Genomic DNA, 328537 nt, shown 5'->3' on the forward strand with positions numbered 1-328537 from the left:
ACCGAAGTTTCACCCTCTGCAATGGTTTGTGCCGTTGCTGCTGCAGTTGTGCTTGAACCTGTTGTTGTTAAGATTGGGCCAGACGTGTCGCCGCAGTTTGCAGTTAATATATTTAATGAAGGTATAAAACTATCTAACTCAATACCACCATTTGAAGGATCGCCATTATAAAAATGAATAACAATTGAACTTGCACCTACAATTGCTAACATATCATCTGCATCAAAAGAGACATTAAAACTTCTGGCAAAAGGCGGATAATATTGTGGTACTACACCAGTACTACTAAATATAGACGTATTGTCTACCTTAAAATCAATATAAAGTGCATCCCAATCAGATATTAAAGAAAGGTCTGTTAACTTATCACCTCGCATTAAAAAAGTATAATTACCTGCAATACTTTCGTCATAATCACAGGGATCTAGTGCGCCTGTTGGCTGTAAAACATCATTACCATCTTGATAATCAGCACCATTATTTGCCCATAAAATATTTTCTTCCACCAAAAAGCAGTAATCTGGTTTTACTTGTTCACTAAATAGTAATACATCAGCAATAGCACTTCCATTAATAGAACCTGAACCACTTTTAGCTGTTATAAAAATAGCGGGGTAATTAGTGGGATTTATAGTCTCAAGTAAACCTTCTGGTAAAGGAAAGGTAACAGACTCATTGGTAACAGCGGTAACTGTATAACTATATTTATAGGCACCATTGGGATCAATAGAAGCAAAACTAGTTTGACCTGTTTGCTGCGCTGCATCAATTGTAACTATATCACCTACTTGTAAGTTACTGTTTGTATAAGTAACAGATATAACACCCTTAGCATCAGTTCTGTCTAAAAAACAATTAGTACTTAAAGACACAGATCCTTGATTTGGCGGAGCTGCATACGTATTTATGGTTTTAATGTCTAAACTTTCTTCTTCGTAAATTTGCTTTATATCAGAATATCCAGCTCCACCCGCTGAATGAATTAAAGCATTTAGATATACTTCTAACAGCTCATCACTACCGTTATTGGTATTTTGTGCATAAGAAAACTCTAGTTCTACATCTTCATTGGTATAAGAAATACCTTTTTCAACCAAAATAAAATATTTACCAGCATCAAAAAACTGAGTCACAATGGAACCATCAGCATCATCAAGAAATAAAGAATGGTTAGAGGTTACACTAATAGGCTCGTTATTATTTGGATTTTGTCTTTTATTTAAATTTAAGTGGTAAACATAATAGTCTTTGCCATTTATAATTAAGATATGTTCTTGATTAACTCCATCCTCATCTTCCATATAGTTAGTAGGATGTGTTCCATTTAGCCTAAGTGTGGTAGTTACCACAGCACCGCCTTCTGTTAAATCAAAAGAGTTATCTTCTAACCATTTAAAAGTAAAAGGCAAGGGCAATGGCTCTATAACATTAAATGATGTTAAATTATCACCACTAGGCGTATATGTCTGGGTTAAGCCAAGACCGTCTGTAATAGACTGGATAGAAAAAGTTCGGATACCTTCCGTAGGTGTTTCTGATGTTGAAACATAAGATAAATCTGCAAAATGTCTAATATAATCTGAAGACCAGTCATTGGTAACTTTAAAAATAACAGTGTCATCATCTCCAATAATTACCTCGTAATTGGCAACATCTCTGTTACTATCTTTTAGCGTACCTGAACTGTTTTGATTTAAAGGGATCTGAAGTGTTACAACTTCTTCAATACTACTGTCGTAATATTCACGATATAAAAACTCTGTAGCGCCGTCTTTAACTCCCTCTATTAACAAGCTAACCTCAGAAATACCATCAGACTCACCAAAACCATCACTTACTGTAATATAAGAATCTAATATTGTTCTTATTTCTCCTCTAGATGACTCATAATCTGCAGTATAATCTTCAAAGGTGTTTGAATAAAAGCTTACAGTAGGTGGTAAATTAGGCGAGGGCGCGTCTTCATCTAAAGTAACTTTTGTTGTATAATGATCATTATCAGCAATTAAACTGGTATTATTATTATTTCTAATGATACCCGAAGTGTCTTGTAAACCTGAATCTGTAATTTCTTTAACTTTAAATGTTCTTGTTGCCAAATTTGTAAAAGAACTAGATGCATTGATGTATTCTATTTGAGATAAGAATGAAAGAAACGTTGCATCTGAATTTCCGTTAGGATTGCGTATGGTAATAATCAACTCACTTGGATTGTTGGTTGTTATTGAACCATTTGTACTATAAGAATTAGAGGCGATAGTTAATGTATAATCGCTATTAAAAATAGGGAAGTTATTATAAGAATTACCATTATTAAGATCTAAAGGATACACCGCTTGGGCATCAATAAATTTTAATTTTTCACCAGAAGTGGGGCTATTTAATGTACCTGATGCTATAACACCTGAAGCTTCTATACTAAAAGTAAATTCTGCTATATTTTGATCACTCTCAATAGAGGTTAATTCAGAAATGTTTTCAAATATTTTTGTGCCATTCACATTTATTACTGGCGCTTCAGCGCCACCCTGCAGCGTTACCTTTGTGGTATAATCTACTGGAGCTGTGCCTACACCTGGAAGGTATGCAATACTTAAATTAGATGGCATTGTAATTTCTGGTGCATCATCTACAGCTATTACTCTAAATGTAAGGTTGTTATCATAGCTTACATTGGTATCTGTTAAGACCCAACTTACTTTAAGTTTTTCATTTTCGCCATCTTTTTCAGTAGAAGAATAGACCAAAGAATTGATAATATTATCTACATCTGTTTCGGTAGTCTGCGCATTTAAATTAATAGTTATTACATTATTACTTGTATTCCATTGGCCAATAGTAATATTGTCTGAAAGACGTTTAATAACTCCATTTTCATCTAAAGAGACCAGCGTACCTCCCAAATCATACACATCAGTACTTCTAATTATTGGTGTACTTGCACTATTTAATTCTGGACTAAAAGAAAGGCTAAAACCTGCATAGTTACTGATTGGCGCAAAGCCAGAAATATTTTGAATACCCGGATGAGCGTCTGTTTCTGAGTATACAAAATAAGGAGGATCACCAACATAATAAGGAGTTATTCCTAAAATATTAATTTTTGCGCTTAATGTTGTTGTTTTTGTGTTATTAGAACTCGCAATTTTAGAGAGACTGGTAATTTCTAACTCTCTTTCGCCTGGGAGTATTTCAGAAAAATCGTTGGTAATCGTATATTTTAAACTTTCTAAGAAGCTTTTTAATTCATCATTAGAAATTCCTGCTGTTGGAAAATCTATAGTAAGTACGGTTGTTTTTCCGTCTACAGAGTTTGTTGCAGAATAAGTGTAGGGTTTGTTTATTAGAGTTCCAGAACCGTCTTCAGAAAGTAAAATGGTTTCTCCTTGTAAAACAATTAATTTTTCTGTTAAAGAAGGTAACAAACCTGTTGCTGTTAATGTTAAAGATGTAAAACCACCATCTGTAATATCGTCTTTTACGGTATCTGAATCTACATAATCTACATCATCAATAGTAAATAGGGTATTGGTTGGAAAGCTAGATACATTTGGTGCAGAGGCATAATTAGAAGTAGCTTCAATAACAATGTCATCAATATCATAACTATAATCCCAAGAACTTCTGCTTCCAGTACCGCCAAAACTCCAAAAACTTCCAAATCTAATATTACTTACTGCGTCATAATTACCGCTTGTTGTTTCTTTAAATGCAATTAAAACATTTGAAGGTTTTGAATCTAGTGGTGTAAATTTATTGATATCCTTATACCTTACCGTAATAGTATTTATAGGATTGTTTATGCTAGCCCACTGTGCTGTGACAATATTTTTTGGAATTACTAAAACATAATGTGGCGTTTCGTATTCGGTGGTGGTATCTGTTTCGGTAATAACAACACCTGTATTGTCATCATTAATAACGTGCTCTTCAAAATAACACTCAATAACATATTGAGATCCATAATCAAATTCGTGAAAATAAAAATTAACCTGTTTTGGGTTTATTTGATCTACTCTTTCCGGGTAATCGTGCTGCCAACTAGTTTGCAAGTAAGGATACTCATCTGCACTAATAATCTCTGAAGACAAAGGGGTATTATTTTCTACGGTATCTAAGAAATCATATAAATCTGAAGGTATGTCAAATATAGCATCTAATTCCGTGAAAAAAGGAGAAACAGCTGTTCCTTGGTTGCTCTCAAACTTCGCATAATCATTTACAGGAACTAATTCTACAGTAACTGTTATTACATCGTATATTTCATTTCCATTTGTGTCGTATCTATAAAGACGCGCTTCAAAGTTTCTTTCTATTATTTGGTTAGGTGGTAAATTTATAAGATCACCTAAAGCTCTATAAGCATATGAGTCAAAAATAGACCGCACCGTAGATTCTTTAAATAAATTTTCACTGCCTGTAAGACTAGGTTCTAAAAAATCCATTGGCGAATTAACATCATAATAAGTACCACAATTACCACCACAAGCGCCAGATGTCTGTATTGCTCTTGAAAACCTTCCAAGTTGTGGTACATAAGTTGTCTTGTCATTACCAAGTATTCTTTGATAAAAATAGTTACCGTATTGTAAGGTGGTTAAATCACTATAATCTTTTGTAATGTTTGCTGCTGCCAATAAATCGTTTGGAAAAAAACCTACTCCAAAAAGGTTCTCAGAGACTGTTCTTTGAGAAGAAATAGGTGTAAGCTTTTTAAAACTTAAGTTATTCGCATCTAGGTAATCTTGAAAATCAGTTGCAACTTTACGGCTTTCACTGACAGAGCCATCTACCATAAATTGCTGGGTTAATCTGCTAGAGTCAAAGCTATCATTACTGCTATTGTATATTTCTAATGGGTTTAACTCCAACTCTACATCTGGCCCCACAGTTAAGGGTGTACCATTACTAACATTTAAATAATCTCTTAGCGGATACCCATTTGAATTAAATTCTGTACTGTAAGAGGTATTATAGGGGTCTCCTAAAACGCTCTGCTCATTCCAATCATCAGGCCTTATAATTTCTACTTTATGATAGGCAGAATATCCAACTTTGTAGTCAAGATTATTAAATGATGAAAAAATAAAATTGTCTTCCCAAGTATCTTCTTGTAAAACTATATTTGGAAGTGAAATTGTAGTAGATGTGTTAGAGGTTCCTATGGCCGCTCTTACCTGAAAAACAATCTCTTGATTATTATTTAAAACTACCTTATATTCTCCAGGATTAAGTTTTGTGGCTAAATCAATGGTCCAATCTTTCTCTGTTGTATTTAATACATTAAATGTACCCGTAGCAACAGTACAGCCTGTAGAACAGATAGAACGGTGTACTGCATTATAATCTATATATTTTTGAACCTCGTATGAATAACTACCTGCTGCTAAAGTAGATGAACCTGATAGCGCTATATTATCTTGTGAAGTAAAAACCACTGTATCTGGTTTAAAATCAATAACCCGAAATGTTAATGAAAAAGTGATGTTGCTATTGCTAGCTTTTGTAGTGTTTAATGTATAAGAACCAGAAGGCAAATTATAGCTAGAAATATCTATGGACCACGCATCATTAAGGCTTTAAAAAATATAATTATCAGCTGACGGATCTAAAGTAGCAACATCGTAAATAGTAGCTATAGTGGTTGAGACTGGTACATCAACTTCAAAAGAACCTGTGGCTACAGCAGTGGAATTAGAATTTACTATCTCAAAATTATGGGTTCCATTATAGTAATTAAATCTTTGACCATAACTCAAATAATCAAGCTCATTTCCTGAAAATCTGACAAATCCGTCTATACGGCTAGTTGCTTGATCTACACCTTTGTTATAAATAAACAGCCCATCGGGGTCTCTGTTTGATGCGTTTTGTGAAAAAGAATTAAAAGATGTTATACAACAAACTAATGCTAAAAATAATTTCAAAGAAATTCTCATGCCTGGGGGAATATAAAATATTCGACAAAAGTAATTCTAATTAAAAAACTATTAAAAAGGAATAGAACACCAATTAAGTAATTAGAGGTTTTTTTTAAAACAAATGTTACTTTTTATTTAAAAATGTTACTTTTGAGAATAAATGGCTCTTTTTGGTTTTTAAGATTTAATTTAAACTAGCGTTAAACCTATTAAAAAAACAACGAAAAAAATAGTTGAATTAATTTACTCTAAGAAATTGGTTTTAATATACTTTACTGAGTAACCTGTAGAAACACTTATTCTTTCTATAGTTTCTCCTTCTTTAATCATTTGCAAGACTCTTAGTTTTTTACCAGATTTTAAAACCTCTAAAGGTCTTGTGCCTTTTAATTTTAGAACTCTTGTTAACTGTACTTTAGAGTAACTTAAAAAAACCGCTAAATCTTCTACAGATTTAATTTGCTCATTTTCAAAAACAATTTTTTCCATTTCTTTAACAGTAAAATTGATTGCTTTTTTACGTATTTTTTTATCTAAAGTAACTTTAGTTTTCTTTCTTAAGTAAAGAATATACAGAAAAAAGATGATGAGAATAAAAATTAAAATAAATAAAACAAAATACCCAAAATTATTCTCTTCAATAAACTGCTCAGCATCTAAATAAGGGTATATATTGTCATGTGCAGAATTTAAATTTAACACATAAAGTCCATCAACAGAACCTGCAAAAAGCCAACCGTGGTTAATTGCCAAAGCATATCTATTAAATTCAATATTACTAACTAAAGTATGCTTTAAAGTAAAATCTTGAGTAAAACTAAATAAACCACTAAAGGTACTTACGTAATAATGACCTTTAAAAAAATTAACTTCTGCCACATTGTTAAGCTGCATATTTTTTATACAGTTAGTACCATCATAACTATAAACCCCGTCATCAGCCGCTATAAAAAGAAGTTTATTAACAACACTTAAAGTTTTTATACGAAAAGGAGGTGTTTCAATTTTTTTAAATTCAAAACCATTGTATGAGTACAGATTGCCTTTTGTAGTACTAATAATTAAACTGTTATTATAAACTTCTGCATCAGAAAAATCTTCACCTGGATTTAGTTTTAGATTTTCTATGTCAGAAACAGGTAAAAAAGAGTACGTTTTAATATTAACTTTTTTAAAACCCAACCTAGACAAAGCATAAGTACCTTCCTTATAGTTAATCAGCTTTATATAGGTGTCATCATTATAAAGGTTGAAGTCTACAACTACATCTGATGTATTTCCATTAATTTTAAAAATCTTATAACTTGATAAGTATAGCTTATCATTTATTGAAGAAAACTCGCCACTACCAAAATAAGGGCTTTTTAGTTTTTCGTAATAATCATCTTTTGATTCAAATGGTATTTTTCCTTTAGAAAAAATTGCTTTTCTAAAAATACCCTTGTACGTGTTAATAAAAATTGAATCTCTATAAAAGTGTACATTTCTTACAGATTTGTTTAAAAATATTTTTGAAGCCCAAGGGTTAATTTTATACAACAATACCACACCATTATAACAAACAAATAATTGATTATTTTTAACTGCATAGGTTGTACTATTATTTTTGTTTCCGGGCAATAAACTTCCTAAAGAACGTTTTAAAACCTTATCTTGAGGGATTTGATTAGAATGCCAATATGTATCTCTATTTTTTAACCAAGTAAATGAGCCGCTTACACTTGCATCTAAAGCCACAATTTTAGAGTCTTCAAACTTATACAACTTAGAGGAGGTTCTAAAAATAAGAGTTCCGTCTTTATAATCTATATTTTTTACCTGCTCTAAATTTAATGTTTTAACAAAAGTAGTATCTTGACTGAAAGAAAAACTATAAAAAAAACTAAATAAAAATAATAAATAAACCCTCATTAGAAGTAAATGATTAATAAGCAACAAAGTTACAATTTTTGAAATAACTTTTTTTAAGACAAGACAGATTTGATTTTCTTAGCAGTAATAAAAGAAATGTCATACATAACGCATTTTTTTTCACAAATATTTCACATTTTTTGAGTTAAAAACGGTTTATTTAAGCTTATTTATGTAAATATACCCAAATAAAATAAAATGTAAAACAACAAAAAACCTTACTATTTCTAGTAAGGTTTAAGTGAGCCCTGGTGGACCAAAAAATATTTGATTTAAATCATTGGTGTTTTCCTCATTTTCCATTACTACAATGTTTAAGAATTTATTCCTAAAGGTTTTGTCATAGACAGCCTTTTCGAAGTATTTATTATTGTGCTTTTTGTATCCTGATTTGGTAGTTCTTGACAGCTCCATTGTTGAAGCATTAAATGATGATTTTTTAATTCGAGTTAACTCATCTCTTTCATTAAAAACATGGTAATAGTGATCTGGGCCACCGTCAAAAGGTTCAGAGTTTTCATTAATTTCTTGGTCAGTCATTATATGGTAGCGCCTACCTTTTCTAGGGTCAAGTCTCCATGCTACTCGCTGTCCAATATTGAAATTCAGATAGTTTCCTTTACAAGAAAACACCACTCTATTATCACCCTCATTTAGATTAAGATTCCTACTTAATTCTTCTAAGTAATCAAAATAAAATTCGAGGTCTTGATTACTGTTTTTTTCAATTGATTTTTGAAAGTCTCTAAATTCTGAATCTAAGTTGTCATTCCATTGCCATGCTTCATATGATAATTGATAGAATTGCTTGTCTGATTTTGATTTTATTTGATCCAAAATACTTTTATAATCTGTAAAAGTTTTAAAAATTGGATCAATCCCCAAGACCTCTTCTAAGTACGGCTTAGTAGGGCCATTAATTGGGAAATAAGTTTCTGGAGCAATATAAAACAATGCTTCAGTAATTTTGGTTAGTGCTACACCTCTTATCTGTAAAACATCCTCGAATTGCTCGTCAGAAATAGTGTTTTCTAAAGCGTTGTGAAAGAATTTCCAAAGACGATCAATTTCGTTGTTGTTTCGCATATACTTGTATGGAAACATCCAAACCTTTTGAGGATTTGCAGATGGTATTCCGAAATCATCTTTAGGTAGAGGTGCATTGATAGATTTTGCTAATTTTTGCAAGATCTCCAGTCTTTGTTTAAAATATTTATTTAGATAGCAGAAAAAGGAAAATGGATCAATTTCATTTAATTCAATGACATTACCCTCTGGATTTTGATCATTAAACACATCACATCCAGAATCTTTCAAGAGACCTATTAATCCTCCTTGATCATCTTGTTTGTCTTTTAGAAATTGAACAATGGCTTTATATGTTGGAACCCATGTAAAGTTGATATTATTCTTTTCTGTAGATTGCCTTGTGTTTAAAAATTCAAAGTAATTTTTGTTACCCAAAACAGCCCTTGGTAGGTGTCTGCTGGTTTTTTCACTGAATTCTAAAAAATCGCTTGTTGCAGTTTCATACAACTCCTTTTGAAGAAATTTTTGAACTGCTTTGATGTTTAAAGCGTTATAAATATCAATGCTGAAAAAATCATTATACCTATCTAACTCTTGTTCTAATTTATCATAATCATTGTTGTAATAATTTACTTTTGGGTTGGCTATTAACCAATTAATAAACTCGTTTTTTAATGATTTCGGTTCATCTTTTGAACTCATACTGTTAGTTTTTTTAATGATGGGTATACCCAACCGCTCAAAGGCTTTAAAGCAGTACGTATCTACACCACCACTAAAGTTGTTAGTGGGCATTTCACCAGTAGCATGATAATTGGCATAGGCCATAATTGGCTTAGGTGGATATAATTCACCCTCTATGTCAATATCAAAATATGCAGATGCCTTAAACCCTTTTGGAAGACCTTTTTCATCAAAATCCTTAATTGCCAATTCTATATGGGTATTATTTACTTTATCAAATTTCATAACTTAATTCCTTGTTATTTATAAGAGCATGATTTTTTTATTTTTTAGTGTGGTATTTATTTTAACCTCACTTTACGCCGCATAATTCGCAAACCTTTCTTTAAAATCATTAAACAACATCTCAGCTCGGTATGAAACATCTTCATCGTATGTTGGATAAGGTAAATTTAAAAATAAGTAGTCTTCAATTATTTTTCTAACAGCAGCAGTTGTTTGAACTTTCTCTGTCCAATGGTCAACCTTAAATTCCTTCTCTTTTAAACGCTCCAAAAGTTCCCGTGCAGCTTCTTTAATCTTAGTCTTTTCCTTATCAGATATTTTCTTGTTAGCTACCAGCATATCAAAAACAGTTAACTCATCCTCTGATAAATCTTCTCTTTTAGCTCTCATTGATTCCTCTGATAGGTCACCCAATAGAACAACAAGTTCATCAAATATCTCTTTAATGGATCTGTACTCTTTCCCTTGGTTGTAATCATCAATAATTTGTTGATAACGCTCATAAAAATCAATTCGTAATGGGTTCTGATCAACAAGTCTGTTCAGCTTTTTAGCAACCTTATCTTTTAAAGATTGTACCGCAACATTCTGGTTTTCTTTTACTTTTAAGAACTCTTCCTCAATTTTTTTGAAGTCAAGGCTACTGATATCTATTTTCTGTCCATAGCCTTCAATTTTTTCCAGTGCTAGGTTTAAGGTCTCTATGGATTGATTAACCACATCCTGAACCTGCTTTACAATGTGCGTAATATCTGCCTCTTCAATTTTAGCATTAACCATTGTATACAAAGCATTAATAGCATCTCTTTTATCTTTATAGCTATAAATAGATTGGTCAGGCATCAAAGCTTTATACTTTTTAAATAATTCTCTTGAGAGCACTCCAAATTTGGCTTTAGTTTCATCTGTATTACAAATGGCATTGTAACCTTCTTGAATGTGTTTTATCTTATGAAGAGTATCTTTTGAATCTATAATTTTAGAGAGACTGAATTTACATTCATCAACGAGGAAGATTTCTGTTGTTTTAACAGCTTCATCTAACTCTTCAATCAATTCCTCTAGCGGTTTTACTGGAGCTTCATCATCACCAGAATCACCTCCTTTATTGTCAGAATCACCATAGATAGCCAAAGCTTCTAAAAGTGCCTTATACGTCTCTATATAGTCTACAATGAGCCCGTTGTTCTTGTCTTTATGCACACGGTTTGCTCTAGCAATAGTTTGCATGAGTGTATGAGACTTTAACGGTTTATCGATGTACATGGTAGACAGGCTCTTTACATCAAAACCAGTGATCCACATGGCACAAACAATAGCAAACCTAAATGGATGATCTTCATCTTTAAAGTCTTTCTCAACATCTGAAGTATTCATTTTCAGCCTATGCGGTTCTATATCTAAGCCCCAAGCTTCAAACTTTTCTATTTCATTTTGTTCATGACTAACCACAACACCCAGTTCCGTTTCTTTAGACCACTCCCATGCGCGTTGTCTTTTTAATTTTTCTTGCTCGTCTGTAATTTTAGAAATTTCTTTTTGTTGCTCTTCTAGATAAACTTCCCAAGCATCAGTAATATAATCATACATTCTTACCGCAGTTACTTTATCCATAGCCACAAACATGGCTTTTCCTTTATATCCTCTGGCATTAAAATGTTCTACCACATCTTTGGCAATCGCTCTTAATCTTTTTTCAGAGGTAAGAATAGGGTACTCTCTTCTAAATAACTTTTTTAGTTTGTCTTCCTGGTCACTATCTAGGTCATGCTTTTCTATTTCTTCACGAATCTGTTCGGTTATCTGCGGATTATCTAACTTTAATTTTTCTCCTCTATTCTCGTAATACAAGGGAACAGTAGCTCCATCTTCAATTGACCGTTTGAAGTCATATTTAGACACATAGTCTCCAAAAATACGTTTGGTTAACTCATCGTCCTTAAAGAGTGGTGTTCCTGTAAAACCAATAAAGGAGGCATTAGGTAGTGCTTTTCTAAGGTTCAATGCCAATGAGCCGCCTTGTGTTCTGTGTGCCTCATCGGAAATAACAATGATATTATCTCTGTCAGTTATCTTTTCTTCAAAGTTGAACTTATGTATAATAGAAAATAAGAAGCGTTTATCACTCTTTAGAAGCTCTTTTAGATTCTCTCCACTAGTTGCTCTAGCTGTTTTATCTTTTACTGCACCAACTCCTGCAAATGTACCGTAAATCTGTTTGTCTAATTCGTTTCTATCGGTTACTAATAAAAAAGTATAACCTCCACCAAGCACTCTTAATATCTTCTGACATAAGAATACCATAGAATAACTTTTACCTGAACCTTGTGTATGCCAAAAGACACCTAGTTTCTGTGCATCTTCAATAGAAATGATACCATCTTTTGCTTTTTGTCTGGTAGTCTGAAAATGTTCAATGGCTTTGTTAACCCCTATAAATTGATGGTTTCTGGCTACTAACTTTGCCACAGAACCTACAGAAGTATCAAACAAGATAAAGTTTTCAAAGAGGTCTAATAATCTGCTTTTTTCACATGTTCCTTTTATGATGGTGTCTAAACTTACGATGCCTTCATCTTCTTCTGAAATACGTTTCCAGTCATGGAAATGCTCGTATTTGGAACTAATAGAGCCAATCTTACTTTCCACACCATTACTTAAAATTACAAAAGCGTTGCAATGAAACATTTTTGGAATTGTATTCTTATAATCACTTAGGTTCTTTTCATAAGCAGCACGCAACTTAACATTGATGCCTTTTAGTTCTATAAATACCAGTGGTAATCCATTGACAAAACCTACTACATCAGGGCGTTTCTTACGCTTAGATTTCCCTTCCATCCATAGCTGCTGAACGGCTATATAATTGTTGTTTTCAGGGTTGTCAAAATCAAAAACTTTTATTTTTTTATTGCGGACAATTTCTCCTTTTGCATCTTTATAATTGATAGGAATGCCATCTTTTAGAAAGTTGTATTTCTCAAAGTTAATGTCTGCTAGATTCTTAGTGGTATCATTGCTATTAATAGATTCATAAGCCAAATCATAGGCTTGTTTGGGTAGGTTTGGGTTAAGGTTTTTAATCGCTTCTAAAAATCGAGTTCTCAGAATAACATCTGCTTCACTATCTCTTCCTAAAGTACCAAGTTCTCCAAAAGTTTCTCCTTCATATACGTTGGCAGTTTCCCAGCTTAGTTCCTGGAAAATATCCATACATGGTTGTTCTATCAATTGGTCTTCTGAATAGTCTTTGCTCATACTTCTATAGTTCTATTCATTAAGCGGGGTAATAATATATCTCGGGCTGCTTTTAACTTTTGGTTTTGTTTGTTCAACACCCTTTTCATATCATATTGGGCAGACACTTGTTCTTCAAATTTTTGTATCAAACCTTTATCTGGTATTACAAACTCAGCTCTTTTCAAGTCCTTAGGATAAACATGAGGTTGTGCGGCACCTCTTTGCATTCCAAATATTAATTCTTGTTGATTCGATAATAAATTATGAATAAAAAAAACTGAATCACTCAATTTAGAATCAATGTATGAGCAATCTGAAGCCCAAATATCTTCCAGATACATATTTACATATCCAGCATTTGCTCCAGAAGCACTTACTGTGATTACTGGATTAGAGGTGTTTGATGTATTATGATAATAAGCTGGTTTCAACCCTCCTGCAACAACTGGAACATTACCCTCTTTGATTGTACTTTTTGTAATGTTTTTACCTTTCTTGATTTGCGTAAACTCTCCTAAAGCTTTTTCTTCCCACCCTTCAGGAAGCCCTGTTTCATTATTGATAGGGGTATTTTCATGCCCAGGAAAACGAAGGTTTACAAACCACTCTTTATAAATATTTTGTGCAGCCTGCTCTAATAGTTTAATTCGCTTTAGGTTGTTTTCTATTAAATCATCATAGGCACTTAGGATGTCGGCTATGCGTTTTTGGGTTTGTAGAGGGGGCGTGCTTATTTCAAAATCTTTGATCTTATATAACCCAAGTTTTGGCTGAGCAGCAGCCATTGCAATTTGCTGAAATTTGCTTTTTTGAACATCCCCAAATAAGGAGTATTTGAGAAATTTAGGGGATAAAGCATCACTGTCCTTTGGAGTCAACTTGGCAGCGTTCTCTGTTAAATTTGCACCATCATGCTCTGAGTCAACAAATGCAATATCTCCGACATTAGCGCCAACTATTGTAATAACTAAATCATTTTCAGAAACTGTGTATCTTGAAATTACATTAAACGTATTTTCACTGATATAAACAGGCTCTTCAATTTTAATCTTCCCGTTTTTTATATCTCGTGCTCTAATATACGGATGATTAGTCGCTTTAGAAACAAAATTGTGCCCTTTAGGTAATCTTTTACCACTTTTCACTAATACAATTTCGTTAAGCTTTTTTAGCTCCCAACTCATAATCCTAACTTGTTTAAATTAGTTTGTATTTGTGTTGCTAGTAAATTGGCTTTAGCATTTAATTCTTTAAGTTCTTCTTTGATCGTACCCATTTCACTTTCATAATCAAAATCGGGGTCTATTTGGTCTACTACACCAACATAGCGCCCAGGTGTTAAGCTATAGTCATTCTCTGCTATTTCGGCTCTATTAACCACTTTACACATGCCTTTTACATCTGCATATTCGCCATTAGGAAAACGGCTTGTGAGCCATTCTAGTTCGGTAGTGTTTCCTGCTGCTTTATAGTCTTCAACTAACTTATTATAAAGCGTATTATCCCCTCTATACAAACCTATAATTGCATGTATATTATCTAAATGTGCCTGGGTAAAATCGTGAATCTTAGAAGATACTTTTCTGTATACGTTTCGTAAGTCTAGCATTAAGACTTGGTCTTTACGAACTTCGTCTTTCTCTTTGGCTCTGTCAAAAAACCATAATGCACATGGTAAGGTTACGGTATAGAAAAACTTATTTCCTATAGATACCATCACATCTACTGCTCCTGTCTCTATAATCTCTTTACGAATAAGTTTCTCACTGTGTCCAGCATCTGATCCAGAGGATGCCATAACAAACCCTGCACGCCCTGTTTCATTTAGGTAACTGTAGAAATACTGTATCCATAAATAATTGGCGTTGTCATTATTTGGCAAACCAAAAGGTAGCCTTGGATCGTTTTTTACACTGTCTTTACTTTTATCAACACCATCTACATTAAATGGTGGATTTGCCATTACAAAATCACACTTACCAACTAGCTCGTGTTTGTCATCATAGAACGTGTTTCCCTGAACAATATCTCCATCCAAGCCATGAACCACCATGTTCATCTTAGCTAGTTTGGTGTTGGTATCTGTTTTTTCTTGTCCGTAAAAAGTAACTTTATTAGACGCTTCAAAACCTTCTTCTTCGACAAAGTGAGCCGTTTGCACAAACATACCCGCACTTCCCGCAGCAGGGTCAAATACAATTCCGTGGTTTGGTTCAATGATATTTACAATTGTCTTAACCAGTGAAGGAGGAGTGAAAAACTCTCCACCATCCTGAGCACCACTCATTGCAAACTTGTTTAAGAAATATTCGTAAATCTGCCCAAAGGCATCACCTGGCATATGGTCTAATGCTTCATCGTTAAAGATTCTGATAAGGCGTTGTAGTAAGTCTTTTTCAAATAGATTATAGGTCTTAGGCAATACTCCAAGCAAATCTTCATACTCACTTTCAATATTACGCATCGCTTCATTTAGGTATTCTCCTAAATCACTACTGTCTGGCAACTCTACAATGGTATCCCATCTACTATTTTCTGGTAAAAAGATTGCCTTTGCATCCAAGAAATCATTCTTAGTCATTGGTCTTACCCCACGGGTAGGATGCACCGGTAATGATTTTTCTATTTCAGCTTTTGCTGCTATAAACCTGTTATTGGCATGCCTTAAAAAAATGATTCCCAAAACAGGGAAACTATATTCCGTAGCAGTTAGTTTACTATTTGCTCTAAGCTCGTCTGCTGCTTTCCATAATCTGCCTTCTAAGGCTTTGATTTGTTCTCCTGTCATATTTTTTAATAAAATTCTAAAATAAGTTTTTTTTCAATTATTGCTTGTATTTTTTTAAGATATATTTTAATGTAACTATATTTGTATCGTATTTCGAATTCAACAATTGTTGGATACCAACCGAGTAAGTAAACCACGGTGGTAAAATAATACGGGCTTAGGGTCAAAAAAACAAAATTCCTACACTCCTTTATCGAAGTACAAATAAAACTTATTTGTATGAAAAATTCACAAGAACTATTCCTTTTAGAAACATTAGAAACAATGTTTGATGTTCCAACCTATTTGTATTTAATAGATGGAAAAAAATTATTTTACAAGAACAGTTTAGACGAAGAGTATACCAAAACTGGATACAATTCAGAGCTGAACTCAGAAATCACTAAAGAGTCTGTTTACAACTTTGTAAAAGGCTACTTTGCCTATAGTATCAGGTGGAATGGGCCACCAACGTTTAATTCTGCAGGTTATCTGAATAAAAAAGATTTAGAGTCTATTGTCTCAGAGATTAGGGAGGAGATTAATGTATCAAAAAAAGAAGGGCTATCAACGGCCAATCATTTTACAGAGTATTTAGAGTCACAATCATTAGACCCAAAACCAACAGGAGATAATAAGTACTTATGGCAGGCGAATTGTCCGTTCTCTAAAGGAAAGCACTTTATGATAATATCCACAGAGACCAACACGTTTGGGTGCGGATGGTGCAAGAAAAAAGGAGATGAAAAAGATTTGAAGAAATATTTAAAAAAATAGAACTATGCAATATTATATGTCACGATACGGAGGTAATAGACTTTTCTTTGTTTGTTGTTCATTATTAATTTTTAAGTTTTATTAATGTGGTTATTAAGTCAAAACCCATTGAACTCTTCCCACATGTTTTTTAGTTTATTCACATCAATATCAATGTTTAGTTCGACTTTTTCAAAGTTATCGTAATAGCCGAGCATACCATCTGAGGAATAAACAAAGTCCTCATCTCTTAATGCTACAGACAATAATCCAATAATATCAATCAAATCATTATTTTGACCATTACCAAAATTATAAACATACCATTCAATTTTTTTAAAGTCTTTGGTTTCAGAAACCCCAATAAAAACATCTTCACCAAATGGTCCGTCCTGTACATTATATTGTTTAATATATAAGGTTGGTTCGTTAACTTCAACTGAAAATGTAGAGTGTGACGGTGTACCAATATATGTGTCTGATGGTAATTTCTCATTGTTAAATATGTTAAAGTCAAGATCATCCGCTCCGTGCCACTCATAGCTTATAAGCTTAAACTTAATATTAGGGGCTTCCATACTAAAATTATTTAAAATATATATTGATGATTGTATAGTCAGGTATTTTTTTGAGTCCATAAAAGCTATTATTATTTTTTTTTAATTAATTAAATCTTGATGTGAAAGATATCTTAAAACAAATTAAGATATTACTTAATCGTGAAACTAGTTTTAAATATATAAAATATTTATTTATAACACACCATCATAATACATGAATTCTATCCCAGACAGATTCAATAAATTCCTTTGTTGGGTTTTCAATTCTTTGAACTTTAAAATCCTTAACCTCAACGATATCCTCTCTATTCATTCATTCTTCACGAATTAAACCTTTCTTATAAATGGAATAAACGTGGTTGTTCTTAAACACACTCCCACGAGGTGTTTTTAAACCCTTTTCGTTCAGTATTTGAGATATCTTACGATAACCAATAGGGGTAAGAAAATGTTCCTTATAACCTCTAATTTTATCAAACAAATATTTTTTGATATTCACTGTAATTTGACCCCTATAGTTTAGTGATAGTAACTGATATTGGGAATGTTATGTGTGTAATTGAGGGGTAAGAATAACGAACACTTAACCCTACTCCACCGTCATGGAATGACATTTGGAGTAGGAAAATCCAGTGATGCCCTCTTACCAGAAGATCAATCTGTAGATTACCTGTTAGATAACTATGCGAATGAGATTATTCATAATTATTTTTTCATTTCATCTTATGATGCCAAGCCAAACTGGATGGGAGGATACGAATGGAAGCTTTTTCAATCAAAACCAGTTAAGCTAGGAACACTTCATCACAATTTTAATGAGATTCATTTGCAGCATGAACATGAGGTTGTAAGAGATATTTTTATTACCCCTTACCTATACTCAAATGTCTATGGTGTATTCATTAAAACACATAAAAGAGAACTTAAAGATATTATACCAGATTATGAAGTTAATTTTGATTACGTATTTTCATACATGAACAGGAGCTTGTGCTTAAGAAAAACCCAAGAGATTTAGAGCGTATTCTTACCATTCTTTTTTATAAAATGGATCTAGTGTATGAAGGATATATTAAGTCCTTTACACCCTCTAAAACCTTCTTAGGGAAACAAATATCAAGTGAATTCTGTAATCAAATAACTAGCTCTCCTATAGACGTAGATTCTGATGACAAGCTTAAAGAGTTATTGTAATTTCAAAAAATGTGGGTAAAAAGTACTATTCTTATTCTCTTATATAAAGAAAAACCTTTTTACCCATACTGTTCATAAACTCATCAAAACCCAATTCCTCAACAGCATCAATATATCCATCTAGTACCTCAACTTCATCATATCCTACTTTGGCTTTTTTATCAGCAACAATAGTTACTCCATTTTTATGTAAATTAATCATTTCGATTTAATTATTTATTTGTATTGCTCTGCCAAATTTTAAATGTGCCCCAATTGACCCCTCTGGAGTTATAACCCAAAAAACTTTACATCTTGGTTTAATTTTTGGTGCATCTGCATAACCATCGGTTAAGTAGATACATCCATCATACAAAACATTTCTGTTTTACCCAACCCATGTGTTCCCCAAATACAGATTGGTGTTGGTTTATGACCTGGATTTGTTATTTGATCGTTATTATTGAAAATATGAGTTAATACATCTTCAATTTCTTTGGTGTTACCCTTTGGGCCATACTGAATTACTGAATCATTCATTTTTTAAAATTTGTTTTTCAAATAAATCTGCATCTTTAATTTTGTCACAACGTGTAAGCTTTATTCTTTTAAGCTTCTTACAATTTAGTAAGAATTTTAAACTCTCTAAATTTTGATAATTAAATATTGAAATTTTTTCTAAATTTTTAAATGCTAAGTCAGGGAGTTTAAAAGCAGAATATTTACCACAGTTCTTTGTGTAGCTCATTCCAGCATGGTAGGGTATTTCAGCTTCTAAATGAATACGCTTAATTGAAGTGCGTTTTAAGCTTTGATCCATCATAGTTTTGGCAGGTGCATCATTAATTAATGATAATAATATATAATCAAAATATGGCTGTGCTGGTCCAGTTCCAGAAAAAAAATTTGATCTTATAAAATTTCCGAATACGGAAATGCTATTTCCTCTTAAAAAATATTCATACAGAACCGCATCATTTAATGAATTCATGAAATGTAAACCAGAATCGATTTCAATATAGTCTCTACTTTTAAATAATTTTTTAAGATAGGAAATCCCTTTTCTTTGAACTGAATTTGTTTGAGTTTTTTGTAGGATAGGCGGTTCATTAAACATTTTGCTCATATTTGTAGAATAACTCACATCCCAATCTCCTATGGGTTGATTAAATGATTCAGCTCCTGAAAACATACTCTCCATGTTAGTCACATTACTCACGTCCCAAAGTCCTATGGGTTGATTAAATGATTCAGCTCCTGAAAACATAAACTTCATATAAGTTACATTACTTACTTCCCAGTCTCCTATAGGTTGATTAAATGATTTAGCTCCTGAAAACATTTCCCTCATGTTAGAGACCTTATTAACGTCCCAATTTCCAATGGGTTGATTAAATGATTTAGCTTGAGAAAACATTTGGTCTATATCTGTCACATTACTCACGTCCCAAAGTCCTATGGGTTGATTAAATGATTCAGCTCCTGAAAACATTCTCTCCATGTTAGTCAAATTACTCACATCCCAATCTCCTATGGGTTGATTGAATGATTTAGCACGATAAAATATTTCCCTCATGTTAAACACATTACTCACGTCCCAAAGTCCTATGGGTTGATTAAATGATTCAGCACAATAAAACATTTTCCTCATTTTAGTGACCTTACTCACGGCCCAATTTCCTATAGGCTGATTAAATGATTTAGCTTGAGAAAACATTTGGTCCATATCTGTCACATTACTCACGTCCCAAAGTCCTATGGGTTGATTAAATGATTCAGCTCCTGAAAACATACTCTCCATGTTAGTCACATTACTCACGTCCCAAAGTCCTATGGGTTGATTAAATGATTCAGCTCCTGAAAACATAAACTTCATATAAGTTACATTACTTACTTCCCAGTCTCCTATAGGTTGATTAAATGATTTAGCACAATAAAACATTTTCCTCATTTTAGTGACCTTACTCACGTCCCAATTTCCAATGGGTTGATTAAATGATTTAGCTTGAGAAAACATTTGGTCCATATCTGTCACATTACTCACGTCCCAAAGTCCTATGGGTTGATTAAATGATTCAGCTCCTGAAAACATAGACTCCATATCTCTTACCTTACTCACGTCCCAATTTCCAATAGGTTGGTTAAATGATTCAGCTTCCCTAAACAACTCTGACATATATGTCACATTTGATGTATCCCAATCTGAAATATGACCATATTTGGACTCTGTTTTTATTTCATCATCCAACCATTCTTTTACTGCTACTCTTATTGTTTCGTCATTAAATTTCATTATCTTATAATCAAATAGTACTCCATCTTCACTCCATTCTTTAATAACTGTAGACTTACCATCCCTATAAGTTCCTTCTAATTTTTTTTGTCCGTTTTTGTACCACTCTTTATATTCTCCGTTAAACACTCCGTTTAAAAGAATAACTTGTCTGGCTTTAGTTCCATTATTGTGATACGAAATTATTTCTCCATCATCTTGTCCACCATTCGTAAAATTCACCTCTAATTGAAGTTGCCCATTTTCATGATATAATTTTGTTACCCCATGACGCTGTCCATCTTCATTCTCTTCCCGTTCTTGTTTAATATTTCCATTTTCGTAGTACTCTATCTTTTTCATAGTTGTTTACTTTTTCCAAATAACCTATCAAATATTCCCATAATTTTCTTGTTTATTATATATTAAAAAACGTCTTCATTGTATTCACATGTTCCAGTAAGAAACTTGGAAAAGCTTTCATGACTGAATCTTTCTCTAAAACTCATGTCATCTAAATCGAATAATAACCTATATCGACACTTATCTGATCTGTTATACAACCTGTCATAGACTTTATGGTTTTTAGTGATTTCAAAAACAAACAATTTCTTTTGTCTGTTATTTATAAGAACTAAATGCCAGTCTTTTTCTTTTCTTTTAAAATTTGGTTCAACAGAATAAATACCATTTTTATTTATGGTAGATGAATTTAATTGAGACTTATTAAGTTTGATATTTATTGTGTTGAAAACAATGTTTATTATTCTATCATTTTTTGTCATAGTTTTGTATTTTTTTAATGTCTACCTCTTTAATTAATCTTCAAACCAATCAGGTTCTTCAGAGATGATATCTTCAATAAAATTCTCATCCCAACTTTGAAAATAATACTCTGAATCAGATTCCACCCAATTAATACTTAAATTTAACCTTAAATCTTCATTTGTGTCTTGATATTTTTTTATTAAATCTATAGCACTATTATCATTAATTAAAAATGTTACAGTACAATCAATATCCATCACTATACATCCGGGACCAGCGAATGCCTCAGAAACATCGGTTTCATAGTTAAGTATTTTTAAAGTATTTTTTAATTCTTCAGGCATCTCAAAATCTCCTTGAATACATTTATTACTTCTGTTGATAAAAGCTTTGTCATCATTATTAAGTAAATCAATTAGATTTGATATTTCTGGGTGTGAAAAGAAAGAAGTGTTAGCAAAGGTTACTAACATTGTTATTTTTTCTAAGTTATCATTTATGGATGAACTATCTTCATCCCAATCTCCTGTAAGTTGTTTAGATGATTCATTTTCATCTAACATAGAACCTTTATTAGTTTCAGTATTTAGACCCCAATTCCCAATAGGTTGATTAAACGATTCAGCACCATCAAACATAAGCTCCATATTAGTTACATTGCTTACATCCCAATCTCCTATAGGTTGATTAAATGATTCAGCTTCCTTAAACATCTCTGACATATTAATTACATTACTTACATCCCAACGTCCTATAGGTTGGTTAAATGATTTTGTATCATAAAACATTGCTTCCATATTAGTAACTTTACTCACATCCCAATATCCTATAGGTTGATTGAATGCTAAAGTTTCACAAAACATACCTTCCATATTAGTCACATTGCTAACATCCCAGTCTCTTATGGGTTGGTTAAATGAACTAGCTCCCTCAAACATACTTTCCATATTAATTACGTTGCTAACGTCCCAGTCTCCTATGGGTTGGTTAAATGATAATGCATTCTCAAACATACTTTCCATATTAATTACGTTGCTAACGTCCCAGTCTCCTATGGGTTGGTTAAATGATTCAGCAGTTAAAAACATAGACTCCATTTGAGTTACATTACTCACATCCCAGTCTCCTATGGGTTGATTAAATGATTTTGCCTTAGAAAACATAAACTCCATATTAGTTACATTGCTAACGTCCCAATTATCTAATGGTGTATTAAATAATTTAGAAGCAAAAAACATCCTACCCATATCATCAACTTTTGAAACATTCCAATTATTTAATGGTTGTTTAAAATTATACGCATTGTCAAACATTGCGTTCATCGTTGTTACATTAGACACGTCCCATTTGTCAATAGGTGAATTAAATTCAGGAGCATCTAAAAAAAGGGATGACATATCAGTGACCTCAGAAGTATCCCAATCTGAAATATGGCCATATTTAGACTCTGCTTTTATTTCATCATCCAACCATTCTTTTACTGCTACTCTTATTGTTTCGTTATCGAATTTCATTGTTTTAAAATCAAGTAAGACTCCATTTTCATCCCATTGCTTTAAAACTGTTAGTTCTCTATCTTTGTAGACGCCTTCTGCCTTTAATTGGCCATTTCTGTGCCACTCGAAATAAGGGCCATTCATTAAGTGATTTACTAAAGTTACTTTGCTTGCTTTACTACCATCGTCATGATAGCAAACGACATCTCCATCGTTCTGTATGCCATTAGTAAAATTCAGCTCTGTTAGAAGCTTCCCATTTTCATGATTTAATCTTGTTATACCATTACGCTGTCCATCTTCATTTTCTTCCCATTCTTGTTTAATATTTCCATTTTCGAAGTATTCTGTCTTTTTCATATTTTTTATTATATTTAAAATATTAGTTTATTTTTATTATCATGAATATCTCGTAGTATGTTTGTAAACTAAAAAATCAAATAAGATAACCAGACAATAGTAGTTAATAGCCATATCATAAAATAATCTTTTCTTTTTTTCCAGTACTCTTCAATAATAAAGAGATGAAACCCAAATGATATTGGCAATCCGATTAAAGCCCAAATTGTTAAGTTCATATTATCAAATTATGTTTTTGGGTTCAACATAATTAGCTAATTTAATTCCTTTAGTCAATTCTGTTAAATAAGACATAGGAATTTGGGATTCAGCTACTATATCTTTTTTTGAGCAATTACTTTCCATTATTTCTTTTGCAAATTTAATTCAATATAAATGAATCATTGCAACAGATTCTCCCTTTTTAGCATTGTAATACATGTCCTTTAACTTTAACCCTAATTCTTTTAATGTGATATTTTCTATTTGGTTTTTAACTATTATCATGAGCCTCTTGAAAAGATTTAAAAGGTTTTTTTACTTAAATTAGGAAGAATGAACCAATTATAGACTATCTAATCGTTTATCGTCATCTTCACAATATATTTCATACATTTCATTATATGAATTTTCATTAAATTCAATAGCTAACATTTTTCTTATCAAATTAAACTCTTTAGTTTCAAAGACTTCATCCCACCCAACACCACTCTGAGTAATTAGAATTGTCACCATAAATAATAACTCATTCTTTTTTCTTTTATTAAGATCTACTAATGAATTAATCCCATCTTTTGAAGGTAATATTTTATCAAGTTGAATTTCTTTAACAAAATTCTGATAGGCTTTATTATCCACGAATGAATAAGTATCTTGATTACTACAGAAAGCCATCTGAAAAAAACCTATCATTGCTCCTAACCTGCTCTTGTGTTTATTATCAGTCATAGGGTAGGCTTCAAAAATCACTCCTCTGAAAAGATTATGTATTCCCCTTAATTCTTGTTTTGACCACGAAGATAAAAATCTGTTATTTTCTCCAGAATCAATTATCTTCGTCTTATTCTCTTTATCTAAATCCTTTTTAAATTTTTCTTTTAATGTTTCGAGACCTTTAGTTAGGTTATTATTTGAATCATAGCCCATACTAACTGATATTTGCTTAAAAACCTCAATTTCTTTTTCATCAATTTCATAATCTAAGGCAGCTAATAGAGCCATATCCTGAAGGTGTTCCCATGATTCATCTTCTGAAATTGGAACCAGTATTTCAGGGTTTTTTTTCGCATAAGACCCATCCATAATACTTGAAACCAAATCCTTAAATTCAGATTCACTTACACTCATTTTTTCTCTTAATTCATTAATCATTTTTAATTCAGATTCACAAATTTCTCCATCAGAAATTGCCAAAACAAATAAATTATGTAAATATTGAAATTTTTGTTTCTTATCACTATCAATCTTTATGAATCCATTTATTCCGTATTTATTTTTCATTCCCCAATGCGCATTAAAAAACATTCCATACGTATTAATAACTCTACTCACGTCCCAATTATCTAAAAATTGGTTGAAAGATTTGGCAGAATTAAACATCCCCTCCATATTAGTAACTTTACTCACATCCCAATTATCTAAAGATTGGTTGAAAGATTTGGCAGAATTAAACATCCCTCCATATTTGTAACTTTACTCACATCCCAATCACCTATAGGTTGATTAAATGATTCAGCTCTTGAAAACATATGCTCCATATTAGTAACTTTACTCACATCCCAATCACCTATAGGTTGATTAAACTTCAAAGTCTCCAACGAAGAAAACATCTCACCCATATCCTCAACTTTTGAAACATTCCAATTATTTAAAGGTTGGTTAAAATTATACGCATTGTCAAACATTGCATTCATTGTTGTTACATTAGATACATCCCATTTGTCAATAGGTGAATTAAATTCATGAGCATCTAAAAAAAGAGATGACATGTCTGTCACATTGGATGTATCCCAAGATGATATATGACCATATTTGGCCTCTGCTTTAATTTCGTCGTCTAACCATTCTGATACAGCTTCCCGTATTGTTTCATTGTCGAACTTCGTGTCTCTTTTTAGCATTTTATGCTCTTCAAAAGAAGAATCAATGCTTGTAGACATGTCATCTTTAATCTTATACTGTTCAACTACTTCTTTTTTTGGTTGTTTTCTTTTTCCAGATAACCAGTCAAATATTCCCATAATTATTCCTCTTTTTATTGTGTTTCTCTTATTAGTGTATCTAAATTTGTCTTAAACAATCCTCTGTCCAACGTTGGATATTCCTTGAATTACTATTTAAGACAATGTTAACTTTTAATCAATTTTAACCAATAACCATGTCGATTTATTGCCTATAGAATAGATATATAAAAAAAAACACATAATCAATAGTGTTGCAACAGGTTGTCCAAATGGATTTAAAGAAGTTAATATTGGATATTTTGCCTCAAGGTTAGAAACCTTTGATTGGTCTCCTCTTGTTTTTTGTACAAAGCCTAACAAAGTTCCTATAAGATAAAATAATATAGCCAATGATAAATATATAATTTTCATAATACTAATTTTATATTTTTTTAATGTGCTCTTTTGCCCAACCAGGATAACCATTAGTTTTAGAATAGCACCCATATTCAGACCATGACCTATTAGCGCTTCCACCTTCTGAGAAACTCTCTTTATTTGCATCAACTATTTCATCATGATTATAACAAAATCCTTGGTTATTAATCTTAATGATTAATCTTTGGCCATAAAGACCTTGAGAGAGAAAAAAATAATTTTTGTTCATTGTTGACATAATTTTTAAGTTAAGTTGATATTCATTTGATATGAAGAGGTTCCTTGAGATAAATTTATTTTAATCAATATACCTTATGCTTTCTCCATCCTTCGGATTAATTTCCTTAAATGAAATTGTATTTAGATTTTTTATGAAACTCTTAGCTTCCTCTATAGAATTGAGTGGTTCATTATGAAGATTCCCAACACTATTAGTGAATTCATAATCTACTATATCTTCTGGCAAGTCAGTAATTAAATAAGTTTCGTTGCTACTACTTTTATTTGTAAAAACTAACTCTCCTAAAGCATTTTTCACTTCCCACTCATAATCCTCAGCATTAGGACACTCAACTATTAAACCAAAGGCTTCAAAAGTCATTTCATCTTCATTATCATTAATATATGTGAAAAGTGCTCCTTCATACATTAAATGAATTTCTAAATCAGATTCTTCATTTGTCTGTAAATTAATATTCCATTTACTTACATCTTGATTAAAAGATTGAGCACCATCAAACATCTCTGACATATCTTCAACATTGCTTATATCCCAATCCTCTATGGGTTGATTAAAAGATTCAGCTTTCTCAAACATACGATCCATGTTAGTTACATTACTTACATCCCAATTCTCTATGGGTTGGTTAAATGATATAGCTCCTGAAAACATATTATTCATTTTAGTTACATTACTAACATCCCAATCCTCTATGGGTTGATTAAAAGATTCAGCTTTCTCAAACATAAATGACATGTAAGTTACATTACTCACATCCCAATCACCTATTGGTTGATTAAATGATTTAGCTTTATCAAACATAACGCGCATGTTATTTACATTACTTACATCCCAATTCTCAATGGGTTGGTTAAATGATATAGCTCCTGAAAACATATTATTCATGTTAGTTACATTACTAACATCCCAGTCCCCTAAAGGTTGATTAAAAGATTTAGCTTTAGAAAACATAGAATTCATATTAGTAACTTTACTAACATCCCAATTAACTATAGGTTGATTGAAAGAACGTGCGGCAATAAACATAGACTTCATATTAGTTACATTACTCACGTCCCAATTTCCTATGGGTTGATTAAATGAATCAGCAGAATAAAACATTTCGCTCATATCTGTTACATTGGATGTATCCCAAGCTGAAATATGACCATATTTGGCCTCTGCTTTAATTTCGTCGTCTAACCATTCTTTTACTGCTACTCTTATTGTTTCGTTATTAAATTTCATAGTTATTTTTTTATTGTATTTATGTGTTATCAGATGGTTTTAGTATTTTTCTTGTAAGGTTTAAATATAACTATTAAATTCTAATCATAATTTTTATCCATAGGCATTCTAGTAATAGCGACTCTTCTATTTATATCACCTTCAAAAACACAAAGAATTTGATCATCATTTAATAATTCATAAATAACATTTACAGAATAACTGTTACTTTCATTATGTAGGGAAGTAAAAATCTTATCATCTTCTACCTTTGTAATCTTTTCATATATTACTTCATCCTCTTTAAAGCTAAAATTGATTATTTTGAATTGATCCTTTTCTTCATTGTACATTATTGTTGTAAAGTAAGAACTAGTAGGTGATGTCCAGACTCCTTCAAATTTTTCCATTTGTGCTTTAGCACTTAAACTCGTTAATAATAAAGCGGTAAGTAATAATTTCATAATTATTTTTTTTTTAAAATTAAACATATAACGCATTATCAGATAGTCTTAGTATTTTCTTTGTAATAGGACAAAATCAACACTCATTTTTTATCTAAAACACACCTTTTAACGCCGAGAAAATTAGGTTTTTCTATGCTTTTTTTGTATCTTTAAAAAGAGTTAATAAGGAGTATACTACTTCAAAGTAGACGCTTCTCAATATAGTTTACATAGCAAACACGTAGGTTTTATGATAATAGATAAAACGATAAAAATATGGAGATACACGAAAAATTTTGCAACAAAGTAAATAAAAAGTCAATTTGGTTTGGAGATGCAAATAGTAATTTAACCAATAATTCTAAATTTTTAAAAAACATCAAAGAAAATGTTGTTGTTAACGATTTAAAATTAGATAAAATAAAAGAATTTAATGATAATAGTAAACTGAAAGTATGTTGGGTAACTAAGTTTTATTCGAATGCATATTTGCTAGACAAAATAATTGAAAAAGAAGAAGAAGATGCATTAACGACAAGAGAGCTTAAAAACTATTTATCAAAAAAAGGTAATTCACTTCCAGGCTTAGGGGGTGGATATGATGATGCGGATGATATTATTCTAATTGGAGAAAAATTAAAAAAACAAGATATTCCAAATTTATATTTATCTGACTTAAGTGTTACCTTATATGAAGATGTTACTGATTGGTTTATAGATTTTATAAAATCAGATCGCAATAACTATTTTAAATATAAAAACATGATGGGTTCCGAGGATGGAGATAAAATAGATCTAGAAATACTCTATAACGAATTTGGGCTTGAAGAGGAATTTTTCTGGGAATTTGTTAGCGGAGGAATAGGAATTGGAAAATTTATCGGGTATACTATTAAGGAAGGTGAAAATTCTTTACAATCTGCAATTGCATCTATGGGAGAATTAAACTACAGTAGTAACTATAGGGATAGACAATCTTGTTGCATTAAATTCTACATTGAAGAAGAATAAGCAAAGGGAAATAATGATTATTGATTTCAACAGAGCAAATACGTAGCTAAGTTGATACTAATTTGAAACAAATAATAAAGAAAACATGAAAGTAAAATATACCAGAGACCAAGTAAGATTTATATTAGATAATTGGATAAAAAACGAAGAGATCTGTTCAGAAAAAACTGGACATAGTAAAGGCAGCATAAAATTAATGTTACAGAATATTGCTGCAACTTATGGTTTAGTGAATTTTAGTGAGGGTAACCCTATGTATTCAGAAATAGCAGATGAATACAGAAATAACAATAAAGTATTCGATGAAACAATGACGAAGAATTCTTTTTGTAAGAGATTTGGTATTACAAAATAAACCTAAACTTCAAATTAAACACGCTATACGTGAACTCTTTAGGCTATATATACATTTGACAACAAAGTACTAAAAAGGAAAGTGATCTTTAAAAAGTAACCCGGGGTCAGTATAAGTGAAGTTGTATTGGATTTTTTGGCTTTTTTTGTTTGCTTAATAATATTAATTATATTTGGTATAAGCCAAATCATTAATATTGGTTGTTATTGCATAATCGTGCCATTTATCGTTCCAAATCTACATTTCAAAAACTCACTAAAAACAAAAAACTCTTGAAAACCAAGCATTTAACAAGGTTTAAACAAGAGTTTAAGTGAGCCCTGAAGGATTCGAACCTTCGACCGCCTCCTTAGAAGGGAGGTGCTCTATCCAGCTGAGCTAAGAGCCCGTAATTTTTAAGTTGTTACGACCAACTGTGTCGGGGTGGCAGGATTCGAACCTGCGACCTCCTCGTCCCAAACGAGGCGCGATGACCGGGCTACGCTACACCCCGAAAGTGTATATAAAAATTGCGGAGAGACAGGGACTCGAACCCTGGCGACAGTTACCCGTCGACAGATTAGCAATCTGCTCCATTACCACTCTGGCACCTCTCCTATTTTTTAATGAACTTAAGCACTTATTTAAAAATGCGAGTGCAAATGTAGTATTACATTTACAATTTAGCAAACAGTTTGTAAACTTTTTTACATATTTTTTTTAGTCCGGATATTCTATTCTTACGTGATATATATTCATTAGTTTTTTCTTAATCACTTTCTTAATAATTTCAATTTCTTTAAAGGTAATATTTGAATTTAAAAACTGATTATCAGCCATTTGTTTTGATACAATTTTATCTATCAAATTACTTATTGTTAATGAATTCGGTTTTACCAAACTTTTTGAAGCAGCCTCTGCAGCATCACACATCATTAAAATAGCAGTCTCTTTTGAAAAAGGAATCGGCCCTTGATACTGAAATTTCTTAATATCTACTTCACTATCTGGATTTAACTCTTTTTCTTTCATGTAAAAATAATACACCAAACTTGTACCATGATGGGTTCTAATAAAATCGATTAATCGATCTGGTAAATCATACTTTTTTGCTAACTCTACCCCTTTTATTACATGATCTGTAATAATTCTTGCACTATCTCTAGGAGATAAATCATTATGAGGGTTTACACCTGTAGATTGATTTTCAATAAAATACATTGGGTTTAACATTTTACCAATGTCATGATATAAAGCACCGGTTCTTACCAACATCGAATTTGCACCAATTTCATTTGCTGCAGCTTCTGCCAAATTTGCTACTTGCATTGAATGCTGAAACGTTCCTGGTGCTTTTTCATTTAACTCTCTTAAAAGCTTACTATTGGTATTTGAAAGCTCTAACAAAGTAACATCTGATACTAAACCAAATAGTTTTTCATACATATAAATTAAAATCAATGACAAAAAAGACAACAAACCATTGGCTGCAAAAAGTAAAAAGTAAGTACCATTAATTTGGCTAGCGTTGCCCTCTTTTATAATAGAAAAAGCAAAATAGGTAAGCATATAAATACCTGTAATCTGCGCCACAGAAATAAATAAATTGGCTCTTTTATACAACTCAGAAACTGTTAATATGGTTACAATACCTGCTATAATGTGCAAATAAATAAACTCGAAACTATCTGGCACAATATACCCCAATAACAACACAGTTAACACATGAGTAAACAAACCTAAACGTGCATCAAAAAAAGCTTTTAAAACTATTGGCAATACACTTAATGGCACCACATATAAAAAATCTGAATTGTATTTTATAACCAATGTTTGAATAAAAATCATTGAAAAAACATTGAAAAATATAAATGTTACTTTATTGTTATTCTCATAAATTTCAATTCTATATTTTTTTAGGAACAACAACAACATTAATAGCGCAATAGAAACTAAGATGGTATAACCAAAAATAATCCAATTGTAGTTAGATTCTGTCCAAACCTGAGACTCAGACTCACTTTTTAAAGAATTTAAAATGGCTAATTTTTTCCCTTCTACAACATCTCCTTTTAAAATAATTAATTTACCAGACGCTACTTTTCCTTTGGTGTAAGAAATCTTTTTAATTTCTGTATTCACCACTTTTTGAGTGTATTCTTCATCAAAAGTGATACTTGGTTTTACAATTTCAGAAAGTAAATTTAAAAACACTTTTGCACCGTAAACACTTTCTTGTTCTTGTAAATTATTACTAATTATGTCTAAAACTTGTTTTGATGATAAAAAACTATGAAACAACACATCTGCTACTTCATTCCCTTTTCTAACTGCTACAATGTCATTTTTATTAAAAATTTTATCTTGGCTAAGAACTTCAAAAAAACCTTTATCGTAGATAAAATTAATGGTCTTATTACCTATTTCAATCAATTCTAATACTTGCTGTTGCGTTAAAGAATCAGTTGTTTTTATCAATGAAACACTTTTCTGATATTTATCTTTTACTTGTGTAACAACATCAATATCATTTAAAAAATAAAGTTTCGAGTTTACTTCAATTTCCTTTTTTTCATTTGCTATTTCTTCGGATGATTTTTGAATTGCAAAATCAAATGGTGCGTACAAATTATCATGCATCCAGAGCTGACCGTTGTTAAAATCATATTTAAACTGGCCTCCTTTTGGAAACAAATACACAATAGCAACACTGGTTACTAAAAACAAAATAACTTTATAGATAATTGTATTGTTTTGATACAATTTATTAATGATTGTACTCATATGAAATAGGTAATTTTAACAAACTTACCATAAAAATATGTAGGTTAAAAATTCAACCTTAAGAATAAAACTAAAATCGATTAAAATAGTTAATTTAGCAGCACAAAACTAAAGGTAATTTTATTATGAAAGAAGTTGTAATTGTCTCTGTTGCCAGAACTCCTATTGGTAGTTTCATGGGAAGTTTATCTAAAATATCTGCTCCAAAATTAGGATCTATTGCTATAAAAGGAGCGCTAGATAAAATAAATTTAAACCCAAAATTAGTCGAAGAAGTTTTTATGGGCAATGTTGTTTCTGCTGGGTTAGGCCAAGCTCCTGCAAGACAAGCGGCAATTTATGCTGGGCTTTCTAACACTGTACCTTGTACAACCGTAAATAAAGTTTGTGCATCGGGTATGAAAGCAATCATGCTAGCAGCACAAACAATTGCTCTAGGTGATGCTAATATTGTAATTGCTGGCGGTATGGAAAACATGAGTATGATTCCACATTATCAACATGCAAGATTTGGTGCTAAATTTGGACCAATTACCATGGAAGATGGCCTTCAGAAAGACGGACTTGTAGATGCTTATGACAATGTAGCAATGGGCGTATGTGCAGATGCCTGTGCCACAGAATATAATTTTTCTAGAGAAGAACAAGATGCTTATGCAATTCAATCATACAAGCGTTCTGCAAAAGCTTGGAGCGAAGGGAAATTTAAAGATGAAATTGTTCCTGTAGAAATACCTCAAAGACGTGGAGAACCAATTATTTTTACAGAAGATGAAGAATATCAAAACGTAAAAATAGAAAAAATACCTGCCTTAAGAGCTGCATTTACAAAAGACGGAACTGTAACTGCTGCAAATGCATCTACTATAAATGATGGTGGTGCTGCACTTATATTAATGTCTGCTGAAAAAGCAAAAGAATTAAACATTAAACCAATTGCAAAAATTATAACCTATGCAGATGCTGCTCATGAACCAGAGTGGTTTACAACGGCACCTGCAAAAGCATTACCAAAAGCATTAAAAAAAGCAAACTTATCTATAAAAGATGTGGATTATTTTGAACTTAATGAAGCTTTTTCTATTGTTGGTTTAGCAAACATGAAAATATTAGGCCTTTCTGATGATACTGTAAACGTGAATGGCGGTGCTGTTTCTTTAGGTCATCCTTTAGGGGTTTCGGGCGCTAGAATAGTTATTTCGTTAACTTCAATTTTAAAACAAAAAAATGCAAAAATAGGAGCCGCAGCTATTTGTAATGGTGGTGGCGGTGCTAGTGCTCTTATTTTAGAAAATATTTCTTAAAAAAGTAAAAATAAAAATTGGTGTTTGGTATTTGTAATTTAAGTAGTGCTGCCTTAAGAGCAGAAGAATCAAACTTATCAGAAATGGTGAGTCAAGTTCTTTTTGGCGAAACTTTTAAAATCATCGAAATTCATCAAGAATTTACTAAAATTGAATTGTCTTTTGATAATTATCAGGGATTTATAGACAACAAGCAATACCAACAAATACCTTTAGAAACTTACGAAAAACTAACCGCGGATAAACAATATCTATCTGCAGGAATCATCGATTTTATTACAGACAAAAATAACGAGTTAACAACGATACCTTTAGGTGCAAATTTACCTTTTTTTAAAAATAAAGCCCTACAAATAAATTCAACCAACTATTTATATGAAGGTGCACACACCTCTGAAAAAAAATCGAAAAAAGAAATTATAAAAGCTGCATTTTATTATTTAAACTCACCATTTCTTTTGGGTGGTAAAACCCCTTTTGGTATAGATTCTGATGGATTTACACAAATGGTTTACAAACTTTGTGGGCACTCACTTTTAAGAGAAGCACAACAGCAAGCAACTCAGGGAGAAGTGTTAAGTTTTATTGAAGAAAGTGAGCCTGGTGATCTTGCATTTTTTGACAATGATAAAGGAGAAATTATACATGTTGGTATTATTTTAAATGAATACCATATAATTCACTGTTATGGCAAGGTTAGAGTAGACACTTTAGACCATAGTGGTATTTACAATGCAGATCTTCAAAAACACACTCATAAATTAAGAATCATAAAAAGAATGATTGGTTAATTTTGAACTTAATACAATCTTAAAACTATAAAAATTTTCAATAAAAAAAACCGAAACTTTAATAGTTTCGGTTTTTTTTGTGATCAAAAAGAGAACACTATTGACCTCTCATTTCTTTATAAATAGGTCTTAAAGCATCTGCTTCTGCTTCCATTTCTAGAGTGTCATAAATATTTAAAAGAGAACCTAAAGTTCCTTCAGTTCTTTTAATTCTATCTGCCTCTATAATAAATGGTAAAGCTTCTTTACAAATTACTTTTAATTGTCCTTCTAACTCGAAGTATTTTTTATCATTTGATAAATTTTCATTCATCTCATTAACAACATCAACTCTTTTATTTAAAATAGTAACCCCTAAATTTAAATATGCATCACCATACTCTGGGTCTAATTCAATTGCTTTTTTATAAAAACCAATTGCCTCTTCTATTTTATTTTCGCCAGCATTTACAACCCCTAAGTTAAAAAATAAATTAGGATTTGTTGGATCTATTTCAACAGCTTCTTCCATTAACTCACCAAACTTATCCATTTTTTCTAGCTTAATGTACATTTGAGCTTGGTTTAAAAGTAAGTTAATATCTTTCGGATTCGATTTTCTAGCCTCTTCTAATGCAGCAATTGCTAATTCTGGCTTTCCTTGGTTTACATAGATATAACCAATGTTTTTAATAATTTCTGCTTGCTTAGATTCTGATGCTGATGTAGTTGGATTGGTATACTTACCAAACTTAACCATGGCATCTCTGTTGGTTTTAGTTCCTAAATCTTCTTCTTCTCCTGTTTCTTTATTTACAGCTAAATATTTTGTAACAATACCTGTATAGTTTATGTCTTGAAGTTCTTTATAATATTTTAAAGAAGTTTCATAATCCTCAGCTATTGAAGAACTTAAGGCAGCATTAAACAAAAAAGAAGTATCTATAGGACTTAATTTATAGGTTAAATAAAAATTCTTAGCGGCACTATTATAATCTTTATTATTATATTCTTCAATAGCGCTATTAGAAACAAATTGTACCAATTCACCTAATTTTGGTTTTGCTAATTTAGAATACTTTTGCTTACCCGTTTCGTTTTCAAAAGCAATCAACTTGTTATAAGCATCTGCAGATTTAGACACATTAGATTTACCGTAAGCTTCTCCTTTTAAGAATAAATATTTTGCTTTATACTTAGCATCCATAGTATCTTCTGATGCTTCTAAACTTAAAATAGCAGCTTTTGCTTCTTTAAACTCACCTTTTTTAATCGCTTTTTCTACCACTTTTAGTTCATCTTTTTGAGCAAAAGTTGCAATAGATGCAAAACCTATAGTAAGTGCTAATAATTGTTTTTTCATTTTTAAAATGTATTTAATTTATTATTCTTCGTTATTATCTTTAGTTTCATTGTCAATTTCCGTGCCGTTTTCAGTAGCTACTTCAGATTCATTTTCAATATCATCATCAGCATCTTCTTCATGGGCTACTTTAGCAACCGCAGCAATACTATCAGAATCTTTAATATTAATCAAACGAACTCCTTGTGTTGCACGTCCCATAACTCTTAAATCTTCTACAGCCATTCTTATGGTTAAACCAGATTTGTTAATAATCATTAAATCGTTAGAATCGTCTACGTTTTTAATAGCTACCAGCTCACCAGTTTTTTCAGAAATATTTAAAGTTTTAACACCTTTACCACCTCTGTTTGTAATTCTGTAATCTTCTAATTTAGAGCGTTTACCATACCCTTTTTCTGAAACTACCAAAATATTACTTTCCATATCATTAACAGCAACCATACCTACAACCTCATCATTTTCATGTTGTAAAGTAATACCTCTTACACCAGAAGCGGTTCTACCCATTGGGCGTGTTTTAGCTTCTTCGAAACGGATAGATTTACCAGACTTTAATGCTAACATTACTTGGCTATCTCCGGTTGTTAATTTTGCTTCTAACAACTCATCACCTTCTTTAATGGTAATTGCGTTAATACCGTTTGTTCTTGGTCTAGAATACTGCTCTAAAGAAGTTTTTTTAACTTGACCTTTTTTAGTAGCCATAATCACATAATGATTATTTACATATTCTTCATCTTTTAAATCTTGAGTAACCAAAAATGCTTTTACGCTATCATCTTGTTCAATATTGATAAGGTTTTGCATGGCTCTACCTTTGGTGTTTTTACCTCCTTCTGGAATTTCATAAACACGCATCCAAAACACTTTTCCTTTTTGAGTAAAAAACATCATGTATTGATGATTTGTTCCTACAAATAGGTGTTCTAAGAAATCTTCATTTCTAGTAGTCGCTCCTTTTTGGCCTCTACCTCCTCTATTCTGAACTTTATACTCCTCTAAATTTGTTCTTTTTAGATACCCTGCATTCGAAATTGTTACCACTACTTTAGTATCTGGTATCATGTCTTCTATACGCATATCACCACCGGCATATTCTATAACAGATCTTCGTTCGTCTCCATATTTATCTTTAATAAGAAGCAACTCGTCTTTTATAATTTGGTAACGTCTTGGCTCATTTGCCAAAATATCTTTTAAATCTGTAATAGTTAGCATTATTGCATCAAACTCATCTCTTAACTTATCTTGCTCTAGACCTGTTAATTGACGCAAACGCATTTCTACAATTGCTTTTGCTTGAATTTCTGTCAATTCAAAACGTTCAATTAAACTTTCTCTGGCTTGATCTGCATTAGAAGAGGCTCTAATAATCTTAATTACTTCATCAATATTATCCGAAGCAATTATTAAACCTTCTAAAATATGCGCTCTTGCTTCTGCTTTTTTAAGTTCGAATTCTGTTCTACGAACAACAACCTCATGTCTATGTTCTACAAAATAATGTATTAATTGCTTTAAATTTAACTGCTCTGGTCTACCTTTTACTAGCGCAATATTATTTACACTAAAAGAAGTTTGTAGTTGTGTATATTTAAATAACTTATTTAAAACAATGTTTGGTATTGCATCTCTTTTTAAGATATAAACAATACGCATACCGTTTCTATCAGATTCATCTCTAATATTAGCGATTCCTTCTAACTTTTTCTCGTTAACTAAATCTGCAGTTTTTTTAATCATTTCTGCTTTGTTAACTTGGTAAGGTATTTCTGTAACAATAATACACTCTCTACCCTTTACCTCTTCGATAATGGCTTTAGCACGCATAACAATACGACCTCTACCGGTATGAAATGCATCGCGTACGCCATCATAACCATAAATAATACCTCCAGTAGGAAAATCTGGTGCGGTAATATGCTGCATCAACTCATCTATTTCAATATCTCTATTATCGATATATGCAACCGTACCATTAATTACCTCTGTTAAATTGTGTGGTGCCATGTTGGTAGCCATACCAACTGCAATACCAGAAGCACCATTTATTAATAAACCAGGTATTTTTGTTGGCAATACAATAGGTTCTTGAAGTGTATCATCAAAATTTAAAGTATGATCTACAGTATCTTTTTCAATATCAGCTAACATTTCTTCTGATATTTTCTGCATTCTAACCTCTGTATAACGCATTGCTGCCGGAGAATCTCCATCTACAGAACCAAAGTTACCTTGGCCATCAACCATCATATAACGAACGCTCCAGTTTTGAGCCATACGAACCATTGAATCGTATACAGAAGTATCTCCATGAGGATGATACTTACCCAAAACCTCACCAACAATTCTTGCCGATTTCTTGTAAGACCCTGTTGCTTTAATCCCTAACTCATGCATTCCATACAAAACCCTTCTATGAACTGGCTTTAAACCGTCTCTTACATCTGGTAATGCACGAGAAACAATTACAGACATCGAGTAATCGATGTACGCCGCTTTCATTTGCTCTTCAATATTAATAGGAATTAACTTTTCTCCGTCTGCCATATTTATATTTGTTTAATTTATTGTAATTTTTAAAACAAGGCAAGATACTATTTTAAACTTGTATGCACAAAGGTTTTTACGGTTCTAAAGAGGGTGAGTTATCAACATTTTTTGATAATTTTTAACACTATTTTATTTGCTTGATTTACAAGAGTTTTCTACCTTGGTATGCCAGTCAAACTGACAGTTATTTACTACTGGCATCTTTTTTGTAATCAATTTTTAAAAAAAGAGACCAAATAAAAAAAATCAATACTAGATAGATAGAAATATGGACGATAATTTTTCACCAAAGGTTAGAGATGTTATTACATTCAGTAAAGAAGAAGCACTGCGATTAGGGCACGAATTTATTGGAACAGAACATCTATTATTAGGTTTAATTAGAAATGCAGATAATAAAGCAATAGAAATTTTAACAGCTTTTGATGTTAATTTAGATTTGCTACGCAAAAGGTTAGAATTACTAAACCCTGCAAATCCTAGTTTCTTAACAACAGACGAAAAGCCAAGTTTAAAACTTACAAGACAGGCAGAAAAAGCTTTAAAAACAACATTTTTAGAAGCAAAACTATATAAAAGTGATGCCATAGATACTGCTCATTTATTATTATGTATTTTAAGAAACGAAAACGACCCTACAACAAAACTGATTCACAAACATCATGTAAATTATGATGAAGCAAAGGCTTTGTACAAACAATTACATGCAGATAATTTAGATGCTGACTTGCCTGTAAATCCAATTGCAGAAACACCTTCTGAAGGCGAATTTGAATCTGAAAAATCAAACCCTTTCGAACAATCACCTAAAGGAAAATCAGTAAAAAAATCGAAAACACCTGTTTTAGATAATTTTGGCCGAGATTTAACAGACTTAGCCGAAAAAGGAAAGCTAGATCCTGTTGTTGGTAGAAAGCAAGAAATTGAACGTGTTTCACAAATTTTAAGTAGAAGAAAGAAAAATAACCCAATGCTAATAGGAGAACCTGGTGTGGGTAAATCTGCCATTGCAGAAGGTTTGGCATTGCGAATTGTAGAACGAAAAGTATCTAGAATTTTATTTGACAAAAGACTTATTTCTTTAGACTTAGCTAGCTTAGTTGCTGGCACAAAATACCGTGGTCAGTTTGAAGAACGTATGAAAGCGTTAATGAACGAGCTTGAAAAAAATGACGACATCATTCTTTTTATTGATGAAATTCATACTATTGTTGGTGCTGGTGGCGCAACAGGTTCTTTAGACGCTTCTAACATGTTAAAACCTGCTTTGGCAAGAGGAGAAATTCAATGTATTGGTGCTACAACCTTAGATGAATTTAGAACAAATATCGAAAAAGACGGCGCGCTAGAAAGACGTTTTCAAAAAGTAATTGTCAATCCTACATCCGTAGAAGAAACCATACAAATACTTCAAAATATAAAAGGGAAGTACGAAGAACATCATCATGTAAATTATACCGATGATGCTTTAGAGGCTTGTGTTAAATTAACGAATAGGTATATGACTGACAGATACCTGCCAGACAAAGCAATAGATGCTTTGGATGAAGCAGGCTCTAGAATTCATATTACCAACATTATTGTACCTCAACAAGTTTTAGATTTAGAAGAAAAGTTAGAGGGTATTAGAGAACAGAAAACAAAAGCAGTACACGGGCAAAGGTATGAAGAAGCTGCCAAACTGCGTGATGACGAAAAAAATATTGAAGCTGCTTTAAATTCTGCTCAAAATCAGTGGGAAGAAGATGCAAAATTAAATAGAGAAGTTGTTACAGAAGACAATGTTGCAGAAGTTGTATCTATGATGACCGGCATTCCTGTAAACAGAGTTGCAGAAGCAGAAACCAGCAGACTACACGAGCTTCCTGCTCTTATTAAAGGAAAAGTTATTGGGCAAGATGTGGCAGTTACTAAAGTAGTTAAAGCCATACAGAGAAACCGAGTAGGCTTAAAAGACCCTAACAAACCTATTGGTTCTTTTATTTTCTTAGGACAAACAGGAGTAGGAAAAACACAATTAGCGAAAGTATTAGCACGTGAACTATTTGACTCTGACGATTCTTTAATTAGAATTGATATGAGTGAATACATGGAAAAATTTGCCATTTCTCGTTTAATTGGTGCACCTCCAGGATATGTAGGATATGAAGAAGGCGGTCAATTAACCGAAAAAGTAAGAAGAAAACCATATGCTGTCATTCTACTAGATGAAATTGAAAAAGCTCATCCTGATGTCTTTAACATGCTTTTACAAATTTTAGATGATGGTCATATTACTGATAGTTTAGGTAGAAAAATTGATTTTAGAAATACTATTATCATCATGACATCTAACATTGGCGCACGTCAATTAAAAGATTTTGGTGGCGGTGTTGGTTTTGGTACATCTGCCAAAACTGCACAAGCAGATGAACACGCTAAATCTGTCATAGAAGGCGCATTGAAGAAATCTTTTGCACCAGAATTTTTAAATAGAATAGATGATGTAATTGTTTTTAATGCCTTAGAAAGAAACGACATTCATTCTATCATTGATATTGAATTAGATAAACTTTTACATCGAATATCTGATTTAGGCTACACTCTTATATTAAGTGAAAAAGCTAAAGATTATATAGCAGACAAAGGTTTTGATAAAAAGTATGGAGCGAGACCTTTAAAAAGAGCTATTCAGAAGTATATTGAAGATGCCTTGGCAGAAGAAATTGTAAACTCTAAACTTTCTGAAGGAGATACTATTTCTATGGATTTAGATGAAAAAGAAAATAAACTGACCATCAAAATCAAAAAAGGAAAGAAAAAACCTGAAATTAGAACAGAAACAGAATCTTAATTTAATAATCCCAAACACTTGTTTGGGATTATTTTTTTATAAAATTATCTTATTTATTAAAATCAATACACTTATCAGAATAATGCTTTATAAAATTGTTTAATAAGATGTAAATACTAATAACTATTTAGTATACTATAAAATATTATCTTTGCTAACTTAAATTATAATGATGAACTCCGTTCTAGTATCAAACAAAAATAAATAACCTTTTTAATACTATAAACCTTAACTAAAATGAAAAAAATAAGTCTTGCAATATGCATGCTATTGATAGTTGCATCTTGTACAAAAGAACATTCTAAAGAATACATAACCTTATCTGGTAAACTAATAAACAATACAGACTCTATTGCTACTATTTCTAGTAGATCTGGCGTACTTAAAACAATTACTATTAACGCAGATGGTTCTTTTGTAGACACTTTAAAAGTACCAAAACAAGATATTTATATCTTTAAAACTACAGAACAAAAAATTGCCCCTGTTTATTTAAAAAACGGATTTGATATATCTATTGAAGGAGATGCAGAAAAATTTATGACCAGTTTTAAATATAGCGGTTATGGTGCCTCTAACACAAATTATATTATTGCTCAATCTGAAGAAAGTAAAAACCTAGGTAATTTATCTAGTATTTTTAGTTTAGAAGAACCTGCTTTTAAAGACAAAGTAAGTGCCCTAAAAAATACCTATGATAGTATTTTAAACTCTTACAAAGACTTAGATACTGTTCTTGTAAAATTAGCAGAAGATCAAAATAAGCAAATTTTTAATTACATAGAAAGTAATTATGCTGTAAATAAAAAAACAAGCAAAGGTAATGCGTCTCCTAAGTTTGAAAACTACAAAGATATTAAAGGAGGTACAAAATCTTTAGATTCATTTAAAGGCAAATTTGTTTACATTGATGTTTGGGCTACTTGGTGCGGACCATGTATTAGAGAAATTCCTTCTTTAAAGAAATTAGAAAAAGAATACCACTCTAAAAACATTGTATTTATTAGTATTTCTACTGATGAAGCAAGAAGAAATGGTGGATCTTGGGAAGCAGCAGAAAAAAAGTGGAGAGGTTTTGTTAAAGAAAAACAAATGACAGGTGTTCAGCTTTGGGCTGGTGAAGACTTTTCTTTTCAGCAAGCGTATCAAATAAATGCAATTCCTAGATTTATCTTGATAGACCCTCAAGGAAACATTGTAGAAGCAAATGCTCCTAGACCTTCAGATCCTCAATTAAAAACATTATTTACCTCTTTAGGGCTTTAAGACTTAAACTTTAGTGTAAATAAAAAAGCGAAATCTAAATTTAGATTTCGCTTTTTTATTATTCATTTTTTAGAGATAATTACTCTTTATAAACACCCATCTGAGCATATTTATCCATTCGTTTGGTAACTAAATCAACATCATTTAAGTCTTTCAATTCATCAAAAGCGCTTAAAATCTGACTTTCAACAGCTTTAAAAGCCCCTTTTCTGTCTGTGTGCGCTCCGCCAACTGGTTCTTGTATAATACCATCTATTAGCTTTAGCTTTTTCATGTCTTTACCTGTAAGCTTAAGTGCAGCAGCAGCTTGCTCTTTATACTCCCAACTACGCCATAAAATAGAAGAACAAGATTCAGGAGAAATTACAGTGTACCAAGTATTTTCCATCATATATACTCTATCTCCAACACCAATACCAACAGCTCCACCAGAAGCTCCTTCACCAATAACAATTGTAATGATCGGAGTTTTTAATCGAGTCATTTCTAAAATATTTCTAGCAATTGCCTCTCCTTGTCCGCGTTCTTCTGCCTCTAAACCAGGATATGCACCAGGTGTATCCAACAAAGTAACAACAGGTATTTTAAATTTCTCTGCCATTTTCATTAGACGCAATGCTTTTCTATATCCTTCAGGATTAGCCATTCCGAAATTTCTATATTGGCGTGTTTTAGTGTTGTATCCTTTTTGCTGACCAATAAACATAAAAGATTGATCACCAATTTTACCCAAACCACCAATCATCGCTTTATCATCTTTTACAGATCGATCTCCATGAAGTTCCATAAAAGTATCGCCACACAAAGCTTTAATATAATCTAATGTATAAGGTCTATTTGGGTGTCTTGATAATTGAACTCTTTGCCAAGGCGTTAAGTTCTTATAAATATCTTTTCTTGCAGTATCTAATTTTTTTTCTATCTTTTTGCAAGTAGCACTCACATCAACATCACTTTCTTCTCCTATAATTTGACATTTATCTAATTGATCTAAAAGCTCTTTAATTGGCATTTCAAAATCTAAATATTCCATATTGTAATTATTTGATTTTAATTTTTTGATTAAACAAACATACTATAAAATTTACTTTTTTAAGTAAAACTATATTACTTTTTTCGTGATATTTCTTGAGAAAGCTTTCTACTTCGCCTGTTTTTATTTTTTATAATTCCGTTTACCAAAACAACTCCCAAAACAATAACTGCACCTAAATAAAATGTTGCTTCCATTTTTTCATTTTCCCCGAAAATAAGCAAGGCTAATAATATAGCATAAATAGGTTCTAAATTAGTAGTAAGCATAACAGTATAAGGAGATAAGAATTTCATGACCTTTACAGAGGCCATAAATGCATAGGCTGTACAAATACTACTTAAAATTATTAAATATAGCCAGTCTGTGGTAGACACTTTAAAAAACAACCCTGTAATACCACTTGTAAACAATATATAGATTGCAATAAAAAGAACCCCAAAAAACAATTGATATAAAGTAATAGTAGTTGCTTTATAATCTTTAACAAAAAGGCCATTTAAAACTGAAAATAAAGCCCCTAAAAAAGAAGCTAATAAGGCATAAAGAATACCAAGTTTAAAATGGTTTTCAAAATTAAAAATAACATACAACCCAATAATTACAAGTAATCCAAAGAAAATTTCTTGCAAACTAATTTTTCTTTTAAAAAAAATAGGTTCTAACAAGGCTGTAAAAAAAGCACCGGTACTCATGGTTACAAGTGCTACGGATATGTTAGAAACTTTTATGGCTTTAAAAAAGAAAACCCAATGCAATGCGATTATTATACCTGTAAATAGAAATTTTAAAATTGCCTTTCTACTAATTAGAAAAGATTGTTTTTTTATGATAAAATAAAGTAACATAAATAAAACTGCTAAAAACATTCTAAGAAATACTAACGGAATTGCTTCTATAGAAATTAGCTTTCCTAAAATTGCGGTAAATCCCCAAATGAAAACTATAAAATGAAGTAATAAAAGGTTTTTAATCTTATTTTCTTGCATTTAGGTAGAGATAAATGGCTAAACAACCAAAAAAGATATTCGGCAACCAAACATATAGTAAAGAGTTTACGCTTGCAACACCACCTAAAACTTCTGCTATTTTCATCAAAAAGATATATACAAACATAATACCAATACCCATTGCTAAATTAACACCGGTACCTCCTCTTCTCTTTCTAAAAGCTAATGCAACTGCTATAATTGTTAAAATATACGAAGCAATTGGCAAGCTGGTTCTTTTGTAGAGTTCTACCAAATAAGCATTTAAATTTTTAACACCTCTGTTTTTTGAAATTGAAATAAATTCTTGCAGTTCGCCAGAAGGCATTTCTTGAGACAAGGCAGACTTGTAAATTAAGTCTTTAGGGGTAAAAGTAAATACAGTATCTATTTTATTACCAGAAAAAATACTATCTCGATCTCTAAATATTTTTCGCTTTTTCCAATTAAATAAAGTAAATGTACTATCGGTATCATTATAATTAATTCTTCCTGCAACTAACTTAGATTTTAATTGAATACCATTATATACTTCTGACGTAAAATCATACCCAGAATTAGAACTTGTATTAAAACTTTTTATAAAAATATAAGTACTATCTGTAAGTTGTAAACTAAACTCTTTTACATATTTTAACTCGTTTAACTGACTTCTATTTTTAATAAATTCTCTCTCAAATTTTTTTCTTTCTTTACTACTATTAGGCACCACAAAATGGTTCATCCCTAAAGAAATAATAGTTATTAATGTAGCACCAATAAAATAAGGATACAGAAAACGTGTAAATGAAACTTTAGCATTTGTAATGGCTATAATTTCTGTATTATTAGATAGTTTTGAAGTAAATAAAATAACGGCAATAAATAATGCCAAAGGCATAAAAGTATTGGCATAATAGATGATAAAATTTTTATAATACTCATCTATAATTTGATACAATCCTAAATCTGGATGTTCTAAAAAATTATCTATTTTTTCAGAAATATCTATCGCAATTGCGATAGGTATTAAGATTAATAGGGTAAACAAAAACGTTACCAAGAATCTTTTTAATATGTACCAATCTATTATTTTCAAATTATTATTGTTGGTGGTTTGTTTTTGATTGTTAGTTAGTAAAAAATCTTAAAAACCATCAACCAAAAATATACATTATAATCTGTTATCCATTTGTTTTACCATCTTGTCTTTCCATTCTCTAAAATCTCCGGCAATAATATGTTTTCTAGCTTCTCTTGTTAACCAAACATAAAATCCTAAATTATGAATAGAGGCAATTTGTTTGCCTAACATTTCTTTTGCTGCAAAAAGGTGACGTAAATATGCTTTAGAATACATGGTATCTACCCAAGTAATTCCCATTTCATCAATTGGCGAAAAATCATCTTCCCACTTTTTGTTTTTTATATTTATAGACCCATGAGCAGTAAATAACATTCCGTTTCTGGCATTTCTTGTTGGCATTACACAATCGAACATATCTATCCCCAAAGCAATGTTTTCTAAAATATTAATTGGGGTACCAACACCCATTAAATAACGTGGTTTATCTTCTGGCAAAATCTCTGTAACCACTTCTGTCATTGCATACATTTCTTCTGCTGGCTCGCCTACAGAAAGGCCTCCAATGGCATTTGCTTGCTGATTTGAATTAGCAATATACTCTGCAGATTGTCTTCTTAAATCTTTATAGGTACTACCTTGTACAATTGGCATAAACGTTTGTTCGAAACCGTATTTAAATGGCAGTTTTTCTAGGTGATTAATACATCTATCCAACCATCTATGTGTCATGTGCATAGAACGTTTTGCATAGTTATAATCACACGGATACGGTGTACACTCATCAAACGCCATAATAATATCTGCACCTATTGTACGCTGAGTTTCCATAACATTTTCTGGTGTAAAATGATGCATAGAACCATCTATGTGACTTTTAAATTTTACGCCTTCTTCGTTAATTTTTCTTCTACCAGACAAAGAATATACTTGGTAACCGCCAGAATCTGTTAAAATATTTCGATCCCAATTCATGAATTTATGCAAACCACCGGCTTTTTCTAAAATATCTAAACCAGGTCTTAAATACAAATGATATGTATTTCCTAAAATTATATCTGGGTTTATTTCGTTTTTAAGTTCTGTTTGATGTACGCCTTTTACAGTACCAACAGTTCCTACCGGCATAAAAATAGGTGTTTCTATTTTGCCATGGTCTGTTGTAATTACTCCTGCTCTTGCTTGAGATTTTGGGTCGGTTATTTTTAAATCGAATTTCATTGTTGGCAAAGATAGTATTATTTAAGAAGTGAGAAATTAAAAGGTTCTTAAAAATAACATCTATTAGTAGTACTAAAAGAGACCAAACTGAACCTACATAAATCTGTATCTAAAGGTTGCTAAAAAAGCGCGTTAAGGATTGACATGGAAATCCTTTTTTATTTTTTTTAATAAAAAAGATTGCAATAGAAAGCCTGACCTGCAAGGGAACGCCCAAAAGAAACTACCAACGTTTCTTTTTTGATGACGCGTTATTATTGCGTTTGTTTTTAGGTGATGATTTTCTAAAAGAAGCACTTTTTTTATTGAAATCGTTTTTTGTAGGTGCTAATTTTTTCTTAGAAATTTTCTTCTGTGGTTTTTCTTTAATAACAGAGGCTTCTTCTGTTTTTGAGGATGTAGAAATCATGGCATTGATTTCTTTCATTTCTTCGTCGGTCAATTCTCGCCAATCACCAGTTTGCAGATACCCCAATTCTACATTCATAATTCGGGTTCTTTTTAACTTGGTTACCTCGTAATCTAAATATTCGCACATTCTACGAATTTGACGATTTAAACCTTGTGTTAAAATGATTTTAAAAATTTTATCGCTTACCTTTTCTACCCTACATTTTTTGGTAACGGTACCTAAAATAGGAATTCCGTTAGACATCTTTTCAATAAAATCTTCGGTAATAGATTTGTTTACCGTTACAAAATACTCTTTCTCGTGGTTGTTACCTGCTCTAAGAATTTTGTTAACAATATCGCCATCATTGGTTAAAAAAATCAACCCTTCAGAGGGCTTGTCTAATCGACCAATCGGAAACAATCTTTCTGGGTAATTGATGTGTTTTACAATGTTATTGCGCTCTCTATCATCTGTTGTAGAAACAATACCGATGGGTTTATTTAGGGCGATGTAAAGTGTTTTATTTTTTGGCTCTACCAATCTACCATCTAGTTTTACAATGTCTTTTTTTGCAACTCTATTGCCTAATTGAGTTGGTTTTCCGTTAATAGTAACCCTGCCTTCTTTGATAAATTTCTCTGCTTCTCTACGAGAACAAACGCCAGATGAACTTATGTATTTATTAAGATTTATAGATTGTTGATTGTTGGTATCCAAAGAATAGTATTTTGTGCAAAAATAATCAATATTTGTTAGTATTGGTTATGCGTTGCAAACTAAAAATAGATTTTAGAAGCGTTTTATTTGTAAAGATTTAATGAAAATTTTTAAGAACCTACAAATAGCATACATAAATAGAACTATTCAATAAAAACTACCGTTCTATTGTTCTAAATGTTAAGTTTATTCTTGGCGAATTTACTTTCTTTGTTGGTGGTAATCTATGTAGCCAATTTGTTTGCGTTCCGGTTTTCATAACCAATAAACTTCCGTTTTCTAAAACAATGTCTACGCGTTGCTTATTTTCTTTATGCTTAAAAGAAAACTTTCTTTCTGCTCCTAATGATAACGAAGCAATTGCCCCGTCTTTCTTTAACATTTTTTCTGAATCTGAGTGATACGCCATTCCTTCACTACCAGAATGATAGAGATTTAATAAGCAAGAATTGTAAGTTTCGCCGCTTTCTTTTTCTACTATCTTTTTTAAGGCAAGCAATTCTTCTGTAAAAAGTAGGGCTGTTTTTGTAATTCCAGAATAGGTATATGAAAATTCTTTGTAACCATACCAAGCAACTTTTCTCTTGGTAATTATTCTTTTTCCAAAAATAAGTGCTTCATCATTTTTCCATTGTATTGTTGTTAGAAGTTTTTTGTAGAAGAAATCTAATTGATTTTTATCTAAAACAATTCCGTGGTAATTGGTAACACCATCAAAAGGAAGTATATTTTTTGTTGTTTCTGAAGAAAATAAATCCATTACCGTAAATGTAGTAAAATTAGCTTTTACTTAAAACTACAATAAATCAATTAAAAGCACTAATTTTATAATAAAATTTCAATGGTATTTGTCATCATATCTATTTTATTGTTTTCTTTTAATAATGTTTTATGGAAAAAAAACTTACAAAATATAAATCTCTTTTTTCTAATTTCTTACAGAGCATTTTTTACAAGCTTTATTGCTGTTTGTATGTTAATTATTTATTTTGACTTCTCCCTTTTAGATTTTAATAGTTTTCTAAAAATCACTTTTGGATCACTACTAGGTGTAATTGGCTTATTTTCTATGTTGTTTGTTATCAAAAAAACATCACTGCAATGGTTAGGCATTTATAACCTTTTGGGTGTTGTAGTAACCACAATATATCTAGTTATTTTCGAAAAAGTAAATATATCAACCTCTTTAAACGGAATTATTATAATAATTTCTGGGTATTTACTTTTTATTTTTTTTAATAAAGAAACTAATTTTAAATTAAGTTTAAAATACCATTTACTATTATTTTGTATGGTTTTAAGTTTCAGTTTTTCTACTATTATACATTGGCGAAATTTAAATAACGCCATAAGTCCATTCTTTATTTTAGCCAACCAAGAATTATTAGTGTTTTTAGTAAGTAGTCTTTTTTTATTTTTTTATCACAGAAATAAGATCTTAAAAAGCAACTATAAATCAAACTTTAAAAATGTACTTGTAATGAGTATTGTTATTTTCTTTGCTATTCTATTTAGTTTTCTTGGCGTTAAAAAAACAGATCCCTTACTTACTACGGTGCTTTTTTTAGCAAGTCCGTTGACTACAATTTTATTTTCATTTCTATTTTTTAAAGAAAAAATAATCCTAAAAAATAGTATCGCAATTATCATAATTACTATTGGTGCATTTGTTTTACACTACAAACTATAACACTGTTACATACTAGCAAAAATTTACTTTTTAAAAACAAAAAAACCTCACAATAAATTGTGAGGTTTTGCGGAGAAAGAGGGATTCGAACCCCCGGACCTGTTACAGTCAACAGTTTTCAAGACTGCCGCATTCGACCGCTCTGCCATTTCTCCAGTGCGTCTCATTAGATATTCTCTAATTGCGAGTGCAAATATAGAAAGCTTTTTCATTTTCTGAAACAAAAAAGTAATTAATTTTTATTTTTTTTGAATATCGTTAATTCAAAATCATAATGTACTGACTATCAATAAATTTATATTGTTCTAGACTTTTAGGTGTCATTATCTTAGAATCAAATAAATGTATAATAGCACCTTCTTTAGTATATTTGTAAGAACTATTATAATATAAAAACTTATGTCGTTTAATACTTTTGGAAATTTGTTAAAAGTTACTACCTATGGTGAATCTCATGGAACAGCTATCGGAGGTGTTATTGATGGTTTTCCTGCTGGTCTTGAGGTAAATTTAGAGGCTATTCAAGAAGAATTAAACAGAAGAAAACCTGGTCAATCTAAAATAGTAACTCAACGTAAAGAACCCGATACTGTAGAGTTTTTATCGGGTATTTTTGAGGGTAAAACAACCGGAACCTCTATTGGTTTTATTATTAAAAACACCAATCAAAAATCTAAAGACTATAACCACAATACTAATATTTACAGACCTTCACATGCAGATTTTACGTATGATAAAAAGTTTGGTAGCAGAGATTATAGAGGCGGTGGTAGAAGCTCTGCTAGAGAAACTGCCAATTGGGTAGTTGCAGGTGCTTTGGCAAAACAGCTAATTGCAAGTATTAAAATTAATGCGTTTACTTCTTCTGTAGGTGATATTTTTATAGACAAACCCTATCAAGAATTAGATTTTTCTAAAACAGAAAGTAATATTATTCGTTGTCCAGACGAAATTTCTGCCGAGAAAATGATAGAAAAAGTAAAAGAAATTAGAAAAGCAGGCGATACTATTGGTGGTACAATAACTTGTGTAGCTCAAAATATACCTGTCGGTCTAGGAGAACCTATTTTTAATAAATTACATGCAGAATTAGGCAAAGCTATGCTTTCTATCAATGCTGTAAAGGGTTTTGAATTTGGTAGTGGATTTTGTGGTGCTAAAATGAAAGGAACAGAACATAATGATGTTTTTAATGCTGATGGCTCTACCCAATCAAACTTATCTGGCGGAATACAAGGTGGTATTTCTAACGGAATGGATATTTACTTTAGAGTTGCTTTTAAGCCTGTTGCTACTATAATGAGCAGCCAACAAACTATAAATTCTGAAAATGAAATTACAGAAATTACAGGTAAAGGAAGACATGACCCTTGTGTTGTACCAAGAGCAGTACCAATTGTAGAAGCAATGACTGCATTGGTATTGGCAGACTTTTGGCTGATTAATAGAACAAGAACTTTATAAAAAAAAGCGAAACTTTAAAAGTTTCGCTTTTTTTTATGCTTGACCAGTCGGCCCAAAATTCATTGGTATCGGTGGCTGTTCTGCATCTTTAATTTCACCATGAGCTTGCTCAAACTTTCTAACATTATCTGCCAAAGCCTTCGTTAACCTTTTTGCATGTTGAGGCGTAAGTATAATTCTCGATTTTACTTTTGCCTTTGGCACACCTGGCATTATATTGATAAAATCTAGAATAAATTCTGACATTGAATGATTGATGATTGCCAAATTAGAATAAGTTCCTTCGGCTATTTCCTGATCTAATTCTATGTTTAATTGTCCGTCTTTATTTTGATTTTCTTCCATTAAAAAAATATTATTAGCTCGAACGCAGTCGAAACCTTAATTATAAATCTCTCGACTGCGCCCGAGAAAACATAAAAAAAAGTTGAATTGAATAGTGTAACAAGTTACAGCAAACAATTCAACTTTTAAAATTTAAACGAATACTCGTTATATATTAGAAACTTTGTTCTATTTCTTCTTTAGGACCAACAATTACGTTATCATAAGATCTCATACCTGTTCCTGCTGGTATTTTCTTACCAACAATAACATTCTCTTTCAATCCTTCTAAAGTATCAATCTTACCACTTACAGCAGCCTCATTTAATACTTTTGTAGTTTCTTGGAAAGAAGCTGCAGATATAAATGATTTTGTTTGTAATGATGCTCTTGTAATACCTTGTAAAACTTGTTCTGCTGTTGCTGGTTTAGCATCTCTTGCTTCAACTAAGTTTTGATCATTTCTTCTTAATAAAGAATTTTCATCTCTTAATTGACGTGCAGAAATAATTTGACCTGCTTTTAAGTTTTCAGAATCACCGGCATTTTCAACAACTTTCATTCCGTAAATAGCATCGTTATCTTTGATAAAGTCAATTTTATGGATTAATTGATTTTCTAATAATAAAGTATCACCAGAATCAATAATCTTAACTTTACGCATCATTTGACGAACAACAACTTCGAAATGCTTGTCGTTAATTTTCACACCCTGTAAACGATATACTTCTTGTATTTCATTTACTAAGTATTCTTGCACTGCCGATGGGCCTTTTATTCTTAAAATATCTGAAGGGGTAGTTGCTCCGTCTGATAATGGCATCCCTGCTTTAATAAAGTCATTTTCTTGAACTAAAATTTGATTAGATAGTTTTACTAAATACTTTCTAATATCTCCTGTTTTAGACTCAACAATAATTTCTCTATTACCACGCTTAATTTTACCAAATGATACTACACCATCTATCTCAGAAACTACTGAAGGATTAGAAGGGTTACGTGCTTCAAATAACTCTGTTACACGAGGTAAACCACCAGTAATATCGCCTGCTTTACCAGATTTTCTTGGTATTTTAACAAGTGTATGACCAGATGCTACCATATCGCCATCATCTATCATTAAGTGTGCACCTACAGGTAAACTGTAAGAACGTAATGCATTACCATCTTTATCTTCAATAATTAAAGAAGCAATGATTTTTTTGTTTTTAGAGTCGATCATTACCTTCTCTTGGAAACCTGTTTGCTCATCAATTTCAACAGAATAATTAATACCTTGTTGTAAATTATCAAACTTCACTCTTCCTTCAAACTCAGAAACAATAACACCGTTAAATGGATCCCATTGAACAATTACATCACCTTTTTTGATGGTTTTACGATCTTTATCAAAAATAATAGAACCGTAAGGTAATATGTTTGTACTTTGAGTAATACCAGTTTTCTTATCGATAATTTTAATTTCGGCTGTTCTAGAGATTACAATGTCAATTTCTTTACCATCATTATCTTTACCAGTAACTGTTCTTAAATCTTCTATAACAACTTTACCATCAAACTTAGCAATTAACTTATTCTCTTCAGAAATGTTACCTGCAACCCCACCAACGTGGAAAGTACGTAATGTTAACTGTGTACCTGGTTCTCCAATAGATTGTGCTGCAATTACACCAACTGCCTCACCAATTTGTACTTTGTTAAGGGTAGATAAACTTTGCCCGTAACACTTAGCACAAATACCTTTTTCTGACTCACAAGTTAATGCAGATCTTACTTCTAAACGATCTATACCAGATTTTTCTACTGCTAATGCTAATTGAGAAGTAATTGGTTGATTTGCTTCTAAGATTAACTCTTCTGTAATTGGATCAAATACATCTTGTAAAGAAATACGACCTTCTATTCTATCTGATAAAGATTCTACAATCTCATCATTTTTCTTTAAAGGTGTAACTTCTAAACCTCTTAATGTACCACAATCTTCTTCGTTAATAATAACGTCTTGAGAAACATCTACCAATCTACGTGTTAAGTAACCAGCATCTGCCGTTTTTAAAGCGGTATCTGCCAAACCTTTACGCGCACCGTGTGTAGAGATAAAGTATTCTAAAATTGATAAACCTTCTTTAAAGTTAGAAAGAATTGGGTTTTCAATAATTTCTCCACCACCAGCTGTAGATTTTTTAGGTTTTGCCATCAATCCACGCATACCTGTTAACTGACGAATTTGTTCTTTAGAACCCCTTGCACCAGAATCTAGCATCATGTAAACCGAGTTAAAACCTTGTTGGTCTTCACGTAAGTTTTTCATTGATAATTCTGTCAATCTATTATTCGTAGATCCCCAAACATCAATTACTTGGTTGTAACGCTCTTTTTGCGTTAACATACCCATGTTATAATTTCCTACAATTACATCAACCTCTTTATTGGCTTCGTCAATCATAGATTGTTTTTCTTTAGGAATAATAATATCTCCTAATGAGAATGATAAACCACCTTGGAAGGCAAATTTATATCCCATGTTTTTTATTTCATCTAAGAAAGCGCCTGTTGTAGGAATATCGGTTGCTTTTAAAACACCACCAATAATACCACGTAAGTTTTTCTTAGTTAATACCTCATTAATGTATCCGGCAGCTGCAGGTACTTTTTCATTAAATAAAACTCTACCAACGGTAGTTTTAATAATTCTAGTTACCTGATTACCATTTTCATCAATATCTTGAGTTCTTACTTTAATACCAGCATTTAAGTCTACTTTTTCTTCGTTAAAAGCAATTGTTACTTCTTCCGGAGAATAGAAAGTTAACCCTTCTCCTTTAATTTTAACTTCTGGAGTAGATATTCTTTCTTTGGTCATGTAGTATAAACCAAGTACCATATCCTGAGAAGGTACAGTAACTGGCGCACCATTTGCAGGGTTTAAGATATTATGAGAAGCCAACATTAACAATTGCGCTTCTAAAATAGCTTCTGGTCCTAATGGTAAGTGAACCGCCATTTGATCTCCATCAAAATCGGCATTAAAGGCAGAACAAGCTAACGGGTGTAACTGTATTGCTTTTCCTTCAATTAATTTTGGTTGAAATGCTTGTATACCTAATCTGTGTAACGTAGGAGCTCTGTTTAATAAAACAGGATGTCCTTTAATTACATTTTCTAAAATATCCCAAACAACTGGTTCTTTTCTATCTATTATTTTCTTTGCAGATTTAACAGTCTTTACAATTCCTCTTTCTATTAATTTTCTAATTACAAAAGGCTTGTACAGTTCTGCTGCCATATCTTTTGGCAATCCACATTCAGACAATTTCATTTCTGGTCCAACAACAATTACAGAACGCGCAGAATAATCAACACGTTTTCCTAATAAGTTCTGACGGAAACGACCTTGCTTACCTTTTAATGAATCTGATAAAGATTTTAAAGGTCTGTTAGATTCTGTTTTTACTGCTGATGATTTACGTGTGTTGTCAAATAAAGAATCTACAGATTCTTGTAACATACGCTTCTCATTACGTAAAATAACTTCTGGAGCTTTTATTTCTACCAATCGCTTTAAACGATTGTTTCTAATAATAACTCTTCTATATAAATCATTTAAATCTGAAGTTGCAAAACGTCCTCCATCTAATGGCACTAAAGGTCTTAATTCTGGTGGAATAACCGGAATTGCCTTCATAATCATCCACTCAGGATTGTTTTCTCTATTTTTTTGAGAATCTCTAAAAGCTTCAACAACATTTAAACGCTTTAAAGCCTCAGTTTTACGTTGTTTAGATGTTTCTGTATTTGCTTTGTGTCTTAACTCAAAAGATAAACTTTCTAAGTCGATACGTGCTAATAAATCAATTAAACATTCTGCACCCATTTTAGCAATAAACTTGTTTGGGTCTTCATCATCTAAATATTGATTGTCTTGTGGCAATTCATCAACAATATCTAAGTATTCTTCTTCTGTTAAGAAATCCATTTTTTGTAATGGTTCTCCTTCAACATTTTTAGCAATACCTGGCTGAATTACTACGTAACGCTCGTAATAAATAATCATGTCTAACTTTTTAGAAGGCAATCCTAAAAGGTACCCCATTTTGTTAGGCAATGATCTAAAGTACCAAATATGAGCAACAGGAACCACTAAATTAATGTGTCCTACTCTATCTCTACGTACTTTCTTTTCTGTTACTTCTACCCCACATCTATCACAAACAATCCCTTTATAACGGATTCTTTTGTATTTACCACAAGCACATTCGTAATCCTTAACAGGACCAAAAATACGCTCACAGAACAAACCATCTCTTTCTGGTTTGTGTGTACGATAGTTTATTGTTTCTGGTTTTAAAACTTCACCTTTAGAAATTTCTAAAATTGCTTCTGGTGATGATAAACCAATTGATATTTTATTAAACTTTTTTACAGTGTACTTTTCTTGTTTTCTTGCCATGTTCTTTTTATAGTTATTGGTTTTTAGTTGTTAGTTTTTAGTGTTGATTTACGAATTCTAATTAAAGGATTGAAACCAATAACTATCAACTAACAACTACCAACTATTAAAAATTATTCTTCTAATCTAACGTCTAAACCTAAACCTTTAAGTTCATGCATTAATACGTTAAATGATTCTGGTAAACCTGGTTCTGGCATTGTTTCACCTTTCACAATACTTTCGTATGTTTTAGCTCTACCCATTACATCATCAGATTTTACAGTTAAGATTTCTCTTAAAATACTAGACGCACCATATGCTTCTAATGCCCAAACTTCCATCTCACCAAAACGCTGACCACCAAATTGTGCTTTACCACCTAATGGTTGTTGTGTAATTAATGAATATGGTCCTATAGAACGAGCATGCATTTTATCTTCAATCATATGACCTAACTTAATCATATAAATGATACCAACCGTTGCTGGTTGATCAAAACGCTTACCTGTACCACCATCATATAAGTAAGTATGACCAAATCTTGGTACACTTGCTTTGTCTGTAATTTCATTAATCTGATCTAAAGATGCTCCATCAAAAATTGGTGTTGCATATTTAGTTCCTAATTTTTGACCTGCCCAACCAAGAACAGTTTCATAAATTTGACCAATGTTCATACGAGAAGGTACTCCTAACGGATTTAAAACAATATCTACTGGTGTACCATCTTCTAAGAAAGGCATATCTTCTGCTCTTACTATACGAGCAACAATACCTTTGTTACCATGACGTCCTGCCATCTTATCACCAACTTTTAGTTTACGCTTTTTAGCAATGTAAACCTTCGCTAGTTTTAAAATTCCTGCTGGTAACTCATCACCTACAGAAATTGTAAATTTTTGACGACGTAAAGATCCTTGTAAATCATTTACTTTAATCTTATAGTTATGAACTAATTCGCTTACAGAATCATTTAATTCTTTATCGGTAGTCCAAGAACCTGTTAAGTGTAAATAATCATCTACAGAGTTTAACATTTTAAGTGTATATTTTTTACCTTTTGGTAAAACTTCTTCACCTAAATCATTAAAAACACCTTGTGAAGTTTTTCCGCTAATAAATGTGAATAATTTTTCAATTAAAACATCTTTTAAAGCTTCAAACTTAGATACAAAAGAAGATTCTAATTTAGCAACTGCCTCTTTATCTCTTAATCTTTTGTTTTTATCTTTTACAGCTCTTCTAAATAACTTTTTATCAATTACTACACCTCTTAATGATGGCGAAGCTTTTAATGATGCATCTTTTACATCACCTGCTTTGTCTCCAAAAATAGCACGTAATAATTTTTCTTCTGGCGTTGGATCAGATTCTCCCTTTGGTGTAATTTTACCAATTAAGATATCACCTGGGTTAACTTCTGCTCCTATACGAATCATACCATTTTCATCTAAATCTTTAGTAGCCTCTTCAGATACGTTAGGAATATCATTAGTTAACTCTTCAGTTCCTAATTTTGTATCTCTAACATCTAAAGAATACTCATCAATATGAATAGATGTAAATATATCTTCACGAACAACTCTCTCAGAAATTACAATCGCATCCTCAAAGTTATACCCTTTCCAAGGCATAAAGGCTACTTTCATATTTCTACCTAAAGCTAATTCTCCTTTTTGTGTTGCATAACCTTCACAAAGTACTTGTCCTTCATTTACTCTATCACCTTTTTCTACAATAGGTTTTAGGTTAATGTTGGTACCTTGATTGGTTTTTCTAAATTTAATTAAGTTGTAAGAAATTTCATCAGACTCAAAACTTACTAGTTTTTCTTCTTCTGATCTATCATACTTAATAGTAATTTTATTTGCATCTACATAAGTAACAACACCTGCACCTTCTGCATTTATTAAGATACGAGAATCTTTAGCAACTCTTCGCTCTAAACCTGTTCCTACAATAGGAGACTCTGGTCTTAATAAAGGAACTGCTTGACGCATCATGTTCGATCCCATTAATGCACGGTTGGCATCATCATGCTCTAAAAACGGAATTAAAGATGCCGAAATTGAAGCAATTTGATTTGGAGCAACATCCATATAGTTAATCGCATCTGGATTTACTACTGGGAAATCTCCTTCTTCTCTTGCAATAACTCTATCTAAAACGATTTTTCCATCTTTTTTAAGCTCTAAATTAGATTGGGCAATTTTCATACCTTCTTCTTCTTCTGCACTTAAATAAATTGGCTCGTCAGAAGCAACTGAACCGTTGTCTACTTTTCTATATGGTGTTTCTATAAACCCTAAGTTATTCACTTTAGCAAATACTGCTAAAGAAGAAATTAAACCAATATTTGGTCCTTCAGGAGTTTCAATAGGACATAAACGTCCATAATGAGTATAGTGAACATCACGCACCTCGAAACCTGCTCTTTCTCTTGATAAACCACCTGGTCCTAAAGCAGATAATCTACGTTTATGAGTAATCTCTGCTAATGGATTGGTTTGATCCATAAATTGAGATAATTGGTTGGTACCAAAGAAAGAATTAATTACAGATGACAATGTTTTTGCATTGATCAAATCGATTGGTGTAAACACTTCGTTGTCACGTACATTCATACGTTCACGAATTGTTCTTGCCATACGAGCTAAACCAACACCAAATTGACCCGCTAATTGCTCGCCAACTGTTCTTACACGTCTGTTAGATAAATGATCAATATCATCTACTTCTGCTTTAGAATTTATTAATTCGATTAAATATTTAATAATCGTAATAATATCTAACTTCGTTAATACTTTTTGATCTATTGGTTCATTTAATTGAAGTTTAGTGTTCATTCTAAAACGACCAACTTCTCCTAAATTATAACGTTGTTCAGAAAAGAATAACTTATCAATAATACCTCTTGCAGTCTCCTCATCTGGCGGTTCTGCATTACGTAATTGTCTATAAATATGTTCTACAGCTTCTTTTTCAGAGTTTGTAGGATCTTTCTGTAACGTATTATGAATAATCGCATAGTCTGCCATATCGTTATCTTCTTTATGAAGTAAAACGGTTTTAGCACCTGCTTCTATAATTTCGTCAATATGTTCTTTTTCTAAGATTGTATCTCTATCAAAAATGATTTCGTTACGTTCTATCGAAACAACTTCTCCAGTATCTTCATCAACAAAATCTTCATGCCAAGTCTTTAAAACTCTAGCAGCCAATTTTCTACCTAATACTTTCTTTAAACCTGCTTTAGAAACCTTTACTTCTTCTGCAAGGTCAAAAATTTCTAAAATATCTTTATCTCTTTCAAAACCAATGGCTCTAAATAAAGTAGTAACAGGTAATTTTTTCTTTCTATCAATATAAGCATACATTACTTGATTGATATCGGTAGCAAATTCTATCCAAGAACCTTTAAAAGGAATTACTCTTGCAGAATATAATTTTGTACCGTTTGCATGGAAAGATTGCCCAAAAAATACACCAGGAGATCGATGTAATTGAGAAACCACCACACGCTCTGCACCATTGATTACAAAGGTACCAGAGTTTGTCATATAAGGGATTGTACCAAGATAAACATCTTGTACAATTGTTTCGAAATCTTCGTGTTCTGGATCTGTACAGTACAATTTAAGACGTGCTTTTAAGGGCACACTGTGTGTTAGACCTCTTTCAATACATTCTTGTATAGAATATCTTGGTGGATCTACAAAGTAATCTAAAAATTCTAAAACGAATTGATTTCTTGTATCTGTAATTGGAAAGTTATCCATGAAGGTTTTATACAAACCTTCTTCACCTCTTTCTTCTGCCTTAGTTTGAAGTTGGAAAAAGTCTTGGAAAGACTTTACCTGAATATCCAAAAAGTCTGGATATTCCTTTATCATTTGAGAAGTAGCGAAATTGATTCTTTCAGTAGTGTTTTTCGTTGCCAAAAGAGAATATTTTTTTGATTAAAATCTGAATTAAAATAAAGAACGAATATATACACAAAATGGTTTAGGACTAAAAACGGGTGTTTTTAGTACCTAAACCTAAATTTGTTTTTCCCGCTAAACCTATATCTAGTCGGGAGTATAAGCTTACTTAAGCTCTACTTCAGCTCCTGCTTCTTCTAAAGCTGCTTTAAGACCTTCAGCCTCATCTTTCGATACACCTTCTTTAACTGGTGCTGGTGCGCTATCTACAACACCTTTAGCTTCTTTTAAACCTAAACCAGTTAATTCTTTAACTAATTTTACTACTGCAAGCTTAGAACCACCTGCTGCTGTTAAAATTACGTCAAATTCAGTTTGTTCGTCTGAACCTCCTTCTGCACCACCTGCTGCTGGTCCTGCTACTGCTACTGCAGCTGCTGCTGGCTCAATACCATACTCATCTTTTAAGATAGTAGCTAATTCATTAACTTCTTTTACTGATAAGTTAACTAATTGTTCTGCGAAATCTTTTAATTCTGCCATTGTAATTGTTTTTAAAAATTTTGTTTATTATAGTTTATTTGTGCGCGTAATTATTTTTCAGATAAAGTCTTGATAATACCTGAAAGTGTTTGACCACCTGATTGTAATGCCGAAATAACATTCTTCGCTGGTGATTGTAATAAGCCAATGATTTCACCAATTAACTCTTCTCTAGATTTAATATCTACTAAAGCATCTAATTGATTATCTCCGATATATACAGATTCTTCTGCAAAGGCACCTTTTAAAATAGGTCTATCTTTGGTTTTCTTTCTGAATTCTTTGATTAATTTTGCTGGTGCATTTGCAGCCTCAGCAATCATCATTGATGTATTTCCTTTTAATACTGATGGTAAGTCTCCAAAATCTTTATCTGAAGCTTCCATTGCTTTTGCAAGCAAAGTATTTTTAACAACTGATAACTGAACATTTGCTTTAAAACATGCTCTACGTAAGTTAGAGGTAGTTTGTGCATCTAATCCAGAGATATCTGCTAAATATAACGTATTTGTTTCTGCTAATACCGTTGTTAAATCTTCTATTACTTGTGATTTTTCTTCTCTAGTCATGATTATAAGTTTTAACGTATTAAACAGCTTTTACATCAACTGCAATACTAGGACTCATTGTACTAGAAATAAAAACGCTCTTTACATACGTTCCTTTTGCTGTTGTTGGTTTCAATTTAATTATAGTTTGTATTAGCTCGTTTGCATTTTCTTCAATTTTCTTAGCATCAAAAGATACTTTTCCAATTGCTGCATGTACAATACCAGTTTTATCAACTTTAAAGTCAATTTTACCAGCTTTTACATCTGTTACAGCTTTTGCAACATCCATAGTTACTGTACCTGTTTTTGGGTTAGGCATTAAACCTCTTGGACCTAAAACTCTTCCTAAAGGACCTAATTTACCCATAACACTAGGCATTGTAATAATTACGTCTACGTCTGTCCAACCACCTTTAATTTTCTGAAGGTACTCATCTAAACCAACATAATCTGCACCAGCTGCAGTAGCTTCTGCTTCTTTATCTGGTGTTACTAATGCTAATACTTTTACATCTTTACCAGTACCATGAGGTAAAGTTACTACACCTCTTACCATTTGATTTGCTTTACGAGGATCTACTCCTAAACGTATTGCTAAATCTACTGATGCATCAAACTTTACATTGGTAATGTCTTTGACTAGCGCTGAAGCTGCTGCTAAATCATAAGATTTAGAGCTATCTACCTTTGCGTAAGCTTCTTTTTGCTTTTTTGTTAATTTTGCCATATTACTAATTTTTATAAAGTTTATGCTGGTGCATTACCTTTTACTGTTAATCCCATAGAACGTGCTGTACCTGCAATCATTCGCATTGCTGAAGAAATTTCAAAGGCATTTAAATCTACCATTTTATCTTCTGCAATTACTTTAATTTGATCCCAAGTAACTGATGCTACTTTCTTTCTGTTTGGTTCTCCTGAACCTTTTTTAATTTTGGCCGCTTCTAGTAACTGAACTGCTGCAGGAGGGGTTTTTACAAGAAAATCGAAAGATTTATCTTTAAAAACAGTTATAACAACAGGTAAAACTTTACCTTGTTTGTCTTGCGTTCTCGCATTAAACTGTTTACAAAACTCCATAATGTTAACACCAGCAGCTCCTAAAGCGGGTCCAACCGGCGGCGATGGATTCGCTGCGCCTCCCCTTACTTGTAACTTAACTACTTTACTAACTTCTTTTGCCATTTTAAAAATGTTTAATGATTTGTTTTAATTTTGGAAGCTTAAAAACAAATCGGTATTTGAATTGTAACAACTATATTTTTTCTACTTGCATGTAACTTAGCTCTAATGGTGTTTTTCTTCCAAAGATTTTTACCATTACTTCTAACTTACGTTTTTCTTCATTTACTTTTTCAATCGTTCCATCAAATCCATTAAAAGGACCATCTACAACTTTTACAGTTTCACCAATGCTAAACGGAATTGCAATACTTTCTTCTTGTACAGAAAGCTCATCAACCTTACCTAACATTCTATTTACTTCTGATTTACGCATTGGTACAGGCTCTCCACCTTTAGTTTCACCTAAAAAACCAATTACACCAGTTATTCCTTTTATAACGTGCGGTACTTCACCAGATAAATTTGCTTCAACCATAATGTAACCAGGAAAATAAACTCTTTCTCTGTTTACTTTTTTGCCGTCTCTAATTTGTACTACTTTTTCGGTAGGTACAATTACTTGACTAACAAAATCTGATAAGCCTAATCTAGAAATTTCATTTTCTATATAAGCTTTAACTTTATTTTCTTGTCCACCAATGGCTCTTACAACATACCATTTCATTACTGAATCAGTTGCCATAATTAATTAGATTTAAACATTCCAAAAAAGTTATCTAATCCTGTTTGAAAAACATAATCTATACCTGCAACTGCTAGTGCAAATACAATTGTAAAAACAGCTACAGTTACCGTTGTTTTTTGAGCATCTTCTTTAGATATCCAAGTCATGTGGTTACTTAACTCGTCAAAAGACTCTTTAATATATTGTATAAAGTTCATCTTACTATTATGTTTTTATTTGCACGGACGGAGAGATTCGAACTCCCGACACCTGGTTTTGGAAACCAGTGCTCTACCGCTGAACTACGCCCGTATTTATATTTCATTTATAAAGGCATCCCGAAAAAATCGGGATACCTTTTAAATTATAATTAGTAAACTAAAAGTTATTTTAGTCTAATAATTCAGTTACCTGACCTGCACCAACTGTTCTACCACCTTCACGGATAGCAAAACGTAAACCTACGTTTAATGCAATTGGTTGTAATAAATCAACTGTAATTGTTAAGTTATCTCCTGGCATTACCATTTCAACTCCTGAAGGCAAATTAATTGTACCTGTAACATCTGTAGTTCTTACATAGAACTGTGGACGATAGTTGTTATGGAATGGCGTGTGACGACCACCTTCTTCTTTCTTAAGAACATAAACCTCTGCTTTAAACTTAGCATGAGGAGTTACAGAACCTGGCTTACAGATTACCATACCTCTTTTAATATCTTCTTTTGCAATACCTCTTAATAAGATACCTGCATTATCTCCTGCTTCACCTCTATCTAAGATTTGACGGAACATTTCGATACCAGTAATAGTAGAAGTCATTTTTTCAGCTCCCATACCAATAATATCAACAACATCTCCTGTATTAGCAATACCAGTTTCGATACGACCTGTAGCTACAGTTCCACGACCAGTAATAGAAAATACATCCTCTACAGGCATTAAGAAATCTTTATCAACCTCTCTTAAAGGCTCTTCGATCCAAGCATCAACTTGGTTCATTAATTCTAATACAGTGTCAACCCATTTTTGCTCACCATTCAATGCTCCTAAAGCAGATCCTGAAACAACTGGTCCATTATCACCATCATACTCATAGAAAGAAAGTAATTCTCTTACTTCCATGTCTACTAATTCAAGTAACTCCTCATCATCAACCATGTCAACTTTGTTTAAGAAAACAACCATACGAGGAATACCAACCTGGCGTCCTAATAAGATGTGCTCTCTTGTCTGTGGCATTGGCCCGTCTGTAGCAGCAACAACTAATATAGCACCGTCCATTTGAGCAGCACCTGTTACCATGTTCTTTACATAATCGGCGTGACCTGGACAATCTACGTGTGCATAGTGACGATTTTGTGTTTGATATTCTACGTGTGAAGTATTAATTGTAATACCTCTCTCTTTTTCTTCTGGAGCATTATCAATCTGATCAAAAGATCTAGCTTCAGAGAATCCTGCATCAGCTAATACTTTAGTAATAGCCGCAGTTAAAGTTGTTTTACCGTGATCTACGTGTCCGATAGTACCAATGTTTAAGTGTGGTTTCGAACGGTCAAAAGTTCCTTTTGCCATAATTATTGATTTTTAATTCTTGTTTAAATATGTTTAGTGTCTAATAATACGTATCAATTGAGCCAGCGATGGGACTTGAACCCACGACCTCATCCCTACCAAGGATGCGCTCTACCAACTGAGCTACACCGGCCTGTTGATATTTATTTTGAGCGAAAGACCGGGTTCGAACCGGCGACATTCAGCTTGGAAGGCTGACGCTCTACCAACTGAGCTACTTTCGCAAATTGTAAATTGTGGGGAGAGCAGGATTCGAACCTGCGAAGACGTAGTCAACGGAGTTACAGTCCGTCCTCGTTGGCCGCTTGAGTATCTCCCCTTTAATTTACTATTTTAATGAACTTTTGTTTTTCTATTGAGCCGATGGAGGGACTCGAACCCACGACCTGCTGATTACAAATCAGCTGCTCTAGCCAGCTGAGCTACATCGGCTTTTGATGTAAAAAAACAACCCGCTATTTCTAACGGATTGCAAATGTATAAAGTTTTTTTATATTCTAAAACTTTTTATAAAAATATTTTCATTTTTTTTATCATTTTATGAAATTAAAGAGTCTCTATGTTTTTCTTTTGATCTCTTTAACTGTCTTTTTAAATTATCAACAGCAGCGTTTACGCCTTCTTCAAAGGTTTTTGTTTCTCTTTTAACTATTAATTCGTTACCAGGTATATTTATTTTAACCTCAGTAATTTTATTTTCTTTATCGCTTGTATTTTGAACTTTTAAAAAAACCTCTGCGTCTACTATTTTATCATGAAACTTTGTTAAAGCCGATACTTTGGTTTCTACAAACTCTATCAACTGACTATCTGCATTAAAATTTACCGATTGCGTGAACACTTTCATATCTTATTCTTTTTTATGGCTTCTAGGGTGCGCCTTGTTATACACTTTTTTTATAGCATCAAGACTATTATTGGTATAGACTTGAGTAGAGGCTAAAGAAGAATGCCCTAGCAACTCTTTAACCGAATTTAAATCTGCCCCTTCATTCAATAAATGTGTTGCAAAAGAATGCCTTAATATATGTGGGCTCTTCTTTTCTTTTGAGGAGACTCTACTAAAGTAAGAATTTATAACTCTGTACACAAGAGTTTCATATAATTTATTTCCTTTTTCAGTAATAAAAAGTGCAGTATCTGCTTTTGCATTCTCTTTTCTTAACAATAAGTAATTGTGTAAGCTACCAATTACAGAATCTAACAAAGGAATAAAACGCTCTTTATTTCTTTTTCCTAACACTTTTATTGTTTTACCTGATAAATTAACATCTGCCAACTCTATATTAATTAATTCAATTCTTCTAATACCTGTCGAATATAAAAGCTCTATAATCAATCGGTCTCTTAGAGCAACAAAATCATTTTTATCATTAAAATTAGTCATTACAGCGGCTATCTCTTTAACCGAAAAAGGTACTTGAACTTTCTTAGGAATCTTTAAAGCTTTGTGCTTTGCCAACGGACTACTTTCTATTTGCTCTGCTTTCATCAAAAAACGATAATACGATTTTAAAGAGCTTATTTTTCTATTAATGGTTCTGTTTGATATCTTAATACCCACTAAATGAACAATCCAACTTCTAACTTGACTGTAATGAACATCTAATAAGTTTTCTTGACTATAATTTGTGATTAAAAACTCTTTAAAAGACAACAAATCTTTTTTATATGCGGTTAAAGTATGCGATGAATACTTTTTTTCTGATGAAAGATACTCTAAGAATGCGTTGATCAAATTATAGTTATTTGTTGATAGCTGCTGTAAATTTACAAAATAATTAGAAAAAATAATCCAACTCTATTTCCATTGATTGTAAAACTATTTAATAAAGCAAAAGGTATTTATAAAAATTAACTAACTTCTAAAATCAGCACAAAAAAAAACTCGTATCAAATACATGATACGAGTTTAATATTTTGGATAGCTTTTGCTATATCCCGAAATAAATTCGGGATTAATTCAACTTACAATTTTTAGTGCGTCTGCGACTTCTAAAATCAGCACAAAAAAAACTCGCATCAAATACATGATACGAGTTTAATGTTTTGGATAGCTTTTGCTATATCCCGAAATAAATTCGGAATTAATTCAACTTACAATTTTTAGTGCGTCTGTGACTTCTAAAAATTGAGTTTCATTAACCTACTTCTTCTTGTGTTCTTAATCTTTGAACATATGAAGCTTTTATTCTTTGAGCTCTATTTGCTACAGATGGCTTTGTAAAGTTTTTTCTGTTACGTAGATTTTTCATTGTTTTCGTACGATCGAATTTTCTCTTGTAACGCTTTAAAGCTCTATCTATATTTTCTCCTTCTTTAATTGGTATAATTAACATAAGTTGGCACCTCCCTTCATAAGTATCTTTATATTTTGAATAGTTTTTAAACTATTTGTTTTATTTTTTGGTCTGCAAATGTAGTTATTAATTACGAATTACAAATTTTTAATTAAATTATTTTTAAGCCTAGTATTTGCGTTAGGGATTGAAACGGCATCCTTTTTTGTGTTTTTCAAAAAAGATACAGTGTAAAGCCCGACCTTTTTAGGTAACGCCCTTATACTTAAATAATAAAATTTACTGAAAGCTTTTTAACTCGTAGTTCTACTATTAGGTTGCTGGTTTATACTCTTTATTATCGATTACCATTTTTGCAATAATCTCTTTTAAAATCTCTGAAGTACCACCACCAATAGGCCCTAACCTACTATCTCTTAACAAGCGTGCCATTGGATACTCTTCCATATAACCGTAACCACCTAACAATTGCAATGCATCGTAGATAACCTCGTCTGCCATTTTTGTAGACAATAATTTAGACATACTTGCTTCTTTTACCACATAAGTACCCTGATCTAGTCTTTTGGCTATAGAATAGTTGTATTCTCTACACATATCTACTCTACTTGCCATCTCTGCGATTTTATGTCTTAATGCCTGAAATTTATCTAAAGATTTGCCAAAAGCAACTCTTTCTTGCATGTATTTTATTGCATAATCTACTGCATATTCTGCTCTGGCATGTGCGTTTACCCCCATTAACAAACGCTCTAAAGCAAAGTGCTGCATAATGTACGGAAACCCTTTTCCTTCTTCGCCCATTAAATTTTCTGCAGGAATTACTACGTTGTCAAAAGCAATTTCTCCGGTATCAGATGCTCTCCAACCTAGTTTGTCTAATTTGGTTGCAGAAATACCCGGAGTATCTCTATCAACAACAAAAATGCTTATTCCTTTGTATTTGTCTGAAGGATCTGTTTTTGCAGCAATGATTAAATAATCTGAATAAACTCCGTTTGTTATAAACGTTTTAGAACCATTTAAAACGTAAGTATCTCCTTTTTTAATTGCTGTAGATCGCATTCCTGCAACATCAGAACCACCAAATGGCTCTGTGATACATAAACACCCTATTTTTTCTCCGGTGACACTAGGTACCAAATATTTTTGTTTGATAGCCTCTGTACCCTCTTTATTTAAGTGCGTCATTGCTAAATACTCGTGCGCCCACATTGCAGCTGCAAATCCACAAGAGTTTATTTTCTGCATTTCTTCTAAAAAGATAATGGTATAAAAAAGATCTAAATCTAAACCTCCATAGGCTTCTGGAGTAGACAACCCAAAATAGCCCATTTCGCCAAATTTTTGCCAAATAAAACGATCTATTGTACCCGTTTTTTCCCACTTTTCTATATGAGGAACTACTTCTTTTTGTAAAAAATCTTTAAAACTTGCACGAAAAGCTTCGTGCTCTTCAGTAAAATACATACTGCTCATATTATAATACAGATTTATCTTGTTTATTTAGCCTCCAAATATAAGACTATTCTATGATACTTTTCTAAAGGAAAGCCTTCGATATTTTTTAATTCGTTGATATTTTGGAGTTCTGCAACCTCATCTCTGTAACTGAATATTTTTTTACACAACTCATAATCTATATATGGATTCTTAAGTAGTTCTTTAAATAAAACCGTATTTACGTTCTGTTTTACCAACGTTGGCTGAATGCTAATTTTAAAGACTTTTAAAACATTATCTGCAACATTTTTTTCTAAACCCCAAACTTCATAAAGTTGTTCTTCAAGAGAAAAACCCTGTAATTTAGAACGATACTTAATAATGCGTTCCGAGAAAGCAGGTCCTATTCCGTTTATACTTTGTAAATCTGTAGCCGTAGCATTATTTAAATCTGAAGTAGATATGGATGTTTTAGGCTTTTTAGTTTTAGTGTTTAAGGAGTTTGAAGACTTATTGCTGCCTTTTTGCTGCTGATGGTTACGAACTACCCAATCTGGAAATTTAAAGTAAATTGAAATAGCTGCTAATAGTGAATCTGACACTTGCGTTACTCGCTGAAATTCTGCTGCCGAATTGATGAATTTATTAGTTTTACGGAATGCAAAAAGACGGTCTATTTCATCTAAAGACATCCCTAATTGATGTCCTTTAAAATCTGTAATATAGTTAGGATTAAAAGGATAGATTTTAGGTTGCCTCTCTTTTAAAGCAACTGCTTTTAAACTGTCTATTTCTTTTTGAAATGCGACTAAAGTTTTAGAGGGAACAATTATTTCATCTGAAGAAAATCGAAAAGAAACAATAACAATCTGAACTGCAACAATAAGTATCATTAAAAAGAAAACCCCATTTCTTTGGCTTTTGTTATACCAGAAATGGGGTTTAAAAATGTTCATATTTTTTTATGCGCTAGCTTCTTTTTCTTCTTTGCCAGCTTTTATAGCAGACATGTATTTATTTAATTCTTCTTTAACTTTAGGTGCTAAAAGTATTAAACCAATCATGTTTGGCACCATCATAGCAAATACCATTGCATCAGAAAAACCAATTACAGAGCCTAGACTAGCCGCTGCACCGATTACAACAAAAATACAAAAGATTACTTTGTAAGCATATTCCATTTTTTTAGATCGACCAAAAAGATAAGACCAACCTTGAAAACCATAATAAGACCAAGAAATCATAGAACTAAATGCAAATAATACTACTGCAATAGTTAATACATAAGGAAACCAAGAAATAGCAGATTCAAAAGCTCCTGATGTTAATAAGATTGCTTGTGCATCATTTAAAGAAGCATTTTCTGCTGTTACATTTCCGGTAATAATTAAAACCAAAGCTGTCATAGTACAAACAACAACAGTATCTATAAAAGGCTCTAATAAAGCTACCATACCTTCACTTGCTGCATATTTAGTTTTTACTGCCGAATGCGCTATTGAAGCAGAACCAATACCTGCTTCGTTTGAAAAAGCTGCTCTTCTAAAACCCTGTATCATAACTCCGATAGCACCACCTGCAATTCCTTCTGGACTAAAAGCTCCATTAAAAATCTGAGAAAAAGCATCTCCAATCATATCGTAATTTGCAAAAATCACAAATAATGCAGCTGCTACATAAATTGCAACCATAAAAGGCACAATTTTATCAGTTACTTTGGCAATTTTTTTAATTCCTCCGATAATTACAATACCAACAAGAATAGACATCACCAAACCAAACAACCAACCTTTACCGTGTAAAACAGAAACTCCACCAACTGGCGTTGTAATGTTTTCTACTAATTGAAATGCTTGATTTACCTGAAACATATTCCCACCTCCAAAAGAACCACCAATTACAAAAATTGCAAATAAAGCGGCTAAAATTTTTCCTAAGGTTTTATTTTTTAATCCTTTTGTTAAGTAGTACATCGGACCACCGTAAACAGTACCATCTGCTTCAATATCTCTATATTTTACACCTAAGGTACATTCTACAAACTTAGAAGCCATTCCTAAAAAACCTGCTACAATCATCCAAAAGGTTGCACCAGCACCACCAATAGAAACTGCAATTGCAACTCCTGCAATATTACCCAAACCTACTGTTGCAGATAATGCTGCCGTTAAAGCCTGAAAGTGAGAAACCTCTCCTTGATGACCTTCTACTCTTATTGTATCAGGATTATCTCCTTCTTTTGTTTTAGACACATTGTTAGATACCTCTAAGCCTTTTTTACCATTGCCTTCTAACGCATCATATTTACCTCTAACAATATTAATTGAGGTAATAAAACCTTTAAAATTGATGAAATTAAAGTAAAATGTAAAGTATAAAGCTCCCAAAATTAACGGAAACAAAACCCAGTAAATGCTTACTGTATCTGTAAAAGGTATTTGATAAAAAATAATATCAACAAACCAACCTGTAGCATTTCCAAAAGCTTCATCGATTTTTTGATCTAAACCTTTTTCTTGAGCAAATGTTAAAAATGGTGTAACTAAAAATAGTAGTGATAGAAGTTTTTTATTCATAATAAAATTTAATTAGTTTATTTAGTAAGTCGCAATATCATAAAAAATTGCTCTTTTAACAAGTTTTAAGCGTAAAATCTATATTTTACAAACTGTTTCTCTTAAATCTTTGTAAATCTTCTTTAAAAGGTTTTGGATAAAACCCTAAAACAGTATTTGTTTTTGTTAAATTAAAACCTGTTTTTGCTGGTCTTGCCGCTTTTTGATTTAGATATTTAGTTGAAATTGGCTTTATAAAACTTGCATCTAATTCATAGACTTCTGCTATTTGATGGGCTATTTCATAAATACTTAACAACTGGTTTGATGAAATATTAAAAACACCTGTAGCTTTTTTATCCATGGCAAGTTTGCAAGCCATTGACAGATCTTCTACATAAGTTGGTGTTCTATACTGATCATCTACAATGGTTATTTCTTTTTTCTTTTCTAACATTTCTTTTACCCAAAGCACAATGTTATTTCTACTCATATCAAACACCTTGCCATACACTAAAATAGTTCTTAGAATAGTGTAATCTATATTTGATTTTTCTAAAACTTGTTCTGATTTTAATTTAGAAAGTCCGTAATAACTTAACGGATTTGGTGCATCTGTCTCTTTGTAATTACCTTGTTTACCATCAAAAATAAAATCTGTAGAAATATGCACCACATGTGCGTTTATTTTTTGTGAAGTTTCTGCCAACCATTTCACAACGGAAACATTTAAAACATCGCAAGCTTCTTTCTCTGACTCACAAGCATCTACTTGTGTCATTGCAGCTGTGTTAATAATATAGTTTGGTCTAATTTCGGTTAACGCATTTTTTAACTGATGTTCTTCTGTAATATCAATCGCTTTGTATTCAAAATCTTCTCTACCACTTCTATTAACCCCTCTAGAAAACCCGTATACCTGGTATTTTTCTTTCTCCTTTAACAACAATGCTAAAAGAGATTGCCCCAACAATCCGTTGCTTCCAGTTATAACTACTTTATTCATATGTAAATTTAATAATAGATGTTTGGATTGATTTTATTAAAAACTTAAAACAACTCTCTTAGTTTTATAATTTGTGCAGGCCTGCCTAAAACAATCAAATGAGAACCTTCAATCAGTTTGATATCTGCCTCTGGATTGATTACATAATCTTTATCAGGATTTCTAAAGCCAATTACAGTACAACCAGTCTGTCTTCTTAAATCTAAATCTAAAATAGTTTGGTTGATGTATTTTTTAGGTAAATCATCTACTGCAATTTCTTCTAAATTTGCGGTCGTTTCTCCCTCGATAGTCAACCGATCTACAAATTCTATAACATCTGGTGTGGTTACTAAAGACGCCATATGGTTTCCTCCTAATTTATCTGGCATAATAACATTGTCTGCTCCTGCAATTTTTAGTTTGCTGTAAGAGCTTTCATTAGAGGCCCTACTGATTACTTTACAGTTTTTATTTAATTGACTTGCCGTTAACACCACAAACAAATTATCTGCATCTGATGGCAAAGCGGTAATTAAAAATGAGGCATTTTCTATTCCTGCTTTTAGCAAAGTTTCATCTAAAGTGGCATCACCATCAATATTTAAAATCCCCTCAAAATCTAAACCTTCTATTCTTTCTTTATTTTTTTCTATTACCACAAATTTCTTGTTGTAATTGCTTAGCTTTAAGATAGCTTGCTTTCCATTTCTACCATAACCACAAACAATCGTATGGCCTTTTAAACGTTGTATTTGCTTCTCCACTTTTCTGTGTTTAAAATGTTCAAATAATTTACCGCTTACCAAATATTCTGAAAATGCAGAAACCGCATAACCAAAGACAGTAATACTGGTTAAAATTAAAAATATTGTAAAAACTTTTTCTTCTGAAGAAAAAGGTTGCAGCTCTCCAAAACCTACTGTTGTAACTGTAATAACAGTCATATATAACGCATCAACAAAGCTGTAATGCGAAAGTAACATGTAACCAATAGTACCAATAGCAATTATGGCTATTACCAAGGCTACAATTTTATTTATTTTCGACTTTAAAATTACCATATATTAGAGATCAAAAACCGAACTTCTTTTGGTGTAAATCATATCTTTTAACTTTAATACAAAGGCCATCGTTAAATACAATCCAAAAGACAAACCTGCAGTAAAAAAAGTGACATAAATAAAATACAAACGCACATTAGAGGCCTGCATCCCTAACCTATCTGCTAATCTAGAGAAAACACCAAACCCATTTCTTTCAAAAAAATGCCTTATTGAATCTATCAATTTATTGTATTTTAAATATAGGGCAAGATACTATTTATAGTTTTGATTGCAATAGTTTTTAGAACACAAATTTTAATTGAAGTACTTCTTAAAAGCTTCCTAAGAATCACATTTAAAATTGTTCTTTTTTTAAATTAGTATTGATTAACTTTGCTTTTTTCCAAAAAACAAGCACCTTTTGAAAGACCAAGAATACATTGAAGTTTACGGAGCAAGAGCTCATAACCTAAAGAATATTGATGTTAAAATTCCAAGAGAAAAACTAGTTGTAATTACTGGTTTAAGCGGTAGCGGTAAATCTTCTTTGGCTTTTGACACTATTTACGCAGAAGGTCAAAGACGTTATATTGAAACATTTTCTGCGTATGCACGTCAATTTTTAGGTGGCTTAGAAAGACCCGATGTAGATAAAATTGACGGTCTTTCGCCTGTAATTTCTATCGAACAAAAAACAACTAATAAAAGTCCGCGCTCTACAGTTGGTACCATCACAGAAATTTATGATTTTTTAAGGCTTCTTTTTGCAAGAGCTGCAGATGCTTATTCTTACAATACCAATCAAAAAATGGTAAGCTATTCTGATGAACAGATAAAAGAGCTAATCTTAAAAGATTTTGATGGAAAAAAAATAGCTGTTTTAGCTCCTTTAATCAAATCTAGAAAAGGGCATTACAGAGAACTTTTTGAGCAAATTTCTAAACAAGGTTTTGTAAGAGTTCGCGTAGACGGAGAAATCAAAGAGATTGAAAAAGGCATGAAGCTAGACCGTTACAAAACTCATGATATTGAAGTTGTAATTGATAGATTAGCCGTTAACAATTCCATAGAAAAAAGACTAGAAGAAACCATAAAAACTGCTTTGTATTCTGGCAATAACATTATGATGGTTATTGACATTGAAAACAATACACCGCGTTACTTTAGTAGAGAACTTATGTGTCCTACATCAGGAATTGCCTATCCAAACCCAGAACCAAATACATTTTCTTTCAATTCTCCTAAAGGTGCTTGCGATACTTGTAATGGATTGGGAATTACCAATGAAATCAATTTAAAAAAAGTACTTCCAGACGATACCATTTCTATAAAAAACGGCGGAATTGTTCCGCTTGGGGAACAAAAAAATAGTTGGATTTTTAAACAAATTCAAAACATTGCAGAACGCTATCAATTTAAGCTAACAGACCCAATAAAAGACATTCCAAAAGAAGCTTTAGACATTATTTTAAATGGTGGTAATGAGTCTTTTGAGATTGAATCTAAGGTTGTAGGTGTTAGAAGAAATTACAAAATAGATTTCGAGGGTATTGTAGCTTTTATAAACAATCAATACGACCATGCGGAAAGCACTTCTATAAAACGTTGGGCAAAAAACTTTATGGATGAAGTAACCTGTGGCACTTGTAACGGAAAACGCTTAAAAACAGCAGCACTTCACTTTAAAATTACTGATAAAAACATAAGTGATCTTGCACAAATGGATGTTGCAGAATTGGCAAATTGGTTTCAAAATATAGAACAAAAACTCTCTACAAAGCAACAAACAATTGCCACAGAAATTTTAAAAGAAATTAGAACTAGAATTCAGTTTTTACTTGATGTAGGATTGGATTACTTAACTTTAGACAGAACCTCTAAATCACTTTCTGGTGGCGAGGCACAAAGAATTCGTTTGGCAACCCAAATTGGCTCTCAGCTTGTGGGTGTATTGTATATTCTAGATGAACCTAGTATTGGTTTACATCAAAGAGACAATGAAAAATTAATAGATTCTTTGGTAAAACTTAGAGATATTGGCAACTCTGTTTTGGTGGTAGAACATGATGAAGACATGATGAAAATGGCCGATTTTGTTTTAGACATTGGCCCTGGCGCAGGAAAACACGGGGGAGAAATTGTAAGTATTGGCACCTACAATGAAATTATTAAAACAAAAACGCTAACCACAGATTACTTAACAGGTATTAAAAAGATTGAAGTTCCTAAAAAAAGACGCGAAGGAAATGGCAAAACCATCACCTTAAAAGGAGCCTCTGGCAACAATCTTAAAAATGTTTCTGTTACTTTTCCACTCGGGAAAATGATTTGTGTTACAGGTGTTTCTGGTAGTGGGAAATCTACCTTAATTAACGAAACCCTATACCCTATTTTAAACGCACATATTTATAGAGGTGTAAAAAAACCAATGCCTTACAAAAAAATTGAAGGCTTAGAAAATGTAGACAAAGTAATAGACATAGACCAGTCTCCTATTGGCAGAACACCTAGATCTAACCCAGCAACCTACACAAAAACTTTTGACGAAATTAGAAGTTTGTTTGCAAAAACACCAGAAGCAGCTATTAGAGGATACAAACCCGGACGCTTTTCTTTTAATGTAAAAGGTGGACGTTGCGAAACTTGCCAAGGTGGTGGTGTGCGAGTTATAGAAATGAACTTTTTGCCAGACGTACAAGTAGAATGCGAAACCTGTCAAGGAAAACGTTTTAATAGAGAAACACTAGAAATTAGATACAAAGGAAAATCTATTTCTGATGTATTAAATATGACCATTGAAGATGCTACTGATTTCTTTGAAATGATACCTAAAATTCATAGAAAATTAAAAACTATTAAAGATGTCGGCTTGGGTTATATAACACTGGGTCAGCAATCTACCACTCTTTCTGGTGGTGAAGCACAACGTATAAAATTGGCATCAGAATTATCTAAAAGAGATACAGGCAACACTTTCTATATTTTAGATGAACCTACAACAGGACTCCATTTTGAAGACATTAGAGTTTTAATGGAAGTCTTAAACAAATTAGCCAACAAAGGAAATACCGTTTTAATAATTGAACACAATTTAGATGTTGTAAAACTAGCAGATTATGTAATTGATGTTGGTATGGAAGGTGGTAAAAAAGGTGGCGAAATTTTAACAACAGGCACACCAGAAGAAATTGCCAAACATACAACGAGTTATACTGCAAAGTTTTTAAAGAAGTTGCTTTAATTAGAAAATTCAATTAAAAGAAGTAATTTAGCTAACTGCAATAAAAAAAAGAAAAAAATGACAAACGACGATAGAAAAATAAAAGAAAAACTACAACCAAAAACTTGGAACGAAATAAAAACAAACGACTCTTGGGCTATTTTTAAAATAATGGCCGAATTTGTTGAAGGATATGAAAAACTGAGTAAAATTGGTCCTTGTGTTTCTATTTTTGGCTCTGCAAGAACAAAACCAGATCATCCATACTACAAACTAGCAGAAGAAGTTGCATTTAAATTGACTCAAAATGGTTATGGTGTAATTACAGGTGGTGGACCCGGAATTATGGAAGCTGGTAACAAAGGTGCCAACCGAGGAAAAGGAACTTCTGTAGGTTTAAACATCGATTTGCCTTTTGAGCAACATGACAATCCTTGGATAGATCCAGGTAAAAGTTTAGATTTTGACTACTTTTTTGTTAGAAAAGTAATGTTTGTTAAATACTCTCAAGGTTTTGTAGTAATGCCAGGTGGTTTTGGCACTATGGATGAACTTTTTGAAGCGATTACCTTAATTCAAACGAATAAAATAGGGCGTTTTCCGATTATTTTAGTTGGCACAAAATTTTGGGGCGGTTTGTTAGATTGGATTAAAAACACCCTTTTAGAAGAAGGTAACATCTCTGAAAAAGACTTGAACCTTTTTAGAGTTGTAGATACTGCTGATGAAGCAATAGATCACTTAAATAAATTCTACGCCAAGTATCAATTAAAACCAAACTTTTAAGAATACGATTAATAACACGATAGATAAATCAGAAATAAAATAAAAATTAAAAAATTGAAAAGACGTTATTACATATTTACAATATGCTTACTAGCGTCTTTTTTTTGTTATTCTCAACAAAATGAAATTCAAATAAAAGCCGTATTAGACACAACAAAAGAGACGCTAAAAATACAGCAAGAAATTATTTTTTACAACACTTCAGATACTGTACTAAATAAAATATACCTTCATAATTGGGTAAATAGTTATCGAGATAGAAAAACCCCCTTATCTAAACGATTAATTAAAGATTTTAAAAAAGACCTTTACTTTGCCAAAGAAAAAGAACTTGGCTCATCAACAATAGTTAGTCTTTCTGTAAATTTTGAAACTGCTACTTTTAACGAATTAAAGGAACAACCTGATATTATAGAAATACTTCTTGATAAACCCCTTTTACCAAAAAAAGAAGTTAAAATAGCTGCAACCTATATTGTAAAAATACCAAATGCACGTTTTACCAAATACGGCAAGACAAAAAATGGCTATCATTTAAGATATTGGTACCTAACACCTGCTATTTACAAAAATGGCTGGCAGTTGATGAGTAACTTAAACTTAGATGATTTACATGAAAAGAATAGTAATTTTAAAATAGAAATAGACTTACCAAAAGAGTATGTCTTAGAATCTAACCTCTATCAATATAAAAACCATAAAGAAACAAAGAAAAATTACTATTTAGTAGGTAAAAATAAGACAGACATAATTTTAAGCATCAACAAAGAAGCAAAATTAAAATCATATAAAACGGATAGAATTAACGTTTATTCAGACATAATTCCCAATGATTTAAACAAAAAAATAAGCACCAGTATTTTAAATAGAGAATTACATTTTATTGAAAAGTATCTAGGGAAATACCCTCATTTAGAAATTTATATCGATAAAGTAACCCAAAGTAAAAATCCGATTTATGGTTTAAATCAACTACCTGACTTTATAAGTCCTTTTTCAGAAAATTTTAAGTGGGAGATTACGATGTTTAAAGCATTAACAAAAAGGTACTTAGAAAACACAATACTTATCAATAAAAGAAAAGATTACTGGATAATCGATGCAATTCAAAATTATTTAATGATTGAGTATATTGAAACTTATTACCCAGAAATTAAACTTTTAGGAAAAGCCTCAAAAATATGGCCATTAAAAACTTTTAATTTTTCAAAATTAAAATTTAATGACAAATATCCATTTGTATATCAGTTTACTGCACGTAAGTTTTTAGATCAAGCATTAAACACCTCTGCAGACTCTTTATCTAACTTTAATAGAAAAATAATTAGCAAATACAAGGCTGGTCTTGGTTTTCGCTTCTTAAAAGGATATTTAGGAGATAGTATTTTAAACAATACTATTAAAGAGTTTTATCAAAAAAATAATTTAAAAATAACAGATAGCAATCAGTTTCAAAAATTATTAGCAAGCAAAACAACAAAAAAATTAGACTGGTTTTTTAATGATTACATTAAAACAAATAAAAAAATAGACCACACAATTACAACAGTTTTAAGTGAAAAAGACAGTTTTGCAGTAACTGTAAAAAATAAAAGAAATAGCACAACTCCGGTTGCCATTTACGCTTTAAAAGAAGACGAAATTATACATAAAAAATGGGTTTCAAACATCGATAGCACTAAAGTGATTAAATTCAAAAAAGACAACTATGATACTTTTGTTTTAAATTATGAAAACTTATACCCAGAATTAAACACCCTAAATAATTGGAAAAAAATTGATAAGAAAATACTGAACAAACCTTTAAAATTATCATTCCTAAAAGACGTAAGTTCTCCTAAATACAATCAACTATTTTACCAACCAAATATTGATTATAATTTTTATAACGGTTTAATATTAGGCTTACAAATACATAACAAACCATTTATTAAAAGAAATTTCGATTTTAATATCGCCCCTTACTACGCAACAAAAAGTAATACTGTTATTGGGCAATTTGCAGTAAATTACAATCAATTTTTCGAGAAAACTAAAATCTATAAAACTACTTACGGCCTTGTTGGTGGCACCTCTGATTACGCACCAAATCTATCTTACAAATCTTTAACACCTTACGTGAATGTTATTTTTAAAAGAAAAAGCTTAAGAGACGCAACATCAGAGTTTTTAACTGCAAAATTAATTCATATCGATAAAGAAGTTGCCCCAAATATCCTTAAGACAGAAAGAGATAATTATAGCATACTTAGCTTAAGCTACAACTATAGCAACCCAGATATTATTAAAGAATTTAGGTATAAGATTAGTACAGAATTTGCTAAAAACTTTTCTAAAGCAGCACTAGATCTTAGATTTAGATCACTTACATCTACTGATACACAACTAGATTTTAGATTTTTTGCAGGAGTATTTTTTAACAATAACACTACAGATGATTATTTTAGTTTTGGCCTAGACAGAAGTAATGATTATTTATTTGAATTGAATTACCTGGGTAGATCTGAAAGTACTGGTTTTTTTAGCCAACAATTTGTAATTACCGAAGGTGGTTTTAAATCAATATTACCAGTAAGATTTGCAAATCAATTTATGGCTTCTAACAATTCGAGTATCGGCTTATGGAAATGGGTAGAATTTTACAATGATGTTGCTTTTCTTAAAAATAAAAACAGCCCTATTTATTTTGCTTATGAAAACGGAATTCGATTTAATTTTGTACATGAAATTTTCGAAATTTATTTTCCTTTATACTCTAATAATGGCTGGGAAGTAGCACAAGAAAGATACCCTCAAAAAATACGCTTTTCTATTTCTTCGGATGTAAAATCTATTTATAATTTTTTTAGGCGTGGATTGTTCTAAAAACAACAAAAATAACCAATAGCATTCGTTTTTATTAAACAATCATCAATAAAAGTGAATTATTTAGCGTTATTATTATTAAATTCTTAATAAATTTTTATATTTTTAAATATCAACTAAAAAAACTATATTTGCATTCTATAAAAATCGAATAAAGATGCTGCCAAAAACACCTCCTAAAAACAAACAAAAACTTTCTTTCGAAGATTTTAAAGCTGAAGTTTTAAATGACTATAAAATTGCTAAAATTAGTAGAGAGTGTAGTTTATTAGGCAGAAGAGAGGTTTTAACAGGAAAAGCAAAGTTTGGTATTTTTGGAGATGGTAAAGAAGTTCCTCAATTAGCCATGGCTAAAGCTTTTAAAAAAGGTGATTTTAGGTCTGGTTACTATAGAGATCAAACTTTTATGATGGCCATTGGAGAGCTTACGGCTCAGCAATTTTTTGCAGGGCTGTATGCACACACTAACATTGAAGCAGATCCAATGTCTGCAGGAAGACAAATGGGTGGTCATTTTGCTACTCATAGTTTACATGATGATGGCACTTGGAAAGATTTAACAAAACAATACAATTCAAGCTCAGATATTTCTCCCACCGCAGGTCAAATGCCACGTTTATTAGGATTAGCACAAGCTTCAAAAATATATAGAAACGAAAAAAGTGTTCAGCACAAAGCTACCTTTTCAAAAAACGGAAACGAAATTGCTTGGGGAACAATTGGCAACGCAAGTACTAGTGAAGGCTTGTTTTTTGAAACCATAAACGCTGCAGGAGTCTTACAAGTACCAATGTTAATGAGCGTTTGGGATGATGAATACGGTATTTCTGTTCACGCAAAACATCAAACAACAAAAGAAAGTATTTCAGAAATTTTAAAAGGTTTTCAAAGAGATCAAAATAATAATGGATATGAGATATTTGTTGTAAACGGTTGGGATTACACCCAATTAATTGATGTTTATAACAAAGCTGCTAAAATAGCAAGAGAAGAACACGTACCAATTTTAGTACATGTAAAAGAATTAACGCAACCACAAGGCCACTCTACTTCTGGCTCTCATGAAAGATATAAAGACAAAGAACGCTTACTTTGGGAAAAGGAACATGATTGCCTATCTAAAATGAGAAAGTGGATTTTAGATTTTGAATTGACAACTAAAGATGGTGATGTATTAAGAATTGTTGACAAAGAGGAAGAAATCATCATTTTAGAAAAAGAAGCAAAAAAAGAGGTAATTAATGCAAAAAGAAATGCTTGGAATGCCTTTATAGATGAAATTAAAGCCGAAGTAACAACAGCTTCTAAACTATTAGAAAAGATTGCCAATATTAGCAAAAACGGCAACTTTATTTCTAAACTAAACAAAGACTTAAACTTAATTGTAGAGCCTAGTAGAAAAGATATTTTATCTGCAACCAGAAAGACACTAAGATACATTAAAGATGAAAACTTTGCTGAGAAAATTGTTTTGCAAAATTTTATAAAAAAAGCATTAGAGGTAGCTACTGAAAAATTTTCATCAAAACTATATAGCGAATCAGAATTTAGAGCAACTAATGTTGCTGATAAAAAACCAATATACGCTCAGAATAAATCTTTGGTAGATGCCAGAATTATAATGAGAGATAATTTTGACGCGCTATTAAAAAAATATCCTGAAGTTGTTATTTTTGGAGAAGATGCTGGCTTTATTGGTGATGTTAACCAAGGCCTAGAAGGACTTCAAGAAAAATATGGTGATATACGTGTTTCGGATACAGGAATAAGAGAAGCAACCATTATAGGACAAGGTATAGGGTTAGCAATGAGAGGCTTAAGGCCAATTGCAGAAATTCAATACTTAGACTACCTCTTGTATGCACTACAAATTATGAGTGATGATTTAGCAACGCTACAATACAGAACATTCGGCAAGCAAAAGGCACCTTTAATTATTAGAACTCGTGGTCATCGTTTAGAAGGTATTTGGCATGCCGGCTCTCCTATGGGCGGCATCATAAATAATGTAAGAGGCATACATGTTTTAGTACCAAGAAACATGACAAAAGCAGCAGGATTTTACAATACTCTTTTAGAAGGAGATGAACCTGCCCTTGTCATAGAATGTTTAAATGGGTATCGCTTAAAAGAAGAACTACCAACAAATTTAGGCGAATTTAAAAACCCAATTGGTGTTGTCGAAACTATTAAAGAAGGTACCGATTTAACGGTTGTTTCTTACGGATCTACTTTAAGAATTGTAGAAGAAGTTGCCAAAGAATTACAAGAAGTAAATATTGATATCGAAATAATAGACGCGCAAAGTTTACTGCCTTTTGATATAAATCAAGATTGTGTAAAAAGCGTTTCAAAAACAAATAAATTATTAATTATCGATGAAGATGTTCCTGGTGGTGCCTCTGCATATTTACTTCAAGAAATTGTAGAAAAGCAGAATGCTTACATGTATTTAGATAGCAAACCAGCAACACTAACTGCAAAACAACATAGAACAGCATACGGAACCGATGGCGATTATTTTTCTAAGCCTTCTGCAGAAGATATTTTTGAAAAAATATATGAAATCATGCACGAGGCAAATCCAAAGAAATATACTAGTTTATACTAATAACACAAATCACAAACAATTTAAAAGCTCAAAAATCTATGATTTTTGAGCTTTTATATTTTAACATACCTATTAGATTAGTATCCTGAAATTTTTAATATTTTAGTGTCTTCTAATCTCAACAAAGCATTCCATGAAAAAACAATTCTTTTTACCTCTTATAATCTTAATTTTTTATGCATGTTCTCCTCAGAATGGTAAAATGCTAAAAAATCAAAAAACAGCAACGACAGCAACTGCGAAAAAAAGCAAGCAAAAAAAATATTCTGATTTTGTAAAAAAAGACACAAAAACAGATGACGGTTTGTTTAAGGTTCATGAAAATAAAAACACTTTCTTATATGAAATACCAAAAAAACTCCTCAACAAAGAAATGTTACTGGTCACAAGAATTAAAGAATTACCGGCAGATTTAGGAGGTGGCTATGTTAATGCAGGATCTAAAGTAAATACCCAAGTAATTGTTTGGGAGTCTTTTAAAAACAAAATTCTTTTAAAAGTAAAATCTTACAATGCAATTGCAAACGATTCTTTACCAATATATAAATCTGTAACAGCCAACAACTTAGAACCGGTAATTTATGCATTTGATGTAGAGACTCAAAATCAAGATTCTACAGCTGTATTAATAGATGTTACAAAATTATTTTCTACAGATGTAAAAGCCATCTCAGGCTTACCTTCGTATTTTAGAAGCACCTACAAAGTAAGAAAATTAGACCCTTCTAGAAGTTTTATAAACACTATAAAAAGTTACCCAGAAAATATAGAAGTAATTCAAGATTTCTCTTTTGATGCAGATGCGCCTCCAAGTAACACAAGCACAAATACCATAACAATGCGCATCAATCAATCTATGATTTTATTACCAGAAAACCCAATGATGCCCAGAGTGCATGATAAAAGAGTTGGTTATTTTTCTATTGAAAATACAGATTACAGTTCTGAAGCTTTAAAAGCTGATAACAAAAGATACATTAGACGCTGGCGATTAGAACCAAAAGATTGGAACGCTTATAATAATGGAGAATTGGTAGAACCCGTGAAGCCAATTGTATATTATTTAGATCCTGCTACACCAAAAAAACTAAGAAAATATATACAACAAGGAGTAAATGACTGGCAGAAAGTTTTTGAAACAGCTGGATTTAAAAATGCGATAATGGCAAAAATGCCACCAACTGCAGAAGAAGATCCAGAATTTAGTATGGAAGACATTCGCTACTCCTCTATTAGATATGTGGCAAGTACCACAAGAAATGCTACTGGACCAAGTGTATCTGACCCAAGAACTGGTGAGATTTTAGAAAGTGACATTATTTGGTATCACAACCACTTGCGTTCATACAGAAATAGATATTTATTAGAAACTGGTGCTGCAAATCCTTCTGCTAGAACTTTAGATACACCAGATGAAGAAATTGGAGAAATGATGCGAATGGTAATTGCACATGAAGTTGGGCACGCACTAGGACTACCTCATAACATGGCAGCAAGCTTTGCTTATGACACCGAAGATTTACGAAACGGAGAATTTACACAAAAAAACGGAATTGCAGCAACAATAATGGATTATGCAAGGTATAATTATGTGGCACAACCAGGTGATAAAAACATTCGTTTTATCAGACAATTAGGCCCTTATGACCATTATGCCATTAATTGGGGATACCGATTACTACCAAATATAAAAACACCACAAGAAGAAATTGCTACATTAGACAACTGGATTGAAGCAAGAGCGGACAACCCAATATATAGATTTGGTGGACAACGTTTTGATCCTTCTGCACAAACGGAAGGTATTGGAAACAACCAAATTAAATCTAGTACATATGGAATTAAAAACCTAAAAATAGTAGCTAAAAACTTACCAAATTGGACTTCCTCTAAAACCAATAATTACGAAGATTTAGAGGAACTGTATGGCGAATTATTAAGTGTCTGGGGAAGATACGCCGGACACGTAGCTGGTAATATTAGTGGAGTTTATGAATTCAATAAAAAACCTACACAACAGGGCAATGTTTACGTACCTGTTTCAAAAGTAAAACAACAAACGTCTTTAAATTGGTTGCATAAAAATGTTTTTGAAACACAAACCTGGTTAATAGATAAAAACATTCTAAATAAAATAAATGAAAGCGGCTATACTGATAAATTAGGGAGCTATCAAAATAGAGTTTTAGGAGGTATTTTAAATTACAAAAACTTAAAAAGAAGTATTGATGCTGAAGTGATTCAAACAAACAACTACGCTACCACAGAAATGATCTCTGACCTGCGAAAAGGTATTTTTTCTGAAATAAACGGCAGTAAAAATGTAGATGTTTTTAGAAGGAATTTGCAAAAATATTTTGTTAGAAAATTAGCTAGTTTAATGAATGACAAGCTTGCAAGTACTTCTGATATAAGCGCTATTGCAAGAGGAGAACTAACCGTTTTAAAAGATAACTTACAAAGAGCTAGCAAAAGAAAGTTAAATAAAATTACAGCATACCACTACAAAGATCTTCTAGAAATAATAGACACTGTTCTAGAACCATAATTGTTTCTTTTAAAAGTCCTTAAATTAATTTTTAAGGACTTTTTTTTTAAAAAAAACTATCTTTCTAAAACCTTCAAACCAATAGCACACGCTAAACATCTTTTTGGTGTGCAATAATTATTTTTAAGCTCTAATAGAGCTTGTGTATCAAATGCATTTTTAACAACCATATTAAGCGCTGAAAACTTAGAAATAATGTTATTTTTTTCTGGTTTTATTTTTTGCAAAAGTGTTAAGAAAAAATCTTCATCAACAGCTCCTTTAGATTTTTGATACAAAAATTTTATTGGAATTATAGTATTTATAATTAAGAGGTCTATAAACGATTTGGTTAATTTTTTTGATGATAATTTTGAGTTTGACTCAAAACTGTAATGTGTTTTCCAAAATAAAGGAACTGAAGTTGAAAAAGTAGTGTAAAAGTCTTCTACAGTATCGATTTCCATTATTTTTGAAAATAAATTTTGCTGAACATTATATAACGAAACCAATTGCGCTATTCGAATTGTTGGAAAATTATTTGGCCGCATTCTAAAAAATGAAAACAGGTTGCTAGAAATTGGCTCTAATTGATATTTGTGTTTTAAATAATTGTACTCTTTTTTTAATGTTAAATAATACTCATCTTCAATTGATTGCTCTAAAAAGCCCGCCTGACCAAACAATAATGCAGAAAACTGATGTTGATTAAAACTTACTTTCTGAATGATTGAAAAATCTATAGACTGCGCTAATCTTAAAAAAGCTTCTTGATTTATTTTTAACCCAAAGTTTTTAGCTAATAATTGAAATAAAACAGCTTCAAAATTATGGGTCTCCCTCATAAGCAAAGTATTAATTTGATCAGACTTTCTTTCTAACCTCTCAAAAAACAACCGCTCTTTCCAATTATTTAAAATAAAAGAATCGATATTATTTATTTCTTTTTCACATAAAATCCAACGAGATTCTGTTGTAAATAAATTCCGATAGTTGTTTAACGCAGATGAAAGAATACAATCTTGCAAAACTAAAACGGGTATAGGCAGATTGTTTTTCATAAAAATAGCAACATCATTAAACCAGACAACATGTAAAATGGTGGCATCATAATTTTTATCGGTTTCATGATGATGTTGATACCAATCTGATGCATGTAAATGAATTTCCACATTACCAACCCAATATTGATTCTCTATGATTATTTCTGAGTTTAAGAAATCTGGTCCTGAATTTAAATTATGTATGCCAGGTTTTACAACAACAAGCGACTCTTTATTGGTAGTTTGCAGGTTTTTAATAGACAATAACTGGTATTGCCATACATAATGAAGAAATTCTTCATTCATAGTTTTTTCTTAAAGATACAAAAAAATAAAAGCAATGTAAAAATTACCAGCTTCTTAACTAAACCATCAAAATAATGCATTATTTTTGCAACAAATTATACCAATGAATATTATTGATAGTCTTAAATGGCGCTATGCTGTTAAAAAATTTGACTCAGAAAAACAACTTTCAGAAACCAAAGTAAACACCTTAAAAGAAGCGTTTAACTTAACAGCTACTTCATACGGATTACAACCTTTAAAATTAGTTGTAGTTAAAAATAAAGAACTGCAAAAAAAGTTAGTTGCGCATTCTTGGAATCAGAAACAAATAGAGCAAGCATCTCATGTATTAGTAATTTGTATACCTAAAAATTACACCTCAAAAGAAGTAGAAAACTATTTTAACTTGGCTCAAAAAATAAGAAAAACTCCTACAGAAGTTACCAAACCTTTTCAAGAGTTTTTAACCAAAGAAATTGATAGTAAAACACAGGACGAATTATTTTTATGGAACAAAAACCAAGCATATATTGCCCTTGGCAACTTAATGACTGTTTGTGCTGTAGAAAAAATAGATGCCTGCCCGATGGAAGGCTTTATTGCTGAAAAATATGAAGAAGTACTAAATTTAACCGAGCAAAACTTATCTGCAATCTTAGTATTACCTGTAGGTATTAGAGCAAATGATTGCTATATGAAAGATTTAAACAAGGTTCGAAAAGAAGTATCAGAAGTTGTTTTAGAAATTAACTAAAACCTAATGTTTTAAAAAATATAGAATGAGTGAAGCAGTAAGAAAACTAGCCCCTAAAAGTGTTTGGAATCATTTTGCAGATTTAAATGCAGTACCAAGACCTTCTAAAAAGGAAGAGCGAATTATTGATTTTATGGTGCAATTTGGAAAAAAATTACAACTAGAAACCTTTGTAGACAAGGTAGGAAATGTAATTATTAAAAAGCCAGCAACAAACGGTTTAGAAAATCGAAAAGCAGTGGTACTCCAGAGCCATTTAGATATGGTGCATCAAAAAAACACAGATACTGTATTTGATTTTGATACCCAAGGTATTAAAATGCTAGTAGATGGAGATTGGGTTACTGCTGACGGAACCACTTTAGGGGCTGATAACGGATTAGGTGTTGCGGCTATTATGGCTGTATTATCTTCTGATGAGATAGCGCATCCTGATATCGAGGCGCTTTTTACCATTGACGAAGAAACTGGCATGACTGGTGCCATGGGTTTAGAAGGCGGCATATTAAACGGAGAAATTCTTTTAAACCTAGATACAGAGGAAGATAATGAAATTGGCATTGGTTGTGCTGGTGGTTTAGATGTTACAGCTATTAGAAGCTATAAAAACGAAGAAACTCCTTCAAAATCAATCGCCTATAAAATTTCTGTTAAAGGACTAAACGGAGGTCATTCTGGCATGGATATTCATAAAGGATTAGGAAATGCCAATAAAATTATGAACCGATTATTATTTGATGGTTTCACAAATTTTGGCTTACGAATATCTGAAATAAACGGAGGTAGTTTACGCAACGCAATACCAAGAGAAAGCAGTGCAATAATTACTGTTGATTCCATTTCTAACGAGGCATTTTTATTAGAAACCAAATTACTTATTAACAATATTAAAGAGGAGTTTTTAACAACCGAACCAAGTTTAAATATTGTAATATCTGAAACAGATATGCCTAAAAAAGTAATGGAACTAGGCGTGCAAGAAGGTTTCTTAAAATCGATGTACACAGCTTTAAACGGTGTTTATAGAATGAGTCCTACTATTACCGATCTGGTAGAAACGTCAAATAATATTGCAAAAGTTGTTTTAAAAAACGAAGTAATAAAAATAAGTTGCTTAACAAGATCGTCTTCAGAAAGCAATAAATTAGACCTTAGCAATGCTTTAAAAGCTGCTTTTGAACTTTCTGGTTTTGACGTTACTTTTTCTGGTGAATATCCGGGTTGGCAACCCAATGTAAAATCAGCAATTTTAGATGTTGCAGAAAACCTATACACTGCAATCAACAAAGAGAAACCTCATGTAGCTGCATGTCATGCAGGACTTGAGTGTGGTATACTTGGTCAAAACTACCCTAAAATGGATATGATTTCTTTTGGACCAACAATTCTAGGAGCACACTCGCCAGATGAAAAAGCAAGTATTTCATCAACAATAAAGTTTTTTAGCTTCTTAAAAGAAATTCTAAAAAACATCCCCCAAAAATAAATTTTAAGTTTTCTAAAATCAAAACTAGATGAAATTTTAGAAAACACAATCACTTAAAAAAAAGAGAAAAATCAGTTATAAAGAAGTAAGATTTACATTTTTGTTAACATCTTTCATTTTATTAAAAGATAAAAAAATGTAATTTTACTTCGAATTGAGATCACAATTTATCATGGGGAAAATAATTGCTATTGCAAATCAAAAAGGAGGTGTTGGTAAAACAACTACAAGTATAAATTTAGCTGCTGCTCTTGGGGTTTTAGAGAAAAAAGTACTGTTAATCGATGCAGATCCACAAGCAAATGCTTCGTCTGGTTTGGGTATTAATGTAGACGATTTAACACTTGGCACTTACCAAGTGCTAGAGCATACAATTACAGCTAAAGAAGCTATTGTAAAAACAAGCTCACCAAATGTAGATATTATTCCTGCTCATATAGATTTAGTTGCTATTGAAATTGAATTGGTAGACAAGCAAGATCGAGAATATATGCTAAAAAAAGCCTTGATAGATTTAAAAGGTAACTATGACTATATTTTGATAGATTGCGCACCATCACTTGGATTAATTACCTTAAACTCTTTGGTTGCTGCAGATGCGGTTATCATACCTATTCAATGTGAATATTTTGCTTTAGAAGGTTTGGGTAAATTACTAAACACCATCAAAAGTGTTCAAAACATTCATAACAAAGAACTAGATATCGAAGGGCTTTTATTAACAATGTTTGATTCTCGTTTAAGACTATCAAACCAAGTTGTTGATGAAGTAAGAAAACATTTTTCTAGCATGGTTTTTGATACAATTATTAGAAGAAACACACGCTTAGGAGAAGCACCAAGTTATGGCGAAAGTATAATAGCGTATGATGCTACAAGTAAAGGGGCTATAAATTATATAAATTTAGCCCAAGAACTATTAAAAAAGAATTCTTAATATGGCAAAAGCAACTAAAAAACAGGCTTTAGGAAGAGGATTATCTGCTTTGTTGCAAGAATCTTCTGCTGTAATTTCTGCTGCCGATAAAAATGCAGATAAATTAGTAGGTAATATTATTGAAATAGATTTAGATTTAATTGAAGTAAACCCTTATCAACCAAGAACATATTTCGATGAAAACGCTCTTAAAGAATTAGCTGGCTCTATAAAAGAACTTGGTGTAATACAACCTATAACAGTAAGAAAAATAGAGGCTAATAAGTTTCAACTAGTTTCAGGAGAAAGACGTTTTAGAGCTTCTAAATTAATAGATAACAAAACAATACCGGCTTATATTAGACTTGCCAACGATCAAGAAATGCTAGAAATGGCCTTGGTAGAAAATATTCAACGTAAAAACTTAGATCCGATAGAAGTAGCTTTATCTTATCAACGATTAATAGATGAAATAAAGCTAACTCAAGAAAATTTAAGTATTAGAGTTGGTAAAAAAAGATCTACCGTTACCAATTATTTGCGTTTGTTAAAATTAGACCCAATTTTACAGACTGGTATGCGAGATGGTTTTATATCTATGGGACATGGTAGAGCAATGATTAATGTAGAAAACACAGAAGATCAGCTTGCTATTTATGAAAAAATTTTAAGAGATAAATTATCTGTAAGACAAACAGAAGATTTTGTAAAAAACTTAAAATCGAAATCTACCCCTAAGCCAAAGAAAAAACAAGTGCCTAGCTACATAAAAAACAGCTTAAAAGAAATAAGCGAGTTTGTAGGTCATAAGGTAGATGTTAGTGTTAGCAGCAATGGAAAAGGAAAAATATCAATTCCCTTTCATTCTGAAGAGGACTTTAACCGACTAAAAAATTTATTAAAATAAGTGCCCTTTAAAAAATACATATACCTCTGTTTTTTTACTTTATTGAGTGCTAGTATTTTTGCACAGAAAGATTCTCTTGCGGTAAATAAAAATGAAACTCTAAAAATAATCCCTCAAGAAAAAGGAGGCGTTTATGATGCTTTAGCACCATCTAAAGCGGCATTTTATTCTGCAATTTTTCCGGGAATGGGACAAGTTTACAATAAAAAATATTGGAAAACACCAATTGTTTGGGGCGCACTAGGTACAAGTATTTATTATTATTTAGACAATAACAAAGAATATAAAAAATATAGAACTGCATATAAGTTAAGAAAAAACAATCTTAAAGATGCTTTTACTTTAGAGGATGGCACAGAAATAATTTCATTAGAAACTTTAGAGAGAGCCCAAAACCAATTACGCGAAAATAGAGATTTGTCTCTTTTAACTACCGTAATTTTATATGTATTACAAATCGTTGAAGCAAGTGTTAATGCCCACCTACTTCAGTTTAATACCGATGATAATTTATCATTAAAACCTACTTTTATTAATGATCCGACTTGGGTAGAGGCACCGAAGGTTGGACTTAGAATTAAATATAATTTTTAAAATGAAGATTGCACTATTAGGATATGGAAGAATGGGTAAAGAAATTGAAAAGATTGCTTTATCTAGAGGTCATGAAATTGTAATTAAAAAAGACATCACTGATAAAATTGATATTACAAAAGCAGATGTTGCAATAGACTTTAGCATACCAAATGCTGCATTTGATAATATTAGTAATTGCATCAATAATCAAATTCCTGTTATCTCGGGCACAACTGGCTGGCTAGATAAATATGATGAAGCAGTAAAACTTTGTAAAGAAAAAAATGGTGCTTTTATTTATGCTTCTAACTTTAGTCTTGGTGTAAATATTTTTTTTGAATTGAATAAGCAACTTGCCAAAATGATGTATGCTTTAGATGATTACTCAATTTCTATTGAAGAAATTCATCACCTACAAAAATTAGATGCTCCAAGCGGAACAGCTATTACTTTGGCTGAAGGTATTATTGAAAACACCGCAAAACAAAAATGGGAATTAGCAAATAAAACATCCGAAGAAAACATACCAATCACTGCCAAAAGAATTAAAGATGTACCGGGAACACATACGGTAGCTTACGAATCTGAAGTTGATAGTATTGAGGTAAAACACACTGCACACAATAGAAAAGGATTTGCTTTGGGTGCTGTAGTTGCTGCAGAGTGGATTCTTGGTAAAAAAGGCGTTTTTACTATGAAAGACGTACTAAACATTAACTAATTTTATCACCTAGATAAGTATAAAATAGCATATTAGAGGCTGTTAGATTTAATTGAAAATAAATTGACTAACTGCTCACTAACATCAAAATAAAATAATTATGACATTTATTGAATGGTTTATCTTTTTTTTATCAGTACAAGTTATTCATTTTTTAGGGACTTGGAAACTGTATATAAAAGCAGGAAGAAAAGCTTGGGAAGCAGCAATTCCTATTTATAACGGAATAGTACTTATGCAGATAATAAATCGTCCTAAATGGTGGATCTTTTTATTGTTTATACCCGTTGTAAACCTTTTAATGTTTCCTGTTATTTGGATTGAAACAATTAGAACATTCGGCTTCCATAAAAAAATAGACTCTTTTCTAGTTTTAGTATCTCTTGGTTTTTACACCTATTACATCAACTATACAAAAGACCCTAAATACTATGCAGAAAGAAGTTTAAAACCTAGATCTGAACTTGGCGAATGGGTAAGCTCTATAACATTTGCAATTATAGCTGCTACTTTGGTACACACCTATTTTATGCAACCTTTTACAATACCAACATCTTCTTTAGAAAAATCTTTATTGGTTGGAGATTATCTTTTTGTAAGTAAGTTTCATTATGGAGCAAGAATACCATCTACTGTAGTTGCCGCACCAATGGTACATGATTCTTTACCTTTTGTAAAAAATGCATCATACCTAAAAAAACCACAATTACCGTATACAAGATTACCAGGTATTCAAAAAATAAAAAATAATGATATTGTTTGTTTTAATTGGCCTGCTGATACATTGGCTACAATGTGGGGAGATACTTCTGGGAAATTCACATACAAACCAGTAGATAAAAAAACAAACTATGTAAAAAGAGCCGTTGGTATTGCTGGTGATACCCTAGAAATGAAAAACGGTTACTTTTATATCAATGGCGTAAAAAACCAATTACCAGACAGAGCTAAACTACAGTTTTATTACACATACGAAGCAAAGAAACCAATTAGTCAGGCTACTTACCCTTCTTTTTTATTAAATAAAGAGCGTACAAGGGTTTATAAAATTTTAACAGAATATTGGAACAATCCAAAAGTACAAGTAGCACTAAAGAAAAATGGAAGTTTATCTAAGATAGGTTCAGACTCATTATATACAGAAGTAGCTGGTGGTGTAAATCCTGAATTTGCTAACAGGCTAAAAATGACAAATGTTGATAATAAGATAAACATCAACTTAACCGAAGAAGAAGTAGCACTTTTAAGAAAATATCCGTTAACAATTTCTGTCAAAAAAATTAACCACGGTAAAGACAATGCTATTTTTCCACATGTTGAAAGCTTAGGATGGAGCCAAGATAACTTTGGTCCTATTTACATTCCGAAACAAGGAGCAACAGTATCAATTAATAAAAGCACATTGCCATTTTATGAGCAAATAATTGATAATTATGAAAACAATGACTTACAAGTAATCGGAGAAAACATTTACATTAATGGTGAAAAAGCATCTGAATACACCTTTAAACAAGATTACTTTTATTTGATTGGTGATAATAGACACAACTCTTTAGACGGACGTTATTGGGGTTATGTTCCGTTTGATCATGTATTAGGAAAACCAGTAATGATATGGTTTAGTTGGGATGCCAATGCAGCATCAATTGGCGAAAAATTAAAATCGATTCGTTGGAATAGAATGTTTACAACCGTTCATGGAGAAGGCGAACCTGTATCTTATAGATATCTTGTTTTGGTATTGATTGCTCTATACATCGGCTACAGTTTTTACAAAGGAAAAAAGAGTAAGAAATAAATTAATTACTTTTTTGAACTAATGTCATTATTTATACCTACCTATTTTGCACCCATAGCTCAATACAAAGAAATTGTAAACGTAAAAGATGCAATTACTTTTGAAATGGATGATAACTTTCAAAAACAAAGTTATAGAAATAGATGTTATATTTATAATTCGAATGGTAAACAACTTTTAAATATTCCTGTAAAAAATAAATACAAAAGCAGCCAAGCACGTAAAAAAACAAAAGACATGTTGGTTGATAACGATTCTAACTGGCAAGATCATCATTTAAAATCTTTACAATCTGCTTACAGAGCGTCTCCTTTTTATGAATTTTATGAAGATGATTTACAAGCTATTTTTTCTAAAAAATATTCATTTTTACAAGATGTAACTATAGATACTCACCTATTTATAACTGATGCTTTACAAATAAGCAATGCTTTTTATAAAACAGAAACTTACAATTCTATAATAGAAAAAAATGACTTTAGAAGTCTTGCCAATGCTAAGCTTTCGCCTAAACTAGTGGTTGATGAATATTACCAACTATTTAACGACAAGCATGGTTTTATTGATAATTTATCTATTTTAGATTTACTTTTTATGGAAGGACCAAACACCATTAGCTTTTTATCAAAAAAAGAGTAACTTTGTAGCGAAGTACTTGATAATAAAAGAACTACAAAAAATACGCTTAAAATTAAGAAAATGTCCTTTTTAGTAAACTTTATCAACAGAATAAAAACTGTACCTGAAGAGTCTTTGAATAAATTACTTCCTTTATTTGAGTATAAACTCTTGGCTAAAGGAGAAAGAATTGCTGAAATTGGTGAAATACCCTCAGATTTGGTAATTATAGAAACAGGCGTTATTAGGTCTTTTTATACTGATGAAAAGGGAAAGGAATATATTAACCATTTGTTTACTCCTTATAATGCAAGTGGCTCGTTAGCTGCTTTAATTTTAGACAAACCCTCTAGACTAACTTATGAATGTTTGTCTAATTGTAAAGTGTATACTTTAAATTTTAAAGATTTTAAAGATTTAACTATTACAGATACTGAGCTATCTAATCTGTATGTGGCATTTTTAGAATTAGTATTTTTAATTTTAGAATTAAAAATATTCGATTTAAGTGTTTTAAATGCTACAGAAAGGTATTTAAAAATTAAAGAACAAATACCAAATATAGAGAACTTAATACCCCAATACCATATTGCTTCTTACCTAAACATTACCCCTGTTCAATTAAGTAGAATTCGTAAAACAATATATTCTAAATAGTAAATCAATAAACATATGTTAACTATTAGATAGTGATAATGCCTTAAATTTGCAGTGTATAATTCCCCCTGATTAATGTTATACAACGATTTTTATAAAGGCTTATTTTAACGAATAAGCCTTTTTTTATTTTTAAATGACAACATCTTTCATCATACATTATGGCTTGCATTTTATTGCTCCAATACTAATCTCAAAAATATTTTTTAAAAGTAATTGGTTATTTGCATACTTCATATTCGTATGCTCTATGTTAGTCGATTTAGATCATCTATTAGCTACACCAATTTTTGACAAAAATAGATGTAGCATTAACTTTCATCCATTACATACCTATATTGCAATAGCTTTTTATGTTTTCGGGCTACTATTTAAAAAATTAAGAATAATTTGTTTAGCACTACTATTTCATATGCTAACAGATTATATAGATTGTTATTTGTAGTATTTTTTAAGTAAATTATCTAATTCAGTAGAAATATTTAACTTAAATATTAAGAAAAGATACACCACAGTAATTAAAATACTTTTTAAGACAATATTGATGATTGGATGGACAGGAAATCTCCAGATATGAATATCATCGATTGGAAAATCCCAAAAATTAAAAACACCCAGCATTACAATAATAATCATAAACATTTTTAAAGATTTTGGTGTAAATGGAGTTATTGAAAACTTACGATGCACAAACCAAAGCTTAAAAGTATTAAATACGACTATGATAATTAGAGTAGACAGTGCCAAACCATCTGTACCAAAACTTAAGTTAAAATAGAACAGGTCGTTTAAAAAATAAACGCCCACAGACATACCTATTGCAATAGGTAATGCTATTTTATAAAATTTAGAATTATTAATAATAGCACCGTTACTACCTAAAAACATCGTGTATAATTTGGCTGTAGAAATCATAAAAACAACCCATTCTCCTCCTGCGTAACCACTATCTGGCATTATTTTAAAAAGTTCTGACACTCCACAATTAACCAATACATAAAACAAACCACCAACTAAAAAAAGATTGATAGAACTTTTTTTGTACAAACTTTCTACTTCTTTATGATTAAACTCGTTTAAAGATTTAGAAGTTAAAGGTTGTAAAATTTGTGTCATTGCTCTACTTGGCGCTTCTATAAAACTACCTATAAAAACAGCCACAGAATAGTAAGCTGCTTTTTCTATAGTATCTTTTCCAGGTATCATAATTTTATCAATGTCTAATAAAATTGCGCCTGCACTACCTGCTAAAATAATGTATAAAGAATATTTTATAATTTCTGATGTATTATTAGGTAGCTTCAACTGAAATTTTGGCAAATAGACATAAAAAGCATAAAACATCATTACAAATACTCTTAAAACATAAGCTATGGTTAAATAGAAGATAAATTCTTCTTTAGTTATCAACTCAAAAAAAACAGTTAATAAAAGAATCATTACCACTACTCTGTTCCAAAGTTCTTTTAAAACATTTCCAAAAACAGTATTTAATTGCACTTTTGTCCAAGAATAAAAAAGCTCGAAATAAGCACAAGCAACTGCAATTATATAAATATAAAAAGTATAATTTTCTATAATTTGATTCTCTTCTGTAACTTTACTCATAATCCATAAATGAGCATAATCCCAAAAATAACCTAAAGGCAAAGCTATAAGAAGTGGTAAAAATAGTACTGAAGATAAAAAAGTGTCTTTTTCTTGTTTAGTTTGATAAGAAGAAAAAAACTTAACAATTGTATATTGAATTCCAAATGCTGTTAAAGGCATAATTAAATTAGATGCAGATAGCAAAAAAGTAATCATACCATAAAACTCAGATTGCAAAAATCTTGGGTAAAAAATAATCGTATTGATACCACCAATTATAAAAGCAGTATAAATAATAATCGTATTTCTAAAAGATTGTTTTAATACAATTCCCATATTACGAATGTAAACTTTTAATTACAGTTGCTAACTCTTTCGTTAACTCTTTTCTATGATATTTGTTCATATTTATAGGATTTACGAATAAAGTACCCTTTTTATAAAGTTCGTATAATTTATTAATTTCTAATTTTAATTTCTGATGATTGTTGTAATTAATAACTTGCCCAGATTTTGTATCATTTAAAATTTTAGACAAATCGCCTTCTTCTGGGCCAATTGCTAAAATGGGTCTTTTTGTAGTTAAATATTCAAATAATTTACCCGTTAAAATTCCTTTATTATTTGCTACATTAGGGATTAACAATAACAAAACTTGTGCTTTTTTTTGATATTCAATTGCTTTTTGATGATTTACATACCCTAAAAACGTAGCATTATCAATCAACTGAGAACTTAAAACTTCATTTTTAACATCATTAGAAATATCACCAATAAAATTAAGTTGCAAGTCATTTTTAAAAGTGTCATTTTCTAGACAAAGTTCCTTTAAAACTTTAAATAACGTTTTCGGATTGCTTTGTTTAGGCAACAAACCAATATATGATATAGAAAATTTTGTATCTAAAATAATATCATTTTCCTGTAAAACCTCATCATCAAAACCATTTGTTATGACTTCTACCCTATTGGCTATTTTAACAAATTCTTCTTTTAAAGTATTGCTAACAGTTAAAATACAATCTGCATTTTTTAAAACAGATTCTTCTAATTTCTTATTCTTGCTTTTTGCAAAAGGTAGCTGTTTAAAATCTTTATTGTAGTATAAATTAGACCACGGATCTCTAAAATCTGCCAACCATTTTAATTTATTATTTTGATGTAATTTCTGAGCAATTAAATGCATACTATGTGGTGGCCCAGTAGAAATAATAGCATCAATTTTGTTCAAATCTAAATATTCTTGCAAATATTTTACCGAAGGTTTTACCCAGCTAACCTTAGGGTCTGGAACAAAAAAATTACCGCGTATAAAAGACAAGAAACCACCGTTACTAATATTTGATATCTCTTTTTTCTGATTTTTATTTTTTTTCCAAAACAAGAGATCGGTTGGCTCCCAAATTGGTTGCTTTAAAATTTTTATATTTTTAGGGACTTCATCTACAAGAGAAAAATCTTCTTTTGGATATTTTAAAACATCTACTGTATAGACAACAGGTTCTATGTCAAAATTTTGTAAATACTTTACAAATTTCAACCACCTTTGTACACCAGAACCACCAGCAGGTGGCCAATAATATGTAATAATTAAAACTTTCAATTTTGTAAATTATCGTATAAATGTATTAGTTTTTTTGAAGTTTGTTCCCAAGAAAACTCATTTTCAATAAACTGCTTTCCATTTTTCCCTAATTCATTTCTTAACGTTTCATCTTTATAAAGTGCTAAAATTTTATTAGAAAAATCATGTATATCTCTATCCTTATGCACCAAGCCAGAATTTGCCTTTTCAATTATTTTTTTTTGAGCAATTGCATCACTTACTAAAAGTGGTTTTGCCAAACTCATATATTGAAAAATTTTATTTGCATAAGCTACATCATGTTGTAAATTTCTGTGCAAAGGAGAAATACAAATAGCACTTGCTAAAATATACGATTGAAATAATGACACATTTTGCCAACCTTCAAAATCAACAAAATTTTCTAGTTTTAAATCAACAACTTGTTGCTTTAAAATAATATCTGTTGTGTTTTTACCAACAATTACTAACTTAATATTTGTAATAGTTTCTTTCAAACAAACAAGAGCTTCAATGGCAGTTTGCAATCCTCTCCTTAAATGAGTATCGCCTAAATATAGAATAACAAAATTCTCTTTATATTTATTTATTATTAATTTATCTACTTGATAATCTTTATAAAATGATTCTCTAATAGTATTAGGCACCAAAACTAATTTATCTTTTGAGGAAGGGATTTTTTGCCCTAAATGCTCTAAAAATTCTGGTGAAACAGAAATAACTTTATTAGCTTTCTCTATAAATTGTTCTTCTTTCTTTTTCCATTTTTTTGGTGAAATAATATATTTACCAGGAAATTTTTGAAGGTGTGGATACAACTTCATTACTTCTGGCATATTATCATGTAAATCTAAAACAACCGGTAAATTGTATTTCTTATTCACATTAAATACGGCTTCTGCAATTCGAATATCATGTATGTGCAAAGCTGCTATTTTTGTTTCTTTTAGAAATTGATGAATTTTTCTTTTCATCAAAAAAGTATATATAGGAATTGTATAAGCTAAGGCAGATAATTTATATTCTATTTTATTAGAAGCAACCCTTTTCACTTGAATACCATTTATAATTTCTGAAGCTTTCTGATTAGAATAATTTAAGCAAAAAAGAAACACTTCATGACCTGCCTCTATTAATGAAATAGCTTCATTTTCTACTCTCGGATCTGGTGGAAATGGAGCATCTAAAATCATTCCTATTTTCATGAATTATTTTTCCTTTCATAAAAAAACCAACCTACAGCTATCAACAACAAAAGTCCATAAGAAGTTAAAGAAATTATTTTTCCTTGTTGTATTACCTTTGGCTCAAATTTAAATTCTACGGTATGCTTGCCTGCTGGAATAAGCATTCCCCTTAAAACATAATTTACCCTTAAATGAGGTGTTAATTTACCATCTATATATGCATTCCAACCCTGTTTGTAGTATATTTCAGAAAACACTGCAAATTGTTCTTTTGTAGATTTTGATTGATATGTTAACGTTGTAACATCATACTTTGTTAAACGAATGCTAGCTAAAGAATCTTTTTCAATATTAAAATTCTCTAAAACATTAAGTGTGTTGTATGAACGATCATAAACAGCTTCGTTTTTAGTATTCAAAGAATCTAAGGCCCTAATTTCTGAATTGGCATTGTTTACAGCTATTAACCTATCTACAAACCATGCATTGCCGTTTGCCTCATCGTTTAATTGAACTGTTTCTTTGTTTTGATCATCAAAAACAATAAAATATTTAGTGTTTAACATATTTAACACCTCAATATTATTATTGGCTATCTGATAATCAAACAGTTCTTGATAACGCCCAAGCTTGGCTGCATGATAACCACCAATTGATTGATGAAAATAAGAAGTACTACCATCACTCATTGGATTTACTGTAAAATTACCAACTCTAAAATGACTTTTATCTTGAAGTATAAACGCATCTGCTTCTGAAGCTGTAAAAGGCTTTTCTATTTTTCTTGCTGATTTAAAATCTTCTTGATTTACATATCTTTTATCCACAGAAATTAAATCAAACAATACAAAAACAGTTAATATAAAAATTGCAACACCTTGTTTTAACTTTTCTTTTAGCAACAACCATAAAACACTTGCGGTAAGTATTGTTAATAATATTGATCTAAAAGTATCTACTAATAACATCGATTTTCTATCAGAAATAATCGCGTCTATCAAAGTATGAAATTGATTGTATTGTGCATCTCTTAATCCTTTAAATGTAGAAAAAACGTGGGCAAGTATAAAGCCTACAACAATTAACCCTACAAAAGAAAAGACTGCTTTTTTTAAAGCATTTAGTTTTATTTCTGATGTGATTTTTGAAGAGAAAAACTCTTTTAGACCTAAAACCGCTAAAATTGGCACACATAATTCTGCTATTATTTGTATTGAAGAAACTGCTCTAAACTTATTATACAAAGGAAAATAATCGATAAATAGATTGGTTAATATGTCGAAATTTCTACCCCAACTCATTAAAATTGAAAAAACCGTTGCGGTAACTAGCCAAATTTTTAATTTTCCTTTAACAAGAAAAAGTCCTAAGAAGAAAAGAAAAAATAGAACAGCACCAATATAAGCTGGCGCTTCTACTATCGTTTGATCTCCCCAATAAGTTAAAGCCTGACTCGCATGATCTCTGGCAGCTTTTTTACCTGCCATACTTTCTACAGCTTTATAAAAATGAGAAGAATCGTCTAACTTTTCGACAGTACCGCCACCCATAAATCGCGGAATAAACAAGTTAAAAGTCTCTAGCTTTGCATAACTATATTCTGTAATGTAAGCTTTATCAAGACCTTTAGAAATTTCTTTTGAGGTGCCATCGGTATTAATTGTCAATTCAGATTTGCCTCGTGTACTATTGTCTGCATATTCTTTCATTGCCAACAAACGCGGCGCATTCATACCAACACCTAATAAAATAGCCGCTAAAATTACAACTCCTTGTTGTAAAAAAACAAGCAGCTGTTTTTCTTTAATAGCATTAATAAATTCTATAACCACCAAAATTAATATGCAGAAACCAAGATAATAGGTCATTTGCGGATGATTCGTATAAATTTCTAACGCCATTGCCAAGCCAGTAACAAAAAAACCAAGTATGTATTTTTTTTGATACACCCATAAAATACCTGCTAAAACTAAAGGCATATAGGCAATAGCATGTGCTTTAGCATTATGACCTGCACCAAAAATAATAATCAAATAAGTAGAAAAACCAAAGCCTAGCGCCCCAAAGACTGCCAATCTCCAATGTACTTTTAACGCTAGCATTAGCAGAAAAAAACTTAAAAAATATAAAAAAGTATAATCTGCAGGTCTTGGTAAAAAACGTAATGTTCTATCTAACACCCTTACAAAATCATTCGGGTAATAAGCACTTATTTGATAGGCTGGCATTCCGCTAAAAGAAGCGCCTGTCCAGTATGGCTCTGTGTCCTTTGCTGCCCTATAATCATTAATTTCTTTAACCATCCCTCTGAACTGGGTAATATCTGATTGATTTAATTTTTGACCCTTTAAAACAGGAAAAAAATAAATGACAGAAGCCAATGTAAAGATGGCAAAAACAAGAAGATAAGGAGCTATTTTATTAAATTTCATTGTTTAATCTATTTCTTCAAAATCTACATATTCTCCAACAGAGTTTTTTGTTTGCTGCGAAGTTCTTGGCTGTTTGTCTATCACTGTCTTACCTTCTGGCACAGAACTTTTTGTTTCTGCATCTCCACCAAATTGTTGTGCTGCTTTCTTTTTGATTGTTTCTGCTGCTTTTTTAACTAAAAAAGGTGCAAATAACCTAGCTAAAAAAGAAAAAGCATAATAAAAAAATATTATAATGAAGATGGTTTTAAGTACGCCCATTTAAAAGTATTGTAAATTAATTATCAATCAAAAATAACAATTTGAATACAATTGAAGCGTTATCAACCTATAAAAGTTTCACAAACTTAAAAAAGTAGTGTTTACTTTTATAAAATAGGTTTTTTAACCTATGTTTGTCTTTGCTGACAGTAAACAACTATCAAAAATGTATTATAAATTATGAAGCAATCTTTTTTTAAGCTGTTTTTTGCAATTTTATTTCTACTAACAAACTCAACAATAGCACAATATACAGATATCATTAACTCTAACAAACCCGGTTTTTCAGAAAGCCCATACAGTGTTGGTTCTGGTGTATATCAATTTGAGAGTAATTTTTTCACTAAAAACACCAACATTTCGCCCATATTTTCTAAGCCTCAATCTTTAGGGATAGATGTCTTATTTAGAACTAGTTTCTTTTTAGAAAGGCTAGAATTTAACACCCAAATTACTTATCAAAAAGACAAAGTTGCCTTTAATAATATTTTTACCTCTCATTACTTTAACAGTGGCATTAGCAAACTTACGGTTGGGGCAAAATACTTGCTATTCGAACCAACGTATACAGATAAAAGTAAAGAAGTTAGAAGCTGGAAAAAAAGAAATGCATTTGATTACAAACGTTTTATTCCTTCTGTAGCAATCTATTTAGGTGTAAACACAGATTTTATAAATAGCCTATATCAAACAAATAAAATATCTCCTAAAATTGGTGTTTTACTTCAGCAAAACTTAACAAACGATTTTAATATTATTTCAAATATTTTTTATGACAAAGCAGGTACCGAGTTTACAGAAATATCATATATCGTTACAGCTACTCAAAATTTTGGCGAACGATGGTCTGGTTTTTTAGAACACCAAGCTATCATAGAAAAATACCAGAATAATTTAAATTTCGGACTTGGTGTTACCTATTTATTTAGTAGAAATTTACAAGTTAACACCTCGTTTCGCTCTATAAAAGAGGGAAAATCTGAAGGTTTTTATGGTGGTTTTGGAGTCTCTTATCGAATAGACAAACACCAAGACACTTACAAAGATTTAAATGAAATCGAAAGTAAATTAAAAGACACACCAATAACAAGGTATAATAATAGAAACCGTAGTTTTTTCTCTAAAATATTTAGCGTTTTTAAAAAGAATAAAAGAACTAGTAGAAAACGTAAAAGAAAATAATTTTTTTAAAAAAAATATGATTACAATTAAAGAAGTTACTTCTAAACAAGAAATGAAAGCCTTTGTGCTCTTTCCTTTTTCATTATACAAAGACAATAAGTATTGGGTTCCTCCTATTATAAAAGACGAAATTGATAATTTTAATCCTACAAAAAACCCTGTGTTCGAAAATGCAGATGCTCATTTTTTTGTAGCTATTAAAAACAATAAAATTGTAGGGAGAGTTATTGCCATTATTAATTGGTTTGAAGTAGAAAAGCAACAAATTAAAAAAATGCGTTTTGGCTGGTTTGATGTAATTGATGATATTGAGGTAAGTAGAGCTCTTTTAAACAAAGTAAAAGAAATTGGCCAACAAAATAAATTAACATATATAGAAGGACCAGTTGGTTTTAATAACTTAGACAAAACCGGAGTATTAACAGAAGGTTTCGATCATATTGGCACTATGATTACTTGGTACAATCATCCGTATTACAAAGAACATTTAGAACAGTTAGGTTTTGTTAAAGAAAAAGAATATTTAGAAAATAAATTTAAATTTAAAAATGTTGATGGTGTCTATTTTGATAGAATTAGTAATATTTTAAAAAGACGTTTTAAATTAAAAGCACTCGATTTTACCAAAACAAAAGACATCATGCCTTATGTAGATGAAATGTTTGAAGTGTTTAGTGCCTCTTATGCCAAACTATCCTCTTTTGTACCAATTTCTGATGCTCAAATAGCCTTTTTTAAGAAAAAATACATTTCGTTTATCAACCCAGAATACATAAAATTTGTTGTTGACGAACATCATAAACTAGTTGCTTTTGCTATTGTAATGCCTTCTTTCTCTGAAGCTTTACAAAAAGCAAAAGGGAAACTTTTTCCTTTTGGTCTGTTTCATTTATTAAAAGCAAAAAAACATGCAAAAGATGTTACCTTTTATTTAATTGGGGTTCATCCAGAGTACCAAAATAAAGGGGTTCATGCCATTATTTTTGATCAGTACACTAAAACATTTAACAATTTAGGAATTGAAAACTGTATTCGTACACCTGAGTTAGAAGATAATGAAGCTATCAAAAAATTATGGGAAAACTTTAAACCCATCACTCATAAAAGACGTCGAACCTATAGGAAGAATCTTTAGTGAGTTGTGAAAAACTTTGTACCTTTATACTTTATAACATTGCAACTTATATTACATGCAACTCTTTTATAATTCAGAAATAAATTTAGAAACCAAAGAACTTACTTTCGATAAAATAGAAAGCAAACATATTGTTCGAGTATTAAGAAAAAAAGAGGGCGATATTTTAAAAATAACAAACGGAAAAGGGTTTTTATTTGATGTAGAAATTAATTACGCGAACGACAAAAGATGTTCTGCCCGTGTAGTAAATGCAATCGAAAAATTAAAACCTTGGCATTACTATCTTCATATTGCCATTGCACCAACTAAAAATAATGATCGCCTAGAGTGGTTTTTAGAAAAAGCAACAGAAATTGGTATTGATGAAATTACGCCTATTATTTGCGATAACTCTGAGAGAAAAGTTGTAAAAAATGACCGTTTAGAAAAAATTATTCAGTCTGCAGCAAAACAGTCTTTAAAATTTACCTTGCCAAAATTAAATGCTCCTGTAAAATTAAATGCATTTATAAATCAAGAATTTGAGGGTAAGGTTTGTATTGCTCATTGTGAAAACGGAATTAAAAATTCTCTTTTACAGACTATAAATCCCTCTGAAAAAACAACAATTTTAATAGGTCCTGAAGGAGATTTTTCTGTTGAAGAGATTAAAAAATGCCTTCAAAAAAACATGATTCCTATTTCTTTAGGAGAAAGCAGATTACGTACAGAGACCGCTGGATTGGTAGCCGTAAATTCTGTTTCTTTTATCAATCAATAGGTTTTACTATATTGCTAAGGTTAACAATAGTTTGTTTACACTTTATTTTACATACAAAAAAACTACAAATTTCATAAAAACACTCAATCATAAATGCAAAACCAGATAGATATAGATGCCATAAAAATAAACTTTGACGCAAGCGGATTATGGGTTTTAAATATTGCCATTGGAATAATAATGTTTGGGGTAGCACTCGGTATTTCTGTAGACGATTTTAAAAGACTTTTTAAAAATCCTAAAATCCTTTTTGTAGGTGTTTTATCGCAATTTATTTTGTTGCCTTTATTTACATTTTTAGCAATTTTAATTATAGAACCTCATCCTAGTTTTGCTCTAGGAATGATGATGATTGCCGCTTGCCCTGGTGGAAATGTTTCGAATTTCTTCAGTAAAATGGCAGGTGGAAATGCTGCTTTGTCTGTAAGCTTAACAGCATTTGCAACATTAATTTGTATTTTTATGACGCCTTTTAATCTGCATTTTTGGGGTAGTTTGTACGAACCAACAAATGCTATTTTAGAAACAGTAGAATTAAACTGGGTATCACTTTTAAAATTAGTTTCTTTAATTTTAGGGATTCCGCTATTTTTTGGAATGCTCATAAAACATTACCATTCAGAAATGGCTGGCAAAATAGAAAAGGTACTAAAGCCATTATCTATGCTAGTTTTTATTGCTCTTATTTTTGTTGCATTTTCACAAAATTTAGAGGTCTTTGTCAATCATATTCATCATGTTATCTTCTTAGTAATTTTCCATAATATATTTGCTTTTATACTAGGTTTTTACACCGCAAAAAGTTTTGGCTTAAATAAAAAAGACACCAGAACCATTGCCATGGAAACAGGCATACAAAATGGTGGTTTGGGCTTGTTACTAATTTTTGGTTTTTTTGATGGCTTAGGTGGTATGGCATTATTGGCCGCTTTTTGGGGGATTTGGGATGTTTTTTCTGGAATTCTTTTAGCTACTTATTGGGGTAAGAAAAATTCAATTAAAGAAGCATAAAATATGATTCAGAAAATTTGGTTTACACTCGTTTGGTGTTACATTAAAATTGGCTTGTTTTTTTACTCTAAAAAAATAACCGTTTTGGGTAAAAATAATATCCCTAAAAAAGGTGCTGTATTATTTGCGGTAAACCATCCAAACGGATTGGTAGATCCCTTATATGTAACAACCACAAATAGCAGACAGAATCATTTTTTGGTAAGAGCCGCTTCGTTTAAAAATCCATTTATAAAAAAAATACTCGCCTCTTTGTACTTAATGCCAATTTATAGAATTAGAGACGGTATTAAACAGCTTTCTAATAACGAAGAAATTTTTAATAAATGCCATCAAATCTTACACAAAGGAGAAACATTAATGATTTTCCCGGAAGGTAGCCACGACAAAAAAAGAACCATAAGACCTTTAAGCAAGGGATTTACAAGAATTGTTTCTGGTGCATTAGAAAAATACAAAAATTTAGAAATTACAGTGATACCTGTAGGAATAACCTACCAACATCCGTCTCATTTTCCTGCTAAAGTTACTGTAAATTATGGCAAACCAATTTTAACTAGAAAAATTTTTGAAGAGAATACCTCTCCAAAAGCTATCAACATTTTAAAAGAAAAAGTTAGCAACCAGTTACAAGAACTAAGTGTTCACATACCAGACGATGAAAATTATGCTGGAATTTTACAAAAACTAACAGCTGCTCAAGTTAACTTTACTGAAGTTTCTGCTGTAAATAAAATGATTAAATCGAATTCATTTTCAGAGAAAAAGACACTCAAAAAAAACTATTTAAAACCTCTTTACTATTTAATTATTTTGAATAGTATTTTTCCTTACCTCATTTGGAAACAAGCCTTAAAAAAAATTGATGAAATTGAATTTATAGACACTTTTAGATTTAGTTTAAACCTATTTTTATTTAGTTTTTTTTATTTTCTTCAAGGAAGTATTGTTGGCTATTTTTACGGTACTTTAGTTGGTGTTTTTTACATAACACTTTCTGCCCTATTAGTTGTAATGTATGTAAAGTTTGCACCTACAAATGCGCTTGAACATAAAGAATTTACTGAAGCTAGCAAAAAGGCATAGCCCAGATTGAACGGTTTGTTTAAGCTCTCACGCTTTTTTGCGTGAAGCGAGTAGTGAAAGCTGGAAATAGCTTCTAAAAAAACTAATTATCTAAAATAGCTTCTTGAATAATTTGCTGAATTTCTGTTCTCATATTACTATTTACCAATCCTTTATTTGTCATTGTTGGATAGGTTCTGTTGGATAGAAAAACATACACAAGACCACTTTTAGGATCGGCCCAAGTGTACGTCCCTGTAAAGCCAGAGTGCCCAAAACTTTCGTCTGAAACACAACCACAAGTAGCTTTTACATCAGGATTTAGTTGTGGTTTATCGAACCCTAAGCCTCTACGGACATTGTTTTCAGAAAAATAACGGTGATTAAATTTGTTTAAAGTTGTTGTTTTTAAGTAACGTTTGCCACCATAATACCCTCTTTGTAAATACATTTGCATCATTTTTGCAACATCATTTGCATTTGCAAACAAACCTGCATGCCCGGCTACACCACCCAACATAGCCGCCCCCATATCATGCACATAACCATGTATAACTTGGTTGCGGTAATAGGTATCTATTTCTGATGGTACTATTTCTTTTTTGTAAAATTTTTGAAGTGGCAAAAAACTGGTTCTATTGGCACCCAATGATTTATAAAAATATTCGTCTGCTAAAATATTTAGAGGTTTTTGGTAATTATTTTCTAACATTTCTTTAAATAAATAATACCCTAAATCGCTGTATTTATAACCTTCAGTTTCCCTTTGATCTACATTTTTAATGTATTTGTAAATACTATCTTTATAAGAGTTTTTTAAGTATAAGTTTTCGGCAACTTTAATTGCTTTCTTTCTTGTTTTCTTTGTGGCATAAAGTGAGGTCAAATTTTTATGGGTTACACTATCTTGAGTGGCAATATAAAAAGGAATCCAAGCTTTTAACTGCCCCGTATGAGAGAGTATTTTTTTTACAGAAACAGCTGCCTTATTACTATTTTTAAAATTTGGTAATAAACGGCCAATACTATCATTTAAAGATATCTTATTATCTTCTTCTGCTTTCATTATTAAAGGTAAAGAAGCTAATATTTTAGTAAGAGACGCTAAATCGTAAACATCTGAGTTTTTTACAGATCTAACTTTCTTATCTGTATGATATCCATAGCTTTTTTGAAGTACTACTTTGCCATTTCTTGCTACCAACACCTGAAAACCTGGTGCCATTTTATCTTTTAAAATGATTGCCGACAAAGAATCTATTTTTTCTAATTTTTTAGAAGATAAATTAACAGCTTCTGGTATGGTATAAGACAACCTGCTTAAATTTGAAGTAGAAAGACCTGTACCTTCTAAAAACTCTTTTCTTATAGAAACTGGTAATTTTCCTTTTGCCTCAAAAGCACCAAAAATTAACTGCGCAGAAAGCTCTTGAGAAATTTTACTGTTTTGATAAGAAACAACAATACTTTCTATATTTGTAAATGATTTTATTTGCAAAAGGCTGTACGGACTTGCAAAAACATTTAAAATTACATTTTTGTGGCGTGCAATTTCTTGCAACCAAACTAACTCTTTATTAGTGAATTTATAGCTTTTCCACGGATTTAAATTCGATTTATGAAACCCGACTATTACCATATTATATGGCTGTAATTTTTGTATTAATGTATTTAAATTAGCGTCAGACACCTTGGTTATTTTGGTATAATTTTGCACCATTTCATAAAAATGAGCGCCAGAATCATCACCCAACTCTACATACGCAATTTGCTGCTTCTCTAAATTTCTAACTGGTAAATTTTCTTTAGTATCTTTTACAACTGTAATTGCATTTTTAATCAATTCTCTGTGCAATAACTCGTCTTCTATAGTATTTAAGTCTTCTGTAATATTATTTATTTCTATGGCTTTGTAACTATGTAAACCTGCCCAATATTTTGCTTTTAAAATTTTACGAACAGAAAAATCGATTCTTTCTTCTGTTAGCGTTTTTAATTCTAACGCTTTTTTAATCAAATGAATTGTTGCGGGTACATCTTGCGGAATTAACAACAAATCATTACCAGCAAGAATTGCTGCTAAATCTATTTGAGATGATGATGCGTAATTTGCAGCGCCTTTCATGTTTAAACCATCGGTAATTATTAGCCCTAAAAACCCCAGTTCTTGTTGCAACAAATCGGTTACTACATTTTTAGATAAAGAAGTTGGCAAATTAGAATTAGCTTCTAAACTAGGAATACTTAAATGCGCCGTCATTACACTTGCAATACCAGCATCAAATACTTTCTTATACGGATATAATTCTATAGAATCTAAGCGGTTTCTATCAAAATTTAATACCGGTAAGGTATGGTGAGAGTCTGTTGCAGTATCTCCATGACCCGGAAAGTGTTTGCCATTTGCCAAAACACCTTCACTTTGCATGCCTTGTGTAAATGCAATTGCTTTATCCGTTACATTTTGTTTACTTTCTCCAAAAGATCGGTTTCCAATAATAGGGTTTTCTGGGTTTGTGTTAATATCTACAACGGGTGCAAAATTAATATGAATGCCCAAACGCTTGCAATGCTTTCCTAAATGTTGCCCAAATTGTCTTACCAAAGAATCATTTTTAATGGCACCTAAAGTCATGTTCCAAGGAAACCTGTAGGTGTTTTTTAAACGCATATCTAACCCCCATTCTCCATCAAAACCAATTAATAAAGGATACTTTGCCGCAGCTTGATACTTATTGTTTAATGCTGCTTGTTTTTCTGGGGTTCCTTGCATAAAAATTAAATTACCAACATGGTATTTGGTAATCAATTCTGTAATAAAATCTTCATGCTTTTTATCTTTATTAGAATAGGCTTGTACCATAAAAAACTGACCAATTTTTTCATCTAAGGTCATGTTTTTCAATATACTATCTACCCAAACAGTCTGTGCTTCAGCATCTTTGGCAATTAAAGGATCTACGCTTTGCGCATTTAAATTACACACAAAACACAACAACACAATTATAAGTAACTCTTTTTTCATCTTTTTCAATCAACTTTTTTTGGGCGTTTAAACAGGCTTTCCATTCTATCTTTTTATGCAAAAAAGCAATAAAAAGGATGCCATTTCAATCCTTAACGCAACCTATCTGTAAACGTATTTCAATTTTAAAAATATTTTTTATACCAAAAAGCGTTTGTGCCAACTCTCTTGTGCTGGTAGCTCCCATTGGTTTTCAAATTCAGCTTTGGTATTTACCATATTATTAAAAACAATAGTTTCTGCAGTAATTTTTTTCTCTTTAGCAAACTTTTGAAAGTCTGATAACTTAACCACATTAATAGAATTGTTATCTTTAAAAGTAACATTTAACTTGTTCATTAAATCTACTTCTAATTCGTTTTCTATCTCTTTAATAAAACGCACAGAACTATCTATAGAACAGCCAGAAACATTGTTAAAACTTTCATCTACTGCCAATACCAAAAACTGATTATACTTGATAACAAAAGAGCCTTTTAAATCATCTCCATGTCGCGTCCATTGATTGATAAAATCTGCTGCCTTCTCAGAAATTACGTTTATTTCATTCTCTGTAAGAATTCTATCTGCTTGATAAACCCAAACACGAGAATTATCGGGTAAATTTTTATATGCTGTAAACATTATTGTTGTTGGTTTAAATATGTTAAAAAAACTAGATTGATTGTCATAAAATCTTTACAATTTTATGGGAATAACATATTAGTTTTATAACTGTTTTTTTTTGCTTTTATCTTAAATTAAATTTCTGCTGTAATGCGGCTAACTTTTCGCCATCTGTCATTTTCTTTTTTGGCGGATTCATTCTTTCTTTTATCTGCTTTAATACCTTTTTGGTGTATAAAGGAAAGTCTGCATTTTGCATCCAATTATAATACCCAGGGTTTTCTGTAAAAACATCTTCAACGGTTCTTCCTTTATACTTTCCGAAAGAAAAAATTTCTTGCTTTTTATCATTCATCAAAATAAAACCAGCAAAATCAGCTCGTTGTCCGTGGGTAGAATATTCACTTAAAGCATCAACCGTATTTTCTATGTCTTTATACTTATCTAATTGTGCCAATAAAATCTCGTAAGTTGCATTGGTATCTGCCTCTGCACCATGAGCTCCTTCTAACTCTTTACCACAATAAAACTGATAGCCTGCGCTTAAAGTTCGTTGTTCTTTTTTATGAAAAATAACTTGTACATCGATTGCTTTTCTGTTTTTCATATCAAAATCGATGCCAGCGCGCATTAATTCTTCTGCCAATAAAGGAATATCGAATCTGTTAGAATTAAAACCTGCCAAATCTGCATCTGCAATCATTGTATTAATTTCGGGTGCCAATTCTTTAAAAGTAGGTTCTGCAGCTACTTTTTCATTAGTAATACCGTGTACATCAATTGTAGCTTGGGGTATCGTTATTTCTGGGTTTACCAACCACGTTTTACTCTCTTTATTTCCGTTTGGGTGTACTTTTAAAATAGCTATTTCTACAATTCTATCTACAGCAATATTTACTCCTGTGGTTTCTAAATCGAAAAATACAATCGGTTTTGTTAAGTTTAAATTCATCTAATTTGTTTTAATTTTAATTCCGAACTAGAAATCTACTATTCTAGTAATATAAAGCTATTCGTTATTTAATTGTTCTTTAAAATCTGCAACTTGTATTTGTAATTTTGCAGAAAGTGTAGGTTCTTTAAAATTATATTTTTCTAATTCTTTTAAAACGATTGATGCTAAAAGCAATCTAGCCGTTGGTTTATCATCCGCAGGTAAAACAAACCAAGAGGCATTTTCTTTAGAGGTTCTGTTTAACAAGTCTTCGTAGCAAAACTGATATTTTTCCCACAACTTTCGTTCTTTTAAATCTCCTGAAGAAAATTTCCAATTCTTTTCAGGTATATTCAACCTTCTTAACAACCTGTTTTTTTGCTCTTCTTTAGATAAGTTTAAAAAGAATTTTAACACAATAGTACCACTATCTGTAAGATGTTTTTCGAAATTATTAATTTTTTGCATTCTATCATGATAAAATGCATCATCTAAGTCTACCAAACTATTAACATTTGGTATGTTTTCTGCAAACACATAACTTGGGTGAACTCTAGTTACCAATACGTTTTCGTAATGCGTTCTATTAAAAACACCTATTTTACCTTTGGCTGGTAATACTATATAATGACGCCATAAAAAATCGTGCTTCAACTCTAATTCGGTAGGTACTTTAAAACTGTGTACTTCTACCCCACGAGCATTCACATCTTTAAAAACCTCTCTAATTAAGCTGTCTTTTCCAGAAGTATCCATTCCTTGCAAACAAATTAACATACTGTGTTTGCCTTCGGCATACATAGTATCTTGTAGTTTGCTTATTTTTTTTCTTATTTTTTTTAGCTTTTTCTTTGCATCATTAACCACTTCTTTGGTCTTAAAATCAGATAGTTTTATGGTGGTTGTTATTCTGTACATTTGTTTTTTCTTTCTCATTTTAAATAATTTTTAAATTTAAAAAAAATAAAATATTTAAATCTTAATTTTAAGAGAAACTTATTTATTTTTTAAAGTCTAAATTTCAGTATTTTTGCGGTATGGTAAAAGAAATTCAACTTCGGGTAAATTTAATAGAAGAACGCAAAGAAAATATTCTGCTGCAAAAAGCTTCTAAGAATTTGGCTATTGATCAAAAAGAAATTTCTGCTGTAAAAATTTTACGTAAATCGATTGATGCACGTAAAAAAGACATTATTTTTAATTATAAAGTGGCGGTTTATATTAATGAAAGTGTGCCAGAAAAATCTGATTATATTTTTGATTATAAAGATGTTTCTAAGGCTAAAGAAATACATATTATTGGTTTTGGGCCGGCAGGTATGTATGCCGCTTTGCGTTGTATCGAATTAGGCTATAAACCTATTGTGTTAGAACGCGGTAAAAACGTACAAGAAAGAAGACGAGACCTTAAAGCAATTAATCAAGATCATATTGTTCATGAAGATTCTAATTATTGCTTTGGCGAAGGTGGCGCTGGCACCTATTCTGATGGTAAACTATATACAAGAAGCTTAAAACGTGGAGATGTAAGACGTATTTTTGAAAACCTAGTTTATCATGGCGCTACCGAACAAATTTTAATTGATGCTCATCCACATATCGGAACCAATAAGCTACCCAAAATAATAGCAAATATTAGAGAGAATATCTTAAAATTTGGTGGCGAAATCCATTTTAATACAAGAGTTGTAGATTTTACAATTAAGAACCATAAACTAAAAGCAATTCAATTGCAAAACGGACAAGAAATGGCAGTGAATTCTGTTATTTTAGCTACCGGTCATTCTGCAAGAGACATATACGAATTATTACATAAAAAGAAAATTGCTTTAAAAGCTAAATCTTTTGCAATGGGTGTTCGAGTAGAGCATCCGCAAGAAATAATAGATCAAATACAATATCATTGTACATCAGAAAGAGATGCACTTTTACCGGCTGCAGCTTACAGTTTGGTTCATCAAGTAAACAATAGAGGTGTGTATTCTTTTTGCATGTGCCCAGGTGGTTTTATTGTACCTGCTGCTACCTCAAACGGCGAAGTAGTGGTCAATGGAATGTCGCCAAGTAGACGAAACAATAAATTTGCAAATTCTGGAATTGTTGTAGAATTAGATATTGATAAAGATTTTAAGAAATATGAAGCATTCGGAGCGTTAAAAGGATTGGAATTTCAAAAAGATTTAGAAAAAATTGCCTTTTATGCTGGTGGTAGATCTCAAGCTGCACCTGCACAAAAATTAGTCGATTTTGTTGATGGAAAATTATCATCAGACTTAAATGAAACCTCTTACCAACCAGGGTTAAAATCTGCACCAATGCATTCTTTATTGCCTAAAATTATTGGTAGTAGACTGCGAAAAGGGTTTGCCGCTTTTGGACAAAAAATGCATGGCTATTACACAAATGAAGCAAATATTATTGGGGTAGAATCTAGAACATCATCACCAGTAAACATCCCTAGAAAAGAAAACTTAGAACACGTAGAAATTCAAGGGCTTTTTCCTTGCGGAGAAGGTGGTGGTTATGCAGGCGGTATTGTTTCTGCCGCTATGGACGGCGAACGTTGTGCAGAAGCAGCTATTGCAAAAATGTAATAATTTTTTGCTATAATTGAATAACTATGTCTAATTTTACTGACTATTACACTATATAAATGAAAATAACTATTGGCCGTATTGATAAAGCAGATTTTCCTGAATTATCTCTTTCAGATATTGATGTAAAAATTGATTCTGGCGCCTATACATCTTCTATTCATTGTTCTGATATTAAAGAAATAATGGTAGATGGTAAAAAACACTTATGTTTTAAATTACTAGATCCAAAGCACTTATTGTACAGCAATAAAGAGTTTATATTTAAAAATTATTCAAATAAAAAGGTAAAAAGTTCTAACGGAATCTCTGAAAAGAGGTTTTTAATAGAAACATCAATTATAATTTTCGATCAAATTTTTTCAATTCATTTAACATTAAGTGAGCGTAAAGAAATGAAATTTCCTATATTGTTGGGAAGAAAATTTTTAAGCACAAAATTTGTGATTGATACCGCAAAACAAAATCTATCACATAAATTAAAATCAAATAAATGAGAATTGTAATTTTATCTAGAAACCCCAAATTGTATTCAACAAAAAGATTAGTTGAAGCTGCAGAAAAAAGAAAACATGAAGTTTTTGTGGTCGATCATTTAAAATGCAATATCGAAATAGAAAAAAGAGCTCCTAAAATTCACTATAAAGGTGAATATCTAGAAAACATAGACGCTATTATTCCTAGAATTGGTGCGTCGGTAACATTTTATGGTACCGCGGTTATAAGACAATTTGAAATGATGAAAGTCTTTACTGCCGTATCTTCTATGGCATTAACAAGATCTAGAGACAAATTAAGCAGCCTACAAATTTTAGCAAGAGCTGGTGTTGGTTTACCAAAAACTGTTTTTACAAATTACACAAAAGATGTAGAACATGTAATAGCTTCTGTTGGTGGTACTCCACTTGTATTAAAACTTTTAGAGGGTACACAAGGCTTAGGTGTTGTTTTAGCTGAAACTAAAAACGCAGCAACCTCTGTATTAGAGGCCTTTAACGGATTGGGTGCACGCGTTATTGCTCAAGAATTTATTAAAGAAGCTGGTGGTGCAGATATTAGAGCATTTGTGGTTGATGGTAAGGTAATTGGTGCTATGAAACGTCAAGGAAAAGAAGGAGAATTTAGATCTAATTTACACAGAGGTGGTAATGCTACCGTTATAGAATTAACCGACGAAGAAGAAAAAACAGCGCTAAAAGCAACCAAAGCATTAGGTTTGGGTGTTGCTGGTGTAGATATGTTACAATCTTCTAAAGGCCCTTTGGTATTAGAAGTAAACTCTTCGCCAGGCTTAGAAGGAATAGAAGTTGCAACTGGTAAAAATATTGCAAAAGAAATTATTAGATATTTAGAAATTCATGTCGAGTAAGAGACCTTTTATTCTTTTAGGGAAAGAAATTCCTAAAGGAAAACGAACTGTTTTAGATTTAAAAGTTGCAAAATTACATACAAGAACCACTGTCAATGTTCCTGTAATTATAGAACGTTCTCAAAAACCTGGTCCGGTTGTACTCTTGTTAGCTGGTATTCATGGAGATGAAACTAACGGAGTTGGTATTGTTAGAGAAATTATAAGCCTTGGCTTAAACAAACCTAAAAAAGGAACCATTATCTGTATTCCGGTTTTTAATATCTTCGGATATTTAATACAAACACGAGAATTTCCGGACGGTAGAGATTTAAATAGAATGTTTCCTGGTTCTGCAAACGGCTCTTTAGCGAGCCAATTTGCTTATCAATTTACAAAAGAAATTGCACCTTTTGTAGATTACATTATCGATTTTCATACAGGTGGCGGCGAGAGAGATAATATTGCCCAAATTAGATGTATCAAAGAAGATAAAAAAGCACTAGACTTGGCAATAGTATTTAACCCTCCGATGATTGTTTATTCTGAGAACATAAAAAAATCTCTAAGAGAAACTTTTAACAAACTCGGAAAAACAATTTTACTTTTTGAGGGAGGAAAATCGAAAGAATTAAATCCTACAATTATCAATGAAGGCGTTAATGGTACAAAAAACGTATTGATTCATTTAGGCCTAATTGATGGAGAAATTACAGTAAAAGAAAGACCTTTTTTTGTTGATAAAACAAAATGGCTAAGAGCACAACACTCTGGAATGTTAAAAATTAAAATTGTAAACGGTAGCTTCGTTAAAAAGAAAGAAGTTTTAGGAGTCATACAAGATCCGTTTGGCGAATTTAAAAAGAAAATTTATGCTCCTTTTAATTGTCATGTATTTTGTATAAATAAAACACCTATCGTTAATAAAGGAGATGCATTATTTCATTTAAGTATAGATAATTAGTAGACTTTCTTGAAATTTGATTTTACACAAAAACCATTTTAATTCTTTAAAATGGTTTTTGTTTTTTGTGAAATTAGTATCTTACATCCATTAATAATAACTAAAATAGCAACAATTTACTCCCCCATTAAAACACTTTATTATGATAAAAAAGCTGGTTCTATTTCTCTTTATTTCTGCAAACTTAACAGCACAAACTGATGCTAAAATCTATGAAATAATTGATGCTATTTCTGCAAAAAGCATAAAAAATACAGTAAAAACTCTTACAGAATTTGGCACAAGAAACACTTTTTCTGATACCATTTCTAATACTCGTGGTATTGGAGCTGCAAGAAGATGGATTAAATCTGAATTCGAAAATATTTCTAAAGAATGCAACCAATGTATTGAAACATTTTATCAAAAAGACTTTGTTTCTAAAGAAGGAAACAGAAGAGTACCTCATGATGCTTGGGTTGTAAATGTTGTTGCAATTCAAAAAGGAACAAAATTTCCAAACAGATATGTTATTATGAGTGGCGATATAGACTCTAGAGCAAGTAACACAATGGATTACACAACTGATGCACCAGGAGCAAATGACAATGCATCTGGAATGGCCGGAACCATAGAAGCAGCAAGAGTACTAAGCAAATATCAATTTGACAGCAGCATTATTTATCTTGGCTTATCTGGTGAAGAGCAAGGCTTATTTGGCGGTGCTGGTTTTGCTAAGTATGCGGCTAAAAAAGGTTGGGACATTATTGGTGTATTAAATAATGATATGATTGGTAATATTAAAGGCGTAGATGGTGTAATTGACAATAGATCTTTTAGAATTTTTTCTGAACCAGTACCTGCAAATGAAACAGAAAAAGAACGAAAAATGAGACGTTTTTATGGTGGTGAAGTTGATGGAATCTCGAGACAGCTTGCAAGATACGTTTACAAACAAACCAAAACATATATGCCAGAAATGAACCCAATGATGATTTATAGATTGGACAGGTTTGGAAGAGGCGGGCATCATAGACCATTTAACGACTTAGGGTTTGCAGGAATTAGAATTATGGAAGCGCATGAAAATTACACACAACAACACCAAGATATTAGAACCGAAAACGGTATTTCTTATGGTGATACTTTTGAGCACGTAAATTTTGAATATGCCAAAAAATTAACAGCCGTTAATGCAATAACTTTAGCTGGTTTGGCATGGGCACCACCAAGCCCAAAAGAAGTTGCTATTGGCGGAATTGTAGAGGCCAATACTAAGTTAAAATGGAATGCTGTTAAAGCTGCTAAAGGATACAAGGTTTACTGGAGAGATACCACTTCTCCTACTTGGGATAACTCTAGATTTGTAAAAGAAACCACATGTACACTAAACGGAATTGTCATTGATAACTTCTACTTTGGTGTTGCATCGGTTAATGAAAATGGGCATGAGAGTGTGATTGTTTTTCCGAATAAAATTTGGAGGAAATAATAAAACATACAAAACACTTATATGCCAGAATATTTAAAAATCTAGCACTAATTTATTATAAGGTGAAATTATTAATCGATAAGAATAATCAATAGCTTTATTTACTTAATTAAAAGTATTACTATTATATTTGAGAATAAAACTAATAATTATGAAAAATATAATCTTTATTACTTTCGTTTTAATTTTCAATATTTCATTTTCTCAAAATGATTTAAACTTATTTTATAACCAGCATGATTTTAAGGATGTTCTTGAAAACACGTATAAAAACACAAATACAACACAAGCAGACCAGCTGCTAAAAATAAATACAATTCACCCTTCGAATAACTCTGAAGGGAAGTTTCCGCTCTACACGATTGCAGAATCAGATCAAAAAAAGATGAAGATAACTTTTATGAATAAAAAATTAGTAGATGAAGTTGTAAATAAAAACACTAAGAAGCAATCTGATTTTATAGACAAATTGATAGTTAAAATAATTAAAGACAAAAATATTGAATTATCAGATTTTTATGAATCAATAGATTTTAATGGTGATAAGAATCTTGATGCTTATAAAAACAATACAGAGAATATTAATAAACTGATAATTGCTTATAAATTATTAGAAGATGTTAATTTACAAATAGGAAATGATATCGAAAATAGGATGAATAAATTACTTAAAACAGATATAGACAAAACACTAAATAGTAGTCTTAATTTATTAGTTATCAATTTTTAATCACAAAAAAATGGCATCTAAATTAATAGATGCCATTTTATTATACTTTGTAAGAAATTACAAGCCACTAATAAAATTGCCATACGGGTCTTTAAATTGAGTACCCTCTGCAAAACGAAACTTACTAAGTTTTTTAAACTCTACAAGCGCCCAAAGAATAAATTCTTTTACAAAATATGCATCTTCAGTAAGCATATTCGGTTGGTACTTCTTTAAAAAATCATTTAGCGGTGTAACTTTATCCAAAGCTTTCTTATAAGTTTCATCTGTGTAATCATCTAGTAACTCAAAATCTTCGTCAGCATTAAAAAACCAAGAAATAATAGCATCATAAGGTGTTTCTGTTTCTTGTTTTTCTAACTTTTTTATCTCAGGAAAAAATGTAGGAAACAGTGATTTTATCGCTTCTTTAATTAAACTCTCTGCTACAAACTGAGCACCCTCTTGTTCACCTTCATAAACTAATTCTACTTTACCGGTAATGGCAGGAATAATTCCGTCAAAATCACTTAATCGAATCATGGTTTTATCATCACCAGAAAACAAAGCACGTCTTTCTGCAGTACTTATAAGGTTTTCATAGGCTGCAATGCTTAAACGAGCACTTACACCACTTTTTGCATCAATATATTGACTATCTCTGGCCTCGAAAACAATCTGCTCTAAAAGGTCTTTTGCTAGTTCGGGTACTTTTATAAAATCTTTTTGATTGTTAATTTTTGTAGCTTCTTGTTGGGTAATTAGTTTAGCTGTTTCTATATCTTCTGGATAATGAGTAAGTATTTGAGAACCAATTCTATCTTTTAAAGGTGTTACAATACTACCTCTATTGGTATAATCTTCTGGGTTTGCGGTAAACACAAAATGCATATCTAAAGGTAAACGTAATTTAAAACCTCTAATCTGAATATCTCCTTCTTGTAAAATATTAAAAAGCGCCACTTGAATTCTTGCCTGTAAATCTGGCAACTCATTAATTACAAAAATACACCTATTCGCTCTTGGTATCATACCATAATGAATAACACGATCATCTGCATAAGACAATTTTAAATTAGCTGCTTTTATTGGGTCTACATCACCAATAATATCTGCAACAGTTACATCTGGCGTAGCTAATTTCTCTGCAAAACGTTCTGATTTATGTAGCCAAAATATTGGTGTTTTATCTCCCTTTTCTTTTATCAACTCTACTGCAAATCTAGAAATTGGATTCAACGGATCATCATTAATTTCAGAGCCTTCTACTACCGGAATATATTCATCTAACAAATCTACCATTAATCTTGCTAAACGAGTTTTTGCTTGCCCTCTTAAACCTAATAAGTTTATGTTATGCTTACTTAAAATAGCTCTTTCTAACTCTGGAACAACGGTATTTTCATAACCATGAACACCTTTAAAAACGGTTTCTTTATTCATTATTTTGGCGATAAGATTCTCTCTTAACTCCTCTTTAATAGACTTTGATTTGTATCCAGATTTAATAAGTTCGCCTAGTGTTTTTATTGTATTTATTTTCATCTATAATTTATTGTGTAGTATGATTGTATTGTCTTTTTATAAAATTGAAATCTATAAGATTTATTAACCCTTTATTCGTTTTTTTCTATTGGTTTCGTAGTCTTCAAAAATCATTTCTCCTAAACCTTTTAGTCCTGTATAAAATGCTTTGCCTTGGTTCGCCTTTGTAAAAGCTTTAACAAACTGCATTAAATAAGGGTCTTGTGCAATCATAAAAGTAGTAATAGGAATGTGTAATTTTCTTGCTTGTTGCGCCATGGCATAACACTTATTTACAATATACGTATCTAAACCATTACTGTTTTTATAATATTGACCATCTGGTAATTTTAAGCAACTCGGCTTACCATCTGTAATCATAAAAATTTGCTTGTTTGTATTTCGTTTTCTACGAAGTAAATCCATAGCTAATTGCAAACCAGCTACTGTATTTGTATGATATGGTCCTACCTGTAAATATGGTAAATCTTTAATTTCTATAGGCCAAGCGTCGTTACCGAAAACAATAATCTCTATTGAATCTTTCGGATATCGAGTAGTTATTAATTCAGAAAGTGCCATCGCAACTTTTTTGGCAGGTGTAATACGGTCTTCTCCATACAAAATCATTGAGTGACTAATATCTATCATTAAAATAGTACTCATTTGACTTTTATGCAGTGTTTCTTCAACTACTAAATCATTTTCCCTAAGGTTAAAATTATCGATACCATTATTAATTTGTGCATTTCTAATGCTTTCTGTAACCGAAACTTTGTCTAAAGAATCACCAAATTGATAGGCTTTAAAGTTTCCTGTATGCTCATCTCCTAACCCAGAAGATTTTGTTTTATGATTGCCTGTACCACTCCTTTTAATTTTACCGAAAATATGATTTAATGCTTGCTGCCTAATAGCTCTTTCTGTTTTTGAAGTAATGGTAGTTGCCCCTGTGCCATCACTTTTAATTTCTTCTTTAATGTAGCCTTTTTTCTTTAAATCTTCTATAAAATCATCAATCGTATAAGTATCATCTGTTAATTGATATTCTTTATCTAAAGATCTTAACCAATCAATAGCTTCATCAAAATCGCCTGAAGTGTGGGTAATTAATTCTTTAAAGATTTCGAATAATTTCTCAAACGGAGACTGACTTTCTTCCTTAAAAGTTTTAAAAACAAATCCTCTTCTTTTTGTGTTATCTTTCATCAGCCTAAAAATATGAATTCAATAAATAATTTTTAGCTAATTTACATTAGTTTATCAAATGTTTCAATAGATTTGTTTTATAAATTTTAAAAATAATTAAACAAAATAAAAGTAACTTTACGCTATGGCTAAAATTTTAATTACCGGAGGAAGTGGATTAATTGGTAAAAGGTTAACTGAAATATTAAAAAACAGCAATCATACCATATCTATTTTAAGCAGAAACCCTAAAAAAACGCATGAATTTAAGTGGGATATTTCTGCTGATTTTATTGATAAAGATGCTTTAATCAATACGGACTACATCATTCACTTAGCTGGCGATGGCATTGCAGATAAGCGTTGGTCTTCAGATAGAAAAACCGAAATTATTGACAGTAGAGTAAAAAGTGCAAATCTATTATTCAAAAAAATTAAAGAATTAAATATACCCTTAAAAGGATTTATTTCGGCATCGGGTAGTAATTATTATGGTGCTAAAACTACTACTAATATTTACCAAGAAACAGATGCAGCAGGAACCGATTTTTTAGGTGAGGTATGTGAAAAATGGGAGGCAGCAGCAAATGAATTTAAAAGTCTAAACATACCGGTTACCATTTTAAGAACAGGGGTTGTTTTAAGTAAAAATGGTGGCGCTTTAGATAAAATGAAAACTCCCATCATTAGCCCTTTAGGCAAAGGCAATCAATACATGCCATGGATTCATATTGATGATTTATGTTATCTATATCTAAAAACAATTGAAGATAATTTAGAGGGCATTTACAACAGTGTTTCTCCAGAACAACATACTAATAAAAGTTTTTCTAAAATACTTGCTAAAACTATAAATAGACCATATTTACCTATTTCTGTGCCTTCTTTTTTATTGAAAATAGTATTTGGAGAATTGGCAATCATTCTTTTGGAAGGAAGCCAATTGTGCACAAAAAAAATTACAAAAGTATATGATTTTAAATATGCCAGTTTAGAAGAAGCTTTAAAGCATTAGCTAAAACTCATCATTACTTTTAGGTTTATAAACAAAAAAGCGAAAAGGAAATCCTTTTCGCTTTTTAATATATTTTTTTTAAATCCTAAAATGTAGAAGTTATATTAAGACTTACTTCACTCCATGTTTTAGAAACACCATCTGCACCTTTATGAAGTTCTTTACAAACAACATTTAAAGAGTTTAATGCCTCTAAAGCATTCCAATTTGCAACATCCATCTTTGCTTTCATGGAAAAAGTATTTGCAGCTATTGTATAAATAAAAGGTACTTTATTGGTAATACCGTTCATTTTAATATTTGCATAACCAGTAGAATCGTTTTCAATTACTAGTTTTCCAGAAAGTAGTTTTGTAGCATCCATAACACTAAAAAAGAATTTTTTAATCTTATAATCTCTACTGCTATCTTTGGTAAAAAGACTACTCACAGGAATCGAAAATTCTGTATTATGAATTGCTTCTTTAATAGAATTTCCTTCTCCGTTTGCAGTAATATTTACTTTTTTAAATTGACCACCAACAGGCACTTTATCTGTTGTTTTGTATGCCGTAAAATTGATTTCATTTTTTGCACTCTCTAAAGAAAATGCAGCATTACTTTTTTTAACAACTACTTCTTTAACAGAGGGTGTAGTTTCTTTTTTTTCTGATTTACAAGAAAAAGAAATTACAGATACAACGAACAAAAATGATAGGGAAATACTTTTTTTCATGATATTATTTTTTACTATTTAAAACTGTTTCAGCTAATTTAATATATTCTTTTTTTGCTTCTTCGGATGACATTCCGTTTAATTGAACCCATGCATTAAACTTAAAAGCACTTCTTACACTACTAACTTTGGTAGATGAAAATTTATTGCCATAATTTGCCTGCTTGTAATATGCATAAAATTTAAGCATTATATCTGGCGCAATTGCTTTTCTTAATGTAGATATTTTATCAAAAGCATCGTTAAATGCGATATCTAAATTGGGAACCATAATTCTTATTTTTCTGCGATAATTTGGGTACCACCTTTAACTTTATCACCTAAAGAAACATTTAATTTTGTTCCTATTGGTAAATATAAGTCTACTCTAGAGCCAAATTTTATAAAACCTGCATCTTCACCTTGTATTACAGACGATCCTTCTTTAGCATAATTAACAATTCTTTTTGCCAATGCACCTGCAATTTGTCTGTAAAGAACTTCTCCAAAAGTTTTATTTTCTAAAACTATAGTAGTTCTTTCATTTTCTGTAGATGCTTTTGGGTGCCAGGCAACTAAATATTTACCCGGATGATACTTACTATATTTTACAACTCCGCTCATTGCATATCTTGTAACATGTACATTTATTGGTGACATAAATATTGATACCTGTAATTTTTTTTCTTTAAAATATTCTGGCTCTTCTACTTCTTCAATAACCACTACTTTACCATCTACTGGTGCAACTAAAACAGCATCATTTAATGGCGCTATTCTTTTAGGGTTTCTAAAAAACTGTAAAATGATGATTAAAAAAGCTAGTATTAAAATCTGAATTGCCTTCACCAACCAAGGTAAATCTATTAAATTTTCGGCCAATAAAATACCCGAAATAGATATAAAAAGCGCAATAATAATTATTTTATATCCTTCTTTGTGAAAACGTATCATACTTAAATTATAAAATTAATATACAAATATACAAACGGTGCTGCAAAAAGCAAACTATCTAAACGATCTAAAATACCACCATGACCTGGCATAATAGTACCACTATCTTTTATATTGGCTTGCCTTTTAAATTTTGATTCTACTAAATCGCCTATAGTACCAATAACACTTACTATAAGGGCTATCATTAACCAATTAATAAGTGTAAAATCATTATTAAAAACACTAATTATATAGGCAGATATTAAGGCAAAAATAAGTCCACCAACAAAACCTTCTCTTGTTTTTTTTGGAGATACAGACTCGAAAAGTTTAACCTTTCCGAAATTTTTACCCACAAGAAAAGCAAAACTGTCATTTACCCAAATCATCACTAAAATAGCTATGATTAAATTAGGGTTGTAATTGCCTTTATAAAGTGGCAATAAAATCAGAAAAAGCATTGAAAATAAAACGTATCGAATCAAAAGACCAGACTTAGATCGATCATTAGAAAAAACAATTTCTTTTTTTAAAAATAAAGAATACATTAAAGAAACCGAAGACAATATTGTAATCATTAAAATAATTACTATGGCATAACTATCGGGTCTTTTAAGCATTAGATACAAGCTTAAACCGAAAAATACGTAGCCAATTATCCCTTTAAAATTGATTAATTTAGAAAATTCCCAAATACAAATTAAGGCAAATAAAGCAGTAAGTGTTATGTACGATTCTTTAGAATAAAGAATTGCAGATAAAAAAAGTAATACGTAAATTATGCCTGAAAAACTCCTTCTTAAAAGGTTACTCATATTATAAATCTTCTAATAGCAACAAATATAAGTTTTTAGAATTACTGTTACCATAATTTAAGAAGTTTTCCTCTTTATTAAGAATATTATAGTTTTTGATAGCAGATATATTTGTTGGTAAATTTTCTTTGTGATGCAATTTAATACCTGTTAAACCCTGACCAATATCTTTAACTAACTGACTAGTGGTTGCAAAAACAATAAAATTTTCTGGCATATCAGAAAGCTTGACACTTTTTAACTGATTTGATGAAAATAAAATATCTCCATTTTCAGCTACTAGATGTTCGCATGTAGTAAAAACGGGTACCTCTGAAATAAAGTCTGATGTAATTTGTATTTCATCTTTGTTAACCAAGTCATTTAAATCAGAATTCAACACAGTTATTTTTTTCCAATCATTCTCGTTTAAAATTCGAGTTAGATTTTCAATAATCTCAGATTTTTTTAAAGAGTATAAAAACTTGCCCCCTTTTTGCACAAACTTGTGTACAAAAAGGTCATCTAAAGAAAGTAATACTTCTTGTTTAGTAACAGAAACATCCTCTTTATTAGAAATATTTAGCAGCTTTTTAAAAAAATTCATTAATTAAACTTCTGTATTTTCTTCTTTTTTAACTGTATTTTCTTTGATTATTGTATCATCTTCAACTTTGTCTTCGGTAACTTCAAAAGGTCTTTTACCAAATATTTTTTCTAAATCGTCCTTAAAGATAACTTCTTTTTCTAAAAGAAGGTCTGCCAAAGTTGTTAATTTTTCTTTATTATCTTCTAAAATCTGAATAGCTCTTGTATATTGAGCCTCAATCATTTTAGAAATTTCTTTGTCTATCTTTTTACCCGTTTCTTCGCTATAAGGTTTTACAAATGCGTCGTTACCAGAAGAATCATAATAAGTAACATTACCTACTTCTTGGTTTAAACCATAAACAGTAACCATTGCTCTTGCTTGCTTAGTTACTTTTTCTAAATCACTTAATGCACCGGTAGAAATTTTATCGAAAATAACTTTTTCAGCTGCTCTACCTCCCATTGTAGCACACATTTCATCTAACATTTGCTCTGTCTGAACAATCATTCTCTCTGCTGGCAAATACCAAGCTGCTCCTAAAGATTGACCTCTAGGCACAATGGTTACTTTAACTAGCGGAGCAGCGTGTTCTAACATCCAACTAATTGTTGCATGACCTGCTTCGTGAAATGCAATTACCTTTTTCTCTTTCGGAGTAATTACTTTATTTTTCTTTTCTAAACCACCAACTATTCTATCTACTGCATCTAAAAAGTCTTGGTGATGTATTGCTTTTTTACCGTTTCTGGCAGCAATTAAGGCAGATTCGTTACACATATTAGCAATATCTGCACCAGAAAAACCAGGTGTTTGTTGTGCTAAAAACTTAACTTTAACATCATCTGCTAATTTTAAAGGTTTGATATGAACTTTAAAAATTTCTTCTCGTTCGTTTATATTTGGTAAATCAACATAAATTTGTCTGTCAAATCTTCCTGCTCTCATCAATGCACTGTCTAAAACATCGGCTCTATTAGTTGCTGCTAAGACAATTACGTTTGTATCTGTACCAAAACCATCCATTTCTGTAAGTAACTGATTTAAAGTGTTTTCTCTTTCATCATTACCACCAGTCATACTGTTTTTGCCTCTTGCTCTACCAATAGCATCTATTTCATCAATAAATATAATTGAAGGAGATTTTTGTGCTGCCTGTTTGAATAAATCTCTAACTCGAGAAGCACCAACACCAACAAACATCTCTACAAAATCTGAACCTGATAAAGAGAAAAATGGAACATCTGCTTCACCAGCAACAGCCTTTGCCAACAATGTTTTACCAGTTCCTGGAGGCCCAACTAATAAAGCTCCTTTTGGTATTTTACCTCCTAAAGAAGTATATTTTTCAGGATTTTTTAAGAAGTCTACAATTTCTTGTACTTCTTCTTTAGCTCCTTCTAATCCAGCTACATTTTCAAAAGTTGTTTTCACTTTTGTGTCTTTATCAAACAGTTTAGCTTTCGATTTTCCGATGCTAAAAATCTGACTTCCACCACCTGCACCAGATCCTCCGCCAGACATTCTTCTCATAAAAAATAACCAAACGGCAATTAGAATTATAAAAGGTAGAAAACCAATAATAGTATCAAAAAAACTTGTTTTATTTTCATTTTTTAAATCAAAATCTAATTCTTTTTCAACTCTGTACTTTTCAATATTATTTTCGAAATTTTGTAAATCACCAAAATTATATTCAAACAAAGAAGCACCTTTAGAATAAAAGGCAGAATTTAACATTTTCTTGTAACGAGGTTTCTTTTTGGCCTCTTCTTTTATAAAAATTTGAGCTAAATTATTGTTTAAAACAACAATTTTAGAAATATCATTTTCTTTTAATATCTCATTAAACTCATTTTTTGAAATTGTCTTAGTTGCTAAATCTCCACTGTTAAAAAACTGGATTGCAATAATTGCAATAAATACGGCTGCATAAATCCAATAAGCGTTAAACTTAAACTTTGGCATATTCGATTTATTTTCTTTTTTTGATTTATTCATTTATTAAAATAAAAAATTAAACTGATTTTATCTCTGTTATTTTAGCATCTCCCCAAAGACTTTCAATATCATAATATTCACGAATATGTTTCTGAAAAATATGTACTACTACATTTACATAATCCATTAAAACCCATTCAGAATTTGTTTGTCCTTCAATATGCCAAGGCTTGTCTTTAAGTTCTTTAGAAACAACTTTTTGGATAGAACCAGAAATTGCATTTACTTGTGTATTAGAGTTACCAGAACATACTATAAAATAATCACAAACAGTGTTCTCTATCTCTCGTAAGTCTAATAATTGAATGCCCTCCCCTTTAACTTCATCAATTCCTTTAATAATTAAAGCAATTAAATCATCTGTACTTACTTGTTTTTTAGTCATTAACTTTTTTATAAATTTTATGCAAAGTTATTGTTTTTTTGCGAGTATTTTATGTAATATTACACTAGTTTACACTTTATTTAACACTTGAAAATAATCAAACTTAATGCCACCGAATCTACAAATTCTTTTTTAAAGAATTTGTCACAGAATTCTGATATAGAAAACCTTACTGTTGTGGTTTCTGAAAAACAAACTAATGGGCGTGGGCAACAAGATCAAGCATGGCTATCAGAACCTTTTAAAAACCTAACATTCAGTGTTTTTAATTCTTTTGACACACTTAAAATTGAGCATCAAAAACACTTAAATTTTGCAGTTTCAATTGCTATTTACAATGTATTATCTAATAAAAAAATAGCAAAATTAAGTATCAAATGGCCAAACGACATTATGTCAGCCAATAAAAAAATATGTGGTATTTTAATTGAAAATACTTTTGCAGGAAGTAAAATTAAAAAAACAGTTATCGGAATTGGTTTAAATGTAAATCAAACTGAATTTCCAAAATCTATAAAAAATGTTACTTCTTTAAAACTTGAAACAAATACTGATCATAATTTAACACCTCTTTTAAAGGAAATTTTAAAAGAAATACAAACTCAAATTTTAAAATTAGAAAACAACCGTTTTAAATCTTTAGAGGAAAAATATGTATCTGTTTTATATAAAAAAGATATTCCTTCGATGTTTAAAGATAGTAATGGACTCCTTTTTTTAGGAATTATAACCGGTATCTCTAAAACTGGCAATCTTTTAATTCAATTAGAAAACAATAGTATCAAAGAATTTGGCATTAAAGAAGTTCGATTTCTTTAAAGTTTTGCGATATTCTCTGTTAAGGTTTCTACAAACTTAGACAATGGTTTTTTAATCATCATTGCCATCATTGGGTTAAAATCTCCCTCAAAATTTAAAGCAACTTCTGTACTTTTTTCACCAGTTTCATTAAAATCAGCAGACAAAGTAAAAGGTAATTTACTACTTGCAGCACCTAAAGTAATGTTAGAAAATTCAGTTTTATTTTTTAAAACCAATCTAATTTCTGGCATACCTGGCAAACCGAATAAAAATGAATCTCCTTCTACTTCAAATTTTTTGATATCAGCTGGCATCAACTGCTCAAAATTCTTTAATTCTGAGAAAAAAACAAAAACTTCTTGCGCAGATTTTTCTACTGTTACTGTATTTCCTTTAATATTCATTTGTCTATTTTATTGACCCCAAACACTCGGATTTTCTCTCCAACTATTTAATGTAGTTAATTCTTTATCTGTAATATAATGGCTATCTAAAGCTTGCTCTAATAAACTATCATAATTACTTAATGTAGTTAAACGAACTCCTTTATCTTCAAAGTTTTTGACTGCAACATCAAAACCATAAGAAAAAATAGAAACCATACCTTTAACCACTGCACCAAGCTCATTTAATGCATCTACCGCATTTAAACTACTATTACCAGTACTTATTAAATCTTCTATTACCACTACATTTTGCCCACTCTCTAGATGCCCTTCTATCTGGTTTTTTCTACCATGTTTTTTTGGCTCTGGCCTTACATAAATAAAAGGAACTCCTAATTCTTGCGCTACTAAAACTCCAATAGCAATTGCGCCGGTTGCAACACCTGCAATTACATCTGGCTTGCCGTATTCAAATTCTACAATTTTAGCAATTTCTTCTTTTAAAAATACACGAACTGGAGGATATGATAAGGTAATTCTGTTATCACAATATATTGGAGATTTCCACCCAGATGCCCAATTAAAAGGGTCGCTAGGACTTAACTTAATTGCTTTTATTTGCAATAAAAGTTCTGCTGTTTTTTTTGCCGTATCTTTGTTTAAAATCATGCGGCAAATGTATAAAGTTTTTATAAATGATAGCCCAATAATTATCACTTCTTCTACAAAAAAAGTAAATAATTTTCCGAACTACTTATTTAAAGAAATTGACATCGATGATATTGTTGCAAAAATATATGCAAAAAAGCTAGTTGGCGTTAACTTATACACTACTAATTTAAAGACCGATTGGAAATCTTTTACCAATACTTTTAAATTAATAAAAGCTGCTGGTGGTTTGGTTTTAAACCCCAAAAAAGAAATCTTATTTATTTTAAGAAACAACACTTGGGATCTGCCAAAAGGTTGGATTGAAATTGGAGAAACTTTAGAAATAGCTGCTTTAAGAGAGGTTAAAGAAGAATGTGGCATTACTAATTTACAACTAATAAAGCCATTGACTACCACTTATCATATTTACCATCAAAAAACACTTATTTTAAAAGAAACACACTGGTTTTTAATGTCTTCGGATAATACAAATAATTTAAAACCTCAACTAGAAGAAGGCATTACAAAAGCAGTCTTTAAAGACACAAAAGCGATCAACAATGCCTTAAAAAACACTTACGCTAATATTAAATTAGTATACGATACTTATAAAGAAACCTAGTTTTTTAAAAAAACCTTCTATCTTTGCCGACTTATAAAATTTAAAAGATCATGACCAATTTCATCAGAAAAATAATACCAAATGCAAAAGACGATGTATTTGCAGGTATCACTGTTTCTTTAGCAATGATACCCGAAGTGGTAGCCTTTGCCTTTGTTGCTCAAATAAGTCCGATTGTAGCTTTATTTGGCGCTTTTGTTATCGGAATTATTTCTGCATTTTTTGGTGGAAGACCTGGTTTAATTTCTGGTGCTGCTGGTGCCGTTGCTGTTATTTTTGTAAACATGATTCAAGAAGGGCACGCAAAAGGGTTATTGTTTGATACTCCTATTGAAAACATGGGATATTTTTACCTATTAGCCGCGGTAGTTTTAATGGGAATTATACAGGTATTTGCAGGAATTTTTAAATTAGGAAAGTTTGTGCGTTTAATACCACACCCAGTTATGATGGGCTTTGTAAACGGTTTAGCAATCGTTATTTTTATGGCACAACTTGGTATGTTTAAAGAAAATAAGAAAGATATTTTTCAACAAAACATGCGTAAAACAACCTCTAAAGACCTTGTTTATAACGTAAATAACAATCAGGTAAAAGACCTAATATCAAACACCGTTTTATTTACTATTGAAGGTAATACCGTAAAAAACAACCTTACTAACAAAGATGTTTTTATTATTGCTCAAGGCCAAGTATTTGATATCAATACAAAAAAAGTAATTTTTAATGCAACCGAACAAGGGTTTTATAATGTTTCTGATACAGGTGTTGTAAAAACAACCATGCAAGGCAAAACGCTATACCTTATGATTGGTCTTGTACTTTTAACAATGCTAATTGTTTGGGGGTTACCAAAAATAACAACTAAAATACCCGCTGCTCTTACCGCTATTTTAATTGTAACGTTAATCTCTATTTTTGGTGGATTAAACGCCATTAATGTTGGAGATTTTATTAGAGATGGTGGTGGCGCAGGATTAAACGGAATTGATGAGCTTTCTAAAAAATTAAATATTTTAGAATTATGGAGCAGTCTGCCATTTAATTTAGACACACTAAAATTTATTGCTCCGTATGCTTTTTTAGCTGCCTCGGTTGGTTTAATAGAAACTTTAATGACAATGAATTTGGTAGACGAACTAACAGACTCTCGAGGTAACGGGAATAAAGAATGTATTGCACAAGGTGCTGGTAACATTGTAAGTGGTGTTCTTGGTGGTACTGGTGGTTGTGGTATGATTGGCCAAACAGTAATAAACATAAATGCTGGTGGTAGAGGACGTTTATCGGGTGTAATGATGGCACTAACCCTCTTAACATTTATATTGTTTGCAGATACCTATATAGAACAAGTACCAATTGCTGCACTAGTTGGTGTAATGTTTATGATGGTCATAGAAACTTTTGCTTGGTCTAGTTTTAGAATTCTAAAAAAAATACCTGTTTCTGATGCTTTTGTTTTAATCATTGTTTCTGCTGTTACTGTTTTCTTTGATTTAGCAATAGCTGTATTTGTAGGTGTTATTATTTCTGCATTATCATTTGCATGGACGAGCGCTAAAAAAATTAGAGCTAGAAAACGTTTTAAAGAAGATGGCACAAAAATATATGAAATTTGGGGTCCTTTATTCTTTGGAAGTATTACCGATTTTAATGAAAAGTTTGATATTAAAAACGACCCAGAAGTAATTGAAATAGATTTTGTAGAAGCAAGAGTTACAGATCACTCTGCTATTGAAGCTATTTTTATTCTGGTTGAAAAATACCAAGCAGCTAATAAAAAAATCACTTTAAAACATTTAAGTGAAGATTGTAAATTACTCTTATATAAATCTAGCCCAATATTTAAGGACATTATAGAAGAAGACATAGACGATCCTCGTTATCATTTAGCGGCTAACCCAGAAGATTTTCCAAAACCTTTGGGTGAGTATAAATTTTAGGTAGAATATTTAAAATTCAAAAAAGGTCAGATAAAATCTGACCTTTTTTTTTATAGTTTATTGATTAAAAACTACACCAAGCCTTCATCAATTAACGGCAAACTTCTAACTCTTTTACCTGTTGCATTAAAAATAGCATTGCAAATTGCCGGCGCAATCACAGGTACTCCTGGTTCACCAACACCTGTAGGTGGTTCGTGCATTTTATCTAAAATATCTATGTGAATTTTAGGAGCATCTTTCATTCTTGTCATTTGGTAATCGTAAAAATTATGTTGCTCTACAGCACCTTCTTTTGTAGAAATTTTCCCATAAAGCGCCAAAGACATTCCAAAAATTGCAGCACCTTCTAATTGATTTTTAATATTGTCTTTATTTAAAGACAAACCACAATCTATGGTTGTCCAAAGGTTTTCTACTTTCACCTTTTTATTAGTCACAGAAACCTCTACAATAGTAGCTACATAGCTATAAAAACTATAGTGTATAGCAACACCCAAACCATGGTTTTTTGGAAGTTGTTTGCCCCAAGCAGCATTTTTAGCCGTATTTTTTAATACGTCTTTCATCCGTTTAGGGTTGTAGGAATTTTTAGTATTTTTTTGGTTTTCGATGTCTTTACCAATTAAATCTAAATGAAACTGAACTGGATCTTTCTTAGCTTCAAAAGCCAACTCATCAACAAAAGAATTATTACCAAAACCGCTATGAATGTGCACTACAGATCTTAACCAACCAATTCTTAAGTTTGCTTCTGCTTTAATGTTTTCTAATCTAAAGTTTTTAATTTGATAAGGGTTGTTTGTAAAACCCATGCCCAATTCAAAACCAGATGCGTAATCTGATAAAGGCTTAAAACTAGAGGTTATTGAAGGAAATCCTACTCTTTGTAACCAACCCGTTAAATTACCTTTTTTATCAAGACTTGCCTTTAAATATTGCGCACTTGCTGCATGATAAAAACTATGCTGCACGTCATCTTCTCTAGACCAAACAACCTGAATAGGTGCCTGCATTTTTTTCGAAAGCGCAACGGCTTCTACCACAAAATCGGACTTAGATTTACGACCAAAACCACCTCCTAAAAAGGTAACATTAATGGTAATATTTTCTATAGGCATGTTAAAAAAATGTGCAATTTCTGCTTTCGCAGTCTGCGGATCTTGAACCGGTGCCCAAACCTCAATTTTATCATCTTGATACCAAGCAGTTGCATTAGGCACCTCCATTGGTGCATGTGCTAAAAACGGAACATGATACGTAGCTTCTACAACTTTATTAGAGTTTTTAAAAGCAGCATCAACATCTCCTTTACTACCCGGTACTAACTTGCCTTTTTCTAAAAGTCTTTTAGAAAGTTTTTCTTTAAATTCTTCTGAATTAAAAGTACTATTTTCACCATAATCCCAATCAATATCTAAATTAAGCTTCCCTTGAAAAGCAGCCCAAGTAGAATCTGCTATTACAGCAACACCACCCAAAGCTCCAAAAAACTTACCTGTTGGCGGTATCAACCTATCTAAAACCAATACCTTATTTACTCCATAAGTTTTTTGTGCATTAGTAGCATCAAAACTTTTTACCGTACCAAAAGTAACAGGACATCTTGCTATTGCAGCAAATTTCATATCAGGTAAACGCACATCAATACCATAGGTTGCTGTACCATGTGTAAATTTTTCTAAATCGACACTTTTTAATTTTTTACCAATAAATTTAAAATCTTCTACCTTTTTTAACACAATAGCATCTTCTGATGGCAACGGAATCTTACTTGCTTCAACCGCTAAATCACCAAAAAACAATGTGTCATTTGTTTTTTTATTAATAATATAATGGTTGCTGGCAATACAATCTAACTCACTTACGTTCCATTTTTTTGCCGCAGCCTTTATCAACATCACTTTAGCAGTGGCTCCCATTTTACGCATAGGCGCCAACAAAGTTCTTACACTTCTAGAGCCATCTGTATTTTGATTGCCATATTTAGCATCTCCTTCTGCTTGTTTTACGGTAATAAATTTCCAGTCTGCTTCTAGTTCATCAGCAATTGCAGAAGCTAAAGAAGTTCTAATTCCTTGTCCCATTTCAGAACGAGAAGCTGTAATAATTATATTTCCGTCTGGCTTAATTTCTACAAACAAATTCGGTGTAAAATTGCCATTTTGTGTAGGTACAAACTCTTTTTTATCAGTAGAAATATTACATCCAAGTAAAATTCCGCCTGTTGCCAAGCTAAATAACTTCACAAAATCTCTTCTATTTACAGGTGCTATCTTACTCATATTGCATTATTTTTAATAGCAACTGCTTTATGAATTGCCTTTCTAATTCTAGAATAGGTACCGCATCTACAAATATTACTACTCATTGCGTTATCAATATCAGTATCTGTCGGATTTTCTAAAGAGTCTAAAAGTGCTGTTGCTGCAATTAATTGCCCAGATTGGCAATATCCACATTGAGGAACATTACCATCATTCCAAGCTTCTCTTAAAAATTCTAAATTTTTAGAGCTTCCTTCTATGGTAAAAATTTCTTTTCCGATGGCATAAGAAATTGGCATGCTACAAGATTTAGTAAGCACTCCATCAATTAAAACAGAGCAAGCCCCACATTGTGCAACACCACAACCAAATTTGGTTCCTGTTAATCCTACTATATCTCTAATAGCCCATAATAAGGGCATATCATCCTGTACATCAACTGTATAAGATTTTCCGTTAATTGATATTATTTTACTCACTTTGTATCTTTTTAAAGTTACAAGTTACATAAAATTAGAACAAAATACAAACAGGTGTTGGTGCCGAAATTTCTGAAATAAATGTAAGTTTTCCTGTTTTAAAATTTCTCTGAAAACAAACAATCGAATTAGAATCTTTATTGGCAACAATTAAAAAACGATTGTCTGGAGTAAGATTAAAATTCCGCGGACTCTCACCTTTTACAGAAGTAAAATCTATTAACTCTAAGGTTCCGTTTACAGCATTCACTTTAAAAGTTACTATTGAATTATGCCCTCGATTTGAAGCATATAAAAACTGACCATCTTTAGAGATATGAATGTCTGCTGCCTTACTAAAATTGATGAAATTTTCTGGCAAGATAGAAATAGATGAAACTATACTATATATACCCTCTTTTTCGTTTAATAAAGAGATCGTATTATTCAGTTCATTTAAAACATAGATGTTAGTATTCTTCGGATGAAAAGCAAGATGTCTTGGACCTGCACCATCTGTCATTTTTAACTTAGCTTGTTGTAGTGGAACAAAATTTGTTTTTAAAGAATCTAAAGTAGAAAACCACAACTCATTAGTGCCTAAATCTACAGAAATAATTTTTTTAGTATGTTGTTTAAACCATACAGAATGCGCATGAGGTGCTTTTTGCCTATTTGTTGTTCCTTTACCTACATGCTGTTGTAGTGCTAATAAATTTGTTAATCCGTTTATAGTGTCTACTTTTTAATACCCAATATTTCCGCCAGTATAATTAGCAACTAAAACCTGATTTTCGTTATTTACAGTTACAAAACAAGGATGCGCGCCACCTGTTTTCGTTTTATTGATGAATAACAAACTGTCTTTATCAATCTTAAAAGCACTTACAAAACCATCACCATCTTTATTTACTTCTTCTACAACTAAAAGTAGTTTTCGGTCTTTTGTTTTTACTAAAAAAGAAGGGTTTGTAGCCTTGGCAACCAATCCTATTTTAGAGAGTTTACCTGAAGCGCTAACACTGTATTTATATATATACCTTTACTTAAAGAATCTGTATAGGTGCCAACATAAAAACTTACTTCATTTTCTTGTTTTGAAGTTGTACAACTTAAAACTAACAGCAACACAAACGTTAAGATAATTCCCTTTTTTATCATTTGTTTACTTTAAAAATTGGCAAAAGAAGATGCGCTTTTTCATAATGAGCAGATTTTTTGTAAATAAAATCTAACTGTATTCTTGGGTTTTCAGCAAAATAGGTGTCAGAGGCTAATTTAGCATCAAACTCTTGTTTTAATGTTGGATTTTCTTCCAAAAGACGTGCTGCAACCTCTTCGAAAACATAGCCAGAATACCCTTCTTTTTGTTGTAAGATAGTATCAAAAAAATTCCAATTAAAAAAAGAATCGGTAGCGGTAGCCTCTAATGTTTCTAATAGATAACGAACACCGGATTGATTGGTCTTAATATATAAATCTCCTTTTTTAAACTGTCTTTGTTTTACAGATGATGATACTGTTGAATTATAATGTAAATAATGCCCTTCGTAAGGGTAAGTTCTTGTTTTAAAATCTTTAATATGATTTACCTCAACTTGAAATGAAGTATCTTTTTCTAACAATGTAAACTCAATTTCATTTGCTTTTAAGCGATCTATTACTGTATGCCAACCTTGCTCTAAAATATAAGCTTTTGGTATTTTAACAGAATCAGTGGCTATAAAATTATTATAATACTTTACAGCTTTTGTAAATGGCTGTTGCTTATCATAAAACATTCTTTTACCGTTGGTAACCTTACTATCAATCATAGCACCTTCGTAACCCATAAATTGCAATTCTGAAGCTACTTTTTTATCAACAGAAAAAGCAATCGGATAGTATTCTTTTTCTAAAACCTCTGCAAGAGCGTTTTTTCTGAGTTCAGCAATTTTAGTACCCTTTTCGGTTAAAAAATCTAAGGCAGAAAAAAGAAGTTCATAAGTCTGCTCTACTCTTATTTTATAAGGCTTTAACATATGTGTTTCTACCATTAAACCCAGTGTATTAAACAAGGTTGTATATCCTGTAGAATATCTTGGAGAATCGAAAAACTGAGAAAATCCGTTGTCTGGTTTTGTGCCCCAAACATTAACGTAAGGTGTAATTTCTATTTTTTTATTTTTTAATGATTTTTCTATACTAGGACGCATTTCATCTTCTAAAAAAGCGCCCAAATTACCACCTAACTTATTGTGTTGTGTAAATAAATGTGTTATTGCATACTGATAATCTGCACCATTACTAACATGATTATCTATAAAAACATCTGGGTTCACCGCATGAAAAATTGCTGCAAAAGCAGCTGCGTTTTTAGTGTCTTGCTTTATAAAATCTCTATTTAAATCAAAATTTCTGGCATTGCCTCGAAATCCGTATTCTAAAGGTCCGTTTTGATTTGCCCTTGTATGCGAATTTCTATTTAAAGCACCTCCAATATTATAAACCGGAATAATACAAATGATAGTGTTTTTATACTTCTTTTTTAAAGAATCGTTTTGTACAATATCTCTTATAAAAAGCATCGAAGCGTCTATGCCATCAGATTCGCCTGGATGAATTCCGTTATTTATTAAAATTTTATTTTTTGATGATTGCTTAATTTCATCAACATTAAAAATACCTTCTGCATTGTAAACAACTAAATGCAACGGATTACCAGAATCTGTTTGTCCGAAAGAAAAAAGTGAGACAGATGTATGCACTTCTGCTAAGTCTTTATAATAAGAAATAACATCTTTGTAAATTGGCGTTTCCGTTCCATTAGATTTCTCAAAAAGTGTGGTAAAATCTTTATTTACCTCATTTTTACAGGCAAAAAAGAAAAAAATACTTAATAATAGAATGGCATTTTTCATTATTTATCTTTTTTTATGCGCACACTTTTAGGCACCAACTTTGTATAATCTCCATTAAATTTAATTACTTCTCTAACAATAGACGAAGAAATATAAGAGGTACTTGCTGCGGTTAATAAAAATACCGTTTCTATAGGTGCCAAATCTCTATTGGTATGTGCAATGGCTTTTTCAAATTCAAAATCAGCCGGATTTCTTAATCCTCTCAATATAAATTTTACATTATTTTGTATGCAAAAGTCGACTGTTAAACCAGTATAAGTTACCACTTTTACTTTTTTATGATCTTTAAAAGAGTCTTCTATAAACTTTTTACGCTCTTCTAAAGAGAACATGTATTTTTTATTTGAATTAACACCAATTGCAATAATTAGCTCATCAAATAAATCTAAACCTCTACTTATTACATCGAAATGACCTAAGGTAAATGGGTCAAAAGATCCTGGAAAAATTGCTCTTTTCATTGTTGTATAATTTGATGAATTCTATTAATTCTAATTTATTTTAAGGCCGTTAAGATGGCATTTCCAAACAAGTTTTTTAAAGAAATACCTGCCGCCTTAGCTTGTTGTGGCAGTATACTTTCTTCTGTTAAACCGGGCACTGTATTCATTTCTAAGAAATGTGGGTCGCCGTTTACCAAAATAAACTCTGATCTAGAAAAACCAGACATGTTTAAAATATGATATACTCTTTTTGCCACTTCCACTACTTTTTCTTCAATAGCTGCAGATAATCTTGCTGGCGTTATTTCTTCTGATTTCCCTTCGTATTTAGCTTCATAATCGAAAAAATCATTTTCAGAAACAATCTCTGTAATAGGCAACACTTTTGTTTGTCCGTTATAATTAATAACACCTACAGAAACCTCTGTTCCTTCTAAAAAAGATTCAATTAAAATCTCGGTATCTTCTTTATATGCTTTTTCTAATGCAGGCAAAATTGCCTCTTTGGTGTGTACTTTAGAAATACCGTAGCTAGAACCTGCATTGTTGGGTTTTACAAAGCAAGGGAGTCCTACTTTAGCAATAATTGCATCTAAATTAACAAGATCTCCTTTGTTTAAATATACCGAAATTGCGGTTTTAATACCATATTCTTTTACAACACTAAGTGTATCTCTTTTATTAAACGTTAATGCCATTTGATAAAAAGGCGCAGAAGTGTGTTTCAATTTTAAAAGATTAAAATATGCTAACAATTGTCCGTTTTCTCCTGGCGCACCATGAATCGCATTAAAAACACAATCAAAAGTTACTCGAGTACCATCAATTACACACGAAAAATCATTTTTATCAATAGCATACTCTTTATTATTGGCATCTAAAGCTACCCATTTATCTTTTAAAATCAGTACTCTAAAAGCGTTAAAAACTTCTGTATCTAAATGATTATATACTACATTTCCACTTTTTATAGAAATGTTTACTTCGGATGAATATCCGCCCATAACAATTGCAATGTTCTTCTTCATTGGTTTCTAAAATAATAAAACAAATTTATCAAAATAAATATAGAAATAGCCGCGTTTAGTTTTTATATCTTTGCGTGTTCTAAAAATCAAAAAAAATGAGTGTTTTTCAATTCTTAAAAAGTAAATCCTTCTTTTTACAGTTAACTATTGCTATTATTGGTTTATTGATCTTTATTTTCGGCCTAAAATATTGGCTTGGTTTTTCTACAAACCACGATCAAAAGATTCAAGTACCTAATTTACACAAAATGTCTTTAGAAAGTGTTACTAAAAAATTAAATGAATTAAATTTAGATTTTAAAGTTATAGACAGTGCTAGTTTTAACCCTAATTACCCTAAAAAATCTGTTATAGAACAATCTCCAGAAGCGGGTGATTTTGTTAAAGAAAAGCGTAAAATTTACCTTACTTTAAATCCATCAAAATATAGAGATGTTACCATACCAGATTTAAACGGAAAAACAAAACGACAAGCTATTTCTCACCTTCGATCTATTGGCTTTAATGTAGGCACAAACTATACATATGTAAATGACATTGGTAAAGATGTAGTTCGTGGATTGCGCTATAAAAGCAACATCTTAAACAAAGGAGACAAACTACCATTAAACACTATTATTGATTTAGTTTTAGGAGACGGTAATAATTAAAAAGATAAACTTTACAAGTAGATACATTTTAATTGTATTAGAAATTATACAAGACAACAACAATGCAAGAAAACCAAAATAACGATATTGATAATGATGAACTTTACGAACATCATAAATTTATAGCTAGCGAAGGGCAAGAACCCCTTCGAGTAGATAAATTTTTAATGAATTTTGTAGAAAATGCTACAAGAAGTAAAGTACAGCAAGCTGCAAAAGCTGGAAACGTTTTGGTGAATGATATCGCTGTAAAATCTAACTACAAAGTAAAACCAAATGATATTGTTAGGGTTGTTTTATCGTATCCGCCAGCAGAAAACTTATTAGTTGCAGAAGATATTCCGATTGATATAGTATATGAAGATGATGCCGTTATTGTGGTAAATAAACCTGCCGGAATGGTAGTACACCCCGGCCATGGCAATTATTCTGGCACCTTAGTAAACGGCTTAATTCATCACATAGAAAATTTACCAACCAACTCTAATGAAAGACCTGGTTTGGTGCATAGAATAGATAAAGACACTAGTGGTCTATTAGTAGTTGCAAAAACAGAATTTGCAATGGCACACCTGTCTAAACAATTTTTTGATAGAACTACAGAACGTTTATATTACGCATTGGTTTGGGGACATGTAGAAGAAGATGAGGGTACAATTGAAGGAAACATTGGCAGAAGCTTAAAAAACCGTTTGCAAATGGCCGTTTTTCCTGATGGCGAATTTGGCAAACATGCAGTTACTCATTACAAAGTTTTAGAACGCTTAACCTACGTTACGTTGGTACAATGTAAATTAGAAACAGGCAGAACGCACCAAATTAGAGCGCACTTTAAACATATAGGACATACGCTTTTTAATGATGAACGCTACGGAGGAAATGATATTTTAAAAGGGACAACTTTTACAAAATACAAGCAGTTTGTAAACAACTGCTTTAAAGTTTTACCTAGACAAGCTTTGCATGCTAAAACATTAGGTTTTACACATCCAACGACAGGTAAATTTATGCAGTTTAACTCAGATATACCATCGGATATTGTAAACTGTTTAGAAAAATGGAGAACCTATTCTGAAAACTCTAAAGATGTAGAAATAGAATAAAAAAAAAGGTGTATTCATTTTAATAATTTGAATACACCTTTTTTTTGTCTAGCAACAACCAGACCCTGGCAAACAAGTACTTGAACTTCCTTTATCAGAAATTTTAATTCGTGGTTTTTCTGCTGGAATTCCACAAGCATCTTCTGCCAAGCAAGCTGTTAGCTTTGAGGTTAATATAAAGTCTGTTCCATTAAAATCTAAACCGAATTTACCAATGGTTTCTTTGCCTTGATACTCTACTTCAATTTCTAAATCTGAAAAATGAAACGCTTTTTCAGACAACTCTACAATGCTTAACAATTTTTCTGGATGCAATCTGTGATCGTAATCATTTTTTTCCCATAGCTGAAAATTAATTACTTCTTCATGCCTGATTTTACCACCACAATCAATAAAATTTTTTGTTATTTTACCTACTTCGGTTACATGAAAATGAGAAGCAACATATTGCCCGTTTGGTAGTTGAAACGCTATTTGATCTAATTTAGTTAAATGATTTTTAATTTCTGATAATTTCATAGGTAGGGTAATAATTTTTATTGCTTATAGTACCAAAAAGGGATGGTTATTATTTTCTCTGAAACAATAGTATCTTTTGGTTTCTTTTGAAATTTAGGCTTAGGTTTTGTAAATCTACTAATTTTTAGCAAATGTTTTCCTTCAGAAATAGATTTTAATGGCAAAACAGTTTCAAAACCCAATTGGTGGTTTAAGTCTGAAATTAAAAAATCTGTTTGAACAGGTGTACTATCTAATTGCAAAGCATACGTTTTTTTAAACGCGTTTAAATATCTAGTTTGTAAACTATCTTTAAATTGAAGTTTTTTCTTAAAGAAAAAATCACTTTTAAAACCTCTTGTATCTGTTACCTTTTTTAAAGAAATATCTTGATCTGTTACAGCATCTTCTATACTTTTTACAAAAGGAATGAAAACTACTAAAAATGGTTTTTCTATAATTTTAGAGGTAATTGCTGCATTATTTATGAATTCTCCTTTTTCTAAGGTGTTTAAATAATTTGTGCTGTTAGTATAATTCTCTGAAGAAATAGAAGACCTAAAAACAAAACTTGATCTTACATTACTTACCGTTGACAAATAAAAAGCACTTAAATAAACAGGAAATAATATAAAGAGGATTCTTCTTCCGAATTTATTGTCTAAAAAATTATATACCAAAGGCCTGTATAAAAACGATAATGTTAGTATGCTAAAAACCTTGTATAAAGGAAAATATAGAAAGGAAGTCCATTCTTTTTTCTTTAAATACCCTTGCGTTATAAAATCAATAAAAACAATAAAACATAAAAACAGAAAAAACATTCCAAAGAAGCCAAGTAACATGGTGCCTAAAAATTCAGAAAAAATACCAGATTCAATAAAAAAATTTCCTGCCAATAAAATTACTAACAACACTATAAAAAATGAAATAATGTAAAATAGATATAAAAAAGTAACTGCAAATAAAATACTACAGTAGTTTTCTAGATTGCCGATATACTTATCAAAAGACCCTACTTTATTTTTTAAGTAGTTTGTAAATCTTTTTCTATAATTTAAAGAATCATAATCTATCTCTCCAGAAACATAGCGCAAACCAATTGCACCAATCCAAAGACCTCTTAGTACTACATGTATTATTAGATTAACAATTAAAACCAAACAAGAAATACTAGCAAGAACAAACAAAAACTTTGTGTAACTTTCTGCAGCTACTGACTCTTGTCTTGCTATACTTAATGGCTCTATGGCTGTAAATAAACCAAAAATTGCAAACCCAGAAATTAGTAATTCTAATTGCCAACTTTCTTGTTGTAACTTATCTAATAACTCTTTAAACTTAGAGTTGCTATAATTGTTTTCCATAGCTTTTTTTTGACCAATATACACACTTTAAATCATAATAAAACAAATATTTACACCCTAAAAAGCAATTGTTTTTATGCATCTAAATAGGTTTTATCAATATAAATATCAGAATTTTATTGTGGTTCTTTTATTGATTGTTTCCTATCTTTTGTACTTTTATCTAAAATTAAGAATTTCTATTATTAGAACTATATCAGATGAAAATTATAATTTCTCCAGCAAAATCTCTTGACTTTGAAAGCAAAGCTCCTACAAGTTTATTTACTCAACCTCGTTTTTTAGAGCAGTCTGAAACGTTAAATAAAAAACTAAAAACACTTTCTAAAAAGAAACTATCGGATTTGATGAAAATTTCTGATGATTTAGCCCAACTGAATTATGATAGAAATCAGACTTGGCAAACTCCTTTTACTTCAGAAAATGCAAAACAAGCCATTTATTCTTTTACCGGAGCTGTTTTTCAGGGTATTGATGCCACTACTTTATCCGAAGAAAAAATACCTTTGTTACAAAATAATTTAAGAATTTTATCTGGCATGTATGGTTTGTTAAAACCTTTAGATCTAATACAACCTTACAGACTAGAAATGGGCACTCGATTAAAAGTGGGCAGCACAGAAAATTTATATAAATTTTGGAATAACGACTTGGCAAACTCTTTAAATGAAGAGTTAAAAGAGGGTGAGCTTTTAATTAACTTAGCCAGCTCAGAGTATTTTAAAGCACTTCCTAAAAAAACTTTAAAAGTACCAATGATTACTCCTGTTTTTAAAGATTTTAAAAACGGAGAATATAAAACTATAATGACCTATGCAAAAATGGCACGTGGCTATATGGTAAGATATATTTTAGACAATAATGTAGAAACTATCGAAGATTTAAAAGGTTTTAATATCGAAAATTATCGTTTTTCTGAAGATATGTCTACCGGAAATGAATTGGTTTTTACTCGCTAAGTGATGCTATTGAAATAACTGAAAGTTATTTAATTTTGACAAAAAAATGAAAAAGAAAACCTTACCTAGCATACTTATTGGTGGTATGCTTTTTTGTGCATTCAGCATTTTTTTATCAAACTATTTAATTGAAAAAAACAGCATTTCTAAAGTGTTTTCAAACGTAGAAAATATTTCTAAAAACCAAGTCGGCTTACTTTTAGGAACTTCAAAAAGGTTAAAAAGTGGACAAATAAATCGCTACTACAAATATAGATTAGAGGCTGCCATAGAATTATATAAAAATAAAAAGATTGACTTTATTGTAATAAGCGGTGATAATAGTTCTAAAAGCTATGACGAACCAACAGATTTTAAAAACGATTTAATAAAAGCCGGAATTCCTGAAAGCAAAATATTCTTAGATTATGCAGGTTTTAGAACATTAGATTCAATGGTTAGAATTAAAGAGATTTTTGGACAAAACTCAGTTACTGTAATCTCTCAAAAATTCCATAATGAAAGAGCCATTTACTTAGCAGAACACTTTAAAATAAAGGCAATTGGTTTTAATGCAAAAGATATTAATGGCAAATATGGTTTTAAAGTAAAAATGAGAGAATATTTAGCAAGAGTAAAAGTCTTTGTTGATATTGGCTTTAATGTAGCACCAAAATTTTTAGGTGAAAAAATTGAAATAAAATAAAAGTTTCTAATTTAAAACTAAAATCAACAGTCTACTATTCTAACATTAACTGCTAAGCCGCCTTCTGAGGTTTCTTTGTAATTCTTATTCATATCTTTTGCAGTTTCCCACATGGTATCAATCACTTTATCTAAAGGTACTTTTACATCTTTAGGATCTGTTTCTAAAGCCATTTCTGCTGCATTAATCGCTTTAATTGCACCCATTGCATTTCTTTCTATACAAGGTATTTGCACCAAACCACCAATAGGATCGCAGGTTAAACCCAAATGATGTTCCATGGCTATTTCTGCTGCCACCAAACATTGTGCTGCAGAACCGCCCAACAACTCTGTTAATGCAGCTGCTGTCATTGCAGATGAAACACCTATTTCTGCTTGGCAACCGCCCATTGCTGCAGATATAGTAGCGTTTTTCTTAAAGATACTTCCAATTTCTCCTGCCGTTAATAAGAATTTTTTAATATGAGTAAAATCGGCTTCATGATTTTCAATTACCAAATAATACATTAAAACAGCCGGAATTACTCCTGCACTTCCGTTTGTGGGTGCTGTTACAACTCTACCTAAAGAAGCATTTACTTCATTTACAGAAAGGGCAAAACAACTTACCCATTTTAAAATTTCTCTAAATTTTACTTCTGTTTTTCTAATGGCAGCAACCCATTCTTCTGGATTGGTATATACAGCATCTTTGATCAATTTTTCTTGAATGTTAAAAGCTCTGCGCTTTACATTTAATCCTCCGGGAAGTTTACCTTCTGTATGGCAACCTATATACATGCACTCTAACATGGTATCCCAAATTCTTTTTAATTCTGTATCTATTTCTTTTGCTGAACGAAGCTCTAATTCGTTTTGCAAAACAATATCAGAAATTAATAACTTATTTTTTTCGCAATATTCTTCTAACTGAATTGCTCTATTTACTGGAAATGGAAAATTCTTTTTATTGATTTCAATTTCATCTTCTAAATGGTCATTTTCTTGCACAATAAAACCACCACCGATAGAATAATAGGTTTCTGTAGAAATTTCTTTTCCTTCAGAAAAGCCTCTAAAAGTAAGACCGTTTGCATGAAATGGTAAAAATTCTCTATTAAAAACAATCGAAGTTTTATAAAAAGGGATTGACTTTCCTCCTTTAAAAATAATTTCTTCTTGGGTATTTATTCTATCAACAATAATAAAAATATCTTCTATAGGTATGTATTCTGGATCTGCTTCACTTAACCCTAATAAAATTGCTAAATCTGTTGCGTGTCCTTTACCTGTTAAAGAAAGAGAACCGTATAAATCTACCTTAATCTCATCAATTAAAGCAAACGTATTTTGTTGTTTAATTTTAGAGATATAAGCCTCTGCTGCGCGCCAAGGACCAAGGGTATGTGAGCTAGAAGGCCCAATACCAATTTTTAACATATCAAAAACACTAATAAATTGCGACATTCTTAAAAATGATTAAAATATTTGGTGTAAATGTAAAAAATCCAACTCAATGAGCTGGATTTTTTTATATAATTTAAAGTGTTTAAATATTAGAATCCGTAAACAGCTTCTTTATCAAACTTCTTCATTAACATATAATAAACTACGGCTCTGTATTTTTTTCTTTCAGATTTACCAATACGCTCCATAACTTCCTCAATACCTGCATCTAATTCTTTACTGTCTTTAAGACCTAATTTTTTAATTAAAAAATTATTTTTTACAGTTGCCAATTCTTTTGCATCAGAACCAGAAACAGTTTCTGCATCTGCTTTGTAAATAGATGGCCCCAACCCTTTTGTTACAGCTGCTAACAACTCTGTATTAGATCTTAGATCTCTGTCATCCATAAACTGCTTGTACAAAGCTACTTTTTCGTCAAATTTACTCATGTTTAAAAATTTTAATTTTTGTTAATATAATCCCCCACTATAAAGAGTGTTCCCAAATATAAGAAATTCTTTCTCCATTTCAAATCTTGGTGAACTTCAATGAATAAGACACAATATGTGTCAAGATGTCACAAAATTTATAAGCATCAATTAAAAAAACTGACATTTTATTGTAAAAAAGTAGTTGGCACACACTTTGACTATGGATTGATGTAAAATTGAATAAAAATTTATTAAATAAATATTATGAGTAAAATAATTGGAATCGATTTAGGTACAACCAACTCTTGTGTTTCTGTAATGGAAGGTAATGAGCCAGTGGTAATACCTAATGCAGAAGGAAAAAGAACAACACCATCTATTGTTGCCTTTGTAGAAGGTGGAGAACGTAAAATTGGAGATCCTGCAAAAAGACAGGCAGTAACCAACCCAACAAAAACGGTATATTCTATCAAGCGTTTTATGGGAAACAAGTTTTCTGAATCTAGCAAAGAAGCAAAAAGAGTTCCTTACAAAGTTGTAAAAGGAGACAATGATACCCCAAGAGTAGATATTGATGGTCGTTTATATACGCCACAAGAAATTTCTGCAATGGTATTACAGAAAATGAAAAAAACTGCTGAAGACTATTTAGGTACAGATGTTACCGAAGCTGTAATTACAGTACCTGCATACTTTAACGATGCACAAAGACAAGCAACTAAAGAAGCTGGTGAAATTGCAGGTTTAGCAGTTAAAAGAATTATAAACGAGCCAACAGCTGCTGCATTAGCATACGGTTTAGACAAGTCTAACGACGATAAAAAAATTGTTGTTTTTGATTTTGGTGGTGGTACTCATGATGTTTCTATCTTAGAATTAGGAGACGGTGTTTTTGAAGTATTAGCTACTGATGGTGATACTCACTTAGGTGGTGATGATGTTGATGAAAAAATAATTAACTGGTTGGCAAAAGAGTTTAAAGCTGATGAAGCTATTGACTTACGTGACGACCCAATGTCTTTACAACGTTTAAAAGAAGCTGCAGAAAAAGCAAAAATAGAATTATCTTCTTCTGCTTCTACAGAGGTTAACTTACCTTATGTAACAGCAACTGCAAGCGGACCAAAACACTTGGTAAGAACTTTATCTCGTTCTAAATTTGAGCAGTTAATTGATGATTTAGTTAAAAGAACAATCGAACCTTGCCAAACAGCTTTAAAAAATGCTGACTTGTCTATTTCTGATATTGATGAAGTAGTATTAGTAGGTGGTTCTACAAGAATACCTGCAGTACAAGAAGCTGTAGAAAAGTTTTTCGGAAAAGCGCCAAGTAAAGGTGTAAACCCAGATGAAGTTGTTGCTTTAGGAGCTGCAATACAAGGTGGTGTATTGTCTGGAGATGTAAAAGATGTATTGTTATTAGACGTTACACCTTTATCTTTAGGTATTGAAACAATGGGGAATGTATTTACCAAGTTAATTGATGCAAATACAACCATACCAACTAAAAAATCGCAAGTATTCTCTACCGCAGTAGACAATCAACCTTCTGTAGAAATACACGTTTTACAAGGTGAAAGAGCAATGGCTGCAGACAATAACACGATTGGTCGTTTTCATTTAGATGGTTTACCACCAGCACAAAGAGGTGTACCTCAAGTAGAAGTAACTTTTGATATTGATGCCAATGGTATTATTAAAGTTTCTGCTTTAGATAAAGGAACCAACAAATCTCACGAGATTAGAATTGAAGCTTCTTCTGGATTATCTGAAGAAGAAATTGCAAAAATGAAGCAAGATGCAGAAGCAAATGCTGATGCTGATAAAGCTGCTAAAGAAACTGCAGAAAAAATAAATGAAGCAGATTCTATGATTTTTCAAACAGAAAAGCAATTAAAAGAGTTTGGTGAAAAATTATCTGATGATAAAAAAGCACCAATTGAAGCTGCTTTAGTTACCTTAAAAGCTGCGCATGAGTCTAAAGACTTAGCACAAATTGATACTGCTTTAGCAACAATTAACGAAGCATGGAAAGCTGCTTCTGAAGAAATGTATGCTGCAGAACAAGCTGCCGGTGGTGCAGATGCTGGTGCTCAGCAAGGACAGCCAGAAGCTGGTGCAGACCAAGGAGACAATGTAGAAGATGTAGATTTTGAAGAAGTAAAGTAAGCAGAGAACCAATAACGCAATAGCGTTATTGTGTGAATCGCTTATCCCGCATTTTTTTTCGGGATCTCATAAAAAAGGTTTTCTAAACTTAATTTTTGAGAATCATTTCTAAGAAAACAAGTTTTCTTAAAATAACAAAAACGCAATCATTAATTTGATTGCGTTTTTTTATGCAGTAATAATAAATATTTGTTAGTTTGATGAACGCCTCACAATGACTATTAATTATATTTACAAAAAGTTATATTGACATTGAAAATCTACAACCAAACCAACTTCTTTAAACATACATTTTGTGAATTTTTACAAATTGATGACTTTCAATTTCCAGAAAGCAACAATTATAAAAGTAAATCAGACAGTAGTTATTATTACACAAAAGAAGGTGTTTACAGAAAATCAAATCATTGGGGACGTGTTGCCAATTGCAGATGGAAATTAAAACACGCAAAAAACTATAAAAACCAACAAACGGTTATTGGGTTTGCAAAATGGACAGACTTCTACCCTATCAACTCAACAGAAAAAACATACTTTTTAAAGGTAGATTTTGATCAAAAAACAGTTGAACTTAAACCTAAAAAAGAAAAAAACACAAATCATCTTTATACGTATGTAGAGGCTCAAAAAAGAAAAAAGCAAGTACAACAATTTTTTAAAGACGACAAATGGGCAAACTATTTTGACCAAGAAATAGAAGAGCTGCGTTTTAAAATTATTACAGATTTTATAAGTTCAAATAAAAGTTTGCAAGAAATAAAAATGATTTTCAAATAGAAAATAACCACTTTTCTATAAATTTACATGCATAAAAAATAAAAAAATTGAAATGAACATTCCACAAACTAGTTTTCCTAGAGTTGTAATTATTGGTGGTGGTTTTGCTGGTTTAGCAGCTGCAAAAGGTTTAGAAAAACAAGAATTGCAGGTTGTTTTAATAGACAAGCACAATTACCATACTTTTCAACCTTTGCTATACCAAGTTGCAACTGGTGGTTTAGAACCAGATTCTATTGCTTTTCCTCTAAGAAAACGTTTTAATGATGTTGATAATTTTTATTTTAGACTGGCTGAAGTCTCTAAAATAAATGCTGACACAAACGAAATTGAAACCTCGATAGGAAACTTAGAATACGACCAATTAATTATTGCTACTGGTGCAACAACAAATTTCTTTGGAAACAAGAACATAGAAAAATTTGCTATGGAAATGAAATCCATTCCACAAGCATTAAACATCAGAAGTTTGGTTTTACAAAATTTTGAAGAAGCCTTATTAACTTCAGATTTAGAGGAAAGAAAAGCCTTAATGAACTTTGTAATTGTAGGTGGCGGACCAACTGGTGTTGAATTGGCTGGTGCTTTGGCAGAGATGAAAAAAGGAATTTTACCTAAAGATTATCCTGATTTAGACATCCGTCTCATGAAAATTAATTTAATTCAGAGTTCTGGTGAAATTTTAAAAGGAATGAGTGCTAAAGCCTCCGAAAAAGCAGAAGATTTCTTAATTAAATTAGGCGTTGATGTTTGGAAAAATTTACGTGTATTAGATTATGATGGTAAAACAGTAACTACAAATGGTGAAGATCATTTTAATGCAGAAACTGTAATTTGGGCTGCTGGTGTAAAAGGCGAAATTGTAAAAGGTCTAGAGACAACGTGTAAAGTTAGCAGAGCAGCAAGATATGAGGTAAACGAATTCAACCTTCTTTTAAATCACACTAACATTTATGCTATTGGCGATGTTGCTTCTATGACTTCTGAAAATGCGCCAAACGGACATCCAATGATGGCACAACCTGCCATGCAACAAGGTGCGTTAGCAGCAAAAAATATTTTAGCAAAATTAAACAACAACAAACAAAAGGCTTTTGTTTACAATAACAAAGGTACAATGGCAACAGTTGGCAGAAACAAAGCTGTTGTAGATTTAAAGAACTTTAAATTTCAAGGAATATTTGCTTGGTTTGTTTGGATGTTTGTGCACCTTTTTTCATTAATTGGCTTTAGAAATAAAGCCATTGTATTCTTAAACTGGGTGTATAATTATATTCGTTTTGATAGAGAAACACGTTTAATTATTAGACCTTACAAAAAGAACAAAGCTTCTAAAACAACCGCAACAAAATGATGTTAAATCCAGTTATAAAAGAAATAGAAAAAATGGAGTTGACATGCATTTCACACAAGGGAAAAGCAGAAAATAGTAGCGCAACCTACAATACGTTAACAACTTGGGCAGCAAACCATAAAATACTATCTAATAGTTCTAAAATGGTAACTATTTATCATAATAGCCCAAAAAATACAGCTCCTGAAAATTTAGAAATGAGTGCATGCATCGTTTTAAATAATACAATTAAAACAGATAATATGGTAAAACTAAAAACAATACAACCTACAAAATGCATCGTTGCTAGGGCAGAAATTACTCCTTTTCAATTTAAAGAAGCTTGGGAAAATTTATATGCTTATTACATAAAAAGTAGTTACAAAAAATCAGAAATAGATCCTTTTGAAATTTATTATAACAATGCTGCTGAACATCCAGAAAATAAATTTATTGTAGATTTATGCATTCCTATTTTAGATGAATAATTAACAAACGTTTTAGAGGTGCTTTTCAAAGAATTATATACTTTTAACCTTATAAAAAGGTAGACATTTAATTGTGATTTTAATAAAATGAAAAAAATAATTTTAATCTTTTGGCTCTCTTTAACTTTTGCCTTATCTCTAAAAGCACAAGAAAACAAACACGACTTAACAATAGAAATTTCAGGGTTAAATTCTAACACTGGTACTGTTTTTATAGCGCTGTACAATAACAAAAAAGACTTTTTAAAGAATAATTACAAAGGAGTTAAAGCTAAAATTAGTAATAAAAAGGCAAGTTACACTTTTAAAGAATTGCCCGAAGGAACCTATGCTGTTTCATTCTTTAACGATGAAAATAACAACAAAAAATTAGATACTAACTTTTTGGGAATACCAAAAGAACAATATGGTTTTTCTAACAATGCAAAAGGTTTTATGGGACCTCCAAAATACGAAAACACTGCTTTTACCTTACTGTCGGATAAAACCATTCAGATAAAAATTTAGTATGAAAAAAATTAAAAAAATTGCATTTTACCTTCTTGCTATATTTGCAACATTAATAGTGCTCTACCCTACAAGCTATCTTAAAGAAGATAGAAAATTTGGTTTGCTACAATACAAATCAGATCTTTTGTTAGCAGACACATTGTGGAACTGGATGTTTTACATTCACATCATTTGTGGTGCCATTGCACTTTTAATCGGCTGGATTCAGTTTCACAAAAAGACTAGAATCAAATACATGCAATTGCATAGAAACATCGGGAAAATCTATGTTGTAACAGTTCTTATAAGTGCAGTTTCTGGGTTATACATTGCGCATTTTGCAACTGGCGGCTTATTTGCCGTTTATGGCTTTGTAATTATGTCTTTAATTTGGTTTTTTACCACGCTGTTTGCTTTTTTAGCAATTAAAAAAGGAGCCGTTTTAAAGCATCAAAAATTAATGATTTATAGTTATGCTACCTGTTTTGCAGCAGTAACTTTAAGAATCTGGTTGCCAATAATGGCTGTTATTTTTAAAGATTTTGTAAAAGCATATACAATAACAGCTTGGCTATCTTGGGTGCCAAATATTATTGTTGCTTATTTTATGAGCAGAAAATTAGTTCAAAAAAAAGAATAACAGTTACATTCTTATTTTACGAACCAAATCTTGTTTGGCCTTTTCATCATCACCAAAAAGCCATTGCAAAACATTGTTTTCCCAAATTTGTCCTTTTTCTGTCTCGGTAATAATATTTTTCTCAATTGCCAAATCTAGAATTTTACCAGGATACGAAGACTGCGCATCACTTTCCATTTCTCCTAAAGGATACGGATCATCTAACCCCATTAAAACCTGACTTGTACCTTGTCTTTTAAACATTAAGTGTAAAGAATCGGTATCGTGAACCAACGTATCAAAAAAGATATTTTTGTGGCCAATTGCCTTTCTTGGATGCGTTTTTCCTTCAAACAAATCAGGTCTTCCATCAAAACCCTGTATGCGTCTACCTAAATTCATTTGTGCCAATTGACCTCCGTGTGCAAAACAAGTTCTAATATTTTTAAACCTTTCTTGCATGCCATTAAGCGTGTAAAAATGATATGCATCGCCACATTGAGCCAACATCCAAATTAAATGAAAGCGCCAATTGGTATTTTCTAACTTAATCATTTTATCACCGTCGTACGGATGAATTTCTATGGCCAATTTGTAATGATCTGCCAATTCGAAAATACGATCATTTTCAGCATCAAAAACACAACGCCATTGCCCAATAGAATCCATAAAATGAGTTGGCAAACACAACACTTTTAAATTTAATTCTTCTACGCAACGCTTTATTTCATCTAAAGCACCATAAATAAAACCAGGATGCACCACAAAACCACAGGTAAATTTAGAAGGATGATTTTTTTGCACTTTCGCATTAAAATCATTCTGAAAACGCAATGCTTTTTTCATTTCTTCTAAACGCAAACCATTGCCGTATAACTGAGAAAGATTTAAAACAACGGCATGGTCAATTTTATTTTTCTCCATCCAAAGTAGCTTCTCATCCAAAAAGAAACTAGAATCTGTTACCGGTCTTTTCCAGCCTTTTTGTAACATGTGTTTGCGCTCGTCATCTACCCAAAAAATTTCTTTTTCCTTCATAAAATCCGGAATCTCTTCTGGATACGGCAACAAATGCGAATGTCCGTTTATGCGTAGTTTTTGATTGCTCATAATATTCATTATTTATTTTAAAAAGAAAATATCAATCTAATTTTTCAAGTTAGTACAGCAATCTCATCAGAAACAAAGAGATTGCTTTCACCTAAAAAGCTATTTCACTTTATCTGGTTTTTCCATAACCGTTCCACATTTAGAACAAGTACATTTTTCAATATCAGAATAATAATTGTCAAAAATTATAGGCATATCCGTTTCAATATTTTTCAATTTAAACTTCTCTCTATACAGTAAATTGTCACAGTTTTCGCAATACCATTCTAAGGCATCCCTCATTTTTTTACGTCTCGGATACTCAATTACCAAGCCCACCGTATTTGCTTTTCTTTGCGGAGAATGTGGCACTTTTGCTGGCAACAAATAAATATCACCCTCATTTATTTCCACATCAATTTGTGTGCCTTTATCATCTATAATTTTTAAAATCATATCGCCTTCTAACTGATAAAAAAACTCTGGAGTTTCGTTGTAATGATAGTCTTTTCGGTTATTAGGCCCACCAACAACCATCACAATATACTCGCCATTATCCCACACACATTTGTTGCCCACAGGCGGTTTCAAGAGGTGTCTATGCTCTGCAATCCACTTTTTAAAATTTAAAGGCTGTACTAATTTACTCATCTATTTTATTTTTGGGCGTTCCTAAAAAGGGCGGGCTTTTCGCTGTATCTTTTTGTAAAAAACAAAAAGGATGCCGCTACAATCCCTAACGCAATTTCGTTAATTTTAAATACAATTCATTTCTTTAAGAATCATTTTTTTTATTTTAATAGCTTTCTCAAAATGATCTAATTTATGAATTTCAATCCACCAAGTTGCAATCTCCATTAATAATTTTGGATTGTCATTTTTATTTTTAAAAAAAGCATAGAAAGACAAGCCTACATTTTCACCTTTATTTGCAATTTTAGTATTGCAAACTTCTATTATTTTTTGTTGAATTTCTGTATTCATAAATTATAATCTTGCCAATCAGTATCAGTTAAAGCGCAGTCAAAAACTAGTTAAACTTATAAAGCTAATAAAAACCTCTCGACTGCGCTCGAGGTGACATCCTCTATTTATACACAAATCAACTAAAACATTATCAATGTCAGTTCGAGCGCAGTCGAGAACTACTTATTTTTTTGAATTATACTTATAATGTGTTGCATTTCTGCATTCTGATAATATTTCTAACATATCAAAATCATTATTCGCTAACGCTAATTTCTTCTTTGCACTCCATTTTTTTATTTTCTTTTCAAAACGAATTGCTTGCTCTACATCATTAAAAACTTGATTAAATATCATCTCAACTGGTCTTCTTTTAAAAGTAAAGCAAGTTGTATTTAATCCTTTTTGATGTTCATTAAATCTTCTATTCAGATCATTAGTTATACCTGTATAAAGTAAATTATCAGAACACTTTAATATATAAACATAATACTTTTTCATAATAACCTCTCGACTGCGCTCGAGGTGACGTTTAAATTTACTTTTTCTTTAACTACAACAAACTAGGTTAGAAATGACAATGAATAAGTAAATCAAATCACTTAAAAGCTACATTCCGGCAATGCTGTCTTCTTTTAAAATTGCATTGGTTTCTGCAATTACTTTTTCTAGCACAACTGCTAATTCTTTTTTTGTCATTTCTAAATGTGTATGCACTTCGTTGTTAGAAACTAAGTTTAACAATGCCTTGTCTTGTGCTCTACCTTTTTTCATTGCTTCATTATAACCAATATTTTCGTTAAACGTAACCAAAGAATATTTAGAAGCATAGTGTTCTGGAAATGTTTTTTCTAAGTCCATTTCTATTTTTCTTTTTTCTTTAAAAAGCGGATTTGCCACATGATCTCGCATTTCATAAAAATTATCGATTGCCAAATCTGCAATAGCATCTACGTCTTTTTTACGTTCTTTTTCAAAAGCTTTAAAAACCGATTGCCAATCTTCAAAACCCTGATTCAAAATTTCATCAAACACAAAAACATCTTCAAAAGAAGCATTCATTCCTTGGCCATAAAAAGGAACAATTGCATGTGCAGCATCTCCTATTAACATGGTATTGCTTTTATAACTCCATGGAGCACATTTAATGGTTCCTAAAGGACCTGTTGGATTGTTTATAAATTCTTCTTTAATATTCGGTATCAAAGCCAATGCATCTGGAAATTCTTTCTCAAAAAAAGCTGTTATTTTTGCTTCTGATGTTAAATTTTCAAAATTAAACTCACCTTCAGTATAACTTAAAAATAAGGTTACCGTAAAACTACCATCCATGTTTGGTAATGCAATTAACATAAAATCGCCACGAGGCCAAATATGCAAATGTTGTTTACTTATCTGATGTTTGCCATTTTTATCAGCAGGTATTTCTAACTCTTTATACCCATGATTTAAATAGTTTTGCGAGTAGCTAAACAAAAATTTACGTTCAGAAACATAACTTTTTCTTAGAGAAGAACCTGCGCCATCTGCACCAAAAACAACAGTTGCATCTACAGAAAACTCTTCTTTGGTGTTGTAATCTTTAAAATGTGCAATGGTATTTTCAATATCTACATGCAAACATTTTTTATTAAAATGAATGGTTACATTCTCTTGTTTTTCGGCTTCATCAAGTAAAATAGCATTTAAATCGCCTCTAGAAATAGAATTTATAAATTCATTTTTTCTACCAGAATAATTAGAAGTAAATGTATTTCCTTTTGCATCGTGCATTAACCTACCAATCATTGGTATGCAAATTTCTCTTGCTTTTTCTTCCATACCGCATAAACGCAAGGCTTTTAAACCACGGTCAGACAAGGCTAAGTTAATAGACCTACCTGCAGAAATATCTGTTGTTCTTAAATCGGGTCTGCGTTCATACACCTCAACTTTATAACCTCTTTGCGCCATACGCAAAGCCAATAGAGAACCACACAAACCTGCGCCTATTATTAAAATTTTATCTTTTTTATTCATGTTATTTTTAATCTTATTTATAATTCAATTAAGAACTAAAAAATTACACACACTAAAACCTCTCGACTGAGCTCGAGGAAACCTCTATTTAGCTAACAATCCTTTTAAAATAGCCACCATTTGATATACATCTTCAAAAGAAGTATACATTGGCGTTGGCGCACAACGAATAACATCTGGCTCTCGCCAATCTGTAATTACATGTTTTTCAGTTAGCTTTTTATGTAAATTTTTATCTGCGTTTTTTACTTGAATTGATAATTGACAACCTCTTTCTTTTGGGTTTTTAGGAGTAATAATTTGAATATCCTTAGAACCAATTTCATGAATCAAATACTCGAAATAACCTGTTAATTTCTCTGATTTTTCTCGCAAAGCATTCATTCCAACTTCATCAAATAAATCTAAAGAGGCTTTTATAGCCGCCATAGATAAAATTGGCGGATTGCTTAATTGCCATCCTTCTGCTCCTTCCATCACATCAAAAGGTTGTCTCATGTTAAAACGAGTGGCTTTGTTATGATTCCACCAACCAGCAAAACGAGGCAATTCTTTATTTTTGGCATGACGCTCATGCACAAAAACACCTGCCAAACTTCCTGGGCCTGCATTTAAATACTTATAGGTGCACCAAGCAGCAAAATCTACATTAGAATCGTGAAGGTTTGGCTGAACATTACCTGCTCCGTGTGCTAAATCTATTCCAACAACACAATTTTTTGAATGACCAATGGTAGCAATTCGCTTTATATCTAAAAACTGACCTGTATAATAATTTACACCGCCAATTAGTAACAAAGCAATTTCATCACCTTGCTCTTCAACAATAGTTTCTAAGTCTTCAATGTTTAATAATTCTTCTCCCTTTCTTGGTTTCCATTCTATAAGATCATCCTCAGAAAAACCATGAAACTTTAATTGCGATTGCACTGCATATCTGTCTGAAGGAAAAGCATCACTCTCTATTACAATCTTATATTTGGTTTTTGTTGGCCTATAAAAAGAGACCATTAACAAATGTAAGTTTGTAGTAAGGGTATTCATTACAACAGTTTCTATGGGTTTTGCACCCACAATTTTTGCCATTTTATCAGTAAGTAATTCATGGTAATTCAACCACGGATTTTTAGCTTCAAAATGTCCTTCTACTCCTAATTTTGCCCAATCGTCTAACTCTTGATTGATATAATTCTTAGTCACTTTTGGTTGCAATCCTAAAGAATTCCCTGTAAAATACAACCAATTATTCCCGTTTTTATCTTTCGGAATATGAAATTTCGCTTTTAGATGAGACAACGGATCTTGGTCATCTAACTGCTTGGCAAATGCCAATGAATTTTGATATTGCATTCTATAAAAATTGAATTCATTCAAATATAAAACAATCCTATTGAGAATTCAATTTTTTGAGTTTTGATTTTTTGTACTTTAGCTGAAAATACTTTTTAGAATGAAATTTACAACACCTTTTGCTATTTTACTTTTCGTGTTTTTAGTGTCTTGTAAAAACAATACAGAAACACTTTCAGAAATAAAAGCCTTGTCTGCTGATATTAAAACAGCCTATGCACCAGACAAAAGAGTCGCGTTATTTGAGATTGATATTCAGGAAATTGACAATCAGCTCATTTTAGAAGGAAAAACAACTTCAGAAATAGCTCTTTTAACACTTTTAGACAGCCTTAATAGTAAAAAAATAAAATTTAAAAATAAGGTACGCGTATTACCAGACACACTAATTGGTCATAAAATATATGCTGTGGCTAAAAACGCTGTAATTAATATTCGATCTCAACCAAAACATGCTGCTGAATTAGGCACGCAAGGCTTGCTTGGTATGTCTTTAAAAGTATTGGACAAGCAGGGCGATTTTTATCAAATTCAAACCCCAGACAACTATATTTCTTGGGTAGACAAAGGCGGAATTATCCGCATGAAAAAAGAGGAATTTGATACTTGGAACGCTTCTAAAAAAATAATTTTTACAGAAATTTCTGGTGTTGTTTATGCTGATAAAAATAAAAATGGACCTATTGTTTCTGACATTACGCTAGGTGGTTTGCTAAAATATGTAGCTGAAGACGCTACCTTTTACCAAGTAGCATACCCAGACAATAGAAGTGGTTTTATTTTAAAAAACCAAGCTACTATTTATAAAAACTGGCTACAAAAATTAACGCAAACAACAGAAAACATAGAGACAATAGCAACTAAATTTAATGGTTTTCCTTATTTATGGGGTGGCACATCTTCTAAAGGAATTGATTGTAGCGGATTTACAAAAATGGTCTATTTAATGAATGGTTTTATAATTCCTAGAGATGCTTCTCAACAAATTAATGCAGGTACAACTGTAGATGTAAACCTTTCTTTTAAGGATTTAGAAAAGGGCGATTTGTTGTTTTTTGGCACCAGAGCAACTGCAACTAAAAAACAACGTGTTGTGCATGTTGGTATTTGGCTTGGTAATGATAAAATGGAGTTTATTCATGCCTCTGGAAATGTGCACATTTCTTCTATGGATGCTAAACAATCTAATTATGATGCGTTTAATAAAGACAGGTATTTAGGAAGCAAAAGGTATTTGGGTGCTAGCGATAAAAATATAATTAACTTAAAAGATTTCTTAAAACTGTAATTATTTTTAGCCCAGATTGAAATGGCATCCTTTTTTTGTTTTTCTCAAAAAAAGATAGAATGGAAAGCTGGAAATAGCTTCAAAAAAAAACACTCTTTTAATTGCTAAAAGAGTGTTTCTGTATGTGTGCATAGAAATTAATACAATACTCTAAACTTAATTGTACCCTCTACGTTTCTTAATTTTTCTAATACTTCTCTGTTGTATTCTTTGTCTAAATCTGTAATTACATAACCCACTTTTGGATCTGTGGATAAATATTGGCCGTTGATATTTAGATCATATTTTGCCAATATTTTATTGATTTTTGCCATTACACCTGGCACATTTTTATGGATGTGTAAAAAACGGTGTGCATTGGTTTGTCTTGGCAATCGAATATTTGGGAAATTTACGGCATCTACCGTGTTCCCAGAATTGATGTATGCCATAATTTTGCTAGGCACAAAATCTGCAATATCTCTTTGCGCTTCTTCTGTACTACCACCAACATGCGGAGTTAAGATTACATTTGGCAAACCTTTAAGCTCGGTATAAAATTCACCATTTTTTCTTGGCTCTTCTGGATATACATCTACTGCTGCACCTGCTAATTTTCCGCTTTTTAAAGCCGCAACTAAAGCCGCAATATCTACCACAAAACCTCTAGCTAAATTTACTAAATGAGCACCATCTTTCATCTGAGAGATTTCTTTTTCTCCGAAGAAGTTTTTGTTTGCTGAATGGTCATCTACATGTAAAGTAACCACATCAGAAATAGCCAATAAAGCCTCTAATGTATCTACTTTTGTTGCGTTTCCTAGTGCCAATTTGTCTTCTACATCATAATAATAAACGGCCATACCCAACGCTTCAGCTAAAATTGAAAGCTGAGAGCCAATGTTTCCGTACCCAACAATTCCTAATTTTTTACCACGTACTTCTCTAGAACCGTCTGCAGTTTTATTCCATTGACCGTTATGAATTTCTGTGCTTCGCTGAAAAACAGAACGCATTAGCATGATAATTTCTCCTATAGCCAACTCTACCACAGAACGTGTGTTGCTGTAAGGTGCGTTAAACACTACTACTCCATTCTCTTTACAAGCTTCTAAATCTATTTGTTTGGTACCAATACAAAAAGCACTTACAACCATTAATTTTTCTGCGGCGGCAACTACTTTTTTAGTAACATTTGTTTTCGATCGAATTCCTAAAACATGTACGTCTTTTATTTTTGCAATCAGCTCATCTTCAGACAAACTTTTTGAAACGGTTTCTACAGAAAAACCATCTGTAGACAACTTTGCAAAAGCATCTGGATGTACGTTTTCTAGTAATAAAATTTTAATTCTGTTTTTTGGGTAACTTATATTTCTTGGCAAATCGTTTATGTATAAAAATTCGTCTAAATTAGGTGTAATATGGTCTGCGTTTTCTGTTGTTTTTTGACGAGAAACGTTTTCTGTATAGGCAAAAAATTTATCTGCAACACCAGCTTCTCTGGTAACATAATCGCTGTATCCGTCTCCTATTACTTGTATTTCGCCCTCTAAATTCATGTCTTTTAAACACTGAATTTTTCCGTTGTGTTTCGAAAGCGGATTGTGAGCATCAAAACCAATAATTTCTCCATCTGCTGCAAAAGTAAAAGTATTTGCAAACACTCTTTCTGTAGGAATGTTGTATTCTTTTACAATAGGATCTATAAATTCTTTAAATCCACATGAAATTACGTAGATATCTTCGGCAAAATTCTCGAAAAAATCTTTATTGCTTTCTATAGATTTAGATACTTGCTTTTTTAAAGCATCTACCAACCCATCTAGATCTGCTTTGTTTGCTTTTAGCAACTTAATTCTTCTTTCTAAAGATTCTGTAAATGAAATTTCGCCATCGATTCCTAAATTGGTAATGTCTATTATTTCTTGAATAATAGCTTCTTTTTTAGGATTGTTTTGCAAAGTAATTTCTGCCAAAACATCTAGTGCCTCAACACGTGTTAAAGTACTGTCAAAATCGAAAATATAGTTGCGTTTATTGGTAATCATTTTTAAAAATCTTGATGGATTTATGTTTGGTAAATCTACAAATATAGTAGGTTATGAAAAAGAGATTTTTAAGTTTTATGATATCTCTTAAAATTAACAATAAATAACTTTAAGTTGATAAAAAAGACTTAAAAAACTAACTTTAATTATGGAATCCTAAAAGAACGAACCACCAAATTATAGGCAATGCCTCTACCCAAAAAGAACTATAGTATTTAGACTGATTGATTTTTGCACGCATCAAGAAAATTAAAACTAAAAAAAAGAAGAGCATGAATACATTTTTAGAAACCGCATCTAAATTAAGAGCATATTCTAATAAAAGTGCAAATATTAGCATTCCTAAACCGAGTCTTTTTGTCTTTGCTTCTCCTATTTTCTTTGGAATGGTTTGTAAAAAAATAGCATCATATTGTACGTCTCTTATATCAAAAGGAAGTATCAATACTAGTACGATTAAAAATCGTTGTACAGACAACAAAAATACATTGTAATTATATATTTCTGAAGCATTTACAAAAGGAATTACCACTGTAAAACCTGCCCAAACGAATGCAACTACTATAATTTTTAAATAGCTAATTTGTCGTAAATTTTTAGCAAAACCACTTAAAAAAGGAATTGCATACAGTACTGTTAAGACTACAAAAGGCAAGGTAAAAAGCACCGTTTTAAATTTTACTAAAAAACCAAAATAACACATGGCTAAAAAGCAAAAGAATGAAAAAATTTGAATGATTTTTAAATTACTTGTCAGACGTTTGTGATGCAATTTGGCAACACCTGCATATTTCACAAAATTATAACCGGTTATGGTGCCGAAAAAAATAAAATAATCTAGGTTTTTATCGTAAGAAATTTCTAAATATTGTTCAGTGATTCTTACAAACGCAAAAACTGCAAAAGCTACATGAACACTAGCATTGATATAAAAATTGAGTATTTTTTTCAAAAAAATCATTCAACAAAAATAACGCATATGTTTATAACATACTATTTTGGTTAATAATTAACTTTTTTTTATTGATTTTCTCGTCACTTTGTATTTGTTTTATTGCTTATTTTTGATACGCAAAAAATAACACTATTTTTTTGCGAATAGCGCAACCAAAACAAACTTAAAAATACGTCATAACAAAACTTTTTTTAATGAATACAAATTCGTTTCAACATAGACACATTGGCCCTAGCCAAAAGGAACAAGAAAAAATGTTAACTGCTATAAAAGCAGACAGTTTATCAGAATTAATCTACCAAACTGTTCCAGATAACATTCTACTTAAAAAAGAATTAGATCTAGCACCTGCAAAAAGCGAATATGAGTATTTAGCACACATTAATAAACTAGCAGAAAAAAATAAAGTCTTTAAAAGCTATATTGGGTTAGGCTATCATGAAGCTATTGTACCAAGTGTTATTCAAAGAAATATTTTAGAAAACCCAGGCTGGTATACAGCCTACACACCTTACCAAGCAGAGATTGCTCAAGGTAGATTAGAAGCGTTGTTAAATTACCAAACTATGATTTGCGATTTAACTGGCATGGAGTTGGCAAACGCTTCTTTGTTAGACGAGGCTACAGCTGCTGCAGAAGCAATGGCTTTACTGTTTGATGTAAGAGAGCGTTCTAAAAAGAAAGCAGGTGCAAATAAATTTTTTGTTTCTGATGAAATTTTACCGCAAACTCTTTCTTTATTGCAAACAAGAGCAACACCGATTGGTATTGAATTGGTTATTGGCAACCACGAATCTTTTACTTTTGATGATGCTTATTTTGGCGCTATTTTACAATACCCAGGGAAGTATGGTCAATTATATGACTATGAGTCTTTTGTTAAAAAAGCTACAGACAAGGACATTAAAGTTGCAGTTGCAGCAGATATTTTATCACTTGTAAAATTAAAAGCTCCAGGAGAATTTGGTGCCTCTGTTGTGGTTGGTACTACTCAAAGATTTGGGATACCTTTAGGATACGGTGGCCCACATGCGGCATATTTTGCAACTAAAGATGCGTACAAAAGAAGTATTCCGGGGCGAATAATTGGTGTTACCAAAGACATGGATGGTAAACGCGCCTTAAGAATGGCGTTACAAACCAGAGAACAGCATATTAAAAGAGAAAGAGCTACCTCTAACATTTGTACTGCGCAAGTTTTACTAGCTGTAATGGCGGGTATGTATGCGGTTTATCACGGACAAGAAGGTTTAAAATACATTGCCAATACAGTACATGAAAACACAAAGAAACTAGCTAACACGTTAGAAAATTTAGGATTTCAACAAAAAAACACCTCGTTTTTCGATACTCTTTTAGTAAAAGTATCTGCTAAAGAATTAAAAACCGTTGCAGAACAAAAAGAAATCAATTTTAATTATGTAGATGAGCAACATGTTTCTATTTCTATAAATGAAACTGTAAGCAACAATGAATTAGAAGAAATTATAAGTTGTTTTACAACTGCTTTCAATCTAAAAAACACAGAAAGTAACAATACGAAAGATGTAATTCCTACAAATATCCAGAGAAATACTTCCTTTTTAGAAAACGATGTTTTTAATACCTATCAGTCAGAAACAGACATGATGCGTTATATTAAAAAATTAGAGCGTAAAGATTTGGCCCTAAATCATTCGATGATTTCTTTAGGTTCTTGTACCATGAAATTAAATGCAGCCTCAGAAATGTTGCCTTTAAGCAATCCGCAATGGGGTAATATTCACCCTTTTGTTCCTTTAAATCAAGCAGAAGGTTATCATGAAGTTTTAAGAAAATTAGAACATCAGTTAAACATTGTAACAGGTTTTGCAGGCACTTCTTTACAACCAAATTCTGGTGCTCAAGGAGAGTTTGCTGGTTTAATGACAATTAGAGCTTATCATTTATCTAGAAACGATGCGCATAGAAATATTTGTATTATTCCTGCGTCTGCACACGGTACCAATCCTGCATCTGCTGTTATGGCGGGCATGAAAGTAGTGGTTACTAAAACAGCCGAAAATGGTAATATTGATGTAGATGACTTACGTGAAAAAGTAATTTTACATTCAGAAAATTTAGCGGCCTTGATGGTAACATACCCATCTACGCATGGTGTGTTTGAAAGTGAAATTAAAGAAATAACTAAAATTATACACGATAACGGCGGACAAGTTTATATGGATGGCGCGAATATGAATGCTCAAGTTGGTTTAACAAACCCAGCAACCATTGGTGCAGATGTTTGTCATTTAAATTTACATAAAACATTCGCAATTCCTCATGGCGGTGGTGGCCCAGGTGTTGGTCCTATTTGTGTAGCACCTCAACTGGTTCCTTTTTTACCAACCAACCCAATTGTAAAAACTGGTGGTAAAAATGCAATTACTGCAATTTCTGCTGCTCCTTGGGGCTCTGCTTTAGCGTGTCTTATTTCTTACGGATATATTACTATGCTTGGGGCAGAAGGCCTTACAAATGCTACCAAAATGGCAATTTTAAACGCTAATTATATCAAAGAAAGATTAGAAGCACATTACCCAACCTTATATACAGGTGAAAAAGGGAGAGCTGCGCATGAAATGATTATTGATTGTAGAGATTTTAAAAACAACGGAATTGAAGTGGTTGATATCGCTAAAAGATTAATGGATTATGGATTTCATGCACCTACAGTTTCTTTTCCGGTTGGTGGCACTATGATGATCGAACCTACAGAATCTGAAAGTTTGGCAGAATTAGATCGTTTTTGTGATGCTATGATTTCTATTCGTAAAGAAATAAAAGAAGCGACTAAAGACAACCCTAACAATCCACTAAAAAATGCACCGCATACACAAGAAATGCTAACTGCAGATGAGTGGAATTTACCTTATTCTAGAAAGCAAGCTGCTTTTCCTCTAGAATACATTGCTGACAATAAGTTTTGGCCAACAGTAAGAAGAGTAGATGATACGTATGGTGACAGAAACTTAATTTGTTCTTGCAACCCTATTGAAGATTATATGTAAACACATAGTGTTACAAATTACTGAAACCGTTTCATAAAAATGAAACGGTTTTTTTGTTTTAAAATAGCACTAAAATTATTTTGAATAATAAACTTCTTCTAAACTAACTACTTCATTTTCTTTTTTACGTCTAAAAATTTGGTTTGCTTTTAGAGTTGCAATAGAATCTAAGCCCATAGCAGCAACCATTTCTTTAACCGCTGCAACAGTTTTAGAGTGGTAATTTTTTACACGTACATTTTTCTTTTCTACCACTAAAGCTTCTACTAAATCTTCATCTTGTGTTGCTACCCCAACTGGGCAGGTGTCTAAATTACATTCTCTTGCTTGTATACAACCCAAACTTAACATAAAACTACGTGCCATACCAATAGCATCTGCACCTAAAGCTAAATATTTTACAATATCAAAAGCGTCTATTGCCTTACCTGAAGCAATAATTTTTACTTGCTCTTTTAACTTATATTGCATCAATAGCTTATTTATAAAAACCAACCCGTCTATTAATGGCGTACCTATATAGTTTGTAAATTCTAAAGGTGCTGCTCCTGTACCTCCTTCTCCACCATCTACAGCAATAAAATCTGGATAATTATTAGCCTCTGCAAATGCTTTTATCATGTCTTCTATTTCTTGATTATTACCAACACATAACTTTATACCAACAGGTTTACCTTCGGATAAATCTCTTACTTTTTGTATAAAGGTGATCATTTCTTGATAATTAGAAAAAGCTGAATGACTTGGCGGAGAATCTACTTGAGTACCAACTGTAACTTTACGAATAGCCGCTATTTCTGGTGTGTTTTTTTTGGCCGGCAAAATACCACCATGACCCGGTTTTGCACCTTGCGAAAATTTAATTTCAATCATTTTTACTTCGGGTCTAATGGCATTTTGCTTAAAAATAGCGTCGTCAAAAACACGTTTACCATCTACAGATTTACCAGCACCAAAATACCCTGTACCTACTTGAAAAATTAAATCGCCACCTTGTAAATGGTATGGCGATATTCCGCCTTCACCTGTATTATGAGCAAAACCATCCATTTTTGCTCCTTGATTTAAAGCCATTATGGCATTTTTACTTAACGAGCCAAAAGACATGGCAGAAATATTAATGATAGAACTAGTGTATTTTTGAGCACATTTATCTGAGCCAAAAACAACTTTTTCTCCTTTTATTTGATGATGATCTTTTGGAAACAGTGAATGTTTTACAAACTCATACCCTTTGGCATATACATTGTGTTGTGTACCAAAAGGAATGGTTTCTTTTTGCAACTTAGACCTTTGGTAAACTAGACTTCTTTTTTCTCTATTAATTGGTGTTCCGTTTAAATTATCTTCTATAAAATATTGCTGAATTTTTTCTCGCTCGTCTTCAAACAACCAACGCAATCTTGCTACTAAAGGAAAAGATCGCAACAAAGAATGTTTTGTTTGCAGGCTATCAAAAATGGCTATAATAGTTAGTATTGAAGAAATGGCAAGTAATATAATAGTACCCAATTGAGGTATAAAGTAAACTAAAACACCAAATAAAATGGTTATTAATAGTAAGACAGAAAGAATGGTATTTCTCATTTATTTTTTTTGTTAAAAGTAAGAGATTCTATTGAACTAAAGAAAAAAGCTGGCAAATAGTTGCGTTAAGGATTGTAGCGAAAATCCTTTTTGCTGTTTTGCAAAAAGATTGTAACGAAAAGCCTGACCAAGCTTTTTCTGCTTGGAAACGCCCAAACAGAAAAATATGAAAGCCTGTTTAGAACAAAAAACCTCCAACAAGTAAATGTTGGAGGTTTTAATATGTTTAAAATTCTAAAAGAATTAGTCTTTTTTGAATTTTGCGTATTTTGTTTTAAATTTATCGATACGACCTGCAGCATCAATAAGTTTAGATTTACCAGTGTAAAATGGGTGAGAAGTTCTAGAAATCTCTAATTTTACTAAAGGATACTCTACACCATCAACTTCTAAAGTTTCTTTAGTGTCTACAGTAGAACGTGTTAAAAATACATCTTCGTTAGACATGTCTTTAAAAGCTACCATTCTGTAATTTTCTGGATGAATTCCTTTTTTCATTTTATAATATTTTTATACTTAATTGTTATGTTTTATTGAGTTAAGTTGGTAAAGCTTACTCTAAATTCTAAATAGTTGTTATTTACTATTTTGAGGATGCAAATTTAAGCTATTTTTTCTATTTACAAATAATTATTTTGTTTTTATTTAAGAAGAAAATTAGTTTCTACAACTTTAAGCTTCTTTTAAACGTTAAAAGTTGTTTTATTAGTGACATTTTTTAGATATTTACGTTTTAAAACCTTGAAATTTAATTTAATAATGAAGCACATCTTAACCCTATTCTCATTTTTTTTGTTTTTATTGATATTTACCTCTTGTTCTGATGTTTACAAATTTACTTTAGAACACGAAAAAAAGGTAGCCTTGAACACTAAAATTGAAATTAATTTAAAAGAAAAGGAAGATAAAAAAATAAATAAGGTTCAATTTTTTATAAATGGTAAAGAAATTGTTTCAGAGGGGACTTCTACAACCATAGACACAAAAAATATAGGAATCGGCAAGCATCAAATTTCTGCATTGGTATTTTATCCAGAGAAGACCAAAAAAATAAACAACTCTTTTGAAGTTTTAGCAAATAAACCACCTGAAGTTTACAACTATAAAATTATTAATGAATACCCACATGATAAAAATGCCTACACCCAAGGTTTAGAGTATTATAATGGTTTCTTATACGAAACTACAGGGCAAAGAGGGCAATCTACACTTAGAAAAGTAGATTATAAAACCGGTAAAGTCTTACAAAAAACTGCTTTAAGTAAAGAGTATTTTGGCGAAGGAATGACTATTTTTAACCATAAAATTTACTGGCTAACATGGCAAGGTAAAAAAGGCTTTGTATACAATTTAGACACTTTTGAACAAGAAAGTGAGTTTACCTACAATAATAGTGTAGAAGGTTGGGGATTGACACACAATGACTCTATGCTAATAAAATCTGACGGGACAAATAAAATCTGGTTTTTAAACGCAGCTACTTTAAAAGAAGAAAAATCGATTGAAGCATACACTAATAAATATGCCGTTAAAGATTTAAATGAATTAGAACTGATACATGGTAAAATTTACGCCAATAAATACCAGCAAAATGCCATTGTTATAATTGACCCAGAAACAGGAATTGTAGAGGGTATTGCCGATTTAAATTCTTTGAAAAAAGAAATGGAAAAAACCCAAAAATTAGTCGCTCAAGACGAAGTACTAAATGGTATTGCCTTTGATGCAGAAAACAACAGACTTTTTGTAACCGGTAAAAACTGGGGGAAACTATTTGAAATTGAATTGATAAAAAAACAATAACTCTCTTTATAGGAAGTTGTTTTTGTATGATTAATAACACTCGCTGACTAAGCGCAGTCGAGACCTAAACTAACCGCTCGACTGCGCTCGAGCAGACAGAAATTAAAACTATGCGTTACTTTATTACATTTTTGATTTGTGTGCTACTTATTTCTGTAAATTCTTGTGAAAGAAAAGACTTTAATACGTTGCCAAATACCGGAACTTTAGAGTTCTCTAAAGACACCGTTTTTTTAGACACCATTTTTACAAATATTGGCTCTGCAACCTATAATTTAAAAGTATACAACAAACGTAACAACGCAATTACAATACCTTCTATTAAATTAGAAAACGGCAATCTCTCTAATTACAGATTAAATGTAGATGGCATAGCTGGTAAAGAATTTACAAATATTGATATTCTTGCAAAAGACAGTATTTTTATTTTTGTTGAAACCACAATCGATGTATCAACACAAACAAACCCTATTTATACAGACAAGATTTTATTTGATTCTGGAAACAACCAACAAAATGTAGATTTGGTTACTTTAGTTAAAGATGCTAACTTTATTTACCCGGGCAGAAATGCTGTTACTATGGAAATAGACAGCCTTTCTTTAAACGGAACACCTACAAACATAAAAGGTCGTTTTTTAAAAGACTCTGAACTTACTTTTACAAACAGCAAACCAACCGTTATTTATGGCTACGCTGCTGTACCTGCAAATAAAACTCTTACTATCGAGGCAGGCGCAAGAGTCCATTTTCATAATAATTCTGGTTTAATTATAGACAATAAAGCCACTTTAAAGGTAAACGGAACCTTAAATGAAAAAGTAATTTTTGAAGGAGATCGATTAGAAAATAGTTTTAGTAAAGTTGCTGGTCAATGGGGTACTATATGGATGCGCGCAGGAAGTTTAGAAAATGAAATTAATCATGCACAAATTAAAAACGGAGTTATTGGTATTTTAATAGATAGTATTGGCAGCAACTCTTCTGCTACCTTAAAACTACAAAATACCGAAATTTGCAATCATTCGAACTATGGTATTCTAGCAAGAGAAACCCATATTGAAGGTAATAATGTTGTTATTGGCTCTGCTGGGCAAGCCTCATTAGCAGCAACAATGGGTGGTACTTATAATTTTACACATGCCACTTTTGCTAATTACTGGAGCAATAGCTTACGCCAATTGCCTGCTGTATTAGTCAATAATTTTATAGCATATAACAATGAAAACGGACAAGAGGTTATTGAAACTAGAAATCTATATGCTGCAAACTTTACCAACTGTATTTTTGACGGGAACAACAACATCGAATTTATTTTAGACAAAGTAGATAATGGAGACATATTTAACTACAACATTCATAACTCTTTAATTAAATTTACAGATACTAATGAGTCTTATAAAGATGTTGCTGAATTAGATTTTACCAATTCTTATTATCTAAATAATATTTTAAATGGGAAACCTCATTTTAAAGACACACAAAACAATAACTTTATTATTGGCCAAGAATCTGATGCCATACAAAAAGCAAAAGCAACTGTTTTTTCTTCTGATATTTTAGGAGTCGATAGAAGCTTAAATCCAGATATTGGTGCCTATCAACATATTACTTTTGATTAAATCACAAAGCTTATCAATAAAAAAGCTATTGTTGTTATAGTAGATAAAACATATTAAAAACAAAAAATGAGTAAAAACATTGTTATTACCGGTACTAGTAGAGGAATTGGTTTTCAGCTCGCACAACAGTTTGCAGAAAGCGGACACCAAGTACTAGCTGTATCTAGAAACACAGCACCGTTAAAAAAAATAAATCATAAAAACATAACTACATTATCGGTAGATATTTCTAATAATGAAGATGTACAAAAAATAGCTTCTTTTGTAAAAAAAGAATGGCAAAAAGTAGATATTCTTATAAATAATGCTGGTAAATTAGTAAACAAACCGTTTACAGAAATTTCTTCGGATGACTTTTTAGAAGTTTATAAAGTAAATGTTTTTGCCGTAGCAGAAATCACCAAATTAATGATTCCGTTTTTACAAAAAGGTAGTCATGTAGTTACAATTAGCTCTATGGGTGGCATACAGGGCAGCATGAAGTTTCCTGGTTTAGCAGCATATTCATCTGCAAAAGGGGCGGTTATTACCTTATCAGAATTATTAGCAGAAGAATACAAAGAACAACAAATTGCCTTTAATGTTTTGGCGTTAGGAGCTGTACAAACAGAAATGCTAGAAGAAGCGTTTCCGGGCTATGTAGCACCAACCTCTGCAACCGAAATGGCAACTTATATTTTCGATTTCTCTTTAACAGGTAACAAATTTTACAACGGCAAAGTTTTACAAGTCTCTTCTACTACCCCTTAAAATTAAGCTATAATTGAACGCAGATTATCAAAATTTTGTCCCTTTAAAAGCCATTCCTTTTATAGAATTTCTATTAAATGAGCACCATTTTACGCTTAAAATTGTAAATCAAAGAGAAACCAAACACGGCGATTTTAGGCAATTACCAAACGGTAAATTTCAAATTACAGTAAACAACAATCTAAATAAATTCCAATTTTTATTAACGCTGGTTCATGAAATTGCGCATCATGTAACACATCAAAAATTTGGACGTGTAAAGCCGCATGGAAAAGAATGGAAAACAGTATTTCAACATTTAATGTTGCCTTTTTTAAGACCAGAAATCTACCCAATAGAAATGTTGCCTTACTTGGCTAAATACTTAAAAAACCCAAAAGCGAGTACAGATTCTGATGCAAATTTATCTTTAGCACTAAGAGCAAATACTGCTAGTGTAGGTAAAAAATTTGTTTTTGAAATTCCGGAAAACTCCTTTTTTGAGTTTAAAAACATCATTTATAAAAAAGGCCAAAAAAGAAGAACAAGATTTGAGTGCCTAAACATGACGAATAATAAAGTATATCTATTCAATCAAAATGTAGAAGTACATAAATACACAAACGATTAAAACTTATTAGCAAAAAAAAAGCTCCTTTTCAGGAGCTTTTTTACAATTACTTTTCTCTTTTAATAAAGAGTGTATCTAAATTCATTTCTTTCTGAAGCCAGTTTCTTAACTGTTTTTCTTTTGATACAATAACACTATCTGGTACATTTAAACTCCATTTAATAGTAGCGACCGGTATGGTATCTATTTCAATAAAATCTTTAGATGATAAAACACTTGCAAAACCAATTTGCTGAATATCATTGTAGCGAATTTTTGCTTCTTTAGCAATTCTACTAAACGCAACTACTTTTTGATTTTTATTTAACGCATCTTGCTCTATTCTGTTGTTTAAAGATGAGATTGTTTCTTGTAAATCTGATATCTGCTTTTGCAAACCAGAAATAATGTTTTTACTCTCTTGAAGCTCTTCTCTCTTTTCTTTGTATGCAGTAGTAATCAATTCGAAACTCTTGGTATCACTTCCTTTAATTTGTATTTTAAAATCTTTAATGTTAGCATAATTAACATCATTTACTAATTGATTATTTAAAATATTTTCTTCCCCTTCGGTTACTTCATTAAAGAAACTTAAATTAATTACTTTATCCTCAAGACTAAAAGAACGATCTATCAACTGAAAATTCTTAATTGTTTCTACTTCTTGTTTTATAAAAATATTTACTTGAGAGGTCATTTTACTCTCATTTAAAGCATTTATAAAGGTATAAACTGCTGGTATCATAACAATAACACCTAAAATAGTAGCAATAATTGAAAAACGTTTTCTTCTGGCCGCATTTGCATATTTATGCATCGGAAACCTTAAAAACTTTAATACAATAAAGGTTGCTAAGGCAATAAATATGGTATTTATAACAAATAAAAACATGGCACCCAAGGCAAAATCTAAGCCTTTAGGTTCGCCAGAAAACCACTTTGCCAAACCAAAACCTGCCGTACAAAGAGGCGGCATTAAAGCTGTTGCAATTGCAACACCAAAAATAACAGAAGCAATAGTTCCTTTTTTTGTTCTTGCTACCATTAATGCTAAACCACCAAAGAAGGCAATTAAAACATCTCTAATATCGGGTTTTGTTCTTCCTAAAAGTTCTGAGGTTGCTTCGTCTGCACCCGGAAAAAAATAAAAATAGACAAAAGAAGCCAATAAACTTAACACAATCATGGTGCTTAAGTTAATTAAAGACTTCTTAAAAGTATCGATATCGTTTAACGCAAAAGACATACCAATACCTAAAATTGGTCCCATTAATGGCGAAATTAACATGGCACCAATTACTACTGCTGTAGAGTTTGCATTTAACCCAATAGAAGCTACAAAGACAGCAAAAATAAGAATCCAAGCGGTAGCTCCTTTAAAAGGAATATCTGCTTTAATAGCTTCTACAGTTGCTTCGTGATCTGTATCGTCTCTAAAATCGAATAGCTCTGTTAGAAAAATTTTCAAGCTTTCGAAAAGCCCTACTGCATCTTCATGAACATTCTGTTTAGATTCTAAAGTTGAATCTGTGGTACTATCTTTTTTAATATCTTCTTCCATAATTAATATTTAATCGGGTGAAAGATACGAAAAAACGCATATGAAAAAGGACTTATACAGATTATTGAAAATAAAGTTTATCTATTTCTAATTTAAAAGCCTCTGTTTTCTTATTTGCTATTAAAAAAGCAATTTCTTCGATTACTGCTGATGAAAAATTTTTGATCTGTAATTTTTTACCTCTAAAAGCAGGATACATATCTGAAAGTTTGATAATAATAGTTTGCCATTGATTGGTGGTTTGAAATACAGCTACGAAAGAATGGCTGTTTTTTAAGGAATCTTTTACCCTAAATTGATATTGTTTTCCATCTCCTTTGACTCTTAAAACTACTTCTGTAAAGTTTTTTATCTCTATGGATGAAAACCGGTATCTTAAAGATGAAAAGCCACCATTATTTTGTGTAGATACTTTGCCATAAAAAACACCATGATCGGTTGCATTGGTCTTAAAATTACCTTCAGAGACACCTCCCATTACGCTATCATTTACAACACGCCAACTAGAGATATCTGGTTTACTATTAAAATCGAAAATGGTAGTATTAAAATTGCTCATAAAAGAAAGAAATATACTATTAACTTATTGATTCATAAAGTAATTCAAATATATGATTTTTGATAAATTTAAAAGTGTTTCATTAACTAACAAAACTCGCGTTAAGGATTGTAATGAAAATCCTTTTTGAGAAGCATGAACAAAAAGATTGTAATAAAAAGCCTGACGCAATTATTTTTTTTTAAATAATTGGGAAACGCCCAAAAAGAGATTATTTTTACTTTGTAACGTCTTTAAAATAAAAAAAGCTTCACATTTTGTGAAGCTTTTAAAGTGACCGGGCTGGGGCTCGAACCCAGGACCCTCTCCTTAAAAGGGAGATGCTCTACCAACTGAGCTACCAGGTCATTGTTTTGTTTTAAGCGGCTGCAAATATATATTTTATTTTAGAAAAAACAAATCTATTTTCTACTTTGTTTCTTTTAAATATGCTTCTCTTACTTTTTTAAATAAATTAGATGAATACACAAAATCTACAACTACCTCATTGTCAGTTTTAAATATCTCTTCACTACTCCCCTCCCAAGCTTTTTTACCTTCTTTTAAAAAAATAATTTTTTCTCCAATTTCCATCACAGAATTCATGTCGTGGGTATTGATTACGGTTGTAATTTTATATTCTTTTGTAATTTCTTGAATTAAATTATCGATTACAATGGCTGTCTGCGGATCTAAACCCGAGTTTGGCTCATCACAAAACAAGTATTTAGGATTCATAACAATTGCTCTAGCAATGGCAACTCTTTTTTGCATACCTCCAGATAATTCTGCTGGTAATTTATGGTTCGAGTTTTCTAGATTTACTCTTTTTAAAACAACGTTTACCCTAGCCAACATTTCTTCTTGAGATTTTGACGTAAACATTTTTAAAGGAAACATTACGTTTTCTTCTACTGTTTGAGAATCGAACAATGCACTACCTTGAAAAACCATACCTATTTCTTGGCGCCATTGCTGTTTTTGATTTTCTGTAAAGTCTGTATTTATATTTCCATCAAAAGAAATAGACCCTTGCTCTGGCTCATGCAAACCTATCAAAGATTTTAAGAAAACTGTTTTACCAGAGCCACTTTGCCCTATTATTAAACTTGTTTTACCAGGATGAAATGTTGCATTTATCCCTTTTAAAACTTTTACATCTCCAAATCCTTTATGTAAATTAGTAACTTCTATCATTGTTTAGGTTAAGAGCATTTGAGTTAAAAAATAATTTGCAATTACAATCAAAATGGTCGTCCAGACAACAGATTGTGTACTTGCTCTACCTACAGCGATAGAACCGCCTTTAACATAATAACCATGATAAGAAGGAACAGTTGCTATAATAAAAGCAAAAATTAATGTTTTTATAATGGCATAGGTTAATAAAAACGGATTAAAATCTGTTTGAATGCCCTCTATATAATCAATACCAGAAAACAACCCAGATAGAACGCCTGCAACCCAACCACCTAAAATTCCTAAAAACATTCCTAAAGAAATTAAAAATGGGTAAAAAGATACGGTGGCTATAATTTTTGGCAACACCAAATGGTTTAAAGAATTTATACCCATTACCTCTAAAGCATCTATTTGTTCGGTTACACGCATGGTACCAATACTAGACGTAATATAAGAACCTACCTTACCTGCTAAAATAATAGAACAAAAAGTAGGTGCAAATTCTAAAATAATAGAACGTTTTGCAGCGAAACCAATTAATGATTTTGGTATAAATGGGCTCTCTAAATTTAACGCTGTCTGCAAGGCGATAACACCACCAATAAAAAAAGAAATAAACATAATAATCCCTAAAGATTTTACACCTAAATCTTCGATTTCTTTTAATATTGCACTGTAAAAAACTTTTGTTCGTTGTGGTTTTTTAAAAACACGCCCCAACATTATAAAATATTTACCAATATGTTCTAGGTAATTCATTCACTTTAATTTTATGTAAAAGTATTAAAATATCATTAATAGAGTGTTAATTTGAAGAAATCAAAATAAAAAATAATTACTTTTGATGTATGAACCCAAATTCTACACCAATGAAAATTAAAATACTTTTAACTTTTATATGCTTTACATTCTTTTTTAGCAACTTTACATTACTTGCTCAGCAAAAAAAGCCAAAATTAGTAGTTGGTATTGTAATAGACCAAATGCGTTATGATTATTTAACACGCTATGCAAAAAGATATGGTTCTGATGGTTTTCATAGAATTTTAAATGATGGGTTCTCTCTAGAAAACGCTCATTACAACTACATACCAACCTATACGGCAGTTGGCCACACCTCTATTTATGCAGGTACAACACCGAGTGAACATGGTATTATTTCGAACAATTGGTATGATAAATTTTTAAAAAAATCGATTTATTGCGTTGATGACGCCAACTACAAAACTGTTGGTAATGATGCTCTTAACGGACAAAAATCGCCAAAAAGATTGTATACTTCATCAATAACAGATCAACTGCATTTAGCACAGAACATGCGCGGAAAAATGATTGGAATTGCAATTAAGGATCGTTCTGCAATTTTACCTGTTGGCCATACTGCAAATGCCGCATATTGGTATGATGGAAACAACCAAAACACTTGGATTACTAGTACCTTTTACATGGATAAATTGCCTAATTGGGTTGTAGATTTTAATAGAAACAACAATGCAAACCAATACTTAAACACTACTTGGAACACATTATATGATATAAATACCTACACAAACAGTACAACAGACAACAATGTTTTTGAAGGTAAATTAAAAGGGCAAGAAGCGCCAACTTTTCCTAAAAATCTAAAAGAATTAAGAGCTAAAAACGGAAATTACAGCTTATTAAAAACAGTGCCTGCAGGAAACACTTATACCGTAGATTTTGCCAAAGCTGCCATTATAGGAGAAAATTTAGGAAAATCTGAAGACACCGATTTTTTAGCGGTTAGTTTTTCTGCAACAGATTACATAGGTCATAAATACGGAGTAGCTGCGGTAGAAACAGAAGACACTTATTTAAGGTTAGACAAAGATTTGGCTGATTTTTTTAATTTTTTAGACCAACAAATTGGCAAAGATAATTACACTTTATTTTTAACTGCAGACCATGCTGCTGTTCATGTACCTGCATATTTACAATCATTAAAAATACCAGCACACTATCTAAGTACAAAAGAACTTAAAAAATTTCTAAACAAAACCACTCAAAAATATTTTAACAATTCTGGCTTGATTGAAAATGTATCTAACTATCAGATTTTTTTAAATAAAGAAAAGATAGATTCATTAGGTTTAGACCGCAATATTGTTGCCCAAAAATTGGCTGATGAAGTGGTTTATTTTGATAAAATTTACAAAGCTGTTACAGCAAGAACTTTACAAACAACAAATTTTACAACTGGTATTTTAAATTCATTACAAAACGGATACAATCAAAAATTATCTGGAGACGTTCTTATGATTCCGAATCCGGCTACTTTAAATGGCGGCAGAACAGGTACAAGCCATGGATCTGGCTATTCTTATGACACTCATGTACCTATTATCTTTTACGGTAACGGTATCAAAAAAGGAAAATCAACCAAAAAATACAACATTACAGATATAGCGCCTACAATTGCCAACTTACTTAAAATTGAAGCGCCAAACGGCACCAACGGCATTGTAATTGATGAAGTTTTAAAGAAGGAAAATGAATAAATTATTATTTCTTTTTGTTTATTTAATTTGTCACTTTTTATACGGACAAGTAAGTAACTTTAAAGAAAAATTTGATTTACCTGAAACTGTAAATGAAACTTCTGGTTTATTGTTTTTTGATGGAAAAATAATAACTCACAATGATAGCGGCGGACAAGCCTCTCTTTATGAATTAGACAGCTTAACTGGCAATCTAACAAGAACAGTTGCCATCAACAATGCTACTAATATCGATTGGGAAGACATTACTGAAGATGAAAACCACATCTATATTGCAGATATTGGGAACAATAATGGCAATAGAACCGATCTTGCAATTTATAAAATTTTAAAATCTGAATTTAAAAATAACACTGCTGTAAATTCTGAAATTATAACTTTCTCATACGAAGATCAAACCAATTTCTCGAGCCAACCCAACGCCTCTAATTTTGATGCAGAAGCTATAGTTGCTTATAAAAACCATTTATTAATTTTCACCAAAAATTGGCAAGATTTTAAAACCAATGTTTATAAAATACCGATTGAACAAGGCAATCATACAGCAATAAAAGTTAGTTCTGCTAATATAGAAGGGTTAATTACAGGCGGTGTATTTGCCAACAATCGATTCTTTTTAACAGGGTATTCTAGCACTTTAATTCCGTTTTTAATTTTCATTGCTCCAAATAGTACTCTGGATGATGCTATTTTTTCTTCAGGATTTGATAAAATATCGTTAGAAGACAATTTAGGACAAGGAAGTCAAGTAGAAGCAATAACAAATATTCAGGAAACAGGGAAATATTATATAAGTAGAGAAAAAATTACAACTACAATTGCCGGAACATCCTATAATTTCAATCAAAAACTATATGAATTTAAAGACAATACTCAATCAACCCTTACATTAAATGACGACTTTTTAAAATTTGTAAAAATCACTAATCCTATTAAAAATAATCTTCAAATTACAACAAAAAAGGACATAGAGAGCATTGTTATTTACAATTCACTTAGCGAAGTTGTTGCCTCAAATTTTGGAGTAACTAAAATAAACACCTCTAAACTTACCAAAGGTATTTACTACGCAAAAATAGTATTTAAAGATGCGCTTACAATGTTTAAAAAAATTATTAAGCTGTAGTTATTTTGATAAAAAAACTTCTGCCATCATACAACGCGCACTTCCACCACCACAAAATTCTATAGTATCTAAAGGACTAGAAATAATTTTACAATGATTGTTAATTTGTGCTTTTTGCGATTGTGATAAACTATCAAAAGCAGCTTGACTCATTACCAAAAAGCGAGCATCATCTTTACCTTTAACCTGTAGCATGTTACCAGCAAAATTACTTACTTGATCTTCGGTAATATCAATTACTTTTTTACCATCTTCTTTTAAATGTTTTAAAACATTTTTGCGTTCAGTTTTATCATCAATAGAAGACAAACAGATAATAGCAAAAGTTTCTGCAACACACATCATAACATTGGTATGATAAATTGGTTGCCTACTATTATTTACTGTTTGATTGGCAGTAAAAACAACAGGAGTATACTCGAAATCTTCACAAAACTCTATAAACAATTCTTCGTCTGCTCTTGGAGAAAGTGCACAATAGGCTTTATTATTTTCTCTATCTAAAATCATACTACCAGTACCTTCTAAGAAAAATCCTTCTTCTTCGGCTTGGGTATAATCGACAACGTTTTCTATTATAAAACCCTCTTTTTCTATAGCTTCTAAAACATCTTCTCTACGTTCTAAACGTCTGTTTTCTGCAAACATTGGGTATAACGCAACAGAACCATTAGCATGAAAAGAAACCCAATTGTTTGGAAAAAGAGCGTCAGGCGTATCAAACTCATTGGTATCAGAAACAACAACAACCTGAACACCAAAACTGCGAAGTTTATCTACAAAATCATCAAATTCTTTTTGAGCCTTTAAATGAATAGTATCTTCAAGTGAATGTTCTTTTTCTTTTTGATAATAATTATTAACGGCAGTCTGCTCATTCATCCTAAATTTTAAAGGACGAATCATTAAGATTGTGTTGGTTGTTTGGGTCATTTAAAAACTAATTTTAGACAAAATTAGTGTATTTTTAAACCATTCAATTAAAAAATAATCAAAAAAAATAAATGATAACTTTTGTGTAATTTTACCATATGAAAAAATCTATTTTAGCTATTACTTGTTTATTATTCATAAACTCTTTTGCACAAAAAAAACCTAACAATTTTAGTTATTTAAGTGATATAGACAAAAGCATACAAGTAGATTTACGTTATTTAGGCACTAATAATTTTATAGGAAAACCTATTAATGGCTATCATAGTAACTGTGTTATCATGACAAAGAAAACAGCCATTGCTTTAAGAGAAATTCAGCATAAAATACAAAAAGACAATTTAAGCTTAAAAGTTTTTGACGCGTACAGACCTCAAGAAGCTGTTAATCATTTTGTTGCCTGGTCAAAAATAACAGAAGACACTTTACAAAAACAAGAATATTACCCTAAAATATCGAAACAGCATTTATTTAGAGAAGGATATATTGCTACAAAATCTGGTCATTCTAGGGGCAGTACAATAGATGTTACTTTGGTAGATACAAAAACTGGCAAAGAATTAGATATGGGAAGTAACTATGATTTTTTTGGCGAAGAATCTAATACCTACTATAAAAACATTACAAGTGCTCAAAAAAAGAACCGTTTTTTATTAAGAAAAATAATGATTGATAACGGCTTTAAACCCTATAATAAAGAGTGGTGGCACTTTACACTTTTAAACGAACCCTATAAGAATAGGTATTTTAATTTTTCTGTAGAATAAAAATTAACAAAATAGAAACAGCATTCTTTACAATCGGCATTATATTTGCTAGATTCTTAAGAAAGAAACATATCAATGAAATCAAAAAATAAAAACATTCTTTTATCATTTTTTCTGTTAAGTTCAATTACTCTAATGGCTCAGTTAGACAATAACAATAGCAACAAAAAAAATGGAAAAATTAAAGGAATTGTTTTAAACAATTCTAAAGAAGTAAATAAACCCAAATCTATAAACTTTAAAGATAATAATGGTTTTGAGAATGCTTTTGATAAAGAAAATGAAAAACTAAAAAAGCAACAAGCAGAAAACAAACTTAATAATAAAGGAATTTTAACAAAAGAAAAAATTAGTGAAGAACAATTTTTAAAGGCATTTAAAAAAATAAATGGTCAATATATATATCCAAAAATAGACCAAGATCTAGGTAGTTTTAGAACAGATTCTAAAAGTGTGAATATTATTTGCCGAGATTTTCAATATCCAGACGGAGATAGAGTTACTGTTTTTGTAAATGACATACCTGTAATTGTTAATATTGTCTTAGAACAGCACTATAAAAAATTTAATATTCCACTCGAAATCGGACTCAACAAAATAGCTTTTAAAGCTCTAAACCAAGGAACCTCTGGACCAAACACTGCGGCATTTAAAGTATATAATGATGCTGGTATGTTATTATCATCTAACGAATGGAATTTAGCAACTGGTGCCAAAGCAACAATCATTATTGCTAAAGACCGATAATATTATATCAATTTATTTCAAATTAAACGAAACTTGTTTTTTTATTCTACCTAAAACAGTTATTTTTGTAGTTAGGTTATTTAAATAGATAATATAACCTCTTAAAACATATCAATAGCATTTAATAATGAAAAAAATCACCAAACAAACCTATTTAGATTGGTACAAAGACATGCTTTTTTGGCGAAAATTTGAAGACAAATTAGCTTCTGTTTACATTCAACAAAAAGTTAGAGGTTTCTTGCATTTATACAATGGTCAAGAAGCAATTTTAGCTGGCGCATTACATGCGATGGATTTAACAAAAGACAAGATGATTACAGCCTACAGAAACCACGTACAACCAATAGGTATGGGTGAAGACCCAAAACGTGTGATGGCAGAATTATATGGTAAAGCTACAGGTACCTCTAAAGGAATGGGTGGTTCTATGCATATATTTTCTAAAGAATTTCGTTTTTATGGTGGTCATGGTATTGTTGGGGGTCAAATTCCTTTAGGAGCTGGTCTTGCTTTTGGAGACAAATACAACAACACTGGTGGTGTAACATTAACCTGTTTTGGCGATGGTGCAGCAAGACAAGGTTCTCTACACGAAGCCTTTAACCTTGCAATGCTATGGAAATTACCTGTTATATTTATTTGTGAAAACAACGGATATGCAATGGGTACTTCTGTTGAAAGAACAGCAAATCATACAGATATCTGGAAACTAGGTTTAGGATACGAAATGCCTTGTGGTCCTGTAGATGCAATGAATCCTATTAAAGTAGCAGAAGCTATAGACGAGGCTCTAGAAAGAGCAAGACGTGGAGATGGCCCTACTTTCTTAGAAATGAAAACATATCGATACAGAGGACATTCTATGTCTGATGCGCAACACTACAGAACAAAAGATGAAGTAGAAGAGTACAAAAAAATCGATCCAATAACACAAGTATTAGATGTTATTAAAGAAAAAGAATACGCTACTGAAGAAGAAATTGCCGTTATCGATAAAGAAGTAAAGGCAATGGTAAAAGAATGTGAGCAATTTGCAGAAGATTCTCCTTACCCAGAAGTACAGCAAATGTATGACATGGTTTATGAACAAGAAGATTATCCTTTTATAAAATAAAATATGGCTACAATAATAAATATGCCAAGATTAAGTGACACCATGGAAGAGGGTGTTGTGGCAAAATGGTTAAAAAGTGTTGGTGATAAAATTGAAGAAGGTGATATCTTAGCTGAAATTGAAACCGATAAAGCAACCATGGAATTTGAATCTTTCTATGAAGGTACTTTATTACACATCGGTATTCAAGAAGGAGAAACATCTCCTGTTGATGTTTTACTTGCTATTATTGGTGAAGAAGGAGAAGATATTTCTGCCCTTTTAAACGGAGCTTCAGAAAAAGCGCCTGTACAACAAGAAACAGCCGTTGAAGAAGAAGTTGCTGTTGCTAAAAACGATTCTGCAGCAATACCAGAAGGAGTTCATGTAATTATGATGCCTCGTTTAAGCGATACAATGACTGATGGAACCGTGGCAACATGGTTGAAAAAAGTTGGAGATAGTGTTGAAGAAGGAGATATGTTAGCCGAAATTGAAACGGATAAAGCCACTATGGAGTTTGAATGTTTCTATGAAGGTACCTTATTATACATTGGTGTTCAAGAGGGTGAAACTGCACCTGTAGATAGTTTACTTACAATTATTGGCCCTGCTGGAACAGATGTTTCTGCATTGATAGCCAATGGTGGTGTTGCTGCTACAACTGAAGTTGCTGATAAAACATCTGAAACTACATCAACATCAACACCTGTTGAAAGTAAAACAGTTACAGAAACAACAAAAACAGTAAATACAACTAATAATGGTCGTGTTTTTGCTTCTCCTCTTGCTAAAAAAATAGCTTCTGATAAAGGAATTGACTTGTCTGATGTTAATGGTTCTGGTGAAAACGGAAGAATTATTAAAAAAGATGTAGAAAACTATACTCCTAGTCAGAAAGCAACTACTCAAGTTGCAGCTTCGGATGCGGTAAGTGTTACACATACTACAGAAGAAAGCTCTGAAGAAGTTAAAAATTCGCAAATGCGTAAAGCAATTGCAAAATCTTTAGGAAACTCTAAATTTACTGCGCCAGATTTCAGTTTAAATGTTGAAGTTGATATGGACAATGCAATGAGTTCTAGAAAAACTATCAATGCAATACCAGACACAAAAGTATCATTTAATGATATGGTTGTTAAGGCATGTGCGATGGCTTTAAAGAAACATCCGCAAGTAAATACATCTTGGACAGACACCAATACAATTTACCATAAACACATACATGTTGGGGTTGCTGTAGCTGTAGATGACGGTTTATTAGTACCAGTAATCAAGCATACAGACCAATTAAGTTTAACTCAAATTGGTGCTGGTGTAAGAGATTTAGCAGGCAAGGCAAGAAACAAGAAAATAGCTCCTACAGATATGCAAGGAAGTACTTTTACGGTTTCTAACCTAGGAATGTTTGGTATTGAGAATTTTAATTCTATTATAAACCAACCAAACTCAGCAATTTTATCTGTTGGTGCAATTGTACAAAAACCAGTAGTTAAAAACGGAGAAATAGTTGTTGGAAACACAATGAAACTAACGTTAACTTGCGACCATAGAACCGTAGACGGTGCTGTAGGTGCACAATTTTTACAAACGTTAAAAACATTTATAGAAAACCCAGTTACAATGCTAGCTTAGTTTTCAATAAAATAACTTACCTAAAAACTCGCATTATTTGCGAGTTTTTTTTATTTTTATTTTTGATGAAAAAATTACAAAATCCTGTTTGGCAATCTTTAAAAGAAAGTCATCAACATTTTTTAATAGACTATCAGGGTGTAAAATTTTACGATCCTGAAATATGTATTTTTGGTGCTTTTGAAAATGAGAATGACACAAGCAATGCTTTGGATGAATATGCTAAATTAGCAGACAGGTTTTTTCTGGTTTGTGAACACAAAACTCCTACATATAATTCTGAAACAATTCTATTAGAAAAGAAAATTGATGGTTACCAAATGGTTTTAGAAAATAATGTTTCTATTGCTATTACAGAAGAAATTGTACAACTTACAAACAAACATATTGACGAAGTTTATGATTTAATTTGGTTGGTTATGCCAGGGTTTTATCAAAAGAGAGGTTTTGAGATGGGCACATATTATGGTATCTTTAAAAATAATAAACTAGTGGCTATTACTGGTCAAAGAATGCAAACCGACCATTTTATAGAAATAAGTGGTGTTGTAACTCACCCAGATTACACGAGAAAAGGGTACGCAAAACAGTTAGTTTCTTATGTTACATCAGAAATTTTAAAAGAAAAAAAACTTCCAATACTACATACCAATAAAGGAAATACGGCAATTACTCTTTATCAAAATTTAGGTTTTAAAATAACGAGAGATATGAATTGGTGGTTGTTTAAAAAAAAATAATAATATGGCTAAAAAAGGAAAAGCTAAAAATACAGCTAACAAAGCAAAGCATAGTAGATTGATGAGCCAAAAGATAAACAAAGTGAAGTTAGAAAAAAAGCTACATAAAGAGCGCTTGAAAGCCATCATAAAAAAAGTAAACGAAAATAAAGATTCCGAAAAAAAATAATGAACTTCAAGTATATTTTAGGTTGTATTCTGTGTATCCCATTATTACCTATAATGTATTTTCAGGGTAAAAAAATCAGACATAAAACACCAAAATTACCAGAAGCAATTGAACCGAAAGGTTTTATAGATAATCATTTTGAAAAAACACTTGAAATAATAACTATCGGAGAAAGTACCATTGCTGGTGTTGGTGTAGAAAAACATAAAAATGGTTTTACAGGTACTTTGGCAAAACAACTTTCTAAAAATTTACAAAAGAATATAAATTGGCGGGTATATGCTAAAAGTGGTTATACTGCGAAACAAATCTGTTCTAAAATTGTTCCTAAAATTGAAGAAAAAAACGCTGATATAATTGTAATTGGTCTTGGAGGAAATGATGCTTTCACATTAAATACTCCGAAAAAATGGAGTAAAGACATCAATAATTTAATTTATTTACTACAATTAAAATTCCCTGAAACACCAATATACTTTACAAACATGCCACCTATTAAAGAATTTCCTGCATTTACAAAACTTATAAAGTTTGTTATTGGTAATTTAGTAGAAATACTTGGCAAAGAATTAAAAAAAGATGTAAAAGCGTTTGAAAACGTTTATTATAATGATGAAAATATCACTCTAAAAACTTGGAGTAAAAGACACAAACTACCCGATAGTAATTCTACAATGTATTTTAGCGATGGTGTGCATCCATCTGAGTTTACTTACAAGGTTTGGGGAATAGAGATGGCAGATTTTATAAGCAAAAAAAAAAATCCTAAGTAACATACTTAGGATTTTTAGAATTTTATATTGTAAATCTATTTATCAATAGACCCTAAAACACGTTTCATAAAGTTATTTAAAGCTTCTTTTTGAGGTGTGCCTTCCTTTACCATCTTATCTACTTCAAGAGCACCATACATATTAGAAATTAGTTCTCCAATAACATCTAATTCCTCATCTTTTAATGAAGAAACCTCTGTTAATGCTTCTAAAGTTTCTATAGTTTCTAAAAGATAATCTTGATCATTTTCTTCTATAAAGTTGGTCAAATGTTTTATTACTGGTAATTTCATTTTTTATGCATTTAAAGATTAAATATTGAAGTATTAAAGAACTTCGCTTACCAATTCTTTTAAAACCTCGAACTTGTTTGTCTGTGTTTGGTTTACTAATTTACCATCTACAAAAGTTGCAAAAGTTGGTAAATTACTTACATCTGCTAACTTTCTACTTTCAGTAAACTTTTCTGCATCTGCAATTACAAACGTCGTATTTTCATTTTCTGTTGCCAATTTTTTAAACTTTGGCTTCATAATTCTACAGTTACCACACCAAGTTGCAGAATATTGTACAATTACTGTTTTATTTTCGTTTACAATTTCTTGTAAATTATCTGAAGTTAATTCTTGAACCATAACCCTATTTTTTTGATTAGAACAATGTGAAACAATTTGTTATTAAAACAAACTGCTTCACAGTAGTTCTTAATAATTTTTAATTATTAGTTTTTTGCTAAATAAGCTGCTGTTCCTTTTGCATCTGGAGACATTGCTTCTTTACCTTCTTCCCAGTTTGCAGGACATACTTCTCCGTGAGATTGTACGTGTGCATAAGCATCAATTAAACGTAAAAATTCATTTACATTTCTACCAACTGGCATGTGATTGATTCCTTCATGAAATACAGTACCTTCTTCATCAATTAAATACGTAGCTCTGTAAGTTACGTTATCTCCTTCTACCTGAACTGTTTGTGTAGCTTCGTCAAACGTTTCGTTTGTAATATCTAAGATACCTAAAACAGAAGATAAGTTTCTGTTGCTATCTGCTAAAATTGGGTATGTTACACCTTCTATACCTCCATTATCTTTAGAAGTACTTAACCATGCAAAGTGAACTTCTGGAGTATCACAAGAAGCACCAATTACAATCGTATTTCTTTTTTCGAATTCTGCTAAAGCTGCCTGAAAAGCGTGTAATTCTGTAGGACACACAAATGTAAAATCTTTTGGATACCAGAACAATAAGACTTTCTTTTTGTTGTTTACTGCTTCTTCTAATACATTTAATTTAAATGTATCACCCATTTCATTCATTGCGTCTACATTTAAATCTGGGAATTTTTTACCTACTGCTGTTGCCATTTTTATTATTTTAAAATTGATTAATATTTTTTCTAATACAAATATAATTTTGTTCTTAAGTTTAAATGAAAAAAGTTGATGTAAACTTTTTATATTTACATCAACTTTATTTATAGTTAAGCTAAATTAAAATAGATTTATACTATTTACTTACAAATAACTTTACATCTTTTTCAGAAACTTGATTTTCACCTAATATAATTAAACGTTCAATTACATTTCTTAATTCTCTAATATTACCGGTCCAATCGTATGCTTTTAATAAGGTAATCGCTTGTTCAGAAAACGTTTTATCTGCAACACCTTGCTCTTTTGTAATTTTACTTGCAAAATGTTCTATTAACAAAGGTATGTCTTCTCTTCGATCATTTAATGCAGGAACTTTTATTAAGATTACAGCCAATCTATGGTATAAATCTTCTCGAAACCTTCCTTCTTTAATTTCTAATTGAAGATCTTTATTGGTAGCTGCAACAACTCTTACATTTACCTTTATATCTTTATCAGAACCTACTCTAGATATTTTGCTTTCTTGCAACGCTCGTAAAACTTTTGCTTGAGCAGAAAGACTCATGTCCCCTATTTCATCTAAAAAAATAGTTCCTCCGTTTGCAGCTTCAAACTTACCAGCTCTATCTTTATTTGCACCTGTAAAAGAACCTTTTACATGACCAAAAAGTTCGCTTTCTATTAATTCTGATGGGATTGCTGCACAATTTACCTCTATCATTGGTGCTTTAGAGCGCTCAGATTTTTCATGCAACCAATGTGCAACCAACTCTTTACCACTACCGTTAGGCCCAGTAATTAAAACCCTTGCATCTGTAGCGGCAACTTTTTCTATAATTTGTTTGATGTAAGAAATAGCATCACTATCACCAATCATTTCGTAATTTTTACTTACTTTTTTCTTCAAGCGCTTATTCTCTACCAATAGCGTTTTTGTATCCAAAGCATTTCTAACAGTATTTAAAAGTCGGTTTAAATCTGGTGGTTTAGAAATATAATCAAAAGCACCTAAACGCATAGTATTAACAGCAGTATCAAGATCTCCATGACCAGAAATCATTACAAAAGGAATCTCGGGCTTTATCTTTTTTGCTTTTTCTAAGACCTCAACACCATCCATTTTAGGCATTTTTATATCACAAAGTACTAAATCATAATCGTTGTTTTTTATCATTTCGATGCCCAACAAACCGTCTTCTGCTTCTTCAACTTTATACGTTTCATTTTCTTCAGAAATAATTTTAATTAAAACCCTTCTTATCGCTGCTTCGTCTTCTATGATTAATATTTTAGACATCTTTATTTATTTTTATCAATGATATGAATATCTCTTTGAGGGAAAGGAATGCTAACTTTATACTCTCTGAATAACTCATCTATTCGAAAACGAATATCACTCTGAGTAAAACGTACTTCAAAACTATTATTGATGGTAAATACTAATTTAAAATTTAAAGAACTATCACCAAAATCGGTAAACAATACATTTGGCGGCTGCTCTTCTGACACCTTTGGATGTTCTGTAGCTGCTTGCAATAAAAGTTTTTTTACCAATTGAACATCACTACCATAAGCAACACCAACGGTAACATTTTCGCGAGTATCAATTCCGTTTTCTGTCCAATTATACAAACTATTGGTTAAGTACAAATGATTGGGTATTACCAATACTTTATTATCTACTGTTACTGCTCTGGTAGTTCTTAATTTTATTTCTACTACTCTACCCACTTTACCTTCTAACTCAATAATATCGCCTACATGTACAGATTGATCTACTAATATAAACATGCCCGATATAATATCTTGAAATAAAGTTTGCAAAGCCAAACCAACACCAATTAACAGTGCTGCAGAAGCTGCAAAAATTGCAGTTACATTTACACCTGCAGAGCTTAAGGTTGATAAAAATATAATTAAATACACCAACCATTTAAAATAACTAAAAACCGATACAAACTTTGCTTTATCTCCTTCAGGTAATTTTCGAGTTACTAATTTTCGGGTTACTTTTAAAGCTATAGAGGTTGCAAAAAGTGCAATTATTACTACTATAATTGTTTTAACTTCTATATTTACTTGATCACTAAAAACAAATTTGTAATTTAAAAAATTCTTTATTTCTTCCATCTTATTGTTTATTATCCTTTAAATTTTAACCATTTCCATAAATCTTTGTAAGTCGGTTTTTTACCATACATTAAGATACCAATTCTATAAATTTTGGCAGCAAACCAAACCATAAATACAAAAGTTACCAATAACAATGCCATAGAAATAACTAATTCATACCAAGAGACCCCAAATGGCACTCTCATTAGCATAACTATTGGGCTTGTAAACGGAATGTGTGAAAATAGAACAGCTATAGAACCATGCGGATCATTAATAACCGTAGCAAAACCAACATAAACTCCCAAAATTAAAGGTGCAATAATTGGAAACATAAATTGCTGGGTATCTGTTTCATTATCTACAGCAGCTCCAATAGCTGCAAAAAGAGAACTATACAACATAAAACCTCCTAAGAAATAAAAAACAAACAGTACAAATATTTTTAAAATTGGTAGTTTTAAAATTTCTAAAACCAGCAATTGTCCTTTATTACCTTCTGTAGCCTGTTTTACTGTTTCTAGCTGGTCTGTTGGTATTTTAGCAGATTGCATTTCTACAACATCAACACCAAAAAAAGAGGATGCAACTGTAGTTACCAACAAAAGAATAGCGCCCCATATAAAAAATTGTAGTAAGCCCGCAGAGGCGTTTCCTAAAATTTTACCCAACATTAATTGAAATGGTTTTACAGAAGATACAATAATCTCTATTATTCTGCTGGTTTTCTCTTCGATGACACTTCTCATCACAGAAGTACCATAAATCATAACAAACATCATTAATAAATACCCTGCAATTGCACCAACACCAATTTTTAAACCGTTGATTAATTTTGATGATTGTTCCCCAGAAAAATTAAACATCTTAATTTCTGTTTTAATTTTAGAGGCTTTTATTTTTGATAAATCAAACCCAAAATTGGTTAACTTTTCATTTCTAATTTTGCTTTCAATTTTATTTTCTAAAGAACTCATTACCGACATACCTGGCGATTCTTTTGAATAAAACTCTATCGATGTTGCTAAAATTTCTAAACTATCTTGTTTCGGAATAAGTAACGCTCCGTAATAATCTCCATCTTCTACTTTTTTCTTAGTTTCTGTAACCCCTAATGCTGTAAAATCTTTATAATGAATTGTTTTTGTGTTCTTAAAATCATCTTCAGAAAACAACCCAGAATTGTCTACATAAACTATGTTTTTAACTTTCTCATCATTTTTTTGCATCAAAAAATAAACCAATGCACCCATACCTACCATTAATAACGGACTTAAAAAAGTCATCATTATAAATGATTTATTTCGAACCTTTGCGATAAACTCTCGCTGTATAATTAGTCTTAACTTACTCATTTGTTAGCTATTTTTTTGTATTGCTTGAATAAAAATATCGTTAGCGCTAGGTATTAATTCAACAAAATGCTGTACTTCTCCGTTGCTGGTTAAAAATGATAATAAATCATTAGCAGAATTACCTGCGGTTAACTTTACGTTTAATGTTAAGCTATCATTTAACAATTTAAAATTTGCAGGTTGTACCTCAAAATTTTCTTTCAAATTAGACAAAACCTCTGTTTGATTTTTAGTATGCAAACCTACTTGAAAAGTATGTGTTTTAAACTGACGCTTAATATCATCTAACTTGCCATCTAAGATCTTGTTCGATTTATCTATCAATGCAATTTCATCGCACATTTCTTCTACAGACTCCATTCTGTGCGTAGAAAAAATAATGGTAGCACCTTGCTCTCTTAATTGTAAGATTTCTTTAGCAATTAATTGGGCATTAATAGGATCGAACCCAGAAAAAGGCTCATCAAAAATTAATAATTTAGGGTTGTGCATGACCGTAACAATAAACTGTACTTTTTGCGCCATTCCTTTAGACAATTCTTCTATTTTCTTGTCCCACCAAGCAGCAATATCAAATTTTTCGAACCAGTACTTCAAACGCTTTTTAGCCTCAGACTTACTTAAACCTTTTAATTGTGCTAAATACAAAGCTTGCTCGCCTACTTTCATCGATTTATACAAACCTCTTTCTTCTGGCAGGTAGCCAATTTGTTCTATATGATGTGGTGCTAAAACTTCTCCATCTAAAAAAACACTGCCTGTATCTGGCATTGTTATCTGATTGATGATTCTTATTAACGACGTTTTACCTGCACCATTTGGCCCCAACAATCCATAAACAGATCCTTTTGGGATATTTAATGACACGTTATTTAAAGCAGTAAAATCTCCGTATTTTTTAGTAACGTTTTTTATTTCTAATAAGTTATTCATAGTAATTAATTCCTTTTAAAAAAAAAGCTATTGCAAGAACAAACTTAAAGCTTTTATAAAACAATCTGCTTAAAAGAATTATTAATAAATCAAAATTTTGTTAAATTTACTATGCACGCATAATTTTTTTACAATTTACTATGCGTGCATAATAAAATTTTATATATTTGATGCAATGAAGAAAAATAAATCTATAGATCATCAATTAAGAGCTACATGGCAAGCAGTTGCAAAAATGTATAATGAGGTAGCGCTTACTCAAAATAGCACAATGGCAACAGGTTTTGTGTTATTAAATATAGACAAAGAAAACGGCACACCTTCTACGGCATTGGGGCCTTTAATGGGAATGGAACCTACAAGTTTATCTCGCATTTTAAAAACAATGGAAGATAAAGGAGCTATTTGTAGAGAAAAAAACCCCGAAGATGGTAGAAGTGTTATTATAAAGTTAACAGACTATGGCAAAAAAATGAGAGAAGTCTCTAGAGGGCACGTTATTCAGTTTAACGAAACAATTGTAAACAGTGTTTCTGAAAAAGAACTAGCAGGTTTTTTTAAAGTAACTGATACAATTAATAAACTAATAGCTGAAAAAGAAATTTTTGCAGAAATTAAAAACAAAGAAGCAGCATTTAAATAATATAAAAAAATGACTAGAAGAATAAAAAAAATAGCCATTATTGGTTCAGGAATTATGGGAAGCGGCATTGCTTGTCATTTTGCAAATATTGGCGTAGAAGTTCTTTTATTAGATATTATTCCTAGAGAATTAACTGATAAAGAAAAAGCAAAAGGACTTACATTAGAAGACAAAATTGTTAGAAACAGACTGGTTAATGATGCCTTAACAGCATCTTTAAAGTCGAAACCGTCTCCTATTTATAATCAAAAATTTGCAAGTAGAATTACTACAGGTAATTTAGAAGATGATATTGCAAAAGTTGCCGATGTAGATTGGATAATGGAGGTTGTAGTTGAAAGACTTGACATTAAAAAACTCGTTTTCGAAAAATTAGAAAAATATAGAACTCCGGGCACCATTATTTCTTCAAATACTTCTGGTATCCCTATTAAATTTATGAATGAAGGACGAAGTGAAGACTTTCAGCAGCATTTTGCAGTTACTCACTTTTTTAATCCACCTAGATATTTAAAATTATTCGAGGTAGTTCCGGGTCCTAATTGTAAGCCAGAAGTTACTGATTTCTTAATGTCTTACGGAGAAAAATTTTTAGGAAAAACGTCGGTACTAGCAAAAGACACTCCTGCTTTTATTGGGAATAGAATTGGAATATTCGGAATTCAATCTTTATTTCATCAAGTAAAAGAATTGGGTTTAACTGTTGAGGAAGTAGACAAATTAACCGGACCTGTTATTGGACGCCCAAAATCTGCCACCTTTAGAACTGTAGATGTGGTTGGTTTAGATACCTTGGTGCATGTTGCCAATGGTATTTATGAAAACTGCCCTAATGATGAGGCGCATGATTTGTTTAAATTACCAGACTTTATCAATACCATGATGGAAAACAAATGGTTGGGTAGTAAAACAGGTCAAGGATTTTATAAAAAATCTGTAAATGCAAACGGACAAAAAGAAATTCTAACTTTAGATTTAGACACCTTAGAATATCGTGCCTCTAAAAAAGCAAAATTTGCAACCTTAGAATTGACCAAAACAATTGACAAACCAATTGATCGTTTTAAAATTTTAGTTGGTGGTAAAGACAAAGCTGGTGAGTTTTACAGAAAAAACTTCGCTGCCATGTTTGGATATGTTCAGCATAGAATTCCAGAAATTTCTGATGAATTGTATAAAATAGATGATGCCATGAAAGCTGGTTTTGGCTGGGAAAATGGTCCTTTTGAAATTTGGGATGCAGTTGGTATTGAAAAAGGAATTGAAATTATGAAAGCCGAAGGCGCAACACCTGCTGATTGGGTAACAGAAATGTTAGCCGCTGGGGGTACTTCTTTTTACACTGTAAAAGAAGGCGCTACTTATTATTATGACATTCCTTCTAAAAAACAAGTAAAAAAACCAGGACAAGACGGATTTATCATACTTGATAACATCAGAAAATCGAATGAAGTATTTAAAAACGCTGGGGTTGTTATTGAAGATATCGGAGACGGAATTCTAAACCTAGAATTTCAATCTAAAATGAATACCATTGGTGGTGATGTTTTGGCAGGTATTAATAAAGCAATCGATTTGGCTGAAAAAAATTACCAAGGACTTGTAGTAGGAAATCAGGCTGCTAACTTTTCTGTTGGTGCTAATATCGGTATGATTTTTATGATGGCTGTAGAGCAAGAATATGATGAGTTGAATTATGCCATTAAATACTTTCAAGATACCATGATGCGCATGCGCTACTCTTCTATCCCAACTATTTCTGCACCTCACGGTATGGCTTTAGGTGGTGGTTGTGAAATTTCTTTGCATGCAGACAAAGTAGTTGCCGCAGCAGAAACATATATGGGGCTGGTAGAATTTGGTGTTGGTGTTATTCCTGGTGGTGGTGGCTCTAAAGAAATGGCGCTACGTGCATCAGATTCTTTTAGAAAAGGAGATGTTGAATTAAATATTTTACAAGAACACTTTTTAACCATTGGTATGGCAAAAGTTTCTACTTCTGGGTATGAAGCCTTCGATTTAGGATTGCTTCAAAAAGGAAAAGATGTAATTGTTGTTAATAAAGACAGACAAATTGCAACTGCAAAAGCACATGCTAAATTAATGGCAGAAAGTGGTTATACGCAACCTGCAAAACGAACAGATGTAAAAGTTTTAGGAAAACAAGCTTTAGGAATGTTTTTAGTAGGCACAGACTCTATGGAACACTCTAAATACATTTCTGAACATGATAAAAAAATAGCGAACAAGTTGGCTTATGTAATGGCAGGTGGAGATTTATCTGAACCTACTTTGGTTTCTGAACAGTACCTTTTGGATATTGAAAGAGAAGCGTTTTTAAGTCTTTGTACAGAGCGTAAAACATTAGAAAGAATACAAGCGATGTTAAAAACTGGGAAACCATTGAGGAATTAAGTAGTTAGTATAAGGTACTAAGACTTATCATCTTTGTGAAAATGAAATTTTGTACTTAGTTCTTAATACCAATGAACAATCTTAATACTTGATACTAAAATGTAAATACTTTTAAAAATTATGCACAGATTCGAAGAGTTGAAAATATGGCAAAAAGCAATGAGTATAACTGAAAAATGTTATCAAGCTTCTAAAAATTTTCCAAAAGAGGAAAAATATGGATTGACATCTCAACTAAGAAGAAGTGCAGTTTCCATACCTTCTAATATTTCTGAAGGAGCTGGAAGAAATACAAATGGAGAATTTAAGCAGTTTTTAGGGATTGCAAATGGTTCTTCTTATGAATTATTAACTCAATTATATTTATCAAAAAGATTAAATCTAATTACTGAAGAAACTGTAAGACCTATTATTAATGAGATACTTGAAGTTACGAGAATGAATTTCTCTCTTCAAAAATCACTGACCAAGTCTTAATTCTTTATACTAAAATCTTAATACTATTATGAACAAACAAGCTTACATCGTAAAAGCATATAGAACTGCAGTAGCAAAAGCTCCAAAAGGTGTTTTTCGCTTTAAACGTGCAGACGAATTAGGGGCAGAAACCATTCAGCATATGATGAAGGAATTGCCAAATTTAGATGTAAAACGAATAGACGACGTAATTGTTGGAAACGCAATGCCAGAAGGATCACAAGGCCTAAACATGGCACGTTTTATTTCTTTAATTGGTTTAAATTCTGTGGATGTACCAGGGGTAACTGTCAACAGGTTTTGCTCTTCTGGGTTAGAAACCATCGCAATGGCTGCCGCTAAAATTAATGCAGGCATGGCAAGTTGTATTATTGCAGGTGGTGCAGAAAGCATGAGCTCGGTTCCGATGACTGGTTTTAAACCAGAATTAAATTATAAAACCATTAAAGATGGGCATGCTGATTATTATTGGGGAATGGGAAATACCGCAGAAGCAGTTGCGAATCAATTTAAAATTTCTAGAGAAGACCAAGATGAATTTGCCTTTAATTCTCATATGAAAGCATTAAAGGCGCAAGCAGAAAACCGTTTTCAAGATCAGATTGTTCCTATAAATGTTGAAGAAACCTATTTGGATGAAAATGGTAAAAAAGCCATAAGAAAATATACAGTAACAAAAGACGAAGGTCCAAGAGCAGGCACTTCTACTGCAGTATTAAATAAACTAAGACCGGTATTTGCTGCAAACGGAAGCGTAACTGCTGGTAACTCATCTCAAATGAGTGATGGCGCAGCTTTTGTAATGGTTATGAGTGAAGAAATGGTGAAAGAATTAAACATAGAACCTATTGCAAGAGTTGTAAATTATGCTGCTGCTGGTGTAGAACCAAGAATTATGGGAATTGGCCCTGTTGCGGCAATTCCTAAAGTATTAAAACAAGCAGGATTGCAACAAAAAGATATTGAATTGATTGAGTTGAATGAAGCATTTGCATCACAATCTTTGGCGGTTATGAGAGAGTTGAACTTAAATCAAGAAATTGTAAATGTGAATGGTGGTGCCATTGCATTAGGGCACCCTTTAGGTTGTACAGGTGCAAAATTATCTGTGCAATTGTTTGATGAAATGCGCAAAAGATCTATGAATAACAAATACGGAATGGTTACCATGTGTGTAGGAACAGGCCAGGGTGCAGCAGGTGTATTTGAATTTTTAAAATAAGAACATAGACAAAAGAAACAAGAAGCAAGACATTTTTTGTGAATTACTTCAAAACAAATAAAATTAAAAATGAATTCAAGATTTCTGTCTAAACTAAAAACTTATAAGTCTAGACTCTAACTTCTTGATTCTTAAATCAAAAAAACAACATGGAAACATCAAAAAAAGAACTATTAAGAGGAGGGCAATTCCTTGTGAAGGAAACAAATTGTGAAGACGTTTTTACTCCGGAAGATTTTACAGAAGAGCAAACAATGATGAAAGAAGCGGTGATGGAATTTAATGACCGTGAAATCATACCTCATAAAACACGTTTTGAAGCAAAAGATTATGCGCTAACAGAAGAAGTAATGCGCAAAGCCGGAGAATTAGGTTTCTTAGGTGTTGCAGTGCCTGAGGCCTACGATGGTTTGGGAATGGGATTTGTATCTACAGTTTTAACTTGCGATTACATTTCTTCTGGAACAGGATCTTTTAGTACTGCTTTTGGTGCACATACTGGTATTGGTACTATGCCAATTACGTTGTATGGTACAGATGCACAAAAACAAAAATACGTTCCAAAATTAGCTACTGGCGAGTGGTTTGGCGCGTATTGTTTAACAGAACCCGGTGCTGGTTCTGATGCAAATTCTGGAAAAACAACTGCAGCACTTTCTGCAGATGGTAAAAGCTACAAAATTAACGGGCAAAAAATGTGGATTTCTAACGCAGGTTTTTGTAAACTCATGATTGTATTTGCCAGAATTGAAGACGACAAAAATATCACTGGTTTTATTGTTGAATATGACAAAGACAATACAAACGGAATTACCTTAGGTGAAGAAGAACACAAGTTAGGAATTAGAGCTTCTTCTACCAGACAAGTGTTTTTTAATGACACATTAGTGCCTGCAGAAAACATGTTGGCTGGAAGAGGTGAAGGATTTAAAATTGCCATGAACGCCTTAAATGTTGGTAGAATTAAATTAGCAGCAGCTTGTTTAGACTCTCAAAGAAGAATTGTAACCCATGCTGTAAAATATGCAAATGAGCGTAGACAGTTTAAAACTCCTATTGCAGATTTTGGCGCCATTAAAGTAAAATTAGCAGAAATGGCAACAAATTCTTATGTTGGCGAGTCTGCAACCTATAGAGCATCCAAAGACATCGAAGATAGAATTGCTTTAAGAGTTGCCGCTGGTAACACACACCAAGAAGCAGAACTTAAAGGCGTAGAAGAATATGCCATAGAATGCTCTATTTTAAAAGTTGCAGTTTCTGAAGATGTACAAAATTGTGCAGATGAAGGAATTCAAATTTTTGGTGGAATGGGCTTTTCTGAAGAAACACCTATGGAATCTTCATGGAGAGACGCAAGAATTGCAAGAATTTATGAAGGTACCAACGAAATTAACAGAATGCTTTCTGTGGGTATGTTGATTAAAAAAGCAATGAAAGGACATGTAGATTTATTAGGTCCTGCAACTGCAGTTGCAAATGACTTAATGGGAATTCCTTCTTTTGATACTCCAGATTTTTCTGAATTGTTTTCTGAAGAGAAACTAATGATCGAAAAAATGAAAAAAACATTTTTAATGGTTGCTGGTGCTGCACTTCAAAAATATGGACCAGAAATTGAAGAACATCAACAATTATTATTAGCTGCTTCAGATATTTTAATTGAAATTTATATGGCAGAATCGGCTATTTTAAGAACCGAAAAAAATGCCAAACGTTTTGGTAAAGAAACACAAGCTGTACAAATAGCGATGTCTAAATTATATTTATACAATGCGGTAGATATTATTGAAAAGAAAGGTAAAGAAAGTATTATTTCTTTTGCTGAAGGTGACGAGCAGCGTATGATGTTGGTAGGTTTAAAAAGATTTACAAAATATGTAAACTATCCTGATATTGTAGATTTACGTAATGAAATTGCAGAAAAAGTGAAAGCAGAAAATAAATACTGTTTTTAAGAAATTGTATTATTTGCAATCATTTTTTAAGTACTTAAAATTTTAAAATTAATTTTTAATAGTTAGTTGTTTTTTTAGAGACACTCTTTACGGAGTGTCTTTTTTTTTACCTTACATAAAGATATATTTCTATAAAAATAAAAAACAAGAAAATTTAAGCATAGTATATTTAATATCAGTAGTTTTGCACGCAATTTGAAAACATTAAAATGAAACGAATAAAAGAATATAAAAAACTTTTTAAAATAGAAGGTGCTATCGATTTAAAGGAATTGAAAAAATCTTATAGAAATCTAGTAAAAGAATGGCATCCAGATAAGTTTACAGACGAAGCTAAAAAAGAAGAAGCAGATTTAATGAGTACTCAAATTATTGATGGATATCATTTTTTAGTGAGCATTGCACCAGAAACTAAAGAGGCAAACTTAGAAGCTTATAAAAAGACAATTACCGAATTTCAAGTGGCAGATTGGCATCATAAAAGTATGTTGTTAGAGGTAACATTTACAGATGGCAACAAGTACGAATATTTTGGTGTAAGTAAAATTTTGTTTGGAAAATTTATCAACGCTAAATCGATGAACAACTTTGGAAAAAGAAATATTTTTAATTCTTTTCTATACCGAAAATCAATGAAGGCCTCTGTAAATGCTTAATTTATAGATTGTATATAGACAGAAAACTTTTATTAAAATAATCTTCTAAAATATTCTTGATTCAAAATTTTTAAAAAGAAATTTAACAAGAACTGACAGTTTAGAGAGCAAATAAAAAGAGATTACTATTCAGTAATCTCTTTTTATTTTATAAGAAATGCAATTGTATTGCCTATTCTAATGAACCTAAATAGCGTTCTGCATCTAAAGCAGCCATACAACCTGTACCAGCAGCAGTTACTGCTTGCCTATACTCTTTATCTTGTATATCTCCAGCAGCAAAAACGCCAGGTAAATTTGTTTTAGTTGTTTTTCCTTTGGTAATTAAATACCCTGTTTCATCCATATCAAGAATACCTTTAAACAGATCTGAATTAGGTGTATGTCCAATCGCAATAAACACACCTGTTACCGGTATTGTATGAGTCTGCTTTGTTTGGTTGTTAATAGCTCTAACACCCTCTACAACAGTTTCACCTAAAACCTCATCTATTTCTGTATTGTATAAAACTTCAATATTTTTAGTTTTGTTAACTCTATGTTGCATCGCTTTAGAAGCTCTCATAAAGTCTTTACGAACCAAAACAGTTACTTTATTACAAATATTTGCTAAATATGTTGCTTCTTCTGCAGCAGTATCTCCTGCACCAACAACCACAACATCTTGTCCTTTATAAAAGAAACCATCACAAGTTGCACATGCAGATACACCACCGCCCATCAAGCGTTTTTCACTTTCTAAACCTAAATATTTAGCAGTTGCACCTGTAGAGATAATAATAGTCTCTGCTTCTATATGTTTGTTTTCGTCTACAATTACTTTATGAATACCACCAACTTGATTGCTTAAATCTACACTTGTTACCAATCCAAAACGCACCTCTGTACCAAAACGTTCTGCTTGATGTTTTAAATCTTCCATCATTGCAGTTCCATCAGTTCCATCTTTATAACCCGGAAAATTATCAACTTCAGTAGTAGTTGTTAATTGACCGCCCATTTGCATACCTGTATACATTACTGGCTTCATATCTGCTCTGGCAGCATAAATTGCAGCTGTATAACCTGCAGGTCCAGAACCTATAATTAAGCATTTTATTTTTTCTATTGTGTTTGACATAATCTTATCTATCGAAATTTATGCGGTAAAAATATAGTTTTTTAGTACTTCTAAGAACATATGTTTATAAGTTTTAATAATGAGAAAATAAGAAAACATAATTCTTAATATACTTGCAATAATAACTTTTAAATTAATTGTTTTTTTACAAAAACAATGTATATTTGCCGTCCATTAAATGAGCAATCATTTACTCGGGGTGTAGCGTAGCCCGGTCATCGCGCCTCGTTTGGGACGAGGAGGTCGCAGGTTCGAATCCTGCCACCCCGACTAAAAAGCCAAAATCTATAGATTTTGGCTTTTTTATTTTATACCAAAACTTCTTTTCTAAAAGTATTTTACTGTTTATTCTCTATAATCTGATAGAAAAAAATACTCACTACTTATAAAACTAATAATTATGAATGAGTTTTATAAGAAAGATCAAATAATTATCAGAAAAACAACTCTTATAAAATTTATTAAAAGTGAATCTTTAGTTAAATAATTTGCAAAAAAAAAGCGTCCCATTTAAGGGAAGCTTTCCATTGGTTAACAAAACCACGACGCTTTTACAAAAGCGCCAAAACAACACAACTATTGCTGCCCTAACAAAAAGCAGCCGGCAAATATACGAAGTTTTTAAATAAGCGCAAATAAACTTAGTGTTTTTTATTTTATTCTCAATTGTCTATTCATTCAATTGATTGTATCTTTGTAAGCTTTAACAAACACCAGAAAACTTATACATTAAATGCAATTATCAGAACAAGAAGTTGTACGTAGAGAAAAACTAGTAAAACTCCGTGCTTTAGGCATCAATCCTTACCCTGCAGATTTATTTCCAATCGACTCGAATTCAAAAGAAATTAAAGAAAAATTTACCGAAGACAAAAAAGTTGTTATTGCAGGAAGATTAATGGCTATTAATATTCAAGGAAAAGCTTCATTTGCTCAATTACAAGACGGACAAGGAAGAATACAATTGTATTTTAATAGAGATGAAATATGTTCTGGCGAAGACAAATCATTATACAATGATGTTTTTAAAAAATTACTAGATTTAGGTGATTTTATTGGTATTACCGGTACTCTTTTTACAACTCAAGTAGGAGAGAAAACAGTAATGGTTAAAGAGTTTAAAATGCTTTCTAAAGCATTAAAACCCTTACCAATGCCAAAGGTTAAAGACGGCATTACTTATGATGCTTTTACAGATCCAGAACTACGTTACAGACAACGTTATGCCGATTTGGTTGTTAATCCGCATGTGAAAGAGGTGTTTATTAAACGTACCAAATTATTTAATGCTATGCGTTCTTTTTTTAACGATGCTGGCTATTTTGAAGTAGAAACACCTGTTTTACAACCAATACCAGGTGGCGCTGCAGCAAGACCTTTTATAACACATCATAATTCATTAGACATTCCTTTATATATGAGGATTGCCAACGAATTGTATTTAAAAAGATTAATTGTTGGTGGTTTTGATGGAGTTTATGAGTTTTCTAAAAACTTTAGAAATGAAGGGATGGATAGAACTCACAACCCAGAATTTACAGCCATGGAAATCTATGTATCTTACAAAGATTATAACTGGATGATGGATTTTGCAGAACAATTACTCGAGCATTGTGCAATTGCGGTTAACGGAACTTCGAAAGCAACCTTTGGAGAACATGAAATAGATTTTAAGGCTCCGTATGCAAGAGTTACAATGGCAGATTCTATAAAGCATTTTACTGGTTTTGATATTTCGGGTAAAACTGAGGATGAAATTAGAGCTGCTGCAAAATCGATGAATATTGCTGTTGATGAAACAATGGGGAAAGGAAAACTGATTGATGAAATTTTTGGCGAGAAATGTGAAGGAAACTACATTCAGCCTACATTTATTACAGATTACCCTAAAGAAATGAGTCCGCTTTGTAAAGAACATCGAGATAACCCAGAGCTTACAGAACGTTTCGAACTAATGGTTTGTGGTAAAGAAATTGCCAATGCATATTCTGAATTAAACGATCCAATTGACCAAAGAGAACGTTTTGAACATCAATTAAAATTAGCCCAAAAAGGAGATGACGAAGCTACCGAATTTATTGATGAAGATTTTTTACGTTCGTTAGAATACGGAATGCCTCCTACTTCTGGTATGGGAATTGGTATGGATCGATTAATCATGTTCTTAACCAATAACCAATCGATACAAGAAGTATTATTTTTCCCTCAAATGAGACCAGAAAAAAAAGCGCCTTCTATTGAATTAAATGACGAAGAAAAAGCGGTTTTAGCCATTGTAACTAAAGCAGAGAAAATAGATTTAAACGTTTTAAAAACACAATCTGGCTTGTCTAATAAAAAATGGGATAAAACCATTAAAGGACTTACTAAAAAAGAAGTAGCAAAAGTTACTAAAACAGAAGATGGTCTTTTTGTAGAAAGCGTTTAACACAATTTAAAAAACACAAAAAAAAGGAATTACTTACATGTAATTCCTTTTTTTATGACTTATATTTTTAGTTTAATTTGCAAATACTACATGCTGAAATGTAGGTGGATGCTCTGTGATGTTCCCAGCTCCTTTTTTATTAATCTTAAATGTAAGATCTTTTTGAGTCGTAAATAAAAGCACCGTTAAAAAAGGATTTTTTAAATTATCTTTTAAAATTTCGAAAGATTTATTTAAAGTAAATTCTTCTTCTACATCTTCCATTTCTGTGGGTCTGTAACTGTACTTTACTAAAACCTTATTTTTTTCTAGTGAAGAAATTGGTCTTATAAAAATATTTTTCAATTCTAACTTACCAATTGTTTTTGCCATGGTCAGTTTCGCAAAACTGCCATCTTCTAAACTTTCTTTTACTTGTTCCCAAAACAGAACAAATGCTTCTTCGTAAGGCATATTTTTTTAAATTTTATAGATTAAAAATTAATTAGCCTTTAAACTTCATCGCTAGGTGTACAACTTTTTTGGTTTCATAGAAATCTTCATCAAAATAAGTTGTTAAATCGTATAAAGTAGCAGAAGTGTATAGTTTTAATTCTTCAGACAAATCGCCACCTTTTAAATATAGAATTCCGTTTTTAAGATCATGATTTTGTTTTTTAGAAATTCTACCACGCGTCCAACCAACAAAAGTCTCCATTTGCGCCACAGCTCTACTTACAATAAAATCATACGTATCTTTCACCTCTTCTACTCTACCATTAGTAGTTTTAACGTTTTCTAAGCCTAAACCTGCTACAACTTCGTCTACAACTTTTATTTTTTTTCCAATAGAATCTACCAAATGAAACTGTGTTTCAGGAAAAAGAATAGCAAGCGGTATGCCTGGAAAACCACCACCAGTACCTACATCTAAAATTTTACTTCCTGGTTTAAATGAGATTACTTTAGCAATTGCCAGAGAGTGCAAAACGTGCCTTAAATAAAGTTCGTCAATATCTTTTCTAGAAACCACATTAATTTTAAGATTCCAATCTTCATATAATTCTTGAAGTTTAGAAAATTGATTGAGTTGGTTTTCTGATAAATTTTTAAAATACTTTTTTATAATTTCCATTAAAATATGTTTCTAGTGCAAAAATAGTTATAGTTAATAAACAATTAGCAACAAAAACTGACGTTTATCATATAAAGCAATTACAAAAACATTATTTTTGTAAATTAACATTAATATACTGAATGAAAACAATCAATTTCTCCCGAGTAGATAAGGCAAAATTTTTTAGAACCCTAAATAAAAGAGTCAACTCATATTTTAAAGAAAACAATATAAATAGAACCGGAAACTGGAAATTACACTTAAAAGCAATTGTAATGTTTTCATTATTTTTAATTCCATTTATTTTAATACTTACCGTTTCTATGCCGCAATGGGTTATGGTATTGCTCATGGTTTTAACAGGTATTGGTATGGCTGGCGTTGGTATGAATGTGATGCATGATGCCAATCATGAGTCTTTTTCTAAAAGAAAATGGGTAAATAAATTGATGGGAAGTAGTATTTATATTCTTGCTGGTAATGTTTATAACTGGAAAGTACAACACAATGTATTGCACCATACTTTTACAAATATTAAAGACCACGATGAAGATATAGACGCTGGAAGAATTATTCGTTTTTCTTTACACTCTAAGTGGTTAAAAATTCATAAACTTCAAAAATATTACTCTATATTCTTGTATGGTTTATTAACTATTAATTGGGCAATTACTACAGATATTAAACAAATGCACCGTTATTTAAAACGTAAATTATCGTATGGTAAATTTCCAAATCCGGCTACAGAATGGACAAAATTAGTGGTTTCTAAAGTTATCTATTATGCCCTTTGGATTGTTTTACCTCTTTTAATTTTAGACATTTCTTGGTGGAAAGTTTTAGCAGGTTTCTTTATCATGCATTACACTGCTGGTATGATTTTAAGCTTGGTTTTTCAACTTGCACATATTGTCCCAAATACAACAATGCCTGTCCCAGACAAAGAAGGAAATTTAGAACATACTTGGGCAGTCCATCAATTATACACCACCTCTAACTTTGCCCCTAGTAACTGGTTGGTAAACTTTTATACTGGCGGATTAAATCATCAAGTTGAACATCATATTTTTCCACATATTTCTCATGTTCATTACAATAAATTAGCTAAAATTGTAAAAGAAACGGCCAATGAATTTAATTTGCCTTACAACGAATATAAAACCATGACAAAAGCAGTTGTAGAGCATTTTAGACATTTAGGAGTTTTAGGAAAAAAACCAGAATTAGCATAAATAACAACACACAACTAAGTAACATGAAACAACTTTTATCAGACAGAATTAATAGTTTACCTGTCTCGCAAACACTTGCAATGGCTGCTAAAGCTAGAGAACTTAGAGCCGAAGGAAAAGATATTATTGGCTTAAGTTTAGGAGAGCCAGACTTTAATACACCAGATTTTATTAAAGACGCGGCAATTAATGCAATTAATGAAAATTACAATTCATATTCTCCGGTAGATGGCTATGCAGAATTAAAAGAAGCAATTTGTGTTAAATTTAAAAGAGATAACAACTTAACATACACACCCAACCAAATTGTAGTATCTACAGGTGCAAAGCAATCGATTGCAAATATTGCTCAAGTATTATTAAACCCTGGAGATGAAGTATTATTACCAGCACCTTACTGGGTAAGTTATTCTGCGATTGCAACTTTATGTGAAGCAAAATATGTAGAAATACCTTCTTCTATAGACAATGATTTTAAAATAACACCAGAACAGTTAGAGGCCGCTATTACGCCAAAAACTAAAATGATTTTCTTTAATTCGCCAAACAACCCAAGTGGTACTATCTATAGCGAACAAGAATACAGAGCGCTGGCTAAAGTGTTAGAAAAACATCCACAGATTTTTATTTTATCTGATGAAATATATGAGCACGTAAATTATGACTGCAAACCTTTTAGTTTTGCACAAATAGAAAACATGTTCGATAGAACCATTACCGTTAACGGTTTGGCAAAAGCATTTGCAATGACTGGTTGGAGAGTTGGTTATATTGGTGCACCAGAATGGATTGCTAAGGCATGTACAAAAATGCAAGGGCAAATTACATCGGGTACAAACTGTATTGCACAAAGAGCTGCTATTACAGCAGTATTAGCACCTGTTTCTAAAATTCAGTATATGGTAGACGAGTTTAAAACTCGTAGAGATATCATTATTAGTTTATTAAGAGAGATTGAAGGCTTTAAAGTAAATGTACCAGAAGGTGCTTTTTATGTTTTTCCTGATGTTTCTGCTTTTTTCGGAAAAACAGTTAATGGAGTAAAAATAGAAAACGCAAGCGATTTTGCTTTATTTATCTTAGAAAAAGCTAATGTTGCTACCGTTACCGGAGAAGCTTTTGGTGCACCAGACTGCATTAGAATCTCTTACGCTGCCTCTGAATTGCAAATAAGAGAAGCTGTTAAAAGAATTAAAAAAGCTTTAAGTTAATTTAAAAAACAGCTATTATTGATGTTTCTTAAATACTAACAAAGTAAAATGCCAAATCTAATAGATTTGGCATTTTTAATTTATAAACTATGTAAAGTAAGATTAATCTACATTATCGTGTAGAAAAGAGTTATTAGTTTTTAAGTTAATCTCGTCTGTATCTTTGTTAATAGAGGTTTTGTCTTTACTTATAGCCGTATTTGTATTTAGATCTACACCCAATCTTTTGTAGGCAGGCTGTCGTTCAATTTCATCAATATTCTTATTCATTTGATCATTAAACTTGTAGTTAAAGCCTTTCATTTTATTACGACGCTCTTCTGCCCTTTGTTGCAACTCTGTAATGGTTAAATCTAAAGGAGAAACCTCTTCACTAATCGTTTCTATTTGATTGATGCTAGCTTGCGAAATTTTAGTCTTTAACTCAAACTGAACCTCCTCTTCTTTTGGGGTATCATTAATAATTGCAGAACTTTTACCAATAGTTGGCTGTGCATCAAAATCTTCTAAAACATATCTTTTAGGAGCTTGTGTATTTTCGAATACAATTTCTTTTGCATCAATTACATCTATATTTTTAACCCTTTCTAAAGCATCATCTTCTAAATTAAAACGAACCTCTTGTGTTACAGACTCTTCTTCTTTTTGATTGCTTAAAGGCAAGTCGAAAAATAAGTTAGGTTCTTCTTCTTCAACCATTTCTGATACTTGTGTATTATTATCTTCTACAACTGGCGTAACATCTGTAATAACAAAATCATCTTCGATAGCATTAGACAAAACAACTTCATCAAAAACAACCTCAATATTAGCAATTTCATCTGTCATTGCAACTAAATCCATATTAGAAGAAGGTTTAACTTCTGCTTCATCTTCTAAGTTATAGACTATTTTCTCTTCACTTTCTTTAGTTAAAGGCTCTTCTAAAGTAGGTACTTTAGCTATTTTATTTTCACTAAAATTATAGGTTGCTTTTTGCTCATCTTCTAAAGTGTGAACAATTTTCTTAACTTCGGTATTTGTAATTTCACTCTGTTGATCTGCGGCAAAACCAGTTGCAACTATCGTTACGGCAATTGCATCACCCAACTCTTCATCTTCACCAATACCCATAATTATATTAGCATCATAACCAGCTTCATCTTGAATATGGTCATTGATCTCTCCTATTTCGTCTAAGGTTACTTCATTACTACCAGAAACTATCAAAAGTAAAACGTTTTTAGCCCCAGTAATTTTATTGTCATTTAATAAAGGAGAATCTAATGCTTTAATAATAGCTGTTTTAGCTCTAGTTTGCCCCTCTTCTTTAGCAGAACCCATAATTGCTGTTCCACTGTTAGAAAGTACTGTTTTGGCATCGTGTAAATCAATATTTTGTTTGTAGTGATGTGTAATTACCTCTGCAATACCACGAGACGCTGTAGATAAAACTTCATCTGCCTTAGAAAAACCAGCTTTAAAACCTAAATTACCATATACTTCTCTTAGCTTATTGTTATTAATTACGATAAGAGAATCTACATTTTGGCGAAGTTGATCGATACCTACTTGAGCTTGTTTGGCACGTCTTCTTCCTTCAAAAGCAAAAGGTATTGTAACAATACCAACGGTTAAGATATCCATATCTTTTGCTATTTTAGCGATAATTGGTGCTGCACCAGTACCAGTACCACCGCCCATACCTGCAGTAATAAAAACCATTTTGGTTTGGGTATTTAACAACTGCTGTATTTCTTGCATACTTTCTTTTGCTGCCTGCGCACCAACTTCTGGATTTGCACCAGCACCTAAACCTGAAGTTAAATTAGCCCCTAATTGTATTTTATTAGGTACTGGGCTATTTTCTAAAGCTTGGGCATCTGTATTACAAATTACAAAATCTACCCCTACAATGTGTTGGGTAAACATGTGATTTACTGCGTTGCTACCACCACCACCTACACCAATTACCTTAATGGTATTCGATTGGGTTTTTGGCATATCAAATGAAATGTTATCAAATTCTTGGCTCATAATAACGTATCTATTCTATTGTTTGTTCTTTTATTTTTATTCTGCGTTGTCTAAAAAATCTTTTAAACCATTGGTAAACTTCTCGAAAAAAGAAACTTTCTTTGGTTTTATAGGCTTTGCAACTTTAGCAACTTCTTCTTGTATTTCTGTTTCTTCTATTGCTACCTCTTTTTCTGTAACAGTTTCTATAACGGCTTCTGGCTCATTAGAGCCTTTTTCTAAACCTTCCATTAACAAACCAACAGCTGTCGCGTATGATGGACTTGATAATACATCATCTGAATCTCCTGCTAAATGCTCGTTAGGAAAACCTATTCTAGCATCCATACCAGTTATGTACTCTACTAACTGCCTCAAATGCTTTAATTGTGCACCACCACCTGTAAGTACAATTCCTGCAATTAGTTTTCCTTTTGCAGTTTCATGTCCATAATTTTTAATCTCTAAGTAAACATGTTCAATAATTTCTTGAACTCTAGCATGAATTACTTTTGATAAATTCTTTAAGGTAATTTCTTTTGGTTCTCTACCTCTTAAACCAGGAATAGAAACAATTTCTGTTTCTTTATTTTCTCCAGGCCATGCAGAACCAAACTTAATTTTTAATAACTCTGCTTGCTTTTCGATAATAGAACAACCTTCTTTTATATCATCTGTAATTACATTTCCTCCGAAAGGTATTACAGCTGTATGCCTAATAATACCGTCTTTAAAAATTGCTAAATCTGTTGTACCACCACCAATATCTATTAACGCAACTCCAGCTTCTTTTTCTTCTTGACTTAATACCGCTGCTGCTGAAGCTAAAGGCTCTAAAGTAATTTCGCTTAAACCTAAACCAGCACTTTTTACACAACGACCAATATTTCTAATGGAAGACACTTGCCCAACAACTACATGAAAGTTAGCCTCTAAACGACCACCATACATACCTATTGGCTCTTTAATATCTGCTTGAGAGTCTACCTTAAACTCTTGTGGTAAAACATGTATAATTTCTTCACCAGGTAGCATTACTAATTTATGAACCTGATTTACTAAATCTTCAATATCATTTTCATCAATAACCTCATCTGCATTATTTCTTGTGATATAATCACTATGATGTAAACTTCTTATATGTTGCCCAGCAATACCAACCACAACCTCATCAATAGCAACACCAGAAACACTTTGAGCTTCATCTACAGCTTGCTGAATAGATTGTATGGTTTGTGTAATATTACTAACAACACCACGCTTTACACCTAAACTTTTTGCTTTACCAATACCTACAACCTCAATTTTATTGTATTCATTTTTACGCCCAATCATGGCAACAATTTTGGTGGTACCAATGTCTAAACCAACTGCTATTTTATTGTTTTCCATTTTTGATTTATTTTGTACACACAACTTGGTTGTGATATTTAACGTTAATCGTTTTATATTTACTTATCGTTTTATCTTCAAATGCTTTGTTATAAAACGCTTTTAACTTACTAAATTTTATATCCATTTTAGACAAATTGCCAAAATCGATTTTATAATTTCCGCTTCTAACAGAAAATTGATACGCCTGATCTCCTTTTTTTTCAATTCCAATAATTTCTTTTTTCAAAAAATTATCAGCTAAAATAAGCTTTAACAAAGGCTGTATTTCAGAAACAGATTCTCTAGTTTTAAAACCGTTTAACAACAAAACTCTTGCAGAGAAATTATCTGATAACGGAAACGCTTCTCCTTGTTTATCAATATAATAAGACCCCTTGTCTAACAAAACTCTTGCCACTGGCACCTTTTGTTTAACTGTTGCTTTTAACAACCCTGTAATACTTAAAAAAACAGAAGCTTTTTCTACAAAAGGATTTTTAGATACTGCATTTTCTAAACCGTATAAATTTATCACAGATTTTGCTTGGTTTTTCACACTTGCAGTATTTTGTATTAACAATTTATCAACCATTGCATGAGTTAAAAAATTATTGTCTTCACCTTCAAATTCTACTACTACTTCTGTAACTTTTTTTATTGAATTCCTATTAGAAGAAAACTCTCCTAAAAGAGCCACAGCAACTATTAACACTGCAAAAACAAAATACTTTAATAGTCTTTTAAATTTCATTTTTTACTGTTTTAAAATTGTTTCTGTTACCTCGTTTACTAGTACTCCAATATCTCCTGCACCCAACATTACAACAATTTTTGACGAAGAATTTTTAATATCTTTTGCTAAAATATTTTTTTTAGTCATTTTTTTATGCGCGCAGGTAACTTTATCCAACAACCACTCAGAATTTACTCCTTCAATTGGCAACTCTCTTGCCGGATAAATATCTAACAACAATACTTCATCAAAATTAGATAGCGAAGAAGCAAAATCGTCAATAAAATCTCTTGTTCTAGAAAATAAATGTGGCTGAAAAACAACCAATACTTTTTGATTTGGATACATTTCTCTAACCGAACTTTCTACGGCATTGATTGCTGTTGGGTGATGCGCATAATCATCAATCAAAACAAAATTATCTGTTTTAATTCTATAAGAAAACCTTCTTTTTACACCTTTAAAACTAATCAAACGTTGCTTCACTTTCTCTAAAGACAAACCATAAACATCTGCCATCGCCAACGCTGCCAAAGCATTCATTACGTTATGACGCCCTGGTAAATGAAACTCTATATTATTAATTGTTGATGTTGGTGTTTTAACATCAAAAATATATCGACCACTTTCTATCTTTAAATTAGATGCTACATAATCTGCATCTTCATCTATAGCATAAGTTAGGCCCTTTAAATTTAAACCTTTAGCAACAATTAATGTATCTGAAACTATGGTAGAAAAATCATTAAATGAAACTTCTAAAGCAGCTGAATCTCCGTAAATATCTAAGTGATCTGCATCTGTAGAAGTAATACAAGCAATATTGGGACTTAGTTTTAAAAAAGAGCGATCAAACTCATCTGCCTCAACAACACTTACCTTATCATCTCCTAAAATTAAATTAGAATTATAATTTTCTGCAATACCTCCTAAAAAAGAAGTTGCATTTACCGCTGCCATAATATGACCCAAAATAGCAGTTGTAGTTGTTTTACCATGTGTGCCTGCAACCGCCATACAGAAAGTATGTTCGGTTATTTTACCTAAAATTTCTGACCTTTTTAAAATAGAAAAACCATGAGATAAAAAGTAATTAAATTGCTTATGATTCTTCGGAATTGCAGGTGTATAAATTATTAACGTAGTGTCTTTATTTAAAAAAGAAATAGGAATGCTAGCAATAGTATCTTCAAAATGAACTAAAGCGCCTAAACTTTCTAATTCAGATATAATACCTGATGGAGTTTTATCATACCCAGCAACATTTTTACCATTGGCAACAAAATAACGGGCAATAGCACTCATACCAATACCGCCAATACCAATAAAAAATATGTTATGTATACTTTTTAAATTCACTTATTTAATATTTTTTCAATCTCGTTAACAATAGATGTTGTTGCCCCAGGAAGCGCCAATTCATTTATATTTTCTGATAAACTTTGTTGTTTCCCTTTGTCTTTTAACAAGGTTTCAAAAACTACCGGAAAAGAAGCTAAATCTTGCTCTTTTAACAAAATAGCACCGTGTTTGTCTGAAATCGATTTTGCATTTTTGGTTTGATGATCTTCTGCTACATTAGGCGATGGTATAAAAATAACTGGCTTACCAACAATGCATAATTCTGACACAGAACTTGCCCCTGCTCTTGATATTATAAAATCTGAAGCCGCATAAGCCAAATCCATTCTGTTTAAAAAAGCATGTACTTGCACATCTTCTAGGTCATTGTTAGCTTTATACTCATCAATATAAAATTTACCACATTGCCAAATTACTTGTACGTCTTGGTCTTTAAAAAAAGACAATTGCTCTGCTACTAATTGATTTACTTTTCTGGCTCCTAAACTACCTCCTAAAACTAAAACTGTTTTCTTCTTCGGATTCAAATTAAAAAACTCCTTTGCTTCTTTAACTTTAGAGTGAATGGTTAACAGATCTTGACGAACTGGATTGCCTGTTTTTACAATTTTATTATTCGAAAAAAAACGCTCTAAACCATCATAAGCAACACATATTTTATGAGCTTTTTTACTTAAAAATTTATTTGTAATTCCTGGGAAAGAGTTTTGTTCTTGTAGTAAAGTTGGCACCCCTTTTCGATTGGCCATTATTAAAGTAGGTCCGCTTGCAAAACCGCCTGTACCAATAGCAATATCTGGCTTAAATTTATTAATAATTATAGAAGCTTTAAATAAACTATGAAGCAATTTAACAGGAAACAATAAGTTTTTAAATGTAAGTTTTCTTTGGATTCCAGAAATCCAAAGCCCCTTTATAGCATAACCAGCTTGTGGCACTTTTTCCATTTCCATTTTATCTTTGGCGCCTACAAATAAAAATTTAGCGTTCGGATAGCGTAACTTTAATTCGTTTGCAATTGCAATTGCAGGATAGATATGTCCGCCAGTACCACCACCAGAAATTAATATGTTAATCGATTGTTTCATGCAATATATCTAAAGGGTTATCATCTAAAATATCTTCTTCTGTTGCTTGTTTAGAAGCACTTACACTTAAAATCATACCTAAAGCAAAGCAGGTCATCCAAATAGAAGTACCTCCACTACTTATTAAAGGCAATGTTTGCCCTGTAACCGGAAATAGATTTGTTGCTACTGCCATATTTATTGTTGCCTGAAAAATGATTGGCAAACCAACACCTAACACCAATAAGGTACCAAAAATTGTAGTTGTATTTTTAACTACCACAAAAATTCTAAATAGTAACAAAAAATAGATAAACACAATTACAAAACCACCAAACAACCCATACTCTTCTATTATAATTGCAAAAATAAAATCTGAAGTAGATTGTGGTAAAAAGTTTTTTTGCACACTTTTACCAGGACCTAAACCAAAAGTTTGCCCTGTTGCAATAGCAATTTTAGCTTTTTCTACTTGATAAGCTTCTTTACCTTCTTTGTCAGAAAAGCTTTCAATTCTACTTTGCCATGTTTGTACCCTATTTGGCATTGCTTCTGGGAATGCTTTGGCTATCAAAATAAAAAATGACAATGCTAAAACACCTGCAGCAATAATAAAACCTATATACTTAATGGGATAACCACCTACAAAAGCCACTGTAATAATCATCACAAAAATGATAGCGGTTGTAGAAAAATTTGCTGGTAATATCAACACTAAAACCATAGCAACAGGCAACCAAAGTTGCCACAAACTTTCTTTAAAATTAACTACCTTTTCTTTATTTCTAGCCAAATAACGTGCTACATAAATCATTAAAACCAAACCTGCAAGTGTTGATGTTTGAAAGCCTATACCTCCAATACGAATCCATCTACTTGCATTTGCACCGCCAATTACTGTACCTTGAGCTAGTGTATAAATTAACAAAACAATTACTATCGGAAGCATTAAAACAGAACCGCCTGAAAAAAATCTGTAAGGAATTTTATGCACTCCATAAATGATTGCAAACCCCATAATTAAAAGAACTACGTGTTTAATTAAATATCCTAAAGTAGAACCAGAACCAACAACATAAACCAAGTTTGTACTTGCACTGTAAACTGGCATAAATGAAAATATTGCCAAAATAGCAACAATTGCCCAAATTGTTTTATCTCCTTTAGTATGTTTAAAAATAGTTTTCATTAATTAAAATTCTCTTTTATGTAGCGCTAATTTTTTTGTGCAATTTTATTCTTATAATGATCGAACAGCATTTTTAAACTGTCTTCCTCTATCTTCATAATTTTCAAATAAATCGAAACTTGCACAAGCAGGAGACAACAAAACAACATCGCCTTTTTCTGCAATTTTAGCAGATACTTTTACCGCCTCTTCTGCTCCAGCAGTTTCTACAATAACATCTACCACATTACCAAACATGTTTACAATCTTTTGATTATCTAGACCCAAACACACAATAGCCTTTACCTTCTCTCTTACCAAAGGCAATAAATCGCTATAATCATTTCCTTTATCTACACCACCAACAACCCAAACTGTTGTTTTTTTCATACATTCTAACGCATAGTAACTTGCATTTACATTTGTTGCTTTAGAATCGTTTATATAATCGACACCTTTAATACTAGCAACATTTTCTAAACGATGTTCTACACCTTCAAAATCCTCTAAACTTTCTTTAATTGTTTGCCTTCTTACTTTTAACAATTGTGCAGCCATTGTAGCTGCCATTGCATTTTTTGTATTGTGTTTTCCTTTTACTGATAATGTAGATAATGACATAGTAAATGTATCTTTATTTAGATTGATGATGATATTGTTATTTTTTAAATATGCCCCGTAAGCCAATTCCTTTTCAATAGAAAAAGGCACCAACGTTGCTTTTGTCTTATGTTCTTTTAGCCAATTTGTAATTGCCGTATTATCTGCATCATAAATGAGGTAATCTGCAGAAGTTTGGTTTTTTGTAATTCTGAATTTAGATGCGATGTATTTATTAAAATCATAGTCATATCGATCTAAATGATCTGGAGTAATATTAGTAATAATGGCTATGTGCACATTAAAAGACGAAATACCATCTAACTGAAAACTACTTAACTCTAACACATAGTTTTTATAATCATTAAAAGCAACTTGTTGTGCAAAACTATCTCCTATATTACCTGCCAAACCAACATTTAAATTTGCATTTTTTAAAATATGATGCAACAACAATGTCGTGGTCGTTTTACCATTAGAACCTGTAATTCCGACGATATTCGAACTAGTATATTGTGACGCAAACTCAATTTCTGAAATAACAGCAATTTGCTTGCTTCTTAACTGATTAACTATTTGCACATTGTCTGGTATGCCCGGACTCTTCATAACCAAATCTGCATTCAAAATCTTACTTTCTGTATGCTTTTTTTCTTCAAAATTAATTTGATTACCTTCTAAAACTTCTTTGTATTTATTTAATATGGCTCCTTTGTCAGAAACAAAAACATCGTACCCTTTTTGTTTTGCCAACAAAGCGGTACCAACACCACTTTCTCCTGCGCCAAGAATAACCAACCTTTTCATTTATCTTAATTTTAAAGTAACGATTGTAAAAACAGCTAATAAAATTCCTACAATCCAAAAACGGACAACAATTTTACTCTCATGATAGCTTAGTTTTTGATAATGATGATGCAACGGCGCCATTCTGAAAATTCTTCTTCCTTCACCAAATTTCTTTTTTGTTATTTTAAACCAAGACACCTGCAGTATTACCGATAAATTTTCGATGACAAAAATTCCGGCCAAAATAGGAAGTAGTAATTCTTTACGAATTGCAATGGCAATAACCGCTATAATACCCCCAATAGTTAAACTTCCGGTATCACCCATAAAAACCTGAGCAGGAAAAGTATTATACCATAAAAACCCAATTAAAGCACCTGCGAAAGCAAGAATAAAAACAGTCATTTCACCGGAATTCGGAATGTACATTACATCTAAATAATCTGCAAAAATGATGTTTCCAGAAACCCATGCAAACAACGCCAATGTAATTACAATAATAGCCGAAGAACCTGCTGCTAAACCATCTATTCCGTCTGTTAAATTGGCACCGTTAGAAATACCTGTAACAATAAAAACGGTAATAAAAATAAAAACTACCCATCCATATTTCTCATACCCATCTCCTAAAAAACTAAAAGCTTTAGAGTAGTCTAATTCATTATTTTTTAAAAAAGGAACCGTAGTTTTGGTAGATTTATGCGCCTCACCAAATACTTTCTTTTTTCCGTTTTCTTGCATTACTTGCTCTGCTAGTGGCAATTGTTCTTTTATGGTTACGCCATCATTAAAATAAAGCATAGAACCTACAATTACGCCCAAACCGATCTGCCCCAAAACCTTAAACTTGCCTTTTAAACCAGCCTTATCTTTTTTAAACACCTTTATATAATCATCTAAAAAACCAATTAAACCCATCCAAAGAGTTGTAATTACAAGTAAAATGATATAAATATTATCTAATTTTGCCAATAGTAACGCAGGTATTAATGTTGCCAAAATGATAATAACACCACCCATTGTTGGTGTTCCCGATTTTTGCACTTGACCTTCTAAACCTAAATCTCTAATAGATTCTCCTACTTGTTTTTTCTGTAAAAAGTCAATAATTTTTTTACCAAAAATAGCTGAAATCAATAGTGACAAAATAAATGCTGCAGCTGATCTAAAAGTGATAAACTGAAACACACTGGCCCCAGGAAAACTAAACTGACTTTCTAAATATTCAAATAAGTAATACAACATTTTCTAGCTATTTTTTAAGTTGATTAAAGCAGTTTTTAACAGTCTCTAAATCATCAAAATGAACGCGAACTCCATTTGTTTCTTGATAATTTTCATGTCCTTTACCTGCTATTAAAATAATATCTTTAGGTTCAGAAAACTTACACGAAGCTTTAATAGCTTGTTTTCTATCTAAAATTGTAATTGTTTTTTTATAGTTTTCTGCAGCAACACCAGCTTCCATTTCATCTAAAATGGTTTGTGGGTTTTCTGTTCTAGGATTATCTGAAGTAAAAATAACTTGGTCACTCAATTGAGAGGCAATGTGCGCCATTTTAGGCCTTTTTGTTTTATCTCTATCCCCACCGCAACCAACAACTGTAATTAACTTCTCATTATTTGTGCGGATATCATTAATGGTTTCTAAAACATTTTTTAATGCATCTGGCGTATGTGCATAATCTACAATAGCGGTAACACCCTCATTAGAAACCACATACTCAAAACGACCACTTACACTTTCTAACTCACTAACTATAGTTAAAATCTGCATGGTATCTAAACCCAATAATTTTGCAGTAGCAACTATTGCGGTTAAATTATAAATATTAAAAACGCCTATTAACTTGGTCCAAACCTCAGTTCCATCAACAGAAATTAAAGTACCAGACAGTTGTTTTTCTAAAATTTTGGCTTTAAAATCTGCTACTGTTTTTAAGGCATAAGAATATTTTTTCGCCTTGGTATTTTGTAGCATATAATCGCCATTTTTATCATCGATGTTTGTCAACGCAAATGCATGCTTTGGCAAACCGTCAAAAAAAGCTTTTTTAACATTTCTGTATTCTGCAAAAGTTTCATGATAATCTAAATGATCATGAGAAAGATTGGTAAAAATACCGCCTGCAAATGTTAACCCTTCTGTTCTTTTTTGATGAATTCCGTGAGAACTCACCTCCATAAAACAAAAATCTACCCCAGCAACAATCATTTTATCTAGATATGAGTTAATTGCAATAGAATCTGGTGTTGTATGAGTTGCTTCATATACATCATCATTAACCAACACCTTAACCGTAGAAAGCAATCCAACTTTGTAACCTGCTTTTTTAAATAATTGATACAATAAAGAAGCAATGGTCGTTTTACCATTGGTACCAGTAACCCCAATTAAAGGCATTTTAGAAGAAGGATTTTCGTAAAAATTAGCTGCCATAATTGCCAATGCAACATTTGCATCTGGCACTTGAATATAAGTAACTTCTCTATTTATTTGCTCTGGCACAACTTCGCAAACAACTACAATAACACCTAGTGATATTGCCTTATCTATATATAAATGCCCATCTACAGTTACTCCTTTTTGAGCAACAAAAACACTTCCTTCTTTACATTTTCTAGAATCGAATTCAATGTTATTTATACGAACATTAGCAGCACCTATTATTTGCGCTACATCTACCTTTTCTAATATGTGTTTTAACTCCTTCAACCTAAGATAATTTTAAAATAACAGTAGCTCCTTTTTTTAATTTCTCTCCTTTTTTTAAAGACTGTGCCTGCACATTTCCAACACCCTTACAAACCACTTTAAGTCCTAAGTTTTCTAAAAAAGAAAGCGCATCCATCCCAGACATCCCTATAACATTTGGCATTTCAGCATACTCTTTGTTAACTTTTACATTGTAACTTTTATAATCATTTTCAATAGCCGCAAATAACACATCATCATTTACAGATTGATTATCTTCTGGCATAGTTGTATAAATTTTCTGAGCAATTTCTTTAAAAACCGGTCCTGCAACTGTAGCACCATAATACCCTTTTTCTTTCTTCGGATCATGAATTACAACAACGCAAGAATATTTTGGATTATCTGCAGGAAAAAAACCAGCAAAAGACGCAACATATCTTTTAGTAGAATAATAACCACCTTGCCATTTGCCGTTTTTATCTTTAGTTCTTGGAATATATTTTTTTGCAGTACCTGTTTTACCTGCCATCGAAAAATTAGAAGAATAAATATTTGTTGCTGTTCCTTTAACAACAACATTTTCCATAATTTTTCTTACTTTCTTTAAAGTTGCATCAGAAGCAATTTTAGAATTCAACACCTCGGTTTCAAAAACTTTTTCAGTCTTATTTTCTTTTCTTAACTCTTTTATAAACCTAGGCTTTACCATTACACCATTATTAGCAACAGCATTGTAAAACATTAAAGTTTGCATTGGCGTAACAGATACACCATAACCCCAAGACATCCATTCTAGAGAAATCTTGTTCCACCCTTTGTCTTTAGGCGTTGGCACCATAGGAGATCCTTCTCCTTTTATCTGAAAACCAATAGGTTTTGTAAACCCATATTTCTCTAGTTTATCAATAAACTTTTCTGGTTGATGATCGTAATGCTTTTTTATTATTTTAACAATCCCAACATTTGAAGAAACCTCAAAAACTCTGGCCGCAGAAATTTTACCATAACCACCTCTATGAGAATCTTCTACCTTAGAACCATGAATAAAAATTCTTCCTTTTTCTGTGTCTACCACAGTAGATGTATCAATTTTACGATCATCTAAAGCAGCCATTAAACTAGCTAACTTAAATGTAGAACCAGGCTCATGACTTTCCCAAACAGCATAATTTCTTTTTTCGTAATAAGTTCCTCTTGAAGTTCTTCCTAAGTTAGAAATTGCCTTTATTTCTCCGGTAGCCGTTTCCATCACCACCGCACATCCATGATCAGCTTCAAAATACGCTAACTTATCTAACAAAGCGTGATGTGTAATATCTTGAATATTTACGTCTATTGTAGTAATTATATCATGGCCATCAACAGGCTCTTTCTCATTAACATCATTAATAGGCTTCCATTGGTTTTTTGCTATTTTCTGTTTCCATCTTAAACCATTTTCTCCTTGCATATAATCTGCAAAAGCACCTTCTATACCTGCTTCTCCTCTAAAATCATCATACCCAATTGTACGTTCGGCTATTTTTCCTATCGGATGCGCCCTAACTGTTTTATGTTCTGCTATAAAACCACCTTTATAAACACCTCTATTAAATATTGGAAATTGCCTCATTTTAAGATAATCTGTATATCCAATATTTCTTGCGATTAACAAATACCTGTTTTTACGTTTTTTTGCAGTTCTTAATTTTGTTTGATAATAACTAACAGAATTCCCCAACATATTTGACAATTCTTTTGAAAGTTGCGCTATATTTTTTTCAAAAACAGCATTATCTACAGCAACAACATCCATTCTTATGGTAAACTTAGACATCGAAGTTGCTAATAAATTACCATCTGCCGCATAAACATTTCCCTTATTTGCATAAATTGTGTCTTGCTTTATGGTAAGCTCTGTAGAAAGTTTTCTGTATTTATCACCTTCTTTATGCTGAATGGTGAATACACGAAAAACTATCAACAACAGAAAAAATGTCATAAAAGCAGCTACGATGTAGAATTTTGTTAGTATGCTTTTTTTATCTGTTGCCAATGTTATTATTTTTTTATGATTACTTTAATTTTTTTAGGTGGAGTTTGCAAGGGAAGCAACCCTCTTCTTTTTGCTTTTTCTCGAATACTAGATTCCATTTTCATTCGCATTAAAATAGTACCAGTATCTACATATTCTGCTCGCAACTCTCTTTTCAACTTATTTAAGTCAGCAATTTTAATTACCTTTTTATCTGCATTATGTGCACTAGAAATCATAATCAACAGCAAGCCAACAACGAAAATAATAATGCGCCAATTTTTAAAAGCAGTTTCATCAGTAAGAAAACTTCCCCTTAAAAAACTATATATCTTTTTTTTTACTTTTGACATCTAAATAGTATTACCAATTAAAAACACCAACTACTGTTTTAAAGTCGCTATTCTTAATTTTGCACTTCGAGCTCTATTATTTATCTTAATTTCTTCTGCCGTAGGAACAATTAACTTACCAACCTTTTGCATAGGCTCGTTACTATTACCAAATACATCTTTCTCTAACTCACCTTTAAACAAACCGGTTCTTATAAATCTTTTTACCAATCGATCTTCTAAAGAGTGATATGAAATTACACTTAGCCTACCGTTTTTATTTAAAAGACTTGGCATCTGCTCTAAAAACTCTTTTAAAACAGCTAATTCTTCATTTACCTCTATTCTAATTGCTTGAAAAATCTGAGCAATTATCTTATGTTCTTTAGCCTTCGGTAAATATCTTTGCAATACTTTACGCAACTGAAAACTAGTATCTATCTTCTGAACCTGACGCTCTTCTACAATTGTTTTGGCTATATTTCTAGAATTCCTTAACTCACCATACAAAAACAATATCTCGGCCAATTTTTCCTCAGAATAATTATTGATAATTTCTTTTGCAGAAATTTTAGACCTCTGATTCATTCGCATATCTAAATCTCCATCAAATCTGGTAGAAAAACCTCTTTCAGCCTCATCAAACTGATGCGATGAAACACCTAAATCTACCAATACACCATCTACTTTTCGAACTCCATTAAATCTTAAAAACCTAGATATATATCTAAAATTTTCAGGTATAAGCACAAAACGCTCATCATCTATACTATTTACTAAAGCATCCGGATCTTGATCAAAACCAAACAACCTACCATTAGCACCCAACCTTTTTAATATCTCTCTAGAATGACCGCCGCCACCAAAAGTAACATCTACATAAACACCATCTTCTTTGATAGCCAAAGCATCTATACTTTCGTGCAATAAAACTGGATTATGATAATTCATCTTCATCTGTATTTCCCATCACCTCTTCTGCTAAATCTGCAAAATCTTGCGCGGCATCATTAATTGCTATTTCGTACTTTTCTTTATCCCAAATCTCAATAATATTCACTGAAGAAGACATTACCACTTGTTTTTTAATACCTGCAAAATCAAATAAATCTTTCGGAATTAAGATTCTACCAGTAGCATCTAACTCTACCATTTTAACACCCGCGGTAAACCTTCTAATAAAGTCGTTATTTTTCTTCTTAAACCTGTTTAGTTTATTCACTTTCTCCATCATCAAATTCCACTCTCGCATCGGATACAACTCTAAACAAGGCTGAAAAACCGCTCTCTTTAAAACAAAACCATCTTGCAACACAGATGACAGCTGCTTTTTAAAGGCTGATGAAAACATCAATCTACCCTTAGCATCTGATTTACACTCATATGTACCGATTAAATTTATCACTTGATAGTTTTATTAATAGAACTCAAAAATAACTAAATTTTACCACTTTTTACCACTTTTTACCACATTGTTAATAAATAAAGGTTTTATTAACAATTAAGTAGACATCTTAAGCTAATAGATTAAAAAAACCATAAGAACTAAAACAATTTCTATTTCATAAAAAAGAATTACATTTGTGGTTAAGCCAATTGAAAAATCAATGACTGATAAGTTAAAAACAGAAGGAAAATTTACATACGCTGAAGCAGGAGAAGGAAAAGCAATAATTGTTTTACATGGATTAATGGGAGCTCTAAGTAATTTTGAAAGCACTTTTAACCACTTTTCTTCAAATGGATATCAAGTCTTAATTCCAGAATTACCACTTTATACTCTACCTCTTATAAAAACTAACGTTAAAAATTTAGCTAATTTTTTAAAAGAATTTATGGAGTTTAAAAAAATAGATAGCGCCATTTTATTAGGAAATTCTTTGGGCGGTCATATTAGCCTTTATTTCGCTAAACATCATCCAGAAAAAGTAACTGCACTTGTTTTAACAGGTAGCTCTGGCTTGTATGAAAAAGCAATGGGAGATAGTTTTCCGAAAAGAGGAAACTACGAATACATAAAAGAAAAGACAAGAGGTGTTTTTTATGACCCTGAAATTGGTACCAAAGAAATGGTGGATGACGTTTTTAAAATTGTAAATGATAGAAGTTCTGTAATACGTACGCTTGCCATTGCAAAAAGCGCTATAAGACACAACATGGCCAATGATTTACCAGAAATGAAACAACCTAGTTGTATCATTTGGGGAAAACAAGATATTGTTACTCCACCAGAAGTTGCTGTTGATTTTAATAAGCTATTACCAGATTCTAATTTATTTTGGATTGACAAATGTGGGCATGCCGCAATGATGGAAAGACCAGAAGAATTTAATCAAATTCTTAGCACCTGGTTAACTTCTAGAAACTTATAGTACTAGCTTTAAATAAGTACACAACAATACCCGATTACATTTTATGAAAATTAGATCTGCAGAGTTTATAATGAGTAACAGTAATGTTACCAAAGCACCAAAAGAGAGAGTGCCAGAATATGCTTTTATTGGCCGATCTAACGTTGGCAAGTCTTCATTAATTAACATGTTAATGGAACGTAAAGACTTGGCTAAAATTTCTGGAAAACCAGGTAAAACACAACTTATTAATCACTTTAAAATTAATGATGAATGGTTTTTAGTTGATTTACCAGGCTATGGTTACGCACAAGTTTCTAAGAAAAAAAGAACCATATTTCAATACTTTATAGAAAATTACTTTAAAGAAAGAGAACAGCTTGTTTGTACTTTTGTTTTAATTGATAGCAGACACGATCCGCAGAAAATAGATCTAGAGTTTATGAAGTTTTTAGGCGAAAACCAAATTCCGTTTTGCATCGTTTTTACAAAAGCAGACAAACTAGGAAGCTCTAAAATAAACAAACAGATTACCACATACAAAAAGAAACTTCTTAACACTTGGGAGACTTTACCTACTTCTTTTATAACCTCTTCTAACACCGGTCTTGGTAGAGAAGAATTTTTAAACTTTATTGACGGTGTTAACCAAGATGTAGCTAAAGATTTTAAATAACCAATTCTAGACTTTTAAATGCACTCTACCAAACAGAATTTACAGGTTTTATTTGAAGATAATCACATAATTATTGTAAACAAGCGTTCTGGTGATATTACGCAAGGAGACAAAACTAAAGACACTCCATTAAGTGATATTGTAAAAGAGTATATTAAAGAAAAATACAACAAACCTGGCGAAGTTTTTTTAGGTGTTGTACATCGATTAGACAGGCCAACTTCTGGCGTTATTATCTTTGCAAGAACCTCTAAAGCATTAGAACGTCTTAATAAGATGTTACGAGAAAAAACCATCCACAAAACTTATTGGGCGGTTGTAAAAAAACATCCAAAGAAAGAAAAAGAAACGCTAACTCATTACTTAAAAAAGAACCCAAAAAACAACAAATCTACCTCGTATTTAAAAGAAATTGAAGGTAGTAAAAAAGCTGTTTTACACTACCAAGTTCTTAAAAAGTTAGACAATTACCTTTTACTAGAAATAGACTTAGAAACCGGCAGACATCATCAAATTAGAGCGCAGCTTAGCGCTATTGGATGCCCAATTAAAGGAGATTTAAAATACGGTTTTGATAGAAGTAATAAAGACGGAAGTATACATCTGCATGCTCGAAAAATAAAATTTACACACCCCGTTTCTAAACAAGAAATTAATATTACCGCAAACACACCCAAAGAAGTTATTTGGACAGCCTGTAACTAAATACTATCTTTATAGAATATTTTTTTTACAAATGAAAGCCCTACAATATTTTTCTGTTTTATTAATACCAGTAACCACTTATATTTCTTTTACAAATTATGGCTGGCTTACCTTTTCTACAGTTCTTTTTGTTTTCGGGCTTGCACCTATTTTAGAGTTTTTTATAAAACCAAATAAATACAACTTTACAAAAGAAGAAGAAAACACCGAAAAAGAAAATAAAACATACACGTACCTATTGTATCTTATTTTACCGATTCAACTCTTTTTTTTAAACCTTTTTTTTACAACCATAACTGATGCAAGTTTGGCTAATTACGAAATTGTTGGAAGAATTTTAGCTATGGGAATTATGTGTGGTGTTTTAGGTATAAATGTAGGGCATGAATTAGGACATAGAAACAACCGATTTGATGAGTTTATTGGAGAAATCTTACTTTTAACATCATTAAACACTCACTTTTTACCTTATCATAATGGCGGGCATCATCTTAATGTTGCTACCCCAAAAGATGCAGCAACAGCGAGAAAAAATGAATGGATTTTTATTTTCTGGATTCGCTCTCACTTTTCAAGCTACTATCAGGCTTGGGCAATTGAAAACAAACGTTTAAAAAACGAAGGTAAAAGCTGGCTGCATCATCAAAACAGAATGCTTATTTACAGTATTTGTAATTTTATTCTATTAGGTGTAATTTTGTTTTTCTTTGGTAAATACGTACTTATAACCTTTGTTTTGGCCGCAATTACAGGCATCTTACTTCTAGAAACTGTTAACTATATTGAGCACTATGGCTTGTTAAGAAAACAACATGAAAATGGCAGGTATGAGCGTGTAAAAAGAAATCATTCTTGGAACTCGAATCATAAAGTTGGCCAGGTGTTACTTTTTAACTTAAGCAGACACTCTGACCATCATTACAATGGTGCTAAACATTACCAATTACTAAAATCTTTACCAGAAAGCCCTCAAATGCCAACTGGCTACCCAGGAATGATGTTACTTTCTTTACTACCACCCATCTGGTTTTTTATTATGAATAAAAGATTAAAAAACATCTCTTAATCTTTTAAAACAATGTAAGGGTCTATTTTACAGGCTTTAAAATCAACTTATTTTCACTTTTTTTAATCTCTTTTTGATTCAGCATCATCTTAACAAACTCACCTTTTAGAAATTTCTGTGCTTGATCTTTATAATAAGGACTAAAAACATTCCCAGACTGGCCTGTAGGCACAATACCTAAACTATTTTCTACATCAGAAAAATCGACAACTCTACGAGAAGATGGACCTGCCGTTACTTTATATACACCTGTGCTATCTAACGGAAAAATCTGATTGTTAATCACCTCATTTCCACCATCAGTTTCAAAAGGACCAACATTAAAAATACTTCTTAATGCAGCCACTTTACCCATTGGGTGATTGTGCTCTAAAGAAAGAACTCTTTTCCAATACCAATTATCTATATTACTCCCTAACTGCTTGCTTAAAAAAGCAACTGTCCTCTTAAAAGCCAGCGTAACAATTTCTTGCTTGGTTTCTTTAAGATCTGTGTTTGTGTTATTCCACCAAATAGATTCGGTTCTTTTCGCTTGAACTTCTGTTACTTTTTTACGAACATGAGTCTTTAAAAAGGCCGTAAAACTATCGCCTAGCTCATCTTTAAAAGTGGCTGCTAAAAATTCATAAACAAATCGATTATAAATTGTTGGCGCAAGCTCTTCTTTGCCGTAAAAACCATTCCATTGTTTTATTATTTGCAAACTTTTACGCTCGCTAGCAGATAAGTTTTGCTTATCAATAGACTTATTTAAATATCCTACAATTTCGGCATCTATAGTAGAAGTAACATCAAAAAGCATGATAGCAACATCTTCTTTGGTAAAATCATCTTTAGCCTCTAACAAAGAAACAATTCTACTAGCTCTATTTTTTGGTAAATAATAACCCGGATATAACCCTATGGCAGTTTCTTCGGGTTGGTTATTTGCAGAATATACATAGTTCCAACTCGGGTTAATTGCTTGCGGATTCTGATCAAAATCATAATAAGTTTCTATTTCATCAAACCCAGAAGCGCCCTCTAAAATCAGTTTGGTATTTAAAGAGTCTCTATATTTATACAACTTTCCAGAAGCAAACCAAGCTATATTATCTTTCGCATCACCATACATAATATTTAAACCTGGTGCATGTAACATGGCAGCGCCCTCTTTAAATTCTGATAACGAAGTAGCATGAGATAATTGATAAGAAACATCTAAAAGCTTATTATTTAATTTGGTGTAAATCCACTGCATTGCAATAGGTCTTTCATCTTTTATCTGCTCAATAACATTGTTCATTATTGGTCCGTGTTGGCTAACTTTAATAGTATAAACCGTATCTTTTAGATCTTTAATTTTAATTGATTTCTCTCTAACCTCATAAGACTTATAACCTACAGGCGTAAGATACTCATCTGTATTCTCTGGGTTTTCGGTTTCGTAGTAAAAATCGACATCATCATTTTCAAACATAGTTAAGCCATAAGCATACTCTCTATTATGACCCAGTAAAGGAAAAGGCGTTAAAGCTAAATTAAAACCATACATTTCATAATTTGGTGTTTTTATATGCGCTTGATACCAAACAGATGGCTGAGAAAAAGCAATATGTGGGTCGTTTGCAAAAATAACTTTACCGTTCTTTGTTTTATCGGCACCAATTACCCAAGAATTACTTCCTATAAATGATGATATTGGCAAATTATCATACAATGTATTCATCGCTTTAGAGAAATTAGCAAGCACCTCTGGATGCTTTCCATTTTTTATCAATGTTGTGTTTGAGGTATCTAAAAAACCTATTTCATTTAAATATTCAGATCCTAACTTTTCTTTTATTTCACTTAACAATGGGTCTGTTTTATGGGCAACTGCAAAGCTAAAAGCCATATAACCAAAAACATTATACACATCTTTTAGGGTATATTTTTCTTTCTCTAAGCCTACCAAATAAAACTCAACAGGTGTTGCACCTTCTTCTATAAACTGATTTATTCCGTTTAAATAAGCTGCTGTTAATTGATATGCTTTACTGGTTGTATCTAGGTTTTTTATTGTTTTAGCAGCAGCTTCTTCTATCCCTAATCCAGAGAAAAAAACATCTGTTCTTACCAAATCTTTTCCAAAAACCTCAGACAATCTTCCTGCAGCAATTCTTCTAATCAACTCCATCTGCCAAAGTCTATCTTGCGCATGTACGTAACCCAAAGCAGTATAGGCGTCTTGCTCATTTTGCGCGTTAATATGTGGCACTCCAATTGTATCATAAATAACCGTTACTTGTTCACTAATATTTTTAATTGCTAAACTTCCTTTATAAGTAGGGTGCAATGTTCTGCTAAACAGCCATAGACCAATTAGAACTAAAACAATTAGTAAAAGAATAATTTTAAAAAATTTCTTGAGTGTTTTCATAAAATTTGGATTGTTTTTCATCAAAGATAACAGAAATTTAATTTGTATTTTTGTTGTAGAGAAAATTAACTTTCATGAAAAAAATTCAAATGGTTGACCTACAAGGTCAATACAAAAAAATAAAAAATACAGTAGACACCTCTATTCAAGAGGTTTTAAACTCATCATCTTATATTAACGGCCCTTTGGTGCACGAGTTTCAGGCAGATTTAGAAAAATATCTAAATGTAAAACACGTAATACCTTGTGCCAACGGAACTGATGCATTACAAATTGCCATGATGGGCTTAGGTTTAGAGCAAGGTGATGAAGTAATTACTGCAGATTTTACCTTTGCTGCAACCGTAGAAGTAATTGCATTATTAAAACTTACTCCTGTTTTGGTTGATGTTGAAAAAGATACTTTTAACATTAGTATAGATGCTTTAAAGAAAGCGATAACACCAAAAACAAAAGCAATTGTTCCTGTTCATTTGTTTGGACAAGTTGCCAATATGGATGCTGTTATGGAAATTGCAAAAGAACATAATTTATTTGTAATAGAAGACAATGCGCAGGCTATTGGCGCAAATTATACTTTTAAAGATGGTAAAAAACAAAAAGCAGGAACTATCGGAAACGTAGGAACTACCTCATTTTTCCCTTCTAAAAACTTAGGATGCTACGGAGATGGTGGTGCAATTTTTACAAATGATGATGCTCTGGCACATACTTTAAGAGGAATTGTAAATCACGGTATGTACACCAGATATTACCACGATGTTGTTGGGGTAAACTCTCGTTTAGATTCAATTCAAGCAGGTGTTTTAAAAGCCAAACTACCTCTTTTAGATAGCTATTGTAATGCACGTAGAAATGCAGCTCGTTTTTACAACAACGCTTTTGCAAATAACCCTAATATAATTACACCTACCACCAAATCAAACGCAACAAAAAGTTGTGGCGAAATTTGTACTATGTGTGATTGTCATGTATTTCATCAATACACCCTACAAATCACAAATGGCAAAAGAGATGATTTACACAAGCACTTATTAGATTTAAATATACCAAACGCTATCTATTATCCTGTGGCACTTCATGCTCAAAAAGCATACGCAGATACCCGATACAACGAGTCAGATTTCCCAGTAACCAATAAATTAATTAAAACGGTTATTTCTTTACCAATGCATACAGAATTAGAAGAAGATCAATTAGAATACATTACAAAAACTATCTTAGAATTTGTAGGATAAAATTGGCTATGAAAATGAAAAAAATTTTAGTTACAGGTGGTTTAGGTTTTATAGGTTCTCATACGGTTGTAGAACTTCAAAATGCTGGTTTTGAAGTTATAATTATTGATAATTTATCGAATACTAAAATAAGTGTTTTAGATAAAATAACAGAAATTACAGGGTTAAAGCCAGAATACCATAACATTGATTTAAGAGTAAAAGAAGATGTTAAATTATTCTTTAACAATCACAAAATTGATGGTATTATTCATTTCGCAGCCTTTAAAGCTGTAGGCGAAAGCATGCAAAATCCATTAGACTATTATGAAAATAATATTGGTAGCCTAGTTTATTTGCTTCAAGAAATGAGAGATCGAAAAATAACTAATTTCATTTTCTCTTCTTCTTGTACTGTTTATGGTCAAGCAGATCAATTGCCAATTACAGAAAACGCACCGGTTAAAACGGCAGAATCTACCTACGGAAACACCAAACAAATTGGAGAAGAAATAATTAAAGAAACCTGTAAAGCAGATAACTTACAAGCAATTGCACTAAGATACTTTAATCCAATTGGAGCTCATGAGAGCATAAAAATTGGAGAGTTACCATTAGGAGTTCCTCAAAATTTAATTCCTTTTGTAACCCAAACAGCCGCAGGTATTAGAAAAGAACTAGCTGTTTTTGGTGATGATTATCCAACAATAGACGGAACTGCTGTTAGAGACTATATACATGTAGTAGATTTAGCAAAAGCTCACATTGCAGCTCTAAAGCGTTTGATAAACAAAGAAAACAAAGAAAATTTTGAATTTTTTAATGTAGGTTCTGGCACAGGAACCTCTGTTTTAGAGGTTATTAAAACCTTTGAAAAGGTATCTAAAAAACCTTTAAACTATAAAATTGTTGGCAGACGAGAAGGCGATATTACTGCTGCTTATGCAGATACAACCATTGCCAATAAAGAATTAAATTGGCAAACAGAAAAAAACCTCGAAGAAGCTTTAGACGCTGCTTGGCAGTGGCAACAAAAAAACAAAGAATAAACCTTTTTTTACAAAAGGTTTATTCTTTAAATTATTTTTAATTTATGGGTATTTCGTCGCCGTAAAAGTTTTAGGCGGATTAACACCCCAAGTAAAAGTACCGCTCATAGTACTATTATTTACAACAGTACCTGTATAAATATAACTTGCGGCAGTATTGTCTCCAGTAAAGTTGTAGGTTACAACAGCTGCATTAACAGTCCAAGTTCCAAAAGTAGTATACACACCAGGAGAGGTTGGTTCGTCCCATTTGGTTGTTTTATCAGCAAAAAAATCAACATCTCCTGGGTAATTATTATTTGACGGATTATAATTTAACAAAAAAGCCCATTTTGTTGCACCTAAATTCCAATTTGTAAAAACTTGCTCATTTCCGTATGCGGTACCATCAGAATTTGTTGCATAAGCTCTAACATAATAAGTTTCACCATGCTCACTTAAACCTGTTATATTACTCGTAAATGTGTCTAAATTAGCTGTAAGAATATTGTCATTAATTGTAGGAGAAGCACTTGTACTCCAACACACACCTCTATTTATAACATTAGAGCCGCCATTATTTGTTACAATTCCGCCACAATCTGCAGTTGTAAAAGTAATATTTGTAACCAAACTAGTCGTTACAGTTGGTAATGCGCTTTGTACCTGATCATTATCTCCGCATTGATACAAAAGAATAATTAAAGAGAATAGAGCTCCAAGTCTTACGATGTCTTTCATAATATCTATTTTAAAATATTTCTACAAAAGTGACACTAATTCTCTGCTTTAATTAAGGAAAAACACCCATAAAGTTATAGTTTATCACTTACTTAAATTTGTGTACTCATTTTAAAATCTTTTAAAATCTGATTATAAAAATAAAAAAAGGCCTTAAAAAAAATTAAGACCTTAATTACTATCGTTTGTAGTATTTTATTCAAAAGAAGCGCCACTTGCAGCAACACTTCTGTCAATCTTTCGCATTAACCCTTGCAATACTTTACCTGGCCCAACCTCTATAAATTCAGTTCCACCATCTGCAACCATTGCTTGCACACATTGCGTCCATTTTACTGGCGCCGTTAACTGTGCTATTAAATTCTCTTTTATTTCAGTTGGATTGGTTACCGCTTTTGCAACCACATTTTGATACACTGCACACGTAGGATTGCTAAAAGTAGTTGCTTCAATTGCAGCAGCTAATTCTGCTCTAGCAGGCTCCATCATTGGCGAATGAAATGCACCACCAACAGGCAATAACAAAGCTCTCTTTGCTCCTTTTTCTGTAAGTACTTCACACGCTTTTTCTACGGCTGAAATTTCCCCTGAAATCACCAATTGCCCCGGACAATTGTAATTTGCAGCAACTACTACCCCATCAATTGCCGCACAAGTTTCTTCTACAACAGCATCCTCTAATCCTAAAACTGCAGCCATTGTGCTTGGTGCAATTTCACATGCTTTTTGCATAGCCAAAGCACGTTTAGACACTAATTTTAATCCATCTTCAAAAGTTAATACTCCGTTTGCTACCAAAGCAGATAACTCTCCTAAAGAATGTCCTGCAACCATTTCTGGCTGAAAAGAATCGCCCAAAACTTTGGCTAAAATTACCGAATGTAAAAAAATTGCGGGTTGTGTAACCTTTGTTTCTTTTAACTGTTCTGCCGTTCCTTCAAACATTATATCAGTAATAGAGAACCCTAAAATTTCGTTTGCTTTTTCAAAATATTCTTGAGCCAATGGACTTTTTTCGTATAAATCCAATCCCATTCCTGTAAATTGTGCTCCTTGACCCGGAAAAATATATGCTTTCATGCCTTGTAAATTTGTTTAACTTTTAATCGTTTAAATGAGTGCGAAAATAAACATTTTTATTTGAAGCTATTTCCCGCTTTCCATTATATCTTTTTTTAAAACAAAAAAAAAGGATGCCATTTCAATCGGGGCTAGTTTATAATGGTCATTTTAATGATAAAACGGTCAATATTTAGTAATTTTGTTAAATGACAATTAAAGACAAACAACTTGCAGAAAGCATTTATTTAATATTAGCTGCATTATTTATAGCCTCTTTAGTTGCATCAAACTTAATATTTCAAAAATTCTTCTATTGGGAACCCTTTGGCATCTATCGTTTTGAAATTTCTGTAGGTATACTTCCTTATCCAATTACTTTTTTAATTACAGATATTCTTTCTGAAATTTATGGTAAAAAGAAGGCAAATCAAGTGGTTATTGCCGGTATTTTTGCTTCTTTTTTTTCGATGTTAATCATTTTAATGGCAGATTTTGTGCCAGCCATAAATAGCTCTCCAATAGATAATGCAACCTTTAACAAAGTCTTTGGGCTATCTCCGTTGGCAGTATTTGCATCAATGATGGCTTATTTATTTGCTCAATTTATTGATATTAAAATTTTTCACTTTTGGAAAAAGAAAACTAATGGTAAGCATTTATGGTTGCGTAATAATTTTTCTACGTTTACCTCTCAGTTTATAGACACTTTTACGGTTGTTTTTTTATTATGCTCTTTTCAAATACTACCTTGGTCTCTATTTAAAAATCTACTAATAAGTGGTTTTTTATTTAAAGTTTTAATCGCTGCAATAGACACACCTATATTGTATGTAGTAATTGATTTTTTTAGAAAGAAGTTCAAATTAAAAAAAGGAGCAGAAATTAAAATGTAATTTTTGTAATTAATTAAATTAATAAGCGACAAAAATAAAACAACTCATTATGAAAAAAATATTTTTAATACTCGCTATTACTTTTTACACACATTTAACTAGTGCACAAACCTCAGTATTTAATAATCTACTGCAAGCGCATGTTTCTGAAAATGGTGTTGTGGATTATAAAAACTTTGATGGTGTAAAACTTAAACAATACTTAAACTATCTAGAAAAAACATCACCAGATAAAACTTGGTCTATCAACAAACAAAAAGCTTTTTGGATTAACGCATACAACGCAAATACAATTTATTTAATGCTTCATGCAATTGATACAAAAAAAATTAAAAGCATTTTAGACATCAAAGAAAAAGGTAAAAACGCTTGGAAAATTTCGTTTGCTAAAGTTGGCGGAAAAACTTACACCTTAGATTATATTGAACATGAAATTTTAAGAAAAAAATTCTCAGATCCTAAAATTCATGTAGGTGTAAATTGTGCTTCTATTTCATGCCCTAAGTTATTCAACGTTGCTTTTACTGAAAATAACATAGAAGCCAACTTGCAAAAATTAATGACCGAATTTATAAACGATGTTTCTAAAAATAAACTATCGCAAAATAAACTTCAAATCTCATTGATATTCGATTGGTTTAAAGAAGATTTTACTAAAAATAGCTCACTAATCGATTATCTAAATCAGTATTCAAAAATAAAAATAATGCCAACTGCAAAAATTAGTTATTTAGAATATGACTGGGGGCTTAACAACAAATAATACGTATCTTTATTGATTAAATTTTTTAAAAATGTCAAAACCTTATTACGATGCTTCTGACCTAAGAAAGTTCGGAAAAATAACAGAATGGAGTGAAGAGTTAGGAAACAAATTCTTTGATTATTATGGCAAAGTTTTTGAAGAAGGCGCATTAACCGCTAGAGAAAAAAGTTTAATTGCCTTAGCAGTTGCTCATACAGAACAATGCCCATATTGCATAGATGCCTACACCAAAGATGGTTTGCAACGTGGCATTACAAAGCCCGAAATGATGGAAGCCATTCATGTTGGTGCTGCTATAAAAAGCGGAGCAACACTAGTGCACGGTGTACAAATGATGAACAAGGTTGATAAATTAGAGATGTAAACAGAGCGCTATTTTTTGCTTTTGCAAAATATGCGAATCTCTTATACTCGCGAAAGTGAGTTTCAATTTATTTAAAACTAGAGTGAGACAACTCTAGTTTAGCTTAAAAAAGGGTACTGAAAAAAGCTCATCAAACATGAAAAAATCATTAAAAGCCAGAAATAACGACATTGCAAATACTGCAAGACAACTAGAAATTTTATCTGGTGGTATTTTCGCAGCGGGTGAACTGCCCACTTTTGCATCAAAAATCAAAGAAACAAATCAGTTTCCGTTGCGTCCTAAAAAATTAGAAATTTTACAAATCAATTTAGGATATATGTGCAACCAAGTATGTGCGCATTGCCATGTAGATGCAGGGCCAGATAGAAAAGAAATCATGACGATTGATACGATGAAACAATGTTTAAAGGTCATCAAAACAACAAATGCACACACCCTAGATTTAACTGGTGGCGCACCAGAAATGAATCCTAATTTTAGATGGTTTGTAGAAGAAGCAGCAAAAGCCGGAATTAAAGATTTTATTGTACGCTCTAATTTAACCATTATTAGAGCCAATAAAAAATACCACGATTTACCAGAATTCTTTAAAAAACACAACGTTCATGTGGTTTCTTCTATGCCTCATTGGACACGTGGAAAAACCGACAAACAACGTGGTGATGGTGTTTTTGATAAATCTATAAAAGCCTTACAAGAACTGAATGCTGTTGGATACGGAATGCCCAATTCTGACTTAAAATTAGACTTGGTTTACAATCCGTCTGGTGCTTTTTTACCAGGAGACCAAATGGCTCTAGAAAATGATTTTAAGAAAGCATTAAAAGCAGATTTTAACATCGATTTTCATAGTTTATTTGCTATTACAAACTTGCCTATCAGTAGATTTTTAGACTATTTAATAGCATCAGAAAACTATGAAGAATACATGTATAATCTTGTAGAAGCCTACAATCCTGCTGCAGTAGAAAATGTAATGTGCACCAACACTCTTTCTGTTAGTTGGGACGGAATTTTATACGATTGCGATTTTAATCAAATGCTAAATTTAAAAGTAAATGCAAAAACAAAACACATCTCTGATTACAATGAAGAAATTTTACAAAATAGAAATATTGTAATCAATCAGCATTGCTACGGATGTACCGCTGGCGCAGGAAGTAGCTGCCAAGGTGTTGTTGCATAACAAAATAAAAAGGAAGTAGATTTACTTCTGTAAAAACAAAAAACATGAGTTATTTAGAAACTACACATAATGTATATAAAGAAGCAGCCCTAACACCAGATGTTGGATTGTGCTGCACAACCAACCCAATTTGGGAATTACCTGGGCTTAAAATACCTAGAATTATGCAAGAAATGAACTACGGATGTGGTTCTACTGTGCACGCCAGAGACTTAACCAACAATCCTAAAATGTTGTACGTGGGTGTTGGTGGTGGTATGGAATTGCTTCAGTTTGCCTATTTTAACAGAAATAAAGGAGGCGTTATCGGCTTAGATGTTGTAGATGAAATGCTAGAAGCTTCTCGCAAAAATTTTAAAATTGCCGAAGAGCAAAACGATTGGTTTAAAAGTGATTTTGTAGATCTTAGAAAAGGAGATGCTATGAATTTACCTGTTGAAGACAATTCGATTGATGTTGCTGCACAAAACTGTTTATTTAACATCTTTAAATCTGACGATTTAAAAAAAGCAATCTCTGAAATGTACCGTGTTTTAAAACCACACGGTAGATTGGTAATGAGCGATCCTACTTGCGAACAACCCATGAATGACGAGTTAAGAAATGACGATCGTTTGCGTGCATTGTGCTTAAGTGGTAGTTTGTCTATTGCTGAATATGTAAAAGCATTAACAGATGCTGGTTTTGGTACCATAGAGATTAGAGCTAGAAAACCCTACAGAATTTTAGACCCTAAAAATTACCCAACAGACGAATTGATTTATATAGAATCTATAGAAGTAGCGGCTATTAAAGACCCAATGCCAGCAGATGGTCCTTGTATTTTTACAGGAAGAGCGGCTATTTATTATGGTGATGAAGATTATTTTGATGATGGTTTAGGGCACATCTTATTAAAAAATCAGCCGTTGGCAATTTGCGATAAAACCACTGCTGCTTTGCAAGCTTTGGGCAGAGATGATATTTATTTTTCTGAATCTACCTATCATTACGACGGTGGCGGTTGTTGCTAATTAAAAAAGTATGAAAAAAATAACACTCCTTTTTCTTTTGATTCATTCTGTTTCTTTTAGTCAAAAGAAATTGGATGAGTTATTGAACAAGTTCAACAAAAATAATGTTCCGTATATTTCTGTGGACAGCTTGGTGACTACAAAAGCAATGTTATTAGATGCAAGAGAACCCGCAGAATTTAAAGTAAGCCATTTAAAAAACGGAATTAATATAGGTTATGATCATTTTAACCTGCAAAAAACAATAGAAAACTTACCAAAAGACAAGACCATAAAAATAGTTGTTTACTGCTCAATCGGAATTCGTTCAGAAATTATTGCTTCTAAATTAATAGAGGAAGGTTTTACCAATGTATACAATTTATATGGTGGTATTTTTGAATGGAAAAACAACAATTATTCCGTAGTAGATTCGCTTAATAAGCCAACAGAAAAAATTCACGCTTATAACAAAGAATGGTCTCGTTGGCTTACAAAAGGAGAAAAAACCTATTGATAATTGTTTGTAACTAAAGTCGGTTGTCAATTGAAAAAGTGACGCTAAAGATTTATGAATAAAAAATTACTTTTAATTTTTACAAGAAACCCAGAGTTAGGAAAAGTAAAAACTCGTTTAGCAAAAACTGTAGGTGATGAAATAGCCTTAGAAATTTACAAATATTTACTTCAAAAGACACAAAAAATTACTTCTAAAGTAACTTCAGACAAAGCTGTTTATTATTCTGTAAAAATTAGAGAAAATGATATCTGGGAAGAGTCAACTTTTCAAAAAAACCTACAAAATGGTGAAGATTTAGGTATAAGAATGTTACAGGCTTTTAAAAATAGTTTCAAAAAAGGCTATCAAAAAGTAATTATCATTGGTAGTGATTTGCCTGATATAACCACAGAAATTATAGATGAAGCATTCCTACAATTAGATTCTTCAGATGTTGTTTTGGGTCCAGCAACAGACGGCGGTTATTATTTATTAGGGATGAATACCTTGCATGAAAAAATATTCAAAAATAAAAATTGGGGTACAGATACAGTTAGGGCAGCTACTTTATCAGATTTAAAAGATAAAAAAGTACATTTGTTACCAGCATTAAATGATGTTGATGTGTTTGCAGACATTGAAAACCATCCAGATTTTCAACACTTTTTAAAATAATACTGAACTAAATTCAGCATACATGAAAGAACAACAATTACAAGAAACTGTAGATTTTTTAAAAGAAAACGGAATTACAAATCCAACCATCGGTATTGTTTTAGGTACTGGATTGGGTAAACTAATAGACGAAATTACTATTGAAAAAGAAATTGCGTATGCTGATATTCCAAATTTCCCAGTAGCAACAGTAGAATTTCATTCTGGAAAGCTTATTTACGGAACACTTTCTGATAAAAAAGTACTTGTAATGTCTGGTCGTTTTCACTTATACGAAGGCTATTCACCTTGGGAAGTAACGTATGGTATTAGAACAATGCATGGCTTAGGTATTGGGAATTTATTAATATCGAATGCGGCTGGCGCTATAAACTTAAACTACAAAAAAGGAGATTTAATGTTGATAGAAGACCACATTAACTTACAAGGTAGTTCGCCACTTGCTTTTAAAGGAGCTGGTGCTTTTGGAACCATTTTTGCAGACATGCTAGCACCATATTCTAAAGAAATAAATACCAAACTAAGTGAGATTGCCAAAGCGCAAAATATTAAGCTACACACAGGTGTTTATACGAGTGTTTTAGGACCTCAACTAGAAACCAGAGCAGAATATAGAATGCTGCAAATTTTAGAAACAGATGCTGTTGGAATGAGTACTGTGCCAGAAGTAATTGTTGCCAAACAATTGAACTTGCCTTGTGCTGCCATTTCCGTTTTAACAGATGAATGCGATCCTAAAAACTTACAACCTGTAGATATTTCAGAAATTATTGCAATAGCAGGAAAAGCAGAACCAAAAATGATTGCTCTTTTTAAAGAAGTGATTAAAGTATTGTAAACTCTTTTTTTGAAATACTAGCAGAAGTTCGTAAATTTGATAAACGATGGAAAAATATTTACAACTCATAAAAACCTCTTATTCCAATTACTGGAATTACCTAAAAAATTCTGTTTTAATGGATTTGAATTGGGAAAATTATTTTTATGGTTTAATTATTATTTCGATAGCTGTTTGGGCATTAGAGGCAATTTTTCCATGGCGAAAAAATCAATCACTTTTTAGAAAAGATTTTTGGTTAGACACCTTTTACATGTTTTTTAACTTCTTTTTATTAAACCTATTAGTGCTTATTGCTTTTTCTAACACAGCGGCACAAATATTTAATGATCTACTTGCAAATATTGGGCTCTCTATTGCAAATTTTCAGTTAATTGCCATTAACGAACTTTCTTTTCCTTTACGAATTTTTATCTTTTTTATTGTAATCGACTTTGTACAATGGTGTACACATAGATTGCTGCATAAGTTTGAATTTCTTTGGAATTTTCACAAAGTACATCACTCTGTAAAAGAAATGGGATTTGCTGCTCACCTACGTTATCATTGGATGGAGCCTGTGGTTTACAATTCTTTAAAATACATTCCGTTGGCAATTATTGGTGGTTTTTCTGCACAAGATGTAGCCATGGTTCACTTTTTTAACATTACCATTGGGCACTTAAACCATGCGAATATCAACTGGAATTACGGTTGGCTTAAATACATTTTAAACAATCCTAAAATGCATATTTGGCATCATGCAAAAGAATTACCAGAAGACAGAAAAGAAGGAGTAAATTTTGGAATTACACTTAGTATTTGGGACTATCTTTTTAAAACAAACTACATACCGTATTCTGGTAGAGATATTGAATTGGGGTTTTCTGGTGATGAAAAATTCCCGAAAAACTTCTTACAACAAGAATTGTATCCGTTTGGTAAAAAGAAAAATTAATTTCTACCTTTTTCATCTGGGTACAAACTAGGTAAAGCATCACTTTGTACAAATGTTTTAGTATCAATGTCTATGCCTGTCACTTTTCCTTTAAAAGCGGCGCCTGTATCAACATTCCAAATATTTTTAACGTTCATTGGTTTTAAAACATTAAAGTTAGTTGTGGGTGTATGACCAATGTAAATTTCTTTATAATGAGTGAACCTCTTTGGGTAAAAAACAGTGTTCTTTTCAATAGTTTTATCCATTGCCAAAGCCGTTTCCCATAAAGTTCTATCTAAATAAAAAGTTTCTTTATGTACTTCTTTTTCTACGCCATGCATAGACGTAAAACCAGCATGTAAAAACAAACGGTTTTCGGTATCTAAATAATATAATTTTGTATTATCAAAAAAAGTAAGATGTTGTTGTTTTTCTTGATTTGAAAATCCTGCGTAACTTTCGATGGTTTCTTTACCACCATGCATATACCAAGAAGGATTTACATCTTTAGAGTCTTTTAACCAATTTTGACACCAAACATCATGGTTGCCCCTTATAAAAACACAGTTTATTTTTTCTGATAAATTGATTAAAAATTCGATTACTTGTGCAGATTCACTCCAGCCATCTACATAATCTCCCATAAAAATTAGGGTATCTTTTTGGGTAACTTCTAATTTATTTAAAACTTGTAAAAGTGCTTTTAAACCACCGTGAATATCCCCAATTGCATATGTACTCATCTTTATACGTATTTAAAACAAAACTATTGCTTTTTAAACAAACCTAAAATTATTTTTAATACTAATATTTATAAAAAAAGACCTGCGTTAGGGATTGAAATGGCATCCTTTTTATTTTTTTTCTGAAATAAAAAGATACAATGAAAAGCCCGTTAAAACGCCCAAAAACAAAATTTAAAAATATTGCCCAATTCCAAAAACAAACCCTCCTTTAGCGTTGTTTTGTAAATTATTTAATCGGAAACCATAATCAATTCTAAAAGTAGCATTGTATATTTTTTTACTGATAAAACGCAAACCAACACCAGAATACAAGTGAATATTTTGGCTTTTTATAAAATCTGAAAGTGCACCACCTGGTTTTCTCCAAGACCCTAAATCGACAAAAAAATTAGATTGAATGGCAATTTTATTTTGATCATAAAGTGTTTGTCTATATTCAGAATTTAACACAAAAGTACCGGTACCTCTGTCAATTAAGACACCTACACCACGTATATTTATGTTGTTATCTAAGGCAAAAGGCGCAAAAGGTGTATTGCTATTAGATGCCAAACCAAAACGCAATCTGTTTGCCCAGTTTGCTGTAGAAGCGATTCTTTTGAAATAAAAAAAATCGTTCCAAGCGATTAAAAAATGGTGCTGATAATTATTTTCGGTGGTTACAAATTGAGTATGCAAACTCGTTTTAAAACCACTGATGTAATGATTGTAATACGTTAAATTATCAAACACATATACTCCCTTAAACAAGACTTTTTTTAAATTTAATTTTCTGGGAATATCTGCGGCTATTTCTCCCGAAAGGTATTGGTATTTTTCTCTAAAAAAAGTAATTCCAAAATTCAATTGATGCTTTAAATGCAACTGATGTATTGCCAAAAACTCTAATGAAGTATTTTGATATGAATAATTAGCTGTATTATTTTCGAAGTAAAGAGGTTCTTCACTTTTCCAGTTTAAATAATTGATAGATGCGCCCCATTTTTTAGAAAATAATTGAGGTGCTTTAAAATGAACGCCATAAGAATTGAAAATATTTTTTTGATAAAAACCTCCAAAAGAAATATTTTTTCCTAAAAAATTATAGTCGTAAATACCAAGTTTATAAGCAAATTGTTTGTTTGTGGTAGTCCAAGCATTAAACTCTGGCAATATTGTTTGATTTTCGACAATTGCTATTGTAACATTATAGCTGTTAGAATTCTCGAATATTGTAAAATAGGCATTGCGAACAGCAGGCATTCTATTTAATAAAACTAGGTCTTCTTTTAAAAGAATCGTATCTAAAATAGCCCCTTTTTTAGTTGAAATAACCTTCTTAATAAAAGTAGTTTTTAGCTTTTTTAGACCTACAAATTCAATATCTTTTATTGTTTTTTCTTGTGCCAAAAGCAAGCCAGAAAGAAGAATAAAATAACCTAAAAGCACCTTTTTAATCATGTAACAACTCTTCATTAATTTATTGACTATATAAATCTTTTAGAAGTTTTTCTGCAGGTTTATTTTGTGGTGTAAATCGGTTATTATCTTTACCTCCAACGTTATCATGCTCATGAAACCATTTCCAAATAAAACCACCTGCAAACCAATCTTCTTGCCAAAACTGATTGTGTATTGCTTGCAATGCATTGCTTTGTGCTTTTAAATTTACCTGCCCTTCTACCCTATTAGATTGCCATGGTTCTTTTGCATTATAATCAATACTTCTATAGCCATATTCGGTAAATAAAATTGATTTCTTATATTTTTTTTGAAGTTTAACAATCTCTGCCTTGTGTGACTTCCAGCCAGTTTCGAGCTCAGAAATAGTGGGTGTTTTTTTTGTTGATAAAGGAAAGTAAGCATCAATACCAATAAAATCTAATTGATGCCAAAAAGTGATTCTTTTATACTCATCCCAATTTGCAGCATAGGTTAATTTACCACTGTACACTTTTCTAATATCATTGATAAGCGACAACCAATATTCTGGTCTGTGCATTACAAATTTTTCTAATTCTGTACCAATACAAAGAATTTCTGCGTTTATTTTTTGAGCGACTTTAGCATAAGTTAACATATAATCTTTGTAAGATTTTTCTAAAAGTTGCCAATTTTCTTCAGATGTTGGTTTTAAATTACCTGTAAAACCACCTTTCCTTAACCATAGGTGAGGTTTTACCATAATGCTTACATTCTCTTTCTTAAATTGTTGCGCATATTGCAACAATCCGTTTTCAGTTTCACCAAACCATTCTCTTTGGGTATTGAATTCAATTTTTGGCTTTTGAACATCTCTAATAAAACTATAGGGCATTAGAGCAATAAAATTACTATGAATGTTTAATACCGGTAAAATATGCTTGTTGCTTATAGAATCTCTGGAAGCTACAAAACTAACTCCGTTTATCTTTTTTGTTTGACTCTTACAAGAAAAACAAAAAAACACAATAAAGAAATAAAGCGCTTTATACACATTCATAAGCAACTAAAATACCTTTTTTTTTCTAAAATAAAGCTCGTAAACCTATATTAAAGCTTTGCCCCAAGCCTGTTTCATCACCTCTTACAAATTTACTGTACAAAACCTCTAAATTTAATGTTTGATTTAATTGATATTTACCACCAAATCCTAAAGCTGTAAAATTTTGGGTAAAGTCTCCTATTCTCTGAAAATGTTGAACAAATCCTAGAACTGTTGTTGTATCCGAAGGAAAATAACTCATAAAAACACCCGGTGCTAATACAACAGTATTGTTCGCAAAACTACCTTTTATTGTATTGCCATTATTATCTGTTAAAGAAGTATCTCCAAAATGATATTCTGTATTTAGCTCTGTAAATAATTGCCAATCTCTACTTGGAAAAGTATAATCATAAAAAAAACGATTTTGAAAAGTATACCCTTTTTGGTCTAAAAAAACAGCATCTCTTATAGTCGTTCCATTTTCGTCTTTTAAACCATTTTTAGTTTCTTGGTCTATTAATGGAATATGAAAAGCACTTTGTATCGAAAAATTACCAACATTCTCTATTGGCTGCCATTTTATTGCTGGTGCAAAAGAAGATAATCCGTTTCTAGCATCTTTACGATTAGAAAAATTAAACACAGAAGTAGCCCCTTTTCCATTAATAGTATTAGATCTATATTCTAACAACAACCCAATATTAACTCGATTATTATCTGTTATACCCGTAAAAACTTCTAAACTTGTTGTAAAATAAATTTCTCTTTCTTTAGAGGATTTTACACCATTAAAAACCCCTTTTGTTTCTGTATATAAATTATTAAAAAACTTAACATCCCATTGTCCTTTACTCAATAATTTAGAGGGTGTATAAGTTTGTATATTGCTCGTTTGGTTAGTATTAACTTTTGTATTGGCGTCTTTTTCTTGAGCAATAGAACATAAAGAAACAAACAATAAATGTGCGAACAAAATCTTTGAAAGGTGTTTTTTCATCATTATAATTTTAATTAAAGTAAATTGATATGATTAGTCTAAAATTAAAATGATACTTACAAAGTAATTTAAATTTTTTATTTATAATGATTCTAAATTAAATTAAAATGATAAATAATATTAAGTTCTTAACTTTCCAACCGACAAAAGAAATAATCAATTAAAGAATATGGAACATATTGTTATTATTGGAAACGGAATATCTGGTGTTACCGCTGCAAGGCACATCAGAAAAAACTCTGACAAAGAAATTACCATCGTTTCTGCAGAAACAGATTATTTCTTTTCTAGAACTGCATTGATGTATGTGTATATGGGACACATGAAATTTGAACATACACAACCTTATGAATCTTGGTTTTGGAAAAAAAACCGCATCAATCTTAAAAAAGGAACTGTTTCTAAAGTACATTCTAACGCCAATAAAATTGAATTTAGTAACGGTGAAGAATTAAGTTTTGACAAACTGATAATCGCCACCGGCTCTAAACCTAATAAATTTGGCTGGCCAGGTCAAGATTTAAATGGCGTAATGGGCATGTATCACAAACAAGATTTAGAAAATCTTGAAAAATATGCACCAAATAATCAGGTTTGTAAACGTGCCGTAATTGTTGGCGGTGGTTTGATAGGAATTGAATTGGCAGAAATGTTACATAGTAGAAATATTCCTGTGACATTTTTAGTGAGAGAAAATAGCTTTTGGGGTAATGTTTTACCGAAAGAAGAATCTGCCATCATTAATAAAGAAATTTTAGATGCTCATATTGATTTGCGTTTAGGTGTTAATTTAAAAGAAATTAAAGCTGATAAAAACGGTAATGTAAGCTCTATAATTATTGCAGAAACTAATGAAGAAATAGCGTGCAATGTTGTTGGTTTGACTGCTGGAGTAACACCTAACATAGATTTTTTAAAAAATACTGATTTAGAAATTGGTCGTGGCGTAAAAGTAAATCGGTTTTTAGAAACCAATATTAAAAATATTTATGCTATTGGAGATTGTGCAGAACAGCATGAGGCAATTGGGCAAAGAAGACCTATTGAAGCCGTTTGGTATACAGGTAGAATGATGGGCGAAACGGTTGCGCAAACTATTTGCGGAAATAAAATTGAATACAAACCAGGTCATTGGTTTAACTCAGCAAAATTTATAGACATCGAATACCAAACCTACGGCTGGGTTTGGGCAGAACCAAAGGAAAACGAAGCTCGTTTTTACTGGGAACATCAAAGTGGCAAAAAATGTATTCACATTAATTATGATAAAAACACCTCAGAATTTATTGGCATCAATACTTTCGGAATTAGAATGCGCCACGAGTTTTTTGACAAAGCACTTACCGAAAAAAAATCTGTTCAGTATATTTTAGAGCATTTAGCAGATGCTAATTTTGATCCTGAATTTTACAAATTACATGAGCCTGAGATTGTGGCAAAATTCAATATAGAAAACAATACAAACATCCAATTAAAGAAGAAAAGTTGGGCAAGAATCTTTAGCGCATAATATGAAAGCAATAAAACAATCTGGTTTAATCCTTTTTTTAATTGGCTTAACTATTTTTACTGGAACAATTTTCACAGGTTCATTCTCTTTAAATTCTAATGAATTTGATTCATTTATCAAAGAGAAAAACTACAAAAACGAACTGATTAAAGATGAACTTCAAAAAGCTGTTGTAACATCAGAAAATATAAATATTTTCGAGTTTTCTAGCCGAGTTAGAAATGCCTATAAAGTTTCAAACGAGCATTATGAGGCATTGATTACAAAATACGATTCAGAAAAAAATTGGACTAAAAAAGGAGAACAATATCAATATAAAATCTACGGAAAACCGCATAGCTTAAGCTTTGAATTGGCTAAAAAAGCAGGCGCTGGATTTGCAGCAAAAAACCCCATTTTAATGTGGTTATTAACTTTTGGATTAGGAATTATTGGCGCCCTTTTATTTATAATACCCGATGTAATTTTATTAGGAAAACCAGGAATTAAAAACAACGGAATTTTCTTAAACGCAGCCACAAATCGTGGTTGGATTGGCTGGTTTGCTTTTGTCTTTTTAGTTAGCTTTTACATACTACTTTATTTCTATCCAGATTATATTGTAAACTGGGTGTATTTAGTAGATCCAATAAGTGAATCTATCAGTGGAAATCTTGCAAGTCAATGGTTTTTATATGGATTTTTATATTGTGTTGTGATGACAGTAATGGCTGTTAGAATGTATATTAAATATCGCCATAATAAGTATCAAATTTTAAGAACAACATCTGTATTATTCTTCCAAATTGTCTTTGCTTTTTTAATTCCAGAAATTTTAGTTCGCTTCGAAAAACCTTGGTACGATTTTAAAAATGCATTTCCTTTAGATTATGATTTTTTCTTTAAATGGAATTTAGATGAGCTGCTCTCTAGTGGCGGATTTGGATTGTTTATATTAGTTTGGGGAGTTGTTTTAACAATCGTTGTTGTACCTGTTATGGTCTATTTCTTCGGAAAAAGATGGTACTGTTCTTGGGTTTGTGGTTGTGGCGGATTGGCAGAAACTTTAGGCGACCCTTACAGACAACTTTCTAGTAAAACATTACTTTCTTGGAGAGCAGAACGCATTATTATTCATTCTGTATTAGTTTTTGTTTTAGTGATGACAGGTTTTGCCTTGTATACTTTCTTCTCTGGTGCTGATCAAGTGATAGGTATTAAAACTCAAACCATTCAAGATATTTATGGGTTCTTAATTGGATCTATTTTCGCTGGAGTAATAGGAACAGGATTTTATCCAATTTTTGGAAACAGAGTTTGGTGTCGTTTTGGTTGTCCTTTAGCAGCTTATTTAGGATTTGTACAACGATTTAAATCGCGTTTTAGAATTACAACAAATGGCGGTCAATGTATTTCTTGCGGAAATTGCTCTACTTATTGCGAACAAGGAATTGACGTAAGAGCCTACGCACAAAAAGGTGAAAACATTGTGCGTTCTAGCTGTGTTGGTTGTGGTGTTTGTTCTGCAGTTTGTCCTCGTGGTGTTTTAAAATTAGAAAATGGCCCAGAAAAAGGACGTATCAATCCAACAGAAATTTTGTTAGGCAATGATATTGATTTAATGGAGTTGGTAAACAACAAATAATGTTTCAAAAGCCTATTGTAATTTTGTTTTTTCTATGTTCATTTTGTATAAATGCTCAAAAAAAATATTACAAATCATTTTACTCAAACGGACAAATAAAACAAGAAGGTTGGATAAAAAACAATAAAAAAAATGGCTATTGGAAATTTTATTACAAGAACGGTAATCTAGAAAAAGAAGGTCATTTCATTGACAATTTACAAATAAAATATTGGTATTTTTACGCCAGAAATACAATTAAAAAAAAAGAAGGGCATTTTAAAAATGGCTTAAAAAATAATTGGTGGTTATTCTATGATTATAAAGGGCAATTAGAACATAAATGCCAGTTAGAAAAAAATCAAAAAAACGGATTTTGTTTTAAATATCAAGAGAATAAATTAATCAAAGCCGAAAAATATAAAAGTGGTCTAAAAATTAAAGAATGGACAGATTTAAAATCTTTTAAAAAAGAAAATAGTTTGTCCGATTTATATAAATGAAACCAATCATAAAAGTTATTATCCCTGCATATAACGAACAAGATTCTATTGCTAATGTAATTAAAGATATTCCGTCAATTGTTGATGAAATTATTGTTGTCAGTAATAATTCTACAGATAAAACAGAAGAAAACGCAATAAAAGCTGGCGCAACTGTCTTAAAAGAAAACCAAAAAGGATATGGTTTTGCTTGTTTGAAAGGAATGGATTACATAGAAAATAAAGCTATAAAGACCGATATTGTTGTTTTTTTAGATGGTGATTATTCAGATTATCCCGAGCAATTAACAGAATTAGTTGCTCCAATAATTGAAAAAGACATCGACTTTGTAATCGGTTCAAGAGTTAAACAATTAAGAGAAAAAGGCTCGATGACTGTGCCACAAATTTTCGGAAATTGGTTAGCAACTTCTCTAATGAAATTATTTTTTAACGCAAATTTTACAGATTTAGGTCCTTTTAGAGCCATTAAATACAACAAATTAGTAGCGCTAAAAATGGAAGACAAAACCTACGGATGGACCGTTGAAATGCAACTAAAAGCACTGAAGCAGAAATTATCTTATGTAGAAATTCCGATGAAATATAGAAATAGAATAGGTGTTTCTAAAGTTTCTGGAACCGTAAAAGGAAGTGTTATGGCAGGCATAAAAATATTAGGTTGGATTTTTAAATATAGTTTTAAATGATGATTATTTCTTACATAATTATTGCAGTTTACACAGTTTCTTTGATACTTATTTTTATGTATTCAATTGCACAACTAAACTTACTTATCAATTACTTAAAAGCACAAAAAAAAGATGATACATCAGAAAAGTTTGACTTTTCTAACCCTGAAGAAATACCTTTTGTAACCATTCAACTCCCTGTTTACAATGAGTTATACGTAATGGAAAGATTGCTTACAAACATTGTAAAATTAAAATATCCGAAAGAAAAATTAGAGATTCAGGTTTTAGATGATTCTACCGATGAGTCTGTTATTTCAACAGAAAAGCAAATCAACGAATTACAAAAAGCTGGTATAGACATCAAACACATCAAAAGAACCAATAGAGAAGGTTTTAAAGCTGGTGCTTTAAAAGAAGGTTTAAAAATTGCAAAAGGAGCGTTTATTGTCATTTTTGATGCAGATTTTTTACCTAAAGAAAACTGGTTGCTTGAAACAATTCCTTATTTTAAAGACTCAAAAATTGGCGTGGTACAAACGCGCTGGGGGCACATCAACAGAAACTATTCTACACTTACAAAAATTCAAGCATTTGCTTTAGATGCTCATTTTACCTTAGAGCAAGTAGGTAGAAATAGCCAAGGTCATTTTATAAATTTTAACGGAACAGCTGGTGCTTGGAGAAAAGATTGCATAATTGATGCCGGAAATTGGGAAGGTGATACGCTTACAGAAGATATTGACTTAAGTTACAGAGCCCAGCTTAAAAACTGGAAATTTAAATATTTAGAACACGTAGAAACTCCGGCAGAATTACCTGTTATAATTAGCGCAGCAAGATCGCAACAATTTAGATGGAATAAGGGTGGTGCAGAAAATTTTAAAAAAATGATGAAAAGAATCATCATTAATAAAAATATTTCTACCAAAACCAAAATTCATGGATTGCTCCATTTATTAAACAGTTCTATGTTTACCTGTATATTTTTGGTGGCTATTTTAAGCATACCAATGTTGTATATAAAAAACGAGTACGCCCATTTAAAACCTTTCTTTTATGTGATGAGCTTTTTTGTAACTAGCTCTATCATTTTCTTTATCTGCTATTGGTTTATGTACAAGAAAATTTATGGCAACGGATTTAAAAATTTTATAAAATATATTGGTGCTTTTTTTACCTTTTTTACAGTTGTATTGGGCTTTTCTTTGCACAATACCATTGCTGTTCTAGAAGGCCATTTTGGTAAGAAAAGTGAATTTATAAGAACACCTAAATTTAACATCAATACGCTAAAAGACAGCTGGAAAAAGAACAAATACATTTCTAAAAAAGTCTCTATTCATGTTATTATTGAAGGATTATTAGCTTTGTATTTTGTTTTCGGAATGTACAGTGCTTTTATCGTTGGAAATCAGGGTGGCGATTTTGGTTTGTTTCCGTTTCATTTTATGCTTTTCTTCGGATTTAGTTATGTGTTTTTTAAATCAATTTTTTCAAAAGCATAATGATATTCAAGAGTAAAAATAAAGGATTATTAATTGCATCAATTTTAACAATTATACTTTATTTTTTCTTTGCTTACAAATTAGAAAGAACTGAATTCAGCCATATACTATTGCTATATATTTCACTTTTTATAGCGTTCTATTTCATTCTAAAACATGGCGATAAAAACATTAAAATCTTAACTGGTTTAGCCATTTTATTTCGATTGATTTTTTTGTTTGCAACACCTAATTTATCACAAGATTTTTATCGTTTTATTTGGGATGGCAGAATGCTTTTAAACTGTCTAAATCCGTATTTATCTTTACCTGAAACTTTTATAAATCTACAACAAGTACCAATACCTCAAGCAGCAGAAATCTATGCCGGTATGGGCGAATTAAACGGAAGTCATTACACCAATTATCCGCCTTTAAATCAATTGTGTTTTTTAATTGCAGCACTATTTGCAAACAAAAGTATTTTAGGATCGGTCATTGTGTTAAGGCTAATTATCATTTTAGCTGATATCGGAATTATTTACTTCGGAAAAAAGATATTAGAAAAACTAAACTTACCAATTCATTACATCTTTTTATATGCATTAAATCCATTTATAATAATTGAATTAACTGGCAACTTACACTTTGAACCTGTTATGTTATTCTTTTTAATTTGGAGTATTTATTTACTACTGAATAATAGATTAATTTTAGCAGGAATTCTATTTGCTTGCTCTATTTCCGTGAAACTAATTCCGTTATTATTTTTACCATTATTCTATCAATGGTTTATAAAAAGACCTCTCGACTCTTCTCGAGATAAAAAAGTCATGTCCGTTCGAGATTGTCATATCGAGCGGAGTCGAAATACGAAAACGAATAAACTACTAAAATTATTACTGTTTTATATTATTATAATCGGAACAACAATTCTATTTTTCTTACCGTTTTACAATGAAGAATTGTTGAATAATTATATGAATTCTGTTGGGTTGTGGTTTAGAAATTTTGAATTCAACGCAAGTTTATATTACCTTTTTAGAGAAATTGGATATTTGTTTAGAGGCTATAATGAAATCGCTACAATTGGAAAAATCATTCCTGTTTTAACAATTCTATTTTTAGGTTTTATTACGTTTTTTAGAAAAAACACACATCCAAAAGAATTAATAACGGCACTATTATTCGGATTGTCTTTTTACTATTTTACAACTACAACAATGCATCCGTGGTATTTAGCAACACTAATCTTACTCTGTGTTTTTACAAAATATCGTTTCCCGATAGTTTGGAGTGTGGTTATTATTTTAAGTTATCAATCTTATGCAAACCTTCCTTGGAAAGAAAATTTATGGGTAATTAGTTTAGAATATCTCATTTTGTATGGCTACTTAATTTTTGAGATTATCAAAAAAAACAAACCTGTATTAGTTAAATAAATAAATTCTGTACCTATCTAAAATGATTTTTGTATTTTAGACTTTAAATTTATTTTTATTTATGAAAAGACTTACCATAAAAGACATTGCAAAAGAATTTAATGTTTCTATTTCTACTGTTTCTAAGGCTTTAAACGACAGTTATGAAATTAGTGTAAGCACCAAAGAAAAAATACAGAAATACGCAAAAACAAATAACTACAAACCAAATTTTAATGCGCTAAGTCTAAAAAATAGACAAACAAAAACAATCGGAATTATTATACCCAATATGTTAAATTACTTTTTTGCACAAGTATTTAATGGGATCGAAAAAGTTGCCAATGAAAGAGGATATAAAATAATCTCTTGTATTTCTAACGAGTCTTTTACCAAAGAGGTAGAAACAATTGAAATGTTGTCGAATGGCAGTATTGATGGTTTTATTTTGTCTTTAGCAGAAGAAACAGTCTCTAAAAATGAGTTTGGCCATTTTAAAGAAGTTATAGACAATGGTACGCCAATTGTTATGTTTGATAGAGTTGCAGATAGCATTAAATGCGACAAAGTAGTTACAGATAATTTTGATAGCGCAAGAAGCACTGTTAGCTATTTAGTTAAATCTGGTCATAAAAATATTGCATTTATATCTACCATCAGCAACTTAGAAATTGGAAAAAGAAGGCAGCTAGGCTACTTAAAAGGCTTAGAGGATCATCAAATAAAAGTAGAAAAAAATCTTATTATAAATATTGATGATGATTATAAAAACTACGAGGCTATTTTAGAACCTATTTTAAAAAATAACAAAATAGATAGTGTAATTGCTACCGATGAATCTTCTGCAATTGCTGCAATGAAAGTAGCCATAAAACAAGGTCATAAAATACCTGAAAATTTTTCAGTCATTTCTTTTTCAAACGGAATTTTAGCAAGACATTCTAGTCCTAGAATGACAACTGTTAGTCAGCATGGCGAAATAATGGGTGCTACAGCAGCAGAAAAACTTATTAATAGATTAGAAGATAAATCTGAAATTAAAAAAGAACCAGAAACTATTGTCATAAAAACAGACCTTGTAGAAAGAAATTCTACTAAAAAAATATTACTTTAAAACCTATGGATTTTTCAAAAGTAAAATTAGTAGTATCTGATATGGATGGCACATTACTAAACAATAAAGGTGAAGTAAGTAGTTTGTTTTTTGAATTAGTTGATGATCTTAAAAATAAAGGTGTTGTTTTTTGTGCCGCAAGTGGAAGACAGTATAATAGTATTTTACAAAAACTAGCAACCTTAAAAGAAGATATTTATATTATTGCAGAAAATGGTGCAATCGCTAAAAAAAACGATCAAATACTTTCTATACAACCGCTATCAAAAAGTAAGATAAAAAAAATTATACCTGTTTTAAGAACTATAGAAGGTGCCGAAGTTGTGCTATGTAGTGAAAATTCTGCTTTTATTGAAACTAAAAACAAAGGTTTTACTACACTTTTTCAAGAATACTACCATACCTATTCACAAGTTGATGATTTGCTTAAAACTTTAGAGACCACAGAAATTTTAAAAGTTGCTATATATCATCATGAATCTTCAGAAAAATATATTTACCCAAAATTAAAAGAATTTAAAGACGAAATTTTTATTAAAATTTCTGGCAAAAACTGGTTAGACCTTTCCGACGAAAAAGCAAATAAAGGAAATGCTGTTAGAGAACTACAGCAAAGTTTAAACATTTCTAAACAAGAAACTATGGTTTTTGGAGACTACCACAATGATATAGAAATGTTACAAGAAGCTTCTTTTAGCTATGCAATGAAAAATGCTCACAAAGACATTTTAAAAATTGCAAACTACAGCACAGATGACAATAATAATTATGGCGTAGAAAAAATCTTGAAACAAGTTTTAGCAAGTAAATAATTACAATTTATTTAATTTGTAACTGCTGCCCAATTGCAAGATTAGTATCTATCAAATCATTTAAGTCTTTAAGAATGTTAACAGTAGTATTAAATTTTCTAGCAATAGAATATAAAGTATCACCTTTAACAACCGTATAGGATTCTAATTTACTAGTTACCTCTTTAACAGAGTCTTTACTTGATTCTTTAAAATCAAATTCAGCATCTCTTTTTAATGTATCAAACTCATATAAATTATAGTTTTCTATAATTGTAATTAGTTTATTAGGGTATTTTTTATCTGTAGCATAACCCGCTTTTTTTAAACCTTTGGCCCAACTTTTATAATCTCTTTTATCGTAATTAAATAAAAAAGAATATCGTTTTCTTTTTGTTAAAAACTCAGAATGATCTTTATAAGAAGTGGCAACATACTCGTACTTTCTAAAACATTCACCAGCCTTATCATCGTCATGATACACTTTTTTACCAGACCAACCCGAATGACATTTTATACCAAAATGATTGTTAGATTTTGATGCCAACTCACTTCTACCACTACCAGATTCTAAAATACCTTGTGCTAAGGTAATACTTGCAGGAATATTACTGCTATGCATTTCTTCTACAGCAATAGAGGCATAAGTTTCTATATAAGCTAATTTTAACTTACTTAAACTAGGATTTTTTTTATACAACTCTTTGGTAAATTTCTTTACCCCTTTTAAATTACTATTATTCGCAATCGGTTTGTTTGTAACGTTGTTATCATCTTTACTAGACTTATGGCTGTTTTTATGAGCACCACAGCTATAAAAAAGTAAAATAAAAAACGAATATTTTATAATTCTTAATTTCATAAAACATTAATTAAAGGTTCTTCTTTCTGTTTTAATAAGTTGTTTATTCCTGCAATTCCCTGTAGTCCGCCAGTATGGATTGCTAATATTTTAGCACCTTCTTTAAAAGTATCTTTTTCTATTAAATCTAAAATACCAAAAATCATTTTACCTGTATAAACAGGGTCTAATTGAATACCAGTATCTGCTTTAAATTTATTAATAAATATAATTAATTCTTTGTTATATTTTGCATAACCACCAAAATGATAGTCTTTTTTTAGGCTCCAATTATTATTTTTAATCGTATATTTTTTTATTTCTTCGGATAAAAAGTTTCCTTTTAAAGCAGGAAAACCAATTACTTTCTGTTTCTTTTTAAGAGATTTTATCAGTCCTGCTAAAGTACCACCTGTACCAACTGAAGCACAAACATAATCGAAGGCAGCGTCTTGCGGGGTTAAAATTTCTTGACAACCATCTACTGCTAAACAATTAGTACCTCCTTCTGGAATCAAATAAAAATCGCCCCATTTATTTTTCATTTTCTCTATAAACCCAAAAGACGATTTTTGTCTGTAAAGCTCTCTAGATATAAAATGAAATTTCATACCATGATCTTGCGCTACTTTTAAAGTAGCATTTTCGGCTATTGTTTGTGGTAGGTTTTTACCCAACTCATCTCCTCTAATAATACCAAACGTTTTTAAACCTACTAGTTTACCTGCAACAGCAGTGGCAGCAATGTGATTAGAATAGGCACCACCAAAAGTAAGTACTGCCTTCTTTTTTAATTTTTTAGCTTCTTGTAAATTATATTTTAGCTTTCTAAATTTGTTTCCCGAAACTATTGGGTGAATTAAATCTTCTCGTTTTATAAAAAGGGCTACTTTTTTTTCTTCTAGAATCGGTAATAAAATTTGTTGATTCTCAGAAACAAAATTGGTGTCAAAAAAAGTAGGATTTGTAGTGCTCAATGTATAAATTTTGGTTGTGTAAAACACCTAATAAAAGGCTATAATGTGTGTTCTTTTTAAATAAAAAAAGGGTTAATTAAAATTGGTAACTTCTGCTTCTACAAGTTCCCAATTTTCCATTAAAACATCTAACTGTGCTTTCTTTGCCTTATAATTTTCGAAAAAATTAGGCCTTGCAGAAACCGCATCATAATCTTGAGCCAATTCTAAATCTATTTTAGTAATTTCTGCCTCTAAAGTTGCAATATCGTTCTCTATGTTAGAAAGTTTATTTTTAATTTTCTTTAATTGCTTTTCTTGATCTCTAGTAAGTTGATTTTCTTCATTTGCAACAACCGATTTTTCAACTTTTACAACAGTTCTTTTCTCTGCCTCTCTAAGGTTTTCTATTTTGTGTTGTTCTAAAAAATAATCAATATCACCTAAATATTCTTTTATTTCTTTGTCTTTAAAACCATACACTGTAGAAGTTAAGCCTTGTAAAAAGTCTCTATCATGAGATACTAAAATTAAGGTACCATTAAAGTTATGCAATGCTTCTTTTAAAACATTTTTTGATGCAATATCTAGGTGGTTTGTTGGCTCATCCATTATTAACACATTAAATGGTGATAATAATAATTTACACAATGCTAATCTATTTCTTTCGCCACCAGAAAGTACTTTTGCTTTTTTATCTACAGCATCTCCTCCAAACAGAAAAGAACCTAACATGTCTCTAACGCGCATTCTATTAGTATCTGTTGCAGCGTCTTCCATTATTTCTAAAACTGTTTTCTCTGGCGGTAAATGTTCTGATTGATTTTGGGCAAAGTAACCAACTTCTACATTGTGTCCTAGCTTTAAATGTCCTTCAAAAGGTATTTCACCTACCATCATTTTGGCTAAAGTAGATTTTCCTTGTCCGTTTTGTCCTACAAATGCAATTTTACTATTTCTTTCAATTAATAAATCTACCCCAGACAACACGTGTTTTTCTCCGTAACTTTTAGAAAGGTTTTCTGCTTCTACAATAATTTTACCAGGATCTTTAGAGATTGCAAACCTAACATTCATCGCTTGGTTATCATCTTTATCAACTTCAATCAACTCAACCTTATCTAGCTGTTTCATTAAAGATTGCGCCATAGAGGCTTTACTTGCTTTTGCTTTAAATTTATTAATTAAGTGTTGCTTTTGCTTAATTTCTTTCTCTTGGTTTTTCTGAGCTTGTAACTGTTTTTCTTTAATTTCTCCTCTTAAAAGTAAAAACTCAGAATAAGGTTTTTTGTAATCGTAAATTTGCCCTAAAGATATTTCAATGGTTCTATTGGTAACATTATCTAAAAACATTTTATCATGCGATACCAATACAATTGCGCCAGAATAGCCTTTTAAAAAGTTCTCTAACCAAATAATAGATTCTATATCTAAGTGATTGGTTGGCTCATCTAACAACAGAATATCATTATTTTGTAATAATAATTTTGCCAATTCTATACGCATTCTCCATCCACCAGAAAAAGTATCAGTTAATTTATCAAAATCTTCTCTTTGAAAACCTAAACCTTGTAATATTTTTTCGGTGTCACCTTGATAGTTATAACCACCAAGTAGTTCGTAACGCTCTGTTTTCTCTGTTAAATCTACAATTAACTGACTATAAGAATCACTTTCATAATCTGTTCTTGTTGCTAATTGTTCGTTTATTTCATCGAGTTGCGCTTCTATTTCTTTAATTTCTACAAACGCTTGATAAGCCTCTTCTAAAATAGTTCTTCCTTCTACAAAATCGATGTCTTGTCTTAAAAAACCAATTTGTACGTCTTTATCAAAAGCCATAGTACCACTACTTTCTATATCTTTAGACAGCACTTTTAAAAGGGTAGATTTACCTGCCCCATTTTTACCAATAAGACCAATTCTATCTCCCTTGTTTAATTTAAAAGTGATTCCAGAAAATAAGTCAGTTCCCATAAAAGAAACTGTTAAGTTGTGTACGTTTAACATGTAATGTAATAATTGTTACTTAAAAAAAAGTTTTAAACTCTATCTTTGCAAAAGTATACAAATTTATATTCTTATGTTAAAAAAAGGGACCAAGTTATATAGTATTATCAATGTAAAATGCCCAAAATGTCACGAAGGCGAATTTTTTAAACACAAATTCACATTTCATCCAACAAAGGTTACCAAATTACACGATAATTGTCCGAAATGTAATTTAAAATACATGATGGAACCTTCTTTTTACTACGGCGCTATGTATGTGAATTACGGAATTATTGTTGCCTTATTTGTTGCTGTTTTTATCATTGCCAAGGTAATTTTAAACCTAACCATAATTCAAAGTTTTGCCGGAATTATAGCCGCTTCATTAATACTGGCTCCTATTAATTTAAGGCTATCAAGAATTATCTGGATCAATCTTTTTGTTACTTATGAAAAAGATAGTACTGTAAAAAAGAAATAATTTTTGGGCGTTTAAACAGGCTTTCGCTACTCGCTTCACGCAAAAAAGCGTGAGAGCTTAAACAAACCGCTCTATCCCTAACGCAAAAACGTTAGATAATAAAAGTTATGTAGTTGCTTTATCTTTCTTATCTAACAAATGCTTAAAGCGACTAATAGCAATCTCATCGTCTAGATCTTTATTGTTTTCTAAATGCTGAAACAGTTCTTCGGCAACTGTAGGCGCTATCATTACACCTCGCGTACCCAAACCATTTAACAATACTAATTGATGGTAATCTGGATGCACACCAACCAATGGCCTTCTGCCAGAAACGGTAGGTCTCATACCCGCAGTTTGATCTACAATCGTATAGGGTACATCTATAATAGTTTCTAACTTTTCTATCAATTCTTTTTTCCCTTCGTTAGAAGGTGCTGCTGTTTTGTCTGTCCAATTAAAAGTGGCACCTACCTTAAATAAATGGTTGCCAAGCGGAAGCACAAAAAGAGACGATTTCAATAAAAAATTGATGTTTAATAAAGGTGCATGTATGGTTAAAAGCTCTCCTTTAACTTCATTTAAAGGCAAATAGTTAAAAAACGGATTTAATTTCATCCCAAAACCCTCACAAAAAACAATCTTACTAGCGTTTATATCATTATAAACAAGTCCGTTTTCTTGTAAATTAATATCGTTGTAATTAAATTTCTCAAACCTTATTAACTGTTGTTCGTTTAAAAAGTTTCTATAAGATTCTACTAATTTTTTAGTATCAATTCTACCTGCTTCTTTTACATTTCCAAAACTAAAGTTTGCCAGAATACCTGTATAACTATTTGTATCTAATTGAGTGTCTAAATACGGTGTTAACTTTGGCTTGTCTATTGCGGCAAACCAGTTATTTTGATCTTCAATTGACTTAAATACTTTTTTAATTGTAAATTTTTCATCAATAGAAATATTGAGTTTTTTTTCTATCTTTTCGTAGAACGGAAGTGCTATTTCTAATTGTTCTTTCGCATTCCAAACGGGTGTATATCTTTTTAAAATTACAGGGTTGTAAACACCACCCGCAACTAAAGAAGAAGTTTGCGAATCATCTTCAAAAACAACAAAACTTTTATTGGCTGCTGTTAATTGTTCTGCAAATGCCAAACCTGCCAACCCGAGACCTACAATTATATAATCTACTTTCATACTACAAAAATAAGCGATTTTATGTTTCTTTATTCTAATAAAATAGGTTTCTTTATCTGTGTAGCCCAGATTGAACGGCTTGTTTAAGCTCTCACGCTTTTTAGCGTGAAGCGAGTAGTGAAAGCTGGAAATAGCTTCAAAAAAAAAACGTCCCAAAAAATTGGAACGTTTGTTATTTAAAAGAAATGAAGATTAGTAATTCCACATATCCATTTCTCTGTTTCTAATATCTTCTTTAATCTTGTTAGCCTCTAACAACTGGAAAAGAGAGTTGCCTCTAACATAATCTGCAATTGCTCTGTTGCCGTATACATTTTCTTCTCTAACAATAGTTCCGCTAAATCTTCTAGCATTTAACATATGATCGAAAGAAATAGGATGAGAGGCATTTTTTGGATTAAATACTTTGGCATCGTGTAAGATATCTCTTGCTGCAGGAAAGAAAATCCAAAAAAGTTCATACAAGTTATCGTCTTCAACATCTTGCACGCCTAATGTTTGTACATCTTTACCCATTGGTGCTAAGGCTAAAAGCCTATATTTTAACTCTCCCTGACGCTTATCAAAATACCACATTCCTTTAATCATGTAGCCTTCTACATCTTGGGTTTGCAATCTTATGGTATCACTATAACCATTTTCTTGTCTTACACTTATTAAACGACTGTCTATCTCGCTCTGTGTAACTTTAGAAGTAAAAAAAGAATCTGAATATGCCTCTGTTATTTTCCCTTGTTTTATCCCTTTAATTAAAGTATCAAATAAAGACCTTCTATCTGATGATATATTTGTGGTATCTATCGGAAAATAATAAGGCAAGTTTATTTTTTGATTTAAATCGATAAACTCCCATACAACTTTAGACCACAAAATATCTCTATCATCTACATAACCATAAGGTACAGGACCATCATTGTCTGCAGCAGCTTGCTGTTCACTAGTTTTTCCTATTTGAGATACTTTTTTAGAATTCAATAAATTAGATTGTGCATTTACTGCACCACTAATAAACAAGGTTAACAAGAGTAATAAACAATTTTTAAACATATTTTATTTTTTTCTTCTAGTTTGTTAATTCAATATTAACAGGCAATACTTTTTTAAGGTTATATCCGTTTGCTGTTGCTTTAATACCATAAATATTAATGATATCTCCTCTTTTAGCTTTAGATAATGCTTTTTTAGCTGCTGCTGTTAAAGTTCTACCATTTACTAAAATAGTTAATTGACCTGGTACTTTTATTTTAAAACTTTGTACTTTAACATTTAAATCGAATTCGAAATCTGGCAAACCTGCATCTATAGGTGCATTTCCTAAACCAGATTTTGGCATTCTTACAGTACCATACTGACCACGAACAGACCCCATAGCAGCAGGAATATCTTTAATTCTAAAAGTTGCTTTAGAGTTTACTGTTTTTCCACTGCTTAAAGTTGCACTTACATTAATGGTTGCTTGATTACCAGCAGCTGGTCTAAAACTATATTTACCGCTACTTTTAGTAAGCTTACCACCAGTTGCAGAAACTCTTAAATTAGTATCACTTACACCTGGTAAAGATACTGATATAGGATTGTCTAGACCTCGATAAACAACATTCATTTTATCTGCAGAAACAACTGCTGTACTTGGTTCTGGAATTACAGAATAAGAACTTTCAAAGGCAACGTTTACTGGTTCTCCATTCTGTGTAAAAGTAATTTCTCCTTTAATATCATGATTACCAACGTTACCAGCAGGCATGTCTATAATAACTTGTCCGTCTTTAATATTTTTGTACGGTTTTTTATTAAGGGTTACTGCATCTGGTACCATTGTCGCGTCATAACGACCTAAAACTATTTTACCTGTTACTTTTTCTCCAGCAAAATAAGCATTCTTATCTAACGCTACTATTCCTTTATAGTTGTTTAAAGACAATGCTTCTTCTAATTTACCACCTAACAAATCTGCAACAATATCAGCTTCAGTATTTTTAATATCAGCTTGCATTTGTGTTAAACTTGTTAAAGATGCTACTAAAGGAAATCCTTTAAAACGATAATCTAACCATTTTATTGTTTTGCCATCTCTATTTACTTCGTCATCAGTAGAAAATCTTTTAGCTAAAACGGAAGCAAATTTACTGTCTGCTCCTAAAATATTGGTAACATTTGTTCTGTAACCATTTATATTCTCAATAAATTCTTGTCCCTTTGGTGTAAATTTATCTCCTTTAAAAAAGTATTCGTCTAAAAACGCTGTTTTATCCATCGTTTCATAGTCTTTTTTATCTTCAAGATCTGCAGTCATCTTTGCTTTTAAATCTTCTAGATAAGAATATAGACCTAAAGAATACTCTTTAATTTGTATTGCTTGTTTGTTTAAAGCACCAAATTTTTCTGATTGCTCTGATGCTTTGGTTGCTAAATTAGCGTATGCTTCTTTATTTTTGGTTGTCGTAGAAATATTGTTTTCAATCAATTTTTCATTCATAAAACCAAAAGCAGATAATACTTCTTTACTCATATTCATCGCTAACATTGCAATAAATACTAAGTACATTAAGTTAATCATCTTTTGTCTTGCCGACATTTTTCCTCCTGCCATTATAATTAGTTTTTTTAGTTAATATTCTATTGGTTAAACTAATTATTATTTAGACATTGCAGATAACATACCACCATAAACATTGTTTAAAGAAGATAAGTTTTTTGCTAAAGATTCCATTTGTTCTTTTAACTTTTCTGCATTTTCTACAACAGTACTGTTTAATTCTGTTTGTTTACCAGTGTTTTCTACTTGTACTTTGTAAAGATTGTTTAAAGTTTCCATTTGTGCAGCTGCCATAGAAACTTGTTCGTTGTATTTATTAGTAGATGAAATTGATTCTGATGCAGCAGACAAGCCTTCTGCAGCTCCTTGAAAATTTTTCATACTAGAACCTAAGCTTGACATTAAATTAGCATCTATTTTTGCTTCTTGCAATAAATTATCTAATTTTTGTGACAATAAGCCTTGAGAACCTTTTTCGTTTTCTGATGCAATACCGTCTTCTCCTAATTCTGGATAAACTTTAGACCAATCTAAATCTTCTTCAGGAGCATCAAACGCAGAAATTATAAAAATAATTGCTTCTGCGACTAAACCAACAGTTAACATTACACCACCTGTTAATGGGCCTATTGTTATGTGCTGTATTTTAAATAAAGCTCCTATAATTACAATTGCTCCTCCAATTCCATAGAAGAAGTTCATTCCTTTTTTGTACGCTTTTGACTGTGCCATAATAACTTTTTTTTTAGGGGGTTGTTTATATTTTTCTCTTTTAACTATTAATTATTTGTTGTACCAATGTAATTTTGTACGGTTCTAAAACCGATATAGCTTCTTGCAGTGTCTGCATATTCGTAATCTCTAGAACCTACTTCTAAAAAATACGCAACATCTTTCCAAGAACCTCCTCTTACAATTTTTCTTTTATTTTTTCTGTCTTCTACATTTGGATTCATAGTAGAAGCCATGTAATAAGATGATAAATTATATGCTGTATTTGTCCATTCAGAAACATTACCTGCCATGTTGTACAAACCGTAATCATTTGCGTTAAATGATTTTGCTTCCATGGTATACAAAGCACCATCTACGGCATAATTACCTCTTACAGGTTTAAAGTTTGCTAAAAAACAACCTCTATCACTGGTTGTACCACCGGTACCCCAAGGATAGGTTGCAAACTCTAATCCGCCTCTGGCAGCATACTCCCACTCTGCCTCTGTTGGCAATCTAAAATCTGGAACTGCTGTTGCATTTTTTCTACTTTTTAAGTAATCATTTTTCTTTTTTGTTCTCCAGTTACAAAAAGCATTTGCTTGCCCCCATGTAACACCAACAACTGGGTAATCTCCGTAAGACTGATGAGAAAAATAATCTTGATGCATCGGGTCGTTGTAAGAATAGTTAAAATCTTTTACCCAAACAGTTGTATCAGGATAAATATTGACCACCTCTGTTTTAACAAAATCTTTTCTGCTACCGCCTTTTCTTGCAGCATTATCTCTATCAAACCAAGAATATCTGTACTTTAAAAATTTTGTGTTAAAAGTTCTTACACCATCTACAGCTTCTTCTCTAGGAATATATAAAGAATCCATCACTTCTACATAATCTGCATCCGGAAAATCTTCTTTTCTCCAAATGATATCATTTTCCCAATTTAAAGGTTTTATAGAATCTACGCCATCGCCAATACTATAATAATTATCATACATGTATTTTTCATAAGCATTAGAATCAGTAGTATCTGTTACAGCAAAAGCATAATCATTAATACCTCCTGAAGGGGCTTCTCCTTCAGCTCCGGTTGAATTCATTAAAGCAGAAAATTCTTGCTGATATCCTAATCTAGTTCTTACAACAGAATCTCTAACCCAAACAACAAACTCTTTGTATTCGTTATTTGTAATCTCTGTTTCATCCATAAAATAAGGCCTCACAGAAACTGTTTTTGTTGGAGAATTTAACGTTCCAATAACATCTTGATCTTGTTTACCCATTGTAAAAGAACCTCCAGGAATTAAAGCCATACCGAACGGTTTCTCTGAAAACCATTTCTTTTTAGACTTCACTCCTACTAGTTCTCCTCTATCATTAGAGCCACAACTATAAAAAACTGTTATTAAAAGTGCAAAAATTGCTGCTTTCTTCATATTTAAAATTTCATTACTAAAAGTTCGTAAACCTATTATTTTTTTTGTTAAAAAACAATGTTAAGATTGTATTTTAACAGAATGTTTTTTCTTAATTTAATTTTTATAGCAACTTACGCATTGCTTTGTACCACTTTTGCGGCATAACTTGATTGGTAGCTGCCACATAATCTTTGTAAGTACATGGTACTAACGCATGTCTTTTGTATTTATTATCCGATAGCAAATTTATCTCTATCCACCATCGACCAGATTTGTTACTTTTATAAAACAGCAACGGATCATCGTTCTCTAACAATACCGTAAATTTTTGATAATTTTCTTTACCTGAAAAAGGATAATCATTAACCCTAAATGCAACTCCTTCAATAAAATACCAAATCATCTGCGCAATTAAATGTGCTGTTTGGCCATTGTTATCATATTTAGAATTATACTCATAAATGCCAAACGATGATACTTTATCACTTATACCGGCATATCTTGCTATTGCACAAATTTCATCACCATAAAAACCATTCGGGGATGCATTATTATTAGCAGGTGCTTCACTTTGTCTTACAGATCCGATATCAATAGAAACAATATCTGCATTTCTAAAAACAGGCTCTACAGTTTCTAATTCTTTAGACACACCTAGTCGATACGCATCAAAATATAAATTATCTATTAATGCTATCTCTTCTTGATTGTTAAAATACGTCTGATAACCAACATTACTATAGTTAAATAAATTATTAGGAGATTGCATGATAATTTTACTTAGATACGATTGTGATGTTAACTCGTCTTCTAAGTTACCTAAATCGAAACGACTATCTACAGCTGCAATATTTACTGTTTGCTCTAGATCATCGTAAGCTCTGTAGTTAATGTAGGTAATATCTTGACCGCCTCCTATAATTACAGGGATGATATTTTTTTTCAACAAAGCAGTTATTGTTTCTGAAACCACAAAATAAGTATCAGAAACGGTATTTCCTTTGTGGATATTTCCTAAATCTGCAATTTCTAGGGGCCAATTACCCGGAAAAAGTGCATATAATTTTTCTCTAATGAGGTGCAAATTTTCTCCACAACCAAAATTATTTTCAGAATTTCTATCTTCTTGTACTCCAAAAATAGCAATTTTAACTCCTTCTAAATCTGGAAAACCATTTTCTAAAGTATGAATTCTAATATTTCTGCCAAGACAACCTTCTGCAAGCAAAGCCAAACGGGTAATCACCGATTTTTGTATTGGAAATAAAAACTCTGAATTCATTAATTAATATTGATAAAACAAGTAAATGCTTTTAATTTATTTCTTTTTAACAACCTTTTTTTTCTTTGCTGCCGGCTTCTTTTTTGCTGTTTTTTTCTTGGGAGTCTTTGCCAAAATCATTTTAACTGCTTCGGCTTTAGTTAGTTTTTCTATATCGGTTGTTTTCGGTAGTTCTATCTTTATTTTTCCTTTTAAAACATTAAAACGTCCCCAACGAGCTTTCTCTACTCGTATTCCTTCATCTTCCCAATTATGAATAACCTTATCTATTTCTTTTTGCTTTTTAATTTCAATCAACTCAATAATATCATCGTCTGAAAGCGCATCAAAATCGTACTTTTTATTTACGTTTATAAAGATATTGTTCCATTTGATAAAAGGTCCAAAACGACCAACACCTTTTTGTACTGGTAAATCTTCGTAGTGATAAATAGGTGCATCTGCTTTTTGCTTGGCTACAATTAATTCTTCTGCTCTTGGCAAATCTACTTCCATTGGATTTTCTCCTCTGTCTAAAGAAACAAATAAAGTTCCAAAACGAATATAAGGTCCAAAACGACCATTAGACACAATTACCTCTTCTCCTTCATAAGTTCCTAATGTTTTTGGCAACAAAAACAACTCTAGCGCTTCTTCTAAAGTAATGGTTCCTAGGTTTTGTTCTTTATTTAAACTTGCAAATACTTTTTCTTCGTCTTCTGGAGCTCCAATTTGTGCAATTGGTCCAAATTTACCCAAACGTACCAATACTGTTTTTCCAGTTTCTGGATGTTTTCCTAAAATACGTTCTCCACTTTCTCTCTCTGCATTTTCTTTAACATCTTCTACATTGTCATGAAATTTGGTGTAGAAATCTTTAATCATTTCTGTCCAGTTTTCTGTACCTTCGGAAATGTCATCAAAAGAATTTTCTACTTTGGCAGTAAAACCAAAATCTAAAATATTAGAAAAATTAGCTACTAAAAAATCATTTACAATATTACCAATATCTGTAGGAACCAATTTGTTTTTATCAGAGCCTGTTTTTTCTGACAATAACTCACTTGTAACTTTTCCGTTGGTTAAAATAAACTGCTGATAGTTTCTCTCTACTCCTTCATTTTGACCCTTTTCTACATACCCTCTTCTTTGTACAGTAGAAATTGTTGGGGCATAAGTAGACGGCCTACCAATACCTAATTCTTCTAATTGTTTTACCAAAGAGGCTTCTGTAAAACGATATGGCGGACTCGTAAAACGCTGAGTCGCATTTATAAAGTTGTATACTAAAGACTCATTAACCGTTAAATTTGGCAACATACCTGCTTGCTCTTCTGCCTCATCATCATCGTTTCCTTCTAAATATACTTTTAAGAAACCTTCAAACTTTATCATTTCTCCGTTAGCAGTAAAAATTTTAGAATTTTCAGAATTTTCTATTTTTACATTCGTTCTTTCTAACAATGCATCACTCATTTGAGATGCTAAAGTTCGTTTCCAGATTAAATCATACAATCTTGTTTGATCATACTCAATATCTACAGAATGCATTTTCATGTTGGTCGGTCTAATTGCTTCGTGGGCTTCTTGCGCCCCTTTTGCTTTCGACTTAAAAACACGTTGTTTGCTATATTCTTTTCCGTAATAATTACTAATTTCTTCTTCAGCAGCATTTCTAGCATCTACAGATAAGTTTACACTATCTGTTCTCATATACGTAATTAAACCCGCCTCATATAAACGTTGTGCAACTTGCATGGTTTTACCTACCGGAAACCCTAATTTTCTTGAAGCTTCTTGCTGTAATGTTGAAGTTGTAAAAGGTGCTGCCGGAGATTTTTTAGCTGGTTTTTTTGATAAATCTGCAATATTAAAATCGGCATTTGCACAAGAATTTAAAAAATCTTCTGCTCCTTTTTTGGTTGTAAAGTTCTTTGGTATGGTTGCTTTAAAACTTTTTCCTTCTTTGTTAGAAAACTGTGCAACAACCTTATAATGTGTTTCTGGTGTATAATTAAGTATGCTACGTTCTCTTTCTACAATTAAACGAACGGCTACTGATTGTACTCTACCTGCAGACAAACCTCCTTTAACTTTTCGCCATAATACTGGCGATAATTCATACCCAACAAGTCGATCTAAAACACGACGCGCTTGTTGTGCATTTACCATGTTGTAATCTATATCTCTCGGGTTTTCTACTGCTTTTAGAATAGCATTTTTTGTGATTTCATGAAAAACAATACGCTTAGTATTATCATCTTTTAGCGCCAATTGTTCTTTTAAGTGCCATGCAATAGCTTCTCCTTCTCGATCCTCATCACTAGCCAACCAAACAGTATCTGCTTTTTTAGACAATGATTTTAACTTTTTTACAATTGCTTTTTTATCGTCAGAAACAATATATTTTGCACTAAAATCTCCATCTACATCAATACCTAATTCTTTGGAAGGCAGGTCTGCTATGTGCCCATAACTAGATTCTACCTGAAAATCTTTTCCAAGAAACTTCTCTATGGTTTTTGCTTTTGCTGGTGACTCTACAATTACTAAATTCTTTGCCATGTATGTTTTTTTTACTCCAATTGCACTTTATAACTGTGCCTATTTTGGTTTGCAAAAGTATGTAGTTTTTTTTTATTAAAATTTCTTTAATCAGTTTTTACGTTAATTTTAAGATAATAAACTACTCAACTGTAATTTTTTTCATCATTTTTGTCAGTGAATCACCTCCAATAAACAACTGAAAATCAACAGTTTCTACCTCCCGTTTTCTATTTTCAGTATAAAACTGTAACACCTCTTTATTTATTGTAAAAGAAACTGTTTTTGTTTCACCAGCATTTAATTGTATTTTTTGAAAGCCTTTTAACTCTTTTACAGGTCTTACAATACTTGCCTTTTTACTAAAGTATCTGGTAAAATTTGAGATTCCTTTATAAGAGTAGAATTAACTTTTCTACAATATCTGTTATTAGCATGAAGTGTTCTTATCTGATATTTTAATATTATTCAAATTTTAAATACGAATATTGTAAAAATAACTATTATGAAGAGAGTACTAAAAATAATAAACTTGCTAAAACGGCACCAATAATTGGCCCCAAAACAGGCACCCATGCATAACTCCAATCGCTTGAAACTTTATTTTTAATAGGTAAAAATGCATGCACAATTCTAGGCCCTAAATCTCTTGCAGGATTTATAGCATAACCGGTAGTACCTCCTAAAGACAAACCTATTACCCAAACTAAAATTGCAACAGGTAAGGCTCCTAAAGAACCTAAACCAATAGGTGTTTGATTATTTCCAGAACCATTTAAACTAGCATCTGTAAAATATAAAACTACTAATACTAAAACAAAACAGCCAATAATTTCACTTAGCAAGTTACTTGCATAATTTCTGATTGCAGGCGCTGTACAAAAGACCGCTTTTTTTAACTCGCCATCTGCAGTTGCTTTAAAATGATCTCTGTACAATAACCAAGCAAAGAAAGCGCCCAACATTGCTCCAATAAATTGAGCTACAACATAGCTTGCAACCAAATTCCACTCAAACTTACCAGCTACTGCCAAACCTATTGTTACCGCAGGATTTAAATGTGCACCACTATAAGGCCCTGCTACAGAAACTCCTACAAAAACTGCAAAACCCCATGCTGTAGTAATTACCAACCAACCTAAATCGTTCGATTTTGTTTTTTCTAAGACAACATTGGCTACTACTCCTGCTCCTAAAAGTATTAATAAAAAGGTTCCTAAAACTTCTGCAATAAATGGTGTCATAATTTTATGTATTTGTACTCTAATTGATTATTAAATAGTATTAATATTATTTTTTAAAAGCGATTACGCTACATTTTTGCCCAAAATTCTAAAGCAGCAATTGCTCGATACCATCCTTTTATATTGTTCTCTATTTTTTCTCTTTCTTGTGATGGAATAAACTCTGTATCTATTTGCCAGATTTCTTTAATCTCTTCTTCATCTTTCCAAAATCCAACGGCAAGTCCTGCTAAAAAAGCAGCTCCCATTGCTGTCGTTTCAACAACTTTAGGACGAATAGTCTTTGTATTTAAAACATCTGCCTGAAATTGCATTAATGTATTATTTACAGTTGCACCGCCATCTACACGTAGTTCTTTTATGGTTGTTTTAGCATCTGCTTCCATAGCTTTTAGTATGTCCATCGACTGGTAGGCAATAGCCTCTAAAGTTGCTCTCGCAATATGCGCATCTGTAGCGCCTCTTGTCAATCCAAAAATAGTTCCTTGCGCTTTCTGGTTCCAATGTGGGGCACCTAAACCTGCAAATGAAGGCACAAAATAAACACCTTCAGAATCTGTAACTGAATTTGCCAATACCTCTACATCTTCAGAATTTCTAATAATTTTTAACCCATCTCTAAGCCACTGTACAGCTGCACCTGCAATAAAAACACTACCTTCAAAAGCATAAGTAGTTTTATTGTTGATTTTCCAAGCAACAGTTGTTAGCAAATTATTTGAAGACTTTATAGGTTTATCTCCAATATTCATTAACATAAAGCAACCCGTACCATAGGTGTTTTTCACCATACCTTTCTCTGTACACATTTGCCCAAAGAGTGCTGCTTGTTGGTCTCCAGCAATTCCGGCAATTGGTATGTTACAGTCAAAAAATGTGGACTTAGTATGCCCATATATTTCGCTAGATTGTTTTACTTCTGGCAACATCGATTTAGGTATTGTAAAAAGATCTAACAACTCGTCATCCCAAGACATTGTATTAATATTAAACAATAATGTTCTAGAAGCATTTGTAACATCTGTTATGTGCCGTTGTTTTTTAGAAAAATTCCAAACCAACCAAGAATCTATAGTCCCTAAAATTAAGTCGCCTTTCTCTGCTCGCTCTCTTGCACCTGCTACATTGTCTAAAATCCATTTTACCTTGGTTCCAGAGAAATAAGAATCAACAACCAAACCAGTTTTTTCTGTTATCATTTTAGACTTACCTGCAGCTTTTAACTCGTCACAATAATTAGCTGTTCGTTTATCTTGCCAAACAATAGCGTTATAAACAGGCTCTCCTGTATGTCTGTCCCAAACAACTACAGTTTCTCTTTGATTGGTTATACCTATTGCTGCAATATCTTCCATTTCTAATCCTTTACTTGCAATTGCTTCTGCAGCTACCCCAGCTTGAGTAGACCAAATTTCTACAGCATCATGCTCTACCCAGCCTGGTTTTGGAAAAATTTGAGTAAATTCTTTTTGAGCGATAGATCGTATGCTTCCTTTTTTATCAAAAACGATTGCTCTAGAGCTTGTAGTTCCTTGATCTAATGCTAATATATATTTACTCATAATTTATTATTTTTTAAAGTTTATAATCGAATTTCTTTTAAGGAAATACGCTTTTGAATAAAAAAAGCTATTAATACTTCCCAAAATTATTTGCGTACCAATTCTTATAGTCTGCTTCCAATTCTTTTACAAGTTCTTGATATACAAGCGCTAAATCTTTACGCTCTGCTGAATCTTTTTTGATATTGAATAACTTTAACTCTTTGTTATTTACAATTGGCGCTAAATAATAATAATAATCTGTCGGTTCACTTTTCCAGTGATTTTCTCTCGCATTTGTAAGTTTCCAGTCTCCTTTTTACATCTAACATACATCATTTACAAACTAGCAAACATTAAGTATTTGTGTATAAGAATATGTTTACCTAATCAATAGCAGCAACTAACAATTGTAAACTTAGAACTATTAATGAGTATATGTAAAATACTAAGTTTTAAAATCATTTATTTTCAACTTCACAAGAAACAAATAGAGCTACAAGAACTAGAATTAAATTGTTTTTCACCTTTAAAACATGTTAGATTCTCAAATCTATAAATAATTATCATAAAAACAAGAAATCCTTAATATTTATATCAAACTTTCATCAAATTCTTAATAAAATTGATTTTTGTTTTCTGCCAATATGTCATTAATTTTCAATTTTGGTTGTATATTTGCAATTCATTTTTTTGAATATGGAACATACAGAAAAGGTAATTGACGAAAAAATACAAGGCAAAGCACTTGTAACCGAAAATAAAGCAGAAAACACCAAGAAACTATTTATAGAGAGTTACGGCTGTCAGATGAATATGAACGATAGTGAAATTGTAGCTGCAATTTTAGATAAAAACGGATATAATACAACTCAAATTCTTGAAGAAGCAGATTTGGTGTTGGTGAATACTTGTTCGATCAGAGAAAAAGCAGAAACCTCTGTTCGAAAAAGACTACAAAAATACAATAGGGTAAAAAAAGAATCTAATAAAAATATGAAAGTAGGTGTTTTAGGCTGTATGGCAGAACGCTTAAAAGAAAAATTTTTAGAAGAAGAAAAAATAGTAGACTTAGTTGTAGGCCCAGATGCTTACAAAGATTTACCTAATTTACTAGAAGAAGTGTATGAAGGCAGAGATGCTGTAAATGTAATTTTATCCAAAGAAGAAACCTACGGAGATATTTCTCCTGTGAGATTGAATAGTAATGGCGTTACTGCTTTTGTATCGATAACCAGAGGTTGCGACAATATGTGTACCTTTTGCGTAGTTCCTTTTACCAGAGGTCGAGAACGCAGTAGAGACCCAAAGAGTATTTTAGAGGAAATACAATCTATGGTAGACCAAAATTTTAAAGAAATTACACTTTTAGGTCAAAATGTAGATAGCTTTTTATGGTATGGAGGCGGTTTGAAAAAAGATTTTAAAAAAGCTTCTGAAATGGCACAAGCTACTGCAGTTGGTTTTGCAGAATTACTAGACATGTGTGCTACCAAATTTCCGAAAACACGTTTTCGATTTTCAACGTCTAATCCTCAAGATATGAGTTTAGATGTAATTCATGTAATGGCGAAACACAAAAACATTTGTAAATACTTGCATTTACCAGTACAAAGCGGGAGTAACAATATGTTAAAAGCCATGAACAGACAGCATACCAGAGAAGAATATATGGAGCTGGTAGACAATATCTTTAAAATTATTCCAGAAATGTCACTTTCACAAGATATGATTGTTGGTTTTTGTGGCGAAACAGAGCAAGACCATCAAGATACTTTAGAACTCATGAAGTATGTAAAATATGATTTCGGTTTTATGTTTTCTTATTCTGAAAGACCTGGAACTTTAGCAGGTAATAAAATGGAAGATGATGTGCCTTTTGAAGTTAAAAAAAGACGTTTGCAAGAGGTTATAGATCTACAACAAGAACATGCTTTGTATAGAACACAACAACACTTGGGTAAAGTAGAAGAATTTTTAATTGAGGGTACTTCTAAAAAAAATCCGAACCAATGGAAAGCAAGAAACACCCAAAATACGGTTGCCGTTTTTGACAAAGGAAATTACAAATTAGGAGAATTTGTAATGGTAAAAGTAGAAGATTGTACTTCTGCGACTCTAAAAGGAACTGTTGTTGGTTATTCTGACAACAATTAATATTCAGTAAAGAAGTACAAAGTAAAAAGTTTTATGAGTTATAGTCTTAACAAAAAACTTTAAACTTTTAAAAAAGTATTGAAATGGAAAACTTACAAACTATAAAACAGCGTTTCGGAATTCTTGGCAACGACATTCATTTACATCGTGCTTTAGAAAAAGCCATTCGGGTGGCTCCTACAGACATTTCTGTTTTAGTTACTGGAGAAAGTGGTGTTGGTAAAGAAAATATTCCTAAAATAATACATTCTTTATCACACAGAAAACATGCAAAATATATTGCGGTAAATTGTGGTGCAATTCCAGAAGGAACTATAGATAGCGAGCTTTTTGGTCACGAAAAAGGTTCTTTTACAGGAGCAACACAAGACAGAAAAGGTTATTTTGAAGTTGCAGATGGTGGTACTATTTTTCTAGATGAAGTAGGCGAATTACCTTTAACAACACAAGTTAGGCTATTGCGTGTTTTAGAAAATGGAGAATTCATAAAAGTAGGATCTTCAAAAGTATTAAAAACAAATGTTAGAATTGTAGCTGCAACAAATGTAAACATGCAAACTGCTATAGAAAAAGAACGTTTTAGAGAAGATTTATATTACAGACTTAGTACCGTAGAAATTCATTTGCCTGCACTTAGAGACAGAAATGAAGACATCCATTTATTGTTTAGAAAATTTGCCTCAGACTTTGCGCAAAAATACAGAATGCCGTCTATAAGATTAGATGAGAATGCTATCAACACACTATTAAATTATCGTTTCCCAGGGAATATCCGTCAGCTAAAAAACTTAGCAGAACAAATTTCTGTTATAGAGGAAACCAGAACAATTACCGATGAAAAATTAAAGCAATATTTACCTAATAATTCTGGTAATTTTCCTGCTGTTGTTGGCAGTAAAAAAGAAAACGATTTTTCTACGGAAAGAGATATTATGTATAAAATATTGTTTGATATGCGTAATGATCTTAACGATTTAAAGAAGCTTACTTTAGATTTAATCAAAAATGACAATATAGAAGAAGTTCAAGAAGAACATCAACAACTTATTGAAAAAATTTACGGTGACAACAAAGAGAAAGATCATAAAATAGAAGTTTTAAATTTACCTCAAAACTCATCTACGGAAAAAGAATACGACTTTATTGAAACCATAGAAGAAGACGAATCCTTATCTTTACAAGACAAAGAAATTGAAATGATTAAAAAATCTCTAGAAAAAAACAGCAATAAGCGTAAATTAGCTGCAAAAGAACTTGGGATCTCTGAGAGAACATTATATCGAAAAATAAAACAATACGATTTATAGTTAACAAATAAATTTAATACCAACTAAGGCAACTTTACATTCAATGAAAAAAATATTTTATTTTCTGTCATTTTTAGTAAGCATAACAATTGTTACCGCTTGTGGTGCGTATTCTTTTACTGGCGGTAGTACTGGAGATGCAAAAACAATACAAATAGATTTTTTTCCAAACCAAGCTTCTTTGGTAGAGCCAACTTTAAGTCAGCGTTTTACGCAAGACTTATTAGATTTATTTACAAGACAAACAAATTTAACAACCGTTAGCGCTAACGGAGATTTATATTTTAGCGGAGAAATTACAGGATATAGAATTAATCCTATGAGTGCAACATCGCAACAAACTGCTGCCCAAAACAGATTAACTGTTACCGTAAATGTTAGGTACGCAAATAAATTAATAGAAAAAGACGACTTTGAAAAACAGTTCTCTTTTTACTCAGATTTTGCAGCAGATGCACAATTAAGTGGTAGTGTTTTAGAAGCCGCATTAGATGAAATTTTAGAGAGAATTACACAAGATGTATTTAATGCTTCGGTAGCTAAATGGTAATACTTTACAGAAAATGAAATTAGATACTTTTACCAATACACTTCAAAATTGTACTAGAATAAATCAAGTAGAAACAGTAGAATTAAAAAAAATTATTGAAGAATATCCTTATTTTCAATCTGCAAGAGCACTGTATCTAAAAGGCTTAAAAAACCAAGAAAGCTTTAAATATAATTATGAATTAAAACAAACTGCTGCCTATACAACAGACAGAAGTATTTTGTTTGATTTTATAACTTCAGAAAAATTTAATTCTACAGAAGAAGACATTCATCAGCAAATTTCAGAAAAGATACATAAAGAGCGTAAAGAAGCTAATCCTGTTAAAGAAATTTTTAAATCTACAAAAAAAGCAAGTATTCAAGAAACTACTATTATCGAAGCTAAAAAAGAATTGGAGTTAGGAACTCCGCTTTTATTTTCATCAGAAGAAAATTATTCATTTAGCGAATGGCTTCAACTTTCTAATAAGAAACCTATTGACAGGTCACAAGAAACCAATGTTTCTCAAGAAAAAAAAGAAGCAATTATTACTAAATTTATTGAGAATAATCCAAAAATAAAACCTGTAAACAAAGATAAAATTATAACAACTTCTATTGCTAAAAACGAACAAGACACCTCTCTAATGACCCAAACATTGGCAAAGGTTTATCTAGAACAAAACAAGTATGAAAACGCAATACAAGCTTATAGAATTTTAAGTTTGAAATATCCAGAAAAAAGTGGTTTCTTTGCAGACCAAATTAAAAGAATACAAATTTTACAAAAAAATAAATCATGAGTTACACGGCTTTTTTAATTTTAATTTTGATTGTAGCAATTGCGTTAATCTTAATAGTAATGGTACAAAACCCTAAAGGCGGAGGCTTATCTTCTTCTTTTGGTGGCGGTGGCGCACAATCTTTAGGAGGCGTACAAAACACAAATAATTTTTTAGATAGAACAACTTGGACGTTGGCAATAGCAATGTTTGCATTAATTTTACTATCTAATTTTATTATAGACAGAGGTGCAGACCAAAACTTTAAGTTAGACAATACTTTAGATGGTATTGAGACTACAGTGCCTGCTGAAAACACAACAAACACAAACGATAGTTTACAATAACTATTTTTTAAATAATATAAAATGCCAACGTAAATGACACGTTGGCATTTTTTTTTTGAATAATGATTGACAAACAAATCAATCAAAGAAAAAATGTCAGTTTTTATGCATTGGCATAATTTCTGACTAATTTGATTTAAAATATTTTAATTATTAAAAATTTATATAAAATGGGCGTAAACATTAAACCTTTAGCAGACAGAGTTCTTGTAGAACCTGCACCAGCAGAAACAAAAACAGCATCTGGTCTAATTATACCAGACAATGCAAAAGAAAAGCCACAACAAGGTACAGTAGTTGCCGTTGGAAACGGTAAAGTAGACGAGCCTTTAACTGTGAAAATTGGAGATACCGTATTGTATAGTAAGTATGGCGGAACAGATCTAAAACTAGAAGGAAAAGATTACTTAATGATGAGAGAATCTGATATTTTAGCGATTATTTAATAAAGCTTTAAGCACTATAAATTAATTAAAAAACGCCAAAAGTGAAATACTAATGGCATAAAACTTATTTAAAATGGCAAAAGACATAAAATTTGATATAGAAGCTAGAGACGGATTAAAACGTGGAGTTGACGCTTTAGCAAATGCAGTAAAAGTAACCTTAGGACCAAAAGGTAGAAATGTAATTATTTCTAAATCTTTTGGAGCTCCAACAGTAACCAAAGATGGTGTTTCTGTAGCAAAAGAAGTAGAGCTAGAGAATGAACTAGAAAACATGGGTGCTCAAATGGTAAAAGAAGTTGCTTCTAAAACCAATGACTTAGCTGGAGATGGAACAACAACTGCTACTGTTTTAGCACAAGCAATTGTAAAAGAAGGCTTAAAAAATGTTGCTGCAGGTGCAAATCCAATGGATCTGAAACGTGGTATTGATAAAGCAGTAACTGCAATTGTTACAGATTTAGAAAAACAAGCTAAAAAAGTTGGAAACTCTTCAGATAAGATAAAACAAGTAGCTGCAATTTCTGCAAATAATGACGATGTTATTGGCGATTTAATAGCAACCGCTTTTACTAAAGTTGGTAAAGAAGGTGTTATTACTGTTGAAGAAGCTAAAGGAATGGAAACTTATGTTGATGTTGTAGAAGGAATGCAATTTGACAGAGGATACTTATCTCCTTATTTTGTTACCGATGCAGATAAAATGATTGCAGATTTAGAAAATCCGTATGTTTTATTATTCGATAAAAAAATCTCTAACCTACAAGAAATTCTTCCAATTTTAGAACCTGTTTCACAATCTGGAAGACCTTTATTGATTATTGCAGAAGATGTAGACGGACAAGCATTGGCAACCTTAGTTGTAAATAAATTACGTGGTGGTCTTAAAATTGCAGCTGTAAAAGCACCTGGTTTTGGAGACCGTAGAAAAGCAATGTTAGAAGATATTGCCATCTTAACTGGTGGAACTGTAATTAGCGAAGAAAGAGGTTTCTCTCTAGAAAATGCAACATTAGACTTGTTAGGAACTGCAGAAGGAATAACAATAGACAAAGACAATACTACAATTGTAAATGGCGCTGGAGATGCAGCTGCTATAAAAGCAAGAGTAAATCAGATAAAAGCACAAATAGAAACCACTACATCAGATTACGATAAAGAAAAACTACAAGAGCGTTTGGCTAAATTGGCTGGTGGTGTGGCTGTACTTTATGTTGGTGCTGCTTCTGAAGTAGAAATGAAAGAGAAAAAAGACAGAGTAGATGACGCTTTGCATGCAACAAGAGCTGCTGTAGAAGAAGGTATTGTTGCTGGTGGTGGTGTTGCATTAGTTAGAGCTAAAAAAGTTTTAGAGAAAATTACAACAGATAATTTAGATGAAACTACCGGGGTACAAATTGTAAATAAAGCCATTGAAGCTCCTTTAAGAACAATTGTTGAAAATGCTGGCGGAGAAGGTTCTGTGGTAATTAACAAAGTGTTAGAAGGTAAAAAAGATTTTGGTTATGATGCTAAATCTGACAAATATGTAGACATGTTAGATGCCGGAATTATAGACCCTAAAAAAGTAACACGTGTTGCTTTAGAAAATGCCGCATCTGTTGCAGGTATGATCTTAACTACAGAATGTGCTTTGATAGACATTAAAGAAGATGCTCCTGCAGGCGGAATGCCTCCTATGGGTGGCGGAATGCCAGGAATGATGTAAACCAGAAGTACTGGTAAGTAATTATCTCTCTTTTATGAATAGATAGTTATTTAAAACATCTAGGTTATTTCTACTTTATAGAGAAACATTGATAAAAAAATCCGTTAGAAATAATTCTAACGGATTTTTATTTGAAAGCAACTTAAGGATTATTTTTCTTGTTTTGTAAAACCTCCATCATGCTCTAAAACAATTTCACTGTCTCTGTACTTACAACATGGGTGCACAGATTCATAAGCCTCTTTTGCTGAAACCAATTTTCTGCCTTTTTCTAGCAAAATATCATGTCCTATAGCTAAAATATTTTTTTGTACAGCTGCTACTGCTGTCTTTCGCTCGTCTAAAATTAAATTTAGTTGATGTGTTTTTACATCCCAAATAGCAAACTTTACTCCTTTGGTTTTTAAAGAAGCTGTTTCTATTCGTTTTTTACACATCCCACAAATACCATCTACCGTAAGTGTAATTTTGGCGTTTTTATTTTTTTTAATTTCTTTTTTTTCTTGTGCTTGAAAAGAAAAGCCAATCAAACACAAACTGAATACTACTATTATTTTTTTCATTTTTATTAATTATAATTTGTTAAACTTTTATGTAGCTTATTTTATTTTAAATCTTAAACCTGCATAGATAGCGCGTCCAAAAATTGGCGAATACACAATTGTGGTATCAAAATTTACACCAAAAGGATCATCACTTGCTAAAATAGGATTTTTTTGTTGCACATTGGTCAAGTTTTCTCCACCAACATACACTTCAAATTTATCAGAAAACACTCTTGTTACTTGCATGTTTATCAAACTAAAAGGATCAGAAAATGCTGGTAATTGATATTGAACAGGATTAGAAACTGTTCTTGGTAATCGTTGTTTGCCAATGTTGTTGTAGGTGGCATCAAACTTCCATTGCGCGCCATTTTCTTTTACTGCTGTTTCATAAGAAACATTTGCAAAAACTCTATTTCTAGGCTGTAATGGCTTTTGTAAACTCCCACTTTTATAATCAGTAAACACATTAAAATATTTGTAAGCAGCTCTAAAATCGAAACCCTTTGCCAAATTATAATTCAATTCTACCTGAAAACTATCTGCAATACTACGACCCTTTAAATCGTAAAAAGAAATTTCTTGTGGATTTTCCCAATCTACTACCACCTGATTTGTAAAATCTGTTCTGTAATAATCAAAAGTAAAATCTCCTTTTTTAGCAAATAAAGTGAACTTTTGTAAATACGAAACTCCGTAATTCCAAGCAATCTCTGGGTTTAAACCATATATAGCCCCACCTACATTGTCTATATGTATTTGCCTAGAACTTGCAAATAATTGCTGATTTTCTGCAAAAATACTGGCGCTTCTCTTACCTCTTCCTGCAGAAGCTCTAAAAACACCATTTTGCCAAGGAGCATATCTTAAATGCAATCTAGGAGTAATAAAAGTACCTAATAAATTGTGCGTATCTACTCTAAGACCAGCAGTTAAACTAAAATCGTCTAGATTATCAAAAGCATATTCAAAAAAAGCACCTACCGAAGTTTCTTTTCTATTAAAATCTGTTCTATTTACCAACTCTACAAAACGATCATAGGTATAACTAATACCTGTTTTAAACTTATTTCTAGTATCGCCAATAATAGAATTGAAAAGTAAATTAGAATAAAAGCTTTCTTGCTGAATGTCATAGTTATTTACCCCAAAATAAGAATCTTGTTCATGGTTGCTGTAAGCAAGCTGAACACCAAAAGTTTGGTATGGTAATTCTGGAAAAACATACCCTAACTTTGCAGAAGTTTCAAATCGTTTGGTTTGTATTTCACTCCCCCAAATTTCGCTTCCATTTAATGTAGTGTTTGGATATACTCTATCTTTTTCTGGATTAAAGTTAAGATTACCTGTCTGTTTAGTATCTGATAAAAAACGCGCATTCAAAAAACCAATCCAACCTTTTTGAGCATCGGTATATTGCCAACGGTTCATAACATTTATCTGATTTGCCAGCGGTGCATCTAAAAAACCATCCTTATTATTGTCAAATTTTTCACCTCTGTAATTCCCATGAATATACAAACCAGACTGCCATTTGTCTGATATTTTTTCATTAAAATGGGTATTGACCTCTAGTCTACCATTTAAAGAACTATAGGCATTTAAAAAGAATTTGTTATCAGAAAAAGGCTTTACCAGTTCTGCATTTATTTGTCCAGAAATACTCTCGAAACCATTTACAACAGAACCTGCACCTTTTGTAATTTGAATGCTTTCTACCCAAGTACCTGGTGTAAACGTAAGCCCGAAGGCTTGAGCCGCTCCTCTTATAGAGGGCACATTTTCTTGTGTAATTAACAAATACGGACTCTTTAAACCCAACATTTGTATTTGTCTGGTTCCTGTTAAAGCATCCGAAAAACTAACATCTATAGACGGATTGGTTTCAAAACTTTCTGCAAGGTTGCAACAAGCAGCTTTTAACAACTCATCATTATTTACTGTAAACATATTTGCAGTTGCAAATAATGATTTTTGTACTGCCTTTCTTTTTGTTTGAATTGTAATTTCCTCTAAATTACTTTCTGGCGTAATAAAATGATGTATTGGCTTTAAATTGGTAATTGTAAGCGTATCTGTTTTGTAACCAAGATAACTAATTACTAACTTTTTGTATTCTTTTTTATAAGGAATGGTAAACCATCCTTTTTCATTGGTAACAGCACCTACATTTGTATTTAACCAGTTTACAGTTGCGCCATTAACACCTAAATTATCTTTGGGATTTTGTTTGTCCATTATCATTCCCTTTAACTCATTTTGAGCATAAAAAGACGTGGATAAAAGCAGTAAGAAACTACTTATAAAAAATATTTTCATTGATTTTTATTTGAAATTTGAGATTCGTTTTTTTTAAATTCCGATTGTAGGGAATTAAAAGCTCAAAGGAATTACAACAACAAGAGTTGATATAAAATCTTTGTATTCAAAAATCAAATTAAAAATACTTGGAATAAAACCTGATAATTTTTGGGTATTTCAGGTGGATGTAATTCTTTGCAAACAGTTTTCTTAGTTTCTTTAGGAAGAAATAAATCGTTGTAAGAAACTAAGAATGAAGTTAAAAATTGTTGTTTTAAAAGATCAAAATCGTCTGTAGAAGCATGCTGCAATTCATCTTGACCTTCTATTTTTTGCAATTCGTCTTTGCAACAATTCTTCTTTTTCTTTACAGCAGTTTGTTCCATTTGCATACCACAATCAGCTGCATTGCCTGTAAAAGAAACATCCATAAGAAAATCTCCACAATAATGACTTTCTACCGTAAAAGAAAAGGTAGAAAACAACACTAATAGTGTTAGTAAAACAGTCGTTATTTTAAGAAATAGTTGTTTCATTACAAGTGCAAATTTACAAAATGTAACACAAAAAAATTGTTAAATTACTTGTTACTTAATTTTTGAAAGTAAAATGCTGGTAATAGAATTAATAAAAATAGTGGGTGAATGATAAACCTACGAATGTAAAACGGTAATAAATAACCACTTTCAAATTGATCTTTTAAAAGAAATGCAAAGGTTGTAATAAGCATCACAAAAGCAATTGCATAAAAACAAACTGTAACCTTTACATAGTCTTTACGCAGAAAAAGTAACCAGATAATTGCAATGCTTATAATAGAATTTAAAAAATACCTGAAGCACATATCTTTTATTAAACGTAAACTATCTATTTCTGGAATATTACCATACAAATAATCATTTTTAAAATAAAAAATTAAAGGATCGTAAAATAATTCTTTAGAAAAACCTCTTATCAAAAATAAGAAAGCTATTAAAAGGAACACTATTTTTAGGTATTTGTTCATTTTTTGTAGTTTGAAAATTTTTCTACCCAAAGTACCCAAAGCATAAACACAGCACCATAAATAATAGCAGGAAAAACAATACTATGCAACAAATCTTGCTGTTGTGGATATTTATAAATAAGAACTGTTAAAATTGCAATCCTAATAATATTAATAATGTAAATAAATACACTTCCTAAAACCGAAAAAACAACAGTCGCTTTTAAACTGCCTGTAAAAGCAATGATAAATGCAACAAATAAAATAATCATACTAATAGAGTTACACCCTTCTATTACTCTAGCAGTAAATCTATTATTAAGTATAAGTTTTACAGACAGCTCTTCTTCATGTTGTTCTGCAACAGCATTATAACCAAAAAAATCTAACAAACTAACGGTTTGGCTAGCTACTAAAGCAGTAATTGGTGCCGTTTTAAAAGTAGGTTGTTTTTGTTGCGTTTTTTGTAAATAACCATTATAAACGGTTACCAATAAAAAGTAAGTCACAAAAAATTTTACTAAAAAAAGGATTACATTTTTATTCTTTCGCATATAAATTTAAATTAATTTTGCACTTTATTGCCTAACGAATATACAAAAATGAAGATAGATTTATTAAAAAATAAGATTGATATAATTTTAGCATCAAAAGAAACCAAAGAAAACAAACTACAAGCTATTTGTGATATGTTAGAGAAAGAAGTTTCTTACTATGATTGGGTTGGTTTTTATTTTAAAAACGGAGATAAAGAAGAGTTGAAATTAGCGCAATATACTGGTGAAGAAACCGAGCACACGATCATCCCTTTCGGAAAAGGAATTTGTGGCCAAGTGGCTGTTAGTAACCAAAATTTTGTGGTACAAGACGTTTCTGAGCAAGACAATTATATTTCTTGCGGATGGAAGGTGAAATCTGAAATTGTAATTCCTATTTTTATTGAAGGAGAAAATATAGGACAGATAGACATTGACTCTCATACTGCCAATATTTTTACGCCGTTAGATGAGCAACTTTTAGAATATGTTTGTAAAGAAGTGGTAACAATTTTAAATTAAAACATGTAATTGTTAACTAAAAGCTCTTTTTGTTATTATCTTTTATTGCCTTAGAAGTTTGCTTTCTCTAAATTTGCTTGCTTAACAACACAACACAAATGAGCACTTCAAAAACAATAAAATCCGCATTAATTTCGGTATTTCACAAAGATGGTTTAGCACCAATCGTAAAAAAACTTAACGAATTAAACGTAACTATTTACTCTACCGGAGGCACCGAAAAATTTATTAAAGAATTAGGTATTGACGTAGTTCCTGTAGACGAAGTTACCTCTTACCCATCTATACTTGGCGGAAGAGTAAAAACATTGCATCCTAAAGTTTTTGGAGGTATTTTAAACAGACAAGACAACGCAAGTGATATTGCTGAATTGGCAGAATATAACATTCCGCAAATAGATTTGGTAATTGTAGACTTATATCCGTTTGAAAAAACAGTAGCTTCTGGTGCGCCAGAACAAGATATTGTAGAAAAAATTGACATTGGTGGGATTTCTTTAATTAGAGCATCAGCAAAAAACTTTAAAGACACTTTTACAGTTTCTTCTATGGATCAATATGATGATTTCTTAGAAATTTTATCCGCTAACAAAGGCACAACTTCTATCGAACAAAGAAAGAAATTTGCTGCTAAATCTTTTAATATTTCTTCTCACTACGACACTGCAATTTTTAACTATTTTAATGCTGATGAAACGCCTGCTTTAAAAGTTAGCGAAACCAAAGCACAAGTGTTGCGTTACGGAGAAAACCCTCATCAAAAAGGATATTTCTTTGGAGATTTAGAAGCAATGTTTGATAAATTACACGGTAAAGAATTAAGCTACAACAACTTACTAGATGTAGATGCTGCTGTAAATTTAATAGAAGAATTTAAAGGAGAAGCGCCAACTTTTGCAATTTTAAAGCACAACAATGCTTGTGGTTTTGCACAAAGAGAAAGCATACACCAAGCATATGTAGATGCTTTGGCAGGAGATCCTGTATCTGCTTTTGGTGGTATTTTAATAGCAAATACAGAAATTGATGCTGCTACTGCAACAGAAATTCACAAGTTGTTTTGCGAAGTTGTTATTGCTCCAAGTTTTTCAGACGAAGCTTTGGCTATTTTAAAAGGAAAAAAGAACCGAATTATTTTAATTCAAAAACAAGTTGCTTTACCAACAACAACTATTAGAACTTGTTTAAATGGTAATTTGGTACAAGACAAAGATAATATTACAGATAGCTTAGCAGATTTAAGTTATGCAACAAATAGCAAACCTTCTGAAGCAGAATTAGAAGATTTATTATTTGCCTCTAAGTTATGTAAAAACACCAAATCGAACACAATTATTCTTGTAAAAAACAAGCAATTGTTAGCTGGTGGAACAGGCCAAACAAGTAGAGTTGATGCGCTAAACCAAGCCATAGAAAAAGCAACATCTTTTAAATTTGATTTGCTAGGTAGTGTTATGGCAAGTGATGCTTTCTTCCCATTTCCGGACTGTGTAGAAATTGCAGACAAAGCAGGTATTAAAAGCGTAATTCAGCCAGGAGGTTCTATCAAAGATCAATTAAGTATTGATTATTGCAACGCTCATAATATATCTATGGTAATGACTGGCACAAGACATTTTAAACATTAATTATTTATAGCGTATTTACAATCAGAATTTTAGTAGATTTGTAACAAGACAGTTAAAATAATACAACAAAAATATTTTTATGGGTTTTTTTGATTTTATGACGGAAGATATTGCGATCGATTTAGGAACCGCAAATACGTTGATAATTCACAATGGAAAAGTGGTTATTGATAGTCCTTCTATTGTTGCTAGAAACAGAATTTCTGGACAAATTATAGCAATAGGTAAAGAGGCCAATTTGATGCAAGGAAAAACGCATGAAAACATCAAAACAATTCGCCCTTTAAAAGACGGTGTAATTGCAGATTTTGAGGCTTCTGAGCAAATGATTAAAGAGTTTGTAAAACAAATTCCATCCATAAAAAAGAAATTATTTCCACCTGCATTAAGAATGGTTATTTGTATCCCTTCGGGAATTACAGAAGTAGAAAAACGTGCTGTACGTGACTCTGCTAAACATATGAATGCAAAAGAAATTTATTTAATATACGAACCAATGGCAGCAGCAATTGGTGTGGGTATAGATATTATGGAACCGAAAGGAAACATGATTATAGATATAGGTGGTGGTACTACAGAAATAGCCGTAATTGCACTTGCAGGGATTGTTTGTGATCAATCTGTAAAGGTTGCTGGAGATTTATTTACCAATGACATTATGTACTACATGCGTACACAACACAACCTACATGTTGGAGAAACTACCGCAGAAAAAATTAAAATTACCATTGGTGCTGCCACAGAAGATTTAGAAACACCACCAGATGAAATGCTTGTTCAGGGTAGAGATTTATTAAGCGGAAAACCAAAACAGGTACAAGTATCATACAGAGAAATTGCCAAAGCATTAGACAAATCTATTCTAAGAATAGAAGATGCTGTAATGGAAACTTTATCAAAAACACCACCAGAATTAGCGGCAGACATATATAATACTGGTATTTATTTAGCAGGTGGTGGCTCTATGTTAAGAGGTTTAGACAAGCGTTTGTCTAGAAAAACAGACTTGCCTGTTTATGTTGCAGAAGACCCTTTAAGAGCTGTTGTAAGAGGAACAGGGATTGCCCTAAAAGAATTAAAAAAATACAAAAGCGTTTTAATGAAATAGATGCAACTAACAGATAACAATGCAGCAAATTATTTATTTTTTTCAGAAGTTTAGGTATTTTCTGTTTTTTTTATTTTTAGAGTTTATTGCTCTTACATTTATATTTAATAATCTTAATTTTCATAAAAGCAAACTTGTTAACTCTACAAACACATTAACGGGTGGTTTGTTTGAAACGCTTAACAATTCTGCAAATTACTTTGACCTAAAATCAAAAAACCTCTCTTTATCAGAAGAAAATACTCGATTAAGAAACCTGTTAGCTAAAAAAAGCACGAATTCTACAATAGAAGATTCTGTAATAACAGATACCACCAGCTACAATCAAAAATATGCCTACACAAATGCTAAGGTTATAAATAACAACTACACAAAAGCGTTTAATTTTTTAACTATAAATAAAGGGGCAAATCAAAATATTTCAAAAGAAATGGCCGTTATTAATAGCAAAGGAATTGTTGGTATAACAGAACACGTTGGAAATAAATATACTCGTGTACAATCTATTCTTAACAAAAAAAGTAAAATTAACGCTCGTCTAAAAAATACTGGATATTTTGGTACTTTAAGCTGGAATGGTGAAAACTATAAAAATGTTCAACTCTCAGACATCCCTAGGCAAGCTCCCTTAAATATTGGAGATACTATTGAAACTGGTGGAAAATCAACTATTTTCCCTGAAGGAGTTTTAATTGGCGCTGTAACAAATGTTGGAGAAAAAAACACCATTAATAACACCATAGAAGTAACATTATTTAATGATATGAGCAATCTTAACTATGTAAATGTTATTAAAAACTTTGATAAAATTGAAATACAACAAATAGAAAATAATATCGATGAATAAAACGATTAACCTCATATTTATTTTTATTTCTCTTTTACTTCTTCAGGTATTTGTATTAAATAACATCAATTTTCTGAACACAATTAATCCTTATTTATACATTGCCTTTGTGTTTATTTATCCTTTAAAAGAAAATAGATTTCCTTTTTTATTTTTTAACTTTTTACTAGGGTTATGTATAGATTCTTTTTCTGATTCTGGCGGTATACATGCTTTTTCCACTTTATTTATAGCATATTTTAGAGTCTCTTTTGTGAAAATTTTTTTCAAAAAAATTCCTGCAGACTTTTCTTTTTTCAATTTAAAATCTGAACCATTTGGCAAGGTCTTTAATTATGTGGTTACTTTAACAGTCATTCATCATTTTATTTATTTTTGTTTTGCTAACTTTAGTTTTCAAAACCTATCAATGGTATTCCTAAATACTTTGTATACAACTATCTTTACAGTAATACTTTATTTTATAGGAACTACTATTTTTAATAAAAGTCAATAATGAAAAGAAGGTATTTACTCTATTTTTTTATTACCGCAATGGGGTTAATTTACATTGTTAGGCTTTTTCAATTGCAAGTAATTAAAGGCAGCAATTACGACCCCATACATAACTCTGCTGTAAAAATAGAATACGATTACCCAGAAAGAGGTTATGTGTACGACAGAAACAACAAACTACTTGTTGCGAATCAATTATCTTATGATGTAATGATTCAACCCAATCAAGTAAGGCCATTAGATACCCTAGAATTTTGCAACTTACTTAAAATTGATAAAGAAAATTTTCTTAAAAGGTTTCGAAGAGCAGAAAATTATGCAACCTACTTACCTTCTGTATTTTTAAAACAATTGGCAAAAGAAGACTTTGCATTCTTACAAGAAAAACTTCATAAATACGCTGGTTTTTTTATTCAAAAAAGAGTTATTAGAGAATATCCTGTAAGTGCTGCTGCAAATGTTTTAGGCTATATAAGTGAAGTAAATGAGGCACTTGCTAAAGAAAACAAGTATTATCAAGCAGGTGAATTGGTAGGAAAAGATGGTATCGAAAGACAATATGAAGATTACTTAAGAGGTATTAAAGGAAAAAAATACCTTCAAAGAAACAACCTCAACAAGGTTACTGGCGCCTATCTAGATGGTAAATACGATACGTTACCAGAAAACGGAAAAGATTTAACGTTAACATTAGATATCGAATTACAAGCGTATGCACAAACGTTAATGAATGGTAAAAGAGGCGGTATTGTTGCGTTAGAACCAGAAACCGGAGAAATACTAGCTTTAGTTACAGCACCTTCTTACGACCCAAATATGTTGGTAGGAAGAAAAAGATCTAAAAATTCTATTCTTCTGTTTAACGATACCATTAGCAAACCTTCTTACGATAGAGGCCTATTAGCTGCATACGCACCTGGATCTCCTTTTAAAATGATGAATGCTTTAATTGGTCTTGAGGAAAATGTAATTAACCATAAAACAACTTTTAGATGTTATAACGGTTATAGATATGGTAAAAAAGAGAGTGATTTTATGGGATGCCATTGTGGTGTATTTGGCAAGCCAATTAACCTAAAAACAGCCATTGCTAAGTCTTGTAACAGTTATTTTTCTAACACCTACAAAAGAATTGTAGAAAAAAACAACAATCCGTCAGAAGGGTTAGACTCTTGGCATCGTCATGTTAGTAGTTTTGGTTTAGGAGATTATCTTGGGTACGACTTACCTGCCGGAAGCCCAGGATTGATACCTGATGGTAAATATTACGACAAAAGATACAAATATGCCTGGAATGGCTCTACAAATATTTCGAATGCAATCGGACAAGGAGAAATTTTAACAACTCCTATTCAATTGGCAAATTTTACAGCAGCAATTGCTAATAAAGGCTACTTTTTTACTCCTCATATCTTAAAAAAAGTAAACAAAAAACCAATACAAGACCCGAAATATACAATTGCAAAAAAAACAACTATCAATCAAAAACATTTTACCCCTGTTATAGAAGCAATGCATGAAGTTTTTAAAAGCGGAACAGGTAAATACAACCAAGTAAAAGGGATTGAAATTTGTGGAAAAACAGGGACTGCTGAAAATTTTACAAGAATTAACGGTACCAAAATACAGCTACCAGATCATTCAATTTTAGTAGCTTTTGCGCCTAAAAAAAATCCTAAAATAGCATTGGCTATTTTTGTTGAAAACGGAGGTTATGGTTCTACCATTGCAGCACCTGTAACTAGCTTAATTATCGAAAAATATTTAACTGGACAAATATCAAAAGAAAATAAATATAGAGAAAAAAGAATGTTATCATTAAGTTTAACAGACATTTACGATAAACTTCACCAAAAACCAGAAGAAATTGCGTCAGGAACGAAATAACATCTTTGCAGAAATCGATTGGATTTTAGTTGGTCTTTTTATTGCTTTAGTTGGCTTTGGATGGATGAATATTTATGCGGCATCTAAAAATGAAGAAAACACACAAATACTAGATTTTACAACCAAGTATGGAAAACAAATTATCTGGATAGCACTTAGCTTACCAATGATTATAATTATTCTGTTTTTTAACGCAAAGTTTTATGAACGCTTTTCTGGTATTTTCTATTTGCTGTCATTGCTCATACTAATTTTATTGTTTCCGCTGGGTAAAGAAATAAATGGTGCAAAATCTTGGTTTAATTTTGGTTTTATGGGACTACAACCCTCAGAATTTGCAAAAGCATTTACAGCATTGGCTGTTGCAAAACTATTAAGTGACCGACAATATAATTTAGGCTTGGTTAAAAATCAAATTAAAGCTTTTATCATCATTTTTACCCCTGCATTTTTAATTATTATGCAACCAGATGCTGGTTCTGCAATAATTTATTTGTCGTTCTTCTTTGTTTTAAACAGAGAAGGATTAACGTTAAACTATATTTTATTCGGATTTATAACGCTACTTATTTTTATTTTAATTATTCTTTTTGGGCACCTAACCATACTTACAACATTACTAAGCTTACTAACAATAGGTGTTGTATATGCAATTTACAAAGGCGGAAAAATATTTTTTAGATTTAACTGGTACAAGATTTTAGGGCTGTATGCTATCATTTTTCTTTTTACTTTAGGAACAGAGTATGTTTATAATGATATTTTTAAACAACACCAAAGAGATCGTTTTGAAGTGTTATTAGGCTTAAAAATAGACAAGTCTAATATTGGGTACAACTCGTATCAATCAGAATTAACCATTAGTTCCGGCGGAATAAGTGGTAAAGGTTTTTTACAGGGAGATTTAACTCAAGGAGATTTTGTACCAGAACAACATACCGATTATATTTTTAGTACCATCGGAGAAGAATGGGGTTTTTTAGGAAGCACACTTGTTATTATTCTTTTTCTTCTACTTCTGTACCGAATTATTTATCTAGCAGAAAGCCATACTAATAAATTCGGACGAATCTATGGTTACGGTGTTGCATCCATATTATTTTTTCATATTGCGATAAATATAGGAATGGTAATCGGCTTAATGCCAACAATTGGTATTCCACTACCATTTTTTAGTTATGGAGGCTCTTCTCTTTGGGGTTTTACTATTTTACTTTTTATCTTTATTCGTCTTGACGCTCATAAAGATTATGATTGGTAAAATATTTTAACCAAATTAAAAACTACTTACCTAATAACATTTTTTCTGTTGCTACGGTTCTAAAACCAATATGATCTGAGCTAGAACTTGGCTCCATGCCCATTTTTGCAGAAATTCTAAAACTTGCACAATAAGAGGCATGACATAAAAAAGAGCCACCTTTCATTACATATTCTAATTGATAAGGATTTGCTGGTGAAAATGATTTTTCTGCTCCAGTAGGGTTGTTTAAAACCTCATTAGGCGTTAACGAACTGTAATACTTAACATTAAAAAGATCAGAAGTAATTTCCCAAACATTACCTGCCAAATCATAAATCCCAATATTATTTGCAGGGTATGATTTTATTGGAGAAATATATTCAAAACCATCTTCAGATACATTTACCGTAGGAAATTGACCTTGCCAAGTATTGGCATTCGCATTTAATTTTTCGGGGTTATTACCCCAAGAAAAAATATTATTTGTTTGATTGCCTTGCGCAGCAGACTCCCACTCTGCCTCTGTAGGCAATCTTCTATTTGCCCATTTACAATATGCTAAAGCATCTGCAAAACTTACATGCACAACTGGGTAGTTGTCTTTGCCATCTATAGAACTACCGGGGCCTTCTGGCTGTCTCCAATTGGCACCAATTTTCCATGTCCACCATTGTTGATAGTTATCCATAGAAACTATTTTACCGGCATTTTTATTAAAAATTAAACTTCCAGGTTGCAAAATAGAATCTGCAGGTTTCGGGGTATTGGCTGGTAAATCTTTTTTAATCTCATCCCAGTCTATCGGCTTTTCTGCTGTTGTTACATAATTTGTAGCAGCTACAAAAGCTTTAAATTTTTTGTTAGTCACTTCTGTTGCATCTATGTAAAAACCATCAACATATACTTCATGTGCTGGTTTTTCTCGCATCATCGCATAAGAATCGCTTTGTTTAGCGCCCATTAAAAAAGTTTTAGAAGGTACCCAAACCATTCCTTTTGGAGTCTGGACAGATGAATTAATTTCTGATTGTATATTTTTATTTTTTTTACTATCTGTACAAGAAAGCAATAAAAATAGGCCTAAATACGCTAGGTTTCTATAAGTAAATATCATGATGTCTTTTTATCAAAACAAATATAAATATTCTTTTTTTTGTTTGTGATGATCACAACATAAACATTAACAAAATATTATTGTTTAACAAATAACCAAATAACCTAAACATTTTGTATCTTTGTATTAAAATTCTAATCATATGGCTCGCAAAAAAAACATTACTAAAGACAATTTGATTTCATGGTATATGGAATTTGTTTTAGAAAACAATCATCAACCGAAAACAATATTCAGTTTTGCAAAAGAAAACAACTTCGACGAAGCAGAGTTTTATAAATTTTATGGCTCTTTTGAAGCAATAGAAGCATCTATCTTTTCAGAGTTTTTTAATCATACACTTCACATATTAGAAAAAAGTGAAGACTACGCAGACTATGACTCTAGAAATAAATTATTAAGTTTCTACTTTACATTTTTCGAAATTTTAACTGCAAACAGAAGCTATGTTGTTTATGCTCTAGAAAAAGCCAAAAAAGATATTAAGAAGCTTAAAACATTACAGTCTTTAAAAACAGTATTTACAAAGTATATAGAAGCTTTAAATATTGAAAGAATTGAGTTAAAGCAAGAAACTTTAGAAAAGATACAAAACACCTCTATCAAAGAGACTTCTTGGGTTCATTTAATGATAACACTTAAATTTTGGTTAGACGACACCTCTTCTTCTTTTGAGAAAACAGACATTTTTATAGAAAAATCAATCAATGCACGTTTTGATCTTATGGATATAAAACCATTGAAAAGCATTATTGATTTTGGTAAATTTATTTTAAAAGAGAAAGTAAATTTTAATTAAAATAAATTTTACAACAAAACAGCATGAAAACGATAGACTCTATACCTACATCAAAAATACAACGCGCCTCTAAACTAGTTTCTACTGGTGCTAAAATTGGGGTAAATTACCTAAAATATTATGGTGATAAAATTACCAAAACAGAAGATGAAGCAAAAGCCAGGTTAAATGAAAATAATGCCGAAGACATTTACGATGGTTTAAAGCAATTAAAAGGAAGCGCACTTAAAGTTGCTCAAATGCTAAGTATGGAAAAAAGTATTTTACCTGCTGCATATGTAGAAAAATTTTCGCTTTCACAATTCTCGGTTCCACCACTTTCTCCGGCATTGGTCTCTAAAACTTTTAAAAATTATTTTGGAAAAAATCCAAATGAAATTTATGACAAGTTTGATTTAGTTTCTGTAAATGCTGCAAGTATAGGTCAAGTTCACAAAGCCGAAAAAAATGGAAAAAAACTAGCTGTTAAAATACAGTACCCAGGTGTTGCACAAAGTATTGCTTCAGATCTATCATTGGTAAAGCCAATTGCTGTTAAAATGTTTAATATTAGAGGCAAAGATTCTGATAAATACTTTAAAGAAGTAGAAAACAAATTAGTAGAAGAAACCAATTATGTGCTAGAAGTTGAACAAAGCAAAGCAATTGTTGCAGCTTGTAAACACATCCCGAATTTAAACTTTCCGAATTATTATCCTGAATTGTCTTCTGATAGAATTATAACTATGGATTGGATGCAGGGTGTGCATCTTTCTGAATTTAGTACAGACAATCAAGAGGTATCAAATAAATTAGGGCAAGCACTTTGGGATTTTTACATGTTTCAGATTCACAATCTAAAAAAGGTACATGCGGATCCACATCCTGGAAATTTTTTAATTTCTCCTGAAAACGAATTAATCGTCATCGATTTTGGTTGTATGAAAACAATTCCTATGGATTTTTATGTTCCGTATTTTGAATTGGCAAAACCAGAAAACATAGAAAATCCAGTGTATTTTGAGGAAAAATTATTTGAACTAGAAATTTTAAGAAAAGACGATTCTAAAGAAGAATTAGATTTTTTTAGAGCTATGTTTCACGAAATGCTGAGTTTGTTTACACAACCATTTCATCAAGAAGTTTTCGATTTTTCTGACGAAGTTTTCTTCGGAAAAATATCAGACCTTGGTCAAAAATATGCCAAAAGCACAGAGTTAAAAAACATGAATGGCAATAGAGGCTCTAAGCATTTTATTTACATTAACAGAACCTTTTTTGGCTTGTATAACTTAATGCATGATCTAAAGGCAAAAGATGTAAAAATCAACAATTTTAAATCTCTATAATGGCATTTTTCAACAGAAAAGATATAGACAGTTTAGACAAAATCTATAAAATTAATTTAATTAATAGCTGCTCTGGTTTTAAATCTGCCAATTTATTAGGCTCTATTTCAACAGAAAAAATTACAAACGTTGCCGTTTTTAGTTCTGTCATACATTTAGGCTCTAATCCGCCAACATTAGGTTTTATACTTCGCCCTACAACAGTACCAAGAAATACCCATAAAAACATAAAAGATACCGGAGTTTTTACCATCAATCATATTTGGGAAAGCATTATTGAAGACGCACACCATACCTCTGCGAAATACCCAGATGCTGTTTCTGAGTTTGATATGACTGGTTTAGAAGAAGAATACAAAGGCAATTTTAAAGCCCCTTTTGTAAAAAATGCTCCAGTACAAATGAGCATGAAATTTATAGAAGAAATATATGTACCCTCTAACGATGTAATGCTAATTGTAGCTCAAATTGAAGAATTATATGTAGAGGATGCGTTGCTTAAAAAGGATGGTTTAATTAATTTATCTGAAGGAAATGTAGCTACAATAAATGGTTTAGACACCTACGCAATTCCTAAATTTAAACAACAATTGTCTTACCAAAGACCAAAAAAAGTGTAACAATTACAATGAAAATTTTAGTAACAGGTGCAACAGGTTATATTGGCAAAAGATTAATACCCTTGTTACTAAATGATGGGCACAAAGTAATTTGTGCCGTTAGAGATAAACAAAGAGCACAACTGTATTTTAAAGATCGTAAAAACATCACTATTTTAGAGGTAGATTTTTTAAATGCACAGAGCTTAACACAACTTCCAAAAGATATAGAAATTGCTTATTATTTGATACATTCTATGTCTAACTCTGTAAAAGAGTTTCATGTTTTAGAAGAAAAATGTGCTTTCAACTTTAAAAGATTTGCAAAAACCACATCTCTTAAACAAGTTATCTATTTAAGTGGTATTACCAACGACACTAAACTATCTAAACATTTACTTTCAAGAAAAAATGTAGAAAACACATTGTCTTCTAAAAAATATGCATTAACCACTTTTAAGGCAGGTATTATAGTGGGTTCTGGTAGTTCTTCTTTTGAAATTATTAGAGATATCGTAGAAAAACTTCCTTTTATGATTGCTCCTAAATGGTTAAATACTAAAACTCAACCGCTGGGTATTAGAGATGTATTGTCTTTTTTACACAAAGCAATCGGAAAAGAAGAATTGTACAACACCTCTTATGATGTTTTTGGCCCTGAAGTTCTTACCTACAAAGAAATGCTGTATCAATTTGCAGCTGTTAGAAAATTAAAAAGATATATTCTAACTGTTCCTGTAATGACTCCCAAATTATCTTCTTACTGGCTATATTTTGTAACCTCAACATCCTACAAGTTAGCGAGTTCTTTGGTAAATTCTATGGGCGTAGAAGTAATTGGTAAAAAAAGTAACATCAACCAAATATTAGAGGTAACACCAATGTCTTACAAAGAGGCCGTAGAATTTGCTTTTGTAAAAATTAAACAAAATAGTATTATTTCTAGCTGGAAAGACTCTTACATAAGCAGCGGCAAATTAAAAAACTATGTGCACGAATTTATAAATGTACCCAAGCATGGTTGTTTTAAAGATTTTAAACAAAGAACTATAAAAGACAAAGAAAAATCTTTGGATAAAATATGGGCAATTGGCGGAGAAACAGGTTGGTATTATGGCACTTTTCTTTGGAAAATTAGAGGGTTTATAGATCAGTTTTTTGGTGGTGCTGGTTTAAGACGTGGCAGAAGACACCCTAACGAATTAAATGCTGGTGACGCGTTAGATTTTTGGCGTGTTATTTATGCTGATAAAACAAAAGGAAAGCTACTACTCTATGCTGAAATGATTTTGCCTGGAGAAGCATGGTTAGAATTTAAGATTGAAGACAACAAGTTAAAACAAACAGCAACATTTAGACCACATGGTGTTGCTGGTAGATTGTATTGGTATAGTGTAATGCCGTTTCATTGGTTTGTTTTTAATGGAATGATTAGAAACCTAAATAAATAATTTTTGAAAAAACAACACCTTCCAGAAAAAACATGCATTGTTTGCAATCGACCATTTACTTGGCGAAAAAAATGGGAGAAAAACTGGGAAAACGTTAAATATTGTAGTAAAAAATGCAGCAGCAACAAGGACAAAATGGCTTAGTTTGGTTTCGTAATAATTTACGGGTAAACGACAACGCATCATTAAAAAAAGCAACTGAAAATCATCAAAAAGTAATTGCTGTTTATTTTTTTGATCCTAAACTTTTTAAAACTGATGCTTTTGGATTTCAAAAAACAGCAAAATTTAGAGCAAAATTTTTAATCGAAACCATTGCAGATTTAAAGAAAAATTTAGCAGACTTAAATATTACATTGTTCACTTATTTTGAAAGTCCTGAAGATAAAATAGCAGAAATTTGTACGCAATTTTCTATCAGTAACATCTATAGTCAAAAAGAATGGACAACCGAAGAAATTACCACAAACCATCGTGTAAAAGAACAACTTTCTAAAGAGACTACTTTGGTCGAAGAATACGATCAGTTTTTGTACCACCCAAATCTTGTTTCTACAGATTTTTCTAACATTCCTAATGTGTTTACCGTTTTCAGAAAAAAACTTGAAAAGTATGTTTCAATTTCAGAAGAAGCAACTGCAACCAAATGCTCTAAAGAAAATCTGGCAGAAAATAACACCAAAATACCAACTTTAAAAGACTTGGGTTTTGATGAGTTTGAAGTACCAACAAAAACTGCTTTTCCTTTTTTTGGTGGAGAAACCGAAGCATTAAAAAGAATTGATGCCTACTTTTTTGAAACAAAAAAAGTAGCGTTTTACAAGAAAACTAGAAACGGACTGATAGGCACAGATTACAGTACAAAATTTTCTGCTTGGCTTGCAAACGGAAGTATTTCTGCGAAAACCATTTACTACAAAATTAAAGAATTTGAAGCAGAATTTGGCGCTAATCAATCTACCTATTGGGTAATCTTCGAATTGATTTGGAGAGATTATTTTAAATACATTTCTTTAAAATACGACACTAAAATTTTTAAGATAGGCGGCATTTTAGACAAAGAATACCAATGGTACAACTATCAAAAAGACATTAACAAATGGATTCATGGCGAGACTAAAGATGACTTTGTAAATGCAAATATGATAGAACTGCAACAAACTGGCTGGATGAGCAATCGAGGCAGACAAAATGTAGCCTCTTATTTTGCAAAAGAGTTATTGTTAGATTGGAGAATTGGGGCGGCTTACTTTGAATCTGTCTTAATAGATTATGATGTGCACAGCAATTATGGCAATTGGATGTATGTTGCTGGTGTTGGCAATGATCCTAGAGACCGAAAATTTAATACTCAACTGCAAGCAGAGCGCTATGATGCAAACCATAAATTTAGAAAATTATGGTTAGAAAAAACCTTGTTTTAAAATGAAAAAACTTAGATTAATTTTAGGCGACCAGCTAAACAGTGAACATTCTTGGTTTCAAGAAAAAGATAAAAACACGATCTACTGTCTTTTCGAAATGCGTCAAGAAACAGATTATGTTGTGCATCACATACAAAAAGTGGTGGGCTTTTTTGCTGCAATGCGAAACTTTGCATCAACCCTAAAAAAAGCAGACCATAAAGTAATTTACTTTGCATTAAACGATTCTAAAAACACCCAAAGCTTAACAGAAAATTTAGCTCTATTAATTGCAGAGCATAGTATTGAAAAGTTTGAATATTTAGCTCCAGACGAATATCGACTAGACCAACAATTAAAAGTATTTTCTGATACACTTCTAATAAATGTTGAAGTGTTTTCTACAGAACATTTTTACACCGAAAGAAACGAATTAAAAACTTTTTTTAAGGGTAAAAAGCAGTTTCTGATGGAAAGCTTCTACAGAAACATGAGAAAAAAGCACCAAATAATGGTGGTAAATGACCAGCCAGAAGGTGGCAAATGGAACTATGATGCTAGCAACAGAAAAAAGTGGAAAGGAGACACTTTAATTCCGCCAGAAATTAGTTTTGATAATGATGTAACCGATATTTTACAAGATATTAATGAAGCCAATGTAAAATATATTGGCAACATAAACGCAAAGTATTTTGAATACCCAATTTCTAGAGAGCAATCTTTAGAGCAACTACGTTATTTCTGCGAACACTTGTTAATTTATTTTGGCGATTATCAAGATGCAATGCATACTGATAAAATTTACTTGTTTCATAGTAGAATTTCTTTTGCTATGAACACGAAAATGATTGCTCCAAAAGAAATTGTAGATACTGTTTTATCAACTTACAGAGCACAAGAAAACACCATAGACATTTCTCAAGTAGAGGGTTTTATTAGGCAAATTTTAGGTTGGCGAGAATACATGAGAGGCATGTATTGGATGCTAATGCCCGATTATAAAAAAGAGAATTTTTTAGAAAATAAAAACAAGCTTCCTAACTTCTTTTGGACGGGTAAAACGAAGATGAACTGTTTAAAAAATGCCATAAACAACTCTTTAGAAAATGGTTATGCACATCACATACAACGGCTAATGGTTACGGGTAATTTTGCACTGTTAACGCAAATAGATCCAGATGAAATAGACGCTTGGTATTTGGGTATCTATGTAGATGCAATTGAATGGGTACAGCTACCAAATACGCGAGGTATGAGTCAGTTTGCAGATGGTGGTAAAATTGCTACAAAACCTTATGTTTCTAGTGGAAGTTACATTCATAAAATGGGGAATTACTGCGATGCTTGCCATTATAAAAAGGCCAAAAAGTTTGAAGATGATGCTTGTCCGTTTAATGCATTGTATTGGAATTTTCTTGAGGAAAAAAAAGAAAAACTTGCCTCAAACTTTAGAATGAGAATGATGTTCAGCGTGCTCAATAAGATGTCAGTTGATGACAGAATTAAAATTAAAGAGAAAGCCAATCACATAATAGAAAACTTAGATGCATACTAACAAAGAAGAAATACAAGTTGTTTGGTTTAAAAGAGATTTGCGTCTGCAAGACAATGAGGCTATATACAATGCTTTGCAAACCAATAAACGCGTACTTTTTATGTATGTTTTTGAACCTTCGTTGATTTCTGATCCGCATTATGATGATCGTCATTGGAACTTTATAAAAGAGTCTATAGAAGATCTAAACAAAGACTTAAAAATTTACAATAGTAAAGTTTTATGTGTACAAACCGAGGTTGTTACTGCGTTTAATCAGCTTTTAGAAACCTACAATATAGCAACTGTTTATTCGCACCAAGAAACAGGACTTTTAAAAACCTACAATAGAGACAAAGAGTTTACTAGATATTGTAGAAATAACTCCATTGCATGGTTAGAAAATAACAACAATGGTGTTTTAAGAGGTTTGTTAAACAGAGAAGATTGGTTTGAAAAATGGGAAGATTACATGTATGCTGCTCAATTTAAAACCGTTTTACAATCAGAAAAATTACTTACAATAGAAGAAATTAACAAACTAGAAAATTACTTTAATTCTGTAAATTTAGAAACCCCAAAAAAGGCACCTTTTCAAAAAGGAGGCTCAAGAATGGCATGGAGATATGCGAATACATTTTTTGATGACAGACATAAAAAATACATGTCTCACATTTCTAAACCTGCACTAGCAAGAGAAAGTTGTAGTAGATTATCTCCCTACATTGCTTGGGGAAATGTATCGATACGGCAAATTTATCAGAAGGCACAACAACATAAAAACGCGCAAAATAAAAAGCATTTAAGCGCATTTTCGTCCAGACTTCGTTGGCAAGCACATTTTATTCAAAAGTTTGAAATGGAGCATACCATGGAAAATGCAAGTATTAACAAAGGGTTTCAAAAACTAAAAAAAAGTATTTCAATAGAGTATCAAAATGCATGGGAAAAAGGCCTTACAGGTTTCCCTTTGATTGATGCCAGTATGAGATGCTTGACAGAAACTGGCTACCTTAACTTTAGAATGCGCGCAATGTTGGTTTCTTTTTTTACACATATTTTATGGCAACCCTGGCAAGCTTCATCACAACACTTATCTAAATTGTTTTTAGATTTTGAACCTGGTATTCATTTTCCACAACTGCAGATGAATGCTGGTGAAACTGGTATAAATCTGGTGCGCATTTACAACCCGATAAAAAACAGTTTAGAACATGATGAAGATGCTGTATTTATAAAAAAATGGTGTCCGGAACTAGCGCATTTACCTATTTCTTTTATTCACGAACCTTATTTAATGACTCCGTTAGACCAGCAATTTAACAATTTTGAATTAGGAGTTAATTACCCAAAACCTATTGTAGATATTAAAGTTGCAAGAAAAAAAGCCAGCGATGTTCTTTGGAATATGAAAAAAAACAAGCAGGTTAGACTAGAAAGTAATCGAATTCTTAAAAAACACCTTTTATCTAAAGGAGAACGATTGATTGACAGTAATAATAGTGAATAATAAATTTATGTTAATTTTTGTTTAACATTAATCGATAATAGTTAAACATTTATTATATTTGCATAGATGATTTACAACACTACACACAAAAACAAAGAATCGGACACATTGATAGACAATCTATTGGGTAAATCGTATTCTTTTTTTGAAGCCCTAAAAAAGGGTGGTGTTGGTTCTAAAAGGATGATTATTGACGATGTTAGTGTTGGCTTTAAAAAGTACATGAATGTGGTTTCTGACATCAATTATGGAAATATTGAAATAAGAGAAAAAGGAATTTTAATTCACATCAATAAAGGCTTAACAAATTTTAGCTGGCCAATTCCATTTTATCAGTTGCATACATACAAAACAAATGGTTTAAGTATTCATGCATGTGGGAATTTCATCCGCTTTAAGAACAATAAACTATTGAAAGAAAATAAGAAAATTATTGATAAAATTATAAATTTAAAGATAGAAAATAATAAAAACTATGAGTTTTTATAGACTCTTATTTTAACCTTATTTGTTATGAATTTTGATGCAATAACTACAGATCGTATAATTGAAATGGCTTGGGAAGACAGAACTACTTTTGATGCTATTAAATTTCAATTCGGACTTAAAGAACAAGAAGTTATTGACTTGATGCGGAAAGAAATGAAGCCTAAAAGCTTTAAACTTTGGAGAGAAAGAGTACAAGGAAGAAAAACAAAACATGAAAAATTAAGAACCTTTGCCAAAGGACGTTTTAAATGTACAAGGCAAAGAACAATATCTAACAATAGTATCTCTAAAAGATAACTATAGATAAAAAAGCAAATTAAAATAATTTGCATTGCTAAAAATTAAAATTTAAAATATGGAGTTAGTTAAAAAAGCTTTAGAATTTGAAACCAGAAAAAGAAGATTTCCTACTACTAGCGATCGAATTTTGGCAGCTAGAGAAGCAAAAGAATTAATTTTAAGTTTGAATGAAATTTACAAAGAAAATAAAGATGCAAAACTCATGGATATCATGAAGCGTTTAACATTAATCAAACAAAAAATAGAACGAAGATTAAAGGGAAAACCACTTACTGCATAATAAATCAAATTTCTTCTTGCATTTCTAACTTTTATAATTATATTGGAAAAATTATAGAATAACATACAGAATACAAAGAATGAATTTATTAGAGAGAGCTGTAGAATTTGAGACAAGAAAATTCTCATTTAAAACTACAAGTGATAGAATATTAGCCTCTAGAGAGGTAAAAGCTTTAATACTTGAGCTAAATGAAGTATATAAATTAGAAAAAGACCCTGAAATTATGGATCTTATGAAGCGCCTAACTGCTGTTAAACAAAAAATAGAAAAGCGCTTAAAAGGAAGACGATAAACTTTATGAATAAAATTTTAGTGATTGGAGGAAGTAAAGGAATTGGAAATGCAATTTTAACTTCGTTAGTTGAAAAACACTCAGTTATAAATATAAGTAGAACAGCTCCTTTGCTTTCTAACACTAATTTAACCCACTACTCGTGTAACATTCTTACCGATGAACTACCGGCTATTGAAGAAATAGATACTTTAATTTATTGCCCTGGTAGCATTAATCTTAAACCAATATCTAGACTAAAACTAGAAGACTTTAGAGATGATTTTGAAATTAATGTTGTAGGAGCTGTAAAAGCAATTCAACATTATTTACCTGCTTTAAAGAAAGGAAATAAACCTTCAATTTTACTTTTTAGTACTGTTGCAGCTAAATTAGGCATGCCTTTTCATGCTAGTGTTGCCGCAGCAAAATCTGCTGTAGAAGGTCTTACAAAATCTTTAGGCGCAGAATTTGCACCAACCATTCGTGTAAATGCTATAGCACCGACAGTTACAGAAACAGATTTAGCATCTAAATTGCTACGTAATGAAAGAATGATAGAGAATATTACAGAACGTCATCCTCTTAAAAAGTTTCTAAAACCAAATGAAGTAGCAGATTTAGCTACCTTTTTAATTTCTGAAAAAGCCAGCTCTATTTCTGGGCAAATTTTTGAATTAGATTGTGGTATAGTAAGCTTTAAAATATAATAAATACGTCTTATGAATATTTACGATATCGAGATCAATAGTCTCCAAAATAAGCCTATCCAATTGTCAACGTTTAAAGGAAAATATATCCTTTTTGTAAATGTAGCTTCTAAATGTGGTTTTACACCTCAATACAAAGAGCTAGAAACACTTAGCGAAACCTACAAAGAAAACTTAGTGGTTATTGGAGTTCCTTGCAATCAGTTTGGCAAACAAGAACCAGGAAATTCTGATGAAATTCAAGAATTTTGTGAGGTTAATTATGGTGTATCTTTTTTAATGACAGAAAAAATATCTGTTAAAGGAGAAGAACAGCACCCACTCTATCAATGGCTTACCAATAGAAAATTAAACAACAAAAAAAGTTCTTCTGTAAAATGGAACTTTCAAAAGTATCTAGTCTCAAAAGACGGATTGTTGATTGATTATTATTTTTCGATCACAAAACCTTTGAGCTCTAAAATAACAAAACACTTAACACAATAAAGATATGTTTGGTCTATTTAAAAAGAAAAGTGAGTTAGAAAAATTACAACTGTCTTACAAGAAAATAATGGAGGAAGCTTTTAAACTTCAATCTGTAAATAGAACAGAGAGCGATAAAAAATATTTAGAAGCAGACAATATCTTAAAAAAGATAGATGCTTTAAAAGGCGCATAAAACATGAAGCTACTTAAGAGCACATTCTTTTTTTTAATCATTAATTTTGGAAGTTTAGCAATTGGAAGCTGGCTGATGAACAATGGTCCTTTAGAAGAATGGTATCAAAATTTAAGCCAAGCTCCTTGGACACCACCTGGCTATGTTTTTGGCATTGCTTGGACCATAATTATGATTTGTTTCTCTGTTTATCTAGCGAAACTATTTGAACCTAAATATTCTTTAAAACTTGTCTTAATTTTTGCTTTTCAATGTGTTTTAAACATTAGTTGGAACTACATTTTTTTTAACAGACACCTAATTTTACTTGGCTTCATAACCATATTAATTTTAACAGTACTGCTAAACTATTATTATTTTAAAATTAGCAAAAACATGGGTGCGTATAAATACTTATTACTCCCTTATGTAATTTGGCTATATATTGCCACCTCTCTTAACTTATACATACTTATTTACAATTAGGATGAAAATTTACACACTACACAAAAAACAAAAACTACCTATTTCTTTAAAAGAAGGATGGGCATTTTTATCAAATCCTAAAAATTTAAAAATAATTACACCAGACTACATGAGTTTTGATATTCTATCTGGTGCAGAGAAACCAATGTTTGCAGGACAAGTTATACAATATCTAGTAACCCCAATGTTAGGTATAAAAACAAAATGGGTTTCTGAAATAACACATTTTAAAGAATATGAGTATTTTGTAGACATTCAACTTTACGGGCCTTATGCATTATGGCATCATAAACATTTTATAAAAGAAATAGAAGGCGGAATTGAACTAGAAGACATTATTGATTACAAAGTACCGATGGGCATTTTAGGTCGTTTGGTACATCCTTTTTTGGTAAAACCTAAATTAGAAGAAATATTTTCATACAGACAACAAAAACTGATTGAAACCTTTGGAGAATTTAAATAATGAAAGAATCTATTCATATTTTTTGGTTTAGAAGAGACCTACGTTTAAACGATAATTGCGGACTGTTTAATGCATTAAAAACAGGCAAAAAAGTACTGCCAATTTTTATTTTTGATAAAAACATACTTACAAAACTTCCTAAAGATGATGCTAGAGTAACATTTATTCATCAACAATTAACAGCCATAAATAAACAACTTAAAACAACAAATAGTTCTTTAGCGGTTTATCATGGTGATCCGAAGGATGTTTTAAAAAGTATTTCTGAAAAGCATAATATTAAGGCTGTATATACAAATCATGATTATGAGCCTTATGCTAATGATAGAGATCAAGAGATTAAAGCACTTTTAGCAAAAAAAGAAATTGACTTTATATCATTTAAAGATCAGGTGATTTTTGAAAAAGATGAAATTGTAAAAAAAGATGGCACACCCTATAAAGTGTTCACTCCGTATTCAAAAAAATGGTTAGAATTATTTAATGAAAAGCCGCTTCAATTTTATCCATCACAAGACTATTTAGAGTGTTTTGTACCCAACGATTCTCAGCCGTTTCTATCCCTTGAAGAAATAGGTTTTACCGAATCTAAAATTAAAGTTACCTCTTATAAAATAAGCAATACTTTAATTGATAGTTACGAAGAAACTAGAAATTTTCCTTCTAAAGACAGCACTTCTAAACTAGGCAGTCATTTAAGATTTGGTACTGTTAGTGTAAGAGAAATGGCAGAAAAAGCCGCTAAAAGTAAAAATATTACGTTTTTAAAAGAATTGATTTGGAGAGAATTTTTTATGCAAATTCTATGGCATTACCCTCATACAACCACTAAAAGTTTTAAACCTCAATACGATAGAATTGTATGGCGCCATAATGAAAAAGAATTTAATGCTTGGTGCAATGGTGAAACCGGATATCCGTTAGTTGACGCTGGCATGAGGGAATTAAATGAAACAGGCTTTATGCACAATAGAGTGCGAATGCTTGTGGGAAGTTTTTTATGCAAACACTTACTAATTGATTGGCGACTAGGAGAAGCTTATTTTGCCGAAAAACTACACGACTATGAGCAATCTAGTAATATTGGTAATTGGCAATGGGTAGCTGGTTGTGGCGTAGATGCTGCACCTTATTTTAGAATTTTTAACCCAACAACACAAATTGTAAAATTTGATAAAGAGTTGAAATATATAAAAAAATGGGTTCCAAATTTTCAAGAGTTCACCTATCCTAAACCAATTGTAGAGCATAAATTTGCCAGAGAACGTTGTTTAGAAACTTACAAAAAAGCACTAAAAGAGTTTTAATTTTTTGAATAAAACTTTTTTTTGTCGCGATTTGTTCTTTGATTAAAAATTGTGTTCAAAAAAAAATAAAATTTATGTAGGTAAGTTTTAATAAATGTATTTAATTTGCGCTCGTAAAATTAAAAAAGCCGATGTAGCTCAGCTGGCTAGAGCAGCTGATTTGTAATCAGCAGGTCGTGGGTTCGAGTCCCTCTATCGGCTCAATTTTAAAAGCCTCAAAAAAAATATTTTTGAGGCTTTTTTATGAAAAATAGTGGCTCTCAAATAGTGCAAACTAAATGGTCACTAACTCTTATTTTTAAAGTTAAAAACGAATAAACTAACATCAATTTAAGACCAAAAATAAAGACGATATTGCAAAATCTTTATTATTTTAGTCTTTTGAATTATAAGAACACTACGATATGCTAATTATTGGAATTGCTGGAGGAACAGGAAGTGGAAAAACTACGGTGGTTAATAAAATTATTAAACACTTACCCATTGACGAAGTATGTGTAATTTCTCAAGATTCTTACTACAAGGCTACAGACAGCTTGTCTTACGAAGAAAGAACAAAAATAAATTTTGATCATCCAAGAGCAATCGATTTTGATTTAATAGTAAAACATCTAAAAGATTTAAAAGCAAACAAAACCATTGCACAACCAGTGTATTCTTTTGTAACTCATAACAGAACTAAAGACACAATTAAAACACATCCAAGAAAAGTTATTATTGTAGAAGGTATTTTAATTTTTAACAATGAAGCTTTAAGAGATTTATTTGATATTAAAATATTTGTGCATGCAGATACCGATGAAAGATTGATAAGAAGAGTTCGAAGAGATATCACAGAAAGAGGCAGAGATATTGATGAAGTTTTAAACAGATACCAAGACACCTTAAAACCTATGCATCAGCAATTTATAGAGCCTACTAAAAACTTTGCAGATATTATTATACCAAATGACAGACATAATAATGTGGCCATAGATATTGTAAGAACAGTAATTAACGAACGCCTGTAAATTAATGACTTTTAAAGAGTTAAGAAAAAATAAAATTATAAAATTTATAACAAACGTTTTTGTGTTAATCACAATTCCGTTTCTTATTTGGATGTTTTTTATTGATGATAATTCGTATCTTGTTCACAGAAAATTAAATACAGAAATTAGTGATTTAGAGAGCACTATTTTATTTTATCAGAAAAAGATAAACGAAGATAAAGCTACCATAAAAAAGCTAGAAGATTCTTTGCAACTCGAAAGGTTTGCTAGAGAAAAGTATTTAATGAAAAAAGAAAATGAAGACCTTTATTTAATAGAATTTGATACGATAAAAAATTAAGATGAAAACTTCTCTGTTTAGTGAGTTTGATAAAAGTACTGCTGCTGCTTGGAAACAAAAAATTCAAGTAGAACTAAAAGGCGCGGACTATAACAACTCTCTATTATGGAAAACAGATGAAAATTTTTTAGTAAAACCCTTTTACACCAAAGAAGACAAGACAAATTACAATGTGAAAACTTCAGAAAAAGGATTTCTTATTTGTCAAACAATTTTTATTGATGATGAAAAAATTGCAAATTCTTTAGCCTTAGATGCATTAAAAAGAGGTGCTACTTCTATACAATTTAAAGCAAATTCTACTTTTGATTATAAAAAGGTACTACATAACATAGACCTAAAGAAAAACACTTTATATTTCTTATTTACTTTTTTAGACCCTACTTTTCAGATAGAATTGTCTGAATTTACAAACTCTAAAAACACCTATTTTCAAACAGATATTATTGGCAATCTTGCAGAAACAGGAAACTGGTTTAATACCTTAAAAGAAGATTTTAAAAAACTTCATTCAATTGAAAAACAAACTCCAAATTGCATTGGTGTTTCGGGAGATTTATATCAAAATTGTGGCGCAACAATTACGCAGCAATTAGCATATACACTTGCTCATGCTAATGAATACTTAAATGAATTTGGAAACGGTTGTGCTAATAAAATTAATTTTATTTTTTCTGTAGGTAGCAACTATTTCTTTGAAATTGCAAAATTAAGAGCTTTTAGACTTTTGTGGTCTTTACTTACAGATAGTTTTGATGAAAAAGAAATAGAGGCACATTTGTTTGTTCAACCAAGCTTAAGAAATAAAACAATATATGATTACAATGTTAACTTGCTAAGAACAACCTCTGAAAGTATGAGTGCTATCTTAGGAGGTGCAAATACAATCTCTAACATTTCTTATGATGCAATTTATCATAAAAGTAACGAATTCGGAGAGCGAATCTCTAGAAATCAATTACTAATATTACAAAAAGAGAGTTTTTTAAACGACGCTCAAAATTATGCAGATGGCTCCTACTATATAGATGCTATAACAACACAATTAGCAGAAAATGCATTGCTTCTTTTTAAACAAATAGAAAAAAAAGGCGGTTTTTTAGCACAGCTTAAAGCAGGAATAATTCAAAAAAAAATAAAAGAAAGTAGCGACAAAGAAACTGCTGATTTCTTAGCAAGAAAACTGCGCTTATTAGGTACAAATTTTCAAGAAAATTTGACTGATAAAATGAAACAAAATATAGAACTCTACCCATTTGTAAAACAAAGAAATATTAAAACAATCATTACCCCTTTAATTAAAAAAAGACTTTCAGAAGTATTAGAAAAAGAACGCTTAAAGTCTGAAAATTAAAAAAGGATACTATGAATAAAAATTTAGAAATTTTAGAAAAGCAAAAAAAACAAGATCAGCTTAAGCAAGAAGTAAAAAATTACAAAAAAAAACTTCCTTCTTTGCTGCTTTTAATTGTTTTTACTTCTGCTTTAATTCTTTACTTTTTCGAAGATTACATCTTCTCTATTTTAGGGACACACACACTTATTAAAGCAAGCTTTTTTTTAATAATTAGCTGTATAAGTGTTATTCTTTTTAGTTTTATAAAAATTAGACAAAAAGAAAAAGAAACAAAATCAATTGGAATCGAACTCTATAATTTAATGAAATTAGAGGTAAAACAAAAGTAATGGGTAGAAAAGACGTACAAAACCTACATTTTAAAGATTCTAAAAAAAAGGCAACTCCTTCATTTATACATGAAGATTTTATTGCTGGTGTGCCACCTTACCTAAGAGGCCCTTATGCAACAATGTACGTAAACAAACCTTGGACAGTAAGGCAATATGCTGGATTTTCTACTGCCGAGGATAGCAATCAATTTTACAGAAAAAATTTAGCAGCAGGACAAAAAGGACTCTCGGTTGCTTTTGATTTAGCCACACACAGAGGGTATGATTCTGATCATGAGAGAGTGCAGGGCGATGTAGGAAAAGCAGGTGTTGCTATCGATACGGTAGAAGACATGAAAATATTATTTAACAACATTCCGTTAGATAAAATGTCTGTTTCTATGACAATGAACGGAGCTGTTTTGCCAATATTAGCATTTTACATTGTAGCTGCACAAGAGCAAGGCGTAAAGCCAGAACAACTATCTGGTACCATCCAAAACGATATTCTGAAGGAATTTATGGTGAGAAATACGTACATCTATCCACCAAGTCCGTCTATGAAGATTATTGCAGATATTTTTAAATTTACAAGTAAAAATATGCCTAAATTTAATTCTATTTCCATCTCTGGCTATCACATGCAAGAAGCCGGAGCCACTGCAGAAATAGAACTAGCGTACACACTAGCTGATGGCTTAGAATACCTAAGAAAAGGAATTGAAGTAGGCATGGATATTGATGCCTTTGCACCAAGACTCTCTTTCTTTTGGGCCATTGGTATGGATCATTTTACAGAAATAGCAAAACTTAGAGCAGCCAGAATGCTTTGGGCAAAAATTGTAAAAAAATTCAATCCTAAAAACCCAAAATCACTTGCATTAAGAACTCATTGCCAAACAAGTGGTTGGTCTTTAACAGAACAAGACCCATTTAACAATGTTGCCAGAACAACCATAGAAGCCATGGCTGCTGTGTTTGGCGGCACACAAAGTTTACATACAAATGCGCTAGATGAAGCCATCGCTTTACCCACAGACTTTTCTGCAAGGATTGCCAGAAATACTCAATTATATCTACAAGAAGAAACAAACATTACAAAAACCGTAGACCCATGGGCAGGTAGCCATTACCTTGAAGAAAAAACTATAGAAATTGCAAATAAAGCTTGGGAATTGATTGAAGAAATTGAACAATTAGGTGGCATGACCAAAGCAATTGAAAAAGGAATTCCTAAAATGCGAATTGAAGAGGCAGCGGCTATCAAACAAGCAAAAATAGATAGTGGTAAAGATGTGATTGTTGGGGTAAATAAATACCAACTAAAAAAAGAAGATCCTTTACATATTTTAGAAGTTGATAATGAATCTGTTAGAAAATCGCAGATCGAGAAACTTACTCTTATAAAGAAAAAAAGAGATAATAATAAAGTAGCAAAAACATTATTAGCATTAACTAATGCCGCAAAAACAAACCAACAAAATCTTTTAACTTTGGCTATAGAAGCCGCAAAAGAAAGAGCTACTCTTGGTGAAATATCTAATGCTTTAGAGGCTGTCTTTGGAAGACACAAAGCGGTGCATAAAACAATATCTGGGGTGTATAGTAAAGAAATTAAAGAAGATAAGCTATTTAAAAAAGCTGCAGAAATTGCTAATAAGTTTGCAGAGTTAGAAGGCAGAAGACCACGTATTATGATTGCCAAACTTGGGCAAGACGGTCATGATAGAGGTGCGAAAGTTGTTGCTACTGGCTATGCAGATTTAGGGTTTGATGTAGATATTGGTCCTTTATTTCAGACCCCTAAAGAGGCTACAAAACAAGCCATAGAAAACGATGTACACATTCTAGGTGTTTCATCTTTAGCTGCCGGTCATAAAACATTAATACCACAGGTGGTTGCTGAATTAAAAAAACATGGCAGAGAAGACATCATGGTAATTGTAGGTGGCGTTATACCTGCGCAAGATTATCAATTCTTATTTGATGCTGGTGCAGTTGGCATTTATGGCCCAGGAACAAAAATTGCACAAGCAGCTATAGAATTACTTTCGATATTAGTAGATAGTTTTTCTGAATAGACAAAACACCCTTATAATTCAAAATATATAAGAAGTATTTTTTACTTAATTTACAAATTAAATTAAAATGTATTTTAACATATATTAACAAGAAAAAAGACTTGTATTAGCAAACGTTTATTTGTTTTATCCGTAAATTTGTAACTCATAACAAAACGATAAAAATCGGATGAAAAAAATTATTAGTTTCCTCTACTCTACTCGATTAATGGCTGTTTTATTTTTCTTATATGCAGCAGCAATGGGTATCGCTACATTTATTGAAAACGATTTTGGCACACAAACATCTAAAGCACTAGTATACAATGCTTGGTGGTTCGAACTTATAATGGTTTTCTTTGTAATTAATTTGTTTGGCAATATATTTAGATACCGTTTGCTTAGAAAAGAAAAGTGGCCAGTTTTAATGTTTCACTTATCTTTTGTTTTAATATTAATAGGAGCCGGAATAACAAGGTATATTGGTTATGAAGGCATTATGCTTATAAAAGAAGGAGAAACAACCAACAAATTTTTATCAGAAACCACTTATTTGAATGTAATTGTTGATAATGGTGAATTGCAAAAACCAGAAATTAACAGCCCAATATTACTTTCTGCTTGGGGTAAAAATAATTGGATACATAAAGACAATTTTAAATCACAAGAAAAAACACAAGATTTTAGTTTTAAACTTGTAGACTATATTCCTTGGGCAGAAAAAAAATTAGTTGAAGATGAGCAAGGAATTGAACATTTATTCTTTGTAGAATCTTCTGAAGGTAGTAGACATGAGCATTGGATAAAAAAAGGAACTATACAAAACATACATGGTGTTTTAGTTGGTTTTGAGTCTTTAGATAATAATGCGTCTATCAATTTTATAACGCAAGACAATACTTTAAAACTACTTTCTAAAGACGATGGAGATTGGCTTCGAATGGCTGATCAACAGCGAGGAAAAATAACAAAAGATAGTTTAGAAAATTTTCAATACTTAACACTACATAATGTTGCAGGGTTGCAATTTGTAATTCCTAGACCTGCAGAGAAAGGATTTATGAAAACAGTTCGATCTAAAAAAGATGATAAAAAATTAGATGTTGCTGTTTTTGAGATTGAAACAAATAATGAAACAGCTACGGTAGAATTAACAGGTGGTAAATTCAACTCTCAAGGTTCTAAAGAAATTTCTGTAGGAGGCCTAAATTTTAGGATGTTGTATGGTGCTAAAATACTAGAAACTCCTTTTTCTGTAAAATTAAACGACTTTCAATTAGAAAAATATCCAGGTTCAGAAAGTGCTGCCTCTTATGCGAGTGAAGTTACTGTAATTGCAGAAAAAGAAACATTTGATTATCGAATTTTTATGAACCATATTTTAGATTATAGCGGTTACAAATTATTTCAATCTAGTTATGATTTATCTGGTGAAAAGGAAGAAACACATCTTTCTGTAAATCATGATTTCCTAGGAACTTTTGTAACTTACTTAGGATATTCTTTCTTATATTTTGGATTGATATGTATCTTATTTGCTAAAAATACTCGTTTTGATGATTTAAAGCAGAGCTTAAAAAAGATCCGTAAGAAAAAAGCAACTCTTTCTATGATTGTTGCTCTTTTTGTCTCTGGATTCGCATTTGCACAACACACGGCTCATCAAGAGAACAGCATTACAGACCAACAAATAGACTCTATTTTAACAGCAAATTTAGTGGCTGTAAATCATGCTGAAAGTTTTAACAAGCTAGTTATACAAGATGCTGGCGGACGTATGAAACCCGCACACACCTTTGCCTCTCAACTAGTAAGAAAAGTTAGCAAATCTTCTACGTTTAATGGTATGCAACCCAGTCAGGTTCTATTATCAATCATAGAAAACCCAAGATTATGGTACGAAGTACCTGTTATTTACCTCGAAAAAGGGAACACACAGATTAGAACTTTGTTAGGTGTTTCGGAAACAACAACTCATGCTCGTCTATCAAATTTTATAACACCAATGGGTGTTTATAAAATTAGAGAGCAAGTGGCTGAAGCTCAGAAAAAAAATATAAAAAACAAATTTGAAAAAGACCTTCTTAAAATAGACAAACGTGTTGGATTACTTTACAGCGCAATTGGCGGTGGTATTTTAAGAATATATCCGATACCAAATGATGATAATAATACCTGGGTATCTCAACCAGAAACTGCTAATGCTGGTTTTAAAGCTACAGATTCTGTTTTTGTAAGACAATCATTGCCTGTTTATATCAACTTTTTACAAGAAGGTAAAAAAACTGGCAACTATCAAAAAGCAGAAAAAATACTAACGGGCATAAAACAATTTCAACAAAAATTTGGTGCTGAAATATATCCGTCAAAAGAAAAAATTGAATTAGAAATTGCTTACAATAAAATTGAACCTTTTAAAAAACTATCTACATACTATGGTTTTGTTAGTTTATTCCTTCTAATTTTTGTTATCTGGCAAATTTTCTCATCAAAAAAATGGATCAATACGATTGTAAAAACATTAACTGTAATTACAATTGGTCTATTTATTTTACACACCGCTGGTTTAATTTCGAGATGGTATATTAGTGGATATGCGCCTTGGAGTAATGCATACGAATCTATAATATTTGTTGCTTGGGCAACCATGTTATTTGGTTTGTATATTGGAAGAAAATCTGCTTTAACTATTACAGCAACTGCTTTTTTAGTAGCAATTACTTTAGGGTTTGCTCATCAAAACTGGTTAGATCCAGAAATTGCAAACCTTATGCCTGTGTTAAATTCATGGTGGCTTTTAGTGCATACTTCTATTATTGTTGCCAGTTACGGGCCTCTTTCTTTAGGGATGATACTTGGTATTGTAGCGCTTTTTTTAATGGCGTTTACAACGAAGAAGAATAAAAAAAGAATGGATTTAAACATTAAGGAAATTACCATTATAAACGAAATGTCTATCACGGTTGGTTTAATAATGTTAACCATAGGTAATTTTTTAGGCGGTATGTGGGCCAATGAAAGTTGGGGACGCTATTGGGGATGGGATCCTAAAGAAACTTGGGCATTAATTTCTATAATGGTGTATGCTTTTGTGTTACACATGCGATTGATACCTGGTTTACGTAGTAGATTGTCATTTAATTTTGCCGCTGCTTTTGCCTATTTATCTATAATGATGACTTATTTTGGTGTTAATTTTTACCTATCTGGTTTGCATTCATACGCAAGCGGAGAGAAAGAAGTAACTCCTAGAGAAGCTTATATTTACATTGCAGCATTAATTACCCTTACAATTATAGCTGGATTTAAGTACAAAAAGTATTTTAAAAAATAAATTTAGCAAGAAGACCTTCTAATAATTCATAAGAAAATGTATTTTTGCGCCTATTAAAACTATTATAAACCGCTCGAATTTGTTCGAGTATACACAATAAAAAAAATGTTTCATAAAAATATAAAATTAATTTTAGCTGGTTTAATTACTGTTTGGGCTATTCAACAGTTTAGCCAAGTAAATATCTTAAACGGAATTTCAATTTTACTGCTAGCAGGTATATTTGTTTTATTATACTTTAAAAACGAATTTATATTAATGGCTTTTTTACAATTAAGAAAGCAAAATTTTGAAGGAACAAAAAAATGGTTGGGATATATTAAAAACCCAGAAAAAGCACTTATTGTTAAACAACAAGGTTATTACAACTATTTACATGGTATTATATTAAGTCAAACAAACATGACTCAAGCCGAAAAATATTTACGTAAAGCTGTAAAATTAGGCTTATCAATGGATCATGATTTAGCAATGGCTAAATTACAATTGGCAGGAATTGCAATGACAAAAAGAAGAAAGCGAGAGGCAACAAACTTAATGGCTGAAGCTAAAAAGTTAGATAAGCACGGTATGTTAAAAGACCAAATGAAGATGATGAAAGATCAAATGAAAAAAATGTAATTTTCAAAAATATTATCCAATAAAAAAACCACTATTCAGTGGTTTTTTTTATGCTTTTAATTTTAAATTCTAATGATTCTCACAAAGTACAGATATCAATTAGCTATTATTTTAATCTTGTTAAACTTAAATCTTTATTATATTTTAAGATAAATAGCCCTTTGTTTTCTATGACGTCAGATTTGTTTTTATAATAATCGAACTTACTTTCTACTCGATAAGAAGCACCTTCTTTAAAAGTATCCTCTAAAGAGTTTCCAGAAGCTAGACGCATTAAAACATCATACGTAATATCAAAACCTTTGGTTGCTTGAAAAGATGGAAGTGCATTGTTCTTTTTAAAATATTGAGAGTTGAATAACTTTGTTGTAATTGACTCTTCATTTACATACTCATCACTTACATACGTTAAATTTACCTTCGCTAATTTTAAATTAGAGATTTTATCAAATGCCTTTTCTTTATTATAAGTAAAAACACGAACAGTTGTGTCTTCTGGCAAACTAATAAAACTGTTTATTATGTCTGCTACTAAAACAGTATCATCTGACGTTAAAACAACCCAATTCTCTTGGTTAGGCTTTAAAATCTCTAAAAAACGATTTTTATCGATATAACCATTTTTAGGTTTTAAAACACGAACATTATTAATAGAGTCATGTAATTCTAGCGCATTTTTTAAAGATATATTTGCTGTATTAGAAGTCGATTTATTATCGCCCACTAACATAATAGTTCCATTTGTAAAAGTATCACTGATAAAAGTTGCTAGCGCTTGTCTAAAAATATTTTTCTCTGGCGATGTTTTAATCAAATTTGAAGAAGTAAATTTTGATTGACTTTTAGAATACATTGGGTAAATTACGGGTGCATTAACCTGTTTAGCAATGTAACTAGCCTCTTCAGAATACAATGGACCTATAATAACATCACTTTCTTCTAAATTATTTTCTCTTATAATCTCTTTAATTTTAGTGCTATTCTTTTGTGTATCAAAAACGTTTACATCAATTGTAACACCTTGCTTTCTTAAAGAATCTACCGCAATCATGGCACCTAAATAAAAATCGGTTACAATATTTGCTAATCTACTATCGTCAAAAAGTTCGTTTGCTTTTATACTATCATTTTCTTCAGTAATAAAAGGAAGCATTAGTGTTGCCTTTAAAGAAACATCTGCAGTTACAACATCTTCATAAACAGTTTTTTCTTTTGACGTTTCACCTTTTATAATAGGCCTTATTTTTAATATTTGTCCAATTTTTAAACCTTCCGATAAAACAGGGTTTAATGTTAATAAATCTTGTTCTGTTACATTATAAAAACGTGTTAAACCATAGATAGTTTCTTTTGCTTTTACATCATGTATGATGAAATTTAGACTCAGAGAATCTAACTTTTGTTTAGAAACATCTTTTATAAAATCTTTAGAAACAGTATCAACTTTAACCTCTTTATCAGTTGTTTTTTTTGTTACTTCTTTTTTAGAAACTGTTTTACCAGTATTGGGTATTATAATTAAAGAATTTACTTCTGGATTTCTTCCAACATCTGGATTTAAACGAACTAAGTCTTTGGTTTTTACATCCAATCTCTTCGCAATCGTTTTTAATGTTTCACCTTCCTTAACTTTATACTGTATGTATTTTTTTTGTTGACCACAAGAAATTGTGAACGTTAAAATACACAGAAAAACAAAAAATTTTAAATGTTTCATATGTTTTATTCCCATTCTATAGTAGCTGGTGGTTTAGAACTAATATCGTACACAACTCTATTAACACCTTTTACTTGATTTATAATTTTGTTGGAGGTCTTTTGTAAAAATTCATACGGTAAATTTACCCAATCAGCAGTCATCCCATCAGTACTTTCTACTGCTCTTAAGGCAACTACTTTTTCATACGTTCTTTCATCACCCATAACTCCTACAGAGTTTACAGGTAATAACATTGCACCGGCTTGCCACACTTTATCATACAAACCGTCTTCTTTTAATCCGTTGATAAAAACAGCATCTACTTCTTGTAAGATACGAACTTTTTCTGCTGTAATATCTCCTAATATACGAATTCCTAAGCCAGGCCCCGGAAAAGGATGGCGCCCTAACAATTCTGCATCAATCCCTAATGATGCTCCTACTCTTCTTACCTCGTCTTTAAAAATCATTCTTAAAGGCTCTACTATTTTAAGCTTCATAAAATCTGGTAATCCACCTACATTATGATGACTTTTTATGGTTGCAGATGGCCCACCATTTACCGATACAGACTCTATTACATCTGGATAAATAGTACCTTGTGCTAACCAAGTAACATTTGTTATTTTATGAGCTTCATCATCAAAAACTTCAATAAAAGAGTTCCCAATAGCTTTTCTTTTTTTCTCTGGATCAGAAATACCTTCTAATGCTTTTAAAAATCTTGCTGATGCATCTACACCTTTCACATTTAAGCCCATACCTTCGTATTGTGCCAAAACATTTTGAAACTCATCTTTTCGCAAAAGTCCGTTATTTACAAAAATGCAATATAAATTTTTACCGATTGCTTTGTTTAATAGAACTGCCGCAACGGTAGAATCTACTCCGCCTGATAAACCAAGAACAACTTTATCATTGCCTACTTTTTCTTTAATGGCATTAACGGTACTTTCTACAAAAGAATCTGGAGTCCATGTTTGAGCAACACCTGCAATTTTAACCAAAAAGTTTTCTAACAGTTGTTTACCATCTGTAGAGTGATACACTTCTGGATGAAATTGAATGGCATAAGTATCTTCTTCATTAATTTTATAAGAAGCATTTTCTACATCTTTTGTACTAGCTAACAGAACTGCATTTTTAGGCAATTCTTTAATTGTGTCTGAATGACTCATCCAAACCTGGCTTCCTTTAGAGATCCCTTCAAAAAAGATTTCTTCACTTTTGATAAAAGATAAGTTTGCTCTACCATACTCTCTTGTATTCGAAGGCGCTACTTTACCACCAGAAAAATGGGCTAAATATTGTGCACCATAACAAACTGCCAATAAAGGTTTTTTACCTCTAATTTCAGATAAATCTGGATGTAAAACATTTTCTCCTCTTACCGAATTTGGGCTACCAGATAAGATAACCGCTTTAAATTCTGTATGATTTTTTGGAAGGTGATTATAAGGGTGAATTTCACAATAAATGTTTAATTCTCTAACTCTTCTGGCAATTAACTGAGTGTATTGCGAACCGAAGTCTAAAATAAGTACGTTGTGTTGTTGCATGCGCAAAAATACTATTTCATATTAAATTTAAGAACGAAAATCGTTTTTTTTATAAGAAATTTCACCTCTTTATTAAGAACTAAAAACGATAAACAACTGCATTTAAATTCATACCAGCACCAACAGAAGCAAAAATAACAACATCTCCTTTTTTAACTTCTTGATCTTCTAACTCGCCTTTTAAAACTAAATCTAATAACGTTGGTACCGTAGCAACAGAGCTATTGCCTAGTTTATGAATACTCATTGGCATTACGCCTTCAGGAACTGGTTTTTTGTACAATCTAAAAAAACGTTTGATAATTGCTTCATCCATTTTTTCATTTGCTTGGTGTATAAAAATCTTTTTAACATCATTAATTGAGATACCACTTTTGTCGAGCGCAATTTTCATTGCCGCAGGCACTGCTGTTAAGGCAAATTCATAAATTTTTCTACCCAACATTTTGATATACCTAACATCTGCATTTTTTGTCTTGTTATTAGAAGCACCATAAAACAAATAATAGGCTTCTTCTTTTGCAAATGTTTGGGTTGCATGGCTTAAAATACCCGCACCAGAACCACTTGTCTCTTCTACAATACAAGCTCCTGCACCATCGCTAAAAATCATAGCATCTCTATCAAAATTATCTACAACTCTTGATAGTGTTTCGGCACCGATTACCAAACATTTTTCTGCAATTTGAGCCTTAATAAATGCCTGAGCTTGTATAACACCTTCTACCCAACCTGGGCAACCAAAAAGAATATCATAAGCAACACAATTGGGGTTTTCAATCCCTAATCTATGTTTTACTCTTGAGGCCAAACTAGGTAAAATATCGCTCTGAATGGCACCATGTTTTACGTCTCCAAAATTATGAGCAAGTATGATGTAATCTATCTCTTCTGGATTAATTTTTGCCGACTCAATGGCTTTTTTACTTGCAAAATAAGCAAGGTCTGAAGTATTGTATTCTGGCTTTGCATACCTTCTTTCTTCAATGCCAGTGATCCCTTTAAACTTTTCGATAATCACTTCATTTTCATCAGAAAAAGCTTCGCCGTTTTCGTTTAAAAAATTTTCATTAGAAAAATCTATATTTTTCTTTTTAAGTGAAGGCACAAAAGATCCTGTACCTGTTATTTTTGATGAAATCATATTTAAAGTGATTTATATTTTCTTATAGATAGATAAACTGGGTCTAAAATACAAAATCCCTAAAAACAAGAATTTCTTTGTTTCTAAAAAAATGATATTCAACACCCGTTTAAAAGAATGTCTTACTTTTAAATAATTGAGTTGTGTTACTAATTATTTTTAAAACTATCTTACAAATGCTAGTAATAACAGTGTATTTAGTAGTTATTTAAAAGATATCGACCTCTAAAAAATGTTACTTCTTTTTAAATTAATACGACATTCAACAGCTAAAAAAGGTTCTCTAATTTATTGGTTTAACTAGTTTTTTTTTAAACAAGACGGAAACTGCGTTAGGGATTGAAACAGCATCCTTTTTACTTTTTGTAGTAAAAAGATATCGTGAAAAGCCCGTTAAAACGCCCAAAAAAACTACAAATAAGAACTATCGAAAGAATACGGTAGCAAAGAGGTAAGCGAATCTACAAGTACTACATTGCCAATTTCGCCCATAAACAACACTTTAAAAGGTGTCTTTTGATGAATTTCATATTCAGACAATGCTTGCCTGCATGCGCCACAAGGACCGATGGGCTGATCTACTGTTTTAAGCGTAGAGCTTGCTGAAATTGCTAACTTTTTAATTTTAACACCCGGAAAACTTGCTCCGGCATGCCAAACCGCAACCCTTTCGGCACACATACCCGATGGATAGGCTGCGTTTTCTTGGTTGTTGCCAATAACAACTTCTCCGTTTTCGAGTAACAATGCTGCACCTACATAAAACTTAGAATAAGGAGCATAGGCTTTTTTTCTGGCCTCAATTGCTTTGTTCATTAACAAAATATCTTCTTTTGGCAATTCTGACAAAGTATTATAAATGGTTGCTGAAGCGGTTATTTGAGTTTTTTTCATGGTGTATATAGGGCAAAAAAGCAGTCATTTACCGACTGCTTTGTAAGATCATAAAATAAAATATTCACTGAGATTAATAATCATCATAAATTTCTCCTAAATCAAAAGATAAAGAAAAACGCAAAGAGTTTTCTAGAGGGTTATTTACATCAGATGAATTTATTAGGTAAGATAAATCTACATTTAAAGCATTTGTTTTAAAACCACCGCCTAATGTAAAATATTGTCTATTTCCTTTGTCTTGACTTTCATGAAAATACCCCGCTCTTACAGCAAAAGCATTGTTGTATAAATACTCTGCACCTAATGCATAGGTAAATTCTTGTAGTTCTTCTTTAAAGCCTCCTGGTGCATCGCCAAAAGATTTAAAAATACCACTAACCCACTCGGTTTCTCTTTCTGAACCATCTAACTGAGGCGTTGGCACTAATAACTTTGTAAACTCTACATTGGTAGATATGGTGTTGTAATCGTCTAAAATAAAATCGAAACCACCACCTAGCTTAAGATTTGTAGGTATAAAATCGGCATTATTTACATCGGTAGTGTAATTTACCTTTGGACCAATATTGGCAATGTTAAACCCTAGTCTATAACGTCCATTAAAATTACCATAATTTTCTTCTAAAGATTGATAATATCCAGAAACATCAACGGCAAAAGAGTTAATGGGTTGTATGTTACCAGAAACACCTGTTAAGGTTAAATTAGATCTTAAATATTTTAAGGCAACACCCATTGAAAAAGTTTCGCTTAATTTTAAAGAATATGCACCGGTTATTGCTAATTCGTTAGGGTTAATTGTTCCGTTTGGTATTCCGTTACTATCTGTTAAATCGATTTGCCCTAAAGAAAAGTATTTTAAATCTGCACCCCAAGCAGCATTTTCACTAAATCTATTCATGTAAGAAAGGCTCCCTGTAAAAATATCATCGGTAAGGTTTCTTAGCCATGGCGAGTAGGTAATACCTGCTTTTATTTGACGATTACTAAATGCCATTTTAGCTGAGTTGTGAAAAAGTGAAAAAGCGTCTGCAGAAGTAGCGACACCAATATCTCCCATACCACCAGCTCTTGCATCGGGTGTTATTAATAAAAACGGAATTGCTGTGGTAATACCGCCTACCTGACGGGTATCTATTTCTGTTTGTGCAGAAACCTTTAAACTAGCAAGCACACAAAGTGCAATACAAAATCCTATTTTTCTCATAAAATATTATTTATTTTTATTGAAGAATGACTAATTTTTCATACTTCTGGGCAACAATATTACTAATTGTTGCGGTTACTTTTAATTTATAAATATAAACTCCTTTTCCTATTTTTTGACCAAAATCATCTAAACCATTCCATGTTATACTTCTAGACAAACTACCCGCTGTAAGTACATTTTGATTAATTGTTTTTATCAACTTACCCGAAACTGTAAAAATTTGAACTTGTACTTCTAACGGTTCATTAGGCTTATTGTGATGAAACCAAAATTCGGTGTAATTTACAAAAGGATTTGGATAATTTAAAACATTTTCTAAATTTAAAATAGCATCACTAACAACCACAAAGTTTAACGTAGCTTCAGATGAATTATTATACGTATCCCAAGCTTTTATTTTTAAGGTATGCGGACCAACTTCTAAATCTCTTAATCGATATGTAACTTTACCATTTGTAAAATCATTTAATTCCGTTTGATAAAAATCATTTAAAATAATTGGGTTAGCCGTATCATCATCTAAAACAGCTACAATATCATGGTCTACAGAGGTTATCGAAGTATTTATACCACTAAAATCTGATAGGGCAATTATTAAATTCGGAGACGCATTTGTATTACCGCCATCAATAAAAGACTCATCATTCATGTAGGGTTTTATTTCTGGTCCCATAGTATCTTCGGGAGCATCTTTATTAATACCACCAACAAAAACATCAAAATTAAAACCAGATTTATCTATTTCTCCGTTATCTGCATAAAAACTTAACTTTCCTTTACCGAATGCAATTTTAATATCTTTAGGAACTATAAACTCGAATTTAAAAGCGCCTTCGGTTACGGTCGATTTCCCTTTAAATATCTTACTATCTTGGGTGTCAAAAACCATTTGAATTCCAAAACCATCATTGTCTAGGGTTGTTTTATCTATCGGTTTATCGAAAATAGTTGTAGACAAAGTTCCATTAAAATCGGTTAACACCTCATCTAACTCATTGACAACAACCCCTTCAATTTGTACTTTAGACAAGGCTTTTAAGGTGTCTAATGATTGCGATATTAAAACCCCATTCATTTTTGTTATTTTTATATTGGGTTTTGGCACAGCCAACTTCATGGCCGGATCACCAAAATGATAAATGAAAAATTTCTGAGAATTAGAAAACTGATTTTTAGTTTTCATTAAAGAAGCTGCAATGGTTAAATCTTCATTATTAAACTCTAGTAAAGTTCTTATTAACTGCTCATTAAAACGCTGTCCTACATTAATAAAAACCTCTCGTGTGGTGGTAACCATACTTGCAGCACCACCTGTAGGATTTTTAAGAGTTAACTCGCCAGCCGTAATTCTATTCGGGTTATCAAACCTAGAAAAATCGCAAGTAACCGTAATTAAAAGAGGCAAACTATTAAGGTTACTAAGACTTTGAATTTGTGGCTTGTCGAAAAACTTTTCAGACGCAAAACCATCTTCACCACCATGACCAAAATAATCAAAAACCAAAGACCCTTTTTCAATGGCGTTTGTAATTGCTGTTTTTACCGCAGGATAGCGCTCGCCTCCTGAAGAGTTTTCTTGCACATAAGCATCTGCAAAAATTTTATTTACATTAAAAATAGGTTTATTTGCTCTAATTTCATCAGCGATGTTTTCTACACCTTGGGCTATTACCTCTTCTCCGGTAGCATCTATATCATCTGCCAATAAAGTGATGGTGTTTCTCCAATCTCCGATAGAAGATTTTGCGTAATATGCTAGAATTTTATCGACAACCGTTTTTGCTTCTGCAATCGTATTTACAGGTATTCGACTAGAAGCTACATCAATCGTATGGCTTGGAGACATTGTACCTTCTGTATCGTCTAGCATTACATAAAAATCGTCTGTAACATATGATGTCGCTAGGTTAAAACTATTCTCAGATAATTTTACTGGCATAATATTATTATTACCGCTCAATCTGTCTTTATAATCAAAAGAAGCATCGCCAAAAAAACAAACATATTTTAATTTAGTTTCTTCGGATGAATTGGTGTCATATAGTTGTTTTATAAAATCTCGAATGGCTGTAATATCTTTAGAACCTGATGAATACTCATTATATATTTCATCAACTAAAACAACTTTTGTATTTAAATTACTATTGTCTTGATGGTAATTTGCTAATCTTTGTGCCTCACTAGACAATGCCGAACTAGTTATTAATAAATAATTGATGTCTTTTAAAGAATGTAAATTTTGATTAATAACTTTTGAGTTTGCTATTGCTTTTGGTTTGTAAAAATCATTCTCAGAGATAACAATATATTCTTTTAAAACGTTTGCATCTTCTTTAAAAGTAAAGTTGGTGTCCGAAGATTCGCTACTAATAGATGCTGGTGATAATGGGTTTGTTACATCCCAAACCTGAAAAATTGCATTGCTATTTTTAATTGAGAAATTAACTGTATTCGCATTATTTACTTGCTCGAAACTTCGAAAAGAAAACTGTCTATCTGTAGCAATTAATTCTTGTTTGCCGACCACTTCTATAAAGTCTAAATAAGCATTTGCAGACGGATTGCCATTATTATTATAGGTAAGTTTAACAGACAACAAATCTGCACTATTAGCCATAGAAGCGACTCTTTCTGAGGTAAGCGCTTTTGTTAATGAAGTGGAATTAATTCCAGAAAAATTAAGATCATACAACGCTTGGTCATTTACCGAAACTGCTAAAGATGTTGAAGTAACAGATGCCGCAACGGCTCTAACCTTAACAGACAATGGTGCATTGGCAACTGCATTAGGAAATGGTATTTTAAATTCTTGAGTATTTTCTATATTTAAATCTGTCTTGTAAAACCATTGAGTACCTGCAGAAAGTATATTAAATTCGTCTTTTTCTAAAAAAGTAAACGCATCAAAATCGGTAATTTCAAGTTGTGAATTTGAAGTAATTGGTTCTTTTGGTTGTATTCTTTTACCTACTGTACTCGATACCGTTATAAAGTAATAAGCTTCATCAGAATAAATATTTTGTCGATGGTTTGCGGTATTAGCAACTGGATTAAGTACCCAATCATGCGGCCCGGTAGCATAAAAAAGAATGTAATCTTCATTATCAAAAACACCATCATTTTCGCCAGAAATAAAAATTGCATTTTCTTGCAAATCAATACTTCTCGGAGTTGCATTTAAAACAGGTAACATTGCGCCACCATTCCCATAAATTTTAATTTTTCTTGGATCTAAATTTCGAGTAGAAACACCTATTTCTTGTAAAAGATTTTTATCAATCTTAAACACACCAGAAGTATCTACAGAAAACTTATACCAATCGCCATTAGATAGTACAGAATTGTTAATTTGCGCAGTAAATAGTTGACTAAATAACAGCGTGAAAAAAAATAAAAAACGTGCTTTCATAATTCTATTTCAAATAACGGAAATTATTCGGAGATATTTTAAGACAATAACACATAAATTATACTAATCTTAAAAAGAAATCGTTTCATAGAAAGTGATTGTTAATTTACAACGTTAATTTTATTAATTTACTTGTTTGAAAGTAGAATTATTGTAAATTGCATCACTATTTAATTATACAATAAATAATTTTCAATTAGAAAATGAAAAACGTTTTTAAACTATTTATAGTTGCCTTATCAGTTGTAACATTGGCTAGTTGTAACAGCTCAAAATCTGGTAGTTCTAAACTAACCGGAATTCCTTTTAACAACCCTAAATATGATAATTATATTCGAGGAGATGCTTTTGCTGGTCAAGAAACACCTCTAGGAATGGTACCTATTGAAGGAGGTTCTTTTACCATGGGGCAAGTTCAAGACGATGTAATGTTCGACTGGAATACAACACCTAAAAAAATGCATATTCGTTCTTTTTTTATGGATGAAACTGAGGTAACAAATTCAGAATACTTCTTATATGTACAGTACATAAAAAAAGTTTTTCCTCCTGCCGAAGAAAAATACAAACACATTTATAAATCTGTTTTACCAGATACATTAGTTTGGAGAAAAAGCTTAGGAAATACAGATATTTTATCTGAAAATTACTTGAGACACCCTGCTTATGCAGATTATCCTGTTGTTGGTGTTAGCTGGTTACAAGCAAATAAATACTGTAAATGGAGAACAGATGCAGTTAATTTAAAGAAACTAATAGACAAAGGTTATTTAGAAAATATTTTTGATAATGATAGTGTTAGTAACTTTTTTGATACCGATGTTTTTTTAGCAGACTCAGACAAATTATTTGATGGCGATAGTACTATCTACAAAAGAGGTATAAGAACCAGAGGAAACACTAACTCACAAAATGGAAATTTTAGAGGTCGAAAAATAACTCAAGCAGACGGTGTTTTAAGTCAGAAATTTAGACTACCTACGGAAGCTGAATGGGAGTTTGCCGCAAAAGCAAATATAGAAAACAGAGAGTACAACAACATTAGAGGTAGAAAAAAATATGCCTGGGATGGTAAATATTCTAGAGAAAGTAAAAAACGTTTAAGAGGTAATCAATTAGCAAACTTTAAACAAGGTGAAGGATCTTACAGTGGATTATCTGGGTGGAGTTCTGATGGTGCAGACATTCCTAACAAGGTAAAATCTTACCCACCAAATGCTTTTGGCTTGTATGACATGTCTGGAAATGTTTCAGAATGGGTTGCCGATGTTTATAGACCTATAATTGATAACGAAGCTAACGATTTTAACTACTTTAGAGGAAATATTTTCACCCGTAAAATGATTGACAAAGAGGGTAAAGTTGTAATTGCAGATGTATCTGAAGGTGCAGAAGTGGCTTATGACACTTTACCAAACGGTAAAATAATGCCAAAACAACTACCTGGTAGTTTAAAATACATACCAATTACTAAAGATGATGTTACTTTAAGAAGAAACTTTACGGTTTCTGACAACACTGATATTGGTGATGGAGATTTAAACTCTTCTCGTTTTTATGGTGATGATGAAAATGAATTTAGTAAAAGACCTAGTATGTATAATTCTCCAAGAAAACCAAGCATTGAGAGAGATGCAGAGACAGGAGAAGAAATTTTGGTAAATGATGCTAAAAAAAGAACTACTTTAATTAGTAATAGTACCAGAGTTTATAAAGGTGGTGCATGGTCTGATAGAGAGTACTGGTTAGACCCAGCACAAAGAAGATACTTACCAGAATATATGGCAACCAACCATATTGGGTTTAGATGTGTTACAGACCAAGTTGGCCCTATGAGTTTCAAGAAAAGAAAAGCTAGAAACCCAAGTAGAAACTAAAAAAAAATATTTCTTAAAAAAAAGACCTCACTGCATAAATATCAGTGAGGTTTTTTTTTATTTTTATAGTATGAAAATCGAAGACATATACTCATTATACAGTAAAAAATTTTTAGTAGATACAGACACTAGAAATATTAGAAAAGACAGTTTATATTTTGCCTTAAAAGGTAGTAATTTTAATGGCAACTCTTTTGCAGAAAAAGCAATTGAACTTGGTGCTGCCTATGCCTTTGTAGATGAAGAACAGTATTGTAACCATAGTTCTATTTTTTTAGTAGATAATGTTTTAGAAACTTTACAAAAACTAGCCAATTATCATCGAAAGCAATTTCAATTCCCAATTATTGCCTTAACAGGTAGTAATGGAAAAACAACCACCAAAGAATTGATCAACGCTGTTTTATCAAAAAAATATAAAACAACAGCAACTATTGGCAACTTAAACAACCATATTGGAGTGCCACTTACCTTACTTTCTATGTCTTTAGACACCCAAATAGGAATTGTAGAAATGGGTGCTAATCATCAAAAAGAGATAGCATTTTTATCTTCAATTTGCGAACCCGATTTTGGCTATATTACCAATTTCGGAAAAGCTCATTTAGAGGGATTTGGCGGAGTTGAAGGTGTTATAAAAGGAAAAAGTGAACTGTATACCTTTTTAGAAAAAAACAAAAAAATTGCTTTTATAAATACAGATGATGCAATACAAGTTGCAAAAACAGCTGCAATTGCTACAATTCCTTTTAATGATAGTTTGTCTTTTTTAGAGGTAAATCCGTTTGTAAAATTAACTCTTAACAAGGTTTCTATACAAAGTAATCTTATTGGCAAATACAACTATAACAATATTGCCGTTGCCTGCACTATTGGTCAATATTTTAAGGTTTCGAATTCAGAAATTAAAGAAGCAATCGAAAATTACACCCCTACAAATAATAGGTCTCAAATAATAACTACTAAATTTAATAAAATTATATTAGATGCTTATAATGCGAATCCGTCTAGCATGAAAGCAGCCTTAGAAAATTTTGAAAGCATTCAAGAAAAAAACAAAACTGTTATTTTAGGGGATATGTTTGAACTTGGTCTGGATAGTGAAAAAGAACACCAAGAAATTGTAGATCTAGTTAGCAACTGCCGTTTTAGCAATACCTATTTTGTTGGAAGTCACTTTTATAAAACAAAGAAAACAACGCAACTTTTTAAAACCTTCGAATTGCTATTAGAAGAACTAAAAAAACACCCTCTAAAAAACCAAACAATATTAATAAAAGGCTCTAGAGGAATGCAATTAGAAAGACTATTGGCTATTATAGATTGATGTTCTCTTTATGGTAGGCAACTAAGTTATCAATAGGTCTTTGAATGACCTCTGTAACTTCTAAATTATTTTTTTTAGCCACTTTTTCTAAAATTTCTCTAAAATAATGAGCAATTGATCCAATGAAATAAATAGGTGTTTCTGCTGTTTTATTGTAAGGAATTACTCGGAATTTGAAAAACTCTTGAAACCCTTTTTTAATAATTCTTTTTATGTATTTCTCTTCCTTAAAATCGAACATAAATTTAGCAAAAGAAGCCAAATACATATTCGGGTTGGGTTCTCTGTATAAGTTTTTCTTAATATAATCTGCCTCTAGATTAAATTCTTTATTAAATTTTTCTGCAATTTTACTAGGCATTTTATTGTAAAAATAATCAATTAAGAGTTTTTTTCCGAAATAATTACCACTTGCTTCATCCATCAAAATGTACCCTAAAGAAGGAGTTAACATTTCTAGATTTTCACCATTGTAATAACAACTATTAGAGCCTGTACCAAGTATACAAACCAAAGCAGGCTCTTTGCCAGTGGCAGCATAAACCGCAGCAAGCATATCTTCTGCAATATAAATTTTAGCATTGATAAATATATCTGCTAAAATTTTCTTTAAAATTGCTATAGGATTCGGAGTGCCACAACCAGCACCATAAAAGTGAATTTCAGATACTTCATCTTTAATATTTATCAACTGAAACATATTAATAATTCTATTGTGCAACTCTTCTTTTGGCACAATAGCGGGGTTTAAGCCAAGTGTTCGCACTCTAAAAGCCTCTGTTTTATCATTAGCTATTGCAATCCAATCTGCTTTTGTAGAACCACCATCTGCAATTAATATCATACTCTTATAATTTTAATCAAATATATTATAAGTAAAACTCTTACACAATAGGTATAAAATCTTCAATCGTTTTCGTTGAAAAGAAAATAGTAGTTATTAGAAATAGTAAAATTAGTTGCCAACTATTTGATGCCATTTTTCTTGACGCCATTCTTTACTAGTGAGTCTCTTATACAACAAAAAAAGGTACCCTTTGGTAGTAATTGCTCTGTTAATAATTTGGCACCGTAGTTCTATAAAAAAATAACTTTTTATAATCTGATGACGGAATTTTGTTATTTTCGGATACTGATACTGCGAATTTAACCTTTTTAAATATGATGTTACTTCTTTATTAGATGTGTATTCTAAACTTGACACATTATTAAAAAACTGGTAACAAGCAGCTAAAAAACAATTTAAATGGGTACTTAACTTTTGTATACTATGAACTGCTAAATTAGCATTGGTTTTTTTAGATAATAAAAAAACATCATACGCATTTCTTAACGCCATAGCCTTATAATAATAACCCTTATCATTAATTTGATTAGCAAGAATAGATATATTTAATTTATTTGCATAACTTAAAACAGTTACACCATCAACAACTTGACAGTCTTTCTTTACATATGTATAATTAAACTCTTTGGCATAATTTTCAATTAAAATTTCTTTATGAATTTCTACTGCAGCAATACTATTTTCTTTTTGAAGTCTTCTGTAATGTTTTTGAGGTGGTAGGTAATATTCTTCTGTATCTACTTTGGAGTAATTAAAATTACAAATAACTTTTATAGCCTTCGGATAATCTTGTTCAGAGAAAATAAAATCAATATCGCCTACCATTCTTTCAGCAATATCCTCATAAATACCTGCCAACAGATTTCCAGTTCCTTTAAAAAAAACAGGAGTAATATTATTAGCTAATAAAAGGGTATTTAATTCTTTTGCTTGCGCTATTATTTGTATGTTCCGATCTCGGTTTAAATCGGTAATGTGCTGCATATAATTCACTAATTCATCTGGCAAAAACTGAAGAAAAGCTACCCGTTTTAAATTGCAATACAATGCCGGAAAAACATAATGTGCAGTACTAACTTTTACAACCGAATCCCAATCAATATCCTTAGAAACTAATTTTTGTTTTATATACGCTTTATTAGACTCTTCTAAAGATATCGTTAGACAAGTTGCAATAAAAGTAAGTGTTTCTTTGTAGGTCATTTTAAGAGGGATTTTTTTTTGAAGTATTACTTTTTAACAACCAACTACTAGATTGGATTTTTTCTCCTAAACCATCAATCAAAGAAATGCCCAATTGATCACAAATTGGTTTTTCTGGAATGGTGTTATTATTTTGATCACCACCATTTGCAAAACTCAACTCATAATCTGCTCCAAAATCTTTAGCAATCTTTTCAATAGTCTTGCAAACTGTCCTATCTGTATCAATAGACAATATACAATAATCTACCGATTTTATATTACCAACAATAAAGACACGTTCTTCTTCTTTTTGAAATTCTTTTGAGCCTTTTAATGCCCTCTGATGATCACTATTCACAATTACAAACAAATTATCTGCTAATCTTTTTGCATTGTTAAAATATTCTATATGTCCTTTGTGAATTGGGTTAAAATAACCCGATACAATAATTCCTTTTTTCATTCTTTGTGATTTTTTCAAAGATAATAAACATGAATAACATGAGTTGAATATAATTAAATGAAAAACGTTTTCATTATCATAACTACTATAGGTTCATTTCAAATTGAATGCAGTTGAAACCTATTTGATAGAGACGTTTTATAAAAACCTCTCGACTCCGCTAGAGGTGACATACTTAATTACTAGACAACTTAACTAAAACATTATCAATGTCAGTTCGAGCGCAGTCGAGAACGTTGTCGTGTATGATTTAGTTGCGTGGTGTAGCACTAAAGTTAGCAAATAAAACACTAACCAAGAAAATCCGGGAAGATTTTCACAAGTAGGCAAGAACCAAACAATTAATTATACAAGTTGTTGTACCCAGTTATTTTAAACGATAGATTGTCTTATTTTTTTCTCCTATTTTTTCAAATAAATCTAATTCAGCACCTTTCTTTAAATCTCTACTAGCTGTCGCTGAAGAAATGTCTTTAAAAATATCCATATAATCTTTTCTTGAAAATTCATTTATATTTAATGAAACATAGTATTCTAGTCTATCTTTTTCGTTTAAAGTTCGATTATTAAAGTTCAGTAATTCACTTATAGAAATATTAATAACATTTAGCATGTATTCAATAAACTTAGTAGATTTTCCCGATTTATCACTTTCAGCCAAAGATTTGTAATATTTTTCTTGGTCTTTACTAATTAGAGTTTCAAAAGGCAAAAACTCAAAGATCGGATATTTTTCCATTAAAATTAGTGTTTGCCATAATCTTCCCATTCTACCATTTCCATCCAAAAAAGGATGAATAAATTCCATTTCGTAATGGAAAACACAACTTTTAATTAATTCAATTTCATCAGACTTTTTTAAATATTCAAAAAGGTCTTTCATTAAATATGGCACATTTCTAAAAGGAGGTGCTAAATGGGCAACTTTTGAGCCTTTTACAATTCCAACACTTTGATTTCTATATTTTCCAAAATTTTCAATTAAACCTTCCATTAAATTTTGATGTGCTTTTAAAAAGGATTTTTCATTAGAAGGGTTGTAGTTTTCTAAATTTTCATAGATTTTGATAGCATTTAAAACCTCAAGAACATCTTTTTTAGGACCAATAACTCTTTTCTTTTCAAGAAGTGCTGTTATTTGCTCTTCTGTAAGAGTATTTCCTTCTATTTTTAGAGAAGAATGAATAGTTTTAATTCTATTCTGTTTTCTTAATTTCGGTGAAGGTTTGTTTAAAAAATTAGCATTTACTACCCCTATTTTTTCGGAAATAGAAGTAATTAATTTTAAAATTGATGGGGTTATTTCGTAGGGTGGCTTCATTTTATGATACTATCATTTGATACTATCAAAGATACAATCATTTATACTGATTTTTCTTATGAAAACGAATTTTTTAATTGGGTAAAACAAACTATAATTGTAAAGCTAAAAACACTTCTCTACTTCGCTCAAGGTGACAATTGTAGTTTTATTAGAATCTATCTATTTTTCTGTATCAGCTTGATCGCAGTCGAAACTTGTCGCTATTACTTTCTAAAATCTATATTTTAATAAATTCTCTAAAATTATTTTTATCAATTACGATTTCCTTGGCTTTGTATGCATTTACAAAAGTTTTTGGTAATCTCACTTTTTTCTTGTTATTCCATTTAAACTCATACCCTGAAATAATACCATTATGTTCTTCTACTAAATCTACTTCTTGCTGTTGTTTGGTTCTCCAAAAGTACATTTTAGCATTTGTATTATAATACTTATTCTGTTTCAATCTTTCTGAAATTAAAAAATTTTCCCATAAAGCCCCAGTATCTTGCCTTAATTCTAAAGGATTAAAATTTCCAATAATTGTATTTCGTACACCGTTATCATAGAAATATATTTTTTTATTTTTTTTAATTTCATTGCGTAAGTTTCTACTAAAGCTATGTAACTTAAATATTACATATCCTTTTTCTAAAATATCTATATAGTTGACAACAGTATTTTTATCTACACCGACTATTTGAGCCAGTTCATTGTAGTTCACTTCACTTCCTATTTGAAGGGCTAAAGCTCGCACCAATTTTTCTAATACTTCTGGTTTTCTAATATTTGAAAAGGCTAAAATATCCCTATACAAATAACTATTTACCAATTGTTTTAATAGTTCTTTTTCTTCTCCAGGATTTTTTAATATATCTGGATAGAAACCGTATAATATCCTGTTTTCTAATTGTTGTTCTGCTGAGACATAGCCATCTGTATTTTCCAACTCTTCCCAACTTACTGGAAACAATTCATACTCCCATTTCCTTCCTGTTAAAGGTTCATTAATTGCATTTGATAAATCAAAAGATGACGAGCCACTTACAAATAATTGTACCTCTTTAAATTGATCTATAATTATTTTTAATGTTAGCCCAATACCGGCTATTCTTTTGAGCTTCATCAATAAAAATGATTTTGTTAGACCCTATAATACTTCTAATTTGTACTGTGTTAGGATTGTTTAATAGACTTCTTACTATAGGATTATCTCCATCTAAAAATAGATGTTCTTCTGTAGCTATTATCGTTTTAAGTAGCGTCGTTTTCCCTACTTGTCTGGGACCAATTAATACAATAGCTTTCCCTTTATTTCTTCTCTGCTCAATGGTTTCTTTTAAGACTCTTTTGTACATTTTATTTTTCCAAAAATATACTATTTTATATTGTATTCACTAATAGTTATGTTTTTTAGTGAATACATGCGCTAAAAAGTATTTATATATTGTATGTCTATTTATAAAAGCTATGTAATAAGTGTTATTACGAAGACAACTGAAATGAAAAAGTATAAGAATGGAAAGTAATTGATGAAGTATACAATGTAATTGAAAAAAGTAGCTAGTATATGTGATTTCTCCTTAGCAGGCGAAATGACATTCGTTTTCTGAAGGTAGATACAAACAGAAATTTAAATTAACTAAATGTCAGTTCGAGCGCAGTCGAGAAAGAACTATACTTGTAAAGCTAAAAACATCCTCTAGACTCCG

At 31.5% G+C, this 328537-nt stretch carries 293 protein-coding genes, 12 tRNA genes, 1 pseudogene and 1 riboswitch; of the genes and pseudogenes, 141 read left to right on the plus strand and 165 right to left on the minus strand.

Translation table 11 applies throughout. The features are described from left to right. The 7 genes from Q0678_RS07000 to Q0678_RS07030 all read right to left on the minus strand — a co-directional run. Positions 1-5537: hypothetical protein (locus Q0678_RS07000; RefSeq protein WP_299055831.1), on the minus strand; the 5537-nt coding region annotated here is incomplete at its 3' end. A gap of 42 nt (positions 5538-5579) precedes the next feature. After that, positions 5580-5939 (minus strand): hypothetical protein, encoded by a 360-nt coding sequence (locus tag Q0678_RS07005; RefSeq protein ID WP_299055834.1) that lies wholly within the window; start codon positions 5937-5939, stop codon positions 5580-5582. Positions 5940-6164: 225 nt separating this feature from the next. Further along, entirely contained in the window at positions 6165-7832 is a 1668-nt protein-coding gene (locus Q0678_RS07010; protein ID WP_299055836.1) for a hypothetical protein, read from the minus strand. A 237-nt stretch (positions 7833-8069) separates the two neighbouring features. Beyond that, positions 8070-9830 (minus strand): hypothetical protein, encoded by a 1761-nt coding sequence (locus Q0678_RS07015; protein WP_299055838.1) that lies wholly within the window; start codon positions 9828-9830, stop codon positions 8070-8072. A 72-nt stretch (positions 9831-9902) separates the two neighbouring features. Further along, positions 9903-13088, minus strand: a complete 3186-nt coding sequence (locus Q0678_RS07020; RefSeq protein WP_299055840.1) for a type I restriction endonuclease subunit R — start codon at positions 13086-13088, stop codon at positions 9903-9905. Then, on the minus strand, positions 13085-14254 hold the full coding sequence (locus tag Q0678_RS07025) for a restriction endonuclease subunit S (RefSeq protein WP_299055844.1): 1170 nt from the start codon (positions 14252-14254) through the stop codon (positions 13085-13087). The genes Q0678_RS07020 and Q0678_RS07025 overlap by 4 nt, the downstream gene beginning before the upstream one ends. Further along, positions 14251-15858, minus strand: a complete 1608-nt coding sequence (locus tag Q0678_RS07030; RefSeq protein ID WP_299055846.1) for a class I SAM-dependent DNA methyltransferase — start codon at positions 15856-15858, stop codon at positions 14251-14253. The genes Q0678_RS07025 and Q0678_RS07030 overlap by 4 nt, the downstream gene beginning before the upstream one ends. A gap of 83 nt (positions 15859-15941) precedes the next feature. Next, positions 15942-16039, plus strand: a riboswitch (SAM-I-IV-variant riboswitch). 38 nt (positions 16040-16077) lie between these two features. Between Q0678_RS07030 and Q0678_RS07035 the strand changes: the two genes are divergently transcribed. Continuing rightward, positions 16078-16614 carry a hypothetical protein gene (locus tag Q0678_RS07035; protein ID WP_299055847.1) on the plus strand — a complete coding sequence of 179 codons (537 nt, stop codon included), beginning with the start codon at positions 16078-16080 and terminating at the stop codon, positions 16612-16614. Positions 16615-16712: 98 nt separating this feature from the next. Here the strand turns inward: Q0678_RS07035 and Q0678_RS07040 are convergent, their stop codons facing one another. Continuing rightward, a complete protein-coding gene (locus Q0678_RS07040) occupies positions 16713-17171 on the minus strand; it encodes a hypothetical protein (RefSeq protein ID WP_299055849.1) in 459 nt (152 codons plus the stop codon). 589 nt (positions 17172-17760) lie between these two features. Here Q0678_RS07040 and Q0678_RS07045 point away from each other — a divergent pair. Then, on the plus strand, positions 17761-18171 hold the full coding sequence (locus Q0678_RS07045; protein WP_299055852.1) for a hypothetical protein: 411 nt from the start codon (positions 17761-17763) through the stop codon (positions 18169-18171). Further along, positions 18144-18347, plus strand: a complete 204-nt coding sequence (locus tag Q0678_RS07050; protein ID WP_299055855.1) for a hypothetical protein — start codon at positions 18144-18146, stop codon at positions 18345-18347. Before Q0678_RS07045 ends, Q0678_RS07050 begins: the two co-directional genes overlap by 28 nt. Positions 18348-18378: 31 nt before the next feature. Here Q0678_RS07050 and Q0678_RS07055 read toward each other — a convergent pair whose 3' ends face one another. The 10 genes from Q0678_RS07055 to Q0678_RS07100 all read right to left on the minus strand — a co-directional run bounded on the left by Q0678_RS07055 (position 18379) and on the right by Q0678_RS07100 (position 27712). Continuing rightward, entirely contained in the window at positions 18379-18549 is a 171-nt protein-coding gene (locus Q0678_RS07055; protein ID WP_299055857.1) for a hypothetical protein, read from the minus strand. Positions 18550-18677: 128 nt separating this feature from the next. After that, positions 18678-18866 (minus strand): hypothetical protein, encoded by a 189-nt coding sequence (locus tag Q0678_RS07060; protein ID WP_299055861.1) that lies wholly within the window; start codon positions 18864-18866, stop codon positions 18678-18680. Beyond that, positions 18859-20961 (minus strand): BspA family leucine-rich repeat surface protein, encoded by a 2103-nt coding sequence (locus Q0678_RS07065; RefSeq protein ID WP_299055864.1) that lies wholly within the window; start codon positions 20959-20961, stop codon positions 18859-18861. The genes Q0678_RS07060 and Q0678_RS07065 overlap by 8 nt, the downstream gene beginning before the upstream one ends. A gap of 455 nt (positions 20962-21416) precedes the next feature. Continuing rightward, positions 21417-23222 (minus strand): BspA family leucine-rich repeat surface protein, encoded by a 1806-nt coding sequence (locus tag Q0678_RS07070; protein ID WP_299055866.1) that lies wholly within the window; start codon positions 23220-23222, stop codon positions 21417-21419. Between the two features lie 543 nt (positions 23223-23765). Next, positions 23766-24875: a BspA family leucine-rich repeat surface protein gene (locus tag Q0678_RS07075; RefSeq protein ID WP_299055869.1), complete on the minus strand. Its 1110-nt coding sequence runs from the start codon at positions 24873-24875 to the stop codon at positions 23766-23768. After that, a complete protein-coding gene (locus Q0678_RS07080; RefSeq protein WP_299055872.1) occupies positions 24839-25441 on the minus strand; it encodes a BspA family leucine-rich repeat surface protein in 603 nt (200 codons plus the stop codon). The genes Q0678_RS07075 and Q0678_RS07080 overlap by 37 nt, the downstream gene beginning before the upstream one ends. A gap of 114 nt (positions 25442-25555) precedes the next feature. Then, on the minus strand, positions 25556-25795 hold the full coding sequence (locus tag Q0678_RS07085) for a hypothetical protein (protein ID WP_299055873.1): 240 nt from the start codon (positions 25793-25795) through the stop codon (positions 25556-25558). Positions 25796-25805: 10 nt separating this feature from the next. Further along, a complete protein-coding gene (locus tag Q0678_RS07090; protein ID WP_299055879.1) occupies positions 25806-26039 on the minus strand; it encodes a hypothetical protein in 234 nt (77 codons plus the stop codon). Between the two features lie 60 nt (positions 26040-26099). Beyond that, positions 26100-27269 carry a BspA family leucine-rich repeat surface protein gene (locus Q0678_RS07095; RefSeq protein WP_299055882.1) on the minus strand — a complete coding sequence of 390 codons (1170 nt, stop codon included), beginning with the start codon at positions 27267-27269 and terminating at the stop codon, positions 26100-26102. Positions 27270-27349: 80 nt separating this feature from the next. Further along, entirely contained in the window at positions 27350-27712 is a 363-nt protein-coding gene (locus tag Q0678_RS07100) for a hypothetical protein (RefSeq protein ID WP_299055886.1), read from the minus strand. 258 nt (positions 27713-27970) lie between these two features. On the opposite strand from Q0678_RS07100, the gene Q0678_RS07105 reads away from it, so the two are divergent. Beyond that, entirely contained in the window at positions 27971-28705 is a 735-nt protein-coding gene (locus Q0678_RS07105; RefSeq protein WP_299055889.1) for a hypothetical protein, read from the plus strand. A gap of 196 nt (positions 28706-28901) precedes the next feature. After that, entirely contained in the window at positions 28902-29060 is a 159-nt protein-coding gene (locus Q0678_RS07110; protein ID WP_299055892.1) for a hypothetical protein, read from the plus strand. Positions 29061-29374: 314 nt separating this feature from the next. Here Q0678_RS07110 and Q0678_RS07115 read toward each other — a convergent pair. The 4 genes from Q0678_RS07115 to Q0678_RS07130 form a co-directional block, all read right to left on the minus strand. Next, positions 29375-29448 (minus strand) — tRNA-Arg (locus Q0678_RS07115). A gap of 30 nt (positions 29449-29478) precedes the next feature. Then, positions 29479-29553: transfer RNA gene (locus Q0678_RS07120), tRNA-Pro, on the minus strand. Positions 29554-29572: 19 nt separating this feature from the next. Next, positions 29573-29656, minus strand: a tRNA-Ser gene (locus Q0678_RS07125). 103 nt (positions 29657-29759) lie between these two features. Further along, positions 29760-31823, minus strand: a complete 2064-nt coding sequence (locus tag Q0678_RS07130; RefSeq protein ID WP_299055894.1) for an HDIG domain-containing metalloprotein — start codon at positions 31821-31823, stop codon at positions 29760-29762. 125 nt (positions 31824-31948) lie between these two features. On the opposite strand from Q0678_RS07130, the gene Q0678_RS07135 reads away from it, so the two are divergent. Both Q0678_RS07135 and Q0678_RS07140 read left to right on the plus strand, forming a co-directional pair. Beyond that, on the plus strand, positions 31949-33127 hold the full coding sequence (locus Q0678_RS07135; protein ID WP_299055897.1) for an acetyl-CoA C-acyltransferase: 1179 nt from the start codon (positions 31949-31951) through the stop codon (positions 33125-33127). 20 nt (positions 33128-33147) lie between these two features. Further along, complete coding sequence (locus tag Q0678_RS07140; protein ID WP_299055899.1) at positions 33148-33918, plus strand: NlpC/P60 family protein; 771 nt, start codon at positions 33148-33150, stop codon at positions 33916-33918. Between the two features lie 97 nt (positions 33919-34015). On the opposite strand, the gene Q0678_RS07145 is transcribed toward Q0678_RS07140, so the two are convergent. Together Q0678_RS07145 and gyrA are read right to left on the minus strand one after the other, a co-directional pair. Next, positions 34016-35260, minus strand: a complete 1245-nt coding sequence (locus Q0678_RS07145; protein WP_299055902.1) for a tetratricopeptide repeat protein — start codon at positions 35258-35260, stop codon at positions 34016-34018. 21 nt (positions 35261-35281) lie between these two features. Next, positions 35282-37813 (minus strand): DNA gyrase subunit A, encoded by a 2532-nt coding sequence (gene gyrA / locus Q0678_RS07150; protein ID WP_299055905.1) that lies wholly within the window; start codon positions 37811-37813, stop codon positions 35282-35284. Between the two features lie 271 nt (positions 37814-38084). Between gyrA and Q0678_RS07155 the strand changes: the two genes are divergently transcribed. Further along, positions 38085-40649: an ATP-dependent Clp protease ATP-binding subunit gene (locus Q0678_RS07155; RefSeq protein WP_299055908.1), complete on the plus strand. Its 2565-nt coding sequence runs from the start codon at positions 38085-38087 to the stop codon at positions 40647-40649. A gap of 237 nt (positions 40650-40886) precedes the next feature. Beyond that, positions 40887-41915 (plus strand): TlpA disulfide reductase family protein, encoded by a 1029-nt coding sequence (locus Q0678_RS07160; RefSeq protein WP_299055911.1) that lies wholly within the window; start codon positions 40887-40889, stop codon positions 41913-41915. Between the two features lie 79 nt (positions 41916-41994). On the opposite strand, the gene Q0678_RS07165 is transcribed toward Q0678_RS07160, so the two are convergent. The 6 genes from Q0678_RS07165 to Q0678_RS07190 all read right to left on the minus strand — a co-directional run bounded on the left by Q0678_RS07165 (position 41995) and on the right by Q0678_RS07190 (position 48092). After that, positions 41995-42948: an acetyl-CoA carboxylase carboxyltransferase subunit alpha gene (locus Q0678_RS07165; RefSeq protein WP_299055915.1), complete on the minus strand. Its 954-nt coding sequence runs from the start codon at positions 42946-42948 to the stop codon at positions 41995-41997. 74 nt (positions 42949-43022) lie between these two features. Further along, complete coding sequence (locus tag Q0678_RS07170) at positions 43023-43937, minus strand: DMT family transporter (protein ID WP_299055917.1); 915 nt, start codon at positions 43935-43937, stop codon at positions 43023-43025. Next, complete coding sequence (locus tag Q0678_RS07175) at positions 43924-45015, minus strand: LptF/LptG family permease (protein WP_299055919.1); 1092 nt, start codon at positions 45013-45015, stop codon at positions 43924-43926. The genes Q0678_RS07170 and Q0678_RS07175 overlap by 14 nt, the downstream gene beginning before the upstream one ends. 75 nt (positions 45016-45090) lie before the next feature. Further along, complete coding sequence (tgt, locus tag Q0678_RS07180; protein WP_299055921.1) at positions 45091-46221, minus strand: tRNA guanosine(34) transglycosylase Tgt; 1131 nt, start codon at positions 46219-46221, stop codon at positions 45091-45093. 223 nt (positions 46222-46444) lie between these two features. Then, complete coding sequence (gene rluF, locus Q0678_RS07185; protein ID WP_299055923.1) at positions 46445-47332, minus strand: 23S rRNA pseudouridine(2604) synthase RluF; 888 nt, start codon at positions 47330-47332, stop codon at positions 46445-46447. A 157-nt stretch (positions 47333-47489) separates the two neighbouring features. Further along, a complete protein-coding gene (locus tag Q0678_RS07190; RefSeq protein WP_299055925.1) occupies positions 47490-48092 on the minus strand; it encodes an alpha-ketoglutarate-dependent dioxygenase AlkB in 603 nt (200 codons plus the stop codon). Between the two features lie 81 nt (positions 48093-48173). On the opposite strand from Q0678_RS07190, the gene Q0678_RS07195 reads away from it, so the two are divergent. Then, the gene (locus tag Q0678_RS07195) at positions 48174-49022 is read left to right on the plus strand and encodes an EamA family transporter (protein WP_299055928.1); all 849 of its coding nucleotides are present in this window, start codon (positions 48174-48176) and stop codon (positions 49020-49022) included. A gap of 70 nt (positions 49023-49092) precedes the next feature. On the opposite strand, the gene Q0678_RS07200 is transcribed toward Q0678_RS07195, so the two are convergent. Then, positions 49093-49177: transfer RNA gene (locus Q0678_RS07200), tRNA-Ser, on the minus strand. Between the two features lie 244 nt (positions 49178-49421). Here Q0678_RS07200 and aroC point away from each other — a divergent pair. Further along, positions 49422-50486, plus strand: a complete 1065-nt coding sequence (gene aroC / locus Q0678_RS07205) for a chorismate synthase (RefSeq protein WP_299055930.1) — start codon at positions 49422-49424, stop codon at positions 50484-50486. A 33-nt stretch (positions 50487-50519) separates the two neighbouring features. Here the strand turns inward: aroC and Q0678_RS07210 are convergent, their stop codons facing one another. From Q0678_RS07210 to Q0678_RS07325, 24 genes are all read right to left on the minus strand, one after another. Continuing rightward, complete coding sequence (locus Q0678_RS07210) at positions 50520-50831, minus strand: DUF3467 domain-containing protein (protein ID WP_299055933.1); 312 nt, start codon at positions 50829-50831, stop codon at positions 50520-50522. A gap of 154 nt (positions 50832-50985) precedes the next feature. After that, the gene (gene rpoC, locus Q0678_RS07215) at positions 50986-55260 is read right to left on the minus strand and encodes a DNA-directed RNA polymerase subunit beta' (RefSeq protein ID WP_299055935.1); all 4275 of its coding nucleotides are present in this window, start codon (positions 55258-55260) and stop codon (positions 50986-50988) included. Between the two features lie 113 nt (positions 55261-55373). After that, positions 55374-59183 carry a DNA-directed RNA polymerase subunit beta gene (gene rpoB / locus Q0678_RS07220; RefSeq protein ID WP_299055939.1) on the minus strand — a complete coding sequence of 1270 codons (3810 nt, stop codon included), beginning with the start codon at positions 59181-59183 and terminating at the stop codon, positions 55374-55376. Between the two features lie 147 nt (positions 59184-59330). After that, positions 59331-59708 (minus strand): 50S ribosomal protein L7/L12, encoded by a 378-nt coding sequence (gene rplL / locus Q0678_RS07225; protein ID WP_299055941.1) that lies wholly within the window; start codon positions 59706-59708, stop codon positions 59331-59333. Between the two features lie 50 nt (positions 59709-59758). Beyond that, entirely contained in the window at positions 59759-60277 is a 519-nt protein-coding gene (rplJ, locus tag Q0678_RS07230) for a 50S ribosomal protein L10 (protein WP_299055944.1), read from the minus strand. Positions 60278-60296: 19 nt separating this feature from the next. Further along, on the minus strand, positions 60297-60986 hold the full coding sequence (gene rplA / locus Q0678_RS07235) for a 50S ribosomal protein L1 (RefSeq protein ID WP_299055946.1): 690 nt from the start codon (positions 60984-60986) through the stop codon (positions 60297-60299). A gap of 20 nt (positions 60987-61006) precedes the next feature. Next, positions 61007-61444, minus strand: a complete 438-nt coding sequence (gene rplK / locus Q0678_RS07240; protein ID WP_187482843.1) for a 50S ribosomal protein L11 — start codon at positions 61442-61444, stop codon at positions 61007-61009. A 70-nt stretch (positions 61445-61514) separates the two neighbouring features. Next, entirely contained in the window at positions 61515-62066 is a 552-nt protein-coding gene (gene nusG, locus Q0678_RS07245) for a transcription termination/antitermination protein NusG (RefSeq protein WP_299055953.1), read from the minus strand. Positions 62067-62068: 2 nt separating this feature from the next. Continuing rightward, positions 62069-62266, minus strand: coding sequence for a preprotein translocase subunit SecE (gene secE / locus Q0678_RS07250; RefSeq protein WP_299055956.1), 198 nt, complete (start codon positions 62264-62266; stop codon positions 62069-62071). A 22-nt stretch (positions 62267-62288) separates the two neighbouring features. After that, a tRNA-Trp gene (locus Q0678_RS07255) sits at positions 62289-62360 on the minus strand. A 78-nt stretch (positions 62361-62438) separates the two neighbouring features. Beyond that, positions 62439-63626: an elongation factor Tu gene (gene tuf, locus Q0678_RS07260; RefSeq protein WP_299055958.1), complete on the minus strand. Its 1188-nt coding sequence runs from the start codon at positions 63624-63626 to the stop codon at positions 62439-62441. Positions 63627-63686: 60 nt separating this feature from the next. Further along, positions 63687-63759: transfer RNA gene (locus Q0678_RS07265), tRNA-Thr, on the minus strand. An 18-nt stretch (positions 63760-63777) separates the two neighbouring features. Then, positions 63778-63850, minus strand: a tRNA-Gly gene (locus Q0678_RS07270). Positions 63851-63863: 13 nt separating this feature from the next. Further along, a tRNA-Tyr gene (locus tag Q0678_RS07275) sits at positions 63864-63945 on the minus strand. A 39-nt stretch (positions 63946-63984) separates the two neighbouring features. Continuing rightward, positions 63985-64058: transfer RNA gene (locus Q0678_RS07280), tRNA-Thr, on the minus strand. Positions 64059-64164: 106 nt separating this feature from the next. Continuing rightward, positions 64165-64473 carry a ribosome-associated translation inhibitor RaiA gene (gene raiA, locus Q0678_RS07285; RefSeq protein WP_299055959.1) on the minus strand — a complete coding sequence of 103 codons (309 nt, stop codon included), beginning with the start codon at positions 64471-64473 and terminating at the stop codon, positions 64165-64167. 3 nt (positions 64474-64476) lie between these two features. Then, entirely contained in the window at positions 64477-65364 is an 888-nt protein-coding gene (locus Q0678_RS07290; protein ID WP_299055962.1) for a tyrosine-type recombinase/integrase, read from the minus strand. Between the two features lie 403 nt (positions 65365-65767). Beyond that, positions 65768-65965: a 30S ribosomal protein S21 gene (gene rpsU / locus Q0678_RS07295; RefSeq protein WP_036785174.1), complete on the minus strand. Its 198-nt coding sequence runs from the start codon at positions 65963-65965 to the stop codon at positions 65768-65770. A gap of 273 nt (positions 65966-66238) precedes the next feature. Next, positions 66239-67405, minus strand: coding sequence for an acyl-CoA dehydrogenase family protein (locus Q0678_RS07300; RefSeq protein ID WP_299055966.1), 1167 nt, complete (start codon positions 67403-67405; stop codon positions 66239-66241). A gap of 23 nt (positions 67406-67428) precedes the next feature. Beyond that, positions 67429-68325: a helix-hairpin-helix domain-containing protein gene (locus Q0678_RS07305; RefSeq protein WP_299055968.1), complete on the minus strand. Its 897-nt coding sequence runs from the start codon at positions 68323-68325 to the stop codon at positions 67429-67431. A 6-nt stretch (positions 68326-68331) separates the two neighbouring features. Then, positions 68332-69945 (minus strand): sodium:alanine symporter family protein, encoded by a 1614-nt coding sequence (locus Q0678_RS07310; protein ID WP_299055971.1) that lies wholly within the window; start codon positions 69943-69945, stop codon positions 68332-68334. Positions 69946-70030: 85 nt separating this feature from the next. Next, entirely contained in the window at positions 70031-70930 is a 900-nt protein-coding gene (locus Q0678_RS07315; protein WP_299055973.1) for an SDR family oxidoreductase, read from the minus strand. Positions 70931-70974: 44 nt separating this feature from the next. Continuing rightward, positions 70975-71973 (minus strand): TrkA family potassium uptake protein, encoded by a 999-nt coding sequence (locus Q0678_RS07320; RefSeq protein ID WP_299055975.1) that lies wholly within the window; start codon positions 71971-71973, stop codon positions 70975-70977. A 3-nt stretch (positions 71974-71976) separates the two neighbouring features. Continuing rightward, positions 71977-72198 (minus strand): PspC domain-containing protein, encoded by a 222-nt coding sequence (locus Q0678_RS07325; protein WP_299055977.1) that lies wholly within the window; start codon positions 72196-72198, stop codon positions 71977-71979. 178 nt (positions 72199-72376) lie between these two features. On the opposite strand from Q0678_RS07325, the gene uvrA reads away from it, so the two are divergent. The 5 genes from uvrA to Q0678_RS07350 all read left to right on the plus strand — a co-directional run bounded on the left by uvrA (position 72377) and on the right by Q0678_RS07350 (position 83985). Continuing rightward, positions 72377-75196, plus strand: a complete 2820-nt coding sequence (gene uvrA / locus Q0678_RS07330) for an excinuclease ABC subunit UvrA (RefSeq protein ID WP_299055981.1) — start codon at positions 72377-72379, stop codon at positions 75194-75196. A 57-nt stretch (positions 75197-75253) separates the two neighbouring features. Continuing rightward, complete coding sequence (locus tag Q0678_RS07335) at positions 75254-75961, plus strand: TIGR00730 family Rossman fold protein (RefSeq protein WP_299055984.1); 708 nt, start codon at positions 75254-75256, stop codon at positions 75959-75961. Between the two features lie 54 nt (positions 75962-76015). Beyond that, a complete protein-coding gene (locus tag Q0678_RS07340) occupies positions 76016-78826 on the plus strand; it encodes an aminopeptidase (RefSeq protein WP_299055988.1) in 2811 nt (936 codons plus the stop codon). A 157-nt stretch (positions 78827-78983) separates the two neighbouring features. Continuing rightward, positions 78984-81437, plus strand: coding sequence for a thiamine pyrophosphate-dependent enzyme (locus tag Q0678_RS07345; protein ID WP_299055991.1), 2454 nt, complete (start codon positions 78984-78986; stop codon positions 81435-81437). Positions 81438-81639: 202 nt separating this feature from the next. Then, positions 81640-83985 (plus strand): zinc-dependent metalloprotease, encoded by a 2346-nt coding sequence (locus Q0678_RS07350; RefSeq protein ID WP_299056611.1) that lies wholly within the window; start codon positions 81640-81642, stop codon positions 83983-83985. Positions 83986-84041: 56 nt separating this feature from the next. Here the strand turns inward: Q0678_RS07350 and Q0678_RS07355 are convergent, their stop codons facing one another. Beyond that, positions 84042-85313: a DUF2851 family protein gene (locus Q0678_RS07355; protein WP_299055994.1), complete on the minus strand. Its 1272-nt coding sequence runs from the start codon at positions 85311-85313 to the stop codon at positions 84042-84044. A gap of 103 nt (positions 85314-85416) precedes the next feature. Between Q0678_RS07355 and Q0678_RS07360 the strand changes: the two genes are divergently transcribed. The 10 genes from Q0678_RS07360 to Q0678_RS07405 all read left to right on the plus strand — a co-directional run bounded on the left by Q0678_RS07360 (position 85417) and on the right by Q0678_RS07405 (position 94173). Beyond that, entirely contained in the window at positions 85417-86049 is a 633-nt protein-coding gene (locus tag Q0678_RS07360) for an NAD(P)H-dependent oxidoreductase (protein ID WP_299055997.1), read from the plus strand. Between the two features lie 25 nt (positions 86050-86074). After that, positions 86075-87535: an aminoacyl-histidine dipeptidase gene (locus Q0678_RS07365; protein WP_299056000.1), complete on the plus strand. Its 1461-nt coding sequence runs from the start codon at positions 86075-86077 to the stop codon at positions 87533-87535. A gap of 172 nt (positions 87536-87707) precedes the next feature. Further along, the gene (locus Q0678_RS07370) at positions 87708-88472 is read left to right on the plus strand and encodes an AAA family ATPase (RefSeq protein WP_299056003.1); all 765 of its coding nucleotides are present in this window, start codon (positions 87708-87710) and stop codon (positions 88470-88472) included. 1 nt (position 88473) lies between these two features. Further along, complete coding sequence (locus Q0678_RS07375; RefSeq protein ID WP_299056006.1) at positions 88474-89358, plus strand: ParB/RepB/Spo0J family partition protein; 885 nt, start codon at positions 88474-88476, stop codon at positions 89356-89358. Continuing rightward, positions 89359-89952, plus strand: coding sequence for a DUF5683 domain-containing protein (locus tag Q0678_RS07380; protein ID WP_299056009.1), 594 nt, complete (start codon positions 89359-89361; stop codon positions 89950-89952). A gap of 1 nt (position 89953) precedes the next feature. Then, entirely contained in the window at positions 89954-90655 is a 702-nt protein-coding gene (gene dapB, locus Q0678_RS07385; RefSeq protein WP_299056011.1) for a 4-hydroxy-tetrahydrodipicolinate reductase, read from the plus strand. Between the two features lie 100 nt (positions 90656-90755). Then, entirely contained in the window at positions 90756-92453 is a 1698-nt protein-coding gene (gene lepB / locus Q0678_RS07390) for a signal peptidase I (RefSeq protein ID WP_299056013.1), read from the plus strand. A gap of 21 nt (positions 92454-92474) precedes the next feature. After that, the gene (locus Q0678_RS07395; RefSeq protein WP_299056016.1) at positions 92475-93092 is read left to right on the plus strand and encodes a WbqC family protein; all 618 of its coding nucleotides are present in this window, start codon (positions 92475-92477) and stop codon (positions 93090-93092) included. 60 nt (positions 93093-93152) lie between these two features. Further along, on the plus strand, positions 93153-93728 hold the full coding sequence (locus tag Q0678_RS07400) for a Crp/Fnr family transcriptional regulator (protein WP_299056019.1): 576 nt from the start codon (positions 93153-93155) through the stop codon (positions 93726-93728). A 136-nt stretch (positions 93729-93864) separates the two neighbouring features. After that, positions 93865-94173, plus strand: a complete 309-nt coding sequence (locus Q0678_RS07405) for a DUF6122 family protein (RefSeq protein WP_299056023.1) — start codon at positions 93865-93867, stop codon at positions 94171-94173. Here the strand turns inward: Q0678_RS07405 and Q0678_RS07410 are convergent. From Q0678_RS07410 to Q0678_RS07430, 5 genes are read right to left on the minus strand one after another with little or no spacing between them, the layout of a single operon-like run. Continuing rightward, entirely contained in the window at positions 94164-95654 is a 1491-nt protein-coding gene (locus Q0678_RS07410; RefSeq protein ID WP_299056052.1) for a lipopolysaccharide biosynthesis protein, read from the minus strand. The two genes, Q0678_RS07405 and Q0678_RS07410, sit on opposite strands and share 10 nt — an antisense overlap. 1 nt (position 95655) lies before the next feature. Further along, positions 95656-96921, minus strand: coding sequence for a glycosyltransferase family 4 protein (locus Q0678_RS07415; protein ID WP_299056055.1), 1266 nt, complete (start codon positions 96919-96921; stop codon positions 95656-95658). After that, on the minus strand, positions 96918-98108 hold the full coding sequence (locus Q0678_RS07420) for a glycosyltransferase family 4 protein (RefSeq protein ID WP_299056060.1): 1191 nt from the start codon (positions 98106-98108) through the stop codon (positions 96918-96920). Before Q0678_RS07420 ends, Q0678_RS07415 begins: the two co-directional genes overlap by 4 nt. After that, on the minus strand, positions 98105-100522 hold the full coding sequence (locus Q0678_RS07425) for a YfhO family protein (RefSeq protein WP_299056063.1): 2418 nt from the start codon (positions 100520-100522) through the stop codon (positions 98105-98107). The genes Q0678_RS07420 and Q0678_RS07425 overlap by 4 nt, the downstream gene beginning before the upstream one ends. A 3-nt stretch (positions 100523-100525) precedes the next feature. Beyond that, a complete protein-coding gene (locus Q0678_RS07430) occupies positions 100526-100783 on the minus strand; it encodes a DUF4834 family protein (protein WP_299056066.1) in 258 nt (85 codons plus the stop codon). 180 nt (positions 100784-100963) lie between these two features. Here Q0678_RS07430 and Q0678_RS07435 point away from each other — a divergent pair, with 180 nt between their 5' ends. From Q0678_RS07435 to Q0678_RS07455, 5 genes are all read left to right on the plus strand, one after another. Beyond that, positions 100964-101965: a transporter gene (locus tag Q0678_RS07435; RefSeq protein WP_299056069.1), complete on the plus strand. Its 1002-nt coding sequence runs from the start codon at positions 100964-100966 to the stop codon at positions 101963-101965. Positions 101966-101981: 16 nt separating this feature from the next. Next, positions 101982-103100: a GTP cyclohydrolase gene (locus tag Q0678_RS07440; protein WP_299056072.1), complete on the plus strand. Its 1119-nt coding sequence runs from the start codon at positions 101982-101984 to the stop codon at positions 103098-103100. A 55-nt stretch (positions 103101-103155) separates the two neighbouring features. Beyond that, positions 103156-103863 carry a 16S rRNA (uracil(1498)-N(3))-methyltransferase gene (locus Q0678_RS07445; protein WP_299056075.1) on the plus strand — a complete coding sequence of 236 codons (708 nt, stop codon included), beginning with the start codon at positions 103156-103158 and terminating at the stop codon, positions 103861-103863. Positions 103864-103956: 93 nt separating this feature from the next. Further along, positions 103957-104874 carry a bile acid:sodium symporter family protein gene (locus Q0678_RS07450; protein WP_299056078.1) on the plus strand — a complete coding sequence of 306 codons (918 nt, stop codon included), beginning with the start codon at positions 103957-103959 and terminating at the stop codon, positions 104872-104874. Positions 104875-104877: 3 nt separating this feature from the next. Next, entirely contained in the window at positions 104878-105960 is a 1083-nt protein-coding gene (locus Q0678_RS07455; protein WP_299056080.1) for a lysophospholipid acyltransferase family protein, read from the plus strand. An 82-nt stretch (positions 105961-106042) separates the two neighbouring features. Here Q0678_RS07455 and Q0678_RS07460 read toward each other — a convergent pair whose 3' ends face one another. The 4 genes from Q0678_RS07460 to Q0678_RS07475 all read right to left on the minus strand — a co-directional run bounded on the left by Q0678_RS07460 (position 106043) and on the right by Q0678_RS07475 (position 111440). Next, positions 106043-108964 carry a glycoside hydrolase family 3 N-terminal domain-containing protein gene (locus Q0678_RS07460; protein WP_299056083.1) on the minus strand — a complete coding sequence of 974 codons (2922 nt, stop codon included), beginning with the start codon at positions 108962-108964 and terminating at the stop codon, positions 106043-106045. A 138-nt stretch (positions 108965-109102) separates the two neighbouring features. Further along, the gene (locus tag Q0678_RS07465; protein WP_299056087.1) at positions 109103-109588 is read right to left on the minus strand and encodes an ABC transporter ATPase; all 486 of its coding nucleotides are present in this window, start codon (positions 109586-109588) and stop codon (positions 109103-109105) included. Between the two features lie 106 nt (positions 109589-109694). Next, on the minus strand, positions 109695-110522 hold the full coding sequence (locus Q0678_RS07470; RefSeq protein ID WP_299056089.1) for a 3'-5' exonuclease: 828 nt from the start codon (positions 110520-110522) through the stop codon (positions 109695-109697). Between the two features lie 57 nt (positions 110523-110579). Continuing rightward, positions 110580-111440: a PPK2 family polyphosphate kinase gene (locus Q0678_RS07475; RefSeq protein WP_299056091.1), complete on the minus strand. Its 861-nt coding sequence runs from the start codon at positions 111438-111440 to the stop codon at positions 110580-110582. Between the two features lie 101 nt (positions 111441-111541). Here Q0678_RS07475 and Q0678_RS07480 point away from each other — a divergent pair, with 101 nt between their 5' ends. The 6 genes from Q0678_RS07480 to Q0678_RS07505 all read left to right on the plus strand — a co-directional run bounded on the left by Q0678_RS07480 (position 111542) and on the right by Q0678_RS07505 (position 117611). After that, positions 111542-113098, plus strand: a complete 1557-nt coding sequence (locus Q0678_RS07480) for an NAD(P)/FAD-dependent oxidoreductase (RefSeq protein ID WP_299056094.1) — start codon at positions 111542-111544, stop codon at positions 113096-113098. A gap of 59 nt (positions 113099-113157) precedes the next feature. After that, positions 113158-113595: a RimK/LysX family protein gene (locus Q0678_RS07485; protein ID WP_299056097.1), complete on the plus strand. Its 438-nt coding sequence runs from the start codon at positions 113158-113160 to the stop codon at positions 113593-113595. Continuing rightward, positions 113592-114467 carry a 30S ribosomal protein S6--L-glutamate ligase gene (gene rimK, locus Q0678_RS07490; protein ID WP_299056100.1) on the plus strand — a complete coding sequence of 292 codons (876 nt, stop codon included), beginning with the start codon at positions 113592-113594 and terminating at the stop codon, positions 114465-114467. The genes Q0678_RS07485 and rimK overlap by 4 nt, the downstream gene beginning before the upstream one ends. Beyond that, positions 114457-115410 carry a succinylglutamate desuccinylase/aspartoacylase family protein gene (locus tag Q0678_RS07495; protein ID WP_299056102.1) on the plus strand — a complete coding sequence of 318 codons (954 nt, stop codon included), beginning with the start codon at positions 114457-114459 and terminating at the stop codon, positions 115408-115410. Before rimK ends, Q0678_RS07495 begins: the two co-directional genes overlap by 11 nt. 142 nt (positions 115411-115552) lie before the next feature. Beyond that, on the plus strand, positions 115553-116881 hold the full coding sequence (locus Q0678_RS07500; RefSeq protein ID WP_299056105.1) for a M28 family metallopeptidase: 1329 nt from the start codon (positions 115553-115555) through the stop codon (positions 116879-116881). Between the two features lie 151 nt (positions 116882-117032). Next, positions 117033-117611 carry a hypothetical protein gene (locus Q0678_RS07505; protein ID WP_299056107.1) on the plus strand — a complete coding sequence of 193 codons (579 nt, stop codon included), beginning with the start codon at positions 117033-117035 and terminating at the stop codon, positions 117609-117611. A 57-nt stretch (positions 117612-117668) separates the two neighbouring features. Here the strand turns inward: Q0678_RS07505 and Q0678_RS07510 are convergent, their stop codons facing one another. Both Q0678_RS07510 and Q0678_RS07515 read right to left on the minus strand, forming a co-directional pair. Next, positions 117669-119135, minus strand: a complete 1467-nt coding sequence (locus tag Q0678_RS07510) for a magnesium chelatase (RefSeq protein ID WP_299056109.1) — start codon at positions 119133-119135, stop codon at positions 117669-117671. A 63-nt stretch (positions 119136-119198) separates the two neighbouring features. After that, positions 119199-120323 carry a VWA domain-containing protein gene (locus Q0678_RS07515; protein ID WP_299056111.1) on the minus strand — a complete coding sequence of 375 codons (1125 nt, stop codon included), beginning with the start codon at positions 120321-120323 and terminating at the stop codon, positions 119199-119201. Between the two features lie 124 nt (positions 120324-120447). Between Q0678_RS07515 and Q0678_RS07520 the strand changes: the two genes are divergently transcribed. Next, entirely contained in the window at positions 120448-121317 is an 870-nt protein-coding gene (locus Q0678_RS07520) for a TIGR01777 family oxidoreductase (RefSeq protein WP_299056113.1), read from the plus strand. A gap of 85 nt (positions 121318-121402) precedes the next feature. Here Q0678_RS07520 and Q0678_RS07525 read toward each other — a convergent pair whose 3' ends face one another. Genes Q0678_RS07525 through rsfS form a run of 7 tightly spaced genes read right to left on the minus strand, consistent with a single transcriptional unit; the run spans position 121403 to position 126716 of the window. Then, complete coding sequence (locus Q0678_RS07525; RefSeq protein ID WP_299056115.1) at positions 121403-122032, minus strand: YceI family protein; 630 nt, start codon at positions 122030-122032, stop codon at positions 121403-121405. 4 nt (positions 122033-122036) lie between these two features. Beyond that, positions 122037-122303 carry an acyl-CoA-binding protein gene (locus tag Q0678_RS07530; RefSeq protein ID WP_299056118.1) on the minus strand — a complete coding sequence of 89 codons (267 nt, stop codon included), beginning with the start codon at positions 122301-122303 and terminating at the stop codon, positions 122037-122039. Between the two features lie 5 nt (positions 122304-122308). Continuing rightward, a complete protein-coding gene (locus tag Q0678_RS07535; protein ID WP_299056121.1) occupies positions 122309-122965 on the minus strand; it encodes a phosphatidylserine decarboxylase family protein in 657 nt (218 codons plus the stop codon). 2 nt (positions 122966-122967) lie between these two features. Continuing rightward, a complete protein-coding gene (locus Q0678_RS07540) occupies positions 122968-123762 on the minus strand; it encodes a phosphatidate cytidylyltransferase (RefSeq protein ID WP_299056124.1) in 795 nt (264 codons plus the stop codon). A gap of 1 nt (position 123763) precedes the next feature. After that, entirely contained in the window at positions 123764-124348 is a 585-nt protein-coding gene (locus Q0678_RS07545) for an LUD domain-containing protein (protein WP_299056127.1), read from the minus strand. Between the two features lie 3 nt (positions 124349-124351). Next, complete coding sequence (ftsH, locus tag Q0678_RS07550) at positions 124352-126331, minus strand: ATP-dependent zinc metalloprotease FtsH (protein ID WP_299056130.1); 1980 nt, start codon at positions 126329-126331, stop codon at positions 124352-124354. 16 nt (positions 126332-126347) lie between these two features. Continuing rightward, entirely contained in the window at positions 126348-126716 is a 369-nt protein-coding gene (rsfS, locus tag Q0678_RS07555; protein ID WP_299056133.1) for a ribosome silencing factor, read from the minus strand. Between the two features lie 87 nt (positions 126717-126803). Here rsfS and Q0678_RS07560 point away from each other — a divergent pair, with 87 nt between their 5' ends. Next, the gene (locus Q0678_RS07560) at positions 126804-127535 is read left to right on the plus strand and encodes a biotin--[acetyl-CoA-carboxylase] ligase (protein WP_299056135.1); all 732 of its coding nucleotides are present in this window, start codon (positions 126804-126806) and stop codon (positions 127533-127535) included. Here the strand turns inward: Q0678_RS07560 and Q0678_RS07565 are convergent. Beyond that, positions 127532-127921, minus strand: coding sequence for an SRPBCC family protein (locus tag Q0678_RS07565; protein WP_299056137.1), 390 nt, complete (start codon positions 127919-127921; stop codon positions 127532-127534). The genes Q0678_RS07560 and Q0678_RS07565 overlap by 4 nt on opposite strands. 9 nt (positions 127922-127930) lie before the next feature. After that, entirely contained in the window at positions 127931-128572 is a 642-nt protein-coding gene (gene pyrE / locus Q0678_RS07570) for an orotate phosphoribosyltransferase (protein ID WP_299056139.1), read from the minus strand. A 7-nt stretch (positions 128573-128579) separates the two neighbouring features. On the opposite strand from pyrE, the gene Q0678_RS07575 reads away from it, so the two are divergent. Together Q0678_RS07575 and Q0678_RS07580 are read left to right on the plus strand one after the other, a co-directional pair. After that, the gene (locus tag Q0678_RS07575; protein WP_299056142.1) at positions 128580-129176 is read left to right on the plus strand and encodes an NUDIX domain-containing protein; all 597 of its coding nucleotides are present in this window, start codon (positions 128580-128582) and stop codon (positions 129174-129176) included. 50 nt (positions 129177-129226) lie between these two features. Then, entirely contained in the window at positions 129227-131119 is a 1893-nt protein-coding gene (locus tag Q0678_RS07580; RefSeq protein WP_299056144.1) for a SulP family inorganic anion transporter, read from the plus strand. Positions 131120-131190: 71 nt separating this feature from the next. Here the strand turns inward: Q0678_RS07580 and Q0678_RS07585 are convergent, their stop codons facing one another. The 7 genes and pseudogenes from Q0678_RS07585 to Q0678_RS07615 form a co-directional block, all read right to left on the minus strand. After that, a complete protein-coding gene (locus tag Q0678_RS07585) occupies positions 131191-133404 on the minus strand; it encodes a molybdopterin cofactor-binding domain-containing protein (protein WP_299056146.1) in 2214 nt (737 codons plus the stop codon). Then, positions 133401-133865 carry a (2Fe-2S)-binding protein gene (locus Q0678_RS07590; protein ID WP_299056148.1) on the minus strand — a complete coding sequence of 155 codons (465 nt, stop codon included), beginning with the start codon at positions 133863-133865 and terminating at the stop codon, positions 133401-133403. Before Q0678_RS07590 ends, Q0678_RS07585 begins: the two co-directional genes overlap by 4 nt. Before the next feature lie 34 nt (positions 133866-133899). Then, positions 133900-134832, minus strand: a pseudogene (locus Q0678_RS07595) (lactonase family protein). A 2-nt stretch (positions 134833-134834) separates the two neighbouring features. Next, the gene (locus tag Q0678_RS07600) at positions 134835-135005 is read right to left on the minus strand and encodes a hypothetical protein (RefSeq protein ID WP_299056150.1); all 171 of its coding nucleotides are present in this window, start codon (positions 135003-135005) and stop codon (positions 134835-134837) included. Then, on the minus strand, positions 135002-136744 hold the full coding sequence (locus Q0678_RS07605; protein WP_299056152.1) for a M14 family metallopeptidase: 1743 nt from the start codon (positions 136742-136744) through the stop codon (positions 135002-135004). The genes Q0678_RS07600 and Q0678_RS07605 overlap by 4 nt, the downstream gene beginning before the upstream one ends. Continuing rightward, a complete protein-coding gene (coaD, locus tag Q0678_RS07610; RefSeq protein WP_299056155.1) occupies positions 136744-137208 on the minus strand; it encodes a pantetheine-phosphate adenylyltransferase in 465 nt (154 codons plus the stop codon). Before coaD ends, Q0678_RS07605 begins: the two co-directional genes overlap by 1 nt. 35 nt (positions 137209-137243) lie before the next feature. Continuing rightward, positions 137244-138218 (minus strand): D-alanine--D-alanine ligase, encoded by a 975-nt coding sequence (locus tag Q0678_RS07615; RefSeq protein WP_299056157.1) that lies wholly within the window; start codon positions 138216-138218, stop codon positions 137244-137246. A 95-nt stretch (positions 138219-138313) separates the two neighbouring features. Between Q0678_RS07615 and Q0678_RS07620 the strand changes: the two genes are divergently transcribed. Further along, positions 138314-138868, plus strand: coding sequence for a PASTA domain-containing protein (locus Q0678_RS07620; protein WP_299056160.1), 555 nt, complete (start codon positions 138314-138316; stop codon positions 138866-138868). 62 nt (positions 138869-138930) lie between these two features. Next, entirely contained in the window at positions 138931-139971 is a 1041-nt protein-coding gene (locus Q0678_RS07625) for an RluA family pseudouridine synthase (protein WP_299056164.1), read from the plus strand. A 48-nt stretch (positions 139972-140019) separates the two neighbouring features. On the opposite strand, the gene Q0678_RS07630 is transcribed toward Q0678_RS07625, so the two are convergent. Next, positions 140020-140490, minus strand: coding sequence for a DUF6428 family protein (locus Q0678_RS07630; RefSeq protein ID WP_299056168.1), 471 nt, complete (start codon positions 140488-140490; stop codon positions 140020-140022). Positions 140491-140507: 17 nt separating this feature from the next. Continuing rightward, positions 140508-141836, minus strand: a complete 1329-nt coding sequence (locus Q0678_RS07635) for a hypothetical protein (protein WP_299056171.1) — start codon at positions 141834-141836, stop codon at positions 140508-140510. Between the two features lie 200 nt (positions 141837-142036). Between Q0678_RS07635 and yaaA the strand changes: the two genes are divergently transcribed. Then, positions 142037-142795, plus strand: a complete 759-nt coding sequence (yaaA, locus tag Q0678_RS07640) for a peroxide stress protein YaaA (protein ID WP_299056174.1) — start codon at positions 142037-142039, stop codon at positions 142793-142795. A gap of 46 nt (positions 142796-142841) precedes the next feature. Then, positions 142842-143480, plus strand: a complete 639-nt coding sequence (locus Q0678_RS07645) for an ElyC/SanA/YdcF family protein (RefSeq protein ID WP_299056176.1) — start codon at positions 142842-142844, stop codon at positions 143478-143480. 23 nt (positions 143481-143503) lie between these two features. Here the strand turns inward: Q0678_RS07645 and Q0678_RS07650 are convergent, their stop codons facing one another. Beyond that, positions 143504-144928, minus strand: a complete 1425-nt coding sequence (locus tag Q0678_RS07650) for an L-serine ammonia-lyase (protein WP_299056180.1) — start codon at positions 144926-144928, stop codon at positions 143504-143506. 89 nt (positions 144929-145017) lie between these two features. Then, positions 145018-145359 (minus strand): DUF2853 family protein, encoded by a 342-nt coding sequence (locus tag Q0678_RS07655; protein ID WP_299056182.1) that lies wholly within the window; start codon positions 145357-145359, stop codon positions 145018-145020. A gap of 246 nt (positions 145360-145605) precedes the next feature. On the opposite strand from Q0678_RS07655, the gene dnaK reads away from it, so the two are divergent. The 6 genes from dnaK to Q0678_RS07685 all read left to right on the plus strand — a co-directional run bounded on the left by dnaK (position 145606) and on the right by Q0678_RS07685 (position 151237). Further along, positions 145606-147510 (plus strand): molecular chaperone DnaK, encoded by a 1905-nt coding sequence (gene dnaK, locus Q0678_RS07660; RefSeq protein WP_299056185.1) that lies wholly within the window; start codon positions 145606-145608, stop codon positions 147508-147510. 252 nt (positions 147511-147762) lie between these two features. Continuing rightward, a complete protein-coding gene (locus tag Q0678_RS07665; RefSeq protein ID WP_299056190.1) occupies positions 147763-148287 on the plus strand; it encodes a hypothetical protein in 525 nt (174 codons plus the stop codon). Positions 148288-148339: 52 nt separating this feature from the next. After that, positions 148340-149641: an NAD(P)/FAD-dependent oxidoreductase gene (locus Q0678_RS07670; protein WP_299056192.1), complete on the plus strand. Its 1302-nt coding sequence runs from the start codon at positions 148340-148342 to the stop codon at positions 149639-149641. Then, a complete protein-coding gene (locus Q0678_RS07675; protein WP_299056195.1) occupies positions 149638-150108 on the plus strand; it encodes a GyrI-like domain-containing protein in 471 nt (156 codons plus the stop codon). The genes Q0678_RS07670 and Q0678_RS07675 overlap by 4 nt, the downstream gene beginning before the upstream one ends. Before the next feature lie 87 nt (positions 150109-150195). After that, the gene (locus Q0678_RS07680; protein ID WP_299056198.1) at positions 150196-150615 is read left to right on the plus strand and encodes a DUF2141 domain-containing protein; all 420 of its coding nucleotides are present in this window, start codon (positions 150196-150198) and stop codon (positions 150613-150615) included. Position 150616: 1 nt separating this feature from the next. Further along, complete coding sequence (locus Q0678_RS07685) at positions 150617-151237, plus strand: DUF2306 domain-containing protein (protein WP_299056201.1); 621 nt, start codon at positions 150617-150619, stop codon at positions 151235-151237. A gap of 3 nt (positions 151238-151240) precedes the next feature. Here Q0678_RS07685 and Q0678_RS07690 read toward each other — a convergent pair whose 3' ends face one another. From Q0678_RS07690 to kynU, 6 genes are all read right to left on the minus strand, one after another. After that, positions 151241-152326: an amidohydrolase family protein gene (locus Q0678_RS07690; RefSeq protein ID WP_299056204.1), complete on the minus strand. Its 1086-nt coding sequence runs from the start codon at positions 152324-152326 to the stop codon at positions 151241-151243. 99 nt (positions 152327-152425) lie between these two features. Beyond that, entirely contained in the window at positions 152426-152956 is a 531-nt protein-coding gene (locus Q0678_RS07695; RefSeq protein ID WP_299056206.1) for a 3-hydroxyanthranilate 3,4-dioxygenase, read from the minus strand. A 105-nt stretch (positions 152957-153061) separates the two neighbouring features. After that, positions 153062-153289, minus strand: coding sequence for a DUF6500 family protein (locus Q0678_RS07700; protein ID WP_299056208.1), 228 nt, complete (start codon positions 153287-153289; stop codon positions 153062-153064). A 165-nt stretch (positions 153290-153454) separates the two neighbouring features. Next, a complete protein-coding gene (locus Q0678_RS07705) occupies positions 153455-153772 on the minus strand; it encodes a GIY-YIG nuclease family protein (RefSeq protein ID WP_299056211.1) in 318 nt (105 codons plus the stop codon). A gap of 108 nt (positions 153773-153880) precedes the next feature. Continuing rightward, positions 153881-155290 (minus strand): FAD-dependent monooxygenase, encoded by a 1410-nt coding sequence (locus Q0678_RS07710; RefSeq protein WP_299056213.1) that lies wholly within the window; start codon positions 155288-155290, stop codon positions 153881-153883. A gap of 84 nt (positions 155291-155374) precedes the next feature. After that, entirely contained in the window at positions 155375-156640 is a 1266-nt protein-coding gene (kynU, locus tag Q0678_RS07715; RefSeq protein WP_299056215.1) for a kynureninase, read from the minus strand. A gap of 100 nt (positions 156641-156740) precedes the next feature. Here kynU and Q0678_RS07720 point away from each other — a divergent pair, with 100 nt between their 5' ends. Next, positions 156741-157928: a C40 family peptidase gene (locus Q0678_RS07720; RefSeq protein WP_299056217.1), complete on the plus strand. Its 1188-nt coding sequence runs from the start codon at positions 156741-156743 to the stop codon at positions 157926-157928. A 137-nt stretch (positions 157929-158065) separates the two neighbouring features. On the opposite strand, the gene serA is transcribed toward Q0678_RS07720, so the two are convergent. Then, positions 158066-159958 (minus strand): phosphoglycerate dehydrogenase, encoded by a 1893-nt coding sequence (gene serA, locus Q0678_RS07725; RefSeq protein ID WP_299056220.1) that lies wholly within the window; start codon positions 159956-159958, stop codon positions 158066-158068. A 142-nt stretch (positions 159959-160100) separates the two neighbouring features. Then, positions 160101-160919: a hypothetical protein gene (locus Q0678_RS07730; protein WP_299056223.1), complete on the minus strand. Its 819-nt coding sequence runs from the start codon at positions 160917-160919 to the stop codon at positions 160101-160103. A gap of 188 nt (positions 160920-161107) precedes the next feature. On the opposite strand from Q0678_RS07730, the gene gcvP reads away from it, so the two are divergent. Further along, positions 161108-163945 carry an aminomethyl-transferring glycine dehydrogenase gene (gcvP, locus tag Q0678_RS07735; protein WP_299056225.1) on the plus strand — a complete coding sequence of 946 codons (2838 nt, stop codon included), beginning with the start codon at positions 161108-161110 and terminating at the stop codon, positions 163943-163945. A 75-nt stretch (positions 163946-164020) separates the two neighbouring features. On the opposite strand, the gene Q0678_RS07740 is transcribed toward gcvP, so the two are convergent. Together Q0678_RS07740 and Q0678_RS07745 are read right to left on the minus strand one after the other, a co-directional pair. Beyond that, positions 164021-165532, minus strand: coding sequence for an FMN-binding glutamate synthase family protein (locus tag Q0678_RS07740; protein ID WP_299056228.1), 1512 nt, complete (start codon positions 165530-165532; stop codon positions 164021-164023). Positions 165533-165775: 243 nt separating this feature from the next. Continuing rightward, complete coding sequence (locus Q0678_RS07745; protein ID WP_299056231.1) at positions 165776-166030, minus strand: type B 50S ribosomal protein L31; 255 nt, start codon at positions 166028-166030, stop codon at positions 165776-165778. A 366-nt stretch (positions 166031-166396) separates the two neighbouring features. On the opposite strand from Q0678_RS07745, the gene Q0678_RS07750 reads away from it, so the two are divergent. The 4 genes from Q0678_RS07750 (at position 166397) to Q0678_RS07765 (ending at position 170317) form a co-directional block, all read left to right on the plus strand. After that, positions 166397-167335: a glutaminyl-peptide cyclotransferase gene (locus Q0678_RS07750; protein ID WP_299056233.1), complete on the plus strand. Its 939-nt coding sequence runs from the start codon at positions 166397-166399 to the stop codon at positions 167333-167335. Positions 167336-167445: 110 nt separating this feature from the next. After that, complete coding sequence (locus Q0678_RS07755; RefSeq protein WP_299056235.1) at positions 167446-168957, plus strand: hypothetical protein; 1512 nt, start codon at positions 167446-167448, stop codon at positions 168955-168957. A gap of 66 nt (positions 168958-169023) precedes the next feature. Further along, complete coding sequence (locus Q0678_RS07760) at positions 169024-169707, plus strand: SDR family oxidoreductase (RefSeq protein WP_299056237.1); 684 nt, start codon at positions 169024-169026, stop codon at positions 169705-169707. Positions 169708-169720: 13 nt separating this feature from the next. Further along, entirely contained in the window at positions 169721-170317 is a 597-nt protein-coding gene (locus tag Q0678_RS07765) for a SprT-like domain-containing protein (RefSeq protein ID WP_299056239.1), read from the plus strand. A 46-nt stretch (positions 170318-170363) separates the two neighbouring features. On the opposite strand, the gene Q0678_RS07770 is transcribed toward Q0678_RS07765, so the two are convergent. The 5 genes from Q0678_RS07770 to Q0678_RS07790 form a co-directional block, all read right to left on the minus strand. Then, a complete protein-coding gene (locus tag Q0678_RS07770; RefSeq protein ID WP_299056241.1) occupies positions 170364-171857 on the minus strand; it encodes a DUF389 domain-containing protein in 1494 nt (497 codons plus the stop codon). 61 nt (positions 171858-171918) lie between these two features. Beyond that, entirely contained in the window at positions 171919-172416 is a 498-nt protein-coding gene (locus tag Q0678_RS07775) for a CIA30 family protein (protein WP_299056243.1), read from the minus strand. 274 nt (positions 172417-172690) lie between these two features. Next, positions 172691-172763, minus strand: a tRNA-Lys gene (locus Q0678_RS07780). Between the two features lie 61 nt (positions 172764-172824). Further along, positions 172825-173592 carry an ABC transporter ATP-binding protein gene (locus Q0678_RS07785; protein ID WP_299056245.1) on the minus strand — a complete coding sequence of 256 codons (768 nt, stop codon included), beginning with the start codon at positions 173590-173592 and terminating at the stop codon, positions 172825-172827. A 3-nt stretch (positions 173593-173595) separates the two neighbouring features. Further along, positions 173596-174336: an ABC transporter permease gene (locus Q0678_RS07790; RefSeq protein WP_299056247.1), complete on the minus strand. Its 741-nt coding sequence runs from the start codon at positions 174334-174336 to the stop codon at positions 173596-173598. Between the two features lie 110 nt (positions 174337-174446). Here Q0678_RS07790 and pafA point away from each other — a divergent pair, with 110 nt between their 5' ends. Beyond that, positions 174447-176096, plus strand: a complete 1650-nt coding sequence (gene pafA / locus Q0678_RS07795) for an alkaline phosphatase PafA (protein ID WP_299056249.1) — start codon at positions 174447-174449, stop codon at positions 176094-176096. Next, the gene (locus tag Q0678_RS07800; protein ID WP_299056252.1) at positions 176089-177222 is read left to right on the plus strand and encodes a T9SS type A sorting domain-containing protein; all 1134 of its coding nucleotides are present in this window, start codon (positions 176089-176091) and stop codon (positions 177220-177222) included. The genes pafA and Q0678_RS07800 overlap by 8 nt, the downstream gene beginning before the upstream one ends. Here the strand turns inward: Q0678_RS07800 and ctlX are convergent, their stop codons facing one another. Continuing rightward, positions 177223-178155 (minus strand): citrulline utilization hydrolase CtlX, encoded by a 933-nt coding sequence (ctlX, locus tag Q0678_RS07805; RefSeq protein WP_299056254.1) that lies wholly within the window; start codon positions 178153-178155, stop codon positions 177223-177225. A 98-nt stretch (positions 178156-178253) separates the two neighbouring features. On the opposite strand from ctlX, the gene Q0678_RS07810 reads away from it, so the two are divergent. The 7 genes from Q0678_RS07810 (at position 178254) to Q0678_RS07840 (ending at position 184082) form a co-directional block, all read left to right on the plus strand. Further along, positions 178254-178922 (plus strand): M15 family metallopeptidase, encoded by a 669-nt coding sequence (locus tag Q0678_RS07810; protein WP_299056256.1) that lies wholly within the window; start codon positions 178254-178256, stop codon positions 178920-178922. A gap of 75 nt (positions 178923-178997) precedes the next feature. Then, entirely contained in the window at positions 178998-179669 is a 672-nt protein-coding gene (locus Q0678_RS07815; RefSeq protein WP_299056259.1) for a hypothetical protein, read from the plus strand. A gap of 127 nt (positions 179670-179796) precedes the next feature. After that, the gene (pdhA, locus tag Q0678_RS07820) at positions 179797-180786 is read left to right on the plus strand and encodes a pyruvate dehydrogenase (acetyl-transferring) E1 component subunit alpha (protein ID WP_299056262.1); all 990 of its coding nucleotides are present in this window, start codon (positions 179797-179799) and stop codon (positions 180784-180786) included. 3 nt (positions 180787-180789) lie between these two features. Beyond that, on the plus strand, positions 180790-182400 hold the full coding sequence (locus Q0678_RS07825; RefSeq protein ID WP_299056265.1) for a pyruvate dehydrogenase complex dihydrolipoamide acetyltransferase: 1611 nt from the start codon (positions 180790-180792) through the stop codon (positions 182398-182400). A gap of 65 nt (positions 182401-182465) precedes the next feature. Next, positions 182466-183140 (plus strand): GNAT family N-acetyltransferase, encoded by a 675-nt coding sequence (locus tag Q0678_RS07830; RefSeq protein WP_299056268.1) that lies wholly within the window; start codon positions 182466-182468, stop codon positions 183138-183140. A gap of 4 nt (positions 183141-183144) precedes the next feature. Then, positions 183145-183309, plus strand: coding sequence for a hypothetical protein (locus Q0678_RS07835; protein ID WP_299056271.1), 165 nt, complete (start codon positions 183145-183147; stop codon positions 183307-183309). Continuing rightward, positions 183309-184082: an SGNH/GDSL hydrolase family protein gene (locus Q0678_RS07840; protein ID WP_299056273.1), complete on the plus strand. Its 774-nt coding sequence runs from the start codon at positions 183309-183311 to the stop codon at positions 184080-184082. Before Q0678_RS07835 ends, Q0678_RS07840 begins: the two co-directional genes overlap by 1 nt. A 35-nt stretch (positions 184083-184117) precedes the next feature. Here Q0678_RS07840 and Q0678_RS07845 read toward each other — a convergent pair whose 3' ends face one another. The 7 genes from Q0678_RS07845 to Q0678_RS07875 all read right to left on the minus strand — a co-directional run bounded on the left by Q0678_RS07845 (position 184118) and on the right by Q0678_RS07875 (position 189854). Further along, a complete protein-coding gene (locus tag Q0678_RS07845; RefSeq protein WP_299056275.1) occupies positions 184118-184375 on the minus strand; it encodes a hypothetical protein in 258 nt (85 codons plus the stop codon). Positions 184376-184408: 33 nt separating this feature from the next. Then, complete coding sequence (locus tag Q0678_RS07850) at positions 184409-184717, minus strand: co-chaperone YbbN (RefSeq protein WP_299056278.1); 309 nt, start codon at positions 184715-184717, stop codon at positions 184409-184411. A gap of 86 nt (positions 184718-184803) precedes the next feature. Further along, the gene (locus Q0678_RS07855) at positions 184804-185445 is read right to left on the minus strand and encodes a peroxiredoxin (RefSeq protein ID WP_299056281.1); all 642 of its coding nucleotides are present in this window, start codon (positions 185443-185445) and stop codon (positions 184804-184806) included. Between the two features lie 142 nt (positions 185446-185587). Next, positions 185588-186751, minus strand: a complete 1164-nt coding sequence (locus Q0678_RS07860; protein ID WP_299056284.1) for a sigma-54 dependent transcriptional regulator — start codon at positions 186749-186751, stop codon at positions 185588-185590. Between the two features lie 2 nt (positions 186752-186753). Beyond that, the gene (locus tag Q0678_RS07865; protein ID WP_299056287.1) at positions 186754-187584 is read right to left on the minus strand and encodes a mechanosensitive ion channel domain-containing protein; all 831 of its coding nucleotides are present in this window, start codon (positions 187582-187584) and stop codon (positions 186754-186756) included. 11 nt (positions 187585-187595) lie between these two features. Beyond that, on the minus strand, positions 187596-188921 hold the full coding sequence (locus tag Q0678_RS07870) for an ABC transporter permease (RefSeq protein ID WP_299056290.1): 1326 nt from the start codon (positions 188919-188921) through the stop codon (positions 187596-187598). Positions 188922-188924: 3 nt separating this feature from the next. Further along, positions 188925-189854, minus strand: coding sequence for an ABC transporter ATP-binding protein (locus Q0678_RS07875; RefSeq protein WP_299056292.1), 930 nt, complete (start codon positions 189852-189854; stop codon positions 188925-188927). A gap of 175 nt (positions 189855-190029) precedes the next feature. Between Q0678_RS07875 and Q0678_RS07880 the strand changes: the two genes are divergently transcribed. From Q0678_RS07880 to Q0678_RS07905, 6 genes are all read left to right on the plus strand, one after another. Then, on the plus strand, positions 190030-190497 hold the full coding sequence (locus tag Q0678_RS07880) for a MarR family transcriptional regulator (RefSeq protein WP_299056296.1): 468 nt from the start codon (positions 190030-190032) through the stop codon (positions 190495-190497). 9 nt (positions 190498-190506) lie between these two features. Then, positions 190507-192912, plus strand: coding sequence for a 3-hydroxyacyl-CoA dehydrogenase/enoyl-CoA hydratase family protein (locus Q0678_RS07885; RefSeq protein ID WP_299056299.1), 2406 nt, complete (start codon positions 190507-190509; stop codon positions 192910-192912). 120 nt (positions 192913-193032) lie between these two features. After that, complete coding sequence (locus Q0678_RS07890) at positions 193033-193389, plus strand: four helix bundle protein (RefSeq protein ID WP_299056302.1); 357 nt, start codon at positions 193033-193035, stop codon at positions 193387-193389. A 28-nt stretch (positions 193390-193417) separates the two neighbouring features. Then, positions 193418-194611 (plus strand): acetyl-CoA C-acyltransferase, encoded by a 1194-nt coding sequence (locus Q0678_RS07895; RefSeq protein ID WP_299056304.1) that lies wholly within the window; start codon positions 193418-193420, stop codon positions 194609-194611. A gap of 149 nt (positions 194612-194760) precedes the next feature. Further along, on the plus strand, positions 194761-196569 hold the full coding sequence (locus Q0678_RS07900) for an acyl-CoA dehydrogenase family protein (RefSeq protein WP_299056306.1): 1809 nt from the start codon (positions 194761-194763) through the stop codon (positions 196567-196569). A gap of 209 nt (positions 196570-196778) precedes the next feature. Next, positions 196779-197225 (plus strand): KTSC domain-containing protein, encoded by a 447-nt coding sequence (locus Q0678_RS07905; RefSeq protein WP_299056309.1) that lies wholly within the window; start codon positions 196779-196781, stop codon positions 197223-197225. Positions 197226-197397: 172 nt separating this feature from the next. Here the strand turns inward: Q0678_RS07905 and trxB are convergent, their stop codons facing one another. Continuing rightward, the gene (trxB, locus tag Q0678_RS07910; protein WP_299056312.1) at positions 197398-198345 is read right to left on the minus strand and encodes a thioredoxin-disulfide reductase; all 948 of its coding nucleotides are present in this window, start codon (positions 198343-198345) and stop codon (positions 197398-197400) included. 195 nt (positions 198346-198540) lie between these two features. On the opposite strand from trxB, the gene Q0678_RS07915 reads away from it, so the two are divergent. Together Q0678_RS07915 and lysS are read left to right on the plus strand one after the other, a co-directional pair. Further along, a tRNA-Pro gene (locus tag Q0678_RS07915) sits at positions 198541-198615 on the plus strand. 463 nt (positions 198616-199078) lie between these two features. Further along, entirely contained in the window at positions 199079-200773 is a 1695-nt protein-coding gene (lysS, locus tag Q0678_RS07920) for a lysine--tRNA ligase (protein WP_299056314.1), read from the plus strand. Between the two features lie 72 nt (positions 200774-200845). On the opposite strand, the gene Q0678_RS07925 is transcribed toward lysS, so the two are convergent. Next, complete coding sequence (locus tag Q0678_RS07925; RefSeq protein ID WP_299056316.1) at positions 200846-201226, minus strand: hypothetical protein; 381 nt, start codon at positions 201224-201226, stop codon at positions 200846-200848. 31 nt (positions 201227-201257) lie between these two features. Further along, positions 201258-201887 carry a 16S rRNA (guanine(527)-N(7))-methyltransferase RsmG gene (rsmG, locus tag Q0678_RS07930; protein WP_299056319.1) on the minus strand — a complete coding sequence of 210 codons (630 nt, stop codon included), beginning with the start codon at positions 201885-201887 and terminating at the stop codon, positions 201258-201260. Positions 201888-202009: 122 nt separating this feature from the next. Here rsmG and Q0678_RS07935 point away from each other — a divergent pair, with 122 nt between their 5' ends. Both Q0678_RS07935 and Q0678_RS07940 read left to right on the plus strand, forming a co-directional pair. Then, positions 202010-203101: an acyl-CoA desaturase gene (locus Q0678_RS07935; protein ID WP_299056321.1), complete on the plus strand. Its 1092-nt coding sequence runs from the start codon at positions 202010-202012 to the stop codon at positions 203099-203101. Between the two features lie 23 nt (positions 203102-203124). Beyond that, positions 203125-204312 carry a pyridoxal phosphate-dependent aminotransferase gene (locus Q0678_RS07940; RefSeq protein ID WP_299056324.1) on the plus strand — a complete coding sequence of 396 codons (1188 nt, stop codon included), beginning with the start codon at positions 203125-203127 and terminating at the stop codon, positions 204310-204312. 102 nt (positions 204313-204414) lie between these two features. Here Q0678_RS07940 and ftsZ read toward each other — a convergent pair whose 3' ends face one another. From ftsZ to mraZ, 13 genes are read right to left on the minus strand one after another with little or no spacing between them, the layout of a single operon-like run. After that, entirely contained in the window at positions 204415-206328 is a 1914-nt protein-coding gene (ftsZ, locus tag Q0678_RS07945) for a cell division protein FtsZ (RefSeq protein ID WP_299056327.1), read from the minus strand. A 36-nt stretch (positions 206329-206364) separates the two neighbouring features. Continuing rightward, on the minus strand, positions 206365-207699 hold the full coding sequence (ftsA, locus tag Q0678_RS07950) for a cell division protein FtsA (RefSeq protein ID WP_299056330.1): 1335 nt from the start codon (positions 207697-207699) through the stop codon (positions 206365-206367). 7 nt (positions 207700-207706) lie between these two features. After that, a complete protein-coding gene (locus tag Q0678_RS07955; RefSeq protein ID WP_299056333.1) occupies positions 207707-208432 on the minus strand; it encodes a cell division protein FtsQ/DivIB in 726 nt (241 codons plus the stop codon). Between the two features lie 3 nt (positions 208433-208435). Continuing rightward, positions 208436-209773, minus strand: coding sequence for a UDP-N-acetylmuramate--L-alanine ligase (murC, locus tag Q0678_RS07960; protein ID WP_299056335.1), 1338 nt, complete (start codon positions 209771-209773; stop codon positions 208436-208438). Continuing rightward, positions 209770-210864 (minus strand): undecaprenyldiphospho-muramoylpentapeptide beta-N-acetylglucosaminyltransferase, encoded by a 1095-nt coding sequence (gene murG / locus Q0678_RS07965; protein WP_299056338.1) that lies wholly within the window; start codon positions 210862-210864, stop codon positions 209770-209772. The genes murC and murG overlap by 4 nt, the downstream gene beginning before the upstream one ends. After that, complete coding sequence (locus Q0678_RS07970; protein WP_299056340.1) at positions 210848-212032, minus strand: FtsW/RodA/SpoVE family cell cycle protein; 1185 nt, start codon at positions 212030-212032, stop codon at positions 210848-210850. Before Q0678_RS07970 ends, murG begins: the two co-directional genes overlap by 17 nt. 51 nt (positions 212033-212083) lie before the next feature. Further along, entirely contained in the window at positions 212084-213418 is a 1335-nt protein-coding gene (gene murD, locus Q0678_RS07975) for a UDP-N-acetylmuramoyl-L-alanine--D-glutamate ligase (protein ID WP_299056342.1), read from the minus strand. Then, on the minus strand, positions 213419-214645 hold the full coding sequence (gene mraY / locus Q0678_RS07980) for a phospho-N-acetylmuramoyl-pentapeptide-transferase (RefSeq protein WP_299056345.1): 1227 nt from the start codon (positions 214643-214645) through the stop codon (positions 213419-213421). A gap of 7 nt (positions 214646-214652) precedes the next feature. Then, positions 214653-216116: a UDP-N-acetylmuramoyl-L-alanyl-D-glutamate--2,6-diaminopimelate ligase gene (locus tag Q0678_RS07985; protein WP_299056347.1), complete on the minus strand. Its 1464-nt coding sequence runs from the start codon at positions 216114-216116 to the stop codon at positions 214653-214655. A gap of 1 nt (position 216117) precedes the next feature. Further along, the gene (locus Q0678_RS07990; protein WP_299056613.1) at positions 216118-218079 is read right to left on the minus strand and encodes a penicillin-binding protein; all 1962 of its coding nucleotides are present in this window, start codon (positions 218077-218079) and stop codon (positions 216118-216120) included. Positions 218080-218138: 59 nt separating this feature from the next. Next, positions 218139-218465, minus strand: a complete 327-nt coding sequence (locus tag Q0678_RS07995; RefSeq protein WP_299056349.1) for an FtsL-like putative cell division protein — start codon at positions 218463-218465, stop codon at positions 218139-218141. A gap of 30 nt (positions 218466-218495) precedes the next feature. Further along, on the minus strand, positions 218496-219395 hold the full coding sequence (gene rsmH / locus Q0678_RS08000; RefSeq protein WP_299056352.1) for a 16S rRNA (cytosine(1402)-N(4))-methyltransferase RsmH: 900 nt from the start codon (positions 219393-219395) through the stop codon (positions 218496-218498). Beyond that, on the minus strand, positions 219382-219849 hold the full coding sequence (gene mraZ / locus Q0678_RS08005) for a division/cell wall cluster transcriptional repressor MraZ (RefSeq protein ID WP_299056355.1): 468 nt from the start codon (positions 219847-219849) through the stop codon (positions 219382-219384). The genes rsmH and mraZ overlap by 14 nt, the downstream gene beginning before the upstream one ends. Positions 219850-220051: 202 nt before the next feature. Here mraZ and Q0678_RS08010 point away from each other — a divergent pair, with 202 nt between their 5' ends. Genes Q0678_RS08010 through Q0678_RS08025 form a run of 4 tightly spaced genes read left to right on the plus strand, consistent with a single transcriptional unit; the run spans position 220052 to position 223242 of the window. Beyond that, the gene (locus tag Q0678_RS08010) at positions 220052-220816 is read left to right on the plus strand and encodes an alpha/beta hydrolase (protein WP_299056357.1); all 765 of its coding nucleotides are present in this window, start codon (positions 220052-220054) and stop codon (positions 220814-220816) included. A gap of 43 nt (positions 220817-220859) precedes the next feature. After that, positions 220860-221471, plus strand: coding sequence for a ribosome biogenesis GTP-binding protein YihA/YsxC (gene yihA, locus Q0678_RS08015; RefSeq protein WP_299056360.1), 612 nt, complete (start codon positions 220860-220862; stop codon positions 221469-221471). An 18-nt stretch (positions 221472-221489) separates the two neighbouring features. Then, positions 221490-222176, plus strand: coding sequence for an RluA family pseudouridine synthase (locus tag Q0678_RS08020; protein ID WP_299056362.1), 687 nt, complete (start codon positions 221490-221492; stop codon positions 222174-222176). Positions 222177-222207: 31 nt separating this feature from the next. Further along, entirely contained in the window at positions 222208-223242 is a 1035-nt protein-coding gene (locus Q0678_RS08025) for an alkane 1-monooxygenase (RefSeq protein ID WP_299056364.1), read from the plus strand. A gap of 22 nt (positions 223243-223264) precedes the next feature. On the opposite strand, the gene Q0678_RS08030 is transcribed toward Q0678_RS08025, so the two are convergent. Continuing rightward, entirely contained in the window at positions 223265-225643 is a 2379-nt protein-coding gene (locus Q0678_RS08030) for a penicillin acylase family protein (protein WP_299056367.1), read from the minus strand. Positions 225644-225717: 74 nt separating this feature from the next. On the opposite strand from Q0678_RS08030, the gene Q0678_RS08035 reads away from it, so the two are divergent. After that, positions 225718-226881 carry a DegT/DnrJ/EryC1/StrS aminotransferase family protein gene (locus Q0678_RS08035; protein WP_299056370.1) on the plus strand — a complete coding sequence of 388 codons (1164 nt, stop codon included), beginning with the start codon at positions 225718-225720 and terminating at the stop codon, positions 226879-226881. A gap of 14 nt (positions 226882-226895) precedes the next feature. Further along, on the plus strand, positions 226896-227909 hold the full coding sequence (gene galE, locus Q0678_RS08040; RefSeq protein WP_299056373.1) for a UDP-glucose 4-epimerase GalE: 1014 nt from the start codon (positions 226896-226898) through the stop codon (positions 227907-227909). A gap of 42 nt (positions 227910-227951) precedes the next feature. Here the strand turns inward: galE and Q0678_RS08045 are convergent, their stop codons facing one another. Together Q0678_RS08045 and fabD are read right to left on the minus strand one after the other, a co-directional pair. Beyond that, the gene (locus tag Q0678_RS08045) at positions 227952-228629 is read right to left on the minus strand and encodes a hypothetical protein (RefSeq protein WP_299056376.1); all 678 of its coding nucleotides are present in this window, start codon (positions 228627-228629) and stop codon (positions 227952-227954) included. A gap of 195 nt (positions 228630-228824) precedes the next feature. After that, positions 228825-229709, minus strand: a complete 885-nt coding sequence (fabD, locus tag Q0678_RS08050; RefSeq protein ID WP_299056379.1) for an ACP S-malonyltransferase — start codon at positions 229707-229709, stop codon at positions 228825-228827. 188 nt (positions 229710-229897) lie between these two features. Between fabD and Q0678_RS08055 the strand changes: the two genes are divergently transcribed. The 9 genes from Q0678_RS08055 to Q0678_RS08095 all read left to right on the plus strand — a co-directional run bounded on the left by Q0678_RS08055 (position 229898) and on the right by Q0678_RS08095 (position 236844). Next, complete coding sequence (locus Q0678_RS08055) at positions 229898-230584, plus strand: queuosine precursor transporter (RefSeq protein WP_299056382.1); 687 nt, start codon at positions 229898-229900, stop codon at positions 230582-230584. A gap of 49 nt (positions 230585-230633) precedes the next feature. Continuing rightward, the gene (locus Q0678_RS08060) at positions 230634-231347 is read left to right on the plus strand and encodes a DUF547 domain-containing protein (protein ID WP_299056385.1); all 714 of its coding nucleotides are present in this window, start codon (positions 230634-230636) and stop codon (positions 231345-231347) included. A gap of 31 nt (positions 231348-231378) precedes the next feature. Then, complete coding sequence (locus tag Q0678_RS08065; protein WP_299056388.1) at positions 231379-231714, plus strand: arsenosugar biosynthesis-associated peroxidase-like protein; 336 nt, start codon at positions 231379-231381, stop codon at positions 231712-231714. A gap of 136 nt (positions 231715-231850) precedes the next feature. Continuing rightward, the gene (arsS, locus tag Q0678_RS08070) at positions 231851-232903 is read left to right on the plus strand and encodes an arsenosugar biosynthesis radical SAM (seleno)protein ArsS (protein WP_299056391.1); all 1053 of its coding nucleotides are present in this window, start codon (positions 231851-231853) and stop codon (positions 232901-232903) included. 44 nt (positions 232904-232947) lie between these two features. Next, entirely contained in the window at positions 232948-233916 is a 969-nt protein-coding gene (arsM, locus tag Q0678_RS08075; protein WP_299056394.1) for an arsenosugar biosynthesis arsenite methyltransferase ArsM, read from the plus strand. 10 nt (positions 233917-233926) lie between these two features. Continuing rightward, entirely contained in the window at positions 233927-234412 is a 486-nt protein-coding gene (locus Q0678_RS08080) for a rhodanese-like domain-containing protein (protein WP_299056397.1), read from the plus strand. A 54-nt stretch (positions 234413-234466) separates the two neighbouring features. Further along, positions 234467-235069, plus strand: a complete 603-nt coding sequence (locus Q0678_RS08085) for a TIGR04282 family arsenosugar biosynthesis glycosyltransferase (RefSeq protein WP_299056401.1) — start codon at positions 234467-234469, stop codon at positions 235067-235069. A gap of 22 nt (positions 235070-235091) precedes the next feature. Next, positions 235092-235907, plus strand: a complete 816-nt coding sequence (locus tag Q0678_RS08090) for a purine-nucleoside phosphorylase (protein ID WP_299056404.1) — start codon at positions 235092-235094, stop codon at positions 235905-235907. A gap of 46 nt (positions 235908-235953) precedes the next feature. After that, positions 235954-236844 carry a sterol desaturase family protein gene (locus Q0678_RS08095; RefSeq protein ID WP_299056406.1) on the plus strand — a complete coding sequence of 297 codons (891 nt, stop codon included), beginning with the start codon at positions 235954-235956 and terminating at the stop codon, positions 236842-236844. Here the strand turns inward: Q0678_RS08095 and Q0678_RS08100 are convergent. The 4 genes from Q0678_RS08100 to Q0678_RS08115 form a co-directional block, all read right to left on the minus strand. Beyond that, positions 236841-237569 (minus strand): metallophosphoesterase family protein, encoded by a 729-nt coding sequence (locus Q0678_RS08100; RefSeq protein WP_299056408.1) that lies wholly within the window; start codon positions 237567-237569, stop codon positions 236841-236843. The two genes, Q0678_RS08095 and Q0678_RS08100, sit on opposite strands and share 4 nt — an antisense overlap. A gap of 174 nt (positions 237570-237743) precedes the next feature. Then, positions 237744-239012: an outer membrane protein assembly factor gene (locus Q0678_RS08105; protein WP_299056410.1), complete on the minus strand. Its 1269-nt coding sequence runs from the start codon at positions 239010-239012 to the stop codon at positions 237744-237746. Between the two features lie 19 nt (positions 239013-239031). Next, positions 239032-239868, minus strand: coding sequence for a glycoside hydrolase (locus tag Q0678_RS08110; RefSeq protein ID WP_367181507.1), 837 nt, complete (start codon positions 239866-239868; stop codon positions 239032-239034). 190 nt (positions 239869-240058) lie between these two features. Continuing rightward, positions 240059-240991: a hypothetical protein gene (locus tag Q0678_RS08115; RefSeq protein WP_367181508.1), complete on the minus strand. Its 933-nt coding sequence runs from the start codon at positions 240989-240991 to the stop codon at positions 240059-240061. Between the two features lie 193 nt (positions 240992-241184). On the opposite strand from Q0678_RS08115, the gene Q0678_RS08120 reads away from it, so the two are divergent. From Q0678_RS08120 to Q0678_RS08155, 8 genes are all read left to right on the plus strand, one after another. Further along, positions 241185-242525 (plus strand): FAD/NAD(P)-binding oxidoreductase, encoded by a 1341-nt coding sequence (locus Q0678_RS08120; RefSeq protein WP_299056414.1) that lies wholly within the window; start codon positions 241185-241187, stop codon positions 242523-242525. Position 242526: 1 nt separating this feature from the next. Then, a complete protein-coding gene (locus Q0678_RS08125; RefSeq protein WP_299056418.1) occupies positions 242527-244149 on the plus strand; it encodes a 4Fe-4S dicluster domain-containing protein in 1623 nt (540 codons plus the stop codon). Then, complete coding sequence (locus tag Q0678_RS08130) at positions 244149-244631, plus strand: hypothetical protein (protein ID WP_299056420.1); 483 nt, start codon at positions 244149-244151, stop codon at positions 244629-244631. Before Q0678_RS08125 ends, Q0678_RS08130 begins: the two co-directional genes overlap by 1 nt. After that, complete coding sequence (locus Q0678_RS08135) at positions 244628-245320, plus strand: glycosyltransferase family 2 protein (protein WP_299056422.1); 693 nt, start codon at positions 244628-244630, stop codon at positions 245318-245320. Before Q0678_RS08130 ends, Q0678_RS08135 begins: the two co-directional genes overlap by 4 nt. Next, positions 245320-246810 carry a cellulose synthase family protein gene (locus Q0678_RS08140; protein ID WP_299056619.1) on the plus strand — a complete coding sequence of 497 codons (1491 nt, stop codon included), beginning with the start codon at positions 245320-245322 and terminating at the stop codon, positions 246808-246810. The genes Q0678_RS08135 and Q0678_RS08140 overlap by 1 nt, the downstream gene beginning before the upstream one ends. Next, positions 246810-248231, plus strand: coding sequence for a mannosyltransferase (locus Q0678_RS08145; protein ID WP_299056424.1), 1422 nt, complete (start codon positions 246810-246812; stop codon positions 248229-248231). The genes Q0678_RS08140 and Q0678_RS08145 overlap by 1 nt, the downstream gene beginning before the upstream one ends. Positions 248232-248292: 61 nt before the next feature. Then, positions 248293-249324 (plus strand): LacI family DNA-binding transcriptional regulator, encoded by a 1032-nt coding sequence (locus Q0678_RS08150; protein WP_299056427.1) that lies wholly within the window; start codon positions 248293-248295, stop codon positions 249322-249324. 5 nt (positions 249325-249329) lie between these two features. Further along, positions 249330-250136, plus strand: coding sequence for an HAD family hydrolase (locus Q0678_RS08155; protein ID WP_299056430.1), 807 nt, complete (start codon positions 249330-249332; stop codon positions 250134-250136). Between the two features lie 7 nt (positions 250137-250143). On the opposite strand, the gene Q0678_RS08160 is transcribed toward Q0678_RS08155, so the two are convergent. The 3 genes from Q0678_RS08160 to Q0678_RS08170 form a co-directional block, all read right to left on the minus strand. Continuing rightward, a complete protein-coding gene (locus tag Q0678_RS08160; RefSeq protein WP_299056432.1) occupies positions 250144-250977 on the minus strand; it encodes a glucosaminidase domain-containing protein in 834 nt (277 codons plus the stop codon). Beyond that, complete coding sequence (locus Q0678_RS08165) at positions 250974-251933, minus strand: 1-aminocyclopropane-1-carboxylate deaminase/D-cysteine desulfhydrase (protein WP_299056435.1); 960 nt, start codon at positions 251931-251933, stop codon at positions 250974-250976. The genes Q0678_RS08160 and Q0678_RS08165 overlap by 4 nt, the downstream gene beginning before the upstream one ends. Before the next feature lie 72 nt (positions 251934-252005). Beyond that, entirely contained in the window at positions 252006-253922 is a 1917-nt protein-coding gene (locus Q0678_RS08170) for an ABC-F family ATP-binding cassette domain-containing protein (protein WP_299056437.1), read from the minus strand. 73 nt (positions 253923-253995) lie between these two features. Here Q0678_RS08170 and Q0678_RS08175 point away from each other — a divergent pair, with 73 nt between their 5' ends. After that, positions 253996-254385 (plus strand): DUF983 domain-containing protein, encoded by a 390-nt coding sequence (locus Q0678_RS08175; RefSeq protein ID WP_299056440.1) that lies wholly within the window; start codon positions 253996-253998, stop codon positions 254383-254385. 105 nt (positions 254386-254490) lie between these two features. Here Q0678_RS08175 and Q0678_RS08180 read toward each other — a convergent pair whose 3' ends face one another. The 10 genes from Q0678_RS08180 to glpK all read right to left on the minus strand — a co-directional run bounded on the left by Q0678_RS08180 (position 254491) and on the right by glpK (position 266846). Next, a complete protein-coding gene (locus tag Q0678_RS08180) occupies positions 254491-255564 on the minus strand; it encodes an FAD-binding oxidoreductase (protein WP_299056442.1) in 1074 nt (357 codons plus the stop codon). A 192-nt stretch (positions 255565-255756) separates the two neighbouring features. Further along, positions 255757-256611: a gliding motility protein GldN gene (gldN, locus tag Q0678_RS08185; RefSeq protein ID WP_299056445.1), complete on the minus strand. Its 855-nt coding sequence runs from the start codon at positions 256609-256611 to the stop codon at positions 255757-255759. 16 nt (positions 256612-256627) lie between these two features. Beyond that, positions 256628-258154 carry a gliding motility protein GldM gene (gldM, locus tag Q0678_RS08190; RefSeq protein ID WP_299056447.1) on the minus strand — a complete coding sequence of 509 codons (1527 nt, stop codon included), beginning with the start codon at positions 258152-258154 and terminating at the stop codon, positions 256628-256630. Between the two features lie 45 nt (positions 258155-258199). Next, positions 258200-258832, minus strand: coding sequence for a gliding motility protein GldL (gene gldL, locus Q0678_RS08195; RefSeq protein WP_299056449.1), 633 nt, complete (start codon positions 258830-258832; stop codon positions 258200-258202). Between the two features lie 47 nt (positions 258833-258879). After that, a complete protein-coding gene (gene gldK, locus Q0678_RS08200; protein ID WP_299056451.1) occupies positions 258880-260253 on the minus strand; it encodes a gliding motility lipoprotein GldK in 1374 nt (457 codons plus the stop codon). A 103-nt stretch (positions 260254-260356) separates the two neighbouring features. Further along, the gene (locus Q0678_RS08205) at positions 260357-261517 is read right to left on the minus strand and encodes a formimidoylglutamase (RefSeq protein WP_299056454.1); all 1161 of its coding nucleotides are present in this window, start codon (positions 261515-261517) and stop codon (positions 260357-260359) included. Between the two features lie 36 nt (positions 261518-261553). After that, a complete protein-coding gene (topA, locus tag Q0678_RS08210; RefSeq protein WP_299056458.1) occupies positions 261554-264061 on the minus strand; it encodes a type I DNA topoisomerase in 2508 nt (835 codons plus the stop codon). 121 nt (positions 264062-264182) lie between these two features. Next, positions 264183-264428, minus strand: a complete 246-nt coding sequence (locus tag Q0678_RS08215; RefSeq protein ID WP_367181510.1) for a fibronectin type III-like domain-contianing protein — start codon at positions 264426-264428, stop codon at positions 264183-264185. A 115-nt stretch (positions 264429-264543) separates the two neighbouring features. After that, positions 264544-265284: an MIP/aquaporin family protein gene (locus tag Q0678_RS08220; RefSeq protein WP_299056461.1), complete on the minus strand. Its 741-nt coding sequence runs from the start codon at positions 265282-265284 to the stop codon at positions 264544-264546. Between the two features lie 68 nt (positions 265285-265352). Further along, complete coding sequence (gene glpK, locus Q0678_RS08225) at positions 265353-266846, minus strand: glycerol kinase GlpK (protein WP_299056463.1); 1494 nt, start codon at positions 266844-266846, stop codon at positions 265353-265355. A 678-nt stretch (positions 266847-267524) separates the two neighbouring features. On the opposite strand from glpK, the gene miaB reads away from it, so the two are divergent. From miaB to groL, 7 genes are all read left to right on the plus strand, one after another. Next, a complete protein-coding gene (miaB, locus tag Q0678_RS08230; RefSeq protein WP_299056465.1) occupies positions 267525-268982 on the plus strand; it encodes a tRNA (N6-isopentenyl adenosine(37)-C2)-methylthiotransferase MiaB in 1458 nt (485 codons plus the stop codon). Positions 268983-269065: 83 nt separating this feature from the next. Beyond that, the gene (locus Q0678_RS08235; protein ID WP_299056466.1) at positions 269066-270289 is read left to right on the plus strand and encodes a sigma 54-interacting transcriptional regulator; all 1224 of its coding nucleotides are present in this window, start codon (positions 269066-269068) and stop codon (positions 270287-270289) included. Between the two features lie 43 nt (positions 270290-270332). After that, positions 270333-270839, plus strand: a complete 507-nt coding sequence (locus tag Q0678_RS08240) for an LptE family protein (RefSeq protein ID WP_299056468.1) — start codon at positions 270333-270335, stop codon at positions 270837-270839. Positions 270840-270852: 13 nt separating this feature from the next. Then, positions 270853-271623 carry a hypothetical protein gene (locus Q0678_RS08245; RefSeq protein WP_299056471.1) on the plus strand — a complete coding sequence of 257 codons (771 nt, stop codon included), beginning with the start codon at positions 270853-270855 and terminating at the stop codon, positions 271621-271623. Next, on the plus strand, positions 271620-271949 hold the full coding sequence (secG, locus tag Q0678_RS08250) for a preprotein translocase subunit SecG (protein ID WP_299056473.1): 330 nt from the start codon (positions 271620-271622) through the stop codon (positions 271947-271949). Before Q0678_RS08245 ends, secG begins: the two co-directional genes overlap by 4 nt. A 170-nt stretch (positions 271950-272119) precedes the next feature. Further along, positions 272120-272395, plus strand: coding sequence for a co-chaperone GroES (gene groES, locus Q0678_RS08255; protein ID WP_299056475.1), 276 nt, complete (start codon positions 272120-272122; stop codon positions 272393-272395). A gap of 73 nt (positions 272396-272468) precedes the next feature. Beyond that, on the plus strand, positions 272469-274103 hold the full coding sequence (gene groL, locus Q0678_RS08260) for a chaperonin GroEL (protein WP_299056478.1): 1635 nt from the start codon (positions 272469-272471) through the stop codon (positions 274101-274103). A gap of 149 nt (positions 274104-274252) precedes the next feature. On the opposite strand, the gene Q0678_RS08265 is transcribed toward groL, so the two are convergent. From Q0678_RS08265 to xrtF, 5 genes are all read right to left on the minus strand, one after another. After that, positions 274253-274666, minus strand: coding sequence for a heavy-metal-associated domain-containing protein (locus Q0678_RS08265; protein WP_299056480.1), 414 nt, complete (start codon positions 274664-274666; stop codon positions 274253-274255). 36 nt (positions 274667-274702) lie between these two features. Then, positions 274703-276967 (minus strand): TonB-dependent receptor, encoded by a 2265-nt coding sequence (locus Q0678_RS08270; RefSeq protein ID WP_299056482.1) that lies wholly within the window; start codon positions 276965-276967, stop codon positions 274703-274705. Between the two features lie 113 nt (positions 276968-277080). Next, entirely contained in the window at positions 277081-277485 is a 405-nt protein-coding gene (locus Q0678_RS08275; protein ID WP_299056484.1) for a hypothetical protein, read from the minus strand. A gap of 44 nt (positions 277486-277529) precedes the next feature. Continuing rightward, on the minus strand, positions 277530-277955 hold the full coding sequence (locus tag Q0678_RS08280; protein ID WP_299056486.1) for an exosortase F system-associated protein: 426 nt from the start codon (positions 277953-277955) through the stop codon (positions 277530-277532). Continuing rightward, positions 277952-278488 carry an exosortase family protein XrtF gene (gene xrtF / locus Q0678_RS08285; RefSeq protein WP_299056488.1) on the minus strand — a complete coding sequence of 179 codons (537 nt, stop codon included), beginning with the start codon at positions 278486-278488 and terminating at the stop codon, positions 277952-277954. Before xrtF ends, Q0678_RS08280 begins: the two co-directional genes overlap by 4 nt. Positions 278489-278536: 48 nt before the next feature. Here xrtF and Q0678_RS08290 point away from each other — a divergent pair, with 48 nt between their 5' ends. The 4 genes from Q0678_RS08290 (at position 278537) to mreC (ending at position 282575) form a co-directional block, all read left to right on the plus strand. Next, complete coding sequence (locus Q0678_RS08290) at positions 278537-278992, plus strand: GAF domain-containing protein (RefSeq protein WP_299056491.1); 456 nt, start codon at positions 278537-278539, stop codon at positions 278990-278992. Positions 278993-279090: 98 nt separating this feature from the next. Further along, positions 279091-280620, plus strand: a complete 1530-nt coding sequence (purH, locus tag Q0678_RS08295) for a bifunctional phosphoribosylaminoimidazolecarboxamide formyltransferase/IMP cyclohydrolase (RefSeq protein WP_299056493.1) — start codon at positions 279091-279093, stop codon at positions 280618-280620. Positions 280621-280699: 79 nt separating this feature from the next. After that, entirely contained in the window at positions 280700-281728 is a 1029-nt protein-coding gene (locus tag Q0678_RS08300; RefSeq protein WP_299056496.1) for a rod shape-determining protein, read from the plus strand. A gap of 19 nt (positions 281729-281747) precedes the next feature. Beyond that, positions 281748-282575, plus strand: a complete 828-nt coding sequence (mreC, locus tag Q0678_RS08305) for a rod shape-determining protein MreC (RefSeq protein WP_299056499.1) — start codon at positions 281748-281750, stop codon at positions 282573-282575. Positions 282576-282692: 117 nt separating this feature from the next. Here mreC and Q0678_RS08310 read toward each other — a convergent pair whose 3' ends face one another. Beyond that, on the minus strand, positions 282693-282875 hold the full coding sequence (locus Q0678_RS08310) for a hypothetical protein (protein ID WP_299056502.1): 183 nt from the start codon (positions 282873-282875) through the stop codon (positions 282693-282695). A gap of 195 nt (positions 282876-283070) precedes the next feature. Between Q0678_RS08310 and mrdA the strand changes: the two genes are divergently transcribed. Both mrdA and rodA read left to right on the plus strand, forming a co-directional pair. After that, complete coding sequence (mrdA, locus tag Q0678_RS08315; protein ID WP_299056504.1) at positions 283071-284957, plus strand: penicillin-binding protein 2; 1887 nt, start codon at positions 283071-283073, stop codon at positions 284955-284957. Next, on the plus strand, positions 284938-286218 hold the full coding sequence (gene rodA, locus Q0678_RS08320; RefSeq protein WP_299056506.1) for a rod shape-determining protein RodA: 1281 nt from the start codon (positions 284938-284940) through the stop codon (positions 286216-286218). Before mrdA ends, rodA begins: the two co-directional genes overlap by 20 nt. Positions 286219-286240: 22 nt before the next feature. Here rodA and Q0678_RS08325 read toward each other — a convergent pair whose 3' ends face one another. Continuing rightward, positions 286241-287314 (minus strand): formylglycine-generating enzyme family protein, encoded by a 1074-nt coding sequence (locus Q0678_RS08325; protein WP_299056510.1) that lies wholly within the window; start codon positions 287312-287314, stop codon positions 286241-286243. Between the two features lie 142 nt (positions 287315-287456). Between Q0678_RS08325 and Q0678_RS08330 the strand changes: the two genes are divergently transcribed. The 26 genes from Q0678_RS08330 (at position 287457) to Q0678_RS08455 (ending at position 309905) form a co-directional block, all read left to right on the plus strand. Further along, on the plus strand, positions 287457-288113 hold the full coding sequence (locus tag Q0678_RS08330) for a TetR family transcriptional regulator C-terminal domain-containing protein (protein WP_299056513.1): 657 nt from the start codon (positions 287457-287459) through the stop codon (positions 288111-288113). Positions 288114-288136: 23 nt separating this feature from the next. Next, positions 288137-289441, plus strand: coding sequence for a lipopolysaccharide core heptose(II) kinase RfaY (locus Q0678_RS08335; protein ID WP_299056515.1), 1305 nt, complete (start codon positions 288137-288139; stop codon positions 289439-289441). Continuing rightward, positions 289441-290061: a flavin reductase gene (locus Q0678_RS08340; RefSeq protein ID WP_299056518.1), complete on the plus strand. Its 621-nt coding sequence runs from the start codon at positions 289441-289443 to the stop codon at positions 290059-290061. The genes Q0678_RS08335 and Q0678_RS08340 overlap by 1 nt, the downstream gene beginning before the upstream one ends. Positions 290062-290069: 8 nt before the next feature. Then, positions 290070-291491, plus strand: a complete 1422-nt coding sequence (locus Q0678_RS08345; protein ID WP_299056520.1) for an SDR family oxidoreductase — start codon at positions 290070-290072, stop codon at positions 291489-291491. Between the two features lie 3 nt (positions 291492-291494). Then, on the plus strand, positions 291495-291635 hold the full coding sequence (locus Q0678_RS08350) for a DUF2256 domain-containing protein (RefSeq protein ID WP_299056522.1): 141 nt from the start codon (positions 291495-291497) through the stop codon (positions 291633-291635). Continuing rightward, positions 291605-292915 carry a DASH family cryptochrome gene (locus Q0678_RS08355; protein WP_299056523.1) on the plus strand — a complete coding sequence of 437 codons (1311 nt, stop codon included), beginning with the start codon at positions 291605-291607 and terminating at the stop codon, positions 292913-292915. The genes Q0678_RS08350 and Q0678_RS08355 overlap by 31 nt, the downstream gene beginning before the upstream one ends. Before the next feature lies 1 nt (position 292916). Then, positions 292917-294449 carry a cryptochrome/photolyase family protein gene (locus Q0678_RS08360; RefSeq protein ID WP_299056525.1) on the plus strand — a complete coding sequence of 511 codons (1533 nt, stop codon included), beginning with the start codon at positions 292917-292919 and terminating at the stop codon, positions 294447-294449. Further along, complete coding sequence (locus tag Q0678_RS08365) at positions 294439-295938, plus strand: cryptochrome/deoxyribodipyrimidine photo-lyase family protein (RefSeq protein ID WP_299056527.1); 1500 nt, start codon at positions 294439-294441, stop codon at positions 295936-295938. Before Q0678_RS08360 ends, Q0678_RS08365 begins: the two co-directional genes overlap by 11 nt. Before the next feature lie 66 nt (positions 295939-296004). Next, entirely contained in the window at positions 296005-296427 is a 423-nt protein-coding gene (locus Q0678_RS08370) for a hypothetical protein (RefSeq protein WP_299056528.1), read from the plus strand. Between the two features lie 24 nt (positions 296428-296451). Continuing rightward, positions 296452-296724, plus strand: a complete 273-nt coding sequence (locus Q0678_RS08375) for a TIGR03643 family protein (RefSeq protein WP_299056531.1) — start codon at positions 296452-296454, stop codon at positions 296722-296724. A 58-nt stretch (positions 296725-296782) separates the two neighbouring features. Next, positions 296783-297007, plus strand: a complete 225-nt coding sequence (locus Q0678_RS08380; protein ID WP_299056533.1) for a hypothetical protein — start codon at positions 296783-296785, stop codon at positions 297005-297007. Between the two features lie 79 nt (positions 297008-297086). Further along, the gene (locus Q0678_RS08385; RefSeq protein ID WP_299056535.1) at positions 297087-297302 is read left to right on the plus strand and encodes a hypothetical protein; all 216 of its coding nucleotides are present in this window, start codon (positions 297087-297089) and stop codon (positions 297300-297302) included. Between the two features lie 5 nt (positions 297303-297307). Next, positions 297308-297991: an SDR family NAD(P)-dependent oxidoreductase gene (locus Q0678_RS08390; RefSeq protein WP_299056538.1), complete on the plus strand. Its 684-nt coding sequence runs from the start codon at positions 297308-297310 to the stop codon at positions 297989-297991. 12 nt (positions 297992-298003) lie between these two features. Further along, positions 298004-298477, plus strand: a complete 474-nt coding sequence (locus Q0678_RS08395) for a glutathione peroxidase (protein WP_299056541.1) — start codon at positions 298004-298006, stop codon at positions 298475-298477. Positions 298478-298481: 4 nt separating this feature from the next. Beyond that, positions 298482-298652: a Lacal_2735 family protein gene (locus tag Q0678_RS08400; RefSeq protein WP_299056544.1), complete on the plus strand. Its 171-nt coding sequence runs from the start codon at positions 298482-298484 to the stop codon at positions 298650-298652. A gap of 3 nt (positions 298653-298655) precedes the next feature. Then, positions 298656-299117 carry a TspO/MBR family protein gene (locus tag Q0678_RS08405; RefSeq protein WP_299056547.1) on the plus strand — a complete coding sequence of 154 codons (462 nt, stop codon included), beginning with the start codon at positions 298656-298658 and terminating at the stop codon, positions 299115-299117. Position 299118: 1 nt separating this feature from the next. Continuing rightward, positions 299119-299583, plus strand: coding sequence for an SRPBCC family protein (locus Q0678_RS08410; RefSeq protein WP_299056549.1), 465 nt, complete (start codon positions 299119-299121; stop codon positions 299581-299583). Continuing rightward, entirely contained in the window at positions 299583-300890 is a 1308-nt protein-coding gene (locus tag Q0678_RS08415; protein WP_299056553.1) for a deoxyribodipyrimidine photo-lyase, read from the plus strand. Before Q0678_RS08410 ends, Q0678_RS08415 begins: the two co-directional genes overlap by 1 nt. Positions 300891-301017: 127 nt before the next feature. Then, a tRNA-Thr gene (locus Q0678_RS08420) sits at positions 301018-301091 on the plus strand. A gap of 203 nt (positions 301092-301294) precedes the next feature. Continuing rightward, the gene (gene udk, locus Q0678_RS08425; protein ID WP_299056556.1) at positions 301295-301900 is read left to right on the plus strand and encodes a uridine kinase; all 606 of its coding nucleotides are present in this window, start codon (positions 301295-301297) and stop codon (positions 301898-301900) included. Positions 301901-301904: 4 nt separating this feature from the next. Beyond that, entirely contained in the window at positions 301905-302222 is a 318-nt protein-coding gene (locus Q0678_RS08430; RefSeq protein ID WP_299056559.1) for a septum formation initiator family protein, read from the plus strand. Position 302223: 1 nt separating this feature from the next. Next, complete coding sequence (locus tag Q0678_RS08435; RefSeq protein WP_299056562.1) at positions 302224-303576, plus strand: methylmalonyl-CoA mutase subunit beta; 1353 nt, start codon at positions 302224-302226, stop codon at positions 303574-303576. Positions 303577-303587: 11 nt separating this feature from the next. Continuing rightward, positions 303588-303908: a hypothetical protein gene (locus tag Q0678_RS08440; RefSeq protein ID WP_299056565.1), complete on the plus strand. Its 321-nt coding sequence runs from the start codon at positions 303588-303590 to the stop codon at positions 303906-303908. After that, positions 303908-305971, plus strand: coding sequence for a methylmalonyl-CoA mutase (scpA, locus tag Q0678_RS08445; protein ID WP_299056568.1), 2064 nt, complete (start codon positions 303908-303910; stop codon positions 305969-305971). Before Q0678_RS08440 ends, scpA begins: the two co-directional genes overlap by 1 nt. 169 nt (positions 305972-306140) lie before the next feature. After that, a complete protein-coding gene (gene ccsA, locus Q0678_RS08450; protein ID WP_299056571.1) occupies positions 306141-309284 on the plus strand; it encodes a cytochrome c biogenesis protein CcsA in 3144 nt (1047 codons plus the stop codon). A 105-nt stretch (positions 309285-309389) separates the two neighbouring features. Beyond that, positions 309390-309905, plus strand: a complete 516-nt coding sequence (locus Q0678_RS08455; RefSeq protein WP_299056574.1) for a DUF2892 domain-containing protein — start codon at positions 309390-309392, stop codon at positions 309903-309905. 106 nt (positions 309906-310011) lie between these two features. Here Q0678_RS08455 and Q0678_RS08460 read toward each other — a convergent pair whose 3' ends face one another. The 6 genes from Q0678_RS08460 to porU form a co-directional block, all read right to left on the minus strand. Beyond that, positions 310012-311622 carry a LysM peptidoglycan-binding domain-containing protein gene (locus Q0678_RS08460; protein ID WP_299056576.1) on the minus strand — a complete coding sequence of 537 codons (1611 nt, stop codon included), beginning with the start codon at positions 311620-311622 and terminating at the stop codon, positions 310012-310014. A gap of 5 nt (positions 311623-311627) precedes the next feature. Next, the gene (gene guaA, locus Q0678_RS08465) at positions 311628-313163 is read right to left on the minus strand and encodes a glutamine-hydrolyzing GMP synthase (RefSeq protein ID WP_299056579.1); all 1536 of its coding nucleotides are present in this window, start codon (positions 313161-313163) and stop codon (positions 311628-311630) included. A 79-nt stretch (positions 313164-313242) separates the two neighbouring features. Further along, positions 313243-314307, minus strand: coding sequence for a 3-oxoacyl-ACP synthase III family protein (locus Q0678_RS08470; protein WP_299056581.1), 1065 nt, complete (start codon positions 314305-314307; stop codon positions 313243-313245). A 411-nt stretch (positions 314308-314718) separates the two neighbouring features. After that, positions 314719-315201, minus strand: coding sequence for a cytidine deaminase (gene cdd / locus Q0678_RS08475; RefSeq protein WP_299056584.1), 483 nt, complete (start codon positions 315199-315201; stop codon positions 314719-314721). Positions 315202-315274: 73 nt separating this feature from the next. Then, positions 315275-316411, minus strand: coding sequence for a type IX secretion system outer membrane channel protein PorV (porV, locus tag Q0678_RS08480; protein WP_299056588.1), 1137 nt, complete (start codon positions 316409-316411; stop codon positions 315275-315277). Between the two features lie 16 nt (positions 316412-316427). Beyond that, positions 316428-319823: a type IX secretion system sortase PorU gene (gene porU, locus Q0678_RS08485; protein ID WP_299056591.1), complete on the minus strand. Its 3396-nt coding sequence runs from the start codon at positions 319821-319823 to the stop codon at positions 316428-316430. 203 nt (positions 319824-320026) lie between these two features. Between porU and gldJ the strand changes: the two genes are divergently transcribed. Continuing rightward, positions 320027-321700: a gliding motility lipoprotein GldJ gene (gldJ, locus tag Q0678_RS08490; RefSeq protein ID WP_299056594.1), complete on the plus strand. Its 1674-nt coding sequence runs from the start codon at positions 320027-320029 to the stop codon at positions 321698-321700. Between the two features lie 70 nt (positions 321701-321770). Continuing rightward, positions 321771-323027 carry a UDP-N-acetylmuramoyl-tripeptide--D-alanyl-D-alanine ligase gene (murF, locus tag Q0678_RS08495; protein WP_299056597.1) on the plus strand — a complete coding sequence of 419 codons (1257 nt, stop codon included), beginning with the start codon at positions 321771-321773 and terminating at the stop codon, positions 323025-323027. On the opposite strand, the gene Q0678_RS08500 is transcribed toward murF, so the two are convergent. From Q0678_RS08500 to Q0678_RS08525, 6 genes are all read right to left on the minus strand, one after another. After that, on the minus strand, positions 323017-323871 hold the full coding sequence (locus Q0678_RS08500) for an N-acetylglucosamine kinase (RefSeq protein WP_299056599.1): 855 nt from the start codon (positions 323869-323871) through the stop codon (positions 323017-323019). The genes murF and Q0678_RS08500 overlap by 11 nt on opposite strands. A 111-nt stretch (positions 323872-323982) precedes the next feature. Next, positions 323983-325077: a nucleotidyltransferase family protein gene (locus Q0678_RS08505; protein ID WP_299056601.1), complete on the minus strand. Its 1095-nt coding sequence runs from the start codon at positions 325075-325077 to the stop codon at positions 323983-323985. Between the two features lies 1 nt (position 325078). Further along, positions 325079-325522 carry an adenylyltransferase/cytidyltransferase family protein gene (locus Q0678_RS08510; protein WP_299056603.1) on the minus strand — a complete coding sequence of 148 codons (444 nt, stop codon included), beginning with the start codon at positions 325520-325522 and terminating at the stop codon, positions 325079-325081. 367 nt (positions 325523-325889) lie between these two features. Then, positions 325890-326843 carry a Fic family protein gene (locus tag Q0678_RS08515; protein ID WP_299056605.1) on the minus strand — a complete coding sequence of 318 codons (954 nt, stop codon included), beginning with the start codon at positions 326841-326843 and terminating at the stop codon, positions 325890-325892. A 220-nt stretch (positions 326844-327063) separates the two neighbouring features. Next, positions 327064-327951, minus strand: coding sequence for a DUF4143 domain-containing protein (locus tag Q0678_RS08520; protein ID WP_299056607.1), 888 nt, complete (start codon positions 327949-327951; stop codon positions 327064-327066). Further along, positions 327890-328183 (minus strand): AAA family ATPase, encoded by a 294-nt coding sequence (locus Q0678_RS08525; RefSeq protein ID WP_299056609.1) that lies wholly within the window; start codon positions 328181-328183, stop codon positions 327890-327892. Before Q0678_RS08525 ends, Q0678_RS08520 begins: the two co-directional genes overlap by 62 nt. Positions 328184-328537: the final 354 nt, after the last annotated feature.

The organism is uncultured Polaribacter sp. (genome assembly GCF_947497125.1).
GTDB lineage: Bacteria > Bacteroidota > Bacteroidia > Flavobacteriales > Flavobacteriaceae > Polaribacter.

Bases quoted from the DNA above. Each gene is read 5' to 3' on its own strand.
- Q0678_RS07500 (WP_299056105.1), top strand. From the start codon at position 115,553: ATGATAAAAAAGCTGGTTCTATTTCTCTTTATTTCTGCAAACTTAACA.
- Q0678_RS07360 (WP_299055997.1), top strand. From the start codon at position 85,417: ATGAATATTATTGATAGTCTTAAATGGCGCTATGCTGTTAAAAAATTT.
- miaB (WP_299056465.1), top strand. From the start codon at position 267,525: ATGGAACATACAGAAAAGGTAATTGACGAAAAAATACAAGGCAAAGCA.
- Q0678_RS07995 (WP_299056349.1), bottom strand. From the start codon at position 218,465: ATGTCAAAAGTAAAAAAAAAGATATATAGTTTTTTAAGGGGAAGTTTT.
- Q0678_RS07350 (WP_299056611.1), top strand. From the start codon at position 81,640: ATGCTAAAAAATCAAAAAACAGCAACGACAGCAACTGCGAAAAAAAGC.
- Q0678_RS08025 (WP_299056364.1), top strand. From the start codon at position 222,208: ATGAAAGCCCTACAATATTTTTCTGTTTTATTAATACCAGTAACCACT.
- Q0678_RS08100 (WP_299056408.1), bottom strand. From the start codon at position 237,569: ATGAGTACATATGCAATTGGGGATATTCACGGTGGTTTAAAAGCACTT.
- Q0678_RS07535 (WP_299056121.1), bottom strand. From the start codon at position 122,965: ATGATACGTTTTCACAAAGAAGGATATAAAATAATTATTATTGCGCTT.
- gyrA (WP_299055905.1), bottom strand. From the start codon at position 37,813: ATGGCAGACGGAGAAAAGTTAATTCCTATTAATATTGAAGAGCAAATG.
- Q0678_RS08345 (WP_299056520.1), top strand. From the start codon at position 290,070: ATGAAAATTTTAGTAACAGGTGCAACAGGTTATATTGGCAAAAGATTA.
- Q0678_RS07405 (WP_299056023.1), top strand. From the start codon at position 93,865: ATGACAACATCTTTCATCATACATTATGGCTTGCATTTTATTGCTCCA.
- Q0678_RS07090 (WP_299055879.1), bottom strand. From the start codon at position 26,039: ATGTCAACAATGAACAAAAATTATTTTTTTCTCTCTCAAGGTCTTTAT.
- Q0678_RS08150 (WP_299056427.1), top strand. From the start codon at position 248,293: ATGAAAAGACTTACCATAAAAGACATTGCAAAAGAATTTAATGTTTCT.
- Q0678_RS07830 (WP_299056268.1), top strand. From the start codon at position 182,466: ATGAAAAAATTACAAAATCCTGTTTGGCAATCTTTAAAAGAAAGTCAT.
- Q0678_RS07075 (WP_299055869.1), bottom strand. From the start codon at position 24,875: ATGTTTAATTCTGCCAAATCTTTCAACCAATCTTTAGATAATTGGGAT.
- Q0678_RS07100 (WP_299055886.1), bottom strand. From the start codon at position 27,712: ATGAAATTATTACTTACCGCTTTATTATTAACGAGTTTAAGTGCTAAA.
- Q0678_RS07155 (WP_299055908.1), top strand. From the start codon at position 38,085: ATGGACGATAATTTTTCACCAAAGGTTAGAGATGTTATTACATTCAGT.
- Q0678_RS07695 (WP_299056206.1), bottom strand. From the start codon at position 152,956: ATGAGTAAATTAGTACAGCCTTTAAATTTTAAAAAGTGGATTGCAGAG.
- Q0678_RS07880 (WP_299056296.1), top strand. From the start codon at position 190,030: ATGAAGAAAAATAAATCTATAGATCATCAATTAAGAGCTACATGGCAA.
- Q0678_RS07825 (WP_299056265.1), top strand. From the start codon at position 180,790: ATGGCTACAATAATAAATATGCCAAGATTAAGTGACACCATGGAAGAG.
- Q0678_RS07495 (WP_299056102.1), top strand. From the start codon at position 114,457: ATGTCGAGTAAGAGACCTTTTATTCTTTTAGGGAAAGAAATTCCTAAA.
- nusG (WP_299055953.1), bottom strand. From the start codon at position 62,066: ATGGCAACTGATTCAGTAATGAAATGGTATGTTGTAAGAGCCATTGGT.
- Q0678_RS08410 (WP_299056549.1), top strand. From the start codon at position 299,119: ATGAAAATTTACACACTACACAAAAAACAAAAACTACCTATTTCTTTA.
- Q0678_RS07870 (WP_299056290.1), bottom strand. From the start codon at position 188,921: ATGAGTAAGTTAAGACTAATTATACAGCGAGAGTTTATCGCAAAGGTT.
- Q0678_RS07195 (WP_299055928.1), top strand. From the start codon at position 48,174: ATGGTATTTGTCATCATATCTATTTTATTGTTTTCTTTTAATAATGTT.
- Q0678_RS08175 (WP_299056440.1), top strand. From the start codon at position 253,996: ATGTTAAAAAAAGGGACCAAGTTATATAGTATTATCAATGTAAAATGC.
- trxB (WP_299056312.1), bottom strand. From the start codon at position 198,345: ATGTCAAACACAATAGAAAAAATAAAATGCTTAATTATAGGTTCTGGA.
- Q0678_RS08155 (WP_299056430.1), top strand. From the start codon at position 249,330: ATGGATTTTTCAAAAGTAAAATTAGTAGTATCTGATATGGATGGCACA.
- Q0678_RS07080 (WP_299055872.1), bottom strand. From the start codon at position 25,441: ATGGGAATATTTGACTGGTTATCTGGAAAAAGAAAACAACCAAAAAAA.
- Q0678_RS07165 (WP_299055915.1), bottom strand. From the start codon at position 42,948: ATGGAATATTTAGATTTTGAAATGCCAATTAAAGAGCTTTTAGATCAA.
- Q0678_RS08325 (WP_299056510.1), bottom strand. From the start codon at position 287,314: ATGATATTTACTTATAGAAACCTAGCGTATTTAGGCCTATTTTTATTG.
- mraY (WP_299056345.1), bottom strand. From the start codon at position 214,645: ATGTTGTATTACTTATTTGAATATTTAGAAAGTCAGTTTAGTTTTCCT.
- Q0678_RS07065 (WP_299055864.1), bottom strand. From the start codon at position 20,961: ATGAAAAAGATAGAGTACTACGAAAATGGAAATATTAAACAAGAACGG.
- porU (WP_299056591.1), bottom strand. From the start codon at position 319,823: ATGAAAGCACGTTTTTTATTTTTTTTCACGCTGTTATTTAGTCAACTA.
- Q0678_RS07810 (WP_299056256.1), top strand. From the start codon at position 178,254: ATGAAAAAATCTATTTTAGCTATTACTTGTTTATTATTCATAAACTCT.
- Q0678_RS08140 (WP_299056619.1), top strand. From the start codon at position 245,320: ATGATTATTTCTTACATAATTATTGCAGTTTACACAGTTTCTTTGATA.
- gldL (WP_299056449.1), bottom strand. From the start codon at position 258,832: ATGGCACAGTCAAAAGCGTACAAAAAAGGAATGAACTTCTTCTATGGA.
- Q0678_RS07840 (WP_299056273.1), top strand. From the start codon at position 183,309: ATGAACTTCAAGTATATTTTAGGTTGTATTCTGTGTATCCCATTATTA.
- Q0678_RS07035 (WP_299055847.1), top strand. From the start codon at position 16,078: ATGAAAAATTCACAAGAACTATTCCTTTTAGAAACATTAGAAACAATG.
- Q0678_RS07005 (WP_299055834.1), bottom strand. From the start codon at position 5,939: ATGAGAATTTCTTTGAAATTATTTTTAGCATTAGTTTGTTGTATAACA.
- pdhA (WP_299056262.1), top strand. From the start codon at position 179,797: ATGAAAAAAATCACCAAACAAACCTATTTAGATTGGTACAAAGACATG.
- tuf (WP_299055958.1), bottom strand. From the start codon at position 63,626: ATGGCAAAAGGAACTTTTGACCGTTCGAAACCACACTTAAACATTGGT.
- Q0678_RS08515 (WP_299056605.1), bottom strand. From the start codon at position 326,843: ATGAAGCCACCCTACGAAATAACCCCATCAATTTTAAAATTAATTACT.
- Q0678_RS07770 (WP_299056241.1), bottom strand. From the start codon at position 171,857: ATGGAAGAAGATATTAAAAAAGATAGTACCACAGATTCAACTTTAGAA.
- Q0678_RS08085 (WP_299056401.1), top strand. From the start codon at position 234,467: ATGAATAAAAAATTACTTTTAATTTTTACAAGAAACCCAGAGTTAGGA.
- Q0678_RS07045 (WP_299055852.1), top strand. From the start codon at position 17,761: ATGACATTTGGAGTAGGAAAATCCAGTGATGCCCTCTTACCAGAAGAT.
- Q0678_RS07720 (WP_299056217.1), top strand. From the start codon at position 156,741: ATGAAATTTACAACACCTTTTGCTATTTTACTTTTCGTGTTTTTAGTG.
- Q0678_RS07450 (WP_299056078.1), top strand. From the start codon at position 103,957: ATGCAAAACCAGATAGATATAGATGCCATAAAAATAAACTTTGACGCA.
- Q0678_RS07865 (WP_299056287.1), bottom strand. From the start codon at position 187,584: ATGGAAGAAATAAAGAATTTTTTAAATTACAAATTTGTTTTTAGTGAT.
- gldK (WP_299056451.1), bottom strand. From the start codon at position 260,253: ATGAAGAAAGCAGCAATTTTTGCACTTTTAATAACAGTTTTTTATAGT.
- Q0678_RS08275 (WP_299056484.1), bottom strand. From the start codon at position 277,485: ATGAAACAACTATTTCTTAAAATAACGACTGTTTTACTAACACTATTA.
- Q0678_RS07355 (WP_299055994.1), bottom strand. From the start codon at position 85,313: ATGAATGAAGAATTTCTTCATTATGTATGGCAATACCAGTTATTGTCT.
- Q0678_RS08205 (WP_299056454.1), bottom strand. From the start codon at position 261,517: ATGAATTCAGAGTTTTTATTTCCAATACAAAAATCGGTGATTACCCGT.
- Q0678_RS07970 (WP_299056340.1), bottom strand. From the start codon at position 212,032: ATGAAAACTATTTTTAAACATACTAAAGGAGATAAAACAATTTGGGCA.
- Q0678_RS07015 (WP_299055838.1), bottom strand. From the start codon at position 9,830: ATGAAATTTGATAAAGTAAATAATACCCATATAGAATTGGCAATTAAG.
- pyrE (WP_299056139.1), bottom strand. From the start codon at position 128,572: ATGATTTTAAACAAAGATACGGCAAAAAAAACAGCAGAACTTTTATTG.
- Q0678_RS07365 (WP_299056000.1), top strand. From the start codon at position 86,075: ATGAGTGAAGCAGTAAGAAAACTAGCCCCTAAAAGTGTTTGGAATCAT.
- Q0678_RS07505 (WP_299056107.1), top strand. From the start codon at position 117,033: ATGAAAAATATAATCTTTATTACTTTCGTTTTAATTTTCAATATTTCA.
- kynU (WP_299056215.1), bottom strand. From the start codon at position 156,640: ATGCAATATCAAAATTCATTGGCATTTGCCAAGCAGTTAGATGACCAA.
- mreC (WP_299056499.1), top strand. From the start codon at position 281,748: ATGCAGCAAATTATTTATTTTTTTCAGAAGTTTAGGTATTTTCTGTTT.
- Q0678_RS07310 (WP_299055971.1), bottom strand. From the start codon at position 69,945: ATGAATAAAAAACTTCTATCACTACTATTTTTAGTTACACCATTTTTA.
- Q0678_RS07835 (WP_299056271.1), top strand. From the start codon at position 183,145: ATGGCTAAAAAAGGAAAAGCTAAAAATACAGCTAACAAAGCAAAGCAT.
- Q0678_RS08525 (WP_299056609.1), bottom strand. From the start codon at position 328,183: ATGTACAAAAGAGTCTTAAAAGAAACCATTGAGCAGAGAAGAAATAAA.
- Q0678_RS07190 (WP_299055925.1), bottom strand. From the start codon at position 48,092: ATGGATTTATTTTCTTCAGAAACAACAAAAAATATACTTCCTTTTGAT.
- Q0678_RS07905 (WP_299056309.1), top strand. From the start codon at position 196,779: ATGAAACGAATAAAAGAATATAAAAAACTTTTTAAAATAGAAGGTGCT.
- Q0678_RS07885 (WP_299056299.1), top strand. From the start codon at position 190,507: ATGACTAGAAGAATAAAAAAAATAGCCATTATTGGTTCAGGAATTATG.
- Q0678_RS07600 (WP_299056150.1), bottom strand. From the start codon at position 135,005: ATGATAAAAAAGGGAATTATCTTAACGTTTGTGTTGCTGTTAGTTTTA.
- ccsA (WP_299056571.1), top strand. From the start codon at position 306,141: ATGAAAAAAATTATTAGTTTCCTCTACTCTACTCGATTAATGGCTGTT.
- Q0678_RS07410 (WP_299056052.1), bottom strand. From the start codon at position 95,654: ATGGGAATTGTATTAAAACAATCTTTTAGAAATACGATTATTATTTAT.
- Q0678_RS07855 (WP_299056281.1), bottom strand. From the start codon at position 185,445: ATGGCAACAGCAGTAGGTAAAAAATTCCCAGATTTAAATGTAGACGCA.
- secE (WP_299055956.1), bottom strand. From the start codon at position 62,266: ATGAACTTTATACAATATATTAAAGAGTCTTTTGACGAGTTAAGTAAC.
- secG (WP_299056473.1), top strand. From the start codon at position 271,620: ATGAGTTACACGGCTTTTTTAATTTTAATTTTGATTGTAGCAATTGCG.
- rpsU (WP_036785174.1), bottom strand. From the start codon at position 65,965: ATGTTAATTATACCAATTAAAGAAGGAGAAAATATAGATAGAGCTTTA.
- cdd (WP_299056584.1), bottom strand. From the start codon at position 315,201: ATGAAAAAAACTCAAATAACCGCTTCAGCAACCATTTATAATACTTTG.
- Q0678_RS07675 (WP_299056195.1), top strand. From the start codon at position 149,638: ATGATGTTAAATCCAGTTATAAAAGAAATAGAAAAAATGGAGTTGACA.
- Q0678_RS08370 (WP_299056528.1), top strand. From the start codon at position 296,005: ATGATTTACAACACTACACACAAAAACAAAGAATCGGACACATTGATA.
- Q0678_RS08405 (WP_299056547.1), top strand. From the start codon at position 298,656: ATGAAGCTACTTAAGAGCACATTCTTTTTTTTAATCATTAATTTTGGA.
- Q0678_RS07955 (WP_299056333.1), bottom strand. From the start codon at position 208,432: ATGAAATTTAAAAGACTATTAAAGTATTTTGTTTTTGCAGTGTTAATA.
- Q0678_RS07875 (WP_299056292.1), bottom strand. From the start codon at position 189,854: ATGAATAACTTATTAGAAATAAAAAACGTTACTAAAAAATACGGAGAT.
- gldN (WP_299056445.1), bottom strand. From the start codon at position 256,611: ATGTTTAAAAATTGTTTATTACTCTTGTTAACCTTGTTTATTAGTGGT.
- Q0678_RS07460 (WP_299056083.1), bottom strand. From the start codon at position 108,964: ATGAAAAAAGAGTTACTTATAATTGTGTTGTTGTGTTTTGTGTGTAAT.
- Q0678_RS07860 (WP_299056284.1), bottom strand. From the start codon at position 186,751: ATGTCTAAAATATTAATCATAGAAGACGAAGCAGCGATAAGAAGGGTT.
- Q0678_RS07685 (WP_299056201.1), top strand. From the start codon at position 150,617: ATGAAAAAAATTAAAAAAATTGCATTTTACCTTCTTGCTATATTTGCA.
- tgt (WP_299055921.1), bottom strand. From the start codon at position 46,221: ATGAAATTCGATTTAAAAATAACCGACCCAAAATCTCAAGCAAGAGCA.
- Q0678_RS07070 (WP_299055866.1), bottom strand. From the start codon at position 23,222: ATGAAAAAGACAGAATACTTCGAAAATGGAAATATTAAACAAGAATGG.
- galE (WP_299056373.1), top strand. From the start codon at position 226,896: ATGAAAAAAATTTTAGTTACAGGTGGTTTAGGTTTTATAGGTTCTCAT.
- topA (WP_299056458.1), bottom strand. From the start codon at position 264,061: ATGGCAAAGAATTTAGTAATTGTAGAGTCACCAGCAAAAGCAAAAACC.
- Q0678_RS08145 (WP_299056424.1), top strand. From the start codon at position 246,810: ATGATATTCAAGAGTAAAAATAAAGGATTATTAATTGCATCAATTTTA.
- Q0678_RS08385 (WP_299056535.1), top strand. From the start codon at position 297,087: ATGAATTTATTAGAGAGAGCTGTAGAATTTGAGACAAGAAAATTCTCA.
- Q0678_RS08220 (WP_299056461.1), bottom strand. From the start codon at position 265,284: ATGACACCATTTATTGCAGAAGTTTTAGGAACCTTTTTATTAATACTT.
- Q0678_RS08470 (WP_299056581.1), bottom strand. From the start codon at position 314,307: ATGATTTCATCAAAAATAACAGGTACAGGATCTTTTGTGCCTTCACTT.
- Q0678_RS08460 (WP_299056576.1), bottom strand. From the start codon at position 311,622: ATGAAACATTTAAAATTTTTTGTTTTTCTGTGTATTTTAACGTTCACA.
- Q0678_RS07400 (WP_299056019.1), top strand. From the start codon at position 93,153: ATGTCCTTTTTAGTAAACTTTATCAACAGAATAAAAACTGTACCTGAA.
- pafA (WP_299056249.1), top strand. From the start codon at position 174,447: ATGAAAATTAAAATACTTTTAACTTTTATATGCTTTACATTCTTTTTT.
- Q0678_RS07815 (WP_299056259.1), top strand. From the start codon at position 178,998: ATGAAATCAAAAAATAAAAACATTCTTTTATCATTTTTTCTGTTAAGT.
- dnaK (WP_299056185.1), top strand. From the start codon at position 145,606: ATGAGTAAAATAATTGGAATCGATTTAGGTACAACCAACTCTTGTGTT.
- Q0678_RS08360 (WP_299056525.1), top strand. From the start codon at position 292,917: ATGAAAAAACTTAGATTAATTTTAGGCGACCAGCTAAACAGTGAACAT.
- Q0678_RS08010 (WP_299056357.1), top strand. From the start codon at position 220,052: ATGACTGATAAGTTAAAAACAGAAGGAAAATTTACATACGCTGAAGCA.
- Q0678_RS07700 (WP_299056208.1), bottom strand. From the start codon at position 153,289: ATGAATACAGAAATTCAACAAAAAATAATAGAAGTTTGCAATACTAAA.
- Q0678_RS08505 (WP_299056601.1), bottom strand. From the start codon at position 325,077: ATGACCTACAAAGAAACACTTACTTTTATTGCAACTTGTCTAACGATA.
- Q0678_RS08375 (WP_299056531.1), top strand. From the start codon at position 296,452: ATGAATTTTGATGCAATAACTACAGATCGTATAATTGAAATGGCTTGG.
- Q0678_RS07315 (WP_299055973.1), bottom strand. From the start codon at position 70,930: ATGAATAAAGTAGTTATAACTGGAAGCAACGGATTGTTGGGGCAATCT.
- Q0678_RS07650 (WP_299056180.1), bottom strand. From the start codon at position 144,928: ATGTCGCAATTTATTAGTGTTTTTGATATGTTAAAAATTGGTATTGGG.
- Q0678_RS07515 (WP_299056111.1), bottom strand. From the start codon at position 120,323: ATGAAAGATAACACAAAAAGAAGAGGATTTGTTTTTAAAACTTTTAAG.
- Q0678_RS08240 (WP_299056468.1), top strand. From the start codon at position 270,333: ATGAAAAAAATATTTTATTTTCTGTCATTTTTAGTAAGCATAACAATT.
- Q0678_RS07690 (WP_299056204.1), bottom strand. From the start codon at position 152,326: ATGAGCAATCAAAAACTACGCATAAACGGACATTCGCATTTGTTGCCG.
- Q0678_RS07085 (WP_299055873.1), bottom strand. From the start codon at position 25,795: ATGAAAATTATATATTTATCATTGGCTATATTATTTTATCTTATAGGA.
- Q0678_RS07040 (WP_299055849.1), bottom strand. From the start codon at position 17,171: ATGGAAGCCCCTAATATTAAGTTTAAGCTTATAAGCTATGAGTGGCAC.
- Q0678_RS07095 (WP_299055882.1), bottom strand. From the start codon at position 27,269: ATGAAATTTAATAACGAAACAATAAGAGTAGCAGTAAAAGAATGGTTA.
- guaA (WP_299056579.1), bottom strand. From the start codon at position 313,163: ATGCAACAACACAACGTACTTATTTTAGACTTCGGTTCGCAATACACT.
- Q0678_RS08340 (WP_299056518.1), top strand. From the start codon at position 289,441: ATGGCATTTTTCAACAGAAAAGATATAGACAGTTTAGACAAAATCTAT.
- Q0678_RS08355 (WP_299056523.1), top strand. From the start codon at position 291,605: ATGCAGCAGCAACAAGGACAAAATGGCTTAGTTTGGTTTCGTAATAAT.
- Q0678_RS07940 (WP_299056324.1), top strand. From the start codon at position 203,125: ATGAAACAACTTTTATCAGACAGAATTAATAGTTTACCTGTCTCGCAA.
- serA (WP_299056220.1), bottom strand. From the start codon at position 159,958: ATGATTACCAATAAACGCAACTATATTTTCGATTTTGACAGTACTTTA.
- Q0678_RS08035 (WP_299056370.1), top strand. From the start codon at position 225,718: ATGAAAAAAATTCAAATGGTTGACCTACAAGGTCAATACAAAAAAATA.
- Q0678_RS07655 (WP_299056182.1), bottom strand. From the start codon at position 145,359: ATGAGTAAATTTGACGAAAAAGTAGCTTTGTACAAGCAGTTTATGGAT.
- ctlX (WP_299056254.1), bottom strand. From the start codon at position 178,155: ATGACCCAAACAACCAACACAATCTTAATGATTCGTCCTTTAAAATTT.
- Q0678_RS08090 (WP_299056404.1), top strand. From the start codon at position 235,092: ATGAAAGAACAACAATTACAAGAAACTGTAGATTTTTTAAAAGAAAAC.
- glpK (WP_299056463.1), bottom strand. From the start codon at position 266,846: ATGAGTAAATATATATTAGCATTAGATCAAGGAACTACAAGCTCTAGA.
- Q0678_RS07760 (WP_299056237.1), top strand. From the start codon at position 169,024: ATGAGTAAAAACATTGTTATTACCGGTACTAGTAGAGGAATTGGTTTT.
- Q0678_RS07430 (WP_299056066.1), bottom strand. From the start codon at position 100,783: ATGGGCGTACTTAAAACCATCTTCATTATAATATTTTTTTATTATGCT.
- Q0678_RS07575 (WP_299056142.1), top strand. From the start codon at position 128,580: ATGTATAAAGTTTTTATAAATGATAGCCCAATAATTATCACTTCTTCT.
- porV (WP_299056588.1), bottom strand. From the start codon at position 316,411: ATGAGAAAAATAGGATTTTGTATTGCACTTTGTGTGCTTGCTAGTTTA.
- Q0678_RS07545 (WP_299056127.1), bottom strand. From the start codon at position 124,348: ATGAATTTTTTTAAAAAGCTGCTAAATATTTCTAATAAAGAGGATGTT.
- murG (WP_299056338.1), bottom strand. From the start codon at position 210,864: ATGAAACAATCGATTAACATATTAATTTCTGGTGGTGGTACTGGCGGA.
- Q0678_RS07540 (WP_299056124.1), bottom strand. From the start codon at position 123,762: ATGAGTAACCTTTTAAGAAGGAGTTTTTCAGGCATAATTTACGTATTA.
- Q0678_RS08125 (WP_299056418.1), top strand. From the start codon at position 242,527: ATGAAAGCAATAAAACAATCTGGTTTAATCCTTTTTTTAATTGGCTTA.
- Q0678_RS07060 (WP_299055861.1), bottom strand. From the start codon at position 18,866: ATGAATGATTCAGTAATTCAGTATGGCCCAAAGGGTAACACCAAAGAA.
- murF (WP_299056597.1), top strand. From the start codon at position 321,771: ATGAAAATCGAAGACATATACTCATTATACAGTAAAAAATTTTTAGTA.
- udk (WP_299056556.1), top strand. From the start codon at position 301,295: ATGCTAATTATTGGAATTGCTGGAGGAACAGGAAGTGGAAAAACTACG.
- Q0678_RS07320 (WP_299055975.1), bottom strand. From the start codon at position 71,973: ATGGTAATTTTAAAGTCGAAAATAAATAAAATTGTAGCCTTGGTAATA.
- Q0678_RS08045 (WP_299056376.1), bottom strand. From the start codon at position 228,629: ATGAAAGACATCGTAAGACTTGGAGCTCTATTCTCTTTAATTATTCTT.
- Q0678_RS08245 (WP_299056471.1), top strand. From the start codon at position 270,853: ATGAAATTAGATACTTTTACCAATACACTTCAAAATTGTACTAGAATA.
- Q0678_RS07475 (WP_299056091.1), bottom strand. From the start codon at position 111,440: ATGAGAAAGAAAAAACAAATGTACAGAATAACAACCACCATAAAACTA.
- gldM (WP_299056447.1), bottom strand. From the start codon at position 258,154: ATGGCAGGAGGAAAAATGTCGGCAAGACAAAAGATGATTAACTTAATG.
- Q0678_RS08080 (WP_299056397.1), top strand. From the start codon at position 233,927: ATGAAAAAAATAACACTCCTTTTTCTTTTGATTCATTCTGTTTCTTTT.
- Q0678_RS08110 (WP_367181507.1), bottom strand. From the start codon at position 239,868: ATGCCCTATAGTTTTATTAGAGATGTTCAAAAGCCAAAAATTGAATTC.
- rsmG (WP_299056319.1), bottom strand. From the start codon at position 201,887: ATGGAAATTATAAAAAAGTATTTTAAAAATTTATCAGAAAACCAACTC.
- rsfS (WP_299056133.1), bottom strand. From the start codon at position 126,716: ATGACTAAAAAACAAGTAAGTACAGATGATTTAATTGCTTTAATTATT.
- Q0678_RS07520 (WP_299056113.1), top strand. From the start codon at position 120,448: ATGGCTAAAATTTTAATTACCGGAGGAAGTGGATTAATTGGTAAAAGG.
- rplL (WP_299055941.1), bottom strand. From the start codon at position 59,708: ATGGCAGAATTAAAAGATTTCGCAGAACAATTAGTTAACTTATCAGTA.
- Q0678_RS07990 (WP_299056613.1), bottom strand. From the start codon at position 218,079: ATGACATTTTTTCTGTTGTTGATAGTTTTTCGTGTATTCACCATTCAG.
- Q0678_RS07425 (WP_299056063.1), bottom strand. From the start codon at position 100,522: ATGAAATTTAATAAAATAGCTCCTTATCTTCTTGTTTTTGCCATCTTT.
- Q0678_RS08400 (WP_299056544.1), top strand. From the start codon at position 298,482: ATGTTTGGTCTATTTAAAAAGAAAAGTGAGTTAGAAAAATTACAACTG.
- Q0678_RS07440 (WP_299056072.1), top strand. From the start codon at position 101,982: ATGATTACAATTAAAGAAGTTACTTCTAAACAAGAAATGAAAGCCTTT.
- Q0678_RS07925 (WP_299056316.1), bottom strand. From the start codon at position 201,226: ATGCCTTACGAAGAAGCATTTGTTCTGTTTTGGGAACAAGTAAAAGAA.
- Q0678_RS08270 (WP_299056482.1), bottom strand. From the start codon at position 276,967: ATGAAAATATTTTTTATAAGTAGTTTCTTACTGCTTTTATCCACGTCT.
- Q0678_RS07710 (WP_299056213.1), bottom strand. From the start codon at position 155,290: ATGAATAAAAAAGATAAAATTTTAATAATAGGCGCAGGTTTGTGTGGT.
- Q0678_RS07455 (WP_299056080.1), top strand. From the start codon at position 104,878: ATGATTCAGAAAATTTGGTTTACACTCGTTTGGTGTTACATTAAAATT.
- rplJ (WP_299055944.1), bottom strand. From the start codon at position 60,277: ATGACTAGAGAAGAAAAATCACAAGTAATAGAAGATTTAACAACGGTA.
- Q0678_RS08065 (WP_299056388.1), top strand. From the start codon at position 231,379: ATGTCAAAACCTTATTACGATGCTTCTGACCTAAGAAAGTTCGGAAAA.
- Q0678_RS07705 (WP_299056211.1), bottom strand. From the start codon at position 153,772: ATGAAAAAGTATTATGTTTATATATTAAAGTGTTCTGATAATTTACTT.
- Q0678_RS08160 (WP_299056432.1), bottom strand. From the start codon at position 250,977: ATGAAATTAAGAATTATAAAATATTCGTTTTTTATTTTACTTTTTTAT.
- Q0678_RS07470 (WP_299056089.1), bottom strand. From the start codon at position 110,522: ATGAATTTAAACTTAACAAAACCGATTGTATTTTTCGATTTAGAAACC.
- fabD (WP_299056379.1), bottom strand. From the start codon at position 229,709: ATGAAAGCATATATTTTTCCGGGTCAAGGAGCACAATTTACAGGAATG.
- Q0678_RS07370 (WP_299056003.1), top strand. From the start codon at position 87,708: ATGGGGAAAATAATTGCTATTGCAAATCAAAAAGGAGGTGTTGGTAAA.
- Q0678_RS08440 (WP_299056565.1), top strand. From the start codon at position 303,588: ATGAATAAAAATTTAGAAATTTTAGAAAAGCAAAAAAAACAAGATCAG.
- scpA (WP_299056568.1), top strand. From the start codon at position 303,908: ATGGGTAGAAAAGACGTACAAAACCTACATTTTAAAGATTCTAAAAAA.
- Q0678_RS07625 (WP_299056164.1), top strand. From the start codon at position 138,931: ATGCAAGAAAACCAAAATAACGATATTGATAATGATGAACTTTACGAA.
- Q0678_RS07510 (WP_299056109.1), bottom strand. From the start codon at position 119,135: ATGAAAATAAATACAATAAAAACACTAGGCGAACTTATTAAATCTGGA.
- Q0678_RS07445 (WP_299056075.1), top strand. From the start codon at position 103,156: ATGCAACTCTTTTATAATTCAGAAATAAATTTAGAAACCAAAGAACTT.
- arsS (WP_299056391.1), top strand. From the start codon at position 231,851: ATGAAAAAATCATTAAAAGCCAGAAATAACGACATTGCAAATACTGCA.
- Q0678_RS07565 (WP_299056137.1), bottom strand. From the start codon at position 127,921: ATGAATATTAAAGGAAATACAGTAACAGTAGAAAAATCTGCGCAAGAA.
- Q0678_RS07170 (WP_299055917.1), bottom strand. From the start codon at position 43,937: ATGCAAGAAAATAAGATTAAAAACCTTTTATTACTTCATTTTATAGTT.
- Q0678_RS08290 (WP_299056491.1), top strand. From the start codon at position 278,537: ATGAAGATAGATTTATTAAAAAATAAGATTGATATAATTTTAGCATCA.
- gldJ (WP_299056594.1), top strand. From the start codon at position 320,027: ATGAAAAACGTTTTTAAACTATTTATAGTTGCCTTATCAGTTGTAACA.
- Q0678_RS07615 (WP_299056157.1), bottom strand. From the start codon at position 138,218: ATGAAGAAGAACATTGCAATTGTTATGGGCGGATATTCATCCGAAGTA.
- Q0678_RS08395 (WP_299056541.1), top strand. From the start codon at position 298,004: ATGAATATTTACGATATCGAGATCAATAGTCTCCAAAATAAGCCTATC.
- Q0678_RS08130 (WP_299056420.1), top strand. From the start codon at position 244,149: ATGTTTCAAAAGCCTATTGTAATTTTGTTTTTTCTATGTTCATTTTGT.
- Q0678_RS08235 (WP_299056466.1), top strand. From the start codon at position 269,066: ATGGAAAACTTACAAACTATAAAACAGCGTTTCGGAATTCTTGGCAAC.
- mrdA (WP_299056504.1), top strand. From the start codon at position 283,071: ATGAAAAGAAGGTATTTACTCTATTTTTTTATTACCGCAATGGGGTTA.
- Q0678_RS08180 (WP_299056442.1), bottom strand. From the start codon at position 255,564: ATGAAAGTAGATTATATAATTGTAGGTCTCGGGTTGGCAGGTTTGGCA.
- Q0678_RS07160 (WP_299055911.1), top strand. From the start codon at position 40,887: ATGAAAAAAATAAGTCTTGCAATATGCATGCTATTGATAGTTGCATCT.
- Q0678_RS07345 (WP_299055991.1), top strand. From the start codon at position 78,984: ATGCTGCCAAAAACACCTCCTAAAAACAAACAAAAACTTTCTTTCGAA.
- Q0678_RS07105 (WP_299055889.1), top strand. From the start codon at position 27,971: ATGGAGATACACGAAAAATTTTGCAACAAAGTAAATAAAAAGTCAATT.
- Q0678_RS08020 (WP_299056362.1), top strand. From the start codon at position 221,490: ATGCACTCTACCAAACAGAATTTACAGGTTTTATTTGAAGATAATCAC.
- Q0678_RS07745 (WP_299056231.1), bottom strand. From the start codon at position 166,030: ATGAAAAAAGGAATTCATCCAGAAAATTACAGAATGGTAGCTTTTAAA.
- Q0678_RS07135 (WP_299055897.1), top strand. From the start codon at position 31,949: ATGAAAGAAGTTGTAATTGTCTCTGTTGCCAGAACTCCTATTGGTAGT.
- Q0678_RS07935 (WP_299056321.1), top strand. From the start codon at position 202,010: ATGAAAACAATCAATTTCTCCCGAGTAGATAAGGCAAAATTTTTTAGA.
- Q0678_RS07525 (WP_299056115.1), bottom strand. From the start codon at position 122,032: ATGAAAAAAAGTATTTCCCTATCATTTTTGTTCGTTGTATCTGTAATT.
- Q0678_RS07030 (WP_299055846.1), bottom strand. From the start codon at position 15,858: ATGACAGGAGAACAAATCAAAGCCTTAGAAGGCAGATTATGGAAAGCA.
- Q0678_RS08265 (WP_299056480.1), bottom strand. From the start codon at position 274,666: ATGAAAAAAATAATAGTAGTATTCAGTTTGTGTTTGATTGGCTTTTCT.
- Q0678_RS08095 (WP_299056406.1), top strand. From the start codon at position 235,954: ATGGAAAAATATTTACAACTCATAAAAACCTCTTATTCCAATTACTGG.
- ftsA (WP_299056330.1), bottom strand. From the start codon at position 207,699: ATGGAAAACAATAAAATAGCAGTTGGTTTAGACATTGGTACCACCAAA.
- Q0678_RS07420 (WP_299056060.1), bottom strand. From the start codon at position 98,108: ATGAAAATAGGAATGATTTTAGATGCTCCATTTCCACCAGATCCGAGA.
- lepB (WP_299056013.1), top strand. From the start codon at position 90,756: ATGACATTTATTGAATGGTTTATCTTTTTTTTATCAGTACAAGTTATT.
- Q0678_RS08500 (WP_299056599.1), bottom strand. From the start codon at position 323,871: ATGATATTAATTGCAGATGGTGGTTCTACAAAAGCAGATTGGATTGCA.
- groES (WP_299056475.1), top strand. From the start codon at position 272,120: ATGGGCGTAAACATTAAACCTTTAGCAGACAGAGTTCTTGTAGAACCT.
- Q0678_RS08335 (WP_299056515.1), top strand. From the start codon at position 288,137: ATGAAAACGATAGACTCTATACCTACATCAAAAATACAACGCGCCTCT.
- Q0678_RS07605 (WP_299056152.1), bottom strand. From the start codon at position 136,744: ATGAAAAATGCCATTCTATTATTAAGTATTTTTTTCTTTTTTGCCTGT.
- Q0678_RS07300 (WP_299055966.1), bottom strand. From the start codon at position 67,405: ATGAGCAGTATGTATTTTACTGAAGAGCACGAAGCTTTTCGTGCAAGT.
- Q0678_RS07480 (WP_299056094.1), top strand. From the start codon at position 111,542: ATGGTAAAAGAAATTCAACTTCGGGTAAATTTAATAGAAGAACGCAAA.
- Q0678_RS07645 (WP_299056176.1), top strand. From the start codon at position 142,842: ATGAAAAAGAAAACCTTACCTAGCATACTTATTGGTGGTATGCTTTTT.
- yihA (WP_299056360.1), top strand. From the start codon at position 220,860: ATGAAAATTAGATCTGCAGAGTTTATAATGAGTAACAGTAATGTTACC.
- Q0678_RS07130 (WP_299055894.1), bottom strand. From the start codon at position 31,823: ATGAGTACAATCATTAATAAATTGTATCAAAACAATACAATTATCTAT.
- coaD (WP_299056155.1), bottom strand. From the start codon at position 137,208: ATGAAAAGAGCAATTTTTCCAGGATCTTTTGACCCATTTACCTTAGGT.
- Q0678_RS07465 (WP_299056087.1), bottom strand. From the start codon at position 109,588: ATGTTTACAGCATATAAAAATTTACCCGATAATTCTCGTGTTTGGGTT.
- rsmH (WP_299056352.1), bottom strand. From the start codon at position 219,395: ATGAATTATCATAATCCAGTTTTATTGCACGAAAGTATAGATGCTTTG.
- Q0678_RS07850 (WP_299056278.1), bottom strand. From the start codon at position 184,717: ATGGTTCAAGAATTAACTTCAGATAATTTACAAGAAATTGTAAACGAA.
- Q0678_RS07890 (WP_299056302.1), top strand. From the start codon at position 193,033: ATGCACAGATTCGAAGAGTTGAAAATATGGCAAAAAGCAATGAGTATA.
- Q0678_RS07145 (WP_299055902.1), bottom strand. From the start codon at position 35,260: ATGAAAAAACAATTATTAGCACTTACTATAGGTTTTGCATCTATTGCA.
- Q0678_RS07895 (WP_299056304.1), top strand. From the start codon at position 193,418: ATGAACAAACAAGCTTACATCGTAAAAGCATATAGAACTGCAGTAGCA.
- Q0678_RS07790 (WP_299056247.1), bottom strand. From the start codon at position 174,336: ATGAATTACCTAGAACATATTGGTAAATATTTTATAATGTTGGGGCGT.
- Q0678_RS07635 (WP_299056171.1), bottom strand. From the start codon at position 141,836: ATGGAAAACAATTATAGCAACTCTAAGTTTAAAGAGTTATTAGATAAG.
- murD (WP_299056342.1), bottom strand. From the start codon at position 213,418: ATGAAAAGGTTGGTTATTCTTGGCGCAGGAGAAAGTGGTGTTGGTACC.
- ftsZ (WP_299056327.1), bottom strand. From the start codon at position 206,328: ATGAGCCAAGAATTTGATAACATTTCATTTGATATGCCAAAAACCCAA.
- Q0678_RS07435 (WP_299056069.1), top strand. From the start codon at position 100,964: ATGAAGCAATCTTTTTTTAAGCTGTTTTTTGCAATTTTATTTCTACTA.
- Q0678_RS07800 (WP_299056252.1), top strand. From the start codon at position 176,089: ATGAATAAATTATTATTTCTTTTTGTTTATTTAATTTGTCACTTTTTA.
- ftsH (WP_299056130.1), bottom strand. From the start codon at position 126,331: ATGAATAAATCAAAAAAAGAAAATAAATCGAATATGCCAAAGTTTAAG.
- yaaA (WP_299056174.1), top strand. From the start codon at position 142,037: ATGAAAATTATAATTTCTCCAGCAAAATCTCTTGACTTTGAAAGCAAA.
- Q0678_RS08455 (WP_299056574.1), top strand. From the start codon at position 309,390: ATGTTTCATAAAAATATAAAATTAATTTTAGCTGGTTTAATTACTGTT.
- Q0678_RS07740 (WP_299056228.1), bottom strand. From the start codon at position 165,532: ATGAGAAATACCATTCTTTCTGTCTTACTATTAATAACCATTTTATTT.
- Q0678_RS07900 (WP_299056306.1), top strand. From the start codon at position 194,761: ATGGAAACATCAAAAAAAGAACTATTAAGAGGAGGGCAATTCCTTGTG.
- Q0678_RS08170 (WP_299056437.1), bottom strand. From the start codon at position 253,922: ATGTTAAACGTACACAACTTAACAGTTTCTTTTATGGGAACTGACTTA.
- rimK (WP_299056100.1), top strand. From the start codon at position 113,592: ATGAGAATTGTAATTTTATCTAGAAACCCCAAATTGTATTCAACAAAA.
- groL (WP_299056478.1), top strand. From the start codon at position 272,469: ATGGCAAAAGACATAAAATTTGATATAGAAGCTAGAGACGGATTAAAA.
- Q0678_RS07775 (WP_299056243.1), bottom strand. From the start codon at position 172,416: ATGAGCAATTTTAATACTACCATTTTCGATTTTAATAGTAAACCAGAT.
- Q0678_RS08430 (WP_299056559.1), top strand. From the start codon at position 301,905: ATGACTTTTAAAGAGTTAAGAAAAAATAAAATTATAAAATTTATAACA.
- rplA (WP_299055946.1), bottom strand. From the start codon at position 60,986: ATGGCAAAATTAACAAAAAAGCAAAAAGAAGCTTACGCAAAGGTAGAT.
- Q0678_RS07580 (WP_299056144.1), top strand. From the start codon at position 129,227: ATGACCAATTTCATCAGAAAAATAATACCAAATGCAAAAGACGATGTA.
- dapB (WP_299056011.1), top strand. From the start codon at position 89,954: ATGAAGATTGCACTATTAGGATATGGAAGAATGGGTAAAGAAATTGAA.
- Q0678_RS07670 (WP_299056192.1), top strand. From the start codon at position 148,340: ATGAACATTCCACAAACTAGTTTTCCTAGAGTTGTAATTATTGGTGGT.
- Q0678_RS07785 (WP_299056245.1), bottom strand. From the start codon at position 173,592: ATGATAGAAGTTACTAATTTACATAAAGGATTTGGAGATGTAAAAGTT.
- Q0678_RS07010 (WP_299055836.1), bottom strand. From the start codon at position 7,832: ATGAGGGTTTATTTATTATTTTTATTTAGTTTTTTTTATAGTTTTTCT.
- Q0678_RS08510 (WP_299056603.1), bottom strand. From the start codon at position 325,522: ATGAAAAAAGGAATTATTGTATCGGGTTATTTTAACCCAATTCACAAA.
- Q0678_RS08390 (WP_299056538.1), top strand. From the start codon at position 297,308: ATGAATAAAATTTTAGTGATTGGAGGAAGTAAAGGAATTGGAAATGCA.
- Q0678_RS08415 (WP_299056553.1), top strand. From the start codon at position 299,583: ATGAAAGAATCTATTCATATTTTTTGGTTTAGAAGAGACCTACGTTTA.
- Q0678_RS08105 (WP_299056410.1), bottom strand. From the start codon at position 239,012: ATGATTAAAAAGGTGCTTTTAGGTTATTTTATTCTTCTTTCTGGCTTG.
- Q0678_RS07020 (WP_299055840.1), bottom strand. From the start codon at position 13,088: ATGAGCAAAGACTATTCAGAAGACCAATTGATAGAACAACCATGTATG.
- Q0678_RS08120 (WP_299056414.1), top strand. From the start codon at position 241,185: ATGGAACATATTGTTATTATTGGAAACGGAATATCTGGTGTTACCGCT.
- Q0678_RS08365 (WP_299056527.1), top strand. From the start codon at position 294,439: ATGCATACTAACAAAGAAGAAATACAAGTTGTTTGGTTTAAAAGAGAT.
- Q0678_RS08135 (WP_299056422.1), top strand. From the start codon at position 244,628: ATGAAACCAATCATAAAAGTTATTATCCCTGCATATAACGAACAAGAT.
- Q0678_RS07530 (WP_299056118.1), bottom strand. From the start codon at position 122,303: ATGGTTCCCAATTTAGATATCGCATTTAACGATGCTTTTGATAAAATA.
- Q0678_RS07055 (WP_299055857.1), bottom strand. From the start codon at position 18,549: ATGATTAATTTACATAAAAATGGAGTAACTATTGTTGCTGATAAAAAA.
- Q0678_RS08520 (WP_299056607.1), bottom strand. From the start codon at position 327,951: ATGAAGCTCAAAAGAATAGCCGGTATTGGGCTAACATTAAAAATAATT.
- Q0678_RS08435 (WP_299056562.1), top strand. From the start codon at position 302,224: ATGAAAACTTCTCTGTTTAGTGAGTTTGATAAAAGTACTGCTGCTGCT.
- Q0678_RS07845 (WP_299056275.1), bottom strand. From the start codon at position 184,375: ATGAAATTACCAGTAATAAAACATTTGACCAACTTTATAGAAGAAAAT.
- rplK (WP_187482843.1), bottom strand. From the start codon at position 61,444: ATGGCAAAAGAAGTTAGTAAAGTAGTTAAGTTACAAGTAAGGGGAGGC.
- Q0678_RS08055 (WP_299056382.1), top strand. From the start codon at position 229,898: ATGACAATTAAAGACAAACAACTTGCAGAAAGCATTTATTTAATATTA.
- arsM (WP_299056394.1), top strand. From the start codon at position 232,948: ATGAGTTATTTAGAAACTACACATAATGTATATAAAGAAGCAGCCCTA.
- Q0678_RS07630 (WP_299056168.1), bottom strand. From the start codon at position 140,490: ATGAAATTATCAGAAATTAAAAATCATTTAACTAAATTAGATCAAATA.
- Q0678_RS07305 (WP_299055968.1), bottom strand. From the start codon at position 68,325: ATGAACATTTTTAAACCCCATTTCTGGTATAACAAAAGCCAAAGAAAT.
- Q0678_RS07210 (WP_299055933.1), bottom strand. From the start codon at position 50,831: ATGGAAGAAAATCAAAATAAAGACGGACAATTAAACATAGAATTAGAT.
- Q0678_RS08330 (WP_299056513.1), top strand. From the start codon at position 287,457: ATGGCTCGCAAAAAAAACATTACTAAAGACAATTTGATTTCATGGTAT.
- Q0678_RS08030 (WP_299056367.1), bottom strand. From the start codon at position 225,643: ATGAAAACACTCAAGAAATTTTTTAAAATTATTCTTTTACTAATTGTT.
- Q0678_RS07485 (WP_299056097.1), top strand. From the start codon at position 113,158: ATGAAAATAACTATTGGCCGTATTGATAAAGCAGATTTTCCTGAATTA.
- Q0678_RS07755 (WP_299056235.1), top strand. From the start codon at position 167,446: ATGCGTTACTTTATTACATTTTTGATTTGTGTGCTACTTATTTCTGTA.
- purH (WP_299056493.1), top strand. From the start codon at position 279,091: ATGAGCACTTCAAAAACAATAAAATCCGCATTAATTTCGGTATTTCAC.
- Q0678_RS07025 (WP_299055844.1), bottom strand. From the start codon at position 14,254: ATGAGTTGGGAGCTAAAAAAGCTTAACGAAATTGTATTAGTGAAAAGT.
- Q0678_RS08300 (WP_299056496.1), top strand. From the start codon at position 280,700: ATGGGTTTTTTTGATTTTATGACGGAAGATATTGCGATCGATTTAGGA.
- aroC (WP_299055930.1), top strand. From the start codon at position 49,422: ATGTCGTTTAATACTTTTGGAAATTTGTTAAAAGTTACTACCTATGGT.
- rpoC (WP_299055935.1), bottom strand. From the start codon at position 55,260: ATGGCAAGAAAACAAGAAAAGTACACTGTAAAAAAGTTTAATAAAATA.
- gcvP (WP_299056225.1), top strand. From the start codon at position 161,108: ATGAATACAAATTCGTTTCAACATAGACACATTGGCCCTAGCCAAAAG.
- Q0678_RS07395 (WP_299056016.1), top strand. From the start codon at position 92,475: ATGTCATTATTTATACCTACCTATTTTGCACCCATAGCTCAATACAAA.
- Q0678_RS07110 (WP_299055892.1), top strand. From the start codon at position 28,902: ATGTTACAGAATATTGCTGCAACTTATGGTTTAGTGAATTTTAGTGAG.
- lysS (WP_299056314.1), top strand. From the start codon at position 199,079: ATGCAATTATCAGAACAAGAAGTTGTACGTAGAGAAAAACTAGTAAAA.
- Q0678_RS07730 (WP_299056223.1), bottom strand. From the start codon at position 160,919: ATGATTTTTTTGAAAAAAATACTCAATTTTTATATCAATGCTAGTGTT.
- Q0678_RS08280 (WP_299056486.1), bottom strand. From the start codon at position 277,955: ATGAACAAATACCTAAAAATAGTGTTCCTTTTAATAGCTTTCTTATTT.
- raiA (WP_299055959.1), bottom strand. From the start codon at position 64,473: ATGAAAGTGTTCACGCAATCGGTAAATTTTAATGCAGATAGTCAGTTG.
- Q0678_RS07335 (WP_299055984.1), top strand. From the start codon at position 75,254: ATGACAAACGACGATAGAAAAATAAAAGAAAAACTACAACCAAAAACT.
- xrtF (WP_299056488.1), bottom strand. From the start codon at position 278,488: ATGCGAAAGAATAAAAATGTAATCCTTTTTTTAGTAAAATTTTTTGTG.
- Q0678_RS08060 (WP_299056385.1), top strand. From the start codon at position 230,634: ATGAAAAAAATATTTTTAATACTCGCTATTACTTTTTACACACATTTA.
- Q0678_RS07680 (WP_299056198.1), top strand. From the start codon at position 150,196: ATGAAAAAAATAATTTTAATCTTTTGGCTCTCTTTAACTTTTGCCTTA.
- Q0678_RS08380 (WP_299056533.1), top strand. From the start codon at position 296,783: ATGGAGTTAGTTAAAAAAGCTTTAGAATTTGAAACCAGAAAAAGAAGA.
- Q0678_RS07620 (WP_299056160.1), top strand. From the start codon at position 138,314: ATGAGTGTTTTTCAATTCTTAAAAAGTAAATCCTTCTTTTTACAGTTA.
- Q0678_RS07375 (WP_299056006.1), top strand. From the start codon at position 88,474: ATGGCAAAAGCAACTAAAAAACAGGCTTTAGGAAGAGGATTATCTGCT.
- Q0678_RS07585 (WP_299056146.1), bottom strand. From the start codon at position 133,404: ATGAGTAAGATAGCACCTGTAAATAGAAGAGATTTTGTGAAGTTATTT.